The following is a 449,408-nucleotide window of genomic DNA, read 5'->3' as shown; positions in this document are numbered from 1 at the left end:
CGGTCGCCTGCCCGCCCGCGCCGCCGCTGGGCTGGTGGATCAGGAAGCGCGTGTTCGGCAGGCACACGCGCCGCTCGCGCGGCACCGCCAGGTACAGGTGCGTGGCGGCGCTGCCCACCCATCCGGTGCCGATCATGTTCACCGGCGCGGAGATGAAGCGAACGATGTCGTGAATCGCATCGCCCGACTCCAGGTGGCCGCCGGGCGAGCTCACCAGGATGTCGATGGGCTTGTCGCCGCTGTCGGCGTCGAGCGCGATGAGCCTGCGCGTCACGTCGGCGGCGACCGAATCGGTGATGCTGCCGAAGATCAGCAGCGTGCGCGACTTGAAGGCTTTTTCTTCGAGGTACGAATTGCGCGGCTCGGCGGTGGCCGCGGGTGGGGTGTCGTCGTCGGTTTCCATGATCAAGAAGCACTCCTGTGATTGAACGGCATCTTGCCGAACAGACAGACAGTTTCGCCGACATTGCATGCACGCGTGGCAAGCGGCATCGACTCAGCCCGCCAGCCGCCCCGCCACCAGCTGCAACACGCGGTCGCAGCGCTTTGCGAGTTCCTGGTCGTGCGTGACCATCACGAAGGCCGTGCGGTGCCTGTGCGCGAGCTCGATCATCAGCGCGAACACCGTGTCCGCCGTGCTGCGGTCGAGGTTGCCCGTGGGCTCGTCGGCCAGCACGCAGGCCGGCTGCGTGACCAGCGCGCGCGCAATGGCCACGCGCTGGCGCTCGCCACCCGAGAGCTCGGATGGCCGGTGGTGCAGGCGCTCGCCCAGGCCGACGCTTTCGAGGATCTTCGTGGCCGCCGCCGCCGCCGGTGCGGAGTCCATGCGCCGGATCTTCAGCGGCATCGCCACGTTGTCGAGCGCGCTGAACTCGGGCAGCAGGTGGTGGAACTGGTAGACGAAGCCCAGGTGCAGGTTGCGCAGCCGCCCCTGCTCGGCCGCGTCGGCATGCGCGATGTCCTTGCCGAGCAGCTCGACCTTGCCGGCGGTGGGCGCATCGAGCCCGCCCATCAGGTGCAGCAGCGTGCTCTTGCCCGAGCCCGAGGCGCCGACGATGGCCAGCGTTTCCCCGGCGCGCACGTCCAGGTCGACGCCGTGCAGCACCGTGAGGTCGATGCGGCCTTCATGAAAGCGCTTGGTGAGGCCGCGCGCCTTGAGAACCACGTCACTCATAGCGCAATGCCTCGGCAGGGTTGACGCGGCTCGCGCGCCAGCTGGGATACAGCGTTGCAAGAAAAGCCAGGACCAGCGAAATGATCGCGATCGGCATGATGTCGCTGCGCTGCGGATCGCTCGGCATCTTGCTGATCAGGTAGATGTCCTTGGGCAGGAAGCTCGCATGGAACAGCTGCTCGAGCGCCGGCACGATCACGTCGATGTTGTAGGCAATGCCCAGTCCGAGCAGCAGCCCGGCCACCGTGCCGATCACGCCGACCATCGCCCCCTGCACCACGAAGATGCCCATGATGCTGCGCGGCGAACTGCCCAGCGTGCGCAGAATGGCGATGTCGGCGCGCTTGTCGGTCACGGTCATGACCAGCGTGGACACCAGGTTGAAGGCGGCCACCGCCACGATGAGGGTGAGGATGATGAACATCATGCGCTTCTCGACCTGCACGGCCGCGAACCACGTCTTGTTCTGGCGCGTCCAGTCGCGGATGAGGAACTGGCCCGGCAGCGTGACGGCCATCTGGTCGGCCACTTCGCGCGCCTCGTTCAGGTCCTTGAGCTTGATGCGGATGCCGGTCGGGCCTTCGAGGCGGAACACGCGCTGCGCGTCTTCCGCATGGATCATGGCCAGCGCCGAGTCGTATTCGTAGTGGCCCGAATCGAAGGTGCCCACCACAGTGAACTGCTTGAGCCGCGGCACCACGCCGGCCGGCGTGACCTGCCCGCCCGGCGCCACCAGCGTGACCTGGTCGCCCGGCTGCACGAACAGCGAGCGCGCCAGCTCGCCGCCGAGCACGATGCCGAACTCGCCCGGCACCAGCTTGTCGAGCGTGCCCTTCTGCGCCGTGGTGGCGATGTCGGTCACCTCGGGTTCGAGCTTGGGCACGATGCCGCGCACCAGCGTGCCCTTCATGTCCTCGCCGCGCGCAATGAGCGCCTGTGTGGCAATGAAGGGCGCCGCGCCGACCACCTCGGGGTTCTTGCGGGCGGCGGCCATGATGGCGTCGATGTCGGGCAGGGCCTGGCCGTCGCGCGACAAAATTTCGATGTGCGACACCACGCCGAGCATGCGGTCCCGCACCTCCTTCTGGAAGCCGTTCATCACACTGAGCACGATGATCAGCGCCGCCACCCCCAGTGCAATGCCGAGCATCGACACGCCGGAGATGAACGAGATGAAGCCGTTGCGCCGCGTCGCCCGGCCTGCACGCGTGTAGCGCCAGCCGAGCTTCAGTTCATAAGGAAGTCGCATATTTATCAGTTATTCCCAACGCGCTTCGGGCGGCGTTTCATGCCGGGATTGTGGCATCCCGGACAATAGGGTGAATGGCCGAACCTCTCCCACGTCACTTGTTGATCCCCTTTGCCGGCCGCGGTTCCCCGGCGTGCCGCGCTGCACTGCCCGCGCTCCGGCTGCCCAATCTCGAAGCGCTGCTCTCGCGGCTCTCGCTCGCAGAGGCCGACACGCAGGACGAAAGCACGCGCTCGCCGCCCCATGAACGGGCGCTGGCCCGGGCGCTGGGCATTTCCGCAGCCGACGGCTGCATTCCCTGGGCCGCGCTGGAAGCCCGGCAGGCCGGCATTGCCGAACCCGGCGACCGCGAAGGCTGGGGCCTGGTCTCGCTGTGCAACTGGCAGGTGGGCATCGACGACGTGGTGCTCGGCGACCCGGCTGCGATCGAGATCGACGCCGCCGAATCGGCCGCGCTGCTGGCCGCCGCCCATCCCTTCTTCGAGGAAGACGGCATCGCGCTGCACCCTTCCCCCACGCCCGGCCGCTGGCTTGCGCGCGCGCGCATCTTCGAGGGCCTGGCCACGGCCTCCATCGACCGCGCGGTGGGCCATCCGATCTCGCAGTGGTCGCCGCTGGCCGAAGCCGCGCGGCCGCTGCGCCGCCTCCAGAACGAAATGCAGATGCTGCTCTACACCCAGCGCGTGAACGACGACCGCGCCGCTCGCGGCGTGCCGCCGATCAATTCCTTCTGGCTCAGCGGCACCGGCGCCCTGGAGCCTGGCGTTCCCCCGGCCGGCACCGCCGCGCCGACCGTGAGCGACGCGCTGCGCGTGGCCGCACTGCGCGACGACGGCGCGGGCTGGGCCGAAGCCTGGCAGGCACTGGACGCAGGCCCCATCGCCGGCCTGCTGGCCGACTGCACCGCCGGTGCCGACGTCACGCTCACGCTGTGCGGCGACCGCGCGGCGCAACGCTACGCCGTGCAGCAGCGCGGGCTGATGGGCTGGGCCCGAAGCCTGTTCGACCGGCCGCGCGCCGCCAGCGTGCTGGAGGCCCAGTGAAGATCATTGCCCGGGAAATTCCGCCCCGCACGGTCTGGGCGCTCGAGCAGGCCGGCGTGCATCCGCTGCTGGCTCGCCTGTTCGCCGCGCGCGGCGTGCTGGCCAAGGACGAGCTCGACGACGGCCTGGCGCGCCTGCTGCTGCCCGACACCCTGCACGGCACGCGCGAGGCCGCGGTGCTGCTGGCCGACGCGATGGCGCAGGACAAGCGCCTGTGCATCGTGGCCGACTACGACTGCGACGGCGCCACCGCCTGCGCCGTCGCGGTGCGCGGCCTGCGCCTGCTCGGCGCAAAGAACGTGAGCTACCTGGTGCCCGACCGCGTGGTCGACGGCTACGGCCTCACGCCGCCGATTGCCGAGCGCGTGGCCGACAGCGGCGCCGACATGCTGATCACCGTCGACAACGGCATCGCCAGCGTCGAGGGCGTGGCCGCCGCCAAGGCGCGCGGCCTGCAGGTGCTGGTGACCGACCACCACCTGCCCGGCCCCGAGCTGCCCGCCGCCGACGTGCTGGTGAACCCCAACCAGCCCGGCTGCGGCTTCGAGAGCAAGAGCATTGCCGGTGTCGGCGTGATGTTCTACGTGCTGCTGGCGCTGCGCTCCGAGCTGCGCGCGCGCGGCGTCTTCACCGCGGCCGCGCAGCCCAAGCTCGACGTGCTGCTCCCGCTGGTCGCGCTCGGCACCGTGGCCGACGTGGTGAAGCTCGACGCCAACAACCGCCGCCTGGTGGCGCAGGGCCTGCGGCGCATCCGCGCCGGCGCGCTGCCCGCGGGCATCGCGGCGCTGTTCAAGGCCGCGGGGCGCAACGCCGCAGTGGCCACCACCTTCGACTTCGGCTTTGCGCTCGGCCCGCGCATCAACGCGGCCGGCCGGCTCGCCGACATGACGCTGGGCATCGAATGCCTGCTGACCGACGATGCGGGCCGCGCCGACGAGCTCGCGCGCATGCTCGACGGCATCAACCGCGAGCGGCGCGACATCGAGGGCGGCATGCGCGACCAGGCGCTGCTGCTGGCCGAATCGCTGTTCGGCCCCACCGCCGACGGCAGCGAGGCGCCGCCCGCCGCCATCAGCGTGTTCGATGCCGACTTCCACGAAGGCGTGGTCGGCATCGTGGCCTCGCGCATCAAGGACCGCTTCCACCGCCCGACCTTCGTGTTTGCCGCCAGCGGCGCGCCCGGCAAGGAGCACGAGCTCAAGGGCTCGGGCCGGTCGATTCCGGGCTTCCACCTGCGCGATGCGCTCGACCTGGTGGCCAAGCGGCATCCGGGCGTGCTGCTGCGCTTCGGCGGCCATGCCATGGCCGCCGGCTGCACCGTGGCGCGCGAGAAGTTCGAGGTGTTCGAGCGCGCGCTGGCCGAGGTCGCGCACGAATGGCTGGCCGCCTCCGCGCTCACGCGCCAGATCGAGACGGATGGCCCGATCGCGCGCGAGTACATGCGCATCGACCTGGTCGACACGCTGCACCGCGAAGTGTGGGGCCAGGGCTTTGCACCGCCCACCTTCAGCGAGGAAGTCGAAGTGGTGTCGCAGCGCCTCGTGGGCGAAAAGCACCTGGCGCTCAAGCTGCGGCACCAGGGGCAGCCGGTCGACGGCATCTGGTTCGGCCACACCGAGCCGCTGCCCGCACGCGTGAAGCTCGCGTTCAGGCTCGATGCCGACGAGTGGCAGGGCGTGCGCCGCGTGCGCTTCCTGGTCGAAGGCGCTGAAATTTAGCTCGCCCCCAGGCTTCGCGCACTTCGTGTCGCTACTCCCTCCCCCCTACCGGGGGCAACACCAGCGGCCCGGCAAAGCCGGTTCCGCGGTGTTTCTGGAAGGGGGTCGAGACTTTTCGGGGTCAGCCTCCGTGGGCGTGCATTCGGGACGGATTCCTACGCGGGCCGCGCGACGGCGTTCTACGGTTGTGTTTCACATGCAGGAGCCCATGCACATGAAATCGACCACCGCATCACCCGCAAAATCCACCAAGTCCCGCGGAGCGGCCCACACGGCCACACGGCAGCGGGCCGTCCAGCGCACGCAGGACGCGAAGGACAGCGCCAAGCCCGCCGCCAAGAAGTCCAGCCAGCCGGCGCAGGCGGGGCCGCGCTCGCAGCCGGTCAATCCGATGCCCGCACAGCACTTGAGCAAGCCCGGGCTCGAAGCCGAGATGGCGCTGCGCCCGCGCTTCGAAGCGCCGGACTACAAGGGCAGCGGCAAGCTCGAAGGCATGGCAGCCCTGGTGACCGGCGGGGATTCCGGCATCGGGCGCGCCGTGGCGCTCCTCTATGCCCGTGAAGGCGCCGACGTCGCCATCGCCTACCTCGAGGAAGACGAGGACGCCGAGGAAACCCGGCGCCACGTGGAGGCCGAGGGCGCACGCTGCATCCTCATCAAGGGCGACGTCTGCGATCCGGCGTTCTGCCGCGACGCGGTCGACCAGACGCTCGAGGCCTTCGGCAAGCTCGACATCCTGGTGAACAACGCGGCCTTCCAGCTGCACGCGGCGTCCATCGAGGACATCACCGACGAGCGCTTCGAACTCACGCTCAGGACCAATGTCTTCGGCTATTTCCAGATGGCGCGCGCCGCGGTTCCGCACCTGGGCCAGGGCGCCTCGATCATCAATACCGGCTCGGTCACGGGCCTGGAGGGCAGCGCGCACCTGCTCGACTATTCGACCACCAAGGGCGCGATCCACGCGTTCACCAAGTCGCTGGCCAGCAACCTGCTGCCCAAGGGCATCCGGGTGAATGCAGTGGCGCCCGGGCCGGTGTGGACGCCTTTGAATCCCGCCGACAGCCCGCCCGGGAAGATCAAGGACTTCGGCAAGAAAACCGACCTGCAAAGGCCGGCCCAGCCGGAAGAGCTCTCGCCTGCCTACGTGTTCCTGGCCGCGCCGAGCTGCGCCAGCTACATCACCGGCATCGTGCTGCCGGTCACGGGCAGCGTGGGCGCCGTCTGAATGCGGCCAGCAGCTTCTGCAGCGGCCTGGAGCGCGGCACGTCCTCCATGAGCGGCGGGATGGAGACGGCCAGCAGCAGCGCCGCCAGCGGCACCACGCAGACGAAACCGATGTAGCTGAAGCCGAGCGCGCCGACGATGCCGCCCAGCACGAACATGCCGATCAGCCCGCCCGCCATCTGCATCCGGCGGCGGTTGTGGCGCACCATCGCATGGGCCGGCGTTGCATGCCGGTTCCAATAGAGCAGCTTGCCCAGTTCCATGCCCACGTCGGTGATGTTGCCCGTCATGTGGGTGGTGCGGACGCTGCCGCCGGAGGTCTTGGAGCCGACCGCGTTCTGCAGCCCCATGATGAACGACAGCAGCAGCACCGTGAGCGGAACGGCAAACGGCGTCGGCCAGGTCAGCGTGATGGCGCCCATCAATCCGAACGGGAACATGAGCGCGGCTTCCAGCAGCAGCGGCACCGCATAGACGCTGCGCAGCCGGTGCTGGCGGCCCCAGTTCACGAGAATGGCGCAGACCGCCGCACCCGCCAGGAAGGCGAGGATGGCGCCCAGCGCATTGAGCAGCAGCCTGGTGTTGCCCAGCACCAGCCCGTCCGCGAACTGCGACGCGAAGCCCGTCATGTGCGAGGTGTACATGTGAAGCACCAGGAACCCGCCCGCATTCACGGCGCCGGCATTGAAGGCCAGCAGCAGGCCGAGCGCCCGGTTGGTGGAGGGCGCGCGGTGGCGGTGGGTAAGGAAGCGTAGTCTGCGCATCGCGTGCAACTTGCGCCTGCACTCTAGCACCCGGCCGAACGAACGGCCGAGGCCCATCGACAGCGTTTTGTCCTGCCGGCCGCCGCCCCAAGGGAATGTGCTGATTACACTTTCCCGCCTGCCTGCGTTGTGCAGGCCTGTACACACGTCAAGGGTTTCAATGAAAGTCTCAACTCTCCTGGCCGCGGCCGCGCTGGTCGCGTCCGCACTGCCCGCCGCGGCGCAGGTTTCGGTTCACATCAACGTGCCCGGCCTGATCCAGGTGGCGCCTCCCGCGCCGCGCTATGAACCCATGCCGAGGTCGAGAGCCGGCCAGGTGTGGGTGCCCGGGCACTGGCAATGGAACGAACGCGCCTACGTCTGGCGCTCGGGCTACTGGCAGGCGGCACGGCCCGACTACGCGTATGCGCCGGGCCGCTGGGTGCAGGCGGACGGCGGGTGGCGGTGGATGGAAGGCAACTGGCGCCGCGCAGAGCCGCATCGCCATGCCGATCGCGACGAGCATTCTGGTGGCGGCGGCGGACACCACTGCCCGCCGGGACAGGCCAAGAAGGGGCGCTGCTGATCTTCAGCAGCGAGGAGAAAGAAGCGGGCAGATCGCCGCTTCTTTCTTGCCCGGTCAGCGCGAGTGCTTTCCGGTATGTTCGATGTGGTGCCGCTTGTCGGAATCGAACTGACGACCTTCCGCTTACAAGGCGGGTGCTCTACCAACTGAGCTAAAGCGGCACGGATTCTCTTGCGGGATTTTAACGGTGCGGTGTGCGTTGGCTGCCTGCTGGCTACTTCACGCGCTTGAGCGACGGGCGGCTGCCGCCGCCTGCCGGCGGGCGCGGCGGCTCGTCGGAGGGGTCGGTGGGCGAGCCGGCGTCGTCGCCGACATCGACCATTTCGTCCGCGTCTTCACCGGTCACCAGGTGGACGATCTTGCCGGCATCGCCTTCGGTGCCGCGCGACGCGTCGCGCAGCGGCATGCGCGCAGGCCCCTGGGGCGAAGAAGGCGCGCCGGCCGCCGGGGATGGCCCGCCGCCCTCGGCACCGCTGCCGGCAGGTACCGGCGCGGGAAACGCCATGCCCTGCCCGTTCTCGCGCGCGTAGATCGCGATCACGCGGCCCACCGGCACGACGATTTCGCGCGCACTGCCTGCGAAGCGGGCCTTGAACTCGATGAAATCGTTGCCGAGCTTGAGCGAGCTGGTCGCATCGAAGCTGATGTTCAGCACGATCTCGCCGTTCTTCACATACTCGCGCGGCACCTGGACGGTGTCGTCGACCTGCACCGCGACATAGGGCGTGAACCCGTTGTCGGTGCACCATTCGTACAGCGCCCGGATGAGGTACGGGCGGGTGGAGGACGACTCGAGCGCGTTGATCATGAAAGACGGCGAAAAACGATGAAAGCAGGCACGCAGCTTACTTACTTTCGCATGACCTTTTCGGACGGGGTCAGTGCTTCGATGTAGGCCGGGCGCGAGAAGATGCGCTCGGCGTACTTCAAAAGCGGCGCCGCGTTCTTGCTGAGGTCGATGCCGTAGTAGTCGAGGCGCCAGAGCAGCGGCGCGATCGCCACGTCGAGCATCGAGAAATTGTCGCCCAGCATGTACTTGTTCTTGAGGAACACGGGGGCCAGCTGCGTCAGGCGGTCGCGGATGTGCGAGCGCGCCTTTTCGAGCGCCTTCTCGTTGCCCTTGGCGGTGCGGTTCTCGAGCGCGGCCACGTGCACGAACAGCTCCTTCTCGAAGTTGAGCAGGAACAGGCGCACGCGCGCGCGGTCGACCGGGTCGCCGGGCATCAGCTGCGGATGCGGGAAGCGCTCGTCGATGTACTCGTTGATGATGTTCGACTCGTACAGGATGAGGTCGCGCTCGACCAGGATCGGCACCTGGCCGTACGGGTTCATCACGCTGATGTCTTCGGGCTTGTTGTAGAGATCGACGTCGCGGATCTCGAAGTCCATGCCCTTTTCGAACAACACGAAGCGGCAGCGGTGGGAAAAGGGGCAGGTCGTTCCTGAATACAAGACCATCATGGCGAGAGACTCCTAAAAATCAAAAAGAGTGGGTCGCGTTGGCAACCCACTCTGTGGGACCGCACGCACCAGGCGCGCGGTCGGCGTGGACGGAACTACTTGACGTCTTTCCAGTACGAGGCGTTCAGTCGCCACACGAAGACCAACGACATGACGAGGAACAGCAGCACCCACACACCGATGCGGATGCGCGTGTTCTGTGCCGGCTCGGCCATCCATTGCAGGTAGCTCACCAGGTCGCCGACCGCAGTGTCGAACTGCAGCGGCGTCATGGTGCCGGGGGTCACCTGCTCCCAGCCCTTGAACACTTCGGTCTCGTGGCCATGCTGCGAAACCTTGGTGTACACAGGACGGCGTTCGCCCTGCAGTTCCCACAGCGGGTTGGGCATGGCAACGCTCGGGAACAGGAGGTTGTTCCAGCCGGTGGCCTTGGTGTCGTCGCGGTAGTAGGTGCGCAGGTAGGTGTACAGGTAGTCCGCACCCGTGCCGCCATGGCCGGCGCGCGAGCGGGCCACCAGGGTCAGGTCGGGCGGCGTCGTGCCGAACCATTCCTTGGCCTGGCGCGCGTCGATGTTGGCCTTCATGGTCTCGCCGACCTTGTCGGTGGCGAACAGCAGGTTGTCCTTGATCTGCTGCTCGGTAATGCCGATGTCCTGCAGCCGGTTGTAGCGCATGAACGCCGCGGAGTGGCAGTTCAGGCAGTAGTTGACGAACAGCTTGGCGCCGTTCTGCAGCGAGGCGACGTCGGTGGTCTTGTTGGGCGCCTTGTCCCAGGCCATGCCGCCGGACTCGGCCGATGCGGCTGCGGAAAAGGTCAGGCCCAAGGCCAGGCCCACAACCGCGAGCCAGCCAGAAATGCTTTTCTTCATCGTGTTTCTCTCGAGCTCTCTTGGGCTTCTCAATGGGCGGCGAAGGTCACGCGCTCAGGCACGGGCTTGAACTCGCCCTTGCTGCTCCACCAGGGCATGAGCAGGAAGAAACCGAAGTAGAAAAGCGTGCCGATCTGGGAAATGGTCTGCGCGATGTCCAGCGCGAACGAACCGATGACCAGGCTGCCCCAGACGCCAGGCGCCTGGATGCCCAGGTAGCCCAGGATCAGGAAGAAGAACACGAAGACGCCGTAGACATACTTGTGCCAGCCCGGACGATAGCGGATCGACTTGACTTCGCTCTTGTCGAGCCATGGCAGGAAGAACAGGATGATGACCGAGCCGCCCATCACGAGCACGCCCCAGAACTTGGCGTCGAAGGCCTTGAGCAGGAAGATGGCCACGGCCGCCACGACGACCAGCGCGATCTTCAGGGCCATGCCCGACTTGCCCTTGATGAAGTTCAGGACGGCCGCCGCGGCGATGATCAGCGCGAACACGTTGACCATGTCGTCGGTGGTTGCACGCAGCATCGAATAGAACGGCGTGAAGTACCAGACCGGCGCGATGTGGTTCGGCGTCTTGAGCGAATCGGCCGGAATGAAGTTGTTGTACTCGAGGAAGTACCCGCCCGCTTCCGGCGCGAAGAAGATCACGGCCGAGAAGATCGTGAGGAACACCACCACGCCGAAGATGTCGTGCACCGTGTAGTACGGATGCGACGGAATGCCGTCGAGCGGATGGCCGTCGGGGCCGCGCTTGGCCTTGATCTCGATGCCGTCGGGGTTGTTGGAACCCACTTCGTGCAGCGCGATCAGGTGGGCCACCACCAGGCCGAGCAGCACCAGCGGCACGGCGATCACGTGGAAGCTGAAGAAGCGGTTCAGCGTGGCGTCGCTCACCACGTAGTCGCCGCGGATCAGCAGCGCGAGGTCGGGACCGATGAACGGGATGGCCGCGAACAGGTTCACGATCACCTGGGCGCCCCAGTAGCTCATCTGGCCCCAGGGCAGCAGGTAGCCCATGAAGGCCTCGGCCATCAGGCACAGGAAGATCGCGCAGCCGAAGACCCAGATCAGCTCGCGCGGCTTGCGGTAGCTGCCGTACATGAGGCCGCGGAACATGTGCAGGTACACCACGATGAAGAACGCCGAGGCGCCCGTCGAGTGGATGTAGCGGATGAGCCAGCCCCAGGGCACGTCGCGCATGATGTACTCGACCGATGCGAACGCCTGGTTCGCGTCGGGCTTGTAGTGCATCACGAGGAAGATGCCGGTCACGATCTGGATCACGAGGACCAGCATCGCGAGCGAGCCGAAGATGTACCAGAAGTTGAAGTTCTTCGGTGCGTAGTACTTGCCCCACTGGTCGTTCCAGAGCTTGCTCAGCGGGAAGCGGTTGTCGACCCAGTTGAGCAGCTTCTCGCCCGCGGGCGCGTTGGGGGAAATTTCGTGGAATTCAGCCATGTTGTTCTTCTGCCTCAGGCCTTCTTGGAGTCTTCGCCGATCAGGAGCTTGGTGTCCGACAGGTACATGTGCGGAGGCACAGGCAGGTTGTCGGGCGCGGGCTTGTTCTTGAAGACACGGCCTGCCAGGTCGAACGTGGAGCCGTGGCAAGGGCAGAGGAAGCCGCCTTCCCAGTCGCTGGGCAGCGAGGGCTGCGGGCCGGCCTGGAGGCGGTCGACCGGCGAGCAGCCCAGGTGGGTGCAGATGCCCACCACCACCAGCACGTCGGGCTTGATCGAACGGTGTTCGTTCTGCGCGTACTCGGGGGTGAATTCGTCGGGGTGCCGCTTGGAGAGCGGATCGGCCAGCTGGCCGTCGAGCTTGGGGAGCTCGGCAATCTGCTCGGGCGAGCGCTTGAGGATCCAGACGGGCTTGCCGCGCCACTCGACGGTGATCTTCTCGCCGACCTTGAGGCCGCCGATGTCCACTTCGACGGCAGCGCCCGCGGCCTTGGCCTTCTCGGAGGGCTGGAACGTACTCACAAAGGGAATCGCGGTGGCCACGCCTCCCGCTACGCCGGCACAGCTGGATGCGATTAACCACGTCCGCTTGCTTGTGTCGATCCGGGGGGAGCCGGAGGTCATGTCACTCATGGGGATCCTCTAAGTCTTCTTCGCTGGAGCAGGGTCAACCGGCGATTGTAGCGGGCTGTTGCGCGCATATTCAACGGGGCCGGCCGGGAGCTGCCCGAATGCGCATTCCCGGCCATGCGAAACAGGCAATTAATAACAATGAATTAGTCCTGATTTACAAGACATTTCGACACAACGATTTGCACGCGTAAAAGATGTCTCAAGGGCTAAATTAGTTGCGGCACACTTCGCTAACTGCTAATCTTCTCCCAACTGTTAACTGCTAATTGAGAGGATATTTGCCATGCGAATCGCCCCCCTGATTTCCGCCACTTTCATTGCTGCGCTGAGCATTTCCTCGGCCATGGCACAAACACCCCCGCCGGTGCAGACGCCTGGTCCTCAGCCGGCCAGCGCCACCGGCGCAACCAATTCCGCATTCGGCCGCATCACCGCGCAGCAAGCCGGTGGCGTCGCGGCCGCCGTTGGACTGGCAGCTGCCGTTGGCAGCGGCAACGGCGGCAACAGCGGTGGCGGCAGCGGCACGGGCGGCACCGGCGGCACTGGCACGGGTACAGGCACGACCGGCACGAATTAAGCGTGCGGGCCCTCTTCGCGGGAGGGCATTCGCCGAAGGCTCCGCGCGTTGGTCTGGCCACGCGACTTATTGAATGCTGCCTTTTGTCGGCATTTCTTTTGGGCGTTGGCGGCTGTTCTTCCGGATCCTCGGCCATGCTGGCCACGGCGCGGCATATCTATAGCGGCAGCGCCGCGGCGCCCCAGCCCACCTTCAACCCGAATTACCGCTATTTGCGGGTCGCCGTCGGCGAGCAGACGGTCTTCATGGTGCTCGGCTACATCGACAAGCGCCCCGAAGGCGCGGTCGAGGTCTGGTACAGCGGCAACGGCGAGGTCGTGAGGCTGCTCGACGGACGCCTCGTGGGAACCACCGGCCTCGGCACCGACTGGCGCGAGGTGCGCTTTTCCAGCCTGCCCGCGTGGACGGGCGATGCGAACGGCGCCGCGCCGAAGACCTACCAGCGCGAGCGCGACATGATGCCGGGCTACCGGTTTGGCATTCGCGACGAGATCGTGCGCACGCCCATTGCTGCACCGCAGCAGACCGCCCTGGCCGGCACGGCTGCCGCGTCGCTGCGCTGGTACGAGGAGCGCAGCGTTTCGCATCCGGCGAGCGCCTCGCTGCCGCCGGCGCGCTTCGGCGTTTCGCAAGCGGGCGGCGCGCCTCGGGTCGTCTATTCCGAGCAATGTATTTCCAATAACCTGTGTATGAGCTTCGAGCAGTGGACGCCTTCCCCCCCAGCACCCGTCGCAGCGGCGAGCGCTGGTACATGAGCAGTTCGCTCCTGCGTGGCTTCGGCAGACATCCCTGGCCTCTTCGCGCGGCGGTGGCCTGCGCATTGGCGGCGAGTTGCGCCGCCGGCGCGCAGCCCCTGGGCAACAGCCCCGTCGACAACAAATCACCCGCCGACGACGCCGACATCCGTCCCGGCGAGCGGCTGAGCGCCTGGCTGCTGCGCCAGCCAGCCGAAACAGCCTCCCCGGGATTGTCATGGCGCATCCCGCAAGAGCGCCTGGCGCAGCAGTTCCTGAAGAACACCCTGCTGCTGCGGCTCGATGCTGCCGGCCGGCGCGTGCCGCCGGAAGAGCAGGGTCGGCGCAAGCAGTTGATGGCTTGGCTGCAGGGCCTGCCGGTGACCGGCCGCGTCGCGCTCGGCATCGTCGATCCGCGCTGGCTCCAGGCGCATCCCGAAGAAGACCCGGTGCTGACGGCCGGCCAGCAACTGGTGGCGCCGCCGCCCGCGCTGAAGACCATCTCGGTCCTGCAGCCCGATGGGCAGCTTTGCCAGGTGGCCCACGAACCCGGCCGCACGGCGTGGGACTATGTCGCCGCCTGCAGCCCCGAGGGCAAACACGACTGGGCCTGGGTCGCCCAGCCCGACGGCCGCACCGCCCGCGTGGGCGTGGCGCCCTGGAATGCGCATCCCTCGAACGAGCCGGCACCGGGCGCATGGGTCTGGGCCGCGCCGCGCGGCATGGATGACCTGGAGGCGATCTCCGAGGGCATCATCAAGTTTCTGGCCACGCAAGGGCCTTCGCCGCAGGGCGGCGCCATCCTGCAGCCTCCGGCTGGTGCGGCCGCACCGGCCGCTGCCATCACCGCACCCGCTGCACCACCCGCCCTGCCTGCCTTGCCCGACGTACCGCCGGCACCCGCCGCACCGGCGCCGTCGACGGCCATTTCCGTGCATCCCGAAGCAGCGCCGCAATACCGCGCGCTTCAGACGAGCGGCAACGACTGGGGCGAAACCGGCCTGCTGCAGACGCCCACGGCGCGCATGGGCCAGGCGGGCGACATGCGGACCTCGCTCACGCACGTCTCGCCCTACACGCGGCTGAACGTCATGTTCCAGCCGCTGGACTGGCTGGAAGCGGGTTTTCGCTACACCTCCATCAGCAACCGGATCTACGGCGTCGGCCTGAGCAACCAGGGCTACAAGGACAAGAGCATCGACCTGAAGGCGCGGCTGTGGAAGGAGTCGGCCTACCTGCCCGAAGTGGCGCTGGGCTTTCGCGACATTGGCGGTACCGGGCTCTTTTCGTCGGAGTACCTGGTGGCCAGCAAGCGCCACGGCGACCTGGACTTCAGCCTCGGCATCGGCTGGGGCTACCTGGGGAGCAGCGGCAACATCAGCAACCCCTTCGGCTTGCTGAACAGCCGCTTCAAGACCCGCGTGAGCGAGACGACCTGGGGCGGTGCCAACTTCGGCCGGCTCTTTCGCGGACCTGCCGCGCTCTTTGGCGGCGTGCAATGGCGCACGCCCTGGGACCCGCTGACGCTCAAGCTCGAGTACGACGGCAACGACTACAAGAACGAGCCGCTCGAGAACCCCCAGCGGCAGCGCTCCCCGTTCAACATCGGCCTGGAGTACCGCTACTCCCCCGGCGTGATTTTCTCGGCCGGCTTCGAACGCGGCAACAAGGTGATGCTGGGCGTCACGCTGCAAACCAACCTGGCCACCCTGCAGATGCCCAAGGCGGCAGACCCGCCGGCGCCGACCTTCTCGCCGGACCCGCCGGCCACCTCGCCGGGCTGGGCCGCCACCGCGGCCGACATCGAGAGCCGCACGGACTGGACCATCCAGCGCATCGCACCGCAAGGCCAGATGCTGCATGTGTGGATCACCGAAAGCGCCACGGTCTACCGGGATGTGCGGGTCGAGAAGATCATTGCCGTGCTGCATCGCGATGCGCCGGCCTCGATCAAGAACTTCGTGCTCCACTACTCGGAGCGGGGCCTGCCGATGCACGCGCAAGTGGTCAACCGCAGCGAATGGGTGACGGCGCACTACCAGGCGCAGACGCCCGGCGAGGTTCGCGCGGCCAGCCAGCGCGACTATGCGCCCCCGCCCGTAGGCGCGGGCGATCCGGCCACCTTCGTGCCGCCGGGCAGCAGCGCCCACACTGCGGCCGCATCCGCAGACGCATCTTCCACCACCACGGCCGACAACAAGGCCCTCGGCCCGTGGGAGCGCCGCAGCGACAAGTTCAGCATCGGCCTCACGCCCAGCCTCGGCCAGATCCTCGGCGGGCCCAATGCATTCCTGCTCTACCAGATCGGCGTGCAGGCGGTGGCGGAATACCGCTTCACGCCCAGCACCTGGGTCAACGGCGCGCTGAACCTGCGCATGATCGACAACTTCGACAAGTTCACCTACACGGCGGGCAGCAACCTGCCCCGCGCGCGAACCCTGCAGCGCGAGTACGTCACCTCCAAGCGCCTGACCATGCCGGTGCTCCAGCTGACGCACGTCGGCAGGCTCTCCGACAACCAGTACTACAGCGTGTACGGCGGCGCACTGGAAACCATGTATGCGGGCGTCGGCGGGGAATGGCTCTACCGGCCGTGGCGCAGCCGGATCGCCTTCGGCGTCGACTTCAACCACGTGCGCCAGCGCGACTTCGAACAGGACTTCGGCCTGCGCGACTACAAGGTGAACACCGGCCACGCCACGCTCTACTGGGACACCGGCTGGCACGGCGTGCTGGCCAAGATCAGCGCCGGCCAGTACCTGGCGGGCGACCGTGGCGTCACCATCGACATCAGCCGCCGCTTCGACAACGGCGTGGTGCTCGGCGCCTATGCCACCAAGACCAACGTATCGGCCAGGCAGTTCGGCGAAGGCAGCTTCGACAAGGGCATCTACCTTTCCATTCCCTTCGACGCGCTGCTGCCGCGTTCGAACAAGTTCACCGCCAACTTCGCCTGGGCGCCGCTGGTGCGCGACGGCGGTGCGCGGCTCGGCCGGATCCACCCGCTCTATGAGATGACCTCGGCCCGCGACCCGAGCGCCTACAAGTTCGCGCCGCCGGACAGCGGCACGCCGGGCACGGGCGACAACATCCTGAACTTCGAACGGCCGCGCTGACGCGGCGCGGCCGCCAACCCCCTGCCGCGCCCACCCGTGCGGCAGGGCTTTCGAAGAACAGGAATCAGCCGGCCTGGTCCGAACCGGCTGCGCGCATGATGAAGAACAGCCAGGCCATCATCATGCCCGCCATGCAGGCAAAGCCCAGCGTCATGGCGTTGATGGTCTGGATGTAGGAGATCGGCGGTGTAGCTGCGAGCATGGCAGCAGCGAACACCAGCGCACCGAAGATCGAGCACCACAGAAGCGCACCGGGCCGGCCGGCGGCCCTGAATCCCGTCCGCAGGCACATGGTCAGGCCGAAGATGGCGGGCGCGTAGAAGAACGGCGAAAAATCCATGCCGCCGTAGTTCTTGCCGAAGGCCAGCACCACAAGGTACGGGCCCAGCAGGCCCAGCAGAATCCCGCCGATCTCGGCCACCACGAAGCCGAAGACGACGAACTTGACGAACAGCCGGAAGGCATCCTTGCGCCGCTCGGATGTCCAGCCGGCCGCCAGCTTCGGCAGGATGTAGTAGCCCAGCGCAAGCAGCACGTACTGCATCGGCAGCAGGAAGGTGATGTAGATCTTCAGCAGCCCGCCCTGCACCGAGTCCGCCGAGGAGCCCAGCAGCAGGATGGCGCCTCCCGTCATGATCCAGCTCATGAACTGCGAAAGGCTTGCCTTCCAGCCGTAGCTGGCAGCCTCCCCGAGCGTCAGGGCCTGCGCGTTGGCGGGTGCCGGCAGCGGCGCGATCACCTGGCGCAGGCTCATCGCCACCAGGATGGCAAAGGGCAGCTGGATGACGGCAATCCACAGCAGCGCCTGCGTCCATGACGCAGGCTTCAGGCCGATCAGGACCGCCACGTATCCGATGCAGATCAGCGCGCCGGATGCACAGAGCACCAGGTAGCGGCGTCCCACGAGCAGGATGCTTCGGGAAATCCAGAATATTTCATAACCCGCGATCAGGGCCATGCCGGCCCAGCGGAGCGGCCCCGGAAAACTCGTGAACTGCCAGGCCAGGAAGCCGGCAATGGAAACCGCCAGCACGAGCGCCCAGCTCCACCAGGCGGCGGACCGGCCCGCGTAATAGCGCTTGATCAGCAGCGGCTCGTGCACCACCGCCGTATGCACGATGTACTGGAAGCTGACGATCGCCAGGAACGCCGAGGCAATGCCGAAGTCGGCGGGCGACAGCGCCCGTGCCAGCGCAAAGCTCAGCAGCAGCTGGCTCGCGCTGTAGATGCACTGGTCGGCAACTGCATAGATCGGACCTCCGAGGCGTTTTCGAATTCCGGACAGGGACGCCATCCTGGGCCTGTTCACCCTAATCCGAAATGGAAAGCAGGACCGGATAGTCGGTGGCCTTGGCAGCAAAGCCCCCATCGACGGGGCTGCCGCAGCTTCCGTGGCGCACTTGCGGGAAGAAGTCGACCCGCGTGCACTTCTTTCCCTTCTCGGCGGGAACCAGCACGTTCTGTTCGGCGCTTTGCGTCCACACCACGTGCAGCAGGGAATTGCCGCGGCTCAGCACCAGCTTGTTCAAGCCGGCATTGCTCTGGTATGAAACCTTCTTCGAATTGCGGGCGATCTTGAGGAACTCGGTGAGGCTCGAAAAGGCTTCCTTCTTCTCGCCGCCCTTCGACTTGAGCCCGAAGTTGTCTTCCCTCGAAATGGCGGAGGTTCCCCGGTCCTGCCAGGCATAGAGATTCAGCAGCTTGATGCCTGCGGCCACGTTGGTGAGGTATTCGCGCAGGATCAGCGAAGCCTGGGTGTTGCGGTCCCGCACCGGCAGGTAGGAGGCATAGCCCCACTCGGAAGCGACGATCCCGATCTTTCCGAGCTGCTGCTGGTCCAGCTTCGCGCGCAGCTTTGCATAGTCCCCAATCGCGGTCTCCGGAATGGAGCGGTAGGGGTGGATCGATATGTCCGTCAGGCAGTCGGCCTTGGCCGCCGACACGAAGGCATTCTCGAGTTGCGAGGGAACCTGGCCCGGGTTGAACGGAAGCTTCGCAAAGCCGAATCCCATGAGGATCTTCGGCGGGGTCTTCATTTGCGCGATGCTGCGGCAGAACTCGGCGGTCGCGGTTTCAAAGCTCGAAAAGAGCGCCGGGTTCAGGAAGGTCTTGTGGTCGGGCTCGTTCCACAATTCCCAGACGGCGACATCGGCCGCGTGCGCGCTCATGAACTCGAGCGCGAACTTGGCAAACAGCTTTTCGCGCTGGCCTTCGCCCGCTTCCGCCGGGCTCTGCCCCCAGATCTCCCGGCCCCCGAACAAGGTCACGATCGCCTGGAGCCTGGCGTTTTTCACGCGCTTGATCAGGCCCGAATAGTCGACCGATGCAGGGTTGACGCTCTTCAGCGGCGGCCGCGCACCGAATCTCACGAATTCGAAGCCCGATGCCCTGATCTCGTTCAGATCCTCGTTCGTGATGGTGGCCGGGTCGATCTGCACGCTCAGCGCGACCGGATATTCCGTGCCCAGTTCGGCGATGCCGCGGGCCTGCGCCGGGCAGGCCACGGCCGCTAGCGCCGCCGAAGCGCACAGCAGCCTGAACGCACTCAGCAGACGCCCCGCCACCAAAGAAAAAGATGAAGACTTCATCACTGTACCGACTCCTTGTACAAGTCCAGGATGGCGGCGTTCATTCGGTCGGCGGTGTATTTCTCTTCGAAAATCTCCCGGCCGGCACGCCCCATCCGCTGTAATTCCTCATCGGAGATCCGATCGATCTCGCGCAGCACGTCGTCCAGCGCGTCGAGCGAAAACAGCCGGCCGTTCCTGTTGTCCTCGACGATGTCGACAAGACCGCCCACGGCGGACGCAAAAACCGGCTTGCTGCGGGCCATGGCCTCCACCGCGACAAGGCCGAAGCCTTCCCACCGGGAGGGCACGATGACCGCGTCGCACGACCTGTAGGCTTCTTCGAGTTCGTCTTTCTCGAGCCATCCGGCGAACTCGATCTCGCTCGAGCGCGCAAGGGAAAGATCGTTCCTGACGGCGCCACCCACGATCACGAGCTTGAAGCCGGGCTGGACGCGGGCATAGGCGTCGAGCAAGGCGTCGATGCCCTTCTGCCGATCGAGCCGCCCCACGAAAAGAACCCGTCGCGGCCGTGCCGGAACCTTGGGAGCCACCGTGTTTTCCGCAATGGGCGCAGTGGGCTGGATTCCGTTCGGAATGCACTTGCACCGCTTGATGCCGAATTTTTCGGCAACCCGGAACTCGTGGCCGCTGATGCAGATGATCGCGTCGCTCCAATGGGAAAGCAGCCATTCGATCCATCGGTAGATCGACTTCTTGTACGAAGGCCCGACCTGGTCGAAGGCCCAGCCGTGCGAGCAATAGACGATCTTGGTCTCGGCCGGCACCTGGCCGAGCAGCGCCATGGCACGAACGATCCCGCCCGGGATCGAGCTGTGCAGGTGCAGCACCGTGGGGCGCTCCGAGCGGATGATTCTCTTGATCTCGGCGGCGTAGCTCGCAAGGGCAAGAGGACTGCGGGCCGTGGGGACCACATGCGTGTCCTGCGAGCTCAGCCACTCCACCGGGCCGGGCAATATGAACTTGGCCTGGCTGATCACGGGAGAGTTCTGCTGAAAGCCCGAAACCAGCCGAAGATAGGTTTCGAGCCCGCCCTTGAGCGTTTCGGCAACGTGCAATATCTTCATAGGTGCCAATCAGATCAATGCATGGATACCGGCCACCACCTGGCTTCTCAATGCGTCGAGCGCTTTCCGGTCCGGGTGCCGGTCATCGAGCAGGCCCAGCACCGAGGTGCCCAGCTTTTCGACCCGGGGCGACAAGTCGAAGAGGTAGCGCTTTCTGCCGGTCAATTCGAAAAACGACTCCACCTTCTTGTCCCAATTCATTCCTATGGACGGAATGTTCAAACCGTAGGCCACGATATTCGCGTGCAGCCGGTGGGCCACGATGCACGAGCAGGCGCTGATCAAGGCAACGAGTTCATCCGGGTGCCGGGGAACGAGAAAAATCGATTTCGGCGCATCGGAGGCCGAGGAAATTTCTTCCAGGACCTTGTTGTCCTCGGAGGCGCCGTTCGTGAAATAAAGCACCCGCTTTCCCTCGGCGCGCAACGATTCGGCCAAGGTGGCAAAGAACCTGGCCGATTGCGTTGAATTAGAGCCTTCGTATTCGGAATTCATGACCAGCGCATCGAGGCTGCTGACGCAAATTCCGATGTCCCAATTCTTTTCCGGCGAAAGCTCTTCCGAAAAAGCGTCGGCGCAAATGAGCGCCGGGTCGGGCACGACCTGTATGTCGCTTCTCGGAATTCGAAAATAATTGTGCAGGTTGCTGGCCGATTCCTGATCGCGCGTGGCATAGAAGGCAGGCCTCGCATTCTTCAGGAATCGCCCGACGAGAAAGCGCCCGAGAAAAGACCATTTCGCCGTCACGCCAACCGACAGGATCACCACCTTCTTTCCACGCAGCAGCCGGCTCAGGAGAAACAGCTTCGCCGGAAAATTGAGCGCCACATCGCAAAACAGCTGGCCGCCGCCAATGACGATCAGGTCCGCGTCGTCGACCGCGGCTTTCCAGTTCTTCCGCCAGCCGAGAAAATAGCCTTTGAGGCAATACAGGAACACGATCACCGACCTGATGAACGAAGGCAGCTTCGCAAAGAGCCGGAATGCGCCGCCGCCGCGCAGGTTTTCTTCCTCGAAGCCGAGCCGGCCGGCAATGTCCAGGAATTCGACCCTCGCCTGCGGATATTTCAGGCCGGCAATATGAGCCAGCGATGCCGCAATGACCCCGTCGCCCAGGTTGTCGCTGAAGGGCACCGCGCAGATAAGTATCTTTTTCATCTGTGAATCAAGGATCGATTGCCTTCGAAGCCAAGCCGCTCATCGCGACCCGTGGCCCACGGCGACCACCCAGATGGTCCTGATGAAGATGCCGATGTCCCGGCCGACCGAGAGCGTCTCGACGTAGGCGACATCCAGCGCCACGCGCTTCTTGTAGCTCAGCTGGTTGCGCCCGCTGACCTGCCACAGGCCCGTGATGCCGGGCCGGACGGCGCAATAGAACGACCAGTCCGCCCCGTACAGGATCTTCTGGTCGAGCATGCACGGCCGGGGTCCGACCAGGCTCATGTCGCCCACGAGCACGTTCCAGAACTGCGGCAGCTCGTCCAGGCTGGTCTTGCGGATGAACTTGCCGAAGCGCGTGATGCGCGGGTCGTTTTCGAGCTTCTGGTAGTCGTCCCACTGCTGGCGGGCCACCGGATCGTTGCGCAAGTGCTCCTCCAGGATCTCGGCGGAGTTCCGCAGCATCGAGCGGAACTTGTAGAACTTGAACACGCGCCCTCCCCGCCCGAATCGCGGCTGGGAGTACAGGACAGGCGCTCCGGAAGTGATGAACACACCCAGGGCGATCAGGACGTAAAGCCAGCCGAAAGCGCAGAAGAAGAACAGCGCGGCGGCAACGTCCACCGCTCTTTTTCCGGCGCGCAGCATGGCGGGATGGTGGACCCTGACCCATGCCATGTCGTCCGCGATGACGCCGACTGCTTCGTCGCCCCCGGCTGCCATCGACTCTTCGTGGCGGAAATTCGTCATTGGAATGCTCCCTTCTCACATTCGAAGCGGAGGCAAATTTGCAGCTTGAGAACTTTCATTGCAGGAGAACCTTTCGTCTTACAAGCAGGTGCTTGTCCCTTTCGGGTTCAGTGATATGTGGCGGCTTGGTTTTCAGGCCAATACGGCCTTGCACGGAAGCCGTGAAGGTTGCAGCGCAGAAAAATCAATGCGCAGGCCGAGCGATCCAAATACGTAATACAAAAGAGCGACGCACTTGTCTCTAGTCCTTTGTTATTAGCGTTTGATTGATGGCACCGATTTAGTGCATAGTGTGATAATTATCACAATCTCGCTGAATTTTCTCAGAAACCGCCCACCAGACTAGGTGGTATCCCTGTTGTTTTTGTATTTATAGTGTGTGTAACGGTAACCACCATATTTGTAGCTGCTGCTACCTGCATGGCGCCGGGATAAGTCCATAGCATTCAAAATTACGCCATTGGCCGAGCAGCCCGCGTGCGCCAGCCTTCTCACGCTTTCGTTCAATTCGCCAAGGTGCGTCTTTTCCGCCCGGGCCACGAGCAGAAGAGAGCCCGCGAGCGGCGCCACCGACGCGGTGTCCGCTGCCACCAGCACTGGCGCCGTATCGATAATCACAAGGTCGTAATCCGGCGAGAGCTTTTCCAGGATCTGGGAAAAAGAATCGCTCATGAGCAATTCAGCCGGATTGGGCGGCAGCACCCCGGTCGTGATGACGTCCAGGTTCGGCAGGATCGACGAACGAATGGCTTTTTCGAAGCCCAGGGTGCCGACAATCAATTCCGAAAGGCCGGACGAGCGGGAAAGGGAGAAGAATTGATTAACCCGGCCCTTGCGCAAGTCGGCGTCGATCAGCAGGACCTTCTTTCCTGACGCAGCGGTAATGGCCGCGAAATTGACCGAGACGAAGGTCTTTCCGACTCCCGGCGTCGCGCCGGAGATGAGCAGGCGGTTGTTGGGCGCTTCCAGCATCGCGAACTGCAATGCGGTACGCAGGCTGCGCAGGCTTTCGACCGCGGGATCCTCCGACTGCTGGAGGGCGAGAACATGCATCCCGGGCGCCCTGCCCTCGATGTTCTTGTCGATCATCCGCTGGGCGGGGCTCAACGGGATGCTGCTGTACACGTTGAGGCCCGTGTGCATCTCGATCTCGCTCGGATTGCGGATGCCGCCGAACAGCGAGTTCTTGACAATGGCGAGCACGACGCCGGCGGCCAGGCCCAGCAGCAGGGCCAGCGCGATGATCAGCGGCCGCTTGGGCCAGACGGGCTCCTCGGGGACGATGGCGTCGTCCAGCAGGCGCACGTTGCCGACTTTGCCTTCCTTGGCCAGCCGCATCTGCAGCGAGCTGTTCAGGAGCGACACGTAGAGGTCGGTGTTGACCTTGATGTCGCGCTGCATCTGCACGGTGTTCTGCTGCAGCAGCGGCATCTTCCGGATGCGCGAATCGACCGCCGAGATCTGGCCCCGCCACGCCGAAATCTGCGCGTCCAGCGTCTGGAGATTCGGGTGCTTGTCGGTGAAGCGCGCCGAAAGTTCTCGCCGCTTCTGTTCGGCTTCGAGCAACTTGGATTGCAGGTCGACCGTCTGGGCCAGCGCATTCTTGGCCTCGTCGTCGAGGCTGACGGTGCCGTTCTCGTTTCGATAGCGGTTGTAGAGGTCTTCGGACTGCTCGAGCTGCTTCTTGAACTGCGGCAGCGCGGTGTCCAGGAAGCCCAGGGTCTTCTCGGCCTCGGCAGCCTTGCGTTCGATGTTCTGGCGGACGTAGAGCCGCCCGATTTCATTGAGCAGCTGCGTCAGCTTTTCGGGATTCGGGCTTTTCAGGCTGACGTCGAGAACGCCGGACTGCTTGCCTTTTTCGACGACCTTGAGGTTGTCCTGCAGCGACAGCAGCGCCAACTGCTTGGAATTGCGGGCCAGTTGGAACTGCGCGCCGGGCTTGGCACTGATGGAGCTGACCAGCAGCCGGAGACTGCCGCCCGGAACGTTGGCCACGAGCGGGGTTCCGACGGTGCCCTTGAGCGGCGCGTCGAGGTTGGGAACGAGCAGCTCGTAGCGGTTGTCCGGCCCGAGAGTCAGCATGAACGGTTTCGCTTCGAGGTCCGCGGGCACGTCGAACTGCGGAACCATGATCGCCTCGGCCCCGGTCACGTAGCCGGAAAGCCCCATGAAGCCCGGATCCGACAGCTCGGTGGCGCGCCGCGCGAGCCAGCTGCCCACGATGGGTGCGTAGCGCGGCTGCGCGCTGATGTACAGCTTGGTGTTCTCCACCGCCTGGCCGAGGATGGCGCGCGACTTGATGATTTCGATCTCGCCCGCGGCCGGCGTCTTCACGCTCAGCAGCGACGACGCCGCATCGCCCAGGAAGCTGCCCGCCGAATTGCCGGAGTCCTCGACCTGCACGGCCACGTTGGCTTCGTACATCGGCTGCCCGAAAAGGGCGTAAGCCATGCCAAGCAGCAAGGCCACGGCAACCACGATGGCAATGAACCACCGGTGGTCGATCAGGATGTCCAGGTACTCGACGAGTTTGAACCCGTCGTTCTCCTCTTCCAGCGCGGGCATCGGCAGGGCGGCTTGCTGGGGTGCGTTCATGTCGGTTGCTGCTCAGGTTTTGTAATTTTCAAAATGCGGTCGATCCATGTCCTGGCTCCCACGTCGATGAGCGCCAGGGCATGCTCGAAGGCCGCCTCGTCCTGTTGGTAGGGATCGGGCACGTCCTGCTTGGCGGCCTCGGCAATGCGAAAGACCTTGCCGCGCACGAAGGGGTAGGCCGACTCGAGATGGCGGCGCTGCGCCATGTCCATGACCAGGATCAGGTCCGCCTGCCGGCACAGCAGCTGGTTCACCTGCTGCGCCAGGTGGCCGGAAATGTCGATGCCGCGCTCCTGCATGAGCTTCTGCGCCATCGCGTCGGCCGGCTTGCCCACGAGCGCGCCGGTGCCGGCCGACACCACGCGAAGATGCGGCAGGCCCGCGGCCAGGATGCCTTCGGCCATCGGGCTGCGGCAGATGTTGCCGATGCAGACTGTCAGGACGGATTTCATCTGTGGCGGCTCCAGACTTCGTCGCCGGCGTTGATCACTTGCGCGGCCGGCAGGATCAGGCTGGCCAGGCGGTTCCAGGTGACCAGCGGCACCGAATCGATGTAGACGACGTCGCGCGGCTGCAGCGGGAAGCGCTCGGCCAGGCCCAGCGCCGCGGGGTTCTTGGCATTCAGGTGGAAGATGGCCGGCAAGCCCCGCGCGTTGTTGCGAATGACGTAGATCTGGCCCGTGTTGGCCGAAGTCAGGTTGGGGCCGCCGGCCTCGCCCAGCGCCTCGTTGAGGCTGAGCCGCCCGTTGTGCATGAGCAGCGCCGACGGACGGGCAATTTCGCCCATCACGAACACCTTGCTCTCGTCGCGGTGCCGCACCTGGACCACGTCGCCGTTGCGCAGCGGAATCCTGCTGGCATCGGCGCCCAGGTCCTGCAGGTTGGGCAGGTTGATGAGCGTGGTCTTGTCGCCGCGCGTGAGCGTCACGAATGAGCGGTCGCCATTGGCGGTGATGCCGCCGGCCCGGCTGATGGCTTCGGCCAGCGTCATCGGCACGTCGGTGAAGATCTGCAGCCCCGGGTTCCGCACTTCGCCCTCGACGAAGGCGCGGCGGCTTCGGAAGGACTGGATGCGCACCGTGACCTGCGGCGCCTTGATGTAGGTGGCGATGCGGCTCGCAATGAGGTCGGAGGCCTCGATTTCGGTCAGCCCCTGGAGCTTGACGCGGCCGATGTAGGGGAACGTGATCTGCCCGTCCGCGCCCACGATGAAGCCGGGCGCCACGCTGATACCCGTTGGGTCCGCCTGCTGCGTGATCACTGCGCCGGCATTCGGCAGCAGTTCCGGATGGTCATAGACGATCACGCCCACGACGTCGCCCGGGCCGATGGTGTAGACCGGCGATTCGCCAAAAAGCGCCTTCACGTCCGGCGCAACGGCGGTCGGCTGGGACTCGGCCATCGTGCGGATCAAAGCCGGCGAAATGGACGTGATGACGCCGTCAGGCGCGCCATCGGCCGGCAGGTACTGGAACTCCGGCGGCAGGCTCTGGTCCGCCTCGTAGGCGCCCACGGAATTGAAGCCCGGTGCGCAGCCCTGCAGCAATAACGCGCCCATTAGGGCAAAACCCCACCCCATCGGGTTCACGAAGCGTGTCAAATTGATCCCCATTGCACAAATTGGTTTTCAGCAGCCGCGATTCATATGCAAGGCCCGAGCCCAGTTGATATTGGGCGGGACTTTTTTTGCCGCGGTTTGTCAAAGCAAAGCCCGCGCATCGTCGACAGGCGGGCTGGAGCGAATTGTCGCTGCCCGCACATTGAGCCTTTTCCGTTCAATAGATGCAAAAAATGTGTCTATATGCGGATTAACCCAAGACTCGATGGGGTTATCTCGGGGATCAATGTCTGAAGTCCCTTTTTCATTGGGGAAAAGGGCTTCGATGGCACGCTTGCAGCTGCGTCCTGCAGTTTGCAAATGTGAACTATCAATTAACCGGCTGCGCGGAGCAATTGTGGCGCTCCGGCCACAAATCTTCGGCGTCAATCGCCGGTTGAAAAGCTTTGCTCTTTTGTAAGGAACTGTGTGCTGTTGGCAGGCTGACGCACGGCCCTTTGCTTCTGCAGGAGATCGGCGCGGGTGAAGGGGCGCTCGATGCCCGCCATCCATGCTGCGAGGGCCTCCAGCGCGTCCTGTGTGGGTGCAGGCCGCCCCACTATGAAAAAGAGGAGCGGCAGCGCCATCGCCAAGGCGAGCCAGCGCGGTGTCTTGGCCTGCATGGACTGGCGCCAATGCAACAGCAAAAAGCTTGTGCTTACAACTGTTCCAAGCATCGCTCCCGTGACGACCTCCGCGGTGGAGTGAACTTCGAGGGCCAGCCGCGACACACCGATGAAGACGCCCCATACCCATCCCAATACCGCGGCCGCCATGCGCACGTTTGGTGCGCGGCGCCGCGCCGCCAGCCAGAAAACGACCGGCCAGACGCTGGTTGCCAGCGCGGTATGCCCACTGAAGCCGATGAAATCGAAATCGGCGCTGCCAATGCCCCAGCCCATGAAGAGAAGCTTGGACAGCATCACGATGAAGCCGCAACCGCCGAATAGCAGCGTCCACCGCACCGCGGCCGGACGCGTGCTGCGATCGATTGCAAGCCAAATTGCAATTCCCAATGCGGTGGGCAACAGGAAGCCGCTGTCACCGAAGCCGGTGGCAATTAACCAGAAATTAGTCATTAACGTGAAATAAGTGCGCTTTTCTATTGGTGCGCCGGCGCCGGTCGGAGCCGTTCCGAAGGCATACTTGCGGCACCTTCAACACCAGCGCTCCTGGAGCATATTGAAATCATGAGCATCCTCAGTGAGTTCAAGGAATTTGCCGTCAAGGGCAACGTGATCGATCTCGCGGTCGGCGTGATCATTGGCGCGGCATTCGGGAAGATCGTCGATTCGATCGTTGCCGACATCATCATGCCGGTCGTCGGGCTGGTGTTCGGCAAGCTGGATTTCTCGAACCTGTATGTGGTGCTGGGCACCGTGCCGGCGGGTGTCGCCAACAACCTGGCCGAACTCAAGAAGGCCGGCGTGCCGGTGCTGGCCTATGGCAACTTCATCACCATCGCGGTCAACTTCGTGATCCTTGCCTTCATCATCTTCATGATGGTCAAGCAGATCAACAAGCTGCGCAAGACGCAGGCGGAGGCGCCCGCGGCACCGGTGGCACCGCCGGAAGACATCGCCCTCCTGCGCGAGATCCGCGACAGCCTGAAGCGCCCCTGAGCCGCCCTCGCGCGCCTTCCTGATCAGGCGCCCGCCAAGGTTCTGGCCATGCGCAGCGCCTCGATGAGGCTCGACGCGTCGGCCCGGCCGGTGCCCGCAATATCGAATGCGGTGCCGTGATCGGGGCTGGTGCGCACCAGCGGCAGGCCCAGCGTCACGTTCACGCCCTTCTCCACGCCAAGGTACTTGACCGGGATCAGGCCCTGGTCGTGGTACATCGCAATCACCACGTCGAACTCGCCGCCTCCCGGCACTCCGGGCCTGGCACGCGCGCGCATGAAGACGGTGTCGGGTGCGTAAGGCCCGTGGGCGTCGATGCCCTCGGCATGGGCGGCCGCAATGGCCGGTGCAATGATGTCGCGCTCCTCGGAGCCGAACAGGCCGCCCTCGCCCGCATGCGGATTGAGGCCGGCCACGCCGATGCGCGGCGCCCGCCCGAGCATGCGCTGCAAGGCCCGGTGGGTGATGCGCAGCGTCTCCAGCACGCTGCCGAAGCTCACGGCCGTGATGGCGTCGCGCAACGACATATGAATGCTCACCAGCACGGTGCGCAGTTCGTCGTTGGCCAGCATCATGCGCACCGGCATGCCGTCCACCGCGACGCCCGCGTGCGCGGCGGCCTCTGCCTGCAGCAGCTCGGTATGGCCGGGATAGGGAAACCCGGCCGCGGCCAGTGCTTCCTTGTGCAGCGGCGCCGTGACGATGGCGGCGATCTCGCCCCGCAATGCGGCGCGTGCAGCCCAGACCACGCAGTCGCCGGCCACGCGGCCGGCTTCGGCGCCGATCCGGCCGGGCACGATGTCTTCCGCCGGCGCGGCCACCACCTGCAGCACCGGGATGCAGCCCGGCGGCACCGCGGCCGCTTCGGCAATGCGCTCGATCTGCGCCACCGGCCAGGCGGGTTGTCCCGGCGACGCCAGCGCCTGCGATGCCCGGCGCATGGTGGCCACGTCGCCGGCCACGAAAGCGCCGCGCGTGGCGTCGGGCGCCTGGCGGAAGGCCTTGGCGATGATTTCCGGGCCGATGCCCGCGGGATCGCCCAGCGTGATGGCAATGGAAGCCGACGCTGCGCTCATCGGAATACCTTCGCCCTGGCGGGCTGCGGTGCGAGCTTGCTTGGGGCGGCCCGGCGCTGCGCTCATGCCGGATTGTCGATGTCGATGAACTCGTGCTTCAGCCCGAGCTGGGCCGCCACGTGCCCGGCCACCGCCTGGGCGCCATAGCGCTCGGTGGCATGGTGGCCGCAGGCCAGGAAAGCGACGCCCATCTCGCGGGCGTAGTGGGCCTGCGGTTCGGAGATCTCCCCGGTGATGAAGGCGTCGGCGCCGGCAGCGATCGCAGCCTCGAAGTAACCCTGGGCGCCACCCGTGCACCACGCGATGTTCCTGATGGGGCGGTGCGCGGTATCCACCAGGGTGACGGGCCGCTTCAGCACCTTTTCCGCATGGGCGGCCAGCGCCTTGGCACTGGGAAAGGTCTCTGCGTTTTCGAGTGCGCCCAGGAAGCCGAGCTCCTGGTCGCCGAAGCGCCCGGCCGATCCGGCATGAGCAAGCAAGCCGAGCTGCAGGCCGAGCTGCGCGTTGTTGCCCAACTCCGGATGCGCATCGAGCGGCAGGTGATAGGCGAACAGGTTGACGTCGTCGCCCAGCAGCAGCCCCAGGCGCTGCTTCATCCAGCCGGTGACGCAGCCGTCCTGGCCGCGCCAGAACAGGCCGTGGTGCACGAAGATGGCATCGGCTTCGGCATGGATGGCGGCCTCGATGAGCGCGCGGCTCGCCGTGACGCCGGAGACGATCTTCCGCACCACGGTGCGGCCCTCGACCTGCAGGCCATTGGGTCCGTAGTCCTTGAAGCGCGACGGCGCAAGGAGCAGGTCGAAGGCATGCAGCAATTCATGGCGAGTGGTGCTCATCGCGCCATTGTCGCGCTCCCGATGCCGTCGCGCATCGCATGGCCGCGCGCCGCCAATGGCCACAGGGCCAGCACGAAACCCAGCCCGGCCAGCACGGCGACGTAATGCGCCGGCGCCATGGTGTCGTGCTGCAGCCAGAGCGTGAGGATCACCGGCGTGAGGCCGCCGAACACGGCATACGACATGTTGTAGGCAAACGAAAGCCCCGTGAAGCGCACCGGCGCCGGAAAGGCGCGCACGCCGGCAATCGGCACCGTGGCGATGGTGCCCACGAACAATCCCACCAGGCCGTAGTGCCAGAACAGCGTGGCCGGCGTGCCGGGCAGTCCCGTGTAGAAAAGATAGGCCGTTGCGAACAATCCGCCCCAACCGATGAGCATCACGGCGCGCGTGCCGATGCGGTCGCTGGCCCAGCCAGCCAGCACGCAGCCGATGGTCAGGGTCAGCGTGGCAAGGGCGTTGGCTTCCAGCGCCAGCGCGGCCGGAATGTGGTGCACCTTCTGCAGGTAGGTGGGCGTGTACAGCACCACCACCACGATGGCGGCCGACAGCACCCAGGTCAGCAGCGCCACGTAGACGCTGGCCGCGCGGTGCTCGCGCAGCACGGTGCGCAGCGGCAGCTCGCGCGCCACGGTCTTGCGGTCGGCCAGCTCCTTGAAGACCGGCGTCTCGTGCAGGAAGCGGCGCAGGTAAACCGAGACGAGGCCGAACACCCCGCCCAGCACGAAAGGAATGCGCCAGGCAAAGCCGCTCACCTCCGCCGGCGAATAGTGGCGGTTGATGGCCACCGCCACCAGCGAGCCCAGCAGGATGCCGCCCGTGATGCCCGAAGTCAGCGCGCCGATGCCGAAGCCGTAGCGCTGCGCCGGCACGTGCTCGCCGATGAACACCCAGGCGCCGGGCATCTCGCCGCCGATGGCCGCGCCCTGCAGCACGCGCATCGCCAGCAGCAGCAAGGGCGCGGCGATGCCGATGCTCGCGTAGGTGGGCAACAGGCCGATGACCAGCGTGGGCGCCGCCATCAGGAAGATCGACAGCGTGAACATGCGCTTGCGGCCGAGCAGGTCGCCGAAATGCGCGATGACGATGCCGCCCACCGGGCGTGCCAGGTAGCCGGCGGCGAAGATGCCGAAAGTCTGGAGTTGCCGCAACCAGTCGGGCATGTCGGCGGGAAAGAAAAGCGCGCCCAGCACGGTGGCGAAGAACACGTAGATGACGAAGTCGTAGAACTCCAGCGTTCCGCCGAGCGCGGACAGGGCCAGGGTCTTGTAGTCGCGCGCGCCGAGCGTGCGCGCCGGCGCCGGCTGGGTGCCGTCCGGGGAGATTGCGTGAGAAGTCATGGCGGGCAGGAAGGTCGTTGCCGCGCGCCGGGCCGCCGAGGGATGGGAAGCGGAGAATCGGCGCGCCGGCGAAACGCCTGGCCGCGTCCACCGGATGGGCGGCGCGGAAGGCCGGAGCTCGGAGCCGTGTGGGCTCGCTGCGCGATGCTAAGGGTTATCCCTTATTGGCGCACGAGACCTTTGTCATTCTCGACCGCACCGCGCGGTTTCTGGCGGATGGGGGTTGAGGGACAATGGACCCGTTGGCGCCGCGTGGACGGCGTGTTCCCCGTTCTATCCAAAGCTTCATGAAACGCACCTGGCTGCTCTTTGCCCAAGCCGTGACCGTCCTCCTGGCGGCCTATTTCGTTGTTGCCACGCTCAAGCCCGAGTGGATCAACCGCCGCGCCACCTCCCTGGGGGGCGTCGTGTCGATCGTCGAGGCGCCGGCGGGCGCCCCGTCCGTGCCGGTCGCTGGCAGCCTGAGCGCGGCGGCCAGGAAGGCCTCGCCGGCCGTGGTGAGCATCAACACCAGCAAGGCCGCGCAGCGCCATCCCCGCAGCAACGATCCGTGGTTCCGCTTTTTCTTCGGCGACCAGGGCGACCAGCCCCAGGTCGGCCTGGGCAGCGGCGTGATCGTGAGTGCCGAGGGCTACATCCTCACCAACAACCACGTGGTCGAAGGCGCGGACGAAATCGAAGTCACGCTCAACGACAGCCGCCATACGCGCGCCAAGGTGATCGGCACCGACCCTGACACCGACCTTGCCGTGCTCAAGATCGAGATGGACAAGCTGCCCGCGATCGTGCTGGGCAATTCCGACGAGCTCCAGGTGGGCGACCAGGTGCTGGCCATCGGCAATCCCTTCGGCGTGGGCCAGACGGTCACCAGCGGCATCGTCTCGGCGCTCGGGCGCAACCAGCTCGGCATCAACAACTTCGAGAACTTCATCCAGACCGACGCGGCCATCAACCCCGGCAATTCGGGCGGCGCGCTGATCGACGTCAGCGGCAACCTCCTGGGCGTCAACACCGCCATCTATTCGCGTTCGGGCGGCAGCATGGGCATCGGCTTCGCGATCCCGGTTTCCATGGCGAAGATCGTTCTCGAAGGCATCGTGAAGGACGGCCAGGTGCGCCGCGGATGGATCGGCGTCGAGCCGAACGAACTCTCGCCCGAACTGGCCGAAACCTTCGGCGTGAAGGCCGATGCCGGCGTCATCATCACCGGCGTGCTGCAGAACGGCCCCGCGGCCAAGGCCGGCATCCGTCCGGGCGACGTGATCACCTCGGTCGGCGAAAAGAAGACCGACAACGTGCAGGCCCTGCTGACCGCCGTGGCCGGCCTCAAGCCCGGCAGCACCGCGCGCTTCGCGCTGCAGCGCGGCACCGACAAGATGGAACTGGACGTGACGCCGGGCCTGCGGCCCAAGAGCCCGATGCGGCAGGTGCCGAACCAGCCCGAATGAGCGGTCAGGAAGAGGCGGAGGAATCCGCGCTTTCTTCTTCCTTCTCTTCGGATGATTTCTTGCCCCCGGCGAAATAGCGGGCGCCGATGATGCCCACCTCGTAGAGCAGGCACATCGGCACCGCCAGCGCGAGCTGCGACACCACGTCCGGCGGCGTGAGCACCGCGGCGATCACGAAGGCCACCACGATGAAGTAGCCGCGGAACGAGCGCAGCTTCTCGATGGTCACCATCTCGAAGCGCACCAGCAGCATCACGACGATCGGCACCTGGAAGGCGACGCCGAACGCGATGTAGAGCGAGAGGATGGCCTCGACATACGAGGAGATGTCGGGCGTGGCCGCCACCGCGGCCGGCGTGAACTTCTGGATGAAGCTGAACATCTTGTCCAGCACGAAGAACTGCACGAAGGCGATGCCCCCGTAGGCCAGCAGGCTGCCGAAGAAGATCAGCGGCAGCGCAAAGCGCTTTTCATGGCTGTAGAGCCCCGGCGCAATGAACATCCAGGCCTGGTACATGAGCCAGGGCAGCGCCAGCAGCACCGCCGTCATCATGAGCACCTTGAGCGGCACGAAGAACGGCGAGAACACGCCAATGGCAATGAGCTTGGCGTCCGGCGGCATGTGCGCGCGGATCGGCATCGCGATCAGGTCGATCAGCCCGCCCGGGCCGGGCCAGATGGCCAGCAGGATGCCCGCGACCGCCAGGCCGTAGACGCAATAGAGCAGCCGGTCGCGCAGCTCGACCAGATGTTGCACGAACGGTTGTTCGGTGCCCGCCAGCTCGTCTTCTGCGTCTTTGTTCTTGTTGTCGGAATCGGCCATTGGAAGGAGAAAAAGCAGGAGAAAAGCGTGGCTTCGGCCGGCGTGCGGCGCACGAGGAACGCGCTGGTGGGAAAGCCGCTAGTTGATCTTGTGGGGACGGAAGCGGGCGACGCGCGCGGCACCCGAAAGCGCCTTGGTGCGCACGCCGTTGCGCGCCTTGTACCACTGCGGCGTGGCGCCCTGCTTCAGGCGCCAGTTCTTGCGGGGGTGCCTGTATTCCGGCACCGCGGGCTCGGGTTCGGCCAGCGCCGAAAGCGTCTCGCCCGAGCCGGAGAACTGCTTCTCGAGTTCGCTTGCGCCGCTGTGGATGCTCTGCTCGACGTCCCGCGCGGCATCTTCCACCGTGCCCTTCATCTTTCGCAGTTCGTCCAGCTCCATCGAGCGGTTGACTTCAGCCTTGACGTCGTTCACGTAGCGCTGCGCCTTGCCCAGCAGGGTGCCGACGGTGCGCGCCACCCGGGGCAGCTTTTCCGGCCCGATGACGATCAGAGCCACGACGCCGATGAGCGCCAGCTTCTCAATGCCGAGGTCGAGCACTTATGACCCGCGCTCAGGACTTCTGACGCGCTTCGACGTCGATCGTGGACTTGTCGCTGTTGGCCGGCTGGCCGGTCACCTGCGCTGCAGGGGCCGACGAAGCGGCAGGTGCATCGGCGGTGGTGGTGCCGTCCTTCATGCCGTCCTTGAAGCCCTTGACGGCGCCACCAAGGTCGGAACCCATGTTCCGCAGCTTCTTGGTGCCGAAGATCATGACCACGACGAGCAGCACGATCAGCCAGTGCCAGATAGAAAAAGAACCCATGGAAGACTCCTAAGAATGTGTCCGATTTTAGTCGGCCTGAATGTGACAGTTCGGATTAATGGGATTCAGCCGCGCAGCCACGGACGGGGGCCGCCCATGACGTGCACATGGAGATGGTGAACCTCCTGCCCACCCTCGGCGCCGGTGTTGACGACGACCCGGTAGCCGCCCTCCGGATAGGGCCTGCAGCCCTGCTCCAGCGCGAGCCTGGGGGCCAGCGTCATGATCCGGCCCATCAGCGCGGCATCGTCGGGGGTGAGTTGCGCCATCGAGGCGATGTGCCGCTTGGGCACCAGCATGAAATGCACAGGCGCCCAGGGGGCGATGTCGTGAAAGCCGAACAGTTCGTCGTCCTCGTAGACCTTGCGTGAAGGAATCTTGCCTTCGATGATTTTGCAGAAGACGCAGTTCGGATCAGATGACATCTTGGGGTTCCATGGGACGGCTGCCGTTCATGCGGATCATGCCCTTCACGATCCGGTAGAGAAACCACAGCGAAATGAGGCTCCAGGCGATCCAGCCCGGCACGAGAAAGAGCAGCCAGAGCCACGAGGTCAGGATGTACAGCAGGCCCGCCCACAGCACCGAGCGGATGCGCCAGCTGAAATGCGTGGCCTGCCAGGTGCCGGCGGCGTTGTCGCGCTTGATGAAATCGATCAGCAGCGCCAGCAGCAGCAGCGCCACCGAGGCCTGCGCCCCCGGCAGGACGGCGCCAATGGCCACGATCAGGTGCAGGATATAGCTGATCCAGCCCCAGGTCTTGAGCGAGTCGTCGGGTTCCACATTCACGATGTCGTTGGCCATGGGACGTCCTTTCAATCGTTGGATGCCTCGCGGGCCTGCGCCTTGCGCAAGGCTTTTTCCTCGATGCCGCTGGTGCCCTCGCGGCGCTCGAGCTCCGCAATCACCTCGCCCGGCGAGAAACCGTAGTGCGCCAGCGCCACCATGGTGTGGAACCACAGGTCGGCCACTTCGTTCACTATTTTTGTGCGGTCGCCGCCGTGGTCGGCATCCTTGGCGGCCATGACCACCTCGGTGGCTTCCTCGCCGATCTTCTTGAGGAAGGCATCGGGGCCCTTGTGCAGCAGGCGCGCCACGTAGCTCTTGTCGGGGTCGCCGCCGCGCGCGGGCAGGCGGCTTTCGATGACCGCGGCCAGGCGTGCGAGGGCGTCCGAGGTGTTCACTGTGGCCGTCATTTGTAGATCGACTCCGGGTCTTTCAAGACCGGCTCGACCGCGTGCCATTGGCCGTTCTCGTACTTGCTGAAGAAGCAGCTGTGGCGGCCGGTGTGGCAGGCAATGCCGGGCTCGTGGCCGAGCTGGGTGACCTTGAGCAGCACGACGTCGTTGTCGCAGTCCAGGCGGATCTCGTGCACGGTCTGCACATGGCCCGATTCCTCGCCCTTGAACCAGAGCTTGCTGCGCGAGCGGCTGAAATACACCGCGCGGCCGAGCTCGGCGGTCTTCTGGAGCGCCTCGCGGTTCATCCAGGCGAACATCAGCACGTCGTTGCTGCCCTGTTCCTGCGCGATCACGGGCACCAGCCCGTTCGCGTCCCATTTCACTTCGTCAAGCCAATTCATGGCAGGTATTGTCCCACCCCGGAGCGGCCCTGAAGCGGATCAGGTCCGAACGGGAATGCCCCGCGCGGCCATGCGGGCTTTCGCCTCGCCGACCGTGTGCTCGCCGTAGTGGAAGATGCTGGCGGCCAGCACCGCGTCGGCACCGCCGGCCTGGATGCCGTCGGCCAGGTCGTCGAGGCTGCCCACGCCGCCCGAGGCGATCACCGGCACGTTGACGGCGTCGCTGACGGCGCGGGTGAGCTCGAGGTCGAAGCCGCTCTTGGTGCCGTCGCGGTCCATGCTCGTGAGCAGGATCTCGCCGGCACCGCGGCGCACCATCTCAGTTGCCCATTCGACGGCGTCCAGGCCGGTGTTCTTGCGGCCGCCATGGCTGTACACGTCCCAGCCCGCGCCGCGCGTGGCGGCCTCCTCGGGGCTGCGGCGCTTGGCGTCGATGGCCACGACGATGCATTGCGAGCCGTACTTCTGCGAGGCGTCGTTGATCACCTGAGGATCGGCAATGGCCGCCGAGTTGAAGCTGGTCTTGTCGGCGCCCGCATTGAGCAGCCGGCGCACGTCGGCCACGGTGCGCACGCCGCCGCCCACCGTCAATGGAATGAAGACCTGCGAGGCCACCGCCTCGATGATCGGCAGGATCAGGTCGCGGCCGTCGCTGGTGGCCGTGATGTCGAGAAAGGTGAGTTCGTCGGCACCCTGCGCGTTGTAGCGCGCCGCAATCTCGACCGGATCGCCGGCATCGCGCAACTCGAGAAAGTTGACGCCCTTGACCACGCGGCCGCCGGTGACGTCGAGACAGGGAATGATGCGTTTTGCGAGCATGGTCGGTCGTAAGGGAAGAAATCAGAGAACGCGAAGCTGCTGCCAGCCCTGCCATTGGGCCCCGGGCACGAGCAGCACCTGCTCGTCGATGCGCGCGGCCTCCACGCAGAGCATGTGCCGGTAGCCATCTTCGGGCATGTCGGCGAGTTTCGCACCAAGCACGGCACCAGGGTTCCAGACCACGGTTTCGCTGCAGCTGGCGCTTTGCGCAATTTCGAGCGTGCCGCTGGGCTGCACCAGCCGCAGCGGCTTCGCGGGAGCGGCGTAGACGCTGTCGAACTCGGCATCGAAACGCAGCGTCGCGGCCGTTTCCACGTGGCGGTCGTCGCGCAGCGAATCCCAGCGGTTGGCACCCTGCAGGCCTTCGAGACGCACCTGCGCAATATCGTCGACGTGCAGGTAGGTGTGCAGGGCCGCTGCAAAGCTGAACGGACCATGGCCGATGTTGAGCAGCGTCAGCGTGGTGCGCAGCCGGCTCGCGGCCATGCCGATCTGCAGGCGCGCCTCGAAAGCGTGCGGCCAGAGCTTGCGCGTGGCCTCGCTGTCGCGCAGCCGCAGCGTCAGTTCGCCCGATGTGGCGTCGATACCTCTGTTTTCCCAAGGCAGATTGCGCATGAATCCATGCTTGGGCAACATGCCGCGCTGGTTGAATTGAGGGCAGCAGATGGGCACGCCGCCGCGGATTGCGGCCACCCCATCGAACACCGCGCGTGGGCTCAGGTAGAGCCGCTCGACGCCACCCGCCGTGGTCCACGAAAGCAGCTGCGCCCCATGTAGAGACACGGTGAAAGCACCCCCGTCGGTGCTGGTGGCGCGAAGCGCCGGCTGGCCGCGAAACTCGATCGGATGGATGTCCATGGAGGAATTGTAGGCAGCGGAAAATCCCGCACGCAAAACCGGCAATGGACACTTAAGACTTCATCGGAGCCGTGGTGCTGCTGGTTGCACCGAGGGGGCTTTCTTGGATAACCTTTTGCCGCCGCACAAAAGCGCAGCCGCCGGCAGGTCCGCGCGCACCCCAAAACCATACCTACACATCGAAGAGAAAACGCATGAAGAGAAAACTGCCGGCCGCCGCCTGGATCCTGATCGCCATGGTGGTCGGCATTCTTGTCGGCTACATGATCTTCACGAGCTTTCCCGACAAGAAGGCAGCGGCGCAGATCGCAGGCTACGTGTCGATTGTGTCGGACGTGTTTCTGCGCCTCATCAAGATGCTGATCGGGCCGCTGGTGTTCTCCACGCTGGTGGTGGGCATTGCGCACATGGGCGACGCCAAGTCGGTGGGCCGCGTGTTCGGCAAGTCGCTCGGATGGTTCTTTACCGCTTCGCTCATTTCGCTGCTCATCGGCCTGGTGATGGCCAACCTTCTGAAGCCCGGCGAAAACCTGGGGCTGCCGCTGCCGGACATCGGCGCTTCGGCCAACCTGGCCACCGCGAAGTTCACCCTGAAGGACTTCGTGAGCCACCTGGTTCCAAAGTCTTTCGCCGAGGCCATGGCCAACAACGAGATCCTGCAGATCGTGGTGTTCTCGATGTTCTTCGGCGTGGCGCTCGCATCGCTCGGCGACAAGGCCAGGACGCTGGTGGCCGCCATCGACGAACTCTCGCACGCCATGCTCAAGATCACCGGCTACGTGATGAAGCTGGCGCCGCTCGCGGTGATGGCCGCCATGGCCGCCACCGTTGCGACGAACGGCCTGGGCATCCTGCTGAAGTTCGCGGTCTTCATGGGCGACTTCTACCTGGGCCTCTTCGTGCTGTGGGGCGTGCTGATTCTCGCGGGGGTGTCGTTCCTCGGACGCCGGGTGTTCAAGCTGATGGCGCTCATCAAGGAAGCCTTCCTGCTTTCGTTCGCCACCGCCAGCTCGGAAGCGGCCTACCCGAAGATCCTGCAGGCGCTCGACCGTTTCGGCGTCAAGCGCAAGATCTCCAGCTTCGTGATGCCGATGGGCTATTCGTTCAACCTGGACGGCTCGATGATGTACTGCACATTCGCCGTGCTGTTTATCGCGCAGGCCTACAACATCCACATGCCGCTGAGCACGCAGATCACCATGCTGCTCATCCTGATGCTCACCTCCAAGGGCATGGCCGGCGTGCCGCGCGCTTCGCTGGTGGTGATTGCCGCCACGCTCAACCACTTCGACATTCCGGAAGCCGGGCTGCTGCTGATCCTGGGCGTCGACACTTTCCTGGACATGGGGCGCTCGGCCACCAACGCGGTGGGCAACTCCATCGCGACGGCCGTGGTCGCCAAGTGGGAGGGCGAGTTGCTCTCCGAGAGCGATGCGGCGGTGAATGCGAAGACGCTGGACGCCGAAGCCGCAGCCACCCTCGCCCATCCGGCCCACGCGTGAGGCTCGCCATGAAGCCCAGGGCCACGCTGCCGGTTTTCATTGCCGGCCTGCTGGCGGCGGCCGCCCTTGCCACGGGCGCCCCCGTGCAGGCGCAAGAAGCGCCTGAAACGCTGACCGGCACCCTTGCCAAGGTGCGCGAGAGCGGCGCCATCGCCATCGGCTACCGCGAGTCGTCGGTGCCGTTTTCCTTTCTCAATGCACGCCAGGAGCCCGTCGGCTATTCGATCGAGCTCTGCCGCGAATTGGTCACGGCCATTGAAGATGCGGTGAACAAGAGCCTCGCGATCAAGTGGGTGCCGGTGACCTCCGATTCGCGCATGGATGCGGTCGAGCGCGGCACGGTCGATCTCGAATGCGGCTCGACCACCAACAACCTGGAGCGGCAAAAGCGCGTGAGCTTCTCGCCCACGATCTTCGTCTCGGGCACCAAGGTGCTGGTGAAGAAGGGGGCGCCGATCAAGTCGTTCCGCGACCTGGCCGGCAAGCGGGTGGCCGTCACCGCGGGCACCACCAACGAGAAGACGCTGCGCGAGCTGTCGCAGAAGTTCAAGCTCGATATCGACCTGCGGGTGGCGCGCGACCACGCCGATTCCTTCGGGCTGGTGAAAAGCGGCCAGGCCGACGCCTTTGCCACCGACGACGTGCTGCTCTACGGCCTGATCGCGCGGGAAGCCGCCAAGGCCCAGTACGAGGTGGTCGGCGACTACCTCTCCTACGACCCCTACGGCATCATGTACCGCAAGGGCGATGCGCAATTGGCCAAGGTGATCAACGACGCCTTCCAGGTGCTGGCGCAGGACGGCGAAATCGAGCGCCAGTACAAGCGCTGGTTCCTGCGCAAGCTGCCCACCGGCGAAAGCATCGACCTGCCGATGAGCGCGCAGCTGCAGGCGATCATCCAGACCATGGCGGTGAAAGCGGAATAAATAACCGCGTCGGCGGTCAGCGCGCCGGCCACGCCCAGTGCGGGATCTCGCTCATGTCGAGGTTGGCGATGCGGGTTTCGCCGAAGCGCTTCTCGAGCACCACCGATTGCAGATCGTTGCTGTCTTCGAGCGCGGCAATCAGCCGCGCGGCATGCGACACCACGATGACCTGCGATCCGCGCGCGGCCTGCGCGATCAGCCGGCCGAGCGCGGGCAGCAGGTCGGGATGCAGGCTGGTCTCGGGCTCGTTGAGCACCAGCAGCGCCGGCGGCCGGGGCGTCAGCAGCGCGGCAATCCAGAGCAGATAGCGCAGGGTGCCGTCCGATAGCTCCGCCGCCGTCAGCGGCCGCAACAGCCCGTGCTGGTGCATCAGCGTTTCGAAGCGGTCTTCGTTCACGCGCACCTGGATGCGGGCGCCTGGAAATGCATCGTCCACGGCGCGGTCGAGCGCCTCGCCGTCGCCGATCTCGCGGATGGTCTGCAGCGCGGCGGCCAGGTCGGCACCATCGTTGGCGAGCACCGGCGTGTAGGTGCCAAGCTGCGGCTGGCGCGCGGGCGCATCGGCGTCGGAGCGGAAGTGGTCGTAGAAGCGCCAGGAGCGCATCTGCTCGCGCAGCGCGAGCATCTCGGGCGCGGCGTGGGGATCGGCGTACTCGGTCATCATGCTGGCGAAGTGGGCGATGGGCCGCCCCACCGCCTGCCAGCTTCCGCTGCGCTCGCCGCGCAGCCGCAGCGCTGCGCCCTTGCGGTCGACCAGTTGCGTGGCGGGCCGCAGAACCGGGCCGCTCCAGATGGCCTCGCGCTTGATTTCAGGATCTCCGCCAAAGGCTGTTTCGCGCGGCACCGGAAGTCCGATGTCGATGGCGTAGCCGAAGTCGCTCGTCTCGACGCCCGAGAAGCCGAGCCGCAGGTTCACGGGCTCGTTGCGCACTGTGCCCTGCACCGGGGTATCGCCGCGCAGCATGGCGGCCGAAAAGCGCTCGGGCCCGGCCCAGAGGGTGGAAGAGAGACCGCCCTCGCGCACCAGCGAGCGGATCACGCCGCCGTTGGCAATGTCGGCCAGGAGCCGCATCGCGCGATAGACGCTGGACTTGCCGCTGCCGTTGGGCCCGGTCACCACCGTGAGCCGCCCGAGCGGCACCGTCAGCTGGCGCAGCGAGCGGTAGTTGGCGATGGCAAGCGCGGAAAGCACGCCGCGCTACAGAAGAGGAAAGCGCCTCAGGCGCCGGCAAGCTCGTCCGCGCGGGCCTGCGCGGCGGCGAAGTCGAGGTCGCCCGAATAGATGGCCCGGCCGCAGATCACGCCTTCGACGCCTTCGGACTCGACCGCGCAGAGCTGGTCGATGTCGGCCATGTTCGACAGGCCGCCCGAGGCGATCACCGGAATGGTCAAGGCCTGCGCGAGCTTGACGGTGGCATCGATGTTGATGCCCGAGAGCATGCCGTCGCGGCCGATGTCGGTGTAGATGATCGATTCGACGCCGTAGTCCTCGAACTTCTTGCCCAGGTCGGCCACCTCGTGGCCCGTGAGCTTGCTCCAGCCGTCGGTGGCCACCTTGCCGTCCTTGGCGTCGAGCCCCACGATGATGTGGCCGCCGAAGGCCACGCAGGCGTCCTTCAGGAAGCCCGGGTTCTTGACCGCGGCGGTGCCGATGATCACGTAGCGCAGGCCGTCGTCGATGTAGCGCTCGATGGTGTCGAGGTCGCGGATGCCGCCGCCCAGCTGCACCGGAATGTCGTCGCCCACCTCGCGCAGGATCGCCTTGATGGCCGCGTGGTTCTGCGGCTTGCCGGCGAAGGCGCCATTCAGGTCGACCAGGTGCAGCCGCCGCGCGCCGGCCTCGACCCACTTGCGGGCCATGGCGGCGGGGTCTTCGCTGAAGATGGTGGACTGGTCCATGTCGCCCTGTTTGAGGCGAACGCAATGGCCGTCTTTGAGATCAATGGCGGGAATGAGGAGCATGGAAGTGACGCGAGTGTGCGGAATCCGGGCTGAGGAAGGTTCGGCCCGGGCGGGAATATAAGGTCAGGGATTCCAGTGGAGGAAATTTCGGTAGAGCTGCAACCCATGGTCCGCACTCTTCTCCGGGTGGAACTGGGTGGCAAAAATGTTATCGCGTGCGACGGCGGCGGTAAAGCATGCCCCGTAATCGGCCTCGCCCACACTGTGCCGGATGTCGGCCGGCCGCGCATAGAAGCTGTGCACGAAATAGAAGTAGCTCATGTCCGGCACGCCCGCCCACACGGGGTGCGGCCGGGCCTGGCGCACCTGGTTCCAGCCCATCTGCGGCACCTTGAAGCGGCTGCCGTCGGGCTGCAGGCGGCCCGCCAGGTCGAACTTGACGACTTCGCCCGGAATCAGCCCGAGCCCGTCGGTCGGGCCTTCGTCGCTGCGCGACAGCAGCATCTGCATGCCCACGCATACGCCGAAGAGCGGCTTGCTCGCCGCGGCCTCGAGCACCGACTCCTGCAGGCCGGAGTCGCGCAGCTCGCGCATGCAGTCGGGCATCGCGCCCTGCCCCGGCAGCACCACGCGCGTGGCCTTGCGCACCACCTCGGGGTCGGAGGTGACGAAGACCTGCACGCCCACCTGGTCGGCCGCATGCTGCACGGCCTGCGAGACGGAGCGCAGGTTGCCCATGCCGTAGTCGACCACGGCGACGGTATTTGCTACAGATTTCATAGCTTGGCGGCAGGGGCGTTCAGAGCGAGCCCTTGGTCGATGGAATGACGCCCACGGAGCGTGGATCGAGTTCGAGCGCGCCGCGCATCGCGCGCGCAAAGGCCTTGAACACGGTTTCGCACTGGTGGTGCGCGTTCACGCCCTTGAGGTTGTCGATGTGCAGCGTGACGAAGGCATGGTTGACGAAGCCCTGGAAGAACTCGTAGGTGAGCTGGCTGTCGAAGGTGCCGATCATGCCGCTCGTGAACGGTACGTGCATCACCAGGCCGGGGCGGCCCGAGAAGTCGATGACCACGCGGCTCAGCGCCTCGTCGAGCGGCACGTAGGCATGGCCGTAGCGGCGGATGCCCTTCTTGTCGCCCACGGCCTTGGCCACAGCCTGGCCCAGCGTGATGCCCACGTCTTCCACCGTGTGATGGCCGTCGATGTGCAGGTCGCCCTGGCAGTCGATCTCGAGGTCGATCAGGCCGTGGCGGGCGATCTGGTCGAGCATGTGGTCGAAAAAGCCGATGCCCGTGGAGAGCCTGGCCTTGCCCGTGCCGTCCAGGTTGACGCTGACGGTGATCTTGGTCTCGGCGGTGTTGCGGGTGACCGATGCGGTGCGATCGGCAACGCCCGTGTCGGCTGTTTGGGGGGTGGTCATAGTGAGGCTTCGAGTGCCGCGAGCATCCGCGCATTCTCGTCGGCCGTTCCGACGGTGAGGCGCAGGCAGTTTGCGAGCAGTTCGTGCATTTTAGAAACGTTCTTCACAAGAATCCCGCGCGCCTTCATGCCCTCGAAGGCCTTGGAGGCATCGGGCACGCGCACGAGGATCATGTTGGCATCGCTCGGCCAGGCCTTCACGCCCGCCAGGCGGCCCAGCCCCATCATGAGGCGGTGGCGCTCGTCGCGGATCTGCCGCGCCTGGGCCTCGAATACCTCGGTGTGCTCGAGCGCGAACAGTGCGCATTCGCAATTGAGCACGCTGATGTTGTAGGGCGGGCGCACCTTGTCGATCTGCGCGACCAGCGCGGCCGGGCCCATGAGGTAGCCCAGGCGGATGCCGGCCAGGCCGAACTTGCTGAGCGTGCGCATCAGGAGCACGTGGCCGTGCCGCGCGATGCGGTCGATGTAGCTTCGGGCCGCGAAGGGCTGGTAGGCCTCGTCGATCACCACCAGGCCGCCCTGCTCGCCCTGGGCCTGCACGATCTTCTCGATGGCGGCATCGTCCCAAAGGTTGGCGGTGGGATTGTTCGGATACGCCAGGTACACGATGGCCGGCTTCTCGCGTGCGATGGCGGCGAGCATGGCTGCCTCGTCGAGCTCGAAGTCGGCCGTGAGCGGCACGCCGACGAAGCGCAGGCCCTGCAGTTGCGCGCTCATGGCGTACATCACGAAGCCGGGCACGGGCGCGAGCACCGTGGCGCCGGGCATGTCGCAGGCAATGGCGAGCAGCGAGATCAGCTCGTCGGAGCCGTTGCCCAGCATCAGCGAAAAGCCCTCGGGCATCTGCGCGTGCGCGGCCAGCGCGCGCTGCAGGTCGGCGCCGCGCTCGCCCGGATAGCGGTTGAGCGCGAGTGCGCCGAGCCGCGCGCCAAGCTCGGCCTGCAGCGCAGGCGGCAGGCCGAAGGGGTTTTCCATGGCGTCGAGCTTGACGAAGCCGCGTGCGTCCTGCACCGCGTAGGCATGCATGGACTGCACGTCGGAGCGGATGCGGTCGATCGGGCGGGCGGCGGGCAGAGAAGATGTCATCGGGTGCAGCGGTAGCTGTTTCTGAGGGCGCCGGCCATGACCAGCTGAACGGGCATGTCGGCTTCGTAGCTGTCGGCGTTGCGGGTCAGCTCGGTTTGGTAGAGGGAGCGTGCCATCGCAGGCTCCAGGCGCCGGCCCTCGACGCAGAAGACCGGCTTCTGGCCGTTGCGCTGCGAGGCTTCCACGCCTTCGCGCAGGCCTTCGAGCACGCCGACGAGGTAGTAGCTCGCGTAGGCCTTGCCGTCCGTCTCGCTCGCTTCCAGCGTGCGCAGCTCGCGGATGCTCATGGCCTGCGCCGAGCCCGCAGCCGCGAGCGCCAGCAGCCATGCCGCCGCGCGCGAACGATGAAAAGAACGGCGTCGAGCCATCTTGCTTTGCCCCTGTCCGCGGCGGAGGGCTTCAGATCCTGCGCAGGCGCATGCGCGCCGCTTCGGCGTGCGCCTGCAGGCCTTCGCCTTCGGCCAGCGTGACGGCGATGGGCCCGAGCACCTGCGCGCCGGCTTCGCTCACTTCGATGAGGCTCGAGCGCTTCTGGAAGTCGTACACGCCGAGCGGGCTCGAGAAGCGCGCCGTGCCGCTGGTCGGCAGCACGTGGTTGGGGCCCGCGCAATAGTCGCCCAGGCTCTCGCTGGTGAAGGCGCCCAGGAAGATCGCGCCGGCATGGCGCAGCAGCGGCTCCCAGCGCTGCGGCTCGCTGCTGCTGACTTCCAGGTGCTCCGGGGCGATGCGGTTGCTGATCTCGCAGGCCTCTTCCATGCTCTTCGTGTGGATGAGCGCGCCGCGGCCGTTGAGCGAAGCCGCGATGATTTCGGCGCGCGGCATGCCGGGCAGCAGGCGGTCGATCTCGGCCTGCACGCGGTCGATGTACGCGGCGTCGGGGCACAGCAGGATGCTCTGCGCGAGCTCGTCGTGCTCGGCCTGGCTGAACAGATCCATCGCCACCCAGTCGGGCGGCGTGCTGCCGTCGGCCAGCACGAGGATTTCGCTCGGGCCCGCGATCATGTCGATGCCCACGGTGCCGAACACGCGGCGCTTGGCGGCGGCCACGTAGGCGTTGCCGGGGCCGGTGATCTTGTCGACCGCGGGGATGGTGGCGGTGCCGTAGGCCAGCGCGGCCACGGCCTGGGCGCCGCCGATCGTGAAGGCGCGCGTGACGCCGGCCACGTAGGCGGCGGCGAGCACCAGCACATTGCGCTCGCCCCTGGTGGACGACTGCCCGCCCGAGCCACCCGTGGCCACGCTGCCCTTCGCGGGCGTGGGAACCACCATGATGATTTCGCCGACGCCCGCCACGTGGGCCGGAATGGCGTTCATCAACAGGCTGGACGGATAGGCGGCCTTGCCGCCCGGCACGTAGATGCCCACGCGGTCGAGCGGCGTGACCTTCTGGCCCAGCAGCGTGCCATCCACGTCGCGATAGCTCCAGCTCTCGCCGCTGGCCTTCTTCTGCGCCTCATGGTAGCTGCGTACGCGGTCGGCCGCGGCCTGCAGCGCATCGCGCTGCGCGGCGGGCAGCGAGTCGAAGGCTTCCTTGAAATCGGCCTGCGTCAGTTCGAGTTCCGGCACGGCCGCGGCGCCGAGGCCATCGAAGCGGCGCGTGTACTCCAGCACCGCCTCGTCCCCGCGCTTCTGCACATCCGCCAGGATGTCCGCCACCACCTTCTCGATGGCCGCATCGGCATCCGCAGACCAATGCAGCCGCGCCTTGAATTCAGCGTCGAAGCCGGCTGAAGCCGTGGAGAGGCGGACGGGGGCTGCTTTCGGGGTCATGTGCGTGAAATTCAGGCAGTGGGAATGGCCGATGCGAAGGCGTCGATGATGCGGCGGATCGGCTCGCGCTTGAGCTTGAGCGCGGCCTGGTTGACCACGAGGCGCGCGCTGATGTCCATGATGCGCTCGACCTCGACCAGGTGGTTGGCCTTGAGCGTGCTGCCGGTCGAGACCAGGTCGACGATGGCGTCGGCCAGGCCGGTGAGCGGCGCGAGCTCCATGCTGCCGTAGAGCTTGATCAGGTCGACGTGCACGCCCTTGGTGGCGAAGAAGTCGCGCGCGAGGCCCACGTACTTGGTGGCGACGCGCAGGCGCGAGCCCTGCTTCACGGCCGAGGCGTAATCGTAGTCGGCGCGCACCGCCACGCTGAGGCGGCAGGCCGCGATGCGCAGGTCCAGCGGCTGGTACATGCCCTGGTTGCCGTGCTCGAGCAGCACATCGGAGCCGGTCACGCCCAAGTCGGCGCCGCCGTACTGCACATAGGTGGGCACGTCGGAGGCGCGCACCAGCACCACGCGCACGTCGGGCCGGGTGGTGGCCAGGATCAGCTTGCGCGATTTTTCGGGGTCTTCGGTGACCTCGATGCCGGCGGCGGCCAGCAGCGGCATCGTCTCTTCGAAGATGCGGCCTTTCGAGAGCGCCAGGGTGATCATGCGGCGGCTCCCGAAATGCGTTCGATGTCGGCCCCGAGGCCGCGCAGCTTGGCTTCCATGCGGTCGTAGCCGCGGTCCAGGTGGTAGATGCGGTCGACCAGCGTCTCGCCCTCGGCCACGAGGCCGGCGATCACGAGGCTGGCCGAGGCGCGCAGGTCGGTCGCCATCACGGTGGCGCCCGAGAGCTGCTGCACGCCCTCGACCATCGCCACCTTGCCCTCGACATGGATCGTGGCGCCCAGGCGCACCATCTCGTTCACGTGCATGAAGCGGTTCTCGAAGATGGTCTCGGTGACCATCGATGCGCCGCGCGCGATCACGTTCAGGGCCATGAACTGGGCCTGCATGTCGGTCGGGAAGCCCGGGTATTCGGTGGTGCTGAAGCTCTGCGCCTTGAGGTGCTCGCAGGCCGGGGCGCTGGAACTGATGCGCACGCCGCCCTCTTGCGCCGCGACCGTGCAGCCGGCCTCGCGCAGCTTGTCGATCACCGCGTCCATGTGGTCGGCCCGCGCATGGCGCAGGAACACGTCGCCGCCGGTGGCCGCAACGGCGCACAGGAAGGTTCCGGCCTCGATGCGGTCGGCCACCACGGCGTGCTCGCAGCCGTGCAGCTTCTCGACGCCCTGGATGCGAATGTGGCTGGTGCCGTGGCCTTCGATCTTTGCGCCCATGCGGATCAGCATTTCGGCCAGGTCGACGATCTCGGGTTCCTGCGCGGCGTTTTCGAGCAGCGTCTCGCCCTCGGCGAGTGCGGCGGCCATGAGGAAGTTCTCGGTGCCCGTGACGGTGACCATGTCGGTCAGGATGCGCGCGCCCTTCAGGCGGGTGCGCCCGGCCGGCAGGCTGGCGATCATGTAGCCGTGCTCGACCACGATCTCGGCGCCCATCGCCTGCAGACCCTTGATGTGCTGGTCGACCGGCCGCGAGCCGATGGCGCAGCCGCCCGGCAGCGACACCTTGGCATGGCCGAAGCGCGCGAGCAGCGGGCCCAGGGCCAGCACGGAGGCGCGCATGGTCTTCACCAGTTCGTAGGGCGCCTCGGGGTTGCTGAGGTCGCCCGCATCGAGCCGCACCGTGCCGTTGTCGTCGCGCTCGGCCGCAACGCCCATGTTGCGCACCAGCTTGAGCATGGTCGACACGTCCTGCAGGCGCGGCACGTTGTGCAGCGTCACGGGCTGGTCGGTCAAGAGCGCGGCGCACAGCTCCGGCAAGGCTGCGTTCTTGGCGCCGGAAATGAGTACCTCGCCGCGGAGCTGGCGCCCGCCGCGAATCAGAAGTTTGTCCATCGAATTTCCAGCGAATCAGGGCCCGGAGGCCGGAGAGTTATTTTTCCAACGCCGCCCATTCGGCCGGCGTGTAGGTCTTCATCGAGAGCGCATGCACCTCGTCGGTATGCATTTTCGCACCCAGGGTCGCGTAGACCCGCTGGTGGCGCTGAATCGCGCGCTTGCCCTCGAATTCGGCCGAGACGATGGTGGCGTACCAATGCCGGCCATCGCCTTCGAGCGTGATGTGCTCGCAGGGAAGGTGGGACTGGATCAGGGCCTGGAGTTGTTCGGCGGTCATGGGAATTGGAAAGGGCCTTTCAGCCTCTGATTTTGTAGCCGATGCGCAGCAGGTGGACGGCGATGGCGCTCACCACCAGCCAGGCGGCGCCGACGATGCCCAGGCTGAGCCAGGGCGAGGCGTCGCTCACGCCGAAGAAGCCGTAGCGGAAGCCGTCGATCATGTAGAAGAACGGGTTCAGGTGGCTCACGCCCTGCCAGAACGGCGGCAGCGAGCCGATCGAATAGAAAACGCCCGACAGAAAGGTCATGGGCATGATCAGGAAGTTCTGGAACACCGCCATCTGGTCGAACTTCTCGGCCCAGAGCCCGGCAATGAGGCCCAGCGTGCCGAGCATGGCGGAGCCCAGCAGCGCGAACACCAGGATCCAGAGCGGCGCAACGAAGCTCGGCATCGCGAAGAACACGGTGACCGCGAACACGCCGAGCCCCACGGCCAGCCCGCGGATCACAGACGAGCCCACGTAGGCGAAGAACCAGCCCCAGTGCGACAGCGGCGTGAGCAGCACGAACACCAGGTTGCCCATGATCTTGCTCTGGATGATCGACGACGAGCTGTTGGCGAAGGCGTTCTGCAGCACGCTCATCATCACGAGGCCCGGCACCAGGAAGGCGGTGTAGCCGACCGACCCGTAGACCTTCACATGGTCTTCGAGCACGTGGCCGAACACCATCAGGTAGAGCAGCGCGGTGAGCACCGGCGCGCCGACGGTCTGGAAGCCGACCTTCCAGAAGCGCAGCGTTTCCTTGTAGAGCAGCGCGCGCCACCCAGTAACGGCCATCATCTCGCCACCTCCAGCGGCGTCTGCTCGCCCGCCATCAGGTCGATGAACACGTCTTCCAGGTCGGCCTTGCGCATTTCCACGTCTTCCACCGCGACGCCGGCTTCGCGGATCGCGGCCAGCAGTTGTTCGACTTCATGGGCGTTCTGCGCCGGCAGCTGCACGATGCGCCCGGTGATGCGCGCATGCTGCGCGATGGCCCAGGGCAGCATGGCGTCGGTCTTGAAGCGCAGCACGTTGCTGGCGGCCGATTTCAAGAGCTCGCTGGTGCGGTCCAGGGCGATCACCTTGCCGAGCTTGAGCATCGCGATGCGGCTGCACAGCGCCTCGGCCTCTTCGAGGTAGTGGGTGGTCAGCAGCACGGTGCTGCCCTCCTTGTTGAGCCTGGCGACAAACTGCCAGAGCGTCTGGCGCAACTCGACGTCGACCCCGGCGGTGGGCTCGTCCAGCACGATCACGGGCGGCTTGTGCACCAGCGCCTGCGCCACCAGCACCCGGCGCTTCATGCCGCCCGAGAGCTGGCGCATGTTGGCCGTGGCCTTGTCGGCCAGGCCCAGGCTTTGCAGCAGTTCGTCGATCCAGGGTTCGTTGTTCTTGATGCCGAAGTAGCCCGACTGGATGCGCAGCGATTCGCGCACATTGAAGAAGGGGTCGAACACCAGCTCCTGCGGCACGATGCCGAGCTGGCGCCGAGCCTCGGCATAGTCGCGCTGCACGTCGAAGCCATGGACGCTGATGGCCCCGGCCGTGGGGCGGGACAGCCCGGCGAGCATGCTGATGAGCGTGGTCTTGCCCGCGCCATTGGGCCCGAGCAGGCCGAAGAACTCGCCCGGCTCGATCTGGAAGCTGACCTCGTCGACGGCGCGCAGCCCCTGCTTGCCTTGGGCCCGCTGCTGTCTGGAGGGAGGGTAGGTCTTGGAGACCGATTGGAATGAGATCGCGGGCATGGGAGCCGGCGATTTTACGGGCCCGCCCCGCAGGCCGCTTGGCGGCGGCCGGATGCCCTGACGCGGCCGCTGCCGGGCCGCCGGCGATCAGGGCGCCGCCGGCAGAAGCCCCGCGATACCGTAGAGCGCGGCCAGTTCGCGCAGCCGCGGCGAAAGTCCCTTGACCGCAAAACCCCGGCCGAGCGCGCTCGATTCGCGGCGGCACTCCAGCAGCACCGCCAGGGCCGAGGAATCGAACTGCGCCAGCGCGCTGGCGTCCACCACCGTGGATGTGTCGGTCTGCCCCTTCAACCCCTGCTGCAGCATGCGCATGCAGGCCGGGGCTTCGTCGTGGGTGAGTTTGGAGGGCAGGACCAGCATGGCCTCAGCTCTTGCCGTTGTTGCCCTTGTTGCGCGCCGCCAGCGCTGCAATCAGGCCGTCGATGCCGCGGGCGTTGATTTCCTGCGAGAACTGGGTGCGGTAGGTGTCGACCAGCCAGACGCCCAGCACATTGAGGTTGTAGACCTTCCAGCCGCCGCCCTGGCCGGGCGTTTTCTCGAGCCGGTAGTCCAGTTGCACCGGATCGCCGCGGCCCTTGACCTCGGTGCGGACCAGCACTTCGGTGTCTTCGGGCGAACCGCGGAACGGACGCACCGTGACGGTCTGGTCGCTCACCTGGTCGAGCGCGCCGGCATAGGTGCGCACCAGCAGGGTCTTGAATTCTTCCTGCAGCCGCTTTTGCTGCTCCGGGGTGGCCTGGCGCCATGCCGGGCCGACGGCGGAAGCCGTCATGCGCTGGAAGTTGACGTTGGGCATGATCTTGCTGTCGACCAGCACCATGATCTTGCTGACGTCGCCAGCCTTGATGGAAGTATCGGCCTTGATGGTTTCGAGCACATCGGTCGACAAACGCTTGACCAGCGCATCAGGCGCTTCGTCGGCGGCATGGGCCGGACGCACGAAAGCCGTCGCGGCGCCGAAGAGCAAGGCGCTGGCCAGCACCAGGCGGCCAAAGCCGCGTCGTTGCAAGATCTTGTTGTTCATGGCATTCCCTTCAAGTGGAAAATCCGCAGGGCGCAATGGAAGCCGCGCCTGCTGGAAAAAGAACGTGTTCGACAGCTTCCCGGCCGACCGGGTTCCTGAAGCGCAGGTGAAGCCTTGAAACGGGATGCAAGCGGAAAACCGCCTGTCTGTCCGCGAAAAGCCTCTATTCCGCGCCTTTCTGTGCTTTATTTTCCGCCTTCGTCGTCAGGCGGATTGCCGTCGTAGACGTCGTTGCGGCGATGCTGCAGGAAGGCGTCGCGCGTGAAGGTGTACTTGTCGAGCGCCGCATCATCGAGCAGGCGGCCGGCGCGCAGGTACTTCGCCCGCGTATCGACAGCCTCCAGGAAGGACAGCGAATTGCGCCAGGCCACGTCGTTCATGTTGCCGAGCACGCTGCCGGCACGGTCCACCGGCAATGCGGCCGTATCGCGCAGGGTCGAGGGGCCGAACACCGGCAGCACCACGTACGGGCCGGCGCCCACGCCCCAGCGGCCGAGCGTCTGGCCGAAATCTTCCTCGTGGCGGTCGATGCCCGCTTCGGTGGCGATGTCGAGAAGGCCGCCAAGACCGAACAGGGTGTTGACGTTGACCCGCATGAAGGTCTCGGCGCTGTTCTGCAGCCTGAGCTGGGCCACGCTGTTGGCAAAGCTCCAGACATCGCCCAGGTTGCCAAAGAAATTGCTCACGCCGGTGCGCACCATGGAAGGCAGCACGCGCTGGTAGGCGGTGGCCACGGGCACGAGCACCGCCTCGTCGACCGTGTCGTTGAAGCGGGTGACGCCCCGGTTCATCGGCTCGAAAGGGTCGGCCGGATTGGCCCCGGGGCCGGTCGCGCATCCTGCAATGAGCGAAAAAGCGGCTGCAGCACCCGCCCAGCGGGCATGTTTCGCTATATTTTTAATAGCGAAGGACGAAAAAAGGCTTGTTTTCATTTCTTGTTGGCTGTTCCCGGCGTCGAGGTATTTCCTTCGGCCGCCTTGCTGTAGAGGAACTGGCTGATCAGGTTTTCCAGCACCACGGCCGATTGGGTCGAGGTGACGGTGTCGCCGGCTTGCAGGTTCTTCTCCTCGGCGCCCGCCTCGATTCCGATGTACTGCTCGCCGAGCAGGCCACTGGTCAGGATCTTGAGCGAGCTGTCCTTGGGAAAACTGTAACGGTTTTGCAATGCCAGTGTGACGCTGGCCTGAAAAGACTTGTCGTCGAACGAGATGGATTCCACACGGCCGACCACCACGCCGGCGCTCTTGACCGCCGTTTGCGGCTTGAGGCCGCCGATGTTGTCGAAACGCGCGGTGACGTTGTAGGTCTTCTGGAAGTTCAGGCTCAGCAGGTTGGCCGACTGCAGCGCGAGGAACAGCAGCGCCGCGCCGCCGATCAGGACGAACAGGCCGACCCAGATGTCGTTGTTGGAACGTTGCATGGTTTGCACTCTCTAGAACGATTGGAGCCGGGGCTCCTTCAAATACTGAACATCATGGCGGTGAGCAGGAAGTCGAGCCCCAGCACCGAAAGCGAGGCCATCACCACCGTGCGCGTGGTTGCGCGCGACACGCCTTCGGGCGTGGGCTGGGCCTCGTAGCCCTGCAGCAGCGCGATGAAGGTCACGGTGAAGCCGAACACGATGCTCTTGATCACGCCGTTGCCCACGTCGCGCCAGACATCGACGCCGCCCTGCATCTGGCCCCAGAACGCGCCCGGGTCCACGCCCAGCATCAGCACGCCCACCACATAGCCGCCCATGATGCCGACCGCGCTGAACACGGCCGCCAGCAGCGGCATCGTGATCACGCCGGCCCAGAAACGCGGCGCAAGGATGCGCTGCACCGGGTCGACCGCCATCATCTCCATGGCGCTGAGCTGCTCGCCGGCCTTCATGAGGCCGATCTCCGCAGTGAGCGAAGTACCGGCACGCCCCGTGAACAGCAAGGCGGCCACCACGGGCCCGAGCTCGCGCACCAGGCTCAGTGCCACCAAGAGGCCGAGCGCCTCGGAAGAACCGTAGCGCTGCAGCGCGTAGTACATCTGCAGGCCCAGCACGAAGCCGACGAAAAGCCCCGACACCGCGATGATCGCCAGCGAGTAGTTGCCCAGGAAGTGGATCTGGTCGCGCACCAGCCCGAAGCGCTGCAAGCTTCGTGCCCCCTGCACCAGCAGGCGCAGGAACAGCTTGGCGCCATAGCCCAGGTCGGCCAGCTTGCTGCGCACGGCAAAGCCGATGTCGGCGGGCTTCCACCAGCTCATGACCGCCCTCCTTCATTGCCGAAATCTTCCTCGATGCTGGCCACGGGGTAGTGAAAGTGCACCGGCCCGTCGGGCAGTGCATTGACGAACTGGTGGACCAGCGGATCGGCGCTCTCGCGCACCTCTGCAGGCGTGCCCTGCGCGGCGATGCCGCCGTTGGCCAGGATGATCACGTGGTCGGCGATGCGGAAGGTTTCCTCGAGGTCGTGCGACACGACGATGCTGGTCAGCCCCAGCGTGTCATTGAGCTGGCGGATCAGCCGCGCGGCCGTGCCCAGGGAAATCGGGTCGAGGCCGGCAAAGGGCTCGTCGTACATCACGAGATCGGGGTCGAGCGCAATGGCGCGCGCCAGGGCCACGCGCCGCGCCATGCCGCCGGACACCTCGCTGGGCATCAGGTCGCGCGCGCCGCGCAAGCCCACGGCGTCGAGCTTCATGAGCACGATGTCGCGCACCAGCGCTTCCGAGAGCTGCGTGTGCTCGCGCAGCGGAAACGCGACGTTGTCGAACACGCTCATGTCAGTGAACAGCGCACCGAACTGGAACAGCATGCCCATGCGGCGCCGCGCCTTGTACAGCCCCGCGGCGTCGAACTTGCCGACGTCCTGGCCGTCGAAAAGCACCTCGCCGCGCTGCACCCGCTGCTGGCCGCCGATGAGCCGCAGCACGGTGGTCTTGCCGCCGCCCGAGGCGCCCATCAGCGCCGTCACCTTGCCGCGCGGCACGGCAAACGACACACCGCCGAGGATCGCCCGTGCGCCGTAGCCGAACGTAACGTCGCGGAACTCGACAAAGGGGTGTGGCAGTGGTGCGGCTGATTCCATCTCAATAAAAAAGCCGGGCACCTTCTCAGGCATCCCGGCATGCGGTTTCCGCGAATGATAGCGGGGCCGTGGCCGGCCCCGCAAAACTGAAACAAAAATCAGCGTGGCAGGTCGCTGAATCCCATCAGGAATTCATCCACCGAACGCGCGGCCTGGCGGCCTTCCCGGATCGCCCACACCACGAGCGACTGGCCGCGGCGGATGTCGCCCGCTGCAAACACCTTCGGCACGTTGGTGGCATAGCCGCCGATGAAGTCGACCGTGGCCTTGGCGTTGCCGCGTGCATCCTTCTCGACGCCGAAGGCGTCCAGCACGTTGGCCACCGGGCTCACGAAGCCCATGGCCAGCAGCACGAGGTCGGCCTTGAGGATCTGCTCGCTGCCGGCCACTTCCTGCATGCGGCCGTCCTTCCACTCGACGCGCACGGTCTTCAGGCCGGTGATCTTGCCTTTTTCGCCGATGAATTCCTTGGTGGAGATGGCGAACTCGCGCTCGCAGCCTTCTTCATGGCTGGAGCTGGTGCGCAGCTTGATCGGCCAGTAGGGCCAGGTCAGCGGGCGGTTTTCTTCTTCCGGCGGCTGCGGCATCAGCTCGAACTGCGTGACGCTGGCCGCGCCATGGCGGTTGCTGGTGCCCACGCAGTCGGAGCCGGTGTCGCCGCCGCCGATCACGATCACGTGCTTGCCGTCGGCGCGCAGCTGGCCCTTGACCTTGTCGCCCGCGTTGACGCGGTTCTGCTGCGGCAGGAACTCCATCGCAAAATGAATGCCGTCGAGGTCACGGCCCGGCACCGGCAGGTCGCGCGACTGCTCGGCACCGCCGGTGAGCACCACGGCGTCGAAGTCCTTCTGCAGCTGCTCGGGCGTGACGGTTTCCTTGGCCAGGTTGGTGACCTTGGAGCCCTTGCCCAGCGGGTCCTTCGCGGCGCCGACCATCACGCCGGTGCGGAAGGTCACGCCCTCGGCCTTCATCTGCTCGACGCGGCGGTCGATGTGGGTCTTCTCCATCTTGAAGTCGGGAATGCCGTAGCGCAGCAGGCCGCCGATGCGGTCGTTCTTCTCGAACAGCGTCACATCGTGGCCGGCGCGCGCGAGCTGCTGCGCCGCCGCCATGCCGGCCGGGCCCGAACCCACCACCGCCACCTTCTTGCCGGTCTTGTGCTTGGCGACGCGCGGCGCCACCCAGCCTTCGTCCCAGGCGCGGTCGATGATCGCGTGCTCGATCGACTTGATGCCGATCGGATCGTCGTTCACGTTGAGCACGCAGGCCGCCTCGCAGGGCGCGGGGCAGATGCGGCCGGTGAATTCCGGGAAGTTGTTGGTCGAGTCGAGCACCGCGAAGGCGTTTTGCCAGTCGTTGCGGTACACGAGGTCGTTGAAGTCCGGAATGACGTTGTTGACCGGGCAGCCGCTGTTGCAGAACGGCGTGCCGCAGTCCATGCAGCGCGCGCCCTGCACCTTGGCCTGCTCCGGCGTCAGGCCGACGACGAATTCCTTGTAGTGCTTGACGCGCTCGGAGGCGGGGCGGTAGCCCTCTTCGATGCGCTCATGCTCCATGAAGCCGGTGATCTTTCCCATCGTGCTTTCCTCTGTTCTTCGTTTTCGTTGCCGCTCAGACCGCAGCCGTCGTGGCCGGTGCGACCAACGCGTGCGGCTCCAGGCCCATGTGCGCGTTGTTGCCGCTGCTCGTGAGCTCGACCTTGCGGTCGTGCAGCTCGGCGAGCGCGCGCTTGTACTCGTTCGGGAACACCTTGACGAACTTGGTGCGCGAGACGGCCCAGTTGTCGAGCAGTTCGCGCGCGCGCTTGCTGCCGGTCCAGCGGTGGTGCTCTTCGAGCAGCTTCTTGAGCTGGGCCTCGTCGGTCTCGCCGCCGTGCCAGACCTTGCGGTGCATGCTCGCCGTCTGCTCGGCCGAGGTCAGCACCTTGTCGAGCGACACCATCGAGAGATTGCAGCGCGTGGCGAACTGGCCGTCCTCGTCGTAGACGAAGGCCACGCCGCCGCTCATGCCGGCCGCGAAGTTGCGGCCCGTCTTGCCGAGCACAGCGACCGTGCCGCCCGTCATGTATTCGCAGCCATGGTCGCCCGTGCCTTCGACAACGGCAGTGGCACCCGAGAGGCGCACGGCAAAGCGCTCGCCGGCCACGCCGCAGAGGTAGGCCTCGCCAGTGGTCGCGCCGTAGAGCGCGGTGTTGCCCACGATGGTGTTGCGCACCGCTTCGCCGCGGAAGTCGAGGCTCGGGCGCACCACCACGCGGCCGCCCGAGAGGCCCTTGCCGGTGTAGTCGTTGGCATCGCCGATCAGGTAGAGCGTGATGCCGCGCGCGAGAAACGCGCCGAACGACTGGCCGCCCGTGCCTTCGAGCTGGATGCGGATCGAGTCGTCGGGCAGGCCCTGCGGATGCACCTTGGTCAGCGCGCCCGACAGCATGGCGCCCACCGAGCGGTTGACGTTGCGCGCCACCTCGATGAACTGCACCTTCTCGCCGCGCTCGATGGCCGGACGCGACTTCTCGATGAGCTTGACGTCGAGCGCACGCTCCAGGCCGTGGTCCTGGTTCTCGACGTGGAAGCGCGGCACTTCGGCCGGCACGATCGGCAGCGCGAACAGGCGGCTGAAATCGAGGCCCGAAGCCTTCCAGTGCTCGATGCCCTTGCGCATGTCGAGCAGGTCGGCGCGGCCGATCAGGTCGTCGAACTTGCGGATGCCGAGCTGGGCCATGATCTGGCGCACTTCTTCCGCAACGAAGAAGAAGTAGTTGACGACGTGCTCGGGCTTGCCCGAGAACTTCTTGCGCAGGATCGGGTCTTGCGTGGCCACGCCCACCGGGCAGGTGTTCAGGTGGCACTTGCGCATCATGATGCAGCCCTCGACCACCAGCGGGGCCGTGGCAAAGCCGAACTCGTCGGCGCCCAGCAGCGCGCCGATGGCGACATCGCGGCCGGTCTTCATCTGGCCGTCGGCCTGCACGCGGATGCGGCTGCGCAGGCGGTTGAGCACCAGCGTCTGCTGCGTTTCAGCCAGGCCGATTTCCCACGGGCTGCCCGCGTGCTTGATCGACGACCAGGGCGATGCGCCGGTGCCGCCGTCATGGCCCGCGATCACCACATGGTCGCTCTTGCACTTGGCCACGCCCGCCGCGATGGTGCCCACGCCGATTTCGCTCACCAGCTTGACGCTGATGCTCGCATGCGGCGCGGCGTTCTTCAGGTCGTGGATCAGCTGCGCGAGGTCTTCGATCGAGTAGATGTCATGGTGCGGCGGCGGCGAGATCAGGCCCACGCCCGGCACCGCGTAGCGCTGCTTGCCGATGTACTCGGTGACCTTGCCGCCCGGCAGCTGGCCGCCCTCGCCCGGCTTGGCGCCCTGCGCCATCTTGATCTGGATCTGGTCGGCCGAATGCAGATACTCGGCCGTGACGCCGAAGCGCCCCGATGCCACCTGCTTGATGCGCGAACGCAGCGAGTCGCCGTCCTTCAGGGGCAGGTCGACCTCGACGTTGGCCGCGCCGATCACGCTCTTGAGCGTGTCGCCCTGCTTGATCGGGATGCCTTTGAGTTCGTTGCGGTAGCGCGCCGGGTCTTCGCCGCCCTCGCCCGTGTTGCTCTTGCCGCCGATGCGGTTCATGGCAATCGCGAGCGTGGAGTGCGCCTCGGTGCTGATCGAGCCGAGCGACATCGCGCCCGTGGCAAAGCGCTTGACGATCTCGGCAGCCGGCTCGACCTCGTCCACCGGAATGGCCTTGGCCGGATCCAGCTTGAACTCGAACAGGCCGCGCAGCGTGAGATGGCGGCGGTTCTGGTCGTTGATGAGCTGCGCGTATTCCTTGTAGGTGTTCCAGTTGTTGGAGCGCGTGCTGTGCTGCAGCTTGGCGATGGCGTCGGGCGTCCACATGTGCTCTTCGCCGCGCGTGCGCCAGGCGTATTCGCCGCCGGCGTCGAGCATGTTGGAGAGCACCGGGTCGTCGCCGAACGCGGCCTTGTGCATGCGGATGGCTTCCTCGGCGATCTCGAACACGCCGATGCCCTCGACGCGGCTGGCGGTGCCGGTGAAGTACTTGTTGACCGTCTCGGTGTTGAGGCCGATGGCTTCGAACAGCTGCGCGCCGCAGTAGCTCATGTAGGTGCTGACACCCATCTTCGACATGATCTTGGACAGACCCTTGCCGATCGCCTTGACGTAGTTGTAGACCGCCTTCTCCGCGCTCATGTCGCCCGGCAGGTCGGCGTGCATGGCGGCCAGCGTCTCCATCGCGAGGTAGGGGTGCACGGCTTCGGCGCCGTAGCCCGCGAGCACGCCGAAGTGATGCACTTCGCGCGCCGAGCCGGTTTCCACCACCAGGCCGGCCGTGGTGCGCAGGCCCTCGCGCACCAGGTACTGGTGCACGGCCGACAGCGCCAGCACGGCGGGGATCGCCACCTGCGTCGGGCTCACGCCGCGGTCGCTCACGATCAGGATGTTGTGGCCGCCCTTGATGGCATCCACCGCTTCGGCGCACAGCGACGCCAGCTTGGCTTCGACGCCCTCATAGCCCCAGGCGAGCGGGTAGGTGATGTCGAGCACATAGCTCTTGAACTTGCCCTGCGTATAGGTGCCGATGTCGCGCAGCTTGGCCATGTCGGCGAAGTCGAGGATCGGCTGGCTCACCTCGAGCCGCATCGGCGGGTTGACCTGGTTGATGTCCAGCAGGTTGGGCTTGGGGCCGATGAAGGACACCAGCGACATCACGATCGCCTCGCGGATCGGGTCGATCGGCGGGTTGGTCACTTGCGCGAACAGCTGCTTGAAATAGTTGTAGAGCGGCTTGTTCTTGCTGGAGAGCACGGCCAGCGGGCTGTCGTTGCCCATGGAGCCGATGCCTTCTTCGCCGGCCTGCGCCATCGGGCTCATCAGGAACTTGATGTCCTCCTGGGTGTAGCCGAAGGCCTGCTGGCGGTCGAGCAGCGCGACCTGCGAGAGCGGCGCGGGCACCGGCTCGGCCTCGACGCTGTCCAGCTTGATGCGCAGGTTCTCGATCCACTGCTTGTAGGGCTTGCTGTTGGCGAGGGTGGCCTTGACCTCCTCGTCGTCGATCATGCGGCCCTGCTCCAGGTCGATCAGGAACATCTTGCCGGGCTGCAGGCGCCACTTGCGCACGATCTTCTGCTCGGGCACGGGCAGCACGCCCGACTCCGAGGCCATGATGACCAGGTCGTCGTCGGTCACGCAGTAGCGCGACGGGCGCAGGCCGTTGCGGTCGAGCGTGGCGCCGATCTGGCGGCCGTCGGTGAACACGATGGAGGCCGGGCCGTCCCAGGGCTCCAGCATGGCGGCGTGGTATTCGTAGAACGCGCGGCGGCGCGGGTCCATGGTGGCGTGCTGTTCCCAGGGCTCGGGAATCATCATCATCACGGCCTGGCTGATGGGGTAGCCGGCCATCGTCAACAGCTCGAGGCAGTTGTCGAAGGTGGCGGTGTCGGACTGGCCGGCAAAGCTGATCGGATAGAGCTTCTGCAGGTCGGCGCCCAGCACGGGCGAGGACATGACGCCTTCGCGCGCCTTCATCCAGTTGTAGTTGCCCTTGACCGTGTTGATTTCGCCGTTGTGGGCAACGTAGCGGTACGGGTGGGCCAGCGGCCACTCGGGGAAGGTGTTGGTCGAGAAGCGCTGGTGCACCAGTCCAAGCGCCGAGACGCAGCGCTTGTCCTGCAGGTCGAGGTAGTAGGTGCCGACCTGGTCGGCGAGCAGCAGGCCCTTGTAGACCACGGTGCGGCTCGACATGCTCGGAACATAGTATTCCTTGCTGTGCTTGAGCTTCAGCCGCTGGATGTTGGCGCTGGCGGTCTTGCGGATCACATAGAGCTTGCGTTCCAGCGCGTCCTGCACGATCACGTCGTTGCCGCGGCCGATGAACACCTGGCGCAGCAGCGGCTCCTTGGCGCGCACGGTGGGCGACATCGGCATGTCGCGGTTGACCGGCACGTCGCGCCAGCCCAGCAGCACCTGGCCTTCGGCCTTGATGGCGCGTTCCATTTCCTGCTCGCAGGCTTCGCGCGACGCGTGCTCCTTGGGCAGGAAGATCATGCCGACGCCGTATTCGCCCGGCGGAGGCAGCGTGACGCCCTGCTTGGCCATCTCTTCGCGGTAGAGGCGGTCGGGCAGCTGGATCAGGATGCCGGCGCCGTCGCCCATCAGCTTGTCAGCGCCCACTGCGCCGCGATGGTCGAGGTTCTCGAGGATCTTCAGGCCCTGCAGCACGATGGCATGGCTTTTCTCGCCCTTGATGTGCGCGACGAAGCCGACGCCGCAGGCATCGTGCTCATCGGCACCGGAATACAGACCGTGTTGTTGGAGATGTTCGATCTCGGCAGCCGTCGTCATGGCGCACTCCTTCAGTTTTTCGCAGGGAAGAGAAGGATATTGCGATGCACAAAGAATGCCAAACACTTTAAATGGGGTCAGATTCTAATTAAATCCCGACTTTTCTAGTCAGAATAAAATTAGGGACATATCAAAGAAAGTAGCAGAACTTCCATCTCCCGCGAGGAGGAGAAAGCATCAGCTCAAGAATCGGAAGCCGCCGGCGGGCGCCCGGCCTTGGCCTTGGCGACGCGGCGTTCTGTCGCTTTCTGAAGCGACGCCAAAAAATCCGCATCGCCGGCCGCCCAGCCGCGCAAGGTGGCCTCGGTGAGCGCGCCCTGGTCGGCCGCGCGCACGCCGCCGCGCACCAGTTCGACGTACGCCGCCTCGCGGGCAAAGGGCGTGTTGCCCAGTTCCCAGTACAGCGGATGCGGCGTCAGCAGCTTGTCGTGCCGCAGGCCCGCATAGTGTCCATGGCTGGACCATGGAAAGTCGCGCGCGTCCGACACCAGGCCGGCCCGCACAGGGTTGAGATCGATGTACGCCATGCAGGTCAGCAGATAGCGCTCGGTCTGGATCAGCGTCGACCTGTAGCGCCCTTCCCACAAGGTGCCGCTGCGGCCGTGGCGGTCGTTGAAATAGCGCACGTAGCTGCGCCCCACCGACTGCATGAACTGCGGCAGCCCGGTGGTCGTGTCGGGCGTGGCCAGCAGATGGAAGTGGTTGTCCATCAGCACATAGGCATGCAGCGCCACGCCGAAGCGCGGGGCCGCGTCCGCCAGCAGGCCGAGCAGCCGCTCGTGGTCGGCGCGGTCGATGAAGATGGCCTGGCGGTTGTTGCCGCGCTGGATCACGTGGTGCGGCAGGCCGGGGAGCGTGAGGCGGGGCAGACGGGCCATGGCGTGACGAGCGCGGCGCTATGCGCTTCGGCGGGCGTTCAGGGCAGGCGAAACCGCGTCTCACCCAGCGTGTCGAGTCCGAACTGCGACAGCAGCTCGCCGAGCCGCGCCGCTGCGCCAGCCTTGCGCTGCCCGGTGTGGCGCGCCAGGATCAGCTCGTTCTTCATGCTGTGCTCCCAGCCCACCAGTTCGGTGACGGTGACGCTGTAGCCATTGGCCTCGAGGTAGAGGCAGCGCAGCACGTTGGTGAGCTGGCTGCCGATTTCGCGGGTGTGCAGCGGATGGCGCCAGAGTTCGGCCAGGGGCGTACGCGACAAGGCCAGTGCCTTGGTTTCACGCAGGCAGGCCGCCACCTCGGCTTGGCAGCAGGGCACCAGCACCATGCAGCGCGCCTTCTTCGCGAGCCCGAAGGCGATCGCGTCGTCGGTGGCCGTGTCGCAGGCGTGCAGCGCGGTGACCACGTCGATGCGCTCGGGCAGCTCGCTCGCCTGGGCCGATTCGGCCACGGTGAGATTCAGGAAGGACATGCGCTCGAAGCCGAGTTGGCGTGCCAATACGCGCGATTTCTCGACCAGCTCGCTGCGCGTCTCGATGCCGTAGACATGGCCGCCCTCGCGCGAGCGGAAGAACAGGTCGTAGATGATGAAGCCCAGGTACGACTTGCCGGCGCCATGGTCGGCCAGCGTGGCCTCCGCGCCGCCGCCCGGCAGTTCGCGCAGCAACTGCTCGATGAACTGGAACAGGTGGTAGACCTGCTTGAGCTTGCGCCGCGAATCCTGGTTGAGCCGGCCTTCACGCGTGAGGATGTGCAGTTCCTTCAAAAGCTCGACGGACTGGCCCGGACGCAGGACCTCCGCCAGTTCGGCTTCGGCCTTGCCGGTCTTGGCCGTCTTCACGGCCCTGGTTGCTGCCGGCGTGTTCATGGCCGGGCACTCCCGGGGCCCACGTCCAGCGCGGCCCAGCCGTCCGGCCCCAGCGCTTCGAGCGTCTCGATGTTGCGCTCGAAGATGGCTTCGGCCTCCGGAAAGGCCTCGACCGCGCGGCTCACGCTGTCTTCGCGCAGCAGGTGCAGCGTGGGGTACGGCGCGCGGTTGGTGGCGTTGCCGATGTCGTCGGCGTCGGTGCCTGCGAACTGGAACCGCGGATGGAAGCTCGCGAGCTGGAACACGCCGTCGAAGCCCGCGCGCGCAAGCCGGCGTTCGGCGCGTGCCGTGAAGTCGTTGAAGTCCAGGAAATCGGCCAAGGTGTTGGGTGCTATCAGCAAGGTGGTGTCGCGCACGGAGGCATCGAGCGCGGCGAGTTCATCGGCCTCTGCCAGAAGCATGTCGATCAGCGCGGCTTCGTCGGCGGGCAGGTACACGGCATAGTGGATCTGCGCCTTGACGTGCACCGCCTTCGCGAACGGGCACAGGTTGAGTCCGATCACCGCGCGTTCGAGCCAGCGCCGCATGTCGGCTTCGGCCTGGATGGCATCGATTGTCGCCGGGCTGGTCATGCCACCTCCGCCGAAGGGCGAATTTGGCCGAGGCGCCGCGCCAGGGCCATGCCCGCCAGCGAACATGCGAGCGTGGCGGTCCACGTCCAGTGCCAACCGCCGGCACGCAGCGCCACCCAGGCCACCGCCGGCGGTGCCAGGAACTGCCCCAGGGACGATGCCTGCTGCATGAGCCCGACGGTGGTGGAAACCGTGGACGGGCCGGGCGCCAGCCGGACCCCGAGCAGGAACAGCGTGGCCGGCACCATGCCGCCGCCCAGCGAAAAGACGCAGACCGCGGCATAGCGAAGCACCGGCGGCAGGCCGAGTGCGTCGGCGCCCTGCCCCGCCTGCGCAAAGGCCGCAAAGCCGCCCAGCGCCATGGCCAGGAAACCCGCCTGCAGCAGGCGCTCGGGCGCGACGCCGCGCTGCAGCCAGCGGCCGCCCGCGACGTTGCCGACGATGTTCATCGCGGCCGCCACCGCCGTGAGCACCGCGCCCCAGCCGGCCGGCACGCCGGCGCCGGCGTAGATGGCCGGAAGAAAGCCGATCACCGCCATCCACTGGGCCGAATACACGGCGAAGGTCAGCGCGATCATCCAGGGTGCGCGTGCGCCGACCGTGGCGCGCAGGCGCGACGGCCAGCCGCCGGCCATGCCGCGCGCCGCACCCGTGCGCAATGCGTCCGCGGGCACCGCCAACCACAGCCAGAGCGCCGCGGCGGCCGACACGGCCGACAGCGTCCACCACCAGTCGGCCCATCCGCCCCAGGCGATCAGCGCCGGCCCGAAGAGCAGCGCAAGCGCAACGCCCAGCGGCATGTAGGCGCCCCATACGCCGAGCGCCGCCTTGTCCGCGCCCGGCGGCGTCAGGGCGCGGATCAGCCCCGGCCCCGGCATGACCGCCAGCAGAAAGCCGATGCCTTCGAGCGCGCGCAGGCCGAGCAGCCACTGCACCGCAAAGGCGCCGCCCAGCCAGCCCGCGCCGACCGCGCCGCCGAGCAGGCTCGCCACCGTCAGCACCACGAGGCCGGCCAGCATGCTGCGCCGCAGGCCGATGGTGTCGGCCGCAAGCCCGGCGATCAGCCCCAGGCTCATGCTCGCCACCTGCACCAGCGACAGCAGGAATCCGGCCTCGACCAGGTCGATGCCGAGCGACGCCTGCAGCGCCGGCACCGCGGGCGGCAGCTTGCCCAGGTGCAGCGCGGCGCTGACCCCGCCCAGCACCACGGCAAAGGCGGCGGCCGGAACGCGCGCGGAAGCAACAGCCGCAGGACTCATGGGACCACCTTCGCCCTGACGGGCTGCGGTGCGCGCTTGCTTGGGGCGGCCCGGCGCTGCGCTCATGAAATCCCGCGTCGGCCGGTCAGCCGTTCATGCTCGCGCACGGCGAAGCGGTCGGTCATGCCGGCGATGTAGTCGGCGACGGCGCGCTGCCTGTCGCGGCGGTCTGCGTAGGAAACAGGCATTTCGGCGCCGCGCTCCAGATAAGCCTCGAACAGTTCCCGCACCACCTGCTGCGCCTGGTCGGTGGTCTGCCTCACCTGCGGATGGCGGTAGAGGTTGCGGAACAAAAAGGCCTTGAGCTCGTTCGATTGCGCCTGCATCGTCTCGCTGAACGCAACGAGCGGCGGCGCGTTGCGCACGTCGTCGGCATCGGCCGGCTTCGTGGCTTCCAGGGCCGCACGGGTGGCGTCGATCACATCGTAGACCTGCGCGCTCAGCATGCGCCGGATGGTTTCGTAGAGCACGCGCCGCCCTTCCAGCTGCGGGTATTCGGCCAGCGCTTCGCGGCGGTAGCACTCGAACAGTTCCACCTCGCCGAGCTGCTCGACGTTGATCAGGCCGGAGCGCACGCCGTCGTCGATGTCATGCGCGTTGTAGGCGATCGCGTCGGCCAGGTTGCACAGCTGCGCCTCGAGGCCCGGCTGCGTGCGGTCGAGGAAGCGGCGCGCCACGCCGTGGGGCTCGCCCGCCTCCAGGCGCTCGGCATTGGCGCGCGAGCAGTGCTTGAGGATGCCCTCGCGCGTCTCGAAGCTGAGATTCAGTCCGTCGTACTGCGGATAGCGGTGCTCCAGGGCGTCGACCACGCGCAGGCTCTGCAGGTTGTGCTCGAAGCCGCCGTGGCCTTCCATGCAGGCGTTGAGCGCGTCCTGCCCCGCATGGCCGAACGGCGTGTGGCCGAGGTCGTGCGCGAGGGCAATCGCTTCCACCAAATCTTCGTTGATGCGCAGCGCGCGCGCGATGGAGCGGCCCAGCTGTGCGACTTCGAGCGAATGCGTGAGCCGGGTGCGGAACAGGTCGCCTTCATGGTTCAGGAAGACCTGCGTCTTGTAGACCAGCCGCCGGAACGCGGTGGAATGCACGATGCGGTCGCGGTCGCGCTGGAAGGCGTCGCGCGTGGGCGCCGGCGGCTCGGCATGGCGCCTCCCGCGCGAGCGCGCGGGGTGGCAGGCATAGGCCGCGAGGCTCATCGGTGCACCCTCGGCGCGGCGCTCATTCCGCCTGGCAGCAGCGCGCGAGCACTTCGCGCACCAGCGCATCGGGCGCGCTGCTGACGGCGGCGGAGCCCGGCTTGTCGATCACCACGAAGCGGATCTCGCCCGCCTCGGACTTCTTGTCGACCCGCATCAGTTCGAGGTACCGGTCCGCGCCCAGCGCCGGGCCGACGGTCGGCAGGCCGGCGCGCTCGATCAGCCGCGTGAGCCGTTCGACGAACGCCGCATCGACGCCGCCGAGCCGCTGCGACAGGTGCGCCGCCATCACCATGCCGCAGCCGACCGCTTCACCATGCAGCCACTCGCCGTAGCCCAGGCCCGACTCGATCGCATGGCCGAAGGTGTGGCCGAAGTTCAGGATGGCGCGCAGGCCGGTCTCGCGCTCGTCCTGGCCCACGACCAGCGCCTTGATCTCGCAGCTGCGCTTGACCGCGTAGGCCAGTGCGGCCGGCTCGCGCGCCACGAGGGCGTCGACATTCGCCTCGATCCAGTCGAAGAAGGCCATGTCGTGGATCGGGCCGTACTTGATAACCTCGGCCAGGCCCGCGCTGAGCTCGAGCGGCGGCAGCGTCTGCAGCGTGCCCAGGTCGCACACCACGAGCTGCGGCTGGTAGAAGGCGCCGATCATGTTCTTGCCGAGCGGGTGGTTGATGGCGGTCTTGCCGCCCACCGACGAATCGACCTGCGCCAGCAGCGTGGTCGGCACCTGCACGAAAGGCACGCCGCGCATGTAGCTCGCGGCGGCAAAGCCGGTCATGTCGCCCACCACGCCGCCGCCCAGGGCGAACAGCACGGTCTTGCGGTCGCTGCCGTGGCCGAGCAGCGCATCGAAGATCAGGTTCAGGGTCTCGAGGTTCTTGTGCACCTCGCCGTCGGGCAACTCGAGCAGGTGGACCGTGCGAAAGCGCCCGGCCAGCGCATCGCGCAGGGCCTTGGCATAGAGCGGCGCCACGGTGGTGTTGCTGACGACCAGCGCGCTGGCGGCCGCGGGCACGGCGGCGAAGCTCTGGGGGTCGTCCAGCAGGCCGGCGCCGATCAGGATCGGGTAGCTGCGTTCGCCGAGCTGGATATCGACGCGTTCTGGCGGTGCGGAAGGTGCGGGCAATGGCATGGCAGCGAGTTTAGGCGCTGCGCGCCGGCGCTTCAGTCGGAGGGCTCTTCGGGCGGCGTGCCCGCAGCCACGATGCCGGCAAGCTCCAGCTGCATCACGATGATGTTCACCAGCATGGCGATCGAGGGGCGCCCGGTGTCGACCACCTCGTGGGCCGTTTCGCGGTAGAGCGGATCGCGCGCATCGTGCAGTTCGCGCAGCCGCCCCAGCGGATCGGCCACCTGCAGCAGGGGCCGCTTGACGTCGTGGCGCAGGCGCCGGAACAGGTCTTCAGGCGAGGAGCGCAGGTAGATCACGTGGAAGTGGTCCCGCAGCTGCTGGCGGTTGGCTTCCCGCAGCACGGCGCCGCCGCCCGTGGCCAGCACGCCGTGGGGCTGGGCGGCCAGATCGGCAATGACCGTTTGCTCGAGGTCGCGGAAGGCGATTTCGCCCTCCCGCTCGAAGTAATCGCGGATCGAGCAGCCGATGCGCTGCTCGATCACGTGGTCGGTGTCGACGAAGGGAAGGTCCAGGCGTGCGCCCAGGCGCCGGCCCACTGCGGACTTTCCGGCGCCGGGCAACCCGACGAGTGCGATCGCCACGCGGTGGCTGCTACGCCCGCGCGTCAGCGCGCGGCGTTGCGGTCGGTAATCATCTTCGGAGTGATAAAGACGAGCATTTCGGTCTTGTTGGCAACGCGTTCGCGCTTGCGGAACAGTGCACCCAGGTAGGGCACTTCACCCAGCACCGGCACGCGCGATTCGTCATTGGTTTCGGTGAGTTCGAAGATACCACCGATGACGACCGTGCCGCCGTTCTCGACCAGCACCTCGGTCTGCACGTGCTTGGTGTTGATGGCCGGGCCGGCCGAGGTGTTGACGCCGCGGGCGTCCTTGCTCACGTCGAGCGTGAGGATGATGTTGCCTTCGGGCGTGATCTGCGGCGTGACCTCGAGCTTCAGCACCGCCTTGCGGAACGAAATGGAGGTGGCGCCGCTGGACGTGGCCTGCTGGTAGGGAATTTCCTCGCCCTGCTCGATCAGCGCCTTGGTCTGGTCGGCCGTGATGACGCGCGGGCTGGACACCAGCTTGCCCTTGCCGTCAGCCTCGAGCGCCGAGATCTCGAGGTTCAGCATGCGCGACAAGCTCGAGTTGAACAGCGAGATCGCGAAGGTACCGGGCGCATTGCCGGTGCCGCCGGCATCGCCTGCGGGCAGGTTGATGAAGTTGGAGTTGGTCCAGGTGGCTGCCGCGGCGCCGACGCCGCCAGCGGTGGTGGTGGGCATGACGCCGAAGGTGCCGTATGCCGGATTGCCGTTGGCCGACGCGACGCGCTCGCGGGAGATACCGCCGCCCAGCCGCACGCCGAGCGACTTGCCGAAGGTGTCGGAAGCTTCCACGATGCGCGCTTCGATCAGCACCTGCCGAACCGGGATGTCGAGCTTCTGGATCAGGTCGGCCACTTGCTGCAGCCGCGACGGAATGTCCGACACGAACAGCTGGTTGGTGCGTGACTCCGCGATCACGCTGCCGCGCGGACTCAGGATGCGGGTGGTGGTGCCGGAGCCGCCACCGCCGCCGGCCGAGGCGCCGGTGCCGGTCAGGCCCTGCGCAATGGCAATCGCCTTGGTGTAGTTGAGCTGGAACGACTGGGTGCGCAGCGGCTCCAGGTTCTCGATCGCGGCCTTGGCTTCGAATTCGAGCTTTTCCTTGGCGTTGATTTCGTCCTTGGGCGCGATCCACAGCACGCTGCCGTTCTTGCGCATGCCCAGGTTCTTGGCCTGCATGATGATGTCCAGGGCCTGGTCCCAGGGTACGTCCTTCAGCCGCAGCGTCAGCGCGCCGGTGACCGAGTCGGAGGTCACGATGTTGAAGTTCGTGAAGTCGGCGATCACCTGCAGCAGCGAGCGGATCTCGATGTTCTGGAAGTTCAGCGAGAGCTTCTCGCCGGTGTAGCCCACGCCCTGCGTCAGCTTGGTCGGGTCCACCTTGCGGGCGCGAACCTCCACCACGAACTGGTTTTCGCTCTGGTAGGCGCTGTGCTCCCAGTCGCCCTTGGCCTCGATCGTCATGCGCACGCGGTCGCCCGACTGTTGCGAGGTGATCAGCTGGACCGGGGTGTTGAAGTCGGCCACGTCGAGGCGGCGGCGCAGCCCCTCGGGCAGCGTCGACTTGGTGAATTCGACGACGAGGTTCTTGCCCTGTTGCTTGACATCGACGCCCACCTGGTTGTTCGGCAGGTCGACGATCACGCGGCCGGTGTTGTCCGCACCCATGCGGAAGTCGACGTCGCGCAGCGGCAGGGTGTCGCGGTTGCGGTTCTCGGCAAAGACGGTGGGCGTGGACGACGCCAGCGCGGTGCCGGCCGCGGGTTCGAGAATCACCAGCAGCGACTTGCCCTGGATCTCGGTCTTGTATGCGGTTGCCTGCTTGAGGTTGAGCACCACCCGGCTGCGCTCGCCGGCCTGGACCACATTGACGGAACGCAGGTTGCCCTGGTTCACCTCAATGGCGGAGCGGCCGATGGCGTTGGTGACACCCGGAAAGTCGAGCGCGATGCGCGCCGGCGTCTGCACGACAAAGCCGGTCGGCAAGGCCGCGAGCGGCTGGGCAAGGTCGATGCGGATCACCTCCGCGCCGGACTGCGTCGAACTGGTCACCGCCTCGATGGCGTTTTGCGCATGGGCCAAAGCGAAAGCGCCAAGTGCCAGCAGACCCAGCCCCGCAGCTCGCAGCCGCTGTGCCATCGTTGATTTTTTATGATTCATTTCGCACTCTCTTGCAGCTGCAATGTCGCCACGCGTTCGATCCATTCACCGGCGGCGTCCTGCACGATTTCACGCAGGGCGACTTCGGTTTCGTTGATACGGGTAATGCGCCCGTAGTTGAGGCCCAGGTACTCGCCCACCCGCACCTTGTAGAGCAGCTTGTCGACACGAACCAGCGCCACCGGCTGGCCGTTGCGGTTCATGCTGCCCACCATGGCCATGGAGTCGAGCGGGAAGGCTTCGAGCGCTTCCTTGCGGCGCACCAGCTCGGGTGCGATCAGTTCCGACGTGCTGGGCTGGTTCGATTCCCGGCGCAGCGCCTGGGTCAGCTTCAGCAGGTTGAACGGCTCGAATGCCGCACCCTCGGTGTAGGCCTGGGGGGTGAACTTCTTGGGTTCCGTGATCGGCGGCACCGTGGGCTTGACCTGGGCGCGCTGCTCGACCATCCAGCGGCGCAGGTCTTCCTGCTCCGAATCGGCGCAGGCGCTCAGGCCCAGGGCGGCCGCGACCAGCCACAGGAGTTTGGCGGTCGTCCTCATTTCTTCGCCTTCGGCGCCGCGGCGCGTTTCTGGGCCGCCCGCTCTTCGTCATCGAGATAGCGGTAGGTGCGTGCCGTGGCATCCATCGTGAGGGTGCCGTCCTTGTCTTTTTGCTGCGGAGTGATCGTGAGGTTGTTCAGCGTCACGATGCGCGAGAGGCTCGCGACGTCGGCGGCGAAAGAGCCGATGTCGTGGTAGCGGCCGGTCACGCGCACGGCGATCGGCAGCTCTGCGTAGTAGTCCTTCACCGAAACCTGTCCCGGGCGGAACAGTTCGAACTGCAGGCTGCGTCCGAGGCCGGCCTGGTTGATGTCGGACAGCAATGCGTCCATTTCCGCCTTGCTGGGCAGCTGCTTCTCGAGCAGCGTCACGTATTGCTGCACCTGCTCGCGCTGCTTCTTCAGCAGATCGAGATTGGCGGCCAGCGCCACCTTCTTCTGGTAGTCGGCCCGCAGCGTGACTTCCTTGGCACGCTCGCTCTCGAGCTCGTCGTTGGAGTTGGTAAGCCAGAGGAACCAGAGGCCTGCGAGCACCAGGGCGGTCACCGCCAGGCACAGGGCGTAGCGGGGCACCGCCGGCCATGCGGACGGGTCGTTCGGATTCAGGTTGCGGAACTGGTCGCCGAAGCCGCGCAGCGCCGCGCCGACGTCCATTTTTTGAGAGGGGCGATTGCTTGCCATGATCCGTCTACCCCTTGACTGGCGCCGCTGCGGCCAGCGCCTTGTCGGCTGCGGCCTTCTGCGCGTCGGTCGGCCGCTTGAGGCCGATGCGCATGGTGAAGTTCGCCACGCGGCGCTGGTCGCGCTGACTCAGGCTCACCGTCGCGGAAGTGATTTCGACCAGTTCGGGCTTGACCAGCCACGGACTGTTGTTGCCCAGGTTGCGCAGCAGCTCCGACACGCGCTCGTTCGACTGCGCCATGCCCTGCAGCGTGACGGTCTGGTTGTCCTGCTTCATGCTGGTCAGGTAGACGCCGTCGGGCAGTTGGCGAACCAGTTCGTTGAGCAGGTGCACCGGCAGGTTGCGGTCGCCCTGGAGGTCTTCGACCGCCTGCTGGCGCGCGCGCAGCGCGGCAATTTCTTCCTGCAGGGTCGAGATTTCCTTGATTTCGACTTCGAGCTTGGTGATCTCGGTCTTCAGGAAATTGTTCTTGTCCTGCTGGGCCGAGATCTGCGCCTCGAACCAGAGATAGCCCAGGCCGGCGATCAGCACGCCCAGCACAGCAGCCGCGCCCAGGGTGCCGTAGAACGCTTCGCGGCGCCGCTTGCGTGCGGCTTCGCGGTGGGGGAGCAGGTTGATGAGGATCACTGCACGAACCTCCGCATGGCCAGGCCGCAGGAGGTCAGGTAGGAAGGCGCTTCGCGCCGGACCTTCTTCTCGCGGATGTTCGGACCCAGTTCCATGCCGTCGAACGGGTTCACGAGCGAACAGGCGAACGAGGTCTGGCGCGTCACGGCGCTGGTGAGGCTGGGCAGCGAGGCCGAGCCGCCTGCAAGCAGCACGTAGTCCACGCGGTTGTGGGGCGTGCTGGTGAAGAAGAACTGCAGCGCACGGGCAATTTCCTGCGCGATGCTTTCCACGAAGGGCTTCAGGACGCCCGAGCCGTAGTCGTCGGGCAGATCGCCGCTGCGCTTCTTGGCTTCGGCCTCTTCGGCCGAGAAACCGTACTGGCGCACGATCAGCTGGGTCAGCTGCGCGCCGCCGAAGGCCTGGTCGCGGTCGTACAGCACTTCCTGGTTGCGCAGCACCTGCATGCTGGTGGTGAAGGCGCCCACTTCGAAGAGCGCCACCACGGCATCGAGGCCCTTGCCCGGCAATTGCTCGATCAGGCGAGCGGTCGCGAGGCGGGAGGCGTAGGACTCGACGTCGAGGATCACCGCCTTCAGCCCGGCCGCCTCGGCCAGGCCTTCGCGGTCCTGGACCTTTTCCTTGCGGGACGCGGCGATCAGCACCTCGACGTCGCCGGCAGAGGCGGTGCTCTGCCCGGTCACGCAGAAATCGAGGCTGACTTCGTCGAGCGAGAACGGGATGTACTGGTTGGCTTCGGACTCGACCTGGATTTCGAGCTCCTGCTCGCTCATGCCGCCCGGAAGAATGATCTTCTTGGTGATGACCGCCGAGGGAGGCAGCGCCAGCGCGACGTTGCGGGTGCGGGTACCGCTCTTGCGCACGACGCGGCGGACGGCTTCGGCCACTTCGTCGAACTTCTCGACGTTGCCGTCGGTGATCCAGCCCCGCTCCAGGGGTTCGATCGCGCAGCGCTCGAGAACCAGCTTGCCACTGGCTTCACGGCCGAGCTCGACCAGCTTCACGCTGGAAGAGCTGACATCCAGGCCGAGCATGGGGGCGTTCTGACGGCGAAACAATGATCCGAAAGCAGCCAAGTTAGGTCCCTTTACCCCTGCATTTGTAACCAATGGAAAAATTTGCGTTCGGTTGCATGCTAGCAGCAGACGTAGCAGCGACCAAACAACCCACGCCGGCAAAATAGCGGACCGTTGTCAAAAGCTGACGCCGAAGCCACATTTGGTAACTTTTGGTTTAGCCCGCAACGATGCACCCAAGTTCGGCCCGTGGCAAGGGGGCGGCTTTTTATAATGTGCGGTGACTCCCCGGGCCCACATGCAAGAAACTTCACGCCCCAAAGGGCCAGCCAAGACCCCTCCTTCCACACGACCAGCCTGGCTGAAATGGCTGCTGCGCTTCATGGTCTGGGGGTTCGGCATCGCCGCAGCCGGTGTTCTGGCGTTGCTGTGCGTGATCGCAGTCGCCCTGGCTGTGGCCTACCCCAACCTTCCCGACATCTCCGAGCTGTCGGACTACCGGCCGAAACTGCCGCTGCGGGTCTTCTCCGCGGAAGGCATCCTGATTGGCGAGTTCGGCGAAGAGCGACGCAATCTAACCCCGATCGCGGCAATCCCCAAGCTCGTGAAGGAGGCAGTGTTGGCTGCCGAAGACACGCGCTTCTATGACCACGGCGGCGTCGACTACAAGGGCATGGTGCGCGCCGGCCTGGCCAACATGAACCGCGTGAAGAGCCAGGGCGCGTCGACCATCACGATGCAGGTGGCACGCAACGTGTACCTGAGCTCCGAGAAAACGCTGACCCGCAAGATCTACGAGGTGCTGCTCACCTTCAAGCTGGAGCACCTGCTCACCAAGGACCAGATCTTCGAGATCTACCTGAACCAGATCTATCTCGGCAACCGCGCCTACGGCTTCGCGGCCGCATCGGAAGCGTATTTCGGCAAGCCGCTGCAGGAGCTCTCCATTGCGCAGGCGGCCATGCTGGCAGGCCTGCCGAAGGCGCCGGGCGCAAACAACCCCGTCAACAACCCGCAGCGCGCGCGCGGCCGCCAGTTCTATGTGATCGACCGCATGCAGGACGCAGGCTTCATCACCGCCGAGCAGGCCGCCGAAGCCAAGAAAGAGGAATTGCATCTGCGCGATGCGGCCGACCCGAACCGGCTGCACGCCGAATACGTGGCAGAAACCGTGCGCCAGCTGATGTATGCGCAATATGGCGACAGCACCTACACGCGCGGACTCAAGGTGTACACCTCGCTGGTTGCCGCCGACCAGGCTGCGGCATACAAGGCCCTGCGCAAGGGCATCATGGATTACGAGCGGCGCCAGATCTACCGCGGCCCCGAGAAGTTCGTCGAGCTGCCCAACGATCCGAAGGAACTCGACGATGCAGTGGACGACGCCCTGACCGACCATCCCGACAACGGCGACGTGATGGCGGCGGTGGTGCTCAAGGCCAACGCCAAGGAAATCTCGGCCGTGCGCGGCAACGGCGACCCGGTGCAGATCACGGGCGACGGCCTCAAGCCCGCGCAGTCCGGCCTGGCCGACAAGGCACCGCCCAACATCAAGATTCGGCGCGGCGCGGTGATCCGCGTGGTGAAGACGCCCAAGAACACCTGGGAAATCACCCAGCTGCCCGAAGTGGAAGGCGCCTTCGTCGCCATGGATCCGCGCGACGGCGCCATCAAGGCGCTGGTGGGCGGATTCGACTTCGGCAAGAACAAGTTCAACCACGTGACGCAGGCCTGGCGCCAGCCGGGCTCGAGCTTCAAGCCCTTCATCTACTCGGCCGCGCTCGAGAAGGGCTTCACGCCGGCCACGGTCATCAACGACGGGCCCCTGTTCTTCGATGCCGGCACCACCGGCGGCCAGCCCTGGGAGCCCAAGAACTACGGCGGGGGCTACGACGGCCCGATGTCGATGCGCACCGCGCTCATGAAGTCGAAGAACCTGGTCTCGATCCGCATCCTGCAATCGATCGGCACCCGCTACGCCCAGGAATGGATCACCAATTTCGGCTTCGACAAGGACAAGCACCCGGCCTACCTGCCGATGGCGCTGGGCGCCGGCGCGGTCACGCCGATGCAGATGGCCACCGCCTATTCGGTGTTCGCCAATGGCGGCTACCGCGTCAACCCCTACCTGGTGACCCGCATCACCGACCACAAGGACAGGGTGCTGGTCGACAAGCAGCCGCCGCTGCTCAACGAAACGATCCGCGCCATTCCCCAGCGCAACGCGTTCATCATGGACACGCTGCTGCAATCGGTGGCGCGCGCCGGCACCGCGGCCAAGGCCCAGGCCATGCTCAAGCGGCCCGACCTCTACGGCAAGACCGGCACCACCAACGACTCGCTCGATGCCTGGTTCGCCGGCTTCCAGCCCACGATGACGGCCATCTCCTGGATCGGCTACGACACGCCCCGCAACCTGGGCGACCGCGAAACCGGCGGCGGCCTGAGCCTGCCGATCTGGATCAACTACATGGAAACGGCGATCAAGGGCGTGCCCGTGACCGATCTTTCCGCCACGCCGCCGTCCGGCGTCGTGAGTGTGGGCGGCGAGTGGTACTACGACGACTACGCGCCGGGCCGCGGCGTGTCCAGCCTTGGCGTGGAGACACCTTCATCGCCGCCGGCGGAGTCCCTGAGCGGCGTTCCGGTGAGCCCGCCCCCGCCGCCCGAAGAGCGCAACCGCATCCTCGACCTTTTCAGGAACTGAAGAAGAAGGCCCTGGCGACGGTTCAGGCGGCCGCAAACTCCAGCGGCTGCCCGGCCTGAAGGCTCGCCTCACGGGAAAGATTGCCGAAGAATTCCTCGCCCGTCTTGGTGTCGACCCAGGCCTTGCCGTCGTAGCGGTAGTGATAGCCGCCGGAGCGTGCGGCAAGCCAGATTTCCTGCAGGGGCTTCTGCAGGTTCACGATCAGCTGGCTGCCGTTCTTGAATGAAATCGTGATCATGCCGCCCACGCGCTGGTTGTCGATGTCGGCGTCGGTCGCGTCGTTGATGCGGTCGCAGCCCTGCTCGATGGCGGCGAGTGCGGCTTCGGCGCGGTCCATGTATTCGGAGTCGGTCATTACAATTTCGTTATGTTGAATGTTCGTCAAATTCTAGTGAGCGCCCCCGCCCGCGCTGTGCTCATGGTCAGTCTTGCCGCGGCGGCGGCCGCTTTGTCTGCTTGCGGACAGCGCGGACCGCTGTTCCTGCCGACCGATCCGGCAGCGGCCCAGCGCGCCACCCTGCCTCAGCTGCTGACCCCCGGTGGCCCGCGCGCCGCTTCCGAAGCCGAGGCGGCGCCCAAGCCCGCTGCGGCCAGCAGCGCCCCGGCTCCGGCCACCCCCAGCAGCGGAACGCAAAAGTGACGAACGCCTCCACCCCCCTTCCCGGCCATCCGCACATCGCGCATCGCGACGGCGCGCTCCACGTCGAAGGCCTCGGCCTGGAAGCGCTGGCCCGCGAGCACGGCACGCCGCTGTTCGTCTATTCGAAGCAGTGGATGCTCGACGCGCTGGCCGCCTACCAGCGCGGCTTCGAGGGCCGCAGCGCCCTGATCTGCTATGCGATGAAGGCGAATTCGTCGCTCGGCGTGCTGCGCGTGTTCGCCGAGGCCGGCTGCGGCTTCGACATCGTCTCGGGCGGAGAGCTGGCGCGCGTGCTGGCGGTGGGCGCCGACCCGGCCAAGATCATCTTCTCGGGCGTGGGCAAGACGCGCGCCGAAATGCGGCAGGCGCTGGCGGCCGGCATCGCCTGCTTCAACGTCGAGAGCGAAGCCGAGCTCGACGTGCTCAACGAAGTGGCGCTGGCCGAAGGGCGCCGCGCGCCCATCAGCATCCGCATCAACCCGAACGTCGATCCGAAGACGCATCCCTATATTTCCACCGGCCTCAAGGGCAACAAGTTCGGCATTGCCCATGACCGCGCGGTCGAGGCCTATCGCCACGCCGCCAGGCTGCCGGGGCTCGAGGTGGTGGGCATCGACTGCCACATCGGCTCGCAGATCACCGAGGCCTCGCCCTACCTGGACGCCTGCGACCGGGTGCTCGACCTGGTCGAGGCCATCGAGGCGGCCGGCGTGCCCATTCACCACCTCGACTTCGGCGGCGGCCTGGGCATCGACTACAACGGCGAAGTGCCGCCCAAGGCCGATGCGCTCTGGCAGCAGCTGCTCGCACGGCTCGATGTGCGCGGCTTCGGACAGCGCAAGCTCGTCATCGAGCCCGGCCGTTCGCTGGTCGGCAATGCGGGCGTGTGCGTGACCGAGGTGCTCTACACCAAGCCGGGCGAAGACAAGAACTTCTGCATCGTCGACGCAGCCATGAACGACCTGCCGCGGCCCGCGATGTACCAGGCGTTCCAGAAGATCGTGCCGCTGCGCATCCGCGCCGGCGACGCGCCCACCTACGACGTGGTCGGCCCGGTCTGCGAAAGCGGCGACTGGATCGGCCGCGACCGTGCGCTCAACGTGGTGGCCGGCGACCTGCTGGCGGTGCTGTCGGCCGGTGCGTACTGCATGAGCATGGCCAGCAACTACAACACGCGCGGCCGCGCCGCCGAAGTGCTGGTGAGCGGCCAGAGCGCCACGCTGATCCGCCGCCGCGAGACGATGGAAGACCAGCTGCGCAGCGAGCAGATCGAGGGCTGATCCGCGCGCGATCGGCGCGATTCGCGCCGGTCAGCCGGTGCTGCTGCGCAGCGACTTCTCGCTGCTGTTGCCGCGGCCGCCACGCACGCCGGCCGACGGCTTCGGCCTGCGCTTGCTCGCATAGTTCCACACGCGCCATCCGAGCAGCACCGCGATGACCGCGGCATAGACGAACACCTCGGCAAAGTCGTTCTTGCCCGCGCGCATCCAGAAGAAGTGCAGCAGGCCCAGGCCGGCAATCAGGTAGACCAGCCTGTGCAGCATCTGCCAGCGCCTGGCACCCATGGCCTTGATGGCGCGGTTGAACGAGGTGGCCGCCAGCGGCGTCAGCAGCACGAAGGCCGAGAACCCCACCAGGATGAACGGCCGCTTGGCAATGTCCTTGGCGATGTCGGCCCACTCGAAGCCCATGTCGAACCAGCTGTAGCACAGCAGGTGCAGCACCACGTAGAAATACGCAAACAGCCCGAGCATGCGGCGAAAGCGCGCAAGCGCATTGGCCTTGGCCATCACGCGCAGCGGCGTCACCGCCAGCACGATGCAGATGAAGCGCAGGGTCCAGTCGCCGGTGGCGCGGATCAGGAACTCGGCCGGATTCGCGCCCAGCCCGCCGGCGAACGCGCCATAGGCCAGCCGCGCGAACGGCAGCAGGCACAGCAGGAAGATGACCGGCTTGGCCGCCGGATGCATGAGCAGCTTGTTCATGGGGCAAGGGCCGCGTGGCGGTGGCGGCTCAGTAGTTCTTCTTCAGGTCCATGCCCGCATAGAGCTGGCCGACCTGGGCTTCATAGCCGTTGAACATCAGCGTCTTGTGGCGCTTGGCGAAGAGCCCGCTGCCATCGCCGATGCGGCGCTCGGTGGCCTGGCTCCAGCGCGGATGGTCGACATTCGGATTGACGTTCGAATAGAAGCCGTATTCCTGTGCCGCCGCCTTGTTCCAGGCCGTGCCCGGCTCCTTCTCGACGAAGCGGATCTTGACGATCGACTTGGCCGACTTGAAGCCGTACTTCCACGGCACCACGATGCGCACCGGCGCGCCGTTCTGGTTGGGCAGCACTTCGCCGTACATGCCAAAGGCCAGCAGCGTGAGCGGGTGCATGGCCTCGTCCATGCGCAGGCCTTCGGTGTAGGGCCAGTCGAGCACGCGCGAGCCCACGAAAGGCATGGTCTTGGGATCGGCCAGGGTCACGAACTCCACGTACTTCGCATTGCCCTGCGGCTCGACCTTCTTGATGAGCTCGGCCAGCGAGTAGCCCACCCAGGGAATGACCATCGACCAGCCCTCGACGCAGCGCAGGCGGTAGATGCGCTCTTCCTGCGCGCTGAGCTTGAGCAGGTCTTCGATGCCGTACTTGCCGGGCTTCTTGATCAGGCCCTCGACCTCCACGGTCCATGGGCGGGTCTTCAGGGTGCCGGCATTCTTGACCGGGTCGCCCTTGTCGGTGCCGAACTCGTAGAAGTTGTTGTAGCTCGTCGCGTCCTTGTAGTCGGTGAGCTTTTCCATCGTTTGCGCTCCCGGCACGGCGGACTTCGCGCCCGGAAGCAACGCCAGCTTGTGCGGGCCCGTGGCCTGGGCGAAGGCTTCTCGCCCCGCAAAGCCCGCCAGCGCGGCACCGGCTGCGCCGCCGGCCATCAGCTTGAGCAGATCCCGCCGGCCTTCGTAGACGGCGCGCGGCGTGATCTCGCTCGAGAGCGGATGGATGAAACCGCTGCTGCGACCCTGCGGGCGGAAATGGAACGACATGTGATGGCCTTTCGCGTGAATCGTTGTGCTCAGGGTAGTTCGTGCAATCCCCTGATCCGGTTACGCGCAATCGCTGCGCGTGGTCTCAATTCTTCGCGAAAAGCCGCAACCCTGCCTACAGCGTGCCGTAGCTGTGCAGTCCGCTCAGGAACATGTTCACGCCCAGGAACGCGAAGGTGGTTACCGCGAGGCCGGCCAGCGCCCACCAGGCCGCCACGGTGCCGCGCAGGCCCTTGACCAGCCGCATGTGCAGCCAGGCCGCGTAGTTGAGCCAGACGATCAGGGCCCAGGTTTCCTTCGGGTCCCAGCTCCAGTAGCCGCCCCAGGCGTCGGCCGCCCACAGCGCGCCGAGCACGGTGGCAATGGTGAAGAAGGCGAAGCCGACCGTGATCGACTTGTACATCACGTCGTCGAGCACCTCGTTGGCGGGCAGCCGCGCGGCAATGCGCTTGCGGCCGAGCAAAATGCCCGCGGCAATGAGTGCGGAGATGCCCGCATAGATCACCCAATAGCTGCCGCCGGCCTCCTGCACGCGCTGGCGGAAGGCCACCGGCACGAAGCACAGCGCCACGCCCAGAAGCCAGATCGGCGTGAGCTTGTACCAGCGCGTTTCCTGCGCCTGCTCCTTGATGAGATAGGCGAAGGCCACCATGGCCGCGAGCGCGAAGGTGCCGTAGCCGATGAAGTTGGCCGGCACGTGCAGCTTCATCCACCAGCTCTGCAGCGCCGGCACCAGAGGCTGGATCTCGTGCGCATTGCGCACCAGCGTGTACCAGAGCAAAAAGCCGACCGCCGCGCTCACCACCAGCATCACGAAGGCGCCGAGCGTGCGCGTGCCGTAGCGCGATTCGAAGTAGAGATAGAAGGCCGTCGTGAGCCAGCAGAACAGCACGAACACTTCGTACAGGTTGCTGACGGGAATGTGGCCGATGTCCGGCCCCAGCAGATGGCTCTCGTACCAGCGCACCATGGTGCCGATGAGCGCCATGGCAATGGCGGCCCAGGCCAGCCGGGAGCCGATCAGGTCGAAGGTGTCGCCCTGCTTGCCGCCGAAGAAACCGAGCCAGTAGAACAGCGTGCTCATGAAGAACAGCACGCTCATCCAGAGAATGGCCGACTGGCTCGACAGGAAGTACTTGAGCCAGAACACCGTGTCCGCGCGCGCCAGGTCGCCCTGGTAGGAAACGATGGCCAGCAGCGAGGCCGCGGCCACCACGATGGCCAGCACCCGCAGCGGACGCCAGAACCAGGCGATGGCGATGATCGAGACCATGGCGGCGCCAAGGATCGGCTTCTCGTACGAATCCATCGAGCCCGCGTACCGGGCAAATGCAAAAACGCCGCCTGCCAGCACCAGCGCCGCAAACACCCAGTCGAAAAGGTTGCGCCGCGAAAACCAGCTTTCGTGCAGCGTGAGGGTGGTGGTGTTCATGGTGACGCCGGTCCTTCTTTCTTCAAGGCAAGCAGCTTGTGCTTGAGGTGCTCGAACTCGCGATCGCTGTCGATGGTCTTGCGGTTGACCGAGAAGGCCATCGTGGCGGCCGTGGCGTTGTCTCCGGAGCCCGCGCCATCGGGGGTGAGCCACACCCAGAGCCGGCGCTCGCGCACATACAGCATGGCAAAAATCCCGACGATCAGCAACAGGCAGCCCAGATAGACCACGTTCTTGCCGGGCGCGCGCGCCACCTGGAACACGCTGGCCTGCACCTGGGTGAAGTCGGTCATCATCATGGCGACCGGCGCCGGATAGAAGTACGCGTCGCTGATGGCCAGCACCGCCTGGGTCAGGAAGGCCTGCGACTTCTCGTCGCTCGGCAGGGCTGCGAGCCCCGCGCCCTCGCGGCTCAGGTTGAGCGCCTCGAACAGCACGTCGTTGAGGATGCGCACCAGCACCGCACCGGCACGTTCGCGCTCGGCCTCGGGCACGTTGGCTTCCATGAATTCCGCAATCGCCTGCCAGCCACCCAGGGTGGTGGCATCGGCCTTGGCGCGCTCGCTGCCGGCAAAGAGGGCGAGCGCGCGCGCCGCCGAAACGCGGAGCTGCTCGGCCATCTCGGGCCGCTTCGGATCGACCGCCTTGGCGATGTAGCGCTCGACCGCGCGGTTGCGCGTGTCGGCATCGGCCAGCGCGGTGCGCATGCGCACGAAGCTGTCCATGGTGCCTTGCTCGTCGGCCGGCACGCGCAGGTAGCGGAACGGCTCCTCGGGCTTCTCGCGCATGCCGAGCAGGAACACCGGCTGGCCGTCGCCGGTATCGACCGGCACCATGTAGTTCTGGTATTCGCGCGCCTGCCCCGCGGCATCGCGCAGCTTGTAGCCGATGCTCGGGCCGATGTTGCGCAGCACCTTCGGCTTGCTGGTCTTGTTGGCGGCGCCCAGGCGCGATTCGATGTCGTGGCGCAGGTCGACCTTGCGCACGTCGGCGCCGCTGCCCATGGCACCGCCGTCGGCAAAGTTCTCGACGTTGATCACGCGCAGCGCGGCGTATTCGAGCGTGAGCTTCTCCTTGCCGTTGGTGATTTCAGTGCTGGGCCCGCCGATGACGCCTTCGACCTCGAAGGGCTTGGCCGCAGCCGCCATCGGCACCGCCTTGAGCTTCACCTTGGAGCCGCCGTCGTCGAAGCTCGACTGGTAGATTTCCACGCCCTTGAAGCTGGCGGGATGATTCACCTCGATGCGCGCGGGCACCTGCTCGCCGGTCTCGCGGTCGTGCAGCACCACCTCGCTCGCGAACAGCTTGGGCATGCCGGTCGAGTAGTAGTCGACGATGAATTTCTTGAGCTCGATCGAGAACGGCAGCTCCTGCAGCAGCACGCCGTCGGACTGCTGCAGGATGGCCACGCTGCCCTGCGCGCCCTCGGGCACCAGGATGTTGCCGCGGAAGGTCGGGTTGCGCGGCGACAGCCGGTGCTGCGGCGGCACGTCGGCAATCATGCCGCCGCCGGTGAACACGCTCTTGCCGTTGAACCAGGTCTGGGCCCGCACCACCAGGTCGCCGTCGAGCAGGCCGCCGATGCACACCAGCACGATCGCACTGTGGGCGGCGATGTAGCCCAGCTTGTGGGCGCCGCCCGCGCGCGCGGCCACCATCCAGCCGGCTTCGGCATGGCCGCCCGCGGCTTCGCGCTGCTGCAGCTTGACCTTCCATCCGCCGCTCACCAGCAGCTGGCCGATGCGGTTGGCGGCCGCGGCGGGCGCCTCGTCCAGCCGGGTCTCGGCGCGCTGGCCGAAGGCCTTGAGGCTCTGCGCTCGGATGCCTTCCTTGAAGGTCTTCAGGTCGATGAAGATGCGCGGCGTGTTGCGCGCAATGCAGAGCGTCGTGCTGATCACCAGGAACAGCAGGATCAGCAGGAACCACCAGGCGCTGTAGATCGAATCGAGCTTGGCCGCGCGGAACAGTTCGGCCCAGAACGGCCCGAACTGGTTGATGTAGTTGTTGATCGACTCGTGCTGCTTGAGCACCGTGCCGATGATCGATGCGATGCAGATGACAGTGAGCAGCGCAATCGCGAAGCGCATCGACGAAAACAGTTCCACCGCAGCGCGGAGCACTTGCGGGCCGCGATGAACGCGAAGGCCGTGGGTGGAGACAGACATCGGTCAGTGGGGGAAAAGGAACAGGGGAAAAAGCAAAGGGCGGGCCATCCAGCTGGATCGGCCCGCCCTCTGTTTGGGTTTTTTATCGGCGGTTAGTTCACGCTGAAGCGCGTGGTGTCAGCGCAGGCCGGCGATGTAATCTGCAACAGCCTTGATTTCGCGGTCGTTGAGCTTTGCGGCCACGCCGGTCATCGGAGCGCTGTTCTGGCGCACGTTGTCCCGGAACGCAACAAGCTGTGCCACCGTGTAGTCGGCATGCTGGCCGCCCAGGCGCGGGTATTGCGCGGGCATGCCGGCGCCGTTGGGGCTGTGGCAGCCGGCGCAGGCCGCGATCTGGCGATCGGCAATGCCGCCGCGGTAGATCTTCTCGCCCAGCGCGACCAGGTCCTTCTCCTTGGAGAAGCCGGTCTTGACCTTCTTCGAGCCCACGAACCAGGCGATGTTGCGCATGTCCTCTTCGGACAGCTTGGCGGCCAGGGGCTGCATGATGGGGCTCTTGCGCTTGCCGGACTTGAAGTCCTGCAATTGCTTGAGGATGTACTCGGGGTGCTGCTGCGCCAGCTTGGGGTTGGCCGCAATGGCCGAATTGCCGTCTGCGTTGTGGCAGGAAGCACAGGCCTGGGCGGCGGAATTGAACACCGCGTCGCCCTTGGCGGGATCGGGCTTGGCCGGCTTGGCCGCGGCGGCTGCAGCCGGTGCGGCGGCAGGATCGTCAGCCGCAAGGCTCGCGCTGGCTGCGACGCCCATGAGGGCTGCAAGCAGAAAATTGGCAAACAACTTCATATCGGGGGCTCGATTTATTGGCGCAAAACCGCGCGATTCTACAATGGCAGCCCGTTCCGAAAGCTCATTGATGATCACCCCGTCGCGCAAGCACGCTGCTCCCCCTTCCCGCGCGACCCCTGCCGTCGACCCTCTTGTCGCCGAGCGCGAGCGCATCGCGCTCGGCTGGCTGCACACGGCGCACTTCCTCACCAGCGCCCCGCAGCTGGAGCATCTGCCCCCGCTCGACCTGCCCGAGATCGCCTTCGTCGGCCGCTCGAACGCGGGCAAATCGACCGCGATCAACACGCTCACGCAGCAGACGCGCCTGGCCTTCGCTTCCAAGACGCCAGGCCGCACGCAGCACATCAACCTGTTCGGCGTCGGCAAGCAGAAGGCCGACGACGCCGTGCTGGCCGACCTGCCGGGCTACGGCTATGCGGCGGTTCCCAAGGAAGCCAAGCTGCGCTGGCAGCGTGTCATGGGCAACTACCTGATGACGCGCGAGAACCTGCGCGGCGTGGTGCTGATGTGCGACCCGCGCCACGGCCTGACCGAGCTCGACGAGATCCTGCTCGACGTGATCCGCCCGCGCGTGGAGCAGGGGCTCAAGTTCCTCGTGCTCCTGACCAAGGCCGACAAGCTCACGCGCAGCGAGGGCGCCAAGGTGCTGTCCATTACGCGACTGCAGGCCGGTGGCGGCGAGGTCAAACTGTTCTCCGCCCTCAAGAAACAGGGCGTGGGCGAAGCCGCCGAGCTGCTGTGGCGCTGGGCGCATCCGCCCGGGCAGGCAGAGGCAGAAGCCGAGCCGCCCACGGAGCCGGAAGACGCCTAGGGGAACCGGTTCGCTGCCGTCCCCTCTGCGTGATGCACTATCAAAACAATAGCAACGAAAGTTGAAGGAGACAAGGCATGATCGAGACGTTCCAGCGCAGCCTGCCCAACGGAATCACGCTGAGCTGCCGCGCAACCGGCACGCCCGGGCGACCGCTGATGGTGTTCCTTCATGGTTTTCCCGAGGCCGCGTTCATCTGGGACGAGCTGCTCGAGCATTTCGCCCAGCCTGAACACGGCGGCTACCGCTGCATTGCGCCCAATCTGCGCGGCTTCGAGAAGTCGAGCGCACCCACCGAGGTGGCCGCATACAAGGCCCACCTGCTGATCCAGGACATCCAGCAACTGGCCGCCACCGAGAGCGCCGACGGCACCATCGCCGCGTTGGTCGCGCACGACTGGGGTGGCGCTTTCGGCTGGGGCTATGCCAATGCTTTTCCGCAGCAGGTCGGCCGGCTGGTCATCATCAATTCGCCGCACCCCGGCACCTTCACGCGCGAGCTGCGCCACAACCCGGCGCAGCAGCAGGCCAGCGCCTACATGAACTTTCTCGCGCGGCCCGATGCCGAAGCCCTGCTCTCGGCTGACGATTTCAAGCGCATGTGGCCCTTCTTCACCCTGATGAAGGCCGGGCCCGACGGCTTCGGCTGGCTGACCGAAGACGTGAAGCAGCAGTACCGCGAGGTGTGGAACGCGGGCCTCACGGGCGCCTGCAATCTCTATCGCGTCACGCCGATGAAGCCGCCGCTGCCGGGCCAGAGCATCGACGGCATTCCGGTGCTGCCGCGCGAGCGGCTCACCATCGACGTGCCGACCTTCGTCTTCTGGGCGCTCGACGACGCCGCGCTGCTGCCGGGCCTGCTCGAGGGCCTGGAGGACTACGTGCCGACGCTCGAGGTCAAGAAGGTGCCCGGCGCCACCCACTGGATCGTGCACGAGCAGCCGCAGCTGGTCGCGCGCGAGATCGAGGCCTTCCTGCAGCGGAGCTGAAGCCGCCGCAGCGGCCGCCATCAATAGATCGGCGGCGCGCCTTCGGGCCGCGTCTTGAAGCGGCGGTGCACCCAGTAGTACTGCGAAGGCATCGTGTCGATGTAGCCCTGCAGCCGCTGGTTCATGAGCGCCGTGTCGGCTTCGACATCGTCGGTCGGAAAGTTCTGCCAGGCCGGCCGCACTTCGATCTCGTAGCCTTCAGGCGTGAGCTTCGCGACCACCGGCACCACCTTCGCCTTGCCCAGCCGCGCAAAGCGCGAGAGCGAGGGCACCGTGGCCGCCTGCACGCCGTAGAACGGCACGAAGATCGTCTGGTCGCGGCCGAAGTCCATGTCGGGCAGCAGGTACAGGAGGCCGCCCTTGCGCAGGCCTCCGAGCACCGGCTTGATGCCGTCGACACGGTTCAGCGCCGCCACGTTGCCGAAACGCGTGCGGCCTTCGCGGATCCATTCGTCGACCATCGGATCGCGCTGGGTCGTGTAGATGGTGGCCGAGGGCCGGGCCGTGTGCATGGTCAGCGCAGTGGCTGCCGCGTCGAGGCCGTAGAAGTGCGGCGCGAACAGGATCATCGGCTCGTCGCCATCGGCAATCTCGCGGATCTCCCGCGCCGCGCCGACCACCTTGAGCCGGCTGGCCACCACCTTTTCAGGCGCATGCCAGAGCCAGCTGCGATCGAGCCACGACTGCGCCACGTACACGAAGGTCTCGCGCGCGATGCGGCGGCGTTCGGCTTCGGATTTTTCGGGGAAGCACACCGCCAGGTTGGTGTCGACCACGCGCCGCCGCGGCAAGGCGATGGTGTGCAGCACGCGGCCGAGCAACGCGCCGAAACCGCGCACCAGCGGCAGAGGCAGCGGCGCAATCACGCGCATGAAGGCGATGCCGAGCCGGGAACCGAGACTCATCGTGCCTGCTCCCCGGGCCGGGCCGCCACCGCGGTTTCGCCGCGCGGCTCCTTGTAGCGCGCGTAGTCCCACACGTACTGCCCCGGCAGGCTGTGGATCAGGCGCCCGATAGCGTCGTTCATGGCGGCAGCCGCGGCCTCGATGGGCGCGGCCGGATCGGTCAGCGGCGTGCCCACGATCGGCTCGAAGCGGATCACATAGCCCGCGCTGCGCGGCAGCCTTTCGCACACGCTCAGGAAGCAGGCGGCGCCGGTCTGCTGCGCGAGCCGCGGCAGCAGCGTCATGGTGTAGGCCGGCCGGCCGAGAAAGGGCGCCCACACGCCCTGCCCCAGCGGCGGCACCTGGTCGGGCAGGATGCCCGTGTAGCCGCCGCTGCGCAGCGTGCGGATGAGGCCGCGCACGCCGGTGTTGTTGGTGGGCAGCGTCTGCAGGCCGGGCCGGTCGCGCGAGCCCGCGGCGATCAGATCGGCCATCCATTTCTTGCGCGCGGGGCGGAACAGCGCGGTGATCGGCCCGAAGGTCTCGAGAAAGCGCTCGCCGATCGCCTGGCCGCACATTTCCCAGCTGCCCAGGTGGGGGGCCACGAGGATCACGCCCTTCTTCTCGCGCATGGCCGCCTCGAAGGCCTCCACGCCCTCCCAGCGCACCACGCGCCGCAGCACGCTCTCGCCCTGCGGACGCAGCCAGAGCCACGGCAGCTCGGCAGCCATCTGGCCGGCGGCCGCGATGGCGGGGCGGTACTGTTCGGGGGTGAATCCGGCACTCTCGGCATTGGCCTTGAAGCGGCGGCGGTAGTCCGGCGCGCAATACCAGACGATCCAGCCCAGCAGCGCGCCGAGCCGATGCATCACGGGCATCGGTACGCGGGCAAGCAGGCGGAACAGGGTGACCATCGGCAACAGGGAGTGAAAACCAGGACGCGCGCGCACGATTTGGCGCGGCTCGAATAGAATGTAAATTGTCGCCGAGTTACGGAACAACTTGCAGGGCGACAAACACAAGCGCAAAAGCGATTGTGCCCCGCCGATTCATCGGCATCTGCTAAAGCGTTCGCCAGGGCTCCGCAGAGTTGGCAACGCGCCAAATCACTTCAAGGAGCTTTGAACAAAATGGCGAACGACTTCCTCTTCACGTCCGAATCGGTTTCCGAAGGCCACCCCGACAAGGTCGCCGACCAGATCTCGGACGCCATCCTGGACGCGATCTTCGAGCAGGACCCGCGCAGCCGCGTGGCCGCCGAGACGCTGACCAACACCGGCCTCGTGGTGCTCGCCGGCGAAATCACGACCAACGCGCACGTCGACTACATCCAGGTGGCGCGCGACACCATCAAGCGCATCGGCTACGACAACACCGACTACGGCATCGACTACAAGGGCTGCGCCGTGATGGTCTGCTACGACAAGCAGTCCAACGACATCGCCCAGGGCGTGGACCACGCGAGCGACGACCACCTGAACACCGGCGCCGGCGACCAGGGCCTGATGTTCGGCTATGCCTGCGACGAGACGCCCGAGCTGATGCCCGCGCCCATCTACTACGCGCACCGCCTCGTCGAGCGCCAGGCCCAGCTGCGCAAGGACGGCCGCCTGCCCTTCCTGAGGCCCGACGCCAAGAGCCAGGTGACCATGCGCTACGTGGACGGCAAGCCCCACAGCATCGACACCGTGGTGCTCTCCACGCAGCACAGCCCCGACCAGAGCGAAACGCCCACCAAGATGAAGGCCTCGTTCAACGAAGCCATCATCGAGGAGATCATCAAGCCCGTGCTGCCGAAGGAATGGCTCAAGGACACGCGCTACCTGATCAACCCGACCGGGCGCTTCGTCATCGGCGGTCCGCAGGGCGACTGCGGCCTCACGGGCCGCAAGATCATCGTCGACACCTACGGCGGCGCATGCCCGCACGGCGGCGGCGCGTTCTCGGGCAAGGACCCGTCCAAGGTCGACCGCTCGGCCGCCTACGCCGCACGCTACGTGGCCAAGAACATCGTCGCCGCCGGCCTCGCGCGCCAGTGCCAGATCCAGGTGGCCTACGCCATCGGCGTGGCCCAGCCGATGAACATCACGGTCTACACCGAAGGCACCGGCGTGATCCCCGACGCCAAGATCGCCGAGCTCGTGCGCGAGTTCTTCGACCTGCGCCCCAAGGGCATCATCCAGATGCTCGACCTGCTGCGCCCGATCTACCAGAAGACCGCCGCCTACGGCCACTTCGGCCGCGAAGAGCCCGAATTCACTTGGGAAGCGACCACGCAGGCGGCTGCGCTGCGCGCTGCGGCCGGCCTGTAAGTCCCCGGGGCTTTCCGGCCCTTCTTCCACGCAAATGCCGGCCTCGCGCCGGCATTTGCGCTTCTGGAATACCCCGGCCGAATTTGCTGGCGGTGCGCGGCATTGTGTGTAAAACTTGAGCGTCTTGTGAAAATTTTACAAAGGCTCTGGTGTCGCAATTGCCGGTTCGTCCGCCTCCCGCCCCTGTACCGGCAACCGATGCCGGCCGGGCACAGCGCATCCATTCGGTCATCGACCTCTGGCTCGGGGAACAACTGCGCAGAAGGCGCCAGGCCCTCGGCCGCTCGCTGCAGCAGGTGGCGCAGGCCTGCGGCATTTCGGTCAGCCTGCTGAGCCAGCTCGAACGCGGGCACCGCTCGATCTCCATGCGCACGCTCGGCGCGCTGGCGCAGGAACTGCAGTTGCCCATCGAGACCCTGGTGCGCAACACGCAGTACAGCGAAGGCGAGGCCGAAGGCGCGGTGGCGCGCGCCGGCACGCACAAGCGCATCGACCTCGGCGACAAGGGCATCCACAAGGAAAACCTCACGCCGCCCGCCGCCGCGGGTGGCGTCGAGATGTACCGCGCGGTGATCGATCCGGGCGGCTCCACGGGCGACGACCTGTTCTTCACGCGCAAGGGCGAACAGGTGGGCTACGTCATCGAGGGACAGCTCGAACTCTTCGTGCGCGAGCGCCTGCTCAAGCTGAAGGCCGGCGACAGCTTTTGCTACGACGGGGGCATGCCGCGCCGCTGGCGCAATCCCGGCACCACACCCACCACCGTCCTTTGGGCGATCACCTGTTCACCCGCATAGGCCCCGATCTTTTTTGAAGAGGAACCCACCATGAAAATCGCTTCTTCCCTCGCAGCCTTCGTGCTGGCCACGTTCACCCTGGCCTTCGGCGGCCAGGCCTCGGCCCAGACCGTGCTCAAGGTCGGGTCCACGCCCACCGGCAACCCTTTCACCTTTCTCGACACCAAGACCAACACCATCGACGGCATCATGGCGGACATCGTCAAGGCCGTCGGCAAGACCTCGGGCTTCGAGGTGCAGATCGAGCCGATGCAGTTCTCGGCGCTGATCGGCTCGCTCACTTCCAAGCGCATCGACCTGATCTCGGCCGCGATGTTCATCACGCCGGTGCGCCAGGAGGTGGTGGACTTCTCGCAGCCGATCTACAGCTACGGCGAAGGCATCGTGGTGCCCGTGAAAGACACCACCGCCTACCGCAGCTTCGCCGAGTTCAAGGGCAAGCGCATGGGCGTGCAGGTGGGCACCGCCTTCGTCGAGCCGCTGCAGAAACTCGGCATCTTCAGCGAGGTCAAGCTCTACGACACCACCGCCGACCTGATGCGCGACGCCAATGCCGGGCGCATCGACGCGGGCGTGCTCGACTACCCCATCGCCGCCTACGCGATCTCCAAGAACGTGTTCCCGAACCTGCGCCTGGTGACGACCTACCAGCCGACGATGGTCAACAGCATCGGTATCGCCACGCGCAAGGGCGACACCGAAACCATGGGCAAGGTGAATGCGGCGCTCACCAAGCTCAAGGCCGACGGCAGCATCGACGCGATCCTCAAGAAGTGGGGCCTCAACAGCTGAGCGGCACTTTCTGCCTGCCCCTGACAGACCCCGCTCATGAGCACCTTCCTGCACAACGTCTGGGAGTTCCTGCCGATCCTGCTCCAGGGCGCCAAGCTCACGGTGCTGGTGACGCTGGGCTCGCTGGTGATCTCCACGCTGCTCGGCCTGGTCTGGGCCGCGATGCGGGTTTCGGGCATTCCGCTGCTCGCCAAGATCAGCGCGGGCGTGATCAACCTGCTGCGCGGCATCCCGATCATCGTGCTGCTGTTCTTCATCTACTTCGTGATGCCCGACTTCGGCGTTTCGCTGAGCGCGCTGCAGGCGGGCATCCTGGGCCTGGGCATCGCCTACTCGGCCTACCAGTCGGAGAACTTCCGCGCCGGCATCGAGGCCGTGGACCACGGCCAGGTGGAGGCGGCGCAGGCCATGGGCATGAGCTGGCGGCTCACGATGCGGCGCGTGGTGCTGCCGCAGGCCTTTCGCATCACGCTGCCCTCCTACGGCAACATCATGATCATGATGCTCAAGGACTCGTCGCAGGCCTCGACCATCACCGTGGCCGAGCTCGCGCTGCAGGGCAAGCTGATCGCCACCTCGACCTTCCAGAACGCCACCGTGTTCTCGCTGGTGGCGCTGCTCTACCTCATCATGTGCGTGCCGCTCATCCTGCTGGTGCGCCACTTCGAGAAGCGGAGCAGGAAATGATCGAGATCCGCGGGCTGCAGAAGTCCTTCGGCAGCCACCATGTGCTCAAGGGCATCGACGCCTCGATCTCGCAGGGCGAAGTCGTCTGCATCGTCGGGCCTTCGGGTTCGGGCAAGTCGACCATCCTGCGCTGCATCAACGGGCTCGAGAGCTATTCGGGCGGCAGCGTCGACATCGACGGCCGGCGCGTGGACAACCGCCATGCATCGATCAAGGCGATCCGCGCCGAAGTGGCCATGGTGTTCCAGCGCTTCAACCTGTTCCCGCACCGCACGGTGCTCGAGAACGTGATCGAGGGGCCCGTCTACGTGAAGGGCGAAGACCGCACCGCCGCCATCGTGCATGCGAAGGAACTGCTCGCGAGCGTCGGCCTGGCCGACAAGGCCGAGGCGCATCCGCCCGAACTCTCGGGCGGGCAGCAGCAGCGCGTGGCCATTGCGCGCGCGCTGGCCATGCGGCCCAAGGCCATCCTGTTCGACGAGCCCACCTCGGCCCTCGACCCCGAACTCGTCGGCGACGTGCTGCAGGTGATGCGCAAGCTCGCCGGCACCGGCATGACGATGGTGGTGGTCACGCACGAGATGCAGTTCGCGCGCGAAGTGGCCGACCGCGTGATCTTCATCGACGGCGGCGTGATCGTCGAACAGGGCCCCGCCGCCGGCTTGCTCAACAACCCGCAGAACCCGCGCACGCAGGACTTCCTGCGCCGCGTGCTCCATCCGCTCTGAAGGGCTTTCATGCCGAACGCGCCGCAGGATTTCTTTCCGCTCGCCCCGTCGCTCTGGGCCGCCACCGCGGTGCCCGCGCCGGCAACCGCGCCGCTGGACACCGACACGCAGGCCGACGTGATCGTTGTCGGCGCCGGCTACTGCGGCCTCAGCACGGCGCTGCACCTGGCCGAGCGCGGCGTGCGCGTGGTGGTGCTCGAAGCAAAGGAGATCGGCTTCGGCGGCTCGGGCCGCAACGGCGGCCAGGTCATCCCGGGCCTCAAGCACGACCCGGGCGAACTGCTGCGCATGTTCGGCCCCGAAGAAGGCCAGCGCCTGGTCGACTTTGCCAAGGGCACGGCCGACGCGGTGTTCGACCTGATCGACAAGCGCGGCATGGACGTGCCCCGCACGCGCCAGGGCTGGATCCAGGGCGCGCACACGCCGGCCGCCTTGCAGCTGGCCGAGCGCCGCACGCGCGACTGGCAGGCGCAGGGCGTGGCCGCGCGCCAGCTCGAACGCAGCGAGATCGCGCGCCTGCTGGGCACCGACAAGTACTTCGGCGGCTGGCTCGATCCGCGTGGCGGCGGCGTGCAGCCGCTGAGCTACGCGCGCGAGCTGGCGCGCGCGGCCCAGTCGGCCGGCGTGGTCATCCACACCGGCACGCCCGTGACGCAGCTCACCCAGGCCCATGGCAAATGGCAGGCCGCCACCGCGCGCGGCCCACGCGTGACGGCCGAGCGCGTGGTGATGTGCACCAACGGCTACACCGACGGCCTGTGGCCCGGCCTGCGCAAGACCATCATCAACGCGAACTCGTTCCAGGTCGCGACCGAGCCGCTGCCCGAGGCAATACGCAAGACCGTGCTGCCCGAAGGCCACGTCTCTTCCGATGCGCGCAACCTGCTGCTGTACTATCGCCTGGACCACGCCGGCCGCTTGCTGATGGGCGGACGCGGCACCTTCCGCGAGCCCGACGCCGGCCAGCCTGGCGACTGGTCGCACCTGGAGCACGTGGTTGCCAAGCTGTTCCCGCAGGCGGCGGGCGTGCCCATTGCCTACCGCTGGTGCGGCCATGTCGCGATCACGCGCGACTACCTGCCGCACCTGCACGAGCCCGCACCGGGCCTGCTGATCGACATCGGCTGCCAAGGCCGCGGCGTCGGCCTGCAGACGCGCATGGGCCAGGCGCTGGCGCAATACGTCGCCACGGGCGACAGGAAGGCGCTGCCGGTGCAGCCATCGGACATGCGGCCGTTCCCGCTCTATGGCCTGCGCCGGCTCTATGTGTCGGCCGTGATCGGCTGGTACCGCATGACGGACGGCGGCGTCTGAGCCTCAGAAGCGGTAGGCGCCGCTCAGCCCCACCGTCCAGTTGCGGCCCGGCGCGGGCTCGTAGTAGCGCGCATTGCCCTCGTTGACGATCAGCGAGCCCACGTAGCGGCGGTCGAACAGGTTGTCGACGCGCGCGAAGGCGTTGAACTCCCAGCGCTCCCATTTCTTCAGGTAGCCGGCGTACAGCGCCGCGACGGCATAGCCCGGCGCGCTGGCGGTGTTGAGATCGTTGGCCTGCATGCGTCCGAGCGCACGCATTTCGACGCCGGCCCGCCAGCCTTCGGGCGGCACCCAGCCCAGCGAAGCGAAGAGCGACTGCCGCGCGATGCCCGGAATGCGGTTGCCTGCCGCCACCGTGTTGGATGCCGCGCAGGGCGAGGGCGAGCAGAAGGCATCGCGGTAGCGCGCGTCGAGCCAGGTGTAGGCCAGCTGGGTGCGCCAGTGGTTGGCTGTCTCGTGCTGCCAGGCCAGCTCGAAGCCGTTGCGCCGGGTTCGCCCCGCGTTCTGGAAAGTGGCGCGGCCGCCGGTGTTGGTGTCGGTCACGATCTCGTCGCGCGTGCGGGTCTGGAACACTGCCGCCGTCAGCAGGCCTGCGCCCAGCCGCGCCTTCGCACCCAGTTCGACGCTGTCGTTGACCGAGGGCCGCAGCGCGAAGTTGAGCCCGCTGGCACCACCCGCGCGGTACGACAACTCGTTGAGCGTCGGCGTCTCGAAGCCCCGGCCGATCGAGCCATACAGCGCGAGATCGGGCGTGGCCTGGTAGCGCAGCGAGGCCACGGGCAGCGTCTTGCTGTAGCGCGTGCTGCCGCTGTCGTCGCGATTGGGGCCCACGATGTAGCGGTCCTGCGAATCGAAGTGCACGCTGCTGCGGCGCACGCCGGCCTCGAGCGTCCATTGCTCCGCGAGGCGCCAGGTGGCCTGCGCATAGGGGTCGAGATTCCAGACCTCGTTGCGCTCGCTGCGCCGCAGGCGGCCTTGCACGCCCAGCACGGGCGCGGCCACGCGGCCGAGGTAGTTCTCGTAGCCGCGGCGCTGTTCGCGCAGGCTGTCGTAGCCCAGGCCCGCCACCAGTTCGAGCGGCCGGTCGGCCAGTTGCAGTGCGGCGGTCCAGCGCAGGTCGACCCCGCCGTACTGGCGCGTGAGATCGATCACGCCGCCCGCATGCAGCGGATTCTGCTGCGCCGACGGCGGGATCGACTGGTACTGCACGGTCTTGCGCTCGCCGCCGTAGACCATGAGCCGCAGCGACTGCGCGGCATCGATGCGCCGTTCATACAGCAGGCCGGCCTGCGTCTGCTCCACGGTCTTGCGGGTGTCGAACTGCGTGGCGAGTGGTGCGCTGCGCGGCGCCAGCGCGTACTGCCCGGCCGTGAGCCCCAGCGGATCCTGGGCGCTGATGCGCACGCTGTTGAGCACCAGCGTGAGCTTGTCGCCGTTGTCCAGCGCGATTCCGAGCTTGCCGTTGGCGATGTCGCGCCGCGCCGCACTGTGCTCGCGCCAGCCGTCGGTCTGGAAGCGGCTCGCGTTCAGCAGGTAGTCGACCGCGCCCTGCGACCCGCTCGCCTGGAGCGACTGGCGCCAGGTGCCGAAGCTCCCACCGGCCGCCGAGTACGAAAGCCGCGGCGCCCCTTCGCCCGATGCGGTGAAGGCCTGCAGCACGCCGCCCGAGGAGTTGCCGTAGAGCGCCGAGAACGGCCCGCGCAATATCTCGATGCGGTCGAGCGAGCCGATGTCGATGTTGGAGGTCTGGCCCTGGCCGTCGGGCAGCGTGGCAGGAATGCCGTCGACATACAGCCGCACGCCGCGCACGCCGAAGGTGGAACGCGCGCCGAAGCCGCGGATCGACAGCTGCAGGTCTTGCGCGTAATTCATGCGGTTCTGCACCTGCAGGCCCGGAACGCCGCCCAGGCTTTCGGAAAGATTGACCTGCAGCCGGCTGTCGCGCATCTCGGCACCATCGACGCGATCGACCGAGCCCGGCACGTTGAACGAAGCGACCTCGCCGCGCGGCGTGGAGACGGTGACTGCGGGCAGGCTGCCGCGGTCGGCCTGCGGCTGCATTTCCAGCTGCTGCTGCGCCTGGGCGGCGAGCGGAACTCCCAGCAGGAGCAGGCGGACAGCGGCAGTGGCGGTGGCGGAAAGTGCAGGCTTCATTGCGCCGATTCTGCTTCGGCGCGCGCCCCTGCCCGTACTAGCAGGAACCCGATCGGACCGGATTCAGCTTCTTCTGCGCCAGCCGTACCAACCGCACACGGCAACGGGAATGCCCAGCGCGAACCAGGCCAGCATGTCTCCCAGGCCGCCGTCGCTGAACAGCGCCGAGATCAACCCGACGGTGGTCAGCACGCCGAGCACGATCGGCCAGCCCCACATGTGCCAGAAGCTGTGGCGCTGCTTCATGCCTGCACCTTCATGGCAGGCGCCGGATCAGGCTGCTGCCCGCCATGCTGCTGCGGCCTGTGCCCGGAGCCTGCCGGCACCGGTGCGGCCGGGGCAGGCACGGTGTTGCCGCGCTTGAGCCACAGGTAGAGCCCGCTGCCCAGCACGATGATGGTCGCGATGTCGAGCAGCGCCCAGATGATCTGCATCGGCATGCCGCCGTAGTCGCCGAAGTGCAGCGGCTGCGACACCAGCAGCGCCGTCAGGTACCAGGGCATCTTCGGCGCGGCGGTCACCTGGGCCGTCTTGGCGTCGACCAGCACCGGCTGCAGCAGCTTCGAGGTGAAGGGCTCGTTGCCGCGCATGAAGAAGGTGGTGTGGTGCGGGCTGGAGAACGCCGTGCCCGGGAACGCGACGAAGGACAGCTTCATGTCGGGCGTCTGCTGGAGCGCGACCTCCATCGAGCGCTGCACCGATGCGCGCTGGGCCACGGGCACCGTCGGCTCGTTCTTGTAGGGCGCAAGAAGCGCGCTGAGCTGGTCGTACTGCCAGTACTTGATGACCAGGTCGGCCCAGGTGTTGATCATGCCGGTGGAGCCCACCACGAACAGCCACACCAGCGTGACGATGCCCAGCAGGTTGTGCAGGTCGAGCCACTTCAGGCGCGGGCGCTTCTCGCGCCGCACGGTGCCGAAGTCGAGCTTGCGCATGAACGGCGCGTAGAGCACCACGCCGGAGACGATGGCCACCAGCAGCAGCAAGCCCATGAAGCCCAGGAACAGCTTGCCCGCGAGTCCGGCGAACAGATCGACGTGCAGCTTGAACATCACGTACATGAAGCCTTCGTCGAGCTTGGGCTGCGCAAGCACGGCGCCGGTGCGCGCGTCCACCGCCACCGACTTGAAGTCGTCCGTGGGGGCAGGCGTGGGCGTGAGCGTGACGAACCAGAGGCCGTCGTCGTCCTCCGGCTGCGAAACGAACTGCACCACGCGGTCAGGGTGCTTCGCACGCGCGGTTTCGAGCACGCGGTCCAGGCTCACGCGCGGCGTGTTCGCGGGCATCTTGGGCGACTCGACCTCGGTGCCCAGCAGGTGGCCGATCTCGTGATGGAAGATCAGCGGCAGGCCCGTGATGCACAGGAGCAGCATGAACACGGTACATACCAGGCTGCTCCACTTGTGCACCCAGGCCCAGGTCTTGATCTTTCGGCTGTTCATGTCGTTGCTGCCCTTGTCGAAAGGAAAATATCAGAAGCGATAGGTCGCGCTGGCCACGACATTGCGGCGCGAGCCGTACCAGCAGTCGCCGCGCGACAGGCAGGTGCTGAAATACGCCTTGTCCGTCACGTTGTTGATGTTGAGCGCATAGCGCCACTGCGCAGTGTCGTAGGCAAACACGAGGTCGGCCAGCGCAATGCCCGGCACGCGCGGTCCCACGCCGAATTGCAGGTCGCGGAACGAACTCATCACGCGCACGCCCGCGCCGGCCGAGAAGCCGCTGACGCCGCCGATCGAAAAGCGGTACTTGGCCCAGATGCTCGCCTGGTGCTTGGGAAGGCCTTCAATCTTCTCATCCGCGTCGGTGTAGTTGTAGTGTGCGATCAAGTCGAGGTTCGAGCCGATCGAGCCCTTGGCTTCGAGCTCCAGGCCGCGGGTCTTGGTGTTGCCGACTTGCGTGTACACACCATTCTCCGGTGAGGTGATTTGGTTCTTCTCGCGCAAGTCGTAGACCGCCGCGCTGAAGGCCAGAGCGCGCTCCTTCGGCTCGTACTTGACGCCGGCCTCCCATTGCTCGCCGCGCAGGGGTTTGAAGATCTGGCCGCGGATCGGCGTCTGCGGCGTGAACGATTCGCTGTAGCTCAGGTACGGCGACCAGCCCGAGGGCATGGCGTACATCAGGCCGAAGCGCTTGGTGGTTGCGCTGCTCTTCTGCTCGTCGCTGCCTGCCGCGCTGGACGCCGCCCTGTCATGCCGCAGGCCCGCCACGAAGATCCAGTTGTCGAGCTTGATCTGGTCCTGCAGATAGACGCCGGTCTGGCGCTGGCGGGTGCGCGGCAGCGGCGCGCGCTCGGGCAGGTCGACATGGCCGTACACGGGCGCGTAGACGTCGATGGTGTCGAAGGTCGTCGCGCCCCACACGTTCTCGCGCTGCCTGGAGAAATCCGCGCCGACCAGCAGCGTGTGCTTCACCGCGCCGGTCTGGAAATGGCCCTCGACATGGTTGTCGAGCGTCTGCGTGCGGTTGCGCGTCAGGTAGCTGTCGTAGTAGCGGCCGAGCACACGCTTGAAGATCGGATCGGTGGCATCCCAGCTTTCGGCTCCGCTGAAGGCGGCGCCATAGTGGTAGCGGTTGTCGTTCTCGTTTTTCGCGTAGCGGAAGTTCTGCCGCACGCGCCAGTTCTCGTTGAACTTGTGCTCGAACTGCCAGCCGAAGGTCTTGCGTTCGCTGTTGTAGTAGTCGAAGCCCGGCTCGCCGATGAAGCGGCTCACGGGAATGCGTCCGTTCGGGTTCGGCAGCAGGGTGCCCTCCCATGGAAGGAACTGCGAGCTGCTGCCGCTCTTGTCCTTTTGCCACAGCCCCTGCAAGGTGAGCGAGGTTGCCGCGTTGGGCCGCCAGGTCAGCGAAGGCGCAATGACGCTGCGGTCGTCGGGCACGTGGTCGACCTGCGAGTCCGACTTGCGCTGCAACGCGATCAGCCGGTACGACAGGCTGCCATCGGCATTCAGCGGACCGGTCAGGTCGGCCTGGATCTGCTTGCGGCCGAAGCTGCCGAACTGCACGCCCACTTCGCGCTGGGTTTCCTGCAGCGGACGCTTGCTGACCATGTTGACCACGCCCGCCGCGGTGCCCGCGCCGAACAGCATGCCCGCCGGGCCGCGCAGCACTTCGAGACGCTCCAGCGTGTAGGGCTCGGTGCGCGTGGTGCTGGTGTAGTAGCCATAGGACTGGCGCAGGCCGTCCAGGTAGACGTCGGGCGTGGCGCCCCGGATGCGCACGGAGTCGGTCCGCGAATCCTGGCCATAGGCATCGGAGCGCACGCCGGCCGCATAGTTGAGCGCGTCCTGAAGATTGCCCGCGCCCTGGTCCACCATCTGGTCGCGCGTGACCACCGTCACCGACTGGGGCGTTTCGGCCAGCGGCGTGTCGGTCTTGGTGGCGGTTGCGGCGTTCCTGGCGCGGTAGCCGATCACCGGCGACGTCGCGGTTTCGGCCTCGGCGCTTGCATCGACCTTCACTTCCGGCAAGGCGCCGGGCGCCGCGGTCTGGGCCAGAACCTGGTGATGCACGTAAATCGCCATGCAGCCTGCCAGCACCGATGCGACTTTGCGCCCCGCCATCAACCTCTTCATTCCTGCTCCACTCCGTAAGATTATTAAGAACGATTCGCATTCTAATAGTTATAAAGTCTCATTTGTTCCGATTTCCCCGCGTCGGCAAGGGGACGTTCGGGCAGCGCTTGCGCCGGCGGCGCAGCGTGGCACAGGGCAAAGCGGCTACGATCCCGGCCGCACGCCGTGTGCGTCCCCAGGCCCATGCCCGACAAGCTCATCGCCTCTTTGTTTCCCGCGCCGCGCGGCCTGGCGCTCTGGCTGGTGGCCGCTGGCATCGCCTGGGTGCTCGCCGGCTGCGCCGGCCTTCCTCCGCGCACGCCCGAGGCGCCGACGCTGTCGATGGCCGCCTCCACTTCCACCACGCTCGGCCGCGCAGCGGCCAGCCTGAACGCCGCGCACGACGGGCTGTCGAGCATCCAGCCGCTGGTGGAGGCGTCCTTTGCGCTCGATGCGCGCTTCGAACTGATGCGGCGGGCACAAGCCTCCCTGGACGTGCAGACCTACCAGCTCGGCAACGACAAGACCGGCCGCCTGCTGCTGCGCGAACTGCGCGATGCCGCGCGGCGCGGCGTGCGGGTGCGCCTGCTGCTCGACGACTTCCACACGACCGGCATGGACCGCCTGCTGCTCGGCCTGGCCGCGGAACCCAACGCCGAGGTCCGGCTGTTCAATCCCTTCGTGAACGCCCGCGACCACTCGGCCACGCGCTGGCTCGAGTTCTTCGGCGATTTCCGCCGGCTCAACCATCGCATGCACAACAAGCTTTTCGTGGCCGACGGCGCCATGGCCATCGCGGGCGGCCGCAACCTGGCCGACGAATATTTCCTGCGCAGCGAGGATGCCAACTTCATCGACTTCGAACTGATCATGGCCGGCCCCGTCGTCCCCGAGGCCGCCCGCATCTTCGACACCTACTGGAACAGCGACGTCGTCTACCCGCTCCAGCGGATCGCCGGCGCCAGCGGCACTCCGGAGGCGCTGAAGTCAGAGTTCGAAGCCGCCACCTCGCCGGCCCATGCCCCGCCGCCCGACGCTCTGCTCGGCACCGACCTGATGGGCGATCCGCCGCTCGGCGCCCAGCTGGCCGACATCGGCCGCATGAAGTGGATGCGCGCCGACGCCCATGCCGCGGCCGACAGCCCCAACAAGGCGCTGGGCACCCTCGCGTCGCCGGCCGAATCGCTGGCTGCGCGCTTTCATGAAATGACCGCCACGGCGCGTTCGGACGTCGTGGTGATCTCGCCCTACTTCATTCCCGGCGACGAAGGCATGGCCCGCATCCGGGAGGGCCGGGAGCGCGGCGTGCGCATCAGCGTCATCACCAATTCGCTGGCCGACAGCGACGAGCCGCTGGTCAACATCAACTACAACCGCTACCGCGTCGACATGCTGAAGCTGGGCGTGAACCTGTACGAGGTCAGCACCCGGCAGCTCAGGCGCAACCGCCAGTTCCGCAACCTGCTCAAGAAGGCGCGCGGCCGCCTGCATGCCAAGCTCGCGCTGGTCGACCGCGAATGGGTGCTGCTGGGCTCGATGAACCTCGACCCGCGCTCGGCACGGCTGAACACCGAGTTCGGCGTCCGCGTGCGAAGCTTCGAGCTGACCCAGGCCTTGCTCTATGCCTACCAGCTGGACGACATCGAGGGCGTCTACCGCGTCGTGCTGATGCCCGACGGCGAGAACGTGCAATGGATAGGCACCGGGGACGTGGACAACGAGGTGCTGGACAGCGAGCCCGATTCGAGCCTGCTCACGCGGCTGCAGCTGCTGCTGTTCTCATGGTTCGTGCCGACCGACCAGCTGTAGCGTACGTCTACAATAGGTAATGAGAGTTATTCTCATTAACTGTAAATAAAACGTCTACAAATTGCAATGAGATCCCGCATCCGGTCGTCCCGCATCGCTTTTGCCTTGCTCCCCCTCGCTTCCATTTCCCCGCTCTCCATGGCACAAGGCACCGGCACCGGACAGCCGGACCCTGCGAGCACGTCGCTGCCCGAAGTGCATGTTGTCGCCGAGCCCGAATCCGGCGGCTACAACCCCACGAGCAGCAGCGGCGCCACGCGCACCAGCACGCCGCTGCGGGAGGTGCCGCAGTCGGTGCGCATCGTCTCCAGCCAGCTGATCGAGGACATGGGTGCAACGCGCCTGGCCGACACGGTGGGTTTTGTGAGCGGGATCACGCGTCTCAACGACTTCGGCGGCACCTGGGACAACTTCGGCATCCGCGGGTTCAGCAGTACCGACATGGGATTCCTGGTCAACGGTTTCCCCGGCTCGCGCGGCTACAACCCGCCGCGCGACACCGCCACGGTCGAGCGCTTCGAATTCCTCAAGGGCCCGGCTTCGGCCGTCTACGGCAGCAGCGAGCCGGGCGGCACCATCAACATCGTCACCAAGAAGCCGGAGTTCACGCGCCGCAACACGGCCGACTTCAGCATCGGCAGCCAGGGCCTGCGCCGCAGCACGCTGGACAGCACCGGCGCGCTGAGCCAGAACGTGGCCTACCGGCTGAACCTGGCGGTGGAAGAAGGCGACAGCCGAAGCGACCTGCTGAGCAACCGGCGCACCCTGGTCGCGCCCGCGCTGACCTGGGTCATCGACGACAAGACAGTGCTCAACTACGAGTCCGAGTTCCTGCGTTCGAAAACGCCGCTGGACCGCGGGCTGATCAACGTTCGCGGCCTGCTCGGAACCCTGCCGCGCGACCGCGTGCTCAACGAGCCCGGCGACGGCAACATGACGCTCACCAGCAACACGCACCAGCTCACGCTGGACCGCCAGCTGTCGGAAAACTGGCGCGCGCGCGTCGGTGCGAGCTACAAGGAAAGCACCTTCTCCGGCAACTACACCGAAGCGACTTCCCTCGCCAGCGACAACCGGACGCTCAACCGCCGCGCCACCTGGCGCCAGCTGCCGTCGCGCGACACTTCCTTCCAGGCGGAGCTGGAAGGCAAGTTCACGACCGGCGCCCTGGCCCACACGCTGCTGGTCGGCGTGGAAGCGTCCAGGCTATGGATGAACACCGAAATCCTCCGCTCGGGCAACTATCCGATCGATATCTACCAGCCTGTCTATGGCAGGGCCCAGCCGCCGCTCACCTCGCTCACCTCCAGCTCGGACGAGCACCAGCGCGCGAGCGCCGTTTTCCTGCAAGACCAGATCAGCCTTTCGCCGCAGTGGAAGCTGCTGGTGGGCGCCCGCTACGACCACTTCAGGCAAAGCATCGAAGACCGCGTGAACCGCAACAGCGCCCAGAAGCACGATGCTGTTTCGCCGCGCGCCGGCCTCACCTACCTGCCGAACGGCTGGAGCTCCTGGTACGTCTCCGCGGGCAAGTCGTTTCGAGGTAACAGCGGCACCGACAAGAACGGCCAGGCCTTCGATCCGCAGCGTTCCACCGCGCTGGAGGCCGGCGTGAAGCTGCAGACGCTCGACCAGCGACTGGGCGCCAACCTGGCCGTGTTCGACATCAAGAAGACGAACGTGCTGACGGCAAGCGACACGCCCGGCTTCTCCGTCGCGGCCGGCGAGGTCAAGAGCAGCGGTTTCGAGGCGGACGTCTACGGCCAGATCGACAAGAACTGGCGGGTGAGCGGAAATTTCGCCTACCTCGACGCCCGCATCTCGAAGGACGCGACGCTGGCACCCGGCACGCGCATCGTGAACATCCCGAAGACGAGCGCCGGCCTGTTCGCCATCCGCGAAGATGCGCTGCCCGACGGCAGCCGCTATGGTGTGGGTGCCGGCATCAACTACGTGGGCAACCGTTCGGGCAACAGCGCCGACACCTACTCGCTGCCGGCCTACACCACCGTCAAGCTGGTGAGCTTCTGGCAGATCAACAAGACCGCCCGCGTGTCGATCGACGTGCACAACCTCTTCAACCGGAACTTCTACACCGCCTCGTGGGGCAACCTGTATGTGATTCCGGGCGCCAAGCGCAGCGTCGTGGCCAGCCTGAAGCTGGACCTCTGATGAACAAACTGCACCGAATCGCCGCCCTGGCCACGCTCGCAGCGGCGGCCGTACTTTCTTCCGCGGGCGCGCAGGCGCACGGCATCTGGTTCGCCCAGCGCTCGGGCGATCTCGCCCTGATCTATGGCGAAGGCGCCGACGACCTGGACATGGTCAAGCGGCAGCCGCTGATCACCGCGGTCAGCGCCTACGACGCGTTCGGCAAACCCGTGCCGACTGCCCTGGAGGTGAACGGACGCCTGCTGCTCGTGGACACCAGGGAGAAACCCGCCATCGTCGCGGCGGTGCTCGACAACGGCATCTGGAGCAAGACGCCGGAAGGCAAATGGCTCAAGAAGGGCAAGAACGAAGTCCCCGGCGCGCTCACGAGCGGCCACAACTTCAAATATGCGGTGCACCTGCGCAGCCCGCTGCGCAGTGCCTTGCCGCCGCTGCCCGGGCACACGCTGCAGATCGTCCCGGTCGATTCCACCCTGCCCGAGAAGCTCGGCCAAGACCTGCGCCTGCGCGTGCTCTACCAGGGCAAGCCCGTGGCGGGCGCCCTGGTGCTGGGTGATTTCGTCAACGATCCCGACGCCCCGCCCGTGGCAAGCGGCGCCGACGGCAGCGTGGTCATCAAGGTGCGCAACCAAGGCCTGAACGTCGTCACCGCCCTGTTGGCCGCACCGCCGGAAGACCCTCTCAAGACCGACAAGGTGGAGCACCTGGCATCGCTGTCCTTCGTGCTGGCGCACGCGCCGGAATAGGCGGGTAGCTCTTGCTCGCCTCCGCGGCTACCAAGGATTCGGATTGGCGCGCCTGTAGTTCTCCGACTCCATCCGCCACTGGGCGGTCTTCGTACGCAGTGCCTGGGCGGCGGCGATCTTCCTTTCGTTCGCCCTGATGACGATCCCGCGCAGGAAATCGTCGCCCCTGTTCCCCGCGTAGATGCGCCGGAACTTCGCCAGGCCAAAGCCGTTGGCCTCGAACTCGGGCATGCCGAAGCCGATGAACCCGGCCATCGAGTCGTGCACGAAACCCGAGAAGAACGCCGACACGTCCGCGGGCAGCGCCTTCGGCTTCAAGCTTTCGAGCAGCAGCACCGGCTCGCGCTCGATGTCGGTGTCGTGCACTTCGGCCTGCTGGTTGTCGGCCAGCCATTTGCGCCACCTGGCCAGGTACTCGGGCGCCCTCTTGGCAAGCGCGGCGGCCCTACCCTGCAGTTCGCCTTCCTTGAGCCGGTCCATGCGCGAATCGGCCTTGCCCCCGAGTTCGGCGAGGGTCGCCACCGGGCTCAGCAACTGAACGCCCAGGTCGAAGGCGAGCGGCTGCTTCAGCCGGTCGTCCTTGCTCCAGCTCCAGCGGCTGTTGCCGCTTTCGATGCGGCGGTCGATTTCGGCCAGCACCGCCGCAATCACATGGATCAGCGCGCGCTGCGTGGCCTGCAGCCACTGGAGCTCGCCGTCGTAGTTCTTGCCCTTGTTGGGATGCCGGCTCGCGCGCGCCCATTCCGGCGAGGCTTGCAATCCACTGTCCAGCAACTGCCAGCGGTAGGTGAAGTAGTGGCCCATGTGCTGGCGGTGCATCTCTTCCACGGGCCCGGGCGTGATGCCCGCGGCCCTGTAGTAGGCGTGGAAGGCTTCGACTGTGTCGGGATGGGGCACCAATGCATCTGCCACCGGTTCCCGCAGTTTTTCCAGCGGCGTGAAAGGCACGCCCGCAATCATGGCCGCGCAGTACATCTCGAAGCCCGGGATGCGCGCCAGCTGCCGGTCGTCCTGCTTGCGCACCAGTTGCCAATCGTCCTGTTTCCAGTCGTTCTTGCCCAGGCACATCGGCATGTAGCCGCCACCCACGTCGGAGTGCGAGCCGGGGTACACATACTCCCGCACGTTGGGCGGGTACTTGCCGTCGATGCGCACTGAGTCGAGCGGAAAGCAGGCGCGCACCTCGTGGCCCGCCACCAGGTGCAGGCACTGCTCCACGGCCGGTTGCACCTGCATGTTGTTCCAGGCCCAGCTCTGGCGCCCCTCGAACACGCTGTACAACCCGGCCGCACCGACCGAGGCCACGGTGTCGAAGAGGCCCAGGAACTGCACGCGCAGCGGGATGCCGGCAAAGAGGTAGCCGCCGTCCTTGTGTTCGCAGATCTCGTAGAGCCAGTTGACGAAAGCGCGCGCCTCGGCGGCGCCGCGAGAAAACCCGAAGACGCTGAGATTGATCTGGGTGATCTCGGGCTTGCGGTTGACCAGCTGGGACTTGAGCTTGGTCTGCCAGGTGTCCTTGAGCGTCTTGCGCCGTTCCGGGCCGAAGGAGGTGACGCCGCTCAGGTCGCGGGCCAGCTTGGCCGCCGTCTTGTTGTCGAAGATGTTGGACTTGTAGGCATACCAACTGACGGCATTGAACATCCGCGTCAGCCCCCAGATGATCCGCGGTTCGCCGTACCACGCACTGGTGGAGCCCAGCGTCTGCGAGATCTGGCCACCGAAACCCTTGCCGTCGTCGCCGATTTCTTCGAAGGGCGTGCCCACGCCGGGTATGTAGTAGCGGAAGTAGCCTGTGGTGCCGGACGTGTATCCGCCCTTATCTTGGCCTGGAAACGCGTGATACAGCCGCACCACATTGCTGTGCTTTTGTTCGCGCGGAGGACGCTCTGGCTTCTTGAAATCCGCATCCTCGTTGTTGCCGGTGCCATCGAAGAACATGCCCACGAAGATGACGCCGGTGCAGCTGGGCTTCGAACTCACAGGGTTGGCGGCGCAGACCGCCTTGTCGCGCTGCATCAGTTCGCGTGGCGTCAACGGGCGCTCGCGGCTTCGGGTCAAGCCGAGGGCGGGGTTCAAAGCCGCATCGATGCTGTCGGTCATTCAGGAAGCCTCCCTTCCTTCTCGTATTCCAGCAGTTGCTTGCTGGTTTCCCAGGGCAGCTTGTCCTCTTCGCTCATGGGATAGCGAGGATGCTCGATGCCATAGTTGGAGACCACGACCTTGACCTTGTGATCTGGATAGAAATGCGCCTGAATATCTCCCGTGCGCTTGGAATATTCAGGGATTTCAACTTCCGCTTCCTGAGGCGGTGGCGGTCTGGGACCACCTTGCGTGGTGTCGTAGCTCCACTGCACTTTGACCTTCATGCCGGGGCGCCAACGCGCCGGAACTCTTCCGCAGCATGACGATCCTCCGCCTCCAGATCTCGGCGTCAGGTTCGGCCCCCCTGCACCATCAACCGTAAAGCTCGCGATGCCCCAGTCGCTCATGTGGTTGTAGCCCATGACTGACGCTGGGACCATCTCATCGCCGCAACCGACCAGCAGCAGCGCGCATGCGCCTGCAGCCAGCCAACCCAGCTTCTGCCTCCAGGCAAGGCGGAAGGTCGATCTAGCGATCTCTATGAATTTTCTGAGCAAGGTGTTCCCCATCACGATGGTGGCGGGCTTGCCCAGCAGGGCCTTCGCGTCGATGGCGTTGTTGCTGCCCAGCAGGTCCAGGTCGAAAGCGTGGGCCTGACTAAGCGCCTCGCGCCCGACCAAGCGGTGGAATTGCAGTGCTTCGCCCAGCGGCGTCTGGATGGTGACGCGGCGCTTCATGGCTGCCGCAGGCGTGCAGGCACGCCGTGTAGATTGAACATGGGACTCCCTGAATGCGTCCTGCCGCTCCGGATACGGGCTGGCTTTTGTGCAGGGATTATGTAAGTCGATGTTCCTGCGGCGGAAGCACCCGAAAGTAGCAATTGCGAGCCGCACACCCGCCGTTCACGTGAAAAAATGCACGTCCAGGGGCGGCGGCTGACGCCCGCTTCTCCCGCATCCACCCCGCCCCCGGCCCTTGAAAGTCCGCCGATTGCCCTTATGATTAGCACTCGCTGCTGACGAGTGCTAACAAGCCTCGCTTCCAGTCGATGGGCCGCCGGCCTTTCCCGCCGGCGCCCGACCACAACCCCGTTTCTTATCCAGGAGATGCAATGAAACTTCGTCCTTTGGCCGATCGCGTGATCGTCAAGCGTGTTGACAGCGAAACCAAGACCGCCTCCGGCATCGTCATCCCCGACGCAGCCGCCGAAAAGCCCGATCAGGGTGAAGTCCTGGCCGTGGGCCCGGGCAAGCGTACCGACAAGGGCGACCTGACCGCACTGACCGTCAAGGTCGGCGACCGCGTCCTGTTCGGCAAGTACAGCGGCCAGACCGTCAAGGTCGATGGCGACGAACTGCTGGTCATGAAGGAAGACGACCTGTTCGCGGTCGTCGAGAAGTAATCCATCCATCCCCATTCGGAGTAATAAAACATGGCAGCAAAAGACGTAGTCTTCGGCGGTGAAGCCCGCGCACGCATGGTCGAGGGTGTCAACATCCTCGCCAACGCAGTCAAGGTGACCCTGGGCCCCAAGGGCCGCAACGTGGTGCTCGAGCGCTCGTTCGGCGCCCCCACCGTCACCAAGGACGGTGTGTCGGTCGCCAAGGAAATCGAACTCAAGGACAAGCTCCAGAACATGGGCGCCCAGCTCGTGAAGGAAGTGGCTTCCAAGACCAGCGACAACGCCGGTGACGGCACCACCACCGCGACCGTGCTGGCCCAGGCCATCGTTCGCGAAGGTTTCAAGCTGGTGGCTGCCGGCATGAACCCGATGGACCTGAAGCGCGGCATCGACAAGGCTGTCACGGCCCTGGTCGCCGAGCTGAAGAAGGCTTCCAAGCCCACCACCACGTCGAAGGAAATCGCGCAAGTCGGCTCGATCTCGGCCAACAGCGACGAAACCATCGGCAAGCTCATCGCTGACGCGATGGACAAGGTCGGCAAGGAAGGCGTGATCACCGTGGAAGACGGCAAGTCGCTGGACAGCGAACTCGACGTCGTCGAAGGCATGCAGTTCGACCGCGGCTACCTGTCGCCCTACTTCATCAACAACCCCGAGAAGCAATCGGCGCTGTTGGACAACCCCTTCGTGCTGCTGTTCGACAAGAAGATCAGCAACATCCGCGACCTGCTCCCCACGCTGGAACAAGTCGCCAAGGCTGGCCGTCCGCTCCTGATCATTGCCGAAGAAGTCGAAGGCGAAGCCTTGGCTACGCTGGTGGTGAACACGATCCGCGGCATCCTGAAGGTCGTGGCTGTGAAGGCACCTGGCTTCGGCGACCGCCGCAAGGCCATGCTCGAAGACATCGCCATCCTGACGGGCGGCAAGGTCATCGCTGAAGAAGTGGGCCTGACGCTCGAAAAGGTGACGCTGGCCGACCTGGGCCAGGCCAAGCGCATCGAAGTGGGCAAGGAAAACACCATCATCATCGACGGTTCGGGCGCTGCGGCCGACATCGAAGCCCGCGTGAAGCAAGTGCGCGTGCAGATCGAAGAAGCCACGAGCGACTACGACCGTGAAAAGCTGCAAGAGCGCGTGGCCAAGCTGGCCGGCGGTGTGGCAGTGATCAAGGTTGGCGCTGCCACCGAAGTCGAGATGAAGGAAAAGAAGGCTCGCGTGGAAGATGCATTGCATGCCACCCGCGCTGCAGTGGAAGAAGGCGTTGTGGCTGGCGGCGGCGTGGCTCTGCTGCGTGCCAAGCAAGCCGTGGGCGACTCGATCAAGGGCGACAACGCCGACCAGGACGCCGGCATCAAGCTGGTGCTCAAGGCCATCGAAGCACCCCTGCGCGAAATCGTGAATAACGCCGGCGGCGAAGCCTCGGTGGTGGTGAACGCTGTGTTGGCCGGCAAGGGCAACTACGGCTTCAACGCTGCGAACGACACGTACGGCGACATGCTCGAGCTGGGCATCCTGGACCCGACGAAGGTCACCCGCACCGCGCTGCAGAACGCCGCCTCGGTGTCCTCGCTGCTGCTGACGACCGAAGCCATGGTCGCCGACGCACCGAAGGATGAGGCCGGTGCCGGCGGCGGCATGCCCGACATGGGCGGCATGGGTGGTATGGGCGGCATGGGGATGTAATTTCGCTCGCCCCCAGGCTGCGCGGCACTTCGTGTCCGCTACGCCCACCCCCTACCGGGGGCAACACCTGCGGCCCGGCAAAGCCGGTTCCGCGGTGTTTCGCGAAAGTAAAAAACCCGTCTTGCGACGGGTTTTTTTATGGGCGCTCGGTGCTGGCTCTATCGAAACTGGTCGCGCAGCGCCATATAGAGCACCTGGAAGCGCGCATGGCGCGTCTTGTGCCCATCGGCACCTTCGAGCGAAGGCACCAGCTGTTGCTTCACCGGCGGCAGCGTGCACACCTCGGTCACTTCGCCGCCGTCGGCCAGCCACGCGAGCCGCGCCGCACCCAGCGCCCCACCCGTCTCGCTGCCCGCGTACAGCGTGAGCGGCACCTGGAAGATGTCGGCCAGCAACTGGCCCCACCAGACACTGCGCGCGCCGCCGCCCACCAGCGCCACTTCGCGCAGCGGCATGCCGGTCGGCAGCCGCAGGGTGTCGAAGCCGTCGCGCAGCCCGAAGCTCACGCCCTCGACCACGGCATAGGCGATCTCCGCCGGCCCGTGCGCATGCGTGAGCCCGAACAGCACGCCCTGCGCGTAGGGGTTGTTGTGCGGCGACCGCTCGCCCGAGAGGTAGGGCAGGAACAGCGGGCAGCGCGCACGATCCGCCAGCGCAACCGACGTCGCCGCTTCGAGCAGCGCGGCCTCGTCGGCGAACCTGAAGGTCCTGGCGGCCCAGCTCACCGCGCTCGCAGCCGAGAGCATCACCGACATCTGGTGCCAGCGCCCGGGCAGCGCATGGCAGAAGGCATGCATCGCCTGCGCGGGGTTCGGCAAAAAGCGGTCGGTCGAGACGAACACCACGCCCGAGGTGCCGAGCGACACGAAGCCCTGCCCCGGTTCCACCAGCCCCATGCCGACCGCGCTGGCGGCGTTGTCGCCCGCGCCACCGGCGATGAGCACCGCACCGCCGTTGCCCACGCCCCAGCGCGCGGCCAGTTCGGGCTTGAGCTGCGCCGACACTTCGCTGCCCTCGACCAGCCGCGGCATGTGGCCGCGCGTGAGCCCGGTGGCCGCGAGCAGTTCGTCGGACCAGTCGCGCGCACCGACGTCGAGCCACAGCGTGCCGGCCGCATCGGACATTTCGCTGACGGCCTCGCCGCTGAGCATGAAGCGCAGCCAGTCCTTGGGCAGCAGCACGCGCGCCGTGCGGTCGAAGATTTCAGGCTCGTGCTCGCGCACCCACAGCAGCTTGGGCGCGGTGAAGCCGGGCATCGCAAGGTTGCCCGCGATCTCGCCCAGGCGCGGCACGGCGCGCGCGAGCGCCTCGCACTGCGGGCCGCTGCGCCCGTCGTTCCAGAGGATGGCGGGGCGCAGCACCTCGCCCGCGGCATCGAGCAGCGTGGCGCCATGCATCTGGCCCGACAGGCCGATGGCGCGCACGGCCGAGAGCGCTCCGGCATGCGCGCCCCGCAGTTCGCCCATGACCTGTTCGAGCGCCTGCCACCACTGGCCCGGCGCCTGCTCCGACCAGAGCGGCTGGGGCCGGTCGACCGTGAGCGGCGCACGCGCCACGCCGACGATGCGGTGCTCGCCGGCGAGCAGCAGCGCCTTGAGCTCGGACGTGCCGAGGTCGAGTCCCAGATACAAGATGGTGCTCCCTGATTGCTGCCTTGAAAGCGCTCGGTCTGGCTGTCAGCCGAAGCGCGTGTCGGCCTGGCGCCTGAATTCGCTCGGCGTCATGCCCTTGATCTCGAGGAAGCGCCGGTTGAAGTTGGCCACGTTGTTGAAGCCGACCTGGTAGCAGATGTCGGTCACGTAGTGGTCGGTCTGCATCAGCAGGTGGCAGGCGCTGTTGATGCGCACGCGGTTGACGAAGTCGGTGAAGCTGTTGCCGGTGGAGCGCCGGAAGAAGCGGCTGAAGCGGCTTTCGCTCATGCCGAGCTCGGCCGCCACATCCGACATGGAGATCGGCTCCGCCATGTTGCTGGTGATGCGGTTGACGATGTCGTTGATCTGGTCGACCTGCGCATCGCCCTCGACACCGTGCGCGCCCTGCATCTGCACGCTGGAGAGCAGCCGGTAGTCGGTGCATTGCGCGAGGTCGGCCATGAACTCGAGGAACAGGCCGAGCCGGCGCACGCCGCGCGCGGCCTTGATGTTGTCCCAGTGCGCCTGCGCCTGCTGCGACATGCCGAAGAACTCGATGCCGTGCCGCGCGCGTTCGAACAGCTGCATCACTTCGCGCAGTTCCGGAATTTCGGCCGCGGCGCGCTCGATGGGCTCGTGGCGGAACTGGATCACCCGGTCGCGCCCGGCGGCGCCGCCTTCGGGCACGTCCAGCGAGATCCAGTTGTGCGGCAGCCGCGGCCCGCAGAGCACGAGGTGCCCGGGCTGGAACGGCCCGATCCAGTCGCCGATGAAGGCCTTGCCCGAAGTCTCGGTGATCAGGTGCAGCTCGTAGTCTTCATGGAAGTGCCATCGCACCAGCGGGCTCGGAAAGCCGTGCGCCAGGCAGCGCACCAGTCCGGTTTCGGGGGCCTCGTAGCCCAGCGACGGGGAGCGCGCGATGTCGCGCTCCAGCTCGGGTTGGCGCTGACGGGGAATCGAGCGTTTGCGTGTGGACGTTGTCATGGCAGCACGGGGTCAGGGCCGGGAAGCGACGGCCTCATTGTCTTCCTGCGCCAGCGCGGCGTGAACCGCGTCGAGCGTGGGTGGATCGGCACCTTCGCGGGTGCAGTTGAGTGCGGCGGCGGTGGCAGCGAAGCGCATCACTTCGCGCCAGGCGTCGTCGCCAAGCGCGCCCAGCTGGGCCGGGTGCTCGACGCCATGCGCGAGCAGCGCGACCGAAAGCCCGGCCGTGAAGGTGTCGCCCGCGCCGATGGTGTCGACCACCTTGACCTGCGGCGCCGCCACGGCAAGCGGCGCATGCCCCGTGCGCCAGAGCGTGGCGCCCGCGCCGCCGCGCGTGACGATCACGGCATGCGCGCCGGCCTGGAGGCACTCCGCCGCCAGCGCGTCGACCGGCTGGCCAGGGGCGAGCAGTTCGGCGTCCTCGTCGCTGAGCTTGACCAGGTCGGCCATGGCGAGCCAGCCGGTCACGCGCTCGCGGTAGGCGGCCATGTCGGGAATCAGGCTCGGCCGCACGTTCGGGTCGAACACGATCACGCGGCGCCCGGCGTTGGCCATGACCAGCTCGGCAATGCGCGTGGCCGCCGGCTCCTGCAGCAGCGAGATCGAGCCGAAATGAAGGAAGCGGCACTCCGCCGGCAGTTGCGGCAGCGGCTCGGGCGCCCAGGTGGCGTCGGCGCTGCCGCGCGTGTAGAAGGCATAGCGGTTGGTCTGCGGCGTGCGCTCGACGAAGGCCAGCGTCGACGGCGCATTGCTGCGCAGGATGAAGCCGGTATCGACGCCGTTGCGTTCGAGAAAACGCATCAGCCGTTCGCCGAACAGGTCGGTCGACAGCTGGGTGAGAAAGCCGGTGGGCTGGCCCAGGCGCGCGCAGGCCACGGCGGTGTTGAGCGGCGAGCCGCCCTCGTGGCCCAGGAACGCGAGCGTGCCGGCCTCGCTGGCGGTGAAATCGATGAGGGCTTCGCCCGTGAGTGCAATGCGCATGGTTCTCGGATTCTCTTCTGTCAGGGCAAGGCGTGTGCATCGGCCAGGAAGCCGCGCTCCGCGGCCAGCGTGGCGGGGTGGTCGAGCAGCTCGGCAAAGAGGCGCGGCGGAATCGTGATGGCGCCCACGCCGAGTGCCAGCAACGAAAGATAAGCCTCGCGCGAGCGGATGCTGGCGACCAGCAGCCGCGTGCCGGACGAAGGGCGCTGCGCGACCAGCGCCTGCATCTGCGCGATCAGCGCCAGCCCGTTGACGCCGGCATCGTCGAGCCGCCCGAGGTACGGTGCCGCGTAGGCCGCGCCCAGCTGCGCGGCGAAGTGCGCCTGCTCGGGCGCATACACGGCGGTCCACGTGACGGGCACGCCCTGCGCGATGAGCCGCGCGCCGGCGTCGAGGCCCTGGCGCGTGGCGGGAATCTTCACGACCAGCTGGCCCCGGTCGAAGTGCGGAAGCAAGGCGGCCGCGTCTTCGAGCATGCCGTCGACGTCACTGGAATACACCTGGGCTTGCACCTGACGTGCGCCCAGCTCGATGCAGCGCTTCAGCAGACCGGGCACTTCGCCGCGGCCGATGCCGGCGCGCTTGAGCAGCGTGGGGTTGGTCGTCACGCCATGCACCACCGGGTGCGGCAGGCAGGCCTGCAATTCAGGCAGGTCGGCGCTGTCCAGGTACAGATGGAAGTCTTCGGTCATGACTGTGCGTTCTTGGTGCTGTTGTTCTTGGCGCTGTTGTTCTTGGCGCTGTTGTTCTTGGCGCTGTTGTTCTTGGCGCTGTTGTTCAGGGCGCTTCTGTTCAGGGCGCTTCTGTTCAGGGCGTGTGCACAGATCACCGGGTACTCCCCTCCGCGAATGTCCCCCGGCCTGCGGCCTCCTCCTTGATTTCGCTGCGGGGAGCACCCGATGCTCTGTGCACCAGGGCACGCTCGTTGTGCACCGCTGATCAACCAGTGCTCTGTCCAACGCTCCCGCCGATGGGGTGCCTTGCGCAGCGAAATAAAGGAGGAGGCCGAAGGCCGGGGGACATTCGCGGAGCAAGGTACCCCGTCGGCGGGAGCGAGCCCTGAATGACACCCAGCGCATCGAATCAAAACGCAAGCTTTCATCTCAGCTCATGACATTACCGCCATCGACATTGAGCGTCTGCGCCGTGATGTAGCGCGCCTCGTCGCTGGCAAGAAACACGGCCGCGCCCGCAACGTCGGCCGGCACGCCCATGCGGCCGAGCGGCACCTCCAGGCCCACGCGGCGCTTCTTCTCGCCGGGCGGCAGCCCCTCGGCCTTGGCGAACAGGCTGTCGACATGGTCCCACATCGGCGTGTCGACCACACCGGGTGCAATGCCGTTGACACGGATGCCGTGCGGCGCCATGGCCAGCGCGGCACTCTGGGTGTAGCTGATGACCGCGGCCTTGGTCGCGCAGTAGTGCGACACCAGCGCCTCGCCGCGCCGCCCCGCCTGCGAGGCCATGTTGATGACCGACGCACCCTGCGTGCCGGCCTCGACCATGTGGCGCAGCACGGCCTGCATCACGAAGAACATGCCCTTCACGTTGACCGCGAACAGCCGGTCGAACGAAGCCTCGTCGCTGTCGAGCAGCGGCGCCAGGTCGAACACCGCGGCGTTGTTGAACAGCGTGTGGATCGGCCCGAAGGCGACCTGCGCCTCGGCCAGCATGTGCGCGATGGCCTGCGTGTCGGTCACGTCGGCCGCGATGTAGGCCAGCTTGTCGGGGCGCTGCTGCTGCAGCGCGCGCACCGCCTCGGGCGCCGCCGCGGCGCGGTCGATCACGCTGCAGCGCGCGCCCTCGGCAATGCAGGCATCGGCCACGGCCAGGCCGATGCCGCCACCGGCGCCGGTCAGCAGCACGTGGCGGTTCTTCAGACGTTCGCTCATTTCGTTGCTCCAGGGTTCTTCAGGAAATTTGCCACGCGCGCGCTCGCTGCGCGCAGCGCGCCCACCAGCCGCGCATCGCCTGCGGCGGCGCCCCACAGCGCCGGGTCCGAGCACAGCGCGAGCACCGGATCGGCGGCATCGCAGATCGCGTGCGCCACCGCCTCGTCCATGCCCTGGTCCTGGTAGGCATAGGGCAGTGCTCCGCGATGCCAGCGCTGCAGGAAGGCCAGGAACAGCGCGGGCAGCATCGCGACGCTGTCGATCGGCTGCCCCGCGGCGAGCCGCTCGCGCACTGTGGGTGCGATGAAGCCCGGGATCTTCGAGAAACCGTCGGCCGCCACGCGCTGGTTGGTGTCGCGGATCGCGGGGTTGCCGAAGCGGTCGAGCACCACGTCGCGGTAGGCTGCAAGGTCGATCGGGCTCGGGCTGAGGCATGGGATCACGTCGTCGGTGACGTAGTCGAAGGCCATCTTTCGGATGGCCGCGTCGTGCGTGCCTTCGTGGATGAAATTCAGCCCCGCCAGCGTGCCCGCCCAGGCGATGCAGCTGTGCGTGGCATTGAGGATGCGGATCTTGGCCTCTTCATAAGGCTGCACCGATTCGACCAGCTCCACGCCCACGCGGTCCCAGTCGGGGCGGCCGGCCGCGAAGTTGTCTTCGATCACCCACTGGATGAAGCTCTCGCCGGTGATGGCGGCCGCATCGTCGCGCCCCGTTGCGGCCTGCACGCGCGCGCGCAGCTCGGGTGGCGGGCGCGGCGTGATGCGGTCGACCATCGCGTTCGGACAGGCGGTGTTGGCCTGCACCCATGCCAGCAAATCGGCATCGCCCGCGCGCTCGATGAATTCGAGCAGCCCGGCGCGAAAGCGCTCGCCGTTGTGGCGCAGGTTGTCGCAGTTGAGCAGCGTGACCGCGCCAGCCTGCGCGGCCTTGCGCGCACGCAGGATCGCGCAGACGGCGCCGTAGATGGTCACGCCATCGCCCGGGGCATCGCCGCGGCGTGCGCGCTCGATATCGGCCGCGAGATCGGCGAACGACAGGTCCAGCCGGCCCTTGGTGTCGAGGTAGTAGCCCGCCTCGGTCACGGTGAAGGACACGATGCGCGTGGACGGCACCGCGCCGCGCGCAACCACCGCGGCCAGCGAGGGCTCCCACGACAGCACTTCGCGGATGGCCTCGATCTGTTCGTAGCGGTACTCGCCGGCCGGCGACACGGTTTCGAGCGTGTAGCGCCCGCCCTGCGCCTGCAGCGCGGCGACGACCTCGGCCATGTCGGGACGGATGTTGGCGCCCGAGAGCGACCAGCGGCTGTCGCCCGCCTCGATCAGCCGCTGCAAATAGACGGCCTGGTGGGCCCGATGGAACGAGCCGAGTCCGAGGTGAAGCACCACGAACTCCGAAGGAGCCGGGGGTGAGATTGGCGCACCGAGAGGCGCTGCTGCGAGGGTCACGGGAATGTTCCGGAAGAAATCAGGCGGAGACCGAACGGCCTTCGCGGTTGAACAAATGGAGCACCGACGGATCGAGCTCGACCGCCACGTCGTCGCCCGCATGCAGCGGCGTACGCTCGTTCTGGCGCGCGATCAGCGGCACGCCGCCCACGTCGACGTGGATCAGCGTGTCGGCGCCCAGCGCCTCGATCAGCTCCACGCGCCCCGGCACGCCCGCGGGCGCGGCCTGCTTCGGATGCACGCGCAGGCCTTCGGGCCGCACGCCCAGGAAGCCGTCGCTCGGCAGGCGCCCGCCGGTCGCGGCCGAGAAGCTCGGAATGGCGCTTGCCGCCACCATGTTCATCGACGGCATGCCAATGAACTGCGCGACGAACTGGTTGGCCGGATGGTCGTAGAGCTCGAGCGGCGTGCCGACCTGCTCGATGAGCCCGTCCCTGAGCACCACCACGCGGTCGGCCAGCGTCATGGCCTCGACCTGGTCGTGCGTCACGTAGATGGTGGTGGCGCCGAGCGAGCGGTGCAGCTTGTGGATCTCGACGCGCGTGTTGCCGCGCAGCGCCGCATCGAGATTGGACAGCGGCTCGTCGAACAGGAACACCTTGGGCGCGCGCACGATCGCGCGGCCGATGGCCACGCGCTGGCGCTGGCCGCCCGACAGGTCCTTGGGCGTGCGGTCGAGGTACTGCGTGAGGTTGAGCGTCTTGGCCGCGTACTCGACCTTGGTCTTGATCTCGTCCTTGGGCACGCCCGCGAGCTTGAGCGCGAAGGACATGTTGTCGTACACGCTCATGTGCGGATAGAGCGCATAGCTCTGGAACACCATCGCCAGGTCGCGCTTGCCCGAAGGCGCCCAGGTGATGTCCTTGCCGTCGAGCAGCAGCTTGCCGCTGGTGATCGGCTCGAGCCCCGCAATGAGCCGCAGCAGCGTCGACTTGCCGCAGCCCGAAGGCCCGACGAAGACGATGAACTCGCCTTTTTGAATTTCGAGGTCGACGCCCTTGATGATGTCGACGTCGCCGAAGCTCTTCTTGATGTCTTTGAGTTGCAGGTAGGCCATGGGGTGTCTCCCTTTCTTTACTTGACGGCGCCGAAGGTCAGGCCTTGCACCAGTTGCTTCTGGCTGAACCAGCCGAACACGACGATGGGCGCAATGGCCATCAGCGAGGCGGCGGACAGCTTGGCCCAGAACAGGCCCTCGGGGCTGGAGTACGAGGCGATCAGCGTGGCCAGCGTGCCGGCCTTGGCCGAGCTGAGGTTGAGCGCCCAGAAGGCCTCGTTCCAGCTCAGCACCAGGCACAGCAGGCCGGTCGATGCGAGGCCGCCCACCGACAGCGGCAGCACGACGTGGCGGAACTCGGTCCACAGGCTCGCGCCGTCCATGCGCGCGGCCTCGAGGATTTCGTTCGGAATGTCCTTGTAGGCGCTGTAGAGCATCCACACCATGATCGGCAGGTTCGACAGCGTGAACACGATGGTCAGCGCGGTGAGCGAGTCCAGCAGGCCCGCCGTCTGCGCAAGCACGTAGATCGGAACCAGCGCGCCGACGGCCGGCATCATCTTGGTGGAGAGCATCCACATCAGGATGTCGCGCGTCTTCTTCGTGCGGAAGAAGGCCATCGAGTACGCGGCGGGCGCCGCGATCAACAGGCCGATGATGGTCGAACCCAGGCTGGTGATGAGCGAGTTGCGCGCATACAGCAGGTAGTCGCTGCGGCGCTGCACTTCGCTGAAGTTGCCGAGCGTGGGTTCGAAGATGAAGAGCGGCGGCACGTGGATCGCCTGCAGCTCCGTCTTGAAGGCCGTGAGGAACAGCCAGCCGAGCGGAAAGAACAGCAGCAGCGCCACGGCCCAGGCACCCACGGTGCGCAGCAGTTGCGGAAGGAAGTTGCTGGGTTGCATGGTCGTTCCTTCAGTCCAGGTTCTTGCCGATGATGCGGATCAGGAACACCGCCACGATGTTGGCCAGCACCACCGCGAACAGCGCACCGGCCGAGGCCACGCCCACGTCGAAGTTCATCAGCGACTGCTTGAAGATCAGGTAGGTCATGTTGGTGCTCTCGTTGCCCGGGCCGCCATTGGTGGTGATGGCGATCTCGGCGAACACGCTGAGCAGAAAGATCATCTCGATCATGATCACCACCGCCATCGGCCGGCCGAGGTGCGGGATGGTCAGGTAGAAGAAGCGCTGGAACGCACTCGCGCCGTCCATGCGCGCGGCCTCCATCTGCTCGCGGTCGAGCGACTGCAGCGAGGTGATGAAGATCAGGCAGGCAAAGGGCAGCCACTGCCAGGCCACCATGACGATCACCGAGAACAGCGGCACGTCGGTGAGCCAGTCGACCGGCTGCGCACCGAAGAAGCGCCACACGTCGGCCAGGATGCCGTAGATGGGGTTCATCATCATGTGCTTCCACAGCAGCGCGTTGACCGCGGGCATGACGAAGAAGGGCGAGATCAGGAGCACCCGCACGATGCCGCGGCCCGGGAAGGGTTCGTTCACCAGCAGCGCGAGCAGCACGCCGAACACCACCGTGATGACGATCACGCTGCCGATCAGCATCAGCGTGTTCCAGGTGGCGGGCCAGAAGTCCGGATCGGTGACGAAGTAGTGAAAGTTCTCGATGCCCGCGAAGGTGCGTTCACCGGGCTGCATGAGGTTGTAGTTCACGAACGAGAAGTACAAGGTCATCGCGAGCGGCACGATCATCCACAGGAGGAGCGTGAGCACGGCGGGCGCCATGAGGGCGCGGGGCAGGAGTCGTTTCATCTTGTGTTCCTCTCGGGCTGTTGCCCCCTCTCCCGCCTGCGGGAGAGGGTGGGGATGAGGGCATGCGGCGGCGGTCATGGGCACGCCGCCCCTTCACCGCTTACTTGTAGTAGCCAGCCTTCTTCATCTCGCGCTCCGCCGCCGTCTGCGAGGTCTTCAACGCCTGGTCCACCGTGACCTTGCCCGACAGCGCCGCGCTCATCTGCTGGCCCACCGCCACGCCGATGGCCTGGAACTCGGGAATGGCCGCGTACTGCACGCCCACGTAGGGCGACTTGGGCAAGGTGCTGTCGCTGAGGTTGGCGGTGTCGATGGCCTTCTTCTCGGCCGCGGCAAACTTGGCGACCTTCTGGAACTCGGGGTTCGCATAGGTCGACTTGCGCGTGCCGGTGGGCACCGTGCCCCAGCCATGCTCCTTGGCCACCAGGTTCACGTACTCCTTGGAAGTGGCCCACTTCACGAAGGTCTGCGCGGCCGCGCCTTTGGTCGAGCTGGCGGGAATGGCCAGGTTCCAGGTCCACAGCCAGTTGGCGCCCTTGGGCGTGACGGCCACGGGCGCCTGCGCGAAGGCCACCTTGTCGGCCACCTTCGACTGCTTCGGATCGCTGATGAATGAGGCCGCGATGGTCGCGTCCACCCACATGCCGCACTTGCCCTCGTTGAAGAGCGCGAGGTTCTCGTTGAAGCTGTTGGCCGAGGCGCCCGGCGGGCCGTAGGCCTTCATCATGTCGACGTAGAAGTTGATCGCGTCCTTCCACGGCTTGGTGTCGATCTGCGGCTTCCACTGCATGTCGAACCACTGGCCGCCGTTGGTGTTGACCAGCGTGGTCAAAAAGGCCATGTTGTCGCCCCAGCCGGGCTTGCCGCGCAGGCACATGCCGTACAGGCCGGCCTTCGGGTCGTGGATCTTGCCGGCCAGTTCCTTCACCTGCGCCCAGGTGGGCTGCTCGGGCATCTTGAAGCCGACCTTGTCGGCCAGGTCCTTGCGGTACATGAGCATCGAGCTCTCGCCGTAGAAAGGCGCGGCGTAGAGCTTGCCTTCGTACGACAGGCCGGCGCGGATGGCGGGCAGCAGGTCGTCGGCGTCGTAGGCGGCGTCGGTGGCAATCGGCTGAAGCCAGCCCTTCTTCGACCAGATCGGCGCCTCGTACAGGCCGATGGTCATCACGTCGAACTGGCCGCCCTTGGTGGCGATGTCGGTGGTCACGCGCTGGCGCAGCGTGCCTTCTTCCAGCGTGACCCACTTGAGCTTGATGTCGGGGTTGGCTTTTTCGAAGAAGGGGGTGAGCTTCTGCATCTCGATCATGTGGCCGTTGTTGACGGTCGCGATCACGAGTTCGGTGGCGGCCTGGGAGGCGAGCCCCGTGCCGGCGAGTGCGAGGACGAGGCCCGCTTTCAGAAAACGCTTCATGTTGTCTCCTAGAGGTGAGCGACGCCCTGTGTTCGGGTCGCCGTGGCGGGATTCTGGAGAAACGCGCTTGCGGGCTTGGTACTTCGCTGGCTCGTATTGGTACTTTCATGCACCAGTCGGCTAGGAGATTCCCTAATTGGTGCAATACAGCATGGAAAAGCTCAATCCAAAGGCTTCAGCCGCCGCCCAGCAGTTGGCGCCGGAACTGCGCCGCGGCCGGTGAGAGCGCGCGGTCCTGCCGGGTGACGAGGCAGATCGGCGGCACGCGTACCGGCAGCTCCACCGGCACCGTGCGCAGCACGCCAAGGCGGGCGTAGTGGCTGGCCTGCGAAGCCGGCATCACGGCCGCCATGTCGGAGTTCTCGAGCAAGGCGGTGATGGCAATGGGCGATGCCGTTTCGATGATGTCGAGCCGCGCCTGGATGCCCGCCTCCCGCATCGCCGCCTCGAAGCGCCCGCGCTGCGGCGAGCCCGGCGGTTGCAGCACCCAGGACCAGTTCGCCATCTCGGCCAGCGTGACGGTGGCGCGCTCGAACACCGGATGCGCGGCGCGCACCACCACCACCTGCGATTCGCCCAGCAGCGGCACGCTGGCGTACTTGGCCTCGTCGTGGCTGTCGGTGAGCCGGCCCAGCACCAGGTCGACGTCGCCCTGCTCCAGTTGCGCCTGCATCACGTCGCTGGTCTCGACCACCACCGACACGGCCACCTGCGGATGGCGGCGGTGGTATTCGACCAGTGCCGGCGCCAGCAGCTCGGGCACGGCGCCCGGCACGCTGCCCACGCGCAGCGAACCGCTCAGGCCCGAGCGCAGCGCGAGCATTTCCTCGCGGGCACTGCCGAAGTCGCTGAGCACGCGGCGGGCATAGCGGATCAGGATCTCGCCGTAGGGCGTGGGCTCCATGCCGCGCGCCAGGCGCTCGAAGAGCCTTTCGCCCAGCGAATCCTCCAGCTGCTGCAGCAGCTTGGTGGCGGCCGGCTGGCTGATGTTCATGGCCTCGGCCGCGCGGCCCAGGTGGCGGTGGGCGTCGAGCCGCGCCAGCAGGAGCAGCTGGCGCGGCCGCACATGGAGCATCAGCGATGTGTCGGCAGGGCCAGGACCGGAAGTCATGCACAAAAGTATATGGAGCTTCGGGCTTTTTCGATTGGATCGGGCGCACGAAGCTGCCTAAGCTCGCGCCAAACAAGCAGGAGACACACCCGATGAAGCAATCCTTCCTGGCCCGCGCGGCGGGCACGGCTGCGCTGGCGCTGATGGCCGCCACCGCCGGTGCGCAGCAGCCGGCCTACCCCGACAAGCCGCTGCGCATCATGGTCGGCGCCTCGCCCGGCGGCGGCACCGACATCCTGGCGCGGGTGCTGGCGGACAAGTTGGCGCCGGTCCTCAAGCAGCCCGTGACGGTGGAGAACCGGCCCGGCGCTTCCAACACGATCGCCGGCGAGCTCACGGCGCGCGCCGCGGCCGACGGCAGCACGCTGCTGCTGGCCACCAACACCGCGCAGGCGGTGGCGCCCCACATCCTCAAGCTCAAGTACGACCCGCTGAAAGACCTGCAGCCGATCGGCCTGGTGGCCGTGATGCCCAACGTGCTGGTGGTCTCGGCCAGCTCGCCCTACAAGTCGGTGAAGGACCTCGTGGCGGCCATGGGCGCCAAGCCGGGCGGCTTCAAGTACGCATCATCCGGCATCGGCAGCACGCAGCACGTGGGCGGCGAGGCCTTCAACCTGGCCACCGGCATGAAGTCGATCCACGTGCCCTACAAGGGCAGCTCGCAGGCGCACGTCGACATCATCGGCGGCGAAGTCGACATGATGTTCGACAGCACGTCGTCGGCCATGGGCCAGATCAAGGCCGGCAAGTTCCGCGCGCTGGCCGTGAGCGCGCCGCAGCGCTCGCCCGAGCTGCCCGACGTGCCCACGCTGGCCGAGCAGGGCATCAAGGGCGCCGATGTGTCCACCTGGTACGGCCTCTACGTGACGGCCGGCACGCCGCGCCCTGCGGTCGAGCGGCTGAACGCCGAGCTCGTGCGCACGCTGAAGCTGGCCGATGTGCAAACGCGCATCAAGGCCCTGGGCGGCGAGCCCGGCACGCTGACCGGCGAAGCCTTCGCGGCGATGAACAGGCAGGAGTTCGACCACTACGGCCAGCTCGTGCGCGACGCCAACATCAAGGCCGAGTGAGGCCCCCTCTTCATCATTTCAATCCCGTCGACATGCCCACCCCATCGAAGACCCCGAACCTGATCTCCGCCAGGCCCCGCATCGCCGTGCTGCTCGGCGACCCCAGCGGCATCGGCCCCGAGATGGCCGTGAAGCTGCTCGCGCGCCAGCGCAACCTGGACGCCGCGCGCGTGCTGCTGATCGCCGACCCCGTGGTGCTGGCCGCGGGCGAGCGCGCGGCGGGCATGAAGCTCGATCCGCTGCGGGTCAATGGATTCGACGACCTGCGCTTCGAGGACGGCCGCCCCACCCTGCTGCAGCGCGACTGGATGCAGGGCCGGGAGCCGGTGCTCGGCGAGTCGAACGAGGCCTCGGGCCGCGCCTCCTTCGAGGCGCTCGAACTCGCCACCGCGGCCGTGCAGCGCGGCCAGGCCGAGGGCATTCTCTTCGCGCCGCTCAACAAGCATTCGCTGCGCCTGGGGGGCCTCGTGCACGAGGACGAGCTGCGCTACATGCAGGAGCGCTTCGCGGTGACGGGCTTCGTCTGCGAGTTCAACCTCACGGGTTCGCTGTGGACCTCGCGCGTGACCTCGCACATTCCGCTGAAGGAGGTGGCGAGCCACATCACGGTGGAGGGCGTGAGCGACGCGGTGAAGATCATTGCATTGGCGCTGCGCCGCGCGGGTGTGGCACAGCCGCGCATCGCGGTGACGGGGCTCAACCCGCATGCGGGCGACGGCGGCTCGATCGGCATGGAAGAGATCGAGATCATCGCGCCGGCCATCGAGCGGCTGCGCGCCGAGGGCTACGACGCCCGCGGCCCGTTCTCGCCCGACACGGTGTTCATCGGCGCGCGACGCGGCGACGTGGACGCGGTGGTGTCGATGTACCACGACCAGGGCCAGATCGCGATGAAGCTCATGGGCTTCGAGCAGGGCGTGACGCTGCATGGCGGCCTGCCCGTGCCGGTGGCCACCTCGGCCAGCGGCAGCGCCTTCGACATCGCGGGCAAGGGCGTCGCGCAGATCGAAGGCCTGCAGCAGGCCTTCGACCTGTGCGTGCGCATGGCCGGCGGTGGGCCGGTGCGCGCGCTTTCCAGCGCGCAAATTGCAGCCTGACGCGAGGCTCAGGCGGCGGGCGCGCCGTGCGGGTTGGTTTCGGGCTGCGAAGGCTGCACGTAGAAATAGATCAGCACCAGGTTGACGATCGGAATGAGCATCAACAGCTGGAGCCAGCCGCTCTTGCCGATGTCGTGCAGGCGGCGCGCGCCCACGGCCAGCACGGGCAGCAGGAAGCCCAGCGCCGCGATGACGTACACATACTCGTGGATCAGGCTCGCCACGATGAGAATGACGACCTCGGCCAGCACGAACCACCAGTACTCGGAACGCGATGCGCGTCCCTTGAAATCGGCGTATTTGCTGAAACAGGTCTTGACCGCTGTCTGAAAGTCCATTGATCGACTCCTCTTGATTGAATCCCAGGGAAATTCCCCGGGCCGATCATATCGACGCATCATTCAACGGCAAATTCGGCCATCAGTTCGCAAACAAATGGCCTATGGATCGGCCTATCTCGGCCTGTCCGGGCCTGCTGCACCGGCCTTTCAGCGGATCAGGCCTGCGTGCCCAGGCGTTTCAGTAGGCCCGCCGTCGAGGCGTCGAGCCCCATGATGTCGCCCGAGGCGAGGCGCGGCTCGATGTCCTTCGCGAGCACCTTGCCGAGTTCCACGCCCCACTGGTCGAAGCTGTTGATGCCCCACAGCGCGCCGCTGGTGAACACGCGGTGCTCGTACAGCGCGAGGAAGGCGCCCAGCGATTCGGGCGTGAGCTTCTCGAACACGAAGAAGCTGCTCGGCCGGTTGCCCGGGAAGTTCTTGTGGCCGCCCGCATCGAGCTTGCCGACCATCAGCGCCTGTGCCTGCGCAAGCGCATTGGCCAGCAGCTTGGGATGGTGGCCATCGAGGTCGTGCGCCGCATCGCGCACCGCCACGAATTCGAGCGGGATCACGTCGGTGCCCTGGTGCAGCATCTGGAAGTAGGCATGCTGGCCGTTGGTGCCGGGCTCGCCCCAGAGCACGGGCGAGGTGCCGAGGCCCGCGGGCAGCGGCGCGCCGCTCGCATCGACCTGCTTCCCGTTGCTTTCCATCTCGAGCTGCTGCAGGTAGGCCGGCAGGCGCTTCAGGGCGCTGTGGTACGGCGCGATGCCGCGGCTCGTGAACTGGTGGAAGTTGCGGTACCAGACATCGAGCAGGCCGAGCCGCACCGGCAGGTTCTGCTCGAGCGGCGCGGTGCGGAAGTGCTCGTCCATCGCGTGCGCGCCCGCCAGCAGCCGGCGGAAACCGTCGGCGCCGATGGCCAGCGCAATCGGCAAGCCGATGGCCGACCACAGCGAATAGCGCCCGCCCACCCAGTCCCAGAAACCGAAGGTGGTGTCGATGCCGAATTGCTTTGCAGCCTCGACGTTGGTGGTGAGCGCGGCAAAGTGCCCGGCAATGTCGGTGCCGCCCGACTGCTCGTACCAGCGCCTGGCCGAGAGCGCATTGGCCATGGTCTCGGCCGTGGTGAAGGTCTTGGAGGCAATGAGGAACAGCGTGTGCTCCGGCGCCAGGTCGCGCAGCACGCCGGCCAGCTCGTGGCCGTCGACGTTGGAGACGAAGTGGAAACGCTTGCCCGGCGCGGCGAACTCGGCCAGCGCGAGCACCGCCATCTGCGGCCCGAGGTCGGAGCCGCCGATGCCGATGTTGACCACGTCGGTGATCGTGTGGTCGGCGCGCACCTTCTCGGCATAGGCCAGCATCGCGTCGAGCGTTTCGTGCACCTCGCGCAGCTTGTCGGCCGTCTTGCCCACCTTCGCATCGGCAGGCGCGCGCAGCAGCGCGTGCAGCACGGCGCGGTCTTCGGTGTTGTTGATGTGCTCGCCCGCGAACATGGCGTCGCGGTGCGCCTCGAGGCCGCACTCGCGGGCCAGCGCGAAGAGCAGTTCTTCCGTGCGCGCATCGATCAGGTTCTTCGACAGGTCGGCGAACACATGCGGCGCCTCCTGGCTGAAGCGCTCGAAGCGGCTGGCGTCATCGACGAAGGCGTGGCGCACGTCGAACTGGCGGCCCGCGGTCTCGAAGGCGGCCTGCAGTTGCGCCCAGGCGGGCGCGCGGTCGCAGCGAAGGGTCATGGCCATGCTTACTTGCCGCTTTCCTGCATGAGTTTTTCGAGCTTGACGGCGTCGGCCGCGAAGGCGCGGATGCCTTCGGAGAGCTTCTCGGTGGCCATGGCGTCTTCGTTGAGCGCGAAGCGGAAGCCGGCCTCGTCGTAGCTCAGCTTCTGCATGTCGGCCGTGGGCGCGGCGGAGGCATCGAGCGCATGCGCGAGCGGCTCGTTGCTCGCGGCCAGCTCGGCCAGCAGCTCGGGGCTGATGGTCAGCAGGTCGCAGCCGGCCAGGGCCCGGATCTGTCCCACATTGCGGAAGCTCGCGCCCATCACTTCGGTCTTGATGCCGTGCTGCTTGTAGTACTCGAAGATCTGGCGCACCGACTTGACGCCCGGATCGTTCGCGCCCGCGCTGGCGGCCTCGTTCCACTGGGCGCCGGCCGATTTCTTGTACCAGTCGTAAATGCGGCCCACGAAGGGCGAGATGAGCTGCACGCCAGCCGCGCCGCAGGCCACCGCCTGCGCGAACGAGAACAGCAGCGTGAGGTTGGTGCGGATGCCCTTCTGCTCCAGGGCGCGCGCCGCCTCGATGCCCTCCCAGGTGGAGGCCACCTTGATCAGCAGGCGCTTCTCGGTGTCGATGCCTTCGGCCCTGTAGAGCGCCACGATGCGCTCGCCGCGCGCAATGGTGGCGGCCGTGTCGAACGAGAGGCGCGCGTCGACTTCGGTCGACACGCGGCCCGGAATGATCGAGAGGATTTCAGTGCCGAAGCGCACCAGCAGCCGGTCGATGACCTCGTCGAGCGGCTTGCCCGCATGCTTGCTGACGGCTTCGTCGAGCAGCGGCCGGTACTCGGGCTTCTGCACCGCCTTCAGGATGAGCGAGGGATTGGTGGTCGCGTCCTGCGGCCTGGAAATGGCAAGTTGCTTGAAGTCGCCGGTGTCGGCGACCACGGTGGTCCATTGGCGGAGAGCATCGAGTTGATTCATGGAGAAAGATTATCCAGTGCGGGTGATGACAAGTCCTGCACGCTGTTGCGCCGGGGCCGATGTTTTCATGCGCACCGTAGCACGGGTTTTCACCGCCCTGCATCAGCCTGCCGCCGACAGGGTTGTACGCGGCCGTCCGGCCACGCTGCCCTACAGCGGCTGTGGTCCGCCGCTGACGGCGCGCCGCCCCGGTCGGGGACTAGGCTGGCTGTTTCCGATCGATGCTTTCGACCACAGGAGTGCCACGCCCATGCCTTTTCGCCATCGCTCCGCCGCGCCTGCCGCCGCCAGCCGCGCGCCATTCGACGACCGCCACACCAGCCGTTCCATCGGCACCCTGGCCGCGGCCTTCGTGGTGGGCGGCGTCGCCACCTGGGTCGCGATGGGCGCGGGGCGCACGGCGCGAGCGCAGCTGCCCGGTCCGGCCGATGGCGCGCCGCTCATGCGCGCGCCGCTGCAGGTGGTGGCGCCGGTCGATCTGCAGCGCTACGCCGGCATCTGGCACGAGCAGGCCCGCCTGCCCAACCGCTTCCAGAAGCAGTGCGCCGGCCCCGTGAGCGCCGAGTACACGGTGCAGCCTGATGGCACCGTGCAGGTGCTCAACCGCTGCGTGCGGCCCGATGGCAATTTCGACGAGGCGGTGGGAACGGCGCGCGTGGTGCCGGTGGCAGGCCAGCCCGGCGCGGGCCGGCTCGAAGTGCGCTTTGCGCCCTCCTGGCTCAGCTGGCTGCCGATGGTCTGGGGCGACTACTGGATCCTGAAGCTCGACCGCGACTACCAGGTGGCGCTGGTCGGCACGCCCGACCGCGAATACCTCTGGGTGCTTTCGCGCGCGCCGCGCCTGGAGGACGACGCGCTGCAGGCCGAGCTGGACTATGCCGCCAGCCTGGGCTTCGACACCTCCAAGGTGGTGCTCACCGGCCGATAGGCGGGGTCGCCTGAACAGCCGGCAGATGGCGCGCCAGCTGCGCCGCCAGCGCCGCGGGGTGCGTGCAATGGATGGCCTGCCAGCCGAAGGCGCGCGCGGCCTCCACATTGGCGGCCGAATCGTCGATGAACACCGTCTGCGCGGGGTCGAGCGCATGGCGCACCGCCAGCAGCTCGTAGATTTCGCGATCCGGCTTGATGAACTTCACATCGCCCGAGAACACGCCGCCGTCGAAGCGCCGCATGAAGCCGTGCCGGCGCTCGACCGCGCGCGCATAGGGCGCCGGCATGTTCGAGAGGTAGTACAGGCGCAGCGCCTCGCCGGCCTCGCGCCGGGCGAACAGGCCTTCGAGCAGTTCCACGGTGACGGCAATGGGCTCCAGGCGCTCCCCGAGCGTGCCGAGCATGTCGTCGAGCCGGGCCGCCGGCAGCGACAGCCGCCGGGCCATGCGCGCGATGGCCTCGTCCAGCGAGCGCATGCCGCAGTCGAAGCTCATCCAGTCGTCATGGTGGAAAAGCGCCCGGCCCAGCGCCGCCGCGACGGCTTCGGTAGGGGCATGCTCGGGAAGATGGGTCTGCACCAGCCGGGTGGGCTCCCATGCCAGCAGCACGGCGCCAAGATCGAAAACCACGTTCATGGCGCCATTGTTTCACGCGCCGCCAGGCACCACGCTCACGCCATGCGCCGCCAGCGACAGCGTGGCCTCGGCGCCCGCGGCCAGGGGGCTCGACAGGTCGGTCGACACCACGAACACCGGCCCCAGCGGCGTGTCGAAGCCGTATTCGTAGAAGCTGCCGAGGTAGGCCGCCTTGCGCAGCGTCGCGGGCAGGCCCTCGCTAGCGCCGGCCGCCCCAATTTTCCAGGCCTCGGGCCGCACCGCCACCTTCACCGCGCCGGGCGGCACCGCATGGCGCGGCTGCAGCCGCAGCGGGCCGAGCGCGACGCTGCCGTCGGCCTGCGCCACCGCCGGGAACACCATCGCCTCGCCCATGAAGCCGGCGACGAACTCGCTCTCGGGCCGGGCATAGAGCTGCTCGGGCGTGCCGCGCTGGGCGATCACGCCGTGGTCCATCACGATGATCTGGTCGCTCACGGCCAGCGCCTCGCTCTGGTCGTGCGTGACGTAGGCCACCGTGAGCTTCAGCCGCTGCTGCAGCGCGCGGATTTCCTCGCGCATCTCGCGCCGCAGCCGGGCGTCGAGGTTGGACAGCGGCTCGTCGAACAGCAGCACCGCGGGCTCGAGCACCAGCGCGCGCGCCAGTGCCACGCGCTGCTGCTGGCCGCCCGAGAGTTCGCTGGGCAGCCGCTCGTCGAAGCCGACCAGCCCCACGCCCTTGAGCGCGCCGCGCGCCCGCGAGGCGGCCTCGTCCTTCTTCACGCCGCTCATGCGCAGGCCGTAGCCCACGTTCTCGATCACGTTCATGTGCGGGAACAGCGCGTAGCTCTGGAACATCATGCTCACGTTGCGCTCGGCCGGGCCCAGCGTGGTCACGTCGCGCCCGCCCATGAAGATCGAACCCGAACTGGCCGATTCGAGCCCCGCGATCATGCGCAGCGTGGTCGTCTTGCCGCAGCCCGAGGGGCCGAGGATGGTGGTGAGCGTGCCGGCCGGCACCTCGAAGCTGATGCCCTTGACCGCCAACGGCGCGTTCTTGTCGGTGCCGTAGCGCTTGGTGACGTTGCGCAATTCGATGCCGTTCATGGTGTCGCCAGGCTTTCCATTTTGTGATGTCCTTGATGCGGAGGCGCGGTGCCGCGCCGTCCCAGCCTGCGCTCGCCCACCACGAGCTGCACCAGCGCAATCGCCAGCGACATCAGCACCATCAGCACCGTGCAGTAGGCCAGCGCGATGCCGTAGTCGCCGTTGCCCACGCGGCCGATGATGTAAGTGGTGGCCAGTTCGTTCTCGGCCGTGACCAGGAAGATCACTGCGCTCACCGTCGTCATGGCGCGCACGAAGCTGTAGACCAGCGCAGCCACCAGCGCGGGTTTCAGCAGCGGCAGCACCACCTTGAAGAGCGTCTGGGCGGTCGAGGCGCGCAGCATCAGCGAGGCTTCGTCGAGCGAGCGGTCCAGCTGCTTGAAAGCCGCCGTGCCGGCCCGCACGCCCACCGGCAGGTTCCGGAACATGAAGCACAGCACGATGATGAGCCCGGTGCCCGTGAGTTCGAACGGCGGCACGTTGAAGGCCAGGATGTAGCTCACGCCCAGTACCGTGCCCGGAATGGCAAAGGCCAGCAGCGCGCCAAACTCGAAGACGCCCTGCCCCTTGAACTCGTTGCGCGCGAGCAGCCAGGCAATCAGCAGGCCGAGCGCGGCCGTGATGGGCGCGGAGATGCCCGCGAGCTTGAGCGTGGTGAGCAGCGAATTCCACGCGGTGCCGGCCCACACCAGGCCGAACTGGCCCCATTCGAGCGCAAACGCGTTCTTGAAGTGATCGAGCGTGAAGCTGTAGTCGCGCCCCCAGGTCTGCACGAAGCCGCCCGCAAAGGCGAACAGGTAGACCACTGCGGTGAACGCGATCCAGGGCAGCGCGATGCAGTGGATGGTGCGCCGCACGCCGTCGGGCAGCGCCATCGCAATGCCCGCGTCGCCCTTGCCGCTCACGGTGGTGTAGTTCTGCCGGCCGAGCACGCCGCGCTGCAGCGCGAACACGCCAAGCGCAAAGACCGTGAGCACCCACGCCAGCGAGGCCGCGCGTCCCTGGTCGTACTGCGCACCGACGATGGCAAAGAAGATGTCGGTCGACAGCACAGAGAACTGCCCGCCCACCACCACCGGGTTGCCGAAGTCCGCAATGCTCTCGATGAAGCCGACCAGGAAGGCATTGGCCAGCCCGGGCTTCAGGAGCGGCAGCGTGATGGTGAAGAAGGTGCGGCGGCGGTCGGCGCGCAGCATCTGCGCCGCCTCTTCCAGGCTGGGCGCAATGCCCTGCACCACCCCGCGCATGATCATGAAGGCGATGGGCGTGAAGGCGAAGAGCTGCGCCACCAGCACGCCTGGCATGCCGTAGAACCAGCGCGTCGGCTCGATGCCGAACGCGCTCTCGAGCAGCTGGTTGACGATGCCCGCGCGGCCGAACAGCAGGATGAGCCCGAGCCCCACCACGAAGGGCGGCGTGATGATCGGCAGCAGCGCCAGCACCCGCAGCGCGCCCTGGCCGCGCTTGCTGCCGCGCTCGGCCATCAATGCCATCAGGGTGCCGAGAAAGGTGGTGCCGACGGCCGTCAGCAGTGCCAGCACGAGCGTGTTCCAGGCCACGCCGCAGCGCACGCCGCCCGCCAGGCAGCCCACGCCCCAGATGCGTTCGGCGAACACGCGCGCAGCAAAGGCCGTGATCGACCAGCGGCCGTCTTCGTCGAGGAACGCACCCGCGAGCGCCTTGCTCACCGGGTAGGCGATGAACAGCGCCATCAGCACCCCGCAGCCGATGACCGCGGCCGCCACGAACAGGTCGCCCTTGAAAAGCCCGAGCCGCGCAATGCCGAAGGCCGCCAGCATCGTGAGCGCCGTGAGTGCCACGAAGCCGCCCGCGCCGATGCCGAACTGATTGATCGCGAGTTCGCCGAACTGCGTGTTGAGCGCCGCAAGGCTCCAGCCCCGCGCGCCGATGGTGAAGCCGGCGATGGCCAGGCCGAAGGCACCGATGGCGCCGCCCGCCAGCAGCCAGCGCCCCTGCGCGCGGCCGGCCGGCCGCCAGGCGCCGATGGCGCACATCGCCAGGCCGGCGAGCCCAATGAAGAGCCAGCCACGCCCCTGCGTGAGCGCCTGCATCAGGCCGTTGGCGCCCTCGGCCCGGCCGAAGACCTGCGGAACGGCTTCGTACCAGGTGGCGTCCTGGATCGCATACCAGGGCAGCAGCAGGTAGGCCGCGAAACCCAGCGCCACCCAGGCCCGGATCCAGCGCTGCGCCCGCCGCGCGGCAGCCACCGACGCCGGATTGGCCGGCGCGCCGCCGATGGAAGGGGCTTGCACCTAGCGCGGCAGCGAATTGACGTCTTTTTCCCAGCGCGCGATCAGGCGCCGGCGCTCGGCGCTGGCGCCGTACTTTGCGTAGTCGTAGTTGATGAACCTGATCTTCTTGAAGTCAGGAATGCGCGGGTCGAGCTTGGCATTCGCGTTGCTCGGCAGCTGGAACTGCTTGTTGGCGGCGCCGAGCTCCTGCGCGCCGGGCGTGAGCGCCCATTCGTAGAACTTCTTCGCGGCCTCGAGGTTGCGGGCGCCCTTGATGATGCTCATGGAGCCGATCTCGGCGCCGGTGCCGTCGCTGGGCGTGACGGTCTCGACCGGGAAGCCCTGCATCTTCTCGCCCGGGCCGTCGTGCACGAAGCTGATCGACACGGCCGTTTCGCCGCGCGCCACCGCCTTGATGGGACCGGTGCCGGAACGGGTGTACTGGCCCACGTTCCGGTGCAGCGCCTTCAGGTAGTCGAAGGCCTTGTCCTCGCCCATCAGCTGCACCAGCGTGGCGATCATGGTGTAGGCCGTGCCGCTCGATGCGGGGTTGGCCACCTGGATGTCGCCCTTGTATTCGGGCTTGAGCAGGTCGGCCCAGGTCCTGGGCACGGGCAGCTTCTTCTTGGCGAGCAGCTCGGGGTTGTAGCCGAAGCCCAGCGGGCCGGAGTAGATGCCCACGGTCCTGTAGCCCGACTGCCGGGCCTGCTGCTGGGCCCAGGGGTGCAGCTGCGCCAGCGTGGGCGACTTGTATTCGAGCGTCAGGCCCTGTTCGGCCGCCTGCAGGTGCGGGTCTCCGGTGCCGCCGAACCAGATGTCGGTCTTGGGGTTGTCCTTCTCGGCGATGAGCTGGGCCAGCGCCTCGCCCGAGCCCTTGAGCGACATGTTGATGCGGGTACCCGTGGTGCGCGCATACACGGTAGCGATCACGTTGCACCATTCGGCCTGGACCGAGCAGATCACGTTGACCGTGCCCTGCGCCGACGCGGCGGCCGACAAACCCACCAAGGCCGCAGCAGTAAAAAGCTTCTTCATGTGAAAACCCCGCCTCCAAAACAAAAATAGGCCTCCCGGCCGAGGTTGAGCGTAGCTTTCGTACAGGTTTCATGAATTGGTACAAGTACCATTCGGTTGAACCGGAGAGCCCACTCGGCACCAAGACAAAAGGAAATTCGACTCATGAGCTTCGATCTCGTTCTGTTCGGCGGCACTGGCGATCTCGCATGGCGCAAGCTGATGCCTGCGCTGTTCCAGGCCTTCAGGCATGGCAGCCTTCCGAAAGACGGACGCATCGTCGGCGTGGCCCGCGACGACCTCTCGGACGACCAGTACCGCGAACTGATCCAGTCGCGCTTCAATGCCGTCGAAGGCGCCAAGCGCCCTTCGGCCGAGGAGTTCGAGAAGTTCGCCTCGCTGCTGCACTACCTGCGCATGGACCTGTCCAAGCCGGCCGACTACGCGCGGCTTTCCGACCTGCTCAAGCAACGCAATGCCGACACCGTGGTGATGTACGTGGCCACGGCGCCCGCGCTCTTCACCCAGGTGGTCGAGCAGATCGCCGCGGCCGGTCTCAACGGCCCGTCGACGCGGGTGGTGCTCGAGAAGCCGCTGGGCCACGACCTGGCGTCCAACCGCGCGATCAATGCCGCAGTCTGCAAGGTGCTCGACGAGAAGCAGGTCTTCCGCATCGACCACTACCTCGGCAAGCCCTCGGTCCAGAACCTGTTCGCCATGCGCTTCGGCAATGCGCTGTTCGAGCCCATCTGGCGCCGCGAGCACATCGCCAACATCCAGATCACCATTGCCGAAGACCTGGGCGTCGAAAAGCGCGGCGCCTTCTATGACCAGACCGGCGCGCTGCGCGACATGGTGCAGAACCATGCGCTGCAGCTGGTCTGCGCGATCGGCATGGAGCCGCCGATCAACTCGCATGCCGACGCCATCCGCGACGAGAAGCTCAAGGTGCTGCGCGCACTCAAGCCCTGGACGCCCGAGACGCTGGGGCTGCACGCCATTCGCGGCCAGTACACGGCCGGCACGGCGTACGGCGAACGCGTGCCGGGCTACAAGGACGAGCCCGGCGTCGACCCCGAGAGCCGCACCGAGACCTTCGTGGCGCTGCGCACAGAAATCGCCAACTGGCGCTGGGCCGGCGTGCCGCTGTACATCCGCACCGGCAAGCGGCTGGCCTCGCGCGACGCGCGCATCGAGGTCAACTTCAGGCCCACGCCGCACGCGATCTACCGCGCACCCGCCGGCGCCGTCAACAAGCTGGTGATCAACCTCCAGCCGCGGGACGGCCTGGAACTGCACATGCTCGCGCAGGCACAGGACAACCGCCGCAGCAACGGCCACCACAGCGCCGCGCAGCTCGCGCCCGTGCAGCTGGACCTCGACTTCGACAAGCGCTTTGGCGCCGAGCGCGTGGGCGCCTACGAACGGCTGCTGCTCGACGTGATCGACGGCCGCCTGAACCTGTTCGTGCGCAGCGACGAGCAGGAAGAAGCCTGGCGCTGGGTCGAGCCGCTGATCGACAGCTGGGCCTCGGACGGCGGGCCGCGCCCCTACGCCGCGGGCACCTGGGGGCCGAGCGCCTCGAGCGCGATGATTGCGCGCGACGGCTTCTCGTGGAGCGAAGAGCAGTAGGCCGGCGCGCTCAGCCGAACTGAATGCAGCGCATGCTCAGCGTGCCCGACTGGAATCCCTCGTAGACCGTTTTCGCGCGCTCGCCCGTTCCCGCGGCGCCGAGCGCGTAGAGAAACGGAAAGTAGTGGTCCGGCGTGGCCACTGCGGTCGAGGCGCCCGCCAGCTTTTCATAGCCGACCAGCGCGCGGTCGTCGCGCCCCGCGAGCGCGGCCTTCACCGCGTCGTCGAACGATTGCGCCCACGGCCGGCTCGCCACGGGCCCATCCGGCGTGCCGCGGTCGGTGGCCCGCAGGTTGTGCACCACGTTGCCGCTTCCCATCACGAGCACGCCCTTGTCCCGCAGCGCCGCCAGGTCGCGGCCGACCGCGTAGTGGAAGGCGGCCGGCTGGTCGTAGTCGATGCTGAGCTGGAAGACCGGAATGTCGGCCTTCGGATAGAGGTGCTTCAGCACCGTCCATGTTCCATGGTCCAGGCCCCACTGCTGGGTGCCGACCACCGCGGCCTGCTTCACCGCGCCGACGGTTTCGCGCGCGAGCGAGGGATGGCCGGGCGCCGGGTATTCGATGTCGAACAGCGCCTGCGGAAAGCCGCCGAAGTCGTGGATCGTCTTCGGCCGCTCCTGCATTCCGACGCCGGTGGCGCCGCGGCTCAGCCAGTGGGCCGAAACGCTGAGGATGGCCGAGGGCCGCGGCAGCTCCCTGCCCCAGGCGGCCAGCCGGCGCGTGAAGGCGTTGTCGGCCAGCGCATTCATCGGCGAGCCGTGGCCGATGAAGATGACCGGCATCCGCTGCGACGCGGCCGCGCCCGCCGCGTGCGACAGCGAACAAAGCGAAGCCAGCGTCGAAGTGGCCGCTAGCGCGGAACCCATGAGAAAGCCGCGCCGGCCCAGCGCCGACGGGATCGCCGGGCTGCCGCCGGTGCCTGTGTTCTTCTTCATGCTCATGCCCGCACTCTGCGCCGCTTCGCCGCGCATGTCGGTGCGTTTACGCACACCCGGGCTAGATGCGGCCTTCCTCGGCCGCGTGGCAGGCCACCTGCACGCCCTTGATAGTCAGCAGCTTCGGGCGCTCGGCCGAGCAGCGCGCGTTCGCATGCGGGCAGCGCGGATGAAAGGCGCAGCCGGCCGGCGGATTCAGCGGGTTCGGCACTTCGCCCTGCACCGGCGTGCGCGCGCGGCCGGTGTGCTTCATCTGCGGAATCGCGTCGAGCAGCATGCGCGTGTAGGGATGCTGCGGTTCGGCGAAGAGCTTCTGCTTGTCGGCCACCTCGACCAGCCGGCCCAGGTACATGACGCCGACCTGGTCGGCCACGTGCCGCACCACCGCGAGGTTGTGCGAGATGAAGAGATAGGTCAGGCCCTGCTGGCGCTGCAGGTCCTTCATGATGTTGAGCACCTGCGCCTGCACGCTGACGTCGAGCGCCGAGGTGGGTTCGTCGCACACCAGGAACTCGGGCTCGGTGGCGAGCGCGCGCGCAATGGAAATGCGCTGGCGCTGGCCGCCCGAGAACTGGTGCGGGTACTTGCTCATGTCCAGCGGCGAGAGGCCGACCGACTTGAGCAGCTGGCCCACGCGCTCGCGCAGCTCGGCCTTGTCGCTGAGGATGCCGTGCTCGCGCAGCGGCTCGCCGACGATGTCTTCCACGATCCAGCGCGGGTTCAGGCTCGCGTACGGGTCCTGGAAGATCATCTGGATGCGCCGGCGCAGCTTGCGGCCTTCGGGCGTCTTGAACGCGGCATGCGCGTCCTGCCCGTCGAACTGCAGGCCGCCGCGCGTGGGCGCATACAGGCCGACCAGCAGCCGCGCCACGGTGCTCTTGCCGCAGCCCGATTCGCCCACCAGCGCCAGCGTCTTGCCGCGCTCGATCGAAAAGCTCACGCCGTCCACCGCGTGCAGCAGCACGCGCGGCTTGCGTTCGAGCACGCGGTTGAGCCACGGCGGCGAGACGTCGAAGGTGCGCGCGAGGTCGTGCGCCACCACGAGCGGTGCGGCGCTCATCGGGTCACCTCCGCAAGCGGTGCGGCCGCATCGGGCACAGCGCGCTCGCCGGCCAGCTGCGCGTCGTGGTGCCGGGCCGCCAGTTCGGCCTGGCCCTGGTGCGGATCGGTGGCATCGTGCAGCCAGCATGCGGCGCGCGTGGCGCCGGCATGCATGAGTTCGGGCCGCTCGGTCAGGCAGCGCGCAAAGGTGCGCGGGCAGCGCGGGTTGTAGGCGCAGCCCTGCGGGATGGCATTGAGCCGCGGCATCGCGCCGTCGATCTGGTTGAGCCGTTCGCGGTCGATCGTCATGTCGGGAATCGAGGCCATCAGGCCCGAGGTGTAGGGATGCGCCGGCTGGTGGATCACTTCGTGCACCGGGCCGATCTCCGCAATGCGACCTGCGTACATCACCGCCACGCGGTCGCAGGTTTCGGCGATCACGCCCATGTCGTGCGTGATCAGCATCACGGCAGCGCCGCGGTCCTTGCAAATGCGCTTGAGCAGCTGGATGATCTGCGCCTGGATAGACACGTCCAGCGCCGTGGTCGGCTCGTCGGCCACGATGAGCTTGGGCTCGGCCGCCAGCGCCAGGGCAATCACCACGCGCTGGCGCATGCCGCCCGAGAACTGGTGCGGGAAGTGGTCGATGCGCTGCTCGGCGGCCGGAATACCGGTGTCCTGCAGCAGGCCGATGGCGCGGCGCCGCGCCTCGGCCTCGGTCACCGGCAGGTGGGCGCGGATGGTTTCCACCAGCTGCCGGCCGACGGTATAGAGCGGGTTCAGCGAGGTCAGCGGATCCTGGAAGATCGCGCCGATCTTGCGGCCGCGAATGGGCCGCATGGCATCGAAGCCGAGGTTGTCGATGCGCTGGCCTTCGAGCACGATCTCGCCGCTGGCCACGCGGCCCGGCGGCTCGAGCAGCCCGATGATGGCCGCGCCCGTGAGCGACTTGCCGGCGCCCGACTCGCCCACCACGCCCAGGATTTCGCCGGGCGCGATGTCGAATGAAATTCCATCGAGCGCGCGCAGCGTGCCGCGGCGGTGCGGGAACTCGACGACAAGGTTCTTGACCTGGAGCAGCGTCATGGTGGCGTTGTCCTTTTTTCCATCTCAGCGCAGGCGCGGGTTCAGCGCGTCGCGCAGCCAGTCGCCCAGCAGGTTCACGCTGAGCGCGATCAGCACCAGCATCAGGCCCGGGAACACGGTGATCCACCACTCGCCCGAGAACAGGTACTGGTTGCCGATGCTGATCAGCGTGCCCAGCGAAGGAGAAGTCGGCGGCACGCCGACGCCGAGGAACGACAGGGTCGCCTCGGTGATGATCGCGGTGGCCACCTGGATGGTGGCCAGCACCATCACCGGCCCCATCACGTTGGGCAGCACGTGGCGCAGCATGATGCGCAGCGGCGCCACGCCGGTCACGCGGGCGGCCTGCACGTATTCCTTGTTGCGCTCCACCAGCGTGGAGCCGCGCACCGTGCGCGCGTACTGCACCCAGCCGGTCAGCGAGATGGAAATGATGAGCACGCCGAAGGCCAGCGACTCATGCGCATTGGGAAACAGCGCGCGGCCGACGCCGGCAATCAGCAGCGCCACCAGGATGGGTGGAAACGACAGCATCACGTCGCACAGGCGCATGAGGAACGAATCGAGCCAGCCGCCGAGGAAGCCGGCCAAGAGGCCGAGCACCACGCCCACCGTGATCGACAGCGCCACCGATACGATGCCGACGATCAGCGAGATGCGTGCGCCGTAGATCACGGCCGAGAGGATGTCGCGGCCCTGGTCGTCGGTGCCCAGCAGGTACTTGGAAGAGCCTTCGGCGCTCCATGCGGGCGGCAGGCGCGCGTCGCCGAGTTCGAGCGTCGCAAGGTCGAAGGGATTGTGCGGCGAGACCCACCCGGCAAAGACCGCGCAGAACAGGCAGGCCAGCGCGATGAGCGCCGCCACCATGGCCACGGGCGAAGTGCGAAAGCTGTAGCCGACGTCGCTGTCGAGCCATCGAGCGAATGTTTTTTTCATCGTGAGGCAAAAAGGATGGGCCCGCAGGAAGCGGGCCCAGGATCGAGCCACTCAGGCCGCCCGCTGGCGGGCGGCCCGCGGGATCACGGCTTGATGCTCATCCACTTGAAGGGCATGTAGTTGTCGGCCATCTGCGTCAGCGCCACCTTCTTGCTCACGCCCCAGGCCAGCGCCTGCTGGTGCAGCGGCAGGTGGCCGACGTCCGCGGTGTGCAGGTCGAAGGCTTCCTTGATCATCGCGTCGCGCTTGGGCTTGTCGGTTTCCGACTGGATCTTCTTGGTCAGCTCGTCCACCTTCGGGTTGCAGTAGGCACCCAGGTTGAACTGGCCGGCGCCGGTCTTGTCGTCCGGGCAGGCCATCAGCGCCGTGAGCGCGTTGTGCGAGTCGTAGGTGGTCGGAGTCCAGCCCAGCAGGTAGAAGCTGGTGTCGCGGCGCAGGATCTTGGGGAAGTAGGTGCCCTTTGTTTCCGCCGCGAGGTTGATCTTGACGCCGATCTTCGCCAGGTTGGAAGCCACGCTCTGGCAGATCTGGCCGTCGTTCACGTAGCGGTCGTTCGGGCAGTTCATCGTCACTTCGAAACCGCTGGGATAGCCGGCTTCGGCCAGCAGCTTCTTGGCGGCCTCGACGTCGAAGGGCAGGCGCTTGTCCTGCGCTTCGTTCCAGCCGTTGATGCCGGGGCCGACCATCAGCGCCGTGGGGCGCGATGCGCCGCGCATCACCGTGCGCTGGATGCCGACGATGTCGATGGCCTGGTAGAAGGCCTGGCGCACGCGCTTGTCCTTGAACGGGTTCTTGCCCTTGACGCTGGAGTACAGCAGCTCGTCGCGCTTCTGGTCCATGCCCAGGAAGATGGTGCGCAGTTCGGGGCCGGAGATCACGCGCGCGCTCGGGCTCGCGTTGATGCGGGCCACGTCCTGCACCGGCACCGGCTCCATCACGTCGATCTCGCCGGACACCAGCGCCGCGACGCGGGTGGCGGGATTGGCGATGGGCGTGAAGATGATCTCCTGCGCGTTGCCTTCGATCTTGCCCCAGTAGGTGGGATTGCGCACGAACACCGTGCGCACGTTGGGCTGGCGCTCGCGCACGCGGAACGGACCCGTGCCGTTGGCCTTGAACGAGGCGGTGTTCTCGATGCCCTTGCGGCGGTCGACGGGCGTGACGGCCTTGTTCTCCTCGCACCACTTCTTGCTCATGATCATGAGCTGGGTGATCACGTCGGGCAGGATGGGGAACGGGCCCTTGGTCTCGATCTCGATGGTGTGCGCGTCGACCTTGCGCACTTCCTTGATGTCGGTGGTGTTGGACTTCATGTCCGAGCCCTCGCCGGCGGCGCGGGCGAAGCTGAAGATCACGTCGTCGGCCGTGAACGGCGTGCCGTCGTGGAACTGGACGTTCTTGCGCAGTTCGAAGCGCCACACGGTGGGCGAGGTCTGCTTCCAGCTGGTGGCCAGCAGCGGGGCAACGCTCAGGTCCTTGTTGCGGCCGACCAGCGTTTCATAGACGTTGGCGGTGGTGCTCAGCTGCAGCGACTCATTGAGCGAGTGCGGGTCGAGCGACAGCGCGTCCCCCTGGTTCGCAACGCGGATGGTCTGCGCGCCGGCCATCAGGCTGGTGGCGCCCAGCAGGCACAAAACTGCGACCGCGGCCGCCTTCTTCTGGAAACTCATGGGAACACTCCTCGGGTTGGAATCGGAAATACATCAAGGCGTCGCGGTAGCGGCGTCTCTCACGGGCTGCTCGCTGCGGGTAGCAGCCAGCGGCATGCCCTGCTCGATCAGCCCCGCATGCAATGCGGCGCCGAGCGGCAGGATCTCGTCGTTGAAGTCGTAGCGGCTGTTGTGCAGGAAGGCGCCGCACTTGGCGTCCTGGCCGATGCGCAGGTAGGCGCCGGCCTTTTTCTGCAGCATGAAGGAGAAGTCCTCGGCGCCCATGCTGGGCTCCATGCTGCGCTCGACGTTGGAAGCGCCCACCAGCGACTCGGCCACATCGGCCGCGAACATCGCCTCCGGTGCGGTGTTGATGGTGGCCGGATAGATGCGCTCGTACTTGATGCTGGCGGTGGCGCCGAAGCCCGCGGCCACGGCCGTGCAGAGTTCGGTCAGGCGCTGCTCGACCTGCGCCTGCACACGCGCGCTGAAGGTGCGCACGGTGCCCACCAGCGTGGCCTCGCCCGGAATGACGCTCATCGCGCCCAGGTCGCCCGCCTGCACCGCGCAGATGCTGACCACCGCCGCATCGATCGGCCGCACGCTGCGCGACACGATGGTCTGCGCGGCCGTGATGATGTGCGCGGCGACCACCACGGGGTCGATGGTCTGGTAGGCATGGGCACCGTGGCCGCCCTTGCCCTTGATCTCGATCGTGACGCGGTCGGCCGCCGCCATCATGGCGCCGCGGTTGATGCCCACGGTGCCCGCGGGCATGGCGGGCCAGTTGTGCATTGCATAGACCGAGTCGACCGGAAAGCGGTCGAACAGGCCGTCCTCGATCATCACGCGCGCGCCGGCAAAGCCTTCTTCGCCGGGCTGGAAGATCAGCACCGCGGTGCCGTCGAAGCTGCGGGTTTCGGCCAGGTAGCGCGCCGCGCCGACCAGCATGGCCGTGTGCCCGTCGTGCCCGCAGCCGTGCATCAGGCCGTCGTTGGCGGAGCGCCAGCCGAAGTCGTTGTCCTCGCGCATGGGCAATGCGTCCATGTCGGCGCGCAGGCCGATCATCCGGCCGCTCGCCGTGGAGCGGCCGCGGATGACGCCCACCACGCCGGTCCTGCCGATGCCGTCGTGGATCTCGTCCACGCCGCAGGCACGCAGTGCTTCGCGCACGCGGCGGGCCGTGTAGACCTCTTCGAAGCCGAGCTCGGGATGGGCATGCAGGTCGCGGCGAAAGGCCGTGATCTCCGGATAGAAGCTCGCGATGTGCGCAAACGCCCTGCCCGAGGCCTGCAGTCGCGGTGCTGCTGCGGCAACCGTCATTTCAATGTCCTCCCGCCTTGCCCACGCGCAGCCGCGGATCGACCACGAAGTACAGCAGGTCGACCACCAGGTTGATCACCACGAAGATCAAGGCAATGAGGCACAGGTAGGCCGCCATCACCGGCACGTCGGCAAAGGTCACGGCCTGGATGAACAGCAGTCCCATGCCGGGCCACTGGAACACCGACTCGGTGATGATCGCAAAGGCAATGAGGCCGCCGAGCTGCAGGCCCGTGATGGTCATCACCGGCACCAGCGTGTTCTTGAGCGCATGGCCGAAATGGATGGCGCGGTTCGTCAGGCCGCGGGCGCGCGCAAACTTGATGTAGTCGGTGCGCAGCACCTCGAGCATCTCGGCGCGCACCAGCCGCATGATCAGGGTCAGTTGGAAGATCGCGAGCGTGACGGCCGGCAGGATGATGTGATGCCATCCGTCGGCCCGGAACAGGCCGCTGCTCCACCAGCCGAACTGCACGGTCTCCCCGCGCCCGAAACTCGGAAACCAGCCCAGCATCACCGCAAAGACCAGGATCAGCAGGATGCCGATCAGGAAGGTGGGCAGGGACACGCCGAGCAGCGACACGGTCATGAACACCTGGCTCAGGAAGGTGCCGCGGCGCAGCGCGGTGTACACGCCCATCGGGATGCCGATGAACAGCGCAAGTACGGCCGCCACCAGCGCGAGCTCGAGCGTGGCCGGAAAGCGCTCGCCGATGAGGCGCGAGACTTTCGCGCCCTGGCGCAGGCTCAGGCCGAACTCGCCCTGGGCCGCATTGACGAGAAAGTGCCAGAACTGCACGAAGAAGGGCTGGTCGAGCCCCAATGCGGCGCGCAGCTCGCGGATCTGCTCGGGCTTGGCGTCCTGGCCCAGCAGAAAGACGACGGGGTCGCCCACATATTGGAAGAGAAGAAAGGCGATGAACGCGACCGCGATCATGACGATCACGGCCTGGATCAGGCGGCGCAGGACGAAGGCAATCATTCAGCAAACGAAGTGAACAGGCATGCTAGCAGTGCAAGGTGCGTGCCCGCACGGTGATTCCCCGGGGGTGCACGCGGATGGTGCGCTTCGGATGCACCAATGCAACATCAGCGAAGCCACAAATAAAAAAGCCACTCGACTTTCGTCGAGTGGCTTTTGAGTCTTTCGATTCAAAGCTGGCGCAAGGCCAGCCTCGAATTAGAAAGCGTGACGGATACCGAAGTCGTAGCCGGTGGAGTTCTTCGGGGTGAAGACGGCGTTGTTGATGAAGGCCGGGCCACCAACGGTCAGAGCTGCACCGTTCTTGTTGCTCACGCGAGCGATCGTTGCGTACAGAGCCGTGCGCTTCGACAGGTTGTGCACGTAGCCCAGAGCCAGCTTGCTGGCCTTCGGGTCTGCAACCGACGGTTCGAACGGCAGTTGGACTTCGTTGAAGTCGTACTTGACGCGCGAATACGAAGCGCGGATCAGGCCAGCACCGACCGGCACGGTCACGCCGAGCAGGTAGCCGGTGAGGTCGACGTCTGCAGCAGCTGCGAACGGGGTGACTTCGTAGTCGACCTTGTTCTTGGTGCGCGACACTTCGCCGAAGAGCTTCACGGGACCGAAGTCATACGAAGCGCCGAGGTTCAGGGTGTTCAGCTTCGTGGTCGTGCCAGCGTAGAACTGATCGCCGATCGTGCTGCTGCCGTAAGCGATTGCGACATCCAGAGGACCGTTCGCGTAGCCGAAGCGGCCAGCGATGTTACGGCCGGTGCGCGAGTTGTTCGCGACGTTAGGCGTAGCGGTGCCCGGATCGTACTTGGTCTTCTCGTGGAAGCCGTACTGCAGCTGACCGTAGAAGCCACCCAGGTTCGGCGGCAGGAAGTAGCCGATGGTGTTGCTTGCGCGGGTGGGGTGACCGAAGTCGGCGACAGCCGTCTGGATCAGGTTGGTGCCAACGCCGTTGGTGCCGAACGGATCGAACACGGTGTTGTTCCAGAACGTGGGGGTGTAGTCACGGCCGAGGCGGACTTCACCGAAACCACCCGACAGGCTCACGGTCGAACGACGGTTGAACGTCGAAACGCCGGTAGCGCCGTCATCATTGGTGATCGGGGCTTCGAGCCAGAAGCTGGCTGCCAGGCCACCACCGAGGTCTTCCGTACCACGGAAGCCCAGACGGCTGGAGTTGTAGCCCGAGTTAGCCAGTTCACGACGGCTGACCTTGACGCTGCCTTGGTTCAGGTAGAACGGGTTCAGGAACGTGGCACCGTTCAGGTCACGCGAGGTGCTCGAATAGCTGCTGATCGAAGCGTCGACCACGCCGAACAGCGTGACGGACGACTGAGCCGAGGCAACACCGGCAACAGCCAGGGCAGCCAGAGCAACTAGAGATTTTTTCATTGCAAGTTTCTCCAAGGTTAAACATAGGGCTCCGGTGCGAAGGGCTCACCGTGACTGGCACTTTTGTGCTCCCACCGGACCCCGGGCCAACCTCCTTTTGGGAAGTTGATGCTATTGCACCAGAGCCGCTGCGGCAGGGCAAAACAAATCGCCCGAAATCTCCAGCGGCCCACGCGTTTCGTTGCAGTCCTGCAACAAAGGACTTTGGCGTGCTCACAAACCACCATATGAAATGAAGCAACTGTTTCGCGCTGCTCTTTCCGCATACGTTCAAATACGGGCATGACTTCCACGCTCGACCCCGTCCTGACTGCGGCTGATGCGGCATTGCGCACTCTTTTTGCCCGGCCCCATGCAACACGGGCCACGCCCGCGCCCATCCAGGCGCCGGGCGAGATGACCGATTCGGAGCGCCGCGAGGCCGGGGCATTGATGCGGGTGAACCACGTGGGCGAGGTGTGCGCCCAGGCGCTCTACACCGCCCAGGCCGCGGTGGCGCGCGACCCTGTCCTGCGGGCCCGCCTGCTCGAGGCCTCGCACGAAGAAACCGATCACCTGGCCTGGACGCGCCAGCGGCTGGACGAACTCGGCGCCCGGCCGTCCGTGTTGAACCCGCTCTGGTATGCAGGTGCCTTCGGCCTGGGCTTGGTGGCCGGACGCCTGGGGGATCCGCTCAGCCTCGGGTTCGTTGCAGAGACCGAACGCCAGGTGGAAGCCCACCTGGAGAGCCATCTCGGCCGCCTGCCGGCCGCCGACACTGCTTCCAGGGCCGTGGTCGAGCAGATGAAGATCGACGAAGCGCAGCACGCCGCACAAGCCATCGATGCCGGTGCGGCGGAACTGCCGGCCCCGGCCAAGGCCCTGATGCGGCTCGCCTCCCGCGTGATGACCACGGTGGCGCACCGGATCTGAGGCCTGGCGGACTCAGGTTTCGATCAGGTCGAAGCTGGTGGTGATCTCGGCGGTCTTCGCGAGCATGATGCTGGCCGAGCAGTAGGTTTCGTGGCTCAGGGCAATCGCACGCTCGACGGCGGCGGCAGGAATGCCCTTGCCCGCCACGGTGAAATGCATGTGGATCCTGGTGAAGACCTTCGGGTCCTTTTCCGCGCGCTCGCTGGTCAGCTTGACGCTGCAGCGCTCGACGCGGTGGCGGCCCCGCTTCAGTATCAGCACCACGTCGTAGGCAGTACAGCCGCCCGTGCCCGCGAGCACGGTTTCCATGGGCCTGGCCGCCAGGTTCTGGCCGCCGTTCTCGGGCTTGGCGGCGTCGGGCGCACCGTCCATCATCAAGACGTGGCCGCTGCCCGTCTCGGCCACGAAACCCATGGCCGAGCGCGTTCCGGCATCGCCGGTCCAACTTACTGTGCATTCCATCTGTGTCAGATCCATTCAGGATGTTCAGCAAAAAATCACGCCGACATCCATTTGTGTGTGGGAAAAGCGTCACTTGCTTGTTGCAACGCAACAAACAACCGATATACTTTATTTCATGGCGTACGAAACCGTGCGCACCAGTTGTCTCCTCCACCCTTCCAATTGGTGGATTTAGCCCCGAGCTGCAAGGCTCGGGGCTTTTTTCTTTCCCCGACCTGCAGCGCTGCGGGTCCACTCTAGTTTTTCGGGCCTGAAGGGCAGTTGCTCTGGCTGCCCTGGCTGTTGCCGGTGTTGCCTCGGCTCAGTCGTCCGTCACGCTGTTCGGCGTGGTCGACGCTTCGATCAGCGGCTATTCGAACAGCTCGCGCGACCTGAACAACGGCGTGACGTACAACGCCCTGGGCTTCCCGGTCGCCTATGACCCGTTCTATGTCAACCGGGGCAGCGTCAGGACCAGCAGCCGCGGCCTGACGAATTCGGGCTACAACTCCAGCCGTCTGGGCTTCCGTGGCACGGAAGACCTCGGTGGTGGCCTGGCAGCCAGTTTCTGGCTCGAAGCCCCAATCACCAACGACGACGGCCAGACCGGTGTCTCGACGTTCGCTCGCCGTTCGACCGTGAGCCTGTCAGGTGGTTTCGGTGAAGTCCGCCTCGGCCGTGACTACACCCCGACCTTCTGGAACGACACCGTGTTCGATCCGTTCGGCGCCAACGGTGTTGGCACCAACCTGGTTTCGACGGCCAACAGTGCTTTCAGCGCATTCCCTGGTTATGCCAGCGCCAAAACCGCGCTGGTGAACACCCCCAGCATCCCTGACGTCGGTGGCAGCAACTATTCTCGCGCCAGCAACAGCATCGGCTATTTCCTGCCGCCAAACCTGGGTGGTTTCTACGGCCAAGTGATGTATGCCTTCAGCGAGAAGACCAAGTACAGCCCCGGCCTGGCCACGCCTGATGTCACGAACAACTCGCGCCAAGGCCGTTACGTTGGTGGCCGCTTCGGCTACGCCAATGGCCCTCTGGACGTTGCATTTTCCTATGGCAGCAGCACGATTGCCGACGGCTACTATCTCGGCGTGACGAGCAAGATCAACACGGCGAACCTCGGCGCTTCATATGATTTTGGTCCTGTGAAGCTCTTTGGTGAAGTTTCGAGAGCCAAGAACCATATCGACCTCGGCGGCACTTCTGAACCGTATGCCGCGTATGTTCCCGAAGCCGTTCTGAAGGGGTATCTGCTTGGCGTGACTGTGCCCGTTGGCGCGGGTCTGATTCGCGCGTCGTACTCCGCCGTCAAGGTGAACCGCGATATGGATGATGGTCTTGCAGACCCGAAGGCCAACAAGCTGGCTCTCGGCTACGTGCACAACCTGTCGAAGCGCACGGCCCTGTACGCAACGATCGCTCGCGTGAGCAACAAGAACTATGCAAATCTGACCGTCGGCGGCCCGAAGTTCATCAGCAACGACATCTTCACCCCGAAGACCTCGACCGGCTACGACTTCGGCATCCGCCACGCCTTCTGATCGCGGCCTGATTCCCAATGCTGGCTTCAGCCAGTTCGGATCAATCCAGTATCAAGCCGCCCAGCGCAAGCCGGGCGGCTTTTTGGCTTTGCTCAATTCGCGCGGCCACGCCTGCTTTGCAGCAACCCCACATTCATTTCTCCGCTCAGAACCGAAGCGTAGAAACGTTCGACCATGTTGACGCTCGTGCGCGCATTGCGCGCCAAGGTCAGCATGTCGATGCCCTGCCCGTACAAAAGCCGCAAGGTGATGGCGGTATGGCGCAGGCAATAGAGCGTCCTCGACTGGCCCTGCGGCCCTTTCTGGAGCGACGTTGCTTCCAGCGCCCAATGGAAAAGAAAGTTGAGCACGGCCAGCGCATGCTCGCGGTTCTTCAATTGCGGCATGAAGATGTAGTCTTCCGCACCGCCAAAGCCCTGCTCGCGGCGATGCGCGAGCAGGCATTCATAGACCCGCACCGCCGGGCGCAGGCTCACGATGGGCTGGCTGTGCCGCTTGGTTTCGGGCAGGTTCATTCGCAGATAGACGTGCTTGCCGCGCACGATGTCGATGTGCCTGTGCTTCATGAGCTTGATGTCGCTCGGGCGCACGAAAGTATTGACCATCCAGCGGATCAGCCATGGCAGTTCTTCCGGCATGACGAGCAGTTCACGCGCAATCCAGAAGCGCTCGCCGGAGGCCAGTTCGTCGAGCACCGGATGCGGCTGCCCGCGCAGTCGGCGCGCAGCCGCCACCACGGCCCGGTACTCCGCAACGCTGAAGCTCCCGCGCGGCTGGCTGCGCACCTTGACCTTCGGGAAGGCAGGTGCGTCGCGAAGCACGCCGATGTTCACGCCGTGCATCAACACCTTTCGCAGCAACACAAGGTACTGCGCGATCGTCGTGCTGGTGAAGCCCTGCGCTCCAAGGTGATCGATCAGGCGCTGCGCATCGGAAGTAGCGAATGCCTGCGCCGGCACAGAACCCAGCAAAGGAATGATGTGCGCGCGCAATCTGTTGCCCATCACCTGCCAGGTCGGCCGTCCGATTTCGCCTCGCTGCACGCGCGCCGCTTCTGCCTGCATCAACCCTTTGGAAAGGTCGATGACAAAAAGGGTTAACAGATTTTGCTCATTTGTTAAATGACTGGCGGGCGCCTCGCTCGCGGGATAGCTGCGCGCAAAAAAACCGGAATCGTTCGCGGCCGGGGCTCTCTGGATGAGGTTTATGACATTTGTGTCCATGCCATATCCCGTACGCAATCCCGATGCCTCTTATCATCGTCATTTATCAATTGAAAACTCCCTTGGACAAAACCGTGCGCGACGTACCTGTGCCGGCACTGACGCCCGCCGACTATCTCAGAAAAATTTTGAACGCCCGCGTTTACGACGTGGCGGTCGAATCCGCGCTCGAGAAAGCCAATGCACTGAGCGAACGGCTCGGCAACACGGTGCTGCTCAAGCGCGAAGACCAGCAGCCGGTGTTCAGCTTCAAGCTGCGCGGCGCCTACAACAAGATGGCGCATCTCTCGGCCGAGCAGCTCGCGAGTGGCGTCATCTGCGCATCGGCCGGCAATCACGCGCAAGGCGTGGCGCTGGGCGCGCGCAAGCTGGGTGCGCGCGCGGTGGTGGTCATGCCGGTGACCACGCCCCGGCTCAAGATCGATGCGGTGCGCGGCTTCGGCGGTGAGGTGGTGCTGCATGGCGACAGCTATTCCGATGCCTACCTGCATGCGCTCGAGCTGCAGGCGCAGCAGGGCCTGACCTTCGTGCATCCCTTCGACGATCCCGACGTGATCGCGGGCCAGGGCACCATCGCCATGGAAATCCTGCGCCAGCACCAAGGCCGGCTCGACGCGGTCTTCGTGGCCATCGGGGGCGGCGGGCTCATCTCGGGCGTGGCCAACTACATCAAGGCGGTGCGTCCGGAGATCAAGGTGATCGGCGTTCAGATGAACGACTCCGACGCCATGATGCAGTCGGTGGCAGCGCGCCAGCGCGTGAGCCTGCCCGACGTGGGACTGTTTTCGGACGGCACTGCCGTCAAGCTGGTGGGCGAGGAAACGTTCCGCATCGCCAGCAATCTGGTCGACGAGTACATCGCGGTCGACACCGATGCGGTCTGCGCGGCCATCAAGGACGTATTCGTCGACACCCGCAGCATCGTGGAGCCGGCGGGCGCGCTCGCGGTGGCCGCCATCAAGCAGTACGTGGCCGGGCACGGCCGCCACGGCGAGACCTATGCGGCCATCCTGTGCGGCGCCAACATGAACTTCGACCGGCTGCGCTTCGTGGCCGAGCGCGCGGAGGTCGGCGAGGAGCGCGAGGCGCTGTTCGCGGTGACCATTCCCGAAGAGCGCGGCAGCTTCCGCCGCTTCTGCGAACTGGTGGGCGAAATGCCGGCCAGCGAATCGCAGGAAACGGGCTCGGCCGGCGGCGCGCTGCGCAACGTGACGGAGTTCAACTACCGCATCAGCGACGCGGCCAAGGCGCATGTGTTCGTGGGCCTGACCACGTCGACGCGCGGCGAATCGACGACCATCGCGCAGACCTTCATTGCCCACGGCTTCGACGCGCTCGACCTCACGCACGACGAGCTCGCCAAGGAGCATCTGCGGCACCTGGTGGGCGGGCGCACGGGGCTTGCACACGACGAGCGGCTGCTGCGCTTCGTGTTTCCGGAGCGCCCGGGCGCGCTGCTCAAGTTCCTGAGCCTGATGCGGCCGAACTGGAACATCAGCCTGTTCCACTACCGCAACCAGGGCGCCGACTACGGCCGCATCCTGGTGGGTTTGCAGGTGCCGGCCGGCGACGCGGCCGCCTTCGACGACTTCCTCGAAACGCTGGGCTATCCCTACGTCGAGGAAACGGCGAATCCGGCGTACAGGCTGTTCCTGCAGGCCTGAAAGGCCGCCCGGCTCTTATTGCTGCGCAGGCTGCGCGGACGGTTGCTGCGCAGAATCTGACGGCGGCGCTTGCGACGCCTGTGACGGTGCAGTTCCGCCGGCAGGCGGCGCCACCACAGGAGGCACCGTGGCCGGAAAAAGCCCGCTGGGCCTGGCCGATGGCGTTGGCGAGGCCGGCAAACCCGTCGGAGCGGGACTGCCGAAACTGATCGGCGCGCGCACGGGTAGCTGCAGCGTGAAGGCCGCCGGTCCTTCCGCACTGGTACCCAGCGTCGCCGCGCGCACCCCGACCGACTGCAGCACGTAGTTGTCGCCCACGCGCGAACCGACGCGGAACGGACGCGGCGGCTTGCCGTCGATGGAGATCAGGGCAGCGCCCTGGTTGAACGGATCCGCCACCACACCCGACAGCGCAAAGCGGCTGGCCGCCTCGGGTGCGGCGGGCGCCGCGTCGGCCGCCGAAACCACGCCGAGCAGCCGCGCGACCGCATCCGCGTCGGCCGAGACCGCTGCCCGGGGCATGGTGGCCGCCGCGGCCACGGGCTCGGGCGGCGCCGCGAACCGCAGCCCCCAGAACACCGCTGCTCCGGCGGCCAGCGCCCACAGGCCCGTGGTTGCAACGGGGGCATGCCAGTGCGCAGCGGAATAGGGACTTGTCATGGCCGCGGATTATCATGCAGCGCGCCTTCCGAACCATGTCATTCAAGCTATGAAAAAAATCCTACGCGACGCCACCCGTGCTGCCCAGCGCGGCTTCACGCTGATCGAGCTGATGGTGGTGCTGGTCATCATCGGTGTGCTGGCCGCGCTGATCGTGCCGAACGTGATCGAGCGCGCCGACGACGCCCGCGTGACCGCCGCCAGGACCGACATCAACAACCTGATGCAGGCGCTCAAGCTCTACCGCCTGGACAACCAGCGCTATCCCACGGCCGAACAGGGCCTGCAGTCGCTGCTGGTGCGCCCGACCGCCGGGCCGGCCGCGCCCAACTGGAAACCCTACGTCGAGAAGCTGCCGAACGATCCGTGGGGCCATCCGTACCAATACATGAATCCGGGTATCAAGGGCGAAATCGACGTGCTCTCGCTCGGCGCCGATGGCCAGGCCGGCGGCGAGGGCAAGAATGCCGACATCGGCAGCTGGCAGTAGGCGCACGGGCGGCTTCACGCTGCTCGAGCTGATCGTGGTGATCGCGATCATCGCGATCGCAACGGCCAGCGTGAGCTTCGCAATGCGCGACACCAACGCGGCCCGGCTCGACCGCGAGGCCGACCGGCTGGCCGCGCTGCTCGAATCGGCCCGCGCCCAGTCGCGCGCGAGCGGCGTCGCGGTGCGGTGGCGCCTCGTGGAGGGCGGCAGCTTCGTGTTCGACGGCCTGCCGCCCGATGCCTTGCCCAGCGGCTGGGCCGCGAGCGGCATCAGCGCCACGGCTTCGCTGGTTGGCGGCGCGCCGGTGGCGGCGGTGCAACTGGGTCCCGACCCGATCATTGCCGCTCAGCAGATCGTGCTGTATTCCGAAGGCCCGCCCGCGCGCTCGCTGCGCGTTGCCACCGACGGCCTCAGGCCCTTCACCGTGAGCACGCCATGAGGTCGCGGCGCCATCCGGCATGCGGCGGATTCACGCTGATCGAAGTGCTGATTGCGCTGGGCATCGTCGCGCTGGCGCTCGCGGCGGGCTCGCAGGCCACGATGTCGCTCACGCGCAATGCGCAGCGCCAGTCCGACCTGCTGCTGGCCGACCTGTGCGCGGAAAACGAGCTCGCCAAGGCGCGGCTCGCCAGGCAGATGCCGGCGGTGGGCGATTCGGGCTCCATTTGCGTGCAGGCCGGCGTCTCGTTCAACGTGACCACCTCCACCATCGCCACGCTCAATCCCAACTTCCGGCGCGTCGACGTGCAGGTGCGCGACGAGGCCAACGCGCCGGTGCTGCGCATCTCGACCGTGGTGGGCCGCTTCTGATGCGACGCTTCGCAAGCCAGGGAGCCCGCGGCGGCTTCACGCTGATCGAGCTGCTGGTGGCCATTTCGGTGATGGCGCTGCTCGCGCTCGTGAGCTGGCGCGGGCTGGACAACATGTCGCGCGCCACCACGCTGAACCAGCAGCGCGCCGACGCAGTGCTGACGCTGCAGACCACGCTCTCGCAATGGGGCGCCGACCTCGACGCCGTGACCCCGATCGCGCAGACCCGCCCGATCGACTGGGACGGCCGCGTGCTGCGGCTCACGCGCCGCGGCAGCGATGCGGGCGCCCCCGCCATGCTGGTGGTGGCGTGGACGCTGCGCACCGGTGCCGACGGCACCCGCTGGCGGCGCTGGCAGTCGCCACCCTTTACCACGCGCGGCGAATGGCAGCAGGCGTGGAACCTGGCCGCTTCATGGGCGCAGGAAGGCGGCGGCGGCGACGTCGCCCTGATGCCGGCCACGAGCTGGCAGCTCTACTACTTCCGCGAGAACGCCTGGACGCCCGCGGGCGAACTGCCGGCCAGCGCGCCCAATCCGGCGAACCCGGCCAATCCCACCGGCGCCCTCGTGAACATGCCGGACGGCGTTCGCCTGGTGCTGACCCTGTCTCCGGGCGAGGGGCTGGCGGGCACGCTCACGCGCGACTGGGTCAAGCCCACGGTGGGAGCGCCGCGCTCATGACCGCATCCACGGTTTTTCGAACAATGGGGCAACGCCAGCGCGGCGCCGCGCTGCTCGCGGCCATGCTGACCGTGATGCTGGTCGCCACCTTCTCCGCCGCGGCGCTGTGGCAGCAATGGCGCGCGTCCGAAGTCGAGGCGGCCGAGCGCGGGCGCGTGCAGGCGGCATGGGTGCTGATCGGCGCGCTCGACTGGTCGCGCCTGATCCTGCGCGAGGACGCCCTCACCGGCGGGCCCGACCACTTGGCCGAACCCTGGGCCGTGCCGCTCGCGGAAGCGCGGCTCACGAGCTTTCTGTCGGCCGAGAAGAACGTGGCCAGCGACAACCTCGAAGGGCTGCCCGACGCCTTCCTGTCGGGCCGCGTGGTCGATGCGCAATCCAAGCTCAACGTGCTGTCGCTGGTCGACGGCAACAAGCCGGTGCCGGCCAGCATCGCCACCTTCACCAAGCTGTTCAATATCCTGGGCCTGCCGGCCTCGGAGCTCAGCGCGATGACGGCCTCGCTCGCGCGCGCGCTGGCCACCGGCACCGATGCCGCCGGCGGCGATGCCGGCGCGGCGCCGCTGATGCCGCAGGAGGTCTCGCAGCTGGTGTGGCTCGGCCTTTCGCCCTCGACCGCGGCCGCGCTCGAGCCCTACGTGACGATCCTCCCGATACGCACGCCGCTCAACATCAATACCGCGAGCGCCGAAGCCATCAGCGCCAGCCTGCCGTCGCTGAGCATCAGCGACGCGCGCCAGCTGGTGGAAAAGCGCACGCGCTCGTACTTCAAGCAGATTGCCGACGCCAACGCCGCGCTGCCGAACGGCGGCACGCAGTTCAACGCCGGCCAGCACAGCGTGGGCACCCAGTTCTTCGAGGTCTACGGCCGGCTGCGGCTCGACCGCACCTGGGTCGAGGAGCGCTCGCTGCTGCAGCGCGACGGCGTCACGGTGAAGACGATCTGGCGCAACCGCGGCGCCGGCCTTGCCACAGCCACTCCGGCTAAACCCTGAGTGCGGCTTCCTTTCCTCATTTCTGTTGCGTCAATACATCGTCCAGCGCCCGTCGCATCTACGTCAAACGCTACAAATAGAGTAGCAATAGCACCATCGGCGCACCCCTACAATCACCCGCCCTCCTGAAATCGAAATGACCCCGCTGCTGCTCATCGCTCCCCTCCCCCCGGCCGACGCCGCGGGCGAGTACGACTGGGCCCAGGCTGGCGACGACGGCATCGCCCTGCGCAACCATGGCCGCGCGCTGCTCGCACTGCTGCCGGCCAGCGCGGAAGTCACGCTCGGCATTCCGGCCGCGGCGCTGTCATGGCACCGCGTCACGCTGCCCAAGGGCAGCATGAACAGCGCGTCGAAGCTGCGCGCCGTGCTCGACGGCCTGCTCGAAGAGCATCTGCTCGACGATCCCGAGGCCCTGCACTTCGCGCTCGAACCCGCGGCCAAGGCCGGCGCGCCGGTCTGGGTGGCCGCCTGCAACCGCATCTGGTTGCGCACGCTGGTGCAGGGGCTGGAGTCGGCCGGACGGCGCGTGGTGCGCATCGTTCCCGAATTCGCGCCGCAGCCCGCGGACGGTCCGCCGCTGCTGCAGGTCACCGGCGAAGCCGAGGCGCCGCAGCTCACGGTGTGCGATGCCGACGGCGTGGTCTCGCTGCCGCTCACGGGCGCCGGGCTGGCGCTCGCCGCCGGCCTGCCGCTCGATACCGCCGTGATCAGCGCCGAGCCCGCCGTCGCGCAAGCCGCCGAGCACCTGCTCGAGCGCCGCGTGCCCATCGTGCAGGCGCCGCAGCGCTGGCTGCAGGCGGCGCGCTCGCCCTGGGAGCTCGCGCAGTTCGACCTGGCCGTGACGGGCCGTGCCCGCGCCGGCAAGAAATTTGCGTCGGTGGTGCAGACGCTGCGCTATGCGCCCGAGTGGCGCGCCGCGCGCTGGGGCATCGTGGCCCTGCTGCTGACCCAATTGATCGGCCTCAATGCCTGGGCCTGGAAAGAACGCAATGCACTCGAGGCCAAGCGCCAGGCCGTCAAGACCATGCTGACCCAGACCTTCCCGTCCGTGAAACTCGTGGTCGACGCGCCGCTGCAGATGGCTCGCGAGGTCGCGGCGCTGCAGCAGGCCGTGGGCGATGTCGCGGGCAGCGACCTCGAACCGATGATCGGCGCGCTCGCCCCCAATCTTCCGCCGGGCAAGACACCCAGCGCCATCGACTACAGCGCCGGCCAGCTGCGCCTGCGCGGCCTGGGCCTGCAGCCTTCCGAGCTCACGCGGCTCTCGGGCGCGATGGGTCCGCGCGGCTACAGCGTGCGCGCCGAGGGCGACCTGCTGCTGGTGCAGGCCGAGGCTGCGCGATGAACTTCGGCGAACAACTCCGGGCCCGCTGGGCCGCCCTCGAACTGCGCGAGCGGCGCATGGTCGCCATCGCGGCTGCGCTCGTGGCGCTCGCGCTGCTGTGGTGGATTGCGCTGGCGCCCGCGCTGCGCACGCTGGCCGCGGCGCCGGCCGACCATGCGCAGCTCGACGCGCAGCTGCAGCAGATGGCCCTGCTGCAGAACCGCGCCAAGGCGCTGCAGGCGCAGCCCCGGCTGAACCGTGACGACGCGCTGCGCGCCCTCGAAACCTCGGTACGCGAGAGCCTGGGCACCAATGCCCAGCTCATGACAGCCAGCGGCGATGGCGCCGCCACCATCACGATGCGCGCCACGCCGGCCGAGGCCGTGGCCCAGTGGCTGGCGCAGGCGCGCGGCAATGCGCACGCGGTGCCGCGCGAGGCCCACCTGACCCGTGCGGCCGCCGCGCCGCCGGCCGCCGGCAGCAAGGACCCGCAGCCCGCGAAGGTGCGCTGGGAGGGCACGCTCGTGATGGCGCTGCCCGCAGCCCGTTGAGCACGGCCCGCATGGTGACGCGTTCCTCCCTTGCCGAATCCGCGCCGCGCCGCGGCTGGCGCTGGGCCCTGCTCGGCATCGTGCTGGGGGCGCTGCTGGCGCTGGTGCTGTTCGCGCCGGCCCGCTGGCTGGCCACGGCGCTCTCGAACTGGAGCCAGGGCCGGCTGCTGCTTGTCAACCCGCGCGGCACGGTCTGGAACGGCACCGCGGCCGTGGTGCTTGCCAGCGGCGCCGGCGGCGCCGAGGCGGTGTCGCTGCCCGGCGCGCTCAACTGGCGCATGCGTCCGGCGTGGAGCGGCATGTTCGCCGTGCTCGACCTGCCCTGCTGCGCGGCCCGGCCGCTCCAGCTCAAGGCCAGCCCGCGCGCGAGCGGCATGCAGCTGCAATGGGGCGATGGCAGTTCGCGCTGGCCCGCCACCTTGCTGACCGGCCTGGGCGCGCCCTGGAACACGCTCAGGCTCGAGGGCACGCTCGACCTCTCCACCCGGGGCCTCTCGATGCAGTGGGACGGCCCCGTGCTGCGCATCGCGGGCCAGGCCACGCTGGACGCCACCGACGTGTCGTCCAGCCTCTCGACGCTCAAGCCGATGGGCAGCTACCGCCTCACGCTCGAAGGCGGCAGCCGCCCGAGCCTGCTGCTGAGCACGCGCGAAGGCAGCCTGCAGCTGAACGGCAGCGGCAGCTGGAACGGCACCACCTTTCGCTTCAATGGCGAAGCCAGTGCCGCGGCCGGCCGCGAAGACGCGCTTTCCAATTTGTTGAACATCATCGGACGGCGCGACAACGCGCGTTCGATCATCACCCTGGGTTGATCATGATGAAGCCACTGACTTCGCCCGGCAGCCGCCTCGCCGTCGTTGCACTCGCAGCGCAGATGCTGGTTGCCGCCACCTTGCTGCAGGCCGCGCCGCCCGTGTTCGCACAGTCCGGCGATGCGCCGCGCCGGGGCGAGCCCATCACGCTCAACTTCGCCAACGCCGACATCGAAGCCGTGGCCCGCACCATGGCGGTGGTCACCGGCCGCGACGTGGTGGTCGACCCGCGCGTCAAGGGCACAATGAACCTGGTGACCGACCGCGCCATTGCGCCGGCCGCGGCGTTCAACCAGTTCGCTTCCGCGCTGCGCCTGCAGGGCTTTGCGGTGGTGGAGGCCGAAGGGCTCTACAAGGTGGTGCCCGAAGCCGACGCCAAGCTCCAGACCCAGACCGTCAACACCGCCACGCCCAGCGCCGGCTCGGTGGCCGGCAACCAGATCGTCACGCAGATCTTCAGGCTCAACTACGAGTCGCCGAACAGCCTGCTGCCGGTGCTGCGCCCGCTCATTCCGCCCAACAACACAATCAACGTGAACCCGGGCAACAACTCGCTCGTGATCACCGACTACGCGGACAACATGCGCCGGCTGGCGCGCATCATCGCGGCGCTCGACGTGCCCAATGCGTCGGACATCGAGGTGATCCCGCTCAAGCATTCGATCGCCACCGACATGCTGCCGCTGATCACCCGGCTGGTCGACGGCAGCGGTTCGGGCGCCACGCCGGGCGCCCCCGCGCCAGGGGTGGCCGATGCGTCGTTCCGTACCACCTTGCTGGCCGACCCGCGCAGCAATGCGCTGATCCTGCGCGCGGCCAATCCGGCGCGCGCGGCGCTGGTGCGCACGCTGGTCCAGAAGCTCGACCGCGCGCCCGCCGAGAGCAGCAACGGCGCGGCCGGCAACATCTACGTGGTCTACCTGAAGAACGCCGATGCGGTGCGGCTGGCGGCCACGCTGCGCGCCGCCATGGCGGCCAACCAGCTGCCCGGCACGCCGGGGGCCCCGGGTGCGGCCGGAGGCGGCGGCGCACCGCAGCAGCAGCAAGCCAACATGCAGCAGGCCATGCCGGTGAACCTCAGCGGGCAAGGCGGCGGCTCGGCGGCCGCCAACGCACCGCTCAACAATGCCAACCAGCCGTCGACCGGCGGACAGATCCAGGCCGACCCGTCGACCAACTCGCTGATCATCACGGCGCCCGAGCCGCAGTACCGCCAGATGCGTGCCGTGATCGACAAGCTCGACGGCCGGCGCGCGCAGGTCATGATCGAGGCGCTGATCGTCGAGGTCAGCGCCAAGAAGGCCGCCAACTTCGGCGTCCAGTGGCAGAGCGCGCTGGGCAACAACGCGGTCATCGGCACCAATTCGAGCCTGGCCAGCGCCAACATCCTGGCGCTGACGCAGGCGCTGGCCACGCGCGACGTGGCCAACGTGCGGCCGTCGTCGGGGCTGAACCTCGGCATTGCCGGCAAGATCGGCGGCCAGTACATCCTGGGCGCGATCGCGAACTTCTTCAACAGCGACGGCGATGCCAACGTGCTCTCCACGCCCAACCTGCTGACGCTGGACAACGAAGAGGCCAAGATCGTCATCGGCCAGAACGTGCCCTTCGTCACGGGCCAGTACGCCAGCACCTCGGGCTCGGTGGGCATCAACCCGTTCACCACGGTGGAACGCAAGGACGTGGGCCTCACGCTGCGCGTGCGCCCGACCATCAACGAGAACGGCACCGTGAAGATGACCATCTTCCAGGAGACCTCGACCGTCGACGGCAACACCATCAACAACCCCAACGGCCCGACCACCAACAAGCGCTCGATCGAATCGAGCGTGCTGGTGGAAGACGGCGGCCTGGTCATGCTCGGCGGGCTGCTGTCGGACGACTACGGCAACACGGTCGAGAAGGTGCCGGTGGCGGGCGACATCCCGGTGCTCGGCAACCTGTTCAAGAACGAGATCCGTACGCGCAACAAGAGCAACCTGATGATGTTCCTGCGCCCCGCGGTCATGCGCGACGGCGCCTCCACCGAAGCCTTTGCCTATGACCGCTACGACGAGATCCGCGGCATGCAGCAGCGCACCCAGCCGAACACCGACAACATCATGCTGCGCGGCGTGGATGCCGCCCCCGTGCTGCCGGAGGCACCGCTTCCGCGCTCGGGCGGCCGCGACACCAGCAGCAGCAGCAGCAGCAGCAGCAGCAGCAGCAACAGCAACAGCAGCGGCAGCGACCGCATCCAGGGCACGCAACTGATCCCGCCGCCGCGCCCGCCCGCCGACACGCGCACCCTGCGCCCGAGCCCGCTGCGCGGCGCGCTGCCGCCCACGGCCGATCCGACCAGCTCGCGCGAACTGCCCTGAAGCCCATGCGCCACCCCCTGCCCTACGCGTTCGCACGCAGCCAGCAGCTGCTGCTCGAAGAAGCCGACGACGGCAGCCACACGCTGTGGATGTCGAGCCATCCCTCGCGCAGCGCGGTCGGCGAGGTCACGCGCAAGTACGGCGTGCAGGCCTTCGAGGTGCTGGCCGACGGCCCGCTTGCGCAGCGCATCAGCGCGGCCTATGCGCAGGGCGAATCGAGCGCCGCCGCGGTGGTGAGCGAGGTGCAGAGCGACGCCGACCTCTCGCGCATGATGCAGGAGCTGCCGGCGGTCGAGGACCTGCTGGAAAGCGCCGGCGACGCGCCCATCATCCGCATGCTCAACGCGCTGCTCACGCAGGCCGCGCGCGACGGCGCGAGCGACATCCACATCGAGCCCTACGAGCGCACCTCGTCCGTGCGCTTTCGCATCGACGGCACGCTGCGCGAGGTGGTGCAGCCCAACCGCGCGCTGCACGCCGCGCTGATCTCGCGCCTGAAGATCATGGCCGACCTCGACATCTCCGAGAAGCGGCTGCCGCAGGACGGGCGCATCAGCCTTCGCATCGGCACGCGCGCGGTCGACGTGCGCGTCTCCACGCTGCCGAGCGCGCACGGCGAACGCGCGGTGCTGCGCCTGCTGGACAAGACCGAATCGAAGCTCACGCTCGAATCGGTCGGCATGCAGGGCGACACGCTCGCGCGCTTCGAGCGCCTCATCGCGCAGCCGCACGGCATCATCCTGGTGACCGGCCCCACGGGCTCGGGCAAGACCACCACGCTGTACGCCGCGCTGGCCCGGCTGGATGCGAGCCGCAGCAACATCATGACGGTGGAAGACCCCATCGAATACGAACTGCCGGGCGTGGGCCAGACGCAGATCAACGCCAAGATCGAGCTCACCTTCGCGAAGGCGCTGCGCGCCATCCTGCGGCAGGACCCGGACGTGATCATGATCGGCGAGATCCGCGACTTCGAGACCGCGCAGATCGCCATCCAGGCCTCGCTCACCGGCCACCTCGTGCTTGCCACGCTGCACACCAACGACTCGGTCAGCGCCGTCACGCGCCTGACCGACATGGGCGTGGAGCCGTTCCTGTTGAGCTCGTCGCTCTTGGGCGTGCTCGCGCAGCGCCTGGTGCGCAAGGTCTGCACGGCCTGCGGCGGCGCCGGCTGCGAGGCATGCGGGCAGACCGGCTACCAGGGACGCACCGGCATCTTCGAGCTGCTGGTGGCCGACGAGACCGTGCAGGGCCTGATCCACAGCAAGGCAGCCGAAAGCGAACTGCTCCAGGCCGGCGCGCGCGGCGGCCTGCGCCTGATGCGCGAAGACGGCGAACGGCTGGTGCAGGCCGGCATCACCTCGCGCGCCGAACTGCTTCGCGTCACGCGCGACTGATCCGCCCGGCACCCGCCATGCCCGCCTATTCCTTCGAAGCCATCGATGCCAGCGGCCAGTCGCGCGAAGGCGTGCTCGAGGCCGACACCGCGCGCAGTGCCCGCAGCCTGCTGCGCGCGCAGGCGCTCATTCCGCTGTCGGTCACACCGGTGGGCAGCAACCACGTCAACGGCACCGGCAATGGCGGCCTGCGCCGCTGGCTGGGCGGCGGCGCCAGGGTCTTCAGTTCCACCGGCCTCGCGGTCTGGACGCGCCAGCTCGCGGGCCTGGTCTCTTCCGGCCTGCCGCTCGAACGCGCGTTGACCGCGCTCACCGACGAAGCCGAGACCGAGCCGCAGCGCAACCTGGTCGCTTCGCTGCGTGCCGAGGTCAACGCGGGCTCGCCCTTTGCGCGCGCGCTCACGGCCCATCCGCGCGAGTTCTCGCCCATCTACACCGCCGTGATCGGCGCGGGCGAGCAGAGCGGCAACCTCGGCCTCGTGCTCGACCGGCTCGCCGACGATCTCGAGGAGCGGCAGGCGCTGCAGCAGAAGCTCATCGGCGCGGCGCTCTATCCGGCCATCGTCACGCTGGTGGCGATCGTGATCGTGATCTTCCTCGTGAGCTACGTGGTGCCGCAGGTGGCGCAGGTGTTCGCGGGCACCAAGCGCTCGCTGCCCTTCCTCACCACCGTCATGCTGTCGCTGAGCGCGGCGGTGCGCAACTACGGCTGGTGGATGCTGGGCGGCGTGGTGTTTGCCGCCATCGCCGCGCGATTGGCGCTGGCGCAGGAAGCCTTCCGCCTGAAGTTCGACGCTGCCTGGCTCCGGCTGCCGCTGGTCGGCAAGCTCGCGCGCGGCTACAACGCGGCGCGCTTTGCCAGCACGCTGGCCATGCTGGCCACCGCCGGCGTGCCGATCCTGCGCGCGCTGCAGGCGGCTTCCGAAACGCTGGGCAACCGCGCCATGCGCGCCGATGCGCTCGACGCGCTGGTGCTGGTGCGCGAAGGCGCGCCGCTGGCCTCGGCGCTGGCGCAGAAAAAGCGCTTTCCCGGGCTGGTCTCGATGTTCGCGCGGCTGGGCGAGCAGACCGGCACGCTGCCGCTGATGCTGCAGCGCGCCGCCAACCAGCTGGGCGCCGAAGTGCAGCGCCGCGCGATGCACCTGGCCACCATCCTCGAGCCCCTGCTGATCGTGGCCATGGGCGGCGTGGTGATGCTCATTGTGCTGGCCGTGATGCTGCCTATCATCCAGCTCAACCAGTTCGTCAAGTAAGTCCGCCAGGAAGCACTGCACGCCATGCCCGTCACGCTCGAAGACAAGCTCGTGGTCGCGATCTCGTCGCGCGCGCTGTTCAACCTCGAAGAAGAAAACAGGATCTTCGAGGCTGGCGACAACGAGGGCTACATGAAGCTGCAGCTCGACCGCATCGACGTGCCGGCCGCGCCGGGCATCGCGTACTCGCTGATCCGCAAGCTGCTGCGCTTCAACGACGACGGCGTGCAGCGCGTCGAGGTGGTCATTCTTTCGCGCAACGACCCGGTCTCGGGCATGCGCATCTTCCGCTCGAGCGCGGCCGCCGACATCAAGCTGCAGCGCGGTGTGTTCACGCAGGGTCGGCCGCCCTTCGGCTACCTGCGGCCGCTGCGTGCGCACCTGTTCCTGTCGGTCAACGCGCAGGACGTGCGCGAAGCGCTGGGCGCGGGCTTTCCGGCGGCGCGCGTGCTGGTCGAATCGGTGAAGGCCAGCGATGTCTGGCCCAACGAAGTGCGCATTGCCTTCGATGGCGATGCGGTGCTCTTCAGCGACGAGGCCGAGCGCGTGTTCCAGGCCGAAGGCCTCGATGCCTTCCAGGCGCACGAACTCAGCAAGGCCGACCTGCCGCTGCCCGAAGGGCCCTTCAAGCCGCTGCTGACGGCGCTGCATCGCCTGCAGATGGCGGGCAACGCGCAGATGCGCATCCGCACCGCGCTGGTCACCGCGCGCAGCGCCCCGGCGCACGAGCGCGCGATCCGCACGCTCATGAAGTGGAACATCCGCGTCGACGAGGCGATGTTCCTCGGCGGCCTGCCGAAAGGCGAATTCCTGCGCGAGTTCGAACCCGATTTCTTCTTCGACGACCAGACCGGCCACGTCGATGCCGCGGCACGCCACGTGCCTGCGGGCCACGTCTCCAGCGGCATCAGCAACGAGGGCTGAGCCTCTCGCCGGGCGGGCGCTTTCGCGGCGCTCCGCTCCCTTGGCGCGCCCAGCGCTTTTGCGTTGTCATCGCTCGTTCATAGCGATGTAACGGGTTTTCCCTAGTCTTGCGATCTGTCCGGTGCGCGGTGCCTTCATGGCGCTTTTTTTTTGCCGCATCCGAACGTCCATACACGACAACACCAAGGAACCCACCATGCGACTCCCATTCCCCTCCGTGCGGCTCTTTTCCGCACTGGCCCTGGCCTGCGCCCTTTCTGCCTGCGGCGGCGGCGATGGAGGCGGCGGCTTCTCCGGCTTCCTGCCCGGCACCGGCACACCCACCAACCCCGACGTACCCGCCAATCCGAACCCGCCCGCACCCGACACGGGCGTGAAGCCCGAGATGCGCTGCGCGCCTTGAGCGCTCATCGAAACGCCCACCGCATCCCCTCATGACCAAACACAACAAGACCATGAACTCACGCCGCAAATTCCTGCAGGGCACGGCCACCACCGGCGCCGCCGCGCTCGCACTCGTCGCCTTTCCGCCGAGCATCCGCCGCGCGCTCGCCATTCCCGCCAACAACAAGACCGGCACCATTCAAGACGTCGAGCACATCGTCATCCTGATGCAGGAGAACCGTTCGTTCGACCAGTACTTCGGCACGCTCATGGGCATACGGGGCTTTGGCGACCGCTTCACCATTCCGCTGCCCAACGGGCGCAGCGTGTGGCAGCAACTGGACGACACCGGCAAGGAAGTGCTGCCCTACCACCTCGACGGCTCGAAGGGCAATGCGCAACGCGTGGCCGGCACGCCGCACAGCTGGAGCGACGGCCAGGATGCGTGGGCCGGCGGGCGCATGCATGAATGGGTGAAGTACAAGAAAACCAAGACGGCGCCTTTCACCCAATCGATGGGCTACCTCCAAGAGGCGGAACTGCCCTTCCAGTTTGCGTTGGCCAACGCCTTCACGCTCTGCGACGCATACCACTGCAGCATGCACACCGGCACCAATTCGAACCGCATGTTCCTCTGGACCGGCACCAACGGCCCCACGGGCGCGAACGTGGCCACGGTCAACAACGAATGGGACGGTATCGACAGCTCCGCCAACGGCTACAGCTGGAAGACCTACCCCGAGCGCCTGCAGGAAGCCAAGGTCAGCTGGATCGTCTACCAGAACATGCCCGACAACTTCACCGACAACTCGCTGGCCGGCTTCAAGCAGTACCGGCTGGCCAACGAAGCCTCCGGCAAGCCAGTGAGTGGCAGCGCGATCTCGCCTGCCTATGATCCGGCCAGCGACGACGCCGGCAATCCGCTCTACAAGGGCATTGCCAACACCATGCCCGACGGCGGTTTTCTCGAGCAGTTCCGCCAGGACATCAAGAACGGCAAGCTGCCCCAGGTGTCTTGGATCGTCGCGCCCGCAGCCTATTCCGAGCACCCGGGCCCTTCGAGCCCGGTGCAGGGTGGCTGGTACACCCAGGAAGTGCTCGACGCGCTCACCGCGGTGCCCGAGGTGTGGAGCAAGACAGTGCTCTTCATCAACTTCGACGAGAACGACGGCTACTTCGACCACGTGCCTTCGCCGGCCGCGCCTTCGATCAACGCCGACGGCACGCCCGCGGGCAAGACCACGCTGCCGGTGCAAGCGCTCGCGCCCGAATACTTCAACCATCCGAATCCGCCCGGCACCACCGACCAGCCGCCGCCCGACGGCCGTGTCTACGGCCCTGGCGTGCGCGTGCCGATGTACGTGGTGTCGCCCTGGAGCCGCGGCGGCTGGGTCAACTCGCAGGCCTTCGACCACACCTCGGTGCTGCGCTTCGTCGAGGCGCGCTTCGGGGTGAAGGAGACCAACATCAGCGATTTCCGCCGCGCGGTGTGCGGCGATCTCACGAGTGCCTTCAACTTCGTGTCGCCCAACAACGAAGCGCTGCCCACACTCGCAGGCCGAAAGACCAAGGCGCAGGCCGACCAGTTGCGCACAGATCAACAGGCACTTTCGCAGGTGCCGTTTCCGGCGCTTCCGCAACTGCCGCTTCAAGCCAAAGGCACGCGCCCTTCGCGCGCGCTGCCCTACGAGCTGCACACGAGCGCCCGCATCGATGCCATCGGCGGAAAAGTCCAACTGCTGTTTGCCAACACCGGCACGGCCGCCGCAGTGTTCCACGTGTACGACAAGCTCAATCTCGACCGCCTGCCGCGCCGCTACATGGTCGAGCCCGGCAAGACGCTCGACGATGCATGGAACGCGATGCGCGACGACAGCGGCTTCTACGACCTGTGGGTACTGGGCCCCAACGGCTTCCACCGCCACTTCAAGGGCGACCTGAACGCCCTTCGCGCCGGCGACGTCGCCGTGCCCGAAGTGCGCGTGTGCTACGACATCGCCAACGGCAACGTGTACCTGGAGATGCACAACCGCGGCAAGAATGCCTGCAAGTTCACCGTGCGCGCCAAGGCCTACCGCACCGACGGCCCATGGACCGCGACGGTAGCGGGCGGCGCCAAGGCCGAATTGCACTGGGACCTGGCCAGCAGCGGCGCCTGGTACGACTTCGCCGTGACCTGCGATGCGGACACCAGCTTCGTACGCCGCTTTGCCGGCCGCGTTGAAACCGGCAAGCACTCGGTGAGTGACCCCGCCATGGGCCTGGCCGACCTGTGAGGCTGCACGCGCAATGAACTCACGCCGCAGATTTCTTACAGGCACTGCCACCACGGGCGCCGCGGCGCTCGCGCTCTCGGCCTTTCCGCCGAGCATCCGCCGCGCGCTGGCCATTCCCGCCAACAACAAGACCGGCACCATCCAGGACGTCGAGCACATCGTCATCCTGATGCAGGAGAACCGTTCGTTCGACCACTACTTCGGCACGCTCACCGGCGTGCGCGGCTTCGGCGACCGGTTCACCATTCCGCTGCCCAAGGGGTTGAACGTGTGGCAGCAGACCGACGCCAGCGGAAAGCTGGTGCTGCCCTATCACCTGGACAGCCGCAAGGGCAACGCACAGCGCGACGGCGGCACGCCCCACGACTGGGCCGACAGCCAGAACGCCTGGGACGGCGGCCGCATGTACCAGTGGCCGCGCTACAAAACCAGCAAGGCCATGGGCTACCACAAGGAAGCGGAGATCCCGTTCCAGTTCGCGCTGGCCAACGCCTTCACGCTCTGCGATGCGTACCACTGCAGCATGCACACCGGCACCGACGCGAACCGGGCCTTCCATCTCACCGGCACCAACGGTGCGACCGCCGCCGGCACCGCCTTTGTCACCAATGAGTGGGACTGGATCGACGGGCGCCCCGAGTCGGTGAACACCGGCTACACATGGAAGACCTATGCCGAGCGCCTGGAAGAAGCGGGCGTGCGCTGGATCAGCTACCAGAACATGCCCGACGAATGGGGCGACAACATGCTGGGTGCCTTCCGGCAGTTCCGCCAGGCGAACCTCGATTCGGGCTTTCCCGTGTCCAGCGGCGGCAAGCCGAACACGCCTTATGCCAATACGGGCCAGCCGCTGCCCTACCGCGCCTACGACCCGGCCACCGACGACGCGAAGAGCCCGCTGTACAAGGGCGTGGCCAACACGCTGCCGGGCACGCGGCCCGAGAACTACCTCGACGCCTTCAGGCGCGACATCCGCGAAGGCAAGCTGCCCCAGGTGTGCTGGATGAATGCGCCTTCGATCTACTGCGAGCACCCGGGCCCGTCGAGCCCGGTGCAAGGCGCATGGTTTCTGCAAGAGGTGCTGGATGCGCTCACGGCCGTGCCCGAGGTGTGGAGCAAGACCGTGCTGCTTGTCAACTTCGACGAGAACGACGGCTACTTCGACCACCTGCCCTCGCCTTCGGCACCTTCGCCCGTCGGCGACGGCACCTTTGCCGGCAAGACCACGCTGCCCGATGCGGACCTGGCCCCCGAATATTTCACCCAGGCGGCGCCGCCCGGCAGCACCAAGCAGCCTGCGCCCGACGGGCGTGTCTACGGCCCCGGACCGCGCGTACCGATGTACGTGATCTCGCCATGGAGCCGCGGCGGCTGGGTCAACTCGCAGGCCTTCGACCACACGTCGGTGATCCGCTTCATCGAAGCGCGCTTCGGCGTAAAGGAGCCCAACATCGGTGCCTTCCGGCGCACGGTGTGCGGCGACCTCACCAGCGCCTTCAACTTTGCCAACCCGAACGACGAGCCTTTGCCCACGCTGGCGGGCCGCAGCACCCGCGACCAGGCCGACCAGCTCCGGCTGAGCCAGGAGGCGCTGGGCCAGGTACCGCTGCCTATCGACCCGCAGCTGCCGCGCCAGCCGACCGGCACGCGCCCCTCGCGCGCGCTGCCCTACGAGCTGCATGCCAGCGCGCGCGCCGATGCGGCGGCCGGCACGGTGCAATTGCTGTTCTCGAACACGGGCAAGGCGGGTGCGGTGTTCCACGTGTACGACAAGCTCAACCTCGGCCGCCTGCCGCGCCGCTACACGGTGGAAGCCGGCAAGACGCTCGACGACACCTGGAATGCGGCCATCGACAACAGCGGCTTCTACGACCTGTGGGTGCTCGGCCCCAACGGCTTTCACCGCCACTTCAAGGGCAATCTCGACGCGCTGCGCACGAGCGGGGCGATCCCTGAAGTGCGGGTGTGCTACGACATTGCCAACGGCAATGTCTACCTCGACATGCGCAACGGCGGAACAAAGAGCTGCAAGTTCACGGTGAGCGCCAAGGCTTATCGCAACGACGGCCCTTGGATCGCGACGGTCGATGGCAGCGCTGCGGCCGAACAGCATTGGGAGCTTGGCACCAGCGGCCAGTGGTATGACTTCGCGGTCAGCTGCGATGCCGACCCCGGCTACCTGCGCCGCTTTGCCGGCCGCGTGGAAACCGGAAAGCACACCGTGAGCGATCCGGCGATGGGCCTGTCAGATCTCTGAGGGATCCTCGCACCGCAGCGGCGCGGGCCCTTGCGCGCTACGCCGCGGCGGCACGAAGCCGCAGATGCCGGACCCTGAACAGCAGCATCGCCGCGATGCTGACGTTCAGCAGGTTCCAGCCGATGCCGTTGAGGAACGCCGCGTGGTAGCTGCCGGTCAGGTCGAACACCTTGCCCGACATCCAGCCGCCCAGCGCCATGCCGAACAGCGTGAACATCAGCACCGTGCCCACGCGCGCGCCGGCTTCTTCTGGCGGAAAGTGCTCGCGCACGATGATCGCGTAGGACGGCACGATGCCGCCCTGGAACAGGCCGAACAGCGCCGAGATCACATAGAGCGGCACCAGCCCGTCGAACGGCAGGAACAGCAGCAGCGCCACGCCCTGCAGCGCGCCGCCCAGCAGCAGCGTGCGCAGCCCGCCGATGCGGTCGCAGATCGCGCCCGACACCAGCCGGCTCACCACGCCGAAGCCCAGCATCAGCGACAGCATCTGCGCGCCCTGCGCCGCGCCGTAGCCGAGGTCGCCGCAGTAGGCCACGATGTGCACCTGCGGCATGGCCATGGCCACGCAGCAGGCCACGCCCGCCACGCACAGCAGGCCCTGGGCCGTGCCCATGCTGAGGCCGAAGGGCCGCGTCATGTCGCGCCGCCGCCCGGCATGGCCCGCAGGGTCGGCCGGCGCTACGGCCAATGCCGGCGGCCGCGCACGGAAGAAGAGCGCGAGCGCCGCCATCGCAAGGCCGCAGAAAAGGCCCATGCCGATGTAGGTCTGGCGCCAGCCCACCGTCTCGATGAAGTGCTGCGCGATCGGCGGCCAGATGGCGCCGGCCACGTAGTTGCCGCTCGCGCACACCGCCACCGCGATGCCGCGCCGCTTGACGAACCAGAGCGAGGTGTCCGCCACCAGCGGAGCAAAGGCCGCGGCGCTGCCGAGCAGGCCGACCAGCACGGCCTGCGCCGCGATGAAGGACACGATGCCATCGGCCATGCCGCACGCGACATAACCCACGCCAAGGCTCAGCGCGCCGATCAGCAAGGGCCACATCACGCCGAATCGGTCGGCCAGCTTGCCCATCAGCACGCCGCCCACGCCGAAGCCGAGCATCAGCAGCGTGTAGGGCAGCGAGGCATCGGCACGCGCAACGCCGAACTCGGCCTGCACGGCGGGCAGCATCACCGAGACCACGTACATGCCGCTGCTGCCGACCGTCATGACCAGCAGCGTGAGGCCGAGCCGCAGCATGGCGTAGCGCGAATCCGCCTCGTGGGCGCTTGTCTCGAATGTCTTCATTGTTTTTTTGCTCCGCGTCGAGGATACCCGCGGGCGCGAATACGCGAAGGCGAGCGCGCGCAATGGCCGGCGGCGCATGGCCGCCTGCGCGCCCGATGGCGAATCAGCCCGCGAACGGGACCGGCATCACGACATCCGCCGAAGCCTTCGGCACCGGCACGCCGGGCTTGGGCTTGTCGTCGCAGCCGGCCGTCGCCAGGCCGATGCAGAGCAGAAGAACAAGGACTGTGCTTCTCATGCGGCGGATGCTATGCCCGCCTTCATGCAAGTCAAGTCGGACGCCGCGCCGACTGAGCGGTGCGCCGGTGCAGCGCTGCAGGTTCGTCATGCCTTGGTCATCGGAATGCGCGAAGCTGTGTGCCCTCGCTCCGCGCTTTCCGCCTTCGCTCCAGCTCCATGACACTCGACCTCGCCGAGATTGCCCGCCTGTTCGCCGAACGCGGCGGGGTTGCGTATGCGGGCGAGCCGGTGTCGCAACTCGAGCATGCGCTGCAGTGCGCATGGTTGGCCGAGCAGGCCGGCGCGGGCGATGCGCTGGTCACGGCCTCGCTGCTGCACGACCTCGGTCACCTGCTGATCGCCGAGCACCAGACGCTGTCGCGCTCGCCCACCGAGCTGGGCATCGACGACCGCCACCAGTACATCGCCATGCCGCTCCTGCGTGGCGTCTTCGGCGCCGAGGTGCGCGAGCCGATCCGGCTGCATGTGGACGCCAAGCGCTACCTCTGCGCGACACGGCCCGGCTATTTCTCGCGGCTCTCGGCCGATTCGGTGCGCAGCCTCGCGCTGCAGGGCGGCGTGATGGACGAAGCCGCGGCGCAGCGCTTTGCCGAGCAGCGCTGGGCCAACGATGCGGTGCGGCTGCGGCTGTGGGATGAGGAAGCGAAGGTGCAGGGGCGCGAGACGCCGCCGCTCAAGCACTTCCTGGAAACAGCGGCGCGGGTCATGCTGCGCTGAGCACTTACTTTGCAGGGCGCCGGGCCGGTTCAGGCCCGCTTAAGGAACATTTGACTACCATCGTTTCCTCACGATGTCCGGCGCACCCGCGCCCAGCGAGGAAACCTGCATGTCTTTATCCGTCACGGCGCGTGCCGCCACGTTCGCCCAGGTAGTGAAGCGCGTCTTCGCGCTTGCGGCGCCTTATTTCCGTTCCGAGGAGAAATGGCGCGCCCGCACGATGCTGCTGGGCATCGTCGCGCTGAACCTGTTCTATGTGTACGTGGCCGTGCTGGGCAACCAGTGGTATGGGCGTTTCTACGATGCGCTGCAGAACAAGGATTCGGCGGTCTTCTGGCGCGAGGTGGGCGTCTTTGGCTGGATCGCCTTCTTCAACATCGCGGTACAGGTGCTCAAGTTCTATGTGACGCAGCTGCTGCAGCTGCGCTGGCGCACCTGGATGACACGCGACTACCTGTCGCGCTGGATGGCCGACCGCACCTTCTATCACCTCGAGCTTGCGCGCTACGCGAATAACGAAGGCCAGACGCCGGACAACCCCGACCAGCGGATCCAGGAAGACATGCAGATGTTCACCGACTACACGATGACGCTGTCGATGGGCCTCCTGAACGCCGTGGTCACGCTGGTGAGCTTCGTGGGCATTCTCTGGGGGCTGTCGGGCAGTTTCGCGTTCTCGATGGGCGGCAGCAGCTACCAGATCGCGGGCGCCATGGTCTGGCTGGCGGTGGCCTACTGCGTGGTGGGCACGGCCATCACGCACTTCATCGGCCGCCCGCTGATCGGCACCAACTTCCGGCAGCAGCGCTTCGAGGCCGACTTCCGGCACCACCTGGTGCGGGTGCGCGAATACAGCGAGGCCATTGCGCTGGACAAGGGCGAGAAGGTCGAGCACGGCCAACTCGACCTGCGCTTTGGCAGCGTGCTGCGCAACTACCTGGTGCTCATCAAGCAGCAGAAGAACCTGATCACCTTCACTTCGTTCTTCGGCCAGGCGGCCGTGATCTTCCCGTTCCTGGTGGCCGCTCCGCGCTTCTTCAGCGGCGCCATCCAGCTCGGCCAGTTGATGCAGATCTCGTCGGCCTTCGGCAAGGTGCAGGATTCGCTCAGCTGGTTCGTCGACAACTACGACCGCGTGGCCGTCTGGCGCGCAACCACCGACCGCCTCACCAGCTTCGACGATGCGATGCGCGCACACGCCGCGCGCAGCCAGTCGCTCGAGCGCGACGGCACCGCGCCCGCGCTGCAGACCGGCGACCTCACGGTGGCGCTGCCCAACGGCACCTCGCTCGTCGCAGGCGCGGCGCTGGCGGTCCAGCCGGGCGACAGCGTGCTGCTGCAGGGGCCTTCGGGCAGCGGCAAGTCGACGCTGTTCCGCACCTTTGCCGGCATCTGGCCGTTCGCGCACGGCCATGTGAAGGTGCCCGAGGGCGCGGTGTTCATGCCGCAGCGGCCCTACGTGCCGGACGGCACCCTGCGCAATGCGCTGACCTATCCGAATCCGGCCGAGAACTACAGCGATGCCGATCTGCGCCAGGCGCTGATCGACGCGCTGCTGCCCAACCTCGTGGACCGCCTCGACGACAGCGATGCCTGGAGCCAGAAGCTCTCGGGCGGCGAGCAGCAGCGGCTGTCGATCGCGCGCGTGCTGCTGAAGAAGCCGTCATGGCTCTTTGCCGACGAGATCACCAGCGCGCTCGATGCCGAGGCCGAAGGCGTGCTCTACAAGCGGCTCTCCGACCGGGTGAAGGCCGCGGGCGGCGCCATGGTGTCGATCGCGCACCGCGCGGCCGTCGGCGACTTCCACAACCAGCGCTGGACGCTGGTGCCCCAGCCCGAAGGCGCACCGGCGGGCGGCGCACGCTACCGGCTGGAGACTGCGGCCACCTAGGACTGCTGCAGGCCAGAGGCGTAGCGCTCCCAGCCCTTCTTGCGCAGCTCGCAGGCCGGGCATTCGCCGCAGCCATAGCCCCAGGCCTGGCGATGTTCGCGGTCGCCAAGGTAGCAGGTGTGGGTTTCTTCGACGATCAGGTCGACCAGCGGCTCGCCGCCCAGGCGGTGCGCCATCTGCCAGGTCTCGGCCTTGTCGATCCACATCAGCGGCGTCTCGATGACCAGGCGGCGCTCCAGCCCGAGCGAGAGCGCGAGCTGCATGGCCTTCATGGTGTCGTCGCGGCAGTCGGGGTAGCCCGAGAAGTCGGTCTCGCAGACGCCGGTGACGATCACCTGCAGCCCGCGCCGGTAGGCCAGCGCACCGGCCAAGGTGAGGAACAGCAGGTTGCGCCCGGGCACGAAGGTGTTGGGCAGGCCGTCGGCCTGCATTTCGAAAGCCACTTCCTCGGTGAGCGAGGAGCCGCCGAGCTGGGCCAGCGCGGCCAGCGTGAGCACGTGGTCTTCGCCCAGGCGCGGCGCCCAGTCGGGGAAGCGCTCGCGCATCTTCGCGAGGATGGTGCCGCGCACGTCGAGCTCGACGCGGTGCCGCTGGCCATAGTCGAAGCCCAGCGTCTCGACGCGCTGGTACTTGGACAGCGCGTCCGCGAGGCAGGTGGTCGAATCCTGGCCGCCGGAGAACAGGACGAGGGCGGTGGTGTGCAGGGGCATGTCCGTCTCTTCAAAACCGCGATTTTCGCAGGCTCGGCGGCGCAGCGTGGCGCCGCGCCAACAGCCGCGGCCGTCGGGCTCCGCCGATGCACCACGAAAGTGCTATCTCGGGCAGAATCCGCGCGATTCGAAGGAGAGGCACCGCTCAACATGCGCGAACAAGGGTCGATCCACGGCCCCGACGATTACCGGGAGACCCGCAATTTCGCAGCACTCGATGGGCTGCGGGCGGTAGCGGTCTTCCTTGTTTTCGGGTTCCACTTCGGCGGGCCGCGCTGGGACAAATTCTCGGGCTGGCTCGGCGTGCATGCCTTCTTCGTGCTCTCCGGCTTCCTGATCACCACGCTGCTGCTGCGCGAGCGCGATGCCACGGGCACGGTGTCGCTCAAGGCCTTCTACATCAGGCGCGCGGCCCGGATCCTGCCACTCTATTTTCTGGTCTACCTGATGGTGCTCGGACTGAGCTATCTCGCCCAGGGCGCGGCCTGGGAGCAGATGAAGGCGGCCACGCCCTACTACCTCACGCTGCTGAACGAGTTTGCCGGCTTCGCGCCGCTGCAGATGACCTGGACGCTGGGCATCGAATGGAAGTACTACCTGGTGTGGCCGGCGCTGTTCGCGCTGTTCGGCTCCACGGCCGCCTCGCGCTTCGGAACCGCCGCGTGCAGCCTCGTGCTGCTGGTTGCCGTCTGGATGACGGGCGCCCACCCGGCCGGATTCTCGCCCTGGCACTACCTTGGCATGCTGGTGGGATCGATGGTGGCAATGGCAATGCACACGCGCCGGACCTTCGCATGGATGCGCGGCCTCATGACGCAGACGGCCGCCATCGCGATTGCGCTGGCCCTGTTCCTGGTGCACCGCAAGTCGCTCGCGATCAGCGCCCGCTTCGGCGAGCCGCAGCTCATTGCGTTGTACGTGGTGCTGGTGGGCCTGTGGCTGCCTTCGCTGGTTGCTGCGGACAGCTGGCTGCGCAGGCTTCTTGCGTCGCGCTTCATGCTGTTCGTGGGGCGCCGCTCGTACGCGATGTACCTGGTGCAGTACCTCGCGGCGCAGGCCGTGATCGGCATCTCGCCCACCACGGTGGCAGGGGCGGCGCTGCTGTTCGCATCCTTTGGCGTGGCGCTGGTTGCCTCCGACTTTCTCTACCGCCGCTTCGAGAAGCCGATCACCGACTGGGGCCATCGGCAGGCCCGGGCGGCTACGCAGCCGGCACCCGCATTGCCGGCCGCACCGGGCGGCGCTGCGGTCTAGAGAAAGCGCTCCAGCAGCTTGCGCGAGGCGCGGTCGAGCGCCTTCACATCGGGAATGCGGAACTGCACGCCGTGCGCGCTGGCAATCAGCAGTGCACCGCCCTCGAGCCGGCGGATGTCTTCCTCGGCCTTGAGCACGAAGCTGGTGTCGCCGCGGTCGGTGCTCACGGTCCAGGTGCTGGGCACGCCGAAGCTCGACACGCCATGCAGCTTCAGCAGCGTGGGCGCGAAGTCGCGCACCGCGAGCTCCTGTTCGAGCAGCGCGCGCGTCGCCGCGGGCAGGGCCTCGAGGCGGTCGATCCAGACCAGTTCGCGGCCCTCGCTGCCGACCAGCGACACGCCCTCGCCGGGCGCGCTGAGCGGAAAGGCGCGCACGGGCGTCACGCCCTCGTGGCGCTCGCCCTCGGCATCGGTCAGCACCAGGCGGCCGAAGGCATCGCGCTCGAGATCGAAAGTGGGAATGGTGTCGCTCATCATGCGTCTCCGGCCGGGTGGGCTGCATGGCTGATGACCAGCGGCAGCTGCGCGCCGGCACGTTCGTCGACGGCGCCTTCGCTCGCATCTTCGTCGGCCTGGCGCAGCTGCGCCTGGTAGAGCCGCCAGTAGGCGCCCTGCTTCTCCATCAGGGCGTCGTGCGGGCCGACCTCGACCACCTCGCCACGGTCCATGACCACCAGCCGATCGGCCTTGCGCAGCGTCGAGAGGCGGTGCGCAATGGCGATGGTGGTGCGGCCCTGCACGAGGTTGTCGAGCGCCTTCTGGATTTCCTTCTCGGTCTCGGTGTCGACGGCCGAGGTGGCCTCGTCGAGGATCAGGATGCGCGGATCGATCAGCAGCGCACGCGCAATGCTGATGCGCTGCCGCTCGCCGCCCGACAGGCCCTGGCCGCGCTCGCCCACCAGCGAGTCGTAGCCATGCGGCAGGCGCAGGATGAAGTCGTGCGCATGCGCGGCGCGCGCGGCGGCCACCACTTCGGCGCGCGTGGCGTCGGGCTTGCCGTAGGCGATGTTCTGCGCGATGGTGCCGAAGAACAGGAACGGCTCCTGCAGCACCAGCCCGACGTGGCGCCGGTAGTCGGCCACGGCAAAGCGGCGGATGTCGGTGCCGTCGACCTTGATGGCGCCGTCGGTCACGTCGTAGAAGCGGCAGATCAGGTTGACCAGCGTGCTCTTGCCCGAGCCGCTGTGGCCCACCAGGCCGATCATCTCGCCGGGCTCGATGGTCAGGTCCAGGTCGTGGATCACGGCGCGCGAGCCGTAGCGAAAGCCCAGCCCGCTCATCTCGATGCGGCCCTGCACGCGCTCGATCTTCACCGGGTTGGCGGGCTCGGGCACGTTGCTCACGTGGTCCAGGATGTCGAAGATGCGCTTGGCGCCGGCCGCCGCCTTCTGCGTGACCGAGACGATGCGGCTCATCGAGTCGAGCCGCGTGTAGAAGCGGCCGATGTAGGCGATGAAGGCCGTGAGCACGCCCACCGTGATGCTGCCGCGCGCCACCTGCCAGATGCCGAAGCCCCAGACCACGAGCAGGCCGATCTCGGTCAGCAGCGAGACGGTGGGCGTGAACAGCGACCAGGTGCGGTTGAGCTTGTCGTTGACCTGCAGGTTGTAGGCATTGGCCACGCGGAAGCGCTCGGCTTCGCGGCGCTCCTGCGCAAAGGCCTTGACCACGCGGATGCCCGGGATGGTGTCGGCCAGCACGTTGGTCACCTCGGACCACACGCGGTCGATCTTCTCGAAGCCGGTGCGCAGCCGGTCGCGCACCACGTGGATCATCCAGGCGATGAAGGGCAGCGGCACCAGCGTGACCACGGCCAGCAGCGGGTTGATGGAGACCAGGATGACCGCGGTCATCACGATCATCAGCACATCGTTCGCAAAGTCGAGCGCATGCAGCGAGAGGAACACGTTGATGCGGTCGGTTTCCGAGCCGATGCGCGCCATCAGGTCGCCGGTGCGCTTGCCGCCGAAATAGTCGAGCGGGAGCGTGAGCAGATGCTCGTAGGTGGTGGTGCGCAGGTCGGCGCCGATGCGCTCCGACACCAGCGCCAGCAGGTAGGTGCGCGCCCAGCCCAGGCCCCAGCCGACCAGCGCCGCGCCCAGCAGACCGCTCAGGTAGAGCCCGACGCGCGCCGGGTCGATCTTCTGCCCGTTCTGGAACGGAATCAGGATGTCGTCCATCAGCGGAATGGTCAGGTAGGGCGGCACCAGCGTCGCGGCCGTGGAGACCAGCGTCAGCAGGAAGCCCGCGATCAGCTGCTTGCGGTAGGGCTTGGCGAAGCGGCCGAGCCGCAGCAGCACCCAGGTCGAGGGCGGGGTCTGGAGCTCGGCGTCGGGCAAGGCCAGGTCGTCGCCGTCGGGCTCGGCTGTCGCCTCGGCGACAGTGCCGTTCTCGCGCTGGCCGAAGAGCTTGAGCAGCCGCAGCGCAGCCGGCTGGCTCGCCAACGTGTAACGCCAGCGCGCAAGGCGGCCTTCGGCGCCCACCAGGTCGAGCGTTCCAACGCCCGAATGGTCGCTCAGATGGAGGCGGAGCGATGAATCTGATAGTGTCCACTCACACCACTGGCCATCCGGTTGCAGCGCCAGCAGCCGCCGGTCGGTGAGGGCCACGAGCCCAAAGGTAAACAGAAGTTCATCGTCAAGGTCAACCGGCAGTGTGACCAGAACGTTTTCCGCGGCTACGAGCCGGCTTTTCAGCGCGTCTGAGGCCGCCTCGATTTCGCCCTCCCGGGTGCCGACTGGATCGTGATGTTGCATTGTGTTTCTTTGACTCTTGCCCGTCGCGGGCCGCAGGGACCGCGCCATGGCGTCCTTTGTCGGGCGCCGATTCTGACCGATTGCCATGGGCGCGCTTGAAGGCGCCGCGGTGCTCGGCCAAAGCACATCGAACGTTTGCATGACCCGTTTCGACGACATCCGCCTCCTGCGCATCAACTATTTGCGCGGTCCCAACCTCTGGACCTACCGGCCCGTGCTGGAAGTCTGGCTCGACCTGGGCCAGCTGGAGGACTACCCCTCCAACAAGATCGAAGGCTTCACCGACCGGCTCACGGCCCTGCTGCCGGCGCTCATCGAGCACCACTGCGGCGTGGGCGAGCGCGGCGGCTTCATCCAGCGGCTGACCGAAGGCACCTGGTCGGGCCATGTGCTCGAGCACGTGGTGATCGAGCTGCTGAACCTGGCCGGCATGCCGACCGGCTTCGGGCAAACCCGCAGCACCTCGGAGCACGGCGTCTACCGCATGGTGTTCCGCGCGCGCGACGAGCAGGTGGCCCGCGTGGCGCTGGCCCAAGGCCACCGCCTGCTGATGGCGGCCATCAACAACGACCCGTTCACCGCAGACGACGTGCAGAAGGCAGTCGATGCGGTCAAGGCCAAGGTCGAAGACTGCTACCTCGGCCCGAGCACCGCGGCCATCGTGTCCGCCGCCACCGACCGCGGCATTCCGCACATCCGGCTCAACAGCGGCAACCTGGTGCAGCTGGGCTACGGCGCCAACCAGCAGCGCATCTGGACTGCCGAGACCGACTACACCAGCGCCATCGGCGAATCGATCGCGAGCGACAAGGAGCTCACCAAGTCGCTGCTCGCGAGCTGCGGCGTGCCGGTGCCCGAGGGCCAGGTGGTGGCCAGCGCCGAGGAAGCCTGGGAAGCCGCCGAGGACATCGGCCTGCCGGTGGCCGTGAAGCCGTCGGACGCCAACCACGGCCGCGGCGTGTCGCTCGAACTGACCACGCGCGAGGAAGTCATGGCCGCCTTCGCGGTGGCCGAGCCCGAAGGCAGCGACGTGATGGTCGAGCGCTTCATCCGCGGCCACGAACACCGCCTGCTGGTGGTGGGCGGCGAGGTGGTGGCGGCCGCGCGCGGCGAGATCATCACCGTGACCGGCGACGGCAAGAGCACCGTGGCCGAGCTGATCGACAAGCAGCTCAACAGCGATCCGCGCCGCGGCGCCGAAGAGGAATATCCGCTCGACCTGATCGTGCTGGACACCGACGCCAAGCTGCAGCTCGAACTCAAGCGCCAGGAGCTGGACGGCGCCTCGGTGCCGGCGGCCGGCCGCGTGGTCACGATCCAGCGCAACGGCAACATGGCCAACGACTGCACCGACCAGGTCCATCCTGAAGTCGCGCATGCTGCCGTGCTGGCCGCGCGCGTGGTGGGCCTCGACATCGCGGGCATCGACCTGGTGGCGCAGGACATCGGCAAGCCGCTCGGCCCGCAGCGCGGCGCCATCGTCGAAGTGAATGCCGGCCCCGGCCTCCTGATGCACCTGAAGCCGGCCGTCGGCTCGCCGCGTCCGGTGGGCCGCGCGATCTGCGACCACCTGTTCCCGGGCGATGCGCCGGGCCGCATTCCCGTGATCGGCGTGGCCGGCTCGCGCGACACCGCGGTGCTCGCGCGCCTGGTCGCCTGGCTCATCAACCTGGGTGGGCGCCACACCGGCCTGGCCTGCCGCGACGGCCTGTTCCTGGAGCGCCGCCGCGTCGATGCGCGCGACAGCGCCAACTGGGAGGCCGGCCGCCGCCTGCTGGTGAACCGCGCGGTGCAGGCCGTGGTGATCGAGAACGGCGCCGAGACCATCCTGCGCGACGGCCTGGCCTACGACCGCTGCGAGATCGGCATCGTGACCGACCTCGACGGCGCCGAGGCGCTGGCCGACTACGACATCACCGAGAGCGACCAGATGGTCAAGGTGCTGCGCACGCAGGTCGACGTGGTGCTGGGCGAAGGCACTGCCGTGCTCAACGCGGGCGATCCGCGCGTGGCGGGCCTGGCGCCGCTGTGCGACGGCGCCGTCATTCTTTACGCGGCCGACCCGCAGGCCGCCGCGCTCACCGCGCACCAGGCCGCCGGCGGCAAGGCCGTGCTGGTGCGGCAGGACCGCGTGGTGCTGGCCAACGGCAGCAGCGAATCCTTCCTGCCCGGCCTTGGCCGGCTGACCGTCTGGCGCGCCACGCACGCGGGCGTGAACCTGGAGAGCCTGCTGGCCGCGGTGGCCGCGGCCTGGGCGCTGGGCATTCCGCTGAACCTCATCGGCGCCGGCGTCGAGGCCTTCGAGGCCGACCTGCAGGCGGCGCTGGCCTCGCTGCAGCTTTCGCAGACGCAGCCGCTTTCGTCCCCCCAACTGCAACTCGCCTGAAGCGCACCGCCGCCCCATGAAAGTCACCCGTATCCGCGCCTTGCGCGGCCCCAACCTCTGGAGCCGCCACACCGCCATCGAAGCGGTGGTTGCCTGCGAAGGCGACGAGAACGCCATCAGCCGCCTGCCGGGCTTCGAAGCGCGCCTGCGCGCGCTGTTCCCCAACATCGGCGAACTGCATCCGATGGTGCTGGGCCAGCCGATGGCCGTGGCGCACGTGCTCGAGAACGCCGCCGTGGCGCTGCAGGCCCAGGCCGGGTGCGCGGTCAACTTCGGCCACACCTCGCCCACGGTGGAAGACGGCGTCTACCAGGTCGTGTTCCAGTACAGCGAAGAGGCCGTGGGCCGCCGCGCCATCGAACTGGCCGAACAGCTGATCGCGGCCGCGCAGGCCGACACCGCCTTCGACGCCGCCGCCGCCATCACCGAGCTGCGCGACCTCGACGAGTCCGAGCGCCTGGGCCCGAGCACCGGCTCCATCGTCGATGCCGCCGTGGCGCGCGGCATTCCCTACCGCCGGCTCACCAGCGGCAGCCTGGTGCAGTTCGGCTGGGGCTCCAAGCAGCGGCGCATCCAGGCGGCCGAGGTCGACAGCACCAGCGGCGTGGCCGAATCGATCGCGCAGGACAAGGAACTCACCAAGCAACTCCTCAACGCTGCCGGCGTGCCGGTGCCGCTGGGCCGCCCCGTCTCCGATGCGCAGGACGGCTGGGCCGCGGCCATGGAAATCGGCCTGCCCGTGGTGGTGAAGCCGCAGGACGGCAACCAGGGCAAAGGCGTCACGGTCAACATCACGACCCAGGAGCAGCTCACGGCCGCCTACGACTCGGCCTCTGCCTATGGCGAGGTCATGGTCGAGAAATTCCTGCCGGGCTTCGACTTCCGCCTGCTGGTGGTGGGCGACCGCCTGGTGGCCGCCGCGCGGCGCGATCCGCCGCATGTGATCGGCGACGGCAGCGCCACAGTGCGCCAGCTGGTGGACGCAGTGAACCTCGACCCGCGCCGCGGCGAAGGCCACGCCACCTCGCTCACCAAGATCCGCCTGGACGACATCGCCATCGGCCGCCTCGAGGCCCAGGGCCTCACGCCCGACAGCGTTCCCACGCGCGGCCAGCGCGTGGTGCTGCGCAACAACGCCAATCTCTCCACCGGCGGCACCGCCACCGACGTGACCGACACCGTGCACCCCGAAGTGGCCGCGCGCGCGGTCGATGCGGCGCAGATGGTCGGGCTGCACATCTGCGGCGTCGACATGGTCTGCGAAAACGTGCTGCGCCCGCTCGAGGAGCAGCACGGCGGCGTGGTCGAGGTCAATGCCGCGCCCGGCCTGCGCATGCACATCTCGCCCTCGTTCGGCCGCGGCCGCGCGGTAGGCGAGGCCGTCATGGACACGATGTTCGCGCACGGCGACGACGGCCGCATTCCGGTGGTGGCCGTCACAGGCACCAATGGCAAGACCACCACGGCACGCCTCATCAACCACCTGCTCTCGTCGAGCGGCCTGCGCACCGGCATGACCAACACCGACGGCGTGTACGTCGACGGCCGCCAGACCGACAGCGGCGACTGCAGCGGCCCCAAGAGCGCGCGCAACGTGCTCATGCACCCCGACGTGGATGCGGCCGTGTTCGAAGTGGCGCGCGGCGGCGTGCTGCGCGAGGGCCTCGGCTTCGACCGCTGCCAGGTGGCCGTGGTCACCAACATCGGCAGCGGCGACCACCTGGGCCTGAACTACATCACCACCGTCGAAGACCTCGCGGTGCTCAAGCGCGTGATCGTGCGCAACGTCGCGCCCGACGGCTATGCCGTGCTCAATGCCGCCGACGTCAACGTCGCCGCCATGGCCGCCGGCTGCCCCGGCCACGTGATCTTCTTCACCGCCGACCGCCAGCACCCCGTGATGGCCACGCACCGCGCGCAGGGCAAGCGCACCGTCTACGTCGACCAGGACACGCTGGTGGCGGCCGAAGGCTCCTGGCGCGAGCGCATCGCGCTGCGCGACGTGCCCATCACGCGCAGCGGCACCATCGGCTTTCAGGTCGACAACGTGATGGCCGCCGTGGCCGCCGCATGGGCCGTGGGCCTCGACTGGGACACCATCCGCAGCGGCCTCGCCAGCTTCCTGAACGACGCGGCCGGCGTGCCGGGACGCTTCAACGTCATGGACTACCGCGGCGCCACCGTGATCGCCGACTACGGCCACAACACCGACGCCATGCGCGCGCTGGTCTCGGCCGTGGACACCATGCCGGCCAACAAGCGCTCGGTGGTGATCAGCGGCGCGGGCGACCGGCGCGATTCCGACATCCGCGACCAGACCGCCATCCTCGGCCAGGCCTTCGACGACGTGATCCTCTACCAGGACGCGGCCCAGCGCGGCCGCGCCGACGGCGAGGTGATGGCGCTGCTGCGCCAGGGCCTGCAGGGCGCGGCCCGCACGCGCTACATCGACGAGATCCGCGGCGAGTTCGTCGCCATCGACACCGCGCTCGCGCGGCTGCAGCCGGGCGACCTGTCGCTGATCCTGGTCGACCAGGTCGAGGAAGCGCTCGCGCACCTCGCGCAGCGCATCGCGGCGGGCTGACACGCCCCGGGCCGGCCACGCCGGACCATGCCGGACACGTCCCACACGCAGGGGCGAGTCCGGCCGGGTCTGCTGTCTGTGCCGTCCCACACCCTGCAAGGGATGCGCTGGACCACACTGTGTGTCCGGTCGCGCTTTCGGAGGGCGCGCCTCAACCAGGAGCACCCGATGACAACAACAGTTCGTTCCACCCTTTGTGCTGCCGCGCTTCTTGCAGCCAGCGGTTTGCTGGTGCCCGGCGCATCGTTCGCGCAGGCGCAGGCGCAGGCGCAGGCGCCCGGCACGGCCGCGCGCGCACAGCAGGAGCGCGCCACCTGCGACGGCGTGCAGCAGGACCGCGCGGCCTGCCTGCGCGAAGCCGGCGCCGCGCGCCAGGAAGCGGGACGCAACGGCCTCACGAGCGCGAGCCCCGGCCGCTACGACGCCAATGCGATGGCGCGCTGCCGCGAACAGCCCGCGGCCGACCGCGCCGACTGCGAGGCCCGCCTGCAGGGCGGCGCACGCACCAGCACCGAAGGCAGCGTGATGGGCGGCGGCGTCATCCGCGAAACAGTGACGCCATTGCCGGCACAACCGGCTGCACCCGCACGCTGACCGGCATGGGCTGCGAGGAACCCGATGCGGCCCGCCTTGTCCAACAGCTTCATGTCTCAGGTCACTCCAAGGAGCACCCCATGAACAGCACCACCCGTTCGATGATTGCCGCCCTGATCGCAGTGGGCGGCCTGGCCGCCGCCACCTCGGCCTCGGCCCAGCCGCGCCGCGGCGACTCCACCTACCAGCAGGAACTCGCGGTCTGCGGACACAACCAGCAGGACCGCGCGGCCTGCATCCGCGAGGCCGGCGCCGCACGCCAGGAAGCTGCGCGCGGCGGCCTGACCAGCGCCCCCGACTACCAGCGCAATGCCCTCGCGCGCTGCGGGCTCCAGCCACCGGCCGACCGCGCAGACTGCGAAGCCCGCGTGATGGGCGGCAGCGGCAATACCCGCGGCAATGTGGATGGCAGCGTGATGGGCGGCGGCGTGATCCGCGAATCGGTCACCACCGTCGTCATGCCGGCACCCGCCGCCGCGATCCCGGCGCCGATGCCCGCGCCTTCGCGGGTCCCGCCACCGGCCATTGCGCCCATCGCGCCGATGGAACCGGCACCGATGCCGGCGCCCATGCCGGCGCCCATGCCGGCGCCCATGCGCTGAAGCGCTGAAGCTCGCTATCCAGCGGCTTCCCGTCGCCCGCCCTGGCCGGGCGGCGGCGGATGCGTGCACCACGCCCGTCAAGGGCAATGACCCTCGCTTGTCACACGACTGTCATAAAGCGCGGCGGCATGCTAGCTATAGTTCGCGGTCTCTGCCTACCGAGGAACACTATCCCATGAATGCCATCAAGGTCGCTCGCCGATTCATAGAAACGGACCCGGCCAACGAGTCGGCCAAGATCCTGGCGCAGCTCGTGTTGGCGCTCGAATCCGAACGCAGCTTCGAGTTGGTCACCCTCTACAGCCTTGATTACAAGAGCTTCGAACTCGCCATGGACATCCTGAAGGAATGGCGGCTCGACCGCTATTACGCAAGCAAGTCGAAGCTGTTCGACCTGTCCTTGCAAGTGAGCGAGCTCGAGAAGAGCTGAGCCCCAAGCTGCCGGGTGCGCCGCGCACTCAGACGAACATCCCTCCGGATGCTTCGATGCGCTGGGCATTCACCCAGCGGTTGCCCTCCCCCAGCAAGCCCGCGATCGCTCCGCCGATATCGTCGGGCTGGCCCACGCGCCCGAGCGCGGTGAAACCGGCCACCATCGCGTTCACCTGCGGGTTGTCACGCACCATGCCTCCACCGAAGTCGGTTTCGATCGCACCCGGTGCGATCGTGTTGGCCGCAATGCCGCGCGCGCCGAGTTCCTTCGCGAGGTAGCGCGTGAGCGTTTCCACTCCGCCCTTCATCGCGGCGTAAGCGGAGGCACCGGCGATCGAGAACCGCGTGAGCCCCGAGGACACATTGACGATGCGTCCGCCGTCGTTGATGAGCGGCAGCAGCTTCTGCGTGAGGAAGTACGGGCCCTTCAAGTGCACGTTGAAGAGCATGTCGAACTGGGCTTCCGTCGTGTCCTCGAAGTTCGCGTGCAGGCCCACGCCGGCGTTGTTCACCAGGAAGTCGAAGCGCTCGCGCTGCCAGGTGGCAGCCAGCGCCGCCCTCACCGAATCCGCGAATGCGGCGAAGGTCGTGCTGTCCCCGACGTCCAGCTTGAGTGCGACTGCGCGGCGCCCCTTCGCCTCGATCTGCGCCACCACCGCCTGCGCGCTGGCGTCGTTCGACACGTAGGTGAGGATCACGTCGACGCCATCGGCGGCGAGCGCCAGCGCGGCGCTGCGGCCGAGGCCGCGGCTGCCGCCGGTAATGAGTGCGATGCGGGATGAATTGGCGGTTGTGGAAGCTGTCATTTCAAAGTCCTTGGTGGGTTGATCGATGAGTCGATGGGTGGACTTTAAAAATTACCGGCAGAAAGATAAATTCCGAGAAACTGCGCACACTGTTACCCAGAAAGGAAACAATCCTCGGCCATGAACACCGACGAATTGCGCATCTTCTCGAGGGTGGCCGAACTCGCGAGCTTCAGCCGTGCCGCGGACCAGCTCGGCCTGACCCGTGCGCGCGTTTCGGTGGCCGTGCAGCAGCTCGAGGAGCGGCTGGGCACGCGGCTCCTGCAGCGCACCACGCGCAGCGTGCGGCTCACCGAGGACGGGGGGCGCTTCCTCGACCGCTGCAAGGACTACCTGGCCGAGGGCGAGCAGCTCGCCACCATGTTCCGTTCGCAGGCCGGCGGCCTCACGGGGCGGCTGCGCGTCGACCTGCCGAACGCCATCGCGCGCGACCTCGTCATTCCGCGCCTGCCCGAATTCCTGGCGCGGCATCCCGCGCTCGAAGTCGGCATCAGCACCTCGGACCGCCGTGTCGACCTGGTGCACGAAGGCTTCGACTGCGTGCTGCGCGTGGGCATGCTCGGCGATTCGGAACTCGTCGCGCGGCCGCTCGGTGCCCTGCGCATGGCCAATGCGGCGAGCCCCGACTATCTGCGCGCGCACGGCACGCCCCGCACGCTCGACGACCTGGCGCAGCACCGGGTCGTTCATTTCGCGCAGACGCTCTCTTCCAGCGACGCAGGCTGGGAGTACCTCGACCCCGCCGATGGCGTGTACAAGACATGGCCCGTGCCTGCGACCGTCACGGTGAACGGCACCGACGCCTACCAGGCGGCCGCGCGGGCCGGCCTGGGCCTGATCCAGGCGCCGTTCGCGGGCCTGGAAGCGAGCCTGGCTGCGGGCGCGCTGGTGCAGGTGATGCCGGAGTTCAACGCGCGCCCGATGCCGGTTTCGCTGCTCTATGCCAACCGGCGCCAGCTCGCACCGCGCGTGCTGGCCGTGATGGACTGGCTGACCGAGATCGTCGCGCCCTACTTCGTCGAAGGGCGCGGCGCCGTTGTCAACGTCCCCAGCGCAGCACCATCGGGTCGAGCCGCTTTGCCGTCTCGATCAGGCCGGCGCGCGTCTCGGGGTGCATCGCCGGCAACGGATGGCGCGGCGCCTCGCAAGCGATCACGCCGCCCTCCTTCATGAGCGACTTGCAGGCCAGAAGGCCCGCCTGGCGGTTCTCGTAGTTGATGAGCGGCAGCCACTGCTGGTAGAGCGCGAAGGCCTTGTCGCGGTCGCCCGCGCGGTGCGCCTCGATGATCGGGCGGATGCCGTCGGGATAGCCGCCGCCGGTCATCGAGCCGGTGGCGCCGGCATCGAGGTCGGGCATCAGCGTGATGGCCTCCTCGCCGTCCCAGGGACCTTCGATGGCATCGCCGCCCAGGCGGATCAGCTCGCGCAGCTTCGAAGCGGCACCGGCCGTTTCGATCTTGAAGTACGCAACGTGCTCGATCTCCCTGGCCATGCGCGCGAGGAACGGCGCCGACAGCAGCGTGCCGCTCGCGGGGGCGTCCTGGATCATGATCGGGATGCTCACCGCATCGGACAGGCCGGCGTAGAACTCGAAGATCTGCGGCTCGGGCACGCGGAAGGTGGCGCCGTGGTAGGGCGGCATCACCATCAGCATGGCCGCTCCCATGTCCTGCGCGCGCCGGCTGCGCTCGGCGCAGATGCGGGTGCTGTAGTGGGTGGTGGTGACGATCACCGGCACGCGGCCCGCCACATGCTCGAGCACCGTGCGCGTGAGCACTTCGCGCTCCTCGTCGGACAGCACGAACTGCTCGGAGAAGTTGGCCAGGATGCACAGGCCGTCGGAGCCGGCGTCGATCATGAAGTCGACGCAGCGCTTCTGGCTCTCGAGGTCGAGCGCGCCCTGTTCGGTGAAGGTGGTCGGCACCACCGGGAAGATGCCGCGGTATCTGGGAGTCATGGTTAATCAGTGTGAATGGCGGGGGACGCCGGCGCCGCGGCAGCCGACGAGAAAATCGAAGTCGCAGCCTTCGTCGGCCTGCAGCACGTGGTTGACATAGAGCTTCTGGTAGCCGCCGCCGCGCGTGCTCATGGGCTGCGCGTCGGTGCTGGTGAGCGAAGCCAGGCGCGAGGCCAGCTCTTCGTCGCTGATGTCGAGGTGCAGGCGGCCCGCATCGCAGTCGAGTTCGATCCAGTCGCCGTCGCGCACCGCCGCGAGTGGTCCGCCGTCGGCCGCTTCGGGCGCGACGTGCAGCACCACCGTGCCGTAGGCCGTGCCGCTCATGCGCGCGTCCGAGATGCGCACCATGTCCTTGATGCCCTGGCGCAGCAGCTTGGGCGGCAGGCCCATGTTGCCGACCTCGGCCATGCCGGGGTAGCCCTTGGGGCCGCAGTTCTTCATCACCAGCACCGAGCTCGCATCGACCTCGAGGCTTTCGTCGACGATGCGCGCCTTGTAGTGCTCCAGGTTCTCGAACACCACCGCGCGGCCGCGGTGCTTGAGCAATTCGGGCGATGCCGCCGAAGGCTTGAGCACCGCGCCGCGCGGCGACAGGTTGCCGCGCAGGATGCGGATGCCGCCGTCGGCGATCAGCGGCTTGTCGAGCGGGCGGATCACCTCGTCGTTGAGGCTCGGCGCCTCGCGCACGTTGTCCCAGATCGACCGGCCGTTGACGGTGAGCGCGCCGGGGTGCGGCAAGAGGCCGCTCTCGCCCAGGCGCCGCAGCACCGCGGGCAGGCCGCCCGCGTAGTAGAACTCTTCCATCAGGAAGCGGCCCGAAGGCAACAGGTCGACGATGGTCGGCGTGTTGCTGCCGATGCGCGTCCAGTCCTCGAGCTCCAGGTCCACGCCGATGCGCCCCGCAATGGCCTTCAGGTGGATCACCGCATTGGTCGATCCGCCGATGGCGGCGTTGACGCGAATGGCATTCTCGAAGGCCTCGCGCGTGAGGATCTTCGACAGCGTGAGCCCCTCCTTCGCCATCTCGACCGCGCGCATGCCCGACATCTGCGCGAGCACGTAGCGCCGCGCGTCGACCGCGGGAATGGCCGCGTTGTGCGGCAGCGAAGTTCCCAGCGCCTCGGCCATGCAGGCCATGGTCGAGGCCGTGCCCATGGTGTTGCAGGTGCCGGCCGAACGCGACATGCCGCCTTCGGCCGAGAGGAACTGGTGCAGGTTGATCTCGCCGGCCTTGAGCGACTCGTGCAGCTGCCACACGGCCGTGCCCGAGCCGATGTCCTTGCCGTCGAGCTTGCCGTTGAGCATCGGCCCGCCCGTGACCACGATGGCCGGGATGTCGCAGCTGGCCGCACCCATCAGCAATGCGGGCGTGGTCTTGTCGCAGCCCGTGAGCAGCACCACCGCATCGACCGGGTTGCCGCGGATGGCCTCTTCCACGTCCATGCTCGCAAGGTTGCGCGTGAGCATGGCGGTGGGCCGCAGGTTCGATTCGCCATTGGAGAACACCGGAAACTCGACCGGAAATCCGCCCGCCTCCGAGATGCCGCGCTTCACATGCTCGGCGATCTTGCGGAAGTGCGCATTGCAGGGCGTGAGCTCCGACCAGGTGTTGCAGATGCCGATGATCGGCCGGCCGTCGAACTCATGGTCCGGTATGCCCTGGTTCTTCATCCAGCTGCGGTACATGAAGCCGTTCTTGTCGGCCGAGCCGAACCATTCGGTCGAGCGCAGCTTCTTCTTGGGGGTTTGGTCCGGCATGCGGAGTTTCCTGAAAGCGAGAAAGAAAAAAGGAAGAACGCGTCAGCGCCGTGGCGTACGCGAAGTGAAGAAGCGCTGCAGCAGGCAGAACACGAAGAGCAGCGCACCCACCACGATGCGCGTCCACCATGAGCTCAGCGTGCCATCGAAGGAGATCAGCGTCTGGATGATTCCGAGCATCAGCACGCCGAACAGCGTACCCGCCACATAGCCCACGCCGCCCGTGAGCAGCGTGCCGCCGATCACCACCGCCGCAATCGCATCGAGCTCCAGCCCCAGCGCATGCAGGCCGTAGCCCGAGAGCATGTAGAAGGTGAAGATCACGCCCGCCAGCGCCGAGCAGAAACCCGACAGCGTGTACACGCCCACGATCGTGGAGCGCACCGGCAGGCCCATCAGCAGCGCCGACTGCTCGCTGCCGCCAATGGCGTACACCGCGCGGCCGAAGGGCGTGCAGTGCGCAATGAACACCGCGGCCAGCAGCACGCCGATGGCAATCACTGCGCTGATCGACAGCGAGGCCTCGCCCCAGACCGGAATGCGGATCTGCGAGACCTCGGCATAGAACGCGTTGGTGATGCTGATGGAGTCGATGCTGATCAGGTAGCAGAGCCCGCGCGCGAGGAACATGCCCGCGAGCGTGACGATGAAGGGCTGCAGCCTGAAGCGCTCGATGAGCAGCCCCATGAACGCGCCGAACGCGGTGCCCATGGCCAGCACCAGCGGAATCACCACGGCGGGGCTCCAGCCGTGCTTCTCGACCAGCGAGGCCGACACCATCGTGGTGAGCGCGATCACCGAGCCCACCGACAGGTCGATGCCGCCCGAAAGAATCACGAAGGTCATGCCCACGGCCACGACGATCAAGAAGGCGTTGTCGATCAGCAGGTTGAGGAACACCTGCGCCGAGAAGAAGCCGTCATAGCGCATCGAGCCGAGCGTGGCCATCAGCATGAACAGCGAGATGGTCGCGGCCAAAGGAAAGTACTTCGGGTTGAGCCCCGCCTTGCTCCCTCTCCCGCGAGCGGGAGAGGGTTGGGGTGAGGGTGTAGCCGCTTCGATCACCGCGCTCATGACTTGGCTCCCTCATGCACCGGCCGCTGCACCAGCGCGCGAACCTCCGACCTGAATTCAGGCGACTGCAGCAGCATCACCGCGAACACCACCACCGCCTTCACCACGAGATTGATCTCGGGCGGCACGCCCAGCGAGTAGATCGCATAGGTCAGCGTCTGGATGATGAGCGCACCGATCACGCTGCCCATGAGGCTGAAGCGCCCGCCCGTGAGCGCGGTGCCGCCCAGGGTCACGGCCAGGATCGCATCGAGCTCCAGCAGCTGGCCGGCGTTGTTGCCGTCCGCGCTCTTGACGTTGGAGCTGATCAGGAGGCCCGCCACGCCCGCGCACAGGCCGCAGAACGCATAGGCGCCCACGACGAGCCTGCGCGCCTGCACGCCGGCCACGCGCGCAGCCGTCGGGTTGATGCCCACCGCCTGGATGAAGAGCCCGAGTGCCGTGCGCGTGATGGCCAGGTAGAGCAGCACGAACACCGCGGCCACGATGAACAGCGAGAACGGCAGGCCCAGCAGGTAGCCGCTGCCGAGGAAGAAGAAGGGCTTGTAGTAGATGGTGATGATCTGCCCGTCGGCGATGAGTTGCGCAACGCCGCGGCCCGCCACCATGAGGATCAGCGTGGCGATGATCGGCTGCATGCCGACCTTGGCCACCAGCATTCCGTTCCAGAGGCCGCACAAGAGCGCAACGCCCAGGGCCGCAAGGATCGCGAGCGGCATCGGAAACCGGCTCACGTCGCTCGCCACCGAGCCGCCGATCATCCAGGCCGCGACGGCCGCCGCAATGGCCACCACCGCGCCCACCGAGATGTCGATGCCGCGCGTGGCAATCACCAGCGTCATGCCCAGCGACACCAGCACCAGCGGCGCCGCGCGGTTGAGGATGTCGATCAGGCTGCCATACAGATGGCCGTCGCGCCATTCGAGGTGCAGGAAGCTGGCGTTGAACGCGGTGTTGACCGCGAGCAGCAGAAGCAGCGTGACGAGGGGCCAGGCGAGGCGGTGGCTCATCGCGCGGACCAGGAGGGTGCTGGCGCTATTCATGTCAGGCTCCACCGAACACCGTGCAACGCATCGGTCTTGCTCCCTCTCCCGCTTGCGGGAGAGGGTTGGGGTGAGGGTGCGGCCTGCGCGAAGGCCGGCTGCTTATCGAAGGCCCCTACCCTCACCCTGGCCCTCTCCCGCGAGCGGGAGAGGGGACAACACGGAGACAGCGTGTGCGTCATGCTGCTGCAATCATTTCGTAGACCTCATCCTCGGTCGAACCACCTGGGAGTTCGCCCACCTTCTGCCGGTCGCGCAGCACCACGATGCGATGCGCGACGCGCACCACCTCGCTCATCTCCGACGAGATGAAGATCACCGCCATGCCCGCCTTCGCGAGCCGCAGGATCTCTTCCATGATTTCCTGCTTGGCCGCCACGTCGATGCCGCGCGTGGGTTCGTCCAGGATCAACAGGCGCGGCTCGGTCGCGAGCCAGCGCGCGATCATGGCCTTTTGCTGGTTGCCGCCCGAGAGCAGGCCGATGGGGGTTTCCACGCTCGCGGTCTTGATGCCCAGCGATGCGACAAAGCGCTCCGCGATCACTGTCTGCTCGGCGCGCGAAAGGAAGCGCCGCACGCCCAGGCGCGCCTGCAGCGCAAGCGCAATGTTCTCGCGCACCGACAGCTCGGCCACGATGCCGTCGGTCTTGCGCTCTTCGGGGCACAGTGCGAGCCCTTCGCGGATGGCATCGGCCGGGTTCGAAAAGCTGACGGAACGGCCATCGATGCTCAGCACGCCGCGGTCGGGCGCTTCGAGCCCGAACAAGAGGCGCGCAAGCTCGGTGCGGCCCGCGCCCAGCAGGCCCGCGATGCCGACCACCTCGCCGGCACGCACGCGCAGGTCGGTGGCCTGCAGCTGTCCTGCCTGGCCCAGGCCCTCGGCCTGCAGCAGGGCGGGCGCCGCTTCATCGAAGGCCGGCAGCGCCGCCGGCCGCGCCGATTGCGCGGCCAGTTCGCGCCCCAGCATCGCGGCAATCAATGCCTGCGGGCCGAGGTCCGCGGCGCGCCACTCGCCCACCCAGTTGCCGTTGCGCAGCACCGTGATGCGATCCGACACCGCATACATCTGGTTGAAGAAGTGCGTCACGAAGACGATCGCGAGCCCCTCGCCGCGCAGGCGGCGCAGCACCTCGAACAGCTTCTCGACCTCGTCGTCGTCCAGGCTCGAGGTCGGCTCGTCGAGGATCAGCACCTTCGACGACACGCCCAGCGAGCGCGCAATGGCCACCATCTGCTGCACCGCGACCGAATAGCTCGACAGCAGCCGGCTCACGTCGATGTCGAGGCCGATGCGCGCCAGCAGTTCCTCGGCGCGCCGGTTCACCGCCGCCCAGTCGATGCGAAAACCCTGCGCCGCGCCGCAGCGCGGATAGCGGCCCGCGAACACGTTCTCGGCCACCGAGAGGTTCGGGCACAGGTTGACCTCCTGGTAGACCGTGCTGATGCCGAGCTTCTGCGCCTCCAGCGGCGAGGCGGGATGAATGGGTTGTCCGTCCAGGTGCATCTCGCCGCCGCTCGACGGAAGAACCCCCGTGAGCACCTTGATGAGCGTCGACTTGCCCGCGCCGTTCTGCCCCATCAGCGCATGGATCTCGCCGGGGTACAGCCTGAGCTGCACGTCGCGCAGCACCGGGATGCCGCCGAACTGCTTGTGGATGCCCCGCAGTTCGAGCACGGGGCTGGTGCTGCTCTGGCTCATGCGCCTACTTGTTCTTGTTGTAGACGTCGATGAACACCGCCGCCAGCAGCACCAGGCCCTTGATGACCTGCTGGTAGTCGATGCCGATGCCCAGGATCGACATGCCGTTGTTCATCACGCCCATGATGAAGGCGCCGATCACCGCGCCCATCACGCGGCCCACGCCGCCCGAGGCCGAGGCCCCGCCGATGAAGCAGGCCGCGATCACGTCGAGCTCGAAGCCCAGGCCCGCCTTGGGCGTGGCCGTGTTGAGCCGCGCCGCGAACACCAGGCCCGCGAGCGCGGCCAGCGCGCCCATGTTGACGAAGGTCAGGAAGGCGAGCCGCTGCGTCTTCACGCCCGACAGCCGCGCCGCCTTCTCGTTGCCGCCCAGCGCATAGATGCGCCGGCCGATGGTGGTGCGGTTGGTGACGAAGTCGTACACCACGATCAGCACCGCCATCACGATCAGCACATTGGGCAGGCCCTTGTAGGTCGAGAGCAGGTAGCTGAAGAACAGGATGATGGCCGCGAAGAACAGGTTCTTCACCAGGAAGAACACATAGGGCTCGGTTTCCATGCCGTGCGCCGCGAGCTTGGCGCGCCCGCGCAGCTTGAAGAAAACCAGCGCCGCGGCGGCCAGCGCGCCGACCACCAGCGAGGTGATGCGCAGCCCACCGCCATCGAGGCCGCCCAGCGGATCAGGAATGAAGCCCGAGCTCAGCCGCTGGAACTCGACCGGGAACGGCCCCACCGACTGCCCCGCCAGCAGCGCCAGCGTGAGCCCCTTGAACACCAGCATGCCCGCGAGCGTGACGATGAACGAGGGGATCTTTCGGAATGCGACGAACCAGCCCTGCGCGGCGCCGATGACCGCGCCCGCCGCAATGCTGATGATGGCCGTCGGCACGAAATGCCATTCGTACTCCACCATCAACACCGCCGCCAGCGCGCCGATGAAGCCGCAGACCGAGCCCACCGACAGATCGATGTGCCCCGCCACGATCACCAGCAGCATGCCCAGCGCCATGATGACGACGTAGCTGTTCTGCAGCAGCAGGTTCGTGAGGTTCAGCGGCCGCAGCAGCGTGCCGTCGGTCAGCACCTGGAACAGCACCATGATCGCGACCAGCGAGATCAGCATGCCGTATTCGCGCAGGTTGTTCTTGAGGAAGCCGGCGTGCAGCTTCGGGGCGGCTTCTGGCATGGGGACGGCGGCGTTCACCGCGTTGGCGTCAGGCTGCGACATGGACAGAGCTCCCTGCGCTCACGATCGCATGCATGATGCGCTCCTGCGAAGCCTCGGCGGCCGGAAATTCGGCCACGAAGCGGCCCTCGTTCATCACGTAGATGCGGTCGCACATGCCGAGCAGTTCCGGCAGTTCGGAAGAAATCATGAGAATGCCTTTGCCCTCGCTCGCGAGCTGGTCGATGATGGTGTAGATCTCGTACTTGGCGCCCACGTCGATGCCGCGCGTGGGTTCGTCGAGAATCAGGAGTTCGGGTTTGGTGAAGAGCCATTTGCTGAGCACCACCTTCTGCTGGTTGCCGCCCGACAAATTGACCACCAGTTGCTCCACGCCCGATGAACGGATGTTGAGTGCGCGGCGGTAGTCGCTCGCCACCTTGAATTCGCGCGCGTCGTCGATCACCATCGAACTGGAGACCGCCTCCAGGTTGGCCAGGCTCACGTTCTTCTGGATGTTTTCCTCCAGCACCAGCCCCAGGCCCTTGCGGTCTTCGGTGACATAGGCAATGCCATGGTCGATGGCCTTGCGCACCGTGCCCACGTCCACCGGCTGGCCGTGCATCAGCACCGTGCCGCTGATGCGCTGGCCGTAGGACTTGCCGAACACGCTCATCGCAAGCTCGGTGCGGCCTGCGCCCATGAGGCCTGCGATGCCGACGATCTCGCCCTTGCGCACGTGCAGGTCCACGCCCTTGATCTGCTCACGGTCGGCATGCAGCGCGTGGTGCACACGCCAGTCGCGCACCTCGAACACCGTTTCGCCGATCTTCGGATCACGCTGCGGATAGCGGTGCGCCATGTCGCGCCCGACCATGCCGCGGATGATGCGGTCCTCGCTGATCGGCTGGCCGCGGCAGTCCATGGTTTCCACCGTGGCGCCATCGCGCAGCACGGTGATGGAGTCGGCCACCTTGGCAATCTCGTTGAGCTTGTGCGAGATCAAAATCGATGCGATGCCCTGGCGCTTGAGCTCCAGCAGCAGCATCAGCAGCGCATCGCTGTCGTTCTCGTTGAGGCTGGCCGTGGGCTCGTCGAGGATCAGCAGCTTGACCTCCTTGGCCAGTGCTTTCGCAATCTCCACCAGTTGCTGCTTGCCCACGCCCAGGTCGGTCACCAGCGTGGTCGGCGGCTCCTTCAGGCCGACCTTGGCGAGCAGCTCGCGCGTCTTCGCATAGGCGGCGAACCAGTCGATCACGCCGCCATGTGCGATCTCGTTGCCGAGGAAGATGTTCTCGGCAATGGACAAGAGCGGCACCAGCGCCAGCTCCTGGTGGATGATGATGATGCCGAGCTTCTCGCTGTCGGCAATGCTCCGGAAGCGGCGCAGCTCGCCCTCGAAGTGGATCTCCCCGGTGTACGAGTCGCACGGGTAGACGCCGCTCAGCACCTTCATGAGCGTCGACTTGCCCGCGCCGTTCTCGCCGACCACCGCATGGATCTCCCCCGCGCGCACCGCCAGGTTGACATCGCTGAGCGCCTTCACGCCCGGAAATGTCTTGGTGATGCCGCGCATCTCGAGGATGCTGGGCGTACCCGCTGCTGCCATTCCAACGCTCACTTGACCTGGCTTTCCTTGTAGTAGCCGCTGTCGACCAGCACCTGCTTCCAGTTGCCGCCGTCCACGCTCACGGGCTTGAGCAGGTACGAGGGCACCACCTTGATGCCGTTGTTGTAGGTCTTGGTGTCGTTCACCTCGGGCGTCTTGCCCGACAGCATGGCGTCTGCCATGGCCACCGTGACCTTGGCCAGCTCGCGCGTGTCCTTGAACACGGTCGAGGTCTGCTCCTTGCGCAGGATCGACTTGACCGAAGGAATCTCCGCGTCCTGGCCCGAGACAATGGGCATCGGCTGCGACGCCGAGCCGTAGCCCACGCCCTTGAGCGACGAGAGAATGCCGATCGACAGCCCGTCGTACGGCGACAGCACCGCATCGACGCGGTCCTTGCTGTAGTAGGCCGACAGCAGGTTGTCCATGCGCGCCTGCGCCACCGCGCCGTCCCAGCGCAGCGTGCCGACCTTGTCCATGCCCATCTGCTTGCTGCGCACCACCAGCTTGCCGCTCTTGATGTACGGGTCCAGCACCGACATGGCGCCGTTGTAGAAGAAGAAGGCGTTGTTGTCGTCCGGCGAGCCGCCGAACAGCTCGATGTTGAACGGGCCCTTGCCGCTCTTCAGCCCGAGCGCCGCCTCGATCGACTGCGCCTGCAGCACGCCGACCTGGAAGTTGTCGAAGGTGGCGTAGTAGTCGACGTTCTTCGAGCCCTTGATGAGCCGGTCGTAGGCGATGACCTTCACGCCCTTGTCGGCGGCCTTCTGCAGCACGTCGGACAGCGTGGTGCCGTCGATGGCCGCGATGACCAGCACCTTGGAGCCTTTGGTCACCATGTTCTCGATCTGCGCGAGTTGGTTGGGGATGTCGTCGTCAGCGTACTGCAGGTCGGTCTTGTAGCCCTTTTCCTTGAAGTACTTGACCATGTTGGCGCCATCGGCGATCCAGCGGGCCGACGACTTGGTCGGCATCGAGATGGCGATCGGGCCCTTGTCCTGCGCATGCGCGAGCGGCGCGATGCCGGCGACGGCCAGTGCGATGCCTGCGAGCGAGGCCTTGAGGAAGTTGCGTTTCATGGGTGTTCGCTCTCAGTACTTGCGGTTGGGAAACTCTTTGGCGGCGACTTCCATCGGGAAAATCGTCTCCTCGGTCACGATGCGCTTGGGCAGCGGCTTGCCGGCCTTGATGTCCTTCACGGCGCTCATCAGCTGGGGGCCGAGCAGCGGGCTGCATTCGACCGACACGTTGAGCTTGCCGGCGATCATGGCTTCGAAGGCGCCCTTGACGGCATCGATGGAGATGATCGTGATGTCCTTGGCCGGCTTCAGGCCCGCTTCCTCGATGGCCTGGATCGCGCCGATGGCCATGTCGTCGTTGTGCGCGTAGAGCACGTTGATCTTCTTGCCCTCGGCCTTCAGGAAGGCTTCCATCACTTCCTTGCCCTTGGCGCGCGTGAAGTCGCCGGTCTGCGAGCGCACGATCTTGAACTTGGGGTCGGCCTTGATGATTTCCTCGAAGCCCTTCTTGCGGTCGATGGCCGGTGCCGAGCCCACGGTGCCCTGCAGCTCGACGATGTTCACGTCGCCCTTCTGGTCCTTCATCTTCTCGACCAGCCAGCGGCCCGCCTTGCGGCCTTCCTCGACGAAGTCGGAGCCCATGAAGGTCACGTAGAGCGAGTCGTCCTTGGTGTTCACCGAGCGGTCGGTCAGCACCACCGGGATCTTGGCGGCCTTGGCTTCGCGCAGCACGGTTTCCCAGCCCGATTCGACCACCGGCGAGAAGGCGATCACGTCCACCTTCTGCGCGATGAACGAGCGGATCGCCTTGATCTGGTTTTCCTGCTTCTGCTGCGCGTCGGAGAACTTGAGCTCGATGCCGGCTTCCTTGGCCGACGACTTGATCGACTCGGTGTTGGCGGTGCGCCATTCGCTCTCGGCGCCCACCTGGCTGAAGCCGAGCACGATCTTCTTCTGCGCCAGCGCGGTGGCGGGCAGGAGGCCGCCGAGCGAGGCGGCGGCGAGCGCGATATTGAGGGTGCGGCGATTGAGTTTCATGGGATGTCTCCTTCTTTCTGAGTGCTTGCTTGCTTGCTGATGAAAACCGTCCGTGGTGGTCAGGCCAGCATGTAGCCGGTCTTGACCGTCGTGTAGAACTCCGCGGCGTGGCGCCCTTGTTCGCGCGGCCCGTAGCCCGACCCCTTGCGCCCGCCGAAGGGCGCGTGGAAATCCACGCCCGCCGTCGGCAGGTTGACCATCGTCATGCCGACCTCGGCATGGCGCCTGAAATGCATCGCGTGCTTGAGCGAGTTGGTGCAGATGCCCGCGCTCAGGCCCGAAGGCGTGTCGTTGCACAGCGCCAGCGCCTCGTCGTAGTCGGCGGCGCGCAGCACGCAGGCCAGCGGGCCGAAGATTTCCTCGCGCGCGATGCGGTGCCCGGGCTGGGCCAGGAACAGTGCGGGGCTCATGTAGTGGCCGGCCGTGGCGCGCTGCAGCGGCTCGCCGCCCCACACGTGCTCGGCGCCCTCTTCGCGCGCAATGCCGACCCAGGCCAGGCTGCGCGCGAGGCGCTCTTCATCGACCAGCGGCCCGACGTCGATGCCGCGTTCGAGCGCATGGCCGATCTTCAGCGCCTTGAGCCGTTCGCGCAGCCGCGAGACGAAGGCATCGTGCACCGCGGCCTCGACGATCAGCCGGCTCGACGCCGTGCAGCGCTGGCCGTTGGAAAAGTAGGCGCCCTGCACCGCGCAGTCGACCGCATGGTCGATGTCGGCATCGGCCAGCACCACGAGCGCGTTCTTGCCGCCCATCTCGAGCTGCACCTTGGCGCGCCGCGCGGCGGCCGCCTGCAGGATGCGTTCGCCGTTGCGCGCCGAGCCGGTGAAGCTCAGGGCATCGACCAGCGGGCTGTCGACCAGCGCCTGGCCGGCCTCGCGGCCGCTGCCCATCACGAGGTTGAACACGCCCGCGGGCAGTGCGGCGCGGCTGATGATCTCGGCCAGCGTCCAGCCGCAGGCCGGCACCAGTTCGGCCGGCTTGAACACCACGCAGTTGCCATGCGCGAGCGCCGGCGCAATCTTGGTTGCCGGTACCGCCAGCGGCGAATTCCACGGCGTGATGAGCCCGGCCACGCCCACCGGCTCGCGCGTGACGTCGACCTGCACGCCCGCGCGCAGCGAGGCCATGTTCTCGCCACCGCCGCGCAGCGCCTCGCCCGCAAAGAACTTGAACACCTGCCCCGCGCGCGCCGCCTCGGCCACTGCCTCGGGCAGGGTCTTGCCGACTTCGCGCGCCAGCAGCAAGCCCAGCTCGTCCTTGCGCGCCAGGAGTTCGGTGCCGATGCGGTCGAGCACGTCGGCCCGGCGCTGCGGCGTGCTGTGGCTCCAGTGGGAAAAGGCATCGGCGGCCGCGCGGATGGCGGATTCGACCTGGCGGCGATCGGCGCGTGCGTATTCGGCCACCACTTCGCTGGTGTCCGAAGGATTGGCGCTCACACCGGTGGTCGCGCTGGTTTCCCAGCGGCCGTTGATGTATTGCCGCACGTTCTGATGGATCTCGCCGTGAATCACCTGCGCGCCGACCTTGTCTCTGGTTTTGGAAGTGCGGCGAGTCTATGAACAGAATTGATATCAATCCAATCATTTTTTCGACAAAATGCATATCAATCGCCGGATTCTGGAAAACCCTCTGAGCACAAAGCTTTAACAAACAACACCCCACGAGACATGACCAACTACAACCACTGGTTCATCCGCGCCCGCCTCAAGACGCGGCAGTTGCTCCTGCTGGTGGCGCTGGCGGAGGAAGGCAACATCCACCGCGCGGCCCAGGTGCTCAACATGACGCAGCCGGCCGCTTCCAAGCTGCTGAAGGACCTGGAAGACGTGCTGGAGGTGCCGCTGTTCGACCGGCTGCCGCGCGGCATGCGGCCCACCTGGTACGGCGAAACCATGATCCGCCATGCCCGCGTGGCGCTGGCCAGCCTGAACCAGGCGCACGACGAACTCACCGCGCTCAAGGCCGGCCGCTTCGGCCAGGTGGGCGTGGGCGCCATCACCGCGCCGGGCCTCACGCTGATGCCGCCCGCGGTGGCGATGGTGAAGCGCGAGCAGCCCGACCTGCGCGTGTCGCTCGAGATCGAGACCAGCGCGGTGCTGATCGAGCGGCTCGAGCAGGGCAAGCTCGACATCCTGGTGGCGCGGCTCTTCGCCGAGCACGACAAGTCGCAGTTGCGCTACGAAGCGCTGGCCGAGGAGCCGGTGTGCGCGCTGGTGCGCCCCGGCCATCCGCTCCTGGGCGTGAGCGGCCTCACGCTGCGCGACGTGGTGGGCGCCGGCTGGATCGTGCCGCCCGCGGGCAGCGTGCTGCGCCACCGCTTCGAGCTGATGTTCCAGGAGGAAGGCCTGGTGCCGCCGAACAACATCATCGAGAGCTCGGCCCTGCTCTTCATCACGCGCATGCTGCAGCAGAGCGACATGGTGGCCGTGCTCGCGACCGACGTGGCGCGCTACTACGCCGCGCACGGCATCGTGTCGCTGCTGCCGCTGGACATGCCCTGCCACATGGACGCCTTCGGCATCATCACGCGCACCGACCGGCTGCTGTCGCCGGCGGCCAAGGTGATGATGAAGGCGCTGAAGACCGCGAGCCTCAGCGTCTACGGCCGCAAACTTGAAATGGACTGATCAGGTCCAGCCCGCGTCCACGGTGAACTCCTGCGCGGTGCACATCTTCGCGTCGTCCGACGCGAGGAACAGCACCATGCGCGCGATGTCCTCGGGCATCAGCTTGTCGGGCAGGCACTGGTTGCGCTTGAGCGATTGCTCGCCCTCGTCGTCGAGCCAGAGCTGCACCTGCCGCTCGGTCATCACCCAGCCGGGCGACACGGTGTTGATGCGGATGCGGTCGCGGCCCAGTTCCACCGCCAGGCCGCGCGTGAGGCCGTTGACCGACGACTTGGCAATCGCATAGCAGGGGTAGCCCGAGCCCTTGGTCTGCCAGCCCGTGGAGCCCAGGTTGACCACCGAGCCGAAGCCCAGCCGCCGCATGCCCGGCACCACCGACTGGATCGCGAACAGCGCGGGCCGCTCGTTGATGGCCATGCGGTTGTCGTAGTAGTCGGGCGTGACCGATTCGAGCGTGTGGCGGTCGTCGCTCGCCACGTTGTTGACCAGCACGGCAAAGTCGCCGAGCTCGGCAGCCGCGTCGGCCACGGCCTGCTGCAGCGCGCCGATGTCGCGCACGTCGCAGGCGCGCCACCACGGCGCGGCATGGCCTTCCTGCGCGATGCGCTGCGCGAGCGCGGCGCTGGCGCCTTCGGCAATGTCGACGAAGGCCACGCGTGCGCCCTGCGCGGCGAATGCGGCCACAATCGCCGCGCCAATGCCGCTGCCGCCGCCGGTGACGAACACCGTGCGGCCCTTCAGGCTGGGATGGATCGAAAGCTGCGGGGAATCCTTCAAGATGGGTGTCTCCAGAGAGCTGGCCGTGACATTGCAAAATCAATATCACTTAATGCCAAATAGTTTAGTTTCTATTATCAATATGCCTTGATACGATCCGCCGCGTCAAGGACAGAGACAACAAAGGCGCAAAACAAATGACCCAGACCGGCCGCACCGCATCCACTCCCACGCCCCTTGGCGCGCCATCGATCCTCGGCCAGCCCGAGTGCCTGTGGCCCGCAGGCGCCACGCTCGGCGAGGGCACGCTGTGGTCGCCGCGCGAACGGGCGCTCTACTGGATCGACATCCTCGAAAGCCGCCTGTACCGGCTCGACCCGGCCAGCGGCGCGCGCCGCAGCTGGCAATTCGACGAGGAGATCACCGCGCTGGCCGAGCGCGCGGGCGCGCCGGGGCTGATCGTCACGATGCGCCGCGGCTTCGCCTTGTTCGACCCCGCGGTAGATGCGGCGCCGCGCTACCTGCACCAGCCCGAGCCCGACCGGCCCGGCAACCGCTTCAACGACGGCAAGTGCGACCGGCAGGGCCGCTTCTGGGGCGGCACCATGGACTTCGATTGCGTGGCGCCGACCGGCGCGCTCTACCGCTTCGACGCCGACGGCCGCTGCACGCGCCACGATGACGGCTTTGCGGTGACCAACGGGCCGACCTGGTCGCTCGACGAACGCACGATGTACTTCAACGCCACGGTCGAAGGCCGCGTGTATGCCTACGACTTCGACAGCGCAGCCGGCACCGTGGGCAACAAGCGGGTGTGGCTTCGCTTCGCAGAAGGCGACGGCCTGCCCGACGGCATGACGACCGACGCGGCCGGCCGCCTCTGGATCGCGCGCTGGGGTGGCCACTGCGTGAGCTGCCACGACCCGGTGAGCGGCGCCGAACTGTGCCGCATCGAACTGCCCGCAAGCAACGTCACGGACTGCGCCTTCGGCGGCGAGGACCTGTGCACGCTCTACATCAGCACCGCGCGCAGCGGGCTCACGGCCGAACAGCTCGAGGCCGAGCCGCTGGCCGGCGGGTTGTTCGCGGTGCGCATCGGCAGCCCCGGCCTGCTTGCGGCCGAGTTCGGCGGCTAGGCCAATGTGCCGAAGCGGTGCAGCGTGCTGCTGCTGAACACTTCGCCCGGCCGCAGCACCGTCGAAGGAAAGTCCGGCTGGTTCGGCGAATCGGGACAGTGCTGCGTTTCCAGGCACAGCCCGGCGCCGCGCCGCAAGCTCTCGCCATCGGCGCCGCGCAGGCTGCCGTCGAGGAAGTTGCCCGAATAGAACTGCACCGCCGGCTCGGTCGTGTGCACCTCCATCACGCGCCCTGATGGCGCATGCTCGAGCCGCGCCGCCAGCGCGAGGCCGGCCGGTTCGCGGTCGAGCACCCAGTTGTGGTCGTAGCCGCCGGCGATGCGCAGTTGCTCGTGCGCCGCATCGATGCGCTCGCCGATCGGCGTGGCCGCGCGGAAGTCGAACGGCGTTCCGGCCACCGGCGCGAGGCCGAGGGGAATCAGGCCTTCATCCACGGGGCAATAGCGGCTCGCGGGAATCGTGAGCCGATGGTCCAGCACCGCGCCCTCGCCCGCCAGGTTGAAGTAGTCGTGGTGGCTCAGGTTCAGCACGGTGGGCCGGTCGGTCACGGCGCGGTAGTCGATGCGCCAGCTGTTCTCGGTGCTGCTGAGCGCGTAGCGCACCGTCAGCTGCACTTCGCCCGGAAAGCCTTCTTCGCCGTCGGCGCTGGTGTAGCGAAGCTCGATCGCGATGTCGCCCGCCGCGCTGTCCGCCGGCACCGGCTCGATCTGCCAGAAGCGCGTGCCGAAGCCCTGGTGCCCGCCGTGCAGCGAGTTGGCGCCGTTGTTCAGCGGGAGCTGGTGCTGGGCGCCGTCGAGCGTGAAGCGGCCACCCGCGATCCGGTTCGCATAGCGCCCGACGATGGTGCCAAGGTGCGGATGCGGGCCCAGGTAGTCCGCGAGGCTCGGCAGGCCGAGCACGATGTTGGCGCTGTGGCCATGCCGGTCCGGCACGCGCAATGCGGTGACGATGCCGCCATGGTTGATGGCGCTCAGGCGCAGGCCCAAGCCGTTGTCCAGGGTGTATTCGGTCACGATGCGCCCGTCGGGCATGCGGCCGAATTCGCGGGTGGTGATGCTGCTGCTGTTGCTGTTCATCGACGGTGTTTCCAGTAGGCAATGAGCCCGGAGAGATAGTGCTCCACGTCGTCGATGCGCACGCGGAAGCTGTGGTGCTTGATGAAGAACGAACCGGCGATGCGGTCCGGGTTGCGGAAGAACATCGCGAGCTCGGGCCAGAAGTGGCCATTGGCCAGATAGCGCGCGCGGTGCTCGAGCGCGCGGTCGAACTTGGCGCGGTCGAAGCCTTCGAGCAGCGGGCGCAGCGCGGGGTCGGCGGCCAGGCGCTCCACCATCTCGCGCGCGGCCATCATCAGCTCGAGCAGGGTCGGGAAGGTGGTGATGCGCTCCAGCACGAAGTCCAGGTAGTCGGCCACGTTACGGAGGCCGAACTGGTAGTAGCGCGTTTCGGGCCGAACTCGTGTGAGCTCGTTGACGCAGTAGCTGAGCCAGTGGTCGTGCGCGCGCCAGTGCTCGGCGGCAATGAAATGCTCGAAGCCCTTCTCGACCACGGCGAGCCAGCGCTCGTCGCGCGTGAGCCCGTACAGGCGCATCAGGCCGAAGGCGGCTTCGCCGTCGTAGTAGATGACGCGGAAGGCGTCCTTCACTTCGAGCGAGGGGTAGTTGAGCACGTGCACGAAGCGTCCGCTGGCCGGGTCCTGCATGGCCTGGATGCCGAGCGCGAGCTGCTCCATCAGCGGCAGGTACTGCGGATCGCCCGTGAGCTCCGTGTACTTGACGAGGGCCAGCAGGCACACCGCGTTGCCGCCGAGCTTGATCTCGTCGCCGACGTCCAGCAGGTAGGCCGCGCGCGTGCCATCGGGCAGCTCGGCCTGGCGGATCAGTCGCTTCGTCAGCAGCGACAGCGAGCGGTCGATGGCCGCTTTCTGGCTGTCGCTGCGGGTCAGCTCCCAGGCCTCGAGCAGCGCATAGGTCGAGCTCGCGTGGCGCAGCGTGTTGTAGGTGGGGATCGCGCGGTCGAAGCACGGGAACCAGCCGTAGTGGAACTCGCCCGTGGGCTTGATCTGCGCCGCGAGATAGTCGCTCGCGCTGTCCACCAGGCTGCGCACCTGGCCGGCGCCCCACTCGGGCAGCGTGCGATAGCCCGCCGCCTGCCCCTTGGGGGTGATCGGCCACGCGCCTTCGGCGTCGGCATAGGCCGCGCGCGTGGTGAAGCACCACACCGGCGCCGCGTCGTCCTGCGGAAAATCGAGCTCGGCACCGAAGCGCCGCTTCGCATGAAGGCGCAGGTTGCCCGGATTGGGCTCGGCATGGCCCACCGTGCCGTTGTAGAAGACGGCGCTGCCGTTGATCTCCGGCGCGAGCAGCGCCACGTCGAACTTCGCGTCGAAGGACACGCCCAGGTTGAAGTAGTTGCGCTTGGTGCGCGCCAAGCGGGCCTTCAGCGCGCCCCAGTTCATCGGCTCGACCTGGTCGACCAGCTCCACGCGCACGCGGCGCGGCTGCATGCCGATGCGCTGCACGAGCGCAATCGCCGCATCGCTGGCCTGTTGCCAGGCCTGCTCGGTGGTTTCGGCGCGCCCGGCGACCACGCGCGCACGGCTCGTGCCGTCGCCTATCGCAATCAGCACCACGCAGCCGGCCTCGGGCGTGGCGGCGGCGCCGGGCAGCGTGCCGTCCGGAGCGGCCAGGAGCTGCCTGGCGCGGTTCAACAGATCGATGGGGAAAGTCGGTTCTTGGGTCATGCAGGCGCGAATGATGACAGGCCGTGCGCGCTCCGCAAATCGGCGGCCCTTGCCTGCCGCTCAGGCCCAGGTTTCGAGCACCGCGCTGCGCACCGCCTCGACGGCGCTCGCGTGCCGGCCTTCGGCTGCGAGCCAGCAGAGCCAGGTGCGCGAGCGCCAGCCGTTCCAGATCGCGAGCTCGCCGTTGCGCTGGCCCTGCTCGGCCTGGTCGAGCCGCAGCAGGCCCGCGCCCATGCCGCTGGCGACCATGCTGCGCACCGCGCTTTCGCTGTCGGCCGTGCGGCCCTGCCGGTAGTCGCGGCCGGCGCCCGCGAAGAGCTTCTCGAGGTGCGTGCGCAGGATGCACGAGGGCGGCGTTCCCACCCACGGCAGGCGGGTGAGCTCGTCGAGCGTGAGGCCCGGGTGGGCCTCGGAAAGCGGCAGCGGCAGCGTCACCACAAGTTCGACCGGAACGAGGCGCAGCAGCTCCATGCCTTCGACCTGCTCGCTGTCGCTGAGCGCGTAGGCGCAGTCGAGCTCGCCGCGCTGCACCGCTGCCAGCGTCTCGAACGACAGGCCCTGCCGCAGCTGCAGCGTGACCTGCGGATGGCGCTCGGCGAGCTTGACCAGCACCTCGCCGAGCCTGAGCGCCACCGGGTCGACCACGGTGCCGAAACGCACCACGCCCTGCGCCGCGCCGCGCAGCTGCTCGGCGGCCGAGCGCATGCGCATGGCCGAGGCCAGCGTGCGCTCGGCTTCCTCGAGCAGGCTGCGGCCGGCCTGCGTGGGCACCATGCCGCGCGGCGTGCGCTCGAACAGCTTCACGCCCAGTTCGTCCTCCAGCGCCTTGAGCTGTGCGCTGACGGCCGGGGCGCTGGTGAACACGCGCTCGGCGGCGCGGGTGAGGCTGCCCTCCTTCGCAATGGCGACGAAGGTCTTCAGTTGGTAGAGCTCCATGGCGCAAATTGTGAGCGCTGGCGCGGCCTGCGTCCCTTCGTTTTTTTGGAGCGCCCGGTCCAAAGAAGCGAATGGCCGCGCGGCGTGGAAAAGCCGAAGCTTGGCGCCATCGATCCAATGCAACGAGGCCCGCACACCATGTCCACCGCCAATCCACGCCCGCTCGGCATTGCCGCGCTGCTGCTCGCCACCTCCGGGTGGGGCGCCATGTTCCTTGTCGGCAAGGACGTTCTGCACCACGTCGAACCCGTGTGGCTCACGCTGATCCGCTACAGCATGTCGGCCCTGCTGTTCGCCGCGCTGCTGCTGCCGCGCGGCGCGGCGCCCTGGCGCAAGCTCCGTCTGCACGCGCTGCCGCTGGCATTGCGCGGCGCCGCGGGCTTCGGCGTCTTCAGCGTGATGCTGTTCGTCGGGCTCGCGCATTCGGTGCCCTCGCACGGCGCGGTGATCGTGGCCACCACGCCCATGACCACGCAACTGATGCGCTGGGCCTTCGACGGCGTGCGGCCCGCGCGGCTGGCGTTGCTGGCAACGGCGCTGGCGCTCGCGGGCGTCGCCATGGTGTCGGGCCTGCTGTTCGGTGGCGCCTCGTCGGCCGGCTCGACGCTCTTCGGCGATGCGGTGGCCTTTGCCGGCACGCTGGGCTGGATCTGGTACACGCGCGGCGCGGCGCGCTTTCCCGCGCTCGACGTGGTCGAGTATTCGGCCCTCACGGTGCTGGCTTCCTGGCCGCTGCTGCTGGCGGGCGCGCTGCTCGCCACCGCCTTCGGCGCGAGCCACGCACCCAGTGCGGAGGGCCTGCGCCTGTCGTGGCACGCGCTGCTGTTCGTGGGCCTGGTGCCGTCCGCCATCTCCGTGCTGGCCTTCAACTACGGCGTTCGCACGCTGGGCGCCGTCACCGGCACGGCGTTCCTGAATTTCGTTCCGGTGTCGGCCTTGCTGATGGGCGTTGCGCTGGGCAAGCTGCCCTCGGCCAACGAGCTGGCCGGCATGGCGATGGTGGTCGGCGGACTGCTGCTGCATACGGCCGCGAGCCGCAGGGCGGCGGCCGCACCCGCAGCGCGCGCCGCGGGCGGCAACACCGCAGGCTACCGCGCCTGCGGCGCCAGCGCGCGATAGAAGTAGGTGGTGTCGCAGGGCGCGCCGCCGGGCAGCAGCGCATAGCCTGGAATCACGCCGACGCGGGTCCAGCCGAGCCGGGCATAGAGCCGCTCGGCCTCGGCGCTGGAGGTGTCGAGCACGAGCAGGCTCTTTCCGTGCTCGTGCGCGAGCTGCTCGGCGGCCTGCATCAGCAGCGCGCCGATGCCCTGGCGCCGGGCGCGCCGGTGCACGAGCATCTTCGAGACCTCGGCGCGGTGCGGCTGGTTCTCGGGCTGCCCGAGCACCAACTGCACGGTGCCGACGATGCCTTGCGCATCTTCCGCCACCAGCAACGCACGCTCGCCGCTTGCCACGCCTTCGGCCACGCGCTGCCAAAAGGCCTGGGCGCGCTCGGGCGTGAGCGGCAGCATGAAGCTGACCGAGGCGCCGCCTTCGACGCAGTCGACGAGCACGTCGGCCAGCTGCCGGACATGGACGTCGTCGACGCTGGAAAGAAGGCGGACGCGTGGCGCGGGGGTTGTTGCCGCAGTTTGGGTCATGTCATCTCCAGGAAGAGGGCGAGGTGGCGATCACGACGGCATAGCGCGCGATCTGCCGGGTGGGGTTGTAGTAGCTGGTGGGGCGGTCGAGCACCAGCGCCAGGCAGTCGCCCACGGCGAGCCGGTGGCGGTCGTCGCCGAGCGTGACTTCGATGCTTCCTTCGAGCACCCACACCTGCTGGTGAACCTGGGGTTCCCGCGGGCCGGTTTCGTAGGCCACGCGCGCCTTGGGCGGAAAAAGAATCTCGACGATGTGGATCGGCGATGCGGAGCCGCCGGGCGACACGTTGCGGCGCACATAGCCCGAATGCGGATCGCGCCATTGCGGCTGGTCGGCCAGCCGGGACACCGGCCCCGACGCGGGCACCGGCGCCTCGAACAACGACGCCAGCGGAACGCCGAGGCCGGTTGCGAGTTTTTCGAGCAGCACCGCCGTCGGGCTGCTTTCGCCGCGCTCGATGAGCGAGATCATCGAGCGGCTGACGCCGCAATGCGCCGCCAGCGCATCGAGCGAAAGGCCGCGGTCGGCGCGCAGGTCTCGCACGCGCTGCGCGATGCGGTCGTTGAGGCTGGGTGATTGGATTTCCATGATGTCGGAGGAATATCCAACATCATGGATGAGAAGTCAAGCGGCGGCGCGCGACCGAACCGACTGGATCGGTCGATATCATGCGGCGAATGAGCCAGGGCAACTGGCCAATCAAAGGGAGAACGATGTCATCTGCACTTCTTCAAAGGCGAGGCACTGCGATGAAGGCGGGCTGGCGACTCGGTTTGCATGTCGCGCTATGGGTCGTTGCCTCGCCGCTGGTTCAGGTGCTGGCAGGCTCCGTCGGGAGCAGCGCGTTCTCTTCATTGGGAGAGTTCGCGCCGATGCTTACGCTCTTCATCGAAGTTTCGATCCTCCTGCCTTGGGCCGCATGGATCTATTGGCGCTGTGTGCCTCATGCGCCGGGGGTGGGCCGCCGGATCGTGTACGCCGTCGCCTTTGTGTGCGTGCTCTGGGGCGCCGGCTATGCGGCTCTTTGGGCAACCTGGTTTCTCGCCACCATGCTGTTTGGAGCGTAGAAGGCGCGCTTCATTCTTTCGGCCTCGACGACGCCTCCCACGAATCAGGCGTGGTCGCGACCAGCTCCTTGAGGTTGGACCAGGGCTTTGCGCCCGGCACGGTGATGCCGCCCGTGATCGCGACCTTCGCGAAGGCGATCATCCGCTCGCGCAGGTACTGCCTGTCGCTCTCGGGCCAGGTCTCGATCGAATGAGGTGCGCGGGCCACCACGATTTCGCGTGCACCGCGAATGCGATCGTAGGCGGCCACGGTGCCTTCCAGTGTTTCGGCGCGGTCCCACAGGCCCTTGCCGAAGAAGGCGGCCGGCCACTTGTGCATGCCTGCGAGCGGCGCCGAGTTCGGATAGAAAAGGATGTGATGGTCCGCCGCCATGCCGCCAAGGAACAGGTTGCGGTCGGCCAGGTCGGGCGATGCGGGCAGGTAGCCCGCGCCGCTCGCGAAGGACGCCAACAAAATGGCGCCCTTGATGTTCGAGAGCCCCTTGGGCGGCTGGCATTCGGGCACCGGCATGTCGTAGCTGCACGCGCCCGAGAAGTTCTTGGCCATGGCCCATGCGGTCGACATCGAGCCGCGCGAATAGCCGCCGAGCAGGATCGGAATGCGCGTCGACTTCATGCCGCCCAGCAGCTTGCCGGCCGCCTCCTCGCCTTCAAGCACGCGGCCATCGGGCGCGAGCAGCCGCAGGCCGTGGCCGGTGTCGAACTGCGCGAGCACGCGAAACACATCCTCGCCCTGCTCCAGCGTGTGGGTGTCGCTGAATCCGCCGGAGATGCCCTCGCCGCGCCGGTCGTAGGCCAGCACGTCGAAGCCCGCCTGGTTGAGCGCATCGAGGTTCTCGCGCCACCAGCGCTGGCCCATGGTCTCGGTGGTGGCATTCGGGAACTTGACGTCGACCGCCCTGCCCGTGGCCGGGTCGATGCGGTAGGGCTTTTCGTCGGGGTGCTGGATCGCGGTGAGCTGCCCGCCGCCGCCCGGCGCCATGACCACCAACGCGCGCATCCTGCCGCCCTTGCCATCGTCGACACCGCGCCCTTCGATGTACCAGCCGCGCAGCTTGACCGGATCGGCCATCTTGAGGTCGATGCGCTCGAAGCTGTCGCGCGGCACGGTGAACTCGACCACGAAGGTGCCGGCATCGGCGCGCGCAATCGCCTCGGCATAGGGCGCCTTGGCGAAGAAGGCCGGGCGCCGGATCTGCCGCAGGTCGACAAGCCCTTCCGGATCGATCCTGCCGGAGGGATCGACCACGCCGGTCGAACGCGTCGCGCGCGCCTTGTTCGGCGGCAGCCAGCGCTGCATCTGCGCATCGATGCGCGCGAAGCAGGCGGCATCGGCCTTGCATGCGCGCCAGCGCTCCTTCAGCCGCGCATCGGTGAATTCGTCGACGTGGTAGTCGCTTCCGGCATAGCCCGCGGGCGGACGGTAGGCGTTGACGCCGAGCGGCACGCAGACGGTGCGGCCATCGGCTTGTGGCAGCCGGTAGCCGGGCAGCTCGTGGTTGCGGTCGACGCCCACCCACGCGCGGCAATCGGTGGGCGGCGGCGCTGTCCGCGCGCTCCTGGATGAAACAGCATCGCCATGCGAAGCGCAGCCGCCGATGGCCAGGGCCGCCGCGAGCACCGCACCTGCGGCCGGGCCCATGCGAAAGAACGTGCGCATGCTTTCGTCTCCTTTCGACCCCGCGCCCCGCGCGGTTTCATCGCTACAACAGCATGAAGGCCGCGGCCGCCACGAGCGTGGGCCCGAGCGCGCCCAGCAGCAGTCCGCCAGCACCGATGGTCTCGTCGGAGAAGCCGCTCTTGAGCAGCGCGACGCCCGCGGGATTGGGCGCGTTGGCAATCACCGTCAGGCCGCCGCCGGCCACCGCGCCGGCCACGAGCATGTACTTCGATTCGTCCGAGATGTTCGTGATCAGCGAGCCCAGGTAGGTGAGCGCCGCGTTGTCGGTGATGGCCGTGAGGCCCAGCGCACCGAAGAACAAGGCCAGCGGCTCCAGGCTGGAGACGACCGGCTCCAGCCACCAGCGCTGCATGCCGCCGAGCACCACCAGCCCGGCCAGGAAGAAACCGACGAGCAGCGCCTCCTTGATGATCAGCGGACTCTGGTGGCGCTCGTAGGCCTGCGCGAACCCGAGGAACATCAGGAAGAGCCCGAGGAACGCCACCGGATGATGCGCGAACAGCACGATGCCGGCCAGCAGCACGAGGTGCGTCAGGGCCACGGCGAGCGGCACGGGTGCTTCGGAGAGCGCCGCGTCCGCGGCCGATGCGGCGGGCAGGTGCTTGCGCAGCACGAAGGTGGCCACCGTGGCGTTGACGAGCACGGCCACCGCAGCCTTCCAGCCGAAGGTGGCGAGCATGAAGGCGCTGTCCCATTGCCAGGTCGAGGCCACCATGAGCACCGGCGGCGCGGCGTACGACGTGAGCGTGCCGCCGATCGACACGTTGACGAACAGCACGCCCAGCGCAAGGTACTTCACGGCTTCGGGCACCTTCGGCCTGAAGATCTGCGGCGCGAGCATGAGCGCCGCAATGGTCATGGCCGCGGGCTCGGTGACGAGCGAGCCCAGCAGCGGCACGGCCGCCAGCCCGAGCCATGCCGCCGCAACGGGCGTGGGCAGCGGCAGCACGCGCGCAATGAGGCTCACGCCCGACATGACGGTGCGCAGCACGGGCCGCGAGGCAGCCACCACCATGACGACGAAGACGAACAGGGGCTCGGTGTAGTTGCGCGACTCCGCATAGCCGAGTGCCTGCTCGCCGCCGGCCAGCAGGGCCATCGCAAGCACGAGCACGATGGCCCAGAAGCCGAAGACGACTTCCACCTCGCCCAGCAGGTGGAACAGGCCGGCGTGCCGGGGGAAGCGGTGCGACAGCCGCTCGAACTGCTTGGCGGCAAAGGTGTGGATGAGCGCCACGGCAAAGATGGCTGCGGCAACGTACTGGATGGTGGGCTCTTGCATGGGGGGATGACGTGACTGATCCGCGTGGCGGCCCGACCATCGCATGAACCTGCGGCGCCGCAAACAAGAAGCAAGCGGCCCCGCACCCGGCCCCAGTTTAATGGGCCCGCTGGCTAGGGCTGCTGCTGCAGTCGCTGCAGCAGCTCCGCGCTCGGATAGCCGTCCGCGGGCAGGCCGACGCTGCGCTGGTAGCGGCGCAGGCCTTCGCGCGTGGCGGGGCCCATGACGCCATCGGCCGCACCAGTGGCAAAGCCACGCTGGGTGAGCGCGGTCTGCAGTTCGGCGATCTGGCTGCGCGAGAGCGCCGACAGGCTTCTTGGCCATGGCGCCTGCACGTCGGGGCCGCCGCCGAGGCGCTGCGCGAGCAGGCCCACGGCGAGCGCGTAGTTGGTCGAGTTGTTGTAGCGCAGCACGGCACGGAAGTTCGGCCCGACCAGGAAGGCCGGCCCCTGCGCGCCCGCGGGCAGCAGCACCGAGCCGTCGGCAAACTCCGGCAGCGGCTGGTCGTCCATCGCCTTGATTCCCTCGGCCGCCCACTGCGCGCTCGGTTGCCGCACGGCCATGTCGGCGCGGCCGTAGTCGAAGCCCGCCGGCAGCCTGACCTCCACGCCCCATGGCATGCCGGCCTGCCAGCCCGAGCGCGAGAGAAAGTTGGCCGTCGAGGCCACCACGTCGGGCATGCTGCCCCAGATGTCGCGCCGCCCGTCGCCATCGGCATCCACCGCGTAGGCCAGGAAGTTCGAGGGCAGGAACTGGGTCTGGCCCATGGCGCCCGCCCAGGAGCCGATCATGCGGTCGCGCGCGATGTCGCCGCTGTCGAGGATCTTCAGCGCCGCGAGCAGCTCGCGGCGCGCCCAGTCTTCGCGCCGGCCCTCGAAGCCGAGCGTGGCCAATGCATCGATGACCGGCGTGCTGCCGTAGTTGCCGCCGTAATTGCTTTCCATGCCCCAGATGGCGACAACGATGGTGCCCGGCACGCCATAGCGTGCGGCGGCCGCATCGGCTTCGGCGCGGACCTGCTGCAGCTTGTCCTGGCCCGTGGCAATGCGCTGGGGCGAGACGGTGTTGTCGAGGTAGTCCCAGACCGTGCGCGTGAACTCGGGCTGGGCGCGGTCCAGCTCGATCACCCGCGGAAGGAACTGCACCTGGTCGAAGGCGCTTTGCAAGGTGGCCTCGCGGATGCCGGATGCGCGCGCGGTGGCGCGAAAGTCTGCCACCCATTTGGCGAAGCGCTGCTGCTCGAGCGCGGCGGCATCCGGGGCTGCGGGCGTGGGCGCAGTTGCAGGCCGCGCTCCCGCTGTGGAGCCCGGCGGCTGCGACGCCGCCGGCCCGGGCGGTGCGGACGCGCAGCCTGCGACCAGCGTTGCAATGGCTGCGGCCACAAGGGCGGGCCGGATGGTGGACTGCAGGAATGAAGTGCTGCTGGTTGGATGCATCCGCGGATTCTCACCCGTGCTGCACGGCGGCAAGCCGTTCTCACGCGCCGACGCGCCCCTTTCCTACAGCTGCGGTGGGTGGGCAGGCGAGCATGGGCCGTCAGCAGCAGCGAACTCCCGCGGCTCGAATCTCGAAGGGGACAGCCATGCCACATCAAACCTACGCCGCATGCATCGAGGCGTGCAACGGCTGCGCCACCGCATGCCATCACTGCGCCGCGTCATGCCTGAAGGAGCCCGACGTCCAGATGATGGCCCGGTGCATCGCGCTCGACATGGATTGCGCGGCCACCTGCCAGTTTGCCGCGGCCGCCATGGCGCGCGGCAGCGAACACGCGAAAGCCATCTGCGCGCTGTGCGCCGACATCTGCGAAACCTGCGGCGAGGAATGCGCCAGGCACAAGCACGAGCACTGCCAGGCCTGCGCCAAGGCATGCCGCGATTGCGCGGCCGCGTGCCGCGCCATGGCACGCTGAACGGCTGCGACCGACGCACGCGCGTCCGGCTATGCCTTGCCGGACGCCGCCTGCTGCGTGAATGAAAGCGCCAGGAAGTCGACGAAGGCCCGCACGCGCGCGGCCAGCTGGTGGCGCTGCGGATACACGGCGTAAATATCCGCATCGGGCGTGAAGTACTGCGGCAGCACCTGCACCAGGCGGCCGTTGCGCAGGTAGCGGTTGATGTCCCACTCGGCCCGCATCAGGATGCCGTGGCCTTCGAGCGCCCAGTTCACGGCAATCTCGCCGTCGTTGGTCGCGAGGCTGCCGCGCGTCTTGATCGATTCGGTGCGCGCATGGCGGCCTCGGCCGCTCGTCAGGCGCCAGACGCCGTAGGCTTCCTCGCCCTGGCGAATGCCGATGCAGTTGTGCCTGGCCAGGTCGTTCGGAACCTTTGGCATGCCGCGCGCCGCCAGGTAGGCGGGCGATGCGCACAGCAGCCGGCGGTTCGATGCGATGTGCCTTGCCACCACGCGGCTGTCCGGCGGCGCGCCGAAGCGCACGCAGACGTCGAACAGGTCTTCGCTCGGCGCCGGCGGATTGACCGACAGCTGCAGCTGCACCTCCACGGCCGGATGCTTGCGCACGAAGCGCGAGATCAGCGGCGCGACATGACTGCGCCCGAAGCCCAGCGTGGCGTTCACGCGCAGCAGGCCGCTGGGCGTGGCGCGCGACACGCCCAGCAGCTCCTCCATGCCGTCGATCTCGCCGAGGATCCGGCGCGCGTGCTCCAGGTACAGCTCGCCTTCGGGCGTGAGGCTCATGCGGCGCGTCGAGCGGTTGACCAGCAGCACGCCCGCGCGCGATTCCATCAGCGCCAGGTGCTTGCTGACCGCGGGCGTGGTGATGCCCAGCTCCCGCGCCGCGGCGCTCAGGCTCCCGGCGCTCGCCAGCGTGGAAAAGAAGCCGAGATCGGCCGGAAGAATGGCGCTGCTCATCGCGACTCCACTGTTGAACTCAGGTTAACGATGACTTCACTTTAGCGCCGATTCCGCGGGCTGCTGTTTCTTACAGTGGAAGCTCTTTTTCAACCTCCCGCAGGCATCGCCATGAAGACGTACAAGATCGCAACCATCCCCGGAGACGGCATCGGCAAGGAAGTCGTGCCCGCGGGCCAGCAAGTGCTGGAAGCGCTGGCCTCGGCCGGCAGCAGCTTCAAGTTCGAGTTCGAGAACTTCGGCTGGGGCGGCGACTATTACCGCGAACATGGTGTGATGATGCCGGCCGACGGCCTCGATGCGCTGCGCGGCAAGGACGCGATCCTGTTCGGCTCGGCGGGCGACCCGCACATTCCCGACCACATCACGCTCTGGGGCCTGCGCCTGAAGATCTGCCAGGGCTTCGACCAGTACGCCAACGTGCGCCCGACGCGCATCCTGCCCGGCATCGACGGCCCGCTCAAGCGCTGCGGACCTCATGATCTGAACTGGGTGATCGTGCGCGAGAACTCCGAGGGCGAATACGCCGGCGTCGGCGGTCGCGTGCACCAGGGCCATCCGATCGAGGCCGCCACCGACGTGTCGATGATGACGCGTGCCGGCGTCGAACGCATCATGCGCTTCGCATTCCAACTGGCGCAGTCGCGGCCCCGCAAGCTGCTCACGGTCATCACCAAGAGCAACGCCCAGCGCCACGCGATGGTGATGTGGGACGAGATCGCGCTGCAGGTCTCGAAGGAGTTTCCCGATGTGACCTGGGACAAGGAACTGGTCGACGCATCGACCGCGCGCATGATCAACCGGCCGGCCTCGCTCGACACCATCGTCGCCACCAACCTGCATGCCGACATCCTCAGCGACCTGGCCGCCGCGCTCGCCGGCAGCCTGGGCATCGCACCGACCGGCAACATCGACCCCGAGCGGCGCTACCCGTCGATGTTCGAGCCGATCCACGGCTCCGCCTTCGACATCATGGGCAAGGGCCTGGCCAATCCGGTCGGCACCTTCTGGTCGGTCGTGATGATGCTCGAGCACCTGGGCGAGGCCGAGGCCGCCCGGCGCGTCATGCAGGCCGTCGAAGCCGTGACGGCCGACCCCGCGCTGCACACGCGCGATCTCGGCGGCAGCGCCACCACCGCGCAGGTCACGCAGGCCGTGTGCGCGCGGCTCGCATAAAGAAAACACACGGCGCAGACCGTCAGCCAGGAGACAAAGACATGTGGAAGCAACCATTCGCCATCGGGCGCCGCACCCTCGCGGGCACCGCCCTGGCGGCCCTCGGCCTTTGCATCGCGCCCTGGGCCGCCGCCCAGGAGCCGTGGCCGGCCAAGCCGATCAACCTGATCGTGCCCTTCCCTTCCGGCGGCACCACCGATGTGCTGGCCCGCGCGCTCGCCGATGCGCTCTCCAAGAGCCTGGGCCAGCCCGTGATCGTGGAAAGCAAGCCGGGCGCCGGCGCCACGCTCGGCGCCGACTACGTCGCCAAGGCCAGGCCCGATGGCTACACGCTGCTGATGGGCGCGGTGCACCACACCATCGCCACCAGCGTCTACAAGAAGCTGCCCTACGACTTCCAGAAAGACCTCGCGCCCATCACCACGGTGGCGATGGTGCCGAACGTGCTGGTGGTCAATGCGTCGCTCACGCCGGCCAAGTCGGTGGCCGAGCTGGTCGCGCTTGCCAAGGCGTCGTCCAAGGAACTGGCCTACGGCTCCAACGGCAACGGCACGGCGCAGCACCTGATCGGCACCCAGTTCCAGGCCAGCACCGGCGCCAGGCTGCTGCACGTGCCGTACAAGGGCAGCGGTCCGCTCACCACCGACCTGCTGGGCGGGCAGGTCGACATGTCCTTCGACACCATCACGCCCGTGCTGCAGCACATCAAGGGCGGCAAGCTGCGCGCGCTGGCCGTCACCACCGCCAAGCGCTCCGCCGTGCTGCCCGAGGTGCCGACGCTCGAAGAGGCCGGGCTCAAGGGCTTCGACATCGGCACCTGGTTCGGCGTGCTGGCGCCGGCGGGAACGCCGAAGGACATCACCTCCAAGCTTCACACCGAGATGACGAGGATCATCAAGTCGCCGGAGTTCGCCGAGCGCATGCGCGCGATCGGCGCCGACCCGATCGGCGACAGCTCCGCCGAGATGGCGGCCCGCATCCGCGAGGAGACGGCGAAGTTCGCGAAGCTGGTCAAGGAGGGGAAGGTCGCGGTCGAGTAGGGCGCCTAGCGCTTCCTGTGCAGCAGTTCCAGGAAGTGCCTGGCCGGCAGGCTGAGCGGCCGGTCGCTGCGCACGATGCTGCCGTAGGTGGAGAGCTTGTGCCGGATCGAGTAGCGCACGATGCTCAGCACCCCGTGCTGGGCGTCCCGCAGCGCGACTGTCGCGGGGATCACGCCGATCATCCGCGACTTGCGGATCAGGTTGATGGTCGTGAGTATCGAGCCGGTCTCGATCAGGCCGGGAGGCATCACCGCGTGGTGCACCTGGAACTCACGCTCGATCACGTCGCGCATGGGGCTGTGCGCAGGCTGCAGGATCCATGTGTATTCCAGCAAGTCGGCAAAGGCCACGCGTGACTGCGCGGCCAGCGGATGGTCGTTGCCGACGACCACCGCAAGGGATTCGTCGCCAATGGCATTGAAGGTGCAGGCCGCCGCTTCCGGACCCACGGGGCGCCCCACCACCACTTCGAGCACGCCCTCGTGCAATTGGGCGAGCAGCCTGTCGCTGGTGTCCACCGCAATCTCGATGGCCAGCAGGGGATGGGCCGCCTTGAGCTCGGTGAGCGCATCGGTCAGCCGGCCGGGCGAGGCCGCCATGATGCTGCCGAGCGAGAACTTGCCGACGCTGCCGAGCTGGAACTCGTGCAGCTCGCGGTTGAGCGCCTCCATGCTGCCGCGGATACCCCTGAAGTAACCCATCACGCGCTCGCCCGCGGCATTGAGCTTGAGTCCGCGCCCGACCCGCTCGAACATCGGCTGGCCCAGCGCGCTCTCGAGCTCGTGGAGCATCTTGGTGGCAGCCGGCTGCGTGAGGCCCAGCTGATCGGCAGCGGCGCGCAGCGTGCGCCGCTCCTCCACCGCCAGCATCAGTGCCACCTGCCTCATGCGAATGCGGTTGAGCAGCTGAGGGGTCGAATCCTGCCTGTCGATGGAGCCCACGATTGATTACCTCAGGATATTGATCGATCAAGTTCTTTCAGTTTACGGGAATCAATCGCCTCCCTACGATTGCCGCCAACGATTCCTCGAAACAGTCTGGAGACAAGCAGATGAAGAAGTACATGGCAGCCACGGCCGCCGGGATGCTGGCGCTCGCCGCCAGCGCGGTGCAGGCCCAGGAGTGGCCCACCCGCCCGATCCGGATCATGGTCGGCTCCGCGCCCGGCGGCGGCACCGACGCAATGGCCCGCGCAGTGGCCGACCGGCTCGGCCCCTTGCTCAAGCAGCCGGTGGTGGTCGAGAACCGGCCCGGCGTTTCCAATACCCTGGCGGCCGACGCCACGGCCAAGTCCACCGACGGCCACACCATGGTGATGGGCGTGGTCACGGCCCATGCGATTGCGCCGCACCTGCTCAAGCTCAACTACGACAGCAACCGCGACCTGGTGCCGGTGGCCTTCGTCGGCGCGGTTCCCAACGTGCTGGTGGTGAGCAACAGCGTGCCGGCCGACTCGGTGCAGGCGCTGGTCAAGCTCGCAAAAAAGGAGCCGGGCAAACTCAACTACGCCACCAGCGGCGCGGGCAGCACGCAACACATCGCAGCCGAGATGTTCAAGGACGTGGCCGGTGTCGACATCGCGCACGTGCCCTACAAGGGCAGCGGACCGGCGCTGGTCGACCTGATCGGCGGCCAGGTCCAGCTGAGCTTCGACACCCTGCCCTCGGTGATCGGCCAGATCAGGAACGGCAAGGTCCGCGCGCTCGCCGTCACCACCGCCAAGCGCAATGCGCAGCTGCCCAATGTGCCGACCCTGGCCGAAGCCGGCGTGCCGCAGGTCGAGATGAGCGCCTGGTACGGCATCTACATGCCGGCCGGCGCACCCAAGGCCGTGCAGGACAAGCTGCACGACGCGGTCGACCAGGTGCTCGCGATGCCCGAGACCCAGACCCGTCTGCAGGCCATCGGCGCCGAGACCGCACCCATGACCCAGGCGCAGTTCGCGCAGTTCCACGCCGCCGAATACAAGCGCTTCGGCGAGGTCATCAAGAAAAACAACATCCGCCTGGATTGACATGACGCACACCCCCTCCCTTCCCGTTGTCGCGCTCACCCTCGGCGACCCCGCCGGCATCGGCGCCGAACTGATCGCCAGGCTGCTGGCCAAACCCGAGGCCACCGCGCTGGCCAACATCGTGCTGATCGGCGATCGCTGGCTGTGGGACGAAGGCCAGCGCATCGCCGGCACCACCGTCGCCACCGACGAAGTGCATTCGCTGACCGAAGTGCGCAGCCGCGCGAGCACGGCGCGCCCCGCCTTCCTTGCCGTGCACAGCATCGATCCGGCGCTGGTGCAGCGCGGCCAGGCGGCAGCGCCCGGCGGCCGCTCGGTGCTGGAGGTGCTCGACCGCTGCATGGATGCGACGCTGGCCGGCGAGGTCGACGCGATCTGCTTCGCGCCGCTCAACAAGCACGCCATGAAGATCGGCGGCCTGCAGCACGAGGACGAGCTGCACCATTTCGCCGAGCACCTGGGCGTGACCGGCTACTTCTGCGAGTTCAACACCCTGGGCGAACTCTGGACCTCGCGCATCTCCTCGCACGTTCCGCTGAAGGACGTGGCCAGCTATTTGAGCGTGGAGCGCATCGAGCAGGCCGCCGAGCTGATCTACCGCTCGCTGCTGGCCAACGGCGTGGCGCAGCCCAGGATCGCGGTCGCGGCCTTCAATCCGCATGGCGGCGATGGAGGGCTTTGCGGGCGCGAGGAAGTCGACATCATCGTCCCGGCCGTGCAGCGCCTGCAGGCGCGCGAGTGGCCGACCGAGTCGCCGTTCCACGGCCCCTTCCCGGCCGACACCATCTTCCTGAAGGCGCAGGCGGGCGAGTACCAGGCCATCGTGACCATGTACCACGACCAGGGCCAGATCGCGATCAAGCTGATGGGCTTCAGCCGCGGCGTCACGGTGCAGGGCGGCCTGCCGATTCCGATCACCACGCCCGCGCACGGCACGGCCTACGACATCGCGGGCCAGGGCAAGGCCAGCGTCGAAGCCACCTGGCAGGCCTTCCGCATTGCGAGCCGCATGGGCACTGCGCACCGGCTCGCGAACCACGCCTCCGCTTGAATCCCTTCCACACCAGAGAGACCTCATGAAGATCAAATCCGTCCGCGCCCGCGTTTTCGAATGGAAGGGCAAGACCGTTCCGCCGCAGGGCAACTTCTGCTCCAACGCGATGGACCTGCTGTACGCGCCGCAGGAAACCATGAGCACCTTCCGCTTCCACTCGTGGACCGTGGTCGAAATCGAGACCGACGACGGCATCGTGGGCCTGGGCAACGTGGCGCTGGCGCCGGCCATCGCCAAGGCCATCATCGACCAGTACCTCGCGCCGCTGGTGATCGGCCACGACCCGTGGGACTACGAGTACCTGTGGCAGCGCATGTACCGCGCCACCCACGCCTGGGGCCGCAAGGGCGTGACGATGGCCGCGATCTCGGCGGTCGACCTCGCGATCTGGGACATCCTGGGCAAGTCGGTGAACAAGCCGGTGTTCAAGCTGCTCGGCGGCCGCACCAAGGAAAAGATTCCCTGCTACTACTCCAAGCTCTACCGCACCGACCTGAATGAAATGCAGGCCGAGGCGCAGAAGTTCCTCGACCAGGGCTTCACCGCCTTCAAGATGCGCTTCGGCTATGGGCCGGCGCACCTGCAGAAGGGCGTGGCGGAGAACCTCAAGTCGGTCGAGGCGGTGCGCGAAGTGATCGGCTACGACAACGACCTGATGCTCGAGTGCTACATGGGCTGGAACCTCGAGTACGCCAAGCGCATGCTGCCCAAGCTCGAGAAATTCCAGCCGCGCTGGCTCGAGGAGCCGGTGATCGCCGACGACATCGACGGCTATGCCGAGCTGAACCAGCTCACCAGCATCCCGGTCTCGGGCGGCGAGCACGAGTTCTCGCTCTACGGCTTCAAGCAGCTCCTGGACCGCAAGGCGGTGTCGGTGGTGCAGTACGACACCAACCGCGTCGGCGGCATCACGGCCGCGCACAAGATCAATGCGCTGTGCGAGGCCTACAGCGTGCCGGTCATCCCGCATGCGGGCCAGATGCACAACTACCACCTGACCATGAGCACGCTGGCCTCGCCGATGAGCGAGTACTTCCCGATGCACGACGTCGAAGTGGGCAACGAGCTGTTCTATTACATCTTCGACGGCGAGCCGGTGGCCGAGAACGGCTTCCTGCAGCTCGACGACCACAAGCCGGGCCTCGGCCTCACGCTGAAGACCGAGCACCTCAAGGACTTCAACATCGTCGAATGACGGTGCACCCGCCATGCCGCTCCCACTGCCCCACCCCCACGCGCGCGTGATCCGGCTGCATGCCGGGGACGATGTCGTGATCTCGCTCGACCAACTGGTCGCGGGCACGTACATCGAAAGCGAAGGCGTGGCGGTGGCCGGCCTCGTTCCACCGGGCCACAAGATGGCGACGCGCGCCATCGAACCGGGTGCCCCGGTGCGCCGCTACGGGCAGATCATCGGCTTTGCAAGCCGGCCGATCCACGCGGGCCAGCATGTGCACACGCACAACCTCGCGATGGGCGACTTCACCCGCGACCATGCGCACGCCGCCGATGCACGCCCGACGGTGCGCGCAGCGGAGCCTGCGAGCTTCCGAGGCATCGTGCGCGAAGACGGCCGCGTCGCCACGCGCAACTACATCGGCATCCTGACTTCGGTGAACTGTTCGGCCACGGTGGCGCGCGCCATTGCCGACCGCTTCCGGCGCGACATCCATCCCGAAATGCTCGCGCCCTTCCCCCACATCGACGGCGTGGTGGCGCTCACGCACGGCGCCGGCTGCGCGGTCGACCCGGAAGGCGAAGGCCTTGCGATCCTGCAGCGCACGCTGGGCGGCTATGCCTGCCATCCCAACTTTGCAAGCGTGCTGGTCATCGGGCTGGGCTGCGAGACCAACCAGGTCTCCACGCTGCTCGCCACGCAGGGGCTGACGGACAGCACCCGGCTGCGCAGCTTCACGATCCAGGACACCGGCGGCACCACGAACACCATTGCACGCGGCATCGAGCTGATCCGGGAGATGCTGCCGCAGGCCAATGCCGTCGAGCGGCAGGCCGTGCCCGCGAGCCACCTGGTCGTCGGCCTGCAGTGCGGCGGCTCCGACGGCTACTCCGGCATCTCGGCCAACCCGGTGCTCGGCGCGGCGGTCGACCTGCTGGTTGCGCACGGCGGCACGGCCATCCTGTCGGAAACGCCCGAGATCTACGGCGCCGAGCACCTGCTGACGCGCCGCGCACAGACCCCCGAGGTCGGGCGCAAGCTGGTCGAGCGCATCCGCTGGTGGGAGGCCTACTGCGGGCGCAACGGCGCCGCCATGGACAACAACCCCTCGGCCGGCAACAAGGCCGGCGGCCTCACCACCGTGCTCGAGAAGTCGCTGGGCGGCATCGCGAAGGCGGGCTCGACCAACCTGGTCGAGGTCTACGAGTACGCACAACCGGTGCAGGCCCGCGGCCTGGTGTTCATGGACACGCCCGGCTACGACCCGATCTCGGCCACCGGCCAGGTGGCGGGCGGCGCGAACCTCATCTGCTTCACCACCGGGCGCGGCTCGGCCTACGGCTGCGCGCCTTCGCCTTCTTTCAAGCTCGCGACGAACACCGCACTGTGGGAGCGGCAGTCGGACGACATGGACCTCAACTGCGGCGAAGTGCTCGACGGCACGCACAGCATCGCGGAACTCGGCGAACGCCTGTTCCGCATGCTGCTGGACACCGCCTCGGGCCAGCCCTCGCGCAGCGAACGCCACGGCTACGGCCAGCAGGAGTTCGTACCCTGGCAAATCAGCGTGGTCACCTGACGCGCAACTTCTTTCACGACACCCATGACAACCACGCGCTCCGCCCGCTTCCGCGGCATCTTCCCCGTCGTGCCGACGCCGTTCACCGAAAGCGGCGCACTCGATCTTCAAAGCCAGAAGCGCTGCGTCGATTTCATGATCGATGCCGGCTCCGATGGGCTGTGCATCCTGGCCAACTTCTCCGAGCAGTTCCTTCTGTCGGACGAGGAGCGCGAGGTGCTCACGCGCACGGTGCTCGAGCATGTGGCGGGCCGCGTGCCGGTGATCGTCACCACCACGCACTTCAGCACCACGGTGTGCGCCGAGCGCAGCCGCCGCGCGCAGGACATGGGCGCCGCCATGCTGATGGTGATGCCGCCCTACCACGGTGCCACCTTCCGCGTGCCCGAGCCGCAGATCCATGACTTCTATGCACGCCTGTCGGACGCGGTGGACGTTCCCATCATGGTCCAGGACGCGCCGGCCGCCGGCACCGCGCTGTCGGCCGCGTTTCTCGCGAAGATGGCGCGCGAGATCGAGCACGTCGCGTACTTCAAGATCGAGACGGCCGGTGCCGCGTCGAAGCTGCGCGAGCTGATCCGCCTGGGCGGCGATGCCATCGAAGGCCCGTGGGACGGCGAAGAGGCCATCACGCTGCTGCCCGACCTCGATGCCGGCGCCACCGGCTCGATGACCGGCGGCGGCTATCCCGACGGCATCCGCCCGATCATCGAGGCGCACCGCGCGGGCGACCGCGACCAGGCCTTCGCGCTCTACCAGCGCTGGCTGCCGCTCATCAACCACGAGAACCGCCAGTCGGGCTTCCTCGCGGCCAAGGCGCTGATGAAGGAAGGCGGCGTGATCGCCTGCGAAGCGCCGCGCCACCCCTGGCCCGCAATGCACCCGGAAACCCGCAAGGGCCTGATCGAAACCGCGCGGCGGCTCGATCCGCTGGTGCTGCGCTGGGCACGCTGAACAAGGGCCTCCCATGCAAAACTTCGACAACCTGATCGCAGGCGAATGGCGTGCCGGCGCAAGCTACAGCCCCAACCTCAACCCCAGCAACCTGTCCGACGTGCTGGGCCACTACGCGCAGGGCAGCGCCGCCGATGTCGAGGCCGCCGTGGCCGCCGCCACCGCCGCCTTCCCGGCCTGGGCCACCGGCAGCATCCAGGCGCGCTCCGACGCCCTGGACAAGATCGGCACCGAGATCCTCGCGCGCCGCGAAGAGCTCGGCACCCTGCTCGCCCGCGAAGAAGGCAAGACGAAGGCCGAAGGCATCGGCGAAGCCACCCGCGCCGGCCAGATCTTCAAGTTCTTCGCCGGCGAATGCCTGCGCCTGTCGGGCGAGCTGCTGCCCTCGGTGCGTCCCAACATCGGCGTCGAAATCACCCGTGAGCCGGTCGGCGTGGTCGGCCTCATCACGCCCTGGAACTTCCCCATCGCCATCCCGGCCTGGAAGATCGCGCCCGCGCTCGCCTTCGGCAACTGCGTGGTCCTGAAGCCCGCCGACCTCGTGCCCGGCTGCGCCTGGGCGCTGTCCGAGATCATCAGCCGCTCGGGCATCCCGGCGGGCGTGTTCAACCTGGTAATGGGCCGCGGCAGCGTGATCGGCGAGGCGCTGGTCAGCCACCCGGGCATCCATGCCATCAGCTTCACCGGCTCGGTCGGCGTGGGCCGCAACATCGCCATCCAGTGCGTCACGAACCACAAGAAGGTGCAGCTCGAGATGGGCGGCAAGAACCCGCAGGTGGTGCTGGACGACGCCGACCTGGCCCAGGCCGTGGAGCTCAGCGTGCAGAGCGCCTTCTACTCCACCGGCCAGCGCTGCACGGCGTCGAGCCGCCTGATCGTGACCGAAGGCATCTACCCGAAGTTCATCGAGGCGATGAAGGCGCGCATGGCGAAGATCAAGGTCGGCGATGCACTGGCGCAGGGCACCGACGTGGGCCCGGTCTCGTCGAAGTCGCAGCTGGACCAGGACATGGCATACATCGCGATCGGCAAGGGCGAAGGCGCCACGCTGGCGGCCGGCGGCGAATTGCTGAAGCTGGAGACCGACGGCTACTACATGTCGCCGGCGCTGTTCAGCGAATCGGCGGCGGCGATGCGCATCAACAAGGAAGAGATCTTCGGCCCGGTGGCGAGCGTGATCCGCGTGAAGAACTACGAAGAGGCGCTGGCCACGGCCAACGACACGGAGTTTGGCCTGTCGGCCGGCATTGCGACCACCAGCCTGAAGTACGCCACGCACTTCAAGCGCCACAGCCAGGCCGGCATGGTGATGGTGAACCTGCCGACCGCAGGGGTGGACTACCACGTGCCGTTCGGCGGGCGCAAGGGCTCGAGCTACGGCCCGCGCGAGCAGGGCAAGTATGCGCAGGAGTTCTTCACCACGGTGAAGACGGCGTACACCGCTGCAGGCTGAAAGACATGACGCACCGTTGCGCCTGCTTCATCGCGCTGATGGCGCTGCTGGCCGTTCCGGCCGCTGCGCATGCGGCGCCCGCGCAACCGTGGGACTGGCTGCTCACGCCGCTCTCCGGTGCCAGCGAGCACCACATCGCCGGTCGGATGGCCTGGCATGCGCGGCTGATGGTGCTCGGCTGGGGCGTCCTGCTGCCGCTCGGCGCATTGGCGGCGCGCTTCTTCAAGATCGTGCCCGGGCAGGAGTGGCCGCATCAGCTCGACAACAAGACGTGGTGGCATGCGCATCGCCTGTTGCAGTACGCCGGCGTGCTGGCCATGACTGCCGGGCTGGGACTCGCGTGGGGATTCGGCCATGGACACGGCACCGCGGCGCAGGTGCATGCGTGGCTGGGCTGGAGCCTGTGCATCGCGGGCTGGGTGCAGGTTGCCAGCGGCCTGCTGCGCGGCGGCAAGGGCGGCCCTGCCGATGTCCGGCTGCGCGGCGACCACTACGACATGACGCGCCGGCGCATCGGCTTCGAGCGCCTGCACAAATCGCTGGGCTGGCTGGCCATTGCACTGGCGTGGGTGGGCATTGCGCTGGGCCTCGTCGCGGCCGACGCGCCGCGCTGGATGGCCGTGGTCCTGGCCCTCTGGTGGAGCGCGCTCGTTGCGGCCTTCGTGCGCTTGCAGCGCCAGGGCCGCTGCATCGACACCTACCAGGCCATCTGGGGACCGGGCGCCGCGCATCCGGGCAACCGCCGGCCCGCGGTGGGCTGGGGCGTGCGCCGCTACACGGCGGCCGCCTGGCGCGCACGCTTCGGCCCGCCCTGAACCCCTCACCGACAAGAACGAACTTCAAGGAGACAACAAGATGCCAGGACTGGAATTGAACAACGTGGTCAAGCGCTTCGGCGAGGTGACCGTGGTGCAGCAGATGGACCTCGCCGTGGACGACGGCGAGTTCGTGGTGCTGCTGGGTGAATCGGGCTGCGGCAAGAGCACGACGCTGCGCATGATCGCCGGGCTCGAGGAAGTCAGCGAAGGGCAGATCACCATCGGCGGACGCGACGTCACGCGCGTGGCGCCGATGGCGCGCGACATCGCCATGGTGTTCCAGAACTACGCGCTCTATCCGCACATGGATGTCGGCACGAACATGTCGTTCGCGCTGCGCCTGGCCGGCCGCCCGAAGGCCGAGATCGACAGCAAGGTGGCGGCGGCCGCCAAGGTTCTGAACATCGAGCACCTGCTCGGGCGCAAGCCCAAGGAGCTCTCGGGCGGGCAGCGCCAGCGCGTGGCGATCGGCCGCGCGATCGTCCGCGAGCCCAAGGTCTTCCTGTTCGACGAACCACTGTCGAACCTCGACGCCAAGCTGCGCGGCCACATGCGCGCCGAGCTCGCGCTGCTGCACGAGCGCCTGGGCAAGACCACGGTCTACGTGACGCACGACCAGGTCGAGGCGATGACCCTGGCCTCGCGCATCGTGATCTTCGACAAGGGCCGCATTCAGCAGGTGGGCACGCCGTCGGACGTGTTCACGCGGCCGGCGAGCCTGTTCGTGGCGGGCTTCATCGGCACGCCGACCATGAATTTCTTCAAGGCCCGCTATGCCGAGGAAGGCGGCCGGCGCGTGCTTCGCGGCGAAGGCTTTGCCTGGCAGCCGCCCGCGTGGCTCGCGGCCGATCCGCCCGCCGCCGGGCAGGACCTGGTGCTGGGCCTGCGTCCGCAGGCGCTGCGCGCCAGCCCGGACGCGGTGCGGCTGGCCGTCAAGGTGGACGTGGTGGAGTACCTCGGCACCGAAAGCCAGATCGTCGGCCACATGGCCGCGCCCTCGGGCCAGCGCGTGGCCGCGATGCTGCCGGGCGATGCCCATGCGCTGCTGCACCACGAGCTGGCGCTGGGCTTCGACAGTGAAGACCTGCATGTTTTCGACAGCGGCAGCGGACGCTCCTTGCGCCGCTGATTGCGCTGTCGCCGTTCAACCAAAGGGAGACAACCATGAAGAGAAGAAATTTCGTCAAGGGCGGTGCGGTCACGGTGTTCGGCGCCGGCCTGCCTTTTCGCGGGGCGCTCGCGCAGAGCCGCTACGCCAGATATGCGGGCCAGACCGTGACCTTCGGCATTCCGGCGCATCCGCACTACGACGCGATGCTGAAGATCCTGCCCGAATTCACCAGGGAGACCGGCATCAAGGTCGACGTGGACAAGCTGGCCATGGGCCGCATGAAGGAAAAGCACCTGCTCGAGATGGCCAAGCCGCAGGGCGACTACGACCTGGTGAGCTACGTGGTGATGTGGAAGGGCGAATACGTCGCCAAGAACCTCATCCATCCGCTGGAGCGCTTCCTCAAGAACCCGGCGCTGGCCGATCCCGCCTACGACCTGAACGACATCGTGCCGATCTACCTGGAGAACCTGGGCATGGTCGGCGGCCCCAAGGGCTACCTGGCAGGCCCTGGCGCCCAGCTCTACGGCCTGCCCTATGGCGCCGAAACCTCGGTGCTGGCCTACCGCCGCGACATCTTTGCCAGGCACAACCTCCAGCCCCCCGCCAACTACGATGATTTCGCGAGGCTTCTGCGCCTGCTGAAGGACAAGGAAGGCATCGGCGCATTGGCATCGCGCGGGCAGGCCGGCCACCAGTGCGTGCATGCCTGGCTGCTGCACCTGAACCCGCTCGGGGGCAGCGTCTTCGACGACGGATGGAAGGTGCGCTTCAACGACGAGGCAGGCGTCAAGGCACTCAAGTTCCTGCAGGAGGTGGTAGCGACCGGGCCGGCCGGCATTCCGGCCTACGGGCAGGGCGAGAGCAACACGGCCTTCCTGCAAGGGCAGGCTGCGATGTACCTCGATTCCACCTCGCTCGCGGGCCTGGTCAACGATCCTTCCAAATCGCGGATTGCCGGCAAGGTGAGCTGGGCGCTGCACCCCATGGGCGCCCGGCGCGCATCGCAGTCGGGCGGCCTGGGCCTCGCGATTCCGAGGAACGCGAAGAACGCCGATGCAGGCTTCCTGCTGATGCAGTGGCTCACCTCCAAGGCACAGGACAAGGCCTGCACCCGGGCCGGCGGTACGCCGGTGCGCAACTCGACATTGGTCGATGCCGAACTGGTGCGCCAGTACCCGGAGTTCATCACCTTCAGGGAGGCCTTGAAGTACTCCAACCCCGACTGGCGGCCGATCATCCCGGTGTGGGACAAGATCAATGTGCAGGCCTTGGGCGTCGGCATCTCCGAGGCGCTCACGGGCAAGAAAACGGCCGAAGCCGCGCTCAATGACCTGGTGGCGCCGGTCACGCAGATCATGCGCGAGGGCGGCTACAAGGCCTGACCGCGATGCGCACATCTCCCTGGATCCCGGCCTTCTACCTGGGCCCGGCCGTCCTCATCATGGTGGCGGCCTGCCTGTACCCGGTTCTGTCGGCCTTCCAGCTCGGCTTCTTCGACTGGAGCATGGGCACGCCGTGGAGCGACGCGCGCTGGGTCGGGCTGGACAGCTTCGTGTCGGCCTTCTCCAACCCACGCGTCTGGTCGTCGCTCTGGACCACCCTGCTGTTCGCCGCCGTCTGCGTGAGCGCGGAGATGGTGCTGGGCATCGCCCTGGCGCTGGCGCTCGAGAAGCCAGTGCGCGGCACGGCCTTCTTCCGCACGCTGTTCATCCTGCCGATGATGATCGCGCCCATTGCTGTCGGCCTGGCCTGGCGCTACTTGTTCGACGCGCAGTTCGGCCTCGTCAATGCGGTGCTGGGCCTGTTCGGCATTGCCGCGCGCGGCTGGCTGGCCGACCCGACGCTGGCCTTCGCCACCATCGTGATCGCCGACATCTGGCAGTGGACGCCCTTCGTCTTCATCATGATGGTGGCGGCACTGGCCAATGTGGACGGCGCGGTGATCGAGGCCTCGCGCATCGATGGCGCCAGGTGGTGGCAGATGACCTTCCTGGTCAAGCTGCCGATGGTGATGCACGTGATCGCCATCACGCTGATGATGCGGCTGATCGACGCCTTCCGCGTGCTCGAGGTGATCTACGTGCTGACTTTCGGCGGCCCGGGCGATTCGACCGAGATTCTCGCGCTGCACATCTACAAGACCGCCTTTGTCGGCCAGCAGCTCGGCGCGGCTGCGGCGATCTCGGTGCTGTTGCTGGTGGTGGTGGCGGCGCTCTCATGGGGCGCGTTGCGGCTGTCGAATCCGCTCAAGAGCGAGAAGTGAGGGAACACCCATGAATCGCTCCCCTTTTCTCACGACGCTGCACTACGCGATGCTGATCGCACTCGCGGCGCTGTGCATCGCGCCGATCGCCGTGATCTTCACCACCAGCCTGCGCCAGCAGGTGCAGATCTTCGCCGAGCCGCTGAACTTCATCTTCACGCCCACGCTGGAGAACTACCGCGCCGTGCTGGAGGAAGACAAGTTCAGCAGCTACCTGATGAACAGCCTGTTCGTCGGCATCGTCTCCACGGCCGTCACCCTGGTGCTGGGCTGCATGGCCGCCTACGGCCTGGCCCGCTTCCGCTTCGCGGGGCGCACCGCGGTGGCCTACACCACGCTGCTGCTGCGCACCGTGCCGCTGGCGGTGCTGGCCATCCCGGTCTTCATGATCTGGAACCAGTGGCACCTGGTCAACAGCCTCTGGGGCCTGGTCCTCTTGTACGTGGCGGTCAACCTGCCCTTCACCATCTGGCTGCTCTACGGCTTCGTGCTGCAGGTCCCGATCGAACTGGAAGAAGCCGCAGCCATCGACGGCTGTGGTCCGATCCAGGTGTTCATCAAAGTGCTGCTTCCGCTCATGGCGCCCGGCCTGGCCGCGGCGTCGATCTTCACCTTCCGGATCGCGTGGAACGAATTCATCCTCGCGCTGGTGCTGACCGACCGCCACACCCGCACGCTGCCCGTGGCGGCCTCGCTGTTCATCACCGACATGGGCGTCGACTGGGGCAAGGTGATGGCGATGGGCAGCCTGATCGCGATCCCGCCGCTGATCTTCACCTTCGTTGCCGCACGCCAGATCATCACCGGGCTCACGGCCGGTGCCGTGAAGGGATGACGCGCATGGACACCTCCATCGAAGTCTTCGATGCGCGCCTGCGCCCCGTCGTCGAGGGCGCGCGGCTCGAAAAACTGTGCACCGGCGCCCAGTGGAGCGAAGGCCCGGTCTGGATGCACGAGGACGGAGCCGTGCTGTGGAGCGACATCCCGAGCAACCGCATGCTGCGCTGGAGCGAGTACGAGGGCATGACGGTGTGGCGCAGCGGCGTCGAGTTCACCAACGGCCACGCGCGCGACCTCAATGGCGACCTGCTGCACTGCTCGCACGGCTTGCGTGCGATCGTGCGCACGCGCGTCTCGCCCGGCGGCGTGCGCGCCGGCACGCCTGACGAGATCGTGGTCGACCGCCATCTGGGCAAGCGCCTCAATTCGCCCAACGATGTCGTCGTGAAGCGCGACGGCACGATCTGGTTCACCGACCCACCCTACGGCATTGCCAGCGACCGCGAAGGCCACCGGGCGGAGCGCGAGCAGCCGGCCAACTTCGTGTTCCGTTTCGATCCGGCGAGCGGTCGCCTCGACGCCATGAGCGACGCAGTGCAGGAACCCAACGGCCTTGCCTTCTCGCCCGACGAATCGCTGCTCTACGTGAGCGACACCTCGAGCGCGATGCGCAGCGACGGCAGCGGCCGCCACCACCTCATGGTGTTCGACGTGCACGCCAGCGCCCTCGCCAACCCGCGCGTGTTCGCCGAGGTGAACCCCGGCCTGCCGGATGGCTTTCGGCTCGACGTGCAGGGCTGGCTCTACACCAGCAGCCTCGACAGCGTGCAGGTCTACCACCCCGACGGCAGCCTGCTCGGCAAGATCCACGTGCCCGAGAAGGTCGGCAACCTGTGCTTCGGCGGCACATGGCGCAACCAGCTCTACATTGCGGCAAGCAGCTCGCTCTACCGAATCGCGCTTCACACGGAAGGCATCCAGCGCCCATGACACAAGAAATCCTGCTCCTGGTGGAAAAGTGCAGCCACTGCTTCAGCTACTACGACATCGAGAGCGGCGAACGGCTGCACAGCATCGCGCTCGAAGAGTTCCCGCACGAGTTCGTGGTGGACCGGGCGCAGCGGTTTGCCTACGTCGGCCACTACGGCGTCGAGACCTCGGGCCACCTGGGGCACGGCGGCACGCGGATCTTCCAGATCGACATTGCGGCGCGCAGGCTCGCCCGGACCATCGACATCGCGCCCTTCAACCGGCTGCACGGCATGCAGATGGACGAACAGGGCCGCCTCTACGCACTCAGCGAGGATCGCGCGCAGCTGGTGGTGCTCGACCGGCCCGAGACCGACACCGCGCCGCGCCGCGCCGTGCCCACCGGCGGCATCAAGAGCCATCTGTTCGCACTCACCCGTGATGGCCGGACGGCCTATGTGATGAACCTGCTCTCGCACACCGTGACCAAGGTACGGCCGCACGACGCCACGGCCACACCCGTGCCCTGCTCACCCGGCGAGAAGCCCGAGGGCTATGCGCTTTCGGCCGACGAGAAGACGCTCTACGTCACCAACCGCTGGAGCAACACGCTCGCAGCCATCGACACCGCCACCATGAAAGTGCTGCGCGAAGCGCCCTCGCGCGAGGACGCGACACGGCTCTATCTCTATCGCGACGGGCGGCTGGTGGTCACCAACTACGGCGAGCGCAGCCTGTCGGTGGTCGATCCGGCAAGCCTGAAGGAACTGGCGCGGATCCCGATGGAGGCGCGCGCCATCGCGCTGAGCTTCCATCCGACCCGGCCGCTCGCGTTCGTGAGCCAGGACAACGACAAGCTCGGCTACTTCAACATGGAGACGCTGGCCTTCGAACGCTTCATCGGCACCCAGCGCGAGCCGGACGTGTCATGCACGGTGCTGCTGTGAACGGCACCGGCAGGCCGGATCGGGTTCGCACGCAACCAACCGCAACGGCCGGATTCACGACGATCTTGTTACTCCCCGCTGCGCTCGCGAGTCCCTAGAGTTGCCTTGCGGCGCCATCCAGGGCGCGCCACAAGGAGCCGGCGATGAGCAGCAACAGCAGGAACAGCAGCAACAACGACCGCGTCGCGCAGGCGCTCGGCATCTATCAAAGCATCGCGGCGTGCAACGAGCGCCTTGCGCGCGGCAACGACGTCCACGCGCTCACGGCGGCATTGATGCTGCCCTGCTACCAGGCCGAGTTCAGGCGCCTCGCAGGTGCGCTGAGCGCTGCAGAGCAGGACGAGCTGAGCGCCGTACTGCGGCGGATGGAGCGTGCCGATGCGCCTGCGCTCTTCCGGCGAGCAGTTCCTTCAGCCGTTCACTGAGCCCAGACCGACTGCATCACCGAGGACATCGCCACGATCAGCGGATCGCTGGCCCGCTCCGCGGAGGTGATGAAGAACAGCTGCGCATCGACCTTGGCCGCGCTCCAGACCATCCAGTCTTCGCGCTCTGCGCCGAGCACCGCGACCTCTTCCCGCAGCAGCGCGCAGCCGCTGCCCGAGCGGACGAAATCATCGAGCCCGCTGGTGTCCTCGCTGCGCAGGACCACGTTGGGATCGAGCCCCTGCTGCTCGAACAGGGCACGCAGCATCTGGTGCACATGCGATTCGATCGCGCCATCGATCCACGGAAGGCCCGCCAGGAAGCGCCAGCCCCAGTTCTGCATCTCGGGTTTCAGCCGGTTGGGAATGGCCACGCGGTAGCTGAGCGAGCGCAGCGGATGCCACTGCACGTCGCGCGGCGGATTGGGCGCCACGATGAGTGCGCAGGACAAGCCGCCGCCGCGCACCTGGTCCAGCAGGTGCAGCAGCGGCAGGCTGCGCGTACGCAGCTCCACCAGCGGCAGCCCCTGCTGCATGCCACCCAGCAGCGCACCGAGGCGCAGGAACTCGGGTGTCTCGCCCGGCACGCCCAGCTCGATGCTCCCGGAAAGTTCGCCCTTCAGGCGCTGCGCCGTGGCCTGCATCTCGGCCGAGGACTGCAGCAGGGCCTCCGCGCAGGGAAGCAGGCGCTCCCCGGCACGCGTCAGGCTCAGCCGGCCGCCCGCGCGAACGAACAGCGCCACGCCCAGGTCCTGTTCCAGCCCCTTGATCTGCGCCGTCACGGCGGGCTGGGTCACGTGGAGTGCATCAGCCGCCTTGGTCACGTTGCCCAGCCGGGCCACGGAGACGAAGGCACGGATCTGGTAAAGCTCCATGGTTCACGAACAACAGGCGCGTCAGGCCGCGAAAAGACGCACCTGCGAAGGCTCCAGCCCGAGGCTCACCGCGCATCCCGCAGGAAACTTGGAAAGGCCCGCGTAGTGCGGCTGGTCCACCTCGACGGCCTGGTGCCCGACGCGCACGCGGTAGCGCGAAAACTCCCCGAGGAACTCGCTCGCTTCCACCGTTCCGGGCATCCACACGAAGCGCGCATCGCGCGCCGCATCGACCACGTCCACCCGCAGCGAATGCGGCCGGAACGTGGCCAGCACGCGGTCGGAGGCCGGCGCGTCCGACTGCAGCTGGAACGGCAGGTCGCCCACGCCGTCGATGTCGAGCGTGACGGTGTTGCCCTGGCGGCTGCTGACCCGGCCGGTGAGGCAGTTCATCGTTCCGACGAAGTTCGCCACGAACGGGTTGACCGGGTAGTCGTAGAGCATTGCGGGGCTGCCCACCTGCTGCAGCACGCCGCGGTCCAGGATGGCCATGCGGTCCGCCGTGGTCATGGCCTCTTCCTGGTCATGCGTCACGAAGATGGTGGTGATGCCGAGCCGCCGCTGCAGTGCCAGCAGCTCCTGGCGCATCTGCACGCGCAGAGACTTGTCCAGGTTGGAGAGCGGCTCGTCCAGCAGCAGCACCTGCGGCTCGATCACGATGGTGCGCGCCAGCGCCACGCGCTGCTGCTGGCCGCCGGAGAGCTGGCTCGGCTTGCGCTTGGCATAGCGCAGCAGGTCCACGGTCTCGAGCGCGGCGGCCACCTTGCGCTTGATCTCGGCCCGCGCAACGCGCCGCTCCACCAGGCCGAACGCCACGTTGTCCCACACGCTCAGGTGGGGCCACAGCGCATAGCTCTGGAACACCATGCCGATGTTGCGCTTCCATGGCGGCATGCCGCCGACATTCTTGCCGTCCACCAGGAGCTCGCCGTGCTGGTGCTGGTTGAAGCCGGCAATGAGCCGCAGCAAGGTCGACTTGCCCGACCCCGAGGGCCCCAGCAGCGCGAAGAACTCGCCGGGCTCGATGAGCAGGTTGACGTCCCGCAGGACTTCCGTCGTTCCGTAGGCGAGCCGGATGTTGCGGCACTCGACGCTGACTTTTTTCATGATGTCTCCTCTCCTCAGATCTTCGCGGGAACTGCCCCGAACGACAACGAGGCTTCCCCTTCCTGGTCTTCCACCGGCCGCGCGACGAAGCGGCTGCTGGTGCGCTCCACGACCACATGCGATATGTAGGTGCCCAGCGCAACCACCACGATGGCCAGCACCCCCAGCGCCGCGCCCGGGCCGCGGCCCGCGACGCTCTGCATGTACAGGTAGATGCCGTAGCTCATCGGCGCCTGCGACTGGCTGGTGGTCAGCATGATGGTGGCCGACAGCTCGACGGCCGCCGTGATGAAGCTGGTGACGAAGCCCGCGAGGATGCCGCCGGCCATCAGCGGCACCACCACGCGCCGGATGGTGCGCGCCTTGGTCGCGCCCACGCTTTCGGCCGCTTCTTCGAGCGAGACATGGATCTGCTGCAGCGCCGCCACGCACGAACGCAGCGCATACGGCAGGCGCCGCACCGCGTAGGCCAGCATGATCATGACCCAGGTGCTGGTGAGAAGCACCTCGGTGCCGGGAACCATCACGCCCTTGAAGAAGCGCAGGTAGCCGATGGCCAGCACCAGGCCCGGAACGGCCAGCGACGCCGTCGCGATCACGTCCAGCCAATGGCGCACCGGCAGCCGCGTGCGCAGCAGCAGGTAGGCGATGGTGGTTCCGAGCACCACGTCGAGCCCCGCGGCCAGCCCGCAATACAGCATGGTGTTGCCGATCATGCTGCCCGCATCCTGGAACACCGTGGCGTAGTGCGCCAGGGTGTAGGCATCGGGCAAGGGCGAGAAGCTCCACACGTTGCCGAACGACAGCAGCAGCACGCCGATGTGCGGCGACAGGACCAGCAGCATGACCAGCCCGATCCAGCCGTAGGCCAGCAGCGATCCGGCCGGCGACAGCACGCGCCGCTGGATCGCCCCGCCGCCCTTCTGGATGGTGGAGAAGTCCTTGCCCTTGAGCATCCGCGCGGACAGCGACATGGCGGCAATGGAGAACGCGATCATGATCACGCTGGTCACGTAGCCGAGCGGATCTTCCAGCCCCACCTGGGTGATGCGCAGGTAGGCCTGCGGGGCGAGCATGTTGGTGGTGCCCAGCACCAGCGGTGTGCCCAGGTCGTCGAAGACCTTGACGAACACCAGCGATGCGCCGGCCACGAACCCCGGCAGCGCCAGCGGAAAGATGACGCGCCAGAACAGCCGCCAGCCGCGGCAGCCGAGGTTCATTGCGGCCTCTTCCATCGCGCCGTCGATGTTGCGCAGCGCCAGCGTGAGGTTCATCAGCACGAAGGGAAAGTAGTGGATGGATTCGACGAAGATCACGCCGCTCAGCCCATCCATCAGCGGAACCGTGAAGCCGAAATAATCGTTGAGCAGCAGGTTGATGCTGCCGGATCGGCCGAAGATCAGCTGCAGCGCCACCGCGCCAACGAAGGGCGGCATGATCAGCGGGAGCACCCCGAGCGTCTGGATCAGCGCCGCGCCGCGGAACTGGAAACGCACCGTGAAGTACGCCAGCGGCACGGCGATCAGCGAAGCGAACACGGTCGACATCACGGCCACGTAGAGGCTGTTGAAGAACGCCTCCTGCATCAGCGGCTGCGAGAAGAATGCGACGAAATGCCCGATCGTCGGGCTCCCGTCGGCATTGACGAACGCGGTGTAGAACACCCACGCCACCGGCATGACGAGGAACAGCAGCAGGAAGACGGCCACCAGGCCCGCGGCGCACCACGCGCCCGACCGCACGTCGGAACGAAAAAGACCGAGCATGAAAAAAACCTCCATGGCGGCCCGGGCTGGCCGGGCCGCGCGGCATTGTGGTTACTTGAGGAGCGCCTCGGCCTGCTCGGCCAGGCTTCGCGCCTGGTTGTAGTTGTCGAGCGCCTTGCCGCTCCACTCGCCCTCCAGGCCGGTGATCCGCTTGTTCGCCTCGGAGTCCTTCTTGTTGGCCGCGAACATCGCGAGGAAGGCCTTGTCGGCCGCCATCGACGCACTGACCAGCGGCGTGAACGCGAGGCCGCGCGCCTTCTTGACCAGTGCCGCGGCCTCTGCGTGGGGCTTGCGCGCGAGCGCCGCCTCGGCGCCGTGGATGGCCTTGGTCGCGGCCTTCAGCTCCTTGTGCCGGAAGGTGATGGTCTGGTCGAAGAGGGAAGATACGACGTTGTAGCGCGTGGCCGAAAGATCCGCGTCGAACTTGACCTTGGTGCGCTTGGCCACCTCATAGGCATTCGGAAAGCCGGCCGGCATCTTGAGCTGCTCGGGCGGCAGCACCGGAAGGCGGGAGATCTGCGGCGCGACCAGCAACTGCTGCCCTTCCTTCGACAGCGAGAACGCGATGAACTTCCTGCCTTCCTCGGCGTTCTTGGCGCCGGCGATCAGCGCGATGTTGGCCGGCACCATGGCCGTGACGCTCGGGTAGGCGAATTCCACCGGAAAGCCGGAGAACTTGCCCGCGAGCCCGAAGAAGTCGATCACCATGCCGATGCCGAACTGCCCGTTGTTGACGCCGTCGGGAACTCCGAAGCTGCGCTCCGTGATGGCCGCGCTGTTGCCCGTGATCTGGAGCAGGTCCGACCAGCCCTTGTCCCATCCCTCGCCCTGCAGGATGGTTTCCACGGTCAGGTGGGTGGTGCCGGAACGCGAGGGCGAGCTCAGCGCCACGTGGCTGAAGTAGATCGGCTTGACAAGGTCGCTCCATTCGGCGGGCGGCGGCAGCTTGTTGGCCGAGAGATAGCGCGTGTTCCACATCAGCCCGTAGCCGCCGAGCGCCTGGCCGAGGTACATGCCCGAAGCCTCGTTGAGCGGATAGCTGCCCACCACCTTGGGAACCGCGGGATTCGCGAGCGCCGGGATCGGCTCCAGCAGCTTCCCGTCGACCAGCACCTCGAAGGCATCGGGCGCCGAAGCCCAGAACACGTCGGGCCGCTGGCCGGCCGGCATTTCGCGGACGTAGGCCACGCCCGCGGTGGTGCTCTTGTTGAGGATTTCGAGCTTGATCGAGGGGTTGGCTTTTTCGAACGCGGTCTTGTAGGCCTGCGTCAGTTCCTTGGGGAAGGAGGTCACGACCGAGACGGTGCCCGCGTGCAATGCTGTGCAACCAGCGAGGGCGGCCAACGTCAGCAAGGGCCGAAAGTCGATGCGCATGGAAGTCTCCCGTTGTTGTGTGGATGGCGGGCCGAGCTTAGGGCCGGGGCGCAGCGCATTCCAATCACAGTTTTTGATTCGAGGCATTGCCGGGAGCCTCACTCGGGTTTGCCCGGGCAAGCGGCTCGCCGTCCCTCGCCCTTCGGCGCCATGCCTTGCATACTCCACGCTTTCCCCCGCCTCATCCCTTTTCATGCCCACCGACACCTCGATGAAAAAAGTGCGTGTGGAATGCCGCCACATCCACTTTTCTCACGGCCCCGCCAAGGTGCTGGACGACGTCAGCCTCGACATTGCGCCGGGCGAATTTTTTGCGCTGCTGGGGCCGTCGGGCTCGGGGAAATCCACGCTGCTGCGGATCATCGCGGGGCTCGAGGCGCCCGGCCAAGGCCGCGTGCTGCTGGACGGCCGCGACGTGTCCGAAGAGCCCGCCTGGGCGCGGCAGGTGGCCATGGTGTTCCAGAACCATGCGCTCTGGCCGCACCTGACCGTGGCGGAGAACATTGCCTTCGGCCTGATCGAGCGCGGGGTCGAAGCGCCGATCGTTCGCAGCACGGTCTCCGAGTGGCTGGGCGCCATCGGCCTGCAAGGCCATGGCAACCGTGAGCCCAACCAGCTCTCGGGCGGACAGCAGCAGCGCGTGGCCTGGGCACGCGCCCTTGCCGCCGAGCCGCGGCTGCTGTTGCTGGACGAACCGTTCTCCAACGTCGACAAGACGCTCCGGCTGGGGCTGCGGCAACAGCTGCGCCAGCTGCAGCAGCAGCTTGGCATCACGGCCGTGCTGGTCACGCACGACCAGGAAGAGGCGCTCGGCCTGGCGGACCGGATTGCCGTGCTCGACAACGGCGCGATCCAGCAGGTCGGCAGCCCCATCGGCCTGTACGACTACCCGGCCAACGCGGCGGTTGCCCGCGCGGTCGGCCAATGGAACCTGCTCAGCGGCATCGCGCGCGCTCGCCAGGGCGGCGTGCTGCTGCTCGATGTCGAAGGTGTCGGCGAGTTGCGCGTGCCGCTGCGGCCGGACACGCCCGCCACCGCGCGGCTGTCCATCGGCTTCCGTCCGCATGCCGTGAAGATCGGCCGCGGCGGCGATGTGCACGACGTCCGCTACACCTGGCTCGCGGGCCCGGTGGAGCACGCCGAATTCCTGGGCCGGGCCGTGCGCTACCGGGTGCGCATCGGCGACCACGCCGTGCTGGTGGACGAGCCGCATCACCGCGACGCGGCGCGCCATGCCGTCGGTGCCGACATCGCGCTCGGCATCGAACTGGCGCAGTGCCGGCAATTCGCGTCCTAGCTTTTCAGATCCTGGTGCGCCGGCTGCGATTGCCTTATGGCAGCCATCAGAAGAGGTGATTGGAACGAGGCCGGCCGCTCTGCTACTTTGGCCGCCCGACCGAATGGAGACCCTCGATGCGCATCACCCGCAAGCTCTGCTGGCTGTCCCTTGCCGCCTTCCTGTTCACTGCCTGCACCACGCAGGCGCCGCTGCCAGCCACAGCGCCGCGGGCCGGCGAAGCAATGGCTGCGTCGACGGCGACCTACCTCGATCCGGCGCAGATCGACACCACGCGCTTCCTGGCACCACCGCCCGACGAGGCGGCCACGCGGCGCGAGATCGAGCAGATGCTCGTGCTGCAGCGGCAGCGCACGCCCGCGCAGGCCGAGCGCTCCGTTGCCGACCTGGAGCAGAGCGTCTTCCGCTTTTCCGACGTGATGGGCGAGAGCTTCAGGAAGGAAGACCTGCCGCGCACCGCCAGGCTTTTCGAGACGCTGTACCGGACCGAGAGCATTCTCAACAAGCAGGGAAAGGAAAAGTGGCAGCGCACGCGCCCGCCGCTCTTCGACAAGCGCATCGAACCGGTGGCGCGGTACTCGTCGAGCGGCTCCTACCCGAGCGGCCACTCGGCCTTCGCCTATCTGTCGGGCATCGTGCTGGCCGAGCTGGTTCCCGAAAAACGCGCGCAGATCTTCGCGCGCGCCAGCGAGTTCGGCGAGAACCGCGTGCTCGGCGGCGTCCACTATCCGAGCGACATCGAGGCCGGCCGGCGCCTGGCGACGATGATCGCCGTGCTGATCCAGAACAACCCCGCGTACCAGGGCGATTTCGCCGCGGCCCGCAGGGAACTGCGCGGGCGGCTCGGGCTGGACAGGTGATCGCCCGGTGCAGTTGAGCAATCTCCGGATCCTTCGCCTCCTTATGCCCGCCTCATCACCACGCGTGACCGCGCGAGTGCACGACCAGAGGTTGAGAAATCGCTGAGTTTGAGCCACACTAAAAACGCTCAATATCGAGCAATCTAAGGGAGTTAAAAAATGTTCTTTGGCATTCTTGCCGGCTTGTCTTTGGTCGCGCTTTATTTCGTTGCGCGTCAAGCGCGCAGGTTTACCGCATGGGTTGGCAACACCCCTGCACCACGCGAACGAGCGGTTCCTGTCGCGCTCATGCTTCTAATTCTCGGATTCGTGACCGGTCTGATTTTTCAATCTGTTTGGGACGATTCACATGACTGCAGGGCCACAGGCAAATCGCCGCTTGTCTGTTTGGTAGTGCCGCATTGACGACTGCTCGGCCGGGCCGCTTCTTTGATGGAGCGGACCGCATCGGGCCCAATCTCTTCTGTTTGTTTGACGCGGACGCGGCACTCCACCCTGAGCGCGCTGAGGTTAGTCGTTGAGTTCCTCGGCATGTCCTCGCTGATGCGTTTCGGAACCGCCTCAGCGCATCGTCGTTTGCCATCTCCTCGTGGCCGGATTGGGCAGAGTCCAGTCGATGTCTTGCAGCGGTTGTCCCTTGCGGCAGGCCCGCCAGCTGCCCTGCCGCAAGCGGCTGATACACTTTGTGCGCGTTGTCAGGTGTCCTGGCGCCCCGTGTAAACGGCGGGGTGGCCAGGGTGAAACGGGAAGTCGGTGCGCGGCGGTGGAGAGAACACCGCGCAATGCCGACGCTGCCCCCGCAACGGTAAACGAGTCAAAAAGCAAGACCCCGGGATTCGGTCCCGCGCCACTGTGCCGCGTACGGCATGGGAAGGTGGTCTTGCTGGAGAGCCCGACGGCCCTCCGCTCGTGAGCCCGGAGACCGGCCTGACGACCAGCGCATGACCTTGCGGTGGGCGAGGATCGGCGGGCGGCGCATGGCGTCCGGCTCAATGCATGAGGTGTGCATCCGCCGGAACCGCATCCACTGGCGCCCCTCCGATTTCTCTCCCCCCGCCCGGTCCTACCGACCATCTATCGCGCGGCGGGCGCGGAGGAATCATCATCATGAACGAGCGAGCCATCGCTCCAGGCAGCATGCCGGCACCGGGAACCGTGTGGTTCGTCGGCGCAGGCCCGGGCGATCCGGAACTCATCACCGTCAAGGGACGCGGCCTCGTCGAGCGCGCCGGGGCGATCCTGTTCGCAGGCTCGCTCGTGAGCGAAACCGCCATGCGCTGGGCGCGGCCGGACTGCGCCGTTGCCGACAGCAAGGACATGACGCTCGAGCAGATGTCGGCCTGGCTGATCGCGCAGGCCGCGCGCTGCGAGACCGTGGTGCGCCTGCAGACCGGCGACCCGGGCCTGTACGGCGCGCTGATCGAGCTGGTGCAGCCGCTGGATGCGGCGGGCGTGCCGATCGGCGTGGTGCCGGGCGTGTCCTCCGCCATGGCCTCGGCGGCGGCGGCGGTGGAAAGCCTGACGCTGCCCGAGGTCACGCAGACCGTGATCTTCACGCGCGTCGAAGGCCGCACGCCGATGCCCGAGGGCGAGTCGCTCGAGGCGCTGGCCGCGCACCACAGCACGCTGTGCATCTTCCTGAGCATCACCCTGATGGGCAAGGTCACGGCCGCGCTCACGGCCGCCGGCTGGTCGCCCGATGCGCCCGTGGTGGTGGTTCACAAGGCAAGCTGGCCCGGCGAAGAGAAGATCGTGCGCGGCACGGTCGCGACCATCCAGGCGCTGTGCCGCGAAGCGCGCATCGCGAGCCAGTCGATGATCATCGCCAGCCCCACGCTGGGCGCGCGGCAGTGGACCACGCTCGCCAAATCCAAGCTCTACGACGCGAGCTTCACGCACCGCTTCAGGCGCGCGAGCGTTCCCGCCGAAACCCTGCGCCAGGAACTCCCATGAACTCCGAAACCATTCTGCTGGTGGGCCACGGCTCGCGCGAAAAATCCGGCAACGACGAGATCGAGGCCTTTGCCGCGCAATGGCGCGAGCGGCAGCCGGGCTGGCGCATCGAGGTCTGCTTCATCGAATTTTCCGAGATCACGATGAGCGAAGGCCTGCGCCGCGCCGCCGAGAGCGCGCGGCGCGTGATCGTGGTGCCGCTCATCCTCAATGCCGCGGGCCACGTGAAGATGGACGTGCCGCAGGCCATCGACGGCGCCCGGCTCAAGTACCCGATGGTGCAGTTCCTCTATGCGCCGCACCTCACGGCCTGCGATCCGATCCTGGCGATCCTGCAGCGCCGCCTCAAGGACGCGATGCAGGCGCTCGACATGCCCGACCCGACCACCACCGGCGTGGTGATCCTGGGCCGGGGTTCGTCGGACCGCCAGGCCAACGGCGACATGGCCAAGATGGCGCGCTGGCTGATGGAGGAGACCGACCACGAGCTGGTCGACCTCGCCTTCACGGGCATCACCTACCCGCGCCTGGAGAAGGCCGTGCAGCGCCAGGGCCTGCTGGGCATGAAGCAGGTGGTGGTGCTGCCGTACTACCTGTTCAACGGCACGCTGGTCGAGCGCATCGCGCGCCAGGTCGAGCACCTGAAGGCGCAGTACCCGACGATCCGTTTCGTTTCCACGCGCTACTTCGGCTTCGAGCCCGAGATCTTCGCGCTGCTCGAACAGCGCGTGGACGACCTGCGGCGCGGCGCGCCGGCCGCGCTCATGCCTTGCGACGGCTGCAAGTTCCGCGACTTCGCGGTGGAACATGGCCTGGGCGGCCATCACCATGGCGATGCGGCGGCGCACGGCCACGATCACCATCACGACCACGACCACGCGCATGGCCACGCCCATGCGCACGATCCGGTGCCGGCGCTGCGATGAAGCCGACGCACTCCCCGGCGGCCAACGTCGTCACCGAGCAGCTCACCGCGGCGGGCCGCGCCATCGAGCACGACTCCTTCGCGGTGATCGACCGCGAGGTGGCCTCGCATGCCTACACCGCCGACCAGTGGCCCGTGGTGCGCCGCATGATCCATGCGAACGCCGACTTCGACTTCAACGGCCTGACCGACTTCCACCCGGAGGCGGTCGACGCCGCCATCGCCGCCATCCGCTCGCGCGCGAGCCGCGTGCTGGCCGATGTCGAGATGATCTGCGTGGGCCTCTCGGCGCCGCGCCTGGCGCACTTCGGCATGGGCACGCACCAGTTCATCAGCGACCCCGACGTGATCTCGCAGGCGATGGCCGAAGGCACCACGCGCGCCGTGCAGGCGATGCGCAAGGCGCACCGGCTCGGGCTGGTCGACGGCGCGATCGTCGGCATCGGCAATGCACCGACCGCGCTGATCGAGATCGTGCGGCTGATCCACGAAGAGGGTGCGCGCCCCGCGCTGGTGGTCGGCATGCCGGTGGGCTTCGTGTCGGCAGCCGAGTCAAAGGACCTGGTCGCGCTCGAAGACGATGTGCCCTCGATCGTGATCCGCGGGCGCAAGGGCGGCTCCACGCTGGTGGTGGCCGCGATCCACGCGCTGCTGGGTTTGGCCGAGGCGCGCGAACACGCCGCATGATGGACAAGGGCGCACCCCGCGGCACCCGCACCGGCTTCACGACCGGTGCGTGTTCGGCCGCGGCGGCGCGTGCGGCGGTGATCGGCCTGGTCACGGGCCAGGTGCCCGACCACGTCGAGTGCCTGCTGCCCAACGGCGATCTCGTGCGCTTCGCGGTGCACGACGGCCGCGCCGACGGCGCGAGCGCCCATGCCATGGTCATCAAGGACGCCGGCGACGACCCCGACTGCACCGACAAGGCCCATCTCACCGCCGACGTGCGCCTGCTGCCCGATCTGGCGGGCCAGGTGGTGCTGGCCGGCGGCACCGGCGTGGGCACCGTCACCATGCCGGGCCTCGGGCTCGCCGTGGGCGGGCCGGCCATCAACCCGGTGCCGCGCCGCAACATCGAAGCCAACGTGCGTGCGGTGGGCGCGGCGCTGCTCGACGAGGTCGGGCTGGAAGTCGCGATCTCCGTGCCGCAGGGCGAGGAGATGGCCAAGAAGACGCTCAATGCGCGCCTGGGCATCCTCGGCGGCATTTCGATCCTGGGCACCACCGGCATCGTCAAGCCCTATTCCACCGCCGCCTACCGCGCGAGCGTGGTGCAGGGCGTGCAGGTGGCGGGCACGCTGGGCCACGGCGTGGTCGTGCTCACGACCGGCGGGCGCACCGAGAAGTTCGTGATGGCCGAAATGCCCGAGCTGCCCGAGCCGGCCTTCGTGCAGATGGGCGACTTCCTGCGCTATGCGATGGGCGCCGCGGTCAAGGCCGGGATCCGGAAGGTGGTGATCGGCGGCATGGTGGGCAAGCTCACCAAGATTGCGCAGGGCGAGACCATCACCCACGCCGGCCGGGCCGAGGTCGACACCGGCCTGCTGGCCGACCTGGCCGCCGGACTCGGCGCGCCGCCCGATGTGTGCGATGCGATCCGCGGCAACGAGACCGCGCGCTATGCCGGCGAGCGCATGGACGCGCTCGGGCTCGGCACCGCCTTTCACACGGCGCTCGCGCAGCGCGTCATCCAGACGCTGCGCACGCGCTACCCCGACCAGTTCGAACTGAAGGTGCTGGTCTGCGACTTCGAAGGCCGAAAGATCGCGGAGGCCCCGTGAACGACAACGACAAGAACAACATGACCCACAAATGCCGCATCCTCGGCGTGCTGGACGACGGCGACGCGAGCCTCGGGCGCAGCGCGATGGCCCACCTGCAGCAAGCGCAGCTGGTGATCGGCGCGGCGCGCACGCTGGCGCTGTTCGCGCCGCACATCGCGCCCGGCGCGGTGCAGCGCGACCTCGGCGGTGCGCTGTCGCAGGTGCCCGAATGGATCCGCGCCGCGCAGGCCGAACAGTGCCGCGTGGTCGTGCTGGCCACCGGCGATCCGCTGTGCCATGGCATTGCGGCCTTCCTGGCCGCGCGCCTGTGCATCGAGGCGATCGAGGTCATTCCGAACGTGTCGACGCTGCAGCTGGCCTGCGCGCGGCTCGGCCTGCCGTGGCAGGAGATGAAGTTTGCCTCCGTGCATGCGAAGGACGCGGGCGACTGGCTGCCGGGCTCGCCGCCCGCGCACGGCCTCTATGCGCTGCTGCGCGACATCCGCCAGCACGACCGGCTGGCCGTGCTCACCAGCCCCGACAACACGCCCGACCGCATCGCGCGCATGCTGGTGGCCGAAGGCCTGGCCGACGACTTCGAGATGGCCGTGGCCGAGCGCCTTTGCCAGCCCGAGGAGCGCGTGGTCAGCGGCATGCGCATCACGGCCGCGGCGCAGATGCGCTTTGCCGACCCGAACGTGGTGCTGCTCTGGCGCACCCGGCTGCGCGCGCCGCAGGTGCTGTTCGGCTTGCCGGACGCCAGCTTCGAGCAGCGCCATCCCGAGAAGGGCCTGATCACCAAGAACGAGGTGCGCGCCGTCTCGCTCGCGCGCATGCAGCTGCGCGCCGACAGCGTGGTGTGGGACATCGGCGCGGGCTCCGGCTCGGTCGGACTGGAGGCCGCGCGGCTGTGCTGGCGCGGCCATGTCTACGCGATCGAGAAGAATGCGGACGACAGCGCCATCGTCGCGCGCAACCGGCAGGCCATGGGCATCAGCAACCACAGCCTGGTGCACGGCAAGGCGCCCGAGGGGCTGGCGGCCTGGGCCGATCCGGATGCGGTCTTCATCGGCGGCTCCGGCGGCGAGCTGGCCGAGCTCGTCGCGCTGGTGCTGCGGCGCCTGCGGCCGGGCGGCTGGCTGGTGATGAACTTCGTGACCATCGAGAACCTCGCCGCTGCGGTCGAGGCGCTCAAGGCGCAAGGCGCGGCCTGGGACGTGCTGCAGCTGCAGGCCTCGCGCAGCAAGCCGATCCTGCACATGCACCGGCTCGCGGCAGAGAACCCGGTGTGGCTGGTCTGTGCGCAAGCAGGAGGTGCGGCATGACGGCACCCGGCATGCTCCACGGCGTATCGCTCGGCCCCGGCGATCCGGACCTGATCACGCGCCGCGCGTGGTCCCTGCTGACGCGCGCCGACGCGGTCTGGACCTACCCTGTGCGCAGCCTGCGCAAGGAAAGCTACGCGCTCGACATCGCGCTGCGCGCCGGCCTGTCGGCGCCCGCGCAGCACCAGGCGCTGCTGTTCCCGATGACCCATGACGCCGAGAAGCTCGCGCGCCACTGGCTGAAGGCCGCCGAGACCGTGCAGGCGCTGCTGGCCACCGGGCAGGACGTGCTGTTCCTGGTCGAGGGCGATGCCTCCACCTACGCGAGCTTCTGCTACCTGGCGCGCGTGCTGCGCGAGCTCGACCCCGCCGCGCGCATCGACGTGGTGCCCGGCGTCACCTCGTTCAACGCGGCATGCGCACGGCTGCAGCTGCCGCTCTCGGAGCAGGACGACACCGTGGCCATCGTGCCGGCGGCCTACGGCATTGCCGCGGTCGAGAAGATGCTGGACGACTTCGACACGCTGGTGCTCATGAAGGTCAAGCCGCTGCTCGACGACCTGATCGACCTGCTGGCGCGGCGCGGCCTGCTCGCGCACAGCCGCTTCATCGAGAAGGCCGGCTCGCCGATCGAACGCATCGTGCACGACGTGGCCAGCCTGAAGGGCAGCAAGGTCAACTACCTGTCGCTGCTGCTGGTGAAGAACCCCGGCCGCGAACGCGGCGAACTGGTGCGCGGCTGCCGCAAGAAAACCAGCACCGAAATCGAAGAGGACAACCCGAATGACGAATGAAACCGCACCCCGCGTGGTGCTTGTGGCCATCACCAAACATGGCGCGCAGCAGACGGCCGGCCTGGCCCGCCTGCTGCCCGAGGCCAGCGTGTGCGTGGCGGACAAGTTCGCGCCGCTCATGGCCGGCCTGCCCAACCCGGTGCGCGCCTATGCGGGCGCCTTTCGCGACGAGATCGCGGCGCTGTTCGCGGACTTCGACCAGGTCGTGTTCTTCGTCTCGCTCGGTGCCGTGGTGCGGCTGATCGCGCCGCACCTCAAGAGCAAGGACGAGGACCCCGGCGTGCTGGTGGTGGACGACGCCGCGCAGTTCGTGATTCCGGTGCTCTCGGGCCACGTGGGCGGCGCCAACGCGATGGCCGAGCAGGTCGCTGCGCTGCTGGGCGCCACGCCGGTGCTGACCACCGCATCGGACGTGGGCAAGACCATCCCGGTCGACATCCTCGGCCGCGAGCTCGGCTGGAAGGTGGAGGCGCCCAAGATCAACATCACGCGCGTCTCGGCCCATGTCGTGAACGGCGAGCCGATTGCGGTGGTGCAGGAAGCGGGCAGCGCCGACTGGTGGACCCGCCCCACCCCGCTGCCCGCCAACATCCACCGCTTCGCGCGCTTCGACGAGGTCGACCTCGCGCGCTTCAAGGCCGTGCTGTGGATCACGCAGGCCGAAGTCAGCGCCGAACGCTGGAGCGCGCTGGCCGAGCGGCTCGTCGTCTATCGGCCGCCGCAATGAGCACCGCGCGCTACGCCATCGGCCTGGGCTGCGACCGCGGCACGCCGCAGGCCACGCTGCAGCAGGCGATCGACGAGGCGCTGGCCGGCATCGGCGTGCAGCTCGCGCAGGTGGCGGCGGCAGCCAGCATCGACCTGAAGGCCGACGAGCCCGGCCTGCTGGCACTGGCCGCGGCCCACGGCTGGGCGCTGCGCTTCTACTCTGCCGCGCAGTTGGCCGAAGTGCCCGTGCCGCATCCGTCGGAAACGGTGCGCCGCCACACCGGCACGCCGTCGGTCAGCGAGGCGGCCGCGCTGCTGGCTGGCGGCGGCCTGCCGATGACGGCGCTGGTCGCCCCCAAGCACAAGCACCGCGGCGCCGACGGGCGCCACGCGACGGTCTCGATCGCGCGCATGTCCTGATGAATCCCAACCCTCACCCTCTCGAATGGAACCCGCAATGAACGCCTCCTCCACGCACACCACTTCCCCCACCGGCGGCTTCGCCCATGCCGGCACGCCGCGCAGCCTGCTGCTGCAACTGGCCGGCGCCGCGGCGCTGGGCCTGTTCGTCCTGTACGGCGTCGCCTTTGCCGAAAGCCCGCTCGCGCACAACGCCGCACACGACGTGCGCCACGTCACGGTCAAGCCCTGCCACTGAGCGCGGAACGTCCCATGATCTTCCAACGACTGATCTGGTCCGCGCTGGCGGCGGCCGTGCTGGTGGGCAGCGTGCAGACCGGCGTGCAGCAGTGGCAGGCCGCGCCGATCATCCAAGCCGCCGAAAGCTACGAGTCGCAGAAGGCCGCGCCTGCAGACCACGGCCACGGCCATGACGCGGCCCATGCCCACGGCGCTGCCGTCGAGGCTGCGCCGTGGCAGCCCGAAGACGGCGCCGAGCGCAGCTTCTGGAGCTGGGTCGCCAACATGCTGCATGCCTTCAGCATGGCGCTGCTGGTGCTCGCGGCGATGGGCGTCTGCCTCTGGCGCGGCGCCCGCATGCGCTCGCTGCCGCTGGCGCTGCTGGTGTCTGCCGCCGGCTGGCTGAGCTTTCACTTCTGGCCCTCGCTCGGGCTGCCGGCCGAGATCCCCGGCATGGATGCGGCCCGGCTGGGCTCGCGCCAGGGCTGGTGGGTGCTGGCCGCGGCCGGCGCGGCGCTGGCCTGCATCTCGCTTGCGGGCCTGCGCAGCGCCTTGCGCTGGCCCGCGGCCGCGGCCTGGCTCGCGCTGCCTTTCGTGGTGGGTGCGCCGCAGGCCGCAGGCGACCCCTTCGCGGGCTTCGGGCCCGAGGCACAGGCCGCACTGCGGGCGCTCGATGCCCGCTTCATCTGGGTGACCACCTGGATCTCGCTGAGTTTCTGGGCCTCGACGGGCCTGGCCTGCGGCCTGGCCTTCGAGCGCTGGCTGCGGCCGGCGCTGGCCGCTGCGTTCAGCCATGCGCGCACTGCACCGGCACTGGAGGTGAATCCATGAGCGGAAAGATTTCATTGGTCGGCATCGGCCCCGGCCACCACGACCACATGACGGGCCGCGCCCTGGCCGCGATCGCCGAAGCCGACGTGGTGGTCGGCTACAGCACCTACATCAAGCTGGTGGCCGACCTGCTCGAGGGCAAGGAAGTGATCCGCAAGGGCATGACCGAGGAGCTCGACCGCGCGGTCAATGCGCTCGAATGTGCCCGCGAGGGCAAGAAGGTGGCGCTGATCTCCAGCGGCGATGCCGGTGTCTACGGCATGGCCGGCCCGACCTACGAGGTGCTGTTCCAGGCCGGCTGGACGCCGGACTCCGACATCGCCGTCGAGGTGGTGCCCGGCGCGTCGGCCATCAACGCCTGCGCGGCGCTGGTGGGCGCGCCGCTCACGCACGACTTCTGCTCGATCTCGCTGAGCGACCTGCTCACGCCCTGGCCCGTGATCGCGCGGCGGCTCGATGCGGTGGCGGCGGCCGACTTCGTGGTGGCCCTCTACAACCCGAAGAGCGGACGGCGCACCCAGCAGATCGTGCAGGCGCAGCAGCTCTTCCTGCGGCACCGGCGGCCGGACACGCCGGTGGCGGTGGTCAAGTCGGCCTACCGGCGGCGCGAGCGCATCGAGTTCACCACGCTCGCCCACATGAGCGAGTGCGACATCGGCATGCTGACGACCGTGCTCATCGGCAACAGCCACACCTTCGTGCAGCACGGCCTCATGGTCACGCCGCGCGGCTATGCCAACAAGTACGACCTGGACGACGGCGGCAACACGCGCAGCGGCGAGAAGCCCGGCCGCTCGCTGTCGACCGGCCTGCTGGGCTGGATGGCCAACTTGCGCGCCGACCACGCCGAGGGCGCGAGCGCTGCCGCGCTGGCGGCGCAGCACCGCCTGCCGGTCGACTACATCGAGGCCGTGCTGGCCGCACCGGCCGAGGAAGAAAGCGCCGCGGCTGCGCCGCTCGAGGAGACGCAGGAATGAGCGAGGTCGTCAAGCCCAAGATCGGCGGCTACAAGCGCCACCTGCTGGTCTGCACCGGACCGCGCTGCAGCCCCGACGGCGCCTCGCAGGACCTGTTCGACAGCCTGGGCGACAAGTTCAAGGCTGCGGGCCTCCACGAGGGTGCGCTGCGCGTCAAGCGCAGCCGCGTCGGCTGCTTCGCGGCCTGCAAGGGCGGACCGGTGATGTGCGTGCAGCCCGACGGCACCTGGTACTACAACGTCACGCCGGAGAACATGGACCGCATCCTGTCGCAGCACCTGGTGGGCGGCGTCGTGGTGGAAGACCTGGTGTTCCACCAGGGCCCGGGCCTCGCGCCGGACGAGGGCGCCTGAGGCGCCGCGGCGTCGGCTATTCGACAAAAAGCAGCGCCGGGCATTCGAGCGAGGCTCGCACGGCCTGCACGAACTCCGCCGCCAGCTGGCCGTCGACCACGCGGTGGTCGAAGGAGGAGGACAGGTTCATCATGCGCCGCGCAACCACGGCGCCATCCTTCATCACCGGGCGCTGCACGATGCGGTTGACGCCGACGATCGCGACCTCGGGCGCATTGATGATCGGCGTGGACGCGATGCCGCCCAGTGCGCCAAGGCTGGTGATGGTGAGGGTCGAGCCGCTCAGCTCGTCGCGCGTGGCGCGGCCGGCGCGCGCGGCCTCCGCCAGGCGCGCGATCTCGGTTGCACTGGACCAGGGGTCGCGCGCCTCGGCGTGGCGCAGCACCGGCACCATGAGGCCGACCGCGGTCTGGGTCGCGATGCCGGCATGCACCGCGCCATGGCGCGTGAGCACGCCGGTCTCGTCGTCGAAGCGGGCATTGACCTGCGGAAAGCGCGGCACCGCCAGCACGATGGCGCGCACCAGCAGCGGCAGCAGCGTCAGGTGCGCCCGCTCGCTGCCCCAGCGTTCGTTGAGCCGCGCGCGCAGCAGCTCCAGCTCGGTCACGTCGACTTCCTCGACGTAGGTGAAGTGCGGAATGCGGCGCATCGCATCCTGCATGCGCTGCGCGATGCGGCGGCGCACGCCGGTCACGGGCACGGCCTCCTCGTCGTGGCGCTCCGCGTAGCGCGGCGGGCTCGGCGCCTGCGCGCCCTGCCTGCGGAGCAGCCAGGCGTCGAGGTCCTCGTGCAGGATGCGGCCTTCCGCGGCGCTGCCCGGCACCTGCTGCAGGTCGATCCCGAGCACGGCGGCGCGATGGCGCACCGCGGGTGCGGCGAGCGGCTTGCCGGCCGATGGCGGCGTGCGCACGGCCGGTGGAGATGTCGCCGCCGCCGCTGTTGCCACTGCAGGTGCAGGTGCCGGCGCGCGGGCGGGTGCGGCCGGCACCTGCACCGCCTCGCCCTGCGCCTCCACGTCGATCCGGATCAGCTCCGCACCCACCGCCATCTGCTGCCCCACTTCGCCGCCGAGCGCGAGCACCTTGCCCGCGACTGGCGAGGGAATCTCGACGGTGGCCTTGTCGGTCATCACGTCGGCCAGCACCTGGTCTTCGGCCACCGTGTCGCCGGGCTGCACGCGCCACGCCACCAGCTCCACCTCGGCAATGCCTTCGCCAAGGTCCGGCACCTTGATTGCATGCGTGCCCATTCAGTTCTCCATGACGCGGCGCATCGCCGCGCCGACGCGCGCCGGGCCCGGAAAGTAGGCCCACTCCTGTGCATGCGGATAGGGCGTGTCCCAGCCGGCCACGCGCTCGATCGGCGCCTCCAGGTGATGGAAGCAATGCTCCTGCACCAGCGCCGTGAGCTCGGCGCCGAAGCCGTTGGTGCGCGTGGCCTCGTGCACGATCACGCAGCGGCCGGTCTTCCTGACCGAGGCGACCAGCGTCTCCAGGTCCAGCGGCCACAGGCTGCGCAGGTCGATGATCTCGGCATCGATGCCGGTCTCTTGCGCGGCCGCTTCCGAGACAAAGACCATGGTGCCGTAGCTGATCACCGTCAGGTCGGCGCCGGGGCGGAACACGGTGGCCGACTCCAGCGGCACCGTGTAGTAGCCCTCGGGCACTTCGCCGAGCGGATGCGCCGACCACGACACCAGCGGCCGCTCGTGGTGGCCGTCGAAGGGCCCGTTGTACAGCCGCTTGGGCTCGAGGAAGATGACGGGGTCGTCGTTCTCGATCGAGGCGATCAGGAGGCCCTTGGCATCGCGCGGATTGGAAGGCATCACCGTGCGCAGCCCGCAGACGTGAGTGAACAGCGCCTCGGGGCTCTGGCTGTGCGTCTGGCCGCCGTAGATGCCGCCGCCGCAGGGCATGCGGATGGTGATCGGCGCGGTGAAGTCGCCGGCCGAGCGGTAGCGCAGGCGCGCCGCCTCGGACACGATCTGGTCGTAGGCCGGATAGACGTAGTCGGCAAACTGCACTTCCACCACCGGGCGCAGGCCGTAGGCACCCATGCCGATGGCCGAGCCGACGATGCCGCCCTCGTTGATCGGCGCATCGAACACGCGCGAGCGGCCGTACTTGGCCTGCAGGCCTTCGGTGCAGCGGAACACGCCGCCGAAGTAGCCCACGTCCTGGCCGTAGATGATCACGTTGTCGTCGCGCTCGAGCATCACGTCCATGGCGGAGCGCAGGGCCTGGATCATGGTCATCGAGGCCATGGCGTCATCCCTCGGACGACAGCTGCGCGCGCTGCCGCTTCAGGTGCTCGGGCATCTCCTTGTAGACGTCCTCGAACATGGTCGCGGCGCCGGCGACGTGGCCGTCGGCCATCGAGCCGAAGCGCTCGGCCTCCTTCAGCGCGGTGTTCACCTGCGCCTCCAGGTCGGCCTGCGTCTGCTCGTGCTCCTGCTGCGACCAGGCGCCGATGGACCTCAGGTGCTGCGCCAGGCGCGGGATCGGATCGCCCAGCGGAAAATGCGCCCAGTCGTCGGCCGGACGGTAGCGCGAAGGGTCGTCGGAGGTCGAGTGCGCGCCGGCGCGGTAGGTCACCCATTCGATCAGCGTCGGCCCGAGGTTGCTGCGCGCACGCTCCGCGGCCCAGCGCGAGGCCGCCAGCACCGCGAGAAAGTCGTTGCCGTCGACGCGCAGCGACGCGATGCCGCAGCCCACGCCGCGCGCCGCGAAGGTGGTGGCCTCGCCGCCGGCAATCGCCTGGAAGGTCGAGATCGCCCACTGGTTGTTGACCACGTTGAGGATCACCGGCGCGCGGTACACATGCGCGAAGGTCAGCGCCGTGTGGAAGTCCGACTCGGCGGTGGCGCCGTCGCCGATCCATCCCGAGGCAATGCGCGTGTCGCCCTTGATCGCCGAGGCCATGCCCCAGCCCACCGCCTGGATGAACTGCGTGGCCAGGTTGCCCGAGATCGAGAAGAAGCCGGCCCGCTTCATCGAATAGCACACCGGCAGCTGCCGCCCCTTGAGCGGGTCGCGCTCGTTGGACATCAGCTCGCAGATCAGCTCGAGCAGCGTCACGTCGTCGCGCGCCAGCAGCAGGCCCTGCTGGCGGTAGGTGGGAAAGCACATGTCGCCCTGCTGCAGCACCAGCGCGTGGCCGGTGGCAATGGCCTCCTCGCCAAGGCACTGGATGTAGAACGAGATCTTCTTTTGCCGTTGCGCGATCAGCATGCGGGCATCGAAGGCGCGCGTCTTCATCATTGCGCGCAGGCCGCGGCGCAGCAGCTCGGGGTCGGCCTCGGGCGCCCACGGGCCGACTGCGCGGCCATCATCGTCGAGCACGCGTACCAGCGTGTAGGCCAGGTCGCTGGTGTCGGCCGGCGATGCGTCGACCGGGGGTTTTCGCACCTCGCCGGCACGCGACAGGTGGAGATAGGAAAAGTCGGTCTCATGCCCTGGCCGCCCGGTGGGCTCCGGCACATGCAGACGAAGAGATACGCCCTGGCTCATCGCGTTGTCTCCGCGCTCGATGGAATCGCTCGCCAGCAAAGCCTAGCGAATTTCAGGCGGGAGCGCAGCCGGTCAAGCGCGCATTTTTTCTTGCCGGCGCCTCAGGCCTCGGCGTCGAAGAAGGCCAGCTTGCGCGCGCGGGGCAATGCCTTGACCCTGATCTCCGCCCGCAGCGCGGCGCCCTTGTCAGGGTAGGCGCGCGCTGCAAGCACGCGCAGCGGAGGACGCGCGCGCGTGAATTTCGCGCCCAGCCCGAACACATGCTGGAAGAAGCGCTGCTCCACGTCGAGCGCGATCCCTGTGTAGTAGACGCCGCCTTCGCATTCCAGGAGATAGAGCCAGTAGGGCACAGGATCGAGGTCGGGAAGGGATCGGGGCATGGCGCGGATTGTGCCGCCGCAGCCGCCCTTCGCCGGAGTCGGCTTTGGCGGAACGGCGAGGGGAACGCGCCGTTGCGGGGGTACAGTGGGCGGCTGAGCCCAGGCCGACGGCGGTTGCCGAAACGCTATCGGGCTCTCCACGAATGGAGGTTGAACATGGCCCAGCATGCAATTACCGCTGTTCACTTCAGCGACGGGAAGATCGACCTCGTCGCGATTCACCCGGTGGTGGAGCAGGAGTTCGGCTCGACCGAATTCGCGCTTGGTGCGGCACGGCGGATCGGCATCGGCGAATGCGTGGAACTCCTCGCCGCCGGCGAGGAAGTGTGCCTTGCACGGCGCACCGAAAGCCATGCCTGGGAAGTCATTTGCGATGTCCAGCTCCTGCCGGGCGGCGCCGGCATCACCGGTGTCGACATCGTGGGCCGCCCCAACGATGCGTTGAACGAACTTCCTGCGTGGGACTGAGGGCGCAACGGGCAAGCTATATTGCGCGCTCAGCAACAGACAGAGAAGAAATCACCATGGCAAAAGCCTACTGGGTCAGCGCGTACCGTGCCGTCAACGACGCCGACAAACTCGCGGCCTACGCAAAACTGGCCGGCCCGGCCATCACTGCCGGCGGCGGCCGCTTCCTGGCGCGCGGCCTGCCCGCCGAGGTCTACGAGTTCGGTCTTTCCCAACGCACCGTGCTGATCGAGTTCGACAGCGTCGAGCAAGCCAGGGCCGTGCATGACAGTCCCGACTACCAGGCCGCGCTTGACGCGCTGGGCGATGGCGCCGAACGGGACCTGCGGATCATCGAAGGGGTCTGAGACTTCCGGGGGATCGGGCTCTCAGGGCATGTCCGGTGTCCTGGCTTTCACCGGCTGCGCTCGCCGTCGCGCACGGATTCGATTGCGCCGTTGTAGATGCGCACGACGCCGAGGAATGCACCGGGACCCCGGTCGTATGTCCACTCCTCCATGGGAACGCACTGGTTCGCAAGAACCGCCTGCGGACTGCCCGCACGGTACGGCGTCACGACCCAGCCAAGCTGCAGCATCGGCACGCAGACGCTCTGGCGATAGATCGGCTCGCCGCATTTTTGAAGCAGCGACACGGGCGAATCACCCTTGCCCACGAGCGAACCGTTGCAGCCCATCGATTGGGAAGCCCCGGCGGACGGAACAAGGATGGCCATGAACGCCGCCGCGAGCCCAAGGCTCCAGCGGTGGGGGTGAGAACTTTTTGAGAGGAGCTCAGGCATCGCCCGTGCGCGCCATGCGCGGTGTATCGAAGCACGCAGGCGTCTGGGGCGAGCCGGCCAGGTCCGCGCGGGCAAACTGGAAGCAGTCGATGCCGGCAGGAAGCACCACGCCCGTTTGCGCCGAACTGGTCCAGATGTGCGAGCTGATCGATACGGAGTTCGGCTCGTCGAACGCCCCACGGGAGATCCCGCGGTACTCGGGCCAGCGCTCGAACGTGAGCGTGACCGTGGTGCCGCATCGGGGGCAGAAGTGAACATGCACCTGCCTTGAACTGCTTTCCGGTTTGTGCGAGTACCTTGCCATCGGCGCGCCCGAGAACTGGACCGCGTCCACCGGATACATCGACTCCGCGTACGACGTCGAGCCCGTCACCCGCTGGCAGAACCTGCAGTGGCATTGCAAGGTGCGCATGGGCTCGCCCAGGGCGACAAAGCGCACGGCCCCGCACAGGCACCCTCCATCACGTCGAGTGGTCACGCCGATCTCCTCCTGTGCCAATACTGCGGATAAGGTGCCATGGGATGCAATGCCTGACGGTCAGTCAGTCCTGCTGACGGAGGATCTTCTCCATCTTCCTGCCCTTCGCGAGCTCGTCGACCAGTTTGTCCAGATAGCGGATCTTCTGCATCAGAGGATCGTCGACTTCCTCGACGCGGACACCGCAGACCACGCCCTTGATCAGCGCGCTGTTCGGGTTCATGGCTGGCGCCTCCGCAAAGAAGGCCTCGAGATCCTTCTCCTGTTCGATCTGCCGCTCCAGGCCCGCCTGGTCGTAGCCGGTCAGCCAGCGAATGACCTGATCCACTTCTTCCTTCGTCCGGTTCTTGCGCTCGGCCTTCTGGACGTACATCGGATAGATCTTCGCAAACGCCGTCGCAAAAATTCGATGCTTGGGCATGGCCGCTCTCAAGCCTTCGGCAGGCGCCGCCTTGCCTTGACCGCCGACGCCAGGCCCTCGAGCACCGGCACCGTCTGTGCAAAGCCGATGCAGGCATCGGTGATCGAGACGCCGTGCTTCAGCGCCGCGCCGGGCTTCAGGTCCTGCCGCCCTTCCTCGAGATGGCTCTCGATCATGAGGCCCGTGATGCGCCGCTCGCCGGCCGCGATCTGCGCCGCCACGTCCTCTGCGACCACGATCTGCCGCTGGTGCTGCTTGCTGCTGTTGCCGTGCGAGACGTCGATCATCACCTGCGGCCGCAGCCCGTTCGCCAGCAGCGCCTCGCAGCTGGATGCGACATCCGCGGCCGAATAGTTGGGCGCCTTGCCGCCGCGCAGGATCACGTGGCAGTCGTCGTTGCCGCGCGTCTCGAAGATCGCCGCCATGCCCATCTTGGTCATGCCCATGAAGGCATGCGGCGCGCGGGCCGCGAGGATCGCGTCGGCCGCGACCTTCACGCTGCCGTCCGTGCCGTTCTTGAAGCCCACCGGGCAGCTCAGGCCCGACGCCAGCTGTCGATGGCTCTGGCTCTCGGTGGTGCGGGCGCCGATGGCACCCCAGGCGATCAGGTCGGCAATGAACTGCGGGCTCAGCAGGTCGAGGAATTCGGTGCCGGTCGGCAGGCCCAGGGTGGTCAGCTCGAGCAGCAGGCGCCGCGCACGCTCCAGCCCCTCGTTGATCGCGAAGCTGCCGTCCAGGTGCGGGTCGTTGATGTAGCCCTTCCAGCCCACGGTGGTGCGCGGCTTCTCGAAATAGGCACGCATCACGATCAGGAGGTCGTCCTGCAGCGAGTCGGCGACGGTCTTCAGGCGCTGCGCGTATTCGATCGCCTGGTCGTGGTCATGGATGGAGCAAGGGCCGACCACGACGACCAGCCGGTCGTCGCGGCCGTGCAGCACGTCGGCGATGGCCGCGCGGCTGCCTTCGACCAGCGCCAGCGTGTTGTCGCGCACGGGCACGCGCTCCTGCAGCAAGGCAGGGGTGATGAGCGGACGGACGGCGCCGATGCGCACGTCGTCGATCCGGGTGGTGTCGAGCGTGCTGTCGCGGGAGCCGATCTCGGCATCGTGGAGGGGGTCGTCGAGGCGGGGCATGGTGGTGGCAGGCTGTGATTTCGAACGGAGTTTCTTCGATTGTCCTCTCGAAGGTGCCGGCCCCCGCAGCCCCGCGCCCTCACTCCACCGTCACGCTCTTCGCCAGATTGCGCGGCTTGTCGACATCGGTACCCCGAGCGCAGGCCGTGTGGTAGGCCAGCAATTGCAGCGGCACCACGTGCAGCAGCGGCGAGAGCGCGCCGTAGTGCTCGGGCATGCGGATCACGTGCAGGCCTTCGCTGCCCTTGATCCTGGTGTCGCCGTCGGCCAGCACGTAGAGCACGCCGCCGCGCGCGCGCACTTCCTGCAGGTTGCTCTTGAGCTTTTCGAGCAGGGTGTCGTTGGGCGCCACGGCCACCACGGGCATCTCGCTCGTCACCAGCGCGAGCGGGCCGTGCTTGAGCTCGCCGGCGGCATACGCCTCGGCGTGGATGTAGGTCACTTCCTTGAGCTTGAGCGCGCCTTCGAGCGCGATCGGGTAGTGCAGCCCGCGGCCCAGGAACAGCGCGTTGTCCTTGCGCGCGAAGTCTTCGGCCCAGCCGATGATCTGCGGCTCGAGCGCGAGCACCGACTGCAGCGCGACGGGCAGGTGGCGCATCTCCTTCAGGTAGCGCGCCTCGTCGGCTTCGCTCAGGCGCCCCTTGGTCTGCGCGATGGCGAGCGTCAGCAAAAACAAACCGGCCAGCTGCGTGGTGAAGGCCTTGGTCGAGGCCACGCCAATCTCCACGCCGGCGCGCGTGATGTAGGCGAGCTTGCATTCGCGCACCATGGCGCTGGTGGCCACGTTGCAGATGGTCAGCGTCTGTTCCATGCCGAGCGAGCGCGCATGCTTCAAGGCGGCCAGTGTGTCGGCCGTTTCGCCCGACTGGCTGATGGTGACCACCAGCGTCTTCGGATCGGGCACCGAATCGCGGTAGCGGTACTCGCTCGCGATCTCGACCTGCGTCGAGATCTTCGCGATGCTCTCGAGCCAGTACTTGGCGGTGCAGCCGCTGTAGTAGCTGGTGCCGCAGGCCAGGATGAGAATCTTGTCGATGTCCTTGAACACGCGGTGCGCGCTGGCGCCGGTGGCGCCGTCCTGCCCGACGCCGTCGAACAGCTCGGGCACGATGCCGGCCACGCCCTCGAGCGTGTCGCCGATGGCGCGCGGCTGCTCGAAGATTTCCTTCTGCATGTAGTGGCGGTACGGGCCGAGCTCGGCCGCGCCGCTGTGCGCCTGCACGGTGCGCACCTGGCGCTGCACGGGCTTGTGGTTGCGGTCGACGATCCAGTACTTGCCGGGCTGCAGGTCGACCACGTCGCCTTCCTCGAGGTAGACGATCTGGTCGGTCACGCCGGCCAGCGCCATGGCGTCGCTCGCGAGGAAGTTCTCGCCGCCCTCCTTGCCCGCGCCCAGGATCAGCGGCGAGCCCGCGCGCGCGCCCACCACGCGCTGCGGCTCGTCGCGGCACATCACGGCGATGGCATAGGCGCCGTGCAGTTGCAGCACCGCGGCTTTCACGGCCTCGAACAGGTCGCCGTCGTAGAGGCTGTCGACGAGGTGGGCGATGACCTCGGTGTCGGTCTGGCTCTCGAACACGTAGCCCTTGGCTTCGAGCGCCGCGCGCAGGGTTTCGTGGTTCTCGATGATGCCGTTGTGCACCAGCGCGATGCGGCCCGGCCGCGCGCCCTGCGCATCGGCGCCCGGGCCGTGGCTGAAGTGCGGGTGGGCGTTGTGCACGGCGGGCGCGCCGTGCGTGGCCCAGCGCGTGTGGGCGATGCCGGTCAGGCCTTCGACATGGTCTTCGCGCACCTGCGTGACGAGGTCCGCCACACGCGAGGTGGTGCGCGCCCGCGTGAGCCCGCCCGCATGGACCGCCACGCCGCAGGAGTCGTAGCCGCGGTATTCGAGCCTCTGCAGGCCCTGGACCAGGACCGGAACGATGTTGCGATGGGACGCTGCGCCGACGATGCCGCACATGGTGAGCTGCCTTTGAATCTTGAAGAAGAGGCTCGATGGTAGGAATCAGTCGGAAAAATATGCGATCGAAATTGGACTGATTTCGAACTTTTCTTTCATACATCCAGTCAACTGGATTTTTATTCCATAATTTCATTGAATATGGAATCAATTTCCCTGGATGCAATAGACCTTCGCCTGCTCGACGCGCTCCAGCGCGACGCCTCGCAGACCAACCAGCGGCTGGCCGCCGAGGTGGGCATCTCGCCGCCCACCTGCCTGCGCCGCGTGCAGCGCCTGCGGCAGGAGCGGCTGATCGAGCGCCAGGTCGCGCTGCTCTCGCCCGACCGGCTCGCGGCGGTGCTGGGCCATGGCCTGCAGGCGGTGGTCGAGATTTCGCTGGACCGGCAGGACGCCGCGGCCCTCGACGCCTTCGAGGCCCGCGTGATTGCCGACGATGCCGTGCAGCAATGCTGGCGCGTCTCGCCGGGGCCGGACTTCGTGCTGGTGGTGGCGGCGCGCGACATGCCGGACTACGGCGCGCTGGCGCAGCGCCTGTTCACGGCCGACGCCAATGTGCGCAACGTCAAGGCCTTCTTCAGCCTGAAGCGCGCGAAGTTCGAGCCCCGGGTGCCGCTCACGCCCTGAGGCGCCGCGGCAGGCGCCCTTCGATCAGGCCTTCGGCTGTTTCTGCGGCCGCTTCCAGTTCGCAAAGCTGACCTGCTTGCCGCGCGCCACGGTGAGCGCGCCGGGCTCGGTCGACTTGTTCACCGTCGAGCCGCCGCCGATGGTGCCGCCCGCGCCGATGGTGACCGGCGCCACCAGCACGCAGTTGCTGCCCACGTGCACGTCGTCCTCGATGACGGTGCGGTGCTTGTTGGCGCCGTCGTAGTTGGCCGTGATGCTGCCCGCGCCGTAGTTGACGCGCTGCCCCACGCTGGCGTCGCCCAGGTAGGCCAGGTGGTTGGCCTTGGCGCCCTCGGCCAGGGTCGAGTTCTTGACCTCGACGAAGTTGCCGATGTGCACCTCGGCGCCCAGCTGCGCGCCCGGCCGCAGCCGCGCGAAGGGGCCGACCAGCGCCCTTTCGCCCACGGTCACGCCGACCTTCTCGCCGTCGATGTGGGTGAAGGGATGGATCACCGCGCCGGCCTCGATGCGCGCATTGGCAATCACGCAGTGGGCGCCGATGCGCACGCCCTCGCCCAGGAACACCGAGCCCTCGAACACGCAGTTGACGTCGATCTCGACGTCGGCCTCGCAGGCCAGCGCGCCGCGCAGGTCGAAGCGCGCGGGGTCGGCCAGCCGCACGCCTTGCGCCATCAGCGCATCGGCCTGGCGCAGCTGCCAGGCGCGCTCCAGCGCCGCCAGCTGCGCAGGGCTGTTGATGCCGGCGACCTGGAGCGCGTCGGCGATGACATGCGCGACCACGGGCACGCCGTCGGCCGCGGCCAGCTTGACGATGTCGGTGAGGTAGTACTCGCCCTGGGCGTTGCGGTTGTCCAGCCGCGAGAGCCAGCCCTTGAGCAGCGCGGCGGGCACGGCCATCACGCCGCTGTAGATCTCGCGGATTTCGCGCTGCGCCTCGGTGGCGTCCTTCTGCTCGACGATGGCCTTGACCTCGCCGCCCGCCTGTCCTTCGGCGCGGACGATGCGCCCGTAGCCCGCGGGATCGTCGAACTCGATGGTCAGCAGTGCGAGCCGCCGGCCGCCGCTGGCGGCGATCAGCGCGCGCAGCGTGTCCTCGCCGATCAGCGGCACGTCGCCGGACAGCACCAGCACCGTGCCGTCGTCGGGCAGGAGCGGCGCTGCCTGCTGCACCGCGTGGCCGGTGCCCAGCTGCGGCTCCTGCCGCGCGAACTGCAGCGCTGCGCCGATGGCGTTGCCGGCCATGGCGGCCTCGACCTCGGCCGCGCCGTGGCCGGTCACCACCACCACATGGCGCGCGCCGATGCGCGCGGCGGTATCGGTCACATGCCCGAGCAATGCGCGCCCGGCCAAACGGTGCAACACTTTGGGCAGCCTGCTTTTCATGCGCGTGCCCTTGCCGGCCGCCATGATGACGACGTCGACCGGTCCCTGGTTGTCTTGCGGAATCTGATTCATGCTTCTTTCTACCCGAATGCGTTGCGCCAAGTTGGCGCGGATTATCGGCGCGCTGCTGGCGGCCGCCGCGCTCGCGGCCTGCAGCACGGTCAGGCTGGCCTACAACAACCTGCCCGAGGTGAGCTATTGGTGGCTCGACACCTACCTCGATTTCGACGGCTCGCAGACGCCCAAGGTGCGCGACGAGCTCGCACAGCTGCTGAGCTGGCACCGGCAGAACGAGCTGCCGCGGATCGCCGGCCTGCTGCAGGAAGCGCAGGCCCTGGCGCCGCGCGACGCGACCGCGGCCCAGGCCTGCCGCATGGCGGACCAGATCCGCGAGCGGCTGCTGGCGGTCACCGAGCGCGCCGAGCCGGCGGGCACCGAGCTGGCATTGAGCCTGACCGAGGCGCAGCTGCAGCAGCTCGAGCGCAAGTACGCCAAGAACAATGCCGACTACCGCAAGGACTGGCTCGAGCGCAGCACCGCCGATGTGCAGGAAAAGCGCTACGACCGCTTCCTCGACCGCCTGGAAGATTTCTATGGCCGGCTGAGCCCCGAGCAGCGCGACCTGCTGCGGCGGCAGGTGGCGCAATCGGTGTTCGATCCGCGGCTGGCCGATGCCGAGCGCCGCCAGCGCCAGCAGGAGGCGCTGCAGCTGCTGCGCGGCTTCAATGCCGCCAAGCCCTCCGCGGCCGAGGCGCGCGCAGCCATCCATGCCTACGTGATGCGCATCGCGGAGCCGCCGCCCGGCCCTTGGCGCGATCACCAGCAGGCGCTGCTGCAGGAAGGCTGCCGCAACCTGGCTGCGCTGCACAACACCACCAGCGCCGCCCAGCGGGAGCAGGCGGCGCGCCGGCTGCAGGCCTACCAGGACGACCTGCGGCAGCTGGTGGCCGCCCGTTAGGACGGCGAAGTCACCGGGCCGCCGCTAGATCAGCGGCGTCGGCCGCATCGGGCGTTCGAAATAATCCCCCAGCGCTTCGAGCGCGCGTGGCTCCAGGATGCGCAGCCAGCCCCCGTCGAGCTTGTAGAGCCCCAGGTTCTGCAGCCGGCGCAGCGTCTTGTTGGTGTGCACCAGCGACAGCCCCAGCGCATCGGCCAGGTGCTGCTGGTTGAACGGAAACTCGACCCAGCCGTCGCGCACCATGCCCACGCGCTGGGCCCGCCGGTACAGGTGCATCAGCAGCATGGCCACGCGCTCGGCCGCGTTGCGGCGGCCCGTGGTCACGAGGTTGTCGTCCACCAGCTTTTCCTCGCGCGCGGCCAGCCAGGTGATGTCGTAGCCGAGCTTCGGCTGGGCATGGAACAGCTCCCAGAGCCTGCCGCGCGGAAACACGCAGAGCGTGGCCTCGCTCGCGGCCTCCACGCCGTGCGTGTGGCCGTCGGCAAACTCGTCCTGCAGGCCGATGAAGTCGCCGGGCAGCAGAAAGCTCAGGATCTGGCGCCGGCCATCGCTCAGCGTCTTGTAGCGGAAGGCCCATCCTGCATAGAGCGTGAACAGCTCGGCGCTCGGCCGGTGCTCGTCGATGATGGTGGCACCGGCCGCCACGCGGCGGGAGCCGGCCCTGAAGGATGCGATGGCTTCGAGCTCTGGCGGCGCCACCGGCAGGAAGGCCTCCATCTTCCGCAGCGCGCAGCGCTCGCAGGGATGGGGGCCCACAGGGGGCGACGCGGGGGGTGCATGGTCCTCGAATTTCACGCGCCACTATAGGCTTCGGGCCTGTGTCTTTTGACATTTCGCACGGCCCGGGAGATTCATACACTTCGCACGCCTTTCGCTTCCGAACGCATGACAGAAAAGCAAGCTCTCCACGAAGTCTTCTATTGCAGCATGCTCACGCCGGACCTGCCGCCGGCCACCGTGGGCTCGATCGTGACCCTGGCCCGCGCACGCAACGCCCAGTACGGCATCACCGGCCTCCTGGTCTTCGACGGCATGCGCTTCTGCCAGCACCTCGAAGGCCCGCACGGGGCGGTCGAGACGCTGATGCGCCGCATCGAACGGGATACCCGGCATACCGACATCAAGGTCTTCCGCCGCGGCCCGCTCGCGGCACGCCGCTACAGCGGCTTCGGCATGGGCCTGGCCGAAAGCGAAGGACCCGACCTCATGGCCGGCATCCGTGCGCTGGACGGCGAAGCCGCCCTCGCGCATTTCCTGGCCCTGCGCCCCAGTTTCGACATCAACGGCTGAAAAATGAAAAAGGCGGCCGAAGCCGCCCTTGCGTCCATGGAGGGATGACCGTTCAGGCCTGGTCCCACGAGTAGGTGGCACCGTAGCCATCCCACGCTTCCATGACGATGCGCTGGCCCGCGGCCACGTTCAGCGATTCGCCCGGGGCCAGCACCAGGTCTTCGCTGGCGCTGGCGGACGTGGCGTCCGGCGTGACCCAGACCCGGCCCTGCTTGACCCGCAGCACGCTGGCCGACCGCGCCTTCAGGCTCATTGCCTCGCCGGGCGCAATCTGCCAGGCACCGCGGCGCACGGCCGGCGGAACGGCGGAAGCGGTGCGGGTGGAAGACGGCAGGGAAGCAAGCGATTCGGTGGTGCAGACGGCGGTGGACATGATGAAACTCCTTGGGCGTTGCCGAAGTGCGATGACAAGACAGAGGCAATAGCGCAGTTCGGGAATGAATGATCGTTTCCATGGCGTTGGCAGTCCAATGAAAACGAGGTAGCCTACTGATTCCGAATCCGCATCAATCGACCGATGCCGCCCACGCCCCCATCCATGCAGCATTCGCAAACCCACCTGCGCTCCCGCCCCATTTCGGCCGGGCACCTGCGCGCTTTCGAGGCGGTGGCGCGCCACCTCAACTTTCGCGCCGCCGCCGAAGAAATGGCGCTCACCCAGTCCGCCGTGAGCCGCCAGATCCAGTCGCTCGAGGAAGAAGTGGGCGTGGCGCTGTTCCTGCGCCACACGCGGGCGGTGGAGCTCACGAGCGCGGGGGCGCAGCTGCTGCTCGCGGTGCAGCAGTCGCTGCCGCGCATCGACACGGCGGTACGCCAGATCCGCCAGAGCGCGGGGCGTAAGAGCGTGTCGCTCACCACCTTTGCGTCTTTCGCATCGATGTGGCTGATCCCGCGGCTCGAGGCCTTCCAGCGCGACAACCCCGAGATCGACATCCGCATCGACGCCAGCGACGTGGCGGTCGACCTGGAGGTGGCGGACGTCGACATCGCGCTGCGTTACGGCACGCGCGAAGTCATGCCGCCCACCGCCGTGCGCCTGTTCGGCGAAACCCTCACACCGGTGGCGAGCCCCTGGCTGCTGAAGAGCAGCCCGCCCATCAAGACACCGGCCGACATCACCGGCTTCACGCTGATCGAGGCCGGCGACGCGCACCGCACGCACCTCGAATGGCTGACCTGGCGGCGCTGGTTCGAGGTCAATGGCCTGGAACGCGCGCAGCCCAAGCGCTGGCTCTATTTCAACTACGCCTACCAGATGGTGCAGGCCGCGCTCACCGGCCAGGGCGTGACGCTGGCGCGCAGTTCGCTCATTGCCGAAAGCCTGGCCAACGGCGACCTGGTGGAGGTGCTGCCGCAGCACCGCATGGATTCGCCGATGGGCTACTGGCTCATTGCCGGGCCGCGCAATGCGCTGCGGCCCGAGATCAAGGCCTTCTGGGACTGGCTGCAGGTGCAGGCCATCACCACGCGCGAGACCATCGGCGAGGTGCCCGACCCGGACACCGTCGACAACATCGACTGAACGATGCGCCAGCGAGAGGTGGCCGCTGCCGGGCCGCCCCCAAGGCGGGCCACGCCTCCCTCTCGGGGGGTGGAGTTACACGAAGTGAAAAGCCGGGGGGCTCAGGACGTTGGCCAGACCACGCCGTTGTCGTTGAGGATCGCGTCCAGCGGCAGATCGTGCGCCTCGGGCTCGAAGTCTTCGAGGAAACCGTTGGTGAAGCCCAGCCCCACCGTGAACGGGCGCGGTTCCAGCGCGGCCAGCGTGCGGTCGTAGAAGCCGCCGCCGTAGCCCAGCCGGTAGCCGCCGGCGCTGTAGCCCACGCAGGGCACGAACAGCAGCGTGGGCACGATCAGCTCGGTGTCCTTGGGCTTGGGAATGCCGTAGGCGTCTTCCTCCATCTGGCAGCCCGGGTACCAGGCGTGGAAGGTCAGCGTCTTGTGGACCTTGTTCATCACCGGCAGCCCGATGCGGCGGCGCTGCGGCTCGTCGATCAGCTCGCCGTCTTCCTTCCAGCGGTGCAGCGCGGGCAGCGGATCGAACTCGCCCTTGATCGGCCAGTAGGCGCCGATCACGGTGTCGGGCCGGCCGACCAGCCAGATCCGCATCACGCGCTGCAGCAGGTCGGCCTTGGCGAGCCGGTCGGGCATGGCCAGGCGCTGCTCGATCAGTGCTTTTCTCACCTGATCCTTGAGAAAACTCGTGGTCGCCGAGGTGTCGGCATCCTTTGACTTGTCCATAATCCCCCGATGCAGTTCCCAAGCATTTTGGCACCCATGCGCCATCGCCCGCGCAATGCAGCGTCCGCGCTGGTTTTTTCCGCCGTCCTGGCAGCCGCCGCACTGCTTTCGCAGCAGCCCGCCGCCGCACAGGCCAACAGCAACGACGACGTGCTGATGCAGATGAAGCAGGCCTTCCAGCGCGGCGACAAGGGCCGGCTCGCGGCGCTGCTGCCGCAGGCGCGCGGCCATGCGCTCGAACCCTGGGCCGCCTACTGGGAACTCAAGGCCCGCCTGCAGGAAGCCGCGCCGAACGAGGTGCAAGATTTCTTCGCGCGCTACCCCGGCACCTACCAGGAAGACCGGCTGCGCAACGACTGGCTGCTGCTGCTGGGTCAGCGCCGCGACTGGGACGGCTTTTCCTCCGCGCTGGCGGGCTTTCGCATGGGCGACGATCCGCAGGTGCGCTGCTACGCGATCCTGGTCGAGGCCCTGCAGTCCGGCAGCACCACGCAGGCCCAGGCCCACGAGGTGCGCCGCAACTGGTTCGCCCAGAAAGATTCGGACGACGGCTGCCTCACCGCGGCCGACCGCCTGGTCGCGGCCCGCCTGCTGTCGCCCAACGACGCCTGGAAGAAGGCGCGCCTGGCCATGGAGGCCAACCGCCCGCAGGCCGCGCGCGGCGCCGTGACCATTGCCGCGCCCGATGCGCTGCCGCTGTTCGAGGAACTCAACGCCAGCGCGGCCAAGTTCCTGGCCGGCCGCGCCTTCGTGGCCGCCAAGTCGCGCAAGGAGCTGGTGGTGCTGGCGCTCATCAAGATCGCCATGGCCGATCCGGAGCAGGCCGCCACCCAGCTCGACAGCAAGTGGGGTCCGATGCTTTCGGCCGAGGAGCGCAACTGGCTCTGGGGCACCATCGGCCGGCAGGCCGCGGGCAAGCTCTCGCCGCTGGCCGGCAGCTACTTTGCCAACGTCACGAAGAACGGCGACCTGTCCGACGACATGCTCGGATGGCGCGTGCGCGCCGCGCTGCGCACCGGCCAGTGGAAGGAGGTGGCGCCCGCCATCAACGCCATGAGCGAAACCGCCCAGCTGGAGCCGACCTGGGTCTACTGGAAGGCGCGCGCACTCGGCGCGGCAGGCGGCGACGACCGCCGTGCGCAGGCGCGCGAGCTCTACCAGAGCATTGCAGGCACGCGCGGCTTCTACGAGATGCTGGCGCTGGAGGAACTCGGCCAGCGCACCGTGGTGCCCACGCGCCCGGCGCCGCTCACGCCTGAAGAGAAGAACGCCGCGCGCAGCAACATCGCGCTCAACCGCGCGCTCTACGCGATTGCGATCGGCCTGCGCTCCGAGGGCACGCGCGAATGGAACTACGCCACCAACCTGCACGACAAGGGCGGCATGGACGACCGCGGGCTGCTGGCCGCGGCCGACTTCGCCTGCCAGCGCGAGGTGTGGGACCGCTGCATCAACACCAGCGAGCGCACCAAGGGCGTGATCGACGTCGAGCAGCGCTTTCCCATGCCTTTCCACGACACGGTGCTGCGCAAGAGCCAGGACATCGGGCTCGACCCGGCCTATGTCTACGGCCTGATCCGCCAGGAGAGCCGCTTCATCATGGACGCGCGCTCGGGCGTCGGCGCCTCGGGCCTGATGCAGGTCATGCCCGCCACCGCGCGCTGGACCGCACGCAAGATCGGCCTGGCCGGCTTCACGCCCGGACAGATCAACGACCACGAGACCAACATCACCATCGGCACCAACTACCTGAAGCTCGCGCTCGACGACTTCGACGGCTCCATGCCGCTGGCCGCGGCCGCCTACAACGCCGGCCCGGGACGGCCGCGCAACTGGCGCAACGGCCCGGTGATGGAAGCCGCGATCTGGGCCGAGAACGTGCCCTTCAACGAAACACGCGACTATGTGAAGAAGGTGCTGGCCAACACCACCAACTACGCCGCGCTGATCAGCGGGCGCCCGCAGTCGCTGAAGGAGCGCCTGGGCCGCGTGGGCCCGCGCGACGCGGCGGAACCCGAACCCAACAAGGATCTTCCCTGACATGAGCTGGGCCGGCCAGGTGCTCGACACCGTAGCGGCCGAATTCTCGGACGTGGGCGACATCGCGCAGCTCACGCGCATCGTCGTTCGGCTGATGCTCGCGGCGGTCATCGGGTTCATGCTGGGCTTCGAGCGCGAACAGCAGGGCAAGGCGGCAGGCGTGCGCACCCACATGCTGGTGGCCATCGGCTCGGCGCTGTTCGTGCTCATTCCGCAGCAGACCGGCATCGAGCCGGCCGACATGAGCCGGGTGATCCAGGGCCTGGTGGCGGGCGTGGGCTTTCTCTGCGCCGGCACCATCCTCAAGCAGGGCAAGGACGAGCACCATGTGCAAGGCCTCACCACCGCCGCCGGGCTGTGGATGACCGCCGCCATCGGCATGGCCTGCGGGCTCGGCCGCGAAGTCACCGCCATCCTGAGCGCACTGCTGGCACTGGCCGTGCTCGCGCTGGTGCCGCGCCTGGTCGACATGGTCGAGCGCATGGTCGGGCCGCCGCGCATCGAAGAAAAAGACAAGCCCGGCGCAGCGCCGCGCGTGATCGCCTCGCCTGAAGACGACCAGCCGCGGTAGCGCATCAATTCGGCCGCATTTCGGCATCAATTCGCCGGCACGGGCCCGCTAGCATCGAAGGCTTTTTTCTCTCTCATCCCAACCGCAGGATCGCACCATGCGCAAGCTCTACATCGGCAACAAGAACTACTCGTCCTGGTCCATGCGGCCCTGGATACTCATGAAGCAGGCCGGCATCCCGTTCGAGGAGGTGAAGGTCCGCTTCGATTCCTTCGAGTCCGGCTCGCAGTTCAAGAAGACCATCGGCGCGCTCAACCCGGTGGCCAAGGTGCCGGTGCTGGTCGACGGCGACCTGGTGGTGTGGGACACGCTCGCCATTGCCGAATACCTGGCCGAGACCTTTCCCGAGAAGCAGCTCTGGCCCCGCGCCGTGGCCGACCGGGCCCACGCGCGCAGCATCTGCGCCGAAATGCATTCGGGCCTGGGCAGCCTGCGCAGCCTCTGCCCCATGAACATCGAGGCATCGCTCGCCGACGTTGGTGCACGGCTGCTGAAGGACAACCCCGGCCTGCAGGCCGACCTCGACCGCGTCGTGCAGATGTGGAGCGGCCTGCTCGATGCCCACGGCGGCCCCCTGCTATTCGGCGGCTTCAGCATTGCCGACAGCTACTTCGCACCGGTCGGCACGCGCATCAAGACCTACGGGCTGCCGGTGCCGCCGGCCATCGGCGCCTACATCGAACGCGTGCAGGCGCTGCCCGGCGTCAAGGCATGGATCGACGATGCCCTGGCCGAGAAGGACTTCGTGGCGTTCGACGAGCCCTACCGCACGGCGCGCTGAGGCTCTTCGAATCCCGCCGCCTCAGAAGCGGTAGGTCGCCGAGAGGTAGGTCACGATCGGGTTCAGCTTGAGCCTGGCCTCGCTGGTGGCGATCGGCAGCCCGGTGAGCGTCGTGGTCGTGAGCTTGGCCTTGGTCTTCAGCGGAATGTAGGAAACCGAGAACGAGACCCCCCAGTGCTTGTCGATCTGGTAGGACACGCCGGCGTTGAGCACGGGCGCGAACGAGCTGTCGAGCTTGGCGGTGGTCGAGGTGGAGAGCGGCCGCTGGCGCAGCTGGCTGCCCAGCGCACCCTGCAGCCCCGGCGTCAGCTCGATGTCGCTGTACCAGACGTAGGTCGCGCCCAGGCCCACGAACGGACGAAAGGCGGCGTTGCCCTCGTTGAAGTAATACTTGCCGAGGATGGTGGGGCTCCATTGGCGCGCTTCGCCCAGTTCGCCCACGCGGCCCAGGGTGCCGGTGCCGTCGAGCTTGAACTTCGGCGGAATGCCGAGCACCCCTTCGACGGCCCAGTGGCTGTCGATGAAATAGACGGCGCTCAGGCCCAGCGTGTCCGAATCGTTGATCGATGCGCCCGACCCCGTCATCACGCTGCGCACCGGCGCCGTCAGCGTGAGCGGCTTGCTCGAGTCCTGCGGCGCCAGATGAAGCCAGCCCGCGCCGACCACCCAGTCTCCAGCGCTCTGCGCCCAGGCGCTTCCGGACGCCAGCGCGCCCACTGCCGTCAGCGCAAGCATTGTTTTCTTCATGACGTGATTACTCCTTTTGGTTTAAAAATCTGCAGCACGCGGCCTCCACTGCGACAGCGGCTACTTTTCCGGCAAATCGGCGAACGATCGTGCGATTTGCCAGGAAATTGTCGAACGGTCGTTCTATTTTTTCCATCTGGAGTAATCCCTACACTGGGCGCATGAAAACCTATCTCGTCGGCGGCGCGCTGCGTGACCGGCTGCTGGGGCGGCCGGTGTCGGACCACGACTGGTTGGTGGTGGGCGCCACGCCCGAGGAAATGGCGGCGCGCGGCTACCTGCCCGTGGGGCGCGACTTTCCGGTGTTCCTGCATCCGCAGACCCGCGAGGAATACGCGCTGGCCCGCACCGAACGCAAGAGCGCGCCGGGCTACCGCGGCTTCACCGTGCACGCCTCGCCCGACGTCACCCTCGAGCAGGACCTGGCGCGGCGCGACCTCACGGTCAACGCCATCGCGCTGCCCGCGGAGTTCGTGGACGCCGACGGCCGCTTCGAGCCCGACGCCGACAAGCTCGCCGACCCCTTCCACGGCCGGCGCGACCTCGAGCAAAAGCTGCTGCGCCACGTCACCGACGCCTTTCGCGAAGACCCGGTGCGCATCCTGCGGGTGGCGCGCTTTGCGGCGCGCTTCGACGACTTCTCGGTCGCGCCCGAAACCATGGCCCTGATGCGCGAGATGGTCGAAGCCGGCGAAGCCGATGCGCTGGTGCCCGAGCGCGTCTGGCAGGAGCTCTCGCGCGGGCTGATGGAAACCCGCCCGTCGCGCATGTTCGAGGTGCTGCGCGCCTGCGGCGCGCTGGCGGTGCTGCTGCCCGAGGTCGACCGGCTCTGGGGCGTGCCGCAGCCCGAGACCCATCACCCCGAAGTGGACAGCGGCCTGCACCTGATGATGGTCATCGACACCAGCGCCAGGCTCGAGGCTTCGCTGCCGGTGCGCTTTGCCTGCCTGATGCACGACCTCGGCAAGGGCACGACCGAGCCCCATCTGCTACCGCGCCACATCGGCCACGAGAAGCGCAGCGCCGAGCTGCTGCACGCGGTGTGTGACCGCTGGCGCGTGCCGGTCGATATCCGCGAGCTCGCCGAGGTGGTGGCGCGCGAGCACGGCAACATCCACCGCAGCGGCGAGCTCGCGGCGGCGGCGCTGGTGCGCCTGCTGGAGCGCTGCGACGCGTTTCGCAAGCCGGCGCGCTTTGCCGACGTGCTGCTGGCCTGCGAGTGCGACGCCCGCGGCCGGCTCGGCTTCGAGGACCGGCCCTATCCGCAGCGCGAGCGGCTGCTTGCCGTGCTCGCCACCGCGGCGGGCGTGCCCACCGATGCCGTGGTGCGCGCGGCGCAGCAATCCGGCGCCGCCGGGCCGCAGATCGGCGAGGCGATCCACCGCGCACGCGTGGAGGCCGTGGCAGCCTCGCTGGGCTGACGCCGCCGCCGCAGACGTCCGACTTTGGCCGACACGGGAAATGCCAGGCCCGTGTTATGGTTTTCACCGATGCCAATGTCCTCCCAGTTGCCGCCCCCGTTGGGCCGGGATACCGCCCTCTTTCTCGACTTCGACGGCACGCTGGTCGCGCTCGCAGCCACCCCCGAGGCGATCGAGATTCCTCCCGCCCTGGCGGGCCTGCTCGAAGACCTGCGCGACCAGCTCGGCGGCGCGCTGGCCGTGGTGTCGGGCCGCCAGATCGATGCCATCGACCGCTTCCTCGCGCCGCTGCGCCTGCCCGCCGCGGGCGAGCACGGCGTGCAGCGGCGCGACTCGCAGGGCCGCATGCAGGAGCAGCATGCGCCCGACCTCGCGCCCATCCTGGACATCGCCAACGAACTCGCCCGCGTGCATGAAGGCCTGCTGGTCGAGCGCAAGCACGCGGCCATCGCGCTGCACTACCGGCTCGCACCGCAGCTGGAGGCCGTGTGCCGCGATGCCATGTCGCGCGCCATTGCGGGCCGGCCGCTGCTCGAGCTGCTGCACGGCAAGTTCGTGTTCGAGGTCAAGCCCACCGGGGTCAACAAGGGCATTGCCATCGAGGCCTTCATGACGGAAGCGCCGTTCGCGGGGCGCCTGCCGGTCTTTGCCGGCGACGACACCACCGACGAGAGCGGCTTCGCGGTGGTGCAGCCGCGCGGCGGCATCGGCATCAAGGTCGGCTCGGGACCGAGCCTCGCGCTGCACCGGCTCGAATCGCCGCGCGCGGTCTTCGAATGGCTGGTGCAGCTGCGCGACCAGCTGGCCGCGCCGGCCCGCAAGAAAAACGAATCCCCGAGGAGCGATGGATGAGCGAGCTGCAATTGTCGAAGGCACCCGAGGATCGCGCGGGCATTTCCATTTCCGGCGCGGCCGGGCCCGCCGACCACGCGCCGGTCGACCCGCGCGTTGCAGCTTCCGGTGCGCCGCGCGGCTTCGGGCCGCCGGCCGAGCCTTCGCTCAACGTGGGCGTGATCGGCAACTGCGCCTACAGCGCGCTCATCGATGCACGCGGGCGCGCCGTGTGGTGCTGCCTGCCGCGCTTCGACGGCGATCCGGTCTTCAATGCGCTGCTGCACCCGGGCGAGGAGGCCGGCGCCTGGGCCATCGAGATCGAGGACTTCGCCTCCAGCAAGCAGTGGTACGAGCCCAATACCGCGGTGCTGCGCACGCAGCTGTTCGACAGCGCCGGCCAGGGCATCGAGATCACCGACTTCGCGCCGCGCTTCTACAGCCGCTCGCGCTACTTCCGCCCGCTGATGATGGTGCGCCGCGTGCGGCCGATTGCCGGCGCACCGCGCGTCCGGGTGGCGCTCGACCCGCGCTTCCAGTGGGGCGCCTCGGGGCCGCTGGAGGTCACGCGCGGCAGCAACCATATCCGCTACGTGGGGCCCGACGTGACGCTGCGGCTCAACACCGACGCATCGATCTCGCACATCCTTTCGCGCCAGCCCTTCGTGCTCTCGCGCGAGTACAACTTCATGTTCGGCGTCGACGAAACCCTGCTCGACGGCATTGCCGACACCGCGCGCAGCTTCGAGCAGGAAACCATCGCCTACTGGCGCACCTGGAGCAAGCGGCTCGCGATTCCGTTCGAATACCAGGACGCGGTGATCCGCGCGGCCATCACGCTCAAGCTCTCGCTCTACGAGGACACCGGCGCCATCGTCGCCGCCATGACCACCAGCATTCCCGAGGCGCCGGGCAGCCAGCGCAACTGGGACTACCGCTACTGCTGGCTGCGCGATGCCTTCTTCGTGGTGCGCGCGCTCAATTCGCTGAGCGAGGTGGGCACCATGGAAGACTACCTGCGCTGGCTCGGCAACGTGGTGATCGGCTCGCACGGCGAGCACATCCAGCCGCTGTACGGCATCGGGCTGGAGCGCGAGCTGCCCGAGTCGATGGTCGAGAACCTCGCGGGCTACCGCGGCATGGGACCGGTGCGCGTGGGCAACCAGGCGCAGGAGCACTTCCAGCACGACGTCTACGGCAACATCGTGCTCGGCGCGGCGCAGGCCTTCCACGACCACCGGCTGCTGAGCCGCGCGGGTGCGGCCGAGTTTCCGCACCTCGAAGCCGTGGGGGAGCAAGCGATCCGCGTCTACGGCACGCCCGACGCCGGCATGTGGGAGCTGCGCACCCGCGCCCGCGTGCACACCAGTTCCGCGCTCATGAGCTGGGCCGCCTGCGACCGGCTCGCCAAGATCGCGCGCGCGCTGGCGCTGCCCGAACGCGCCGCCTACTGGCACGGCCACGCCGCGCGCATGAAAGAAGAGATTCTGGCCAAGTCCTGGTGCGAGGAGCGCCAGGCCTTTGCCGAGAGCTTCGGCGGCCACGAGCTCGATGCCAGCATCCTGCTGATGGTGGAGGTGGGGCTGATCGACGCGCGCGACCCGCGCTTCATCTCCACGGTGGACGCCATGGAGAAGTCGCTCTGCGACGGCCCCTACATGCGCCGCTACGAGGCGGCCGACGACTTCGGCAAGCCCGAGACCGCCTTCAACATCTGCACCTTCTGGCGCATCGACGCGCTCGCCAAGATCGGCCGCAAGGCCGAGGCGCGCCAGATCTTCGAGACCATGCTGGCGGCGCGCAACCCGCTCGGCCTGCTGTCGGAAGACACGCATCCGGTCACGGGCGAGATGTGGGGCAACTTCCCGCAGACCTACTCCATGGTCGGCATCATCAATGCCGCTGTGCGGCTGTCGGCGCCTTGGGATTCGTGCATATGAGCCGGCTCGTCGTCATCTCCAACCGCGTCGCCGATCCGCGCAAGCCCGCCGCGGGCGGCCTGGCCGTGGCGCTCGGCGAAAGCCTGCAGCAAAGCGGCGGCATGTGGTTCGGCTGGAGCGGCCAGATCGTCGAGAACGGTCCCACGGGCGAAGGCGAGCTGCACATGCTGCAGGCCGGCAAGGTCACGCTCGCCACCATCGACCTGAGCCGCGAGGACCACGACAGCTACTACCTGGGCTACAGCAACGACGTGCTGTGGCCGGTGTTCCACAACCGCCTCGACCTCGCCCACTTCGAAGCCGGCTTCATCGGCGGCTACCGGCGCGTGAACCAGCTGTTCGCGCGCAAGCTCAAGCCGATGCTGAAGGACGACGACATCATCTGGATCCACGACTACCACCTGATGCCGCTCGCGGCCGAGCTGCGCGCCATGGGCTGCAGGCAGCGCATCGGCTTCTTCCTGCACATTCCGCTGCCGCCGCAGATCATCATCGCGGCCGTTCCGCAGCACGAATGGCTCATGCGCTCGCTGTTCGCCTACGACCTGATCGGCTTCCAGGCGCAGCAGGACGTGCAGCATTTCGAGCACTACGTGCGCAACGAGGCGCACGGCGAATACCTGGGCGACGAGATGTACCGCGCCTACGGCCAGACGGTACGCTGCAGCGCCTTCCCGATCGGCATCGACGTCGACGAATTCGCAGCGCTCACGCACGCGAAGGAGTCGCGCGACATGTTCGAGACCATGAAGCGCGAATATTCGCAGCGCCGGCTGCTGCTGGGCATCGACCGGCTCGACTACTCCAAGGGCATTCCACAGCGCGTGCGCGCCTTCCGCGAGCTGCTTGCCAACTATCCCGAGAACCGCCGCAGCGCCACGCTGATCCAGATCGCCTCGCCCACGCGCGAGACGGTCGATGCCTACGGCGACATCCGACGCGAGCTCGAATCGCTGTGCGGCGCCATCAACGGCGACTACGGCGAGCTCGACTGGATGCCGGTGCGCTACATCCACCGCATGGTGGCGCGCAAGCGCGTGCCGGGGCTGTGCCGCGCGGCCGCGGTCGGGCTGGTGACGCCGCTGCGCGACGGCATGAACCTGGTCGCCAAGGAATACATCGCGGCGCAGGACCCGGCCGATCCGGGCGTGCTGGTGCTGTCGCGCTTTGCCGGCGCGGCCGAGCAGCTGAAGGAAGCGCTGCTGGTGAATCCCTACGACACGCACGGCACGGCCGAAACGGTGCAGCAGGCGCTGCAGATGCCACTCGAGGAGCGGCGCGAGCGGCACCAGAAGCTGCTGTCGCGCATCCGCGAGCAGGACATCCACTGGTGGCGGCGCAGCTTCCTCGAGGCGCTGCGCCACGCCGCGAGCCAGCGGTGAATAGAACCGTGGCCTAGCTTCCGGTCAGAAGCCGCACCAGCCGCATCACGGGCCGGGGCTCGGCGGGCCGGGCCGCAGGTGCCTGCTGCTGCGGCGGCGCATGCACGCGCAGCCGCACCGGCGCCAGCGCCGACAGCTCGATCCAGCCGCCGCGTTCCAGCCGGTGCACGTCGCCCTCGTTCAGCACGGTCTTCGCGGTGAACACGGTGTCGCCGAACCACGAGGGCGGCGACACGAGCAGCGCACGGCCCTCCAGCATCTCGAGCCAGGTGGCGGGGTCGAGCGCCGCGCGCAGGGCCTCGCCCGGTTGCAGGACGACGGTATCGGGCAGTCGGTCGAGAGTGGTGGGGGACATGGCGCGCCTTCTGGAGTGGGTGCGCTCATCGTAGGAATTCGGGCGCCCGGAAAACAGGCACACGCCCAGGCGATTCGCACCGGAACAGCGGTGGCCGCGGCGCATCTGTTATGGTCGTTTTCCTTCGCAACTGCATCTGTTTTTGGATGCGCGACAGGGGGAGCATCGAGGCCATGGATTCGCTACCGCTCTACCGCCAGCTCTCAGCGCACTACGTGGACGCGATCCACACCGGCTCGCTCAAGCAGGGCGACAAGCTGCCTTCGCTGCGCAGCCTCATGCGCCTGCACGGCATCAGCCTGTCGACCGCGCTGCAGCTGTGCCGCACGATGGAAAGCGACGGCTGGGTCGAGGCGCGCGACCGCTCGGGCTACTTCGTGCGCCGGCCGCGGCGCCTTGCCATCGCGCCGATGGAGGAGCCCCCGGCCGGCGTGCCGCCCGACCCGGCGCAGTACGTGGGCATCCACGCCAAGGTGTCGGACTTCGTGGCGCGCCGCCGGCAGCTTCCCGAGAAGCTCAACTTTTCCATCGCGCGCGGCGCACCCGAGCTGTATCCGGCCGAGGCGCTGCGCAATGCGATGACGCGCATGCTGCGCCAGCAGCCCGACATGCTGACGGTCGCGGCGCCGCTCAAGGGCCACCGCCAGTTCCGGGAGGTGCTCGCGCAGCGCAGCCTGCGCGTGGGCATGGCGATCTCGCCGGAAGACATCCTCGTCACCAACGGCTGCATCGAGGCGCTCAACCTCGCGCTGCGTGCCGTGGCGCAGCCGGGCGACACGGTGGCGGTGGAGTCGCCCACCTTCTACGGCCTGCTGCAGGTGCTCGAGAGCCTGGGCATGCGCGCGCTGGAGATCCCGACCAGCCCGCAGACCGGCCTCTCGATCGAGGCGCTGGAGCTCGCGATCCGCACCTACGACAACATCAAGGCCGTGGTGGTGGTGCCGCACCTGCAGAACCCGCTGGGCAGCGTGATGCCCGATGCCCACAAGGCGCGGCTCGCGCAGCTGTGCGAACGGCACGCGATTCCGCTGATCGAGGACGACACCTACAGCGAGCTCGTCGACGCCCCGACGCCGCCGCGCGCGCTCAAGTCCTGGGACACCGGCGGCAACGTGATCCATTGCGCCTCGCTGCACAAGATCCTCGCGCCCGGCCTGCGCCTGGGCTGGATCACGGCCGGACGCTGGCACGCGCGGGTGGAGATGCTCAAGTACGCGCAGACCCGCAACAACGAAGGCCTCTCGCAAAGCGGGGCCGGCCTGTTCATGGCCACCGGCGCCTACGACCGCCACCTGCGCCATCTGCGCAGCTGCCTGAAGACGCAGCGCGAGCAGACTGCCGATGCGATCGCCGGCTACTTTCCGGCCGGCACGCGCATCAACCTGCCGCCTGGCGGGCTGCAGCTGTGGGTCGAGCTGCCCGAGCGCCTGTCGTCGTCGCGGGTCTTCGATGCGGCGCTCGCGGAGCGCATCGTGGTGGCGCCCGGCACGCTGTTCTCCAACTCCTCGCGCTTCGATCACTACCTGCGCATCAATTGCGGCTGGCCGTATGGCGAGGCGGTCGACACGGGCCTGCGCCGCCTGGGCCAGATCATCGAGACGCTGATGAGCCGCAGCGCCGGCGCGGCTGCGGCGCCCCTGCCCATGCGGCCGGCATCGCCCCCGGCCCCCATCCAGCCGCCCGAGGCGCGCCGGCTTCAGTCGAGCAGTGCCAGGGCCGCGTAGTCGCCGACCTTTTCGCCGAGCCCGGCGGGCACCAGCAGCACGCCGCGCGTGAGCGGCTTGAGCTTGCCGTCGACCTGTGCCTGCAGCCGTGGCAGCAGAAAGTCGCGGTGGTGCCAGAACACGCTGCCGCCCAGGCTGATGCGCTGGAGGTCGAGCGTGGCAACCAGGTTGTAGATCATCCGACCCATCACGCGGCACAGCGCATCGACGACCTCGATGGCATGCGGTTCACCGCCCGAGGCGGCCGCGAACAGGTCGGGCGCGGGCTGCCCGAAGCGGCGCGCAATGGAGTTGCCCGCCACCAGCGCCTCCACGTCGCCGAGGTTGCCGCAGCCGCAGAGCGCGCCGCTGGCGTCGTCCGCCACGAAGCTGTGGCCCGCATGGCCGGCATTGCCGTTCTTGCCGCGCAGTGCGCGGCCGTCCACGCACAGGCCCACGCCCACGCCGGTGCTCCAGGTGACGTAGGCGCAGTGGTCCATGCCCTGCAGCGCGCCCCAGTGGCGCTCGGCCTCGAGCGCGGCCACGGCGTCGTTCTCGACCCGCACGCGGCTGAAGCGCCGGGCCAGCGGGGCTTCGATGATCGCCGTCATCCAGTTGTTGGGCAGGCCGCGCGCCGGTCCGGCAATGCCGCCGCAGATATTGGGCGTGGCCAGTTCCACCATGCCGTCGCGCAGCTCGAAGGGACCGGTGGACGAGACGCCCACGCGGTCGATGTCGGCCGGCGCGATGCCCTGCTCGGCGCAGACCTCGTCGATCATGCGCATGATCTGCACCGCCACGGCATCGTTGTCGCCGGTCTTGGCGGTCGGCTCGCTGCGGCGGCCGACCAGCGGCGCATCGCTCGAAGGGGAAAGGCTCACGGCCACCTTGGTGCCGCCGATGTCAACGCAGGCTCTCATCGCGTGGTTCTTCTCTCTGGGGTGTCTGGGTTCATCATCAACGGCGCTAGATGAAGCGCGCCACCAGCGCCGCGATCATGCTGAGCACCAGGGTGCTCGAGATCGGCAGCTGCCATTCGCGGCCGAAGGCGCGGAATTCGAAATCGCCAGGCAGCCGCCCGAAGCCGAACCGGCGCAGCCAGGCCGTGAGGCCGCTCATGAGCACCAGGGCAAGGACGACGACGATCAGCCAGCGGATCATGGGGACAGTCTAGGCCGCAAGGACGGCCATGGCTTGTCGGTGAAGTTCGGGCGTTGCGGCCGCAATCACCCTGCCGTCGGATTCCAGCCCCAGCGGCTGGCCGTGCCAATCGGTGATGACGCCGCCCGCGGCCTCGATCACGCCGGCTGGGCCCAGGTAGTCGTAGGGCTGCAGGCCGGTTTCCACCACGAGGTCGATGGTGCCGCCCGCGAGCTGCGCATAGCCGTAGCAGTCGCCGCCGAAGCGCCGCATCGCGCACTGCCGGCTCAGCCGGTCGAAGGCCTGCCAGTCGGTGGGCGCAAAGATGTCGGGCGAGGTGGTGACGATGCGGGCCTTGACGACGTCGGTACAGCTGCTGGCGTGCACCGGCTGGCCGTCGCGCGTCGCGCCCAGGCCGGCCTGGCCGATCCAGCGCTCCTTGAGCACCGGCATGTCGATCATGCCCAGCACCACGCGCGCGCCTTGCAGCACGCCGATCAGCGTGCCCCAGAGCGGCGATCCGGTGATGAAGCTGCGCGTGCCGTCGATCGGGTCGAGCACCCAGATGCGCTCGGCGTCGAGCCGCTCGAGGCCGTGCTCCTCGCCGAAGATGCCGTCCGCCGCGGCGCGCACGGCAAGGATCTCGCGCATGGCCGTTTCGGCGGCGCGGTCCGCCAGCGTCACCGGGCTCTCGTCGGCCTTGGTGATGATGTCCAGCGGCGTGCGGAAATGGCGCATCGACTGCGCGGCGGCGGCATCGGCCAGAAAATGCGCGATCGACAGCAGATCGGGGGCGGAAGAGCTCATGGGAAACCAAGCGTGCCAAAACCTGCGATTAGACCCGAGCCGGGCCCGGTTTGACACGCATGGGGCCACCGTCCTAGCATGGTCCGGAAATTGCCACATCGACAACATGGCTTCATTTCAACTTCTGCGCCGCGCCCTGCTGGCGCTTGTGCTCGGCCTTGCAGCCGCAGTGGCCCAGGCCACCCCTTCCGCGTCGGAGCAAAAGCTCATCGACACGCTGATCCTGCGCGTCTCGAAGATGACGACGATGACCTTCATGCGCAACGGCAATGAGCACAACGCCGCCGACGCCGCCAAGCACATGCAGGCCAAGTTCGACCACTTCAAAGACGACATCGCCACGGCGGAAGACTTCATCGACCGCTGCGCCTCCCGCTCGGAGGTGACGGGCAAGCCCTACAAGGTCAAGATGGCCAACGGCTCGATGCGGGACGCCAACGAGTTTCTCAACGCCGAATTGCGCGCGCTGCGCCAGGGTGGTGGCGGCAAGCCCGTATCCGGCTGACCCGGCTGCATCGGGGCTAGAAGCAGTCAGAAGGGCGTGTCGCCCACGATGGTGGTGCGGTTCAGGCGGCGCCGCAGATGGTCCGGCGTGCCGGCAGCCAGGTGCATCAGCGAGCGGTTGTCCCAGAACACCAGGTCGTGCGGCGCCCATGGATGGCGATACACGAACTGCGGCTTCACGCTGTGCGCGAACAGTTCGGCCAGCAGCGCATCGCTCTCCTGCTGCGGCAGGCCGACGATGCGCGTCGTGAAATGCTCGCTGACGAACAGCGCCTTGCGGCCGGTTTCGGGATGCGTGCGCACCACCGGCTGCACGGCGGGCGCGACCTGGTCGATCTGCGCCTGCGAGAGCTTGGGCCGCCACGGGTTCTTCGCGCGCAGTTCCTCGTACTTGGCGAGGTAGCTGTGCTCGGCCTTGAGCGGCAGGATGCGCTGCTGCAGTTCGGGGGAGAGCGTCTCCCACGCAAGGTGCTGGTCGGCAAAGAGCGTATCCCCGCCTTCGCTCGGCAGCTCCTGCGCATGCAGCAGCGAGCCCAGGCTGGGCTGAGGCTTGTACGAGATGTCCGAATGCCAGTAGACGCCAGCGTCGCCCAGGCCGATGGGCTCGCCGTTTTCCTTGATGTTGGAGACGATCAGGATCTCGGGATGGTTCTTCAGGTGGAACTGGTGCAGCACATGGATCTCGAGCGGACCGAAGCGGCGGCTGAAGGCAATGTGCTCGGCCGGGGTGATCTGCTGATTGCGGAACACCAGCACGTGGTGGTCCAGGTGGGCGCGGTGGATGCGCGCGAAGTCTTCGTCGTTGATGGGCTTCGAGATGTCGAGGCCGACGATTTCTGCGCCTACCGGGGCGTTGAAGGGGCGCACTTCGAAGTGCTGGGGGGCGGTCATTGCGCCAATGTAGGTTTTGGTGAGGGGTTTCTCCAACGAAATCTTTGTTGGTTGCTTATGGGGGTTTTTGAGTTCCGGGGCCGGGTCTCGCCCCGGCGGGCGACTCACTTTCTTTTGCTTCGCCAAAAGAAAGTAAGCAAAGAAAAGGCGACCCTACTGTCTGCGTCCCTCCGCTTCGCTGCGGGCAACCTGCGGTGCTCGATTCCGGCGGGGGTCCGCAGAACTCGCTTCGCTCAAACAGCTGCGGCCCTGATCCCGCCTCCATCTGCGCTCCTCGGCGCATACAGAAGGGCTGGGAGCGGGTGGCCATCGCTTCGCTCGGCCCCAAGACCAACAGCCAATACCAATACCGACAGCCCAATTCCAACCACCGCGGCGCCACGCGCCGCGGTGGCTTGGTGGCCGAGCGAAGCAAAGGCCCGTTCGGCTCCCAAGCCCCTCTGTATGCGCCGAGGAGCGCAGCGTTTCGCGGATCAGGGCTCGCAGCTGTTTGAGCGAAGCGAGTTCTGCGAGACCCCGCGAAACGCGAGCACCGCAGGTTGCCCCGTAGCGCAGCGAAGGGGTCGCAGACAGTGGGGTCGCCTTTTCTTTGGCTACTTTCTTTTGGCGAAGCAAAAGAAAGTAGCTCGCCCGCCGGGGCGAGACCCGGCCCCGGAAAACAAAACAGCCACAGCAAGTCAGAGCGTATGACTCCGATCCCCCTCAGCAAACCCCATCGCCTCCCACCCCTCGCCCACCGCAAACCCCACCACCTTGAACAGCTCCCCCATCTCATGCTCATGAACGAGCCGAGCCGCCATGCCTCTTTCGGCCGTGCTGCCCTGCCCCATCCGTTCGAGCAGCCCGCAGTTCAGCAGAAAGCGCGCCTGGCTGGTGTAGCCCAGCACTTCGAGCCCGGCCTCCTGCCCCGCGAGCGCGATGCCGGTGAAATTGACGTGCGCCGTGATGTCCTTGTAGCCCACATCCGACAGCGGATCGCCGTCGGCCTGGTGCGCGCGGTGGCACATCACGGTGCCCATGTGGCGCTGCGGGTGGTAGTACTCGCGCTCCGGAAAACCATAGTCGATGAAGAAGGCGGCCCCCTTCTTCAAGCGGTCCGCCAGGGTCGCGACGAAGGCCTCGGCCTGCGGATGGATCTCGGTCAGGTAGTCGTGCTCGCCGGGCACCTCGAACGGCGGCCGCAGCGCGGTCTCGCGGTCGGCCCAGGCCCAGCCGTCGGCGCGCGCATTGCGCACCACGCCGCGCTCGAACCACTGGCCGCCCACGCGGGCCAAGAGCTGCACCGGCATCGCATCGAGCACCTCGTTGCCGACCACCACGCCCTGCATCGCCTCGGGCAGTTCGCCGAGCCATTCGACGCGGTCCGTGTAGCGCGCCAGCGCCTGCTGCTGGCGCTCGCGCAAGGTGCCGGACAGGTCGACGATGCGGTAGCGCACGTCGCCGCGGCCCATCTCGTCGAGCGCATGCAGCAGCTGCACGGCGAGCGCGCCCGTGCCGGCGCCGAACTCCCAGACCGTGTCGGTGCCCGTCTTCTCAAGCGCCTCGGCCACCTGCGCCGCAAGCGCCTGCCCAAACATCGGCGTGAGCTCCGGCGCCGTCACGAAGTCGCTGCCCGAAGAGGGCATGTGGCCGAACTTGGCCGAGCTGTTGGCGTAGTAGCCCAGCCCCGGCGCATACAGGGCCAGCGCCATGAAGCGGTCGAAGCCGATCCATCCGCCCGCGCGTTCCACCGAACGGGCGATCAGGATATCGAGGGCGATGGGTAAACTGTTTGTCGTCGTTTTTGTCGTCACCCGCCGATTCTCCCTTCTCTGCCCGCATGAGCACAGTGCCCCTTCCTCCTGTTACGCCCGCCCGCCGCACCGTCCTCGTCACGGGTGCCGGCCGCCGGCTGGGGCGCGAGATTGCGCTGGCGCTGGCCGCGGGCGGCTGGCAGGTGGCAGTGCACTACCGCAGCTCGCGCGCCGAGGCCGAGCAAACGGCGGCCGATTGCGCGGCCCTGTCGGGCAATTCGGCGCCGTTCGAGGCCGACCTGCTCGACGAAGGCGCCACCCGCGCCCTGCTGCCGCGCGTGGCGGCGCACTTCGGCAGCGTCGATGCGGTGGTCCACAGCGCGGCGCTCTTCGAGCACGACGACGCCGCGAGCTTCAGCTACGCGCTCATGGAGCGCCATGCGCGCAGCAACACCGGCGCGGCCATCCTGCTGGCGCAGGCGCTGCACGACCACCTGGCGCTGCGCGGCGACGCGCAGGGCGCCGTGGTGCACCTGCTCGACCAGAAGCTCTGGAACCCCAACCCCGACTTCCTGAGCTACACGCTCTCCAAGGCCGCGCTCGAGGCCGCCACGCCCATGCTGGCTCTGGCACTGGCGCCGCGCGTGCGGGTGGTGGGCGTGGCGCCCGGCCTCACGCTGCCCAGCCACATGCTGGACGAAGACAGGTTCTCGAAGCTGCACAAGCTCTCGCCGCTCGGCCGCTCTTCCACGCCGGCCGACGTGGCGGCCACCGTGAAGTTCGCGCTGGAGAACAACTCGATCACCGGCACCACGCTCGTGGTGGACGGCGGCCAGCACCTCATGAAATTCGACCGCGACTTCTCGCTGATGTGAGCCCCACCATGCCTTCCAATCCGATCGGCCGCCAGACACTCACCCTGCAGGGGCTGCGCTTCGACGCCAACCTGGGCATCCTCGACCAGGAAAAGACGGCGCCGCAGCCGATCCAGGTCGATGCCGAGCTGCACCTGGGCGCGCAGCCGCTGCTGCCGAAGGACGACGACATCTACCACGTGCTGGACTACCGCAAGGTGCGCCGCATCATCATCGACGAGTGCACCGCCGAGCACGTGAACCTGCTCGAAACCCTCATCGGCAAGCTCGCACAGCGGCTGCTGCAGCTGCCCGGCGTGGTCGGCGTGCGGGTGAAGATCGCCAAGCTCGAGATCTTCGACGACTGCGAGGTGGCTATCCGCATGGAAGCCGGGGAATGGTGAACCAAGGCAAAATCGAGCCTTCCTCCCCCCGATTTGCCTGACCGAAGCAGCCCACCCATGAACGCCGTCTGGATCGACGAGGCGCCCGTCGCCGGCGCCGCAACCGCCACCAATTCCCTGAAGATCGAGCGCGAAACGCACAAGCTCGAGAAGCGCCTGTGCCGCGAGGTCGGCCGCGCCATCGTCGACTACAACATGATCGAAGAGGGCGACAAGGTCATGGTGTGCGTCTCGGGCGGGAAGGACAGCTACGCCATGCTGGACATCCTGCTCAAGCTCAAGGCCCGCGCGCCGATCCACTTCGACATCGTCGCGGTCAATCTCGACCAGAAGCAGCCCGGTTTCCCCGAAGAGGTGCTGCCCAAATACCTGAGCGAGCTCGGCGTGGACTTCCACATCGAGAACCAGGACACCTACAGCATCGTCAAGCGCGTGATCCCCGAGGGCAAGACCACCTGCGGCCTGTGCAGCCGGCTGCGCCGCGGCATCCTGTACCGCGTGGCGGACGAACTGGGCGCCACCAAGGTCGCGCTCGGCCACCACCGCGACGACATGCTGCAGACCTTCTTCCTCAACATGTTCTTCGCGGGCAAGCTCAAGAGCATGCCGCCCAAGCTGGTGAGCGACGACGGCAAGCACATCGTGATCCGCCCGCTCGCCTACGTGGCCGAGAAAGACCTGGTGCGCTGGGCGCAGCACCGCGAATTCCCGATCATTCCGTGCACCCTCTGCGGCAGCCAGGAAAACCTGCAGCGCAAGCAGGTCGGCGAAATGCTGCGCGAGTGGGACAGGAAGCACCCCGGCCGCGTGGAGAACATGTTCACCGCGCTGCAGAACGTGGTGCCCTCGCACCTGCTCGATGGAACGCGGCACGACTTCAAGGGTCTGAAGGCGACCGGCGTGGCCGACGAAGACGGCGACAAGGCCTTCGACACGCCCTCCTTCGACCTGCTCTCCCAGGCACCTGCAGCCCTGCGCATCCTTCAGGGCTGACCGGGCAACCCAGGGGAATTTTGGGCCGCCGAGCCCGGAGATCCTCATGAAACGTGCGTTTTCAGCTCTTCTTCTGATAGCAACCCTGAGCGGCTGCGCCACCTCCTGGGTGGTCGACAGCGATGTGAAAAGCTTCTCGTCGCTGGGCACCGTGGCGCCCGGCGCCAGCTACCGCTTCGAGCGCCTGCCGTCTCAGCAGGCCGACCCCGCCCGGCAGGAATCGCTCGAGGCCATGGCCGCCGCCGCGCTCGAGAAAGTGGGCCTGCGCCGCGATGACGCCAGGCCGCAATACAGCGCGCAGATCGGCGCCCGCGTCACGGCCGGCCTCTCGCCCTGGGCCGACCCGTGGCTCTTCGACGGCCCCTGGGGCTATGGCTACGGCTATCCCGGCTATGCACGCCGCTGGCATGGCGGCGGCTGGTACGGCGGCCCGGCCTTCATGCCGCCCGCGGCCAACCCCTGGTACGAGCGCGAAGTGAGCATCGTGCTGCGCGACATCGGCTCGAACCGCGTGGTCTACGAAACGCGGGCCCGCAACGATGGCCCGTACAACGTCAGCGCGACCATCCTGCCGGTGATGTTCGAGGCCGCGCTGCAGGGCTTTCCGAATCCGCCGCAGGGCGAGCGCCGGGTGAACATCGAGCTGTCCGCCGCGAAGAAGAAATGACGCGCTTTTAGAATCCAGCCAGATGGAAGAAATCACCCGCCTGATTGCCGTTCGCCATGGCGAAACCGCCTGGAACGTCGACACGCGCATCCAGGGCCAGCTCGACATCGGGCTCAACGACACCGGGCTCTGGCAGGCCCGGCGCGTCGGGCAGGCGCTGGCGCACGAAGACATCGGCGCGATCTACGCCAGCGACCTCTCGCGCGCCTGGCAGACCGCGCAAGAGATCGCCAGGCCGCACGGCCTCGCGGTGCAACCCGAACCGGGCCTGCGTGAACGCGCCTTCGGCCGCTTCGAGGGCATGAGCTTTGCCGAGATCGAGTCCACCCTGCCCGACCAGGCCCGGCGCTGGCGCGAGCGCGACCCCGAATTCCAGCCCGAGGGCGGCGAGAGCCTGCTGGTCTTCCGCGAGCGGGTGACGCGCATCGCATCGAAACTGGCCGCACGCCATCCGGGCCAGCTCGTGGCACTGGTGGCGCACGGCGGCGTGATGGACGTGCTCTACCGCGCCGCCACGCGCCAGGAGCTGCAGGCGCCGCGCACCTGGCAGCTCGGCAACGCCGCCATCAACCGCATGCTGTGGACGCCCGAGGGCTTCAGCCTCGTGGGCTGGAGCGACACCGCCCACCTGGCGGCGGACGACGACGTCCTCGACGAGACAACGACCTAGGCGTGCGAGGCCGCGTGCCCCGCGGCACCACCACCAGCCTCGGCCTTGGCCTCGCCCGGCAGATCGACCATCGGCCCGGTGCCGCTGTAGCGGTCGAGCGCCAGGTAGATGGCGGGCGTGATGTAGAGCGTGATCACCTGCGAGAAGATCAGGCCGCCCACCACCGCCACGCCCAGCGGCTGGCGCAGTTCGGCGCCGGCGCCCAGGCCCAAGGCGAGCGGCAGCGCGCCCATCAGCGCGGCCAGCGTGGTCATCAGGATCGGTCGGAAGCGCAGCCGGCAGGCCTCGCGGATCGCATCGACCGGCTTCATGCCCTCGGTGCGCTGCGCATCGAGCGCGAAGTCGATCATCATGATCGCGTTCTTCTTGACGATGCCGATCAGAAGCAGGATGCCGATGGTCGCGATCAGCGTCAGGTCGAAGCCGAAGATCTTGAGCGAAAGCAAGGCGCCCACGGCCGCCGACGGCAGCCCCGCCAGGATGGTCAGCGGGTGGATGTAGCTTTCGTACAGCACGCCCAGCAGCACGTAGATCACGAGCACCGCCAGCACCAGCAGCACGGCCTGGCTCGCCTGCGAGCTCTGGAACACCGCCGCATCGCCGCCGTAGGTGGTGATGATCGACTGCGGCATCTTCAGTTCTTCCTTGAACTGGTCGATCTTCGCGGTCGCGTTGCCCAGCGGCACGTCGGGCGCGAGGTTGAATGACACCGTCACCGCCTGCAGCTGCCCCTGGTGGTTGACCGAGGTGGGCCCCACCGTGCGCTTGACGGTCGAGAAGGCCGACAGCGGCACCAGCCGGCCGCTGGTGCTGCGCACCGACAGGCGCGACACGTCGTCCTCGAACTGCCGGTCGTTGTCGGCGGCCGAGAGAATCACCTGGTAGGTGTTGCTCGCGCCGTAGATGCTGCCGATCTGCCGGTCGCCATAGGCGTTGTAGAGCGCGGTGCGCAGGTCGCCCACGGCCACGCCGAGCACGCCGGCCTTGTCGCGGTCGATCTCCAGCGTGGCCTGCAGGCCGCGGTTCTGCGAATCGCTGGTGACGTCGCGGAAGGCCGGGTCGGCGCGCATGCGCTCCATGAGCCGCGTGGCCCAGGGCACCATCTCGCCCGCATTGACGCTCTGCAGCGTGTACTGGAAGCGCGCCTTGCTCTGGCGGCCGCCCAGGCGCAGGTTCTGCACCGGCTGCATGTAGACCGCAATGCCCGGAATCTCGCGGAAGCGCTGGCGCAGCGACTCGAGCACCGCGGCCATCTTGGGACGCTCGCTGCGCGGCTTGAGCACCGCGAACAGTCGGCCGGAGTTCTGCGTGGCGGTCGGCCCGCCCACGCCGACGAACGAGCTCACGTAGGCCACGCTCGGATCGGCCTGCAGCGAAGCGGCCACGCGTTCCTGCAGCGCGTACATGGCGGTGAAGGAGATGTCCTCGGCCGCTTCGGTGGTGATCTGGATCTGGCCGATGTCTTCCTCGGGGAAGAAGCCCTTCGGAATGGAGACGAACAGCCAGGCCGTGACGACGAAGGTGGCACCGGCCACCAGCAGCATCAGCGTGCGGTGCGCGAGCGTCCAGTCGAGCGTCCGCATGTAGCTCGCATGCACCCAGCGGTAGCCGCGTTCGAAGGCGCGGCCGATGGCGGTGCCGGGTTCGGGGTGCTCTTCCTCGTGGTCGAGCGCGCCGTCCTTGCGCGGCACGTGCTTGAGCAGCCGGCTCGCGAGCATCGGCACCAGCGTGAGCGACACGATGGCCGACACCAGCACCGCCAGCGCCACCACCACCGCGAATTCATGGAACAACAGGCCGATCACGCCCGGCATGAAGAAGATCGGAATGAACACCGCCACCAGCGAGATCGAGATCGAGATGATGGTGAAGCCCACCTCGCGCGCCCCGCGCAGCGCCGCGGCCATCGGCTCCATGCCTTTCTCGACGTAGCGCATGATGTTCTCGAGCACCACGATCGCATCGTCCACCACCAGCCCCACGGCCAGCGTGATGCCCAGCAGCGAGACGTTGTCCAGGCTGTAGCCGAAGGCATACAGCAGCGCCACCGCGCCGATCAGCGAGATCGGAATGGTCGCGGCCGGAATCAGCGTGGCCACCAGCCGGTGCAGGAACAGGAAGATCACCAGCACCACCAGCGCCACGGTGCCCAGCAGCGTGAGCTGCACGTCGTGCACCGCCTCGCGGATCGACAGCGAGCGGTCGTTCACCATGTGGATCTCGACCGATTGCGGCAGCTCGGCCTTGAAGCGCGGGATGAGCGCACGCACCGCATCCACCACCTCCACGGTGTTGGCGTTGGGCTGGCGCTGCACGGCCAGCGAGATGGAGCTCTGGCCGTTGAAGCTGCTCGCGGTCTTGACCGATTCGAAGCTGTCCTCGATGGTGGCCACTTCGTCGAGCCGCACGGGCGCGCCGTTGCGCTGCCCGACGATCAGCTTGGCGAAATCTTCCGCCTTGGTGAGCTGCCGGTTGGCCTGGATGGTGAGCGTCTGGCGCGGCCCGTCGAGCACGCCGACGGGCGTGTTGGCATTGGCCGAATTCACCGCCCTGGCCAGTTCGTCGAGCGTGATGTTGCGCGCGTTGAGCAGGTCGGCATTGGCCTTGATGCGCACCGCGAAGGCCTTGCGGCCGTACACGGCCACCTGCGCCACGCCGTCGATGGTGGAGAGCGTGGGCGAGATCAGGTTCTCGGCATAGTCGTTGAGCTCGGACGGATTCATCGACGGCGAGATCAGCGAGATGAACAGCACCGGCGCATCGGCCGGATTGACCTTGCGGTACGAAGGCAGCTGCGTCAGCTCCTGCGGCAGCTGGCGCTGGGCGCGCAGCAGCGCGGCCTGCACGTCGACGGCGGCGGCGTCGATGTCGCGGCTGCTCACGAATTCCAGCGTGATCGAGCTCACGCCCTGCGTGTTGACCGAGCTGATGGTCTGCAGGCCCGGAATGGTCGAGAACTGCTTTTCGAGCGGCAGCGCCACCGACGAAGCCATGGTGTCGGGGCTCGCGCCCGGCAGCTGGGCGTTCACGTTGATGACCGGCGTGTTGTAGCTCGGCAGCGCGGCGACCGGGATGCTGAAGTAGGCAAAGATGCCCGCCACCACCACCGCCGCGGACAACAGCACCGTCATCGCGGGACGGCGGATGCACAGCTCCGAGATGTTCATGCGCGTTCCCGCGGAGCCTGGGTGTCCGAGGAGGCCGCACTGCCCGGCGTGACACCGGTGGTGCCGGCCGGCGCGGCCTTTTTATCGACCCGGACCTTGCCGCCCGGGCGCACGTTCTGGCTGCCCTCGATGACCACCTGCTCGCCCGGCTCCACGCCGCTCACCGCCACCCTGGTGCCGAAGGTGTGGAGCACCTGCACCTGGCGCCGCTTGGCATTCATGGCCTGGTCGACCACGTAGAGCGAAGCGCCGTCGGACAGCATCATGAGCGCCGCGGCCGGCACCACCGTGGCGCCGGAGAGCGTGCGAACCGTGATCCGCGTGCCGACGAACTGGCCCGGCCAGAGGCTCTGGTCGGCGTTGTCGAACACCGCCTTGGCGCGCACGGTGCCGATCTGCGGGTCGACCGTGTTGTCCACGAAATTGAGCACGCCGCTGAGCGGCTCGCGGCGCCCGACGACCAGCGCCTCGACCCTGGCCCGGCTGCGCGCCGCCGCCAGCAGGTCCTGCAGGTTGGCCTCCGGCACCGGGAAGCTCACCGCGATGGGATCGAGCTGCGTGATGGTGACCAGCGACAGCGTCGGCTGCACCAGCGTGCCAGGGTAGATGTTGACCGCGCCGATGCGCCCCGCAATGGGCGCGCGCAGCGTGGCGTAGCCCAGCGCCACCTGCGCCGATTGCACCGCGGCGCGGTCGGCCGCCACCGCGGCGCGCTGCGCCTCGAGCTGCGACAGCGTGGCGTCCGTGGCGCTCTTCGAAATGAAGTTCTGCGCCAGCAGCTCCTGGCTGCGCCGATATTGGCGCTCGAGGTCGGCCAGGGTCGCTTCGTCGCGCTTCTGCTGGGCGCGGGCGCGGGCCAGGTTGGCCTGGTCGTTGCGGTCGTCGAGCGTGAAGAGCAGCTGGCCCTCCTTGACGAACTGGCCTTCCTTCACGTGCACCGCCGCAACGGTGTTGGTCACCTGCGGCCGCAAATCGACGCTGTTGAGCGACACCACGCTGCCGTTCACCTGCACCGTGACCGGCACGTCCTGCCGCTCGGCGGTGGCGAGCGTGACGAGCGCGGCCGGTGCGCCGTCCGCAGGGGCTCCGCCGCCAGCGGCGGCGGGCCTGGCGTTCTTTGCCGCCATGCGATCGCCCGACCCGTTCCACCACCATCCCGCGACAGCTACGATCAACACACCTGCAAGAGCGAGGACGATTTTTTTCTTCATGGGTTCTTGTGCACTTTGGGCTGACAGCGGCTATTGGAGCAGCCGTCGACTCGCAGTGTCCGTGAGTGCCGTAAAGATAAGTAAAGCCGCAATGCCAGGGCCCATGTACAACCCGCTGTGGCAGGCGCCAGGGATGATTTCACCCCGCCGCTAAAATCGCCGCTCCACAGCCTCTGGATATACCCCATGAACCGCTGCAAGAAACCCACGAATGCTCTCACTTTCATAGCGCTTTGCACAGTGGCTGCAAGCCTTTTTTCCATCGGCGCCGCAGCCCAGTCCGAGGTACCCCGGCCGCAGACCCAGAACGAGTCCCTGGTGGGCGGACGCACTTTCCCGGTCGGCACGCTGCGCGGCAAGTTCATGGTGATCGACGGGGTCGACGTCGAACTCGACGGCAAGCCCGACCGCATGGCGCCCGGCGGCCGCATCCGCAGCGCGCAGAACATGCTGGTCATGTCCAGCGCCATCACCGGCCAGAAATACCTCGTCAACTACACGCGCGATGCCGCCGGCCTGCTGCGCGAAGTCTGGATCCTCACGCCCGACGAAGCCGTTGCCAGGCGCGAGTCGCTCGACAAGCCGCTGCTGAACATCTGGCCGTTCACTTCGAACGACACCGTCAACACGCAATAAAGATGCCGGCGGGCCGCGCCCGCCGCGCCGCAGGGCGACACGACCGTCCTGCATCGGCCCTCCGGCAAGGAGGGCCAGGAAAGCACCCCATGAGCAAAAAAGTATTTATCAAGACCTTCGGCTGCCAGATGAACGAGTACGACTCGGACAAGATGGCCGACGTGCTGAACGCCGCCCAAGGCTACGAGCCGACGCAGAACGTGGACGAGGCCGACCTGATCCTGTTCAACACCTGCTCGGTGCGCGAGAAGGCGCAGGAGAAGGTGTTCAGCGACCTCGGCCGCGTGAAGCACCTGAAGGCCAAGGGCGTGAAGATCGGCGTGGGCGGCTGCGTGGCGAGCCAGGAGGGCGAGGCCATCATCGCGCGCGCGCCCTACGTCGACATCGTGTTCGGCCCGCAGACGCTGCACCGCCTGCCCGAGATGCTGAACGACCGCGAGCGCCTGGACCGCCCGCAGGTCGACATCAGCTTTCCCGAGATCGAAAAGTTCGACCACCTGCCGCCCGCGCGCGTCGAGGGCGCCACGGCGTTCGTCTCGATCATGGAGGGCTGCTCCAAGTACTGCAGCTATTGCGTGGTGCCCTACACCCGCGGCGAGGAAGTGAACCGCCCGCTCGACGACGTGCTGGTGGAGATTGCCGGCCTGGCCGACCAGGGCGTGCGCGAAGTCACGCTGCTGGGGCAGAACGTGAACGCCTACCGCGGCCGCATGGGAGACACGGCCGAGATCGCCGACTTCGCGCTGCTCATCGAATACGTCGCCGAGATCCCCGGCATCGAGCGCATCCGCTACACCACCAGCCACCCCAACGAATTCACGCCGCGGCTGATCGAGGCCTACGCCAAGGTGCCGCAGCTGGTGAGCCACCTGCACCTGCCGGTGCAGCACGGCAGCGACCGCATCCTGATGGCCATGAAGCGCGGCTACACCGCCATGGAATACAAGAGCACGGTGCGCAAGCTGCGCGCCATCCGGCCCGAACTCGCGCTCTCCAGCGACTTCATCGTCGGCTTCCCGGGCGAGACCGACGAAGACTTCGCCAAGATGATGAAGCTGATCGACGACTGCCAGTTCGACAACAGCTTCAGCTTCATCTTCAGCCCGCGCCCCGGCACGCCTGCCGCGGCGCTGCACGACGACACGCCCCATGCGGTGAAGCTGGCCCGCCTGCAGACGCTGCAGCGCGTGATCGACGGCAACGTGCGCCGCTTCGGCGATGCGCTGGTCGGCACCACGCAGCGCGTGCTGGTCGAAGGGGCTTCCCGCAAGGACGCGAACGAGCTGATGGGCCGCACCGCCTGCAACCGCGTGGTCAACTTCGAAGGCGACGCGCGCCTGGTCGGGCAGATGGCCGAGCTGCGCATCACGCGCTCGCTGGCCTATACGCTGCGCGGCGAAGTGGCCACGCGCGAGTCGTCGACGGTGCCGGTTCGCGCCGCGCTCGCCGCCTGATGGCGAAGCGGCCGTCGAAACGGGGCTCGTTCCAGCAGCTCCTGCTTTTCGCGTTCCTGCTGATCACCGCCCTCCTGGTGGGCGTGGCGCTGCGCTCGGTGTTCCAGTACGACGCGCTCATGACCCAGAGCCGCGATGCGGCGGCCCGCGCGCTGCGGCTCTCGGGCGCGGCCCAGTCGCTGGCCGAGCGCAGTGCCGCCATGGAGCGCGCCGGCCGCCAGTCGCTGGTGCTGAACGACGCCGTGCTGCGCCGCCGCTTCGACGACGCCGCGCGCGAAGCGCACCAGGTGCTCGAACGGCTCGAGAGGAACGGCCTCGCACCTTCGGGCATCGAACTCTGGCGCGCCCAGCTCGGCGTGATCGAGGGGCTCATGAGCGGCAGCGCCGACAGCGCGCTCTCGCGCGAAAGCGGCATGGCCATGCAGTTCCGCGAGCTCGATTCACTGAACACGAACCTTGCGCAGCAGGCCCAGTTCCTGATCGAGCTGCAGAACGACGCGCTGGCCAAGCGCATCGAGAATGCGCGCCGCCGGCTGATGCGCGAAGTGGTGGCCGCCAGCATCCTGGCGGTGTCGCTGGCGCTGGCTTTCGGCATCTGGCTCGCGCGCCCTTTCAAGCGGCTCGAGCACGCCATCGTCGGGCTCGGCCAGAACCGGCTCGACGAACCCATCGACATCCGCGGCCCGGCCGACGTGCGGCGCCTGTCGCAGCAACTCGAGTGGCTGCGCCTGCGGCTGACCGAGCTCGACGCCGACAAGGCACGCTTCCTGCGCCACGTCTCGCACGAACTCAAGACACCGCTGGCGGCGCTGCGCGAAGGCGTCTCGCTGCTCGAAGACGGCGTGACGGGTCCGCTCAATCCGGCCCAGCTCGAAGTGGCGCAGATCCTGAACCAGAACACCGTTTCGCTGCAGGGGCAGATCGAGGCGCTGCTGCGCTTCAATGCCGCCGCCTTCGAGGCGCGCGAGCTGCGCCGCGAACGCACCGACCTGCTGCCGCTGGTCGAGGAGCAGATCGAGGCGCAGCGCCTGCAATGGCAGGCCCATGGCCTGCGCGTCCATGCCGAGGGCGAGTCGCTCACGCTGCCGGTGGACCGCGCCAAGCTCGGCACGGCGGTGGCCAACCTGCTGTCCAACGCCATCCGGTATTCGGCGCGCGGCGGTGTGATTTCGATCGTGGTGTCCGGCACGCCGACCACGGCGTGCATCGATATCAACGACGCCGGCCCGGGTATTGCCGAGGGCGACCGGGACCGGATTTTCGAGCCCTTCTACAGGGGCGAGCGCCAGCCCGAGCATGCCGTCAAGGGCACGGGCATCGGCCTTTCGATCGTGCAGGAGTACATTGCTGCCCATGGGGGCCGCATCACCCTGCTGCCAGAGGGGCCCGGCGCGCGCTTTCGCATCGAACTGCCGCGCACGGCCTGAACCCACCGCGAAGCCCCCGGGCATCCACCTGAAAACAACTACCGCCTCTTGCCTTTTCTTCAATCCATGCTTTTTCCGTTCGTCCGCAGTTCGACCCTGTCCGGGGCGGTGGCCATGCCTTTCGTCCTGCTGCTGGCCGCCTGCGCGACGCAGCCCGCACCACCCGCCGAAGCCGAGGCGCTGCCGCCGCCGCCCGCCGTGCCGCGCGTGATGCCGGTCGAGGCCGAGCCCAAGGCGCCCGCCACGCAGCCCGCCTCGCTCTTCACGCTGATGACCCAGGGCCCGGTCGCGGCCATGCTGGCCTATGCCGACAAGGTCCGTCCGCTGGGCGGCGCCGAGTTGGCCGCCGAAATCACCCGCGCCGGCGATCCGGGCGATTCGCCCAGTGCGCAGATGCAGCTCGCGCTGCTGCTCGCGCAGACCCGCGTGCCGGCCGACCTGGCACGCGCGCTGGGCCTGATGCAGCGCGTGATCTCCAACCCCTCGCCCGAGGCGCAGCCCCTGCAGCCGCTGGCACGCACACTGGCCGCGCGCTACGTGGAACAGCGCCGCGTCGAGGAAGACCGCGACAAGCAGGCGCAGCAGGTGCGCGAAAGCCAGCGCCGCATCGACCAGCTGAACGACCGCATCGAGGCGCTGCGTGCCATCGAGCGCAGCTTCGCACGGCCCAACAACGTGCCGGCGCCGACCCTGCCTCCGCCCGGCGGCACCAGGCCCAATCCATGAACAGCAGCCGGCGATTGCCCAAGGAGCCCCATCGATGAGCACGACCGGCGCGCGCCTGCTGGTGGTCGACGACGACCCGGACATGCTGCGGCTGCTCTCGATGCGGCTGAGCTCGGCCGGCTACCAGGTCACGGCCGTGACCTCGGCCGAAACCGCGCTCACGCAGCTCGAGATCGAGCACCCGCAGCTGGTGCTCAGCGACGTGCGGCTGCCCGGCCGCGACGGGCTCCAGCTGTTCGACGAGATCCGCAAGCGCCACCCCTCGCTGCCCGTGATCCTGCTCACCGCCCACGGCACCATTCCCGATGCGGTCGAGGCCACGGCGCGCGGCGTGTTCACCTACCTCACCAAGCCCTACGACGGGCGCGAACTGCTCGACAAGATCGCGCAGGCGCTGGCGCTGGGCGCACCCGCCAGCACGCCCGCCAAGGCCGGCGACGAAAGCTGGCGCGCCGAGATCGTGAGCCGCAGCAACCGCATGTCCGAGCTGCTGGCCGAGGCGCGCATGGTCGCCAAGTCCGACGCCTCGGTGCTGCTGCGCGGCGACAGCGGCGCCGGCAAGGAACTGCTGGCGCGCGCCATCCACCGCGCCAGCGCCCGCGCCGACAAGCCCTTCGTGGCCGTCAATTGCGGCGCCATCCCCGAGGCGCTGCTCGAATCGGAACTGTTCGGCCACATGAAGGGCGCGTTCACCGACGCCCACGCCAACCACAAGGGCCTGTTCCAGCAGGCCGACGGCGGCACGCTGCTGCTCGACGAAATCGGGGACATGCCGCCCGCCCTGCAGGTCAAGCTGCTGCGCGTGCTGCAGGAGCGCGCCGTGCGCCCGCTGGGTGCCAGCCAGTCGATCGAGGTCGACGTGCGCATCATCTCGGCCACCCACCGCGACCTGGACGTCGCCATGGAAGCCGGCCAGTTCCGCGAAGACCTCTATTACCGGCTCAACGTGGTCACGCTCACGCTGCCGCCGCTGTCGGCCCGGCGCGAGGACATTCCGCTCCTGGCCAACCACTTCCTGCAGAAGCTCTCGACCAAGTACGGCAAGCGGCTGTCCGGCTTCGCGCCCGAGGCGCTCAAGGCGCTGGCCACCGCGGCCTGGCCCGGCAATGTGCGCCAGCTCTACAACGTGGTGGAACAGGTCTGTGCGCTGTCGAGCTCGCCGCTGATCCCGCTGGCGCTGGTACAGCGCGCGCTGCGCGTGCCCACGGTCGAGGTCCAGACCTATGCCGAGGCCAAGCAGCGCTTCGAGCGCGACTACCTCGTCGGGCTGCTCAAGCTGACCGACGGCAACGTGGCCGACGCCGCCCGGCTGGCCGACCGCAACCGCACCGAGTTCTACCGGCTGCTGCAGAAGCACGAACTCACGCCGGGCCACTTCAAGGCCGACGCTGTCGCTCCCGGCAGCGAGCCTGTCGCCGACTAGCGACGCCCCTAAGTCGTTGATTTAAAAGGCCATCTTCCACCAGCCCCCCAGGCTTGTCGGGATTCGGCGACAAAAACACGGGTTTCGGGGCCTTCCAAACGGCTCCAACCCCGAAAATCGCATTCAGATCGCCCTAAGTCATTGATCTGAAAGCTTTTTTCCAGCCTGGCACAGGGTTTGCCCCTGTACAGGCATGACAGCACTCACCAGCCCATCTTTCGCACTGCGCCAGCAGCGCGACGGCCTGCGTCAAAAGCAGTTTTCCCCCGTGCGGCCCCGTGCCGCCGGTCATTCGGTGGCCGCGCTCGCAAGCGCAGGCGGCGCCGAACCGGATTGCGTGATCAAGCGCTTTCCTGCCATTGGCGACACCCCTTCCCTCGACAAGCAACGTTGGTAAATCACACATGAAGCCAAACGACTTCTCCCAACTGAACGTGCTGACCGAAGCCGACTTTTCGCACCGCAGCCCGGTGCGCGAAGAACGCCACCCCAATTCCGTGACCGCTCCGCCGGTCAACCGCGGCTCCATGGCGCCCCGCCCCTGGCGCGGCTTCTGGAACAGCCTCGGCACGGCCCTGCTGGTCAAGCTCGGCGCCGGCGGCAAGCCGGAGGGCCAGACCGCCGAAGCCGGCGCCCAGGTCAAGCAACCCTGGCAGCGCGCCGCGGCCCAGCGCCGCTTCGCCTTCATGGCGCTCACGCTTCTGAGCACCGTGATCGCGTCCGCGCTGTTTGCCGGCGTGCAGCCCGACTACGACAACGTCTGGCTCGAATACGGCCAGATCGGCCTGTACGGCCTGCTCTCGGGCTGGGTCGTCACCGGCTTCGTGACCGCGCTCATGGGCTTCTATGTCTCGGTGCGCGGTGACAAGCACGCGCTCTCGGTCAAGCAGGTGGCCCACCACCCGATGAACCCCGAGGCACGCACCGCAATCATCATGCCGATCTGCAACGAAGACGTTGCCACGGTGTTCGCCGGCCTGCGCGCCACCTGCGAATCGGTTGCGGCCACCGGCCACGCCAAGCAGTTCGACGTGTTCGTGCTGTCCGACAGCTACTCGCCCGAAACCGCCGCCGCCGAGCGCGCCGCGTGGGAAGACCTGCGCGCCGCGCTGGCCGACAGCCCCAACCAGCCGCAGGTCGAGGTGTACTACCGCCTGCGCACCCGCCGCACGCACCGCAAGGCCGGCAACGTGGCCGACTTCTGCCGCCGCTGGGGCAAGGACTACCGCTACATGGTCGTGCTCGACGCCGACTCCGTGATGAGCGGCGACTGCCTGACCTCGATGGTCAAGCTGATGGAAGCCAACCCGACCGCCGGCATCATCCAGACCGCCACGCAGGCCATCGGCCACGTGACGCTGCATGCCCGCGCGCAGCAATTCGCCTCCCGCGTGACGGGCCGCCTGTTCACGCTGGGCATGCAGTTCTGGCAACTGGGCGAATCGCACTACTGGGGCCACAACGCGATCATCCGCGTCGAGCCCTTCATGAAGCACTGCGCGCTGGCCCCCATCAAGGGCACCGGCGGCATGTCGGGCGGCATCATGTCGCACGACTTCGTCGAAGCTGCGCTGATGCGCCGCGCCGGCTACAACGTGTGGCTCTGCGCCGACCTGGTCGGCAGCTACGAGCAGCAGCCGCCGGACCTGCTGGCCGAACTGCAGCGCGACCGCCGCTGGTGCCAGGGCAACCTGCAGAACGCCCGCCTGATGGCCGAGCCCGGCATCCACCCGGTGCACCGCGCGATGTTCGTGACCGGCACCATGGCCTACGTCTCGGCGCCGCTGTGGCTCGCATTCCTGACGCTCGGCACCGCGCTGTGGCTGAGCGGCTCGAGCCTGATCTCCAGCTGGAGCGTGCTGCCGGCGGAACTGGCCGGCCTGTGGGTCTGGACCCTGTGCCTGTTGTTCCTGCCCCGCCTGCTCGGCATTGCAGCCGTGCTGATGCGCGGCGAGCAGCGCCAGTACGGCGGCCTGTGGGGCCTGGTGAAGAGCTCGGTGCTCGAAAGCGGCCTGGCCATCGTGCAGGCGCCGGTTCGCATGCTGGCCCACTCGCTGTTCGTGCTGGTCGCCCTCACCGGCATCAAGCTCGACTGGAAGTCGCCCCCGCGCGAAGCCGCTGCCGTGCCGTGGAAGGTCGCCGTGACGCAGCTCGCTCCCATGAGTGTGGTGGTCGGCGCACTGGCCCTGGGCGTCGCAATGATCGATCCGAGCGCGCTGATCTGGCTCATGCCGGTGGGCCTGCCGCTGCTGCTGGCCATTCCGCTCACCGTGCTGACCAGCCAGATCGCGCTGGGCACCTCGCTGCGCGACCGCGGCTTCCTGCTGATCCCCGAGGAATCGCGTTCGCCGGCCGTGCTGCGCCGCGCCTGGATGCATGCGCTGCGCCTGGCGCGCCCTGCGGCGCTGGCGACGGCCTGATGCGCAAGCTCCACCGCAAACAAGAAAGCCGGCCACGAGGCCGGCTTTTTTATTGCGCGGCTGCCGGAGCAGCAGCCATCGCTCTATTTAATTAGAACGGCAGCTTCGGGCCGCCGGGGCCACCCATGCCGCCCATCCCCTTCATGCCGCCCATCTTCTTCATCATCTTCATGAGGCCGCCGCCCTTCATCTTCTTCATCATGCCCTGCATCTGCTCGAACTCGTTGAGCAGGCGGTTCACTTCCTGAACCTGCACGCCTGCGCCGGCCGCGATGCGGCGCTTGCGCGTGGCCTTGAGTAGCTCGGGCTTGCGGCGCTCCAGCGGCGTCATGCTCTGGATGATGCCTTCCTTGCGGCGGATGTCGCGCTCGGCGCGGGTCATGTCGGCTTCGGTGGCCTTGGCGGCCATCTGCTGCGGCAGCTTGTCCATCAGGCTGGAGAGGCCGCCCATCTGCTTCATCTGCTGCAGCTGGCCGAGGAAGTCGTTCAAGTCGAAGCCCGCGCCGCTCTTGACCTTGGCCGCGAGCTTCTGCGCCGCCGCCACGTCGACGCCGGCCGTGACCTGCTCGACCAGCGCGACGATGTCGCCCATGCCGAGGATGCGGCCCGCGTGGCGCTCGGCATCGAACACCTCGAGGCCGTCGATCTTCTCGCTGGTGCCTGCGAACTTGATCGGCACGCCCGTCACCTGCCGCACCGACAGCGCCGCACCGCCGCGCGAATCGCCGTCGGTCTTGGTCAGGATGATGCCGGTGAGCGGCAGCGCTTCCTTGAAGGCCTTGGCAGTGTTGATCGCATCCTGGCCCTGCATCGCGTCGACCACGAACAGCGTTTCGACCGGATCGAGCGCGCCGTGCAGCTGCTTGATTTCGGTCATCAGCACTTCGTCGATCGCCAGGCGGCCTGCCGTGTCGACCAGCAGCACGTCGAAGAAATGGCGCTTGGCGTGGTCGAGCGCGGCGCGTGCGATGTCGAGCGGCTTCTGGTCCGGCGTGCTCGGGAACCATTCGGCGCCGGCCTGCTTGGTGACCATCTTGAGCTGCTCGATGGCGGCGGGCCGGTAGACGTCGCCCGACACCGTGAGCACTTTTTTCTTGCGCTTCTCGATCAGGTGCTTGGCCAGCTTGGCGGTGGTGGTGGTCTTGCCCGCGCCCTGCAGGCCGGCCATGAGGATCACGGCGGGCGGCTGCGCCGCAAGGTTGATGTCCGACACGCCCTCGCCCATGGTGGCGGCGAGTTCGCGGTTGACGATGCCGACCAGCGCCTGGCCCGGCTTGAGCGAGCCCAGCACTTCCTGGCCGAGCGACTTTTCCTTCACCCGGGCGACGAAATCGCGCACCACGGGCAGCGCCACGTCGGCTTCGAGCAGGGCCATGCGCACTTCGCGCAGCATGTCCTGCACGTTGCTTTCGGTGATGCGCGCCTGGCCGCTCATCGTCTTGACGAGGCGGGAGAACTTTTCTGTGAGGGCGGTGGCCATGAGCGGGATGCCTTGTCACCCGCTGCGGCGGGCTATTGGAAAGTCGGAAAGTCGTGAACGGAATCGGCGGCCTACTGCCCCTTTCGCGAGACACCGAGGAACCGGCTTTGCCGGGCCTCTGGTGTCGCCCCGGTGAGGGGGTTGGCGCTGCGACACGTAGTGCGCAAGCCTGGGGGAGATAAACTCTACGCATGATTTTAGCGATCCCCTCCCCACTTGCCGTGGCGCTGGGCATCGCCACCGCGGCTGCCTACGGATTTGCCGCTGCCGCGGGTGCCCGGCTGAGCCGCAAAGCCACTCAGTGGGCCCTCGGGCTGGCGTGGCTTCTGCATGCCGCCGTGCTGGGCCATGGCCTCATCGGCAGCGAACCGAAATTCGGCTTCGCGCCGGCGCTTTCGGTCACCGCCTGGCTAGTGCTCACGGTCTATGCGGTCGAAAGCCGCATGTACCCGCAACTCAAGGTGCGCCGCGCGCTGGCCTGGCTGGGTGCGGCCGCCGTGCTGCTGGCCATTCTCTTTCCCGGCACGCCGCTGCATGTGTCGGCATCGCCCTGGCTGCCGCTGCACCTGGCGCTGGGCATTGCCTCGTATGGCCTGTTCGGCGCCGCGGTGGTCCATGCCTGGCTGATCACGCGGGCCGAAAAGCAGATCCGCCTTGCCACCGAACCGCAAGGCGGCGTGCCGCTGCTCACGCTCGAGCGGCTCACCTTCCGGTTCGTGATGGCCGGCTTCGTGCTGCTTTCCGCCACGCTGCTCGCGGGCCTGCTGTTCAGCGAAACGCTGTACGGCGCAAGCGTGCGCGGCTGGAAGTGGGACCACAAGACGGTGTTCTCGGTGCTCGCCTGGATGAGTTTTGCCGTGCTGCTGATCGGCCGGGTCCGCTTCGGATGGCGCGGCCGCACGGCGCGGCGGGTGCTGTATGCCGGCTCCGCCCTGCTGCTGCTGTCCTACGTGGGCTCGCGCTTCGTGCTCGAAGTGGTGCTGGCGCGCGGCGCGACATGAAATACCTGCTCGTTCTCGCGGTGCTCTGGGTGGCGATCTGGCTCTGGCGCAAGAATCGCCGCGAGGAAATGCGCGAAACCCTGCGCGAAGAGGCGGCGCGCGCCGCCAAGCGTCCGCCCGCCGCGCCGGCTTCGCCGCAAGCCATGCTGCGCTGCGCCCATTGCGGCTTGCACCTGCCTGCGAGCGATGCGATCTCGGGACCGGGCGACGCGGTCTACTGCAGTGCTGCGCACCGCCAGGCCGCCGAGCGCGGCTGAGCGGGCGCTGTAGCGCGATGAGCACAGCGCCAAGGGTGCACCCGTGAGTTCTTCCCCGTGGTCGCGCGGCGACCCCGCCACCGACTGGAGCACGCTCGAGCCGGGGCGCGGCGAAAGCGCCGCGCTGCTGCGGCTGTGGCGCGGCTTCATGGCGGCGCGCTGCTTCGTCGCGCTGGTGCTCGTGCTGCTGCAAGGCGTGGCCATGGCGCTCGGCCAGACGGTGCAGCCGCTGGCCGTGGCGCTTTCGGCCGGCTACCTGGCCGCCACCTGGCTGGGCGCCCGCTACGCGCATTTCACGCCGCCGATCCGGGCCTTCGGCATGCTGTGGTTCCTCACCATCGGCATCGACCTGGGCACCTTCACCGCGCTGCAGGTGCTCCAGGGCGGCAGCATCAACTACACGCCGCTGTTCGCGCTGCCGGTGCTCATGAGCGCGGTGCTGGGCACGGTGACGGTGGGCCTGGGCACCACCGCCACGGTCACGCTGCTGCTGCTCGCCGATGCCGGCTGGCACTGGCTGTTGCAGCAGCCCGGCGATTCCTCCACCCGCTTCGTGCAGGCGGCGCTCACCGGCACAGGGCTCTTCGTGGTGGCCCTGCTGGCGCACGAGCTGGCGCGCCGGCTGGCCCGCGAGGAAGAAACCGCGCTGCGCAACCGCAGCAGCGCGCAGATGCAGGCGCAGGTCAACGACCTGGTGATCGAGACGCTGAGCGAAGGCGTGCTGGTGATCGACGCCGAAGGCATGGTGCATGCGGCCAATCCGGCGGCCGACGCGATCCTCGGCCAGGGGCTGGCCCGGCTCGGCCTGCCGTTCGCGCTGCATGCGCAGCCCGCCTGGCATGCGCTGGCGGCGCTGGCACGCCAGACCTTTGCGCGCCGCGCACCGCAAAGCGAGGAGATTCCGGTGGCGCAGGCGCGCGGCGCCGCGCGCGAGGTGCGCGTGCGCACGCGGCTCACGCCCACCAGCAGCCGGCACGTCGACAGCCTTTGCGTGATGTTCCTGCAGGACCTGCGCGAACTCGAGGCCCGCATCCGCACCGAGAAGCTGGCCGCGATGGGCCGCATGTCGGCCGCCGTGGCGCACGAGATCCGCAATCCGCTCGCGGCCATCACGCAGGCCAGCGCGCTGCTCGCCGAAGACCTCACCGACCCCGCGCACCGCAAGCTGACCAGCATGGTGCAGCACAACGCGCAGCGGCTCGCGCGCATCGTGGACGACGTGCTCGACGTCTCGCGCGCGCGCCAGCAGCGCGTGCTCTCGCTCGGCGAGCAGGTCGTGCTCGATCCCGCCGTGCAGGCGCTGGCCGAAGAGTGGGTGCGCCAGACGCGGCGCCAGGGCGTGCTGGTCGCGCTGGATGCCGCCGATGCCGAGGTGCGCTTCGACGTCGAGCACCTGCGCCGGCTGCTCGTGAACCTGCTGGACAATGCGGCGCGCTACGCGAGCAGCCGGGCGGGCGCGATCCAGGTCGTCACCACCACGCAGCGCGGCAGTTCCGGCCGCCCCAGCCTGCAGGTGTGGAGCGACGGCGCGCCGCTGGAGCCGGCGGTGCAGCGCCACCTGTTCGAACCTTTTTTCTCATCCGAGAGCCGCTCCAGCGGACTCGGCCTCTTCCTGTGCCGCGAGCTGTGCCGGCGCCACGGCGCCACCATCGGCTACGAGCGGCGCGCGCTCGTGGCGGGCGGCCCCGAGGGCAATGAATTCTTCGTCAGTTTCGCGCCGAGCGAAAACCGGCTGACACAATAGCGCCGTGAGCACTCCCCATCCTTCCATGCAGCGCCCGGCCAACATCCTGGTCATCGATGACGAGCCCGACCTGCGCACGCTGTACGAACTGACCCTGCTGCGCGAAGGCTATCGCGTCGAGGCCGCCGGCAGCGTTTCGGAAGCCTGGCAGCACCTGGAGGCCGGGCAGTTCGATGCGGTGATCACCGACATGCGGCTGCCCGATGGGCAGGGCATGGAAATCATCCACCGCATCCAGAAGAACCAGCGCAGCGAGCGCTGCGTGGTGATGACGGCCTACGGCTCCGCCGAGAATGCGGTCGAGGCGCTGAAGGCCGGCGCCTTCGACTATCTGACCAAGCCGGTCGACCTGAAGCAGTTCCGCGCCGTGGTCGCGTCCGCGGTGCAGGCGCAGCAGGCAGCGCCGGCCAAGGCTTGGCAGGCGGCGCCCGCAGGCCAGCCGCGCGCCGACACACCCGCCGTTCCGGACAGCGGCGTTGCTGCGCTCGACCGGCTGGTGGGCGACTCGGAGCCGATGCGCCTGGTCAAGTCGCGCATCGCCAAGGTGGCGCGCGGCATGGCGCCGGTGCTGGTGCGCGGCGAATCGGGCACCGGCAAGGAACTGGTGGCGCGCGCCGTGCATGCCTGCAGCCAGCGCAGCGAGGGCCCGTTCGTCGCGGTCAACTGCGGCGCCATTCCCGAGAACCTGCTCGAGGCCGAGTTCTTCGGCGCCCGCAAGGGCTCCTACACCGGCTCGTCGCAAGACCGCGACGGCTACTTCCAGGCCGCGCGCGGCGGCACGCTCTTTCTCGATGAAATCGGCGACCTGCCGCTGGCGATGCAGTCCAAGCTGTTGCGCGCGATCCAGGAGCGCAGCGTGCGCTCCATCGGCTCGACGCAGGAAGACGCGGTCGACGTGCGCATCGTGAGCGCCACGCACAAGGACCTTCATGCCGAAGTCCAGGCCGGCCGCTTCCGGCAGGACCTGTTCTACCGGCTCAACGTGATCGAGATCGCGGTGCCCGCGCTGCGCGACCGGCGCGAGGACCTGCCCGCACTTTGCGCCGCGCTGCTCGCGCGCATTGCGCAGGACGGCGGGCTGCCGGTGCCGCATCTTTCCGCCGAACTGCTGCGCCGCCTTGCCCAGCACCGGCTCGACGGCAACGTGCGGGAGCTCGAGAACCTGCTGCACCGCGCAGTGGCGCTCAACGACGGCGACGAACTGCACCTGGACCTGATGGCGCCGAGGCCGGGCGCCGCCGAGGCGCCGGCCGAGACGGCCATTGCCGAACCCGCGCCTTCTTCTGCTTCGGCGCCCGGTAGCGAAGCGCCTGCGGCGCCCGCTGCGCTCGCCGTGGCCGTTGCGGAACCCAAGTCCCCGCCGCCCGCCCTTCCCTCCGACCTGCAGGCCTACCTCGATCAGCAGGAGCGCGAGATCCTCGTGCGCGCGCTGCACGAAAGCGGCTTCAATCGAACGGCCGCCGCCGCGCGGCTCGGCATGAGCCTGCGCCAGATCCGCTACCGCATCGCGCGGCTGGGCATCACCACGCCCGGCGGCGACGAAGGTGCCAGCACCAGCCATGCCGACGACTGAGGCACATCCGCTGAACGACGACGGGCTCTGGCACGCCGGCTGGTACCGCTTTGCCAAGGCGCTGCACTCGCCGAATTTCGGACCCCGGCCCGCCGGCGCGCAGACCGACCTGATCGTGCTGCACTCCATCAGCCTGCCGCCTGGCGAATACGGCGGCGAGGCCGTGCAGCAGCTCTTCACCAACCAGCTCGACTGGGATGCGCACCCCTACTTCCAGTCGATTCGCGGCCTTGCGGTTTCCTCGCATTTCTATGTGCGGCGCAACGGCGAACTCTGGCAGTTCGTGAGCTGCGACGAGCGCGCCTGGCATGCCGGCGTGTCGTCGTGGCGCGGCCGCGATAACTGCAACGACGACTCCATCGGCATCGAGCTCGAAGGCCTCGAAGGCCAGCCGTTCGAAGAGGCGCAGTACGAGACGCTGGCCAGCCTCTGCCCCGCCGTCGCGCAGCACTATGCCATCGCGCACATCGCCGGCCACGAGCACATCGCACCGGGCCGAAAACAGGACCCGGGCGCCGGCTTCGATTGGCAATTGCTGCGCGGGCACCTCGGCTGGAGTCCACACATGTTTCCTCCGCAGGTGGTGCAGCGCTAATTTTTTCAATCGCGCGGCGACTCGCGATGCGCCGGTGCCGCGGCGCAGCAATGAGAAAATTGCAGCGGCTGCATGCAGCAACCATGCGGCCTGCAAGCCCAAATCGGCCTGCAAGCCACGCCCCATGCGGGTTGCGACAACATAGGCCAGTATTCATGCGGCATCGACGGCCGTGACCTAGGCCGAAAGAAATATCGGCAAGGGTTGTATCCACTGGAAAACGCTACATCTAGTGGGTTGTACACCCCTCAGACCCTAGATATAGTGTCCTCCGTCCGGTCAACAACGCCGGCGCGACGCCCAACCAAGGCGTTGCCATCCAACAAGAATTGCCAACCGAGAGGAAGCGAATGCAAACAGCCCTGAACACCCCATCGACCTCGCGTGCCGTTCCCTCCACGCCCACGCAGCAGCAGCGCGACACCGCTGGCTCGCCTGCCGGACAGAACCTCGCGCACTACCAGATCATCCGCCGCAACGGCGCCGTGGTTCCCTTCGAACCCAACAAGATCGCCATCGCGATGATGAAAGCCTTCCTGGCCGTGCACGGCACCCAGGGCGCGGCTTCGGCCAGCGTGCGCGAAACCGTCGACGCGCTCACGCAGGGCGTGATCCGCGCCATGGTGCGTTCGCGTCCGGGCGGCGGCACCTTCCACATCGAAGACGTGCAGGACCAGGTCGAACTCGGCCTGATGCGCGGCGGCCACCACGAGATCGCGCGCGCCTACGTGCTCTACCGCGAGCGCCGCACGCAGGAGCGTTCCAAGCAGGTCGAGCAGGAAGCGCCCGCCACGCCCACGCTGCACGTGCTGGACAACGGCGAACGCGTCGCGCTCGACCTGAACCAGCTCAAGGGCCTGATCGAGTCGGCCTGCGAAAACCTGGGCGACAGCATCACCGCCGCGCCGATCGTCGCCGAGACCATGCGCAACCTGTACGACGGCGTGCCGCTCGACGAGGTCTACAAGGCCTCGATCCTGGCGGCCCGCACGCTGATCGAGAAAGACCCCGACTACACCTTCGCGACCGCCCGCCTGCTGCTGCATACGATCTTCAAGGAGATCATCGGCCGCGAAGTGATGCCCGCCGAGCGCGCCACCGCCTACGCCGACTACTTTCCGCAGTTCATCAAGAAGGGCGTCGAGAACGACCTGCTCGACGAGAAGCTGCTGCAGTACGACCTGCCGCGCCTGGGCGCCGCGCTCAAGGCCGAACGCGACAACCAGTTCGACTACCTCGGCCTGCAAACGCTGTACGACCGCTACTTCCTGCACGTGCGCAAGTCGCGCATCGAACTGCCGCAGGCCTTCTTCATGCGCGTGGCCATGGGCCTGTCGCTCGGCGAGATCGATCGCGAAGCCCGCGCCATCGAGTTCTACGAGGTGCTGTCGTCCTTCGACTTCATGTCGAGCACGCCCACCCTGTTCAACGCCGGCACGCTGCGCTCGCAGCTGTCCAGCTGCTACCTGACCACCGTGCCCGACGACCTCGACGGCATCTACGAGTCGATCAAGGAAAACGCCCTGCTCTCGAAGTTCGCGGGCGGCCTGGGCAACGACTGGACCCGCGTGCGCGCGCTCGGCAGCCACATCAAGGGCACCAACGGCGAATCGCAGGGCGTCGTGCCCTTCCTCAAGGTGGTCAACGACACGGCCGTGGCGGTGAACCAGGGCGGCAAGCGCAAGGGCGCCGTCTGCACCTACCTCGAAACCTGGCACCTCGACATCGAGGAGTTCCTGGAACTGCGCAAGAACACCGGCGACGACCGCCGCCGCACGCACGACATGAACACCGCCAACTGGATTCCCGACCTCTTCATGCGCCGCGTGATGGAAAAGGGCACCTGGACGCTGTTCTCGCCGTCGAACGTGCCCGACCTGCACGACCTGTTCGGCGCCGACTTCGAGAAGGCGTATGTCGCCTACGAAGAAAAGGCCGCGCGCGGCGAGATCAAGCCCGCGCGCACCATCCAGGCCTCGGACCTGTGGCGCAAGATGCTCACGATGCTGTTCGAGACCGGCCATCCGTGGATCACGTTCAAGGACGCCTGCAACGTGCGCTCGCCGCAGCAGCACGCCGGCGTGGTGCACTCGTCGAACCTGTGCACCGAGATCACGCTGAACACCAGCGACACCGAAACCGCCGTCTGCAACCTGGGTTCGGTGAACCTGCTGCAGCACCTGAAGGACGGCAAGGTCGACCAGGAAAAGCTCAAGCGCACCATCGCGACCGCGATGCGCATGCTCGACAACGTGATCGACATCAACTACTACGCCGTGAAGAAGGCGCGCGACTCGAACCTGCGCCACCGCCCGGTCGGCCTGGGCCTGATGGGCTTCCAGGACGCGCTGTACGAACTGCGCATTCCCTACGCTTCGCAGGAAGCCGTGCAATTCGCCGACGAGTCGATGGAAGCCATCTGCTACCACGCCTACTGGGCCTCGACCGAGCTGGCCCGCGAACGCGGCAAGTACTCTAGCTACAAGGGCTCGCTGTGGGACAAGGGCATCCTGCCGATCGACACGCTCGACCTGCTCGAAAAGGCCCGCGGCGGCTACGTCGAGGTCGACCGCTCGTCCACCCTCGACTGGGAGGCCCTGCGCCAGAAGATCAAGGCCGACGGCATGCGCAATTCCAACTGCGTGGCCATCGCCCCGACCGCGACCATCTCGAACATCATCGGCGTCGACGCTTCCATCGAGCCCTGCTTCGGCAACCTCTCGGTCAAGTCGAACCTGTCGGGCGAATTCACCGTCATCAACCACTACTTGGTGCGCGACCTGAAGCGCCTGGGCCTGTGGGACGACGTCATGGTGATGGACCTGAAGCACTTCGACGGTTCGCTGCGCCCGATCGACCGCGTGCCGCAGGACGTGAAGGCGCTCTACGCCACCGCGTTCGAAGTCGAAACCACCTGGCTGGTCGAAGCCGCCTCGCGCCGCCAGAAGTGGATCGACCAGGCGCAGTCGCTCAACATCTACATGGCCGGCGCATCGGGCAAGAAGCTCGACGACACCTACAAGCTCGCATGGCTGCGCGGCCTGAAGACCACCTACTACCTGCGCACGCAGAGCGCGACGCACGCCGAGAAATCCACCGTGCAGTCGGGCCGCCTCAACGCGGTGTCGTCGGGCAGCGATGCAGCTTCGGGCATGAGCGCACTCGAAGCCGCGGCAGCCGCAGCGAAGGCGCAGATGAGTGCGATGCCTGCCACCGACATCGCGTTCTGCGGCGTCGACGATCCGACTTGCGAAGCGTGCCAATGACGCGCGAGTGATGCGAGAGAGGTGCATGCACGACGCGCGAACTCTCAGTCGATCACGGCATCGACTGACATCGCGCGATGCATGAGAGCAACATAACAACCACATAAATGGAGCGCGACGTGAACGAGCACTTTGCAACTCACATCGTTGCTCCGATAATTGAGCATTGGATTTTTCTATGTTGACCTGGGACGAAGAAGTCAAGCCCTCCTTATCAAAGGATATGCAACAAGGATTGCAGCAACACCACGCATCGACCAGCGGCCTGTCCGCAGGCCGACCGGTGGATGCTCCGACTTCGTCGATTGCACAACCCACGGCGCCCGCCGCGGCGCAGCGCGTCAAGGCTTCCGACAAGCGCATCATCAACGGCCAGACCGACGTCAACCAGCTGGTGCCGTTCAAGTACAAGTGGGCCTGGGAAAAATACCTCGCCACCTGCGCCAACCACTGGATGCCGCAGGAAGTGAACATGACGCGCGACATCGCGCTCTGGAAAGACCCGAACGGCCTGACCGAAGACGAGCGCCGCATCGTCAAGCGCAACCTCGGCTTCTTCGTGACCGCCGACTCGCTGGCCGCCAACAACATCGTGCTGGGCACCTACCGCCACATCACGGCGCCCGAATGCCGCCAGTTCCTGCTGCGCCAGGCGTTCGAGGAAGCGATCCACACGCACGCCTACCAGTACATCGTCGAGTCGCTCGGCCTGGACGAGAGCGAGATCTTCAACGCCTACAACGAAGTGCCGTCGATCCGCGAGAAGGACCAGTTCCTGATCCCGTTCATCGACGCCATCAGCGACCCGCTCTTCAAGACCGGCACGCACGAAACCGACCAGACGCTGCTCAAGTCGCTGATCGTGTTCGCCTGCCTGATGGAAGGCCTCTTCTTCTACGTCGGCTTCACGCAGATCCTCGCGCTGGGCCGCCAGAACAAGATGACCGGCGCCGCCGAACAGTACCAGTACATCCTGCGCGACGAGTCGATGCACTGCAATTTCGGCATCGACCTGATCAACCAGCTCAAGCTCGAGAACCCCGGCCTCTGGACCCCCGAGTTCAAGGCCGAGATCAAGGCCCTCTTCATGAAGGCCGTCGAGCTCGAGTACAAATACGCCGAAGACACCATGCCGCGCGGCGTGCTCGGCATGAACGCCTCCATGTTCAAGGGCTACCTGCGCTACATCGCCAACCGGCGTGCGCAGCAGATCGGCCTCGAAACGCTCTTCCCGAACGAGGAAAACCCGTTCCCCTGGATGAGCGAAATGATTGACCTGAAGAAAGAGCGCAATTTCTTCGAAACCCGCGTGATCGAATACCAGTCGGGTGGTGCGCTCTCCTGGGATTGAATCGAATCTTTCGACAAGAATTAATGAATTCAAGAATTGCCCTTGCCACCGATCGCGCCGAAGAGCGCGGCATGGACGAGGGCTCAGGCGTTCATGGTGCTGGAGCTCAGATTCCAACGCCATGGATCGCTTCACGCTACCAACGTGCGTGGAGTGCTTCAATAGGTTGATTTTTTCAACTTGATCAAGGAGAAATAGAAATGGCAACTGCAAAGAAAGCGCCGGCTAAGAAAGCCGCTGCAAAGAAGGCTCCGGCAAAGAAGGTCGCGGCCGCTAAGAAGGCTCCCGCCAAGAAGGTAGCTGCGAAGAAGGCTCCGGCCAAGAAGGTCGCAGCGAAGAAGGTAGCCGCCAAGAAGGCGCCTGCGAAGAAGGTAGCCGCCAAGAAGGCAGCTCCGGCAAAGAAGGCCGCTGCCAAGAAGGCTCCGGCGAAGAAGGCCGCAGCGAAGAAGGCTCCTGCCAAGAAGGCGGCGGCGAAGAAGGCTCCGGCAAAGAAGGCTGCTGCCAAGAAGGCCCCTGCGAAGAAGGCTGCCGCCAAGAAGGCTCCTGCCAAAAAGGCTGCGGCCAAGAAAGCCGCGAAAAAGCCCGCTGCCAAGCCTGCCGCTGCTGCCAAGAAGCCTGCTGCGAAGAAGGCTGCCAAGGCTCCTGCCGTAGCGCCTGCTCCTGCTGCGCAAACGACGCTGAACCCCCAGGCAGCCTGGCCGTTTCCGACGGCCAGCAAGCCCTGAGTCTGCTCAGCGGCCTTGACGGCAAAAAACCCGGCACCTCACGGTGCCGGGTTTTTTTTATGGGCGCCTGCCAGCGGGCGGCTCAGAGGCCCAGCGCCTTCAGGTCGATCTGGTAGTTCTGCGGCCCGCGCTGCGCGATCTTGAGCGCGCCGATGCGGTTGCCGAGCGCCGCGCACTGCGCGAGCGGCCATTCCTTTTCGAGGCCGAACAGCAGCGCGCCGCGCCAGGCATCACCGCAACCGGTGGGCTCGACCACCGCCGTCGGCGTCACGCCCGGCACATGCTCGCGTTCGCCGTCGATCCAGACCTCGCAGCCTTCGGCCGCCAGCGTGACGACCAGGCCGCGCACGCGCTTCGAAATCTCGGCCAGGCTCCAGCCGGTGCGCTGCGACAGCATCTTGCCTTCGTAGTCGTTGACGACGACCCAGCTCGCCAGGTCGACGAAGTGCCTGAGCGCCTCGCCGTCGAACATCGGCAGACCCTGGCCCGGATCGAACACGAACGGAATGCCGGCCGCGGCGAGCTGCTCTGCGTGCTGCAGCATTGCCTCGCGGCCGTCGGGCGCGATGATGCCGACGCGGATGTCTTCGCGCGCGGCGATCTTCGTGAGGTGCGCCTGCTGCATCGCGCCGGGGTGGAACGCGGTGATCTGGTTGTTGTCGACGTCGTTCATGATCATCGCCTGCGCGGTGAAGGTGTCGTCGATCTGGCGCACGAACTCGGTGCTGATGCCCAGCATGCGCATGCGCTCCAGGTAGTCGGCACCGTCGCTGCCGAGCGCGGCCATCGGCAGCGCGGTGCCGCCCAGCGCATTGAGGCTGTAGGCGATGTTGCCGGCACAGCCGCCGAAGTCACGCCGCAGGCCCGGCACCAGGAACGACACATTGAGGATGTGCAGTTGGTCCGGAAGGATCTGGTCGGCGAACCGGCCCTCGAAGGTCATGATGGTATCGAACGCGAGGGAACCGCAAATCACTGCTGCCATGGGTGAGCCGTTGGGTAGGAATGGGTGGATGAATGAAAAGGCGGGCGCGAGCCAGGCCTAAGGATAGAACGCTTCGACGCGGTAGCCTGCAATGGGCGGCAGCGTGGCCGCTTCCGTTGCCGACAGGCTCAGCGGCAATGACGCGGTCTGGTCGGAGCGTGCCGCAAGCACCGCCGGTGCGCCATAGTCCGCGGCCATCAACACGCGGCGCACCACGGCGCGCTCCTGCGTGTCGAGCAGCGAAAGCTCGACGGCCGGCATGGCGAGGGGAACGGCCGCGCCATTGCGCAACGTGAAGCTGAGCCGGTAGTCGTTGTTGCCGGTTTTTTCGCGCGCGAAGGCCGCGCCCTCGATCACGATGTCGCCGATCTGCCGCAGCGCGGTGAGCTCGCAGCCGGCCACGCTGCACAGCGCTGCGAATGCGGGACGCAGGTTCGGCTGGCGCGCGACGATGCCGTCGCGTTCGTGGCGCAGGACCTGCACGAAGAGCAGCAGGACGGCGAGCACGGCCAGCAGCCAGAGCCAGCGCCGCACCCCAGGCCGCTGCCAGACACCCGCGGCGCCACGGCCCAAGTTCTCGTTGCCATCGGAAAAAGGAAGCCGCTCCGAATCTTCCACGTCGTCGCGGACCGACGGCTGAGGCGAAGGAAGCAGGCCCGGCTCGGGCTCGCTCGCCTCCCGCACCATCGAGGCCGACATCTTTGCGGCGGCGCGCTCGTCGCGCGCCTTGGCGCTCGCGATCTTGGCCGACTTGATGCGGGCCCGGCGCAGCGCCTTTTGCATCTGCACCTGGTCGCGGTCTTGTTCGGGCGCGTGCTTTTCGTCTTCCTCGCTGGCCGTTGCCGCCATCTCGCGCGCCTTGAGGCGCAGGGCCGGCAACGGCGGTGCGGGCGGGGGTGGCGGCGAAGGCGGGGCCGCCAGGTTCAGGTCGATGTTCGGAAACGGCGGCAGCGAACTCGCCGGCGGGCGCCATTCGGGCTCGTTGGCTTCGAAGTCGGTCCACAGCTCGTCGGCGACGATGCCGTGCGCCGGCAAGGCGAAGGTGGGTGCAGGCGCGGGAGCAGGTGTTGGTGCAGGCGCGGGCTCCGGTGCCGGCAGCAGCTCGGCCTCGGAAGGCGCAGCCCCCGGCGGTTCGCGGTCCTCGGGTTCGTCGTCGAAGAAATCCGCGTCTTCGATCGCATCGGAGGAGGACGGCGGCTCGGTCGATGCGGCAGGTGCCGATGCCGGTGCCGATGGAGATGCAGCACTCGCAGCCGTCGGGCCATCGGGTGCCTCGTGCAGGTCGAGCGTGGCGTCGAACACGTGGCTGCAGCGTCCGCAGCGCACCCAGCCATCCGAAATGCGAAGCTGGTCGCGCACCACCTTGAAGGTGGTGGCACAGGCGGGACAGCGCGTGACGAGGCTCATGACGGGGCGATTGTAGGGTTGGGCCCTTGCCGCACCGGTGGGATCAAACGCGAAACGGCAGGCGCGTACGTCCTCAGCAGCGCGCCGTCATCAGGATCCAGCCGTCCTCGCTGTCGCTGACTTCGAGCGCGGCATAGGGCGCATACGCTTCTTTCAGTTCGTCGGCTTGGCGCTCGAGGATGCCGGCCAACACCAGCGATCCACCGGGCGCCACGTGGCTGCGCAGCAGTGGCGCAAGCACCTTGAGCGGCGTGGCCAGGATGTTGGCCAGCACGGTGCCGTAGCTGCCCTTGGCCGCTTCGGGCAGGCCGGCGTTCAGGCGCACGCCGTTGGCTTCGGCGTTGAGGCGGGTCGACGACACCGCCGCCTCGTCGATGTCGACGGCATCGATGTCGGTGGCGCCGAACTTCGCCGCGCCAATGGCCAGGATGCCGGAGCCGCAGCCGTAGTCGAGCACGCGCTGGCCCGCGAACGAACCCTGCCTTGCGATCCAGCGCAGGCACATGCGCGTGGTGGGATGGGTGCCGGTGCCAAAGGCAAGCCCCGGGTCGAGCCGCATCACCTGCCTTGCCTGCTCGGGCGGCTCATGCCAGGTGGGCACGATCCAGAATTCGGGCGTGATCTCGACCGGCGCGAACTGCGATTGCGTGAGCCGCACCCAATCCTGCTCGGGCACCGGCGCCACGCCGAGCACCGCGCAACCTTCGAAGAAATCCTGCAGCGCAAGCACCGACGCCGCCTCTTTCGCAAGCGCTTCATCGGCAAACAGCGCAATCACGCGCGAACGCTGCCAGCCTTCCTTGGGCGGCGGCATGCCGGGCTCGCCGAACAGCGCCTGCTCGGCATCGGTCTGCGCGTCGGCGTCCTCCACCGACACGCTCAGCGCATCAAGTGCGTCAAGCGCATCGCTGACCGTTTCGACCCGGTCTTCCGGCGCCATCAGGCGAAGTTCGAACATGGCGTCGTTTCGTGGGTCAGCGCTTGTGCGCCGCCAGCCACTCTTCCAGGTAATGGATGTTGGTGCCGCCGCTCATGAACTTGGCATCGACCATCAGCTCGCGGTGCAGCGGGATGTTGGTCTGGATGCCTTCGATCACGGTTTCGTTCAGCGCCGTTCGCATGCGCGCCATGGCCTGCTCGCGCGTGTCGCCGTAGACGATGATCTTGCCGATCATCGAGTCGTAGTTCGGCGGCACGAAGTAGTTGGTGTACGCATGCGAATCGACGCGCACGCCCGGGCCGCCCGGCGGGTGCCACATGGTGATGCGGCCCGGCGACGGCGTGAACTTCCAGGCGTCCTCGGCGTTGATGCGGCACTCGATGGCGTGGCCGCGCATCTCGATCTGGCGCTGCGTGAACGGCAGCTTCTCACCGGCCGCCACCATGATCTGCGTCTTCACGATGTCGATGCCGGTGGTGAACTCGGTCACCGGATGCTCCACCTGCACGCGCGTGTTCATCTCGATGAAATAGAACTCGCCGTTTTCGTACAGGAACTCGAAGGTGCCGGCGCCGCGGTAGCCGATCTTCTTGCAGGCCGCGGCGCAGCGCTCGCCGATCTTCTCGATCAGCTTGCGCGGAATGCCGGGTGCGGGCGATTCCTCGATGACCTTCTGGTGGCGCCGCTGCATGGAGCAGTCGCGCTCGCCCAGGTAGACCGCGTTCTTGTGCTTGTCGGCCAGGATCTGGATCTCGACGTGGCGCGGGTTCTGGAGAAACTTCTCCATGTACACGGCCGGATTGCTGAATGCAGCGCCGGCTTCCGCCTTGGTCATCTGGATCGCGTTGATCAGCGCGGCCTCGGTGTGCACCACGCGCATGCCGCGGCCGCCGCCGCCGCCTGCCGCCTTGATGATGACCGGATAGCCGATGGCGCGGGCAATGCGCTTGTTGGTGGTGGCGTCATCCGAGAGCTCGCCCTCGGAGCCCGGCACGCACGGCACGCCGGCCTTGATCATGGCCTGCTTGGCCGAGACCTTGTCGCCCATGACACGGATGTTTTCGGGCGTCGGGCCGATGAACTGGAAACCGCTCTGCTCCACGCGTTCGGCGAAATTGGCGTTCTCGCTCAGGAAGCCGTAGCCGGGGTGGATGGCCTCGGCGTCGGTCACCTCGGCCGCCGAGATGATGGCCGGCATGTTGAGGTAGCTCAGCGAGGACGGCGCCGGGCCGATGCACACGGCCTCCTGCGCGAGCTTGACGTACTTTGCGTCGCGGTCCGCTTCGGAATAGACCATCACGGCCTTGATGCCGAGCTCGCTGCAGGCGCGCTGGATCCGGAGGGCGATTTCCCCCCGGTTTGCAACCAGGATCTTCTTGAACATGGTCACTCGATGATGAACAGCGGCTGGCCGTATTCGACCGCCTGACCGTTTTCGCCGAGGATCTGGGTGATCGTGCCGGACTTGTCGGCTTCGATTTCGTTGAGGATCTTCATCGCTTCGATGATGCAGACCGTGTCGCCCTCGTTGACCTTGCTGCCGATTTCGACGAAGGCCGGGGCGCCCGGGCTGGAAGAGCGGTAGAAAGTACCCACCATCGGCGACTTGATCGCGTGGCCGGCAGGCGCGGCTTCGGGCGCGGAGGTGCTGGGAAGCGCGGGTGCCGCCGGCGCGCCGGCAGCAGGAGCAGCAGCGGGTGCGGCCGCCACGGTCTGTACATATTGCACCGGAGCAGCGCCGCCGCCCTTGACGATGCGAACCTTGCCTTCGGTTTCGGTGATTTCCAGTTCGGAAATATTGGATTCCGACACCAAATCGATCAGTGTCTTGAGTTTGCGCAGATCCATGGAGCTCCAGTGCCGACTTTGCCGGTCAATAGGATGTAACTTGTCTGAAAATCGGTGATTTTCAGCGATTGGCGGCTAATGCCGAGTGTGTATCTGATTCTAACCGTGAACCAGTTCACGCCGCCAAGCGTCCAGGTCGGCCGCTTCGAGCTTGCCCATTTTACGAGCCGCCACTTCGCCCGCGCCATTCAGGACCAGCGTGAAGGGCAATCCGCCGCCCGTGTTGCCGAGATTCTTGACCAGTTCCGTCCCCTGCAGGCCGGCCAGGCCCGTGGGGTAGCCGACCGGTGTCTTCTGCAGGAACTTGCGCACTGCGCTGGGCTGATCGATGGCCAAACCCACAACTTGCCAGCCGTTGGCGCCATTTTCGCGGAAGAAGCGGTCGATCATCGGCATTTCCTCGACGCACGGCGGACACCACGTGGCCCAGAAGTTGAGCAGCAGCGGTTTGCCGCGCAAATCGGAGAACACCAGTTCGCCGCCCTCCGGCCGCTCGAAGCGCTGCTCCCAGAAGCTTGCGTCCAGCACCTCGCCCTTCGGGCCGCTGGCGCGCTCACGCCACCATGCGCCGCCTAGGCCGGCCGCAGCGGCCGCGACCGCCACGCCGCCATAAAGGAGGCCTCGCCGTGTGGGCGAAGAAGTCATTCACTTGTCCTTTTCACTTTCGATCAGCCGCCGCAGCGCCGCGAGGTCGCCGCGCGGCGTCCGCCCCTGGGCGTCGGGCCGCAGTGCCCCACGCAGGTCGTCGAGGTCGTACACCAGCAGGTGCACCCCGATTTCCTCGCCCAATGCGCGGCTCGCGGCGTGAACGCTCAGCGCTTCCACCTGCTCGCCGTGAAACCCGGTGACCATGCGCGGCTCGTAGTCCACGTGATGGTCGATCAGGGCAATCTCGGCTGACTTCGAATCATCGCAGAACAATTGAATATAAATGTCTGACAGCCGCGTGGCGGTGCCGTGCCAGACGGCGCCTCCCACATGCGGCCGGAATGCCGCCATGCGCTCCATCCATTCGAGCGCGAGCAGCCGCAGCGCACGCAGTTCCTGCGGCTGGGTGTCGGCGCAATAGAGCGCGATGTAATCGCGGACTTCGGCCTCCACCTCGTCGTTGTTCGGCAGCGCCGTGCGCGCGGACAGGCCCAGGTCGCGCAGCGCCCGGCGCTTGGCCGGACCGTACTCCAGCCCCTCCTCGACAACGAGGCGGGCGGCAGCAGCAGCAATCTCGCGCTTGGTGGACGTGTCCATCGGCACATTTTGCCCGCAGTACGGCGCCCCTCGCACAAACATCAGTACAAAGGACGAGGACTGGAGCGCGGACACCGCTTGCCGCCTCCCTAGAATCGGCCGATGCACATTCATATTCTTGGCATCTGCGGCACGTTCATGGGCGGATTGGCCGCCCTGGCGCGCGAGGCAGGCCACCGGGTCACGGGCTGCGACGCCGGCGTGTACCCGCCCATGAGCGACCAGCTCCGATCGCTCGGCATCGACCTGATCGAGGGCTTCGGCGCGGACCAGCTCGCGCTTTCGCCCGACGTCTTCGTGGTCGGCAATGTGGTTTCGCGGGCCCGGCTGCCCGACGGCACCCCAAAATTTCCGCTGATGGAAGCCATCCTCGACGCCGGCAAGCCCTACACCAGCGGACCCCAGTGGCTGGCCGAGCATGTGCTGCTCGGCCGCCACGTGCTGGCGGTGGCAGGCACCCACGGAAAGACGACCACCACCTCGATGCTGGCCTGGGTGCTCGAACAGGGCGGCAAGGCGCCGGGCTTCCTCGTGGGCGGGGTGCCGCTCGACTTCGGCGTCTCGGCACGGCTCGGCAATGGTTCAGCCTTCGTCATCGAGGCGGACGAGTACGACACGGCCTTCTTCGACAAGCGCAGCAAGTTCGTGCACTACCGCCCGCGCACCGCGGTCCTCAACAACCTGGAGTTCGACCACGCCGACATCTTCGACGACCTGGCCGCCATCGAACGCCAGTTCCATCACCTCGTGCGCACGGTGCCGGGAACCGGCCGGCTGGTGGTGAACGCCACGGAAGAAAGCCTGCAACGCGTACTGGCTCAGGGCTGCTGGAGCGAACTGGCGCGCTTCGGCGCGGGCGGTGAATGGCAGGCCCGCGGCACGCATGGCGCCTTCGACCTGCTGCGCCAGGGCGAGGCGGTCGGCCGGGTCGAGTGGGAGCTCTCGGGCCTGCACAACCAGATGAATGCGCTGGCCGCCATCGCGGCGGCAGAGCATGTGGGCGTGGCACCGGCCGATGCGGCCCGCGCGCTCGGCAGCTTCAGGAACGTGCGCCGCCGCATGGAGCTGCGCGGCGCGGTCGAGCACAGCGGCAGCGCGATCACCGTGTACGACGACTTCGCCCACCATCCCACCGCCATCCGCACCACGCTCGACGGGCTGCGCAAGAAGCTCGACGACGCCGGCCGGCAGGGCGAGCGCATCCTCGCGGCCTTCGAGCCGCGCAGCAACACGATGAAGCTGGGCGTCATGGCGGCGCAGCTGCCGTGGAGCCTGGAAGCGGCCGACCTGTCGTTCTGCCACACGGCCGGGCTCGACTGGGACGCCGCCGCGGCCCTGGCCCCGATGGGCGAGCGCGCACAGGTGGCCGGGGCCATCGAACCGCTGGTGGCGCAGATCGTCGCGGCGGCCAGGCCTGGCGACCACATCGTCTGCATGAGCAACGGCGGCTTCGGCGGCGTGCACGACAAGCTGCTTGCGGCACTGCGCGCCACCACGGCACCATGACTGCCATGCGCGCCCGCGAGCTGATCGAGAGCCTGAAGCTGCAGCCCCACCCCGAGGGTGGCTGGTACAGCGAGGTGTTCCGCTCGGCGGCGAGCGTCGTTCCCACCGACGGCCGCGCGCCGCGCAGCGCGCTCACCAGCATCTACTTCCTGCTCGAAGCCGGGCAGCATTCGCGCTGGCACCGGGTGCTGTCGGATGAAGTCTGGGTGCATCTGGAAGGCGTGCCGCTCGCGCTCTGGACCTGCGATGCCGCGTTGCGCACGGCGCCGGCCCATGTGCGGCTGGGCCCCGTCGATGCACACGGCATGCGCCCCCAGCATGTGGTACCGGCCGGCCAGTGGCAGGCCGCCCGGCCGATCCAGGGCCACGCGAGCGGCGACTACACGCTGGTTGCCTGCATGGTCGGCCCGGGCTTCGACTTCGCCGACTTCTCGCTGGTGCCGCCGGACAGCGATGAGGCCGCCGCCATGCGGCACCACTGGCCGGAACTGGCCGGAATGCTTTGACCCTTTTGTTCAGCCCCGGCGCTGCTTGATCGCCTGCGACAGGGTGTCGAGCACCTGCACCGAATCGTCCCAGCCCAGGCAGGCGTCGGTGATGCTCTTGCCATATTCGAGGCCCGAGAGCTGGTCCTTGCCAGGCGTGAACTTCTGCGCGCCGGCCTGCAGATGGCTTTCGACCATCACGCCGAAGACGCGGTTCGAACCCGCGGCGATCTGGTTGGCGATGTCCTTGGCCACGTCGATCTGCTTCTGGTGCTGCTTGGAACTGTTGGCGTGGCTGCAGTCGACCATCAGCGTGGGCGGCAGCTTGGCGGCCTCGAGGTCCTTGCAGGCCGCCTCGACGCTGGCGGCGTCGTAGTTGGGCGCCTTGCCGCCGCGCAGGATCACGTGGCAGTCGCGGTTGCCGTTAGTCTGCACGATGGCGACCTGGCCGTTCTTGTGCACCGACAGAAAGTGGTGGCCGCGCGCTGCCGCCTGGATGGCGTCAGTGGCGATGCGGATGTTGCCGTCGGTGCCGTTCTTGAAGCCGATGGGCGCCGACAGGCCCGAGGCCAGCTCGCGGTGCACCTGGCTTTCGGTGGTGCGTGCGCCGATCGCGCCCCAGGCGATCAGGTCGCCGATGTACTGCGGCGAGATCACGTCGAGGAACTCGCTGCCCGCCGGCAGGCCGAGCCGGTTGATGTCGATCAGCAGCTGGCGCGCCATGCGCAGGCCCTCGTCGATGCGGAAGCTCTCGTCCAGGTACGGGTCGTTGATGAGGCCCTTCCAGCCGACCGTGGTGCGCGGCTTCTCGAAGTAGACGCGCATCACGATCTCGAGCGTGCCGGCGTACTTTTCGCGCTCCACCTTGAGGCGGCGGGCGTATTCGAGCGCCGCGGCCGGGTCGTGGATCGAGCAGGGGCCCATGACCACCAGCAGCCGGTCGTCCTTGCCCGCCATGATGTTGTGGATGCTGCGGCGGGTGCCCTCGATCAGCGTCTCGACCGGCGTGCCGCGAATCGGAAAGAAGCGGATCAGGTGTTCGGGAGGGGGCAGCACGTTGATGTCCTTGATGCGTTCGTCGTCGGTCTTGCTGGTTTTTTCGACGCTCGCATACCAGCTGTCGCTGGCGGGGGCAGTGTTCGTGCTCATGGTGCTTTCCTTGTTGGAGTGGATATCGTCAGGGCATAAAAAAACCGCCGGGGCTCGAGGCGCCGGCGGTTTTGGGAGGGTGTTCGTTTGCTTTACGCGCTCGCCTCTCGTCCGCCGGAAACCGGGAACCAAAAGTAGGCAAAGAAATAAGCGCGGAGGGCGGACATGTGGGCGGAATGTAGCACGGAAAACGGAGAGCCGGGCAAACGCCCGGCTTCGAAGGGCTCAGCGGTAGCCGGTTTCGTTGGGGTTGTGGATGATCCAGATCAGGTTGCCGCTGGAGTAGTCGCCCATGCCGCCGCCCGCGAAGACCAGGCGGCCCTGGCCCTTGTAGGTCATCTCGTAGCGATGGCGGTCGCTGCCGAAATAGAACGGAATGAAGGCCTTGCCCGTGACGTAGGCGCCCTGGTCGGTCGGGGGGCCGGCCAGGTCGGTGACCTGCTTGGCGCTCATGCCGATCTGCAGCCGGGTGAACCTGCTGTTGCGCGCCGGGTTGCCCGTGATCTCGCCCTCGTAGCCATTCAGGCTCTTGACGGTGCGGCCGCTGCCGGCCTCGACCTTGGAGGAGTCAACGACGTTGCCCTGGGCATCCATGCCGGCCCTGGCGCCGCCGCGGGCCGATGCCGCCGGCGCGGCAGCGGGTGCCGCCGCGGGCTGGGTGCCGCCCGAACCGCCGCGCGAAGCGCAACCTGCGGTTGCGAGCGCCACTGCGGCAGCCGCGGCCCACAGGGCCGCAGACGAATTGATCCTGATCCTCTTCATCGAATGCTCCTCTTTGTAAAAATCGAGGAGCGGAGCTTACAAGCCCTCAGGCCGTTCCGCCTACGGTCAAACCATCGATCCGCAGGGTGGGCTGGCCGACGCCGACCGGCACGCTCTGGCCTTCCTTGCCGCAGGTGCCCACGCCCGAATCGAGCGCCATGTCGTTGCCGATCATGGTCACGCGGGTGAGCGCGTCGGGGCCGTTGCCCACGATGGTCGCGCCCTTGACCGGGTACTGGATCTTGCCGTTCTCGACCCAGAAGGCCTCGCTGGCCGAGAACACGAACTTGCCGCTCGTGATGTCGACCTGCCCGCCGCCGAAGTTGGTGGCGTAGAGGCCTTTCTTGATGCTGGCCACGATTTCCTTCGGGTCCCTGTCGCCGCCGAGCATGTAGGTGTTGGTCATGCGCGGCATCGGCACATGCGCGTAGCTCTCGCGCCGGCCGTTGCCCGTGGGCTTGACCTTCATGAGGCGCGCGTTGAGCGAATCCTGGATGTAGCCCTTGAGGATGCCGTCCTCGATGAGCACGTTGCGCTGGCTCGCGTTGCCCTCGTCGTCGACGTTGAGCGAGCCGCGGCGGTCGGCAATGGTGCCGTCGTCCAGCACCGTCACGCCCTTGGCCGCCACGCGCTGGCCGATGCGGCCCGAGAACGCGCTCGAGCCCTTGCGGTTGAAGTCGCCTTCCAGCCCGTGGCCGATGGCTTCGTGCAGCAGGATGCCGGGCCAGCCGGAGCCGAGCACCACGGTCATCTCGCCGGCGGGCGCCGGGCGCGCATCGAGGTTGGTCAGCGCGGCCTTCACGGCCTGGTCGACGTATTCGGCGATCTGCGCGTCGTTGAAGTAGGCGAGGCCGAAGCGCCCGCCGCCGCCGCCGGAGCCGACCTCGCGCCGGCCGTTCTGCTCGGCGATCACGGTGACCGACAGGCGCACCAGCGGGCGCACGTCGGCCGCCAGCGTGCCGTCGGCGCGCGCCACCAGCACCACGTCGTATTCGCTCGCCAGGCCCGCCATGACCTGCGCCACGCGCGGGTCGCGCGAACGCGCGAGCTTCTCGACCTTTTCGAGCAGCTTGACCTTGGCCGTGCTGTCGAGCGTGGAAATGGGGTCGACGCCGTTGTAGAGCGAGCGGCTCGAGGCGATCTTGCGGGTGGCGGTCTTCACGCGGCCGGTGCGGCCCGCGGAAGAAATGGAGCGCACCGTGCGGGCCGCGTCGAGCAGCGAAGCCTCGGAAATGTCGTCCGAATAGGCAAAGGCCGTCTTCTCGCCGCTGACCGCGCGCACGCCGACGCCCTGGTCGATGCTGAAGCTGCCGGTCTTGACGATGCCCTCCTCGAGGCTCCAGCCTTCGCTGCGCGTGTACTGGAAGTACAGGTCGGCGTCGTCCACCCGGTGCGCGGTGATCTCGGCCAGGGCCTTGCTCAGGTGCGATTCGTCCAGGCCGAAGGGCGTGAGCAGGAGCTTTTGCGCCGTGGCGAGGCGCTCGATGGTGGGTTCGCGGGAGATCATTGCGCCATTCTAGGCAGCCGCCCTCTTCCGTGCCGGGCCCAAGGGCACTCGAAGCGCTAGTTCTGGGCGAGCTTCCTGGCCCGGGCGATCGACATCAGGATGCCCAGCCCCAGCCCCAGCGTGACCATGGCGGTGCCGCCATAGCTGATGAACGGCAGCGGCACGCCCACCACCGGCAGGATGCCGCTCACCATGCCCATGTTGACGAAGGCATAGGTGAAGAAAATCATCGTGACCGCGCCCGCGAGCAAGCGCGAGAACAGGGTCTGCGCCGTGGCGGCGATGGCCAGCCCGCGGAAGATCAGCAGGATGAAGGCCGAGATCAGCGCCAGGTTGCCCACCAGCCCGAACTCCTCGGAATAGGCGGCGAAGATGAAGTCGGTGGTGCGCTCGGGAATGAATTCGAGGTGCGTCTGCGTGCCCTGCATGAAGCCCTTGCCGCCGACCCCGCCCGAGCCGATGGCGATCATTCCCTGGATGATGTGGAAGCCCTTGCCCAGCGGGTCCTTGCTGGGGTCGAGCAGCGTGCACACGCGCTGCTTCTGGTAGTCGTGCAGCACGCGCCAGTCGACGCCGTCGGCGCACAGCTGCGGCTCGAAGCCCACGATCAGCGTGATCGCCACGGCGCCGATCACCACCGGCGGCACGATCAGCTTCCAGGGCAGCCCGGCAAAGAAGATCACCGCCAGCCCGGCCGCCAGCACCAGCAGCGAGGTGCCCAGGTCGGGCTGCTTCATGATGAGCCCGACCGGCACCGCCAGCAGCACCGTGGCCACGACGAAGTCGAGCGGCCGCAGTTGGCCCTCGCGGCGCTGAAACCACCAGGCCAGCATCAGCGGCATCGCGATCTTGAGGATTTCGCTCGGCTGGATCACCACGCCCACGTTGATCCAGCGCTGCGCGCCCTTCTTGGTGATGCCGAACAGCGCCACCGCGATCAGCAGCGCCACCCCGGTCGCGTAGAGCGGCACCGCGAACATCATCAGCCGCTGCGGCGGCACCTGGGCCACCACGAACATGATGAAGCCCGCCAGCAGCATGTTGCGTCCGTGGTCGGCGAAGCGCGAGCCATGGTCGTAGCCCGACGAATACATGGTCAGCAGCCCGGCAAAGACCAGCAGCATCACGGCGAAGGCCAGAAAGCCGTCGAAGCCCTGGAAGATGGGCGCGACCCGGCGCGCCAGGGAGGGCTGGTTGAACACTGCGGACATGGGGGCGGATTATCCGCGCCCCGAACGGCATTTCAGGCGAAGCCGAGCTGAACGACCGTGCGCCCCGGTCGGCTTTCGAGCGCCAGACGGGCGCCGATGGCGGCGGCGCGCTCCGCCAGCGCCCGGGGCACCTGCTGCGCGTCGAATCCGCGGCCGTCGTCGATCACGCGCAGCTGCACGGCGCCGGCCAGCGCTTCGGCCTCGATCCTGAGCGTCCTGGCCTGGGCGTGCTGGAGCACGTTGGAAATCGCCTCGAACAGCAGGAACTGCAATTGCCGCATGGCTTGCGCGTCGAGCCGCTTCACGTCGGGCACCTCGTCCACCGCCCATTCGAACTGGATGCCCGCGGCCGCCAGGCGCGGCTCCAGCCGGTAGCGCAGTGCCGCCAGCAGGGCGCCGACGTCGCCCGGCGGCAGGTGAATGGAGTCGATCGCCAGCTTGAGCTGGTCGAGCGAGTCGCACAGCGTCCGCAGCAATTCCTCCGGGCTCGCCTGGCCGGACTGCAGCTGCCGGATCGCCGAGCTGATGTGCGAGCCCACGCCGTCGTGCATGTCGCGCAGGATGCGCTCGCGCTCGTGGGTGCGCGCCTGGTCGCGCGCCACCTGCTCGAGCGCGGCGAAGGTGGAGGCGAGTTCGCGTTCGCGCTGCGCCACGCGCTCGGCCAGGGCCGCGACCGAGCCGCGCGCCTGCACGCTCGCGGCATGGAAGCGCCGCAGCACGATCAAGAGCAGCGCGATGCCGAAGAACACGGAGGAATAGCGCACCCAGGTGGTCTCGCCGTAGGCGTCGCTCAGGCGGATCACGAGCCAGTCGCGGGTGCCGAAGCCCAGCGTCACCAGCGCGGCGGCGGCCACCAGCAGGCGGCCCACGTTCGGCCGCCGGATGGTGGCCACGGCAAAGGCGCCGACGAACAGCGCGACGAACACGATCTCCAGCGCGAGCCAGCCGGTCAGCCAGTAGGGCTCTTCGCGGTAAAGCGCGATGGCGCTCGCCGAGAAGGTTCCGGCCACCATGCCTGCCATCGGCCAGCGCAGCCAGCGCATCCGCGGGTTGCCGTCCCAGCCTGCGAGCTGGTAGCAGAACATCATGGCGGACGCGGCCCAGCCCGCATAGCAGGTGGCCATGAGCACGCCCCAGGCGCCCCAGGGCAGCGGCGGTTCGGCGATCACGCCGTCGGCGACGCGGATCGCCCAGCAGAACTCGGCCAGCGCGGCCCAGAAATAGAGGCTGTCGCGCCGGCGCCATCCGGTGGCGCCGGCATCCACCTGGGTGAGCCACAGCGCCAGCGCGATGCTGCCGACGATCAGGCTGAAGGCGGTCAGGAGCACCGAGCCGGTGAAGCGCCAGGCATAGGCGCTCTCGAAGAGATCGGTGCGCACCGGCGTCGCCGGCCCGATGGTCACGCGCGACAGCCCGGCCCGGCGGGCGCTGTCGGCGCGTATGCGAACCTGCAGGCGGTTCTCGCCGGCCTTCAGCAAGCGCCCCGGCACCGGCACGTACAGCGGCGCCTTGGCGTAGTCCGCCCCGTTGCCGCGGGCCAGGTCGCCGTAGACCTGCAGCAGCGCGTCGTTGAGCCACACCTCCAGAACGCTGCCTGCGCGCGGAATGAAGATGCCCCAGGGCACCTCGGGCGCGGCTTCGAGGGTGAACGGCAGCTCGAAGGTCGCGTAGCCCGGGCGTCCGCCGTGCTGGCGGTCCCAGTGGTAGGAGAGTTCGACGGGCGCCTTGTGCGTGGCGCCGTCGATGGTGGTCCATGCGGTGCCGCTTTGCAGCTCGATCGGGCTCTCGGCCGGCGCGGCTGCCGCCGGTTGCGCCACCAGCATCAGAGTTGCCGCGAGCCACAGCGCGGCAAGAGCCCTGCCCGCCCGCCCGAACATGCGTCCGGCCACGCGATTCACCCCGGGTGGGACAACAGGCCGAGGCGCGTGGCCTCGAACACGGCCTCGCTCTTGGAGTGCACGGCCAGCTTGCCGTAGAGATTCTTGATGTGCGTCTGCACCGTGTGCACGCTCAGGCCCTTGAGCCGTGCGATCTCGGCATAGGAAAAACCGCGCGCGATCAAGGTCAGCACCTCGTGCTCGCGCGCGGACAGCAGGCTGGGCGCCGTGGTGTTGCCGAGGGCCGCCTCGGGCGGCGCGGCGGCGAGCGTTCCGGCCAGCTGCAGGCTGCGGTACTTGGCCAGCACCCGCCGCGCGATCATGGGCGAGATTGGCGAGGCACCGGCCTTCATCTCGACGATGGTCTGTGCAATGTCTTCCGGCGCAGCATCCTTGTGGATGTAGCCGACGGCGCCGGCCTCGATGCTGGCCAGCACGTTTTCTTCGTCGCCGAAGACCGAGATCACCAGCGGCTCGCAGCCCGGAAAGCGCGCCACGGCCTCGCGGATCACGTCGAGCCCGCTGCCGTCGGGCATGCCGAGATCGACCAGCAGCACATCGGGAATGATGGTGGCCTGGGCCATCCATGCCAGTGCCTCGTGCACCGTGCCGGCGCTTCCGAGCCAGAAAAGGCTGGCGCTGCGCTGCACGCTCGCCTCGAAAAAGGCGCGCGCGCGGCTGTCGTCCTCGACCACGAGCACGCCCCAGCGGTGCGTCTTCCCGGTGTCCGTTGCCTCGATATTCATGGGCTTGAGCATAAGCTTCGGCGCAACGCAAAAGGGCCGGCGGACCTCCCGTTTTCATGGGATGCGGACACCGGCGCGGGCCGTTGAAACTTGCTTTGACTTGCGAGTCCGGCCGCGCACTTCAGTTGAATACTTTTGGCTTCTGGGCATCGCCCATGGACACCGTGGCAAACCAACACCTCCGTGCAGTAAGCCCTGATATCGAAGCCTCGTACGCCGAGGACCGCGTCGGGCGCACGCTCCTCATGCAAAATCAACCGGCTCCTTCAAGGGAGCTGTGTAGACCGCACCACTTCCAGTCTCCGCCCCGCATGGACCCGCAAACCACTCACCTGTTGTACCTGCACGGATTCCGCTCTTCGCCCCGCTCCACCAAGGCGCGGCTGATGGCAGCGCGCGTGGCCCGGGAGCACCCCGACCTGCAGTGGTGGTGTCCGCAATTGCCGCCCTCGCCGCGCGAAGCCATCGACATGGTGATGAAGGGCATCGCGGACTGGCCGCGCAAGTCGATGGCCGTGGTCGGCTCCTCGCTCGGCGGCTTCTATGCCACCTACGTGGCCGGCATGACGCGCTGCCGCACCGTGCTGCTGAACCCGGCGGTGCATCCGGCGCGCGACCTCGCGCGCTACATCGGCGACCAGACCGCCTGGCACGACCCGGCCGAGCACTTCTATTTCAGGCCCGAATACATCCAGGAGCTGCGCACCATGGAGGTCGGCGCGCTCACCCGCCCCGAGCGCGTGCTGGCCATCATCGCCAAGGGCGACGAGGCGCTCGACTGGCACGAAACCTCGGCGCGCTACCCCGACAGCAACATCAAGCTGATCGAGGGCGGCGACCATGCGCTGTCCGATTTCGAGGAAAACCACCTCGACGACGTGATCGCGTTCATCAATCCCGTCTGAAGCCCGGCAGGCATCGCGCAGCGCCCAGGCCCGCGCGCGTCCCCAAGTCTGGGACAATCCGGGCATGTTTGTATTGTTTGAAGAAGCCGGCAAGTACCTCGGCGGCCGCGTGCTGTCGGAGGCCGAAGCATCGGCGCAGGTCGAGCTCGACACCGGTAAGCGCGTCAAGGTCAAGGGCGCCAACATCGTTCTGCGTTTCGAGAAGCCGGCCCCGGCCGAGTTGATCGCCGAGGCGCGTGCGCTCGCGGCCACGATGGACCTCGACCTGGCCTGGGAATTCGCGCCGGAGGGCGAATTCGGCTTTGCCGATCTCGCATCCGACTATTTCAGCGACAAGCCCACGCTCGCGCAGCAGGCCGCGGCGCTGTTCGCGCTGTTCGAGGCGCCGCACTATTTCCGCCGCGCCGGCAAGGGGCGCTTCAAGAAGGCGCCGGCCGAGATCCTGCAGCAGGCGCTGGCCGCCATCGAGAAGAAGAAAGTGGTGCAGGCGCAGATCGTCGAATGGGCCGCCCAGCTGGCCGAGGGCATCTGCCCGCAGCCGATCCGCGAGCAACTCTACAAGATCCTGTTCAAGCCCGACAAGAACGCGCCCGAGTACAAGGCCGTGGTCGACGCCGCGCGCGCCACCCAGCGCCCGCCGCTCGAGCTGCTGGAACGCGCCGGCGCCATCGATTCGCCCTACCAGTTCCACTGGCGGCGCTTCCTGTTCGAGAACTTTCCCAAGGGCACGGGTTTCCCGGCGCTTGCCGCGCCGCCCATCGTGGACGAGCTGCCGCTGGCCGAGGGTGTGCAGGCGTTCTCGATCGACGACTCGCAGACCACCGAAATCGACGATGCGCTGTCGGTGCAGGGCCTTGGCAGCGGCACCGTCACGGTCGGCATCCACATTGCGGCACCGGGCCTCGCGCTCGTGCCGGGCAGCGCCATCGACCAGGTGGCGCGCGCGCGCATGTCCACGGTCTACATGCCGGGCCACAAGATCACCATGCTGCCCGACGAAGTCGTGAGCACCTACACGCTGCTCGAAGGCGGCGACCGGCCCGCGGTGTCGCTCTATGCGCGCTTCGACGAAGCCACGCTCGAGCTGCAGTCGACCGAGACGAAGCTCGAACGCGTGCCGATCGTGGCCAACCTGCGGCACGACCAGCTCGACACGGTGGTCACGCAGCCCTGGCTCGAAGACGCTTCGTTCACGAGCGAGAACACGCCTGAAGCCGCCGCCAGGCTGCGCGCGCCGCTGTCCTTCCTGTTCCGCCTTGCCAAGCAATTGAAGGCCCAGCGCGAAGTGGTGCGCGGCAAGCCCGAGAACTTCAACCGGCCCGACTACAACTTCCGCCTCGTGGGCAACGACGGCGAACCGACCGGCAGCGAGCAGGTGCAGATCACCACGCGTCAGCGCGGCGCGCCGCTCGACCTGATCGTGTCCGAAGCCATGATCCTGGCCAACAGCAGCTGGGGCGGCTGGCTCGGCGAGCTCGGCGTGCCCGGGCTCTACCGCAGCCAGGCCAGCCTGGCGCCCGGCATCAAGGTGCGCATGGGCACGCGGGCCTTGCCGCATGCGGGCCTTGGCGTGAAGAGCTATGCCTGGAGCACCTCGCCGCTGCGCCGCTACACCGACCTCGTGAACCAGTGGCAGATCATTGCCGCCGCGCGCCACGGTAAGACCGCCGCGCTGGCCGCGCCGTTCAAGCCCAAGGATGCGGACCTGTTCTCCATTCTCTCGGGCTTCGACGCCGCTTACGCAACCTACAACGCCTACCAGGGCGGCATGGAACGCTTCTGGACGCTCAAGTACCTGGAGCAGCAGGGCATCACCGAGCTCGTGGCGACCGTCATCAAGGACATTCCGAACGGCGCGCTGGTGCGTGCGGACACCCTGCCGCTGGTGTTCCCGGTGGCGGGCCAGCAGGAGCGCGGCGCGCGCCTGCGCGTGAAGCTCGGCGAGATCGATGAAATCGCGCTCGACGTGCACGGCACCGTGCTCGAGCGCCTCGACGCGCCCAAGGCCGATGTCGCGGCCGAAGAAGAAGGCGGCGACGAGGAAGTGGAAGAAGTCGCCGGCCCCATCGCCATTGCAGTCGACCTCACCGACAGCGAGGCGGCCCCGGAGAACACGCCGGCATGAGCACCGGCCATCCCATGCGCGCCAAGGAGCGTCGTCCATGAACTTCAGGGATCTGAGCACGCTGCAGATCGCACTCGGCGTGTCGGTCATCGCGCATGCCGCACTTCTTGCGGTGCGTTTCGTCGATCCCGAATCGTTCAACCGGGTCTTCAGCGAAACCGCGCTCGAGGTGATCCTGGTCAACAGCAAGACCAACGACAAGCCCGACGCCAGGACCCGCGTGATGGCCCAGACCTCGCTCGCGGGCGGCGGCGACCTCGAACGCGGCCGCGCCACCAGCCCCTTGCCGCCTTCGAGCTTCACCGCCGTCGGCGACTCGATCGAGGAGGCCCGGCGCCAGGTCGAGGCCATGCAGGCCCAGCAGATGCAGCTGCTCGCGCAGCTCAAGCGCGACCTGGCCGCCATGCCCGCGCCGGACCCGCGCGCCTCGGGCGACCCGAAGGAAACCGTGGCCCGCGAGGAAAAGCGGCGCCAGATGGTGGAGCTGCTGGCCGAGATCGAGCGGCGCGTGAACGAAGAGAACGCGCGCCCCAAGAAGCGCTACCTGAGCCCTTCCACGCGCGAGGCGGCCTACGCCATCTACGTGGACACGCTGCGCCGGCGCATCGAGGTGCGGGGCACCGAGAACTTCCCCACGGCCGCCGGCAAGAAGCTCTACGGCGAGCTCAAGATGACGATCACCATCAACCACGACGGCAAGATCCTCGACACCGTGGTCGACGAAAGTTCGGGCGACGTCGTGCTCGACCGCCGCGCCAAGGCCATCGTGCACAGCATCGGCAGCTTCGGAAAATTCACCGATGCGATGCGAAAAGAGACCGACCAGATCGTGCTGCAGTCGCGCTTCAAGTTCACGCGCGACGAGACCATCGAGCTCTCCTCCCAATAGACAACAGCGAATCCACGCGCCATGGACCTGTACTGCGTAATGGGCAACCCCGTCGAGCACAGCCGCTCGCCGCGCATCCATGCCCGGTTTGCCGAACTCTGCGGCCAGCAGATGGGCTACAGCCGCCGGCTCGTTCCGGTCGGCGCCTTTGCCGAAGGCGTGGCCGCCTTCCGCCGGGAAGCCGCCGAGCGCGGCGACACGGCGCGCGGCTGCAACGTGACCGTGCCCTTCAAGTTCGACGCCGCCGCGCTCGCGCAGCACACCAGCGAGCGCGCGGTGCTTGCGCAGGCGGTGAACACGCTGCGCTTCGAGGCCGACGGCAGCATCCATGCCGACAACACCGACGGCATCGGGCTCGTCAACGACATCGTGCGCAATGCCGCCGTGCCGCTGGCGGGCCGCGAGCTGCTGCTGATCGGCGCGGGCGGTGCCGCGGCGGGCGTGCTCGGGCCGCTGCTCGACGCCGGCGCTGCGCGCATCGTGGTGGCCAACCGCACGGTCGGCAAGGCCATGGCGCTGGTGCAGCGCCATGCGGCACTGGCGCTGCGCCATGGGGCAGCGCTCGAAGCCTGGGCGCTCGACGAGGTGCCCGGCAATTTCGACGTGGTGGTCAATGCCACGGCTTCCAGCCTCGCGGGCGACGCGGTGCCGGTGCGCGCGCAGGTGCTGCGCCCGGGCGCGCTCGCGGTCGACCTGATGTACGGCCCCGCGGCCGCCGGCTTCATGGCCTGGGCCGAAGCGCACGGCGCCGTGCCGCGCGACGGGCTCGGCATGCTGGTCGAGCAGGCGGCCGAGGCCTTCGAGATCTGGCGCGGCGTGCGGCCGCCCGCCGCGCAGGTGCTGGCCGAATTGCGCGCCTCGCTCGCCGCCGGCCAATGAAGCGGCTGCTGCGGCTGGTGGCCTGCCTGCTGGTGGCGGGCGTGGCGATGGAGCTTTTCTTCGTGGGGCGCATCGCGGCCATGGCGGTGATCGATCCGCAGAGCACCGCCTTCCAGCGCAGCGAAGCCTGGCAGATCGCCATCCACCAGGGAAGCAAGGGCGCGTGGCGCCAGGAATGGGTGCCCTACGCGCAGATCAGCGACAACCTCAAGCGCGCCGTCATCGCGAGCGAGGATGCCGACTTCATCGACCACAACGGCGTGGAATGGGAAGCGATCGAGCGGGCGCGCCAGCGCAACGCCAAGGCCGAGGAGCTCGCGGCCAAGCGTGCGGCGCGTGCCATCGCACGCGGCAAGCCGGTGCGGCCGGTGCAGCTGCGGGGCGGCTCCACCATCACGCAGCAGCTCGCCAAGAACCTGCTGCTCTCCGGCGAGCGCACGCTGCTGCGCAAGGGCCAGGAACTGGCGCTTGCGATGGCGCTCGAGGTGCTGCTCGACAAGCGGCGCATCCTCGAGATCTATCTCAACAACGTCGAATGGGGCGAAGGCGTGTTCGGCGCCGAGGCGGCGGCCCAGTACTACTTCAGGAAGCCCGCCTCGCGCCTGAGCGCCGCCGAAGCCGCGCGCCTTGCCGTGATGCTGCCGAGCCCCAAGTTCTTCGAGCGCCGCATCGGCTCGTCCTACCTCAGCGGGCGGGCGTCGACCATCGTGGCGCGGATGCCGTCGGCCGAACTGCCCTGAGGACTTCGCGCAGCGCTTCGATGGCCAGCACGGCTGCGAAGCCGATCACATAGGCCAGCACGTCCCACCAGTCGGCCGTGCTGCCGAGCACGATGCGCAGGGCGCGGTTCGGAATGTGCAGGTGCCAGGCCGAGGCCAGGAACTGTCCCAGCTCGACCGCCAGGCCCACGCCGAGCGCAGCCAGCGCCACTGGCAGCACGCGCGCGGCAACGAAGGTCTTGAAGACGAGGTAGACCCACGCCACGGCCAGCACGTCGCCGAAGAAGCTCCGCAACCAGCCCCAGCGCGCGCCGATGGTGGCCAGCAGCACGAGAACCAGGAACAGGGCCACCGCCCACACCAGAGAAAGAGGATCGAAACGCCATCGCATGCCCCGTATCATCGCGCCCATGCTGGCAAAGCTCACGGGTTGGTTGTTGTTGGGAATCGTCCGGTTGCTCACCGGCGCCCAGGCGCGCTGGTACGGCTGCCCGCCGAAGGCCGAACAGCGCATCTATTTCGCCAATCACCAGAGCCACGCCGACCTCGTGATGATCTGGGCCGCCCTGCCCGAGGAACTGCGCAGCATCACGCGGCCGATTGCGGCGCGCGACTACTGGGCCAATACGCCGGTCAAGCGCTGGATCACGACCGAGGTGTTCAACGCGGTGTACGTGGAGCGCGCGGCGACGGCGACGGCCGCGCCTGCCGCAGCGCCGGCGGAACCCGAAGCGCCCCCGCCGCCCATGCGAGCTGCCGCCACCGCGCCGCAGCCCGAGCGCATCGAACCCTCGATGGAGCCCCTGCTGCCGCTGGCGCCCATGGCACCGCCTGTCGTGGACATCACCCCGGAAGCCTTCGACGAAGTGCAAGGATGGCTCGACCTGCCTGCTCCGCCGCCTCCCCCACCACCGCCGGCCGCGCCGCCCGTCGCGCCGCCGACCGTGGAGCCGGAGGCGGCCGCGCCTGCATCCGACCCGCTGGCACCGCTGGTCGAGGCGCTGCGCAGCGGCGATTCGATCATCATCTTTCCCGAAGGCACGCGCGGCCACACAGGAGAGCCGCAGAAGTTCAAGTCGGGCCTCTACACGCTCGCGACGATGTTTCCCGAGGTGGTGCTGGTGCCGGCGTGGATCGACAACGTGCAGCGCGTGATGCCCAAGGGCGAGATCGTGCCGGTGCCAATCCTGTGCTCCGTCACCTTCGGCGCGCCGATCCGCGTCGAGGAAGGCGAGGAGCGCCGGCCGTTCCTCGATCGCGCACGTGCCGCGGTGATTGCATTGCGCGATGTCTGAAATGAAGGCTTTTTCTGTTCCTTGCGTTGTGCGTTTGGCGCTTTGTTCAGGGCGCTCGTTGATCAGCGGTGCACCCAGAGCGTGCCCCAGTGCACAGAGCATCGGGTGCTCCCCGCAGCGAAATCAAGGAGGAAGCCGCAGGCCGGGGGACATTCGCGGAGGGGAGTACCCGTTGATCTGTGCACACGCCCTGAACAAGAGCGCCAGCAACAACAACAATGCGGAGGAAAACTGACATGAACCAGTTCCTGCGCAGCCTCACCCCGACCCAGCAGGTCGCGGCCCTGTTCCTGATCGTCTTCGGCCTGCTCGTGATCGTGAGCACCGCGGCCCTCTTCCTGAGCTTCAGGGAACGCCGCAACCCCGTGCACGACGCCGCCTGGCAGGCCGAACTGGCGCACTACCGCAAGCTGCTGGGCACCACCTGGTTCATGGTGATCGTGTTCTGGGTCGGCTGGGCCCTTGGCGAGACGGTGGCCACCGTGCTGTTCGCGCTGATCGCCTTCTTCGCGCTGCGCGAGTTCATCACGCTCTCGCCCACGCGGCGCGGCGACCATCGCAGCCTGATCTTGGCCTTCTTCGTCGTGCTGCCGATCCAGTTCTGGCTCGTCGCCACCGCGCGCTTCGACCTGTTCACCGTGTTCATTCCGGTCTACGTGTTCCTCGCGATCCCGGTCGCGAGCGCACTGGCCGACGACCCAAGCCACTTCCTCGAGCGCAACGCCAAGCTGCAGTGGGGCATCATGGTCTGCGTCTACGGCATGAGCCATGTGCCCGCGCTGCTGCTGCTGAGCTTTCCGGGCTACGAGGGCAAGAGCGCCTTTCTCGTGTTCTTCCTGGTGTTCGTGGTGCAGACCTCGGTGCTGGTGCAGCACGTGATCTCGCGCCGCACCCAGCGCAAGCCCTTCGCGCCCAACGTGAGCCGCAGCTTCAACTGGACCAGCTGGGGCATCGGCATCGGGGTGGCCAGCCTCGTGGGCGCGCTGTTCTCGTTCATCACGCCCTTCAAGTTCGGCCAGGCCCTCGCGGTGTCCGTCATCGCCTGCATCGCGGGCTCCATGGGCCACCTGGTGATGAAGGCGCTCAAGCGCGACCGCGGCATTCCCAACTGGGGCAAGAAGGGCGTGGGCGTGACCGGGGCCAACGGCCTGCTCGACCGCGTCGATGCGCTGTGCTTCGCGGCGCCGATCTTCTTTCACTCGATCCGCTGGTACTTCAACCTCTGACATGCGCATTCTCGGCATCGACCCCGGCCTCCTGACCACCGGTTTCGGCGTGGTCGATTCGGATGGCCATGCGCTGCGCTACGTGGCCAGCGGCACCATCAGCACGCGCCACCTGGGCAGCGGCAACCTGCCGGCGCGGCTCAAGGTACTGTTCGACGGCATCGCGGAAATCGCCGCGCGCTACCAGCCCGATGCCTCGGCGGTCGAGATCATTTTCGTCAACGTCAATCCGCAGTCGACGCTGCTGCTGGGCCAGGCGCGCGGCGCCTGCGTGACCTCGCTGGTCAACAGCAATCTCACGGTGGCCGAATACACCGCGCTGCAGATGAAGAAGGCGGTGGCGGGCCACGGCCAGGCCGCCAAGGCGCAGGTGCAGGAAATGGTGAAGCGCCTGCTCGACCTGCCGGGCCTGCCGGGCGCCGATGCCGCCGACGCGCTGGGCATTGCCATCACGCATGCGCAGGTGGGCCGGTCGATGGCGCGGCTGGCCGAGGCGGCCGAGCTGTCGAAGACGCACGCCGGCACCTACCGGCAGGGACGCTCGCGCTGACTCAGCGCACGATGTAGCGCAGGCCGCCGAGCCTCGTGCGGCGCTCGCGCACCTCGGCCGCCACCGATGCGCCGCCGCCCTCCAGCGCACGCGCGATCCACGACGCGAGCTGCGGCATGTCGTCGGGCGTGAAGCCGAGCCGAACGATCTCCGGCACGCCGAGACGCAGGCCGTTGATGTCTCCTTCCACCGGCGCGATCGGCAGGCCGATGCCGCAGGCCAGCAAACCGCCCTCGGCCAGTTTCTTCGCGGCGCGCTGTCCACCGCCCCAGCGCGCGGCCTCGAGCGCGAACTGGTGCGACTGCGTGAAGCCGCGCGCCTTCGCGAACACCGGCAAGCCCTCCGCGTCGAGCGCGCGTGCCAGCGCCTGCGCGGTCTCGCGCATTGCCGCGGCATAGGCCGTGCCGTGCACCTTCCAGTCGAGCAGCCCGCGCGCCAGCGCCGCGGTGCGGCCCGCATCGGAGTTGGCCGTGAGGCCGGGGTAGGCGATGGCATCGATGCGTTCCATCAGCGCCGCATCGTTCGACACGATCAACCCGCCGGCCGGCCCGCCGAGGCTCTTGTAGGTGCTCATGGTGATCGCATGCGCGCCCTCCTCGAGCGGCTGCGGCCAGGCCTTGCCGGCCACCATGCCCGAAAGGTGCGCGGCGTCGAACAGCAGTTTGGCGCCCACGCTGTCCGCGATCTCGCGAATTGCCGGCACCGGGTGCGCAAAGAGATTCAGGCTGCCGCCGATGGTGATGAGCTTCGGCTTCACCTCGCGTGCGAGTTTGGCCAACGCCGTCACGTCGACCGTGTAGCCGTCGGCGTCGACCGGCGCGGGTACCGTGTTCAGCCCGTAGAGGCCGGCCGCGCCGGCGGCATGATGCGTGACATGGCCGCCGATGGCCGGTGGCGGCGCAATGATGGTGTCGCCCGGCTTGCAGGTCGCCATGAACACATAGAGGTTCGACAGCGCGCCCGAACTCACGCGCACCTCGGCGAACTTGGAGCCGAACACTTCGGCGGCCAGCTCGGCCGCGATGACCTCGATACGCTCGATGGCGTCCAGCCCCATCTCGTATTTGTCGCCGGGATAGCCAAGCGATGGGCGCGAACCCAGGCCGCGCGAGAGCAATGCCTCGGCCGACGGGTTCATCACGTTGGTGGCGGGGTTGAGATTGAGGCCATCGATGTCATGGATGCGATGGTTGTCAGCCGCCAGCCTTTCGATCTCGGCGGCAATGCCCACGGCATCGCGCGCCACCGCATCGCCGGCAATCGCAAGCACGTGGTCTTCACTGGCAGCGGGAACCCAGGAACGGCGTTGGAGGGCAGTGGGCATGCGGTGTATCTCGCTGGAAGTGATGAGTGAGCGCATCGTCGCGCGCCAAGCACTCGCGGGCAAACCGGATAATCTGGGCCTTCGGCCTAGAAAAACTTGGCCTGAAGTACCTCTATCCACCCCGATGCCGCTCGCACCGCCCCGCCCTCGCCTACCCCCGCACACGGCCGTTCGCGCCTTCGAGGCAGCGGCGCGCCACGGCAGCTTCGCGCGCGCCGCCGAAGAGCTGTTCGTCACGCCGGCGGCCGTCGCGCAGCAGATCAAGGCGCTGGAGACCTGGGCCGGCGGCGCGCTGTTCGAGCGCCACAGCCAGGGCATCCGCCTCAGCGCGCACGCACGGCGCGCACTGCCCGCGCTCAGCGCAGCGGTCGACCAGCTCGGCCTCGCAGTGCAGGCGCTGCGGCACGAAACGCAGACCGCCGCGCGCCGCAGCACGCTGCAAGTGGCGGCGCTGCCGGCGATGGCGCAGCTGTGGCTGTCGCCGCGGCTTTCGCGGCTGAAGGCGGCGCTGCCCGGCGTGCAGGTGTCCGTGACGGCGCTCGAGCAACCGCCGAATTTCCGCCGCGAACCCTTCGACCTCGGGCTCTTCTATGCACGTGGCGGCGACCGCATCGAAGCGGCCGTCGGCGCGCAGGGCATGGTGCTCGCGCGCGACCGGCTGGTGCCGGTGTGCAGCCCGCGCCTCCAGCAGGCGCTGCCAAGCGGCCGCCCGCGCGCGCTCGATGACCTGATCGATGTGCTGGCGCGCTGCGGCGGACTGCACGACACCGTGTGGCACGACGACTGGACGCGCTGGCTGCAGGCCGTGCGCCCCGGCACCACCGCAGCCGAGGCCGATGCGCTGGCCGCCGGCCCGGACTTCTCGCTCTACAGCCTCGCGCTGCAGGCGGCGCTCGACGGCGAAGGCGTACTCATGGGCCGCGAGCAATTGGTGGCGCCGCTGCTCGCGCAAGGCAGGCTGCACGCGCCCTGGGGACGGCCGAAGGCACTGGGTGACACGCTGATGCTGCTGGTGCCCGCGCACCGCAGGGGCGCGCTGCTGGCGCAGCAGGTGCAGGCGTTGCAGACCCTTGCCGACTGAATCGATCACTGGCCAGGCCGCATTGTTCGTGAAACACCGAGGAACCGGCTTTGCCGGGCCTCTGGTGTTGCCCCCGGTAGGGGGTGGGCGCAGCGGACACGAAGTGCCGCGCAGCCTGGGGGCGAGCCAAACTACACCACGCGTTCGGCGATCAGCACCGCGAAGAAGCCGAAGGCCGCAAGCAGCGTCCACTTGAGCACGATCCAGCCGAAGCGCCGGTACTTGGCCTGGCCCGTTCCCGCATAGAACGCGAACGACACGCCCGCCACCAGCAGAAGCAGCAGGATGGCCCAGCGGAAGAGAAGCATTGCCGAACGCGGCCTACCAGGCCCGCGCCACTTCGCCGAAGCCGCGCGGTGCGCGCTTTTCGTCTTCGAAGGTGACGACCTCGTAGGCATCGCTGTTGGCCAGCAGTTCGCGCAGCAGCTTGTTGTTGAGCGCATGGCCCGAGCGGAACGCGGTGTAGGCCGCGAGCAGCGGCTTGCCGATGATGTACAGGTCGCCCATGGCGTCGAGGATCTTGTGCTTCACGAACTCGTCGTCGTAGCGCAGGCCACCGGCATTGAGCACCTTGGTGTCGTCCATCACGATGGCGTTGTCCAGGCCGCCGCCGAGCGCCAGGCCCTTGCTGCGCATGTACTCGACCTCCTTGGTGAAGCCGAAGGTGCGCGCGCGTGCGATGTCGCGGCTGTACGAATCGGTGCCGAGGTCGAACTCCACGCGCTGACCGGTGGAGTTGACCACGCGGTGGTCGAAGTCGATCTCGAAGCTCAGCTTGTAGCCGTGGTAGGGCTCCAGGCTCGCCCACTTCTCGTTGGCGCCCTCGCCCTCGCGCACCTCGACCTTGCGCGTCACGCGGATGAAGCGGCGCGGCGCCTTCTGCAGCTCGATGCCCGCGCTTTGCAGCAGGAACACGAAGGACGAGGCCGACCCGTCGAGGATCGGCACTTCGTCGGCCGTGATGTCGATGTAGAGGTTGTCGATGCCCAGGCCCGCGCAGGCCGACATCAGGTGCTCGACCGTCTGCACCTTGGCGCCGCCGGTCGAGACGGTGGAGGCCAGGCGCGTGTCGGTCACCGCTTCGGCGGTCATGCGGATGTCGACCGGCTCGGGCAGGTCGACGCGCCTGAACACGATGCCGGTGTCCACCGGCGCGGGGCGCAGCGTCAGTTCCACGCGCTGGCCGCTGTGAAGCCCCACGCCCACGGCGCGGCTGATCGACTTGAGGGTTCGTTGTTGCAGCACGCCGAAGATTTTAGGCGCGCGGCGGCCATGCCGCCCTATTCCCCTCGCTATGGCAGCGATAGACATGGGTTCTATGCCCGCCGGCCGGCGATGGACGCAAGGGGCACGAAGCGGACGCAGCGCCTAGAGCCGGCAGAAGTCCCTTTCAGGTCTTCCCCGTACCCCTTGCGAACCTTCGTGCCCTCTGCGTTCGGTTGCCGTGCCGTCAATCGGCTTGACGGCGCAGGAATGCCGGAATCTCGAAGTCGTCCATGCCGCCCGACGACAGCGCATCCACCTTGGCCGCGGCCATGGTGCGGTTGGTGCGCCACACGCTGGGAACGGCCATGCCGTCGTAGTTCGGCTGGTTGCCGCCGCCGTGTCCGGCGTGGCCCGCATGGCCGGCGCCGAGCGTGGGCACGTTGAACGGGATGTTGTCGGTACCGGTGCGGATCACTTCGAGCGTGGGGGCCTGGCGGCGCGCATCGGCGCGCGACAGGCCGGTGGCGACCACCGTCACGCGCATCTGGTCGCCCAGGCTCTCGTCGTAGGCCGCGCCGTAGATCACGTGCGCATCGGGCGAGGCATAAGCGCGGATGGTGTTCATCGCGAGCTTCGACTCGTTGAGCTTCAGCGAACCCTTCGACGCGGTCACCAGCACCAGCACGCCCTTGGCGCCCGAGAGGTCGATGCCTTCGAGCAGCGGGCAGGCCACGGCCTGCTCGGCGGCGATGCGCGCGCGGTCGGGGCCGGCGGCGGCGGCCGTGCCCATCATGGCCTTGCCGGGCTCGCCCATCACGGTGCGCACGTCTTCGAAGTCGACGTTCACGCCGCCGTACTCGTTGATGATTTCCGAGATGCCGCCGACAGCGTTCTTGAGCACGTCGTTGGCATGCGCGAAGGCTTCGTCCTGGGTGATGTCCTCGCCCAGCACGTCGAGCAGCTTCTCGTTGAGCACCACGATCAGCGAGTCGACGTTGGCCTCGAGCTCGGCCAGGCCGGCGTCGGCGTTGGTCATGCGGCGACCGCCTTCCCAGTCGAAGGGCTTGGTCACCACGCCCACGGTGAGGATGCCCATTTCCTTGGCCACGCGCGCGATCACGGGTGCGGCGCCGGTGCCGGTGCCGCCGCCCATGCCGGCTGTGATGAAGAGCATGTGCGCGCCGTCGATGGCGGCGCGGATGTCGTCCACCGCGGCTTCGGCCGCGTCACGGCCCTTGTCGGGCTTGCTGCCTGCGCCGAGGCCGCTGGTGCCCAGCTGGATGATCTTGTGCGCGTTGCTTCGCTGCAGTGCCTGCGCGTCGGTGTTGGCGCAGACGAACTGCACGCCCTGCACGCCACGCTCCATCATGTGCGCGACGGCATTGCCGCCGCCGCCGCCGACGCCGATCACCTTGATCTGGGTGCCTTGGTTGAATTCTTCGACTTCGATCATTTCGATGGTCATTTCTAACTCCTTGAATTTGCAGTTGCCGTTGTGTATCTATGAATTTTTCTGGTGTCTTGACGAGTTCAACGAAGCTGTCGTCGCGGCGGTGGACCCGTGCGCCGCCATCGCTCGTTGAAATGCAAGGGCGGACCGCCGCGTGCGAGCCAGAGTGGGGAGTGGTTCATGGTCAGAAGTTCCCCACGATGAAGTCCTTGAAACGTCCGAACGCAGTCTTTACGGATCCGTTCTTCTGCGCGACCTTGAAGCCGCGCATGCGTGCGAAGCGGGCTTCTTCGAGCAGGCCCATCACGGTGGCCGCGCGCGGCTGCGCCACCATGTCGGAGAGCGCGCTCGAATACTTCGGAATACCGCGGCGCACCGGCTTCAGGAAGATGTCCTCGCCGAGCTCGACCATGCCGGGCATCACGGCGCTGCCGCCCGTGAGCACCACGCCCGAGGACAGCACCTCTTCGTAGCCCGACTCGCGCACCACCTGCTGCACCAGCGAGAAGATCTCCTCGATGCGCGGCTCGATCACGCCGGCCAGCGCCTGCTTGCTCAGCATGCGCGGGCCGCGGTCGCCCAGGCCGGGCACCTCGACCTGCTGGTCGGGGTCGGCCAGCAGCTGCTTGGCGTAGCCGCTCTCGACCTTGATGTCTTCCGCGTCCTTGGTGGGCGTGCGCAGCGCCATCGCGATGTCGCTCGTGATCAGGTCGCCCGCGATCGGGATCACCGCCGTGTGGCGGATCGCGCCGTTGGTGAAGATGGCCACGTCGGTGGTGCCCGCGCCGATGTCCACCAGCACCACGCCGAGCTCGCGCTCATCCTCGGTCAGCACCGCCTGGCTCGAGGCCAGCGGGTTGAGCATCAGCTGGTCGACTTCCAGGCCGCAGCGGCGCACGCACTTGATGATGTTCTCGGCCGCGCTCTGCGCACCGGTCACGATGTGCACCTTGGCTTCGAGCCGCATGCCGCTCATGCCGATCGGCTCCTTCACGTCCTGGCCGTCGATCACGAACTCCTGCGGCTCCACCAGCAACAGGCGCTGGTCGCTCGAGATGTTGATGGCGCGCGCGGTTTCCACCACGCGGGCCACGTCGGCGGGCGTGACTTCCTTGTCCTTCACCGCCACCATGCCGCTCGAATTGATGCCGCGGATGTGGCTGCCGGTGATGCCGGTGTAGACGCGGCTGATCTTGCAGTCGGCCATCAGCTCAGCCTCCTTCAAGGCCTGCTGGATGCTCTGCACCGTGGCGTCGATGTTCACCACCACGCCGCGCTTGAGGCCGTTGCTCGGCGCGATGCCGAGCCCCGCGAGCTTGAGTTCGCCGCCGGGCAGCACCTCGGCCACCACCACCATCACCTTGGCGGTTCCGATGTCGAGTCCGACAACCAGGTCTTTGTATTCTTTGGGCATTGAATGTCCTCGGTATTCGCTATCTATTTCTTCTTGGTCTTGGGGTCGGCAACGACCGTGGTGACGCCGCGAAGACGCAGCGCATAGGCGTCGTTGTGCCGCAGGTCGGCCCCCTCGACGTCCGCCGCGGTGCGGCGGTACTGGCCCGCGACCTGGGTCACGGTCTTCAGGAAACGCTGCGTGCGCGCCGTCACTTCCTCGGCCTGGCCGCGGCCCAGCTCGATCTGGGCGCCGGTGTCCAGCACCGCCTTCCAGCTGCCCCGGCTCGACAGCGTGAGTTCTTCCACGCTGAAGTCGTAGGGCGGGAACAGCGGCGCAATCACGCGGTACATGCCAAGCACCTGCCCGGCCTGCTCGATGGGACCGTCGAGCCGCGGCAGCCGGTCGTCGACCTCGGCCACGTTGGCTTCGAACACCTCGCCGAAGCCGTTGATCAGCTTCGAGCCGGCCTCGTCGCCCCAGTTGGCCACCGGCACCTGCTCGGTCAGCGTCACGCGCAGCTTGTTCGGGAACTCGCGCCGCACCACCGCCTTGCGCACCCAGGGCACCGACTCGAAAGCGGTTCTCGCACGCGCCAGGTCGACGGTGAAAAAGTTGCCCGCGAGCTGCGGCGCGACGTTGGCGCGCAGCGTCACGGCGTTGTTGTGCGTCACGTCGCCGTCGACCTTGATGCCGCCGATGGGAAAGAACGGCTGGCGCAGCACCCACCATGCGCCCGCCGCCAGCAGCATGAGCGCCACCACCACGAACGCCAGGTTCGAGACGATGTTCATGAGCTTGACGTCGAAGGGCACTGGAATGCTTTCCGCCATGGCTATTGCGCTCCCCCCGCGGCATCCAGCGACGCCGAGGCCAGCACGCGCAGGCACAGGTCTTCGTAGGCAATGCCCGATGCGCGCGCCGACATGGGCACCAGCGAATGGCTGGTCATGCCGGGCGAGGTGTTCATCTCGAGCAGGAAAGGCTTGCGGTCGCTCGCGCGGATCATCACGTCGGCGCGGCCCCAGCCGCGGCAGCCGAGCGTGTGGTACGCGGCCAGCGTGATGCGCTGGATCTCGTGCTCCTCGGCCTCGGGCAGGCCGCTCGGGCAGTGGTACTTCACGTCGTCGGTGAAGTACTTGTTCTGGTAGTCGTAGGCGCCTTCGGGTGCGGCAATGCGCACCACCGGCAGCGCATGCGCATCGAGCCCCTGGCCGAGCACGGCGCAGGTCACTTCCTCGCCTTCGATGAATTCCTCGCACAGCACGTCGGCGTCGTACCTGGCCGACAGCGCCACCGCATCCTGCATCTGCGAATAGCCCTCGACCTTGGTCACGCCGATCGACGAACCTTCGCGCGGCGGCTTCACGATCAGCGGCAGGCCCAGCACGTCGGGCACGGCGCGGACCTGCTCGCGGCTTTGCTGGTCGAAGGCCAGGCGCACGTACCTGGGCGTCGGCAGGCCGTCGGCCTGCCAGATGCGCTTGGTCATGACCTTGTCCATGGCCACGCTCGAAGCCATCACGCCCGAGCCGGTGTAGGGAATGCCGAGCAGCTCAAGCGCGCCCTGCACCGTGCCGTCTTCGCCATGCCGGCCATGCAGCGCGATGAAGCAGCGCGCGAAACCCTCGCGCCGCAGCTCGACGAGGTCGCGCTCGGCGGGGTCGAAGGCATGCGCATCGACACCGCGCGAGCGCAGCGCTCCGAGCACGCCGTTGCCGGACAAGAGCGAGATTTCGCGCTCGGCGGAGCTTCCGCCGAACAGCACGGCCACCTTGCCGAATTGCTTTGGATCCTGAAGGCTCATGATGCCTCCCCCTTGCGCCTGGTGCGCGTTGTTGGCGGCAGCGATGCCGCGGCTGCAATTTCAACCACCTTGCCTGGCACGGCGCCGATGGAGCCCGCGCCCATGCAAAGCACCACGTCGCCGGCGCGCGCGTTGTCCAGAATGGCTTGCGGCATGGCGCCGATGTCGTCCACGAACACCGGCTCCACCTTGCCGGCCACGCGCAGGGCGCGCGCCAGCGTGCGGCCGTCCGCCGCCACGATGGGCGGCTCGCCCGCGGCATAGACCTCGCCCAGCAGCACCGCGTCGGCGTTGCCGATGACCTTGACGAAATCCTCGAAGCAGTCGCGCGTGCGGGTGTAGCGGTGCGGCTGGAAAGCCAGCATCAGCCGGCGCCCCGGGAACGCGCCGCGCGCGGCGGCAATGGTCGCGGCCATCTCGACCGGGTGGTGGCCGTAGTCGTCGATCACGGTGAAGCTGCCGGCCGGCTGGCCCTGCACGGCCACCTCGCCATAGCTCTGGAAGCGGCGGCCCACGCCCTTGAAGCCGGCCAGGCCGCGCTGCACCGCCTCGTCGGGAATGCCGAGCTCCACCGCCACCGCGATCACCGAAAGCGCATTGCGCACGTTGTGCTCGCCCGGCAGGTTCAGCACGATGGGCAGGTCGGGCAGCGTGACGCCATTGCGCCGCTGCGCCGTGAAATGCATCTGGCCGCCCACCGCGCGCACATCGACCGCGCGCACCTGGGCTTCTTCGCCGAAGCCGTAGCTCGTCACCGGGCAGGTGACTTCGGCCACGATGTCGCGCACCGCCGGATCGTCGGTGCACAGGATCGCCACGCCATAGAACGGCATGCGATGCAGGAAGTCGACAAAAGCCTTCTTGAGCTTCGCGAAGTCGTGCCCGTAGGTTTCCATGTGGTCGGCGTCGATGTTCGTGACCACCGCCATGACGGGCAGCAGGTTCAGGAACGAGGCGTCCGACTCGTCGGCCTCCACCACGATGTAGTCGCCGCTGCCGAGTTGCGCATTGGCGCCGGCACTGTTGAGGCGCCCGCCGATCACGAAGGTCGGGTCGAGCCCGGCCGCATCGAGCACGCTCGCCACCAGGCTGGTGGTGGTGGTCTTGCCGTGCGTGCCCGCAATCGCGATGCCCTGCTTGAGCCGCATCAGCTCGGCCAGCATCAGCGCGCGCGGCACCACCGGAATGCGCTTCTCGCGCGCGGCCAGCACCTCGGGGTTGTCCGACTGCACCGCGGTGGACGTGACGACCGCATCCGCGCCGTCGATGTGCGCGGCGGCGTGGCCCACGAAGGTGCCGATGCCCAGGCCCGCGAGCCGGCGCAAGGTGGCGCTGTCGGCCAGGTCGGAACCGGTGATGCGGTAGCCGAGGTTGAACAGCACCTCGGCGATGCCGCTCATGCCCGAGCCGCCGATGCCCACGAAATGGATGTGACGAATCGCGTGCTTCATCTTGCAAGCTCCTCGCAGGCGCGGACGACCGCTTCCACTGCTTCGGTCTTCTGCATGGTCTTGGCCTTGGCGGCCTTGTCGATCAGCGCGGTGCGCTCGGTTTTCTGTAGCAAATCAGCCAGCAATTCAGGAGTGAGGTCGGTCTGCTGCACCAGCCATCCGCCGCCCGCGTCGACGAGGAAGCGCGCGTTGGTGGTCTGGTGGTCGTCGACCGCCGAGGGAAAAGGCACGAACAGCGCTGCTGCGCCGACGGCCGCGATTTCTGTCACGGTGCTGGCCCCGGCGCGCGCGACGATGATGTCGGCGTCGGCATAGGCCTGCGCGGTGTCTTCGATGAAGGGCGTGAGTTCGCCCTCGACGCCGGCTGCCGCGTAGTTGGCGCGCAGCTCGTCGATCTGCTTGGCGCCGCTCTGGTGCAGCACCTGCGGGCGCGTGGCCGGCTCGATGCGCGCCAGCGCCTGCGGCACCACGGCGTTGAGTGCCTTGGCCCCCAGGCTGCCGCCAACCACCAGCAGCCGCAGCGGACCGCTGCGGCCCGCAAAGCGCACGGCCGGCTCGGGTTGCGAGGTGAACGCCGCGCGCAGCGGATTGCCCACCCATTGCGCCTTCTTCAGCACATTGGGGAAAGCCGTGAACACGCGGTCGGCCACACCCGCCAGCACCTTGTTGGCAAGGCCGGCCACCGAGTTCTGCTCATGCAGCACCAGCGGCTTGTTGAGCAGCACGCTCATCATTCCACCCGGAAAGGTGATGTAGCCGCCCAGGCCCACCACGACGTCGGGCTGCACGCGGCGCACCACGCCAATGCTCTGCCAGAACGCGCGCAAGAGCCGCAGCGGCAGCAGGAACAGCGTGAGCGGCCCCTTGCCGCGCACGCCGCCGAACTCAACCGGCTCGAAGGCGAAGCCGCGCGGCGGCACGAGCTTTTCTTCCATGCTGCCGGGCGCGCCCAGCCAGTGCACGCGCCAGCCGCGCTCGCGCAGCGCCTCGGCCACCGCGAGCCCCGGAAAGATGTGGCCGCCGGTGCCGCCGGCCATGACGAGTGCGGTGCGGCCGGTCATATGCGCCCTCCCCGCATCAACACACGATTCTCGTAATCGATGCGCAGCACCACCGCCAGCGCCACCAGGTTCATCAGGATGGCCGAGCCGCCAAAGCTCATCAGCGGCAAAGTCAGCCCCTTGGTCGGCAGCGCGCCGAGGTTCACGCCCATGTTGATGAAGGCCTGGAAGCCGATCCACACGCCCACGCCCTGCGCCACGAGGCCGGAGAACACGCGGTCCAGCGCAATCGCCTGGCGGCCGATGTGCATGACGCGGCGCGTCAGCCAGAGGAACATGCCGATGATCAGCAGCACGCCGACCAGGCCGAACTCCTCGCCGATCACCGCGAGCAGGAAGTCGGTGTGCGCCTCGGGCAGCCAGTGCAGCTTCTCGACGCTGCCGCCCAGGCCGACGCCGAAGATCTCGCCGCGGCCGATGGCGATCAGCGAGTGCGACAGCTGGTAGCCCTTGCCCAGCGCATGCTCCTCGCTCCACGGATCGAGGTACGCGAAGATGCGCTCGCGGCGCCACGAGCTGGTGGCGACGATGGTGCCGAAGGCCACCACCACCAGCGCCGCAATCACGAAGAACATGCGCGCGTTCACGCCGCCGAGGAACAGGATGCCCATCGCAATCACGGCAATCACCATGAACGCGCCCATGTCGGGCTCGGCCATCACCAGCATGCCGACCACCACCACCGCCACGCCCATCGGCAGCACGGCGCGGAAGAAGCGCTCCTTGATCTCCATCTTGCGCACCATGTAGCTGGCGGCATAGAGCACCATCGCCAGCTTGGCGAGCTCGGACGGCTGGAAGCGCATGAAGCCCAGCGGCAGCCAGCGCCGCGCGCCGTTGACGTTGATGCCGATGTGCGGAATGAGCACCGCCACCAGCAGCAGCAGCGAGGCCACGAAGAGCCAGGGTGCGGCGCGCTCCCAGGTCTTCATCGGAATCTGGAAGGCCAGCAGCGCCGCGACGACCGCGAACACCACCGAAGCCGCGTGCCGCGTGAGGAAGAACGACGCGCTGTAGCCCGCACGTGCGAAGCGCGGGTTGTCCGGCAGCGCGATGGAGGCCGAATACACCATCACCAGGCCCCAGGTGAGCAGCGCGACGGTGACCCAGACCAGCGCCTGGTCGAAGCCCAGCACGCGCATCGGCGCGGCCTTGGTCTGCGTGACGCCGGCGCCGCCCAGCCGCACCGGCAGGTGCACGGGCAGCGAGTCGATGCCGCTGCGCGCGCGGCTGAACCAGCCGCCGAAACGGCTGGTCTTCGCGTTGGGCGTGGCGCCTGCGGCCGTGGTGTTCAAACCGGACCTCCCGAAGAAAAATCGGCATCGTTCGACGACGAGGCGGCCCCGCGCGGGTCGTCCTCGAGCGTCTGCACGGCCTCGCGGAACACGGCCGCACGGTGCTCGTAGTCCTTGAACATGTCGAAGCTCGCACATGCCGGTGACAGCAGCACGGCATCGCCGGGGTTGGCGCGCGCGGCGGCCAGCTTGACGGCCTCCTGCATCGAGCCCGCATGCATCAGCGAAGCGCCGGTGGCGGCCAGCGCCTGCTCGATCAGCGGCGCATCGCGGCCGATGAGCACCACGGCGCGCGCGTACTGCGCCACGGGGGCGGCCAGCGGCTCGAAGTCCTGGCCCTTGCCCTCGCCGCCAAGAATGACGACCACGCGGCGGTCTTCACCCAGGCCGTTGAGGGCAGCGACCGTCGCGCCGACATTGGTGCCCTTGCTGTCGTCGAAGTACTCGACCTCGTCGACGATGGCGATCGGTTCCACGCGGTGCGGCTCGCCGCGGTATTCGCGCAGGCCGTAGAGCATCGGCCCCAGCGGGCAGCCGGCGGCGCTGGCCAGCGCAAGCGCCGCGAGCGCGTTCATCGCGTTGTGGCGGCCGCGGATACGCAGCACGTCGGCGGGCAGCAGGCGCTGCAGGAAGATCTCTTCCTCGACCACCGCGCCGCGCTTGCGCTTCTGCGTTTCGTCGGCTTCGAGCGCGCGCACCAGCCAGGCCATGCCGTTGACGCGCTCGATGCCGTAGTCGCCGGGGCGCTGCGGCATCGCGGCGCCGAAGGTGACATGGGCGCGGACCTGCGGGCGCTGCAGCTTCACCTTGACGGGCGGAGGCAGCATGGCCATCACGCCGGAGTCGTCGCGGTTGAGCACCATGAGGCCCTGCGTGCCGAAGATGCGCGCCTTGGCCGCGGCGTAATGCGGCATGTCGCCGTGCCAGTCGAGATGGTCCTGCGTGAGGTTGAGCACGGTGGCGGCGGTCGGCTCGAAGCCCTGCACGCCGTCGAGCTGGAAGCTCGAGAGTTCGAGCACCCAGACATCGGGCAGCGTCTCGGCATCGATGTGCGCGGCCAGGGTGTCGAGCAGCGTGGGGCCGATGTTGCCGGCCACGGCCACGCTCTTGCCCGCACGCTCGACCAGCTGGCCGGTGAGCGCGGTGACGGTGGTCTTGCCGTTGGTGCCGGTGACGGCGAGCACCGCGGGCGTGTAGCCCTTGGGCGCCGGCGGCTCCTCGATCGGCACGAGCTTGAGCTGCGGTGTGTCTTCTTCCTCGACCGCGGCGGAGGCCGGGTTGGTGGCGGAGAGTTCGGCGATCTTCGCGACGAATTCGGCGGCCTCCCTGGCGGCCGTGGGGACGTAGGCCTGGCCGGGGGTCGGCAGGCGCGACACGGTGGCGGAGGCTGGCGCTGGCGCGGGCGCATCCTGCGTCTCGGCCGCGGGTGTCTGCTCCTGCGCCGACTGTTGTTCTTCTTCGGGCGGCGGCGTGGCGGGAACGCTCAACGACGGGTCGCGCGGCATGGCTTCGGCCTGCGCGGCGGGCGGTGCGGGTTCGGCTTCTGCCGCATCGGCAGCGGCATCGGCGACGGGCTCGACCGCTTCCGGTGTCTCGGTCGTTGCCGGCTCTTCCGGTGCCGTGGCGTCCGCAGCTTCCGCCGGTTCACCACCGAGCGGCAATTCGCCTTGCGCTTCGGGCTCCGCGACGGGCTCCGCCGGCACCTCCACCGCAGGCTCTTCTTCCGGCACTTCAGGCGCCGCTTCGACCACCGGCACTTCGACGGTCCGCAGGTCCAGCAGCGCGCGCGCAAACAGATCCAGTTCGCCGCCGACCGCGAGCCCCACGGCCCGCGCCGCATCGACGACCGGCGCGATGGTGGCGGGCGACAGCCCCGGCGAGCGGTACACGGCGCGGATCGGCGTGCCCTCGATCAGCGCGGCCGAGAACGGCCCGCCGATGAACGCCACTTCCGGCCACTCCGCCCGCAGCGTCGCAAGCAGCGCCGGCGCCTCTCGCGTGTCGGCCACCGTGACGACCGCGCCGTGGCGCGCGCACCAGCGCGCCATCGCCAGCCCGGACGCACCGAGGCCGAGGATCAAAACGGGGAGGTCTTTCAAGTGCCGCATGGTTCCGTTACCGCAGCTTCAGCGTCGACAGGCCGATGAGGCACAGCAGCATCGTGATGATCCAGAAGCGCACCACGACCTGCGTCTCGCGCCAGCCGCTCTTTTCGAAGTGGTGGTGCAGCGGCGCCATCTTGAGCACGCGGCGGCCTTCGCCGTAGCGCTTCTTGGTGTACTTGAAGTACATGACCTGCGCCATCACCGAGATCGCCTCGACCACGAAGATGCCGCCCATGATGAAGAACACGATCTCCTGGCGCACGATGACCGCGATGGTGCCCAGCGCGCCGCCGAGCGCCAGCGCGCCCACGTCGCCCATGAAGACCTGCGCCGGATGGGTGTTGAACCAGAGGAACGCGAGGCCCGCGCCGGCCATGGCCGAGCAGAACACCAGCAGTTCGCCCGAGCCCGGGATGTTGGGGAACAGCAGGTACTTGGAATACACCGCGCTGCCCGTCACGTAGGCGAACACGCCCAGTGCCGAACCGACCATCACCACCGGCATGATCGCCAGGCCGTCCAGGCCGTCGGTCAGGTTGACCGCATTGCTCGCGCCCACGATCACCAGGTACGTGAGGATCACGAAGCCGATGCCGCCGAGCGGATAGCTCACTTCCTTGAAGAAGGGCACCAGCAAGTTGATCTTGGGCGGAAAGTCCAGGTCGAAGCCCGACTGCACCCAGGCGAAGAACAGCTGCAGCACGCGCCAGTTCGAGCTTTCCGAGATGCTGAAGAGCAGGTAGAAGCCCGCGATCAGGCCGACCACCGATTGCCAGAAATACTTTTCGCGCGAGCGCATGCCCTCCGGGTCCTTGCGCACCACCTTGCGCCAGTCGTCGACCCAGCCGATGGCACCGAAGCCCAGCGTGACCCACAGCACGATCCACACGAAGCGGTTGGAGGGGTCGAACCACATCAGCGTGGCGAAGGCAATGGCGAACAGCACCAGCACGCCGCCCATGGTGGGCGTGCCGCTCTTGGTCAGGTGCGTTTCCATGCCGTAGCCGCGAATCGGCTGGCCGATCTTGAGCGCGGCCAGGCGGCGGATCACGTAGGGCCCGGCCACCAGGCCGACCACCAGCGCCGTCAGCGCAGCCATCAGCGCACGGAAGGTGAGGTACTGGAAAACGCGCAGGAACCCGAACTCGGGCGAAAGTGTTTGCAGCCATTGGGCCAGGCTCATCAGCATGTGGTGTCGCGCGGCTCATGCGTCATGACCGGCCTCCTTTTGTTGTTGTCGTGATTGCTCGATCGCCTGCACCACGCGCTCCATCTTCATGAAGCGCGAGCCCTTGACGAGCACACTCCCCACCTGGGGCAGCCGCGCCAGCACCGCGGTGCCGAGCGCATCGATGTCCTGGAAGTGGCGGCCGTTGTCGCCGCCATCGAAGGCGGCAATGCTGTGCGCGGTTTCGGCGCCCAGCGCGTATACGGCCTCGATGCCGCGCTGCCGCGCCCAGTCGCCGACCTCGGCATGGAATTCGGGCGCGCGGTTGCCGACCTCGCCCATGTCGCCGAGCACCAGCAGGCGCGGGCCGGGCAGCGCCGCGAGCACGTCGATCGCCGCGCGCATGGAATCGGGATTGGCGTTGTAGCTGTCGTCCACCAGCGTGAGCGAATGCCCGCCGGGCAGCACCACCTGGCTCGCCTTGGAGCGGCCCTTGACCGGCTCGAAGGCCGTGAGGCCGCGCGCAATGGTCTCGGGCGGAATGCCGGCTGCCAGCGCGCACGCGGTGGCCGCCAGCGCATTGACGACGTTGTGGCGGCCCGCGATGTGCAGCTGCGCGTCGAAGTCGCCGAGCGGCGTGCGGATGCGGACCTGCCATGCGCCCTGCTGCCATTCGGCGCCCACCAGGGAAATGTCGGCGTCTTCCTGCTCGCCGAAGCTCATGCAGCGGCGCATGGCGCCGTCGCGCGCCATGTCGTTCCACAGCGGAGTGAACTCGTCGCCGTGCGGGAACACCGCGGTGCCGCCCTCCGGCACGAAGGAAAACACCGCACCGTTCTCGAGCGCCACCGCCTCGACGGTGGCCATGAACTCCAGGTGCTCGCGCTGGGCGTTGTTGACCAGCGCGATGGTCGGGCGCGCGATGGCCGCGAGCCGTGCGATCTCGCCCGGGTGGTTCATGCCCAGCTCGACCACCGCATGCTGGTGCTTCGCACGCAGGCGCAGCAGCGTGAGCGGAACGCCGATCTCGTTGTTGAAGTTGCCGGCCGTCGCGAGTGCGCGATCGCCCCTGAAGGCAACCAGCACGGCCGCGATCATCTGCGTGACGGTGGTCTTGCCGTTGCTGCCCGTCACGGCGATCAGCGGCAGGTCGAACTGCGCGCGCCAGCCGGCGCCGAGCGCGCCGAGCGCGGCCAGCGAATCGGGCACCTCGAGGCCCGCCAGGCCGGCCGCTTCCAGGCCGCCGTGCGCAATGGCGGCGACGGCGCCCCGCGCCTTGGCATCGGCCAGGAATTCGTTGGCGTCGAAGCGTTCGCCCTTGAGCGCCACGAACAGGTCGCCCTCGGCGAGCGTGCGGGTGTCGGTATGGACGCGGGCAATGGTGGTGGCGCCGTCGCCCACCAGGCGTGCGCCCGGGATCCATTGCTGCGCCTGGGCCAGTGTGAACATCAGCGGCGAATGGCTCATGCGGCACCTCGCTGGGTGAGTGCATCGAGCGCATGGACCCGGTCCGAGAACGGAATGCGCTGGCCGGCGATTTCCTGCCAGGCTTCATGGCCCTTGCCGGCAATCAGCACCACGTCCTGCGGCGCCGCCTGCGCGATGGCGTCGGCAATGGCAGCCGCGCGGTCGGGCTGCACCTGGGCCGCTTCGGGACGTGCGAGGCCGAGCAGCACCTGGCTGATGATCGCGTCGGGGTTTTCGCTGCGCGGGTTGTCGCTGGTCAGGATCACGCGGTCGGCCTGGCGCTCGGCCACGGCGGCCATCATCGGGCGCTTGATCGGATCGCGGTCGCCGCCGCAGCCGAACACGCACCAGAGCGCGCCGCCACGCTGCTGCGCGAGCGGGCGCAGGCCGGCCAGCGCCTTGTCGAGGGCGTCGGGCGTGTGGGCGTAGTCGACCACGGCCAGCGGCGCAGCCGCATTCGCCTCGGCGGCGCCCACGCGCTCCATGCGGCCCGGCACGCTGGTGAGCCTGGCGCAGGCCGCCACGGCCTGCGCGAGCGACAGTCCCAGCGCCCGCAGCGTGCCGAGCACGCCCAGCAGGTTGGCCACGTTGTACTGCCCGATCAGGCTGGTCGACATGCGCTCCACGGCGTCGTTGTCGTGCTCGGCCACCGAGAACCGCAGGCCCTGCGCGTCGTAGCCGACGTCGCGCGCCATGAGCCGCGCCGGCGCGCCGGCAGCCGACACGGTCCAGACGTCGAGCGCGCCGATGCCGGCCTCGAGCAGGTTCGCGCACAGGCTGGCCCCATGCACGTCGTCGATGTTGATCACTGCGGCGCGCAGCCCGGGCCAGCGGAACAGCTCGGCCTTGGCCTGCCAGTAGGCATCCATGCTGCCGTGGTAGTCGAGATGGTCCTGCGTGAAGTTGGTGAACACGGCCACCGCAATGCGCGTGCCGTCGAGCCGGCGTTCGGCGATGCCGATCGACGAGGCCTCGATGGCGCAGGCGCCGAAGCCGCGCTCGACCAGCGCGCGCAGTTCGCGCTGCATCATCACCGGGTCGGGCGTGGTGAGGCCGGTGTAGACGAGCTCCGGCGGCACGCCGATGCCCAGCGTGCCCATCACCGCGCAGGGCGAAGGCAGGCCGCGTTCGGTGCTGCCGTCCAGCCGCGGCGCGCGGACGCCGCCCGGCACGGCCAGCGTGGAGAGCGATTCGGCGAGCCACCAAGCGGTGGAGGTCTTGCCGTTGGTGCCGGTCACGGCCAGCACGTCGAGCGCGGCCGACGGGTTGTCGTAGAAGGCCGATGCGATCGGGCCGGTGGCGGCCTTGAGCCCGGGGTAGCTTGCAATGCGGTCGTCGCCATCGAAGCCGAAGGCCTCGACGCCCTGGTGCTCGACCAGGCAGGCCGCGGCGCCCTGCGCCAGTGCCGAAGCCACGTGCCTGCGCCCATCGGTGGCGGCGCCGGGCCAGGCAATGAAGCCGTCGCCCGCACCCACCGGCCGGCTGTCCGCATGCAGCGCGCCCTGCACGCGCTCCTTGAGCCAGAGCGCGGCGTGTTGAGGGGAAGTGAGTGTCAGCATGCTCAGAAGCTCTCGTCGACGCCTTGCGTCACCACCAGCGGTTTGACCGCGAGGTCGGGCGGAACGTTCATCATGCGCAGGGTCTGCTGCACGACCTCGCTGAAAACGGGCGCGGCGGCCACGCCGCCGAAGTACTGGCCGTCGCTCGGCTCGTCGATCATCACGCCGACGATGATGCGCGGCTTTTCGATCGGCGCCATGCCGGTGAACCACGCGCGATATTTGTTGCTCGCGTAACCTTTGCCAACCTGCTTGTGCGCGGTGCCCGACTTGCCGCCGACCGAGTAGCCGATGGTCTGCGCGCGCGTGCCGGTGCCGCCCGGGCCCGCCGCCATCTGCAGCATCTTGCGCACCGCCAGCGCGTTCGACGGCGAGAACACGCGCACGCCCACGGGCGACTCGGTGTTCTTGAGGATGGTGACCGGAATGATGGCGCCGTCGTGCGCGAAGGCGGTGTACGAATGCGCCATCTGGAACAGCGACGCCGACAGGCCGTAGCCATAGGCCATGGTGGCCTGCTCGACCGGCTTCCAGGTCTTCCACGGGCGCAGGCGACCCGTGACCGCGCCGGGGAACTGGATCTGCGGCTTCTGGCCGTAGCCGAGCGCGGTGTAGGTGTCCCACATCTCGTGCGGGGTCATCTTCTGCGCGATCTTGAGCGCGCCTACGTTGCTCGACTTCTGGATCACGCCCTCGACCGTGAGCGTGCCGTAGTTGTGCGTGTCGCTGATGGTGAAGCCGCCCAGCTGGAAGCGGCCCGGCGAAGTCTCGATCAGCGTCGAGGGCTTCACGCGGCCGGCCTCCAGCGCCATGGCCACGGTGATCGGCTTCATGGTCGAGCCGGGCTCGAAGGTGTCGGTGAGCGCGCGGTTGCGCAGCTGTTCGCCCGTGAGGTTCTGCCGCTTGTCGGGCACGTAGCTCGGGTAGTTGGCCAGCGCCAGCACCTCGCCGGTGACCGCGTCCAGCACCACGACGCTGCCGGCCTTGGCACGGCGCGCGGTCACGGCGTCGCGCAGCTTCTGGTAGGCGAAGAACTGCACCTTGCTGTCGACGCTGAGCTGGATGTCCTTGCCGTCGACCGGCGGCACCTGTTCGCCCACGCCCTCGACCACGCGGCCCAGGCGGTCCTTGATGACGCGGCGCGACCCGGCCTTGCCGGCCAGGTCCTTGTTGAAGGAAAGCTCGATGCCTTCCTGCCCGTTGTCCTCGACATTGGTGAAGCCCACCACGTGCGCCGCGGCCTCGCCCTCGGGGTACTGGCGCTTGTATTCCTTGCGCTGGTAGATGCCCTTGAGGTTGAGCGCGGCAATCTGCTTGGCAATGGGCTCGTCGACCTGGCGCTTGATCCAGACGAAGGTCTTGTCCTCGTCCTCGAGCTTCTTGTCGAAGTCCTTCTGCGGCATCTCGAGCAGCTTGGCCACCTGCTTGAGCTTGGCCCGCACCTCGGGGTCGTCGCGCTCGATGTCTTCCGGAATGGCCCAGATGCTCGGCGCCACCACGCTGGACGCGAGGATCAGCCCGTTGCGGTCGAGGATGCGTCCGCGGTTGGCCGGCAGCTCGAGCGTGCGCGCAAAGCGCACTTCGCCCTGCCGCTGGAAGAAGCTGTTGTTGAACACCTGCACGTAGGCAGCCCGGCCCGCCAGCACCACGAAGCCGAAGGCGATGCCGGCGACGATGAACTTGCTGCGCCAGACCGGCGTCTTGCTCGCAAGCAAGGGGCTGGTGGTATATCGGACGCTGCGGCGGCTCATCGCTGGGTCCTCGCGACCGGCTTGGGCGCCGGGGTTGCGGGCGGCGCGGGCGGCGGCGCCACCACGGCCGGAATCACCGTGCCGTCGGGCCGCACGTACTGCGTGATGGCCGGCGTGGTGGTGCGCATCTGCAACTGCTCCTTGGCCAGCTTCTCCACGCGCAGCGGCGTGGCCTGCGCGCGCTTTTCCACCTGCAGCCGGTCGTGGTCGAGCTCGAGCCGGCGGGCTTCCTGCTGGGTGCGGTCGAGCTCGGTGTAGAGCTGGCGCGACAGGTACTGCGTGTGCACGAGGTAGAGCGCGGAGGCGACCACCGCGAGCAGCAGGAGCAGGTTGAGGCGCGCCACGTCAAACTTCCTGGGTGCGCTCGGCCACGCGCAGGATCGCGCTGCGCGAGCGCGGGTTGCCGTGCACTTCGGCGTCGGATGGCTTGATGCGCTCGAGCGCGCGCAGCTTCATGGCCTTCGGGGCGGCGAACGGCGCGCGGCGGTCGTACACCTCCTTCGAGTGCCTGGCGATGAACTGCTTCACGATGCGGTCTTCCAGCGAATGGAAGCTGATCACCGCGAGCCGGCCTCCGGGTTGCAGCACGGAAAGGCTCGCCTCTAGCGCCTGTTGCAGCTCTTCAAGCTCGGCGTTGATGAAAATCCGAAAAGCCTGAAATGTGCGCGTTGCAGGGTTCTGGCCCGGCTCGCGGGTTTTGACCGTGCCAGCCACGAGCTCGGCCAGTTCGGTGGTGGTTGAAATTGCGCCCCGTTCTTGTCGGCGAGCAACAATCGCCTTTGCAATCTGAACAGCAAACCGTTCTTCGCCATAGTCACGGATCACCTCTGCAATCTGCTGGAGTTCGGCCGTTGCCAGCCAATCGGCCACGCTCTCGCCGCGCGTGGTGTCCATGCGCATGTCGAGCGGGCCGTCGAAACGAAAACTGAAGCCGCGCACCGGGTTGTCGATTTGCGGCGAACTCACGCCCAGGTCCATCAGCACACCCGCCACGCTGGCATCGGGCAATTCGCCCAGCGAACGGAATCCCTGGTGCCGGATGGAAAAACGCGCATCCGAGATGCGCGCTGCTTCGGCCACCGCTTCCGCATCCTTGTCGAATGCGATCAGCCTGCCTTCCGGTGCCAGCCGCGCGAGGATCGCGCGCGCATGCCCTCCGCGCCCGAAGGTCGCATCCACATAGGTGCCGGTGGCTGCCGTGCTGCCGGAAAGAAGGGCTTCCACCGCTTCGTTCAGCAAGACGGTCGTATGGGTCCATGGAGTGTTCACGTCGGTCCTCAGAACGCGAAGTCCTGAAACACATCCGGCATCTCGCCCTGGGTGGCCTCGGCCTCCTTGGCCTCGTAGGTCGCCTTGTCCCAGAGCTCGAAGTGGTTGCCCATGCCCAGGAGCAGCGTGTCGCGCACGATGCCCGTGGCGGCACGCAGTTCGGGCGACACCAGGATGCGCCCGGTGCCGTCCATCTCCACGTCCATGGCGTTGCCGAGGAAGACGCGCTTCCACCACTGTGCCGACATCGGCAGCGCGGCGATGCGCTCCCTGAATTTCTCCCACTCGGGACGCGGGAACACCATGAGGCAGCCGTGCGGGTGCTTGGTGATCGTGAGCTGGCCGCCCGCCGTGGCGCTCAGGACGTCGCGATGCCGGGTCGGCACGGAGAGCCGCCCCTTGGCATCCAGACTGAGCGATGAAGCGCCTTGAAACACGACCAGAACCCCTGTGTTGGGAATGCCGGGGCACCTGAAAGAGGCACCATCCGCACTTTTTCCCACTTAACTGCACTTTTTTGCACTGTAGCAGGAAACACTTCGGACGCAACTGGCCGTTGGTGGTATTTTTTGTAATGGAATCAACGACTTAGCGCCGATTTCCAAACCTGGAAATCGGCGAATTTCGTTGAGAATTAAGCACTTAGCTCACGCAGTGAATGTGATGCGTGAAGCGCGGCCGCCGTTACAGGGGCCGCAAAGCGGCTTCAGAGGATGAAGCGCGAAAGATCTTCGTCGTGACTTAGTGCCGCAAGGCGCTCGTCGACATAAGCGGCATCGATGCGGATGGTCTGGCCCTCGATGCGGGTCGCGTCGAAGCTTACCTCATCCAGCAAACGCTCCATCACGGTCGACAAACGGCGTGCGCCGATGTTCTCGGTGCGCTCGTTGACCTCGTACGCAATGGTGGCCAGGCGGTTCACGCCTTCGGGCGTGAATTCGAGCGTGACGCCCTCGGTGGCGAGCAGCGCCTGGTACTGCTTCACGAGCGAGGCGCGGGTCTGCGTGAGGATGCTCTCAAAATCGGACACCGAAAGCGACTGCAGCTCGACGCGGATCGGAAAGCGCCCCTGCAGCTCGGGAATGAGGTCGCTGGGCTTGCTCAGGTGGAAGGCGCCGCTCGCGATGAAGAGCATGTGGTCGGTGCGCACCACGCCGTACTTGGTGCTCACGGCCGTGCCCTCGACCAGCGGCAGCAGGTCGCGCTGCACGCCCTGGCGCGACACGTCGGAGCCCTGGGCTTCGCTGCGCGTGGCGACCTTGTCGATCTCGTCGATGAAGACGATGCCGTTCTGCTCGGCGTTGGTGATGGCCTGCGCGCGGATCTCGTCCTCGTTGACCAGCTTGGCTGCTTCCTCGTCGATCAGCAGGCGCATCGCCTCGGCGATCTTGAGTTTGCGCGTCTTGCGCTTGCCGCCGCCGAGCTGGCCGAACATGCCGCGCAACTGCTCGGTCATTTCCTCCATGCCGGCCGGACCCATGATCTCGAGCGGCGCGCGGGCTTCGGCCAGGTCGAGCTCGATTTCCTTGTCGTCGAGCTGGTGCTCTCGCAGCTTCTTGCGGAAGGCCTGCCGGGTGGGGTTGGGGCCGTCCAGCGCCGGCGTGGCGCCCTCGGCACCGCGCGCAGGCGGCAGCAGCACGTCGAGGATGCGGTCTTCGGCGGCGTCCTCGGCGCGGGCGCGCACCTTGGCGCTTTCGGCCTCGCGCGTCTGCTTGACGGCGATTTCTGCCAGGTCGCGAATGATCGAGTCGACGTCCTTGCCGACATAGCCCACCTCGGTGAACTTGGTGGCCTCGACCTTGATGAACGGCGCGTCCGCCAGGCGCGCCAGGCGGCGCGCGATCTCGGTCTTGCCCACGCCCGTGGGGCCGATCATGAGGATGTTCTTGGGCGTGATCTCGGTGCGCAGCTTCTCCTCGACCTGCTGGCGGCGCCAGCGGTTGCGCAGCGCAATGGCCACGGCGCGCTTGGCGGCGGGCTGACCGACGATGTGGTTGTCGAGCTCGGAGACGATTTCCTGCGGGGTCATGGACATGGTCAGAGTGCTTCCACCGTGTGGTTCATGTTCGTGTAAATGCAGATTTCACCGGCTATCGCCAGTGATTTGCGCACAATTTGCTCGGCCGTGAGGTCCGTGTTGTCGATCAGCGCCTTGGCGGCCGACTGCGCATAGGCGCCGCCCGAGCCGATGGCGATCACGCCGTCTTCGGGCTCCAGCACGTCGCCGTTGCCGGTGATGATGAGCGAGGTGGTGGCGTCGGCCACGGCCAGCATGGCCTCGAGCTTGCGCAGCACACGGTCGGTGCGCCAGTCCTTGGTGAGTTCGACGGCGGCGCGGGTGAGGTGCCCCTGGTGCTTTTCCAGCTTGGCCTCGAAGCGCTCGAAGAGCGTGAAGGCGTCAGCCGTGGCGCCGGCAAAGCCCGCGAGCACCTTGCCGTGATAGAGCCGCCGCACCTTGCGTGCGGTGCCCTTGATGACGATATTGCCGAGAGTGACCTGCCCGTCCCCGCCGATGGCGACTTGGTCGCCCTGGGGGGTCTTGCGGCGCACGCTCACGATGGTGGTGCCGTGAAACTGTTCCATCGAAGCCATCTGGGGATGCCCGGGGGCAATGCAAGCCCGCGGCTGCTACCGAATGTGCAGGGCGCCAGGGCGCCCTAGTTCTTGCGCAGCGCCACCGTCGCATGGTCGGCGATGCCGACCAGGTCGAACAGCACCGCGATCAGGCGGTGGGCGTCCACGAACTGGACGCGCTCGCCCTGGGCGTCGCGCGCCCGCACCCAGCCGAGCAGCGTGCCGGCCGCGGCCAGGTCCATGCGCAGCAGCGCGGCGCACGAGATGACGGGCGCCGTGGTGTTGCGCAGGTCGGTGTCCAGCCGTTGCAGGCTCGAATGCGCCTCGCCGCGCAGATCGCCGGCCAGCGCGGCAAAGCCGGTGTCGGTGGTGGGGAAGCTCTCCGATTCGCCATGGACCGAGAGCAGCGACCACACGGAGCTCGAATGGCTTGCCGCCGGTGCGGCCACCGAAGTGCAGGCGCCCTTGGGGTCTTGCCAGGCCGGCGGCGACACCTCGTAGGTGATGCAGTAGTTGAGCGCCACCAGCTCGAAGTCGTCGGGCATGTTCATCATGCGCAGCGCAGCCAGGTGCAGCTGCCACCAGACGTCCGGCGTGCCGCGCTCGTTGTTGGGCGTGGCCTCGGCCAGCACGGCCAGCAGTTTCGCGGCGCCGATGAAGCGCAGCTGGACCGGCGAATCGGCCCAGTGCGCAAACAGCACGCGCAGCGGCGCGGCGGCATCGGCCTCGATGGCAACCAGCGCGCGCCAGTCGAGCGTCCAGACCGAGCCGGCCTGCGACAACGCCCGCGTGAGCTGGATCAGGCCATCGCGGGCCAGGCGTGCCGGGCTGGCCCAGTCGGCGCCGGCCGGCGCCAGTTCTGCGAGTTCGCTGGCGGCCACCGCCTTCACGCTGCGCGCCAGTTCGTCGAGCGAAACCCAGTCGGGCCCCATGCGCTTCATGCGCTGTGCATAGCGCATGCGCGCCGCGGCAAACCTGGCGGCATCGCCGGTGGCGCGGTACAGGTCGAACAACGCGCGCCAGCGCGCGTCGTCGCGCTCGACGGTGGCGTGGTCGCCCTCGGCTGCTGCGCTTTCGGAGGCCAGGGCCTGGAGAAGAATGGCCTCGGCGCCGGCATCGTCGCCGTGCGCGAAGCGGATCACGGCTTCCTCGAGCGCGCCGTCGCGCGCGAGCCGTGCCGACAGCAGCGAGGTGCCGCTGGCCGCCGGACCGCCCGCAGCGGGCGCCGCAGGCGCAGCCGCCGCAACCACGGCCGGTGCCGGCACGACGGCAGGCGCCGGCGCAGGGCCGTAGGCCGGCGCGGCCAGCAGGCTGGCCAGCTCGGCTGCGTCCACGGGCGGCGGCAGGGTTTCGGCGCCGGCATCGGGCGGTGCATTGGACAGCACCTCGCCGTTGGGGCCGCGGCCCTTCCACCACTGCTGCGACATCTGCTCCTCGATCTCGTCGATCTTCTTGAGCGTGAGCGCGCGTCCCTCGGATTTTTCCGTGGTGCTGTTCAGGTTGAACGAAGACGGCGTGACCGTTCCTTCGAAGGCATGGGCGGCGGCTTCGCGCTGGCGAAGCTTGCGCAGCATGTCGAACTCGCGCCGGCGAACGAAATCGTTGCGCTGGCGCCGCTCGATCATCTCCTTGAGCATTTCGCGGCTGTAGGCCTGCTCGGGCAGCGTGGAATCCGCAGTCGCATTCAGCTCGGACCAATCCTTGAGCGGATTGCGGACGAACTTCGCCACCTTGGAAAAAAGGCGGCCCGACTCTTCCTTTGGCATCGACGAGGTTTCGAGGCGAACAGGTTCTCTTCTTCGGCCGCTCGCTCAGTCTCCGAACATCTTCTGCTTGAGTTCGCGGCGCTGCTGCGCTTCGAGCGACAGCGTGGCGGTGGGACGCGCCAGCAGGCGGCCGACGCCGATGGGTTCACCGGTTTCGTCGCAGTAGCCGTAGTCGCCGGCATCGATGCGCTGGATCGACTGCTCGATCTTCTTGAGCAGCTTGCGTTCGCGGTCGCGCGTGCGCAGTTCGAGCGCGTGCTCTTCCTCGATGGTCGCGCGGTCGGCCGGATCGGGCACCACCACGGTGTCTTCGCGCAGGTGCTCGGTGGTTTCGCCGGCGTTTTCGAGAATGCCGCGCTTGAGTTCGACGAGCTTCAGGCGGAAGAACGCCATCTGCTTTTCATTCATGTACTCGGAGTCCGGCATGGCGATCACCTCGGCATCGGTCAACTCGGCAGCCGACTTGGCTTTCCAGTTGTTGGCGAGCTTCGGGTCCTTTTTCACCGCGACCGGAGGCGGCGGCACCAGCGCATTGGAAGGTGCCTGCGAGAAGGAGGACTTGGCCGCGGTGGAAGCCACCGATTGCGGCATGGAAGGCACGGTCAGCTGCGACAGCCGGGACACGCGGCCACCTCGCGCGGGGGCGGGTGCAGCGGTCTGAGCGGGCATCGAAGGTGTCGCCGTGGCGGAAGAAGAGGCGGCAGCCGTTTTTTTCATTGGGATCGGAGGGGCAGAAGGAACGGCAGCAGTGCGGCCGACGGTTTTGGATGGCAGTTGACCCGCAACTGCAGTTTTGGTTGCACTCTTGTCCGGGGCGGATGCCACCGGCGGCGCAGCAGACTTTGCAGGCTTGACGGGCTTCTTTGCAACGGTCGCGGCCTTGGCCGATGGCGTTGCTGGCTTCTTTGGAGCGCTTTTTGGTTTCGTGGCCGGGGCCTTTGCAGCGGAAGAACTCTTTTTTGCCGCGGGTACAGCCGGCTTTGCAGCCACCGCTTTCTTGGCGGGGGGCTTGGTTGCTGGCGTAGCCTTGGCGGCGGGTTTCTTCACGGTGACTGGCTCCTTGAACGAACTGGAACGCGCTTTCACTGGGTGTCTCCTCCCAAGGGAACCACCGCGGGTTTCAGGCCGCGCGGGCTCCACTCGTCGGAGTGCTCGCAGTGGCGAACCCCGGGGTTATACCCCCGAAAGCCCGCCAGGAACCTGCGGCGCCCCGCACCGCCAGCCACATCCCGTCCATCGGACGAAGGCGTGGCTGCCGGAACAGGCGCGCGATTGTATAGAGAACTCGAATCGAAGGGTGATGTGGCTGCAACCCCTTGCCTCCGGTAGCATCGCCGGCGTTGCCGGAGGGGGCAGCAAGACCTGCCGGAATCGCCGGGGGAGCGGTGCAGGTCGATCTCATTCATACAAAAGAGAAATCAATCTTGAGCAAAAAAGCAGTTCTGGGCACGCTGGCTGCGGCCATCGCACTTGCCTATGGCGGCGGCACGTGGTTGGCCGGCGCAAAAGTAAAGTCCAGCTACGAGGCCGCGCTGGACGAGGTGCCGAAGCAGACTGCGCTGGTCCGCGTGGTCGAGCGCAGCTACGAACGCGGCTTCTTCGGCGCCGTCAGCACCGTGACGATCGAGCTCGGCTGCGCAGCCGATGCCGCCGCCGCGGCGCAGGTGCCTGCCGCCAAGCCCGGCGAGGAAGAGGATGAAGAAGAGGAAGAAGCCGCCACGCCGTTCAAGGCGGTGCGCATCACCTTCCGCGACACCATCCGCCACGGCCCGCTGGCCGGTGGCACGCTGGCGGCGGCCACCATCGACAGCGAACTGGTGCTCGACGTGAAGGGCCAGGCCAAGGCCGAGCAGATCTTCGGCAAGGCCAAGCCCCTGACGGCGCACACCAAGGTGGCGTTCGACGGCGCCTACGCCACCGACCTGGCGGTGGCGCCCGCCAGCCTGGCCGAGGAAGGCAAGGCCCGCTTCGCCTGGCAGGGCGCGCAGGTCCGCTTCGAGATGAACGGCGCCCGCACCCACGTGCGCTACGAACTGGCGATGCCGGGGCTTGATGTCACCGATGCGCGCACCGGCGCCACGCTCAAGATGGGCAAGCTGGCCGGCAAGGCCGACATGGACAAGAGCGAGGGCTGGATCCTGGCCACGGGCAAGACCGAGGCCCGGCTCGACAGCCTCGAATTCGCGGCTCCCAAGGGCCTGGGCGGCGCCGCGGGCGGCGAAGGCAAGGCCCTGCCGGCGGTGCTGCTGCAGAACATCGACATGCTCGCCGAAGCCACCATCGAAAACGGGCTCTACGCATCGACCGGCACGGTCAAGGGCACCGGCAAGATCGGCGAGACGAAGATCGACAAGTTCGAGATGAGCAGCGGCGGACGCCGCATCCACGCCGCCGGCTACAAGAAGCTGGCCGATGCCTGGATGCAGTCGAGCGCCGCAAACGGCTGCGGCAAGGGCGGCAACAAGGCCTCGCAGGCGGCAATGAAGGTGCTGTTCGACCAACTGGCACCCGACCTCAAGGCCATGGCCAAGTACAGCCCCGAATTCGGGCTCGACAAAATGCTGGTCGAAATCGGCGGCAAGCGCGGCGAACTCAGCTACACGGCCGGCATGGCTGGCGTCACCGACGAAGACCTGCAGGCGCCCGGCATGGCGCTGCTCATGAAGCGCGGCGTGCTCAAGGCCAGCGCGCGGCTGCCGATGCAGTGGCTGGAGCAGATGGCCGCCGCCGGCGCCGACAGCGGCCAGACGCCGCCGCCCGAAATGATGGCAGGGCTGGTCGAGCAAGGCGAGGAAAAGGGCTTCGTCAAGCGCGAGGGCGATGACGTCACCGCGCAGATCGAATACGCCGAAGGCAGCCTGAAGCTCAACGGCAAGCCGCTGGGCGCGCCGGGCCGGTAATTCCTCCCTCCCCTTCGGGGGAGGGCCGGGGTGGGGGCACGACAGCCCAAAAAAAGCACGGCGCCTGATCGGAGGCCTGCCCCCATCCCCACCTTCCCCCAGCGGGGGAAGGAGCAAGTCAGGGCCTCAGACCAGGCACTGCTCGAGCCCCTGCTCGAGAATTTCGCGCGGCAGCTCGATGCCGATGAACACCATGCGGCTCTGGCGGGCTTCGTCCTTGCCCCACTCCGGGCCCAGGTCGCTGCCCATCAGCTGGTGCACGCCCTGGAAGATCACCTTGCGCTCGGTGCCCTTCATGTTCAGCACGCCCTTGTAGCGCAGCATGCGCGGGCCGTAGATGTTGACGATGGCGCCCAGGAAGTCTTCCAGCTTGGCGGGGTCGAAGGGACGGTCGGCCTTGTAGACGAAGCTCTTGACGTCGTCGTCGGTGTGGTGATGGTGGCCGTGGCCCTCGTGCTTGTGCGAGGGGTGGTCGCAATGCTCGCCATGCGCATGGTCATGGTCGTGATGCTCTTCTTCTTCCTTGAGGAAGTCGGGGTCGATGTCGAGCTTGGCGTTCAGGTTGAAGCCGCGCAGGTCGAAGATGTCCTTGAGCGGCACGTCGCCGAAATGCGCCTTCTGCTGCGGCGCGCGCGGGTTCATGTGCTTGAGGCGGTGAATGAGCGCATCGGTCTCCTCGGCCGACACCAGCTCGCTCTTGCTGATGAAGATCTGGTCGGCAAAGCCTACCTGGCGGCGCGCCTCCTGGCGGTCGTTGAGCTGCTGCGGCGCATGCTTGGCGTCGACCAGCGTCAGGATCGAGTCGAGCAGGTAGCTCTCGGCGATCTCGTCGTCCATGAAGAAGGTCTGCGCCACCGGACCGGGGTCGGCCAGGCCGGTAGTCTCGATCACCACGCGGTCGAAGTCGAGCAGGCCCTGGCGCTTCTTGGCGGCCAGCAGCTGCAGCGCCTCGCGCAGGTCTTCGCGGATGGTGCAGCAGACGCAGCCGTTGCTCATCTGGATGATCTGCTCCTTCGACTCGGTCACGAGGATGTCGCTGTCGATGTTCTCTTCGCCGAACTCGTTTTCGATCACCGCGATCTTCTGGCCATGGGCCTCGGTCAGGATGCGCTTGAGCAGCGTGGTCTTGCCCGAGCCCAGGAAGCCGGTGAGGATGGTGGCGGGAATGAGGGCCATGGTGTGCTCCGGAAACGGAAAACAGGAAGAAAAGGGGATGGGCGGCAGTTTAGCCAATGCCACTCAGTTGCGTTGGCGCGGGGTCAAGCGGGCTTTCTCACCACCACCAGGCCCTTGAGGTATTCGCCTTCGGGAAACTCGATGGTCATCGGATGGTCGGGCGCGGCGCCCAGCCGTTCGCTGATGTAGCCGTCGACTTGCGCGTCGATACCGGCCGAAGCCACGATCTTGTGGAAAAGATCGGCGCTGATGCCGCCCGAGCAGGAAAAAGTCAGCAGCACGCCGCCGGGCTCCAGCAGCTTGAGCGCGAGGCGGTTGATGTCCTTGTAGGCGCGGGCGGCGCGCTCGGCATGCGCCGCCGTGGGCGCGAACTTGGGCGGATCGAGCACGATAGCGTCGAAGGTGCGGCCCTGCTCGATGAATTCGCGCAACACGGTGTTGACGTTGGCGTCCAGGAATTCCGTCTTCAGGCCCGAATCCTCGGCGCCGAAGCCGTTCAGCGCCAGGTGCGCACGCGCCCTCTCGAGCGCCGGCTGCGACGAATCGACCGACACCAGTTCAGCGCCCTCCACCGCGCCGGCCGACCGCAGGCCTGCGAGCGCGGCCACTGTGAAACCGCCGGTGTAGCAAAAGCAGTTGAGCACGCGCCGAAAGCGCCGATGCTGCGCGAGCTCGGCAAAGCGCTGGCGGCTGTCGCGCTGGTCGAGGTAGAAGCCGGTCTTGTGGCCGGTGGCGATATCGAGCGAAAGCTGCCAGCCGTGCTCGAGGATCGTGATCTCGGTCGCGCCCTCCCCGCGCAGCCAGCCGGTGACCGGCTTCAGGCCCTCGCGTTCGCGGCCGCTGGCATCGGAGCGCTCGTAGAGCTTGTGCAGGCCGGTCGCTGCGAGCAGCGCATCGGCAATCGCGGCCTTCCAGCGCTCGACGCCGGCCGACAGGAACTGCGCGACCAAGGTGTCGCCGTAGCGGTCGACGATCAGGCCCGGCAGCCCGTCGGCCTCGCCGTGGACCAGCCGGACACCGTCGCTCTGCAGGTCGAACAGCGCCCTGGCCGCCACCGCGCGGGCGCACACCGACGCCAGGAAGGCGGCATCGATGCGCTGCGTTTCGACAAAGCTCCAGGCCCGCGCACGGATCTTGGACACCGGGCTGAACGCGGCCCAGGCCAGGAAGGCGCCGTCATGGGATTCGACGCGCACCGTCTCGCCCGAATCGGCGCCGCCGCGTGCAATGGCGGATTCGAAGATCCAGGGATGGCGGCGCTGCAGCGAGCGCTCCTTGCCGGGCTTGAGGCGGAGGTTTTTCATTTATTTGGTTGGCTTGTTGTCGTCGTTCTTCGGCTTGGCTCGCGCGCCTTCGGGCCGCGGCTGCGCGCGCGTGCCCTCGGGGCGCGCCTGCGCGCGCGGATGTGCCGCGTCATACACCTTGGCCAGGTGCTGGAAATCCAGCCGCGTATAGACCTGCGTGGTGGCGATGTTGGCGTGGCCCAGCAGTTCCTGCACCGCGCGCAGGTCGCTGCTCGACTGCAGCACATGGCTTGCGAACGAATGCCGCAGCATGTGCGGATGCACCGGCGCCGCAAGGCCGGCCTTGAGGCTGCGCTCGCGCAGCAGCTTCCACACCGCCTGCGAGGACATGCGCATGCCCTTGGCGCTGATGAAGAGCGCCGCCGCGCCCGCCGGGTCGCGCAGCGCGGCCGTCGACAGCGCCGCGCAATCGCCGCGCACCGCGAACCAGTCGCGCAGCGCCTCGGCCGCCTTGCTGCCGATCGGCACGATGCGCCGCTTGCTGCCCTTGCCGAGCACGTTGGCTTCCAGTGCGTCGAGATCGACCCAGCCGCGGGCCGTATTGCTGGCGCGCGCATCGAGGCCGGTGAGCTCGCTCACGCGCAGGCCGCAGCCGTAGAGCACCTCGACGATGGCGCCGTCGCGCGCCTCGGTCCAGGGGTCGGCCTCGGGGTCGTAGAGTTCGGCGAGCCGCACCGCATCGTCGACCGCCAGCGCCTTGGGCAGCGGCCGCGCGGCCTTGGGCGCATGCACGTCCTTCACGGGATTGAAGCCCACCAGCCCCTCGTTGCCGAGCCAGCGGTAGAAGCTGCGCCAGCACGAGAGCACCAGCGCAATGCCGCGCGGCTCGCGTCCCGCGCCGTGCAGCTGCGCCATCCAGCGCCGGATGTGCGCGGTCTGCACGCGGTCGAGCGAGAGCCCGGCCTCCGCGGCATGGGCCGCGAGCGCCTGCAGGTGGATGGCGTAGAGCTCGACCGTGCGCGCCGCCAGCCGGCGCTCGACGCGCACGTGCTCCAGGTACTTGTCGACCCAGCCGGTCCCCGCCGTCTCAGTGGAGGTAGCCATTGAACGCATTGTTCACGACAGCCAGAGGCTCGCGCAACGCACCCTTGAAGACCATGCCCCAGCGGCGCCAGCAGCGCGTGCTCGCCGCCGCGTACTGAACGTCGAAGTCCCTGTCGAAACCGCTGGACCGCACCAGGCGCTCCACGCGCCACAGGTGGTAGGGCTCCGACACCACGATCACGCCGTGAATGCCGGCCGCCTTCAGCAGCGGACGCGACATCGCAAGATTCAGGCGAGTCGAGGTCGATGCCGGCTCCAGCAGCAGCGGCCCGGCGTAGCCCTGGGCCCGCGCATGCCGCTGCATCACCTCGGCCTCGATGCGGCCGTCTTCCTTGTCGACGCCGCCCGACAGCACGAGCTGCTTCGCGAGGCCCGCATCGGCCAGCGCGATGGCGGCATCGACCCGGCCCGTCAGGCACGGATTGGGCTTGCCATCGAGGAAGGCGCGGTTGCCCAGGACCATCGCGGCATCGGCCGGCCGGCCGGGCGGGTTGGCCAGCGCCTCGACCGCGCGCCGCCAGATGACGGCCGCGATGACCAGGTAGGCCAGCAGTCCGGCCAGCAGCACCGTCCACAGCACGGGCCACGCAGTGGCCCGCCAGGACCGGCGCCGCCCGCTCAAGGCCGCAGCCGCGACAGCGCGCCCGACGCCAGGTCGGCGATGCGTTCGAGAAAGTCGGTGCCCATTTCGGCGTTGAAGCGCTGCGCGTCCGGCGAGGCCAGCACCAGCAGGCCGAAGGCCGGCGACTCGGCATCGGGCCGCAGCGGAATGAGCGCGATCGACATCGCACCGGCCGGCTCGGGCAGCCAGTTGGCCGCCTCGAAGCCCGAATTGAGCCCGCAGTAGGGCGAGGTCAGCGAGGTGGCCAGCGCCTTCACGTCGTCGCTCACCCACTGCGCGTAGGCCTCGTTGAGGTAGTCGGCGCTGCAGTCCCACACCTTGATGGCGGTCTGCGGCACCAGGAACAGCGACTGCAGGTCGACCGCGATGCGGTAAGGCAGGCTGCGCGGATCGCGCGTGGTCAGCAAGCCGCTGGTCCAGCGCTGCAGCCGGTCGGCGATGACCACGTTCTCGGTGCCGTGGCGCACCATGTCCATCAGGCGATGCTCCAGCGCCTTGATCTTCTCGCGCAGCATCTCGGCCTGGCGCTCCTGCAGGCTCACGGCGCGGTTGCCGTGCGGGCTGGTGAGCTGCACCTGCGCCAGCAGCTGTGCGTGCCGTTCGAAGAAGTCGGGCGTGTTCGCCAGGTAATTGGCGATGTCGTCTTCGGTGATCGGGTTCATGGCGTCGTCTTTGTTGTTTCTGAAGTTAGTCATGGCAGCTCGGGCACCTCGATGTCTCCCTCGAAAACCGTGGTGGCCGGGCCGGTCATGAGCACCGGATGGCCCTCGCCTTCCCAGCCGATCGTGAGCACGCCGCCATGCGTCTGCACGTCGACCCGGCGCTCCAGCAGGCCGAGCCGGATGCCCGCCACCACCGCCGCGCAGGCGCCGGTGCCGCAGGCCAGCGTTTCGCCGGCGCCGCGCTCGAACACGCGCAGCCTGATGTGCGAGCGGTCGACCACCTGCATGAAGCCGGCGTTCACGCGCTGCGGAAAGCGCGGATGATGCTCGATCTGCGGGCCCTGCCGGGCCACGGGCGCGGTGTCGACGTTGTCGACCACCTGCACCGCATGCGGATTGCCCATCGACAACACCGCGACCGACACGATGGCCGAGTCGGCATGCGTGCCGAGGGCCAGGTGCCAGGTGTGCCACGCCCCCGTGGGTTGCGGATCGAGGCCGGCGGTGTCGAAGGGCACGCGCGCGGGCTCGAAGATGGGCGGCCCCATGTCGACCGTGACGCGGCCGTCTGCGCCCATGCGCGGCTCGATGATGCCGGCCAGCGTTTCGACGCGCACCGTGTCCTTGTCGGTCAGGTGGTGCTCGCGCACGAAGCGCATGAAGCAGCGCGCGCCGTTGCCGCACTGCTCCACCTCGCCGCCGTCGGCGTTGTGGATCACGTACTGGAAATCGACCCCCTCGGCCGCGCCCTTGGAGGGCGGCCGCACCGTGAGGATCTGGTCGGCGCCGACGCCGAAATGGCGGTCGGCCAGGAAGCGGTACTGCGCGGCCGTGAGGCCCAGGGTGCCGCGCGTCTCGTCCAGCACGACGAAATCGTTGCCGGCACCCTGCATCTTGGTAAAGCGGATTCGCATCGGGCGATTATCCGCCCGTGGAATGGCGGCGCCGGTCGAGCGCCCGGTCCAGAAAGGCCAGGCGGTCCTGGCCCCAGAAGCGCTCGCCGTCGAGCACGAAGGTCGGCGCACCGAACACGCCGGCCTGGATGGCGTCGGCGCTGTTGGCGCGGTAGACCGCCAAGGTCTCGGCCGCCTGCTCCAGCGCCTGCAGCGCCGCGCCGTCGTAGCCGTTTTCCTCGGCCACCGCGATGCGCACCGCGGCTTCGGAGGTGTCGCGCTCCTCGGCCCACAGCGCGCGCAGCAGCGCATGCGAGAGCGGCTGGGCATCGAGCCCCTGCAGTTGCGCGGCAATCACCATCCAGCCCGGGTACTTGTTCCAGTTCGGATCGACCGGCGCACCCTTGGGGTAGTAGGCGGGCTCCAGGTTGAGCGGCATGCCGAGGTAGTCGCGCCAGCGCGCCAGTTCGAGCGCGTGGTAGCTGCGGCGCGGTTCGGGCCGCGTCTTCAGCGGAATGCCGCCGGTCTGCGGCACCACGGCCTGGAAGTCGTAGGGCTTGAGCGTGAGCCGCACATGGTGGCGCCGCACGATGTCCTGCAGCTGCGGGCCGCCCAGGTAGGCCCAGGGCGAGGAAAGGCTGTAGTAGCAGTCGAGCGCGATGGCGGTGAGGGTCGGAGGGGTGGTCATCGCGGAATTATTGATAACTTCCTTCAGCCGCAGCGCGCGGCGGTGATGCGGCCCTGCGGATCGACGTCGACATTGAGCCGCGCCGGATCGGCCGGCACCGGCAGCGGCGCGCCGACGGCCGAGGTGCGCGCGGATTTGGAACCGGTGCGCGTGCGCATCTGCTCCAGCAGCAGCGGATCGAGCGCCTGGCCGAGCGCATAGCGCGCCTGCGCGGCCTGGCAGGTTTCTTCGCCGGGCACGGTCACGAAGGTGGGCGGCGGCGGCGCCTCGGAGGTGAGCGGGCGGAATTCGGGCTGCGTCTGGCAGCCCGCCATGAACATCGATGCGGCGCAAACGGCGCCCGCCAGGATGCCGCGGGTACGGGGGAAAAAGTTGAAACCGGATGGAGGGAGGATGGGCATGGTGTGGTGTCTTCCTTCTTTCAATGGATCGTAGCGTCGCCAGTGGTCAAATCCACCCGCCATGATCAATCTGAACCGTTTCGATCTCACTTCCTTGCGGCTTTTTGTCGCGGTCGTCGATGGTGGAAGCCTGACGGCGGGCGCAGATCGATTCGGCGTATCGCTTCCGGCGGCCAGCAAGCGCATCACCGATCTCGAGCAGCACTGCGGCATGGCGCTGCTCCAGCGCGGCCAGCGCGGCGTGACCGCCACGCCGGAGGGACAGACCCTGCACCGGCACGCGATCGAGGTGATCGCGTGCCTCGAACAGCTGGTGCAGGCGGTCGACGATCTTCAATCCGGTGCCACCGGCCATCTGCGGCTGTGCGCCAATCCTTCCGCTTTCGGCGGCTTCCTGCCCAGCGTGCTGGCCGAGTACGCCCGCCGCTATCCGCAGGTGGTGATCGACATGGAAGATGCCCTGAGCGAGGACGGCATCCGCGCCGTGCAGAAAGGCACGGCGGAGTTGGCCGTCATCGGCGACAACGTGCCGCACGAGGGCCTGGAAACCCTCGTCTGCAATATCGACCAGTTGGTGCTGCTGGTGCCGGCGGGCCATGCGCTGGACGGCCGGCAGAACGCCGCCCTCGCGGACGTGCTCGACCACGACCTGGTCACGCTGGCACGCAGCGCATCGCTCACGCGCAAGGTGATGGCGGCGGCCGATGCGGCCAAGCGCACGCCCCGCATCCGGGTGCAGGTGCGCAGCTTCGATTCGATGTGCCGCATGGTCTCGTTCGGGCTCGGCCTGGCGATCCTGCCGCGCGCGGCGGCGGCGCTCTATGCCCAGGCGCTCGGCCTGGTGCAGGTCGGCCTCGAAGGCATCGAGATGGAACGCGTGCTGCTGCTGGCCATGCGCAGCCGCGCGGAGCTCTCGATGCCGGCGGCTGCCCTGGTGGAAATGATCGAAAGCGCGGCGCCTTTCAGCGGAGCACGGCACTCTCCGAGGCCTGGCGGATGAGGCGGTCGCGATCCGCGGGCAGAAGAAAGCCCTCGGCGAAGGCCTTCCCGGCGGCGGCCCGCACTGCGGCCACGTAGCCCTCGTGGCTGCCGTAGCGCTCCTCGAGCGACAGGCGCGGATCGCCGCTCGCGGCCCGCTCGGCACGCGTGCGGGCGAACGGCACATAGCCGCCCACGTAGTTGCACACCTGGCCGCGGTGGAAGCCCTCGGCAGTGATGTTGAAACCCAGGTAGGTGCCCAGCGGCGCCATCACCAGCACCGTGGGAACGCCGTCGATCTCGTTGCCGTCGGCATCGACCTTCGGCACCTTCATCGGGATCAGCTTCCGGATGATCGGCGGCACGTTGGTGGGCACGCCGGAGGCTTCCGCATGATTGAATTGCGGCCCCCAGTCGTAGTCGAACACCGGAAACGCAAAGTTCTGCGGCAGGAAGATCGAATCCGGAATGCCGGGCACGCCGCCCGGAAAGCCCATTGCCTTCATGTTGGCGTCGACCAGCGTCTTGCCCGCGAGCGTGGGCCACCGGCTGGGCGGCGGCGGCGTGCCGTTCAGCACCCAGTCGCGCATCGCCAGGCGCAGCACGTTGGTGATCTCCGTGTGCGGCACCGGGTTGGCCGCCAGCGTGCCGCGGCCGAAGTTGTTGCCGGGACAGGTGGGGCCGGTAGCGGCCGCTGGCATGTGCGTGAAGCCGCCCGCGCCGCCGCCGTGGTGGCTGCTCGGCACGTAGTAGCGCCGCACATTGCGCGGCAGCGGAATGTCCGCATCGCCGGCCGTGCCGATCCACTCGGGCGTCAGCTTCAGCGCGTACACCTCGGCCGATCCGAAATGCTCGATCACCTTCGGGCAGGTGTCGTTGGCGTTGCAGCGCGAGAAGATGCTGCCGGTGGGTTGCTTGCGCACCGGGTCTGGCCAGTCCACCCACCACTGCGGGCCTTCGCTGCCCTGCTGGTAGAGCTCCAGCACGCCATCCGGCTGCGCCCAGCGCGAGTTGGCGGCCACGCGGCGGCCCGCGATGATCGGCCAGGCGCCGTCGTAGACCTTGCGGTTGCGCTCGTCCTGGTTCAGGCCCATGAAGATGAACTGCCGCACCATGTTCCCCGACTGCGACACGCCCCGCACGGCCGTGCCCTTGATGGAGCCGGCCACCGGATTGCGCGTGCCGAAGTCGTCGGCCGCCTCGTGGCGGAAGAAGGTGCCGACGTCGCGGAACGCCGCCATGCCCACGCCCAACACATAGGCGTTTTGCGCCGGATACACCACCTGGTACAGCAGCTTAGCGTCGAAGCCGTTGCGCAGGCAGATGTGCACCGGCAGGTTGCCGGGCGCATGGGCCGGGTTGATGTCGATCGGCGTGCCCGGAAACGGATTGCCGGCATCGCACTTGGCAAAGGCCCAGTCGCCCGCCGCGATGGCCGGTCCTTCGGTGACAACGCCATCGACCGTTTCCTTGATGTGCGTCTTCAGCGTTGCCTTGGTCGTGTCCAGCGTGGCCGGAAGGTAGGGCACGGGGTTGGTCTGCACCATCAGCGGCTGCGAGTCCGCGCCGCTGCGGTTGACGATGCGCCCGAACACCTTGCCTGTCACGGCCACGCCGTTCACCTTGGCAATGGGCGCCGCCACCCAGTGATTCGTGCCCTCGGCCCGGTTGGCGGGAATGCCGGTGTTGCCCGCGTTGTCCGCCTGCCAGCCGCTGCGCAGGCCAACGTCGCCCAGCTCGCGTTCGTCCACAACGATGGTGCCCGCACCGCCGCGGTTGGGCACGTCATGCCAGAGAAAGCCGCTCGCACGGCTCATGTCGACCGGCTTCACCAGGTTGAACGTGGTCTCGTAGCGCACCTTGCCGTCTGCGTCCGCACCCAGTCTGATGTCGGTGATGACGCTGTTGTGCGGATCGTTCGGGTCGAGCTCGCCGAAGGCGCGGCCGCGGATCTGCTCGTACGGGATCGCCTGCCCCGCGAGAGGCGCGACGCTGTCGATCACGATGCGGGTGACGCGGGCCTCGGCCGGCCCGGCAGCAATAACGATGGCCGCCGTGGCCATCGCCGCCGCGAGCCAGTGCAGGCGCGGCTGGCGCCCGATCGGGCTTCTGGGGTGCATGCTGTCTCCTGTCTTTTTCTTGCTCGGATCCGACGGCGTCGGCGCTGTGCATCCTCACGATTCGAGGGCATGACGGCAATTCGCGTCTGGTTTAGCCGGTCTTAACCGATGGTTAAGGAGGCTTCCTGCAGGACTGTTCCGCCCAAAAAAGAACCCGCCGAAGCGGGTTGAGGGGTAGCCAAAAAAACCTTCATTGAAGGGTTCAGGGAGAACAGAGCGTCAAGACTCTTGAATGGATTGGCTACCGGGACGGAATCTAGCAGAGCGGCCGTCCATCGAACGCCGATGCGCGACTCGCGGCACACGGCGCTGTGCATTCGTTCACGCTTTGGGCGGATGCGTTCGCGATGACTACTTTGGGCTGCTTCCTAGCCTGCAACAGCGGCTTACATAATCTCCCCACAAAACGGCCCCCCAGCCTCTGAGGGCGGCCAGGGAGCTTTCATGTCAATGTTCGATCGCGCGAGCCCGCTCGCCCGCGCCCGTGGTTCGTCCGCGTCCATGAGAAGGCGCGTCATCCTGCGCTCGCCCCTGGGCGACGCCTTGCAGTTTTATCGTTTGGCCGGCCGCGAGGCGCTCAGCCAAGCCTGCGCCTTCGACCTGGACCTGCTGGGCAGCAGCAATGCGCTGGACCCCCAGGCCATCCTGGGCAAGCCCGCCACCGTCGTGATGGAGACCGAGAGCGGCGCCCCGCGCTACCTCGCCGGCCTCGTCACCCGCTTCGGCCTGTCGCACGAAGACGACCGCCAGGCCTTCTACAAGATGCGGCTGCGCCCATGGCTGTGGCTCGCCACGCGCCGAAGCGATTTCAGGGTGTTTCAGGACCAGACCGTGCCCGAGATCGTTGCGGCCGTGCTCGGGCGCTACGGTTACCCCCTCGAGCAGAAGCTCAGCCGCAGCTACCGCCCCTGGACCTACTGCGTGCAGTACCGCGAGGACGACTTTTCCTTCGTGTCCCGCCTGTGCGAGCACGAAGGCATCTATTACTACTTCCGCCACGAAGCCGAGCAGCACGTGCTCGTGTTCGCGGACGACATCGCCAGTTCGCATCCGCCGCTGCCCGGCGGAGAGACGGTGCGCTACCACCCGCACGAACAATCAGGCATGACCGGCGGGCTGGAGGCCAGCGAACGCATCTACGAATGGGCGTCCTCGGAGGAAGTGCGCCCAGGCCACTATTTCAACGACGACTACGACTTCGAGAAACCAAGGGCCGAGCTGTCGCATCTGCGGCAAATGCCGCCCGGGCACGACCACGACGATTTCGAGCGCTGCGAATGGCCCGGCGGCTTCACCCAGCATGACGACGGCGAGACCTATGCGCGCCTTCGCACCGAGGAACAGTTGAGCGAACGCAGCCGGGTCACAGGCCGCGCCAATCGGCGCGATCTCGCGCCGGGCTGCACCTTCCGCCTGCGGGACCATCCGCGCGAGGACCAGAACCGCCAGCACCTGCTGCTGGCCGTGGACTACGAGCTGCAGGAGAACCTGCAGGCCAGCGAAGGCGCGAACGCTTCCGAGGGCTCCGTGCAGCGCTTCGCCTTCGAGGCCCAGCCCACCAGCTACGCCTGGCGCCCGCGCCGCAGCACGCCCAAGCCACGCACCCGCGGGCCGCAGACCGCCGTGGTGGTCGGCCCGGCCGGCGAAGAAATCTGGACCGACAGGTACGGGCGCATCAAGGTCCAGTTCCACTGGGACCGCCTGGGCCAGCGCAACAAGAACGCCAGCTGCTGGCTGCGCGTGTCCACCGCCTGGGCCGGCGCCACCTTCGGCGCGGCCGCGCTGCCGCGCATCGGGCAGGAGGTGATCGTCGATTTTCTGAACGGCGACCCCGACCACCCCATCGTCACCGGCCGGGTGCACAACGCCGACGAAATGCCCGCGTGGCAACTGCCCGGCCAGGCCCACCTCTGCGGCCTGCGCAGCCGCGAGCTCGGCGGCAGCCGCTCCAACCACTTGGTGCTCGATGATTTCGCAGGAAAGATTCAAAGCCAGCTCAAGAGCGACCACGACAGCTCGAGCCTGAGTCTCGGGCACATTTCCCGCATCGAGGACACGGCGGGCCGCAAGGACCTGCGCGGCCAGGGCTTCGAGCTGCGCACCGACGGCCACGGTGCCGTGCGCGCCGCCCGCGGCCTGCTGGTGAGCACCGAGGCGCGCGCCAACGCCCAGGGCCACATCACCGACATGCGCGAGACCGTCGCCAGGCTCACAGAGGGGCGCGACCTGCACGAGAGCCTGGCGCAGGTGGCGCAGCAGGCCAAGGCCCATGAGGCGGGCGACCAGGACGAGGTGAGCAAGGCACTGAAGGCGCAGAACGACGCGATCAAAGGCAGCGGCGGCCCCTCGGGCCCGGGCGAGTTCCCGGAGTTCCAGGAGCCGCACCTGACCTTGTCGAGCCCAGCAGGCATCCAGGCGACGACGCAGGGCTCGACCCACCTCGTGAGCGTCGAGCACACGGCCATCAGCAGCGGTGCCCACACCAGCGTGGCCACCGGCAACAGCTTCCTGGTGAGCGCCAAGGATGCGGTGCGCATGGTCGCCTTCAACCACGGCATCCGCATGGCGGCGGCCGCGGCCGACATCGACATCACAGCGCTGAAGGACAGCATCAACGCGCTGGCCAAGCTGGACATCAGGATGGAGGCCAACCGGATCACCATCACGGCGAAGGAAGAGGTGCTGATCAACGGCGGCTCCAGCTACACGCGCTGGACAGCGGGCGGTATCGAGAGCGGCACCCACGGGCTGTGGCGCGCGCATGCGGCTTCGCATTCGATGGTGGGGCCCAAGAGCGTGCCGGTGCAGACGCAGCCGCTGCCGTTCGTGTCGGACCAGCCCAACTGGATCGAGCTGAACCATGTCTACGACGACCTGGAGCCCGTCAAGGGCGCGCCTTACAAGCTGATCTTCGACAACGGCACCGTCATCCGCGGCAAGCTCGACGGCCTGGGCTTTGCACGCCACGACGGCGTGCCCGACGGATCGGCCCGGATCGAATGGGGCGAAGACGAGCGGCCCTGGGGCGGCGAGACCCGGCACCCCAACGAGCGCTATGGAGCCGCTGCGAGCGCCCGGTCAGCCGTGGCCCTGGTCCAAGGACTGCTGTCGTGATTCCCGCGCGCACCATTCCCATCGTCCAGGTCCAGCCGAAGCTCGGCGACGCGGTGCGCATGGCCGTCGGCGAGATCGCCCGCTTCCTGGGCATGTTCTATCCGCCGGAGGCCATTGCGCGCACCCGCTCCGCCGAGGCCGTCGCCGGCCAGTGGCTGTCGCGCATCAAGGGTTTCCATGCCGATGACGACTTCCTGCACCTGACCCGCGACTTCCTGGCCTTTGCGCTCGGCAGCGGCGCAGGCGGCAGCGGGCGCATCCAGGCCGCGGACCCGTTGGCCTACTACTTCAGCGGCTTCATGCCCAGCTACGGCGCGGCCTGCATCCTGCTGGCGATGGCGGCCGAGAAGCAGCCCTGGAGTCACCTGCAGGCGTTCATGCATGGCCTGAGCTATGGCAATGCCCGCGCATACGTCGAGAGTTTCGACTGGGGCGGCGGGCAGAAGAAGGCCCAGGCCGAGATCGATGCCTGGCAGGGCATTCTGCAGCGGCAGGCCAATGAGCTGGAGATCGCCGCCGACGGGCTCGACAGCTGGGCGAACGAACCGCCCCTCGTGCTGGCGTTCGCGCCGGATGGCGATCCCCTGGCGCCGCGCTCGGACGTGCCGCCGCAGTACCGGACGCCGCCGAAGCCATCCACGGTCCCGGTGCCCATCGAACCCGCGCCACCTCTGCGAGCACCCAGTCCCGCTCCCGGATTGGGTGCGACGCTGCTGCGTGCCCCGTGGCTGATCCTGCTGCTGCCGCTGATGCTCTCGGGCGACACGCCGCAGCCGAAAGAGGAACCAGGGCGCATCGTCGTTCCGCTGGACAAGGCCGACGCCGATGCGGCGGTGAACACCACGAACAACGACTGCAAGCCGCAGAGCGACGAGAACCGAAAGAACGGAACCGAATGCGAGGAGGACGGCTATGTGCTGATGGAGCAGGCGCTGCAGTATGCGCGGCTGGTCGATCCGCCCAAGGGCAAGGGGCTGGACGGGTTGTTCGAGAAGCGCGTGCCCTTCGATCAGCCCAACCCGATGCCCACGACCGTTGAAATCCCCAAGCCGGGCAAGCTGCTCTTCATTCCGCCGACAGACAGGCCACCGCAGTCAAGGTACGACTTCACAGGCAAGCCGCCGAAGAGCACCTATCCGAAGTTCGTGGTGTTCGAGGCCAAGCACATGGCCAGGACGTTCGAGGCGAACGATACCGAGGGGATCAAGAAGGAGGCCAAGTACAGGCTCAAAAATACATGTGATGGGCAGCAGATGAGCAAGCCGTGGACCGAGAGACGGATTCCGCAGGCCCTTGAGCGGCAATACCCGAAAGCAGGAAATAGAGTCTTCCGGCAAGGCAAGATCGAAGCAATCGAAGATTCTGGTTATGCCCGGTGGATCTTCATCTGTTTGCCCGGCCCAATCGGCAGCAACACCAAGCTCTATGTGCTGATCGACGTCATAGCCTCAGGCATGGACTTGGAAAGCAAGATGCCCAAGCCGCGCAAGGGGACTGCACCTTACGACAGCAACACATACTAGGACACGATATGACTTTCAAAGACGTGCGCAGGCAAAGGCTACTTGGAGAACCTCACGCCATTGAGCGTGAAGACGAACTGACCTATGTCATCGATAGAGCGAAGTCGAGGGTGGATGACCCCGCTCTATCAGCGGATGCACGTGGAAGTTCGGCGTGGAGAGCTGCCTATAGCCAGCTGGAGTTGCTGATTCTTCGCTACACCGCAGGTCACTCCATTTCTGAGCTGTCGCGCGATATTCCTTCCGTCATTGCCGCGTTTGACGTGTATGTCCCCCTGAACAACCCGCCGCCTCAAGAGGCCCACACGCTCACCATCACCCAGCACGAAGCCTACGTCTACGTGATGTGGCTACTGGCGCTGTGCCGGCTGCTGGGCCACGCCGAACTGGTTCCAACCGTCATGCGCTGGATCGACAAGAACGCCGAATACAACCGGGGCCGAGATGGCCTGTTCGAGGCGGTGGTCGAGAAGCTCACAGGCAAGAAGGAGCCCGTCGAGCGCGTGCTGCTGCATCCCGCGGCCTACCGCCCGCTCGCCAAGGCCACGGCACCCGACACACAGGACCGCCCGGCACTGGTCAAGGAGTTCCTCGACGGCTGGTACAAGAACATGAAGGATTGCTACTGGCACGGCACCCACACCGACAAGGAGGGCTCCTCCTACTTCGGCTACTGGGCCTTCGAGGCTGCGTTGGTCACGGTGTTGTGGAACATCGACGACAGCAGCTACCGCGACCACCTGGTCTATCCCAAGGACCTGGCCGACTGGGCGCGGGAGCACCGGTCCAGTGTCTCCCCGCACGATCCGTCCTATCGGCCTGCAGGCGAGGCATCGACGGCGCGCAAGCCGCTCATCCCCGGCGGCGAGCCCTGCCCGCAGGCCGGCTGGTGGTTCACACCGGCCCAGTTGGACAGCCGGCGCTACTTCGACAAGGGCGAGATTATGCCGATCATCAAAGGCTGTTCCTTCGGCGACACGAACTGGCAACAGACGGGCGATCCAACGGATGGCAAATGATGGATCAGGCTGCAGCCAGCAGTGCTGGACGGGTGAAGTGAACACTCGGGGCACACCCATGCTCAACGGGATATTCGTATTGCTTGCCAGGCCCTGTCGGCAGTGGCACCAAGCTATACGTGCTGATCGACGTTGTGGCGTCCGGCGTGGATTTGGAAAGCGCGGTGCCAAAGTTACGCAAGTCTTCAGGCTCGCCGCAGGATTCGACATATTGAGGTGCCCGTGAAGTTCAACGACATTCGCAGGCAGCGGTTCTTAGATGAACCTCACGCAAAGGAGCGCGATGACGATTTGACTTATCGCATTGAGCTGGACAGACCTTACCTTCATGACGAAAGCTTGGTTTTGGAGGCCAAAGGTAGTTTGGCTTGGAGCGCGGCCACAAGCACGCTCGAGCTTCTGATTCTTCGCTACACAGCCGGCCGGCTGATCTCAGAGTTGTCGCGAGAACTGCCTGCGGTCATTGAGGCGTTCGAACAGTACATACCGTTCGATCAGCCTCGACCCATTGAAGCACACACACTCACCATCACCCAGCACGAAGCCTACGTCTACGTGATGTGGCTGCTGGCGCTGTGCCGGCTGCTCGGCCATGCCGAACTGGTTCCAACCGTCATGCGCTGGCTCGACAAGAACGCCGAATACAACCGGGGCCGCGACGGCCTGTTCGAGGCGGTGGTCGAAAAGCTCACAGGCAAGAAGGAACCCGTCGAGCGCGTGCTGCTGCATCCCGCGGCCTACCGCCCGCTCGCCAAGGCCACGGCACCCGATGCGCAGGACCGGCCGGCACTGGTCAAGGAGTTCCTCGACGGCTGGTACAAGAACATGAAGGATTGCTACTGGCACGGCACCCACACCGACAAGGAGGGCTCCTCCTACTTCGGCTACTGGGCCTTCGAGGCCGCGCTGGTCACGGTGTTGTGGAACATCGACGACAGCAGCTACCGCAACCACCTGGTCTATCCCAAGGACCTGGCCGACTGGGCGCGGGAGCATCGGTCCAGGGTCTCCCCGCACGATCCTTCCTATTGGCCTGCAGGCGAGGCATCGACCGCCCGCAAGCCGCTCATCCCCGGCGGCGAACCCTGCCCGCAGGCCGGCTGGTGGTTCACCCCGGCCGAGTTGGACAGCCGGCGCTACTTCGAGAAGGGCGAGATCATGCCGATCATCAAGCGCAGTTCCTTCGGCGACACGAACTGGCAGCAGATGGGCGATCCCAAGGACGACAAGTGATGGACCAGCCAGTGGATGGGACGCCGTTCGCGTTGGCGGTGCGGCAGTTGGGGCGAAGGCCGCATCAAGCCAGCGCACGCGCGTCGCGGCGGCACACCGTCTGGTGCCGAACGGGTTGCGGCGAGGCCGCGGAGTGCGGGCCGCTCGGTTGGTGGCCATGCTGCAGCCAGCAGTGCTGGGCGGCGTGGAAGGAATCCGAGGAGAACGCAGGAACTCGCCCGAGCAACACCCCAAGATGAGGTGCATCACTCCCGCCTCAGCGCACCGCATCAGAGTTCGTTGCAATAGCAGCTGACAGGCTCACCATCAAGTCATAGCTCATGCGACTGCCTCCTCCTGGTTCGGAACCTCACTGTAGCTTCCGTCAATGACAGGCGGGGCACAAAGGCGCCCGGATCGCCGCAGGTTCAGCTCGCATCGCGTATCGGCAGCCGCGAGTTCAGGGGTCGTTGGCTTCCGGTGCGGCGGCACCCGCTTTGGCGGCGCTCGCAACCACGTCGCAGGCAGCCCTCAATGCGGCCGCAACCTCTTGCGGCTCGCGGCGCAGTTCGACGATGTCGCGCTCTCCAACGCAGTAGCCGTCGAGACGCACGTAGATGCGCTTGAAGTCGCCACCGAGTGCGCGCGCCACGTCGAGCAGGCAGTCGGCGAGTGTGACGAAACCGCCATTGCTGTACGAGCTGGGCGGGATCACGCCCTTCGAACGCGGTGCGCGAACGGAATAGGCGTACGACGCAGCATCCTTCCGCAACTCCACCACGGGCTGCAGGCCGCATCCGACGTCCCTTGCGCTTCTCATGGCCGGAGTGTAAGTGTCCCTAGACCGGCAACCGCGTGCATGCGAGCGCAGTGGGGGCTCTCACAACCTGCCCGCAAGCCACTGATGGACGGGGTGCGCCGGAGCCAGCATCAGCTTGAAGGCAATGGCGCAGCAAACCACCATGAGCAGCGGCCGGATGAGCCTGGCGCCGGCACGGATCGCCAACCTGGACCCCACCAGCGCACCGATGAACGCCCCTAGACCCATCACCACGCCGATGCGCCAGTGCACAAGCCCGTGAAAGAGGTAGATGGAAAGCGATCCCAGGATCGACGCGAGGTTGAGCAGCTTGGTGTGCGCGGTGGCCCGTACCACGCCCCAGCCCAGCAGCAGGACAAACGCGATCATGAAGAAGGAGCCCGTACCCGGACCGAAGGCCCCGTCGTAGAACCCGATCACGATCGCGGCAGTCACGCAGAAGGCAGCCATCGAAATTCTCTGCCCGGCATCGTCGTCGGTCATCTTGGGCGACAGGGCGAAATACAGCGCCATGGCGATCAGGAGAAAAGGCAGGCCGGTCTTCACCGCCTGCTGCGGAACCGAACTGATCGCCAGCGCGCCAAGGACCGAACCCACGCAAGCCAGGAGGGCGGCGGGCCAGATCCGCCTCCACTCGATCAAGCCTGCGCGCCCGAAACTCGTGGTCGCGGAGACCGCCCCCAGGGTCGCTTGCAGCTTGCTCGTTGCGATGGCCGAGACTGGGTCCAGACCCGCGATCACCAGCGCGGGCACGGTCACCAATCCGCCGCCGCCTGCGATGGCGTCGAAGGCCCCCGCAATGAATGCGACCCCGGCAAGAATGCACAGGATGGAAAGCGAATGGTCGCCTGCCAGGAAGCCGATCATGTCCATGAGGCGGGGACCGGCGGGGCGGGCTCTATCGGCCGAATCGGGCACGCGGTTTCTCCACGCGGCCCGCGCTGGACTCTCATCGATCTGCTCCCTGTTGACTGAGAAGCCCGGGACCATTGCGATCGAATGCCGGGCGGTGGTCCAGTATCTTGTGCCGCGCCCCTGCGTCCAAGCCCGCAGTCCCGCCCACTGGGAATGGACGCTTCTTTCTATCTCTTCGGGATTGGGGCTGATACGACTTTTTCGTTTTTGATCTACCGCGGATAGCGCCGCACCCACGGCTTCCCGTGGCATCCTGAAAAAGTCCGCATCGGGCCGGCGCGCTTTTTTCTTGGCGCGACGCCCCTGATGCGCCTCTTCAGGCCACCAGCTTCGAGGAAAACTCCGATGCAGCTCGGGCACAGGATGCGTGCGTTCGTATGGATCGGCAGCTGGGCGCTCGCGCTCGGAATGTGGAGTTGCGGCGGAGGTGGTGGAGGCGGCGGTGGAGGCGGCGGTGGCGGCGCCTTTTTGCCGGTAGCCACCGTTGCGCCGCCGGCCGATACGCCCGCCACGCCGCCGCCCGATGCACCGGCCGCGCCACCCGAACCGGCACCCGAGCCCGCGCCCGCGGCACCCGCCGAATCGCCGCCCGCCACCAGCCGCGTCGTTTCCGACACCATCACCTCGGCCAAGACAGGCGCAAGCTACGCGCTCGAGATCTACCTGCCGGCCTCCTACGACGGCGGCTCGGCGGCCTATCCGGTCATCTATGCGATGGACGCCGACGGGGTCTTCAATCCGCCCAACACGCGGTTTTCGGACCTCAGGAACATCCTCGAGCAGCGCCGCACCGAAGCGATCCTGGTCGGCATCGGCGGCACGGCGCGCCGCGAGCAGGACTACACGATGCCCGGCGCCGTGCCGTACCACGACTTCCTCGTGCTCGAACTGGTGCCGTTCATCGAGGCGAAGTACCGCGCCGATGCAAAAAGCCGCCTGCTGACGGGGCTGTCGCTGAGCGGGAGCATGGCCGGCATCGCGCTGTTCCTCGAAGGCGCGGCAGGCAGCCTGGTGTTCTCGCACTTCCTGGCGTTCGAAGGCGCATTCGCCTTCCAGGCGGCCGAGTACGAAGGCCTCGAGCAGCAGATGCACGATGCGCTCGGCGGCAGGCCCTTGCCTGCAACGCTGGTTCTCACGCGCTGCGACAACCCGGTCGAGTGCAACTTCGAGCCGGTGGGCCGGATGCACGCGCGGCTGATGGCCCGCGGCTACCCGGGCCTGTCGATCAGCGAGGCCACCTACTCGACAACGCACACCCAGACCGACATTCCATCGTTCGCCGATGCGATCGCCAGGCTGCTGCCGTAGCTGCACGCAGCCCCTTCCCAGCTCAGAAGCGGTCCTGCAGCCCCATGGCCGGATCGCTCACCGAATGCCGGCCGGTCTCGATGCGGCCGGCCAGGCGCCGGTAGAAGGAAGGATCGGCATCGCAGGTCACGACGAAGTCGTACCACTGGCCGCTCGCGTCCAGGCTCCAGCGCATGCCAGTTTCTCCGCCGCCCTTGACGCGGATGCTCCACGAGCCGTCGGGGTTGTGGCCGTAGGTGCCCTTGTCGTCATTGCCGTGCCCATCGTTGCCATGGCCGTTGTTGCCGTTGCGGTCCCTGCCGCCGGCCTGGTAGGCATCGGGGCGCGGATAGGCCTTGTTGGGCTGCACGGTGAAGCGGCAATCTCGCCGGCCGTCATTGCGCATCTGCAGGTAGAGGTCGCCGCGGCGCGCGTCGTAGCCCACGCGGATCTCGGGCGCGGGCGCGCTGCCGGCGCGCAGCCGGTTCAGGTCGCCCTTGAACTGGCGATGAAAGCCGTTGGGGCCGAGCACCCACAGGTCGTACAGGCCGGCGTCGTCGGCCATGGCGTTCCAGTGGCCGTCGAGCTGCTTGCCGGGCTCCACCACGTAGCGGCGCGGCAGGCGATCGGACAGGTGCAGCTTGTCGTAGACATGGAACACGGCGGCGGCGCGGCCGCTGTTGGCGAACAGCAGCTGGACGCGGCCATTGAGCGCATCGCTGCGCGCGCTGGTGTGCAGCTCGTAGGGCAGCGCGCGCGAAGGGCGCACGCCGGTGGCCTGCACCGGCAGCTCGGCGTCGGCCGCGGGCACGATCTTGGGCAGCGCCTCCTGCGCGGCGGTCAGCGCATCCGCCTCGGCCTTGGTCTTGCGGCCGGGCAGCACGGGCAGCGGCTCGTCGTTGGGGCGCTCGAAGTTGAAAGCGCTGGTGAGGTCGCTGCAGACGGCACGGCGGTACTTGCTGATCTGCGGCTCGGCCACGCCGAAGCACTTCTCCAGGAACATGAGCGTGGAGGTGTGGTCGCAGACCTGCGAGTTGACCCAGCCGCCGCGGCTCCAGGGCGAGACCACCCACATCGGCACGCGCGGGCCGGGGCCGTAGGGGCGGCCGTCCATGGCGGGCTGCTTGGGCGTGGCCGGCGTGTGGTTGTGGTACTCGACGGCCGTGTCGGCCTCGGCCAGCGTGGTGGCGCCGGCCAGCGAGCCGTCGGGGTTGCGCGAGGGCACTGCGGGCGATGGCAGGTGGTCGAAGAAGCCGTCGTTCTCGTCGAAGTTGATGAGCAGCACGGTCTTGCTCCAGACCTCGGGGTTGGCGGTCAATGCGTCCAGCACTTCCTGCACGTACCAGCTGCCCTTGGCCGGGCTCGACGGACCGGGATGCTCGCTGTAGGCCGACGGCGAGATGATCCACGACACCGCGGGCAGGGTGCCGTTGCGGATGTCCTCGCGGAAGGTTTCGAGAAAGCCCTGCGGCATGGTGTTGCCGAAGCCCTTGGCCAGCGGGCTGAGCGCATCGTCGATGGCCGGGTCGTAGAACGGGCCGGCGGCGGTCACCGGCTGCGTGATGTCGGTCGCGGGAACGTACACGGGGCGGCGCGCCGCCGGCATCTGCTCGATGGCGGTGCGCCAGTGGCGGAAGCTCATCATCTCATTGCAGCCGAAGTTGTCGATCAGGCTCTGGTAGACCTTCCACTTCACGCCGGCCTTCTCGAGCCGGTCGGCATAGGTGGTCCAGGTCCAGCCTTCGGTGGATGCGCCAATGTCGTTGCCGGCGTTGAACTGGTTGTTGAGCACCGCGAGCTGCACCTTGCTGCCGTCGACCGGGCTGATGCCGTTCGGCCCATTGGTGCCGCTCCAGTAGAACAGGCGGTTCGCGATGGTGCCGGTGTGCATGCCGCAGTGGTAGTGGTCGCACAGCGTGAAGGCCTCGGCCAGCGCGCGCTGGAAAGGCACCTCGGCGGTGTCGTAGTAGCCCATCGACAGCAGGTTCTTGACGTCCGGCCACTTGAACATGCGGCCGTGGTCCCACGCGGCCTGCGAGTCGGACCAGCCGTGCGGCGTGCTGCCCGCGCGCTGCGCGTTGCCCTTGCTCTCGTCGAGGCGGTAGGGCGTGTAGGTGCTGGGCGGCGTGGTCTTGGTGTAGGTCTGGTGGAAGATGGTCTTGCCGTTGGGCGCGGGCACGGCAAAGCGGTCGCCGTAGCCGCGCACGCCCTTGAAGGTGCCGAAATAGCTGTCGAAGGAACGGTTCTCCTGCATCAGCAGCACGACGTGCTTGACGTCCTTGATGGTGCCGGTCTCGTGGTGCGCGGGAATGGCCAGCGCGCGGCGAATGCTGGGCGGAAAGGTGGCCAGCGTGGCGGCGGCAATGCCGGAGCCGGTGGCGGTCTGGAGGAACTTGCGGCGTGTGGTCATGGCGGGGTTCGTCTTGGTTTTGAGGATGCCGGAACGCGATGGCGCGTCAGGGCGCGTAGCTCACGCTGGGCTCGCTGCCCGCGCCGGACGAGGCTGCATCGGTCTTGCCGGCCGTGCCTGCAGGGGTCTGGTCCGAACCGAGCGCGCTGCCCGACGTGGCAGCGGCGCCGCTGAAGCCACTGCCGCCTCCGCCATCACCGCCGCCGCAGGCGGTCAATGCAAGGGCCAGTACCGACAGCGCGAGCGGTGCGCGCAGGATGAATCGTGGATGCATGGATGAGGGCACTCCTTTTTTCTCGAGGCGGTTGGAGGGCCTCCAGCCTAAGAAAGAGCTGTGACATCGCGATGTAGCGGCGATGACGGCGTGCCTGCCTGTCGCTCAGCCGGCGCGCCGCCATCGGCCGGATTCCGGGCACAGGCTGGCCGGCTCGCCATCGACCTGGACCTGCTCTTCGTCGAGTTGCGATGCGGTCGGCGCATCGACGTCGAAGGCAATGCGAAGCGCGCGCGCTACATGCGCATCCTCGATCGGAAGCTCCCAGCTCAGGAACACCTGGGTGCAATCCTCGCCGGGTGCGAAGTGGGCCGCATCGAAGCCGCTGCTGCCGCGCCGGATCACGGCATGCGGCTGGCCTGTATCGAAGAGCAGGACCGTGCCGCGGGCCAGGGGGATTCGCTGGCCGGTAGAGGGAAAGTGCACATCCAGTTCCTTGTCCTCGCAGAGGAACAGATTGCAGAACGCGGCGCCGCCGTATTGCGCGCCGTCATGGTGGTAGCTCGCGCCGCGGCAGGCCATGAGCGCGACTTCGCTGGAGGCGAGGAGCGCTTCGGGCCAACCGATGGTGCGCGTCCAGTCGGACATGGCCTGCACGCAGCGCCTGTAGTCCGGCCAGCGCGCACGCGCACGCGCCAGCGGCAAGGGTTCGACGTCTCCGGGCTCCAGCGCCAGGCGCGAGGAAACCTCGCGCTCCCAATCTGCAATGAGGCGCGCCGGAGGTGCAGGCACATCGACTCTGTCTGACAACACCACATCGCCCACGCTGCGGCTGCGCATGGCGTCGCCGCCCAGGAAGTAGGAAACGAGGCGGTCTTCTCGCACGCGATGCGGTGGAGGGGAAAGGCTCATCCGCAGCAGTGTAGTGAGGCGGGTTCCGCCTGCCCGCTTTCGCCGCCGGGGGCGTCAGGGCCTGAGCGTGGGCCCCCGCCTCGAATAGGCCAGCGCGGCGAGCAGCCCCAGGCCCGCCATGGCCGCGGCACCCCAGGCCACCGCCGGACTGCAAAGCATGCGGGCCAGCGGCGAACGTTGTCCGCCGGCCGTTGCTATGCCCGTGGCAGCCTGCTCGAGCGGCGTGAGCGGCCGCGCCGTGTTCGGGTTTTCTTCGCCCTGGAGGACGGCCTGGGAAATTTCCAGCGGCGTCAGTTCATCGGCAACGGGTCCGGACAGCGATTTGTCGTTGGCGCGCATGGAAGAAGCCTTTCGTTCGGGGATTGAATCAGCGGCGAAGACTCTCCCGGCGCCGGCCCGGCGCTCTACAGCCGGCAGCGGACTTTCGCGTAGGCCGAGGGCGCACATGGCGGCGCGGGCTACAAGGACGCCACCTCGGCCTGCAGCACGCCGTTGCGCGCCACGACACGGCCGCCCGCCACCACCAGCCTGCGCACCGGCCGCGCGACCATGGCCTGCGCCACCGTCTGCGCATCGACCAGCACCAGGTCGGCGCGGCAGCCCGCGTCCAGGCCATAGGCCTCGAAGCCGCAGCCGCGCGCGCCGGCGTGGGTGACGGTGTCGAGCGCCACGTCGATCTCGTCATCGCGGCGCAGGTTGTAGCGCATGCCGATCAGCATCGCGCGCTCCAGCATGTCGGGATTGCCGTAGGGCGACCAGGTGTCGCGGATGCCGTCGTTGCCGCCGAGCACCGTCACGCCGGCCTTGCGGCAGGCCATGAGCGGCGGCACGCTGCGCGATGGCGGCGCACTGGTGACCAGCACCACGCCGAGCCGGGCCATGCGCGCGAGCAATGCGTCGCGCTCGCGCTCGCCCAGGTCGCCCAGGCAGAAGCCGTGGCTCACCGCCACCTTGCCCTGCATGCCCAGCGCCTCGGTGCGCTGCAGGATCAGGTCCAGCGAGAACGCGCCCATGGCGCCGGGCTCGTGCAGATGGATGTCGAGCGGGCGCTGGTGCCTGTCGGCAACGCCGAAGAGCACATCGAGCGAGCGCACCGGATCGCCGTCGATCGCGCAGGGGTCGAGGCCGCCGAGCACATCGGCGCCCTGCGCGAGCGCCTGGCCAAGCAGTTCGGCCGTCCCCGGCCTTCCCAGGAGGCCCGACTGCGGGAACGCGACGACCTGGATCTGCAGCAACTCGCAGAGCGTCTGCCGCGTGCGCAGCGTGCCTTCGAGATGGCGCAGGCCCGCTTGCGTGTCGACGTCCACATGCGTGCGCAGCCGCGTGGTGCCGCGTGCGAGAAAAGCCTTGGCCAGCACCAGCGACTGGGCGGCCGCGTCGTGCCCGCTCGCATGCCGGAAGGCGCGCTCGTTCTCGATCTTGTCGATGAGCTTGGCACCGACCTCGTTGCAGTACCAGTCCATGCCCCACAGCGTCTTGTCGAGATGGGTGTGGCCTTCGACCAGGCCGGGCAGCAGCAAGGCGCCGCCGCCCTCCTCGACGGCGGCATCGGCGGGCGTGGAAAGCGCGGCGCCGGTTTCCGCGATGCGGCCATCGCGCACCAGCACATCGACGGGGGAAGCGCCCATGGGGCGCACATTGCGGATCAGGAGCGAAGGCATGGAAAGTCGGTCGGTCGTTGAATGCGTGGGGATCAGGGCCGTGTGCAGCGTACCCAGATTCGGGCCCGTGGTCATCACGCGCACGTTTCGTTGCAGGCCGAAGTGTCCGCGCTGCGAACTCCCGATGATCGGTGCACCATGCCAACGACCTCACTCGCTACTACCGCCGCCAAGCCCGCGCCCCGCATCGCCTTCGAATGGATGCTGCTCGCCGTACTCGCCACCTGCTGGGGCGCCTCCTACACCTTCATCAAGATCGGCGTCCAGACGCTGCCGCCCGTGACGCTGATCGCGGCGCGCACGCTGATTGCCGGCCTGCTGCTGCTCGCGCTGCTGCGCCTGCGCGGCGTGCGGCTGCCGCGGGAGCCCGCGATGTGGCGCCGCTTCGCGGTGCAAGCCTGCTTGAACAGCGTGCTGCCGTTCACGCTCATCGCGTGGGCCGAGCGCAGCGTGGATGCCGGGCTCGCCACCATCCTCAACTCGACTTCGCCGATCTTCATCTTCCTGCTGGGCCTGGGCATGGGCGGTGCGGAGAAGCCGACGCTGCGCCGGCTCTTCGGCGTGGCGGCGGGCCTCGCGGGCATCTGCCTGATCGTCGGCTTCGAGGCGTTGCACGGGCTCGGGCATTCGCTGCTCGCGCAGCTCGGGCTGGTGGCTGCCGCCGTCTGCTACGGCTGCGCGGCCATGTTCGGCCGCGTGTTCAAGGGACTCGACCCGATGGTGCCGGCCGCGGGCTCGCTGCTCTGCGGTGCGGCGATGCTGCTGCCCGCGAGCCTCGCGGTCGACCGGCCGTGGACGCTGGCGCCTTCAGCCGCATCGATGATCGCCGTGCTGGCGCTCGCAGTGCTCTCCACGGCCCTCGCCTTCACGATCTACTTCCGGCTCATCAAGACGCTCGGGCCGATGTCGACGGCAGCGCAGGCCTACCTGCGCGTGCCCATCGGCGTGATGATCGGCGTGGTGTTCCTCGGCGAGGCGCTCTCGCCCACCGCGTGGGCCGGGCTCGCGTGCATCGTGGCGGGCGTGGTCGCGATGACGGTGCCCGCGCGCGGCTGGCCGCCCATGATCCGGTTCCGGACGCGATGAAGAGCCGCATCGCCTACGCTACAGCAAGGGCATCGTCAGGCTCAGCAAGACCCTGTAGTCCGCACCGTCAGGGCACGATCTGTCTGCCGCAAACCAGCCGCGTACCTTGTGCGCAGGGCATCGGGTGCTCCCCGCAGCGAAATCAAGGAGGAGGCCGAAGGCCGGGGGACATTCGCGGAGGGGAGCACCCGGTGGCCTGCGCACGCGCCCCAACGCCCCTCAGTCGATGCTGATGTTCGCGGCCTTGGCCACCTCGGCCCACTTCACGCGGTTGTCGTGCACCGTCTTCTTGAACTGCGCGGGCGACTCGATGCGCACGGTGTTGCCCTGGCTTTCGAAGCGCTCGCGGATCTCGGGCTGCTCGAGCACCGCCTTCACGGCGGCGTTGAGCTTGTCGACGATCTGCGCGTCGGTGCCCTTGGGCGCGAAGATGCCGAACCAGATCGAGCTGTCGAAGCCCTTGGTGCCCGGAAGGCCGCTGGAGGCGATGGTGGGCACCTCCTTGACCGCGGCCACCGGCGCGGCGGTGGTCACGCCCAGCAGCCGCACCTTGCCGGCCTTGTAGTGCGGCAGCACCGTCTGCACCTGGTTCATGATGCAGCAGGTCTCGCCGCGCACCACGGAGGTGATGGCCTCGGGCCCGCCCTTGTAGGGCACGTGCACCATCTTCAGGCCGAGGCGCGAATTGAACTCGGCAAAGGCCATGTGCGTGCCGGCGCCGTTGCCTGTAGACGCATAGTTGTACTTTCCGGGGTTGGCCTTGACGAGATCGACGAACTCCTTCAAGGTCCTGGCGTTGATCACGTCCGGGTTGATGGTGAGCACGTTCGAGACGTCGAGCACCGGCGCCACCGGCACGAAGTCGGCCTCCACGTCGAACGGCAGCTTCTTGTAGAGCGCGGCGTTGCTGCCATGCGTGGCGGCGGTGCCGAACGAAAGCGTGTAGCCGTCGGGCTTGGCATGGGCCACGTACTCGCTCGCGATGTTGCCGGCCGCGCCCGACTTGTAGTCGATGATGACGGGCTTTCCGAGCTGCCGGGCGAGCGGCTCCTGGATGGCGCGGGCCACCACGTCGACGCCCGAGCCGGCCGGAAAACCCATGATCAGCGTGACCGGCTGCTGCGGCCAGTCGCCCTGCGCAAAGGCCGCGGACGATGCGGCCGCACCCAGGGCGGCGCCTGCCAGCAGCAAGGCCGGGCGGAGGCGCCGCGCGAAGAACGACGACGAGAACCTGAGGTGGCGAGTGAAGGGAGAATGGATCATGACTGTCTTTCCTCGATGCGGGCGGTGCAGCCCGGGATTGTGGCGCGCGGTTCATGCCCGATCCGGTATGAGCTTATGCGGCACGCAACCGCGCCGAGCGATCTCTCCATAATCGCCGCATGGTCCGTCCCACTCAACAACTCCACCCCGCACGCGAGCCCGCGCCCGTGCGCGCGGCAGCCACCGTGCTGCTGCTGCGCGATTCCGAGGCCGGCATCGAGGTGCTGATGACGCGCCGCTCCGGCACTGCAAGCTTCGCGCCAGGCGCCTATGTGTTTCCCGGCGGGCAGATCGATGCAGCCGACCAAGCCGCCGCTCACATCGCCGCACGGCGGCCCACCCAGAGCGGCCTGCAGCTGACGCAGGCGATTGCGGCGATCCGCGAAGGCTTCGAGGAGCTTGGCGTGCTGCTCGCGCGCCATGCCGACGGCCGGCCCGTGAGCGCGCAGGACATCGCATCGATGGACCGCAGCACCACGTCGCCCGTGTCCTTTGCCGAGCAATGTGCCGCGCGCGGGCTGGTGCTCGCGTCCGACCAGGTGTTCACCCTCGCGCACTGGATCACCGACCGCGACCTGCCCAAGCGCTTCGACGTGCCCTTCCTGGTGGCGCGCATGCCCGAGGGCCAGACGCCCACGGCCGATGAGAGCGAGCAGTTCGAGCCCTGCTGGGTGCGGCCGGCCGATGCGCTGGCGCGCCATGCGGCAGGCAGCTTCTTCATGATCTTTCCGACCGTGCGCACGCTGCAGCGGCTCGCGGCCTACGCCAGCGTGGACGCGGTGCTGCAGGCCTGCGCCGCCGAGCAGCCGCTGTGGACCAGCTGCCCGCGCGCCGGCCTGCTGCGCGGCCAGGACGCGCGCTACATGGAAAGCGATTCGCCCTACGGCGAGCTCGCGCTGGTGTGCCCCGACGGACAGCTGCTGCATGCGCTCGACTGGCAGAGCGAGCGCGCCGTGCCGCTGCTCAGGAATGTGCAGCGCCTGACCGCGCCCAACCCCGGTGCCATGACCGGCCCGGGCACCAACAGCTACATCGTGGGCGATGCGGCCACGGGCTACCTCGTGATCGATCCGGGCCCGAACGACGCGGGCCACATCGAACGGCTGTGGCGCGCCACCGAGGGAAACATCCGCATGATCGTGTGCACCCATTCGCATGCCGACCATTCGCCCGGCGCGGCGCCGCTGCAGGCGCTGTGCAAGGAGAAGCCGCCGATCCTCGGGCTGTCTTCGGCGCCCACGGCACGTTCGTCGGCGCGCTTTGCCGCGGAGCGCGAATTGCGCGACGGCGAGCGCCTGGTGCTTGAGGGCACCACGGCCGAAGGCGAGCCCGTCACCCACACGCTGCGCGCCATCCACACGCCGGGCCACGCCGCCAACCACCTGTGCCTGGTGCTCGAGGAAGACGGGCTCCTGTTCTCCGGCGACCACATCCTGAACGGCAGCACCACGGTGGTCGATCCGCCCGACGGCGACATGAACGCGTATCTCGATTCACTCGACAAGCTCGATGCGGCCTGCGAGGCCGGCGGCATCGATTTCATCCTGCCCGCACACGGCCACGTCATCGGCAGCGCACGCAGCGCCATCGCGCAGCTGAAGGCGCACCGCCTGAAGCGCGAAGCCAAGATCGCCGCGGCCATGCAAAGGCTGCCCCAGGGCACGCCGGACGACTGGCTGCCACTGGCCTACGACGACGTGCCCGAGCGCATGTGGCCGGTGGCCGCCCGATCGCTGGCCGCGCACGTGGCGCGCATCCGGCAACTGGCCTCCACGCCATGAGCGGCGCTTCCGAAGAAGAAGGCATCCGCCTTGCCAAGCGCGTGGCCGCCATCGCGGGCTGCTCGCGGCGCGAGGCCGAGCTGCTGATCGAGAACGGCGCGGTGCGCGTCGACGGCGTGCCGGCGCTGCTGCCGCAGTCGCGCGTGCTGGGCCACCAGAAGGTCGAAATCGAGCCCGGCGCCAAGCCGGAGCCCGTCGTGCCCGTCACCCTGCTGCTGCACAAGCCGGCCGGCATGGCCACCGACACCGCACACCGGCTGCTGGTGGCCGCCAACCACCACGAACCCGAGCGCGCGGGCATGCGCTTCCTGCCCGCGCACGCCAAGGCGCAGCGCTGCATGACGCCCCTCGAAACCGGCGCCAGCGGGCTCGTGGTCTACACGCAGGAATGGCGCATCGAGCGCAAGCTGCAAGAGGACGCGGGCGTGCTCGAACACGAGGTGATGGTCGACGTGGCCGGCAAGGTCAGCCCCGAGCAGCTCGTGCGCTTCGAGCGTTCGCCCGCGCGCGTGAGCATCGGCCGCCAGGCCGACGAACAGACCGGCCTGCGCTTTGCACTCAAGGGCGCGCGGCCCGGACAGATCGCGCACCTGTGCGACGAAGCCGGCCTGCGCATCCTGGCCATGCGGCGCATCCGCATCGGCCGCGTGCCGCTGGCAGGGCTGGAGCCCGGCCAGTGGCGCTATCTTTCGCCGCACGAACGCTTTTGACATCGAAGAAGAGGCACGAACAAGGCCCGAAGAGGAATCGACGACAGGAGACCCATCCATGAAGTTCGGAACCCGGATCGCCGCACTCGCCTGCACCGCCCCGCTGGCGCTGGCAGGCTGCAGCTATCTCGCGCCATTGCTGCCCCCGTACGCGCCGCCGCCACCGCCGGCACCGCCGCCGGTCGTGTCGCCCAGCGGGCTCGCGCCGATCACCGAGGAGCAGGTGGAGCGCATCCGCGAGGCCATCGTGACCAAGCCGCCCACGCCGGCCGTGGCCAAGGTGGTGCGAAGTGCGGCGCCCACCATCGAATCCTTCGTGCGGACCGAGGGCTGCATCACCGCGCGCAACGGCGCCGTGCTCAACCCGTTCGCGGCGCCGGGCCGGCTGTTCGACGGCACCGGCTTCCAGGGCGGGCCGATGGCGGAGATGCAGTACCACGACAAGACCGCCTGCGTGACGGTCAAGCGCATCCAGAACTGGAAGATGGTCTCGCCGAAGCGGCTGCGCTTCGAGGTGGTGTACGTGGGCGACGACGGCGAGGAACGCTCGGTCCGGCGGCATGAACTGACGCGCCAGCCCAAGGGCGGCTGGCTCTTCACGCGCTGACGCCAAAGGCCGCTGGCGGCCGCGGCCGCCAGGGAAGAAAAAAAGTGTGAAGCCCGCCGATAAGCCGGATTCTGTGCGTTGGAGTTGCCCCCAACGTGACCGCCATTACTCTGGGCCGCTTGTCGCCAAACGGCTCGATGCCACCTACCCGCCAGCTCAGCGGAACCACCTCGATACTGGCCTACTTGGTGTTGCTGCGCGCAGAGATTGCCCGTTTCACCCGAACTTAATCGGCTCGTCTCTGTTGCTCTGATCCTCACCTCACGGTGGAGAGTCGTTAACTCCTGCGCTGTCCTGTGCAGTCCGGACGTTCCTCCAGTGCGGTCTTTCGACGCGGCGCCTTGCGGCGTCGCCCCTTGCGGGCTTGCACCAGCGGCGGTCTGGCGTGCTTCACAGGGGGATTATCGCCCGATACCCTCGCGGGCGCTGGCCGTCCGCTCCACAATGGCGCTTCGACCGAGCTGACCCGATCCACCTCATGCCCAAGGAGACCCTCCAATGAAGGCCCAGAACATCCTCCAGACCATCGGCAACACGCCGCACATCCGCATCAACCGCCTGTTCGGCAATGCGAAGCAGCAGGTGTGGATCAAGTCCGAGCGCGCCAACCCCGGCGGCTCCATCAAGGACCGCATCGCGCTGTCGATGGTGGAAGACGCCGAGAAGTCCGGCGCGCTGAAGCCCGGCGGCACCATCGTGGAGCCCACCTCGGGCAACACCGGCATCGGCCTGGCCATGGTCGCGGCCGTCAAGGGCTACAAGCTGATCCTCGTGATGCCCGACAGCATGTCGGTGGAGCGCCGCCGCCTCATGCTGGCCTACGGCGCCACCTTCGACCTCACGCCGCGCGCCGGCGGCATGAAGGCCTCCATTGCGCGCGCCGAGGAAATCGTGGCCGGCACGCCGGGCGCGTGGATGCCGCAGCAGTTCAACAACCCCGCCAACATCGACGTGCACGTGCGCACCACGGCCGAGGAAATCGCGGCCGACTTCCCCGACGGCGTCGACGTGCTGATCACCGGCGTGGGCACCGGCGGCCACATCACGGGCGTGGCGCGGGTGCTCAAGAAGAAGTGGCCGAAGCTGCAGGTGTTCGCGGTGGAGCCGGTGGCCTCGCCGGTGATCTCGGGCGGCCAGCCCTCGCCGCACCCGATCCAGGGCATTGGCGCGGGCTTCATCCCGAAGAACCTCGACACCTCGCTGCTCGACGGCGTGCTGCAGGTGGACGCCGAACCGGCGCGCGAAATGGCCCGCCGCTGCGCGGTCGAGGAAGGCATGCTGGTGGGCATTTCCTCGGGCGCCACGCTCGCGGCCATCGCGCAGAAGCTGCCCTCGCTGGCAGCCGATGCGGTGGTGCTGGGGTTCAACTACGACACGGGCGAGCGCTACCTCTCGGTCGAGGGCTTCCTGCCAGCCTGATCCAGCTATCTCTTTCATAGCGCCTCGGCGCGTAAAATCCGTGGCCTGCTTGATAACCACAAGCCCCATGACATGCTGAGAATCTCCGAACTCAAACTCCCGTTGGACCACGCCCCGGAGGCGCTGGCCGCCCTGATCGCCCGGACGCTGGACGTCCCGCTCGAAGCGATCGCTTCCCACACCGTCTTCAAGCGCAGCTTCGACGCGCGCAAGGTCGACCTGCTCACGGTCTACATCGCCGACGTGCAGCTGGCCGACGCCGGGCTCGAAGCCGCGCTGCTCGCCAAGCACGCTGCGCATCCGCACATCCAGGCCGCGCCCGACATGCGCTACACGCCGCCCGCGCAGGCGCCCGAAGGCGCGCCCCGGCCCGTGGTGATCGGCTTCGGCCCCTGCGGCATCTTTGCGGCGCTGATGCTCGCGAAGATGGGTTTCAAGCCCATCGTGCTCGAGCGCGGCAAGACCGTGCGCCAGCGCACGCGCGACACCTGGGGCCTGTGGCGCAAGAGCGTGCTCAACCCCGAGTCGAACGTGCAGTTCGGCGAAGGCGGCGCCGGCACCTTCTCGGACGGCAAGCTCTACAGCCAGATCAAGGACCCGCGCTTCCTCGGCCGCAAGGTGATGGAAGAATTCGTGAAGGCCGGCGCACCGCCCGAGATCCTTTACGTCGCGCATCCGCACATCGGCACCTTCAAGCTGGTCAAGGTGGTGGAGAACATCCGCGAGCAGATCGTCTCGCTCGGCGGCGAGATCCGCTTCGAGCAGCGCGTGACCGACGTGCAGATCGAAGACGGCCAGATTCGCGGCCTCACCGTGCTCGACCAGGCCACCGGCACGAGCAGCGAGCTGCGCGCCGACCACGTGGTGATGGCGCTCGGCCACAGCTCGCGCGACACTTTTTCCATGCTGCACGCGCGCGGCGTGCACATCGAGGCCAAGCCCTTTTCCATCGGCTTTCGCGTCGAGCATCCGCAGGGCCTGATCGACCGCGCGCGCTGGGGCCGCCATGCGGGCCATCCGCTGCTCGGCGCGGCCGACTACAAGCTGGTGCACCACGCAAGCAACGGCCGCTCGGTCTACAGCTTCTGCATGTGCCCGGGCGGCACCGTGGTGGCAGCCACCAGCGAGCCCGGCCGCGTGGTCACCAACGGCATGAGCCAGTATTCGCGCAACGAGCGCAACGCCAACGCGGGCATCGTGGTGGGCATCGACCCGCGCGACTTTCCGGGCTGGACGCCCGAGGCCGCGGGCGACGCGCTCGCCGGCATCGCGCTGCAGCGCGAGCTCGAGTCGAACGCCTTCGTGCTCGGCGGCAGCGACTACCGCGCGCCCGGCCAGCTGGTGGGCGACTTCATCGCGGGCAGGCCCTCGACCGCGCTCGGCAGCGTGACGCCCTCGTACAAGCCCGGCGTCACGCCCACCGACCTGCACCAGGCGCTGCCGGCCTACGCCATCGAGGCGATGCGCGAGGCCTTTCCCGCCTTCGGCCGCAAGATCAAGGGCTTCGACCTGCACGATGCGGTGCTCACCGGCGTGGAAACGCGCACCTCGTCGCCGATCCGCATCACGCGCGGCGACGACTTCCAGAGCCTCAACGTGCGCGGCCTCTACCCCGCCGGCGAAGGTGCGAGCTACGCGGGCGGCATCCTGTCGGCCGGCGTCGACGGCATCAAGGTGGCCGAAGCGGTGGCGCGCAGCGTCACCGGAACATGAGCAAGGAATCCATGGCCGTGCCGAACGACGACTTCCACTTCTACGAACCCGCCAAGGGCCACGGCCTGCCGCACGATCCGTTCAATGCCATGGTCGGTCCGCGGCCGATCGGATGGATCTCGTCGCAGGACGAGAACGGCAGGCTCAACCTCGCGCCCTACAGCTTCTTCAACGCCTTCAACTACACGCCGCCCATCGTGGGCTTTGCGAGCATCGGCGCCAAGGACAGCCTGCACAACATCCGCCAGACGCGCGAATTCGGCTGGAACCTGGCCACCCGGCCGCTGGCCGAGCAGATGAACCAGTCGTGCGCCGCCGTGCCGCCCGAGGTGAACGAGTTCGAGCTCGCCGGCCTCACGCCCGCGGCGTCACACCACATTGCGGTGCCGCGCGTGGCCGAGAGCCCGGTGTCCTTCGAGTGCCGGCTCACGCAGCTGCTGCAGCTCGAGGGCGTGGACGGCGTGCCGGTGCCCACCTGGCTGATCCTCGGCGAAGTGGTGGGCGTGCACATTGCGCGCCACCTGCTGAAGAACGGCATCTACGACACCGCCGCGGCGCAGCCCATCCTGCGCGGCGGCGGCCCGGCCGATTACTTCGAGATCAGCCCCGACAATCTCTTCAAGATGTTCCGCCCGCGCTGAACGCGCGGAATCCATTTTTCCCCGCCGCTGCCAGCCAACCTGACAAGAACCGACCGATGACCGACACCGCCACGCCCCAAGAAGAAATCCAGGAAGTCCAGCCGGCGGAAGCCGAGGGCACCGCCCAGTCGCACCAGCCGCATCAGCAGCCGAACGCCGATGGACGGCCGCCGCGCGCGCCGCGCCAGCCGCGGCAACAGCAGCGACCACAAAGGCAGAAGCCGAAGCAGGCGGCGCAGCCGCAGCGCGCGCGCAAGGTGCACCCGGCGCTCGAGAAATTGTTCGAGCTGTACCCCGGCATGTTCGGCGCGCGCTTCCTGCCGCTCAAGCTCGGCGTGTTCCAGGACCTGCTCGAGAAGCACCCCGACGACTTCAAGAAGGACGAGCTGAAGGTTGCGCTGGGCTTGCACGCACGCTCCACGCGCTATCTCGAGGCGGTGGCCGCGGGCCTTGCGCGCCACGACCTCGACGGCAACGCGGTGGAGCCGGTTGCACCCGAGCATGTGCACCACGCCATCCTCGAGCTGCACCGCCGCCGCGTGCAGCGCAACCCCGGCGAGGACCTGCGCCCCCAGCTGGTCGCGCGCATCGCCCGCGCCGTGGAAGCCTCGGGCCTCGACCGCGAGGCCTACGCGGTGCTGGTGCGCTCGCGCGACGAGGAAACCAACGCCGTGCTCGACGAAGCGCTGGCCGAGCTGGCCCGCCAGGCCGCCAAGCGCGAGGCGCTGCTGCGCGCCTTCGAGGCCAGCGGCCGCAGCAGCGAGCACGAGTTCGCCGAGATGTACGGCATGGATGCCGACGAGGTCGCACGCACGCTCGCACGCGCACGGACCGAACGGCAGCCGGCGGCTCCGGCGGCCTGATCGCCCTGGCGTTGTCGCCGCCGCAGCAACCATGACCGACTTCGCCAGCTTCGTCGCGCCGGAGGCCTCCGCAGACGCGGCGGCGTCGGACGCGATCGGCGAAGCCTCCGCCTGCCTCGACCGCTTCACCGAACGCTTCAATGCCTGCGACACCGCGGGCATGGACGGCGAGCTTCATTTTCCGCACCTGATGCTCTCGGGCGCCGACCGCCTCGAATGGCAGGCGCCCGGCCACCATCCGGCCGGTTTTTTCGAGCAGCTCATGGCTTCGGGTTGGCGGCGCACGCGCTACCAGTCGAAGGAAGCGGTGCTCGCAAGCGCCGACAAGGTGCATTTCGTCGTCAGCTACACGCGCGAGGACGAAGCCGGCACGGTGCTCAGCACGCACCGCAATCTCTGGATCGCCACGCGCGTGGACGGGCGCTGGGGTATTTCGCTGCGTTCGTATTGAAGCTGCCCGGCGGCAGCCCCAATGAAAAAGCCGCCACGGCAACCCGTGGCGGCTTTTCTTTTTGCTGTTGCAGCGGAGATCGATCCGATCAGCCGCGCGCGTTCTGCAGCGCCGCAATGCGCTCTTCGATCGGCGGGTGCGTGGCAAAGAGCTTGCCGATGCTGCCCGTGATGCCCATGGCTTCCACCGCCTTGGGCAGTTCGCCGGCCGGCAGGCCGCCCAGGCGCGCCAGCGCGTTCATCATCGGCTGGCGGTTGCCCATCAGCGCGGCCGCGCCGGCGTCGGCACGGAACTCGCGCTGGCGCGAGAACCACGCCACCACGATGGCGGCGGCAAAGCCCAGCACGATGTCCAGCACGATGGTGCTCACGTAGTAGCCGATGCCCGGGCCCGACGAACGGTCGTCGCCGCGGCGCAGGAAGCTGTCGACCGCATAGCCGATCACGCGCGAGAGGAACACGACGAAGGTGTTCATCACGCCCTGGATCAGCGTCATGGTGACCATGTCGCCGTTGGCGATGTGCGCCACTTCGTGGCCGATCACGGCCTCGACCTCTTCGCGCGTCATGTTCTGCAGCAGGCCGGTGGACACCGCCACCAGCGACGAGTTCTTGAACGCGCCGGTCGCAAAGGCATTGGGCTCGCCCTCGAAGATGCCGACCTCGGGCATGCCGATGCCGGCCTTGTCGGCAAACTTGCGCACCGTGCCGACGATCCAGGCCTCGTCGGGCGACTGGGGGTTGTCGATCATGTGCAGCTTGGTCGTCCACTTGGCCATGGGCTTGCTGATCAGGAGCGAAATGATCGCGCCGCCAAAGCCCATGATGAGCGCGAAGCCGAGCAGCGCCGTGAGGTTCAGCCCGTTGGCCGTCAGGTAGCGGTTGACGCCGAGCAGGCTGGCGACGATGCCGAGCACTGCAACGACCATCACATTGGTCAAAACGAACAGAAGGATACGTTTCAAGTTGAATTCTCCGTGGGGGAATGCTGCCGCTTAGATGAGGACCGGATGGCCCTCTTCAAGCCGTGCAGGAAATGGCCCTCTTCCTTTGTTGTTTGGATTTTGAAGGAGGCCGACCGCAGCCTGCGGGTAGAGCGATGATAGGAGCAAAAGTTCTACGGACCGGGCCTGAAGACCTTGGGATCGTCGTAGAAATGCACCGCCACGTTGCCGGCCCACCAGCCCGGCACGCCGAGCACCGGCAGCGGAGCAAAGGGTTTTCGCGCCAGGTATTCCGGCGCGAGGCTGCACGCCAGTGCGCGGTCGCAGGCCGCCACCGATCCGCCGGCAGCCAGTGGCGGCAGCCGCAGCACATGCGCGGTGAGCGCCTTGCGCGGGTTGGCGAGTTTCTCGAGCAGCGCATGGCCGAACACCCAGAGGCGCGCCTCGGACCACAGCGCGCGCTGCGTCACGAAGAGCGTGTGCCAGTCGCGCGCGGCCAGCGCCTGCCACAACGGCTCGGGCGCATCGAGCACGGCGCCGTTCTCGTCGAACAGCGTGAGCGCGTCGCGCAGCGGGCCGCGCGTGGCGCCGATGCCCGCGCGGGCGATCTCCGCGGCCTGCAATTCGTTGAGCCGGCGCTTGGCCTCTGGAAAGGCGAGCCAGACGAGGCCGTTGAAGAAGTCGTGCAGGTTGTCGCGCGTCGGCACGGTGCCGGTCTGGAAGATGTGGGCCTCATAGGCCTGCCCCGCGGACAGCGCCGACTGCGGCACGAAGGCGGGCCTGAAGTCCGGCGCCGCTTCCCGCTGCAGCGCGGCTGCAACCGAGGTGCGCAGCGCCGCCTGCGCCGCCGCCTGGCCGACGGCGCGGTAAGGCGCGAGCCAGGGCTGCGCCCAGTCGACCGCCGCCAGGCTCAAGGCGTGGCGGCTCCGGTCCAGCGGATGCGGTCGGGGTGCTGCAGCACGGCGAACTCCGCCGGAAGCTTGTCGAACAGCTTGAGCGAACTGCCGTGCTTGCCGAGCAGCCCGGCCGCGCGCAGGGCCTGGGCCACGTCGTTGAGCGGCACGTCGGCACCGCTGCGCAGCGCGGGCGCCGCACGCAGGATGAATTCGGCGGCCTCGGAAGGCGGCTGCGGCGCGGGCGGCTTCGCCGCCTTGGCGGTCTTTCGGGCCGGAGCCTTGGCCGCCGCGGTCTTGCGGGCCGGCGCGGCCGCACTCTTTTCGGTCTTTTCCGTCTTGGCCGGCGCACGCTTCGCGGCCACCTTGGCCGCGGCCTTCTTCGCCGGCGCCGTGCGGGGCGCGACCGGCGCGCCGTGGTGCTGCAGGTCGGTGAACTCGTCGTAGACCGCCACGGTTTCTTCGCCGGTCTTGCCCTGCTGGCCCAGGCCGCAGACGCGGCAGCCCTTCTCGCGCAGCCGGATCACGAGCGGCGCAAAGTCGGAATCGGAAGACACCAGCACCACCACGTCGGGACGCTCGGCAATCACGAGATCGAGCGCATCGACCGCCAGCGCGATGTCGGTGCTGTTCTTGCCGGCCGAGAGATTGACCATCGGCCGCACCGACAGCCGCTTGAAGAGCGCCTGCTGCTTGAGCGCCGTTTCGGCGTTGCAATAGGCGCGGCGCACATGAACCGCGCCGTGCTCGGCCAGGGTCCGCTGCACGGCCTGCTCGATCACGTCGGCCGAGACGTTGTCGGCATCGATCAGCAGCATCACCCGCAGCGTGGGCGTCATGCGAGTCTCCAGGCGATGGTTTCACCGCCGCGCAGCGGCTTGAGCGTGGCGTCGCCGTAGGGCACGGTCTCGGGCACGGTCCAGCTTTCGCGCTTCAGCGTGATGGTGCCGCTGTTGCGCGGCAGGCCGTAGAAGTCGGGGCCGTGGAAGCTCGCGAAGCCCTCGAGCTTGTCGAGCGCGTCCACGCTGTCGAAGGCCTCGGCATAGAGCTCGATGGCGGTCAGCGCGGTGTAGCAGCCGGCGCAGCCGAGCGCATGCTCCTTCAGGTGGGCCGGATGCGGCGCGCTGTCGGTGCCGAGGAAGAAGCGGTCGCTGCCGCTCGTGGCCGCCTGGACCAGCGCCACGCGGTGCGTCTCGCGCTTGAGCACGGGCAGGCAGTAGTAGTGCGGGCGGATGCCGCCGGTGAAGATGGCGTTGCGGTTGTACAGCAGGTGGTGCGCGGTGATGGTGGCGGCCGTGAAGCGGTTGGCATCGCGCACATAGTGGGCGCCCTCCTGGGTGGTGAGGTGCTCGAACACCACCTTGAGCTCGGGGAAGTCGCGGCGCAGCGGAATCATCACGCGGTCGATGAAGACGGCCTCGCGGTCGAACAGGTCGACCGCCGGGTCGGTGACCTCGCCGTGCACCAGCAGCAGCAGGCCGTGCTTCTGCATGGCTTCGAGCGTCTTGTAGGTGTGGCGGATGTCGGTCACGCCGGCATCGCTGTTGGTGGTGGCGCCGGCCGGGTAGAGCTTGAGCGCGCGCACGCCGGCTTCTGCGGCCAGGGCGATTTCCTCGGGCGGCAGCCTGTCGGTCAGGTAGAGCGACATCACGGGCTCGAAGGCCGTGCCCGGCGTCACCGCCGCGCGGATGCGGTCGCGGTAGGCGACGGCCTGCGCCGCGGTGGTCACAGGGGGGCGCAGGTTGGGCATGACCAGCGCGCGGCCGAACTGGCGCGCGCTGTGCGGGACCACGGCTTCGAGGGCGGCGCCGTCGCGCACATGCAGGTGCCAGTCGTCCGGGCGGGTGATGGTGAGGGTGTCTGTCATGGGAGGGCAATTGTCGCATCGCGGCCCCGGAAACCACGGCTGGCACACGTCGTGCTTCACCACCGGTTCGATCCCTTTGCCCTTTCACCCCTAGGAGCTCCTGTGAAGCGTGCCGTTCCTGCCTCGATCCTGAAACCCCTGGCCGCCTGTGCGGCGCTCGCCACCCTGGCCTTCGCAACGCCGGCCCTGGCCCAGGAGAAGACGCTGCGCATCGCCATGACCGCGGCCGACATTCCGCGCACGCTGGGCCAGCCCGACCAGGGCTTCGAAGGCAACCGCTTCACCGGCATTCCGATCTACGACTCGCTCACGCAGTGGGACCTGTCCAAGGCCGATGCGCCGAGCGTGCTGATCCCCGCGCTGGCCAGTTCCTGGGCCGTCGACGCCAAGGACAAGACCAAGTGGGTCTTCAAGCTGCGCCCCGGCGTCAAGTTCCATGATGGTTCGGCCTTCACCGCCGATGCCGTCATCTGGAACGTGCAGAAGGTGCTCGACAAGGACGCCCCCCAGTTCGACCCCAGCCAGGTCGGCGTGACCGCCTCGCGCATGCCCACGCTGCGCACCGCGCGCAAGATCGACGACATGACGGTCGAGCTCACCACCAGCGAACCCGACGCCTTCCTGCCGATCAACCTGACCAACCTGTTCATGGCCTCGCCCGCGCAATGGCAGAAGAAGTTCGACGCCGCGGCCGGCGCCACGCCTGCCGACAAGTCCAAGGCCGCCTGGACCGCCTTCGCGGCCGACCCCGCGGGCTCGGGCCCGTTCAAGGTCACGCGCTTCGTGGCCCGCGAACGCCTCGAACTCGCCGCCAACAAGACCTACTGGGACGCGAAGCGCGTGCCCAAGATCGACAAGGTCGTGATGCTGCCGATGCCCGAGGCCAATGCGCGCACCGCCGCGCTGCTGGGCGGCCAGGTCGACTGGATCGAGGCCCCCGCGCCCGACGCCATGCCGCAGATCACGCAGCGCGGCTTCAAGATCTATTCCAACGCGCAGCCGCACGTGTGGCCGTGGCAGCTGTCGTTCGCCGAAGGCTCGCCCTGGCTCGACAAGCGCGTGCGCCAGGCCGCCAACCTGTGCATCGACCGCGGCGGCATGAAGCAGCTGCTCGGCGGCATGATGGCCGAGCCCAAGGGCACCGTGCCGCCCGGCCATCCGTGGTGGGGCAACCCGAAGTTCGACATCAAGTACGACGTGAAGGCCGCCCAGGCGCTCATGACGCAGGCCGGCTACTCGGCCGCCAAGCCGATCAAGGTGAAGGTGCAGATCTCGGCCTCGGGCTCGGGCCAGATGCAGCCGCTGCCGATGAACGAATTCGCGCAGCAGTCGCTCAAGCAGTGCTTCTTCGACGTGCAGTTCGACGTGATCGAATGGAACACGCTCTTCACCAACTGGCGCAAGGGCGTGAAGGACCCCTCGGCCAACGGCGCCAACGCCACCAACGTGAGCTTCGCGGCAATGGACCCCTTCTTCGCGATGGTGCGCTTCGTGAGCACCAAGACCTTCCCGCCGGTGTCCAACAACTGGGGCTACTACGGCAACGCCGAGGTCGACAAGCTGGTGGCCGATGCGCGCACCAGCTTCGACGACAAGGCGCGCGACGGCGCGCTGGCCAGGCTGCATGCACACATCGTGGACGACGCACCCTTCGTCTGGATCGCGCATGACGTCGGTCCGCGCGCGATGTCGGCCAAGGTCAAGAATGTCGTCCAGCCCAAGAGCTGGTTCATCGACATCGCCACCATGACGATGGACTGATGCTGGCCTATCTGCTGCGCCGCATCGTCTACGCCGTGCCGATCATGGTCGGCGTGGCGCTGGTGTGCTTTCTGCTCGTGCACATCGCGCCGGGCGATCCGCTGGTGTCGATCCTGCCGCCCGACGCCTCGGCCGACCTGCAGGCGCAGCTGCGCGAGCTCTACGGCTTCAACCGTTCGCTGCCCGAGCAGTTCGCGATGTGGATCTGGCGCGCGCTGCATGGCGACCTGGGCGTGTCGATCGCGAGCAACCGCGCCGTGGCGGGCGAGGTGTTCACGGCCGTGGGCAACACGCTGCGGCTCGCGGTGGTGGCGACCTTCATCGGCTTCGTGCTGGGCTGCCTGTTCGGCTTCGTGGCCGGCTACTTCCGCAACTCGTGGCTCGACCGTTTTGCCTCGATGCTGTCGGTGCTGGGCGTGAGCGTGCCGCACTACTGGCTGGGCATGGTGATGGTGATCGTGTTCTCGTCGCAGCTCATGTGGCTGCCCGCCACCGGCGCGGGCCCGGGCGGCTCCAGCGACTGGGCCTGGGACTGGGAGCACCTGCAGTTCCTGATCCTGCCGGCCCTCACGATGTCGGTGATCCCGATGGGCATCATCGCGCGCACCGTGCGTGCGCTGGTGGCCGACATCCTCGACCAGGAATTCATCGTCGGGCTGCGCGCCAAGGGCCTCACGCACTTCGGCGTGTTCCGCCACATGGTGAAGAACGCGGCGCCCACCGCGCTGGCGGTGATGGGCCTGCAGTTGGGCTACCTGCTCGGCGGCTCGATCCTGATCGAGACCGTGTTCTCGTGGCCTGGCACCGGCTTTCTGTTGAACTCCGCGATCTTCCAGCGCGATCTGCCGCTGCTGCAGGGAACCATCCTGGTGCTGGCGCTGTTCTTCGTATTGCTCAACCTGCTGGTCGATGTGCTGCAAACGCTGCTCGACCCGCGCATCGCTCGGGCCTGAAGACATGAGCGCACTGCCCCTTCCCTCTTCTTCTTCCTCCACCGCCGCCGACGTGAAGCCGCTGCTGCCGATGCAGCGCTCGCGCGGCTACTGGACCTCGGCGCTGCTGCGCTTCACGCGCGATCCGGTCGCGATGGGTGCCGCCTTGGTGGTGCTCTTGCTGATCGGCCTGGCCGTGTTCGGTCCGTGGCTCGCGCCGGCCGATCCGTACCAGTCGTCGATGCTCAAGCGGCTCAAGCCGATCGGCACCGAAGGCCTGCCGCTGGGCAGCGACGAGCTGGGCCGCGACATGCTGTCGCGCCTGATCGTCGGCGCGCGGCTGTCGCTGTTCATCGGCATCACGCCGGTGATCTGCGCCTTCGTGCTCGGCACGGTGATCGGCATCATTGCGGGCTACGCGGGCGGCTTCACCAACACGCTGATCATGCGCACCATCGACGTGTTCTACGCCTTTCCCTCGGTGCTGCTGGCCATTGCGCTGTCGGGCACGCTGGGCGCGGGCGTGGTCAATTCGCTGATCTCGCTGACGATCGTGTTCATTCCGCAGATCGCGCGCGTGGCCGAGAGTGTGACCACGCAGGTGCGCACGCGCGACTACGTGGAGGCGGCGCGCGCCTCGGGCGCGAACCCGTTCACGATCGTGCGGGTGCATGTGCTGGGCAACGTGCTCGGTCCGATTTTTGTCTACGCGACGAGCCTGATCGCGGTGTCGATGATCCTGGCCTCGGGCCTGTCATTCCTGGGCCTGGGCGTGAAGCCACCGGAGCCGGAGTGGGGCCTGATGCTCAACACGCTGCGCACCGCGATCTACGTGCAGCCGTGGGTCGCCGCGTTGCCGGGCGCGATGATCTTCATCACTTCGATCTCCTTCAATCTCCTGTCCGATGGGTTGCGGTCGGCGATGGACAACAAGGGGTGAGGATGCCTTGCGTTGTGTTTGAGGTTCTTTGTTCGGGGCGCGCTCCCGCCGACGGGGTACCTTGCTCCGCGAATGTCCTCCGGCCTTCGGCCTCCCCCTTGATTTCGCTGCGCAAGGCACCCCATCAGCGGGAGCGTTGCAAAGAGCGGTCGTTGATCAGCGGTACACCCGGAGCGTGTCCCGGTGCACAGGGCATCGGGTGCTCCCCGCAGCGAAATAAAGGAGGAGCCGAAGGCGGGGGACATTCGCGGAGGGGAGTACCCGGTGGCCTGTGCACGCGCCCTGAACAAGAGCACCCCGAACAAGAGCAACAAGAGCAACAAGAGCAACAAAGAACACCATGGACGCACTGAAAGACATCGGCGGCCCCGCACAACCGCTGCTCACCATCACCGGCCTGGTCAAGCACTTCCCGCTCAAGAAAGATCCGTTGGGCCGCGGCGGTGGCGTGGTGCGCGCGGTCGATGGGGTCGACTTCGAGGTGCTCAAGGGCGAAACCCTCGGCGTGGTCGGCGAATCGGGCTGCGGCAAGTCGACCACCGCGCGGCTGCTGATGCAGCTGATTGCACCAACGCGGGGCGAAGTGATCTTCGACGGGCGCGAAGTCGGCGGCCGCGAACTGCCGCTCAAGGAGTTCAGGCGCCAGGTGCAGATGGTGTTTCAGGACAGCTATGCGTCGCTCAACCCGCGCCTCACCATCGAAGATTCGGTCGCCTTCGGCCCGCAGGTGCACGGCGTCGGGCGGCGCGAGGCCGTGGCGCGTGCGCGCGACCTGCTCGCGCGCGTCGGGCTCGAGCCGCAGCGCTTTGCCGAACGCTATCCGCACGAGCTGTCGGGCGGCCAGCGCCAGCGCGTCAACATCGCGCGCGCGCTCGCGCTGCAGCCGCGCATGGTGATCCTCGACGAGGCCGTGTCGGCGCTCGACAAGTCGGTGGAGGCGCAGGTCATCAACCTGCTGCTCGACCTCAAGGCCGAGTTCGGCCTGACCTATCTTTTCATCAGCCACGACCTCAACGTGGTGCGCTACGTGAGCGACCGCGTGATGGTCATGTACCTGGGCCAGGTGGCCGAGATCGGGCCCGCCGACGCGCTCTACGACGCGCCGGCGCATCCCTACACCCGCGCGCTGCTCTCGTCGATGCCCTCGATGGACCCCGACCACCGCACCGAGCAAGCAGCACTGGCCGGCGACCCGCCGAACCCGATCAACCCGCCCACGGGCTGCCGCTTCCATCCGCGCTGCGCGCTGGCCGCGCCGGTGTGCAGCCAGGTGGTGCCCGAGCCCATCGCCACCGGCGCGCGGCATGCGGCGAGCTGCCTGGTCCACGAGCCCGGCAGCGGACATCCGATGGCCGCGCCGCTGGCCCGGGCGGCCTGAACGCATGATGACGACAACGATGAGCAATCCGACCTCTTCCTCCCTCGAGCCGATGGTCCGCCTGCGCGACCTCAGCGTCAGCTTCAGCGGCGGCCGCAAGCCCGTGCGCGCGGTCAGCGGCGTGAGCCTGGAGGTGCAGCGCGGCGAGGTGGTCGCGCTGATCGGCGAATCGGGCTCCGGCAAGAGCGTGACCCTGCGCACGCTGCTGCGCCTGCATCCCGAGCGCCGCACGCGCATCGGCGGGCAGGTGCAGGTGGCCGGACGCGACGTGCTCGCGATGCCCACGCGCGAGCTCGACGACTTCCGCGGCAAGGTCGCCTCGATGATCTTCCAGGAGCCGCTGCTCGCGCTCGATCCGGTGTATTCGGTCGGCGCGCAGATCGTCGAGTCGATTCGCCGGCACGACAAGAAGGCTACGGCCGCCGAGGCGCAGCAGCGTGCGCTCGCGCTGTTCGAGCGGGTGCGCATCCCGAGCCCCGAGCGGCGCCTCGCGGCCTATCCGCACGAGATGTCGGGCGGCATGCGGCAGCGCGCGATGATCGCGCTGGCGCTGGCCTGCCGCCCGCAACTGCTGCTGGCCGACGAGCCGACCACCGCGCTCGACGCCACGGTGCAGATCCAGATCCTGCTGCTGCTGCGCGAGCTGCAGCGCGACCTCGGCCTGTCGGTGATCTTCGTCACGCACGACATCGGCGCCGCGGTCGAGGTGGCCGACCGCATCGCCGTGATGTATGCGGGCCGCATCGTCGAGGAAGGCACGGCGCGCGAGCTGATCCGCTCGCCGCGCCACCCCTACACCATCGCGCTGCTCAAGAGCCGCGCGCACGGCGCGCTGGCGCGCGGCGCACGGCTGGAGACCATCGGCGGCGCGCCGCCCGACCTGTCGGCGCTGCCGCCGGGCTGCGCCTTTGCCGAACGCTGTGCGCTCGCCACCGATGCCTGCCGCGCCGCGCAGCCGCCGGTGGTCGAGCTTGCGCCGAAGCACCGCGCGCGCTGCATCCATACCGATGCCGCCGCCGCCATCGCACCCACGCTGGTCGCCTGACCCGCCCCTGCACACACACACGACAACACGCCATGCCCCTGCACGACCCCGCCCACGCCTTCGTTCCGTATCCCGACGCGCCGGTGCCGCATGCGCCCACCGGCCCGCTGGCCGACCTGCGCTTTGCAGCGAAGGACCTGTTCGACGTGGCCGGCTATCCCACCGGCGGCGGCAGCCCGATCGTGCTGGCGATGTCGGGCATCAAGACCCGCACCGCGCCCACCGTGCAGAAGCTGCTCGATGCGGGCGCGCGCTTCGCGGGCAAGACCGTGACCGACGAACTCGCCTTCTCGATGAACGGCAACAACGCGCACTTCGGCGCGCCGGTCAACGGTGCCGCGAAAGACCGCATCACCGGCGGCTCGTCGTCGGGCTCGGCTTCGGCCGTGTCATCGGGCCTGTGCGACTTTGCGCTCGGCACCGACACCGGCGGCTCGGTGCGCGCCCCGGCCAACCACTGCGGGCTGTACGGCCTGCGCCCCACGCACGGCCGCGTGAGCCTCGAAGGCGCGCTGGACCTTGCGCCCAGCCTCGACACCTGCGGCTGGTTCGCACGCGACATCGGCACCTTCGCGCGCGTGGCCGACGTGCTGCTGGGCGCCGACACGGCCGCGCTGCCCGCGCGCGTGCGGCTGCTGCGCCCCGAGGACGTGTGGTCGCTCGCGGTGCCGGCCGCGGCCGACGCGCTGGCGGACGCGACCGCGCGCGTGCAGCGCGTGCTCGGCGATGCGACAGGCATCGAGGTCGCGCTCGACTCCTTCGACGCGATGTACTGGAACTTCCGCTACGTGCAGGCGCACGAGGCCTGGCTCACCGACGGTCCGCTGATCGAGCGCTACGCGCCGCCGCTGGGCCCGGGCGTGGCCGAGCGCTTTGCCTGGTCGCGCGACGTGACCGATGCGCAGATCGTCGCCGGCCGCGCCTTCCGCACCGCCTTCCGCAGCCACCTCACCGAACTGCTCGGCAGCGACGGCGTGCTGCTGATGCCGACCATGCCCGACATCGCACCGCTGCGCAGCGAAGGCGAGGCCGGCCTGGAGGACTACCGCAACCGCGCGATCCAGATGCTGTGCATCGCGGGCCTTGCCGGATTTCCGCAACTGTCGATGCCGCTCGCGCAGCGCGAGGGGGCGCCGCTCGGCATTTCGCTGCTCGGGCCGGCGGGGTCGGACCGCTCATTGATTGCGCTGGCGCAAGCTATCGCCAGCTGAGGCCGGTTCCAATCCGGTGATGAACAGAAGGCGACTCATCACCGCTGCCGCGATCGCAGCCGCAGGCGCGGGCGGCGCGCTTTCGCTCCATGCCCTGCGCACGGACAACCAGGCCTACGAACAGGCCGTGCAAGCGCTCTGGCGCCGTGCCCCCGACGGTACGCCCGGCCCTTCGGGCCTGGTGCGCGAGCTGGTGCGCCATGCGACCCTGGCGCCATCGAGCCACAACACGCAGTGCTGGAAGTTCGGCGGCGACGAGAGATCCATCTCGATCCGGCCCGACTTCGGCCGGCGCTGTCCGGTCGTCGATCCCGACGACCACCACCTGTTCGTCAGCCTCGGCTGCGCCGCCGAGAACCTCGTGCAGGCCGCGGCGGCCATGGGCTTTCGCGGCGATGCCATGTTCAGGGACGGCCCGCAGGAAGCGCTGGACATCGCGCTCGAGCCGGCGAAGCCCGTCGACTCCGCGCTGTTCCAGGCGATCACGCGCCGGCAATCGACCCGCGCCGAGTTCGACGGCCGGCCGCTTTCGAACGAGGAACTGAAGACCCTTGAGATCGCAGGCACCGGCAACGGCGTGCGGGTTCTGCTGCTCACCGGCCAGCAGGCGCTGGAGAACGTGCTCGACTACGTGGTCCAGGGCAACACCGCCCAGATGCGCGACCCGGCCTTCGTGCGGGAACTGAAGGCGTGGATCCGCTTCAACGGCGCGCAGGCGGTGGACACCGGAGACGGCCTGTTCGCGAAATCATCCGGCAACCCCGCGATGCCCGGCTGGCTGGGCCCGCGGGCGTTCGACCTCTTCTTCACCGAGAAGGCCGAGAACGACAAGTACGCACGGCACATCCGGAGTTCGGCGGGCATCGCGGTCTTCGTTTCGGAGGCGGACGACAAGCGCCATTGGCTCGAGGCGGGTCGTGCCTTCGAGCGCTTCGCGCTGCAGGCGACCGCGCTCGGCGTCCGGACCGCGCACCTGAACCAGCCGGTGGAGGTCTCGCGCCTCAGGCCGCGGTTCGCCGGGTCACTGGGCATTGCGAGCGGAAGGCCCGATCTGGTGGTGCGCTTCGGCCGGGGGCCGGAAACGCCCCGCTCGCTGCGCCGCCCGATCGACGCGGTCTGGGCCTGAGCCGCCGGACCGGTGGCGCGGCCGACACACGGGCTGGCTCCTGCAGCCGGACGCAGCGCAGCTTCGCCGGAGTCGACGACACTGCGTTCTTTCCATCCAGCGCCTGACGCCAGCCGATCATGTCCGAAGCCTCGCCGCAGTTCATCGATTTCATCGTCGACCGGCTCTCTGGAATCGACGGCATCGCAAGAACCCGCTTCTTCGGCGGCACGGGCCTCTCGGTCCACGCCACGCAGTTCGCGATGGTCATGGGCGGCAGCCTGTACTTCGTCGTGGACAAGGACACGCGGCCCAGGTACGAGAAGCTGGGCAGCACCTGCTTTGCCTACGACACCAAGGCGCGGCGGGTCCAGGTGCGAAAGTACTTCGAGGTTCCCATCGAGATCATCGAGGACCATGAAGCGCTGGCCGCCTTGGCAAGGGAATCCGTTCTCGCGGCGCAAGGCCTGAAGCAAAAGAAGCCGGCCGGCAAGCGGGCCTAGCCCCGCAATGCAGGAATGCATCGCGGCTTGCGTTCCATCCAAGAGCCACGTGTGCACGGTCTGTAGCCTGTCGTCGGTCAAGGCACAGAAGCCGCGCCGTACTTCAAAGCGAACTCTCCCTTGATGTCATAGCGGCAGGCTCGTTGACCGCTTGATCTCCTTCAGCGAAAAGCCGGTATACATCTCCTTGATGTTGCCTAGCTTGCGAACGATCTTGTTCAGGGTCAGTTCATGGAAGGCCTCCATGTCGGACGCGACTACCTGCAGCAGATAGTCATACTTGCCAGAGACGTTGTGACAGGCAATGACATTCGGCAACGCCATCACGTCGCTCTCAAAACGATCCATCGCCTTCTCGGAATGGTCGTCGAGCAGGATGCTGACGAACGCGAACAGTCCCAGCCCCAGTTCCCTAGGCTCCAACGCGGCGTGGTAACCCCGGATCACCTTCTCCTCCAGGCGCTTGAGTCGCTTCCAACATGCCGGAGGTGACAGCGCGACGCGAGACGCGATCTCCGTGTTGGCCAGTCGACCGTCGGCCTGCAGAAGCTGCAGGATGGTGCGATCTGTTTTGTCCAACTCAACCATTTCAACTCCTCCATAGGTAGGCCCGCGCTGGCGAGCTAATTTAATTAGCTATTTTCGCGTAATTTGGGAAATATTAGAAATCAAATTCCCCGCAACAGTCCCCAGAATCTCCCGTTGAGAGCCCATCGGCCTGGCCCCGCATTTCAACCATTTGCGCGTCCAGCAAAAAAAGAAATCCAACTGGAGACATACGTGAGCCTGTTTCGAACCAAGAGCCTCGACGACCTGGTCGCGAGCGCCCAATCCATCCATGGCCTGAAGAAAGTCCTCGGCCCCCTCGATCTCATGCTGATCGGCATCGGTGCCATCGTGGGCACCGGCATCTTCGTGCTCACGGGAACAGGGGCGCTCACAGCCGGACCCGCGCTGACCATTTCCTTCATCATCGCGGCCATGGCGTGTGCCTTCGCCGCGCTGTGCTATGCCGAATTCGCGTCGTCGTTTCCCGTGGCCGGGTCGATCTACACCTACAGCTACGCCACGATGGGCGAGCTGATCGCCTGGATCATCGGCTGGGACTTGATGCTGGAATATGGGCTGGCGAGCTCCGCGGTGTCCGTGGGCTGGTCGGGATACTTCCAGTCCTTGCTGAGCGGCTTCGGCATTGCGCTGCCCAAGGCGCTGTCCGCGGCGCCTGGTGCGATTCCCGGTGTCGAAACCTGGTTCAACCTGCCAGCCTTCCTGATCATGCTGGCGCTGACCGCCATGCTTTCCATCGGAATCAAGGAATCGGTGAAAGTCAATAACCTGCTGGTGGCCATCAAGGTCGCTGTCGTGTTGCTGTTCATCATCGTGGGCTACAAGCATGTGCAGCCCGCCAACTGGCAGCCTTTCGCTCCCTACGGCACCAACGGGATCTTCAGCGCAGCCGCACTCGTGTTCTTCGCGTTCATCGGCTTCGATGCCGTCTCGTCTGCCGCAGAGGAGGTCAAACGCCCCGACCGCGACCTCCCTATCGGCATCATTGGTTCACTGGCGATCTGCGCCGTGCTGTACGTCGCGGTCTCGCTGATCATGACGGGCATCGTGCCCTACCGTGATTTCCTTGGTGTGGACCACCCGGTGTCGCTGGCCTTGCAGCGCGCCAACGAGAACTGGTTTGCAGGCTTCGTTGATCTGGGCGCCATCCTCGGCATGACCACGGTCATCTTGGTCATGATCTATGGCCAGACACGCATCCTCTTCGCGATGTCGCGCGACGGCCTGCTGCCCCAGCGGTTTTCCAAAGTCCACTCCCGCTTCGGCACGCCGTTCTTCGCCACTTGGCTCGTGGGCATCTTCTTCGGCCTGATCGCGGCAATCGTGCCTCTCAACGTGCTGGCCGAGCTGATCAACATCGGGACGCTCGCCGCCTTCAGCTTGATCGCGGTGGCCATCATCGTGCTGCGCAGGACGCGCCCCGACCTGCCCCGCGCCTTTCGTTGCCCAGCAGTCCCCATCGTGCCACTGCTGGCGATCGGGTTCTGCATCACGCTGATGACCTTTCTGCAGGCCACGACCTGGATGGCTTTCGGCATCTGGCTGCTGCTGGGCCTCGTGGTCTATTTCGCGTATGCACGCAAGCGCTCCCTACTGAGCTGACATGGTGTGGCCGAACCAGGCCGGCACAGCGTTCAAGCCAGCACACCAGATCTGTTTCAGGAGAAGAAGATTCTTATGACGTTCGATTTTGATCAGCCGATCTCGCGCCAGGGCACCAACGCCCTTGCGGAGGATGGTTTCGAAAACTACTTATTCGGAGCCGAGCCCTTGGTGCCGCCCCTGCAAGTGCCCGCGACGGAACTGGTGTCCATGTGGGTTGCTGACATGCAGTTCGCTGCCCCCGAGGCCGCTATCGGCGCCATGCGTGAGCGGCTCGGGCATCCCATTTTTGGATACACGATGAACTTCGACGACCAGTTGTACGACGCCTTCGGTGCGTGGTGTGGCCGGCGGTACGGTTGGCGTTTCGAACGCGAGCAGATGCAGATATCCCTGGGAGTGATCCCAGCGCTTTTCGGCCTTGTCGAATACGTGTGCGACCCCGGTGACAAGGTGCTCAGCCTGACGCCATCGTACGGCTACTTCAAGCATGCAGTCGTCCAACGGGACAGGGTGTTCGAAACCTCGCCTTTGCGCAAAAAGGAAGACGGGGACTACGAGATTGACTTCGAGGACTTCGAGCGCAAGGTTCGAGACCCGGCCGTGAAGCTGTTTTTCCTCTGTCATCCCCATAACCCGACCGGGCGCGTATGGACCGAGGATGAGTTGCGTCGCATGGCCGAACTGTGCCTGTCCAACGGCGTCAAGATCGTATCTGACGAGATCCACTGCGACCTGACCCGCACCGGGGTGACGCATGTGCCGCTGGCCAAGCTATTCCCGAACAGCAAGGACATCATCACCTGCATGGCGGTGAGCAAGACGTTCAACCTGGCCGGAATGATGATCGCCACGGTCATCATTCCCGATCCAGAGCTTCGCGCGACATGGAAGCGAAGGCACTATCCGCTCGTCAATCCGCTAAGCCTCGCTGCGGCGGTCGGTGCTTATACAGAGGGTGAAGCCTGGCTTGAAGCGCTCAGGCAGTATCTGGACGACAACTTTGCGTTCATGCATCGATATCTCTCGCTTTGGCTGCCCAAGGCACGGTTCCAGATTCCGCAGGCCACGTATCTGGCATGGGTGGACTTGAGTGCCTATTTCGACGACTCCATCAATCTGACCCGGTTCTTTCTCGAAAAGGCTGGCCTGATCCTCGAAGGGGGAGATATGTTTGTCGCGAACGGTGCGCAGCACGTTCGGCTGAACCTTGCATGCCCGCAAATGCAGGTTGAAAAGGCTTTGAAGAAGCTGACTACTGCTATCACCGCAAGTCGGAGCTCTGCCGCAATAGTTCGCCATTGACGGGCGATCTGCGGCAGCAAGCGAGACCGCGCGGCGGGGGGGTGGGGTTCGCCGAGTCACTGGGTATTGCGGGCGGAAGGCCCGACCTGGTCGTGCGCTTCGGCCGGGGCCCGGAAATGCCCCGTTCGCTGCGCCGCCCAGTCGACGCGGTCTGGGTGTGAGGCGCCGGGCCGGCGCCCGGCTCAATCGCTGCAGTGGGCGATCGTCACGGGCGCCGCCAACGTGCACATGTCGCAGTCGATGGACTCGCTGCCGCGCTCCACCACCACGAAGTCGCCCGCATCCACCGCGAGCAGCGCGTGGTGCCAGGTGCCGGGCCCGAGCGTCACGCCCTGCAGCCCATCGGTGACGAACGCAGCGAGTGCACCGGGCGCGGGCGCCTCGCCGGCCGGCGCCACCACGATGACGAAGCGCCGCTCGCCCAGAGGCACGAAAGTCTGGCTGCCGAGCGCGTGGCGCTCCATCTCCGTGACCTCGTGCGGAAAACGCCGCGCCTGCGCGCGGAACAGCGCGAGCATCGGCCGGCCGCCCTGCGCGCCGAGCTGCAGGTCGCCGACGAGATCGAAGCGTTCGGCATTGCCGCCATTGATCAGGCGGCCCTTATTGCCGGCGGGCGCGGCCAGCACCGTGCCGTAGGGCGCGAAGGCCTCGGGTGTCAGCGGTTGCACCGCGAGCGGCACCAGGGCTTGGGGAGCAGCATCGTTCATGCGGCGGAGTACAGCAGAAAACATGCCGATGGTCACTGGGCCCGCGTGCGGCCGCGAAAGCAGGCGCTACAGTCGCGGGGCTCCCTTTTTCCTCACCTGCGCAGCCTGCGCTTCCCGATGCGACGCTCCCTCACCCTCAGCCTCCTCGTTCCAGCCGCTCTTCTTGTCGCAGCATGCGCATCGGGCCCCGCGCCGCGCGTCAGCTGGCTCGGCGACGGTGTATTCAAGTCGCCCACCGTGCAGGAGGCCGAAGCCTACTGCCGCAACTTCGGCGCGCCGATGCGCTTCCTCGACCCGAAGGCGGCAGCGGGCGCGCCGACGGGCGAAGTCAGCTACCGCTGCGACTGACCGCCCGGCTCCGTGCCGGGCACCCGCACCCGCTCCAGGATGAAATCGATGAAGGTGCGGATTGCCCGCGTGTGCTGCCGGTTGGGCATGTAGAGCATGAACATCTGCGTGCCGAAGATGCTGAGGCGCCAGTCGTCCAGCGTGGTCACCACGTCGCCCTTGCGCACGTCCTCCTGCACCACGTAGTCGGGCACCAGGCCGATGCCCAGGCCCGCGAGGATGGCCTGGCGCAGGAACAAAAAGTTCTCCGAGATCAGCGTCGGCTCCAGGATCACCTCGCGCCGCACCTCTCCCAGGTTCTGGCCTTGGTAGGCCGACACGCGCAGCTGCCGGCCGATGACGGCGGCCGTGACCACGGGTGCGCCCTGCAGTTCGTCGAGCTGTACCGGCAGCGGATGCTTCTCGGCATAGCCGCTTGAAGCGCAGGCCACATAGCGCACCGGCCCCATCTCGTGCGCCACCAGGTTCTGCGGCGGCTCGGGAATCACGCGGATCGCGATGTCGACCTCGTCGCGCAGCAGATCCTCGATGCGGTTCTCGAACACCACGTCGAGCACGATGCCCGGGTACTGCCGCTTGAAGTCGATCAGCCAGTCGGCCATCACGAGCTGGCCGTAGCCGCTGGGCACGCTCAGGCGCACGCGGCCCTGCAGGCCCTGGCCCAGCGTGGTGACCGATTCCTTCGCGGCCAGCAGCTCGGTCTGGATCGCCACGCCGTGCTGGTACAGGCGCAGGCCGATCTCGGTCGGTTCGGCGCGTCGCGTGGTGCGGCGCACCAGCTGGGCGCCGACCGAGCGCTCGAGCTGGTTCAGGTGGTAGCTGACGTTGGCGCGGCTCATCTTGAGCCGGCGGGCCGCCGCGCTCAGGTTGCCGGCGTCAAGGATTTCCACCAGCAGGGTCAGCGATTGGAGGTCCATGCCGGGATTGTGTCAAAAATTCTTTGACAGTCTGTCAATGGTCTATGCAATTGTCAAAGCACCGGCACCGGCCAAGAATGCGGGGTTCACCCCAGAGCCTCGGGCCCCTCGCGTTTGCAGGGCTCGCCACGCAAGAGACAAGACAAGCACATGGCCACCACAACCTCCAGCCCTTCCACGTCTTCCGGTCCCGTCAGCTTCGAGCGTCTTGGCGACGTGTTCGTGGTGACCATCGACAACCCGCCCGTCAACGCCTTGGGCGTGGATGTGCGCCGCGGCCTCGTGGCCGCCATCGAGACGGCCGAGGCCGACGGCGCCGCGGCCGCGGTGCTTCTCGTCGGCGCGGGCCGCAACTTCATCGCCGGAGCCGACATCCGCGAGTTCGGCAAGACGCCGCAGCCGCCCTCGCTGCCCGAGGTGTGCCTCGCTATCGAGAACTGCAGCAAGCCGGTGGTTGCCGCCATCCACGGCGCCGCACTCGGCGGCGGGCTCGAAGTGGCGCTGTCGGCGCACTACCGCCTGGCCGCACCGTCGGCCAAGCTGGGCCTGCCCGAAGTGCAGCTCGGCCTCTTGCCCGGCTCGGGTGGCACGCAGCGCGCACCGCGCCTGATCGGCGTGAAGCCCGCGCTCGAACTGATGCTCAGTGGCCGCCATGCGGGCGCGAAGGAAGCGCTGTCGCTCGGCCTCGTCGACCGGCTCGGCAACGAGGCCGATGCGCGCGCCGAAGGCCTCGCCTACGCGCAGGAACTGGTGGCAGCCAAGGCGCCGGTGCGCCGCACACGCGAGGCTGGCGGCCTGGCCGACAAGGAAGCCAGCCGCGCCGCTCTCGAAGCCGCGCGCGCCGACACCGCCAAGAAGAGCCGCGGCCTGTTCTCGCCGATGAAGATCATCGAAGCCGTCGAAGCCGCGCTCACGCTGCCTTTCGACGAAGGCATGGCGCTGGAGCGCAAGCTGTTTTTGCAGTGCATCGACAGCCCGCAGCGCGCCGGCCTGATCCACGCCTTCTTCGCCGAGCGCGAAGTGCTGAAGGCGCCCGAGACCCGGTCCGCCGCGCCGCGCGCGCTCGCATCGGCCGGCATCGTCGGCGGCGGCACCATGGGCGCGGGCATCGCGGTGGCGATGCTCGACGCGGGCCTGCCCGTGACCATGATCGAACGCGACGAGCCCAGCCTCGCGCGCGGCCGCCAGCATGTCGAGAAGGTGTACGACGGCCTCATCAAGAAGGGCCGCATGACGCCCGAGGCCAAGACCGCCGTGATGGCGCGCTTCTCGGGCTCCACGAGCTACGACGCGCTCGCGCAGGTCGACATCGTGGTCGAGGCGGTGTTCGAGGACATGGGCGTGAAGAAGGCCGTGTTCGCCGAGCTCGACCGCGTGTGCAAGCGCGGCGCGGTGCTCGCCACCAACACCTCGTACCTGGACATCGACGAGATCGCCGAGAGCATCTCGCGTCCGCAGGACGTGGTGGGCCTGCACTTCTTCTCGCCGGCCAACATCATGAAGCTGCTGGAGATCGTGGTGCCCGCCAAGGTCAGCGCCGACGTGGTCGCGACCGGCTTCGAGCTTGCGAAGAAATTGAAGAAGGTGCCGGTGCGCGCCGGCGTGTGCGACGGCTTCATCGGCAACCGCATCCTCGCGGTGTACCGCCAGGCTGCCGACCACATGATGGAAGACGGCGCATCGCCCTACCAGATCGACGAGGCCGTGCGCAACTTCGGCTACCCGATGGGCCCGTTCCAGGTGTCGGACCTCGCGGGCGGCGACATCGGCTGGGCCACGCGCAAGCGCAAGGCCGCCACGCGCGATCCGCAGGCGCGCTACGTGCAGATTGCCGACCGCATCTGCGAGCGCGGCTGGTTCGGCCAGAAGACGCAGCGCGGCTACTACCTGTACCCCGAAGGCGCGCGCACCGGCCAGCCCGACCCCGAGGTGCTGGCCATCATCGACGCCGAGCGCGAGCGCGCAGGCATCACGCCGCGCGCCTTCACCGAGGAAGAAATCATGCGCCGCTACATGGCCGCGATGATCAACGAGGGCGCCAACGTCGTGCTCCAGCGCATCGCGCTGCGTCCGCTCGACGTGGACGTGACCTTTCTCTATGGCTACGGTTTTCCGCGGCACCGCGGCGGCCCGATGAAGTACGCCGACACCGTGGGCCTGCCGAAGGTGCTGGCCGACATCCGCGAGTTCGCCAAGGCCGACCCGATCTTCTGGAAGCCCTCGCCGCTGCTGGTCGAGCTGGTCGCGCAAGGCGCCGATTTCGCCAGCCTCAATCAAAACTGAAAACCTTGCGGGACAAACCAAGAAACTGCGCAGCAGTTTTTGCTCTGTCCTCAACTGACTAAGGAGCCCTCCCCATGCGCGAAGCCGTCATCGTTTCCACCGCCCGCACCCCGCTCACCAAGGCGCACCGCGGCGAATTCAACATCACGCCGGGGCCCACGCTCGCGGCCTTTGCGGTGAAGGCGGCGGTCGAGCGCTCGGGCCTGGACCCCGCGCTGATCGAGGACGCGATCCTCGGCTGCGGCTACCCCGAGGGCACGACCGGGCGCAACATCGCGCGCCAGAGCATCGTCCGCGCGGGCCTGCCGATCAGCATCGCCGGGACGACGGTCAACCGCTTCTGCGCCTCGGGCCTGCAGGCGATCGCGATGGCCGCAGGCCGCATCGTGGTGGACGGCGCGCCGGCCATGATCGCGGGCGGCGTCGAAAGCATCTCGCAGATCCGCAGCCGCAGCGCCACCGATGCCGGCGACAGCGGCATGGACCCGTGGATCGTCCAGCACAAGCCCGCGCTCTACATGGCGATGATCGAGACCGCCGACATCGTCGCCCAGCGCTACGGCATCAGCCGCGAGGCGCAAGACCGCTTCTCGGCCGAGAGCCAGCGCAAGACCGAAGAGGCCCAGCTGGCCGGCCGCTACAGGGACGAGATCGTCGCCTGCACCACCACCATGGCCGTGACCGACAAGGAGACCAAGGAAGTCAGCTACCGCGAAGTCACCGCCACCGAAGACAACTGCAACCGCCGCGGCACCACCTACGAGGCGCTCGCCAAGCTGAAGCCGGTGATGGGCGAAGACAAGTTCATCACCGCCGGCAACGCCTCGCAGCTGTCCGACGGCGCCTCGGCCTGCGTGCTGATGGAAGCGACGGACGCAGAGCGCGCCAACCTCAAGCCGCTGGGCGCCTTCCGTGGCCTTGCCGTGGCGGGCTGCGAACCCGACGAGATGGGCATCGGCCCGGTGTTCGCGGTGCCCAAGCTGCTCGCGCGCCACGGCCTCAAGGTCGAGGACATCGGCCTGTGGGAACTCAACGAAGCCTTCGCCTCGCAGTCGATCTACTGCCAGGAGAAGCTGGGCATTCCGTCGGAACTGCTCAACGTGAACGGCGGCGCGATCTCCATCGGCCACCCCTTCGGCATGACGGGCGCGCGCCTCACGGGCCACGTGCTGATCGAAGGCAAGCGCCGCGGCGCCAAGTACGCGGTGGTCACGATGTGCATTGCCGGCGGCATGGGCGCCGCGGGCCTGTTCGAAATCTATTGAGGAGCGCACGATGGACCTGAACTTCACCACCGAAGAAGAAGCCTTCCGCAGCGAAGTGCGCGCCTTCCTGGCCGCAAGACTGCCGGTGCGGCTGTCCGAGAAAGTGCGCGGCGGCAAGATCCTCGCCAAGGCCGACATGGAGGAATGGCACGCCATCCTCAACGAGCGCGGCTGGCTCGCGAATCACTGGCCCGAGCAGTACGGCGGACCGGGCTGGACGGCGGTGGAGAAGTTCATTTTCGAGCACGAATGCGCGCTGGCCTTTGCGCCGCGCATCGTGCCCTTCGGCGTGAACATGCTGGGGCCGGTGCTCATCAAGTACGGCAACGAGGCGCAGAAGCGCCACTGGCTGCCGCGCATCCTGAACGGCGCCGACTGGTGGTGCCAGGGCTATTCGGAACCCGCCGCGGGCTCTGACCTGGCGGCCGTGAAGACCTCGGCGGTGCGCGGCATCGACGCGCAGGGCGACCACTACATCGTGAACGGCCAGAAGACCTGGACCACGCTGGGCCAGCACGCCAACATGATCTTCTGCCTGGTGCGCACCAACCGCGAGGCGAAGAAGCAGGAAGGCATCAGCTTCCTGCTGATCGACATGGCGTCGCCCGGCGTCGAAGTGCGCCCGATCATCACGCTCGACGGCGAGCATGAAGTGAACGAAGTGTTCTTCTCCGACGTGCGCGTGCCGGCCGAAAACCTCGTCGGCGAAGAGAACAAGGGCTGGACCTGCGCCAAGTACCTCCTGACCTACGAGCGCACCAACATCGCGGGCGTCGGCTTCTCGGTGGCGGCGCTCGAGCAGCTCAAGGGCATCGCGGCCACGCAGACCAAGAACGGCAAGCCGCTGGCCGAAGACCCGGCCTTCGCTGCGCGCATGGCGCGTGTCGAGATCGACCTGGAGAACATGAAGACCACCAACCTGCGCGTGATCGCGGCCGTGGCCGGTGGCGGCGTGCCCGGCGCGGAAAGCTCGATGCTCAAGATCCGCGGCACCGAGATCCGGCAGGAGATCTCTTCGCTCGCGCGCCGCGCGATGGGCGTCCATGGCCGGCCCTTCATCGAGGAAGCGCTGCACGACGGCTTCGACGGCGAGACCTTCGGTCCGCCCTACGCATCGGCCGCCGCCGCGCGCTACTTCAACAACCGCAAGCTGTCGATCTTCGGCGGCTCCAATGAAATCCAGAAGAACATCATCAGCAAGATGATCCTGGGCCTCTAAAGGAGACATGCAGTGAACTTCGAACACACCGAAGACCGGCGCATGCTCGCCGACAGCCTGAACCGCTTCATCGCCGAGCAGTACGCCTTCGATGCGCGCGACCGCATCGCAAAGTCCGCGCACGGTTTCAGCAAGGAGATCTTCCAGAATTTCGCCGAACTGGGCGTGATCGGCGCGCTGTTCAGCGAGGCCGACGGCGGCTTCGGCGGCGGCGGCTTCGACATTGCCGTGGTCTTCGAGGCGCTGGGCCGCGGGCTCGTGGTCGAGCCGCTGCTGGGCGCGGTGATGGTCGGCGAGGCGCTCAGCGCCGCCGGCAGCGATGCGCAAAAAGAAAAGCTCGGCGACATCATCAACGGCGTCACTGTCGCAGCCTTTGCGCACGACGAAGCCGACACGCATTACGAGCGCACGCGTGTCTCGACCCGTGCCGAGCGCAGCGGCGACGGCTGGGTGCTGCACGGCGCCAAGGCCGTGGTGCCGCAGGGCGAGCAGGCCGACCTGTTCCTGGTCTCGGCCCGCACTTCGGGCAGCGTCGACGACGAAGCCGGCATCTCGCTGTTCCTCGTGCCCGCCAGGACCGCAGGCCTCACGGTGCGCGGCTGCCCCGCCATCGACGGCGGCCGTGTCGCCGAACTCGCGCTCGACGGCGTGAAGCTCGGCGCCGAAGCGCTGCTGGGCACCGAAGGCCAGGGCCACGCGACGCTGGAACGCGCCATCGGCCGCGGCGTGCTCGCGCTGTGCGCCGAGGCGCTCGGCGCAATGGAAGCCGCCAAGACCGCCACGCTCGATTACCTGCGCACGCGCAAGCAGTTCGGCATGCTGATCGGCAGCTTCCAGGCGCTGCAGCACCGCATGGCCGACCTGCTGCTCGAGATCGAACAGGCCCGCTCGGCCGTCATCAACGCCGCGGCCGCCATCGACGGCACCGACCGCGTGGCGCGCGAGCGTGCGCTGTCGGCCGCCAAGTTCAGCATCGGCCGCATCGGCGCGCTGGTCGCGGAGGAGAGCATCCAGATGCACGGCGGCATCGGCATGACCTGGGAGCTGCCGCTGCCGCACTACGCCAAGCGGCTCGTGATGATCGACCACCAGCTCGGCGACGAAGACCACCACCTGCAGCGCTACATCGCGCTCGGCAAGGAGGTGACCGCATGACCGAAAAGACGGTTCTGATCTCGCAGCAGGGCGCCGTCCGCATCCTGACCAACAGCAACCCCGGCGCGCGCAACGCGATCACGCCGACGCTGTATGCGGAACTGAGCGCCGCGCTCGCCGATGCGCAAAACGACCCCGAAGTCGGCGCCGTCGTCTTCACCGGCGCGGGCGATTTCTTCTGCTCGGGCGGCGACCTCAACCTGCTGGCCAAGCGCCGCGAGCTGCCCGCCTCCGAGCGCCGCGAAAAGCTCGAAGGCCTGCACGACCTGATCCGCGGCATCCGCGATTTCGGCAAGCCGGTCATCGCGGCCGTCGAAGGCGGCGCGGCGGGTGCGGGCCTCTCGATGGCGCTGGCCTGCGACATGCTGGTGTCGGCGCGCGATGCCTTCTACACGGTGGCCTACGTCAAGGTCGGCCTCACGCCGGACGGCGGTGCCACGGCCTTCCTTGCGGAGTTCGTCTCGCGCCAGGTGCTGACCGAGATGTGCCTGACCGGCGATCGCATGACAGCCGAGCGCCTGCATGCGCTGGGCGCGGTCAACCGGCTGACCGACAAGGGCGCCGCGCTGGCCGAGGCCATCGCGCTCGCGGCCCGGGTGGCCGACGGCCCCGTGCGCGCGATCGCACGCATCAAGACGCTGTGCCGCCAGGCGCACCGCGCCACGCTCGAGCAGCAACTCGATGCCGAGGCTGTGTACATGGTCGAGTCGCAGGCCGATGCCGAAGCGGCCGAAGGCATCGGCGCCTTCCTCGGCAAGCGCCGCGCGGATTTCGCCGCGCTGCGCCGCAAGACAAAGCCGGACGCGTCCTGACGCGCGTCATGCCCCGCCCTCGCATGCGGACGCGGGGGTCTTTCGTTTTCCTGGAGTTGCCCTCATGCCCATGCTGAATTCCTCGCTGCCGCTGGCCGGCGTGCGCGTCCTCGATCTGTCCCGCATCCTCGCGGGCCCCTGGTGCGGCATGGTGCTGGCCGACATGGGCGCCGAGGTCATCAAGGTCGAGCACCCGGGCCGCGGCGACGACACGCGCGACTGGGGCCTGCGCGTCGGCAAGACCGAGACCGCCTACTTCAACAGCGTGAACCGCAACAAGCGCTCGGTCACGCTCGACCTGCAGACGCCCGAGGGCCAGCAGATCGCGCGCGACCTCGCGAAGCAGTGCGACGTGGTGATCCAGAACTTCAAGTTCGGCGGCATCGACAAGCTGGGCCTGGGCTACGAGCAGCTCAGCAAGGAGCAGCCGGGGCTCATCTACTGCTCGATCTCGGGCTACGACCGCACCGGCCCCGAGGCCGCGCGCCCCGGCTACGACCTCGTGGTGCAGGGCGAGGCCGGCCTGATGGCGCTCAACGGCGAAGCCAGCCAGCCGCCGCTGAAGTTCGGCGTGGCCATGGTCGACCTGTTCACCGGCATGTATTCGGCGCAGGCCGTGCTTGCGGCGCTCTACCAGCGCGAGAAGACCGGCAAGGGCCGGCACGTGGAGATGGCCCTGTTCGACTGCGGCCTGATGATCACCGCCTACTACGGCCTCGAGGCGCTGCTGATGGGCGAGGACCCGCCGCGCTACGGCAACTCGCATCCGTCGATCGTGCCCTACGGCGTGTTCGATGCAGCCGACGGCCCGCTCGTGATCACCGTGGGCAACAACGCGCAGTTCGCGCGCTTCTGCACCGAGGTGATCGAGCGGCCCGACCTCGCGGCCGACGAGCGCTTCAAGACCAACATCCTGCGCTCGGCAAACCGCGCGGTGCTGCTGCCCGAGCTGCACGCCGAGCTCGCCAGGCGCCAGCGCGCCGACCTGCTGGCCAGGCTCAGCGCCTCGGGCATTCCCTGCGGAGAGGTGCTGGGCCTGCTCGAAGCGCTGAACTCCAGGCGCGCGACCGATGCCGGCCTGGTGACCGAGCAGCCGCATCCGGTGGCCGGCAAGGTCAACGTGCTGGCCCCGCCCTACCGCTTCGACGGCGAGCGCCTGCCCGTGCGCAGCGCGCCGCCGCAACTGGGCGAAGGCACGCACGAAGTGCTGCAGTCGCTGCTCGGCCTGTCGGACGACCGGCTCGCGCAACTGAAAACCAGCGGCGTCGTCTGAAGGCGCCGATCTTCCGATCCTTGAACAAGTCCATGGCCTTTTCTTCTTCCCGCTCCCTTCGCAATCCCGCACGCCGCGCACTCCTCGCGCTGGCCCTTCCGCTCATGGCCGGCGCCGCCTTCGCGCAGGCCTGGCCCGCCAAGCCGATCACCTTCGTCGTGCCCTTTCCGCCCGGCGGCCCGACCGACGTCGCCACGCGCATCGTGGCGCAGAAGATGTCGCAGGGCCTGAAGCAGAACATCCTCGTCGACAACCGCAGCGGCGCCTCGGGCACCATCGGCGCGGCGGTGGCCGCCAAGGCCGCGCCCGACGGCTACACCTTCGTGATGCTGGCCACGCCCACGCTCTTGGCCGCGCACCTGTACGGCCAGACGCCCTACGACATCTTCAAGAGCTTCACGCCCGTGGGCACGGTGTACGACCTGCCGATCGTGATGGTGGTGAACCCCAAGGCACTGCCCGGCGTGAACGGCCTGCAGGAGCTGATCGCCAAGGCCAAGGCCGAGGGCGGCAAGCTCAACTACACGACCGCCGGCGCGGGCAGCTTCGGCCACCTGACGACCGAGCAGCTCAAGAACATCGGCAAGTTCGAGATGCAGCACGTGCCCTACCGCGGCAGCGCGCCGGCCGTGACCGACCTGATCGGCGGTCAGGTGCCCGCGATGTTCTCGGACCTGGTGGCGGTGATGCCGCACATCCGCTCGGGCGCGCTGCGCGCCATCGCGGTCGGCTCGGGCCAGCGCGTGAGCCTGCTGCCCGACGTGAAGACGGTCGCCGAGCAGGGCTTCCCGGGCTTCGATGCCACTTCCTGGGGCGGCCTGCTGGCACCGGCGGGCACGCCCAAGGAGGTGGTCGATCGCATGAGCGCAGAACTCAAGACCGCACTCGCCGACAAGGAAGTGCAGGACAAGCTCGAGGGCGTCGGCTCCTTCGCGGCCTACCGCACGGGCGAGCAGACCGGCGTGCGCATGCGCCAGGACTTCGAGCGCTGGGGCAAGGTCATTCGCGACAACAAGATCACAAACCAGTAGAACAGCGCTTCGCACGGCCGGCACCACAACAAATATCCAGGAGACACGCCATGGCAGACAGCAAGAAGACGAACGCGGCCGGCGCACCCTTTCGCCCGACGCTCCCGGTCCGCAGCCTCGCCGACATCCGCAAGCTCGAAGAGACGCCGCTCGAGCAGGCGCTGACGGTCCGCAGCACCTACGAGATCTTCCGCAATGCAGGCGCGGCCTTCGGCGGCAAGACCGCGCTGACCTTCCTTCGCACCGGCAATCCGGCCGACGCGCCGATCCGCTGGTCGTACGCCGAGCTGCTCGCGCGCATCCACCAGACCGCGAACATGCTGCAGGCGCTGGGCGTGGGCCCGCAGGATGCGGTGGCGGTGCTGCTGCCGGGCTGCCTTCAATACCACCTCGCGCTCTGGGGCGGCGAGGCGGCGGGCATCGTGCAGCCGCTCAACCCGCTGCTGACCGACGAGAAGCTGGTGGCGCTGATGACCGCCGGCCGCGCCAAGGTGCTGATCGCCTACGGCTCGGACAGCGAATCGGGCATGTGGTCGAAGGCGATGCGCCTGCGCGGCCAGGTGCCCACGCTCACGACCGTGCTGCGCGTGGCGCCGCATGACGAGGCGCCGGGTGCAGTCGCCAGCTTGCCCGAAGGCGTGGCCGAGTTCGACGTGCTGCGTTCGGCACAGCCATCCGACCGCCTCGTGAGCGGCCGCGACATCGCGCCGAGCGACATCGCCGCCTACTTCCACACCGGCGGCACCACCGGCGCGCCGAAGCTCGCGCGCCACAGCCACGGCGCGCAGGTGTTCACGGCGTGGGCCAGCGTGCAGGTCGCGGGCATGAACGAACAGGGCATCTCGATCAACGGCTATCCGCTGTTCCACGTGGCGGGCGTGCTGCCGGCCTCGCTGGCCTCGCTCTCGGCGGGCATGGAAGTGATCATTCCGACCCCCTCGCTGCTGCGCAACAAGGAGGTGCTCGCCAACTACTGGAAGCTGGTCGAGAAGTACCGCCCGACCTCGCTCTCGGCCGTGCCGACGGTGCTGGCCGCGCTCGCGAACGTGCCGCTGGACGGCGCCGACATCTCGTCGATCGGCTACTGCCGCACGGGCGCCGCCGTGCTCTCGCCCGAGCTGGCCGCGCGCTTCGAGCGCCTGTTCGGCCTGCATGTGCACGAGAGCCTGGGCATGACCGAGATGGCCGGCATCTCGACCATCACGCCGCCCGGCGTGGACGGGCCCGCGGGCTGCGTCGGCTTTCCACTGCCCTACATGCGGATGCGCATCGTGGCGCTCGACGAGAACGGCAATGCCAGCGACCGCGAGCTGCCGCCCGGCGAGCAGGGCATGGTGCTGTTCAAGTCGCCCAACCTGTTCTCGGGCTTTGTCGATCCGGCCGACAACGCCAAGGCCTTCACCGCCGACGGCTGGCTCGCCACCGGCGACCTGGGCTGGATCGACGGCGACGGCAGGCTCAACCTCAGCGGCCGCTCGAAGGACCTGATTATCCGCAGCGGCCACAACATCGACCCCAAGGTGATCGAGGACGCGCTGGGCGCGCATCCCGCGGTGCAGCTGTGCGCGGCAGTGGGCGCGCCCGATGCCTATGCCGGCGAGCTGCCCGTGGTCTTTGCCACGCTGGTGCCCGGCGCCTCGGCCAGCGAGGACGAGCTGCTGGCCTTCACCGCCGCGCGCGTCGACGAGGCGCCCGCCAAGCCCCGCTCGGTGACGGTCATCGAGCACATGCCGATGACCAACGTCGGCAAGATCTACAAGCCCGAGCTTCGCGCGATGGCCGCGAGCCGCGTGGTGGCGGCCACGGTGGCGCAGGTGTGCGGGGAGCTCGGCGTGGCGCCGGCCGCCCGGCCGCGCGTGCGCAGCGAGGGCGAAAGCCTGGTGCAGGTGCGCATCGATGCCGCGGCTGCGGGTGCGCTCGCGGCGCCGCTGCAGGCACAGATCCGCACGGCCCTCGAGGCGCTTCCCTTCAAGACGCAGGTGCTGGCCGAATAGCCACCGCGCGCCCGTTTCTTTTTTCGACAGACAACAACGACAGCCGGAGACATCGGACATGAGCGCAACTTTCACCACCACCGCCGCGCGCGGAATCACCCGCCGCGCCCTGCACTGCGGCATCGCCTCGATCGTGATCGCAGCCACTTCCACGGCCGCCTGGGCGCAGGCCTATCCGAGCAAGCCGATCCGCATGGTGGTGCCCTTTGCCGCGGGCGGCGCCACCGACGTGCTGGCCCGCGTGGTGGGCGAGAAGATGGCGGCGGGCCTGGGCCAGCCCGTGATCATCGACAACAAGCCCGGCGCCGCCGGCATCATCGGCACCGACGCGGTGGCCAAGGCGCCGGCCGACGGCTACACAATGGTGCTGGCGCTGAGCAATTCGCTGCTGACCAACCAGTTCCTCTACCAGAAGCTGCCCTACGACACGCAGCGCGACCTCACGCTGGTCTACCAGATCGCCACCGCGCCGCTGGTGCTGGTGGTCCACCCCAGCGTGCCGGTGAAGAGCGGGCCCGAGCTTTTGAAGTACGTGGCCGCCAACAAGGGCAAGGTGGCCTACGGCTCGTACGGCGTGGGCGCCTACCCGCACCTGGCCGGCGCGCACATGAGCCTCACGCAGAAGGCCGAGATGAACCACGTCGCCTACAAGGGCGAGGCACCGATGCTGCAGGACCTGATCGGCGGCCAGATCCAGATGGCCTTTGCGAGCGCGCTGGTGGCCAAGCCCCACATCGAGGCCGGCAAGCTCCGGGCCGTCGGCGTGAGCGGTGAACGCCGCATGGCCACCCTGCCCAACGTGCCCACGCTGGCCGAGCAGGGCCTGGACGACGAGGCCTACCGCGTGGCCGGCTGGCTCGCGATTGCCATGCCGGCCGGCACGCCCAAGCCGATCGTGCAGCGCATTGCCGAAGAGGTGGGCAAGGCCACGCGCCAGCCCGACGTGCAGGCGCGCGTCGCGGCGATGGGCTTCGACCTGAAGGAGAGCTCGCCCGAGGCCTTTGCCGCCGTGTACAAGAAGGAGAGCCCGGTCTGGGAGCGCCTGATCAAGGATTCGGGCGCCAAGCTCGAGTAGCCCGTTTCGAGAGGGCCGGGAGGGCGCGCAACGGGGCCGCAGCTTAGGAAAACCCCGATGAACGAATGGACATGGATCGTTACCATCCATAGCTGCTTTCCCCCTCCCTCTCGATGACCACTCCCAACGAGTCCGGCCCCCTGCTGGACGCCGCCAGCCCCCTTCCCCCCGACATCGAAGCCGCCGACGAGCCCACCCGGGTGCCGCTCGCCATCGAGGACTGGCTCACCGTCATCATCATGGGCGCGCTGGCGCTCATCACCTTTGCCAACGTGCTGGTGCGCTACTTCACCGACTCCTCGTTCGCGTGGACCGAGGAGTTCTCGGTCTTCCTGATGATCATGCTGGCGCTGGTGGCCGGTTCGGCCGCGGTGGCGCGCGACCGCCACATCCGCATCGAATATTTTTCCGAGAACGGCTCCATGGCGCGGCGCAAGCGGCTTGCGCAGTTCGGCGCGCTCATGATCGCCATCCTGTTCACGCTGATCGGCGCGCTCAGCATCCGCATGGTGTGGGACGACTACCGCTTCGACGAGACCACGCCGGGCATCGGCCTGCCGGCCTGGTGGTATTCGATCTGGCTGCCGGTCGTGTCGTTCGCCATCGCGCTGCGTGCGGTGGGCCTCATGATCCGCCGCGGCCGCAAGGAATACCGCAGCGACGCGAAGAACCCTGGCGGCAAGGGCGACGCATCGTGATCCCCACCCTGCTCTTCGTCGCCTTCGTCGCGATGATGCTGGTGGGCGTGCCCATCGGCGCCGCACTAGGCCTGGCCGGCGCCGCCTGCATCGCGCTCGCCAACAGCGACGCCCAGTGGTTCGGCCTCCTGGCCGTGCCGCAGAACTTCTATGCCGGCCTCGGCAAGTACCCGCTGCTGGCCATTCCGATGTTCGTGCTGGTGGGCTCCATCTTCGACCGCTCGGGCGTGGCGCTGCGGCTCGTGAACTTTGCGGTGGCGGTCGTCGGGCGCGGACCCGGCATGCTGCCGCTGGTGGCGATTGCGGTGGCGATGTTCCTCGGCGGCATCTCGGGCTCGGGCCCGGCCAATGCCGCGGCCGTGGGCGCGGTGATGATCGCAGCCATGTCGCGCGCGGGCTACCCGGCCGCCTTCTCGGCCAGCGTGGTGGGCGCCGCGGCGGCCACCGACATCCTGATTCCGCCTTCGGTCGCGTTCATCGTGTACTCGGTGCTGGTGCCCGGCGCCTCGGTGCCGGCGCTGTTCGCGGCCGGCATGATCCCGGGCGTGATGGCCGGCCTGGCGCTGATGATCCCGGCCGTGCTGCTGGCCCGCCAGCACAAGATGGGCGCGCTCGAAGCGACGCTGCCGCGCCCGCCGTTCTGGAAGAGCCTGCGCGAAGCGATCTGGGGCCTGGCGGCGCCGGTGCTCATCCTGGGTGGCATGCGCGCGGGCTGGTTCACGCCCACCGAGGCCGCGGTGGTGGCGGTGTTCTACGGCCTGTTCGTGGGCATGTGCGTGCACCGGACCATCAAGGTGCGCGACCTGTTCGTCATCCTGCGCGAATCGGGCGAGCTCTCGGCGGTGATTTTGCTGGTGGTGTCGCTCGCGGGCATCTTCGCGTACTCGCTTTCCACGCTCGGCATCATCGACCCGGTGACGCGCGCCATCGTGGATTCGGGCCTTGGCGAATACGGCATCCTGGCGCTCTTGATCCTGCTGCTCATCACGGTGGGCATGTTCCTGGACGGCGTGTCGATCTTCCTGATCTTCGTGCCGCTGCTGCTGCCGATCGTGCAGCACTACAAGTGGGATCCGGTGTGGTTCGGCGTGATCCTCACGCTCAAGGTGGCGCTCGGCCAGTTCACGCCGCCGCTCGCGGTCAACCTGATGGTGTCGTGCCGCATCGCGAAGGTGCGCATGGAAGAGACCGTGCCGTGGGTGGGCTGGATGCTGTTCTCGATGTTCGTGGTGATGGTGCTGGTGATCGCGTTTCCTGAGCTCGCGCTCTGGTTGCCGCGCAAGCTGGGTTATTGAAATGGGGCGGTGCGTTTGGATGCTTTGTTCAGGGCGCGCTCCCGCCGACGGGGTACCTTGCTCCGCGAATGTCCTCCGGCCTTCGGCCTCCCCCTTGATTTCGCTGCGCAAGGCACCCCATCGACGGGAGCGTTGGACAGAGCCGTCGTTGATCGGCTGTGCACTCAGAGCGTGCCCAGGTGCACAGGGCATCGGGTGCTCCCCGCAGCGAAATCAAGGAGGAGGCCGCAGGCCGGGGGACATTCGCGGAGGGGAGTACCCGGTGGCCTGTGCACGCGCCCTGAAACAGCATCGCCCCGAACGTTCCCGAAAAACATCCATCGCTTAGTTGTGTTCAGAAAACAAGGAGACCTCTCATGAAATTCCGCCGCACCCTGCTCGGCCTTGCCGCCGCAGCCACCGCCCTGGGCATGTTCTCGACCGGCGCCATGGCGCAGGCCGCCTACAAGCCCGAATACAAGATGTCCCTGGTGCTCGGCCCGCCCACCCCCTGGGGCCAGGCCGGAAAAATCTGGGCCGACCTCGTCAAGGAGCGCACCCAGGGCCGCATCAACATCAAGCTGTACCCCGGCGTGTCCCTCATCCAGGGCGACCAGACCCGCGAATTCAGCGCGCTGCGCCAGGGCGTGATCGACATGGCCGTCGGCTCGACCATCAACTGGTCGCCGCAGGTCAAGCAGCTCAACCTCTTCTCCATGCCCTTCCTGATGCCCGACTACGCGGCCATCGACGCCCTCACCCAGGGCGAAGTCGGCAAGGACATGTTCAAGACCCTCGACAAGGCCGGCGTCGTGCCGCTCGCCTGGGGCGAGAACGGCTACCGCGAGATCACCAACTCGAAGAAGCCGATCAAGTCCCCCGCCGACCTCAAGGGCATGAAGATCCGCGTCGTCGGCTCGCCGATCTATTCCGACATGTTCACCGCGCTCGGCGCCAACCCCACGCAGATGAGCTGGGCCGACGCGCAGCCCGCGCTCGCCAGCGGCGCCGTCGACGGCCAGGAGAACCCGCTCTTCCTGTTCACCGTGCTCAAGATGCAGAATGTGGGCCAGAAGTTCGTGACCACCTGGGGCTACGTGGCCGATCCGCTGGTGTTCGTGGTCAACAAGGAAATCTGGGCCTCGTGGACGCCGGCCGACCAGGCCATCGTGCGCCAGGCCGCCGTCGATGCCGGCAAGCAGGAAATCGCGCTCGCGCGCAAGGGCCTGGTGGAAGCCGACAAGCCGGTGCTCAAGGACATTGCCGCCATGGGCGTCACCGTGACCCAGCTCACGCCCGCCGAGCGCGAAGCCTTCGTGAAGGCCACGCGGCCGGTGTACGACAAGTGGAAGTCGACCGTGGGCGCGGACCTCGTGGCCAAGGCCGAGAAGGCCATCGCGGCGCGCCAGAAGTAAAGCTCGCGTCCCCGTGGATCGGGGTGGAGGCCGCGACAATGCGGCCATGCACACCCTGATCATCGACACGGACCCCGGCGCGGACGACGTGATCGCGCTGCTGTTCGCCCTGGCGGCGCCCGAATCGCTCGCGGTGCAGGCGCTGACCACGGTGGCCGGCAACGTGCCGCTGGCCAAGACCTCGCGCAACGCGCGCCTCGCCTGTGAATGGGCCGGCCGGCCGGAGATTCCGGTGTACGCGGGTGCCGAACGGCCGCTGCAGCGCACGCCGATCTACGCGGCCAACATCCATGGCCGCGAAGGCATCACGGGCGTGAAGGTGCACGAGCCCGCCGTACCGCTGGCCGAAGGCCATGCGGTCGACTACCTGGTCCGCACGCTGCGCGCCGCGCCCGAAAAAAGCGTGACGCTCGCGATGCTCGGCCCGCAGACCAACCTGGCGCTCGCGCTCGAGCAGGCGCCCGACATCGTGCGCGGCCTGCGCGAACTGGTGCTCATGGCCGGCGCGCACTTCAACGGCGGCAACATCACGCCCACGGCGGAGTTCAACGTGTTCGCCGATCCGCATGCGGCCGAGGCCGTGCTGAAGTGCGGCGTGCCGATCACCATGCTGCCGCTCGACGTCACGCACAAGATCCTCACGAGCGACGAGCGCATCGCGCGGCTGCGGAGCCTCGGCAACCGGGCCGGCGCGATCGTCGCCGACATCCTCGACGCCTATGCGCCGCAGGAAATGCAGCACTACGGCATGCTCGGCGGGCCGGTGCATGACGCGACCGTCACGGCCTACCTGCTGCAACCCTCGCTCTTCCAGGGCAGGCGCATCCACGTCGAAGTCGACAGCCGAGAGGGCATGGGCTTCGGCCAGACCGCGGCCGACTGGCACGGCAGTTTGAACCGCCCCGCCAACGCGAACTGGATCGTCGATGGCGATGCGCAGGGCTTCTTCGACCTGCTGACGGAGCACATCGCGCGGCTGCCATAGGCTCCGGGTAAATAAAAAAGCCACGCTGCGAACAGCGTGGCTTTTGCTTTTTGGTGCCGCAGCGAATCGATCAGTGCTGCAGGATTTTGTTCAAGAAATCCTTCGTGCGCGGCTGACGGTTTTCCGGGTGGCTGAAGAACTCGTCCTTCGGGCAGTCTTCGAGGATCTTGCCGCCCACGTCGATGAAGATCACGCGGCTCGCCACCTTGCGCGCAAAGGCCATTTCGTGCGTGACCACCATCATGGTCATGCCGTCCTTGGCCAGGCTCACCATCACGTCGAGCACTTCGCCGACCATTTCGGGGTCGAGCGCCGAGGTGGGTTCGTCGAACAGCATCACGATCGGGTCCATGCTGAGCGCGCGGGCAATGGCCACGCGCTGCTGCTGGCCGCCCGAGAGCTGGCCCGGGAACTTGTCCTTGTGCGCCATCAGGCCCACGCGGTCGAGCATCTTGAGGCCGCGGGTCTTGGCCTCGTCGGGGCTGCGGCCCAGCACCTTGATCTGCGCGATCGTGAGGTTCTCGGTGACCGACAGGTGCGGGAACAGCTCGAAGTGCTGGAACACCATGCCGACCTTGGAGCGCAGCTTGGGCAGGTTGGTCTTGGGGTCGTGCAGTGGGATGCCGTTGACGGTGATCTCGCCCTTCTGGAAGGGCTCGAGCGCATTCACGGTCTTGATGAGGGTGGACTTGCCCGAGCCCGAGGGCCCGCACACCACCACCACGTCGCCCTTGGAGATGCTCACCGAACAATCGTTGAGCACCTGCACCGGGCCATACCACTTCGAGACGTTCTTGATTTCAATCATTTTTTCGGACATTTCTTTCTCCGGTTCAGCCACTCGGCTAGCGAATGATGGCGATCTTCTTGTGGAGGCGCTTGACGAGCCACGACAAGGCATAGCACATGATGAAGTAGACGACCGCCGCGAGCAGGTAGGCCTCGATCGGACGGCCGAAGTTCTTGCCCGCGGTCTCGAAGCCCTTGAGCATGTCGTAGGCGCCGATGGCGTAGACCAGCGAGGTGTCCTGGAACAGGATGATGGTCTGCGTGAGCAGCACCGGCAGCATGTTCCGGAAGGCCTGCGGCAGCACGATCAGGCGCATGTTCTGGCCGTAGGTCATGCCGACCGCCTGGCCCGCATTCACCTGGCCGCGCGGAATCGACTGGATGCCCGCGCGCATGATCTCGCTGAAGTAGGCCGCCTCGAAGGCGATGAAGGTGATCACGGCCGAGATTTCCGAGCGGTAGTTCGAGCCGATGGAGCCGAAGGCCGCGTAGAACGAGGCCGGCACCAGCAGGAAGAACCACAGGATCACCATCACCAGCGGAATGCTGCGCATGCCGTTGACGTAGATGGCGGCGGGCGCGTCGAGCCACTTCTTGCCCGACAGCCGCATCAGCGCCAGCACGGTGCCGAAGAGCACGCCGCCGATGGTGGCCACGATCGTCAGCATGATGCTGAAGTAGAAGCCCTTGACGACAAAGTTGCTGATGACGTCCCAGTTGTAGAACGACAGGTCGAGATTCATCATGTCAGTGTCCCCCGCCGCCGCTGGCCGAGACGATGAAGCCCGGCACGCGCGTCTTCTTCTCGATGAAGGCCATGATGCGGTTGATCGCAAAGGCCGAGATCACGTAGAGCCCCGTCACCGCCAGGTACACCTCGATGCCGCGCGAGGTTTCTTCCTGCGCCTGCATCGCGAACATCGTGAGCTCGGTCACCGACACGGCAAACGCCACCGACGAGTTCTTGAAGATGTTCATCGTTTCGCTCGTGAGCGGCGGAATGATGATGCGGTAGGCCATCGGCAGGATGACGTAGCGGTAGTACTGCGGCGTGGTGAAGCCCACCGCCATGCCCGCGTAGCGCTGGCCCTTGGGCAGCGCCTGGATGCCCGAGCGCACCTGCTCGGCAATGCGCGCCGACGTGAAGAAGCCCAGCGCCAGCACCACCAGCACGAAGCTGGGCACGCCCTTCATGACCGGGATCATGGCCGGAATCACGTGGTACCAGAGGAAGATCTGCACCAGCAGCGGAATGTTGCGGAACAGCTCGACCCAGGCATTGCCCAGGCGCATGAGCCATGGACTGTCGGGCAAGGTGCGGATGATGCCGATCAGCGAACCCAGCACCAGCGCGACGATCAGCGCCAGCAGGGCCACGGACACGGTCCAGCCCCATGCGGACAGCATCCACTCCCAGTAGGTCGGGTACTTCCCGCCCGGGTCTTGCAAGAAGACCTGCCAATCCCAGTTTGATCCCATCGGGGACTCTCCTTCTTTCAGATTTCCAGACTGCTGGCTTGCAGAGGCCATGCCCGCGCGCCGCATTTGCGAAAACAAACGCCCGCCGGGGGCGGCGGGCGTTGCGCGGATGACCTTGCCGTGTTTACTTCTTGGCGGCGTAGTCTTCCATCGGCTTGTCGTTCGGGTTGGCCCAGGCGGCCTTCGTGGCGTCGGACAGCGGCAGGTTCACCGTGACGTTGGCCGGCGGGATCGGCTTCAGGAACCACTTGTCCCAGAGCTTGGCAAGGTCGCCGTTCTTGATCTGTGCCTTGATGCTGTCGTCCACCACCTTCTTGAAGGCCGGGTCGTCCTTGCGGATCATGATGGCGATGGGCTCGACGCTGAGCACTTCGCCGACGATCTTGAAGTCGGCAGGCGACTTCGACTTGGCGATGTTCGAGGCCAGGATGGAGCCGTCCATCACGAAGGCGTCGGCGCGGCCCGATTCGAGCAGCAGGAAGCTGTCGGAGTGGTCCTTGCCATAGAGCTCCTTGAAGTCGATGCCGCCGGCGCGCTCGTTCTTGCGCAGGGTCTGCACCGAGGTGGTGCCGGTGGTGGTGGCCACGGTCTTGCCGTTGAGGTCCTTGATGCCGTTGATGCCCGAGTTGGCCTTGACCGCGATGCGCACTTCTTCCACGTAGGTGGTCACGGCGAAGGAGACATCCTTCTGGCGCGTGGCGTTGTTGGTGGTGGAGCCGCATTCGAGGTCGACGGTGCCGTTCTGCACCAGGGGCACGCGGTTCTGCGAGGTGACGGGCTGGTACTTGGTTTCCAGCTTGGCAAGGCCCAGGTGCTTCTGGATGTCCTTGATGATGTTGGCGCAGATGTCGTAGTGGAAGCCGGTGTACTGGCCGTTGCCCAGCGTGTACGAGAGGCCGGAAGATTCCCGCACGCCTTCGGTGATGCTGCCCGAGGCCTTGATCTTGGCCAGGGTGTCATTGGCCTGTGCAAAAGCGCCGCCGGCAGCCAGGGCTGCGATTGCCAATGCCAATACTTGCTTGTTCATACGGAAAACTCCTGAGGTGACTGGAAGATACAGATACAACGAAATTCTAGACATTCACGTGATGGGGAATACCCGGGCCAACCCGGTGCATTCTCGACGACGGCCGCACCGGCCGCGCACATTCGGGCGCTGTCGTGGTGCAGGTGGACCCATTGGCATTGTCCGACTTTCACTAAGCAGCCTTTGTGCCCGAGGGCTCGGCAGCCGGCGGCACCGGCGCGGACAGGCGCACCGGCTGGGTCAGGTTCTCGGGCACGAGCAGCGCCTCCATCTCGGCGCGGGTCATGATGCCGAGCGATTCGGCCACCAGGTCGATGGGCCCGCCGGTGGCCAGCGCGGTCTTGGCGATGAGCGCCGCCTTCTCGTAGCCGATCAGCGGATTCAGGGCGGTGACCAGCGTGACCGATTCGCGCACCCGCTTGGCCAGGAACTCCCGGTTCGCCTCGATGCCTTCGACGCAGTTGTGCTGCAGCGTGTTGCAGGCGTTGCTCAGGTGCTTGATGCTCTTGAACAGGCTCCATCCCATGATCGGCTCGAAGGCGTTGAGCTGCAGTTGGCCGGCCTCGGACGCCATGGTCACGGTGATGTCGTTGCCGATGACCTCGAAGGCCACCTGGTTCATCACTTCCGGGATCACCGGATTCACTTTGCCCGGCATGATCGACGAGCCGGCCTGGCGCGCCGGCAGCCGGATCTCGCCGAAGCCGGCCTGCGGCCCGCTGGAGAGCAGGCGCAGGTCGTTGCAGGTCTTGCTGAGCTTGGTGGCCACGCGCTTGAGCACGCCCGACAGCTGCACGAAGGCGCCGGTGTCCTGCGTGGCCTCGATGAGGTTGGCGGACTGCTTGAGCGGCACGCCGGTCTGCTCGGCCAGGTACTGGCAGGCCAGGTTGGCATAGCCGTGCGGCGCGTTGATGCCGGTGCCGATGGCGGTGGCGCCCAGGTTGATTTCCTCGATGAGCGCGCGCGCCTCGCCCAGCCGGGCCTCGTCCTCGCCGATCATGACGGCGTAGGTCAGGAACTCCTGGCCCAGCGTCATGGGCACGGCGTCCTGCAGCTGGGTGCGGCCTATCTTCAGGATGTCCTTGAATTCGAGCGCCTTGGCTTCGAAGCTCTTGCGCAGCGCCGCCATGGATTCGAGCAGCCGGCCGATGGCGAACCACAGCGCCAGCCGCACCGCCGTCGGATAGACGTCGTTGGTGCTCTGCGAGGCGTTGACGTGGTCGTTGGGATGCAGCACGTCGTAGCGGCCCTTTTCGTGGCCGAGCTTCTCGAGCGCGAGGTTGCAGATCACCTCGTTGGCGTTCATGTTGGTGGAGGTGCCGGCGCCGCCCTGGATCACGTCGACCACGAACTCGTCGAGCAATTTGCCTTCGATGAGGTCCTCGCAGGCCAGGATGATGGCGGCCGCGCGGTCGCGGTCGATGGCGCCGAGGTCGGCATTGGCGCGCGTGGCGGCCTTCTTCACGAAGGCCAGCGCGCGCACCAGGTCGGGCATGGCCGACACGCGGGTGCCGGAAATGGCGAAGTTCTCGACCGCGCGCGCCGTGTGCACGCCCCAGTAGGCAAAGGCAGGAATCTGCTTCTCGCCGAGAAAGTCGTGTTCGGTCCTGAAATTGGAGCTCATACAGGTTCCTCGGCTAAAAAAAAGCACGCGGATGGCGCGTGCCGTAAAGATTGCTGTGTGACAGCGGCAAAAAACTGCCGCGACTGTAGTGGCCGCGGGCCTGCGGCGCCAATGCCGTTTGCGGGGAGGCTTATGCGTTGCATTTATAGATTGTGCAGCGCACAAATTCCGCGCGTCAATCGATCGGATGGCGGTCAGCGGCCCGGCGGCTGGGCACCGACCAGGTACGACCACAGCGCATCGGCCGTGCGCTTGGGCTGCAGGCCCTCGGAGGCGGCGGCAGCCTTTGCCGAGCGGCCGGTACCGGTTTTCACGGGGGCCGCCGGCGTGCTCGGCCGCTCGCGGTAGGCGCGGATTTCCATCGTCGCCTCCAGGCTGTCGATCTCGGGCGGCAGCGCGCTCACGAGCTTGCGCGCCTTGATCTCCTTGCGCACCGCGCTCTGCGGCAGGAAGGCGATGCCGTGGCCTTCGAGCGCCATGACCTTCAGGCCTTCGGCCATGTCGGTTTCATAGACCCGGTCGAGGTGGATGGCGGTGCCCGACTCCTTCAGCAGCTGGTCGACCACCCGCCCCAGGTAGGCGCCGGGCGCATAGCCCAGGTAGGGCAACGGCTGGCCCGGCCGGCCGGGCAGCCGGAAGCGCGGCGCGCCGTCGGCGTCGGCCTTGACCCAGGGCGCCACGGTTTCCTCACCCAGGCTGACCATCTCGTACTTGTTGGCGTCGAGCTGCAGCGGCTGGGAAGGATGGTGGTAGGCGATCAGCAGGTCGCAGCTGCCCTCGACCAGGCGCAGCACGGCGTCGTGCACGTTGAGCGCGATCAGCCGGCTCTTGATGGGGCCGAAGTGCTCGCGCAGGCTGGTCACCCACGAAGGAAAGAAGGTGAAGGCCAGCGTGTGCGGCACCGCGATCTCGATCACGTCCTGCCCGGCGGCCGAGTGGCCGCGCAGCATGGCGCGGGTGCTCTGCAGCGACTGCAGCATCTCGATGGCCTGGCTGTAGAGGGTCTGGCCCGCGGGCGTGAGGCGCGTGGGGTAGGAACTGCGGTCCACCAGGTCGGTGCCGGCCCAGCCTTCGAGCGCCTGGATGCGGCGCGAGAACGCGGGCTGGGTCACGTGCCTCAACTGGGCCGAGCGGCTGAAGCTGCGCGTTTCCGCCAAACTGATGAAGTCTTCGAGCCACTTTGTTTCCATACGCGGCGATTATGCGAGCGCCGCGCCATACTGGGCTCCCCCTCCTTTTCCCGCATCCGCCATGCCTTCAGCCGATCTGCTCGACCTCAGCGCCACCGAACTCTCGCGCCGCATCGCGGCCCGCAGCGTGTCCTGCCATGAGCTGATGCAGGCCTCGCTGGCCCGCATCGAGGCGCTCAACCCGCGCTTCAACGCGATCGTCTCGCTGCGCGAACCCGAGGTGCTGCTGGCCGAAGCCCGCGAGCGCGATGCCGAACTGGCGCGCGGCGAACGGCGCGGCTGGATGCATGGCTTTCCCTTGGCGGTGAAGGACCTGAGCCATGCGGCCGGGCTGCCGACCTCCATGGGCTCGCCGCTTTCGCCGCGCTCGCCGGCGCGCACCGACAGCCTGCACGTCGCGCGCATGCGCGCGGCCGGCGCCATCGTGATCGGCAAGACCAACACGCCCGAATTCGGCCTGGGCTCGCACACCTACAACACCGTGTTCGGCATCACGCGCAACGCCTACGCGCCCGGGCGCAGCGCCGGCGGCAGCAGCGGCGGCGCGGCCGTGGCGCTGGCCCTGGGCATGCTGCCGGTGGCCGACGGCAGCGACATGATGGGCTCGCTGCGCAACCCGGCAGCATTCAACAACGTGATCGGCATGCGGCCCTCGCGCGGACGCGTGCCCGGCGACCCCGAGCAGGAGCTGTTCTTCCAGCAGCTGGGCACCGAGGGCCCGATGGGCCGCACGGTGGAAGACACCGCGCGGCTGCTCGCGGTGCAGGCGGGCTTCGATGTGCGCGTGCCGCTGTCGTCGCCGCAGGCACTGCCTTCGGCCGATGCCATCGCACTCGACGGCGACGGAAAAGGCCTGCGCATCGGCTGGCTCGGCAGCCTCTGGCCCGAACTGCCGCTGGCGCCCGGCATCCGCGAACTCGGGGAGCAGGCGCTCGGCACCTTCCGCGCCATCGGCTGCGAGGTCGAGCCCTGCACGCTCGACGTGCCGCGCGAGCACAACTGGAGCGCCTGGCTGCGGCTGCGCCAGTTGCTGGTCGGCGGCAAGCTCGGCGCCTACCTGAGCGACCCTCAGCTGTTCGCGCAGCTCAAGCCGGAAGCGCAGTGGGAAATCGAGCAGAGCCGGCACCTCGATGCGGCCTCGCTCTACCAGGCCTCGCTCTACCGCTCGAACGTGTACCGCGCGTTCCTCAGGCTGTTCGAGCGCTTCGATTTCGTGCTGGCACCGACCGCGCAGGTGTTCCCCTTCGACGCCGAACTGCACTGGCCCGCCGAGGTGGCCGGCGTGCCGAGCGACACCTACCACCGGTGGATGGAGATCGTGACGCCGTTCACGCTGGCGGGCTTGCCCACGCTCAATGTGCGCGCAGGTTTCGGCGAAGGCGGGCTGCCGATGGGCCTGCAGCTGTCTGGGCCAATCCATGCGGACCTCGACGTGCTGCGGCTCGGGCATGCCTATGACCAGGCCTGCGGCTGGGGCGTTCATCGCCCCCCGGTATTGGCTTGACTCCCTCCCCTTCCGGGGGAAGAAATCAGACCGGCGTCAACACACCACGCCCTGCAAAGTGCCCTTCGGCATTCGCAAGAAAATGGTCGACCGACTTCTGCGTGGCCTCGGGCGACCAGCCCGCCATGTGCGGCGTCAGCAGCACGTTGTCGAGGCCGACCAGCGGCTCGGGCCGTTTCGGCTCGCTTTCGTACACATCGAGGCCGGCTCCGGCAATGCGGTGCTCGCGCAGCGCAGCGGCCAGCGCCTCGGTATCGACCACGCTGCCGCGCCCGATGCTGACCAGATAGCCCTGCGGCCCGAGCGCATCGAGCACCTCGGCATTGACCAGGTGCCTGGTCGCCGGCCCGCCCGGCGCGGCCAGCACCAGGAAGTCGGCCCAGGCCGCAAGCGACTTCAGGTCGCCGAAGTAGCGGTGCGCCGCGCCTTCGCGCGGCTTGCGGTTGTGATAGCCGATCTCCATGTCGAACGCGGCCGCGCGCCTGGCGATCTTCTGGCCGATGGTGCCGAGCCCCAGGATGCCGAGCTTCTTGCCCGACACGTTCGGTGGCTGCGGAATGGCTTCGCGCCACACGCCTTCGCGGCACAGCCGGTCGAGCTTGCGGAACTCGCGCACGATGCCGATCAAAAGGCCGAAGGCATGGTCGGCCACGCAGTCGTCGTTGGTGCCCGCGCCGTTGGCGGTGGCGATGCTCCGCGCGCGCGTCGCTTCGAGCGGCACGCCTTCGTAGCCCGCGCCCATGCAGCAGACCAGCTCGAGCGCCGGCATGGCCGCGATCTCTTCGGGCGTGATGCCGATCACGCCGATGGTCAGCACCGCGCGGAATTTCTTGCCGTGCTCGGCAATGGCGGCGGCGCGCGCGGCGGGGTCGAAGGCATAGGTCATGTCATAGACCTCGGCAATCTGGGCCTGGTGGGCGCTCGAGAGGCTGTTGAGCACCAGCAGGGGGATCTTGGTCGGCACGTCTGAACTCCTGGATCGATTTGAAAAGATGAATGATCGGGCTACATCAGTGGCGTGGCTTCGCTTTTCTGCAAAGCCCACATCTGCGCATAGCGGCCCTGCTTCGCAAGCAGCTCGGCATGCCTGCCACGCTCGACGATCACGCCCGCTTCGAGCACCAGGATCTCGTGCGCGTCGACCACCGTCGAGAGGCGGTGCGCAATGACCAGCGTGGTCTTGTCCTGCGCGGCGCTCCTGAGTTCCGATTGGATGGCGCGCTCGTTGGCCGAGTCGAGCGCCGAGGTGGCCTCGTCGAAGATCACGATCGGCGGGTTCTTGAGCAGCGTGCGCGCAATGGCCACGCGCTGCTTCTCGCCGCCCGACAGCTTGAGGCCGCGCTCGCCCACGGTGGTTTCGTAGCCCTTGGGGGTGGCCGAGATGAAGTCGTGGATGCGCGCCGCGCGGGCCGCGCCTTCTACCTCTTCGCGCGTGGCACCTGGGCGGCCGTAGGCGATGTTGTATTCGACCGTGTCGTTGAACAGCACCGTGTCCTGCGGCACGATGCCGATGGCGCGGCGCACGCTGGACTGCTGCACTTCGCGGATGTCCTGCCCGCCGATGGTGATGCGGCCCTGCTGCACGTCGTAGAAGCGGTAGAGCAGCCGCGCGAGCGTCGACTTGCCCGAGCCCGAGGGGCCGACCACGGCCACCGTCTTGCCGGCCGGGATCTCGAAGCTCACGTGCTTGAGGATGGGACGGTCGGGCTCGTAGGCGAAGCTCACGTCTTCGAAGCGGATGGTGGAGTCGACGCCAGCGAGCGGCTGCGCGCCGGGCGCATCGCGCACTTCGCGCTCCTTCTCCATCAGCACGAACATCTTGTCGAGGTCGGTCAGGCTCTGCTTGATCTCGCGGTAGATCACGCCCAGGAAGTTGAGCGGAATGTAGAGCTGGATCATGAAGGCGTTGACCATCACCAGGTCGCCCAGCGTCATGCGGCCTTCGACCACGCCCGAGGTGGCGCGCCAGAGCATCAGCACCAGGCTGGTCGCGATGATCAGCTGCTGGCCGATGTTGAGCATGCTCAGCGTGCGCTGGCTCTTGATGGCGGCCTTGCGGTAGCGGTCCAGGCTGGCGTCGTAGCGCCTGGCCTCGAACTCCTCGTTGTTGAAGTACTTGACGGTTTCGTAGTTCAGCAGCGAATCGACCGCGCGGCTCTGGGCCATGGAGTCGAGCTCGTTCATGGTCTTGCGGAACTGGGTGCGCCACTCGGTGACGGTGACCGTGAAGGTGATGTAGAGCACCAGCGCCGCGGCCGTGATCCAGACGAACAGCGAATCGAACTTCACGCCCAGGATGGTGAGCACCAGTGCCAGCTCGATCAGGGTGGGCACGATGCTGTAGAGCGACATCGAGATGAGCGAATGCACGCCGCGCGTGCCACGCTCGATGTCGCGCGTCATGCCGCCGGTCTGGCGCTCCAGGTGGAAGCGCAGGCTCAGCGAATGCAGGTGGCCGAACACCTCCAGCGCGATCTGCCGCGCCGTGCCCTCGGTGGCCTTGGCGAAGATCAGCTCGCGCAGTTCGCCGAAGAGCGCGGTCGAAAAGCGCAGCAGCCCGTAGGCCAGCAGGAGCCCGAGGGGCACGATCAGCAGCGCCTGCGCCATGTCCGGCTTGGGCGTCATGGTGTCGATCAGATCCTTGAGCAGCACCGGCACGCCCACGTTGGCCACCTTGGCGCCCACCATGAAGCCGAGCGCGGCGATCACCCGCCACTTGTACTGCCAGAGATAGGGGAAAAGGCGCCGCAGCGTCGCCCAGTCGGAGCGGTCGCTGCGCGCCGGCGCGTGGCCGGTGGCGGTATGGGACGGGGGAGGTAGGGCTTCGCCGCTGCGGCGCATGAGGGACAATCGTGGTTGCTTTGTTTGTTCCAGATTGTGCCCATGTCCGATATTTCCAGCGCTGCCGCCGCCGCAACCCTCAAGAGCCTGCCCACCGACATGGAGCTGGTGCTCAAGGTCATTCCGATGCCGGCGGACTGCAACGCCAATGGCGACATCTTCGGCGGCTGGGTCATGGCGCAGTGCGACCTGGCCGGCTCGGTCATTCCGGCACGCTATGCCAAGGGCCGCCAGGCCACGGTGGCGGTCAACGAATTCATCTTCAAGCAGCCGGTGCGGCTGGGCGACATCCTCTCGTTCTATTCGAAGCTGGTGCGCATCGGCCGCACCTCGGTCACGGTCACGGTCGAGGTGTTTGCCGAGCGCTTCCGGGCGCAAGGCGAATACATCAAGGTGACGCAGGCCACCTTTACCTACGTGGCCATCGACGACAACGGCCGGCCCCGGCCCATTGAGCAGCAGCCCTGAGCGCGCTCACAGCGCCGGGTCGCGCACCCGCTCGAAGCGTTCGAACTCGCGGTTGACCCAGCGCCCGTCGAGCCGCTCGGTGCGGCGGATGTAGACGGCCTGCACGATGTCCCGCGTGTGGGCGTCGATCTCGATCGGGCCGCGCGGGCTCTCGAGCTTCAGTCCCCGGAAAGCATCCACCAGCTGCTCTGCGCTCGCGCCGCCGCGCGCGGCGGGCGAGCTCATTGCGGCATCGGCCGCCGCGAGCGCATCGTGCGCCGCCACCGCGAAATAGCCGGGCCGCAGGTGGCTGCCGTACTCGGTCTCGAAGACGCCGGTGAAGCGGCGGTTGGCCGCCGAGTCGTGGGCAAACGAATAGTGGTGGCTGGTCACGAGGCCATCGGCCAGTTCGCCGATGCCTTGGAGGTAGTGGTCGTCGGTGGCGTCGCCGGTCGCGAGCAGGCGGATGCCGGTGTCGGCCATGCCGCGGTCGCGCCAGAACTTGAGGAAGGTCGCGGGCATCTGGCCCGAAGGCAGGAAGAAGAACACCGCCTGCGGCCTGAGCTCGCGCAGCCGCAGCATGTAGGCCGAATGGTCCAGCGTGTTGAGCGGCACGCGCAGCATCGCGCCGATGCGCCCGCCGCCGGCGGTGATGGCCGAGACAAAAGCGCTCTCGGCATCGACGCCCGAGGCGTAGTCGGCCACCACGGTGCAGACATCGCGCAGCCCTTGCTGGACCGCCCAGCGCGCCAGCGGCATCGTGACCTGCGCAATGGTGAAGGACACCCGCACCGCGAACGGGCAGCGCGCCGTGATGCCTGACGAGGCCGCATTCATCACCAGCAGGGGCACCTTGGCCTGCGTGGCCACCGCGCCGACGGCGTAGGCGTTGGAACTGAAGTCCAGCCCCGCGAGCAGGTCCACGCGCTCGCTCTCCACCAGGTCCTGCGCATGGCGGCGCGCCTGCTCGGGCGCGCTGCCGGGCACGTCGCGGCGCAGCAGTTCGACCGGGCGCCCCGCGATGCGCTGGTTGTGGGCAGCAAGCCAGACCGACATGCCGGCATCGAACTGCCGCCCACCGGCCGCATAGGGGCCGGACCAGGAGCCGATGAGGCCGATGCGCAGCGGCCGCACGCGGGCCAAGACCAGCGAAGGCGCGGCCAGGGTGCCTGCGAGCAGGCCTAAAGTACGCCTGCGCACGGCGTCGATTGCTACTTTTTCAGTAGCATCATTCGCCCACTGGGTGGACGTTGCCGGCGATCGTGTCTCGAAAACTTGCACGGCATCAGTGTACGCATGCGCCGTGGGCCGGCAAGCGTGGAAACGCGCCTCAGACTTTCGAGAAATCGGGCTTGCGCTTCTCCATGAAAGCGCCGAAAGCCTCGCGCGCCGCGGGTTCGCGCAGCATGCGGCCGAAGCTCGCGCCTTCTTCGTCCATGCGTTCGAGCACGGCCGGCATCTGCGCCTTCTTCAGCAGGCGCTTGGTCTCGACCAGCGCGCTCAGCGGCTTGGCCGCGAGCTTGCGGGCCTGCACCTGCGCGATGGCATTGGCTTCGGTCGGCGGCACGATGCGGTTGACCAGGCCCACTTCGAGCGCGGCCTCGGCCATGAAGGGTTCGCCCAGCAGCAGCGCCTCGGCCGCGCGGTGGTAGCCCAGCATCTGCGGCACGAGCAGGCTCGATGCCGCCTCGGGGCACAGGCCCAGGTTCACGAAAGGCATCGAGAACGCCGCGTTGTCGCCCGCGTAGACCAGGTCGCAGTGGAACAGCATGGTGGTGCCGATGCCCACGGCCGGGCCGCAGACCGCCGCCACGATGGGCTTGGGAAAGGCCGCGATGCCACGCAGGAAGCGGAACACCGGCGAATCCTTGCCGGCCGGCGGCGCGTTGAGGAAGTCGCCGATGTCGTTGCCCGCGCTGAAGATGGTGGGGTCGCCCTGGATCAGCACGCAGCGCACGGCCGCATCGCCCTCGGCCGCGGCCAGTGCATCGGCAAGCTCTCCATACATGCTGCCGGTGATCGAGTTCTTCTTGTCGACGCGGTTGAAGGTGAGGGTCATCACACCGGCTTCGGTGTGGACGAGGATGTCGCTCATGGGAATGGTCCTTGGATGAAAACGGTTTGTTTGCCTGGATGGCGGCGCAGTGGTCAGGCGTCGAGGGCTTCGCGCACGAAATCCAGGCGGTCCTGGCCCCAGAACATCTGGTCGCCGACGAACATGGTGGGCGCGCCGAACACGCCACGCGCCACCGCTGCCTGCGTGACGGCCTTCAGGCGGTCCTTCACTTCCTGCGTGCCGGCCAGCGCGAGCAAGGCGGCGGCGTCGAAGCCCGCATTCTGCAAGACGGCGGCCACGGTGGCCGGGTCGTTCATGTTCTTCGGCTCGACCCACATCGCGTGGAAGACGGCATCGACGTATGCGCCAAAGCGTGCCGGCTCCTTCATCTGGAGGCCGGTCGCGCCGCGCATCAGCAGCAGCGTGTTGATGGGAAAGTGCGGGTTGTGCACGAAGGGCACGCCGTAGCGTTTGGCAAAGCGCTGCAGGTCGATGGTCATGTACGGCGCCTTGGGCACCACCTCGACCGGCGAACGATTGCCGGTGGCCTGGAACACGCCGCCCAGCAGCATGGGCTTCCACACCAGTTCGGCGCCGGTGTCGGCGCACACATGGGGCAGCTGCGTGGCGGCGAGGTAGGCGGCGGGGCTGCCGAAGTCGAAATAGAACTCGACTGTTTTTGTCATTGGGGTCTCCTTATGGGGTGCGCTCGTTCTTGGCGCTGTTGTTTCAGGGCGTGTGCACAGGCCACCGGGTACTCCCCTCCGCGAATGTCCCCCGGCCTGCGGCCTCCTCCTTTATTTCGCTGCGGGGAGCACCCGATGCCCTGTGCACCAGGGCACGCCGCTGGTGAACCGCTGATCAACGACCGCTCTGTCCAACGCTCCCGCCGATGGGGTGCCTTGCGCAGCGAAATAAAGGGGGAGGCCGAAGGCCGGAGGACATTCGCGGAGCAAGGTACCCCGTCGGCGGGAGCGCGCCCTGAATCGGCAGGCACAACGCGACGAACAATCAAACGGACCGAAGTCATCTCAGAACTTCTCCGACCAAGGCCGCAGATCGAGCTCATGCGTCCAGGCGTCACGCGGCTGCGCGTGCAGCATCCAGTAGCTGTCGGCGATGTGCTCGGGGTTCAGGATGCCGTCGCTCTCCTTCAGCGCATAGCGCTCGGGAAAATTGCTGCGGATGAACTCGGTGTCGATGGCGCCGTCGACCACCACGTGCGCCACATGGATTCCCTGCGGCCCGAGCTCGCGCGCCATCGACTGGGCCAGCGCGCGCAGCGCCATCTTTGCGCCCGAAAACGCACCGAAGTTCGCCGCACCGCGCAGCGACGCCGTGGCGCCCGTGAAGATGATCGTGCCGCGGTGCCCGCTCTTCGGCATCGCGCGCGCCACCATGCGCCTGGCCACTTCGCGCCCGTTGAGAAAGCCCGAGAAGCAGGCCATCTCCCACACCTTGAAATACTTGCGCGCGGTCTCGGCGAGGATGCTCTCGGGCACGTTGGCGCCGATGTTGAACACCATCACCTCGATCGACCCGATGGTCGATTCGATCTGCTCGACGAGCGCCACCACTTCTTCTTCCTTGCGCGCATCGCAGCCGAAGGCATGGGCGCGGCCGCCCGCGGCCTCGATCTGCGCGACCAGCGGCTGCAGCTTGTCGAGGCTGCGGCGCGTGACGCAGGTGGCATAGCCCTCGCGCGCGAAGCGGCGGGCAATGGCGCCGCCGGTGGCGTCGCCGGCACCGACGATGAGTGCGGCTTTGGCGAGTGCCATGGTCACGAGCGCCGCGCCGGGCCGCCCCAAGCAAGCGAGCGCCCCCTCGGGGGGCAGAGAGGACACGAAGTGCCGAACGTGGGGGTCATATTCATTCCTTGTAGTAGACGATCTGGTTCGAGGTGGCGAGCAGCACGCCCTGCTCGCTCCACAGATGCGCCTTCTGGTCGAAGAAGCCGTTGAAGAACTGCTGCCCCACCGCGCGGCCCAAGAGGTAGCCCGTGCCGACCTCGGCCAGTTGCGCCGGACCGGCATGGAAGTAGGTGGTGATCGACACCGTGCCGGCCGGCACATGCCTGGCGCGGCGCAGCCAGACGCGCGGATAGAACACGTCGCTCATCGCGGCCAGCGAGGCAAAGTCCAGCGGCCGCGCCTGCGCGTCGCGCAGCCAGAGCCGGCTCTCGCTGTGATGCAGGCTCGCGTCCCACTTCGCGGGAATGCTGCCGCTGAACAGGCGCATCTCGTACTGGTCGAGCCAGGCCACGCCGGCCGGGCCGACGCTCAGGCGCTCGACCGTCTCGGGACTGGGCGCCTCGGGCATCGGCAGGTCGCTCTGGCCCCAGGTCTCGCGGCGCGCGGCCGTCACCACGGTGGCCGTGGTGGTCATGTTCGGCGCGCCGCTGGCGCCAGGCTGCGTGATCTGCACGGTCCAGTGCTGGGTCGAGCGGTTGGTGCGCACCGCCGTGGCCTGCACGTCGAATGCGCCGGCCTCCAGCGCGGCCGCGAAGTTGACGGTCAGCGCGATCGGCGTGCCCAGCACATCCGGATGCTGCATCACCGACTGCAGCGCAATGGCCGCGGTGGCGCCGCCGAACGGGCCGACCATGTTCCAGTAGTCCGGGCTCGTGGCACCGGTGAAGTGGCCCACGCGGATGTCGCTGTGCTGCAGGGCCAGGGCCCTGTCGAAGGGGTGTTGCATGCTCATGATGATTTGCAGTGTGCCTCCGGTGGATGGCGTCACGCAGTCGTGTGCGGGACGCCGGCTTGCTGCACTGCGGTAAGCGCGGCCAGCCGGTTCAGCTTGTCGACCGTGCTCGGCCACAGGCTCTGGCTGAACTGTTCGCGGAAGAAACCGAAGTGCCCGATGCGCCGCGCCTGCACGTCGGCCGGCGCAATGCGCTCCATGGCGCGCGGCGCGCCGGCATAGAAGCTCAGCAGGCTTTCGGTGCCGGCGAGCGTCATGAGCTCGTCGTCGGTGATGGACAGCGCGAGCACCGGGAAGCGCACGCGCCCGTAGCTCTGCAGCGCCAGATCGCCTTCGGCGCCCACGCTGTAGCGCGGGTGGAGGCACCAGCGCCGCCATTGCAGGATCACGCCGCGCGGCAGGTCGCCCACCTTCTTCAGCCGGCGGCCCGGAAAGTAGCCGCACAGCCGCGTGGCCAGCGGCACGAGCACGAACCAGAAGTAGAGGATGCTGCGCTTGAGCTTCGGCGCGTTCTCGCGCCAGTAGCCGCTGCCGGCCGCGATGCTGACGAGGCCGTCGACCTGCTCGGGCCGCTGCAGGAAACCCGGCAGCTGTGCGCCCAGGCTGTGGCCGAGGAGATAGAGCGGCTGTTCGGGCAGCGCGGCCTTGGCGGCATCGATCACCGCTTCGTAGTCGCGCGCCCAGTCGAACAGGTCGGCCTCGAAGCCGCGCAGCGAGGCGCCGTTGCGCGAATCGCCCGAGCCGCGGTAGTCGAAGGTCCAGACGCGCAGGCCCTGCTGCGCGAGCCACTGCGCGAAGGGTTCGTAGAACGACTGGCGCACGCCCATCGCGCCGCCGATCACGATGCTGGCGCGCGGTGCGCCGGCGGGCTCGTAGCGGCGCACCGCCACTTGCACGCCGTTGTCGACCGGGAGTTGCTGCTGCGTCTGCATGAAGTTGTCTCCTTCGTGTGCCGACACGCGTTGCGGTGTCTTGTGTTACCGGTCAGACGCGTTCAAAAATTCCTGCCGCGCCCTGCCCCATCCCCACGCACATCGTGACCATGCCGTACTTCAGGTTCTCGCGCCGCAGCGCATGCACCACCGTGGCCGCGCGGATCGCGCCCGTCGCGCCGAGCGGATGGCCGAGCGCGATGGCGCCGCCCATCGGGTTGACCTTGCTGGGGTCGAGCCCCAGCGTGTTGATCACCGCGAGCGACTGCGCGGCGAAGGCCTCGTTGAGCTCGAACCAGTCGATGTCCTCGTGCTTGAGGCCGGCATAGCGCAGCGCGGCCGGAATGGCCTCGATCGGGCCGATGCCCATGATGTGCGGCGGCACGCCCTTGCTCGCAAAGCTCACGAAGCGCGCGAGCGGCGTGAGGCCGTACTGCTTCACGGCCTTTTCGCTCGCGAGGATCAGCGCGCCCGCGCCGTCGGAAGTCTGCGAGCTGTTGCCGGCCGTGACGGTGCCGCGCGCGGCGAACACGGTGCGCAGCTTGGCCAGGCCTTCGAGGCTGGTGTCGGGGCGCGCGCCTTCGTCGAGGTTGACGGTGCGCGTCTTGGCGATCGATTCGCCGGTGGCGAGCTCCGGCGTGCGGTCGGTCACCTCGATGGGCGTGATCTCGTCCGTGAACTTGCCGGCCTTCTGCGCGGCCAGCGCCTTCTGGTGCGAGGCGAGCGCGAATTCGTCCTGCGCCTCGCGGCTCACCTTCCACTGCTGCGCCACCTTCTCGGCCGTGAGGCCCATGCCGTAGGCAATGCCGACGTCGCCTTCGCGTTCGAAGATGGAAGGCGACAGCGAGGGCGAGTTGCCCATCATCGGCACCATGCTCATGCTCTCGACGCCCGCCGCGATCATCACGTCGGCCTCGCCCACGCGAATGCGGTCCGCGGCCATCTGCACGGCCGACAGGCCCGATGCGCAGAAGCGGTTCACGGTGATGCCGCCGATGCTGGTCGGCAGGCCCGCGAGCACCGCACCGATGCGCGCGACGTTCAGGCCCTGCTGCGATTCGGGAATCGCGCAGCCGCAGATGATGTCCTCGATGGCCTTGGGGTCGAGGCCCGGCACGGCGGCGAGCGCTGCCTTGAGCGTGGTCGCGAGCAGGTCGTCGGGCCGGTAGTTGCGGAAGTAGCCGCGGTGCGACTTGCCGATGGGAGTGCGGGTGGCGGAGACGATGTAGGCGTCTTGGACTTGTTTGCTGCTCATGAAGAAGCTCCTGGATTTTCTTGCTCCTTCCCCCGCCGGGGGAAGGTTGGGATGGGGGCCGGCGGCGTCAATTCGGCAAGCCGGTTGGCAATCGCCTGGCGAACCCCATCAAGATTGGTGAACGGATCGTTCGATGCAAAGCGCAGCACATCGAAACCCCGCGCGCGGAAGAATGCGTCGCGTCGCGCGTCGTAGCCCTGCTGCAGCTGATGCTGCGATCCGTCGAGCTCGACGATCAGCTTGGGCGCAAGGCACGCGAAATCCGCGATGTAATTGCCCAGCGGATGCTGGCGCCGAAATTTCACACCCAACTGCTCAGCGCGCAGTCCACCCCAGAGCTTTCGCTCCGAGTCGGTCATCTCGCGGCGAAGCACCTGCGCGTTTGCGCGGGCGTTGGGCGTGGACTGGTTTCGCATCGTGCTTGGTTGGAGGTTGCCCCCATCCCTGCCTTCCCCCGGAGGGGGGAAGGAGAAATGCAGGTCAGTTGCGCACCGGCTTCCCCGTGCTCAGCATCCCCATGATCCGCTCCTGTGTCTTCGGATGCACGATCAGCGAGCAGAAGGCCTTGCGTTCCAGCGCCATCAGGTACTCCTCGGTCACGAGCGAGCCCGCGTCCACGTCGCCGCCGGTCACCACGTGCGCGATCAGGCTCGCGATGTGGAAGTCGTGCGCGCTGATGAAGCCGCCGTCGCGCATGTTCACGAGCTGGCCCTTGATCGTCGCGGCGCCGCTGCGGCCCGCCACGCGGAAGGTGCGGCGCAGCGGCGCGCGGTAGCCGGCGTCGGCCATGGCCTTCGCTTGCTGCAGCGCCACGTACAGCAGCTCGTCCTTGTTCGGCACGATGATGTCGCTCTCGAGCAGGTAGCCAAGCTTCTTCGAGTCGAGCGCGCCGGTGCCCACCTTGGCCATCGCGGCGGCGGTGAAGCCTTCGGTCAGGAACGGCAGCAGGTCGGTGCCCGTGGAAGCCGATGCGTTCTCGGCCGCGCGGCGTGCGATATACGTCAGGCCGCCCGCGCCGGGGATCAGGCCCACGCCGACTTCGACCAAGCCGATGTAGCTCTCCATCGCCGCCACGCGCTTCGACGAATACACGGCCAGTTCGCAGCCGCCGCCCAGCGCCATGCCGCGCACGGCCGAGACCACCGGCACGCTCGCGTAGCGGATCTTGAGCATCACGTTCTGCAGCTCTTCCTCCGCGCCTTCGACGGCGCCGATGCCCGCGACCACGAAGGCCGGCAGCATCGCCTGCAGGTCGGCGCCGACCGAGAACATCTCGTCGGGCGACCAGATCACCAGTCCCTTGTATTCCGCCTCTGCGAGCTCGACCGCAGCACCCAGCGCCTCGGCCACGTCGGGGCTGATCGCGTGCATCTTCGAATGGATGCTCGCGATGAGCACTTCGCCATCGAGCGTCCACACGCGCACATCGCCTTCGTCGCTGATCGTCGTGCCCGCAGTGTTGGCATCGACCGCGTTCGCGCCGAGCACACTCTCCGGGAACAGCTGGCGGTCGTGCACCGGCAGCCTGCGCTGCGGCACGAAGGTGTTCTGCGATGCGCTCCACGATCCTTCGGGCGTGTGCACGCCGCCGGCCTGCGCGACCGGGCCTTCGAACACCCACTTGGGCAGCGGTGCGCTGCTCAGCGCCTTGCCGGCGTCGATGTCTTCCTGCACCCACTTCGCGACCTGCGCCCATCCTGCCTCCTGCCAGAGTTCGAACGGGCCCTGCTTCATGCCGAAGCCCCAGCGCATCGCAAAGTCGATGTCGCGCGCGCTCTCGGCGATGTCGGCCAGGTGAACCGCGGCGTAGTGGAACCCGTCGCGCAGGATGGCCCAGAGGAACTGCCCCTGCGGCCCTTCGCTCTCGCGCAGGAGCTTCAGGCGTTCGCCCGCGGGCTTCTTGAGCATGCGGCCGTACACCTCGTCGGCCTTCGCGCCGGCGGGCAGGTACTCGCCGCTCTGCAGATCGAAGCGCAGGATGTCGCGGCCGACCTTCTTGAAGAAGCCGGCCTTGGTCTTCTGGCCCAGGTTGCCGAGTTCGAGCAGCTTGGCAAGCACCGGCGGCGTCGCGAAGTTGGCGTAGAACGGATCGGTCTCGGCGTTCAGGTTGTCCTGCAGCGTCTTCACGACGTGGGCCATGGTGTCCAGGCCCACCACGTCGGCGGTGCGGAAGGTGCCCGAGCTCGCGCGGCCCAGCTTCTTGCCGGTGAGATCGTCCACCACGTCGGGCGTGAGGCCGAACTTCTCGACCTCCTTCAGCGTGGCCAGCATGCCGGCGATGCCGACGCGGTTGGCGATGAAGTTGGGCGTGTCGTGCGCACGCACCACGCCCTTGCCGAGCGTGCTGGTGACGAAGGCCTCGAGATCGTCGAGCACCTGCGGCTCGGTGGTGGGCGTGTTGATCAGCTCCACCAGGAACATGTAGCGCGGCGGGTTGAAGAAGTGAATGCCGCAGAAGCG

The 449,408-nt window shown here is 67.6% G+C and carries 416 protein-coding genes, 1 tRNA gene, 1 other RNA gene, 2 pseudogenes and 1 riboswitch (2 of these 421 running past the window's edge); of the genes and pseudogenes, 182 read left to right on the top strand and 238 right to left on the bottom strand.

The genetic code is table 11. From position 1 onward, the window contains the following. The 3 genes from RZE77_RS05850 to RZE77_RS05840 form a co-directional block, all read right to left on the bottom strand. A protein-coding gene (locus tag RZE77_RS05850; protein WP_012746361.1) for an ATP-dependent Clp protease proteolytic subunit crosses the window boundary here: on the bottom strand, window positions 1–403 show its 5' portion. Its footprint begins 194 nt before the window's first position; only the first 403 of its 597 coding nucleotides appear in the window; the start codon lies at window positions 401–403; the stop codon falls past the left edge of the window. A gap of 93 nt (window positions 404–496) precedes the next feature. Then, complete coding sequence (gene lolD / locus RZE77_RS05845) at window positions 497–1,174, bottom strand: lipoprotein-releasing ABC transporter ATP-binding protein LolD (RefSeq protein WP_319430232.1); 678 nt, start codon at window positions 1,172–1,174, stop codon at window positions 497–499. Further along, window positions 1,167–2,423 (bottom strand): lipoprotein-releasing ABC transporter permease subunit, encoded by a 1,257-nt coding sequence (locus RZE77_RS05840; RefSeq protein WP_319430230.1) that lies wholly within the window; start codon window positions 2,421–2,423, stop codon window positions 1,167–1,169. Before RZE77_RS05840 ends, lolD begins: the two co-directional genes overlap by 8 nt. 74 nt (window positions 2,424–2,497) lie before the next feature. Here RZE77_RS05840 and RZE77_RS05835 point away from each other — a divergent pair, with 74 nt between their 5' ends. From RZE77_RS05835 to RZE77_RS05825, 3 genes are all read left to right on the top strand, one after another. Further along, window positions 2,498–3,466 carry a hypothetical protein gene (locus RZE77_RS05835; protein ID WP_319441072.1) on the top strand — a complete coding sequence of 323 codons (969 nt, stop codon included), beginning with the start codon at window positions 2,498–2,500 and terminating at the stop codon, window positions 3,464–3,466. Continuing rightward, window positions 3,463–5,184, top strand: a complete 1,722-nt coding sequence (gene recJ, locus RZE77_RS05830) for a single-stranded-DNA-specific exonuclease RecJ (protein ID WP_319441071.1) — start codon at window positions 3,463–3,465, stop codon at window positions 5,182–5,184. The genes RZE77_RS05835 and recJ overlap by 4 nt, the downstream gene beginning before the upstream one ends. A 214-nt stretch (window positions 5,185–5,398) precedes the next feature. Beyond that, window positions 5,399–6,412 (top strand): SDR family oxidoreductase, encoded by a 1,014-nt coding sequence (locus tag RZE77_RS05825; RefSeq protein WP_319441070.1) that lies wholly within the window; start codon window positions 5,399–5,401, stop codon window positions 6,410–6,412. Here the strand turns inward: RZE77_RS05825 and RZE77_RS05820 are convergent. Beyond that, on the bottom strand, window positions 6,387–7,175 hold the full coding sequence (locus tag RZE77_RS05820; RefSeq protein ID WP_319441069.1) for a YoaK family protein: 789 nt from the start codon (window positions 7,173–7,175) through the stop codon (window positions 6,387–6,389). The genes RZE77_RS05825 and RZE77_RS05820 overlap by 26 nt on opposite strands. Window positions 7,176–7,335: 160 nt before the next feature. Between RZE77_RS05820 and RZE77_RS05815 the strand changes: the two genes are divergently transcribed. Then, window positions 7,336–7,740 carry a hypothetical protein gene (locus RZE77_RS05815; protein ID WP_319441068.1) on the top strand — a complete coding sequence of 135 codons (405 nt, stop codon included), beginning with the start codon at window positions 7,336–7,338 and terminating at the stop codon, window positions 7,738–7,740. Window positions 7,741–7,825: 85 nt separating this feature from the next. Here the strand turns inward: RZE77_RS05815 and RZE77_RS05810 are convergent. The 6 genes from RZE77_RS05810 to petA all read right to left on the bottom strand — a co-directional run bounded on the left by RZE77_RS05810 (window position 7,826) and on the right by petA (window position 12,168). Then, a tRNA-Thr gene (locus RZE77_RS05810) sits at window positions 7,826–7,901 on the bottom strand. A 53-nt stretch (window positions 7,902–7,954) separates the two neighbouring features. Further along, window positions 7,955–8,548, bottom strand: coding sequence for a ClpXP protease specificity-enhancing factor (locus RZE77_RS05805; RefSeq protein ID WP_319441067.1), 594 nt, complete (start codon window positions 8,546–8,548; stop codon window positions 7,955–7,957). Window positions 8,549–8,589: 41 nt separating this feature from the next. Further along, entirely contained in the window at window positions 8,590–9,201 is a 612-nt protein-coding gene (locus RZE77_RS05800) for a glutathione S-transferase N-terminal domain-containing protein (protein WP_012746352.1), read from the bottom strand. A 95-nt stretch (window positions 9,202–9,296) separates the two neighbouring features. After that, window positions 9,297–10,070: a cytochrome c1 gene (locus RZE77_RS05795; protein ID WP_021005919.1), complete on the bottom strand. Its 774-nt coding sequence runs from the start codon at window positions 10,068–10,070 to the stop codon at window positions 9,297–9,299. Between the two features lie 29 nt (window positions 10,071–10,099). Further along, entirely contained in the window at window positions 10,100–11,536 is a 1,437-nt protein-coding gene (locus RZE77_RS05790) for a cytochrome b (RefSeq protein WP_319441066.1), read from the bottom strand. Between the two features lie 14 nt (window positions 11,537–11,550). After that, entirely contained in the window at window positions 11,551–12,168 is a 618-nt protein-coding gene (petA, locus tag RZE77_RS05785; RefSeq protein ID WP_319441065.1) for a ubiquinol-cytochrome c reductase iron-sulfur subunit, read from the bottom strand. A 283-nt stretch (window positions 12,169–12,451) separates the two neighbouring features. Between petA and RZE77_RS05780 the strand changes: the two genes are divergently transcribed. The 3 genes from RZE77_RS05780 (at window position 12,452) to RZE77_RS05770 (ending at window position 16,595) form a co-directional block, all read left to right on the top strand. Then, entirely contained in the window at window positions 12,452–12,745 is a 294-nt protein-coding gene (locus RZE77_RS05780; RefSeq protein ID WP_319441064.1) for a hypothetical protein, read from the top strand. A gap of 134 nt (window positions 12,746–12,879) precedes the next feature. Then, window positions 12,880–13,500, top strand: coding sequence for a YjbF family lipoprotein (locus RZE77_RS05775; RefSeq protein ID WP_319441063.1), 621 nt, complete (start codon window positions 12,880–12,882; stop codon window positions 13,498–13,500). Continuing rightward, window positions 13,497–16,595, top strand: a complete 3,099-nt coding sequence (locus RZE77_RS05770; protein ID WP_319441062.1) for a YjbH domain-containing protein — start codon at window positions 13,497–13,499, stop codon at window positions 16,593–16,595. Before RZE77_RS05775 ends, RZE77_RS05770 begins: the two co-directional genes overlap by 4 nt. Window positions 16,596–16,659: 64 nt before the next feature. On the opposite strand, the gene RZE77_RS05765 is transcribed toward RZE77_RS05770, so the two are convergent. From RZE77_RS05765 to RZE77_RS05725, 9 genes are all read right to left on the bottom strand, one after another. Beyond that, a complete protein-coding gene (locus tag RZE77_RS05765; protein WP_319441061.1) occupies window positions 16,660–17,889 on the bottom strand; it encodes a lipopolysaccharide biosynthesis protein in 1,230 nt (409 codons plus the stop codon). Between the two features lie 16 nt (window positions 17,890–17,905). After that, entirely contained in the window at window positions 17,906–19,183 is a 1,278-nt protein-coding gene (locus RZE77_RS05760) for a glycoside hydrolase 5 family protein (RefSeq protein WP_319441060.1), read from the bottom strand. Continuing rightward, on the bottom strand, window positions 19,183–20,250 hold the full coding sequence (locus tag RZE77_RS05755) for a glycosyltransferase family 4 protein (protein ID WP_319441059.1): 1,068 nt from the start codon (window positions 20,248–20,250) through the stop codon (window positions 19,183–19,185). The genes RZE77_RS05760 and RZE77_RS05755 overlap by 1 nt, the downstream gene beginning before the upstream one ends. A gap of 9 nt (window positions 20,251–20,259) precedes the next feature. Beyond that, on the bottom strand, window positions 20,260–21,408 hold the full coding sequence (locus tag RZE77_RS05750; protein ID WP_319441058.1) for a polysaccharide pyruvyl transferase family protein: 1,149 nt from the start codon (window positions 21,406–21,408) through the stop codon (window positions 20,260–20,262). Between the two features lie 39 nt (window positions 21,409–21,447). Further along, window positions 21,448–22,161 (bottom strand): sugar transferase, encoded by a 714-nt coding sequence (locus RZE77_RS05745; RefSeq protein ID WP_319441057.1) that lies wholly within the window; start codon window positions 22,159–22,161, stop codon window positions 21,448–21,450. Window positions 22,162–22,503: 342 nt separating this feature from the next. Then, window positions 22,504–24,756, bottom strand: coding sequence for a polysaccharide biosynthesis tyrosine autokinase (locus tag RZE77_RS05740; RefSeq protein ID WP_319441056.1), 2,253 nt, complete (start codon window positions 24,754–24,756; stop codon window positions 22,504–22,506). Then, on the bottom strand, window positions 24,753–25,208 hold the full coding sequence (locus RZE77_RS05735) for a low molecular weight protein-tyrosine-phosphatase (protein ID WP_319441055.1): 456 nt from the start codon (window positions 25,206–25,208) through the stop codon (window positions 24,753–24,755). The genes RZE77_RS05740 and RZE77_RS05735 overlap by 4 nt, the downstream gene beginning before the upstream one ends. Further along, the gene (locus tag RZE77_RS05730; protein WP_319441054.1) at window positions 25,205–26,368 is read right to left on the bottom strand and encodes a polysaccharide biosynthesis/export family protein; all 1,164 of its coding nucleotides are present in this window, start codon (window positions 26,366–26,368) and stop codon (window positions 25,205–25,207) included. Before RZE77_RS05730 ends, RZE77_RS05735 begins: the two co-directional genes overlap by 4 nt. Window positions 26,369–26,739: 371 nt before the next feature. Further along, a complete protein-coding gene (locus tag RZE77_RS05725) occupies window positions 26,740–27,432 on the bottom strand; it encodes a phosphatase PAP2 family protein (RefSeq protein ID WP_319441053.1) in 693 nt (230 codons plus the stop codon). 111 nt (window positions 27,433–27,543) lie between these two features. Here RZE77_RS05725 and mscL point away from each other — a divergent pair, with 111 nt between their 5' ends. Then, window positions 27,544–27,975: a large conductance mechanosensitive channel protein MscL gene (mscL, locus tag RZE77_RS05720; protein ID WP_319441052.1), complete on the top strand. Its 432-nt coding sequence runs from the start codon at window positions 27,544–27,546 to the stop codon at window positions 27,973–27,975. A 23-nt stretch (window positions 27,976–27,998) separates the two neighbouring features. Here mscL and pdxA read toward each other — a convergent pair whose 3' ends face one another. From pdxA to RZE77_RS05705, 3 genes are all read right to left on the bottom strand, one after another. Next, complete coding sequence (gene pdxA, locus RZE77_RS05715; RefSeq protein WP_319441051.1) at window positions 27,999–29,051, bottom strand: 4-hydroxythreonine-4-phosphate dehydrogenase PdxA; 1,053 nt, start codon at window positions 29,049–29,051, stop codon at window positions 27,999–28,001. A 62-nt stretch (window positions 29,052–29,113) separates the two neighbouring features. After that, entirely contained in the window at window positions 29,114–29,887 is a 774-nt protein-coding gene (locus tag RZE77_RS05710; protein WP_319430185.1) for a Nif3-like dinuclear metal center hexameric protein, read from the bottom strand. Next, window positions 29,884–31,227: an MFS transporter gene (locus RZE77_RS05705; protein WP_319441050.1), complete on the bottom strand. Its 1,344-nt coding sequence runs from the start codon at window positions 31,225–31,227 to the stop codon at window positions 29,884–29,886. The genes RZE77_RS05710 and RZE77_RS05705 overlap by 4 nt, the downstream gene beginning before the upstream one ends. Window positions 31,228–31,514: 287 nt before the next feature. Here RZE77_RS05705 and RZE77_RS05700 point away from each other — a divergent pair, with 287 nt between their 5' ends. Beyond that, a complete protein-coding gene (locus RZE77_RS05700; RefSeq protein ID WP_319430181.1) occupies window positions 31,515–32,675 on the top strand; it encodes a trypsin-like peptidase domain-containing protein in 1,161 nt (386 codons plus the stop codon). A 4-nt stretch (window positions 32,676–32,679) separates the two neighbouring features. Here the strand turns inward: RZE77_RS05700 and tatC are convergent, their stop codons facing one another. The 9 genes from tatC to RZE77_RS05655 all read right to left on the bottom strand — a co-directional run bounded on the left by tatC (window position 32,680) and on the right by RZE77_RS05655 (window position 37,559). Then, window positions 32,680–33,498, bottom strand: coding sequence for a twin-arginine translocase subunit TatC (gene tatC, locus RZE77_RS05695; RefSeq protein ID WP_319430179.1), 819 nt, complete (start codon window positions 33,496–33,498; stop codon window positions 32,680–32,682). 78 nt (window positions 33,499–33,576) lie between these two features. Then, a complete protein-coding gene (gene tatB / locus RZE77_RS05690; protein WP_124957405.1) occupies window positions 33,577–34,035 on the bottom strand; it encodes a Sec-independent protein translocase protein TatB in 459 nt (152 codons plus the stop codon). 13 nt (window positions 34,036–34,048) lie between these two features. After that, a complete protein-coding gene (gene tatA / locus RZE77_RS05685; protein ID WP_124957406.1) occupies window positions 34,049–34,300 on the bottom strand; it encodes a Sec-independent protein translocase subunit TatA in 252 nt (83 codons plus the stop codon). 65 nt (window positions 34,301–34,365) lie between these two features. Continuing rightward, window positions 34,366–34,725, bottom strand: a complete 360-nt coding sequence (locus tag RZE77_RS05680; RefSeq protein ID WP_012746328.1) for a histidine triad nucleotide-binding protein — start codon at window positions 34,723–34,725, stop codon at window positions 34,366–34,368. Next, on the bottom strand, window positions 34,715–35,104 hold the full coding sequence (locus RZE77_RS05675) for a DUF4870 family protein (protein ID WP_319430174.1): 390 nt from the start codon (window positions 35,102–35,104) through the stop codon (window positions 34,715–34,717). The genes RZE77_RS05680 and RZE77_RS05675 overlap by 11 nt, the downstream gene beginning before the upstream one ends. 11 nt (window positions 35,105–35,115) lie before the next feature. Further along, window positions 35,116–35,496, bottom strand: coding sequence for a phosphoribosyl-ATP diphosphatase (locus RZE77_RS05670; protein WP_012746326.1), 381 nt, complete (start codon window positions 35,494–35,496; stop codon window positions 35,116–35,118). Continuing rightward, window positions 35,493–35,891, bottom strand: a complete 399-nt coding sequence (hisI, locus tag RZE77_RS05665) for a phosphoribosyl-AMP cyclohydrolase (RefSeq protein WP_319432905.1) — start codon at window positions 35,889–35,891, stop codon at window positions 35,493–35,495. Before hisI ends, RZE77_RS05670 begins: the two co-directional genes overlap by 4 nt. 30 nt (window positions 35,892–35,921) lie before the next feature. Next, on the bottom strand, window positions 35,922–36,701 hold the full coding sequence (hisF, locus tag RZE77_RS05660) for an imidazole glycerol phosphate synthase subunit HisF (protein WP_319441049.1): 780 nt from the start codon (window positions 36,699–36,701) through the stop codon (window positions 35,922–35,924). Between the two features lie 21 nt (window positions 36,702–36,722). Beyond that, window positions 36,723–37,559: a D-hexose-6-phosphate mutarotase gene (locus tag RZE77_RS05655; protein ID WP_319441048.1), complete on the bottom strand. Its 837-nt coding sequence runs from the start codon at window positions 37,557–37,559 to the stop codon at window positions 36,723–36,725. Window positions 37,560–37,753: 194 nt separating this feature from the next. Between RZE77_RS05655 and RZE77_RS05650 the strand changes: the two genes are divergently transcribed. Next, on the top strand, window positions 37,754–39,061 hold the full coding sequence (locus tag RZE77_RS05650) for a dicarboxylate/amino acid:cation symporter (protein ID WP_124957413.1): 1,308 nt from the start codon (window positions 37,754–37,756) through the stop codon (window positions 39,059–39,061). 8 nt (window positions 39,062–39,069) lie between these two features. Then, window positions 39,070–39,987 (top strand): amino acid ABC transporter substrate-binding protein, encoded by a 918-nt coding sequence (locus RZE77_RS05645; protein ID WP_319441047.1) that lies wholly within the window; start codon window positions 39,070–39,072, stop codon window positions 39,985–39,987. 16 nt (window positions 39,988–40,003) lie between these two features. Here the strand turns inward: RZE77_RS05645 and RZE77_RS05640 are convergent, their stop codons facing one another. The 32 genes from RZE77_RS05640 to RZE77_RS05485 form a co-directional block, all read right to left on the bottom strand. Then, the gene (locus tag RZE77_RS05640; protein WP_319441046.1) at window positions 40,004–41,179 is read right to left on the bottom strand and encodes an AAA family ATPase; all 1,176 of its coding nucleotides are present in this window, start codon (window positions 41,177–41,179) and stop codon (window positions 40,004–40,006) included. A gap of 26 nt (window positions 41,180–41,205) precedes the next feature. After that, window positions 41,206–41,949: a 1-(5-phosphoribosyl)-5-[(5-phosphoribosylamino)methylideneamino]imidazole-4-carboxamide isomerase gene (gene hisA, locus RZE77_RS05635; RefSeq protein WP_012746319.1), complete on the bottom strand. Its 744-nt coding sequence runs from the start codon at window positions 41,947–41,949 to the stop codon at window positions 41,206–41,208. 63 nt (window positions 41,950–42,012) lie between these two features. Continuing rightward, window positions 42,013–42,669 (bottom strand): imidazole glycerol phosphate synthase subunit HisH, encoded by a 657-nt coding sequence (gene hisH / locus RZE77_RS05630; RefSeq protein ID WP_319441045.1) that lies wholly within the window; start codon window positions 42,667–42,669, stop codon window positions 42,013–42,015. Between the two features lie 19 nt (window positions 42,670–42,688). Continuing rightward, a complete protein-coding gene (hisB, locus tag RZE77_RS05625; RefSeq protein WP_319441044.1) occupies window positions 42,689–43,312 on the bottom strand; it encodes an imidazoleglycerol-phosphate dehydratase HisB in 624 nt (207 codons plus the stop codon). Further along, the gene (hisC, locus tag RZE77_RS05620; RefSeq protein ID WP_319441043.1) at window positions 43,309–44,400 is read right to left on the bottom strand and encodes a histidinol-phosphate transaminase; all 1,092 of its coding nucleotides are present in this window, start codon (window positions 44,398–44,400) and stop codon (window positions 43,309–43,311) included. Before hisC ends, hisB begins: the two co-directional genes overlap by 4 nt. After that, window positions 44,397–44,768 carry a hypothetical protein gene (locus RZE77_RS05615; RefSeq protein ID WP_319441042.1) on the bottom strand — a complete coding sequence of 124 codons (372 nt, stop codon included), beginning with the start codon at window positions 44,766–44,768 and terminating at the stop codon, window positions 44,397–44,399. Before RZE77_RS05615 ends, hisC begins: the two co-directional genes overlap by 4 nt. Before the next feature lie 31 nt (window positions 44,769–44,799). Next, window positions 44,800–46,170 carry a histidinol dehydrogenase gene (gene hisD / locus RZE77_RS05610; RefSeq protein WP_319441041.1) on the bottom strand — a complete coding sequence of 457 codons (1,371 nt, stop codon included), beginning with the start codon at window positions 46,168–46,170 and terminating at the stop codon, window positions 44,800–44,802. 11 nt (window positions 46,171–46,181) lie between these two features. Beyond that, window positions 46,182–46,823 (bottom strand): ATP phosphoribosyltransferase, encoded by a 642-nt coding sequence (gene hisG, locus RZE77_RS05605; protein WP_319441040.1) that lies wholly within the window; start codon window positions 46,821–46,823, stop codon window positions 46,182–46,184. Continuing rightward, window positions 46,820–48,109 (bottom strand): UDP-N-acetylglucosamine 1-carboxyvinyltransferase, encoded by a 1,290-nt coding sequence (murA, locus tag RZE77_RS05600; RefSeq protein WP_319441039.1) that lies wholly within the window; start codon window positions 48,107–48,109, stop codon window positions 46,820–46,822. Before murA ends, hisG begins: the two co-directional genes overlap by 4 nt. Before the next feature lie 37 nt (window positions 48,110–48,146). Further along, window positions 48,147–48,389, bottom strand: coding sequence for a BolA family protein (locus RZE77_RS05595; RefSeq protein WP_012746311.1), 243 nt, complete (start codon window positions 48,387–48,389; stop codon window positions 48,147–48,149). A gap of 19 nt (window positions 48,390–48,408) precedes the next feature. After that, entirely contained in the window at window positions 48,409–49,173 is a 765-nt protein-coding gene (locus RZE77_RS05590) for an ABC transporter permease (RefSeq protein ID WP_319441038.1), read from the bottom strand. After that, window positions 49,170–50,117, bottom strand: coding sequence for an ABC transporter ATP-binding protein (locus tag RZE77_RS05585; RefSeq protein WP_124957422.1), 948 nt, complete (start codon window positions 50,115–50,117; stop codon window positions 49,170–49,172). The genes RZE77_RS05590 and RZE77_RS05585 overlap by 4 nt, the downstream gene beginning before the upstream one ends. Before the next feature lie 87 nt (window positions 50,118–50,204). Further along, the gene (locus tag RZE77_RS05580) at window positions 50,205–50,477 is read right to left on the bottom strand and encodes an STAS domain-containing protein (RefSeq protein ID WP_319441037.1); all 273 of its coding nucleotides are present in this window, start codon (window positions 50,475–50,477) and stop codon (window positions 50,205–50,207) included. Between the two features lie 4 nt (window positions 50,478–50,481). Continuing rightward, window positions 50,482–51,141 (bottom strand): MlaC/ttg2D family ABC transporter substrate-binding protein, encoded by a 660-nt coding sequence (locus tag RZE77_RS05575; RefSeq protein ID WP_124957424.1) that lies wholly within the window; start codon window positions 51,139–51,141, stop codon window positions 50,482–50,484. A gap of 185 nt (window positions 51,142–51,326) precedes the next feature. After that, window positions 51,327–52,073 (bottom strand): MlaA family lipoprotein, encoded by a 747-nt coding sequence (locus RZE77_RS05570; protein ID WP_319441036.1) that lies wholly within the window; start codon window positions 52,071–52,073, stop codon window positions 51,327–51,329. Further along, window positions 52,070–52,561 (bottom strand): outer membrane lipid asymmetry maintenance protein MlaD, encoded by a 492-nt coding sequence (mlaD, locus tag RZE77_RS05565; RefSeq protein ID WP_012746305.1) that lies wholly within the window; start codon window positions 52,559–52,561, stop codon window positions 52,070–52,072. The genes RZE77_RS05570 and mlaD overlap by 4 nt, the downstream gene beginning before the upstream one ends. A gap of 38 nt (window positions 52,562–52,599) precedes the next feature. After that, window positions 52,600–53,382, bottom strand: coding sequence for a lipid asymmetry maintenance ABC transporter permease subunit MlaE (mlaE, locus tag RZE77_RS05560; protein ID WP_018906525.1), 783 nt, complete (start codon window positions 53,380–53,382; stop codon window positions 52,600–52,602). Beyond that, window positions 53,379–54,239: an ABC transporter ATP-binding protein gene (locus RZE77_RS05555; protein WP_319441035.1), complete on the bottom strand. Its 861-nt coding sequence runs from the start codon at window positions 54,237–54,239 to the stop codon at window positions 53,379–53,381. The genes mlaE and RZE77_RS05555 overlap by 4 nt, the downstream gene beginning before the upstream one ends. Before the next feature lie 65 nt (window positions 54,240–54,304). Continuing rightward, complete coding sequence (locus tag RZE77_RS05550) at window positions 54,305–55,783, bottom strand: glutamate synthase subunit beta (RefSeq protein WP_319441034.1); 1,479 nt, start codon at window positions 55,781–55,783, stop codon at window positions 54,305–54,307. A 34-nt stretch (window positions 55,784–55,817) separates the two neighbouring features. Continuing rightward, a complete protein-coding gene (locus RZE77_RS05545; protein WP_319441033.1) occupies window positions 55,818–60,566 on the bottom strand; it encodes a glutamate synthase-related protein in 4,749 nt (1,582 codons plus the stop codon). A 182-nt stretch (window positions 60,567–60,748) separates the two neighbouring features. After that, on the bottom strand, window positions 60,749–61,444 hold the full coding sequence (locus tag RZE77_RS05540; protein ID WP_319441032.1) for a transposase: 696 nt from the start codon (window positions 61,442–61,444) through the stop codon (window positions 60,749–60,751). 38 nt (window positions 61,445–61,482) lie between these two features. Further along, window positions 61,483–62,367 (bottom strand): class I SAM-dependent methyltransferase, encoded by an 885-nt coding sequence (locus RZE77_RS05535; RefSeq protein ID WP_319441031.1) that lies wholly within the window; start codon window positions 62,365–62,367, stop codon window positions 61,483–61,485. Continuing rightward, window positions 62,364–62,939 carry a DUF1415 domain-containing protein gene (locus RZE77_RS05530; RefSeq protein WP_319441030.1) on the bottom strand — a complete coding sequence of 192 codons (576 nt, stop codon included), beginning with the start codon at window positions 62,937–62,939 and terminating at the stop codon, window positions 62,364–62,366. The genes RZE77_RS05535 and RZE77_RS05530 overlap by 4 nt, the downstream gene beginning before the upstream one ends. Further along, a complete protein-coding gene (locus tag RZE77_RS05525; protein ID WP_319441029.1) occupies window positions 62,936–64,198 on the bottom strand; it encodes an MFS transporter in 1,263 nt (420 codons plus the stop codon). Before RZE77_RS05525 ends, RZE77_RS05530 begins: the two co-directional genes overlap by 4 nt. A 62-nt stretch (window positions 64,199–64,260) precedes the next feature. Continuing rightward, window positions 64,261–65,391 carry a deoxyguanosinetriphosphate triphosphohydrolase gene (locus tag RZE77_RS05520; protein WP_319441028.1) on the bottom strand — a complete coding sequence of 377 codons (1,131 nt, stop codon included), beginning with the start codon at window positions 65,389–65,391 and terminating at the stop codon, window positions 64,261–64,263. A gap of 22 nt (window positions 65,392–65,413) precedes the next feature. After that, window positions 65,414–66,526: a 3-dehydroquinate synthase gene (aroB, locus tag RZE77_RS05515; protein WP_319441027.1), complete on the bottom strand. Its 1,113-nt coding sequence runs from the start codon at window positions 66,524–66,526 to the stop codon at window positions 65,414–65,416. A gap of 32 nt (window positions 66,527–66,558) precedes the next feature. Then, the gene (locus tag RZE77_RS05510) at window positions 66,559–67,107 is read right to left on the bottom strand and encodes a shikimate kinase (RefSeq protein WP_319430123.1); all 549 of its coding nucleotides are present in this window, start codon (window positions 67,105–67,107) and stop codon (window positions 66,559–66,561) included. 23 nt (window positions 67,108–67,130) lie between these two features. Beyond that, window positions 67,131–69,272, bottom strand: a complete 2,142-nt coding sequence (gene pilQ / locus RZE77_RS05505) for a type IV pilus secretin PilQ (RefSeq protein ID WP_319441026.1) — start codon at window positions 69,270–69,272, stop codon at window positions 67,131–67,133. After that, on the bottom strand, window positions 69,269–69,811 hold the full coding sequence (locus tag RZE77_RS05500; RefSeq protein ID WP_319430119.1) for a pilus assembly protein PilP: 543 nt from the start codon (window positions 69,809–69,811) through the stop codon (window positions 69,269–69,271). Before RZE77_RS05500 ends, pilQ begins: the two co-directional genes overlap by 4 nt. After that, entirely contained in the window at window positions 69,808–70,491 is a 684-nt protein-coding gene (locus RZE77_RS05495; RefSeq protein ID WP_124957440.1) for a type IV pilus inner membrane component PilO, read from the bottom strand. Before RZE77_RS05495 ends, RZE77_RS05500 begins: the two co-directional genes overlap by 4 nt. Window positions 70,492–70,498: 7 nt before the next feature. After that, window positions 70,499–71,119: a PilN domain-containing protein gene (locus RZE77_RS05490; RefSeq protein WP_124957441.1), complete on the bottom strand. Its 621-nt coding sequence runs from the start codon at window positions 71,117–71,119 to the stop codon at window positions 70,499–70,501. Continuing rightward, a complete protein-coding gene (locus RZE77_RS05485) occupies window positions 71,116–72,195 on the bottom strand; it encodes a pilus assembly protein PilM (RefSeq protein WP_012746289.1) in 1,080 nt (359 codons plus the stop codon). The genes RZE77_RS05490 and RZE77_RS05485 overlap by 4 nt, the downstream gene beginning before the upstream one ends. A gap of 238 nt (window positions 72,196–72,433) precedes the next feature. Here RZE77_RS05485 and RZE77_RS05480 point away from each other — a divergent pair, with 238 nt between their 5' ends. Further along, entirely contained in the window at window positions 72,434–74,842 is a 2,409-nt protein-coding gene (locus RZE77_RS05480; protein ID WP_319430113.1) for a penicillin-binding protein 1A, read from the top strand. A 22-nt stretch (window positions 74,843–74,864) separates the two neighbouring features. Here RZE77_RS05480 and cyaY read toward each other — a convergent pair whose 3' ends face one another. Then, on the bottom strand, window positions 74,865–75,197 hold the full coding sequence (gene cyaY, locus RZE77_RS05475; RefSeq protein WP_012746287.1) for an iron donor protein CyaY: 333 nt from the start codon (window positions 75,195–75,197) through the stop codon (window positions 74,865–74,867). Window positions 75,198–75,260: 63 nt separating this feature from the next. Here cyaY and lptM point away from each other — a divergent pair, with 63 nt between their 5' ends. Continuing rightward, the gene (gene lptM, locus RZE77_RS05470; RefSeq protein WP_319441025.1) at window positions 75,261–75,482 is read left to right on the top strand and encodes an LPS translocon maturation chaperone LptM; all 222 of its coding nucleotides are present in this window, start codon (window positions 75,261–75,263) and stop codon (window positions 75,480–75,482) included. Then, entirely contained in the window at window positions 75,479–76,762 is a 1,284-nt protein-coding gene (gene lysA, locus RZE77_RS05465; protein ID WP_319441024.1) for a diaminopimelate decarboxylase, read from the top strand. The genes lptM and lysA overlap by 4 nt, the downstream gene beginning before the upstream one ends. A 30-nt stretch (window positions 76,763–76,792) precedes the next feature. Here lysA and RZE77_RS05460 read toward each other — a convergent pair whose 3' ends face one another. The 5 genes from RZE77_RS05460 to RZE77_RS05440 form a co-directional block, all read right to left on the bottom strand. Beyond that, window positions 76,793–77,467, bottom strand: a complete 675-nt coding sequence (locus RZE77_RS05460; protein ID WP_319441023.1) for a protein-methionine-sulfoxide reductase heme-binding subunit MsrQ — start codon at window positions 77,465–77,467, stop codon at window positions 76,793–76,795. Between the two features lie 28 nt (window positions 77,468–77,495). Further along, the gene (gene msrP, locus RZE77_RS05455; protein ID WP_319441022.1) at window positions 77,496–78,506 is read right to left on the bottom strand and encodes a protein-methionine-sulfoxide reductase catalytic subunit MsrP; all 1,011 of its coding nucleotides are present in this window, start codon (window positions 78,504–78,506) and stop codon (window positions 77,496–77,498) included. A gap of 115 nt (window positions 78,507–78,621) precedes the next feature. Beyond that, a complete protein-coding gene (ccsB, locus tag RZE77_RS05450) occupies window positions 78,622–79,938 on the bottom strand; it encodes a c-type cytochrome biogenesis protein CcsB (protein ID WP_319441021.1) in 1,317 nt (438 codons plus the stop codon). Beyond that, window positions 79,935–82,103, bottom strand: a complete 2,169-nt coding sequence (locus tag RZE77_RS05445; RefSeq protein ID WP_319441020.1) for a cytochrome c biogenesis protein ResB — start codon at window positions 82,101–82,103, stop codon at window positions 79,935–79,937. The genes ccsB and RZE77_RS05445 overlap by 4 nt, the downstream gene beginning before the upstream one ends. Before the next feature lie 117 nt (window positions 82,104–82,220). Further along, window positions 82,221–82,886 (bottom strand): c-type cytochrome, encoded by a 666-nt coding sequence (locus RZE77_RS05440; protein WP_319441019.1) that lies wholly within the window; start codon window positions 82,884–82,886, stop codon window positions 82,221–82,223. Window positions 82,887–82,956: 70 nt separating this feature from the next. On the opposite strand from RZE77_RS05440, the gene yihA reads away from it, so the two are divergent. Continuing rightward, window positions 82,957–83,700: a ribosome biogenesis GTP-binding protein YihA/YsxC gene (yihA, locus tag RZE77_RS05435; protein WP_319441018.1), complete on the top strand. Its 744-nt coding sequence runs from the start codon at window positions 82,957–82,959 to the stop codon at window positions 83,698–83,700. Window positions 83,701–83,777: 77 nt separating this feature from the next. Continuing rightward, on the top strand, window positions 83,778–84,689 hold the full coding sequence (locus RZE77_RS05430) for an alpha/beta fold hydrolase (RefSeq protein WP_319441017.1): 912 nt from the start codon (window positions 83,778–83,780) through the stop codon (window positions 84,687–84,689). A 20-nt stretch (window positions 84,690–84,709) separates the two neighbouring features. Here the strand turns inward: RZE77_RS05430 and RZE77_RS05425 are convergent, their stop codons facing one another. Next, window positions 84,710–85,594: an LpxL/LpxP family acyltransferase gene (locus RZE77_RS05425; RefSeq protein ID WP_319430093.1), complete on the bottom strand. Its 885-nt coding sequence runs from the start codon at window positions 85,592–85,594 to the stop codon at window positions 84,710–84,712. Then, complete coding sequence (locus RZE77_RS05420; protein WP_319441016.1) at window positions 85,591–86,487, bottom strand: lysophospholipid acyltransferase family protein; 897 nt, start codon at window positions 86,485–86,487, stop codon at window positions 85,591–85,593. Before RZE77_RS05420 ends, RZE77_RS05425 begins: the two co-directional genes overlap by 4 nt. A 216-nt stretch (window positions 86,488–86,703) precedes the next feature. On the opposite strand from RZE77_RS05420, the gene metK reads away from it, so the two are divergent. The 6 genes from metK (at window position 86,704) to RZE77_RS05390 (ending at window position 92,203) form a co-directional block, all read left to right on the top strand. After that, entirely contained in the window at window positions 86,704–87,885 is a 1,182-nt protein-coding gene (metK, locus tag RZE77_RS05415; RefSeq protein ID WP_124957455.1) for a methionine adenosyltransferase, read from the top strand. A gap of 149 nt (window positions 87,886–88,034) precedes the next feature. Next, a complete protein-coding gene (locus RZE77_RS05410; protein ID WP_319441015.1) occupies window positions 88,035–88,682 on the top strand; it encodes a helix-turn-helix domain-containing protein in 648 nt (215 codons plus the stop codon). A gap of 30 nt (window positions 88,683–88,712) precedes the next feature. Then, window positions 88,713–89,474 (top strand): ABC transporter substrate-binding protein, encoded by a 762-nt coding sequence (locus tag RZE77_RS05405; protein ID WP_319441014.1) that lies wholly within the window; start codon window positions 88,713–88,715, stop codon window positions 89,472–89,474. Between the two features lie 36 nt (window positions 89,475–89,510). Beyond that, window positions 89,511–90,161: an amino acid ABC transporter permease gene (locus tag RZE77_RS05400; RefSeq protein ID WP_319430085.1), complete on the top strand. Its 651-nt coding sequence runs from the start codon at window positions 89,511–89,513 to the stop codon at window positions 90,159–90,161. Then, window positions 90,158–90,889 (top strand): amino acid ABC transporter ATP-binding protein, encoded by a 732-nt coding sequence (locus RZE77_RS05395; protein WP_319441013.1) that lies wholly within the window; start codon window positions 90,158–90,160, stop codon window positions 90,887–90,889. The genes RZE77_RS05400 and RZE77_RS05395 overlap by 4 nt, the downstream gene beginning before the upstream one ends. A 9-nt stretch (window positions 90,890–90,898) precedes the next feature. Beyond that, window positions 90,899–92,203 (top strand): NAD(P)/FAD-dependent oxidoreductase, encoded by a 1,305-nt coding sequence (locus tag RZE77_RS05390; protein WP_319441012.1) that lies wholly within the window; start codon window positions 90,899–90,901, stop codon window positions 92,201–92,203. Between the two features lie 3 nt (window positions 92,204–92,206). Here RZE77_RS05390 and RZE77_RS05385 read toward each other — a convergent pair whose 3' ends face one another. From RZE77_RS05385 to RZE77_RS05370, 4 genes are all read right to left on the bottom strand, one after another. Then, a complete protein-coding gene (locus tag RZE77_RS05385) occupies window positions 92,207–94,357 on the bottom strand; it encodes a TonB-dependent receptor (protein ID WP_319441011.1) in 2,151 nt (716 codons plus the stop codon). A gap of 63 nt (window positions 94,358–94,420) precedes the next feature. After that, the gene (locus RZE77_RS05380) at window positions 94,421–94,603 is read right to left on the bottom strand and encodes a hypothetical protein (protein ID WP_319441010.1); all 183 of its coding nucleotides are present in this window, start codon (window positions 94,601–94,603) and stop codon (window positions 94,421–94,423) included. After that, window positions 94,600–95,799 (bottom strand): PepSY-associated TM helix domain-containing protein, encoded by a 1,200-nt coding sequence (locus RZE77_RS05375; RefSeq protein WP_319441009.1) that lies wholly within the window; start codon window positions 95,797–95,799, stop codon window positions 94,600–94,602. The genes RZE77_RS05380 and RZE77_RS05375 overlap by 4 nt, the downstream gene beginning before the upstream one ends. Before the next feature lie 30 nt (window positions 95,800–95,829). Further along, window positions 95,830–97,932: a TonB-dependent siderophore receptor gene (locus tag RZE77_RS05370; RefSeq protein WP_319441008.1), complete on the bottom strand. Its 2,103-nt coding sequence runs from the start codon at window positions 97,930–97,932 to the stop codon at window positions 95,830–95,832. A 183-nt stretch (window positions 97,933–98,115) separates the two neighbouring features. Here RZE77_RS05370 and RZE77_RS05365 point away from each other — a divergent pair, with 183 nt between their 5' ends. From RZE77_RS05365 to RZE77_RS05355, 3 genes are all read left to right on the top strand, one after another. Then, window positions 98,116–99,720 (top strand): phospholipase D family protein, encoded by a 1,605-nt coding sequence (locus RZE77_RS05365; RefSeq protein WP_319441007.1) that lies wholly within the window; start codon window positions 98,116–98,118, stop codon window positions 99,718–99,720. Window positions 99,721–99,786: 66 nt separating this feature from the next. Further along, window positions 99,787–101,892, top strand: a complete 2,106-nt coding sequence (locus RZE77_RS05360; protein WP_319441006.1) for a TonB-dependent siderophore receptor — start codon at window positions 99,787–99,789, stop codon at window positions 101,890–101,892. Beyond that, window positions 101,892–102,638 (top strand): DUF4198 domain-containing protein, encoded by a 747-nt coding sequence (locus tag RZE77_RS05355; protein ID WP_319441005.1) that lies wholly within the window; start codon window positions 101,892–101,894, stop codon window positions 102,636–102,638. The genes RZE77_RS05360 and RZE77_RS05355 overlap by 1 nt, the downstream gene beginning before the upstream one ends. Window positions 102,639–102,665: 27 nt before the next feature. Here RZE77_RS05355 and RZE77_RS05350 read toward each other — a convergent pair whose 3' ends face one another. Beyond that, complete coding sequence (locus RZE77_RS05350; RefSeq protein WP_319441004.1) at window positions 102,666–104,738, bottom strand: T6SS phospholipase effector Tle1-like catalytic domain-containing protein; 2,073 nt, start codon at window positions 104,736–104,738, stop codon at window positions 102,666–102,668. Next, complete coding sequence (locus RZE77_RS33340) at window positions 104,735–105,127, bottom strand: DUF3304 domain-containing protein (protein WP_405547585.1); 393 nt, start codon at window positions 105,125–105,127, stop codon at window positions 104,735–104,737. The genes RZE77_RS05350 and RZE77_RS33340 overlap by 4 nt, the downstream gene beginning before the upstream one ends. A 704-nt stretch (window positions 105,128–105,831) precedes the next feature. Between RZE77_RS33340 and RZE77_RS05340 the strand changes: the two genes are divergently transcribed. Together RZE77_RS05340 and groL are read left to right on the top strand one after the other, a co-directional pair. After that, window positions 105,832–106,122, top strand: coding sequence for a co-chaperone GroES (locus tag RZE77_RS05340; protein WP_018907465.1), 291 nt, complete (start codon window positions 105,832–105,834; stop codon window positions 106,120–106,122). A 30-nt stretch (window positions 106,123–106,152) separates the two neighbouring features. Beyond that, entirely contained in the window at window positions 106,153–107,805 is a 1,653-nt protein-coding gene (gene groL / locus RZE77_RS05335; protein ID WP_021005833.1) for a chaperonin GroEL, read from the top strand. 158 nt (window positions 107,806–107,963) lie between these two features. On the opposite strand, the gene xylB is transcribed toward groL, so the two are convergent. The 11 genes from xylB to RZE77_RS05280 all read right to left on the bottom strand — a co-directional run bounded on the left by xylB (window position 107,964) and on the right by RZE77_RS05280 (window position 120,033). Beyond that, on the bottom strand, window positions 107,964–109,436 hold the full coding sequence (gene xylB, locus RZE77_RS05330; protein ID WP_319441002.1) for a xylulokinase: 1,473 nt from the start codon (window positions 109,434–109,436) through the stop codon (window positions 107,964–107,966). A gap of 45 nt (window positions 109,437–109,481) precedes the next feature. Continuing rightward, window positions 109,482–110,420: an AraC family transcriptional regulator gene (locus tag RZE77_RS05325; RefSeq protein WP_124957466.1), complete on the bottom strand. Its 939-nt coding sequence runs from the start codon at window positions 110,418–110,420 to the stop codon at window positions 109,482–109,484. 12 nt (window positions 110,421–110,432) lie between these two features. Beyond that, on the bottom strand, window positions 110,433–111,401 hold the full coding sequence (locus RZE77_RS05320; RefSeq protein WP_319441001.1) for a carbohydrate kinase family protein: 969 nt from the start codon (window positions 111,399–111,401) through the stop codon (window positions 110,433–110,435). Between the two features lie 20 nt (window positions 111,402–111,421). Beyond that, the gene (locus tag RZE77_RS05315; RefSeq protein ID WP_319441000.1) at window positions 111,422–112,093 is read right to left on the bottom strand and encodes a transaldolase family protein; all 672 of its coding nucleotides are present in this window, start codon (window positions 112,091–112,093) and stop codon (window positions 111,422–111,424) included. Window positions 112,094–112,504: 411 nt separating this feature from the next. Continuing rightward, on the bottom strand, window positions 112,505–113,293 hold the full coding sequence (locus RZE77_RS05310) for an L-iditol 2-dehydrogenase (protein ID WP_319440999.1): 789 nt from the start codon (window positions 113,291–113,293) through the stop codon (window positions 112,505–112,507). Next, the gene (gene dalD, locus RZE77_RS05305; RefSeq protein ID WP_319442309.1) at window positions 113,290–114,681 is read right to left on the bottom strand and encodes a D-arabinitol 4-dehydrogenase; all 1,392 of its coding nucleotides are present in this window, start codon (window positions 114,679–114,681) and stop codon (window positions 113,290–113,292) included. Before dalD ends, RZE77_RS05310 begins: the two co-directional genes overlap by 4 nt. Before the next feature lie 82 nt (window positions 114,682–114,763). Further along, complete coding sequence (locus RZE77_RS05300) at window positions 114,764–115,801, bottom strand: ABC transporter ATP-binding protein (RefSeq protein ID WP_012746260.1); 1,038 nt, start codon at window positions 115,799–115,801, stop codon at window positions 114,764–114,766. Between the two features lie 17 nt (window positions 115,802–115,818). Continuing rightward, entirely contained in the window at window positions 115,819–116,643 is an 825-nt protein-coding gene (locus RZE77_RS05295) for a carbohydrate ABC transporter permease (RefSeq protein ID WP_047783686.1), read from the bottom strand. Window positions 116,644–116,653: 10 nt separating this feature from the next. Continuing rightward, the gene (locus RZE77_RS05290) at window positions 116,654–117,511 is read right to left on the bottom strand and encodes a carbohydrate ABC transporter permease (protein ID WP_319430049.1); all 858 of its coding nucleotides are present in this window, start codon (window positions 117,509–117,511) and stop codon (window positions 116,654–116,656) included. 100 nt (window positions 117,512–117,611) lie between these two features. Then, window positions 117,612–118,922, bottom strand: a complete 1,311-nt coding sequence (locus tag RZE77_RS05285) for an ABC transporter substrate-binding protein (RefSeq protein WP_319440998.1) — start codon at window positions 118,920–118,922, stop codon at window positions 117,612–117,614. Window positions 118,923–119,097: 175 nt separating this feature from the next. After that, on the bottom strand, window positions 119,098–120,033 hold the full coding sequence (locus RZE77_RS05280; RefSeq protein ID WP_319430044.1) for a LysR family transcriptional regulator: 936 nt from the start codon (window positions 120,031–120,033) through the stop codon (window positions 119,098–119,100). A 92-nt stretch (window positions 120,034–120,125) separates the two neighbouring features. Here RZE77_RS05280 and RZE77_RS05275 point away from each other — a divergent pair, with 92 nt between their 5' ends. After that, a complete protein-coding gene (locus tag RZE77_RS05275) occupies window positions 120,126–121,103 on the top strand; it encodes a Bug family tripartite tricarboxylate transporter substrate binding protein (protein ID WP_319440997.1) in 978 nt (325 codons plus the stop codon). A 32-nt stretch (window positions 121,104–121,135) separates the two neighbouring features. Further along, complete coding sequence (locus RZE77_RS05270; protein ID WP_319440996.1) at window positions 121,136–122,200, top strand: 4-hydroxythreonine-4-phosphate dehydrogenase PdxA; 1,065 nt, start codon at window positions 121,136–121,138, stop codon at window positions 122,198–122,200. Between the two features lie 8 nt (window positions 122,201–122,208). Here the strand turns inward: RZE77_RS05270 and RZE77_RS05265 are convergent, their stop codons facing one another. The 3 genes from RZE77_RS05265 to tal form a co-directional block, all read right to left on the bottom strand. After that, on the bottom strand, window positions 122,209–122,538 hold the full coding sequence (locus RZE77_RS05265) for a DUF805 domain-containing protein (protein WP_319430038.1): 330 nt from the start codon (window positions 122,536–122,538) through the stop codon (window positions 122,209–122,211). A 158-nt stretch (window positions 122,539–122,696) separates the two neighbouring features. Next, window positions 122,697–124,259 (bottom strand): glucose-6-phosphate isomerase, encoded by a 1,563-nt coding sequence (gene pgi / locus RZE77_RS05260; RefSeq protein WP_319440995.1) that lies wholly within the window; start codon window positions 124,257–124,259, stop codon window positions 122,697–122,699. 2 nt (window positions 124,260–124,261) lie between these two features. Continuing rightward, a complete protein-coding gene (tal, locus tag RZE77_RS05255; protein WP_319440994.1) occupies window positions 124,262–125,218 on the bottom strand; it encodes a transaldolase in 957 nt (318 codons plus the stop codon). A 250-nt stretch (window positions 125,219–125,468) separates the two neighbouring features. On the opposite strand from tal, the gene RZE77_RS05250 reads away from it, so the two are divergent. After that, a complete protein-coding gene (locus tag RZE77_RS05250; protein ID WP_319440993.1) occupies window positions 125,469–126,146 on the top strand; it encodes a lipocalin family protein in 678 nt (225 codons plus the stop codon). Here RZE77_RS05250 and RZE77_RS05245 read toward each other — a convergent pair. Genes RZE77_RS05245 through RZE77_RS05230 form a run of 4 tightly spaced genes read right to left on the bottom strand, consistent with a single transcriptional unit; the run spans window position 126,133 to window position 131,135 of the window. Beyond that, on the bottom strand, window positions 126,133–126,783 hold the full coding sequence (locus RZE77_RS05245) for an HAD family hydrolase (RefSeq protein ID WP_319440992.1): 651 nt from the start codon (window positions 126,781–126,783) through the stop codon (window positions 126,133–126,135). The genes RZE77_RS05250 and RZE77_RS05245 overlap by 14 nt on opposite strands. A 12-nt stretch (window positions 126,784–126,795) precedes the next feature. Further along, entirely contained in the window at window positions 126,796–127,848 is a 1,053-nt protein-coding gene (locus RZE77_RS05240; RefSeq protein ID WP_319440991.1) for an ABC transporter ATP-binding protein, read from the bottom strand. Continuing rightward, window positions 127,845–130,121: an ABC transporter permease gene (locus RZE77_RS05235; RefSeq protein ID WP_319440990.1), complete on the bottom strand. Its 2,277-nt coding sequence runs from the start codon at window positions 130,119–130,121 to the stop codon at window positions 127,845–127,847. The genes RZE77_RS05240 and RZE77_RS05235 overlap by 4 nt, the downstream gene beginning before the upstream one ends. Next, window positions 130,122–131,135, bottom strand: a complete 1,014-nt coding sequence (locus tag RZE77_RS05230) for an ABC transporter substrate-binding protein (RefSeq protein WP_319440989.1) — start codon at window positions 131,133–131,135, stop codon at window positions 130,122–130,124. A 144-nt stretch (window positions 131,136–131,279) separates the two neighbouring features. Between RZE77_RS05230 and zwf the strand changes: the two genes are divergently transcribed. Beyond that, window positions 131,280–132,746 (top strand): glucose-6-phosphate dehydrogenase, encoded by a 1,467-nt coding sequence (gene zwf, locus RZE77_RS05225; protein WP_319430022.1) that lies wholly within the window; start codon window positions 131,280–131,282, stop codon window positions 132,744–132,746. Window positions 132,747–132,756: 10 nt separating this feature from the next. Here the strand turns inward: zwf and ygiD are convergent, their stop codons facing one another. The 8 genes from ygiD to RZE77_RS05185 all read right to left on the bottom strand — a co-directional run bounded on the left by ygiD (window position 132,757) and on the right by RZE77_RS05185 (window position 142,086). Further along, entirely contained in the window at window positions 132,757–133,683 is a 927-nt protein-coding gene (gene ygiD, locus RZE77_RS05220) for a 4,5-DOPA-extradiol-dioxygenase (RefSeq protein WP_455685326.1), read from the bottom strand. 61 nt (window positions 133,684–133,744) lie between these two features. Further along, entirely contained in the window at window positions 133,745–134,743 is a 999-nt protein-coding gene (locus RZE77_RS05215) for an ABC transporter ATP-binding protein (protein WP_319440987.1), read from the bottom strand. Beyond that, window positions 134,740–135,810, bottom strand: coding sequence for an ABC transporter ATP-binding protein (locus RZE77_RS05210; protein WP_319440986.1), 1,071 nt, complete (start codon window positions 135,808–135,810; stop codon window positions 134,740–134,742). Before RZE77_RS05210 ends, RZE77_RS05215 begins: the two co-directional genes overlap by 4 nt. Before the next feature lie 24 nt (window positions 135,811–135,834). Then, on the bottom strand, window positions 135,835–136,746 hold the full coding sequence (locus tag RZE77_RS05205; RefSeq protein ID WP_124960953.1) for an ABC transporter permease: 912 nt from the start codon (window positions 136,744–136,746) through the stop codon (window positions 135,835–135,837). Between the two features lie 83 nt (window positions 136,747–136,829). Continuing rightward, window positions 136,830–138,416: an ABC transporter substrate-binding protein gene (locus tag RZE77_RS05200; protein WP_319440985.1), complete on the bottom strand. Its 1,587-nt coding sequence runs from the start codon at window positions 138,414–138,416 to the stop codon at window positions 136,830–136,832. 33 nt (window positions 138,417–138,449) lie between these two features. Then, window positions 138,450–139,718: a M20 aminoacylase family protein gene (locus RZE77_RS05195; RefSeq protein ID WP_319440984.1), complete on the bottom strand. Its 1,269-nt coding sequence runs from the start codon at window positions 139,716–139,718 to the stop codon at window positions 138,450–138,452. Between the two features lies 1 nt (window position 139,719). Further along, complete coding sequence (locus RZE77_RS05190; protein WP_012746238.1) at window positions 139,720–140,700, bottom strand: ABC transporter permease; 981 nt, start codon at window positions 140,698–140,700, stop codon at window positions 139,720–139,722. 198 nt (window positions 140,701–140,898) lie between these two features. Further along, window positions 140,899–142,086, bottom strand: coding sequence for a porin (locus RZE77_RS05185; protein ID WP_319440983.1), 1,188 nt, complete (start codon window positions 142,084–142,086; stop codon window positions 140,899–140,901). Window positions 142,087–142,368: 282 nt separating this feature from the next. Between RZE77_RS05185 and coq7 the strand changes: the two genes are divergently transcribed. Continuing rightward, on the top strand, window positions 142,369–142,998 hold the full coding sequence (gene coq7, locus RZE77_RS05180; RefSeq protein ID WP_319440982.1) for a 2-polyprenyl-3-methyl-6-methoxy-1,4-benzoquinone monooxygenase: 630 nt from the start codon (window positions 142,369–142,371) through the stop codon (window positions 142,996–142,998). 12 nt (window positions 142,999–143,010) lie between these two features. On the opposite strand, the gene RZE77_RS05175 is transcribed toward coq7, so the two are convergent. After that, window positions 143,011–143,460: an OsmC family protein gene (locus RZE77_RS05175; RefSeq protein ID WP_124960948.1), complete on the bottom strand. Its 450-nt coding sequence runs from the start codon at window positions 143,458–143,460 to the stop codon at window positions 143,011–143,013. A 266-nt stretch (window positions 143,461–143,726) separates the two neighbouring features. Here RZE77_RS05175 and RZE77_RS05170 point away from each other — a divergent pair, with 266 nt between their 5' ends. After that, complete coding sequence (locus tag RZE77_RS05170) at window positions 143,727–144,986, top strand: porin (RefSeq protein WP_319442308.1); 1,260 nt, start codon at window positions 143,727–143,729, stop codon at window positions 144,984–144,986. Between the two features lie 92 nt (window positions 144,987–145,078). Here RZE77_RS05170 and RZE77_RS05165 read toward each other — a convergent pair whose 3' ends face one another. Beyond that, window positions 145,079–146,209, bottom strand: a complete 1,131-nt coding sequence (locus RZE77_RS05165) for a hypothetical protein (protein ID WP_319440981.1) — start codon at window positions 146,207–146,209, stop codon at window positions 145,079–145,081. 50 nt (window positions 146,210–146,259) lie between these two features. Here RZE77_RS05165 and ilvA point away from each other — a divergent pair, with 50 nt between their 5' ends. Then, a complete protein-coding gene (gene ilvA, locus RZE77_RS05160) occupies window positions 146,260–147,873 on the top strand; it encodes a threonine ammonia-lyase, biosynthetic (protein ID WP_041945445.1) in 1,614 nt (537 codons plus the stop codon). A 15-nt stretch (window positions 147,874–147,888) separates the two neighbouring features. On the opposite strand, the gene RZE77_RS05155 is transcribed toward ilvA, so the two are convergent. Next, on the bottom strand, window positions 147,889–148,533 hold the full coding sequence (locus RZE77_RS05155) for a type II secretion system protein N (protein WP_319440979.1): 645 nt from the start codon (window positions 148,531–148,533) through the stop codon (window positions 147,889–147,891). A gap of 49 nt (window positions 148,534–148,582) precedes the next feature. Between RZE77_RS05155 and gspG the strand changes: the two genes are divergently transcribed. The 15 genes from gspG (at window position 148,583) to RZE77_RS05080 (ending at window position 165,052) form a co-directional block, all read left to right on the top strand. Then, window positions 148,583–149,023 carry a type II secretion system major pseudopilin GspG gene (gspG, locus tag RZE77_RS05150; RefSeq protein ID WP_018903564.1) on the top strand — a complete coding sequence of 147 codons (441 nt, stop codon included), beginning with the start codon at window positions 148,583–148,585 and terminating at the stop codon, window positions 149,021–149,023. Continuing rightward, a complete protein-coding gene (locus tag RZE77_RS05145; protein WP_319440978.1) occupies window positions 148,998–149,462 on the top strand; it encodes a GspH/FimT family pseudopilin in 465 nt (154 codons plus the stop codon). Before gspG ends, RZE77_RS05145 begins: the two co-directional genes overlap by 26 nt. After that, window positions 149,459–149,833 (top strand): type II secretion system minor pseudopilin GspI, encoded by a 375-nt coding sequence (gene gspI / locus RZE77_RS05140; protein ID WP_319429994.1) that lies wholly within the window; start codon window positions 149,459–149,461, stop codon window positions 149,831–149,833. The genes RZE77_RS05145 and gspI overlap by 4 nt, the downstream gene beginning before the upstream one ends. Then, on the top strand, window positions 149,833–150,516 hold the full coding sequence (locus RZE77_RS05135; RefSeq protein WP_319440977.1) for a PulJ/GspJ family protein: 684 nt from the start codon (window positions 149,833–149,835) through the stop codon (window positions 150,514–150,516). The genes gspI and RZE77_RS05135 overlap by 1 nt, the downstream gene beginning before the upstream one ends. Continuing rightward, the gene (gene gspK / locus RZE77_RS05130) at window positions 150,513–151,511 is read left to right on the top strand and encodes a type II secretion system minor pseudopilin GspK (protein ID WP_319440976.1); all 999 of its coding nucleotides are present in this window, start codon (window positions 150,513–150,515) and stop codon (window positions 151,509–151,511) included. The genes RZE77_RS05135 and gspK overlap by 4 nt, the downstream gene beginning before the upstream one ends. A gap of 136 nt (window positions 151,512–151,647) precedes the next feature. After that, window positions 151,648–152,859, top strand: coding sequence for a type II secretion system protein GspL (gene gspL / locus RZE77_RS05125; RefSeq protein ID WP_319440975.1), 1,212 nt, complete (start codon window positions 151,648–151,650; stop codon window positions 152,857–152,859). Further along, window positions 152,856–153,389, top strand: coding sequence for a type II secretion system protein GspM (gspM, locus tag RZE77_RS05120; RefSeq protein WP_319440974.1), 534 nt, complete (start codon window positions 152,856–152,858; stop codon window positions 153,387–153,389). Before gspL ends, gspM begins: the two co-directional genes overlap by 4 nt. A gap of 11 nt (window positions 153,390–153,400) precedes the next feature. Next, a complete protein-coding gene (gene gspN, locus RZE77_RS05115; protein ID WP_319440973.1) occupies window positions 153,401–154,201 on the top strand; it encodes a type II secretion system protein N in 801 nt (266 codons plus the stop codon). 2 nt (window positions 154,202–154,203) lie between these two features. Beyond that, complete coding sequence (gspD, locus tag RZE77_RS05110; protein ID WP_319440972.1) at window positions 154,204–156,561, top strand: type II secretion system secretin GspD; 2,358 nt, start codon at window positions 154,204–154,206, stop codon at window positions 156,559–156,561. A 5-nt stretch (window positions 156,562–156,566) separates the two neighbouring features. Further along, the gene (locus RZE77_RS05105) at window positions 156,567–157,958 is read left to right on the top strand and encodes a GspE/PulE family protein (RefSeq protein WP_319429979.1); all 1,392 of its coding nucleotides are present in this window, start codon (window positions 156,567–156,569) and stop codon (window positions 157,956–157,958) included. A 17-nt stretch (window positions 157,959–157,975) separates the two neighbouring features. Further along, window positions 157,976–159,211: a type II secretion system inner membrane protein GspF gene (gene gspF, locus RZE77_RS05100; RefSeq protein ID WP_319440971.1), complete on the top strand. Its 1,236-nt coding sequence runs from the start codon at window positions 157,976–157,978 to the stop codon at window positions 159,209–159,211. A 24-nt stretch (window positions 159,212–159,235) separates the two neighbouring features. Beyond that, the gene (locus RZE77_RS05095) at window positions 159,236–160,135 is read left to right on the top strand and encodes a 5'-nucleotidase (protein ID WP_319440970.1); all 900 of its coding nucleotides are present in this window, start codon (window positions 159,236–159,238) and stop codon (window positions 160,133–160,135) included. Between the two features lie 196 nt (window positions 160,136–160,331). Continuing rightward, entirely contained in the window at window positions 160,332–160,538 is a 207-nt protein-coding gene (locus tag RZE77_RS05090) for a hypothetical protein (protein ID WP_319429972.1), read from the top strand. A gap of 52 nt (window positions 160,539–160,590) precedes the next feature. Then, window positions 160,591–162,795 (top strand): phosphocholine-specific phospholipase C, encoded by a 2,205-nt coding sequence (locus RZE77_RS05085; protein WP_319440969.1) that lies wholly within the window; start codon window positions 160,591–160,593, stop codon window positions 162,793–162,795. A gap of 13 nt (window positions 162,796–162,808) precedes the next feature. Then, a complete protein-coding gene (locus tag RZE77_RS05080; protein ID WP_319440968.1) occupies window positions 162,809–165,052 on the top strand; it encodes a phosphocholine-specific phospholipase C in 2,244 nt (747 codons plus the stop codon). A gap of 37 nt (window positions 165,053–165,089) precedes the next feature. On the opposite strand, the gene RZE77_RS05075 is transcribed toward RZE77_RS05080, so the two are convergent. Both RZE77_RS05075 and RZE77_RS05070 read right to left on the bottom strand, forming a co-directional pair. Continuing rightward, window positions 165,090–166,343, bottom strand: a complete 1,254-nt coding sequence (locus RZE77_RS05075; RefSeq protein ID WP_319440967.1) for an MFS transporter — start codon at window positions 166,341–166,343, stop codon at window positions 165,090–165,092. A gap of 103 nt (window positions 166,344–166,446) precedes the next feature. Further along, the gene (locus RZE77_RS05070) at window positions 166,447–166,581 is read right to left on the bottom strand and encodes a hypothetical protein (RefSeq protein WP_319440966.1); all 135 of its coding nucleotides are present in this window, start codon (window positions 166,579–166,581) and stop codon (window positions 166,447–166,449) included. A gap of 158 nt (window positions 166,582–166,739) precedes the next feature. Here RZE77_RS05070 and RZE77_RS05065 point away from each other — a divergent pair, with 158 nt between their 5' ends. Both RZE77_RS05065 and RZE77_RS05060 read left to right on the top strand, forming a co-directional pair. Then, on the top strand, window positions 166,740–167,300 hold the full coding sequence (locus RZE77_RS05065; protein ID WP_319440965.1) for a phosphonate degradation HD-domain oxygenase: 561 nt from the start codon (window positions 166,740–166,742) through the stop codon (window positions 167,298–167,300). A 109-nt stretch (window positions 167,301–167,409) separates the two neighbouring features. Next, complete coding sequence (locus RZE77_RS05060) at window positions 167,410–169,191, top strand: ABC transporter ATP-binding protein/permease (RefSeq protein WP_319440964.1); 1,782 nt, start codon at window positions 167,410–167,412, stop codon at window positions 169,189–169,191. Here RZE77_RS05060 and queC read toward each other — a convergent pair. Then, window positions 169,188–169,901: a 7-cyano-7-deazaguanine synthase QueC gene (gene queC / locus RZE77_RS05055; protein WP_319440963.1), complete on the bottom strand. Its 714-nt coding sequence runs from the start codon at window positions 169,899–169,901 to the stop codon at window positions 169,188–169,190. The two genes, RZE77_RS05060 and queC, sit on opposite strands and share 4 nt — an antisense overlap. A 150-nt stretch (window positions 169,902–170,051) precedes the next feature. On the opposite strand from queC, the gene RZE77_RS05050 reads away from it, so the two are divergent. After that, window positions 170,052–171,155 (top strand): acyltransferase family protein, encoded by a 1,104-nt coding sequence (locus RZE77_RS05050; RefSeq protein WP_319440962.1) that lies wholly within the window; start codon window positions 170,052–170,054, stop codon window positions 171,153–171,155. Here the strand turns inward: RZE77_RS05050 and RZE77_RS05045 are convergent. Both RZE77_RS05045 and RZE77_RS05040 read right to left on the bottom strand, forming a co-directional pair. After that, window positions 171,152–171,628 carry a cyanophycin metabolism-associated DUF1854 family protein gene (locus RZE77_RS05045; protein ID WP_319440961.1) on the bottom strand — a complete coding sequence of 159 codons (477 nt, stop codon included), beginning with the start codon at window positions 171,626–171,628 and terminating at the stop codon, window positions 171,152–171,154. The two genes, RZE77_RS05050 and RZE77_RS05045, sit on opposite strands and share 4 nt — an antisense overlap. Then, entirely contained in the window at window positions 171,628–173,910 is a 2,283-nt protein-coding gene (locus tag RZE77_RS05040; protein WP_319440960.1) for a cyanophycin metabolism-associated ABC transporter, read from the bottom strand. Before RZE77_RS05040 ends, RZE77_RS05045 begins: the two co-directional genes overlap by 1 nt. 139 nt (window positions 173,911–174,049) lie before the next feature. On the opposite strand from RZE77_RS05040, the gene RZE77_RS05035 reads away from it, so the two are divergent. From RZE77_RS05035 to RZE77_RS05015, 5 genes are all read left to right on the top strand, one after another. Beyond that, window positions 174,050–176,296 carry a cyanophycin synthetase gene (locus RZE77_RS05035; protein WP_319440959.1) on the top strand — a complete coding sequence of 749 codons (2,247 nt, stop codon included), beginning with the start codon at window positions 174,050–174,052 and terminating at the stop codon, window positions 176,294–176,296. Window positions 176,297–176,312: 16 nt separating this feature from the next. Continuing rightward, window positions 176,313–178,880, top strand: a complete 2,568-nt coding sequence (gene cphA, locus RZE77_RS05030) for a cyanophycin synthetase (RefSeq protein ID WP_319440958.1) — start codon at window positions 176,313–176,315, stop codon at window positions 178,878–178,880. 168 nt (window positions 178,881–179,048) lie between these two features. Then, on the top strand, window positions 179,049–179,474 hold the full coding sequence (locus RZE77_RS05025; protein ID WP_319440957.1) for a hypothetical protein: 426 nt from the start codon (window positions 179,049–179,051) through the stop codon (window positions 179,472–179,474). Between the two features lie 80 nt (window positions 179,475–179,554). After that, entirely contained in the window at window positions 179,555–180,076 is a 522-nt protein-coding gene (locus RZE77_RS05020) for a hypothetical protein (protein ID WP_319440956.1), read from the top strand. A 175-nt stretch (window positions 180,077–180,251) separates the two neighbouring features. Beyond that, window positions 180,252–180,506 (top strand): hypothetical protein, encoded by a 255-nt coding sequence (locus tag RZE77_RS05015; RefSeq protein WP_012746204.1) that lies wholly within the window; start codon window positions 180,252–180,254, stop codon window positions 180,504–180,506. Window positions 180,507–180,534: 28 nt separating this feature from the next. Here the strand turns inward: RZE77_RS05015 and RZE77_RS05010 are convergent, their stop codons facing one another. After that, complete coding sequence (locus RZE77_RS05010) at window positions 180,535–181,314, bottom strand: SDR family NAD(P)-dependent oxidoreductase (RefSeq protein ID WP_319440955.1); 780 nt, start codon at window positions 181,312–181,314, stop codon at window positions 180,535–180,537. Window positions 181,315–181,434: 120 nt separating this feature from the next. On the opposite strand from RZE77_RS05010, the pseudogene RZE77_RS05005 reads away from it, so the two are divergent. Beyond that, window positions 181,435–182,253, top strand: a pseudogene (locus RZE77_RS05005) (LysR family transcriptional regulator); the annotation flags it as partial. A 100-nt stretch (window positions 182,254–182,353) separates the two neighbouring features. Here the strand turns inward: RZE77_RS05005 and RZE77_RS05000 are convergent. From RZE77_RS05000 to RZE77_RS04955, 10 genes are all read right to left on the bottom strand, one after another. Further along, on the bottom strand, window positions 182,354–183,271 hold the full coding sequence (locus RZE77_RS05000) for a dihydrodipicolinate synthase family protein (protein ID WP_319440954.1): 918 nt from the start codon (window positions 183,269–183,271) through the stop codon (window positions 182,354–182,356). 6 nt (window positions 183,272–183,277) lie between these two features. After that, on the bottom strand, window positions 183,278–185,029 hold the full coding sequence (locus RZE77_RS04995) for an IlvD/Edd family dehydratase (RefSeq protein ID WP_319440953.1): 1,752 nt from the start codon (window positions 185,027–185,029) through the stop codon (window positions 183,278–183,280). A gap of 42 nt (window positions 185,030–185,071) precedes the next feature. Next, window positions 185,072–186,103, bottom strand: coding sequence for a galactofuranose ABC transporter, permease protein YjfF (gene yjfF, locus RZE77_RS04990; RefSeq protein WP_319440952.1), 1,032 nt, complete (start codon window positions 186,101–186,103; stop codon window positions 185,072–185,074). After that, window positions 186,100–187,146 carry an ABC transporter permease gene (locus tag RZE77_RS04985; protein ID WP_319440951.1) on the bottom strand — a complete coding sequence of 349 codons (1,047 nt, stop codon included), beginning with the start codon at window positions 187,144–187,146 and terminating at the stop codon, window positions 186,100–186,102. Before RZE77_RS04985 ends, yjfF begins: the two co-directional genes overlap by 4 nt. Window positions 187,147–187,324: 178 nt before the next feature. Continuing rightward, window positions 187,325–188,845, bottom strand: coding sequence for a sugar ABC transporter ATP-binding protein (locus tag RZE77_RS04980; protein WP_319440950.1), 1,521 nt, complete (start codon window positions 188,843–188,845; stop codon window positions 187,325–187,327). 4 nt (window positions 188,846–188,849) lie between these two features. Continuing rightward, window positions 188,850–190,073, bottom strand: a complete 1,224-nt coding sequence (gene mmsB / locus RZE77_RS04975) for a multiple monosaccharide ABC transporter permease (protein WP_319440949.1) — start codon at window positions 190,071–190,073, stop codon at window positions 188,850–188,852. Beyond that, window positions 190,060–191,619 (bottom strand): multiple monosaccharide ABC transporter ATP-binding protein, encoded by a 1,560-nt coding sequence (mmsA, locus tag RZE77_RS04970; RefSeq protein ID WP_319440948.1) that lies wholly within the window; start codon window positions 191,617–191,619, stop codon window positions 190,060–190,062. Before mmsA ends, mmsB begins: the two co-directional genes overlap by 14 nt. A gap of 8 nt (window positions 191,620–191,627) precedes the next feature. Beyond that, window positions 191,628–192,698 carry a multiple monosaccharide ABC transporter substrate-binding protein gene (chvE, locus tag RZE77_RS04965; protein ID WP_319440947.1) on the bottom strand — a complete coding sequence of 357 codons (1,071 nt, stop codon included), beginning with the start codon at window positions 192,696–192,698 and terminating at the stop codon, window positions 191,628–191,630. A 12-nt stretch (window positions 192,699–192,710) separates the two neighbouring features. After that, window positions 192,711–193,676, bottom strand: a complete 966-nt coding sequence (locus RZE77_RS04960) for an ABC transporter substrate-binding protein (protein WP_124960915.1) — start codon at window positions 193,674–193,676, stop codon at window positions 192,711–192,713. Between the two features lie 59 nt (window positions 193,677–193,735). Continuing rightward, window positions 193,736–195,187 carry an aldehyde dehydrogenase family protein gene (locus tag RZE77_RS04955; protein WP_319440946.1) on the bottom strand — a complete coding sequence of 484 codons (1,452 nt, stop codon included), beginning with the start codon at window positions 195,185–195,187 and terminating at the stop codon, window positions 193,736–193,738. A 156-nt stretch (window positions 195,188–195,343) separates the two neighbouring features. Here RZE77_RS04955 and RZE77_RS04950 point away from each other — a divergent pair, with 156 nt between their 5' ends. Continuing rightward, on the top strand, window positions 195,344–196,303 hold the full coding sequence (locus RZE77_RS04950; protein WP_012746191.1) for a LysR family transcriptional regulator: 960 nt from the start codon (window positions 195,344–195,346) through the stop codon (window positions 196,301–196,303). On the opposite strand, the gene RZE77_RS04945 is transcribed toward RZE77_RS04950, so the two are convergent. Continuing rightward, entirely contained in the window at window positions 196,304–197,080 is a 777-nt protein-coding gene (locus RZE77_RS04945; protein ID WP_319440945.1) for an SDR family NAD(P)-dependent oxidoreductase, read from the bottom strand. A gap of 137 nt (window positions 197,081–197,217) precedes the next feature. On the opposite strand from RZE77_RS04945, the gene RZE77_RS04940 reads away from it, so the two are divergent. Then, entirely contained in the window at window positions 197,218–198,156 is a 939-nt protein-coding gene (locus RZE77_RS04940; RefSeq protein WP_319440944.1) for an SMP-30/gluconolactonase/LRE family protein, read from the top strand. On the opposite strand, the gene RZE77_RS04935 is transcribed toward RZE77_RS04940, so the two are convergent. From RZE77_RS04935 to RZE77_RS04925, 3 genes are read right to left on the bottom strand one after another with little or no spacing between them, the layout of a single operon-like run. Continuing rightward, the gene (locus tag RZE77_RS04935; RefSeq protein ID WP_319440943.1) at window positions 198,153–199,232 is read right to left on the bottom strand and encodes an aldose epimerase family protein; all 1,080 of its coding nucleotides are present in this window, start codon (window positions 199,230–199,232) and stop codon (window positions 198,153–198,155) included. The two genes, RZE77_RS04940 and RZE77_RS04935, sit on opposite strands and share 4 nt — an antisense overlap. Beyond that, a complete protein-coding gene (locus tag RZE77_RS04930) occupies window positions 199,229–200,899 on the bottom strand; it encodes a Mur ligase (protein ID WP_319440942.1) in 1,671 nt (556 codons plus the stop codon). Before RZE77_RS04930 ends, RZE77_RS04935 begins: the two co-directional genes overlap by 4 nt. 60 nt (window positions 200,900–200,959) lie before the next feature. Further along, entirely contained in the window at window positions 200,960–201,835 is an 876-nt protein-coding gene (locus RZE77_RS04925; RefSeq protein ID WP_307655140.1) for a LysR family transcriptional regulator, read from the bottom strand. A gap of 138 nt (window positions 201,836–201,973) precedes the next feature. Here RZE77_RS04925 and RZE77_RS04920 point away from each other — a divergent pair, with 138 nt between their 5' ends. Further along, window positions 201,974–202,954 carry a DMT family transporter gene (locus RZE77_RS04920; protein ID WP_319440941.1) on the top strand — a complete coding sequence of 327 codons (981 nt, stop codon included), beginning with the start codon at window positions 201,974–201,976 and terminating at the stop codon, window positions 202,952–202,954. On the opposite strand, the gene RZE77_RS04915 is transcribed toward RZE77_RS04920, so the two are convergent. Beyond that, window positions 202,924–203,475, bottom strand: coding sequence for a GNAT family N-acetyltransferase (locus RZE77_RS04915; protein WP_319440940.1), 552 nt, complete (start codon window positions 203,473–203,475; stop codon window positions 202,924–202,926). The genes RZE77_RS04920 and RZE77_RS04915 overlap by 31 nt on opposite strands. A 1-nt stretch (window position 203,476) precedes the next feature. After that, window positions 203,477–204,064: a helix-turn-helix domain-containing protein gene (locus RZE77_RS04910; protein WP_319440939.1), complete on the bottom strand. Its 588-nt coding sequence runs from the start codon at window positions 204,062–204,064 to the stop codon at window positions 203,477–203,479. Between the two features lie 161 nt (window positions 204,065–204,225). Here RZE77_RS04910 and RZE77_RS04905 point away from each other — a divergent pair, with 161 nt between their 5' ends. Then, complete coding sequence (locus tag RZE77_RS04905; RefSeq protein WP_319440938.1) at window positions 204,226–204,543, top strand: hypothetical protein; 318 nt, start codon at window positions 204,226–204,228, stop codon at window positions 204,541–204,543. A gap of 10 nt (window positions 204,544–204,553) precedes the next feature. On the opposite strand, the gene RZE77_RS04900 is transcribed toward RZE77_RS04905, so the two are convergent. The 3 genes from RZE77_RS04900 to RZE77_RS04890 form a co-directional block, all read right to left on the bottom strand. Further along, complete coding sequence (locus tag RZE77_RS04900; RefSeq protein WP_319440937.1) at window positions 204,554–206,203, bottom strand: alpha/beta fold hydrolase; 1,650 nt, start codon at window positions 206,201–206,203, stop codon at window positions 204,554–204,556. Between the two features lie 43 nt (window positions 206,204–206,246). Further along, a complete protein-coding gene (locus RZE77_RS04895) occupies window positions 206,247–207,506 on the bottom strand; it encodes a putative Na+/H+ antiporter (protein WP_319440936.1) in 1,260 nt (419 codons plus the stop codon). Window positions 207,507–207,619: 113 nt separating this feature from the next. After that, window positions 207,620–208,942, bottom strand: a complete 1,323-nt coding sequence (locus RZE77_RS04890; protein WP_319440935.1) for a lytic murein transglycosylase — start codon at window positions 208,940–208,942, stop codon at window positions 207,620–207,622. A 146-nt stretch (window positions 208,943–209,088) separates the two neighbouring features. Here RZE77_RS04890 and RZE77_RS04885 point away from each other — a divergent pair, with 146 nt between their 5' ends. Next, window positions 209,089–209,418 carry a four-helix bundle copper-binding protein gene (locus RZE77_RS04885; protein WP_319440934.1) on the top strand — a complete coding sequence of 110 codons (330 nt, stop codon included), beginning with the start codon at window positions 209,089–209,091 and terminating at the stop codon, window positions 209,416–209,418. A gap of 29 nt (window positions 209,419–209,447) precedes the next feature. Here RZE77_RS04885 and RZE77_RS04880 read toward each other — a convergent pair whose 3' ends face one another. Then, the gene (locus RZE77_RS04880; RefSeq protein ID WP_319440933.1) at window positions 209,448–210,377 is read right to left on the bottom strand and encodes a LysR substrate-binding domain-containing protein; all 930 of its coding nucleotides are present in this window, start codon (window positions 210,375–210,377) and stop codon (window positions 209,448–209,450) included. A 111-nt stretch (window positions 210,378–210,488) separates the two neighbouring features. On the opposite strand from RZE77_RS04880, the gene RZE77_RS04875 reads away from it, so the two are divergent. Both RZE77_RS04875 and RZE77_RS04870 read left to right on the top strand, forming a co-directional pair. Further along, window positions 210,489–211,553 carry a tartrate dehydrogenase gene (locus RZE77_RS04875; protein WP_319440932.1) on the top strand — a complete coding sequence of 355 codons (1,065 nt, stop codon included), beginning with the start codon at window positions 210,489–210,491 and terminating at the stop codon, window positions 211,551–211,553. A 41-nt stretch (window positions 211,554–211,594) separates the two neighbouring features. Beyond that, window positions 211,595–212,593: a Bug family tripartite tricarboxylate transporter substrate binding protein gene (locus tag RZE77_RS04870; RefSeq protein ID WP_319440931.1), complete on the top strand. Its 999-nt coding sequence runs from the start codon at window positions 211,595–211,597 to the stop codon at window positions 212,591–212,593. A 5-nt stretch (window positions 212,594–212,598) separates the two neighbouring features. Here RZE77_RS04870 and RZE77_RS04865 read toward each other — a convergent pair whose 3' ends face one another. Next, on the bottom strand, window positions 212,599–213,534 hold the full coding sequence (locus RZE77_RS04865; RefSeq protein ID WP_319440930.1) for a LysR family transcriptional regulator: 936 nt from the start codon (window positions 213,532–213,534) through the stop codon (window positions 212,599–212,601). Window positions 213,535–213,644: 110 nt separating this feature from the next. On the opposite strand from RZE77_RS04865, the gene RZE77_RS04860 reads away from it, so the two are divergent. From RZE77_RS04860 to RZE77_RS04795, 14 genes are all read left to right on the top strand, one after another. Beyond that, window positions 213,645–214,607, top strand: coding sequence for a Bug family tripartite tricarboxylate transporter substrate binding protein (locus RZE77_RS04860; protein WP_405547008.1), 963 nt, complete (start codon window positions 213,645–213,647; stop codon window positions 214,605–214,607). Window position 214,608: 1 nt separating this feature from the next. After that, window positions 214,609–215,658: a 4-hydroxythreonine-4-phosphate dehydrogenase PdxA gene (locus RZE77_RS04855; protein ID WP_319440929.1), complete on the top strand. Its 1,050-nt coding sequence runs from the start codon at window positions 214,609–214,611 to the stop codon at window positions 215,656–215,658. Between the two features lie 25 nt (window positions 215,659–215,683). Next, window positions 215,684–216,856, top strand: coding sequence for an L-rhamnonate dehydratase (locus tag RZE77_RS04850; protein ID WP_319440928.1), 1,173 nt, complete (start codon window positions 215,684–215,686; stop codon window positions 216,854–216,856). A gap of 13 nt (window positions 216,857–216,869) precedes the next feature. Then, entirely contained in the window at window positions 216,870–218,417 is a 1,548-nt protein-coding gene (locus RZE77_RS04845; protein ID WP_319440927.1) for a UxaA family hydrolase, read from the top strand. A 24-nt stretch (window positions 218,418–218,441) separates the two neighbouring features. Next, window positions 218,442–219,371 carry a dihydrodipicolinate synthase family protein gene (locus RZE77_RS04840; protein ID WP_319440926.1) on the top strand — a complete coding sequence of 310 codons (930 nt, stop codon included), beginning with the start codon at window positions 218,442–218,444 and terminating at the stop codon, window positions 219,369–219,371. Between the two features lie 13 nt (window positions 219,372–219,384). Then, window positions 219,385–220,824, top strand: coding sequence for an aldehyde dehydrogenase family protein (locus tag RZE77_RS04835; protein WP_319440925.1), 1,440 nt, complete (start codon window positions 219,385–219,387; stop codon window positions 220,822–220,824). A 5-nt stretch (window positions 220,825–220,829) separates the two neighbouring features. Beyond that, a complete protein-coding gene (locus tag RZE77_RS04830) occupies window positions 220,830–221,639 on the top strand; it encodes a cytochrome b561 domain-containing protein (protein ID WP_319440924.1) in 810 nt (269 codons plus the stop codon). 40 nt (window positions 221,640–221,679) lie between these two features. Beyond that, complete coding sequence (locus RZE77_RS04825; protein WP_319440923.1) at window positions 221,680–222,771, top strand: ABC transporter ATP-binding protein; 1,092 nt, start codon at window positions 221,680–221,682, stop codon at window positions 222,769–222,771. Window positions 222,772–222,806: 35 nt separating this feature from the next. After that, a complete protein-coding gene (locus tag RZE77_RS04820; protein WP_319440922.1) occupies window positions 222,807–224,138 on the top strand; it encodes an ABC transporter substrate-binding protein in 1,332 nt (443 codons plus the stop codon). A 5-nt stretch (window positions 224,139–224,143) separates the two neighbouring features. Next, window positions 224,144–225,019 (top strand): carbohydrate ABC transporter permease, encoded by an 876-nt coding sequence (locus RZE77_RS04815; protein WP_319440921.1) that lies wholly within the window; start codon window positions 224,144–224,146, stop codon window positions 225,017–225,019. Between the two features lie 10 nt (window positions 225,020–225,029). After that, a complete protein-coding gene (locus RZE77_RS04810; RefSeq protein WP_319440920.1) occupies window positions 225,030–225,854 on the top strand; it encodes a carbohydrate ABC transporter permease in 825 nt (274 codons plus the stop codon). Window positions 225,855–225,859: 5 nt separating this feature from the next. Continuing rightward, window positions 225,860–226,789 carry an SMP-30/gluconolactonase/LRE family protein gene (locus RZE77_RS04805; protein ID WP_319440919.1) on the top strand — a complete coding sequence of 310 codons (930 nt, stop codon included), beginning with the start codon at window positions 225,860–225,862 and terminating at the stop codon, window positions 226,787–226,789. Continuing rightward, window positions 226,786–227,715, top strand: coding sequence for a YncE family protein (locus RZE77_RS04800; protein WP_319440918.1), 930 nt, complete (start codon window positions 226,786–226,788; stop codon window positions 227,713–227,715). The genes RZE77_RS04805 and RZE77_RS04800 overlap by 4 nt, the downstream gene beginning before the upstream one ends. A 143-nt stretch (window positions 227,716–227,858) precedes the next feature. Then, a complete protein-coding gene (locus RZE77_RS04795; protein ID WP_319440917.1) occupies window positions 227,859–228,140 on the top strand; it encodes a hypothetical protein in 282 nt (93 codons plus the stop codon). On the opposite strand, the gene RZE77_RS04790 is transcribed toward RZE77_RS04795, so the two are convergent. Genes RZE77_RS04790 through RZE77_RS04775 form a run of 4 tightly spaced genes read right to left on the bottom strand, consistent with a single transcriptional unit; the run spans window position 228,134 to window position 233,262 of the window. Further along, window positions 228,134–229,015, bottom strand: a complete 882-nt coding sequence (locus RZE77_RS04790; RefSeq protein ID WP_319440916.1) for a LysR family transcriptional regulator — start codon at window positions 229,013–229,015, stop codon at window positions 228,134–228,136. The two genes, RZE77_RS04795 and RZE77_RS04790, sit on opposite strands and share 7 nt — an antisense overlap. A gap of 21 nt (window positions 229,016–229,036) precedes the next feature. Continuing rightward, window positions 229,037–230,122, bottom strand: coding sequence for an ABC transporter ATP-binding protein (locus RZE77_RS04785; protein ID WP_319440915.1), 1,086 nt, complete (start codon window positions 230,120–230,122; stop codon window positions 229,037–229,039). 14 nt (window positions 230,123–230,136) lie between these two features. After that, window positions 230,137–231,888: an ABC transporter permease gene (locus tag RZE77_RS04780; protein WP_319440914.1), complete on the bottom strand. Its 1,752-nt coding sequence runs from the start codon at window positions 231,886–231,888 to the stop codon at window positions 230,137–230,139. Between the two features lie 51 nt (window positions 231,889–231,939). Further along, a complete protein-coding gene (locus RZE77_RS04775) occupies window positions 231,940–233,262 on the bottom strand; it encodes an ABC transporter substrate-binding protein (protein WP_319440913.1) in 1,323 nt (440 codons plus the stop codon). A 211-nt stretch (window positions 233,263–233,473) separates the two neighbouring features. Here RZE77_RS04775 and RZE77_RS04770 point away from each other — a divergent pair, with 211 nt between their 5' ends. The 14 genes from RZE77_RS04770 (at window position 233,474) to RZE77_RS04705 (ending at window position 245,687) form a co-directional block, all read left to right on the top strand. Beyond that, window positions 233,474–234,559 (top strand): ABC transporter ATP-binding protein, encoded by a 1,086-nt coding sequence (locus tag RZE77_RS04770; RefSeq protein WP_319442306.1) that lies wholly within the window; start codon window positions 233,474–233,476, stop codon window positions 234,557–234,559. Between the two features lie 116 nt (window positions 234,560–234,675). Further along, window positions 234,676–235,419 (top strand): acid phosphatase, encoded by a 744-nt coding sequence (locus tag RZE77_RS04765; RefSeq protein WP_319440912.1) that lies wholly within the window; start codon window positions 234,676–234,678, stop codon window positions 235,417–235,419. Between the two features lie 680 nt (window positions 235,420–236,099). After that, window positions 236,100–236,364: riboswitch (cobalamin riboswitch) on the top strand. A gap of 162 nt (window positions 236,365–236,526) precedes the next feature. After that, window positions 236,527–237,372 carry a precorrin-4 C(11)-methyltransferase gene (gene cobM, locus RZE77_RS04760; RefSeq protein WP_319440911.1) on the top strand — a complete coding sequence of 282 codons (846 nt, stop codon included), beginning with the start codon at window positions 236,527–236,529 and terminating at the stop codon, window positions 237,370–237,372. Beyond that, the gene (locus RZE77_RS04755; protein WP_319440910.1) at window positions 237,369–238,298 is read left to right on the top strand and encodes a sirohydrochlorin chelatase; all 930 of its coding nucleotides are present in this window, start codon (window positions 237,369–237,371) and stop codon (window positions 238,296–238,298) included. Before cobM ends, RZE77_RS04755 begins: the two co-directional genes overlap by 4 nt. Continuing rightward, window positions 238,295–238,984 carry a precorrin-8X methylmutase gene (locus RZE77_RS04750; RefSeq protein ID WP_319440909.1) on the top strand — a complete coding sequence of 230 codons (690 nt, stop codon included), beginning with the start codon at window positions 238,295–238,297 and terminating at the stop codon, window positions 238,982–238,984. Before RZE77_RS04755 ends, RZE77_RS04750 begins: the two co-directional genes overlap by 4 nt. Then, window positions 238,981–240,078, top strand: coding sequence for a cobalt-precorrin-5B (C(1))-methyltransferase (locus tag RZE77_RS04745; protein WP_319440908.1), 1,098 nt, complete (start codon window positions 238,981–238,983; stop codon window positions 240,076–240,078). The genes RZE77_RS04750 and RZE77_RS04745 overlap by 4 nt, the downstream gene beginning before the upstream one ends. Then, window positions 240,075–241,385 (top strand): precorrin-6y C5,15-methyltransferase (decarboxylating) subunit CbiE, encoded by a 1,311-nt coding sequence (gene cbiE / locus RZE77_RS04740; protein ID WP_405547004.1) that lies wholly within the window; start codon window positions 240,075–240,077, stop codon window positions 241,383–241,385. The genes RZE77_RS04745 and cbiE overlap by 4 nt, the downstream gene beginning before the upstream one ends. After that, window positions 241,382–242,179 (top strand): precorrin-2 C(20)-methyltransferase, encoded by a 798-nt coding sequence (gene cobI, locus RZE77_RS04735; protein ID WP_319440907.1) that lies wholly within the window; start codon window positions 241,382–241,384, stop codon window positions 242,177–242,179. The genes cbiE and cobI overlap by 4 nt, the downstream gene beginning before the upstream one ends. Next, window positions 242,169–242,906 (top strand): cobalamin biosynthesis central domain-containing protein, encoded by a 738-nt coding sequence (locus tag RZE77_RS04730; RefSeq protein WP_319440906.1) that lies wholly within the window; start codon window positions 242,169–242,171, stop codon window positions 242,904–242,906. Before cobI ends, RZE77_RS04730 begins: the two co-directional genes overlap by 11 nt. Then, complete coding sequence (locus RZE77_RS04725) at window positions 242,903–243,307, top strand: cobalamin biosynthesis protein (RefSeq protein ID WP_319440905.1); 405 nt, start codon at window positions 242,903–242,905, stop codon at window positions 243,305–243,307. The genes RZE77_RS04730 and RZE77_RS04725 overlap by 4 nt, the downstream gene beginning before the upstream one ends. 37 nt (window positions 243,308–243,344) lie before the next feature. Next, window positions 243,345–243,545, top strand: a complete 201-nt coding sequence (locus RZE77_RS04720; protein ID WP_319440904.1) for a CbtB domain-containing protein — start codon at window positions 243,345–243,347, stop codon at window positions 243,543–243,545. 14 nt (window positions 243,546–243,559) lie between these two features. Beyond that, window positions 243,560–244,357, top strand: coding sequence for a CbtA family protein (locus tag RZE77_RS04715; RefSeq protein WP_319440903.1), 798 nt, complete (start codon window positions 243,560–243,562; stop codon window positions 244,355–244,357). After that, a complete protein-coding gene (cobJ, locus tag RZE77_RS04710) occupies window positions 244,354–245,334 on the top strand; it encodes a precorrin-3B C(17)-methyltransferase (protein ID WP_319440902.1) in 981 nt (326 codons plus the stop codon). The genes RZE77_RS04715 and cobJ overlap by 4 nt, the downstream gene beginning before the upstream one ends. After that, on the top strand, window positions 245,331–245,687 hold the full coding sequence (locus tag RZE77_RS04705) for a (2Fe-2S) ferredoxin domain-containing protein (RefSeq protein WP_319440901.1): 357 nt from the start codon (window positions 245,331–245,333) through the stop codon (window positions 245,685–245,687). Before cobJ ends, RZE77_RS04705 begins: the two co-directional genes overlap by 4 nt. Before the next feature lie 16 nt (window positions 245,688–245,703). Here RZE77_RS04705 and RZE77_RS04700 read toward each other — a convergent pair whose 3' ends face one another. From RZE77_RS04700 to RZE77_RS04685, 4 genes are all read right to left on the bottom strand, one after another. Continuing rightward, the gene (locus RZE77_RS04700; RefSeq protein ID WP_319440900.1) at window positions 245,704–246,936 is read right to left on the bottom strand and encodes a dihydrolipoamide acetyltransferase family protein; all 1,233 of its coding nucleotides are present in this window, start codon (window positions 246,934–246,936) and stop codon (window positions 245,704–245,706) included. Further along, the gene (locus RZE77_RS04695) at window positions 246,937–247,950 is read right to left on the bottom strand and encodes an alpha-ketoacid dehydrogenase subunit beta (RefSeq protein ID WP_319440899.1); all 1,014 of its coding nucleotides are present in this window, start codon (window positions 247,948–247,950) and stop codon (window positions 246,937–246,939) included. A gap of 4 nt (window positions 247,951–247,954) precedes the next feature. After that, window positions 247,955–249,196, bottom strand: a complete 1,242-nt coding sequence (locus RZE77_RS04690; RefSeq protein ID WP_319440898.1) for a 3-methyl-2-oxobutanoate dehydrogenase (2-methylpropanoyl-transferring) subunit alpha — start codon at window positions 249,194–249,196, stop codon at window positions 247,955–247,957. Window positions 249,197–249,297: 101 nt separating this feature from the next. After that, window positions 249,298–249,576, bottom strand: a complete 279-nt coding sequence (locus RZE77_RS04685) for a GIY-YIG nuclease family protein (protein WP_319440897.1) — start codon at window positions 249,574–249,576, stop codon at window positions 249,298–249,300. Window positions 249,577–249,732: 156 nt separating this feature from the next. On the opposite strand from RZE77_RS04685, the gene RZE77_RS04680 reads away from it, so the two are divergent. Together RZE77_RS04680 and RZE77_RS04675 are read left to right on the top strand one after the other, a co-directional pair. Continuing rightward, a complete protein-coding gene (locus tag RZE77_RS04680; protein WP_319440896.1) occupies window positions 249,733–250,044 on the top strand; it encodes a hypothetical protein in 312 nt (103 codons plus the stop codon). A gap of 56 nt (window positions 250,045–250,100) precedes the next feature. Continuing rightward, window positions 250,101–250,391 (top strand): DUF1330 domain-containing protein, encoded by a 291-nt coding sequence (locus tag RZE77_RS04675; protein WP_012746156.1) that lies wholly within the window; start codon window positions 250,101–250,103, stop codon window positions 250,389–250,391. Between the two features lie 47 nt (window positions 250,392–250,438). On the opposite strand, the gene RZE77_RS04670 is transcribed toward RZE77_RS04675, so the two are convergent. The 5 genes from RZE77_RS04670 to glmS all read right to left on the bottom strand — a co-directional run bounded on the left by RZE77_RS04670 (window position 250,439) and on the right by glmS (window position 254,817). Next, the gene (locus RZE77_RS04670; RefSeq protein WP_319440895.1) at window positions 250,439–250,759 is read right to left on the bottom strand and encodes a DUF2845 domain-containing protein; all 321 of its coding nucleotides are present in this window, start codon (window positions 250,757–250,759) and stop codon (window positions 250,439–250,441) included. A gap of 58 nt (window positions 250,760–250,817) precedes the next feature. Next, window positions 250,818–251,303, bottom strand: a complete 486-nt coding sequence (locus tag RZE77_RS04665; RefSeq protein WP_319440894.1) for a GFA family protein — start codon at window positions 251,301–251,303, stop codon at window positions 250,818–250,820. A 64-nt stretch (window positions 251,304–251,367) separates the two neighbouring features. Beyond that, entirely contained in the window at window positions 251,368–251,724 is a 357-nt protein-coding gene (locus RZE77_RS04660) for a DUF2200 domain-containing protein (protein WP_319440893.1), read from the bottom strand. 8 nt (window positions 251,725–251,732) lie between these two features. Then, window positions 251,733–252,857, bottom strand: coding sequence for a 3-deoxy-7-phosphoheptulonate synthase (locus RZE77_RS04655; RefSeq protein ID WP_012746152.1), 1,125 nt, complete (start codon window positions 252,855–252,857; stop codon window positions 251,733–251,735). Between the two features lie 79 nt (window positions 252,858–252,936). Continuing rightward, window positions 252,937–254,817, bottom strand: coding sequence for a glutamine--fructose-6-phosphate transaminase (isomerizing) (glmS, locus tag RZE77_RS04650; RefSeq protein ID WP_319440892.1), 1,881 nt, complete (start codon window positions 254,815–254,817; stop codon window positions 252,937–252,939). 141 nt (window positions 254,818–254,958) lie between these two features. Here glmS and RZE77_RS04645 point away from each other — a divergent pair, with 141 nt between their 5' ends. Continuing rightward, window positions 254,959–255,444: an Lrp/AsnC family transcriptional regulator gene (locus RZE77_RS04645; RefSeq protein WP_124960874.1), complete on the top strand. Its 486-nt coding sequence runs from the start codon at window positions 254,959–254,961 to the stop codon at window positions 255,442–255,444. A gap of 24 nt (window positions 255,445–255,468) precedes the next feature. Here RZE77_RS04645 and glmU read toward each other — a convergent pair whose 3' ends face one another. Next, on the bottom strand, window positions 255,469–256,899 hold the full coding sequence (glmU, locus tag RZE77_RS04640; protein ID WP_319440891.1) for a bifunctional UDP-N-acetylglucosamine diphosphorylase/glucosamine-1-phosphate N-acetyltransferase GlmU: 1,431 nt from the start codon (window positions 256,897–256,899) through the stop codon (window positions 255,469–255,471). Between glmU and RZE77_RS04635 the strand changes: the two genes are divergently transcribed. Beyond that, window positions 256,898–257,785, top strand: coding sequence for a DUF6279 family lipoprotein (locus RZE77_RS04635; protein ID WP_319440890.1), 888 nt, complete (start codon window positions 256,898–256,900; stop codon window positions 257,783–257,785). The two genes, glmU and RZE77_RS04635, sit on opposite strands and share 2 nt — an antisense overlap. A gap of 24 nt (window positions 257,786–257,809) precedes the next feature. Here RZE77_RS04635 and RZE77_RS04630 read toward each other — a convergent pair whose 3' ends face one another. After that, window positions 257,810–258,502 carry a Crp/Fnr family transcriptional regulator gene (locus RZE77_RS04630; RefSeq protein ID WP_319429805.1) on the bottom strand — a complete coding sequence of 231 codons (693 nt, stop codon included), beginning with the start codon at window positions 258,500–258,502 and terminating at the stop codon, window positions 257,810–257,812. 168 nt (window positions 258,503–258,670) lie between these two features. On the opposite strand from RZE77_RS04630, the gene RZE77_RS04625 reads away from it, so the two are divergent. Continuing rightward, on the top strand, window positions 258,671–259,075 hold the full coding sequence (locus tag RZE77_RS04625) for a BLUF domain-containing protein (protein WP_319440889.1): 405 nt from the start codon (window positions 258,671–258,673) through the stop codon (window positions 259,073–259,075). 52 nt (window positions 259,076–259,127) lie between these two features. Here RZE77_RS04625 and RZE77_RS04620 read toward each other — a convergent pair whose 3' ends face one another. Then, complete coding sequence (locus RZE77_RS04620) at window positions 259,128–259,448, bottom strand: DUF2917 domain-containing protein (protein WP_124960468.1); 321 nt, start codon at window positions 259,446–259,448, stop codon at window positions 259,128–259,130. 165 nt (window positions 259,449–259,613) lie between these two features. Between RZE77_RS04620 and RZE77_RS04615 the strand changes: the two genes are divergently transcribed. Continuing rightward, entirely contained in the window at window positions 259,614–260,597 is a 984-nt protein-coding gene (locus RZE77_RS04615) for a LysR substrate-binding domain-containing protein (RefSeq protein ID WP_319440888.1), read from the top strand. 101 nt (window positions 260,598–260,698) lie between these two features. Here RZE77_RS04615 and RZE77_RS04610 read toward each other — a convergent pair whose 3' ends face one another. After that, a complete protein-coding gene (locus RZE77_RS04610) occupies window positions 260,699–261,316 on the bottom strand; it encodes a 5-formyltetrahydrofolate cyclo-ligase (RefSeq protein ID WP_012746142.1) in 618 nt (205 codons plus the stop codon). A 36-nt stretch (window positions 261,317–261,352) separates the two neighbouring features. On the opposite strand from RZE77_RS04610, the gene RZE77_RS04605 reads away from it, so the two are divergent. The 3 genes from RZE77_RS04605 (at window position 261,353) to RZE77_RS04595 (ending at window position 264,708) form a co-directional block, all read left to right on the top strand. Further along, window positions 261,353–263,356, top strand: a complete 2,004-nt coding sequence (locus RZE77_RS04605) for a lytic transglycosylase domain-containing protein (RefSeq protein WP_319440887.1) — start codon at window positions 261,353–261,355, stop codon at window positions 263,354–263,356. 1 nt (window position 263,357) lies between these two features. Then, the gene (locus RZE77_RS04600; protein ID WP_319440886.1) at window positions 263,358–263,927 is read left to right on the top strand and encodes an MgtC/SapB family protein; all 570 of its coding nucleotides are present in this window, start codon (window positions 263,358–263,360) and stop codon (window positions 263,925–263,927) included. A 97-nt stretch (window positions 263,928–264,024) separates the two neighbouring features. Continuing rightward, window positions 264,025–264,708, top strand: coding sequence for a glutathione S-transferase family protein (locus RZE77_RS04595; protein WP_319440885.1), 684 nt, complete (start codon window positions 264,025–264,027; stop codon window positions 264,706–264,708). 21 nt (window positions 264,709–264,729) lie between these two features. On the opposite strand, the gene RZE77_RS04590 is transcribed toward RZE77_RS04595, so the two are convergent. Then, window positions 264,730–265,455 (bottom strand): OmpW/AlkL family protein, encoded by a 726-nt coding sequence (locus tag RZE77_RS04590; protein WP_319440884.1) that lies wholly within the window; start codon window positions 265,453–265,455, stop codon window positions 264,730–264,732. 161 nt (window positions 265,456–265,616) lie between these two features. Between RZE77_RS04590 and RZE77_RS04585 the strand changes: the two genes are divergently transcribed. The 4 genes from RZE77_RS04585 to otsA all read left to right on the top strand — a co-directional run bounded on the left by RZE77_RS04585 (window position 265,617) and on the right by otsA (window position 271,029). Next, window positions 265,617–266,876, top strand: coding sequence for a multifunctional CCA addition/repair protein (locus RZE77_RS04585; protein WP_319440883.1), 1,260 nt, complete (start codon window positions 265,617–265,619; stop codon window positions 266,874–266,876). A gap of 75 nt (window positions 266,877–266,951) precedes the next feature. Then, entirely contained in the window at window positions 266,952–267,728 is a 777-nt protein-coding gene (otsB, locus tag RZE77_RS04580; RefSeq protein WP_405547582.1) for a trehalose-phosphatase, read from the top strand. After that, the gene (locus RZE77_RS04575; protein ID WP_319440881.1) at window positions 267,725–269,647 is read left to right on the top strand and encodes a glycoside hydrolase family 15 protein; all 1,923 of its coding nucleotides are present in this window, start codon (window positions 267,725–267,727) and stop codon (window positions 269,645–269,647) included. Before otsB ends, RZE77_RS04575 begins: the two co-directional genes overlap by 4 nt. Further along, a complete protein-coding gene (gene otsA / locus RZE77_RS04570; RefSeq protein ID WP_319440880.1) occupies window positions 269,644–271,029 on the top strand; it encodes an alpha,alpha-trehalose-phosphate synthase (UDP-forming) in 1,386 nt (461 codons plus the stop codon). The genes RZE77_RS04575 and otsA overlap by 4 nt, the downstream gene beginning before the upstream one ends. Before the next feature lie 13 nt (window positions 271,030–271,042). On the opposite strand, the gene RZE77_RS04565 is transcribed toward otsA, so the two are convergent. Continuing rightward, window positions 271,043–271,384, bottom strand: coding sequence for a hypothetical protein (locus tag RZE77_RS04565; RefSeq protein ID WP_319440879.1), 342 nt, complete (start codon window positions 271,382–271,384; stop codon window positions 271,043–271,045). Window positions 271,385–271,557: 173 nt separating this feature from the next. Between RZE77_RS04565 and RZE77_RS04560 the strand changes: the two genes are divergently transcribed. Continuing rightward, window positions 271,558–273,108 (top strand): aminotransferase-like domain-containing protein, encoded by a 1,551-nt coding sequence (locus RZE77_RS04560; RefSeq protein ID WP_319440878.1) that lies wholly within the window; start codon window positions 271,558–271,560, stop codon window positions 273,106–273,108. Here the strand turns inward: RZE77_RS04560 and RZE77_RS04555 are convergent. The 3 genes from RZE77_RS04555 to RZE77_RS04545 are packed head-to-tail and all read right to left on the bottom strand — an operon-like array spanning window position 273,081 to window position 275,034. Next, window positions 273,081–274,007: an ROK family protein gene (locus RZE77_RS04555; protein WP_319440877.1), complete on the bottom strand. Its 927-nt coding sequence runs from the start codon at window positions 274,005–274,007 to the stop codon at window positions 273,081–273,083. The two genes, RZE77_RS04560 and RZE77_RS04555, sit on opposite strands and share 28 nt — an antisense overlap. Window positions 274,008–274,053: 46 nt before the next feature. Further along, window positions 274,054–274,248 carry a DUF2905 domain-containing protein gene (locus RZE77_RS04550; protein WP_281147626.1) on the bottom strand — a complete coding sequence of 65 codons (195 nt, stop codon included), beginning with the start codon at window positions 274,246–274,248 and terminating at the stop codon, window positions 274,054–274,056. 9 nt (window positions 274,249–274,257) lie between these two features. Further along, window positions 274,258–275,034: an inositol monophosphatase family protein gene (locus RZE77_RS04545; protein ID WP_319440876.1), complete on the bottom strand. Its 777-nt coding sequence runs from the start codon at window positions 275,032–275,034 to the stop codon at window positions 274,258–274,260. Between the two features lie 106 nt (window positions 275,035–275,140). Here RZE77_RS04545 and RZE77_RS04540 point away from each other — a divergent pair, with 106 nt between their 5' ends. Then, window positions 275,141–275,539 carry a DUF5329 family protein gene (locus RZE77_RS04540; RefSeq protein WP_319440875.1) on the top strand — a complete coding sequence of 133 codons (399 nt, stop codon included), beginning with the start codon at window positions 275,141–275,143 and terminating at the stop codon, window positions 275,537–275,539. Between the two features lie 26 nt (window positions 275,540–275,565). Here the strand turns inward: RZE77_RS04540 and RZE77_RS04535 are convergent, their stop codons facing one another. Continuing rightward, a complete protein-coding gene (locus RZE77_RS04535) occupies window positions 275,566–276,429 on the bottom strand; it encodes a TauD/TfdA dioxygenase family protein (RefSeq protein ID WP_319440874.1) in 864 nt (287 codons plus the stop codon). 677 nt (window positions 276,430–277,106) lie between these two features. Further along, entirely contained in the window at window positions 277,107–278,222 is a 1,116-nt protein-coding gene (locus tag RZE77_RS04530; RefSeq protein WP_319440873.1) for a class I SAM-dependent methyltransferase, read from the bottom strand. A 26-nt stretch (window positions 278,223–278,248) separates the two neighbouring features. Between RZE77_RS04530 and RZE77_RS04525 the strand changes: the two genes are divergently transcribed. The 5 genes from RZE77_RS04525 to RZE77_RS04505 are packed head-to-tail and all read left to right on the top strand — an operon-like array spanning window position 278,249 to window position 281,750. Further along, the gene (locus RZE77_RS04525; RefSeq protein ID WP_319440872.1) at window positions 278,249–279,037 is read left to right on the top strand and encodes an SDR family oxidoreductase; all 789 of its coding nucleotides are present in this window, start codon (window positions 278,249–278,251) and stop codon (window positions 279,035–279,037) included. An 8-nt stretch (window positions 279,038–279,045) separates the two neighbouring features. Next, window positions 279,046–279,420, top strand: coding sequence for a dihydroneopterin aldolase (locus RZE77_RS04520; RefSeq protein WP_012746124.1), 375 nt, complete (start codon window positions 279,046–279,048; stop codon window positions 279,418–279,420). A 57-nt stretch (window positions 279,421–279,477) separates the two neighbouring features. Further along, on the top strand, window positions 279,478–280,413 hold the full coding sequence (gene ttcA, locus RZE77_RS04515) for a tRNA 2-thiocytidine(32) synthetase TtcA (RefSeq protein ID WP_319440871.1): 936 nt from the start codon (window positions 279,478–279,480) through the stop codon (window positions 280,411–280,413). A gap of 46 nt (window positions 280,414–280,459) precedes the next feature. Further along, window positions 280,460–281,080, top strand: a complete 621-nt coding sequence (locus RZE77_RS04510; protein ID WP_319440870.1) for a DUF4136 domain-containing protein — start codon at window positions 280,460–280,462, stop codon at window positions 281,078–281,080. 22 nt (window positions 281,081–281,102) lie between these two features. Next, window positions 281,103–281,750: a histidine phosphatase family protein gene (locus RZE77_RS04505; RefSeq protein WP_319440869.1), complete on the top strand. Its 648-nt coding sequence runs from the start codon at window positions 281,103–281,105 to the stop codon at window positions 281,748–281,750. On the opposite strand, the gene RZE77_RS04500 is transcribed toward RZE77_RS04505, so the two are convergent. Together RZE77_RS04500 and RZE77_RS04495 are read right to left on the bottom strand one after the other, a co-directional pair. Further along, window positions 281,747–284,917, bottom strand: coding sequence for an efflux RND transporter permease subunit (locus tag RZE77_RS04500; RefSeq protein WP_319440868.1), 3,171 nt, complete (start codon window positions 284,915–284,917; stop codon window positions 281,747–281,749). The two genes, RZE77_RS04505 and RZE77_RS04500, sit on opposite strands and share 4 nt — an antisense overlap. After that, a complete protein-coding gene (locus tag RZE77_RS04495; protein WP_319442304.1) occupies window positions 284,914–286,044 on the bottom strand; it encodes an efflux RND transporter periplasmic adaptor subunit in 1,131 nt (376 codons plus the stop codon). The genes RZE77_RS04500 and RZE77_RS04495 overlap by 4 nt, the downstream gene beginning before the upstream one ends. 402 nt (window positions 286,045–286,446) lie before the next feature. Between RZE77_RS04495 and RZE77_RS04490 the strand changes: the two genes are divergently transcribed. The 7 genes from RZE77_RS04490 to mdoH all read left to right on the top strand — a co-directional run bounded on the left by RZE77_RS04490 (window position 286,447) and on the right by mdoH (window position 294,214). Then, window positions 286,447–286,764: a hypothetical protein gene (locus tag RZE77_RS04490; protein ID WP_319440867.1), complete on the top strand. Its 318-nt coding sequence runs from the start codon at window positions 286,447–286,449 to the stop codon at window positions 286,762–286,764. Window positions 286,765–286,853: 89 nt separating this feature from the next. Continuing rightward, complete coding sequence (gene miaB / locus RZE77_RS04485; protein WP_319440866.1) at window positions 286,854–288,218, top strand: tRNA (N6-isopentenyl adenosine(37)-C2)-methylthiotransferase MiaB; 1,365 nt, start codon at window positions 286,854–286,856, stop codon at window positions 288,216–288,218. Then, complete coding sequence (locus RZE77_RS04480) at window positions 288,218–289,645, top strand: sensor histidine kinase (RefSeq protein WP_319440865.1); 1,428 nt, start codon at window positions 288,218–288,220, stop codon at window positions 289,643–289,645. Before miaB ends, RZE77_RS04480 begins: the two co-directional genes overlap by 1 nt. 114 nt (window positions 289,646–289,759) lie before the next feature. Then, complete coding sequence (locus RZE77_RS04475; RefSeq protein WP_319429742.1) at window positions 289,760–290,371, top strand: hypothetical protein; 612 nt, start codon at window positions 289,760–289,762, stop codon at window positions 290,369–290,371. Between the two features lie 34 nt (window positions 290,372–290,405). Further along, window positions 290,406–291,794, top strand: a complete 1,389-nt coding sequence (locus RZE77_RS04470) for a sigma 54-interacting transcriptional regulator (RefSeq protein ID WP_319429740.1) — start codon at window positions 290,406–290,408, stop codon at window positions 291,792–291,794. Between the two features lie 193 nt (window positions 291,795–291,987). Further along, complete coding sequence (locus RZE77_RS04465) at window positions 291,988–292,191, top strand: hypothetical protein (RefSeq protein WP_012746113.1); 204 nt, start codon at window positions 291,988–291,990, stop codon at window positions 292,189–292,191. 7 nt (window positions 292,192–292,198) lie between these two features. Beyond that, a complete protein-coding gene (gene mdoH / locus RZE77_RS04460; protein ID WP_319440864.1) occupies window positions 292,199–294,214 on the top strand; it encodes a glucans biosynthesis glucosyltransferase MdoH in 2,016 nt (671 codons plus the stop codon). Between the two features lie 91 nt (window positions 294,215–294,305). On the opposite strand, the gene ffh is transcribed toward mdoH, so the two are convergent. Next, the gene (gene ffh, locus RZE77_RS04455; RefSeq protein WP_012746111.1) at window positions 294,306–295,694 is read right to left on the bottom strand and encodes a signal recognition particle protein; all 1,389 of its coding nucleotides are present in this window, start codon (window positions 295,692–295,694) and stop codon (window positions 294,306–294,308) included. A 191-nt stretch (window positions 295,695–295,885) separates the two neighbouring features. Between ffh and RZE77_RS04450 the strand changes: the two genes are divergently transcribed. The 8 genes from RZE77_RS04450 to RZE77_RS04415 all read left to right on the top strand — a co-directional run bounded on the left by RZE77_RS04450 (window position 295,886) and on the right by RZE77_RS04415 (window position 306,206). Further along, the gene (locus tag RZE77_RS04450) at window positions 295,886–296,695 is read left to right on the top strand and encodes a cytochrome C assembly family protein (protein ID WP_319440863.1); all 810 of its coding nucleotides are present in this window, start codon (window positions 295,886–295,888) and stop codon (window positions 296,693–296,695) included. After that, entirely contained in the window at window positions 296,692–296,952 is a 261-nt protein-coding gene (locus RZE77_RS04445) for a PP0621 family protein (protein WP_319429730.1), read from the top strand. Before RZE77_RS04450 ends, RZE77_RS04445 begins: the two co-directional genes overlap by 4 nt. 43 nt (window positions 296,953–296,995) lie before the next feature. Continuing rightward, window positions 296,996–298,696 (top strand): two-component system sensor histidine kinase NtrB, encoded by a 1,701-nt coding sequence (locus tag RZE77_RS04440; protein WP_319440862.1) that lies wholly within the window; start codon window positions 296,996–296,998, stop codon window positions 298,694–298,696. A gap of 25 nt (window positions 298,697–298,721) precedes the next feature. Further along, on the top strand, window positions 298,722–300,269 hold the full coding sequence (locus tag RZE77_RS04435) for a sigma-54-dependent transcriptional regulator (protein WP_319442303.1): 1,548 nt from the start codon (window positions 298,722–298,724) through the stop codon (window positions 300,267–300,269). Further along, a complete protein-coding gene (ampD, locus tag RZE77_RS04430; RefSeq protein ID WP_319440861.1) occupies window positions 300,256–300,864 on the top strand; it encodes a 1,6-anhydro-N-acetylmuramyl-L-alanine amidase AmpD in 609 nt (202 codons plus the stop codon). The genes RZE77_RS04435 and ampD overlap by 14 nt, the downstream gene beginning before the upstream one ends. A gap of 350 nt (window positions 300,865–301,214) precedes the next feature. Next, window positions 301,215–304,130, top strand: a complete 2,916-nt coding sequence (locus tag RZE77_RS04425) for a ribonucleoside-diphosphate reductase subunit alpha (protein WP_319440860.1) — start codon at window positions 301,215–301,217, stop codon at window positions 304,128–304,130. A gap of 178 nt (window positions 304,131–304,308) precedes the next feature. Then, a complete protein-coding gene (locus RZE77_RS04420) occupies window positions 304,309–305,481 on the top strand; it encodes a ribonucleotide-diphosphate reductase subunit beta (RefSeq protein WP_319440859.1) in 1,173 nt (390 codons plus the stop codon). 200 nt (window positions 305,482–305,681) lie between these two features. Further along, complete coding sequence (locus tag RZE77_RS04415; RefSeq protein ID WP_012746103.1) at window positions 305,682–306,206, top strand: histone H1-like DNA-binding protein; 525 nt, start codon at window positions 305,682–305,684, stop codon at window positions 306,204–306,206. An 82-nt stretch (window positions 306,207–306,288) separates the two neighbouring features. Here the strand turns inward: RZE77_RS04415 and RZE77_RS04410 are convergent, their stop codons facing one another. From RZE77_RS04410 to RZE77_RS04380, 7 genes are all read right to left on the bottom strand, one after another. Then, complete coding sequence (locus RZE77_RS04410) at window positions 306,289–307,191, bottom strand: carbohydrate kinase family protein (RefSeq protein WP_319440858.1); 903 nt, start codon at window positions 307,189–307,191, stop codon at window positions 306,289–306,291. A gap of 57 nt (window positions 307,192–307,248) precedes the next feature. After that, window positions 307,249–308,598: a zinc-ribbon and DUF3426 domain-containing protein gene (locus RZE77_RS04405; RefSeq protein WP_319440857.1), complete on the bottom strand. Its 1,350-nt coding sequence runs from the start codon at window positions 308,596–308,598 to the stop codon at window positions 307,249–307,251. A gap of 73 nt (window positions 308,599–308,671) precedes the next feature. Then, window positions 308,672–309,556, bottom strand: coding sequence for a 50S ribosomal protein L11 methyltransferase (prmA, locus tag RZE77_RS04400; RefSeq protein WP_319440856.1), 885 nt, complete (start codon window positions 309,554–309,556; stop codon window positions 308,672–308,674). A gap of 16 nt (window positions 309,557–309,572) precedes the next feature. Further along, window positions 309,573–310,922 carry an acetyl-CoA carboxylase biotin carboxylase subunit gene (gene accC / locus RZE77_RS04395; RefSeq protein ID WP_012746099.1) on the bottom strand — a complete coding sequence of 450 codons (1,350 nt, stop codon included), beginning with the start codon at window positions 310,920–310,922 and terminating at the stop codon, window positions 309,573–309,575. A gap of 2 nt (window positions 310,923–310,924) precedes the next feature. Next, complete coding sequence (gene accB, locus RZE77_RS04390) at window positions 310,925–311,386, bottom strand: acetyl-CoA carboxylase biotin carboxyl carrier protein (RefSeq protein WP_319440855.1); 462 nt, start codon at window positions 311,384–311,386, stop codon at window positions 310,925–310,927. A 99-nt stretch (window positions 311,387–311,485) separates the two neighbouring features. Further along, window positions 311,486–312,031, bottom strand: coding sequence for a TlpA family protein disulfide reductase (locus RZE77_RS04385; RefSeq protein WP_319440854.1), 546 nt, complete (start codon window positions 312,029–312,031; stop codon window positions 311,486–311,488). After that, a complete protein-coding gene (locus RZE77_RS04380; RefSeq protein WP_319440853.1) occupies window positions 312,032–312,631 on the bottom strand; it encodes a hypothetical protein in 600 nt (199 codons plus the stop codon). A gap of 102 nt (window positions 312,632–312,733) precedes the next feature. Between RZE77_RS04380 and mpl the strand changes: the two genes are divergently transcribed. Continuing rightward, complete coding sequence (mpl, locus tag RZE77_RS04375; protein WP_319440852.1) at window positions 312,734–314,137, top strand: UDP-N-acetylmuramate:L-alanyl-gamma-D-glutamyl-meso-diaminopimelate ligase; 1,404 nt, start codon at window positions 312,734–312,736, stop codon at window positions 314,135–314,137. Continuing rightward, window positions 314,134–314,643 (top strand): cupin domain-containing protein, encoded by a 510-nt coding sequence (locus RZE77_RS04370; protein ID WP_319440851.1) that lies wholly within the window; start codon window positions 314,134–314,136, stop codon window positions 314,641–314,643. The genes mpl and RZE77_RS04370 overlap by 4 nt, the downstream gene beginning before the upstream one ends. Before the next feature lie 9 nt (window positions 314,644–314,652). Here RZE77_RS04370 and RZE77_RS04365 read toward each other — a convergent pair whose 3' ends face one another. The 6 genes from RZE77_RS04365 to RZE77_RS04340 form a co-directional block, all read right to left on the bottom strand. Beyond that, window positions 314,653–315,771, bottom strand: a complete 1,119-nt coding sequence (locus tag RZE77_RS04365) for a 3-deoxy-7-phosphoheptulonate synthase (RefSeq protein ID WP_124960420.1) — start codon at window positions 315,769–315,771, stop codon at window positions 314,653–314,655. A gap of 225 nt (window positions 315,772–315,996) precedes the next feature. Further along, complete coding sequence (locus tag RZE77_RS04360; RefSeq protein WP_319440850.1) at window positions 315,997–316,533, bottom strand: hypothetical protein; 537 nt, start codon at window positions 316,531–316,533, stop codon at window positions 315,997–315,999. Between the two features lie 46 nt (window positions 316,534–316,579). Continuing rightward, a complete protein-coding gene (gene tldD, locus RZE77_RS04355; protein WP_319440849.1) occupies window positions 316,580–318,040 on the bottom strand; it encodes a metalloprotease TldD in 1,461 nt (486 codons plus the stop codon). 56 nt (window positions 318,041–318,096) lie between these two features. Further along, window positions 318,097–319,251 (bottom strand): rod shape-determining protein RodA, encoded by a 1,155-nt coding sequence (gene rodA / locus RZE77_RS04350; RefSeq protein ID WP_319440848.1) that lies wholly within the window; start codon window positions 319,249–319,251, stop codon window positions 318,097–318,099. Between the two features lie 32 nt (window positions 319,252–319,283). After that, window positions 319,284–321,140 carry a sensor histidine kinase gene (locus tag RZE77_RS04345; RefSeq protein WP_319440847.1) on the bottom strand — a complete coding sequence of 619 codons (1,857 nt, stop codon included), beginning with the start codon at window positions 321,138–321,140 and terminating at the stop codon, window positions 319,284–319,286. Window positions 321,141–321,145: 5 nt separating this feature from the next. Then, window positions 321,146–321,886, bottom strand: coding sequence for a response regulator transcription factor (locus RZE77_RS04340; protein ID WP_319440846.1), 741 nt, complete (start codon window positions 321,884–321,886; stop codon window positions 321,146–321,148). A gap of 299 nt (window positions 321,887–322,185) precedes the next feature. Here RZE77_RS04340 and RZE77_RS04335 point away from each other — a divergent pair, with 299 nt between their 5' ends. From RZE77_RS04335 to mtgA, 5 genes are all read left to right on the top strand, one after another. Continuing rightward, window positions 322,186–322,779 (top strand): YqiA/YcfP family alpha/beta fold hydrolase, encoded by a 594-nt coding sequence (locus RZE77_RS04335; protein WP_319429689.1) that lies wholly within the window; start codon window positions 322,186–322,188, stop codon window positions 322,777–322,779. A 64-nt stretch (window positions 322,780–322,843) separates the two neighbouring features. Then, a complete protein-coding gene (locus RZE77_RS04330; RefSeq protein ID WP_319440845.1) occupies window positions 322,844–324,904 on the top strand; it encodes a ribonuclease catalytic domain-containing protein in 2,061 nt (686 codons plus the stop codon). A gap of 37 nt (window positions 324,905–324,941) precedes the next feature. Beyond that, entirely contained in the window at window positions 324,942–325,793 is an 852-nt protein-coding gene (locus RZE77_RS04325) for an energy transducer TonB (protein ID WP_319429684.1), read from the top strand. A 21-nt stretch (window positions 325,794–325,814) separates the two neighbouring features. Beyond that, a complete protein-coding gene (gene aroE / locus RZE77_RS04320; protein WP_319440844.1) occupies window positions 325,815–326,672 on the top strand; it encodes a shikimate dehydrogenase in 858 nt (285 codons plus the stop codon). After that, window positions 326,669–327,412, top strand: a complete 744-nt coding sequence (gene mtgA, locus RZE77_RS04315) for a monofunctional biosynthetic peptidoglycan transglycosylase (protein WP_319440843.1) — start codon at window positions 326,669–326,671, stop codon at window positions 327,410–327,412. Before aroE ends, mtgA begins: the two co-directional genes overlap by 4 nt. Here mtgA and RZE77_RS04310 read toward each other — a convergent pair. After that, window positions 327,357–327,794, bottom strand: a complete 438-nt coding sequence (locus RZE77_RS04310; RefSeq protein WP_319442302.1) for a ribosomal maturation YjgA family protein — start codon at window positions 327,792–327,794, stop codon at window positions 327,357–327,359. The genes mtgA and RZE77_RS04310 overlap by 56 nt on opposite strands. A gap of 7 nt (window positions 327,795–327,801) precedes the next feature. Between RZE77_RS04310 and RZE77_RS04305 the strand changes: the two genes are divergently transcribed. From RZE77_RS04305 to ruvC, 3 genes are all read left to right on the top strand, one after another. After that, on the top strand, window positions 327,802–328,686 hold the full coding sequence (locus RZE77_RS04305) for a lysophospholipid acyltransferase family protein (protein WP_319440842.1): 885 nt from the start codon (window positions 327,802–327,804) through the stop codon (window positions 328,684–328,686). A 236-nt stretch (window positions 328,687–328,922) separates the two neighbouring features. Next, a complete protein-coding gene (locus tag RZE77_RS04300) occupies window positions 328,923–329,912 on the top strand; it encodes a phosphatidate cytidylyltransferase (protein ID WP_319440841.1) in 990 nt (329 codons plus the stop codon). A gap of 1 nt (window position 329,913) precedes the next feature. Next, a complete protein-coding gene (ruvC, locus tag RZE77_RS04295; protein WP_319429673.1) occupies window positions 329,914–330,462 on the top strand; it encodes a crossover junction endodeoxyribonuclease RuvC in 549 nt (182 codons plus the stop codon). Between the two features lies 1 nt (window position 330,463). Here ruvC and RZE77_RS04290 read toward each other — a convergent pair whose 3' ends face one another. Beyond that, entirely contained in the window at window positions 330,464–331,786 is a 1,323-nt protein-coding gene (locus tag RZE77_RS04290; protein WP_319440840.1) for a serine hydroxymethyltransferase, read from the bottom strand. Between the two features lie 124 nt (window positions 331,787–331,910). Between RZE77_RS04290 and RZE77_RS04285 the strand changes: the two genes are divergently transcribed. Beyond that, window positions 331,911–332,867 (top strand): LysR family transcriptional regulator, encoded by a 957-nt coding sequence (locus tag RZE77_RS04285; protein WP_319440839.1) that lies wholly within the window; start codon window positions 331,911–331,913, stop codon window positions 332,865–332,867. Window positions 332,868–332,998: 131 nt separating this feature from the next. On the opposite strand, the gene RZE77_RS04280 is transcribed toward RZE77_RS04285, so the two are convergent. The 21 genes from RZE77_RS04280 to dksA form a co-directional block, all read right to left on the bottom strand. Beyond that, window positions 332,999–333,175, bottom strand: a complete 177-nt coding sequence (locus tag RZE77_RS04280; protein ID WP_012746075.1) for a hypothetical protein — start codon at window positions 333,173–333,175, stop codon at window positions 332,999–333,001. A gap of 13 nt (window positions 333,176–333,188) precedes the next feature. Then, entirely contained in the window at window positions 333,189–334,112 is a 924-nt protein-coding gene (lpxC, locus tag RZE77_RS04275) for a UDP-3-O-acyl-N-acetylglucosamine deacetylase (RefSeq protein ID WP_319440838.1), read from the bottom strand. Window positions 334,113–334,317: 205 nt separating this feature from the next. After that, entirely contained in the window at window positions 334,318–335,538 is a 1,221-nt protein-coding gene (gene ftsZ, locus RZE77_RS04270; RefSeq protein WP_012746073.1) for a cell division protein FtsZ, read from the bottom strand. 169 nt (window positions 335,539–335,707) lie between these two features. Then, on the bottom strand, window positions 335,708–336,937 hold the full coding sequence (ftsA, locus tag RZE77_RS04265; RefSeq protein WP_013539446.1) for a cell division protein FtsA: 1,230 nt from the start codon (window positions 336,935–336,937) through the stop codon (window positions 335,708–335,710). Between the two features lie 23 nt (window positions 336,938–336,960). Next, the gene (locus RZE77_RS04260; RefSeq protein WP_319440837.1) at window positions 336,961–337,749 is read right to left on the bottom strand and encodes a cell division protein FtsQ/DivIB; all 789 of its coding nucleotides are present in this window, start codon (window positions 337,747–337,749) and stop codon (window positions 336,961–336,963) included. Between the two features lie 2 nt (window positions 337,750–337,751). Continuing rightward, complete coding sequence (locus RZE77_RS04255) at window positions 337,752–338,723, bottom strand: D-alanine--D-alanine ligase (protein ID WP_319440836.1); 972 nt, start codon at window positions 338,721–338,723, stop codon at window positions 337,752–337,754. Then, window positions 338,720–340,174 (bottom strand): UDP-N-acetylmuramate--L-alanine ligase, encoded by a 1,455-nt coding sequence (gene murC, locus RZE77_RS04250; RefSeq protein ID WP_319440835.1) that lies wholly within the window; start codon window positions 340,172–340,174, stop codon window positions 338,720–338,722. The genes RZE77_RS04255 and murC overlap by 4 nt, the downstream gene beginning before the upstream one ends. Continuing rightward, complete coding sequence (gene murG / locus RZE77_RS04245) at window positions 340,171–341,235, bottom strand: undecaprenyldiphospho-muramoylpentapeptide beta-N-acetylglucosaminyltransferase (RefSeq protein ID WP_319440834.1); 1,065 nt, start codon at window positions 341,233–341,235, stop codon at window positions 340,171–340,173. The genes murC and murG overlap by 4 nt, the downstream gene beginning before the upstream one ends. Next, complete coding sequence (gene ftsW / locus RZE77_RS04240; RefSeq protein ID WP_319440833.1) at window positions 341,232–342,530, bottom strand: putative lipid II flippase FtsW; 1,299 nt, start codon at window positions 342,528–342,530, stop codon at window positions 341,232–341,234. Before ftsW ends, murG begins: the two co-directional genes overlap by 4 nt. Next, the gene (gene murD / locus RZE77_RS04235) at window positions 342,527–344,638 is read right to left on the bottom strand and encodes a UDP-N-acetylmuramoyl-L-alanine--D-glutamate ligase (protein ID WP_319440832.1); all 2,112 of its coding nucleotides are present in this window, start codon (window positions 344,636–344,638) and stop codon (window positions 342,527–342,529) included. The genes ftsW and murD overlap by 4 nt, the downstream gene beginning before the upstream one ends. A 7-nt stretch (window positions 344,639–344,645) precedes the next feature. Then, the gene (gene mraY / locus RZE77_RS04230) at window positions 344,646–345,824 is read right to left on the bottom strand and encodes a phospho-N-acetylmuramoyl-pentapeptide-transferase (RefSeq protein WP_319440831.1); all 1,179 of its coding nucleotides are present in this window, start codon (window positions 345,822–345,824) and stop codon (window positions 344,646–344,648) included. Window positions 345,825–345,839: 15 nt separating this feature from the next. Beyond that, window positions 345,840–347,270, bottom strand: a complete 1,431-nt coding sequence (locus tag RZE77_RS04225; protein WP_319440830.1) for a UDP-N-acetylmuramoyl-tripeptide--D-alanyl-D-alanine ligase — start codon at window positions 347,268–347,270, stop codon at window positions 345,840–345,842. Continuing rightward, window positions 347,267–348,829: a UDP-N-acetylmuramoyl-L-alanyl-D-glutamate--2,6-diaminopimelate ligase gene (locus RZE77_RS04220; protein ID WP_319440829.1), complete on the bottom strand. Its 1,563-nt coding sequence runs from the start codon at window positions 348,827–348,829 to the stop codon at window positions 347,267–347,269. The genes RZE77_RS04225 and RZE77_RS04220 overlap by 4 nt, the downstream gene beginning before the upstream one ends. A 2-nt stretch (window positions 348,830–348,831) precedes the next feature. Further along, entirely contained in the window at window positions 348,832–350,580 is a 1,749-nt protein-coding gene (locus RZE77_RS04215) for a peptidoglycan D,D-transpeptidase FtsI family protein (protein WP_047786126.1), read from the bottom strand. After that, entirely contained in the window at window positions 350,577–350,924 is a 348-nt protein-coding gene (gene ftsL, locus RZE77_RS04210) for a cell division protein FtsL (RefSeq protein ID WP_012746062.1), read from the bottom strand. Before ftsL ends, RZE77_RS04215 begins: the two co-directional genes overlap by 4 nt. A 1-nt stretch (window position 350,925) precedes the next feature. After that, complete coding sequence (rsmH, locus tag RZE77_RS04205; protein WP_018903640.1) at window positions 350,926–351,849, bottom strand: 16S rRNA (cytosine(1402)-N(4))-methyltransferase RsmH; 924 nt, start codon at window positions 351,847–351,849, stop codon at window positions 350,926–350,928. Between the two features lie 8 nt (window positions 351,850–351,857). Continuing rightward, the gene (gene mraZ, locus RZE77_RS04200) at window positions 351,858–352,286 is read right to left on the bottom strand and encodes a division/cell wall cluster transcriptional repressor MraZ (RefSeq protein WP_012746060.1); all 429 of its coding nucleotides are present in this window, start codon (window positions 352,284–352,286) and stop codon (window positions 351,858–351,860) included. A gap of 269 nt (window positions 352,287–352,555) precedes the next feature. Further along, window positions 352,556–353,884 (bottom strand): ATP-dependent protease ATPase subunit HslU, encoded by a 1,329-nt coding sequence (gene hslU / locus RZE77_RS04195; protein ID WP_319440828.1) that lies wholly within the window; start codon window positions 353,882–353,884, stop codon window positions 352,556–352,558. A 2-nt stretch (window positions 353,885–353,886) separates the two neighbouring features. Then, the gene (gene hslV, locus RZE77_RS04190; protein ID WP_026283873.1) at window positions 353,887–354,432 is read right to left on the bottom strand and encodes an ATP-dependent protease subunit HslV; all 546 of its coding nucleotides are present in this window, start codon (window positions 354,430–354,432) and stop codon (window positions 353,887–353,889) included. 74 nt (window positions 354,433–354,506) lie between these two features. Then, on the bottom strand, window positions 354,507–356,189 hold the full coding sequence (locus RZE77_RS04185) for an STAS domain-containing protein (protein ID WP_319440827.1): 1,683 nt from the start codon (window positions 356,187–356,189) through the stop codon (window positions 354,507–354,509). 45 nt (window positions 356,190–356,234) lie between these two features. Continuing rightward, window positions 356,235–356,858, bottom strand: coding sequence for an RNA polymerase-binding protein DksA (dksA, locus tag RZE77_RS04180; protein ID WP_012746056.1), 624 nt, complete (start codon window positions 356,856–356,858; stop codon window positions 356,235–356,237). Window positions 356,859–357,613: 755 nt separating this feature from the next. Here dksA and RZE77_RS04175 point away from each other — a divergent pair. Then, window positions 357,614–359,089 carry a YdgA family protein gene (locus RZE77_RS04175; RefSeq protein ID WP_319440826.1) on the top strand — a complete coding sequence of 492 codons (1,476 nt, stop codon included), beginning with the start codon at window positions 357,614–357,616 and terminating at the stop codon, window positions 359,087–359,089. A gap of 126 nt (window positions 359,090–359,215) precedes the next feature. Here the strand turns inward: RZE77_RS04175 and RZE77_RS04170 are convergent, their stop codons facing one another. The 8 genes from RZE77_RS04170 to RZE77_RS04135 form a co-directional block, all read right to left on the bottom strand. Continuing rightward, complete coding sequence (locus RZE77_RS04170; RefSeq protein WP_319440825.1) at window positions 359,216–360,265, bottom strand: CobW family GTP-binding protein; 1,050 nt, start codon at window positions 360,263–360,265, stop codon at window positions 359,216–359,218. Window positions 360,266–360,348: 83 nt separating this feature from the next. Beyond that, window positions 360,349–361,569, bottom strand: coding sequence for a class I SAM-dependent rRNA methyltransferase (locus RZE77_RS04165; RefSeq protein WP_319440824.1), 1,221 nt, complete (start codon window positions 361,567–361,569; stop codon window positions 360,349–360,351). Then, entirely contained in the window at window positions 361,570–362,613 is a 1,044-nt protein-coding gene (locus tag RZE77_RS04160; protein WP_319440823.1) for a tyrosine recombinase XerC, read from the bottom strand. It abuts the gene before it with no gap. Continuing rightward, window positions 362,597–363,193, bottom strand: coding sequence for a YdcF family protein (locus RZE77_RS04155; protein ID WP_319440822.1), 597 nt, complete (start codon window positions 363,191–363,193; stop codon window positions 362,597–362,599). The genes RZE77_RS04160 and RZE77_RS04155 overlap by 17 nt, the downstream gene beginning before the upstream one ends. Before the next feature lie 38 nt (window positions 363,194–363,231). Continuing rightward, window positions 363,232–363,930, bottom strand: coding sequence for a DUF484 family protein (locus RZE77_RS04150; protein WP_062363151.1), 699 nt, complete (start codon window positions 363,928–363,930; stop codon window positions 363,232–363,234). Further along, on the bottom strand, window positions 363,927–364,811 hold the full coding sequence (gene dapF, locus RZE77_RS04145; RefSeq protein WP_319440821.1) for a diaminopimelate epimerase: 885 nt from the start codon (window positions 364,809–364,811) through the stop codon (window positions 363,927–363,929). Before dapF ends, RZE77_RS04150 begins: the two co-directional genes overlap by 4 nt. A gap of 7 nt (window positions 364,812–364,818) precedes the next feature. Further along, window positions 364,819–365,478 carry a 2-hydroxychromene-2-carboxylate isomerase gene (locus tag RZE77_RS04140; protein ID WP_319440820.1) on the bottom strand — a complete coding sequence of 220 codons (660 nt, stop codon included), beginning with the start codon at window positions 365,476–365,478 and terminating at the stop codon, window positions 364,819–364,821. 23 nt (window positions 365,479–365,501) lie between these two features. Beyond that, complete coding sequence (locus RZE77_RS04135) at window positions 365,502–365,879, bottom strand: I78 family peptidase inhibitor (protein ID WP_319440819.1); 378 nt, start codon at window positions 365,877–365,879, stop codon at window positions 365,502–365,504. A gap of 61 nt (window positions 365,880–365,940) precedes the next feature. On the opposite strand from RZE77_RS04135, the gene RZE77_RS04130 reads away from it, so the two are divergent. Beyond that, window positions 365,941–366,879 (top strand): LysR family transcriptional regulator, encoded by a 939-nt coding sequence (locus RZE77_RS04130; protein WP_319440818.1) that lies wholly within the window; start codon window positions 365,941–365,943, stop codon window positions 366,877–366,879. Here the strand turns inward: RZE77_RS04130 and RZE77_RS04125 are convergent. Further along, entirely contained in the window at window positions 366,842–368,977 is a 2,136-nt protein-coding gene (locus tag RZE77_RS04125) for an alpha/beta hydrolase domain-containing protein (RefSeq protein WP_319440817.1), read from the bottom strand. The two genes, RZE77_RS04130 and RZE77_RS04125, sit on opposite strands and share 38 nt — an antisense overlap. A gap of 501 nt (window positions 368,978–369,478) precedes the next feature. Between RZE77_RS04125 and RZE77_RS04120 the strand changes: the two genes are divergently transcribed. From RZE77_RS04120 to RZE77_RS04100, 5 genes and pseudogenes are all read left to right on the top strand, one after another. Further along, complete coding sequence (locus tag RZE77_RS04120; RefSeq protein WP_319442301.1) at window positions 369,479–372,091, top strand: type VI secretion system Vgr family protein; 2,613 nt, start codon at window positions 369,479–369,481, stop codon at window positions 372,089–372,091. Then, window positions 372,088–373,614, top strand: a complete 1,527-nt coding sequence (locus tag RZE77_RS04115) for a hypothetical protein (RefSeq protein ID WP_319440816.1) — start codon at window positions 372,088–372,090, stop codon at window positions 373,612–373,614. The genes RZE77_RS04120 and RZE77_RS04115 overlap by 4 nt, the downstream gene beginning before the upstream one ends. Window positions 373,615–373,622: 8 nt before the next feature. Then, window positions 373,623–374,633, top strand: coding sequence for a PoNe immunity protein domain-containing protein (locus RZE77_RS04110; RefSeq protein ID WP_319440815.1), 1,011 nt, complete (start codon window positions 373,623–373,625; stop codon window positions 374,631–374,633). Window positions 374,634–374,849: 216 nt separating this feature from the next. Then, window positions 374,850–375,164 (top strand): annotated as a pseudogene (locus tag RZE77_RS04105) (PoNe immunity protein domain-containing protein); the annotation flags it as partial. Between the two features lie 27 nt (window positions 375,165–375,191). Then, complete coding sequence (locus RZE77_RS04100; protein WP_319442300.1) at window positions 375,192–375,866, top strand: PoNe immunity protein domain-containing protein; 675 nt, start codon at window positions 375,192–375,194, stop codon at window positions 375,864–375,866. Window positions 375,867–376,305: 439 nt separating this feature from the next. Here the strand turns inward: RZE77_RS04100 and RZE77_RS04095 are convergent, their stop codons facing one another. Both RZE77_RS04095 and RZE77_RS04090 read right to left on the bottom strand, forming a co-directional pair. After that, a complete protein-coding gene (locus RZE77_RS04095) occupies window positions 376,306–376,665 on the bottom strand; it encodes a hypothetical protein (RefSeq protein WP_319440814.1) in 360 nt (119 codons plus the stop codon). A gap of 60 nt (window positions 376,666–376,725) precedes the next feature. Continuing rightward, on the bottom strand, window positions 376,726–377,538 hold the full coding sequence (locus RZE77_RS04090) for a TSUP family transporter (RefSeq protein WP_319440813.1): 813 nt from the start codon (window positions 377,536–377,538) through the stop codon (window positions 376,726–376,728). A 387-nt stretch (window positions 377,539–377,925) separates the two neighbouring features. On the opposite strand from RZE77_RS04090, the gene RZE77_RS04085 reads away from it, so the two are divergent. After that, on the top strand, window positions 377,926–378,888 hold the full coding sequence (locus RZE77_RS04085; protein WP_319440812.1) for an alpha/beta hydrolase: 963 nt from the start codon (window positions 377,926–377,928) through the stop codon (window positions 378,886–378,888). Window positions 378,889–378,910: 22 nt separating this feature from the next. Here the strand turns inward: RZE77_RS04085 and RZE77_RS04080 are convergent, their stop codons facing one another. From RZE77_RS04080 to RZE77_RS04060, 5 genes are all read right to left on the bottom strand, one after another. Continuing rightward, window positions 378,911–381,277 carry a phosphocholine-specific phospholipase C gene (locus RZE77_RS04080; protein WP_319440811.1) on the bottom strand — a complete coding sequence of 789 codons (2,367 nt, stop codon included), beginning with the start codon at window positions 381,275–381,277 and terminating at the stop codon, window positions 378,911–378,913. Between the two features lie 46 nt (window positions 381,278–381,323). Then, window positions 381,324–381,551, bottom strand: a complete 228-nt coding sequence (locus tag RZE77_RS04075) for a hypothetical protein (RefSeq protein ID WP_319440810.1) — start codon at window positions 381,549–381,551, stop codon at window positions 381,324–381,326. Between the two features lie 105 nt (window positions 381,552–381,656). Further along, window positions 381,657–382,403: a hypothetical protein gene (locus RZE77_RS04070; RefSeq protein ID WP_319440809.1), complete on the bottom strand. Its 747-nt coding sequence runs from the start codon at window positions 382,401–382,403 to the stop codon at window positions 381,657–381,659. Window positions 382,404–382,457: 54 nt separating this feature from the next. Next, complete coding sequence (locus RZE77_RS04065) at window positions 382,458–382,742, bottom strand: hypothetical protein (protein ID WP_319440808.1); 285 nt, start codon at window positions 382,740–382,742, stop codon at window positions 382,458–382,460. Window positions 382,743–382,861: 119 nt separating this feature from the next. Further along, complete coding sequence (locus tag RZE77_RS04060) at window positions 382,862–384,064, bottom strand: amidohydrolase family protein (protein ID WP_319440807.1); 1,203 nt, start codon at window positions 384,062–384,064, stop codon at window positions 382,862–382,864. A 138-nt stretch (window positions 384,065–384,202) separates the two neighbouring features. Here RZE77_RS04060 and RZE77_RS04055 point away from each other — a divergent pair, with 138 nt between their 5' ends. Next, window positions 384,203–385,150: a DMT family transporter gene (locus RZE77_RS04055; protein WP_319440806.1), complete on the top strand. Its 948-nt coding sequence runs from the start codon at window positions 384,203–384,205 to the stop codon at window positions 385,148–385,150. A gap of 219 nt (window positions 385,151–385,369) precedes the next feature. On the opposite strand, the gene RZE77_RS04050 is transcribed toward RZE77_RS04055, so the two are convergent. After that, window positions 385,370–386,413, bottom strand: coding sequence for a Bug family tripartite tricarboxylate transporter substrate binding protein (locus tag RZE77_RS04050; protein WP_319440805.1), 1,044 nt, complete (start codon window positions 386,411–386,413; stop codon window positions 385,370–385,372). A gap of 119 nt (window positions 386,414–386,532) precedes the next feature. Here RZE77_RS04050 and RZE77_RS04045 point away from each other — a divergent pair, with 119 nt between their 5' ends. Genes RZE77_RS04045 through RZE77_RS04035 form a run of 3 tightly spaced genes read left to right on the top strand, consistent with a single transcriptional unit; the run spans window position 386,533 to window position 389,511 of the window. Then, entirely contained in the window at window positions 386,533–388,194 is a 1,662-nt protein-coding gene (locus tag RZE77_RS04045; protein WP_319440804.1) for an MBL fold metallo-hydrolase, read from the top strand. After that, window positions 388,191–388,904 (top strand): RNA pseudouridine synthase, encoded by a 714-nt coding sequence (locus RZE77_RS04040; RefSeq protein WP_319440803.1) that lies wholly within the window; start codon window positions 388,191–388,193, stop codon window positions 388,902–388,904. The genes RZE77_RS04045 and RZE77_RS04040 overlap by 4 nt, the downstream gene beginning before the upstream one ends. Window positions 388,905–388,962: 58 nt before the next feature. Next, complete coding sequence (locus tag RZE77_RS04035; protein WP_319440802.1) at window positions 388,963–389,511, top strand: hypothetical protein; 549 nt, start codon at window positions 388,963–388,965, stop codon at window positions 389,509–389,511. Between the two features lie 44 nt (window positions 389,512–389,555). On the opposite strand, the gene rnpB is transcribed toward RZE77_RS04035, so the two are convergent. After that, an RNA gene (rnpB, locus tag RZE77_RS04030) (RNase P RNA component class A) lies at window positions 389,556–389,903 on the bottom strand. A 106-nt stretch (window positions 389,904–390,009) separates the two neighbouring features. Between rnpB and cysK the strand changes: the two genes are divergently transcribed. The 5 genes from cysK to RZE77_RS04005 all read left to right on the top strand — a co-directional run bounded on the left by cysK (window position 390,010) and on the right by RZE77_RS04005 (window position 394,598). Further along, window positions 390,010–390,930, top strand: a complete 921-nt coding sequence (cysK, locus tag RZE77_RS04025) for a cysteine synthase A (protein WP_319440801.1) — start codon at window positions 390,010–390,012, stop codon at window positions 390,928–390,930. Between the two features lie 72 nt (window positions 390,931–391,002). After that, window positions 391,003–392,643, top strand: a complete 1,641-nt coding sequence (locus RZE77_RS04020; protein ID WP_319440800.1) for an NAD(P)/FAD-dependent oxidoreductase — start codon at window positions 391,003–391,005, stop codon at window positions 392,641–392,643. An 11-nt stretch (window positions 392,644–392,654) separates the two neighbouring features. After that, the gene (locus RZE77_RS04015; protein ID WP_319442299.1) at window positions 392,655–393,284 is read left to right on the top strand and encodes a flavin reductase family protein; all 630 of its coding nucleotides are present in this window, start codon (window positions 392,655–392,657) and stop codon (window positions 393,282–393,284) included. A gap of 56 nt (window positions 393,285–393,340) precedes the next feature. Next, a complete protein-coding gene (locus RZE77_RS04010; RefSeq protein WP_319440799.1) occupies window positions 393,341–394,147 on the top strand; it encodes a ProQ/FINO family protein in 807 nt (268 codons plus the stop codon). A 31-nt stretch (window positions 394,148–394,178) separates the two neighbouring features. Beyond that, complete coding sequence (locus tag RZE77_RS04005) at window positions 394,179–394,598, top strand: hypothetical protein (RefSeq protein WP_319440798.1); 420 nt, start codon at window positions 394,179–394,181, stop codon at window positions 394,596–394,598. An 88-nt stretch (window positions 394,599–394,686) separates the two neighbouring features. Here RZE77_RS04005 and htpX read toward each other — a convergent pair whose 3' ends face one another. From htpX to pyrC, 4 genes are all read right to left on the bottom strand, one after another. After that, entirely contained in the window at window positions 394,687–395,562 is an 876-nt protein-coding gene (gene htpX / locus RZE77_RS04000; RefSeq protein ID WP_319440797.1) for a protease HtpX, read from the bottom strand. A gap of 152 nt (window positions 395,563–395,714) precedes the next feature. Further along, a complete protein-coding gene (locus RZE77_RS03995; protein WP_319440796.1) occupies window positions 395,715–396,455 on the bottom strand; it encodes a DUF3025 domain-containing protein in 741 nt (246 codons plus the stop codon). Next, entirely contained in the window at window positions 396,452–397,273 is an 822-nt protein-coding gene (locus tag RZE77_RS03990; RefSeq protein ID WP_319440795.1) for an NYN domain-containing protein, read from the bottom strand. The genes RZE77_RS03995 and RZE77_RS03990 overlap by 4 nt, the downstream gene beginning before the upstream one ends. Then, a complete protein-coding gene (gene pyrC / locus RZE77_RS03985) occupies window positions 397,270–398,301 on the bottom strand; it encodes a dihydroorotase (protein WP_319440794.1) in 1,032 nt (343 codons plus the stop codon). Before pyrC ends, RZE77_RS03990 begins: the two co-directional genes overlap by 4 nt. Before the next feature lie 102 nt (window positions 398,302–398,403). On the opposite strand from pyrC, the gene RZE77_RS03980 reads away from it, so the two are divergent. The 8 genes from RZE77_RS03980 to RZE77_RS03945 all read left to right on the top strand — a co-directional run bounded on the left by RZE77_RS03980 (window position 398,404) and on the right by RZE77_RS03945 (window position 407,176). Beyond that, a complete protein-coding gene (locus RZE77_RS03980) occupies window positions 398,404–400,062 on the top strand; it encodes an ABC transporter substrate-binding protein (RefSeq protein WP_319440793.1) in 1,659 nt (552 codons plus the stop codon). Next, window positions 400,062–401,015, top strand: coding sequence for an ABC transporter permease (locus RZE77_RS03975; RefSeq protein WP_319440792.1), 954 nt, complete (start codon window positions 400,062–400,064; stop codon window positions 401,013–401,015). Before RZE77_RS03980 ends, RZE77_RS03975 begins: the two co-directional genes overlap by 1 nt. 4 nt (window positions 401,016–401,019) lie before the next feature. Continuing rightward, window positions 401,020–401,934 carry an ABC transporter permease gene (locus RZE77_RS03970; RefSeq protein WP_319440791.1) on the top strand — a complete coding sequence of 305 codons (915 nt, stop codon included), beginning with the start codon at window positions 401,020–401,022 and terminating at the stop codon, window positions 401,932–401,934. A gap of 340 nt (window positions 401,935–402,274) precedes the next feature. Further along, window positions 402,275–403,312: an ABC transporter ATP-binding protein gene (locus tag RZE77_RS03965; protein ID WP_319440790.1), complete on the top strand. Its 1,038-nt coding sequence runs from the start codon at window positions 402,275–402,277 to the stop codon at window positions 403,310–403,312. A 52-nt stretch (window positions 403,313–403,364) separates the two neighbouring features. Continuing rightward, window positions 403,365–404,357, top strand: a complete 993-nt coding sequence (locus tag RZE77_RS03960; RefSeq protein ID WP_319442298.1) for an ABC transporter ATP-binding protein — start codon at window positions 403,365–403,367, stop codon at window positions 404,355–404,357. A 32-nt stretch (window positions 404,358–404,389) separates the two neighbouring features. Continuing rightward, complete coding sequence (locus RZE77_RS03955) at window positions 404,390–405,568, top strand: amidase (RefSeq protein WP_319440789.1); 1,179 nt, start codon at window positions 404,390–404,392, stop codon at window positions 405,566–405,568. A gap of 19 nt (window positions 405,569–405,587) precedes the next feature. After that, window positions 405,588–406,694 (top strand): Acg family FMN-binding oxidoreductase, encoded by a 1,107-nt coding sequence (locus tag RZE77_RS03950; protein ID WP_319440788.1) that lies wholly within the window; start codon window positions 405,588–405,590, stop codon window positions 406,692–406,694. A 119-nt stretch (window positions 406,695–406,813) separates the two neighbouring features. Further along, window positions 406,814–407,176 carry a TfoX/Sxy family protein gene (locus tag RZE77_RS03945; protein ID WP_319440787.1) on the top strand — a complete coding sequence of 121 codons (363 nt, stop codon included), beginning with the start codon at window positions 406,814–406,816 and terminating at the stop codon, window positions 407,174–407,176. Window positions 407,177–407,302: 126 nt separating this feature from the next. On the opposite strand, the gene RZE77_RS03940 is transcribed toward RZE77_RS03945, so the two are convergent. Beyond that, the gene (locus RZE77_RS03940) at window positions 407,303–407,764 is read right to left on the bottom strand and encodes an Lrp/AsnC family transcriptional regulator (RefSeq protein WP_319440786.1); all 462 of its coding nucleotides are present in this window, start codon (window positions 407,762–407,764) and stop codon (window positions 407,303–407,305) included. A gap of 192 nt (window positions 407,765–407,956) precedes the next feature. Here RZE77_RS03940 and RZE77_RS03935 point away from each other — a divergent pair, with 192 nt between their 5' ends. Beyond that, window positions 407,957–409,345 carry a branched-chain amino acid transporter BcaP gene (locus tag RZE77_RS03935; RefSeq protein ID WP_319440785.1) on the top strand — a complete coding sequence of 463 codons (1,389 nt, stop codon included), beginning with the start codon at window positions 407,957–407,959 and terminating at the stop codon, window positions 409,343–409,345. Between the two features lie 75 nt (window positions 409,346–409,420). Then, complete coding sequence (locus RZE77_RS03930) at window positions 409,421–410,650, top strand: MalY/PatB family protein (RefSeq protein WP_319440784.1); 1,230 nt, start codon at window positions 409,421–409,423, stop codon at window positions 410,648–410,650. A 182-nt stretch (window positions 410,651–410,832) separates the two neighbouring features. Here RZE77_RS03930 and RZE77_RS03925 read toward each other — a convergent pair whose 3' ends face one another. Further along, a complete protein-coding gene (locus tag RZE77_RS03925; protein ID WP_319440783.1) occupies window positions 410,833–411,357 on the bottom strand; it encodes an ureidoglycolate lyase in 525 nt (174 codons plus the stop codon). Window positions 411,358–411,474: 117 nt separating this feature from the next. Here RZE77_RS03925 and RZE77_RS03920 point away from each other — a divergent pair, with 117 nt between their 5' ends. Further along, entirely contained in the window at window positions 411,475–411,705 is a 231-nt protein-coding gene (locus tag RZE77_RS03920; protein ID WP_319440782.1) for a hypothetical protein, read from the top strand. Here RZE77_RS03920 and RZE77_RS03915 read toward each other — a convergent pair. Beyond that, window positions 411,690–412,622 (bottom strand): LysR family transcriptional regulator, encoded by a 933-nt coding sequence (locus tag RZE77_RS03915; RefSeq protein ID WP_319440781.1) that lies wholly within the window; start codon window positions 412,620–412,622, stop codon window positions 411,690–411,692. The genes RZE77_RS03920 and RZE77_RS03915 overlap by 16 nt on opposite strands. 150 nt (window positions 412,623–412,772) lie before the next feature. Here RZE77_RS03915 and RZE77_RS03910 point away from each other — a divergent pair, with 150 nt between their 5' ends. The 13 genes from RZE77_RS03910 to RZE77_RS03850 all read left to right on the top strand — a co-directional run bounded on the left by RZE77_RS03910 (window position 412,773) and on the right by RZE77_RS03850 (window position 429,101). Continuing rightward, window positions 412,773–414,905, top strand: coding sequence for a 3-hydroxyacyl-CoA dehydrogenase NAD-binding domain-containing protein (locus RZE77_RS03910; protein WP_319440780.1), 2,133 nt, complete (start codon window positions 412,773–412,775; stop codon window positions 414,903–414,905). Between the two features lie 74 nt (window positions 414,906–414,979). Further along, entirely contained in the window at window positions 414,980–416,170 is a 1,191-nt protein-coding gene (locus tag RZE77_RS03905; protein ID WP_319440779.1) for an acetyl-CoA C-acyltransferase, read from the top strand. Window positions 416,171–416,180: 10 nt separating this feature from the next. Beyond that, window positions 416,181–417,389: an acyl-CoA dehydrogenase family protein gene (locus RZE77_RS03900; RefSeq protein WP_319440778.1), complete on the top strand. Its 1,209-nt coding sequence runs from the start codon at window positions 416,181–416,183 to the stop codon at window positions 417,387–417,389. A gap of 12 nt (window positions 417,390–417,401) precedes the next feature. Then, a complete protein-coding gene (locus tag RZE77_RS03895) occupies window positions 417,402–418,544 on the top strand; it encodes an acyl-CoA dehydrogenase family protein (protein ID WP_319440777.1) in 1,143 nt (380 codons plus the stop codon). Further along, window positions 418,541–419,356, top strand: coding sequence for an oxepin-CoA hydrolase, alternative type (locus tag RZE77_RS03890; RefSeq protein ID WP_319440776.1), 816 nt, complete (start codon window positions 418,541–418,543; stop codon window positions 419,354–419,356). The genes RZE77_RS03895 and RZE77_RS03890 overlap by 4 nt, the downstream gene beginning before the upstream one ends. A gap of 64 nt (window positions 419,357–419,420) precedes the next feature. Continuing rightward, the gene (locus tag RZE77_RS03885; protein ID WP_319440775.1) at window positions 419,421–420,629 is read left to right on the top strand and encodes a CaiB/BaiF CoA transferase family protein; all 1,209 of its coding nucleotides are present in this window, start codon (window positions 419,421–419,423) and stop codon (window positions 420,627–420,629) included. Window positions 420,630–420,661: 32 nt separating this feature from the next. Continuing rightward, the gene (locus tag RZE77_RS03880; RefSeq protein ID WP_319440774.1) at window positions 420,662–421,660 is read left to right on the top strand and encodes a Bug family tripartite tricarboxylate transporter substrate binding protein; all 999 of its coding nucleotides are present in this window, start codon (window positions 420,662–420,664) and stop codon (window positions 421,658–421,660) included. A 50-nt stretch (window positions 421,661–421,710) separates the two neighbouring features. Then, window positions 421,711–423,654, top strand: coding sequence for an acyl-CoA synthetase (locus RZE77_RS03875; RefSeq protein ID WP_319440773.1), 1,944 nt, complete (start codon window positions 421,711–421,713; stop codon window positions 423,652–423,654). A gap of 58 nt (window positions 423,655–423,712) precedes the next feature. Continuing rightward, window positions 423,713–424,729 (top strand): Bug family tripartite tricarboxylate transporter substrate binding protein, encoded by a 1,017-nt coding sequence (locus RZE77_RS03870; RefSeq protein WP_319440772.1) that lies wholly within the window; start codon window positions 423,713–423,715, stop codon window positions 424,727–424,729. 113 nt (window positions 424,730–424,842) lie between these two features. Then, window positions 424,843–425,427, top strand: coding sequence for a TRAP transporter small permease (locus RZE77_RS03865; protein WP_319440771.1), 585 nt, complete (start codon window positions 424,843–424,845; stop codon window positions 425,425–425,427). After that, complete coding sequence (locus RZE77_RS03860) at window positions 425,424–426,722, top strand: TRAP transporter large permease (RefSeq protein ID WP_319440770.1); 1,299 nt, start codon at window positions 425,424–425,426, stop codon at window positions 426,720–426,722. The genes RZE77_RS03865 and RZE77_RS03860 overlap by 4 nt, the downstream gene beginning before the upstream one ends. A 356-nt stretch (window positions 426,723–427,078) precedes the next feature. Next, window positions 427,079–428,116: a DctP family TRAP transporter solute-binding subunit gene (locus RZE77_RS03855; protein ID WP_319429543.1), complete on the top strand. Its 1,038-nt coding sequence runs from the start codon at window positions 427,079–427,081 to the stop codon at window positions 428,114–428,116. A 46-nt stretch (window positions 428,117–428,162) separates the two neighbouring features. Continuing rightward, on the top strand, window positions 428,163–429,101 hold the full coding sequence (locus tag RZE77_RS03850; RefSeq protein ID WP_319440769.1) for a nucleoside hydrolase: 939 nt from the start codon (window positions 428,163–428,165) through the stop codon (window positions 429,099–429,101). A gap of 70 nt (window positions 429,102–429,171) precedes the next feature. On the opposite strand, the gene RZE77_RS03845 is transcribed toward RZE77_RS03850, so the two are convergent. From RZE77_RS03845 to RZE77_RS03820, 6 genes are all read right to left on the bottom strand, one after another. After that, a complete protein-coding gene (locus RZE77_RS03845) occupies window positions 429,172–429,909 on the bottom strand; it encodes an amino acid ABC transporter ATP-binding protein (protein WP_018903696.1) in 738 nt (245 codons plus the stop codon). Window positions 429,910–429,946: 37 nt separating this feature from the next. Continuing rightward, on the bottom strand, window positions 429,947–430,636 hold the full coding sequence (locus RZE77_RS03840) for an amino acid ABC transporter permease (RefSeq protein ID WP_258503943.1): 690 nt from the start codon (window positions 430,634–430,636) through the stop codon (window positions 429,947–429,949). A gap of 1 nt (window position 430,637) precedes the next feature. Then, window positions 430,638–431,369 (bottom strand): amino acid ABC transporter permease, encoded by a 732-nt coding sequence (locus tag RZE77_RS03835; protein ID WP_319440768.1) that lies wholly within the window; start codon window positions 431,367–431,369, stop codon window positions 430,638–430,640. Between the two features lie 124 nt (window positions 431,370–431,493). Continuing rightward, complete coding sequence (locus RZE77_RS03830; protein ID WP_319440767.1) at window positions 431,494–432,396, bottom strand: amino acid ABC transporter substrate-binding protein; 903 nt, start codon at window positions 432,394–432,396, stop codon at window positions 431,494–431,496. A 172-nt stretch (window positions 432,397–432,568) separates the two neighbouring features. Next, window positions 432,569–434,020, bottom strand: coding sequence for an aspartate ammonia-lyase (locus tag RZE77_RS03825; RefSeq protein ID WP_319440766.1), 1,452 nt, complete (start codon window positions 434,018–434,020; stop codon window positions 432,569–432,571). Window positions 434,021–434,214: 194 nt separating this feature from the next. Further along, window positions 434,215–435,210, bottom strand: coding sequence for a LysR substrate-binding domain-containing protein (locus RZE77_RS03820; protein ID WP_319429530.1), 996 nt, complete (start codon window positions 435,208–435,210; stop codon window positions 434,215–434,217). Between the two features lie 61 nt (window positions 435,211–435,271). Here RZE77_RS03820 and RZE77_RS03815 point away from each other — a divergent pair, with 61 nt between their 5' ends. Beyond that, a complete protein-coding gene (locus tag RZE77_RS03815; RefSeq protein WP_319440765.1) occupies window positions 435,272–436,714 on the top strand; it encodes an amidase in 1,443 nt (480 codons plus the stop codon). A gap of 25 nt (window positions 436,715–436,739) precedes the next feature. On the opposite strand, the gene RZE77_RS03810 is transcribed toward RZE77_RS03815, so the two are convergent. Together RZE77_RS03810 and RZE77_RS03805 are read right to left on the bottom strand one after the other, a co-directional pair. Beyond that, window positions 436,740–437,678, bottom strand: a complete 939-nt coding sequence (locus RZE77_RS03810; protein WP_319440764.1) for a 2-hydroxyacid dehydrogenase — start codon at window positions 437,676–437,678, stop codon at window positions 436,740–436,742. A gap of 41 nt (window positions 437,679–437,719) precedes the next feature. Then, window positions 437,720–439,555 (bottom strand): ABCB family ABC transporter ATP-binding protein/permease, encoded by a 1,836-nt coding sequence (locus RZE77_RS03805; RefSeq protein ID WP_319442297.1) that lies wholly within the window; start codon window positions 439,553–439,555, stop codon window positions 437,720–437,722. Window positions 439,556–439,597: 42 nt separating this feature from the next. On the opposite strand from RZE77_RS03805, the gene RZE77_RS03800 reads away from it, so the two are divergent. After that, window positions 439,598–440,023: an acyl-CoA thioesterase gene (locus RZE77_RS03800; RefSeq protein ID WP_319429524.1), complete on the top strand. Its 426-nt coding sequence runs from the start codon at window positions 439,598–439,600 to the stop codon at window positions 440,021–440,023. A 6-nt stretch (window positions 440,024–440,029) separates the two neighbouring features. Here RZE77_RS03800 and RZE77_RS03795 read toward each other — a convergent pair whose 3' ends face one another. The 9 genes from RZE77_RS03795 to RZE77_RS03755 all read right to left on the bottom strand — a co-directional run. Next, complete coding sequence (locus RZE77_RS03795; protein ID WP_319442296.1) at window positions 440,030–441,136, bottom strand: ABC transporter substrate-binding protein; 1,107 nt, start codon at window positions 441,134–441,136, stop codon at window positions 440,030–440,032. A gap of 196 nt (window positions 441,137–441,332) precedes the next feature. Then, the gene (locus RZE77_RS03790; protein ID WP_012745973.1) at window positions 441,333–442,097 is read right to left on the bottom strand and encodes an enoyl-CoA hydratase; all 765 of its coding nucleotides are present in this window, start codon (window positions 442,095–442,097) and stop codon (window positions 441,333–441,335) included. Between the two features lie 53 nt (window positions 442,098–442,150). Continuing rightward, window positions 442,151–442,744, bottom strand: a complete 594-nt coding sequence (locus RZE77_RS03785) for a 2-hydroxychromene-2-carboxylate isomerase (RefSeq protein ID WP_319440763.1) — start codon at window positions 442,742–442,744, stop codon at window positions 442,151–442,153. Between the two features lie 345 nt (window positions 442,745–443,089). Then, the gene (locus tag RZE77_RS03780) at window positions 443,090–443,836 is read right to left on the bottom strand and encodes an SDR family oxidoreductase (protein WP_319440762.1); all 747 of its coding nucleotides are present in this window, start codon (window positions 443,834–443,836) and stop codon (window positions 443,090–443,092) included. Between the two features lie 91 nt (window positions 443,837–443,927). Beyond that, complete coding sequence (locus tag RZE77_RS03775) at window positions 443,928–444,761, bottom strand: acyl-CoA thioesterase (protein WP_319440761.1); 834 nt, start codon at window positions 444,759–444,761, stop codon at window positions 443,928–443,930. 32 nt (window positions 444,762–444,793) lie between these two features. Beyond that, window positions 444,794–445,693: an alpha/beta hydrolase family protein gene (locus RZE77_RS03770; protein WP_319440760.1), complete on the bottom strand. Its 900-nt coding sequence runs from the start codon at window positions 445,691–445,693 to the stop codon at window positions 444,794–444,796. A 52-nt stretch (window positions 445,694–445,745) separates the two neighbouring features. After that, on the bottom strand, window positions 445,746–446,948 hold the full coding sequence (locus RZE77_RS03765) for an acetyl-CoA C-acyltransferase (RefSeq protein WP_319440759.1): 1,203 nt from the start codon (window positions 446,946–446,948) through the stop codon (window positions 445,746–445,748). Further along, complete coding sequence (locus RZE77_RS03760; RefSeq protein WP_319440758.1) at window positions 446,945–447,364, bottom strand: endonuclease domain-containing protein; 420 nt, start codon at window positions 447,362–447,364, stop codon at window positions 446,945–446,947. Before RZE77_RS03760 ends, RZE77_RS03765 begins: the two co-directional genes overlap by 4 nt. A gap of 64 nt (window positions 447,365–447,428) precedes the next feature. Beyond that, on the bottom strand, window positions 447,429–449,408 hold the 3' portion of the coding sequence (locus tag RZE77_RS03755; RefSeq protein WP_319440757.1) for a 3-hydroxyacyl-CoA dehydrogenase/enoyl-CoA hydratase family protein. The gene runs 444 nt beyond the window's last position; the window shows 1,980 of its 2,424 coding nt (coding positions 445–2,424); its start codon lies off the right edge, out of view; it ends in the stop codon at window positions 447,429–447,431.

Origin of the sequence: Variovorax sp. SPNA7 (assembly GCF_033807855.1) — a bacterium.
In the GTDB taxonomy this organism is placed as follows: Bacteria; Pseudomonadota; Gammaproteobacteria; order Burkholderiales; family Burkholderiaceae_C; genus Variovorax; species Variovorax beijingensis.
The sequence above is the reverse complement of the archived record's forward strand: the minus strand, read 5'-3'. Positions and strand labels throughout refer to the sequence as shown.

Excerpts from the sequence above, each read along its gene's own strand:
- mraY (WP_319440831.1), bottom strand. The coding sequence starts at position 345,824 with ATGCTGATGAGCCTGGCCCAATGGCTGCAAACACTTTCGCCCGAGTTC.
- RZE77_RS04920 (WP_319440941.1), top strand. The coding sequence starts at position 201,974 with ATGTCCACCGCCAATCCACGCCCGCTCGGCATTGCCGCGCTGCTGCTC.
- RZE77_RS04885 (WP_319440934.1), top strand. The coding sequence starts at position 209,089 with ATGCCACATCAAACCTACGCCGCATGCATCGAGGCGTGCAACGGCTGC.
- RZE77_RS05530 (WP_319441030.1), bottom strand. The coding sequence starts at position 62,939 with ATGACCAGCCCGGCGACAATCGATGCCATCCAGGCCGAAGCCGACATG.
- RZE77_RS04445 (WP_319429730.1), top strand. The coding sequence starts at position 296,692 with ATGAAATACCTGCTCGTTCTCGCGGTGCTCTGGGTGGCGATCTGGCTC.
- cobJ (WP_319440902.1), top strand. The coding sequence starts at position 244,354 with ATGAGCGGAAAGATTTCATTGGTCGGCATCGGCCCCGGCCACCACGAC.
- RZE77_RS04635 (WP_319440890.1), top strand. The coding sequence starts at position 256,898 with ATGCTTCTTTCTACCCGAATGCGTTGCGCCAAGTTGGCGCGGATTATC.
- RZE77_RS05655 (WP_319441048.1), bottom strand. The coding sequence starts at position 37,559 with ATGGACATCCATCCGATCGAGTTTCGCGGCCAGCCGGCGCTTCGCGCC.
- ruvC (WP_319429673.1), top strand. The coding sequence starts at position 329,914 with ATGCGCATTCTCGGCATCGACCCCGGCCTCCTGACCACCGGTTTCGGC.
- RZE77_RS05240 (WP_319440991.1), bottom strand. The coding sequence starts at position 127,848 with ATGAACGGCATCGAATTGCGCAACGTCACCAAGCGCTACGGCACCGAC.
- RZE77_RS04605 (WP_319440887.1), top strand. The coding sequence starts at position 261,353 with ATGCGCCATCGCCCGCGCAATGCAGCGTCCGCGCTGGTTTTTTCCGCC.
- RZE77_RS05430 (WP_319441017.1), top strand. The coding sequence starts at position 83,778 with ATGATCGAGACGTTCCAGCGCAGCCTGCCCAACGGAATCACGCTGAGC.
- RZE77_RS03960 (WP_319442298.1), top strand. The coding sequence starts at position 403,365 with ATGGTCCGCCTGCGCGACCTCAGCGTCAGCTTCAGCGGCGGCCGCAAG.
- RZE77_RS04020 (WP_319440800.1), top strand. The coding sequence starts at position 391,003 with ATGCTGAGAATCTCCGAACTCAAACTCCCGTTGGACCACGCCCCGGAG.
- RZE77_RS04290 (WP_319440840.1), bottom strand. The coding sequence starts at position 331,786 with ATGCCCACTGCCCTCCAACGCCGTTCCTGGGTTCCCGCTGCCAGTGAA.
- RZE77_RS33340 (WP_405547585.1), bottom strand. The coding sequence starts at position 105,127 with ATGAGCGACTGGGGCATCGCGAGCTTTACGGTTGATGGTGCAGGGGGG.
- ffh (WP_012746111.1), bottom strand. The coding sequence starts at position 295,694 with ATGGCCACCGCCCTCACAGAAAAGTTCTCCCGCCTCGTCAAGACGATG.
- RZE77_RS04875 (WP_319440932.1), top strand. The coding sequence starts at position 210,489 with ATGAAGACGTACAAGATCGCAACCATCCCCGGAGACGGCATCGGCAAG.
- RZE77_RS04585 (WP_319440883.1), top strand. The coding sequence starts at position 265,617 with ATGAAAACCTATCTCGTCGGCGGCGCGCTGCGTGACCGGCTGCTGGGG.
- RZE77_RS04385 (WP_319440854.1), bottom strand. The coding sequence starts at position 312,031 with ATGACTTCTTCGCCCACACGGCGAGGCCTCCTTTATGGCGGCGTGGCG.
- RZE77_RS04130 (WP_319440818.1), top strand. The coding sequence starts at position 365,941 with ATGATCAATCTGAACCGTTTCGATCTCACTTCCTTGCGGCTTTTTGTC.
- RZE77_RS05700 (WP_319430181.1), top strand. The coding sequence starts at position 31,515 with ATGAAACGCACCTGGCTGCTCTTTGCCCAAGCCGTGACCGTCCTCCTG.
- RZE77_RS05595 (WP_012746311.1), bottom strand. The coding sequence starts at position 48,389 with ATGACCGCCGAACAACTCCAGGCCCTGATCCAGTCCCACCTTCCCTGC.
- RZE77_RS04285 (WP_319440839.1), top strand. The coding sequence starts at position 331,911 with ATGCCGCTCGCACCGCCCCGCCCTCGCCTACCCCCGCACACGGCCGTT.
- RZE77_RS04645 (WP_124960874.1), top strand. The coding sequence starts at position 254,959 with ATGGAATCAATTTCCCTGGATGCAATAGACCTTCGCCTGCTCGACGCG.
- mpl (WP_319440852.1), top strand. The coding sequence starts at position 312,734 with ATGCACATTCATATTCTTGGCATCTGCGGCACGTTCATGGGCGGATTG.
- RZE77_RS05325 (WP_124957466.1), bottom strand. The coding sequence starts at position 110,420 with ATGACAACGTCCACACGCAAACGCTCGATTCCCCGTCAGCGCCAACCC.
- RZE77_RS05750 (WP_319441058.1), bottom strand. The coding sequence starts at position 21,408 with ATGAAAAAGATACTTATCTGCGCGGTGCCCTTCAGCGACAACCTGGGC.
- RZE77_RS05400 (WP_319430085.1), top strand. The coding sequence starts at position 89,511 with ATGAGCACCTTCCTGCACAACGTCTGGGAGTTCCTGCCGATCCTGCTC.
- RZE77_RS05315 (WP_319441000.1), bottom strand. The coding sequence starts at position 112,093 with ATGACCGAAGACTTCCATCTGTACCTGGACAGCGCCGACCTGCCTGAA.
- lptM (WP_319441025.1), top strand. The coding sequence starts at position 75,261 with ATGGTCAGTCTTGCCGCGGCGGCGGCCGCTTTGTCTGCTTGCGGACAG.
- rodA (WP_319440848.1), bottom strand. The coding sequence starts at position 319,251 with ATGTCCGCAGTGTTCAACCAGCCCTCCCTGGCGCGCCGGGTCGCGCCC.
- RZE77_RS04170 (WP_319440825.1), bottom strand. The coding sequence starts at position 360,265 with ATGGCCCTCATTCCCGCCACCATCCTCACCGGCTTCCTGGGCTCGGGC.
- coq7 (WP_319440982.1), top strand. The coding sequence starts at position 142,369 with ATGACTTCCACGCTCGACCCCGTCCTGACTGCGGCTGATGCGGCATTG.
- tatC (WP_319430179.1), bottom strand. The coding sequence starts at position 33,498 with ATGGCCGATTCCGACAACAAGAACAAAGACGCAGAAGACGAGCTGGCG.
- RZE77_RS05085 (WP_319440969.1), top strand. The coding sequence starts at position 160,591 with ATGAACTCACGCCGCAAATTCCTGCAGGGCACGGCCACCACCGGCGCC.
- RZE77_RS05480 (WP_319430113.1), top strand. The coding sequence starts at position 72,434 with ATGCAAGAAACTTCACGCCCCAAAGGGCCAGCCAAGACCCCTCCTTCC.
- RZE77_RS04630 (WP_319429805.1), bottom strand. The coding sequence starts at position 258,502 with ATGGAGGCCTTCCTGCCGGTGGCGCCGCCAGAGCTCGAAGCCATCGCA.
- hisB (WP_319441044.1), bottom strand. The coding sequence starts at position 43,312 with ATGACCACCCCCCAAACAGCCGACACGGGCGTTGCCGATCGCACCGCA.
- RZE77_RS05365 (WP_319441007.1), top strand. The coding sequence starts at position 98,116 with ATGCCCGACAAGCTCATCGCCTCTTTGTTTCCCGCGCCGCGCGGCCTG.
- pgi (WP_319440995.1), bottom strand. The coding sequence starts at position 124,259 with ATGGCCATGACCCTTCGCTGCGACCGCGCGCCCGCCTGGGCGCAACTG.
- hslV (WP_026283873.1), bottom strand. The coding sequence starts at position 354,432 with ATGGAACAGTTTCACGGCACCACCATCGTGAGCGTGCGCCGCAAGACC.
- RZE77_RS04475 (WP_319429742.1), top strand. The coding sequence starts at position 289,760 with ATGCCTTTCGTCCTGCTGCTGGCCGCCTGCGCGACGCAGCCCGCACCA.
- RZE77_RS05795 (WP_021005919.1), bottom strand. The coding sequence starts at position 10,070 with ATGAAGAAAAGCATTTCTGGCTGGCTCGCGGTTGTGGGCCTGGCCTTG.
- hisD (WP_319441041.1), bottom strand. The coding sequence starts at position 46,170 with ATGACCCCGAAAGCAGCCCCCGTCCGCCTCTCCACGGCTTCAGCCGGC.
- RZE77_RS04065 (WP_319440808.1), bottom strand. The coding sequence starts at position 382,742 with ATGCGCGCCAACGACAAATCGCTGTCCGGACCCGTTGCCGATGAACTG.
- aroB (WP_319441027.1), bottom strand. The coding sequence starts at position 66,526 with ATGCCATTGCCCGCACCTTCCGCACCGCCAGAACGCGTCGATATCCAG.
- RZE77_RS04410 (WP_319440858.1), bottom strand. The coding sequence starts at position 307,191 with ATGGCAGCAGTGATTTGCGGTTCCCTCGCGTTCGATACCATCATGACC.
- RZE77_RS04280 (WP_012746075.1), bottom strand. The coding sequence starts at position 333,175 with ATGCTTCTCTTCCGCTGGGCCATCCTGCTGCTTCTGCTGGTGGCGGGC.
- RZE77_RS05520 (WP_319441028.1), bottom strand. The coding sequence starts at position 65,391 with ATGAGCCTCGCGGCCTATGCCTGCCACCCCGCGCGCTCGCGCGGGAGG.
- RZE77_RS04695 (WP_319440899.1), bottom strand. The coding sequence starts at position 247,950 with ATGGCCTCGATGACCATGATCCAGGCCCTGCGCTCCGCCATGGACGTG.
- RZE77_RS04705 (WP_319440901.1), top strand. The coding sequence starts at position 245,331 with ATGAGCGAGGTCGTCAAGCCCAAGATCGGCGGCTACAAGCGCCACCTG.
- RZE77_RS04080 (WP_319440811.1), bottom strand. The coding sequence starts at position 381,277 with ATGACCACACGCCGCAAGTTCCTCCAGACCGCCACCGGCTCCGGCATT.
- RZE77_RS05230 (WP_319440989.1), bottom strand. The coding sequence starts at position 131,135 with ATGAAGAAGCTTTTTACTGCTGCGGCCTTGGTGGGTTTGTCGGCCGCC.
- RZE77_RS04755 (WP_319440910.1), top strand. The coding sequence starts at position 237,369 with ATGAACTCCGAAACCATTCTGCTGGTGGGCCACGGCTCGCGCGAAAAA.
- RZE77_RS03800 (WP_319429524.1), top strand. The coding sequence starts at position 439,598 with ATGTCCGATATTTCCAGCGCTGCCGCCGCCGCAACCCTCAAGAGCCTG.
- RZE77_RS05740 (WP_319441056.1), bottom strand. The coding sequence starts at position 24,756 with ATGAACGCACCCCAGCAAGCCGCCCTGCCGATGCCCGCGCTGGAAGAG.
- zwf (WP_319430022.1), top strand. The coding sequence starts at position 131,280 with ATGAGCTTCGATCTCGTTCTGTTCGGCGGCACTGGCGATCTCGCATGG.
- RZE77_RS05755 (WP_319441059.1), bottom strand. The coding sequence starts at position 20,250 with ATGAAGATATTGCACGTTGCCGAAACGCTCAAGGGCGGGCTCGAAACC.
- RZE77_RS04890 (WP_319440935.1), bottom strand. The coding sequence starts at position 208,942 with ATGCATCCAACCAGCAGCACTTCATTCCTGCAGTCCACCATCCGGCCC.
- RZE77_RS04780 (WP_319440914.1), bottom strand. The coding sequence starts at position 231,888 with ATGCTCGGTCTTTTTCGTTCCGACGTGCGGTCGGGCGCGTGGTGCGCC.
- hisH (WP_319441045.1), bottom strand. The coding sequence starts at position 42,669 with ATGAAATCTGTAGCAAATACCGTCGCCGTGGTCGACTACGGCATGGGC.
- RZE77_RS03900 (WP_319440778.1), top strand. The coding sequence starts at position 416,181 with ATGGACCTGAACTTCACCACCGAAGAAGAAGCCTTCCGCAGCGAAGTG.
- metK (WP_124957455.1), top strand. The coding sequence starts at position 86,704 with ATGGCGAACGACTTCCTCTTCACGTCCGAATCGGTTTCCGAAGGCCAC.
- RZE77_RS05340 (WP_018907465.1), top strand. The coding sequence starts at position 105,832 with ATGAAACTTCGTCCTTTGGCCGATCGCGTGATCGTCAAGCGTGTTGAC.
- gspD (WP_319440972.1), top strand. The coding sequence starts at position 154,204 with ATGATGAAGCCACTGACTTCGCCCGGCAGCCGCCTCGCCGTCGTTGCA.
- RZE77_RS04960 (WP_124960915.1), bottom strand. The coding sequence starts at position 193,676 with ATGAAACTCAATCGCCGCACCCTCAATATCGCGCTCGCCGCCGCCTCG.
- RZE77_RS05790 (WP_319441066.1), bottom strand. The coding sequence starts at position 11,536 with ATGGCTGAATTCCACGAAATTTCCCCCAACGCGCCCGCGGGCGAGAAG.
- RZE77_RS04255 (WP_319440836.1), bottom strand. The coding sequence starts at position 338,723 with ATGAGCCTTCAGGATCCAAAGCAATTCGGCAAGGTGGCCGTGCTGTTC.
- murD (WP_319440832.1), bottom strand. The coding sequence starts at position 344,638 with ATGCGGCACTTGAAAGACCTCCCCGTTTTGATCCTCGGCCTCGGTGCG.
- RZE77_RS03890 (WP_319440776.1), top strand. The coding sequence starts at position 418,541 with ATGACCGAAAAGACGGTTCTGATCTCGCAGCAGGGCGCCGTCCGCATC.
- RZE77_RS04910 (WP_319440939.1), bottom strand. The coding sequence starts at position 204,064 with ATGGAAATCCAATCACCCAGCCTCAACGACCGCATCGCGCAGCGCGTG.
- RZE77_RS03785 (WP_319440763.1), bottom strand. The coding sequence starts at position 442,744 with ATGACAAAAACAGTCGAGTTCTATTTCGACTTCGGCAGCCCCGCCGCC.
- RZE77_RS04800 (WP_319440918.1), top strand. The coding sequence starts at position 226,786 with ATGACACAAGAAATCCTGCTCCTGGTGGAAAAGTGCAGCCACTGCTTC.
- RZE77_RS03790 (WP_012745973.1), bottom strand. The coding sequence starts at position 442,097 with ATGAGCGACATCCTCGTCCACACCGAAGCCGGTGTGATGACCCTCACC.
- RZE77_RS04930 (WP_319440942.1), bottom strand. The coding sequence starts at position 200,899 with ATGACCCAAGAACCGACTTTCCCCATCGATCTGTTGAACCGCGCCAGG.
- RZE77_RS05210 (WP_319440986.1), bottom strand. The coding sequence starts at position 135,810 with ATGACGCTGCTCCAGGTCAAGAACCTTGTCGTCGAGTTCCCGCACCGC.
- ygiD (WP_455685326.1), bottom strand. The coding sequence starts at position 133,683 with ATGAAGAAGAACACAGGCACCGGCGGCAGCCCGGCGATCCCGTCGGCG.
- RZE77_RS05395 (WP_319441013.1), top strand. The coding sequence starts at position 90,158 with ATGATCGAGATCCGCGGGCTGCAGAAGTCCTTCGGCAGCCACCATGTG.
- RZE77_RS05580 (WP_319441037.1), bottom strand. The coding sequence starts at position 50,477 with ATGCTGGTCCTGCCCTCCAAACTCACCCACGACGAAGCCCCGGCCTGC.
- RZE77_RS05245 (WP_319440992.1), bottom strand. The coding sequence starts at position 126,783 with ATGAACGTGGTTTTCGATCTTGGCGCCGTGCTGCTGGCATGGGAGCCC.
- RZE77_RS04340 (WP_319440846.1), bottom strand. The coding sequence starts at position 321,886 with ATGCTCAAGCCCATGAATATCGAGGCAACGGACACCGGGAAGACGCAC.
- RZE77_RS04935 (WP_319440943.1), bottom strand. The coding sequence starts at position 199,232 with ATGAACAGCAACAGCAGCAGCATCACCACCCGCGAATTCGGCCGCATG.
- RZE77_RS03870 (WP_319440772.1), top strand. The coding sequence starts at position 423,713 with ATGAGCGCAACTTTCACCACCACCGCCGCGCGCGGAATCACCCGCCGC.
- dksA (WP_012746056.1), bottom strand. The coding sequence starts at position 356,858 with ATGCCCGCTCAGACCGCTGCACCCGCCCCCGCGCGAGGTGGCCGCGTG.
- accC (WP_012746099.1), bottom strand. The coding sequence starts at position 310,922 with ATGTTCAAGAAGATCCTGGTTGCAAACCGGGGGGAAATCGCCCTCCGG.
- RZE77_RS04035 (WP_319440802.1), top strand. The coding sequence starts at position 388,963 with ATGAAGTTCGGAACCCGGATCGCCGCACTCGCCTGCACCGCCCCGCTG.
- RZE77_RS05735 (WP_319441055.1), bottom strand. The coding sequence starts at position 25,208 with ATGAAATCCGTCCTGACAGTCTGCATCGGCAACATCTGCCGCAGCCCG.
- RZE77_RS05585 (WP_124957422.1), bottom strand. The coding sequence starts at position 50,117 with ATGCCCGCGATCTCATTCCAATCGGTCTCCAAGACCTACCCTCCCTCC.
- hslU (WP_319440828.1), bottom strand. The coding sequence starts at position 353,884 with ATGTCCATGACCCCGCAGGAAATCGTCTCCGAGCTCGACAACCACATC.
- RZE77_RS04900 (WP_319440937.1), bottom strand. The coding sequence starts at position 206,203 with ATGCGCACGTTCTTTCGCATGGGCCCGGCCGCAGGTGCGGTGCTCGCG.
- hisF (WP_319441049.1), bottom strand. The coding sequence starts at position 36,701 with ATGCTCGCAAAACGCATCATTCCCTGTCTCGACGTCACCGGCGGCCGC.
- mlaD (WP_012746305.1), bottom strand. The coding sequence starts at position 52,561 with ATGCAACGTTCCAACAACGACATCTGGGTCGGCCTGTTCGTCCTGATC.
- RZE77_RS05190 (WP_012746238.1), bottom strand. The coding sequence starts at position 140,700 with ATGATTGCCTTCGTCCTGCGCCGCCTGATCCAGGCCGTGATCGTCATG.
- RZE77_RS04405 (WP_319440857.1), bottom strand. The coding sequence starts at position 308,598 with ATGAGCCTCGTCACGCGCTGTCCCGCCTGTGCCACCACCTTCAAGGTG.
- RZE77_RS05270 (WP_319440996.1), top strand. The coding sequence starts at position 121,136 with ATGCCCACCCCATCGAAGACCCCGAACCTGATCTCCGCCAGGCCCCGC.
- pilQ (WP_319441026.1), bottom strand. The coding sequence starts at position 69,272 with ATGAATCATAAAAAATCAACGATGGCACAGCGGCTGCGAGCTGCGGGG.
- mmsA (WP_319440948.1), bottom strand. The coding sequence starts at position 191,619 with ATGGCAGCAGCGGGTACGCCCAGCATCCTCGAGATGCGCGGCATCACC.
- RZE77_RS04050 (WP_319440805.1), bottom strand. The coding sequence starts at position 386,413 with ATGATCCATTCTCCCTTCACTCGCCACCTCAGGTTCTCGTCGTCGTTC.
- RZE77_RS04610 (WP_012746142.1), bottom strand. The coding sequence starts at position 261,316 with ATGGACAAGTCAAAGGATGCCGACACCTCGGCGACCACGAGTTTTCTC.
- RZE77_RS03925 (WP_319440783.1), bottom strand. The coding sequence starts at position 411,357 with ATGAACGATGCTGCTCCCCAAGCCCTGGTGCCGCTCGCGGTGCAACCG.
- RZE77_RS05060 (WP_319440964.1), top strand. The coding sequence starts at position 167,410 with ATGTCTTTATCCGTCACGGCGCGTGCCGCCACGTTCGCCCAGGTAGTG.
- RZE77_RS04220 (WP_319440829.1), bottom strand. The coding sequence starts at position 348,829 with ATGCTGACACTCACTTCCCCTCAACACGCCGCGCTCTGGCTCAAGGAG.
- hisA (WP_012746319.1), bottom strand. The coding sequence starts at position 41,949 with ATGCTCCTCATTCCCGCCATTGATCTCAAAGACGGCCATTGCGTTCGC.
- RZE77_RS05675 (WP_319430174.1), bottom strand. The coding sequence starts at position 35,104 with ATGGCCAACGACATCGTGAATGTGGAACCCGACGACTCGCTCAAGACC.
- miaB (WP_319440866.1), top strand. The coding sequence starts at position 286,854 with ATGAGCAAAAAAGTATTTATCAAGACCTTCGGCTGCCAGATGAACGAG.
- RZE77_RS04435 (WP_319442303.1), top strand. The coding sequence starts at position 298,722 with ATGCAGCGCCCGGCCAACATCCTGGTCATCGATGACGAGCCCGACCTG.
- tal (WP_319440994.1), bottom strand. The coding sequence starts at position 125,218 with ATGAATCAACTCGATGCTCTCCGCCAATGGACCACCGTGGTCGCCGAC.
- tldD (WP_319440849.1), bottom strand. The coding sequence starts at position 318,040 with ATGATCTCCCGCGAACCCACCATCGAGCGCCTCGCCACGGCGCAAAAG.
- RZE77_RS05285 (WP_319440998.1), bottom strand. The coding sequence starts at position 118,922 with ATGAAGCGTTTTCTGAAAGCGGGCCTCGTCCTCGCACTCGCCGGCACG.
- RZE77_RS04085 (WP_319440812.1), top strand. The coding sequence starts at position 377,926 with ATGCAGCTCGGGCACAGGATGCGTGCGTTCGTATGGATCGGCAGCTGG.
- RZE77_RS04730 (WP_319440906.1), top strand. The coding sequence starts at position 242,169 with ATGACGAATGAAACCGCACCCCGCGTGGTGCTTGTGGCCATCACCAAA.
- RZE77_RS04330 (WP_319440845.1), top strand. The coding sequence starts at position 322,844 with ATGTTTGTATTGTTTGAAGAAGCCGGCAAGTACCTCGGCGGCCGCGTG.
- RZE77_RS04055 (WP_319440806.1), top strand. The coding sequence starts at position 384,203 with ATGCCAACGACCTCACTCGCTACTACCGCCGCCAAGCCCGCGCCCCGC.
- RZE77_RS04660 (WP_319440893.1), bottom strand. The coding sequence starts at position 251,724 with ATGCCCAAGCATCGAATTTTTGCGACGGCGTTTGCGAAGATCTATCCG.
- RZE77_RS05090 (WP_319429972.1), top strand. The coding sequence starts at position 160,332 with ATGCGACTCCCATTCCCCTCCGTGCGGCTCTTTTCCGCACTGGCCCTG.
- mdoH (WP_319440864.1), top strand. The coding sequence starts at position 292,199 with ATGAAGCCAAACGACTTCTCCCAACTGAACGTGCTGACCGAAGCCGAC.
- RZE77_RS04670 (WP_319440895.1), bottom strand. The coding sequence starts at position 250,759 with ATGGCCATCCTTGTTCCGTCCGCCGGGGCTTCCCAATCGATGGGCTGC.
- RZE77_RS03965 (WP_319440790.1), top strand. The coding sequence starts at position 402,275 with ATGGACGCACTGAAAGACATCGGCGGCCCCGCACAACCGCTGCTCACC.
- RZE77_RS05425 (WP_319430093.1), bottom strand. The coding sequence starts at position 85,594 with ATGAGTCTCGGTTCCCGGCTCGGCATCGCCTTCATGCGCGTGATTGCG.
- RZE77_RS03805 (WP_319442297.1), bottom strand. The coding sequence starts at position 439,555 with ATGCGCCGCAGCGGCGAAGCCCTACCTCCCCCGTCCCATACCGCCACC.
- RZE77_RS04325 (WP_319429684.1), top strand. The coding sequence starts at position 324,942 with ATGAACTTCAGGGATCTGAGCACGCTGCAGATCGCACTCGGCGTGTCG.
- RZE77_RS04915 (WP_319440940.1), bottom strand. The coding sequence starts at position 203,475 with ATGACCCAAACTGCGGCAACAACCCCCGCGCCACGCGTCCGCCTTCTT.
- RZE77_RS05280 (WP_319430044.1), bottom strand. The coding sequence starts at position 120,033 with ATGACTTCCGGTCCTGGCCCTGCCGACACATCGCTGATGCTCCATGTG.
- RZE77_RS04940 (WP_319440944.1), top strand. The coding sequence starts at position 197,218 with ATGACCCAGACCGGCCGCACCGCATCCACTCCCACGCCCCTTGGCGCG.
- queC (WP_319440963.1), bottom strand. The coding sequence starts at position 169,901 with ATGCCCCTGCACACCACCGCCCTCGTCCTGTTCTCCGGCGGCCAGGAT.
- RZE77_RS05165 (WP_319440981.1), bottom strand. The coding sequence starts at position 146,209 with ATGGACACAAATGTCATAAACCTCATCCAGAGAGCCCCGGCCGCGAAC.
- RZE77_RS05080 (WP_319440968.1), top strand. The coding sequence starts at position 162,809 with ATGAACTCACGCCGCAGATTTCTTACAGGCACTGCCACCACGGGCGCC.
- RZE77_RS05540 (WP_319441032.1), bottom strand. The coding sequence starts at position 61,444 with ATGGCCCGTCTGCCCCGCCTCACGCTCCCCGGCCTGCCGCACCACGTG.
- RZE77_RS03765 (WP_319440759.1), bottom strand. The coding sequence starts at position 446,948 with ATGAGCAGCAAACAAGTCCAAGACGCCTACATCGTCTCCGCCACCCGC.
- murC (WP_319440835.1), bottom strand. The coding sequence starts at position 340,174 with ATGAAGCACGCGATTCGTCACATCCATTTCGTGGGCATCGGCGGCTCG.
- RZE77_RS05050 (WP_319440962.1), top strand. The coding sequence starts at position 170,052 with ATGCGCGAACAAGGGTCGATCCACGGCCCCGACGATTACCGGGAGACC.
- petA (WP_319441065.1), bottom strand. The coding sequence starts at position 12,168 with ATGAGTGACATGACCTCCGGCTCCCCCCGGATCGACACAAGCAAGCGG.
- RZE77_RS04850 (WP_319440928.1), top strand. The coding sequence starts at position 215,684 with ATGAAGATCAAATCCGTCCGCGCCCGCGTTTTCGAATGGAAGGGCAAG.
- RZE77_RS04140 (WP_319440820.1), bottom strand. The coding sequence starts at position 365,478 with ATGACCACCCCTCCGACCCTCACCGCCATCGCGCTCGACTGCTACTAC.
- cyaY (WP_012746287.1), bottom strand. The coding sequence starts at position 75,197 with ATGACCGACTCCGAATACATGGACCGCGCCGAAGCCGCACTCGCCGCC.
- RZE77_RS04095 (WP_319440814.1), bottom strand. The coding sequence starts at position 376,665 with ATGAGAAGCGCAAGGGACGTCGGATGCGGCCTGCAGCCCGTGGTGGAG.
- RZE77_RS04380 (WP_319440853.1), bottom strand. The coding sequence starts at position 312,631 with ATGGACACGTCCACCAAGCGCGAGATTGCTGCTGCTGCCGCCCGCCTC.
- ampD (WP_319440861.1), top strand. The coding sequence starts at position 300,256 with ATGCCGACGACTGAGGCACATCCGCTGAACGACGACGGGCTCTGGCAC.
- otsA (WP_319440880.1), top strand. The coding sequence starts at position 269,644 with ATGAGCCGGCTCGTCGTCATCTCCAACCGCGTCGCCGATCCGCGCAAG.
- RZE77_RS05805 (WP_319441067.1), bottom strand. The coding sequence starts at position 8,548 with ATGATCAACGCGCTCGAGTCGTCCTCCACCCGCCCGTACCTCATCCGG.
- RZE77_RS04595 (WP_319440885.1), top strand. The coding sequence starts at position 264,025 with ATGCGCAAGCTCTACATCGGCAACAAGAACTACTCGTCCTGGTCCATG.
- RZE77_RS05615 (WP_319441042.1), bottom strand. The coding sequence starts at position 44,768 with ATGGCTCGACGCCGTTCTTTTCATCGTTCGCGCGCGGCGGCATGGCTG.
- RZE77_RS05195 (WP_319440984.1), bottom strand. The coding sequence starts at position 139,718 with ATGACGGTTGCCGCAGCAGCACCGCGACTGCAGGCCTCGGGCAGGGCG.
- RZE77_RS04680 (WP_319440896.1), top strand. The coding sequence starts at position 249,733 with ATGGCCCAGCATGCAATTACCGCTGTTCACTTCAGCGACGGGAAGATC.
- RZE77_RS03915 (WP_319440781.1), bottom strand. The coding sequence starts at position 412,622 with ATGGACCTCCAATCGCTGACCCTGCTGGTGGAAATCCTTGACGCCGGC.
- RZE77_RS04540 (WP_319440875.1), top strand. The coding sequence starts at position 275,141 with ATGGCTTCATTTCAACTTCTGCGCCGCGCCCTGCTGGCGCTTGTGCTC.
- RZE77_RS05360 (WP_319441006.1), top strand. The coding sequence starts at position 99,787 with ATGAGATCCCGCATCCGGTCGTCCCGCATCGCTTTTGCCTTGCTCCCC.
- RZE77_RS05680 (WP_012746328.1), bottom strand. The coding sequence starts at position 34,725 with ATGTCATCTGATCCGAACTGCGTCTTCTGCAAAATCATCGAAGGCAAG.
- ttcA (WP_319440871.1), top strand. The coding sequence starts at position 279,478 with ATGAACGCCGTCTGGATCGACGAGGCGCCCGTCGCCGGCGCCGCAACC.
- RZE77_RS04700 (WP_319440900.1), bottom strand. The coding sequence starts at position 246,936 with ATGGGCACGCATGCAATCAAGGTGCCGGACCTTGGCGAAGGCATTGCC.
- RZE77_RS04040 (WP_319440803.1), top strand. The coding sequence starts at position 388,191 with ATGAGCGGCGCTTCCGAAGAAGAAGGCATCCGCCTTGCCAAGCGCGTG.
- RZE77_RS05250 (WP_319440993.1), top strand. The coding sequence starts at position 125,469 with ATGCCTTTTCGCCATCGCTCCGCCGCGCCTGCCGCCGCCAGCCGCGCG.
- RZE77_RS05820 (WP_319441069.1), bottom strand. The coding sequence starts at position 7,175 with ATGCGCAGACTACGCTTCCTTACCCACCGCCACCGCGCGCCCTCCACC.
- RZE77_RS03975 (WP_319440792.1), top strand. The coding sequence starts at position 400,062 with ATGCTGGCCTATCTGCTGCGCCGCATCGTCTACGCCGTGCCGATCATG.
- gspG (WP_018903564.1), top strand. The coding sequence starts at position 148,583 with ATGAAAAAAATCCTACGCGACGCCACCCGTGCTGCCCAGCGCGGCTTC.
- ftsZ (WP_012746073.1), bottom strand. The coding sequence starts at position 335,538 with ATGACCATCGAAATGATCGAAGTCGAAGAATTCAACCAAGGCACCCAG.
- RZE77_RS05175 (WP_124960948.1), bottom strand. The coding sequence starts at position 143,460 with ATGGAATGCACAGTAAGTTGGACCGGCGATGCCGGAACGCGCTCGGCC.
- RZE77_RS05765 (WP_319441061.1), bottom strand. The coding sequence starts at position 17,889 with ATGGCGTCCCTGTCCGGAATTCGAAAACGCCTCGGAGGTCCGATCTAT.
- RZE77_RS04075 (WP_319440810.1), bottom strand. The coding sequence starts at position 381,551 with ATGCATCCACGATTCATCCTGCGCGCACCGCTCGCGCTGTCGGTACTG.
- RZE77_RS05645 (WP_319441047.1), top strand. The coding sequence starts at position 39,070 with ATGAAGCCCAGGGCCACGCTGCCGGTTTTCATTGCCGGCCTGCTGGCG.
- RZE77_RS05200 (WP_319440985.1), bottom strand. The coding sequence starts at position 138,416 with ATGAGTTTCCAGAAGAAGGCGGCCGCGGTCGCAGTTTTGTGCCTGCTG.
- RZE77_RS04090 (WP_319440813.1), bottom strand. The coding sequence starts at position 377,538 with ATGGACATGATCGGCTTCCTGGCAGGCGACCATTCGCTTTCCATCCTG.
- RZE77_RS04600 (WP_319440886.1), top strand. The coding sequence starts at position 263,358 with ATGAGCTGGGCCGGCCAGGTGCTCGACACCGTAGCGGCCGAATTCTCG.
- RZE77_RS05570 (WP_319441036.1), bottom strand. The coding sequence starts at position 52,073 with ATGAAAACAAGCCTTTTTTCGTCCTTCGCTATTAAAAATATAGCGAAA.
- RZE77_RS04655 (WP_012746152.1), bottom strand. The coding sequence starts at position 252,857 with ATGCCCCGCCTCGACGACCCCCTCCACGATGCCGAGATCGGCTCCCGC.
- RZE77_RS04060 (WP_319440807.1), bottom strand. The coding sequence starts at position 384,064 with ATGCCTTCGCTCCTGATCCGCAATGTGCGCCCCATGGGCGCTTCCCCC.
- ccsB (WP_319441021.1), bottom strand. The coding sequence starts at position 79,938 with ATGAACACCACCACCCTCACGCTGCACGAAAGCTGGTTTTCGCGGCGC.
- RZE77_RS04845 (WP_319440927.1), top strand. The coding sequence starts at position 216,870 with ATGCCGCTCCCACTGCCCCACCCCCACGCGCGCGTGATCCGGCTGCAT.
- gspL (WP_319440975.1), top strand. The coding sequence starts at position 151,648 with ATGACCCCGCTGCTGCTCATCGCTCCCCTCCCCCCGGCCGACGCCGCG.
- RZE77_RS03880 (WP_319440774.1), top strand. The coding sequence starts at position 420,662 with ATGGCCTTTTCTTCTTCCCGCTCCCTTCGCAATCCCGCACGCCGCGCA.
- RZE77_RS05155 (WP_319440979.1), bottom strand. The coding sequence starts at position 148,533 with ATGACAAGTCCCTATTCCGCTGCGCACTGGCATGCCCCCGTTGCAACC.
- RZE77_RS05185 (WP_319440983.1), bottom strand. The coding sequence starts at position 142,086 with ATGAAAAAATCTCTAGTTGCTCTGGCTGCCCTGGCTGTTGCCGGTGTT.
- RZE77_RS05310 (WP_319440999.1), bottom strand. The coding sequence starts at position 113,293 with ATGAGCGAACGTCTGAAGAACCGCCACGTGCTGCTGACCGGCGCCGGT.
- RZE77_RS04550 (WP_281147626.1), bottom strand. The coding sequence starts at position 274,248 with ATGATCCGCTGGCTGATCGTCGTCGTCCTTGCCCTGGTGCTCATGAGC.
- tatA (WP_124957406.1), bottom strand. The coding sequence starts at position 34,300 with ATGGGTTCTTTTTCTATCTGGCACTGGCTGATCGTGCTGCTCGTCGTG.
- RZE77_RS03875 (WP_319440773.1), top strand. The coding sequence starts at position 421,711 with ATGGCAGACAGCAAGAAGACGAACGCGGCCGGCGCACCCTTTCGCCCG.
- RZE77_RS04370 (WP_319440851.1), top strand. The coding sequence starts at position 314,134 with ATGACTGCCATGCGCGCCCGCGAGCTGATCGAGAGCCTGAAGCTGCAG.
- gspF (WP_319440971.1), top strand. The coding sequence starts at position 157,976 with ATGCCCGCCTATTCCTTCGAAGCCATCGATGCCAGCGGCCAGTCGCGC.
- pyrC (WP_319440794.1), bottom strand. The coding sequence starts at position 398,301 with ATGACAGACACCCTCACCATCACCCGCCCGGACGACTGGCACCTGCAT.
- glmU (WP_319440891.1), bottom strand. The coding sequence starts at position 256,899 with ATGAATCAGATTCCGCAAGACAACCAGGGACCGGTCGACGTCGTCATC.
- RZE77_RS03920 (WP_319440782.1), top strand. The coding sequence starts at position 411,475 with ATGCGACGCTCCCTCACCCTCAGCCTCCTCGTTCCAGCCGCTCTTCTT.
- RZE77_RS04070 (WP_319440809.1), bottom strand. The coding sequence starts at position 382,403 with ATGAGCCTTTCCCCTCCACCGCATCGCGTGCGAGAAGACCGCCTCGTT.
- RZE77_RS03840 (WP_258503943.1), bottom strand. The coding sequence starts at position 430,636 with ATGATGAATCTCGACCTGTCGTTCTACAACTGGGACGTCATCAGCAAC.
- RZE77_RS04830 (WP_319440924.1), top strand. The coding sequence starts at position 220,830 with ATGACGCACCGTTGCGCCTGCTTCATCGCGCTGATGGCGCTGCTGGCC.
- RZE77_RS05780 (WP_319441064.1), top strand. The coding sequence starts at position 12,452 with ATGCGAATCGCCCCCCTGATTTCCGCCACTTTCATTGCTGCGCTGAGC.
- RZE77_RS03885 (WP_319440775.1), top strand. The coding sequence starts at position 419,421 with ATGCCCATGCTGAATTCCTCGCTGCCGCTGGCCGGCGTGCGCGTCCTC.
- RZE77_RS04010 (WP_319440799.1), top strand. The coding sequence starts at position 393,341 with ATGACCGACACCGCCACGCCCCAAGAAGAAATCCAGGAAGTCCAGCCG.
- gspN (WP_319440973.1), top strand. The coding sequence starts at position 153,401 with ATGGTGACGCGTTCCTCCCTTGCCGAATCCGCGCCGCGCCGCGGCTGG.
- RZE77_RS05555 (WP_319441035.1), bottom strand. The coding sequence starts at position 54,239 with ATGCCTGAGAAGGTGCCCGGCTTTTTTATTGAGATGGAATCAGCCGCA.
- RZE77_RS04480 (WP_319440865.1), top strand. The coding sequence starts at position 288,218 with ATGGCGAAGCGGCCGTCGAAACGGGGCTCGTTCCAGCAGCTCCTGCTT.
- RZE77_RS05070 (WP_319440966.1), bottom strand. The coding sequence starts at position 166,581 with ATGAGAAGCACAGTCCTTGTTCTTCTGCTCTGCATCGGCCTGGCGACG.
- RZE77_RS04925 (WP_307655140.1), bottom strand. The coding sequence starts at position 201,835 with ATGGAGCTCTACCAACTGAAGACCTTCGTCGCCATTGCGAAGGAGGGC.
- RZE77_RS03825 (WP_319440766.1), bottom strand. The coding sequence starts at position 434,020 with ATGAGCTCCAATTTCAGGACCGAACACGACTTTCTCGGCGAGAAGCAG.
- gspK (WP_319440976.1), top strand. The coding sequence starts at position 150,513 with ATGACCGCATCCACGGTTTTTCGAACAATGGGGCAACGCCAGCGCGGC.
- RZE77_RS05075 (WP_319440967.1), bottom strand. The coding sequence starts at position 166,343 with ATGAAGACATTCGAGACAAGCGCCCACGAGGCGGATTCGCGCTACGCC.
- RZE77_RS05380 (WP_319441010.1), bottom strand. The coding sequence starts at position 94,603 with ATGAAGCAGCGCCACAGCTTCTGGCACATGTGGGGCTGGCCGATCGTG.
- RZE77_RS04365 (WP_124960420.1), bottom strand. The coding sequence starts at position 315,771 with ATGAGCACGAACACTGCCCCCGCCAGCGACAGCTGGTATGCGAGCGTC.
- RZE77_RS04555 (WP_319440877.1), bottom strand. The coding sequence starts at position 274,007 with ATGAGAGCCTGCGTTGACATCGGCGGCACCAAGGTGGCCGTGAGCCTT.
- RZE77_RS05215 (WP_319440987.1), bottom strand. The coding sequence starts at position 134,743 with ATGAGCGCCGCACCGCTCGTGGTGGCGCACGACCTCGCGCGCACCTTC.
- RZE77_RS05770 (WP_319441062.1), top strand. The coding sequence starts at position 13,497 with ATGAGCAGTTCGCTCCTGCGTGGCTTCGGCAGACATCCCTGGCCTCTT.
- RZE77_RS03910 (WP_319440780.1), top strand. The coding sequence starts at position 412,773 with ATGGCCACCACAACCTCCAGCCCTTCCACGTCTTCCGGTCCCGTCAGC.
- RZE77_RS05000 (WP_319440954.1), bottom strand. The coding sequence starts at position 183,271 with ATGACTCCCAGATACCGCGGCATCTTCCCGGTGGTGCCGACCACCTTC.
- RZE77_RS03970 (WP_319440791.1), top strand. The coding sequence starts at position 401,020 with ATGAGCGCACTGCCCCTTCCCTCTTCTTCTTCCTCCACCGCCGCCGAC.
- mmsB (WP_319440949.1), bottom strand. The coding sequence starts at position 190,073 with ATGTCGCAGCCTGACGCCAACGCGGTGAACGCCGCCGTCCCCATGCCA.
- RZE77_RS04310 (WP_319442302.1), bottom strand. The coding sequence starts at position 327,794 with ATGATACGGGGCATGCGATGGCGTTTCGATCCTCTTTCTCTGGTGTGG.
- chvE (WP_319440947.1), bottom strand. The coding sequence starts at position 192,698 with ATGAAACGCAACTTCCTCAAGGCCTCGCTCGCAGGCATCGCACTGGCC.
- RZE77_RS04305 (WP_319440842.1), top strand. The coding sequence starts at position 327,802 with ATGCTGGCAAAGCTCACGGGTTGGTTGTTGTTGGGAATCGTCCGGTTG.
- RZE77_RS05105 (WP_319429979.1), top strand. The coding sequence starts at position 156,567 with ATGCGCCACCCCCTGCCCTACGCGTTCGCACGCAGCCAGCAGCTGCTG.
- msrP (WP_319441022.1), bottom strand. The coding sequence starts at position 78,506 with ATGTCGTTCCATTTCCGCCCGCAGGGTCGCAGCAGCGGTTTCATCCAT.
- RZE77_RS03835 (WP_319440768.1), bottom strand. The coding sequence starts at position 431,369 with ATGGGATCAAACTGGGATTGGCAGGTCTTCTTGCAAGACCCGGGCGGG.
- RZE77_RS03845 (WP_018903696.1), bottom strand. The coding sequence starts at position 429,909 with ATGATTGAAATCAAGAACGTCTCGAAGTGGTATGGCCCGGTGCAGGTG.
- RZE77_RS04750 (WP_319440909.1), top strand. The coding sequence starts at position 238,295 with ATGAAGCCGACGCACTCCCCGGCGGCCAACGTCGTCACCGAGCAGCTC.
- RZE77_RS04110 (WP_319440815.1), top strand. The coding sequence starts at position 373,623 with ATGACTTTCAAAGACGTGCGCAGGCAAAGGCTACTTGGAGAACCTCAC.
- RZE77_RS04620 (WP_124960468.1), bottom strand. The coding sequence starts at position 259,448 with ATGTCCACCGCCGTCTGCACCACCGAATCGCTTGCTTCCCTGCCGTCT.
- RZE77_RS04125 (WP_319440817.1), bottom strand. The coding sequence starts at position 368,977 with ATGCACCCCAGAAGCCCGATCGGGCGCCAGCCGCGCCTGCACTGGCTC.
- RZE77_RS04855 (WP_319440929.1), top strand. The coding sequence starts at position 214,609 with ATGACGCACACCCCCTCCCTTCCCGTTGTCGCGCTCACCCTCGGCGAC.
- RZE77_RS05355 (WP_319441005.1), top strand. The coding sequence starts at position 101,892 with ATGAACAAACTGCACCGAATCGCCGCCCTGGCCACGCTCGCAGCGGCG.
- RZE77_RS04160 (WP_319440823.1), bottom strand. The coding sequence starts at position 362,613 with ATGGCTACCTCCACTGAGACGGCGGGGACCGGCTGGGTCGACAAGTAC.
- otsB (WP_405547582.1), top strand. The coding sequence starts at position 266,952 with ATGTCCTCCCAGTTGCCGCCCCCGTTGGGCCGGGATACCGCCCTCTTT.
- RZE77_RS05705 (WP_319441050.1), bottom strand. The coding sequence starts at position 31,227 with ATGACTTCTCACGCAATCTCCCCGGACGGCACCCAGCCGGCGCCGGCG.
- RZE77_RS04685 (WP_319440897.1), bottom strand. The coding sequence starts at position 249,576 with ATGCCCCGATCCCTTCCCGACCTCGATCCTGTGCCCTACTGGCTCTAT.
- lolD (WP_319430232.1), bottom strand. The coding sequence starts at position 1,174 with ATGAGTGACGTGGTTCTCAAGGCGCGCGGCCTCACCAAGCGCTTTCAT.
- RZE77_RS03955 (WP_319440789.1), top strand. The coding sequence starts at position 404,390 with ATGCCCCTGCACGACCCCGCCCACGCCTTCGTTCCGTATCCCGACGCG.
- RZE77_RS03930 (WP_319440784.1), top strand. The coding sequence starts at position 409,421 with ATGACGTTCGATTTTGATCAGCCGATCTCGCGCCAGGGCACCAACGCC.
- RZE77_RS05730 (WP_319441054.1), bottom strand. The coding sequence starts at position 26,368 with ATGGGGATCAATTTGACACGCTTCGTGAACCCGATGGGGTGGGGTTTT.
- RZE77_RS04545 (WP_319440876.1), bottom strand. The coding sequence starts at position 275,034 with ATGAGCTCTTCCGCCCCCGATCTGCTGTCGATCGCGCATTTTCTGGCC.
- RZE77_RS04745 (WP_319440908.1), top strand. The coding sequence starts at position 238,981 with ATGATGGACAAGGGCGCACCCCGCGGCACCCGCACCGGCTTCACGACC.
- RZE77_RS05375 (WP_319441009.1), bottom strand. The coding sequence starts at position 95,799 with ATGAACAGCCGAAAGATCAAGACCTGGGCCTGGGTGCACAAGTGGAGC.
- RZE77_RS03940 (WP_319440786.1), bottom strand. The coding sequence starts at position 407,764 with ATGGTTGAGTTGGACAAAACAGATCGCACCATCCTGCAGCTTCTGCAG.
- murG (WP_319440834.1), bottom strand. The coding sequence starts at position 341,235 with ATGACCGGCCGCACCGCACTCGTCATGGCCGGCGGCACCGGCGGCCAC.
- RZE77_RS04790 (WP_319440916.1), bottom strand. The coding sequence starts at position 229,015 with ATGGAGCTTTACCAGATCCGTGCCTTCGTCTCCGTGGCCCGGCTGGGC.
- RZE77_RS04615 (WP_319440888.1), top strand. The coding sequence starts at position 259,614 with ATGCAGCATTCGCAAACCCACCTGCGCTCCCGCCCCATTTCGGCCGGG.
- glmS (WP_319440892.1), bottom strand. The coding sequence starts at position 254,817 with ATGTGCGGCATCGTCGGCGCAGCGTCCCATCGCAACATCGTTCCGGTC.
- cphA (WP_319440958.1), top strand. The coding sequence starts at position 176,313 with ATGAAAGTCACCCGTATCCGCGCCTTGCGCGGCCCCAACCTCTGGAGC.
- RZE77_RS03815 (WP_319440765.1), top strand. The coding sequence starts at position 435,272 with ATGCCTTCAGCCGATCTGCTCGACCTCAGCGCCACCGAACTCTCGCGC.
- groL (WP_021005833.1), top strand. The coding sequence starts at position 106,153 with ATGGCAGCAAAAGACGTAGTCTTCGGCGGTGAAGCCCGCGCACGCATG.
- RZE77_RS04675 (WP_012746156.1), top strand. The coding sequence starts at position 250,101 with ATGGCAAAAGCCTACTGGGTCAGCGCGTACCGTGCCGTCAACGACGCC.
- RZE77_RS03780 (WP_319440762.1), bottom strand. The coding sequence starts at position 443,836 with ATGGCACTCGCCAAAGCCGCACTCATCGTCGGTGCCGGCGACGCCACC.
- RZE77_RS04895 (WP_319440936.1), bottom strand. The coding sequence starts at position 207,506 with ATGCAAGAGCCCACCATCCAGTACGTTGCCGCAGCCATCTTTGCCGTG.
- RZE77_RS04425 (WP_319440860.1), top strand. The coding sequence starts at position 301,215 with ATGCAAACAGCCCTGAACACCCCATCGACCTCGCGTGCCGTTCCCTCC.
- RZE77_RS03770 (WP_319440760.1), bottom strand. The coding sequence starts at position 445,693 with ATGCAGACGCAGCAGCAACTCCCGGTCGACAACGGCGTGCAAGTGGCG.
- RZE77_RS05825 (WP_319441070.1), top strand. The coding sequence starts at position 5,399 with ATGAAATCGACCACCGCATCACCCGCAAAATCCACCAAGTCCCGCGGA.
- RZE77_RS04905 (WP_319440938.1), top strand. The coding sequence starts at position 204,226 with ATGAAGGCGGGCTGGCGACTCGGTTTGCATGTCGCGCTATGGGTCGTT.
- gspM (WP_319440974.1), top strand. The coding sequence starts at position 152,856 with ATGAACTTCGGCGAACAACTCCGGGCCCGCTGGGCCGCCCTCGAACTG.
- RZE77_RS04560 (WP_319440878.1), top strand. The coding sequence starts at position 271,558 with ATGGATTCGCTACCGCTCTACCGCCAGCTCTCAGCGCACTACGTGGAC.
- RZE77_RS05670 (WP_012746326.1), bottom strand. The coding sequence starts at position 35,496 with ATGACGGCCACAGTGAACACCTCGGACGCCCTCGCACGCCTGGCCGCG.
- RZE77_RS04860 (WP_405547008.1), top strand. The coding sequence starts at position 213,645 with ATGAAGAAGTACATGGCAGCCACGGCCGCCGGGATGCTGGCGCTCGCC.
- RZE77_RS05500 (WP_319430119.1), bottom strand. The coding sequence starts at position 69,811 with ATGAGGACGACCGCCAAACTCCTGTGGCTGGTCGCGGCCGCCCTGGGC.
- gspI (WP_319429994.1), top strand. The coding sequence starts at position 149,459 with ATGAGGTCGCGGCGCCATCCGGCATGCGGCGGATTCACGCTGATCGAA.
- RZE77_RS04820 (WP_319440922.1), top strand. The coding sequence starts at position 222,807 with ATGAAGAGAAGAAATTTCGTCAAGGGCGGTGCGGTCACGGTGTTCGGC.
- RZE77_RS04590 (WP_319440884.1), bottom strand. The coding sequence starts at position 265,455 with ATGAAGAAAACAATGCTTGCGCTGACGGCAGTGGGCGCGCTGGCGTCC.
- RZE77_RS05495 (WP_124957440.1), bottom strand. The coding sequence starts at position 70,491 with ATGGCAAGCAATCGCCCCTCTCAAAAAATGGACGTCGGCGCGGCGCTG.
- RZE77_RS04575 (WP_319440881.1), top strand. The coding sequence starts at position 267,725 with ATGAGCGAGCTGCAATTGTCGAAGGCACCCGAGGATCGCGCGGGCATT.
- RZE77_RS03855 (WP_319429543.1), top strand. The coding sequence starts at position 427,079 with ATGAAATTCCGCCGCACCCTGCTCGGCCTTGCCGCCGCAGCCACCGCC.
- RZE77_RS03820 (WP_319429530.1), bottom strand. The coding sequence starts at position 435,210 with ATGGAAACAAAGTGGCTCGAAGACTTCATCAGTTTGGCGGAAACGCGC.
- RZE77_RS05745 (WP_319441057.1), bottom strand. The coding sequence starts at position 22,161 with ATGACGAATTTCCGCCACGAAGAGTCGATGGCAGCCGGGGGCGACGAA.
- RZE77_RS04690 (WP_319440898.1), bottom strand. The coding sequence starts at position 249,196 with ATGAGCCAGGGCGTATCTCTTCGTCTGCATGTGCCGGAGCCCACCGGG.
- RZE77_RS03950 (WP_319440788.1), top strand. The coding sequence starts at position 405,588 with ATGAACAGAAGGCGACTCATCACCGCTGCCGCGATCGCAGCCGCAGGC.
- RZE77_RS03865 (WP_319440771.1), top strand. The coding sequence starts at position 424,843 with ATGACCACTCCCAACGAGTCCGGCCCCCTGCTGGACGCCGCCAGCCCC.
- RZE77_RS05145 (WP_319440978.1), top strand. The coding sequence starts at position 148,998 with ATGCCGACATCGGCAGCTGGCAGTAGGCGCACGGGCGGCTTCACGCTG.
- RZE77_RS03945 (WP_319440787.1), top strand. The coding sequence starts at position 406,814 with ATGTCCGAAGCCTCGCCGCAGTTCATCGATTTCATCGTCGACCGGCTC.
- prmA (WP_319440856.1), bottom strand. The coding sequence starts at position 309,556 with ATGTTCGAACTTCGCCTGATGGCGCCGGAAGACCGGGTCGAAACGGTC.
- RZE77_RS04165 (WP_319440824.1), bottom strand. The coding sequence starts at position 361,569 with ATGAAAAACCTCCGCCTCAAGCCCGGCAAGGAGCGCTCGCTGCAGCGC.
- RZE77_RS04770 (WP_319442306.1), top strand. The coding sequence starts at position 233,474 with ATGAAAAAAGTGCGTGTGGAATGCCGCCACATCCACTTTTCTCACGGC.
- RZE77_RS04715 (WP_319440903.1), top strand. The coding sequence starts at position 243,560 with ATGATCTTCCAACGACTGATCTGGTCCGCGCTGGCGGCGGCCGTGCTG.
- RZE77_RS05525 (WP_319441029.1), bottom strand. The coding sequence starts at position 64,198 with ATGAGTCCTGCGGCTGTTGCTTCCGCGCGCGTTCCGGCCGCCGCCTTT.
- cobM (WP_319440911.1), top strand. The coding sequence starts at position 236,527 with ATGAACGAGCGAGCCATCGCTCCAGGCAGCATGCCGGCACCGGGAACC.
- RZE77_RS05760 (WP_319441060.1), bottom strand. The coding sequence starts at position 19,183 with ATGAAGTCTTCATCTTTTTCTTTGGTGGCGGGGCGTCTGCTGAGTGCG.
- RZE77_RS04775 (WP_319440913.1), bottom strand. The coding sequence starts at position 233,262 with ATGCGCATCGACTTTCGGCCCTTGCTGACGTTGGCCGCCCTCGCTGGT.
- ftsA (WP_013539446.1), bottom strand. The coding sequence starts at position 336,937 with ATGCCCAAAGAATACAAAGACCTGGTTGTCGGACTCGACATCGGAACC.
- RZE77_RS04495 (WP_319442304.1), bottom strand. The coding sequence starts at position 286,044 with ATGGCGGCAAAGAACGCCAGGCCCGCCGCCGCTGGCGGCGGAGCCCCT.
- RZE77_RS05420 (WP_319441016.1), bottom strand. The coding sequence starts at position 86,487 with ATGGTCACCCTGTTCCGCCTGCTTGCCCGCGTACCGATGCCCGTGATG.
- RZE77_RS05320 (WP_319441001.1), bottom strand. The coding sequence starts at position 111,401 with ATGCGCATTGCACTCACGGGCGAAGCCCTCATCGATTTCACCGCCAGC.
- RZE77_RS05370 (WP_319441008.1), bottom strand. The coding sequence starts at position 97,932 with ATGAAGAGGTTGATGGCGGGGCGCAAAGTCGCATCGGTGCTGGCAGGC.
- RZE77_RS04765 (WP_319440912.1), top strand. The coding sequence starts at position 234,676 with ATGCGCATCACCCGCAAGCTCTGCTGGCTGTCCCTTGCCGCCTTCCTG.
- mlaE (WP_018906525.1), bottom strand. The coding sequence starts at position 53,382 with ATGAGCTGGTGGAAGCCCGCCGACATCGGCTTTGCCGTGCGCAGCAAG.
- RZE77_RS05575 (WP_124957424.1), bottom strand. The coding sequence starts at position 51,141 with ATGAACAACAAGATCTTGCAACGACGCGGCTTTGGCCGCCTGGTGCTG.
- aroE (WP_319440844.1), top strand. The coding sequence starts at position 325,815 with ATGGACCTGTACTGCGTAATGGGCAACCCCGTCGAGCACAGCCGCTCG.
- RZE77_RS05275 (WP_319440997.1), top strand. The coding sequence starts at position 120,126 with ATGAAGCAATCCTTCCTGGCCCGCGCGGCGGGCACGGCTGCGCTGGCG.
- RZE77_RS05040 (WP_319440960.1), bottom strand. The coding sequence starts at position 173,910 with ATGCAACATCACGATCCAGTCGGCACCCGGGAGGGCGAAATCGAGGCG.
- RZE77_RS05065 (WP_319440965.1), top strand. The coding sequence starts at position 166,740 with ATGACACTCGACCTCGCCGAGATTGCCCGCCTGTTCGCCGAACGCGGC.
- RZE77_RS04785 (WP_319440915.1), bottom strand. The coding sequence starts at position 230,122 with ATGAAAAAAGTCAGCGTCGAGTGCCGCAACATCCGGCTCGCCTACGGA.
- murA (WP_319441039.1), bottom strand. The coding sequence starts at position 48,109 with ATGGACAAACTTCTGATTCGCGGCGGGCGCCAGCTCCGCGGCGAGGTA.
- RZE77_RS04225 (WP_319440830.1), bottom strand. The coding sequence starts at position 347,270 with ATGAGCCATTCGCCGCTGATGTTCACACTGGCCCAGGCGCAGCAATGG.
- RZE77_RS04335 (WP_319429689.1), top strand. The coding sequence starts at position 322,186 with ATGGACCCGCAAACCACTCACCTGTTGTACCTGCACGGATTCCGCTCT.
- RZE77_RS04815 (WP_319440921.1), top strand. The coding sequence starts at position 224,144 with ATGCGCACATCTCCCTGGATCCCGGCCTTCTACCTGGGCCCGGCCGTC.
- RZE77_RS04980 (WP_319440950.1), bottom strand. The coding sequence starts at position 188,845 with ATGAGCCAGAGCAGCACCAGCCCCGTGCTCGAACTGCGGGGCATCCAC.
- RZE77_RS04995 (WP_319440953.1), bottom strand. The coding sequence starts at position 185,029 with ATGCCGGACCAAACCCCCAAGAAGAAGCTGCGCTCGACCGAATGGTTC.
- RZE77_RS04465 (WP_012746113.1), top strand. The coding sequence starts at position 291,988 with ATGACAGCACTCACCAGCCCATCTTTCGCACTGCGCCAGCAGCGCGAC.
- RZE77_RS04795 (WP_319440917.1), top strand. The coding sequence starts at position 227,859 with ATGAGCAGCAACAGCAGGAACAGCAGCAACAACGACCGCGTCGCGCAG.
- RZE77_RS04415 (WP_012746103.1), top strand. The coding sequence starts at position 305,682 with ATGGCAACTGCAAAGAAAGCGCCGGCTAAGAAAGCCGCTGCAAAGAAG.
- RZE77_RS05205 (WP_124960953.1), bottom strand. The coding sequence starts at position 136,746 with ATGAAAAAAACATTCGCTCGATGGCTCGACAGCGACGTCGGCTACAGC.
- RZE77_RS04150 (WP_062363151.1), bottom strand. The coding sequence starts at position 363,930 with ATGACTAACTTCAGAAACAACAAAGACGACGCCATGAACCCGATCACC.
- RZE77_RS03990 (WP_319440795.1), bottom strand. The coding sequence starts at position 397,273 with ATGACGCCCACGCTGCGGGTGATGCTGCTGATCGATGCCGACAACGTC.
- RZE77_RS05650 (WP_124957413.1), top strand. The coding sequence starts at position 37,754 with ATGAAGAGAAAACTGCCGGCCGCCGCCTGGATCCTGATCGCCATGGTG.
- RZE77_RS04835 (WP_319440925.1), top strand. The coding sequence starts at position 219,385 with ATGCAAAACTTCGACAACCTGATCGCAGGCGAATGGCGTGCCGGCGCA.
- accB (WP_319440855.1), bottom strand. The coding sequence starts at position 311,386 with ATGGATCTGCGCAAACTCAAGACACTGATCGATTTGGTGTCGGAATCC.
- RZE77_RS04950 (WP_012746191.1), top strand. The coding sequence starts at position 195,344 with ATGACCAACTACAACCACTGGTTCATCCGCGCCCGCCTCAAGACGCGG.
- RZE77_RS04520 (WP_012746124.1), top strand. The coding sequence starts at position 279,046 with ATGCCTTCCAATCCGATCGGCCGCCAGACACTCACCCTGCAGGGGCTG.
- RZE77_RS05290 (WP_319430049.1), bottom strand. The coding sequence starts at position 117,511 with ATGAAACGACTCCTGCCCCGCGCCCTCATGGCGCCCGCCGTGCTCACG.
- hisG (WP_319441040.1), bottom strand. The coding sequence starts at position 46,823 with ATGATCACCCTGGCGCTCTCGAAAGGCCGCATCTTCGAAGAGACGATG.
- RZE77_RS05135 (WP_319440977.1), top strand. The coding sequence starts at position 149,833 with ATGCGACGCTTCGCAAGCCAGGGAGCCCGCGGCGGCTTCACGCTGATC.
- RZE77_RS05460 (WP_319441023.1), bottom strand. The coding sequence starts at position 77,467 with ATGAACAAGCTGCTCATGCATCCGGCGGCCAAGCCGGTCATCTTCCTG.
- RZE77_RS04870 (WP_319440931.1), top strand. The coding sequence starts at position 211,595 with ATGTGGAAGCAACCATTCGCCATCGGGCGCCGCACCCTCGCGGGCACC.
- RZE77_RS04625 (WP_319440889.1), top strand. The coding sequence starts at position 258,671 with ATGACAGAAAAGCAAGCTCTCCACGAAGTCTTCTATTGCAGCATGCTC.
- RZE77_RS05710 (WP_319430185.1), bottom strand. The coding sequence starts at position 29,887 with ATGAGCACCACTCGCCATGAATTGCTGCATGCCTTCGACCTGCTCCTT.
- RZE77_RS04260 (WP_319440837.1), bottom strand. The coding sequence starts at position 337,749 with ATGGCGGAAAGCATTCCAGTGCCCTTCGACGTCAAGCTCATGAACATC.
- RZE77_RS04510 (WP_319440870.1), top strand. The coding sequence starts at position 280,460 with ATGAAACGTGCGTTTTCAGCTCTTCTTCTGATAGCAACCCTGAGCGGC.
- RZE77_RS04450 (WP_319440863.1), top strand. The coding sequence starts at position 295,886 with ATGATTTTAGCGATCCCCTCCCCACTTGCCGTGGCGCTGGGCATCGCC.
- mscL (WP_319441052.1), top strand. The coding sequence starts at position 27,544 with ATGAGCATCCTCAGTGAGTTCAAGGAATTTGCCGTCAAGGGCAACGTG.
- cysK (WP_319440801.1), top strand. The coding sequence starts at position 390,010 with ATGAAGGCCCAGAACATCCTCCAGACCATCGGCAACACGCCGCACATC.
- RZE77_RS05590 (WP_319441038.1), bottom strand. The coding sequence starts at position 49,173 with ATGATGGCCGTTACTGGGTGGCGCGCGCTGCTCTACAAGGAAACGCTG.
- RZE77_RS04470 (WP_319429740.1), top strand. The coding sequence starts at position 290,406 with ATGAGCACGACCGGCGCGCGCCTGCTGGTGGTCGACGACGACCCGGAC.
- RZE77_RS04215 (WP_047786126.1), bottom strand. The coding sequence starts at position 350,580 with ATGAGCCGCCGCAGCGTCCGATATACCACCAGCCCCTTGCTTGCGAGC.
- RZE77_RS05405 (WP_319441014.1), top strand. The coding sequence starts at position 88,713 with ATGAAAATCGCTTCTTCCCTCGCAGCCTTCGTGCTGGCCACGTTCACC.
- RZE77_RS04045 (WP_319440804.1), top strand. The coding sequence starts at position 386,533 with ATGGTCCGTCCCACTCAACAACTCCACCCCGCACGCGAGCCCGCGCCC.
- RZE77_RS05725 (WP_319441053.1), bottom strand. The coding sequence starts at position 27,432 with ATGACTAATTTCTGGTTAATTGCCACCGGCTTCGGTGACAGCGGCTTC.
- RZE77_RS05440 (WP_319441019.1), bottom strand. The coding sequence starts at position 82,886 with ATGAAGTTGTTTGCCAATTTTCTGCTTGCAGCCCTCATGGGCGTCGCA.
- RZE77_RS04300 (WP_319440841.1), top strand. The coding sequence starts at position 328,923 with ATGAACCAGTTCCTGCGCAGCCTCACCCCGACCCAGCAGGTCGCGGCC.
- RZE77_RS05350 (WP_319441004.1), bottom strand. The coding sequence starts at position 104,738 with ATGACCGACAGCATCGATGCGGCTTTGAACCCCGCCCTCGGCTTGACC.
- RZE77_RS05045 (WP_319440961.1), bottom strand. The coding sequence starts at position 171,628 with ATGAGCGACACCATTCCCACTTTCGATCTCGAGCGCGATGCCTTCGGC.
- RZE77_RS05390 (WP_319441012.1), top strand. The coding sequence starts at position 90,899 with ATGCCGAACGCGCCGCAGGATTTCTTTCCGCTCGCCCCGTCGCTCTGG.
- pdxA (WP_319441051.1), bottom strand. The coding sequence starts at position 29,051 with ATGAGCGCAGCGTCGGCTTCCATTGCCATCACGCTGGGCGATCCCGCG.
- RZE77_RS04185 (WP_319440827.1), bottom strand. The coding sequence starts at position 356,189 with ATGCCAAAGGAAGAGTCGGGCCGCCTTTTTTCCAAGGTGGCGAAGTTC.
- RZE77_RS04805 (WP_319440919.1), top strand. The coding sequence starts at position 225,860 with ATGGACACCTCCATCGAAGTCTTCGATGCGCGCCTGCGCCCCGTCGTC.
- RZE77_RS04015 (WP_319442299.1), top strand. The coding sequence starts at position 392,655 with ATGGCCGTGCCGAACGACGACTTCCACTTCTACGAACCCGCCAAGGGC.
- RZE77_RS04005 (WP_319440798.1), top strand. The coding sequence starts at position 394,179 with ATGACCGACTTCGCCAGCTTCGTCGCGCCGGAGGCCTCCGCAGACGCG.
- RZE77_RS05035 (WP_319440959.1), top strand. The coding sequence starts at position 174,050 with ATGACCCGTTTCGACGACATCCGCCTCCTGCGCATCAACTATTTGCGC.
- RZE77_RS04840 (WP_319440926.1), top strand. The coding sequence starts at position 218,442 with ATGACAACCACGCGCTCCGCCCGCTTCCGCGGCATCTTCCCCGTCGTG.
- RZE77_RS04505 (WP_319440869.1), top strand. The coding sequence starts at position 281,103 with ATGGAAGAAATCACCCGCCTGATTGCCGTTCGCCATGGCGAAACCGCC.
- RZE77_RS05095 (WP_319440970.1), top strand. The coding sequence starts at position 159,236 with ATGCCCGTCACGCTCGAAGACAAGCTCGTGGTCGCGATCTCGTCGCGC.
- mtgA (WP_319440843.1), top strand. The coding sequence starts at position 326,669 with ATGAAGCGGCTGCTGCGGCTGGTGGCCTGCCTGCTGGTGGCGGGCGTG.
- RZE77_RS04880 (WP_319440933.1), bottom strand. The coding sequence starts at position 210,377 with ATGAGCAGCGCCATTCTTCCGGCCGATCTCGGCTTCTTTTCCACGCTG.
- RZE77_RS04985 (WP_319440951.1), bottom strand. The coding sequence starts at position 187,146 with ATGAATAGCGCCAGCACCCTCCTGGTCCGCGCGATGAGCCACCGCCTC.
- RZE77_RS05840 (WP_319430230.1), bottom strand. The coding sequence starts at position 2,423 with ATGCGACTTCCTTATGAACTGAAGCTCGGCTGGCGCTACACGCGTGCA.
- RZE77_RS04565 (WP_319440879.1), bottom strand. The coding sequence starts at position 271,384 with ATGTCCCCCACCACTCTCGACCGACTGCCCGATACCGTCGTCCTGCAA.
- yihA (WP_319441018.1), top strand. The coding sequence starts at position 82,957 with ATGATCACCCCGTCGCGCAAGCACGCTGCTCCCCCTTCCCGCGCGACC.
- RZE77_RS05545 (WP_319441033.1), bottom strand. The coding sequence starts at position 60,566 with ATGACGACGGCTGCCGAGATCGAACATCTCCAACAACACGGTCTGTAT.
- hisC (WP_319441043.1), bottom strand. The coding sequence starts at position 44,400 with ATGACATCTTCTCTGCCCGCCGCCCGCCCGATCGACCGCATCCGCTCC.
- RZE77_RS05535 (WP_319441031.1), bottom strand. The coding sequence starts at position 62,367 with ATGAACACGCCGGCAGCAACCAGGGCCGTGAAGACGGCCAAGACCGGC.
- RZE77_RS03830 (WP_319440767.1), bottom strand. The coding sequence starts at position 432,396 with ATGAACAAGCAAGTATTGGCATTGGCAATCGCAGCCCTGGCTGCCGGC.
- RZE77_RS04120 (WP_319442301.1), top strand. The coding sequence starts at position 369,479 with ATGAGAAGGCGCGTCATCCTGCGCTCGCCCCTGGGCGACGCCTTGCAG.
- RZE77_RS05295 (WP_047783686.1), bottom strand. The coding sequence starts at position 116,643 with ATGCAACCCAGCAACTTCCTTCCGCAACTGCTGCGCACCGTGGGTGCC.
- RZE77_RS04535 (WP_319440874.1), bottom strand. The coding sequence starts at position 276,429 with ATGACCGCCCCCCAGCACTTCGAAGTGCGCCCCTTCAACGCCCCGGTA.
- RZE77_RS04725 (WP_319440905.1), top strand. The coding sequence starts at position 242,903 with ATGAGCACCGCGCGCTACGCCATCGGCCTGGGCTGCGACCGCGGCACG.
- RZE77_RS05800 (WP_012746352.1), bottom strand. The coding sequence starts at position 9,201 with ATGATGGTCTTGTATTCAGGAACGACCTGCCCCTTTTCCCACCGCTGC.
- RZE77_RS05025 (WP_319440957.1), top strand. The coding sequence starts at position 179,049 with ATGACAACAACAGTTCGTTCCACCCTTTGTGCTGCCGCGCTTCTTGCA.
- RZE77_RS05385 (WP_319441011.1), bottom strand. The coding sequence starts at position 94,357 with ATGAAGCCTGCACTTTCCGCCACCGCCACTGCCGCTGTCCGCCTGCTC.
- RZE77_RS05445 (WP_319441020.1), bottom strand. The coding sequence starts at position 82,103 with ATGTCTGTCTCCACCCACGGCCTTCGCGTTCATCGCGGCCCGCAAGTG.
- RZE77_RS03760 (WP_319440758.1), bottom strand. The coding sequence starts at position 447,364 with ATGCGAAACCAGTCCACGCCCAACGCCCGCGCAAACGCGCAGGTGCTT.
- RZE77_RS03850 (WP_319440769.1), top strand. The coding sequence starts at position 428,163 with ATGCACACCCTGATCATCGACACGGACCCCGGCGCGGACGACGTGATC.
- RZE77_RS04100 (WP_319442300.1), top strand. The coding sequence starts at position 375,192 with ATGTGGCTGCTGGCGCTGTGCCGGCTGCTCGGCCATGCCGAACTGGTT.
- RZE77_RS04825 (WP_319440923.1), top strand. The coding sequence starts at position 221,680 with ATGCCAGGACTGGAATTGAACAACGTGGTCAAGCGCTTCGGCGAGGTG.
- RZE77_RS05010 (WP_319440955.1), bottom strand. The coding sequence starts at position 181,314 with ATGACAGCTTCCACAACCGCCAATTCATCCCGCATCGCACTCATTACC.
- RZE77_RS04420 (WP_319440859.1), top strand. The coding sequence starts at position 304,309 with ATGTTGACCTGGGACGAAGAAGTCAAGCCCTCCTTATCAAAGGATATG.
- cobI (WP_319440907.1), top strand. The coding sequence starts at position 241,382 with ATGACGGCACCCGGCATGCTCCACGGCGTATCGCTCGGCCCCGGCGAT.
- RZE77_RS05550 (WP_319441034.1), bottom strand. The coding sequence starts at position 55,783 with ATGGGAAAGATCACCGGCTTCATGGAGCATGAGCGCATCGAAGAGGGC.
- dapF (WP_319440821.1), bottom strand. The coding sequence starts at position 364,811 with ATGCGAATCCGCTTTACCAAGATGCAGGGTGCCGGCAACGATTTCGTC.
- RZE77_RS04720 (WP_319440904.1), top strand. The coding sequence starts at position 243,345 with ATGAACGCCTCCTCCACGCACACCACTTCCCCCACCGGCGGCTTCGCC.
- RZE77_RS05815 (WP_319441068.1), top strand. The coding sequence starts at position 7,336 with ATGAAAGTCTCAACTCTCCTGGCCGCGGCCGCGCTGGTCGCGTCCGCA.
- RZE77_RS05775 (WP_319441063.1), top strand. The coding sequence starts at position 12,880 with ATGCTGGCCACGGCGCGGCATATCTATAGCGGCAGCGCCGCGGCGCCC.
- RZE77_RS04360 (WP_319440850.1), bottom strand. The coding sequence starts at position 316,533 with ATGAAGAGGATCAGGATCAATTCGTCTGCGGCCCTGTGGGCCGCGGCT.
- RZE77_RS05020 (WP_319440956.1), top strand. The coding sequence starts at position 179,555 with ATGAACAGCACCACCCGTTCGATGATTGCCGCCCTGATCGCAGTGGGC.
- RZE77_RS05015 (WP_012746204.1), top strand. The coding sequence starts at position 180,252 with ATGAATGCCATCAAGGTCGCTCGCCGATTCATAGAAACGGACCCGGCC.
- RZE77_RS03905 (WP_319440779.1), top strand. The coding sequence starts at position 414,980 with ATGCGCGAAGCCGTCATCGTTTCCACCGCCCGCACCCCGCTCACCAAG.
- yjfF (WP_319440952.1), bottom strand. The coding sequence starts at position 186,103 with ATGAGCGCGGTGATCGAAGCGGCTACACCCTCACCCCAACCCTCTCCC.
- RZE77_RS04500 (WP_319440868.1), bottom strand. The coding sequence starts at position 284,917 with ATGAACATCTCGGAGCTGTGCATCCGCCGTCCCGCGATGACGGTGCTG.
- RZE77_RS05265 (WP_319430038.1), bottom strand. The coding sequence starts at position 122,538 with ATGGACTTTCAGACAGCGGTCAAGACCTGTTTCAGCAAATACGCCGAT.
- RZE77_RS05300 (WP_012746260.1), bottom strand. The coding sequence starts at position 115,801 with ATGGCCTACCTGCAACTCAAAGACATCAAGAAGAGCTTCGGCGACGTC.
- RZE77_RS04525 (WP_319440872.1), top strand. The coding sequence starts at position 278,249 with ATGAGCACAGTGCCCCTTCCTCCTGTTACGCCCGCCCGCCGCACCGTC.
- RZE77_RS04135 (WP_319440819.1), bottom strand. The coding sequence starts at position 365,879 with ATGCCCATCCTCCCTCCATCCGGTTTCAACTTTTTCCCCCGTACCCGC.
- RZE77_RS03775 (WP_319440761.1), bottom strand. The coding sequence starts at position 444,761 with ATGAGCATGCAACACCCCTTCGACAGGGCCCTGGCCCTGCAGCACAGC.
- RZE77_RS05835 (WP_319441072.1), top strand. The coding sequence starts at position 2,498 with ATGGCCGAACCTCTCCCACGTCACTTGTTGATCCCCTTTGCCGGCCGC.
- RZE77_RS04810 (WP_319440920.1), top strand. The coding sequence starts at position 225,030 with ATGAATCGCTCCCCTTTTCTCACGACGCTGCACTACGCGATGCTGATC.